The organism is Sphingomonas qomolangmaensis (genome assembly GCF_024496245.1).
Classification (GTDB): Bacteria; Pseudomonadota; Alphaproteobacteria; order Sphingomonadales; family Sphingomonadaceae; genus Sphingomonas; species Sphingomonas qomolangmaensis.
In genome coordinates this window covers 1911992-2367959 of sequence record NZ_CP101740.1, presented here as the reverse complement: position 1 = coordinate 2367959, position 455968 = coordinate 1911992, and the positions used below count along the sequence as shown (strand labels likewise).

Genomic DNA, 455968 nt, shown 5'->3' with positions numbered 1-455968 from the left:
TTCTCGGCGGCGGCCGGTGCGCGCAGCGCCGCCATCTGCCGGAGCGTCAGGTCGAGCGAGAAATCGGGCGCAAGATAGCCGCGCGCCGCCTCCTCGGCCTGCACCGCGCTTTCCTGGTCGAGCACGGCCGCGAACGCGTCGAGCCTTGCCAGATACGCCTCGGCATCCTCGGCGGTCGTGACGGTATGCGCCGAATTGAGGAAATCGGGGGTCGAGAAATAGGCGCCGCCCTGCTGGAAGATCGTGAACGGGCGGAGGACCGAGCCGAGCTTGAAGCGGTCCCAGGCGGTGGTCTGGCTGCGCAGCGAATACAGCACCACCTCGCGGTCGAGCCGCGCGGCGGGCGACAGCGTTTTGGGGGCGACATCCTCGATCGCGCCGATCGCCTTCTTCACTTCGCTCGCGTCGCGCGCGCGCGCCTGCGCGCCGCGATCGGACAGCCGGCGCTTGAGCGCGGCGTTGGGACCATTGTCGAACCCCAATTGCGTCGCGAGCTCGGGGGAGCGCGGCAGCGCTGCCTGAAACACCTGGTCGAACAATTGGGTAAGCGCGGCATCGCCCGACCCCACCGCCGCCTGCGCGCGTGCGAAGCCGGGCAACGCGGCGACCGCGCCGATCGCGGCAGTGGAACTCAGGAAATCGCGGCGATGCATGGGGGGCCTTGGGTTGAATGGTGTCCCACAAGCCTAGCGGTGAGCGCAGGAGATTCAACCATCCTTCCCTCCTATTCGAGAAGGGGGCCTGTCAGCCGCGCAGGAACCGACCCGCGATATCCTTGGCGACGCGGATCGGGCGTCGCGTATCCGAGTCGAGCGCGCACCAGCTGCTTTCGACTTCGGCCAACACATCCTCGCCGCGCTTGATCAGCGTCGTGAAGAACGCGCGCGCGCCCTCGACGCGCTCGGCGACGACGGTGGCGATCAGCGCATCGTCGAGGAACGCGGGGCGGCGATAGGTGATCTCATGCTTGAGCGCGACCCACAGGTGCCGCGCCACCGCCTCGGCGGGCGCGACCGTCTCCCAATAGGCAACCACGGCTTCCTGCACCCAGTTGAGGTACACCGCGTTGTTGACGTGCCCCATATGGTCGATGTCGCTCGGCGCGATCGAAAGCTGATGATGGTGCATTGTTGCAGAATGCTCCTTATTGACATTAATGTCAATTGCCGGGTGGGTAGGGTGATGCGTTGATGCGTTAACACCGTCACCCCGGACTTGATCCGGGGTCCAGGCGATTCGGTGTCGTCACTGGCCGGGCTCTGCCGGCGGTTGGCTCGCATGGACCCCGGATCAAGTCCGGGGTGACGAAGGGCCTACCCCCGCTCCGCCGCGCTCACCGCATCCGCCGCGCGCAGCGACGCCAGCAGCTTCATCAGGTGCGTCGCGTCGCGCACCTCGAGGTCGATCGTATTGGTGTGGAACGTCGTGTCGCGATTATCCATGCGGATGCCGAGGATGTTCGCCTTGTGTGCGCCGATGATCGTCGCGACCGCGCCCAACGCGCCGGGCTCGTTCTTGAGCGTCACGTTCACCCGCGCGGTCCCGCCCTCGGCCTTGTCGCCCCAGGCGAGATCGACCCAGTCGGCGTCTTCGCCGTCGGCCAGCAGCGCGCAGGTGATGCCATGGACTTCGATCGGCATCCCCGGCCGCCGTACCCCGACGATCCGGTCGCCGGGCACCGGGCGGCAGCATTCGGCGAGGTCGAACGCCATGCCCGGGGTAAGCCCCTTGATGCTGATCGCGTGGAGCTGCGGCAGCATCATCGTGTCGGCGCCTTCGGCCGAACCCGGCATCAGCGCTTCCATCACCGCGGCATCGGTCACCTGTTGGCGCGCGATGGCCTCCATCAACGCGCCTTCGTCGTGCAGCTTCAACCGCTTGAGCGCGTCAGGCACCGCATCGGCGCCCACCGGCACCGGCAGCCGCGCGACGATGTCGTCGTACAATTTATGCCCCAGCGCCACGGTCTCGTCGCGCTCGCGGTGGCGGATGTGGCGGCGGATCGCAGCGCGCGCCTTGCCGGTGATCGCGAAGTTCAGCCAATTGGGCTGCGGCGTCTGCGCCTTCGATCGCAAGATCTGCACCTGGTCCCCATTCTCGATCTCGGTGCGCAGCGGCAGCACGCGGCCATTCACCTTCGCCCCCACCGCCTGGTCGCCAAGATCGGTATGTACCGCATAGGCAAAGTCGATGGGCGTCGCGCCCTTGGGCAGCTGGATCAGCTCGCCGCGCGGGGTGAAGGCGAAGATGCGATCCTGGTACATCGCCATCTTGGTATGTTCGAGCAGCTCCTCGGGACTCTCGGCATTTTCGAGGATCTCGACCAGGTCCTGGATCCAGCGCACCTGGGTGTCGGGGCGCACCTCGTTCTGCTTGTACGACCAATGCGCCGCCAGCCCGTGTTCGGCCTGTGCGTGCATCGCCTGCGTTCGGATCTGGATCTCGATCCGGTTGTCGCCGGCATGGAACACGCTGGTGTGGAGCGATCGATAGCCGTTGCGCTTGGGGGTCGAGATGTAATCCTTGAACCGCCCCGGCACCATCGGCCATTTGCGGTGGATCGCGCCCAGCGCGCGATAGCATTCCTCCTCGGTCGCGACGATCGCACGGAACGCCATGATGTCCGACAGCTGGTCGAGGCTGACATGCCGCTCGGACATCTTGCGCCAGATCGAATAGGGGTGCTTCTCGCGGCCCGACACTGCTGCCTCGATCCCGACTCGCGACAGCAGTTGCTCGAGCCCCGCGCCGATCTTGCCGATCCGTTCGCCGCCCTCCTTGAGCGCGGTCAGCCGCCGGGTGATCGATTCATACGCCTCGGGCTCGAGCTCGCGAAAGGCGAGCGTCTGCATCTCCTTCATGAACTCGTACATGCCGATCCGCTCGGCGAGCGGGGCATAGATGTCCATCGTCTCCTTGGCGATGCGGCGGCGTTTCTCGGGCTTGGCGATGTGGTGCAGCGTTCGCATGTTGTGCAGCCGGTCGGCCAGCTTCACCAGCAGCACGCGAATGTCGTCGGACATCGCCAGCAGGAACTTGCGTAGGTTTTCGGCGGCGCGCTGGCTTTCGGTCTGCGCCTCGATCTTCGACAATTTGGTGACGCCGTCGACCATCCGTGCGACCGCCGGGCCGAACTTGGCAAGGATTTCCTCAGGGGTAGCTACGGTATCCTCGATCGTGTCGTGCAGGATCGCGGTTGCGATCGTCTCGTCGTCGAGATGCAGGTCGGTCAGGATCCCCGCCACCTCGATCGGATGGCTGAAATAGGGATCGCCCGAGGCGCGTTTCTGGCTGCCATGCGCGTGCATCGAAAAGACATAGGCGCGGTTGAGCAACGCCTCGTTGGCGTTGGGATCGTAGCTCAGCACCCGATCGACGAGTTCATATTGGCGTAACACCTGCCCAAGATGGGGGCGCAGCGTAGCGATTGGCAACGGATTGTTGCGCGATCGCCCCCGCCGCTCCGATCATTCGTCGCGGCGGTGGCATTTCGATCACGCGATTAGGGCCATGGGCGCGTCATTCGGCGCCGGCGTTGCACCTGGCGAGCGCATCGGCGTCGAAGGCGGTGCCGGCGACGCTGAACGACTGCAGCGAACCGACTTCGCGTACCAGCAGCTCGCACAGGATCGCCGGGCGCGTCGCCGATTTGGGCGCGCCGCAGCCGCTGTCGCCGCAGCGCCAGATCGTGTCGCGGGTGACCAGCTTCTTGCCGACCGCGGGGGTGGCAGGAACCGCGGCATAATAGCCTTGGCCCTGCGCCACAGCGGGAACGGCGAGGGCGAGCATGATGACGGCCGAAGCCGATAGGATGGTGCGCATGGGCGATTCCTCCAAGAACCAGTAGCGATTCGCAACCTACCATATCGCGGATTAGTTGCAAGATGGAACTTATGCTGCAAGGCAATATATCTGCCGCGTTTTCAACCCCGGTGCCTTGGGCTATGTCGTCGACGATGAACGAGAAAATCCGCGAGCCGCTCCGCGCTCTGGCGACTGCCTGCAGCCTGCCCGCCGCGCTCGAAGCCATGGGCGAACGCTGGTCGTTCATGATCCTGCGCGCCAGCTTTAACGGGCTGCATCATTTCGAGGAATATCAGGCCGAGCTCGGGATCGCACGCAACATCCTGGCCAACCGCTTGGGCCGGCTGGTCGATCACGGCATCCTGGCGCGGCGGCCGATGGACGATGATCGCCGGAAGGTGGAATATCGGCTGACCGAAAAGGGCTATGCGCTACTGCCGACGATGGTGGCGCTGCGCCAATGGGGCGAGCGCTGGGAAACGGGCACTCCCGCTTCGCCGGTGCTGGTCGACGCCCGCGACCGCAAGCCGATCGCGCCGGTGCAGGTGATGAGCCATGACGGGCGGGTGCTGAACAAGAAAGGCGACATGGAATGGTCGCTACCCGAAGATGTGCGCGACGCCGACGCCAAGCTGAAGGCGGCGGGGTAAAAGGCACCTCCGTTCGACCTGCCCCCGTCACCCCGGCCTTGTGCCGGGGTCCACCGCGCGGCCGGCGGTGAGGACGAGAGGCGGGCACCACCGCCGGCGACGGGTGGGCCCCGGCACGAGGCCGGGGTGACGAAGAGGCGTTACCCCACCTTGGTCGTCGGCGTATTTACCCCCATCGACTGGAGATATTTCTTCACGTTGCGCGCCGCCTGGCGCAGCCGTTGTTCGTTCTCGACCATCGCGATCCGCACATAGCCTTCGCCGTCCTCGCCATAGCCGACCCCCGGCGCCACCGCGACCTGGGCATGGGTTAGGAGCTGCTTGGAGAATTCGAGGCTGCCCATCTCGCGCAGCGCGGGCGGCAGCGGCGCCCAGGCGAACATCGACGCGCGCGGCGCGGGAATGTCCCAGCCCGCGCGGCCGAAGGATTCGACCAGCACGTCGCGGCGCTTGTGGTACAGCGCGCGGTTCGCCGCGACGATGTCCTGCGGGCCGTTGAGCGCGGCGCAGGCCGCCGCCTGGATCGGCGTGAACGCGCCGTAATCGAGATAGGATTTGACCCGCGTCAGCGCCGCGATCAGCTTCTGGTTGCCGACCGCGAAGCCCATCCGCCAGCCCGCCATCGAATAGGTCTTCGACAGCGAGGTGAATTCGACCGCGACATCCTTGGCGCCGGGCACCTCGAGGATCGATCGCGTCGGGTTGCCGTCATAATAGAGCTCGGAATAGGCAAGGTCGCTGAGCACCCACACCTTGTTCTCGCGCGCCCAGGCGACCAGCCGCTCGTAAAAGGCGAGATCGACCGTCTCGGCGGTGGGGTTCGAGGGGTAGCCCACGACCAGCACGCTGGGGCGCGGCACGGTGAACGCCATCGCGCGCTCGAGCGAGCGGAAATACTCCTCGTCGGGGGTCGTCGGTACGCTGCGGATCGCGGCGCCTGCGATGATGAAGCCAAAGGTGTGGATCGGATAGGAGGGGTTGGGCGCCAGCACGACATCGCCCGGCCCGGTGATCGCGGTGGCCAGGCTCGAAAGCCCTTCCTTCGATCCCATCGTGACGACGACTTCGGTCTCGGGATCAAGCTCGACCCCGAAACGGCGACCGTAGTAATTGGCCTGCGCCTTGCGGAGGCCGGGGATTCCCTTCGACTGCGAATAGCCATGCGCGTCGGGCTTGCGCGCGACTTCGCACAATTTGTCGATCACATGCTGCGGCGGCGGCAGGTCGGGATTGCCCATGCCCAGGTCGATAATGTCCTCGCCACCGCTGCGCGCCTGCGCCCGCATCGCGTTGACCTCGGCGATGACATAAGGCGGCAAGCGTTTGATGCGGTAGAATTCGTCGGACATGGATGCTCCCTTCGGACGTTATGCCCTTAGCTCCATCGCCCGCGCAGCGAAAGGACGTGCCGCGCGGGTTTCTTCGCGAGCCCTGCGCGGGTAGAGCATCGGCAACAGCAAGAGGATCTCCCGCATGGCCGAACCCACCGCTCCCCCCGCGGCCCCCAGCCTGCAAGAGCTGCAACATTGGACCGGGGTGCTCGGCCGCGCGCAGCAGATGATGATGGAGGCGGGCATCGACATGATGGCGCAGCTTCCCGCCGCCAAGGCCGCCCCCGCCTTCCCCGCGATGTTTGACCCCGCACAGGCGATGCGCGCGGGCGCCGCCTTCTGGACCGACACGCTGGAGCTGTGGCAGCGCTTCCTCGACCCCGCGCACGCGGTGCGGGCGGAGGAAAGCCCCGAACACGCCAGGGACCGGCGCTTCAGGGCGCCGCAATGGCGCGAAGACCCGGTCTTCGACTTTCTGCGGCAGAGCTATTTCCTGATTGCCGATCACATGGTGAAGGGCGTCGATTCGCTCGAGGGCGTCGAGCCGCGCCAGAAGGAGCAGATCCGCTTCGCCACCCAGGGCTTCATCGACGCGATGAGCCCGACCAACTTCCCCGCCACCAATCCCGAGGTGATCGAGAAGATCGTCGAAACGCGCGGCGAGAATCTGCTCAAGGGGCTGCAGAACATGCTCGCCGACATCGCCAAGGGGCAGATGACGCAGAGCGACACCTCGGCGTTCGAGCTCGGGCGCAACCTGGCGATGACGCCGGGCAAGGTGGTGCGCCGCACGCCGCTGTACGAGCTGATCCACTATGCACCCGCGACCAAGCAGGTCTTCGAAACCCCGCTGGTGATCTTCCCGCCCTGGATCAACCGTTTCTACATCCTCGACCTGACCGCCGAGAAGAGCTTCATCCGCTGGGCGGTCGAGCAGGGCCTGAGCGTGTTCGTCGTGTCGTGGCGCTCGGCCGATGCGTCGATGAAGGACGTCGTCTGGGACGATTATGTCGAGCGCGGGCAGATCGATGCGATCGACACGGTGCGCGAGCTGCTCGGCGTCGAGGGCGTGCATGCGATCGGTTATTGCGTCGCGGGCACCACGCTTGCGGCGACGCTGGCGCTGCTGACCGCGCGCGGCGAGGCCGACAAGCTGAAGACCGCGACCTTCTTCACCACCCAGGTCGATTTCGCCGAGGCGGGCGAGCTCAGCCTGTTCGTCGGCGACGAGCAGCTCAAGATGATCGATTCGCTCTCGAGCGACGGCTATCTCGACGGGCGCTACATGGCGACCACCTTCAACCTGCTGCGCGGCCGCGACCTGATCTGGAACTATGTCACCAACAATTATCTGCTCGGCGCCGATTATGCGCCGTTCGACCTGCTCCACTGGAATGCCGACGTCACCAACCTGCCGGCGAAGTGGCATCAAAGCTATCTGACCGACCTGTATCGCGACAACAAGCTGGTGATGCCCGGCGCGATGCAGATCGCGGGCACGCCGATCGACCTGTCGACGGTTAAGACCCCCAGCTACATCCAGGCGGGACGCGAAGATCATATCGCACCGGCGCATAGCGTCTGGAAGATCACCGACCATTTCACCGGGCCGCTGCGCTTCGTGCTCGCGGGATCGGGACATATCGCGGGGGTGGTGAACCCGCCGAGCGCCAACAAATACCAATATTGGACCAACGAAGCCAAGGTGTCGTCGCTCGCCGAGTTCGTCGCGGGTGCGACCGAAACCAAGGGGAGCTGGTGGCCCGATTGGCTGCAGTGGATCGAAGCCGCCGATGCGACGCGAGTCGCAGCACGCGGCGCGCGCATTCCCGGCAAGGGCAAGCTGCAGGCGCTGGCCGATGCTCCCGGCGAGTATGTGAAAACGCGCTGATTGCACCAGTTAGCCCGCGATATGACGCTTATGTTGCGCCGCAACATAAAATTTGCGTTCCCGGTGGGTTTGGGGTAGATACTGCTCTGCAGCATTTTACCCCAGGGAGGCCTTATGGCCAACAAAGGTCAGCCCACCGGTCCGAAAGTCTCGGGCAGCACGACCAAGGCGAAGCCGGTGCCGGTAACCGCGAAGGCCGCGCCGGTGGCGGCTAAGGCAGCGCCTGTAGCGCCGAAGCCCGCGCCCGCAGCGCCGGCGCCTGAAATCGCCAAGCCCCCGGTTCCTGCCGCTGCGATCGAAGCGATCCAGCGCTCGATCGCGGCCAAGCCCGATATTGCCTCGGCAATCGTCAACCCGGCACCCGCCAAGGTCGCCGCGGCGAACCCGAGCGCTAAATCAGACCCCGCAACGACGCCGGTGCCAAAACCCGATGTCGTCGCCAAGACCCAAGCGGCAGCCAAGATGCTGGCCGCACCGGTCGCCAAGACGACCGAAAAGGTCGCGAACACCGCAAAGGCCGTTGCCACCCAAACCGCCAAGGTCGTTCAGGCTGCGGCGCGCACCGTCGAGAAGGATACCCGAACCATGCAGACCGAGATCAAGAACGCCGCCGACCAGACCCAGGCCCAAGCACAGGCAATGTTCGGCGACATGAATGACCGCACCAAGGGCATGATGGAAAAGAATGCCAAGATGGTCGAAGAAATGAACGAAATGGCCAAGAGCAATCTCGAAGCGGTTACCGAATCGGGTCGCATCGCCGCCAAGGGCATGGAAGCGCTGACGCAGGAAGCTGCCGAGTTCGGCCGCAAGTCGTTCGAGCAGGCCACCGCCGCGATGAAGAGCATGGCCGCGGTCAAGTCGCCGACCGAGCTGTTCAAGCTGCAGAGCGATTACATGCGCGCCGCCTTCGACGCCTATGTCGCCGAAGCATCGAAGACCACCGAGCACATGATGAAGCTGGCCGGCGACGCCGCGCAGCCGCTGTCGAACCGGATGGCGATCGCCGCCGACAAGGCTAAGCCGACCGCATAATCGCGGTTGTGTTGCGGCAGAAGGGGCGGCGTTCCGAAAGGGACGCTGCCCTTTTTTTGTTCTGGCCCTCTCCCGCTTGCGGGAGATGGTTGGGTGAGCGCCTTCTTCTCCCCTCCCTGGAAGGGAGGGGTCGGGGGTGGGTAGGGTCCAGGCGATACGGAAACCCTTGCGACCGGACTTGCCGTAGCTCAGGCACCGACCCACCCCCAGCCCCTCCCTTTCAGGGAGGGGAGCAAGCGCCCGGGCGTCCTACCAATCTCCCGCCGCTGCCATCCATACCGCCAGCGCCGCCGCCGCGGCGGTTTCGGCGCGCAGGATCCTCGGCCCCAAAGCCACGCCTACCGCCTGCGGCAATGCGCGGATCGCCTCGCGTTCCTCGGGGGTGAACCCGCCCTCGGGGCCGATCAGGATCGCCGCCGGCCCGGCATGCGCGCGCATTGCCGCGAACGCAGGCACGCCGCCGCTTTCGTCGGCGAAGAACAGCGCGCGCTCGGGCGGCCATTCGGCCAGCAGCGCCGCCAGCTTCACCGGCTCGACCAGCTCGGGGAGCGCGGTGCGGCCGCATTGTTCGGCGGCTTCGATCATGTGCGCGCGGAGCCGATCGAGGTTCAGCCGGTCGACGATCGTCCGCCGCGTCAGCACCGGCACCATCCGCGCCGCGCCGAGCTCGCACGCCTTTTCGGCGACCCAGTCGATCCGCCCCTTCTTGATCGGCGCGACGCACAGCCACAGGTCGGGGACCGGCTCGCGCGGACGAAGATGCCGGGTGATCTCAATCGTCAGGTCGCGCTTGCGCACGTCGCGCGCCAGCCCGAGCCATTCGCCGCTGCTATCGTCGAACAGCAACACCGGGTCGTCGGGCTTGAGCCGCATGACCCCGGCGAGATAATGCGCCTGCGCGCCGTCGATGCGCAGACGCGCGCCGAGCGCGAGCGCTTGCTCGACATAGAGCCGCGGAGTGGAATCGGGCGGCCAGGCGGGGGTTGCGGGCATCGGCCCCTGCTAGAGGCGCTTCCCCGGCGCTGCAAATCGCCCGAGCATCCGGAAGATCACTTTACCCGCACCCAGCGCTGCTCGCGGCAGCCGAAATTGCCGAACAGGCATCCGGTGCCGACCAGCGTATTGCGGTCGGCGAGGTCGATGGTGCCTTCGAACGCGCGGCCGAGATCGGGGACGAAGACCTCGCCATACCAGACGCCGTCCTCATATTCGAAATTTCGGAATAATTGGGTGCCCACCAGCGCTGCGTCGCTGGCGCGCGCAACGTCGGCCTTTGCCTTTGCATTGGCCCAGATCACCGTGCCGCACATCGCGCGCCCGCATCGTTGCGCGCGGATATGGACGCTGTTGGCGGCGTTGCGCCACACCCCCGACCAATCGGGCGCACGCTGTGCCGCTGCGGGTGAGGCGGCCAGCAGGAGCGCGGCGATGGTGCTCAAGCGTTTGAGCATGAGGGTTCCTTTGGTGGGGTTTGGATCGGTGATCGGTTCGAACGGGTGGGCGCAGGCAAGGGTTCCGTGCCGCATGCTCCCCTCCCTGAAAGGGAGGGGGGAAACGGGTCTTGCTAGGACGGGTGGCTTGCACGCCCCAAACCGGGCAATGAACCCCGCGTGACTACGCACATCGTCCCCGACACCGAACATCGCGGCCTGATCGGCCTGTTGCCCGCCGCCGCGCGGCCCTTTGCGATGCTCGCGCGCTTCGATCGACCGATCGGGTGGTGGCTGTTGTTCTGGCCCGGCGCCTGGGCGATCGCGCTCGCCGGCGGCGTGATCGCGCGCTGGGATCTGCTCGCGTGGTTCCTGCTCGGCAGCATCGCGATGCGCGGTGCCGGATGTGTCTATAACGACATCGTCGATCGCGACCTCGATGCGCAGGTCGAGCGCACGCGCAACCGCCCGCTCGCGAGCGGCGCGGTTTCGGCCAAGGCGGCCTGGGCCTGGCTGATCGCCTTGTGCGCGATCGGGCTGGTGGTGCTGCTGCAACTGCGCTGGCAGGCGCAAGCGGTGGCGGTTGCCAGCCTCGCATTGGTCGCCGCCTATCCCTTCATGAAGCGGATCACCTGGTGGCCGCAGGCGTGGCTCGGCATGGTATTTTCCTGGGCGGCATTGGTCGGTTGGGTCGAAATGGCCACCGGCCAGCTGACGCCGATGCTGCTGCTCTATGCCGGCAGCATCGCCTGGGTGATCGGCTATGACACCATCTATGCGTTGCAGGATGTCGAGGACGATGCGCTGGTGGGGGTGCGATCGTCGGCGCGTGCGCTGGGGGCGCGGGTGAAGCCCGGCGTTGCGGGCTTCTACGCCGCCGCACTCGCATCATGGGGCGCGGCGTTCTGGCAGATCTTTGCCGATCCGCTGGCGCTCGCGCTGCTGGTCCCGGTCGCGCTGCATTTCGGCTGGCAGGTCGCGACGCTGCGGCCCGCCGACGGTGCCAATGCGCTGGCGCGCTTCCGGTCGAACCGCTTTGCCGGCTTCGCGATGTTCCTCGCCTGCGCGACGCTGGGATTCGCCGCCAATCTTTGACGTTCCCGATCTGCGTTCCTAAGTGCTTTCGATGCTGACCCCCGAACAAGCGCGCGATGCCGCGTGCCATGCCGTCGATCGCGCGCGCGCCGCCGGTGCCGATGCCGCCGATGCCACCGTTTCCGCCGATGCCTCGACCGCGGTGTCGATCCGCCTCGGCGCGGTCGAGGACGTCGATCGTTCGGAGGACGAGGGGCTGTCGCTGCGCGTCTTCGTCGGCAAGCGATCGGCGAGCGTGTCGTCGTCGCGCTTCAACCCCGACGAGATCGCGGCATTGGCCGAACGCGCGGTGGCGATGGCACGGCTCGCGCCCGAAGACCCCTGGGCGGGGCTGGCCCCCGAAGACCGGCTGCTGCGCGGCAACGCCCCCGATCTCGACCTGTGGGACGGCGGCGTGTCGGACCCGCAGGCGCTGAAGGCCCGCGCGCAGGCCGCCGAAGACGCCGCGCGCGCGGTCGCCGGGGTCACCAACAGCGAAGGCGGCAGCGCCTCGGCGCGCGAGGCGGTGACCGCGCTCGCCACCAGCCATGGTTTCGCCTCGGCGTATCGCACCACCAATTACGGCGTGTCGGCGAGCGTGATCGCGGGCGAGGGCGGCGCGATGCAGCGCGACTATGCCTATGATTCGCAGCGCTACCAATCGGCGCTCGAATCGCCCGAATCGGTGGGCATGCGCGCGGGCCAGCAGGCGGTGGCACGGCTCAACCCGATCAAGCTGCCCAGCGGTCCGCTGCCGATCGTGTTCGATCCGCGCGTCGGATCGAGCCTGCTCGGCCATTTCATCGCCGCTATCGCGGGCGGCGCGATCACCCGCGGCACCAGCTTCCTCAAAGACATGCTCGGCAAGCAGGTCTTCGCTCCGGGCGTCGATATCCATGACGATCCGCACCGGCCGCGCGGGCTGCGCTCGAAGCCGTTCGATGGCGAGGGGCTGCCGGTATCGCCGACGATCCTGGTCGAGGCGGGGATGTTAGAGACCTGGCTGCTCGACAGCGCTTCGGCGCGCCAGCTCGGGCTCGAACCCACCGGTCACGCCTCGCGCGGTGGCGGGGTGTCGACCAGCAACCTCTATATGGCGGCGGGCAAGCTGCCGCGTGCGACGCTGCTCGGCGAGGTGAAGCGCGGGCTCTACGTCACCGAGTTGATCGGCCAGGGGATCAACCACGTCACCGGCGACTATAGCCGCGGCGCGGCGGGGTTCCTGATCGAGGCTGGCGAGATCGTCCGCCCGGTCGCCGAGATCACGATTGCCGGCAACCTCAAGGACATGTTCGCCGCGATCACCCCGGCGAGCGACCTGGTGTTCCGCCACGGCATCAACGTGCCGACGCTGCGCGTCGACGGGATGACCGTCGCGGGTGATTGAGGGCCTGGCCCCCCGGATCGGCGAGATCGTCGCCGAGGCGGGCGCGCTGGCGATGGCGCGGTTCGGCACGCCGATGGACCAGTGGGAGAAGTCCCCCGGCCAATTGGTATGCGAGCTCGACTTGGCGGTGAATAATTTGCTGCGCGAGCGGCTGATGGCGTTGCTGCCCGATGCCGGCTGGCTGTCCGAGGAGACCGCCGACAACGCGGATCGGCTGGGCCGGCGGCGGCTTTGGGTGGTCGATCCGATCGACGGCACGCGCGATTATCTGCGCGGTCGGCCCGGCTGGTGCGTGTCGGTGGCGCTGGTCGAGGACGGGCAGCCGGTGGTGGGGGTGCTTGCGGCGCCCGCGCGCGGCGAACATTGGCGGGCAGTCGCGGGGCAGGGGGCGTATCAGGGCGATGCGCGCCTGGCCGCCAGCGATCATGCGACGCTGGCAGGCGCGCGGGTGCCTGCCGATGTGCTGCCACGCGCCGATCGCGACTTCGTGACGGTCGCCAAGCCCAATTCGATCGCGCTGCGGATGGCGATGGTCGCGGCGGGGCAGGCCGATCTGCTCGCGACGTTGCGCTGGGGCAATGAATGGGACATCGCCGCCGCGGTGCTGCTGGCGCGCGAGGCGGGGGCGGCGGTGACCGACGCGACCGGCGCGGCATTGTCGTTCAACACCCCGCGCGCGCGTGCCTTCGGCGTGCTGACGACCGCGCCCGCGATCCACGCGGCGGCGGTGGCACGCTTGCGCGAGCGGGCCGGCGCTTAGCCCTCTCCCGCAAGCAGGAGAGGGTTGGGTGAGGGCCTTCTACCTCGTCTTTCTACCGGTGCGCGCCAAAAACAGACCCTCACCGCTGCGACTAGGGGCCGCAAGCGCGACCCCAAGTCTCGCTCCCTCTCCCGCAAGCAGGAGAGGGTTTGGCGGATCAAACCTCGCCGTCGCCCTGGTAGCGGATCTGCAGATAGCGGCCGCGCGTCGCGAGCAGGTCGAGATCGCCCTGCGCCAATTGCGCGGTCATCTGCGCGATCTCGTCGTCGATGACGCGCAGGCCGTTCACTAGCTGCTGGTCGGGGGTGATGCCGTTGCGCTCGGTGCGGCGAAGCGGTTCGGGCACCCGGCCATAGCCGTTGAGCAATTCGGGCAGTTGTTCGGCGACCAGCTTGCGGACCTCGGCGGCGGCGGGTTCGCGTTCGTCGAGCGTCGCCAGCTGCGGGCTCAGCGTCTCGAGCTTCACCCCGATCGAATCTACCAGGGTCTGCGCGGGCGCAGGCAGCGCGCGGCGTTGCGTCTCGAGCCATTGCTCGGTCTGGAGCGGCAGCGCCTTGAGCGGGGTTTCGGCCAGCCGCTGCGGCGTCGGCGCGGCGGCGACGGGGAAGATCGCCAGCAACAAAGTCGCGGCGATCAGCAGCCCCATCACCAGCAGCGCACCCCCCACCCCGAGCGGCACGAAGGCGCTGAGGATCAGCGCGCCGACGATGATCGCGGCATCGGCGGCGGCGATCCGCCCGACTCGCTTGAGCACCTCGGCCTCGCGCTTGCGCTTGCCGCGCGCGCGCACCTGGCCGTAGCGCTCGCGCGACCGGTCGAGCGCTTCGGACGCGCGCGCTATCTGGCGATCGACGTCGGTCATGCTAGCCCCTGCCGTGGCATCGCCATCACATCGCCTCCAGCTTGAACGCGCTGTCGGCGGCGCCGGCATTCTGCGCCGCACCCTCGGCGCGCGCGATATAGCCGCGCGAGCGCTCGACCTCGGTCGAGAGCGTGTCGACGGTGGTCTTCATGCTGCCCAGCGCCTTCAGCTTGAAAGTATCGATCGCGTCCATCGTGTCATAGACATTCTGGAACGCGCGCTGCAGCGTCTCGACGGGAATCGTCGACGATGCCGCCTGTTCGTGGATCGTCGCGGTCTGCGACTTGAGCAGCGTTCCGGTCGAATCGATGATGTTGGCGGTGGTGGTGTTGAGCGCGGTGATCTGGTCGAGCACCAGTTTCTGGTTGGTCAGCGCCTGCGCGACGGTCACCGCGGTGCGCAGCGCCGAGACGGTGGTGGTGCTCGCGCGATCGACGCCCTTCACCAGCTCGACATTGTTCTTCTTGACCAGGTCGAGCGCGAGATAGCCCTGCACGCTCACCGCCATCTGCGTCAGCAAATCCTGCGTCCGCTGGCGCGCGTAGAACAAGGCACTTTCACGCAGCGCCTTGGCCTTGGCGGGATCGCTATGGTCGAGTTCGGCGGCCTTGGCCTCGAGCTTGGCGTCCATCACCTTCGACAGATGGATCATCTGTTCGAGCCGCCCCATCGCGCTCCACAGATTGGCACGCTCGGTATCGATCGCGGCATTGTCCATCAGCAGCTCGTCCTTGCCCGAGGCGAGCGACTTCAGGATCGACGAGATATGCGTCTGTGAGCTTTTGTAGCTGTCGAAATAATCGCGCATCTTGTTGCCGAAGGGCAGGATGCCGAACAGCTTCTTTGGCGCGGTGAGGTTGCCCTGCTTGCCGGGATCGAGATCCTCAATCAGCCGGCGAAGCTGCGCCAGATCGGCGCCGACGCCGCTTTCCTGGTCCATCGCGCGCACCGGGCGATCGAGGAAGCGGTTCGATTGCCCCGCCGCCTCGCGAATCTCGCGATTGCCCATCGCGCCGATCGCATCGACGCGCTTGCCGAATTCGGGCGAATTGACGTCCTGCGCAACCAGGTCGTCGATGAAGCCGTCGACCCGCGCCTCGAGCTCGGACTTCTTGGCATCGTCGACCGGCACCAGCCCCGCGGCCTTGGCGGCGGTCACCACCGGCACCGGCTCGGGCGGCGTCAGCGTCAGCGTCGGTTCGGCAGTCGCGGTTTCGGTCGCCATAATCCCTCCAGCGTGTTGCCCACGAAGATGGCCGGGATCGCCCGAGCGTTCAAGTGTATCGTTGTAATAATACACCACGCATTCGCGCATGCACCCCCCCTGGTTCGCGCGGATCGGCAGCGTGGGGGTTCCCGCAACGCACCAAATACGCTAAGCGCGCGCCAAGCGCACCTTGCGCCAACAGTTTTCGGGAAATCACATGAACCTGCGCAACGTGGCGATCATCGCCCACGTCGATCACGGCAAAACCACGCTAGTCGATCAACTCTTCCGCCAGTCGGGCACGTTTCGAGACAATCAGCGCGTCGAGGAGCGCGCGATGGATTCGAACGACCTCGAAAAGGAGCGCGGGATCACCATTCTCGCCAAGTGCACCTCGGTCGAGTGGGAAGGCACGCGGATCAACATCGTCGATACCCCGGGCCACGCCGATTTCGGCGGTGAGGTCGAGCGGATCCTGTCGATGGTCGACGGCGTCATCCTGCTGGTCGATTCGTCCGAGGGCGCGATGCCGCAGACCAAGTTCGTGACCGGCAAGGCGCTGGCGCTCGGCCTCAAGCCGATCGTCGTGGTCAACAAGGTCGATCGCGCCGACGAGCGCATCCAGGAAGTGCTCGACGAAGTGTTCGACCTGTTCGTCAGCCTCGAAGCGAGCGACGAGCAGCTCGATTTCCCGGTGCTCTATGCCTCGGGCCGCAACGGCTATGCCGGCGAGGATCCGCTGTCGCGCGAAGGCACGCTGACCCCGTTGTTCCAGAAGATCGTCGATCACGTGCCGCCGCCCTCGGCCGATCCCGATGGCCCGTTCAAGTTCCTGGTGACCTTGCTCGACCGCGACAATTTCCTCGGCCGCATCCTCACCGGCCTGGTCTTTTCGGGCTCGATCAAGACCAACATGGCGATCCACTCGCTCGACAACGACGGCACGATCGTCGAGACCGGGCGCGCGTCGAAGATCATGTCGTTCCGCGGGCTCGAGCGCGTGCCGGTCGACGAGGCCAATGCAGGCGACATCATCTCGATCGCCGGCCTGACCACCACGACGGTGTCGAACACGATCTGCGACCCTTCGGTCAGCGAGCCGCTGCACGCGCAGCCGATCGATCCGCCGACGCTGTCGATGCGCTTTGCGGTCAACGATTCGCCGATGGCGGGCCGCGAGGGCACCAAGGTGACGTCGCGCATGATCCGCGACCGTCTGCTTCGCGAAGGCGAATCGAACGTCGCGATCAAGGTGACCGAAGCCGAGGACAAGGACAGCTTCGAAGTCGCGGGCCGCGGCGAGCTTCAGCTCGGCGTGCTGATCGAGACGATGCGCCGCGAGGGCTTCGAGCTGAGCATCAGCCGCCCGCGCGTGCTGTTCCAGGACGGCGATGCCGGCCTCGAAGAGCCGTATGAGACCGTGATCATCGACGTCGACGACGAATATTCGGGCACCGTCGTCGAGAAGATGGCGATCCGCAAGGCCGAGATGACCGACATGCGCCCCTCGGGCGGCGGCAAGACCCGCATCACCTTCTCGGCCCCGAGCCGCGGGATGATCGGCTATCATGGCGAATTCCTGTCGGACACGCGCGGCACCGGGATCATGAACCGGCTGTTCGAGAAATACGGCCCGCACAAGGGCAAGATCGAAGGCCGCAAGAACGGCGTGCTGATCTCGAACGGCGCGGGCGAGGCGGTTGCCTATGCTTTGGGGCCGCTCGAAGAGCGCGGCATCCTGATGGTCTCGCCGGGCGAGCCGCTCTACGAGGGCATGATCATCGGCGAGAACGCCAAGCCCGACGACCTCGAGGTCAACCCGATGAAGTCGAAGGCGCTGACGAACTTCCGTTCGACCGGCAAGGACGACGCGATCCGGCTGACCCCGCCCAAGCGGCTGACGCTCGAGCAGGCGATCGCCTATATCGACGATGACGAGCTGGTCGAAGTCACGCCCAAGTCGATCCGGCTGCGCAAGCGCCACCTCGACCCCAACGAACGCAAGCGCGCGAGCCGTTCGAAGGCTGCGTGAAGCTTCCAGGCTAGCGAAATGCGAAAGGCCGGTCCCGCTAGGGGCCGGCCTTTTTCGTGGGTGGTGGGGCACGGCCTCGCCCCATTGCCGTTCGTGCTGAGCTTGTCGAAGCACTGTCCTTCTTTTGCGGGGCGAGCGAAGAAAGAACGGTGCTTCGATAAGCTCAGCACGAACGGGGAAGGGTAGGCCCTAACCCTTCGCCATCTCGAGCACGATCTTCCACTCCTCCGCGGTCACCTTGCCCACCGACAGCCGCGAATATTTTACCAGCTCCATCTCGGCGAGCCGGGGTTCGGCCTTCACTGCCTTGAGCGTCACCGGATTGGGCAGCGGCTCGACCGGCTTCACCTGCACCGACACCCAATTGCCCTCGTCGCCGTCCTTCTGGGCCTCGCGCGTCACTTCCATGATGCCGACGACCTGCAGCCCGATATTGCTGTGATAGAAGAACGCGCGGTCGCCGACCTTTATGTCGCGCAGGTTGCGCGCCGCAGTGTGGTTGCGCACCCCGTCCCATTCGCCGGTGCCGTCCTTCACCAGATCGTCCCATCCGAACACATCGGGTTCGGACTTCATCAGCCAATATGCCACGTCGTTTCTCCGTTCAGGTACCTAAACGCCGGGTGAATGCCCGGTTCGGCACGAGTTCAGGCGCGCTGGCATAAATTGCGACATATCGGCAAGTATCCGCGCGTTTCCCGTGCAACCACGCGCTACCGGCGCCGAGATTTGAGGAGGTCAGACGAGATGAATATCTTTACCAAGGCAACCATCGGGCTGGTCGCGGGCGCGACCATGCTCACCGCCGCGGCACCCGCCGAGGCGCAGCGTTACTATCGCGACCGCGGACGCGGCGGCGATGTAGCGACCGGCGCGATCATCGGCGGTGTCGCGGGCCTTGCGCTCGGCGCTGCGCTCGCCAGCGGCAATCGCGGCTATGACCGGGGCTATTATGCACCGCGCTATCGCGGCAATTTCTACGGCCCGGCTTATGGCCCGCGCTACGCCTATGGCCCGCGCTTCGCGCAGAACCAGCGGCGCGCCTATCGCCGCAACTGCATCGGCCGCGAGTTCGATCCGTATAGCGGCCGCAGCTTCCGCGTTCGCTATTGCTGAACCCGAATTGCGGTGAACGGGGGGAGGGCGGTGCCGATGGCATCGCCCTCTTTCGTTCGGCGCGGTGCGCGGCTATGCGGGCTCGATGACCGACACCCCGCCAGATCGCCTCTCGATCAACCCGAACAGCCCCTATTTCGACCAACCGACGCTCGAGCGCGGCATCGGTATCCGCTTCAAGGGCGCCGAGCGCACCGATGTCGAGGAATATTCGATGTCCGAAGGCTGGATCCGCGTGGCGCTCGGCAAGAAGGTCGACCGCAAGGGCAACCCGCTGACGATCAAGCTGACCGGCGAGGTCGAGGCCTATTTCCAGACCCCGGCACCGGGTGGCGAGGAGGAAGCCACCGAAGCCGCCGCGGCCGAGGCCGACGCGCCCGAGCCAGACGCCAAGCTCGCCGACCCGGCCTGACGCCTCACTCGGCGGCCTGGGCGATCCCGGCCAGCCGGGTGAGCTCGCGAACATGCGCGGCGAACGCCTGGCGACCCTGCGCGGTCAGCGACAGCCAGGTGCGCTGCCGCGCGGCGAGCGTCGCCTTGCGGATGCGCAGATAGCCGGCTTCTTCCAGCTGCCGCGCATGTTTCGACAACACCGATTCGCTGACATCGACCTCGGCGCGGATCAGCGCATATTCGGCCTCGTCGACCGCCGACAGCAGCGCGCACATCTGCAACCGGACGGGGGAGTGCAGCACCGGATCGAACGCGATCCGACCGCTCACGCCAGATCGTCCTTCTCGGCGCGCCACACCCGGTCGAACCCCGCGCTGGCATAGCCCGCGACGATCGCGGTCACCGCGCCGCACGCGACGGGGGCCCAGTCGATCCCGAACCGGAACCGCAGCACCACCGCGGCAGCCGCGAGCCCCAGCACGCAGACGAGCAGCGCGACCGTGACCGGCATCGTACGGCCTCGGCGATAGCCGCTGACATTCAGCCCGGTTCGGCGCTGCCATATCGAATAGAGCACCAGCACGCCGAGCGTGCAGCCGGTGGTTCCCAGCACGATGAGCCGTTCGGGCAGCGCAAAGCTCGCGACCATGCCGCCCATGCCCAACCCGTATAGCGGCGCATACCAGGGCGGGCTTGCCGCGCGCTGCGCCATCCGGCGGCGGGCATCGGTGGCTAGGGCTAGGGCGGTTTGGGCTTCGATCGACATCATGGTTCTCCACTTGACGAAATGGAAAGTGACATCGACTTTCCGGATCGTCAAGTGGCAAGTGCCGGTGCTGGACGATCAATTCGGCGGGCGTTGCGCCGCTACCGCGCGCTCGATCCAGCCGGTCGCGAACGCGACGATCGCCCGCGCATCGATCAGCAGCGTGTCGGCATCGCCGACCTTGCCGGCGCGCGCCTGTCCGGTCGTGACAAAATCGGCCAGGATGTCGTCGAAATAATCGTCGGAAAACCCGGGCACGATCGCGTCGCTCGATTCATATTCCTCGTTCATTCGCCACACCGTCCCTTCCGGCGTGGCGTAGGGGATTTCCTCGCGCAGGATGATCTTGCCGCGCACGTCGGCGAGATTCTCGGCATGGTGGAGCAGCGTCATGCTGATGCCGGGCGCGCCGATCATCGCGACGCTGCCGCCGGCTTCGAGCAATTTGGCCAGGGGCGATCCGGGGCCATAGCCGTAATCGAGCGGCTGGTCGGCGATCAGCCATTCGGCGCGAGCACCGATCGCGGCGACCGAGCAATTGGGATTGCGGCTGCGCACCGCGCCGCGCGTCGTCCGCATCCATTCGGCGAACACCCCGTTGTCGCGCATCGATCGCGACGTCGCGGGATCGAAGGGCGAGATATGTTCGCGCCATTCGGCGGGCACCCGCCCCGAATCGTCGAGCAGGTCGTCCTCGAGATAGGGCGCGTGCCAGTCGGTCGCGACGACCAGCGTGCCCTCGCTGCCGATCGCCTGGCGGATCGCCGCGATCAGCGTGTCGGCACCGTTGATGCACCGGCCCACCGATCGGAAGCCGACATGCGCCATGACGATGGCGCCGGGGTCGAGCCCGAGCGCGGTGAGATCACGCGCCAAATCAACTGCGGTCCAATAATCCCCCTCCCGCTTGCGGGAGGGGCTAGGGGAGGGGCTGTCGGCAAACCGCATAACCAGCGAAACATGCCCTCCCCCGACCCAGTGGTCCAGCCCAGTCGGGTCGGAACGTCCCCCGGAGGTTCCTAAATCATGCCGGGGGCATGATTTAGCCGTCTGCGCTGAACCACTCGCAAGCGGGCGGGGGAAGAAAGCTCAGTGGACGAAGCGGGCCACCACGTCGCGATAGCTGCGCGACACCTTCACCTGCGCCCCCGAATCGAGCACCAGGAAGCATTCGCCATTGGTGTGCGGCTTCACCTGCTTGACCAGGTCGAGGTTGACGATCGTCGAGCGATGCACCCGCTGGAACCGCCGCGGATCGAGCCGCTTTTCCAGATCCTTCATCGTCTCGCGCAGGATCAGCGTGTTGTCGCCGGTGTAGATGCACATATAATCGCCCGCCGCGTCGATCCGCTCGATCGTGTCGACATCGACACGGAAGATCTGCCCGCGATCCTTGATGTTGATGAGCTTCTCGAAGCGGTTGGCCGCATGCTGGTCGCCGCCGGGATCGACCGCCATCGTGTCCACCGCATCGGGCGCGACCTCGGCGAGCACTTCCATCAGCCGGTCGACCTCGACCGCGCCGCGCTTCTCGGCCAGCCGCTGGCGCACGCGATCGAGCGTGTCGGCCAGCCGCGATTCCTCGACCGGCTTCATCAGATAATCCATCGCCTGCGCCTCGAACGCGCGGATCGCATGGTCCGAATAGGCGGTGACGAACACGAACAGCGGCGGCTCGACCTCCATCAGCCCCTGCACCACCGAAAACCCGTCGAAGCCCGGCATCTGGATGTCGAGGAAGACGAGGTCGGGCTTGTGCGTCTTGATCGCGCGGATCGCCTCGCGCCCGTTCATGCACTTGTCGATGATCTCGACGTCCTCGTACGGCTGCAGCCGCAGCTCGAGGCCCTGGATCGCAAGGGGCTCGTCGTCGACGAGAATGGTACGGATGGTCATGCTGCCTCGCGGTTGGGTTCCTCGACCTGGAACGGTATTTCGATCTCGACGCGGAAGCCGCCCCCCGGGTTTGCACCCGTTTCGAAGCGATGGTCGGCCCCGAAGGACTGCGCCAGCCGCTCGCGAATATTGGTAAGCCCCACGCCGGTTGAAAGGCTTGGCCGAGATTTGCGCTGCATCAACCCCGGCCCGGTATCTGTCACGGCTATCTGGACCCGATCCCCGGCGAGCCGTGCGGAAACTGCGATCTGCGCCCCCTCCTCCATCGGCGTCACCGCATATTTGATCGCGTTTTCGACCAAAGGCTGCAGCAGCAGCGAGGGCAGCCGCGCCTTCTCGACCCGCGCGTCGATGTCGAACGCCATCTGCAGCCGCTGCTCGAATCGCATCTTCTCGATCTCGAGATACAGCTTCAAGGTCTCCACCTCCTGCGCCAGCGTGACATGCGCAGTGGGTTCGTTGGCCAGCGTATAGCGCAGGAACGACGACAGTCGGCTGAGCATGACGTTGGCGCGCTCGGTCTGTTTCAGCAGCACCAGCGTCGAGATCGAATTGAGCGTGTTGAACAGGAAATGCGGGTTGAGCTGGTAGCGCAGCATCGCCAGCTGCGCCGACGAGGCCTGTGTCGCCAGCGCCTGCATCTGGTCCATCTGCTCCTCGACGATCAGATACCAGTTGATGCCGAAATACAGCGCGGTCCACCCCGCCAGCACGGTGAAGGTGAAGACGGTGTAGCCGAGCACGCGGCTAAGGCTGACCGTCCGGTCGCTCTGGATGGTGGCCGAGAAGATGAAGGCGTCGAGCACCGCATAGATCGCGGTGGCGACGATCAGCGTGGCGATCACCGCCAGGATGCCCGCGATCCGCGGCAGTCGCCGGTAATAGCCGTACAGCGTCGAGAGCAGCAAGGTCAGGCAATAGCCGACGATCGCGTCGATGATGATCGGGATCACCGTTTCGAGCGTCGGGTCGTTCGACACCCCCGACACCAGCCGCAGGATCAGAAAGCCCGACCACCCCGCCGCCTGGAGCATCCAGAAGGCGCGGCTCTTGTCCTCGAAGAACGGACGGGAAAGGATCGCGGGTCTGGCCATGGTCGCTCATATGGGGCCGCGCGCGGCCGGTTGCGCACGTCTTACAGAGCGCAGGGGCGGGTGGCAAAGGCGGGGGGTGGCGGCAAAATCAAAACCGCCGCCTTCCGGGTGGAAGACGGCGGTTTTACTCGCATCAGTCTCAATCGGGACGAAGTGACGATTAGAAGCTGAAGCGTGCGCCCAGGCGGATCAGATAAAGCGAGCGGCGGGTTTCAAGCACGCTGTCATTTGCGGCCACATAGCTGGTGTAGCGATATTGCGCGCATGGCTGGCTGGGGATCGAGTTGATCTGGGCGGCGGTAGGCGTGGTACCCGATGCGACCGGGACGCTCAGGCACTGCACCCGAACCGCATCCTCGACATAGGGGAAAACTGCCTGACGGAAGCCGCCCCAATCGCGGTTCAGTAGGTTGGGCAGGTTTTCGATGTCGGCGAACACCGAGACCCGCGACTTGCCCACGAACGTCGGGATTTCCTGCTCAAGGTGCAGGTCGAGCCGGGTGTAGGCACGCGAACGTGCGATGTTGCGTGGCGCGATCTGGCCGCGGAAGTTGCCAAGCTTGGTGCTCGCGATCAGATCCTCAAGGCTCTGCTGGGTCTGCGCAGCGGTTTGTGCCGCTGCACCGGTGCCCGATGCGCCGTAGCTGACCAAGGGGTCGTCGGCGCCGGTAGGCACATACAGCAGGAAGCGATCGTCGCGACCGGTAACACCGAAGACTGCGCTGCGCTGCGACGCACCGGCATCTTCCATGGTGAAGCTGTACGGGCGGCCCGCCTGGGTTTCGCCGAACAGCTGGATGACGGTGCGGTAGTCACCAAAGAACGCATGGTCGAAGCCCGCGCCGTATTTGAACGACCACTTCACCTGGTCGTTGGCAGTGCCGTACGCCGCGCCGCTGCCGTCAAGGAATGCACCGTTGCCATAGTTCGACCCTGCGGTCGACGACGTCGCGGGTGCCTGATCGCGTACGTCCTGCAGCGAATAAGCGAAGTTCAGGTTCAGGCCGAAGTCGAACTGCTTGTCGACGCGAACCACGCCGATATGGCTGCGGCCCTTGGTCGAATTGGTCAGCAAGATGTCGGTGTTGGTGTTGGTGCCGACCACCGCGTCGAAGCGCGTGCGGCCATCGGGCAGCTTGCCAATCGGACGCGACCGGATGTCGGTAAAGAACACCGATGCGTTGGTCGTGCTGTGGTAGTAATCGGCACCGAAGCGCCAGCCGCCGCCCAGGAAGTTGCGCGGGGTCCAGTCGGCCGACAGCGTAGCCTTCCACACATTGGGAACGTCGAAGCCTGGATCGAGCGCGTTGATGTTCGCCAGCGAATTCGGCCCGGTGTTCGTGATCTGACCTTGCAGCGCCGCAGGGATGCTCGCACCGGTCACGCCGCTAAGAACGGCCTCACCCGTTGCCGCTGGCAGATTGCCGCCGTTCAGCTGATAGCCCGAGGTGCAGTTGGTGGCGTTGATTACACAACGCTGGACCGTGATCGAGTTGATCGACACGCCACCGATGCCTGCGCCTGCGTTCGAATAGCTGTTCGACAGATAGACGTCGGGGGTGCCGCCGCCGAAGATGCCGACGCCGCCGCGCAGCTTCACATCATCGATCGGCTCCCAATCGAAGCCGATGCGCGGCTGGAACAGGCCCAGGCCACGGATCGTCTTGGTGTTTGGAAAGCCGTAGCGCGTCGTGAAGCCGGGGTTGAACGGCACCGGCGTGTCGGCGTCGAACAGGTCGTAGCGCATGCCTGCCGACAGGTTGAGGCGATCGGTAATCGCGATGTCGTCCTGAATACCGAACGTATATTGACGATATTTGAAGTCGGCCGCGGCCAGGTCGGCGTTGCCAGTACCGGTATTTTGATACGTAACCGAGCTGGCATTGCGTGCCTGGAAATCGGCGAGCGAGTCGAAATAATAGTTACCCTGGGTATTCTGGAGGAACAGGTTGAACACCCGGACCTCGTTCATCTCGGCGAGGATGCGAAGGTCATGCCCGCCTTGAGTTAACCGCGCCTGTACCGAGCCACCATAGGTGTCGGTATAAAACTCGTTCGACTGCGACGAATTCTCGGCACCGATCGCCAGAATCGGGTTGCCGGTGCCGCAGGTTACCGGCGTGTCGTTGCTCTGGCCGCCGAAATTGTTGGTTGGATCGGTGCAAACGCGGAGCTGTGCCAGCGATTCGCCGCCGATCGGGCGGCCGCGCTCGTAGCTTTTGTACAGAAAGCGTGCCTCCGTCGAGAACGCCTCGGTCCACTGGGAGTTCAGCTGGAGGATGCCCGCGCGCAGCAATTCGGTGCCGCCGTAGCTGTTCGACGCAAGACCGAAGCCGGGCGAGGCGCCGTTGGTGCTGACATTTCCCTGCACCTGATTAGAGTCATAGGCGTTGATGTACGACAGCGTCAGGCGTTGACCGTCGGTGATGTTCCAGGTCAGCTTTCCGACGATCTTCTCGTCAACCTCGTTCGACACTTCGAGAATGTCGCCAGCGTCGTAGTTGTACGTGCTTTGAGCGATCTGTTGGACTGCGGTTACCTGGGTCGCGGCCGAACCGGGGATCTGCGAAAACAGCGTTAGCGGGTTGCCCTGCTCGGTGCGTTCGCCCGAGACCATGAAGAACAGCTTGTCTTTGATGATCGGGCCAGACAGCGTGGCGCCATAGGTTTCGCTCTTGAAGCGAAGGTTGATGTCGGTGTTGTCGCCGATGCGCTCGCCCGACAGACCGTCGGTGTTCTGCGAGTAGAAACCGGTGCCGTGGAATTCGTTGGTGCCTGCGAGCAGGATCGCATCGACCGCGCCGCCAAGGAAGTTACCCTGGCGAATGTCATAGGGAGCGACCGAGACCGAGAACTGGCCGATCGAATCGATCGGCACCGGGCCGCGGCGGGTGGGGTTAGCGTCGGGGTTCAGGCCGAAATTGTCGCTGACGACTACGCCATCGATTGAGAAGCGGTTAAAGCGCGGATTCACGCCCGCGAACGAAATCGCACGACCGCCGCCCGCTGTGTCTTCCATGCGAGCGAACGGATCGCGGCGCATCAGGTCGCGGATGTCGCGGTTCACTGACGCGACGCGGCTGATGTCTTCGCGCGTCAGCACGGTCTGCGGACCATCCGAGGTCACACCGGCACCCGCGATCGACGATGCGGTGACAACGATGTCGCCCGATTGATCGGCCGCGATCTCGATCGGCACTTCGTACGGTTGGCCGACGATTGTGAAAATGTCGGTAACGGTCGAATTGCCGATCGGGCTGGTGACTTCGACGGTGTAGGGGCCGCCGGGCTGCAGCGCACCGGCGTTGAACGCGCCATCGCTACCCGTTGTCGCGGTGGCGCGCGCGCCGTTGGTAGCGTTGGTGATCACAACCTCGGCGCCGGCTACGGGAGCGCCATCCTGCGTGACGGTGCCGCGGATGCTCGACGTCGTCTCTTGCGCGCTCGCGGCGGCAGGAATCACTAGAGCAGCAATTGCCGCCCCAATAAGCAGGTGGTTTCTCATGATTTTCCCCAGTGGTGCGGAACAATGGCCGACGTGCGGCGTCGTTCGCCGTTGCGGCGCCTGTGACGGCAGATTATTGCGCTTCTGTGACACTTCGCCGCCGCAGCAAAGACTCCTTCGCCGCGTTGCAAAAAAGCATCACATCGCGTTCGTCGAACGGCTCACCCCGCGGCGGCGACGATCGCCAGCCAGCCCGCTTCGTCGACCACGCGCACCCCGGCCTCCTCTGCCTTTTTGCGCTTCGATCCGGCCGCCGCGCCCGCCACCAGCAGGTCGGTCTTGGCCGATACCGATCCCGATACGCGCGCGCCCAAAGCCTCGGCCTGCGCCTTGGCCTCATCGCGCGACAGCGTTTCGAGCGTGCCGGTGAACACCACGGTCTTGCCGCTGACTTCGGAGGTGCGCTGGACCTGGACGAAGGGTTCGGGCGCCACTTCGCTGAGCAGGTCGTCCCACGCCTCACGATTATGCGCCTCGGCGAAGAAGGCGATCAGCGCCTGGGTCACGATCGGGCCGATCCCCTCGACCGCCTCGATCTCCGCGCGCGCCGCTTCGTCGTCATGCGCGCGGGTCGCGACCTGCGCGATCGCCTGGACCGTGCCGAATGCCTTGAGCAATTCGCGCGCGGTGATGCTGCCGACATGGCGGATTCCCAGGCCGAACAGGAAGCGCACCGGATCGGGCGCGCGCTTGGCTTCGATCGAGCGCAGCAGGTTCGCCGCCCAGACCTTGCCGTCCTTCTTGCGCGGCAGCAATTGCGCCTGCGTCAGGCGGAAGATGTCGGCGGGGGTATGCAGCAGCCCGTCGGTCACGAAATCCTCGATCTGCTGGGCACCCAGCCCCTCGATATCGAGCGCGCCGCGGCTGGCGAAATGCTTCAGCCGCTCGGTGCGCTGCGCGGGGCACACCAGCCCGCCCGAACAGCGGATATCGACCTCGCCCTCCTCGCGCACCGCGTCGGATCCGCATTCGGGGCAATGTGTCGGGAAGCGCCACGGCGCACGCGCATCGTCGCGCGACAAATTCTCGACGATCTGCGGGATCACGTCGCCCGCGCGCTGGATCACCACGCGGTCGCCGGGATTTACCCCCAGCCGCGCGATCTCGTCGGCATTGTGCAGCGTCGCGTTGGTGACGACGACGCCGCCGACGGTGACGGGCTCGAGCCGCGCGACGGGGGTGAGCTTGCCCGTCCGCCCGACCTGGATGTCGATCGCGTTGAGCGTGGTCTGCGCGCGCTCGGCGGGGAATTTGTGTGCGAGCGCCCAGCGCGGCGCGCGCCCGACAAAGCCCAATCGCGCCTGCCAGTCGAGCCGGTCGATCTTGTACACCACGCCATCGATGTCGAAGGGCAGGTCCGCGCGTTCGGCTTCGATCGCGCGATAGCGGTCGAGCGCGGCCTGCGCGTCGTCGAACCGCGCGAAGGCTTCGGCGATCGGGAAGCCCCAAGCGCGCAGCTTGGCGACGATCTCGGCCTGCGTCGCGCCCGGCAGATCGCTGGTCTCGCCCCAGCCATGCGCCAGGAAGCGCAGCGGGCGCTGCGCGGTAACCCCCGCGTCCTTCTGGCGCAGCGATCCTGCGGCGGCGTTGCGCGGGTTGGCGAAGCGCCGCGCCTTGGCGGCATCGCCCGCCGCCTCGGCCTGCGCGAGCAGCCGCGCGTTCAGCTCGGCGAAGGCCTGTTTTTCCATATACACCTCGCCGCGCACCTCGAAGATTTCGGGTGCATCGGCGGGCAGCGCCTGCGGAATGTCGGCGATCGTTGCGACGTTGGCGGTCACGTCCTCGCCGGTAGTGCCGTCGCCGCGGGTGAGCGCGCGCACCAGCCGCCGGTCCTCATAGCGCAGCGAGCAGGACAGCCCGTCGATCTTGGGCTCGGCGGTCAGCGCCACGGCTTCGTCTTCGGCCAGGCTCAGGAAGCGGCGGATGCGCTGGACGAACTCGGCGACCTCCTCGTCCGAAAAGGCGTTGTCGAGGCTGAGCATCGGCCGCGCATGCGCCACCTTGGCCAGATGCGTCGCGGGCGCCGCACCGACCTGCGCCGAGGGCGAATCGCTGTGCGCAAGCTGCGGAAACGCCGCCTCGATCGCCAGGTTGCGGCGGACCAACGCGTCATAGGCGGCGTCACTGATCTCGGGCGCGTCATCGGTGTGATAGGCGCGGTTGTGGTGCGCGATCTCGGCGGCGAGGCGCGCGAGTTCGGCGGCGGCTTCCTCGTCGGTTTGGGGGAGGGCGGGGTCGGTGGCCATGGCGTGCGTCATGCCGCGCGGCGGGGGAGGGTGGCAAGAGCTTCTCCCCTACTTCTCCCTCCCTTCCAGGGAGGGGGGATAAATCACCCGACCTTATCCGCCGTCCGCGTCTCGAAGTCCCCCGCATCGTGCCGCTCGTGCAACTGCCCCTCGAGCGGCCCCATCGTCCGGTTGACCATGGCGCCGCGCCGCACCGCAGGCCGCGCGGCAAGCTGGTCGGTCCAGCGGCGGACATTGCCATATTCCTCGACCCCCAGAAACGCCTGCGCACTATACGCCCCGCCCAGCAGCCCGCCGCCATACCAGGGCCAGATCGCCATGTCGGCGATCGTATAGTCGTCGCCCGCGACGAATTCGTGCCGGCCCAATTGGGTGTCGAGCACGTGCAGCTGGCGCTTCACCTCCATCGCATAGCGATCGATCGCGTACTGGATCTTGATCGGCGCATAGGCATAGAAATGCCCGAAGCCGCCGCCGACGAACGGCCCCGCGCCCATCTGCCACATCAGCCAGCTCATCGTCGCCGCGCGCTTGGCCGGATCGGTCGGCAGGAACGCGCCGAACTTTTCGGCGAGGTAGAACAGGATCGCGCCGCTTTCGAACACGCGGATTTCGGGGTCGGCGGATTTGTCGATCAGCGCGGGGATCTTCGAATTGGGGTTCACCTCGACAAAGCCGCTGCCGAACTGATCGCCATCGCCGATACGGATCAACCAGGCGTCATATTCGGCATCGCGGTGGCCGGCGGCGAGCAGCTCCTCGAGCAGGATCGTCACCTTCTGCCCGTTGGGCGTTCCCATCGAATGGAGCTGCAGCGGATGTTTGCCGACCGGCAGCACCTTGTCATGCGTCGCGCCCGAAACGGGGCGGTTGATGCTGGCGAACTGCCCGCCATTGCCCGGCTCACATTGCCAGACCGCGGGCGGCACATAGCCGGTGGGCAGATTGTTCGCGGGATCGGGTGCGTCGGCCATGTGCGGCTCCTGTGGGGGGAACGGGATGCGCGCGATATAGGGGGGCGGGGGTGGGGGATAAGGGGGAGATTGCCAGCGCAGGTCACGGGCATCTAATGCGAGCGAAGTGCCGGGCCTCAGATGGTATCGTGTGCGCCCCCGACGCTGGCGTGCAACAACAACCAACTCCGTATCGCGCTCGCCAAATTCGGCGGGGTGTCGCCGGCGATCCTGGCCACGTCGATCTGCGCCACTAGCGCGCTAAGCGGCAGGCCATGCGCTACCGCTGCCGCTTCCAGCGCTTCCCAGAACACCGGCTCCAGGCTGATCGATGTCGGGTGGCCGGCGATCGTGATCGATCGCTTGACCGGCCCGGCAAAGCCCCCCGGCGGCGCGGTCACCGCCCCTGCCGGGGTCATTCGTCGTCGAACAGGCTGGCGAGTTGCTCGATCATCGTGCCCGCCAGCTGGTCGACGTCCATGATCGTCACCGCGCGGGCATAATAGCGCGTCACGTCATGGCCGATGCCGATCGCCACCAGCCCGACCGGCGACTTGTTCTCGATCCAGCCGATCACCTGGCGCAGATGGCGTTCGAGATAGCTTCCCGAATTCACCGACAGCGTCGAATCGTCGACCGGCGCGCCGTCCGAAATCACCATCAGTATCTTGCGATCCTCGGGCCGCGCGATCAGCCGTTCGTGCGCCCACAGCAAGGCCTCGCCGTCGATATTCTCCTTGAGCAGCCCCTCGCGCATCATCAGCCCGAGCGACTTTTTCGCGCGCCGCCACGGCTCGTCGGCCTGTTTATAGACGATGTGGCGCACGTCGTTCAGCCGCCCGGGCTGCGGCGGGCGGCCCGCGGCGAGCCAGGCATCGCGCGCCTGTCCGCCCTTCCAGGCACGGGTCGTGAAACCGAGGATCTCGGTCTTCACGCCGCAGCGCTCGAGCGTGCGCGCCAGGATGTCGGCGCTGATCGCCGCGATCGAGATCGGTCGCCCGCGCATCGATCCCGAATTGTCGATCAGCAGCGTAACCACGGTGTCGCGGAAATCGGTATCGCGCTCGCTCTTGTACGACAGCGACTGCATCGGGTTGACGACGACGCGCGCCAGCCGCGCTGCATCGAGCATCCCCTCTTCCTGGTCGAAGTCCCAGCTGCGCGATTGCTGCGCCATCAGCCGGCGCTGCAACCGGTTGGCCAGCTTGGTCACGACGCTCTGCAGCGTCACCAATTGCTGGTCGAGATACGAGCGCAACCGCTCGAGTTCCTCGGCGTCGCACAGTTCGGTCGCGGCGATTACTTCGTCGTGCGCGCGGGTGAAGGCCTTGTATTCGAACTGCGGCGGCATGTCACCCCAAGGCCGATTGGGGCGAACGGGCATCATCCCGTCCTCGCCATCGTCGCCGGGATCGCCGTCGATGTCGTCCATTGCGTCGGAGGGGGCTTCCTCTTCGCTCTGGCCCTGTTCGCTGTCGCTGTCGCGCTGTTCGCCGCGCGCTTCGACCTGGCCTTCGCCGCTGCCCTGGTCGCCTTCCTCCTCGCCCTCTTCCTGCTCGCTGTCTTCGGAGCCCTCGTCCTCGGCGCCGCCTTCATCGGCATCGTCGGGCGCCATCTCGCCTTCGGTCAGCTCCAGGTCTTGCAGCAGATTGGCGATCAGCGCGGCGAAGGCGTCCTGGTCGTCGATCGCCAGCGCCAGCGCGTCGAGATCGGCGCCGCCCTTCTCCTCGATCCAGTCGGCGACCAGCCCGAGGCCCAGCGCCGCGCTGGCCGGCGCCGCACGCCCGGTCAGCCGCTCGCGCACCATCAATTGGATCGCGGTCGACAGCGGCACTTCCTGGGCATTGCGTGCGCGCGCGATCGGATCGGACTTCATCCGCAGCGTCAGGCTGTGTTCGAGGTTGTCGGCGATGCCGGCAAAGCCCTTCGACCCCAATGCCTCGATCCGCGCGGTTTCGACCGCATCGAACACCGCGCGCGCCACCGGCTCCTTGGGCGCGGCGCGCGCGTGCTTGATCACGTCGTGATGCTTGAGCCGCAGCGCAAAGCCATCGGCAAAGCCGCGCGCCTCGGCCACCTGGTCGGCGGGCAGCGCGCGCGCGGGCATCGGCACCTTGATGCTCCGCCCCGCCTGGCTCGGCGCATCGGCAGTGAAGGCCAGTTCGACCTCGGCATCATTGGCGATCGCGCGCGATGCCCCGCCGAGCACGTCGCGGAACCGGTCGAGGGGGGTGTCGGTGGCCATTACCAGAGTACCTTGCAGCCGAAATTGGCGATCTCGCGGTCGCGCGTGACTACCGTGAGGTCTTCTATGAGCGCCTGCGCGGCAATCAGCCGATCAAAGGGGTCGCGATGCTCGCCCGCCAGCGTTCCGGCAAGCAGGCCATGCGACGCTGTGACATCGAGCGACCGGAAGTCATTCGCCGCCATGAGGCGCGGATACTGGACCGACGGGTCTCCGATGTCGGGGAGCTTTCCGACTCGATGCTTCGTCGCTACTTCCCATGCACTGACTGCGCTCACGAAAAAGGCTGCATCGCTTTCTTCGAGGACGGTCCGAGCCGACGCCCCGAGCCTTTGTCCGCCGGCCCACCAAAACAGGACCGCGTGGGTATCCAGAATAAATGCCGTCACAAGCCATATTTCTCTAAACGGCTGCCTTCCCATAGCTCGAGTTCGTCTTCGGGCATGGGATCGAACCACGTTGAATCGGGGATGCTGGCCAGTTCGGGCCATCCCCCCGGCTGGCGTTTGGGTTTCTCGGCCTGGATAAACGGCACCAGCTTGGCATAGGGCTTGCCGGCCTTGGCAAGGACGATCTCTTCCCCAGCATGCGCGCGATCAAGCAGCTTCGACAGGTTCGTCTTCGCATCGTGGACGTTGACGAAATCGATCTTGGTCGGGGCGTTCATGACGGGTCTCCGAGTGGACTAAGCCAAGTTAGTCCACTTGCGCCCAAACTCAACCCTTCTTCACCACGCTTTCGGGCAAATCCTTGCCGAATACCCGCTGGTAATATTCCGCCACCAGCGCGCGTTCGGCCTCGTCGCATTTGTTGAGGAACGACAGGCGGAAGGCGAAGCCGACATCGCCGAAGATCAGCGAATTCTGCGCCCAGGTGATCACCGTGCGCGGGCTCATCACTGTCGAGATGTCGCCGTTGATGAAGCCGCGCCGCGTGAGTTCGGCGACGCGCACCATGTTCTCGACCGCTTCCTTGCCGCCGGGCTTGTCATATTCGCCCGATTTGGCGAGCACGATCTGCGCCTCGACCTTGGCGGGCAGATAGTTGAGCGTGACGACGATGTTCCAGCGGTCCATCTGGCCCTGGTTGATCTGCTGCGTGCCATGATACAGCCCGCTGGTATCGCCCAGGCCCACCGTGTTGGCGGTCGCGAACAGCCGGAACCACGGGTTCGGGCGGATCACGCGGTTCTGGTCGAGCAGCGTCAGCTTGCCCTCGGTCTCGAGCACGCGCTGGATCACGAACATCACGTCGGGGCGGCCCGCGTCATATTCGTCGAACACCAATGCGGTCGGGGTCTGCAGCGCCCAGGGGAGCAGCCCTTCGCGGAATTCGGTGACCTGCTGGCCGTCCTTCAGCACGATCGCGTCGCGACCGATCAGGTCGATCCGGCTGATATGCGCGTCGAGGTTGATCCGGATGCACGGCCAGTTCAGCCGCGCGGCGACCTGTTCGATATGCGTCGATTTGCCGGTGCCGTGAAACCCCTGCACCATCACCCGGCGGTTGTGCGCGAAGCCCGCCAAGATCGCCAGCGTCGTGTCGGCATCGAACACATAGGCGGGATCGAGATCGGGCACGCGCTCGTCGGCCTCGCTGAACGCGGGCACCTTCATGTCGATATCGAGCCCGAAAATCTCGCGCACGTCGACGGTCTTGTCGGGTGCGTCGAGGATCGTCGTCTCGCGGCTATCGGGCTGGGTATTGGGAATGCTGGACATCGAAAAACCATGGCGATTGTGCAATAGGCTGCACTTAAGGTGGCAGGGACGACTGGCAAGGGCAAACTAAGGGAAGCGCCGCTGCGAGGAGGAGGGAACCATGGCCGACAACGCTGCAAAACCCGTCTGGTACGAATTGCTCACCACCGACATCGAAGCCGCACAAATCTTCTACGCTGATGTGCTCGACTGGACGATCGCCCGCGCGCCCTATGAAGGCATCGACTATCGCATCGCGGCCGCACCCGACGCTGCCTCGATCGCCGGGTTGATGACGATACCGCAGCCCGGCGCGCTGCCTTCGTGGCTGATGTATGTCGGCGTCGAGGATGTCGATGCCAGCGTCGAGCGCGTTACCGCGGCGGGAGGCGCGGTCCAAATGCCCGCGATGACGATGGAAGGGGTCGGCCGGATGGCGATGCTCGCCGATCCGCACGGCGCGCCCTTCTATGTCATGCGCGGCGAAAGCGACGATCCAAGCAACGCCTTCGTGCCGGGCGAGGCCGCCACGCCCGGCCATGCGGTGTGGAACGAACTCACCACTCCCGACCCGGCGGCATCGATCGCCTTTTACGAAGCGCAATTCGGCTGGCGGCAGGATGGCGCGATGCCGATGGGCGAGCTTGGCGACTATCAGTTCCTCTATGCCGGCGCCGACGGCATCGGCGCGGTGATGGGGCGGGTTCCGGGCGGGCGCGAAGGCTGGCAGCCCTATTTCATGGTCGAGGACATCGACGCCGCGGTCGAGCGGCTGATCGTCGGCGGCGGCAGCGTGATCCAGGGGCCCGACCCGATCCCGGGGGGCATGTATTCGGTGGTGGCCGAGGACCCGCAGGGGGTACGGTTCGGGCTGGTGGGGTCGCGGGTGGCGTAAGCCGACAGGCCCTCACCCTTCCGGCGCTGCGCGCCTCCTTCCCTCTCCCGCTTGCGGGAGAGGGAAGGGCGCCGAAGGCGCGATAGGGTGAGGGCCTGTCGTTTCTGCGTGCGCCTCAGGCAAACGCCGGTGCGGCGCGCAGGTGCTGATACGCCGCGATCACTTCCTGCAGCCGCTGCTCGTAGCTGCGGTCACCGCCATTGCGGTCGGGGTGAAAGCGTCGCACCAGATCGGCGTAGCGCTGCCGCAGCGCGCGGCGATCGGCGTCGGCGCCAAGCCCCAGTACCGTCAGCGCATCGCGATCGCTGCCCGACAGCGGGCGCCCATCCTCGCGCGGCCGCTGCGCGCGCATCCGCTCGCGGAACCTTGCGCCGATCGCATCCATCGGATCGTGGAAATCGGCCCAGCGCGGCGGCCGGTCGGCGCCGTTGGTCGCAAAGGCGCGGGTTTCGCTTTCCCACCCGGCATAGGGTTTCTGCGCGTCGTAGATTTCGTCCGAGCTCATCCCCTGGAAGAAATTATACCGCGAATTGAACGCGCGTACATGTTCGAGGCACATCCAGCGATAGGGCGCGGGGCCGTCGCCCGATCGGCGCGCGCCCTCTTCGGCAGGCGCGCGAAACTCGCCGGGTTCGTCGCAGCCGGGGGTCGCGCATACCCGGCCATTGGCCTCCACGCGCCCGTGAAACCTGCCCGTCGATCCGTTCTTGCTGTCGGTCCGCGCCACGCGGCTCCCCATCTTGTCACAAAACGGACTATATAGGCCCGATGAACCAGCCCGCCACCGCATCCGTCGAGGCCGCGATTACCGCGCGCCTGCACGACGCCCTCGCCCCGACGCACCTGATCGTCGCGAATGAAAGCCACCTCCACGCCGGCCATCTCGGCGACGACGGGAGCGGCGAATCGCATTTTGCGGTCGAGGTCGAAAGCGCGGCCTTCGCCGGACTCAACCGCGTTGCGCGCCAGCGGCTGGTGAATCAGGCGCTGGCCGAATTGTTGGCCACCCGGATCCACGCGCTACGCATGAAGGTGCGCGCGCCGGGAGAAAGCTGAGTCGTGTATAAATTATGGTATTGGTCGGCGGTGCAGGGGCGCGGCGAGTTCGTCCGGCTCGCGCTCGAGGCCGGCGGCATCGACTATGTCGATTGCGCACGCGAACAGGGCGATGCGGCACTGCTCGCCGACCTGAACGATCGCACCGGCCGTACGCCGTTTGCGCCGCCCTATCTCGAAATCGACGGGCTGGTGATCGCGCAGGTCGCCAACATCCTGCAATATCTGGGGGAGCAGCATCATCTCGCCCCATCGGGGCTGGCCGACCGGCTGTGGCTCAACCAGTTGCAGCTGACGATCGCCGATTGCGTTGCCGAGGTGCATAACGTCCACCACCCTGTCGGCACCGGCGCCTATTATGACGAGCAGCGGCCCGAGGCGGCGCGCGCCGCCGAACAGTTCCGTGCCGAACGGCTGCCCAAATTCCTTGGCCATTTCGAGGATGCCGCCACCGCCAATGATGGCGAATGGCTGATCGATCATCGCTGGACCTATGCCGATACCTCGCTGTTCCAGCTGGTGGCTGGGCTGCGCTACATGTTCCCCAAGCGCATGGCGACGCTTGCTCCGGAGTATCCAGGCTTGATGCGGATCCACGCGATGGTCGCCGATCTGGCGGGGGTGCGCGCCTATCTTGCGAGCGAGCGGCGCATCCGCTTCAACCAGGACGGCATCTTCCGCCATTATCCCGAACTGGACGCTGCATGACCAATGACGACCTTGTCCTCCAGACGATCCTGCCGGTCAGCCACGATCTGGGCGGGTTCAAGGTCCACCGCACCTTGCCCAATCGCGAACGCACGATGGTGGGGCCGTTCATCTTCTTCGACCAGATGGGGCCGGCGCTGATGGAGCCGGGGCAGGGGATCGACGTCCGCCCGCATCCGCATATCAACCTGTCGACCGTCACCTATCTGTTCGCGGGCGCGATCGGCCATCGCGATTCGGTGGGCAGCGACATCGTGATCGAGCCCGGCGCGGTGAATTTGATGACCGCGGGCAGCGGCATCGTCCATTCCGAACGCTCGCCGGGCGAGGAGCGCGCCAAGGGGCCGGCGCTGTTCGGCATCCAGACCTGGCTCGCGCTGCCCGAGGCCGATGAGGAGAGTGATCCGGCGTTCGAGCATGTCGAGCGCGACGATCTGCCGGTGATCGAGGGCGCTGGCGCGCGGTCTCGGATCATCATGGGATCGCTCTGAGGTGCCACCGCACCGACCACGACGCACGCGCAGACGATCTACGCCGACATCGCTCTCGATCCCGGCGGCAGCGTGCCGATCGACGATTCGACCGACGAACGCGCGATCTATCTGGTCGAGGGCGATGCGACGCTCGACGGCATGAAGCTCGAGCCGACGACGCTCTATGTGCTGCGGCCGGGCATCCGCGCGACGCTGCGCTCGGGCCGCGGCGCGCGCGCGATGCTGTGCGGCGGCGCAGCCTTCGCCACCCCGCGGCATGTGTGGTGGAACTTCGTCTCGTCGAGCCGCGACCGCATCAACCAGGCCAAGCACGACTGGAAAGCGGGCCTTTTCCCCAAGGTGCCCGGCGACGAGGATGAATGGATCCCGATTCCCGAAGCACCCAAGACGGTAAGCTATCCTTAGGCGTCCCCCTCCCGCTTGCGGGAGGGGCTAGGGGAGGGCATGTGGGGGTGGATGAGGGTCGCGACAGGCCCTCCCCCGTCCCAGTTTCAGGTGAACGATGCCCCGCATCGTTCAGGTCAGGCCGGGGGCCTGACCGCCCTGAAACTCGCAAGCGGGAGGGGGGAAGAAAGCGCGGGAGGGGACGTCCATGCAGCACATCGCACTATCCACCGGGATCAGCCTCGACGTCGTCACCGCGGGCGATCCCGCGCACCCGGCGATGATCTTCCTCCACGGCTTCCCCGAATCGCACCGCACCTGGCGCCACCAGCTCCCCGAATTCGCGCGCGATCATTTCTGCATCGCCCCCGACCAGCGCGGCTTCGCACGGTCGGACAAGCCGAAAGGCGTCGACCAATACACCCCCGACAAGCCGGTCGCCGACCTGATCGCGCTCGCCGACCATTTCGGCATCGATCGCTTCACGCTGGTCGCGCACGACTGGGGCGGGGCGATCGCGTGGATGGCGGCGCTGCATCAGCCCGGGCGGATCGAACGGCTGGTGATCCTCAACGCACCGCATCCGCTGATCTTCCAGCGCAGCGTCATCGACGATCCTGCGCAGCGCGCCGCCAGCCAATATATCCGCGCCTTCCGCAACCCCGAGCTCGAAAGCCATATCGACCGGATCGGGCTCGAGGCGTTCTTCGACACCAGCTTCGCCAAGCATGTCGATCCGGCGCTGATCGCACCCGAAAAGGCCGCCTATCTCGACGAATGGTCGCAGCCCGGCGCGATCACCGCGATGCTCAACTGGTATCGCGCCAGCGCGATCCAGGTGCCCGAAATGGACGAAGCCGCCCCGCGCCCCGCGTTCCTCGACGCGCGCTTCCCGCCAGTGACGATGCCGACCCTGGTGATCTGGGGCATGCAGGACCGCGCGTTGCTGCCGTGCCAGCTCGACGGCCTCGACGCGCTGGTGCCCGATCTCACGATCGTCCGCATCGAGGACGCGGGCCATTTCGTGCCCTGGGAAAAGCCCGAGGCGGTGAACGCCGCGATCCGCGACTGGCTGGCGAAAGAATAGCGGGCCCAAAAACCCCGTTCGTTTCGAGCGAAGTCGAGAAACCGATACCGAGCGCCAGGCCCCGTTTCTCCCCTACGCTCGAAACAAACGGAAAGGTTCGGCATACCGCCTCCCGCCCTTGTTGCGCTCGCCCCACCCCCCACGTAAAGCGCCGCATCCCATGACCGATCGCATCATCATCGCCGTGCCCAAGGGCCGGATCCTCGCCGAGGCGCTGCCGTTGCTGGCGGCCGCCGGCGTCGTGCCCGAACCCGCCTTTTCCGACGAGAACAGCCGTGCGCTGCGCTTTTCGACCAATGTCGCGCATATCGACCTGATCCGCGTGCGCGCGTTCGACGTCGCCACCTTCGTCGCGCATGGCGCGGCGCAGCTTGGCATCGTCGGATCCGACGTGCTGATGGAATTCGCCTATTCGGAACTCTACGCGCCGGTCGACCTTGGCATCGGCCATTGCCGGCTGTCGGTCGCCGAACCCGCAGACTTGGCCGCGCAGGACGATCCGCGCGGCTGGAGCCATGTCCGCATCGCCACCAAATATCCCGGCGTCACCCGCCGCCACTTCGCCGCGCGCGGGGTGCAGGCCGAATGCGTCAAGCTGAACGGCGCGATGGAACTGGCGCCGATATTAGGGCTGGCACCGCGCATCGTCGATCTGGTGTCGTCGGGCCGGACGCTCAAGGAAAACGGATTGGTCGAGGTCGAGGTGATCGCCGAGGTATCGTCGCGGCTGGTGGTCAACCGCGCGGCGTTCAAGACCAAGCCCGCGGTGGTGCCGCTGGTCGATGCGTTCCGGCGGGCTACTGCTGCCCCCCTCCCGCTTGCGGGAGGGGCCGGGGGTGGGGCGTCGCCAGCCGCGAACGACCACGCGGTGGGAATGCGGATAGCCCCACCCCTAACCCCTCCCGCAAGCGGGAGGGGGATGTGATCCGCCTCGATTCCACCGCGCCGCGCTTCGCCGCCGACTTCACCGCGCTCGTCAACGCGCGGCGCGAGGCCGATAGCGATGTCTCGCGCGATGTCGCGATGATCGTCGGCAGCGTCCGCGAGCAGGGCGATGCCGCGCTGCACGCCTTCACCAGCAAGTTCGACCGCCACGACCTCAACGCCACCGGCTGGCGGATCGAGCGTTCGGCGACCAGGGCGGCGCTCGACTCGCTCGACCCGGAGCTTCGCGCCGCGCTCGAACTCGCGCGCGACCGGATCACCACCTATCACGAGAAGCAGCGCCCCGCCGACAGCGACACCACCGACGCGCACGGCGTCCGCACCGGCGCGCGCTGGAATGCGGTCGACGCCGCCGGGCTGTATGTTCCGGGCGGGCGCGCGGCCTATCCGTCGTCGCTGCTGATGAACGTCATCCCCGCGCAGGTCGCGGGGGTCGAGCGGATCGTGATGGTCACGCCGACCCCCGATGGCGAGGTCAATCCGCTCGTTCTGGCCGCCGCCGAACTCGCCGGCATCGGCGAGATCTGGCGAGTCGGCGGTGCGCAGGCGATCGCCGCGCTGGCCTATGGCACCGACCGGATCGCCCCGGTCGACGTCATTTGCGGCCCCGGCAATGCCTGGGTGGCCGAGGCCAAGCGCCAGCTCTACGGCGTCGTCGGCATCGACATGGTCGCCGGTCCTTCGGAAATCGTCGTCGTCGCCGATGGCCGCAACGACCCCGAATGGATCGCCGCCGATCTGCTCAGCCAGTCCGAGCACGACCCGACCAGCCAGTCGATCCTGCTCACCGACGACGCAGCGTTCGCCGATGCCGTAGCCGATGCCGTCGACCGCCAGATCGGCGAGCTTTCGACCGCCGAAGTCGCGCGCCGCGCCTGGGATGCCAATGGCGCGATCATCGTCGTGCCCAGCCTCGACGACACGATCCCGCTGGTGAACCGCCTCGCGCCCGAGCATCTCGAACTCGCGGTCGACGATCCACAGGGCTTGTTCGCGCAGGTCCGCCACGCCGGGTCGGTGTTCCTGGGGCGTCACACCCCCGAGGCGGTCGGCGATTATGTCGCCGGGCCGAACCATGTGCTGCCCACCGGCCGGCGGGCGCGCTTTGCCAGCGGGCTGTCTGTGCTCGATTTCATGAAGCGCACCAGCTTCCTCGCGCTCGATCCCGCCGGGCTCGCCGCGATCGGCCCCGCCGCGGTGGCGCTCGCCACCGCCGAGGGGCTGCCGGCGCACGCCAAGTCGGTGTCGATCCGGCTACCCACTTCCCCCTGATCCGTTCGTTTCGAGCGTAGTCGAAAAACCTGCCCGCGCTTGGCGCCGCGGCTTCTCGACTTCGCTCGAAGCAAGCGGTGGTGCTATGGACCCCATCATGACCAGCCCCAATACCCGTTCGCGCACCCAAGCGCGCGCCGCCGCCCGTCTCGCCGCCGTCCAGGCGCTGTACCAGCACGAGATGGAGGGCACCGCCGTCACCGCCTTGCTCCACGAATTCCACCAGCACCGGCTGGGCGCGACGATCGAGGACGCCGAATATATCGACGCCGACGTGCTGTTCTTCGACGACCTCGTGAAGGGCACCACCGCGCGGGGAGCCGAGATCGACGCGATCGTCGCGGCGAAACTCGCCACCGGCTGGACGCTCGACCGCCTCGACAAGCCGATGCGGCAAATCCTCCGCGCGGGCACCTACGAGCTGCTGGCGCGCGCCGACGTCCCCACCGGCGCGGTGATCAGCGAATATCTCGACGTGACTCATGCCTTCTACGACAAGCGCGAGGCGGGGTTCGTGAATGGCCTGCTCGACGCGGTGGCGAAGGACGTGCGTGGCTGATCCCGTCTGCCGCTTTACCTGTGCAGTATCAACCATAAGTGGCGCGCTCATATCGCCTGAACATTGCGGCATTCGATGGCCTATGGTGACGGGTTAATCGAAAAAATTATAGTGGATGCCGCTGTCGGTGCCCCGGACGACCAGCGTGAAGAAGCCGGGTGCATGCGCTAGCGTCGGCGCATCGTTGGTAAGGCCGCCAGGAACCCGTTGCCACCCGGTCCACGAGGTGCCGCCGCCGAAGCTGTTGTGATGCAACGCATTGTCGGTGCCGCGCACGCACAACAGGCCCTGGGCAATGGCAGGGGCCGAGGGGGTTCGACCGCCGCCTTCTACCTCGTTCCACACGCCCCAGGAGACGCGATCGGCACCAAGACCGTTAAAGTGGATGCCGTCGTCGCTGCCGCGGACGAAACAGAAAAATCCTTGCCCGAACTGGGTGATCGCGGGCGCCGACGGCGTTCTACCGCCGCCCGGGATTTCGGCCCAGGCGGTTCGCCATACCGGTCCGTCGTCGAAGCTGATGAAGCGGATCGCGCCATTGGCCGCGCGTGTGAGCAAGACGCCCGGCGCCACGCCCGGCGCGCTGTCGGTACGCTCACCGCCGGGGACTTCCTGCCAGCCGCTCCAAGCTGCCCCGCTTTGACGGTTCCAATATACCGCGTTGTCGGTGCCGCGCACAAACACGTACAAATTCCCGTTGAGCATCGTTGTCGCCGGCGCAGAGGGCGTGCGCCCGCCGCCGGGCAGCTCTTGCCATCCCTGCCAGCTGGTACCGCTGATGAAACGATTATGGAAAATGCCGTTGTTGGTGCCACGAACGAACACATGTACTGCGCCAGTCGCACCAGGGGCGTCGAGCGTCTGCCCACCGCCTGGAACTGCTTTCCATCCTTGCCACGAAGACATTCCGGCAACTCCTTGTTCGAGTCGCAAGTATAATAGCAAATAGCTGCGTATGGGCATATGGAAAACGCGCAATCAATGGCCCTAAAGAGGGCGTCTGTTGCAAGATAGTCGTAACTATAGAGTATGTCGACATAGTCGGAATGGATTTATCGTTCTATTACAACGAATATTACTGGAGGAAGATTCGACTGTCCGGGTTTCAAGAAGACATCGTATCGCGCGCGCGGTAACGCGGAGTGGCATGAACGAATCCACCTTCCTCACCGCGCTCCGCAGCCTCCCGCTGCACGCAGGTGCGCGCGGCCTTGCCGACGACACCGCGCTCCTCGGCGACCTCGTCCTCACCAAGGACCTGCTGGTCGAGGGAATCCACTTCCTCGCCACCGATCCCGCCGCCGATGTCGCGTGGAAGCTGGTCGCGGTGAACCTCTCCGATCTCGCCGCCAAGGGCGCGGTGCCGATCGGCATCCTGCTCGGCTATCCGCTCGCAGGCGACGACGCCTGGGACCGCGGCTTCCTCGCAGGCCTGCGCGAGGGGTGCGAAGCCTTCGCCTGCCCGATCCTCGGCGGCGACACCGTCACCGCCAATGGCGCGCGGACGCTATCGCTCACCGCGATCGGCCGTGCCACCGCGCCCCCTGCGCGCAGCGGCGCTCGCCCCGGCGACGCGCTCTGGGTCACCGGCACGATCGGCGACGCTGCCGCCGGGCTTGCGATCGCGATAGGGGGGCAGGGGCCGCCCGAGCTGCTCGCCGCCTATCGGCGGCCGCAACCCCGCCTGGCCGAGGGGCAGGCGCTCGCCCCCCATGCCAGCGCGATGATGGACGTCTCCGACGGGCTGCTGATCGATGCCGCGCGGATGGCGCAGGCAAGCGGCTGCGCGGTGACGATCGACCTCGCGCCGATCCCGCTGTCGCCCGCCTACGCCGCCCACGCCGGCACCCATCGCGAAGCGCGCATCGCGGCAGCCACCGGCGGCGATGACTATGAACTCCTGTTCGCACTCCCGCCCGACGCAACCTCGCCGGTCCAGGCCACCCGCGTCGGCAGCTTCGCGCAAGGCGCCGGCCTGAGCCTCACCGACGCTGGCGAGGCCGTCACGCTCCCGCCGCGCATCGGCTACCAGCACGGCTGATCCGCCGCCCGCGCAATCGGGCAAAGCCTTGCGCGTCCCCGGCTTTTGGGTCTCTACTCGTGCCAGCGTGACCGAATGCGGCACCAGACCGCGGCGGCGCCTTCAGGAAGAGGGACCATCTGCGATATGACGATCGTCTATTTCGCCATGCTCTGCGGGGTTATCGCGGTGCTTTATGGCTTCGTGACCGCACAGCAGGTCATCCGCGCCCCCGCCGGCAACGCCAAGATGCAGGACATCGCCGCCGCGATCCAGGAGGGTGCCAAGGCGTATCTCGGCCGGCAATATACCGCGATCGGCATCGTCGGCGCGATCGTCGCGGTGATCCTGCTCCCCACGCTCGGCATCTATTCGACGATCGGCTTCCTCATCGGTGCGGTGTTGTCGGGGGTTGCTGGCTATGTCGGCATGAACATTTCGGTGCGCGCCAATGTCCGCACTGCCGAGGCCGCGCGCACCTCGCTCCAGGGCGGCCTCACGCTCGCCTTCCGATCGGGCGCGATCACCGGCATGCTGGTGGCGGGGCTCGGGCTGCTGTCGATCGCGGGTATCTTCTGGTATCTCGTCGCGGTCGCGGGCGATGCGCCAAATGGTCGCCGGGTGATCGACACGCTCACCGCGCTCGCGTTCGGTGCATCGTTGATCTCGATCTTCGCGCGGCTGGGCGGCGGCATCTTCACCAAGGCCGCCGATGTCGGGGCCGATCTGGTCGGCAAGGTCGAGGCGGGCATTCCCGAGGACGACCCGCGCAACCCCGCGGTGATCGCCGACAATGTCGGCGACAATGTCGGCGATTGCGCGGGCATGGCCGCCGACCTGTTCGAAACCTATGTCGTCACGCTCGGCCTGACGATGGTGTCGATCGCCTTGCTGGTGCGCGCCCCGACCGAACAATTGCTGGCATTGATGGCGCTGCCGCTGCTCGTCGGCGGGGTGTGCATTCTCACCTCGATCATCGGCACCTACATGGTCCGCTTGGGCAGCAGCCAGTCGATCATGGGCGCGCTGTACAAGGGGTTCTGGACGACGATCCTGCTCTCGGTCCCCGCAATCTATGGCGCGACCGCCTATGTGCTGGGTGACCTGCGCGCGGTGATCGGCGGGGCGGGCTTCCTCGATCCGGGCACCGACGGCCTCACTACCGAAGCCACGCTCGGCTCCGAGGCGATCGGCGGCATGGCCTTCACCGGCATGGACCTGTTCTGGTGCATGATGATCGGGCTGGCGGTCACCGGACTGCTGGTGTGGATCACCGAATATTATACCGGCACCAATCATCGCCCGGTCCGCTCGATCGCCAAGGCATCCGAGACCGGCCACGGCACCAACGTCATCCAGGGCCTCGCGATCAGCCTCGAATCGACCGCGCTGCCGACGCTTGTCATCGTCGTCGCGGTGGTCGCGGCGTATCAGTTCGCGGGCATCATCGGCGTCGCCTTCGCCGCCACCTCTCTGCTCGCGGTCGCTGGCATGGTGGTCGCGCTCGATGCCTATGGGCCGGTCACCGACAATGCCGGCGGCATCGCCGAAATGGCGGGGCTGCCCGACGATGTCCGCCAGCGCACCGACGCGCTCGATGCGGTGGGCAACACGACCAAGGCGGTGACCAAGGGCTATGCGATCGGCTCGGCGGCGCTCGCCGCATTGGTGCTGTTCGGTGCCTACACCACCGATTTGCGCGAGTTCTTCCCCGAGCTCACCGTCGATTTCAGCCTGTCGAACCCCTATGTCATCGTTGGGCTGCTGCTGGGGGCGCTGCTCCCCTATCTTTTCGGCGCGTTCGGCATGACCGCGGTCGGCCGCGCGGCGGGTGCGGTGGTGAAGGACGTGCGCGAGCAATTCGCCTCGAACCCCGGCATAATGCTCGGCACCTCGCGCCCCGATTATGCGCGCACCGTCGATATCGTCACCAAGGCGGCGATCCGAGAGATGATCGTCCCCTCCCTGCTGCCCGTGCTCTCGCCGGTCGCGGTGTATTTCATCGTCACCGCGGTGGCTGGGCAGGAACAGGGCTTCGCCGCTTTGGGCGCGATGCTGCTCGGGGTGATCGTCTCGGGGCTGTTCGTCGCGATCTCGATGACGAGCGGCGGCGGCGCATGGGACAATGCCAAGAAGTACATCGAGGACGGCAATCACGGCGGCAAGGGCAGCGAAGCGCACAAGGCCGCGGTCACCGGCGACACCGTCGGCGATCCGTACAAGGATACCGCCGGCCCTGCGGTGAACCCGATGATCAAGATCACCAACATCGTCGCGCTGCTGCTGCTGGCGGCGCTGGCGGGGTAGGGAGCCGCATTCGTCACCCCGGCCTCGTGCCGGGGTCCACGGCGCCCCGGCCACCACGCCTGGGCGTGCGCGGAACGGTGGACCCCGGCACGAGGCCGGGGTGACGAAGACGGGCCGGACGCCCCCACTTCGTCCAATGCGGCGAACACTTCCCTTTTCGCGCCATACCGCGTATGGCGCACGCCACTTTGCGAACCCACGAGGACTATTTTTGGCTAAAGAAGAACTGCTTGAGATGCGCGGCCGCGTGGTGGAGTTGCTCCCCAACGCGATGTTCCGGGTCAAGCTTGAAAACGATCACGAGATTCTGGGCCACACCGCGGGCAAGATGCGCAAGAACCGCATCCGCGTGCTGGTCGGCGACGAAGTGCTCGTCGAACTCACCCCCTATGATCTCACCAAGGGCCGGATCACCTATCGCTTCAAATAGCGGTTGGTGGTCGGGACGAATGGTTTCGGCCAAATAGCCTAGCCATGAACCTCGTCCTCGCCTCATCTTCCCCGCGCCGCCGCGACCTGCTTGCCCGCATCGGTGCGGTGCCCGCGCGCGTCGTCCCGCCCGATATCGACGAAAGTCCGCGCAGGGACGAAGCGCCGCGCGCCTATGCGCTGCGGCTTGCCATCGCCAAGGCGCAAGCGGTCCCCCGCGCCGGCGACGAGATCGTGCTGGCGGGCGACACCACGATCGCGCTGGGCCGCCGCATCCTGCCCCCCGCCGACACGCTCGACATCCAGCGCGACCTGCTGGGCAGGCTTTCGGGCCGCCGCCACCACTGCCTGTCGGCGATCTGCGTTATCGGTACCGACGGCAAAGCCCGCACCCGGGTCGCCGACACCGTCGTCGCGTTCAAGCGGCTGACCCCGCAGGAGATCGAGCGCTATCTCGATTGCGGCGAAGGGCTGGGCAAGGCCGGCGGCTATGCGATCCAGGGCCGCGCCGAGGCGTTCGTCCGCTTCCTTTCGGGCAGCCATTCGGGGGTGGTCGGCTTGCCGCTGTTCGAGACGCGCGCCTTGCTCGAAAGCGCCGGGATCGTCCTTGGCTGAGTGGCTGTACGAAGCCGGGATCGGCGAAGCCCGAGCGATCCTGGTGTCGCGCGGCGACATCTGGAAGGCGCGGATCGAGGTGGCGGGCGAGGTCCCGCGAATCGGTGGCATCCACCGCGCACGGCTGACCGAGATCACCGGTCCGCGCACCGCCAAGGTGGCGCTGGATGGCGGCGGTGATGCGCTGCTCGAACCCTTTCCTGCGGGGACGACGCAAGGCGCGGCGCTGACCGTGCGGATCGTCCGCGAAGGCATAATCGAGCGCGGCAAGCTGCGCCTGCCCAAGGCGGTGCCCGGCGAGGGCGCGCCGCAGCCAGGTCCCGACCTGCTGGCGCGAATCACCGCCACCGGCCTGCCGGTCCGCCTGTGCCGCGCGCATGAGGCCGACGCGTTCGAGGAAGCCGGCTGGTCCGAAGTGCTCGACGAGGCGGTAAGCGGCGACATCGCATTCCCCGGCGGCTGGCTGCGGATGGCGGTCACCCCGGCGATGACCTTGTTTGACGTCGACGGCGCGCCGCCGCATGGGCCGCTTTCGATCGCTGCCGCGCACGCCGTGGCGCGCGCGATCGAGCGCCACGGCATCGGCGGGTCGATCGGCATCGACTTTCCCACGCTCGCCAACAAGGCGGAGCGCCAGGCGGTTGCCGACGCGATCGACGCCGCGCTGCCGCAGCCCTTCGAGCGCACCGCGATGAACGGCTTCGGCTTCCTCCAGGTCGTCCGCCGCCGCGAGCGCGCATCGCTGCCCGAAGCGATCGCCGCCGATCGCGCAGGCTATGAGGCGCGCGCGCTGCTGCGCCGGATCGAGCGTATTCCCCCGCCGCCGCCGGCTTCCCATATCGTGCCCGAGGCGATCGCCCGCCGGCTGGCGCGCCAGCCCGATTGGCTCGCCGAACTCGCCCGCCGCACCGGCGGCGAAGCGCGGTTCGAGACACGACAGGAGAATCGATGATGGCCCGGCGTTCCGGCTGCCCCGTATGCGGCCAACCCACGCTTGCCGAGCACAAGCCCTTCTGTTCGCGCGGCTGCAAGGACCGCGACCTGCTGCAGTGGCTGGGCGAGGGCTATCGCATCCCCGGCGAGCATGTCGATCCCGACGATGCCGAAGGCGCACAAAGCAGGCTGGACACGTCCGGCGAGCGCGACTAAGACCCGCGCTCCCCGACGTCCCATCGGGTGCGCCCGAGTAGCTCAGTTGGTAGAGCATGCGACTGAAAATCGCAGTGTCGGCGGTTCGAATCCGTCCTCGGGCACCATTTCCCCACCGCAGAAATCCCACAGGTTGTTTCGCCCCGCGGCCATGCTAGCGTCGCGGCGATGTCGATCCTCCTGTCGCTGCTTGCCGTCCAAGCCTTTGCTCCCGAGCCGCTAGCCGGCGCGCGCGTCACCTTCGACCGCGATGGCGTGGCAGCGGCGCAGACCGCTGGCTATGCCGACATCGCCGCCGCGCGCCGGCTGACCGCCGACGATCCGGTGCGCGTCGCGTCGATCTCGAAGCTTGCGGTGGCGATCGTGGTGCTGCGGCTGGTCGAGGCAGGGACGCTCGATCTCGACGCCGATGTGTCCGACCGGCTGGGGTGGCGTTTGCGCAATCCGGCGCATCCGCAGGTGCCGGTGACGCTCCGGCTGCTGCTGTCGCATCGATCGAGCTTGACCGATGCGGTCGATTACGTCCTGCCGCTCGATGCCGAAATGCAAAAGGTGCTTGCCGATCCGAAGGCGTGGGACGCGGCGCACGCGCCGGCGACCTATTTCCGCTATACCAACATGAATTATCCGGTGGTTGCAGCGGTCATCGAGCGCGCCACCGGGCAGCGTTTCGACCGGGTGATGCAGGCGCAGTTGTTCGGCCCACTGGCGATCGAGGCGTGCTTCAACTGGGAAAGCTGCAGCGCGGCAACCGCAGCGCGCGCGGTGGTGCTGTACGAGCCCGACGGCACCGCGCTTCGCGACGATAATCGCGGTGCCAAGCCCGCCTGTTCGGTCACCCCCGCGGTCGATGGCGACTGCGACCTGTCGCGCTGGGTGGCGGGGCGCAACGGCGCGATCTTCTCGCCGCAAGGGGGGATGCGGATTTCGGCCAATGGCCTTGCGCGGATCGGACGATTGCTCGCGGGTGAAGGCGTGGTCGATGGTGTGCGGTTACTCTCGCCTGCATCGTTCGCGGCGCTGGCCACCCCGCTTTGGACCTATGACGGCAGCAATGGCGAGACCGAAGGCGGTTTCTATTGCAGCTATGGGCTGGGCGTCACCTTCACCGCGACGCGGGTGGCGGGGTGCGCCGACGATCCGTTCGGCGACGGGCGGGTGCGGATCGGCCATGCCGGCGACGCCTATCGGCTGCGATCGGGGCTGTGGGTCGATCGTGCGAGCGGCACCGGCGTCGCCTATTATGCGACCGGGGTGGCGACCGACGCACCCAGGGGCAGTTCGGCGTTCAGCGCGATCGAGGAACGATTGGCACGCGGCCGATGAACCTTCGCCATGTCGAGATCTTCCACGCGGTGTATGTCCACGGATCGGTCAGCAACGCCGCGCGCGCGCTGAACGTGTCGCAGCCCTCGGTCACCAAGATGCTGCGCCATGCCGAGAGCCTGCTGGGGTTCGACCTGTTCACCCGCACCAAGGGGCGGCTGGTGCCGACCGAAGACGCGCATCAATTGTTCAGCGAGGCGAGCGCGATCCAGGAGCGGGTGCAGTCGCTGCGCGATACCAGCCGCAACCTGCGGCGCGGCGCGGGGACGCTGCGGATATCGGCGCTGCCGTCGCTGGCGCTGGGGGTGTTGCCGAGCGCGGTGGCGCGGGTGCTCAAGCGGACGCCGGGAGTGTCGTTCGACCTTCAGACCGTCCATCACGACGATCTGCTGCGCAAACTGTACGAGCGCGAATGCGACGTTGCAATCGCCTATGAAGTGCCGGTCGCCGCGCCAATCGCCGCGCATGCGCTGGGCGAGGGCGAGCTGGTGGTGCTGTACCGCGAGAGCGACCTGCCCGATGCCCCCGCGCGGCTCGACCTGGCGGCGCTCACCGACCGCCCGTTCATCAGCCTGGCGCGCAGCGGGCCGCTGGGGCAGATGTTCTCGGCCGAATGCGATCGGCTGGGGGTGGCGTTCGACGAAGTGGTATCGACCCGCACCTTCTACATCGCCGCCGCGCTGGTGCGCGCGGGGGTAGGGATCGCGGTGGTCGACAGCTTCACCGCGGCGGCGTCGCTGTCGGCGGGGCTGGCGTTTCGGCCGCTGCGGCCGGCGATCACTTTCGACGTCCATGCGATGTTCCTCGAGAACCGCCCGCCCTCGACGCTGGCGCTGTCGTTCCTCGATGAACTCCGTGCCTCGATCGACGTCCTATAACCCGGCGTTATGACCCAGCCCCCGCGTCGCTATTCGCAGCCGGGCCGCCGCCGCTCTAGGGTTTGCGCATGATCCCGACCCCCTACCTCCTCTATCTTGGCCACAGCGACGATCCGCTGGGCATCAAGACCTCGCGCGGGCTCGCGCATTTCGTGCCCGAGCTTTGCGTCGGCGAATTTCGCCACGACGATTGCCCGCTGACCTTGGGGATCGAGCGGCTGACGATCGAGGAAGCCCGCGCGCGCGGGGCCAATACGCTGGTGCTGGGGATCGCCAATCCGGGCGGCAGCATGGGGCAGGCGCTGGTCGAGGACGCGCTGGTCGCGATCGCGTTGGGGATGCACGTCGCTGCGGGGCTCCACCATCGGCTGCGCGAAGTGCCCGCTCTGGTCGAGGCGGCGCGCGCGGCGGGCGTGACCTTGTTCGACGTGCGCGATGCGCCCGCCGACCTGCCGGTGGGGAGCGGCATCAAGCGCGCGGGGCGGCGGCTGTTGACGGTGGGCACCGATTGTTCGGTGGGCAAGATGTACACCAGCATCGCGCTTCAACGGGCGATGCAGGCGGCGGGACTTGCTGCCGATTTCCGCGCGACCGGGCAGACCGGCATCCTGATCGCAGGGCGCGGGATCGCGGTCGATGCGGTGGTTGCCGATTTCATCTCGGGCGCGGTCGAGGTGCTTTCGCCCGCGCGGAGCGACGATGGCTGGGACGTGATCGAGGGGCAGGGGTCGTTGTTCCACCCCTCGTTCGCCGGGGTTTCGACCGGGCTGCTCCACGGCGCGCAGCCCGATGCGCTGGTGCTGTGCCACGAGGCGGGGCGCCCGCACATGCGCGGGCTGCCGCATTTCGCGGTGCCCGGGCTTGCCGAATGTCTCGAGGCGAACCTGCGCACGGCGCGGCTGACCAATCCGGCGGTGCAGGCGGTGGGGGTGTGCATCAACACCTCGCGGCTGGGCGAGGTCGAGGCGCTGGCGTTCTGCGCAGACGCCGGACAGCGGCTGGGGTTGCCGTGCACCGATCCTGTCCGCTTCGGCGTGACCCCCATCATCGAGGAGATCGCGCGTTGCTTCGCACCGTCGCCGCTCGCCACGACCGTTTCGGCCTGAAATCGCCCTTCCGCATCGCGCGCGGGGTGAAGACCGACGCCGATGTGGTCACCGTCGAGATCGCGGTCGGCGGTCTGACCGGGCGCGGCGAGGGGGTGCCCTATCCGCGCTATGGCGAGACGATCGAGGCGGCGCTGGCGGATATCGCCGCGGTCACCCCGGCGCTGGCGCAGGGCGCGGGACGCGAGGAGCTGCTCGCGCTGATGCCCGCGGGGGCGGCGCGCAACGCGGTCGACGGCGCGTTGTGGGACCTCGACGCGCAGCTCGCGCGAACGACGGTGGGAATGCTGCTGGGCCAACCGCCGCTGGTGCCGGTCGAGACCGCGGTGACGATCGGCATCGATACCCCCGAGGCGATGCACCGCGCCGCGATCGCGCTGGGGGTGGTGCCGCTGGTCAAGGTGAAGCTCGACGACCAGCTGGTGGCCGAGCGGATCGCCGCGGTACGTTCGGCATTGCCCGATGCGCGGATGATCGTCGATCCCAACGAAAGCTGGACGATGGAGTTGGTCGAGGCGATCCAGCCGGTGCTCGCCGATGCGCAGGTGGGATTGCTCGAACAGCCGCTGCCCGCCGCTGCCGATGCGGCGCTCGCCGGCTTCGCGCCGCTGGTGCCGATCTGCGCCGACGAAAGCGCGCACGGCATCGCCGATCTCGATCGGCTGCAGGGGCGCTATGCCTATGTGAACATCAAGCTCGACAAGACCGGCGGGCTGACCGCCGCGCTCGCCTTTGCCGATGCCGCGCAAGCCGCCGGGTTCGAGCTGATGCTGGGCTGCATGGTGTGTTCGTCGCTGGGAATCGCGCCGGCACTGGCGCTTGCCAGCCGGGCGGGGTTCGTCGATTGCGATGGACCATGGTGGTTGACGCAGGATCGGGGCGGAGGGGTGCGGATCGAAGGCGGGATACTGCATCCGCCGGCTCCCGGATTCTGGGGCGGGGTTTGAGGTCGGGGTGGCCTTCTTCCCTCCTCCCGCTTGCGGGAGGGGTCGGGGGAGGGGCTGTTTGGGAAGCGCCGCTGCGCGTGGCGACATGCCCTCCCCTGACCCCTCCCGCAGGCGGGAGGGGGATTAATCGATGATGCGCGCCTGGTTCGCGATACCGCTCTGGCAGCGGGTGCTGGGCGGGTTGGTGCTCGGCGTGCTGCTGGGGCTGTTCTGGCCTGACGCCGCGCCTTCGGTCGCGTTCCTGGGCGACATTTTCGTTCGGCTGATCCGGATGCTGGTCGCGCCGATCGTGCTGGTGACGATCGCCTCGGGTATCGCCTCGATGGCCGATCCCAAGCGGCTGGGCCCGCTTGGCGGCAAGACCGTCGGGCTGTTCGCCGCGACCACCTTGATCGCCGTCGCGCTCGGGATGGCCGTGGCGGTGGTGGTGCAGCCGGGGGTGGGGGCGGCGCTTGGCAGCGCGCAGGCGCAGGCTTTGGGCGAGCCCAGGACGCTGTACGATACGCTCGTCGGTATCGTCCCGCTGAATATCGTCGATGCGCTGGCGAAGGGCGACATGCTAGCGCTGATCTTCACCGCGATCCTGGTCGGCGCTGGCACCGTGGTCGCCGGCGAGGCGGGGGCGCCGTTCGCGCGATTCCTGGCGTCGGCGTCGAGCGTGCTGCTGACGATCGTCCGGCTGGTGATGGAGGTGACCCCGTTCGGCGTCTTCGCGCTGATCGCGGGCGCGGTGGCGGCCAATGGCGTCGCGGTGTTCGCCAATGTCGGCTGGCTGGCGCTGTGCGTCGTCATCGGATCGGTGCTGCAGATCGTGATCGTCCATGCTGCGATGCTCAAGCTGCTGGCGCGGGTGCCCGTCGGGCGTTTCTATCGCGGCATCGTCGATGCGCTGGCGATCGCGTTTTCGACCGCGTCGAGTTCGGCGGTGCTGCCGGTGGCGATCCGATGTGCGCAGGACAATCTGGGCGTGGCCAAGCCCGTCGCCTCGACCGTGCTGCCGCTGGGCGCGAGCATCGGCAAGGACGGCACCGCGATGTATGTCGGGTTGCTGAGCGTCTTCAGCCTGCAGGCCCTGGGCCATCCGATGGCGACCGCCGACTGGTTCGTCGTGCTGGTGACCGGCGCGCTGGCGGCGTTCGGGACCGCGCCGGTGCCGTCGGCGTCGTTGTTCATGCTGGCGGCGGTGCTCGCGGCGGTCGGGGTGCCGCCCGAACAGACCGCGTTGATCGTCGGGTTCGTGCTACCCTTCGACCGGCTGCTCGACATGACGCGCACGGTGCCCAGCGCTTCGGCGAACCTGATGGTGGCGACGACGGTCGCGCGGTGGGAGGGGGCGCTCGACGATCGGTTGGCGGGGGTGCGTGCCGAGGTGCGCGAAGCAGGATAGGAGCGGGCGATGGGGGCGGGAACGAGCAAGGCGATGATGCTGGCGCTGCTGGCGCTGGCGGGATGCGCGGCGCCTGGCCGCGTGCCGCTCGACCGCACTGCTTCGCTCGACGAGCGCGTGCGCGCGGTGCTGTACGATCCTTCGGTCGCAGGGACGCGCTGGGGATTGCTGGTGGTCGATGAGGCGGGGCGCGAGGTGGTGGCAATCGCCCCCGATGATCGCTTCCTGCCGGCGTCGAATACCAAGCTCGTGACGATCGCCGCGCTGCACGCCGAGCCGGGGCTGATGGCAACCCCGATCGAAGGCACCGCGGTCGCGATCGAGCCGGTGGTCGGCGCGAGCGATGTCGTGCTGGTCGGCAGCGGCGATCCTTTGCTGCGCGATACCGCCGATTGCATCGCCAATTGCCTGGCGACACTTGCCGACGCGGTGGCGGCGCGGACCAAGGCGGTGCGGGGGGTGATCGGCGACGATCGTGCCTATCCCGACGAACGCTGGGGGCAGGGCTGGAGTTGGGACGATCTCCAGGGGCGCTATGGCACCGCGGTGTCGGCGCTGACGCTGAACGACAACGTCACGAGCATCACCGTAACCGCGGGGGTAGTGCCGTCGGTCGCGAGCGAGGATGGCTGGTTCGCGATCGAGAATCGCGTGGTGGTGGGTGCCGTCACCGCGATCGAGGTCGAGCGGCTGCCGGGCAGCCGGACGGTGCGCGTCTTCGGCACGATCGCCACCGATGCACCCGTGCAGACGATCCGGCTGGGGGTCGATGATCCGGCCGAATGGGCGGCGTATCGCTTCGCGCGGCTGCTTCGCGCGCGCGGCGTGTCGGTGGCCGAGGCGGCGAAGGCGCGGCATCGCGCGCCGGGGGACCCCCGGCCAGCTGTGACCGGGGTCGTCGCGCGGCTCGATCCGCCGCCTTATGCCGAGGCGGTGCGCGAGACGATGAAGGTCAGCCAGAATCTGTACGCCGAGATGCTGCTGCGGCGGGTGGCGGCGCGGCGGGGGGATCGCGGGACCGCCGATGGCTTTGCCGCGATCGACGCGATGTTCGCGCAGGCCGGCGTCGCGCGTGCGGGGTGGGACCTGTTCGATGGATCGGGGATGTCGGTGTATAACCGGCTGTCGCCGCGCGCGGTGGTCGGGGTGTTGCGCTGGTCGCAGACGCAGCGCTGGGGCGCCGCGTATCGCGATACGATGCCGGTCGGCGGGGTCGACGGCACGCTGGCGAATCGGTTCAAGGACACGCCGCTTGCCGGGCGGGTGTCTGCCAAGACGGGATCGCTCAAGGGCACTGCCGCCTTGTCGGGGTTCCTGACCACCGCGACCGGGCGGACGCTGACCTTTTCGTCGTTCGCCAATGACCGCCCCTCGGGCGGCGGCGCGACGACCTTGGCCGCCGAACGCGCGCTCAACCTGATCGCTGCCGAGAATTGAACACGCATCGCTAGGCAACGGGTCACAAACCCGCTTTACCGGCGGCGCCAAATCCATATGATACCGGTGACAACGCGGAATACCGCGGTACAGGGGACGGATGAATCGATGGCATTTCCGAATGACTGCGCCCTGGCGCTCGGTGCGGCACGTACGGGTGGTTGACCTGAAGAGGGTGACCGCATGACCCGATTATCGCGCGCGACGCTCGACCATCTGCCGGTGCGTGTCGGGCGGCCGGGCGATGCCGGTGCCCACGTGCAGATCGGCATCGTCCATTTCGGCCCCGGTGCGTTCCACCGGGCGCACCAGGCCGCGTATTTCGATGCGCTGCTCGCCACCGATCTGCGCTGGGGGATCGCCGCGGTTTCGCTGCGCACCCCCGAGCTGGTCGAGGCGTTGGCAGCGCAGGACGGGCTCTATAGCCTGACGATCCTCGATTCGACGGTCGAGACGCGGGTGATCGGCGCGCATCGTGCCTGGGTCGGCCCCGGCGAGGGCGCGCGGGTACACGCGCTGCTCGCCGATCCGGCGGTACGGCTGGTGACCAGCACCGTCACCGAAAAGGGCTATTGCCTGCGCAGTGACGGAACGCTCGATACCGCGCATCGCGACATCGTCCATGACGCCGCCAACCCCGACGACCCCCATAGCCTGATCGGCTGGATCGTCGCAGGGCTCGCAGCACGGCGCGCCGCTGGCGGCGAGCCGTTCGCGGTGCTGTGCTGCGACAACATGACGGGCAACGGACGCAAGCTTCGCGCCGCGGTGATCGCGCTGGCCGAGATCCGCGATCCGGCGCTTGCCGCCTGGATCGGCGAGACGGTGGTGTTTCCCGATTCGATGGTCGATTCTATCACCCCCGCCACCGACGACGCGCACCTCGCGCGCGCCGCCGAGGCGTTGGGGGTGGCCGACCTTGCCGCGGTACAGCGCGAAGCGTTCACCCAATGGGTGCTCGAGGACGTCGCGCTGCCCGGCGATCCCGATTTGGCGAGCGTCGGCGTGATCCGCACCAGCGACGTCGCGGGCTATGAACGCGCCAAGCTGCGTATCCTCAACGGCGCGCATTCGACGCTTGCCTATGTCGGGCTGGCGCGCGGCCACGTGAGCGTCGGCGACGCGATGGCCGATGCACCGCTGGCGGCGTTCGTCGAGGCGATGATCCGCGAGGACATCGTGCCCTCGCTCGGGGCGATCGCCGGCTTCGATGTTCAGGCCTATGCCGGCGCGGTGCTCGATCGTTTCCGCAACCCCGAAATCCGCCATCTGTTGTCGCAGATCGCCGGCGACGGGTCGCAGAAGCTGCCCTATCGCATCCTTGATACATTGGCCGAGGCACGCGCTGCGGGTCGCCCGATCACGCGGTTGGCGGTGCCGGTCGCGGCGTGGATCGGCTTCCTGCGCGGCCGCGCCGAGCGCGGCGAGGCGATCGCCGATCCGCTGGCCGACCGGTTGGTGGCGGCGGTGATGGCGCAACCCGAGGGCGACGCGATCGTTGGCGAGATGCTGGCGATCGAAGCGGTATTCCCCGCTTCGCTCGCGAACGACGCCGATTTCCGCACATCGGTGGCAAAGGCCTATCGCGCGCTGCTGGCGGGGGACCTGGCTTGAGCCTTACCAACCCCGGCCGCGCGCCAGACACGAGCAGCATGACGATGGAGTTTTTGCGATGACCCGCCCGCTGAGGCTCGATCCAGATCGGCTGTTTCCCGCCGAACCGCGCACCCGCGACATCGCACGCGCGCTGTATGCTGAAATCGGTGCGCTGCCGATCGTCAGCCCGCACGGCCACACCGATCCGCGCTGGTTCGCGACCAACGCCCATTGGACCAACGCCACCGAATTGCTGCTGGCGCCCGATCATTATCTGTACCGGATGCTGTATTCGCAGGGGATCGCGCTCGCCGACCTGGGCGTGGCCGATCGCAACGGTGCTCCTGCGACCAATCCGCGCGCGGCTTGGGGCTTGTTCGCCGCGAACCAGCATCTGTTTCGCGGTACGCCGTCGCGACTGTGGCTCGACCATGTGTTCGCCGAGGTGTTCGGGTTCGAGCAGGCGCTCGATGCCGGCACTGCGGACTTCTATTTCGACGCGATCGGCGAAAAGCTGGCGAGCGATGCGTTCCGCCCGCGCGCGCTGTTCGAGCGCTTCGACATCGCGTTCCTGGCCACCACCGAAGGCGCCGACGATCCGCTGGGGCACCATGCCGCGATCCGCGCCTCGGGCTGGCAGGGGCGCGTCGCGACCACCTATCGCCCCGATGCGGTGATCGATGTCGAGCATGAGGGCTTCGCGACGTCGATGGCGCGCTTTGCCGAACTGACCGGCGAGGACGTCTATTCGTGGCGCGGCTATCTTGCCGCGCACGCCAAGCGCCGCGCCGATTTCCGTGCGGCGGGGGCGACCGCGACCGATCACGGCCACGCGACCGCGCGCACCGCGAACCTGTCGGCGACCGAGAGCGAGGCGCTGTTCGCGCGCGTGACCGGCAGCGACTGGACCGCCGCCGACGCCGAACTGTTCCGCGCGCAGATGCTGACCGAAATGGCCAAGCTTGCGTGCGACGACGGGATGGTGATGCAGATTCACCCCGGCAGCTTCCGCAACCATAATCGCGGGCTGTTCGCGAGCCATGGCCGCGACAAGGGCGCCGATATCCCGACGCGCACCGATTATGTCTCGGCATTGAAGCCGATGCTCGACGTCGTCGGGACGCGCACCGATTTGAGCATCATCCTCTTCACGCTCGACGAGACGACCTATTCGCGCGAACTCGCGCCGCTGGCGGGGCATTATCCGTGCCTGAAGCTGGGGCCGGCATGGTGGTTCCACGACAGCCCCGAGGGGATGCGCCGCTTCCGCGAGCAGACGACCGAGACCGCGGGCTTCTACAACACGGTCGGCTTCAACGACGACACCCGCGCCTTCCTGTCGATCCCGGCGCGGCACGATGTCGCGCGGCGGGTCGATTGCGCCTTCCTCGCGCGGTTGGTCGCCGAGGGGCAGTTGCACGAGAATGAAGCGCATGAAGTGGCGTATGATCTGACGATCGGGCTGGTCAGGCGCGCGTATAAGCTCGACGCCGACGCGGCCGCGCCGGTCGCCGCGGCGGCATGACCACCGCGTTCTTCGGCGAGCTGCTGCTCCGCCTGTCGCCGCCGGGCCGCGAGTTGCTGTTCCAGCGCCCCAGCCTCGACGTCCATGTCGGTGGGGCCGAGGCGAATGTCGCGATCGGGCTGGCCAGCCTTGGCCATTCGGTACGGATGCTGAGCGTGGTGCCCGACCACAAGATCGGCGAAACCGCGCGCGGCGAGTTGCGGCGCCACGGCGTCGATGTGGGCCACGTCGAGGCGGCACCGGGGCGGCTGGGGCTGTATTTCCTCACGCCGGGCGCGGGGCTTCGCGCGTCGGAGGTGATCTACGACCGCGCTTATTCGGCGTTCGCGTTGCGTGGTGCCGAAGATTGGGACTGGGAGCGGCTGCTCGACGGCTGCGACGCGCTGCACCTGTCGGGGATCACCCCGGCGCTGGGGCCCAACACCGCCGCCGCCGCGCTGGCCGCCGCGCGGGCGGCGAAGGCGCGCGGGATGCGGTTGTCGTTCGACGGCAATTATCGCGCGCGGCTGTGGGAAGCGTGGGACAGCGATCCGCGCGGGGTGCTGACCGAATTGGTGGGGCATGCCGATATCCTGTTCGGCAACCATCGCGACGTGGCGCTGCTGCTGGGCAAGCCCTTTTCAGGTGACGGCCCCGAACATCGGCGCGAGGCGGCGCTGGCGGCGTTCGACGCCTTCCCGAACCTAGGCGTGATCGCTTCGACCGCGCGCGACGTGATCGACGCTGATCATCACCGGCTGTCGGCGCGGGTCGAGACGCGCGAGGCGGTATGCCAGACCGACGAGGTGTCGATCGCTGGGATCGTCGATCGGATCGGTGCGGGCGATGCCTTTGCCGCCGGGGTGTTGCACGGACTTGCGCAGAGCGGCCCCGACCAAGCGGCGCGCGACGGGCTGGCGTTGACCTGCCTTAAGCACTCGCTGCCCGGGGATGCGAGCCTGTTCACCGCGCGCGATCTGGCGGCGTTTCACGACGAAGGGCTCGACGTTAGGCGATAACCCCGGCGGGGATCACCGGGCGCGGGGCGGGGCCACTGAATCGCGATGTATCAGCTGCGATTCGTACAGCCACGAATCGTCGTCGGGGTCGGACTCGTCGAAGGTATCGGCGATCAGCTTTCGCACCCCCAGCCGCGCCAGCATAAGGCCCGGCCACCGAACCGTGGTGAGCGGGGGCCACAGATGCGCGGCAAGCCCGGTGTCGTCGAAGCCGATCAGCGACAGATCCTCGGGAACGTTCATGCCGCGGCGCCGCGCGGCGTGGAGCGCACCCGCCGCCATCTCGTCATTGGCCGCGAAGATCGCAGTCGGCGGCTGGTCGAGGTCGAGCAGCAGATCGGCGGCGGCGATCCCCGATTCGAAGGTATAGCCCCCCTTGGCGACGAAGTCCGACGGCAGCGTGATTCGGGCCTTGGCCAGCGCGGCATCGAATCCCTTGCGGCGCTCGGCGGCCGACAGGAAGCCATCGGGCCCCGCGATCATCGCGATCCGGCGATGCCCTTGCTCGACCAGATGCGCCACCGCCAGGCCGACGACTTCGCCGTCGTTCGATGCCACCGTCCGGTCGGGCGCGTCGAGCGCAGCCGAACCCATCCGTACGTAGCGGCAGCCGACGTCGCGGCAGAGCTCGGCCAGCGCCTCGTTCTCGGCGATCGGCGGCATCAGCAGCACGCCGTGCGGTCGCTGGCGTTCGAGGAAGCGGCGGACGTCATCCAGCATCTGCGGGCTGTGGCGTTTGACCGGGCGGACGATCAGCTCGAATTCGGTGTCACGCAGCCCCTCGAGCATTCCTTGCTGAACGTTGAGCACGGTCTGGGCATTGGGATTGTCGTGGATCATCCCGATCAGGAAGTTGCGCCGCAGCGCCAGCGCGCGCGCCTGCGGATTGGGGACGAACCCCATTTCGGCGATCACGTTTTCGACGCGCGCGCGGGTATCGACATGAAGCAGCGGCGAGCGGTTGATGACCCGGCTGACGGTTTTCTTGGAAACGCCGGCGATACGCGCGACGTCGTTGATCGTTGGTTTGCCGCTGGCCATCATCACGACGCTATAGAAGTGCGGCGCCGGGTGGCAATACTGGTCTAAAGTTGTTCGTCGGGGGCGGGTTGAGACTGGTCCGCCAAGCCCAGTGCGGACAGGTCGGCGGGGGTGTTGATGTTGGCGATCGGTGGGGCGTTGCGCGCCGACGCGCCGGTGGCCCGTCCCCAACGACGAAGCGACCGGTCGTCGCCGCGCAGATGCACGTCGAGCCGATCGGCAAGCGCCGCCGGCCAGATGCCGATCACCGGCTGGTCGGCGATGAATGCGGGGCCGTCGCCGAGGATCGCGCGCAGGTCGTGCGGAAGATAAGGGGCGTCGCAGGGCACGCTCAGCACCGCATCGAAGCCGTGGGCGCGGGCGTGGTGGAGCGCGGCGTTCAGGCCGGCGAGCGGGCCGAGCCCGCCGACGGGGCGATCGGGCAGGCCAGGCGCGCGACCGCACAGGATTACCGCGTCGACCTGCGGCGTGAGCGCGGCGACCACCCGGTCGATCAGCCGCTCGCCGTCGAGCAGTGCCTCGGCCTTGTCCGACCCGAACCGCCGCGACAGTCCGCCGGCGAGCACCGCGCCGAGCAGCCTCATCGCGGTGCCAGCACCGCGTCGCGCCGCGCCAGGACGCGCAGCGCCAGCCCGGCTTGTGCGGCGCGGGCGATCGCGAGCGTGGTGGGGGCCGAGATCGTCGCGAGCAGCGGACAACCTGCAAGCACCGCCTTCTCAACCAGTTCGTAGGAGCAGCGCGAGGTCAGCAGCGCGAAGCCGCGGTCCCAATCGGCGCCGGCGCGCAGCATCGCGCCGATCAGCTTTTCGAAGGCGTTGTGCCGCCCGACATCCTCGCGCACCAGCCAGGGCTCGCCATCGGCGGTGCAGGCGGCGGCGGCGTGTACCGCGCCGGTGGCGTGGTGCAGCGGCTGATGCTGGTCGAGCAGCGCCAGTGCGGCGAAGATCGCGGTATCATCGATGTCGGCGGGTTCGACGCGCGGCAGGGGGCGCAGAGCCTGTTCGAGATTCTCGATCCCGCACAGCCCGCACGCCGATTCAGATACGCGATGTCGCACGCGATCGACGATCCGCATCGCCACCCGCTCGGCGAGCGTGATGCGCAGCACGATGCCGGCGTCGGTAGCGTGTTCGTCGACATCGAGCACGTCGTCGGCGCGGTCGATCAGCCGTTCGGCAAGTGCAAAGCCATAAGCGAGGTCCGGCAGATCGGCGGGGGTGGCCATCAGCACCGCATAGCCGATGCCGTTGCATTCGATCGCAATCGGCGTTTCTTCGGCGATCGCGCGGTCGATCGGCGTCGAAGCGCCGTCCGCCGCGATCCGCGAGAACGGCAGCTGGGATGCGCTCATCGGCACCCCGCCGCCGTCCGTTCGTTTCGAGCGAAGTCGAGAAACCTCAGCGTTGCGCTTGGCCCCGTTTCTGGACTTCGCTCGAAACGAACGGGGAGGGTGGTCATACGCGCGCCCCTCAAGCGACGATCCGCACCGGCACCGATTTCGCCGCTGGGACATGGCTTTCCTCGGCATGATGCTCGAGCGGCATCAGGACGTTCGCTTCGGGATAATAGGCGCCCAGACATCCGGCCGGAATGTCATAGGGGGTTACGATCAGCCCCTCGAGCCGGCGCGTCTCGCCGTCCTCGGCATCGCTTTCGAGCGCGACGATCTGGTCGCGCTTCACGCCTGCCGCGGCCATGTCGTGGATGTTCATGAACAGCACGTCGCGCGTGCCCTTCACCCCGCGAAACCGGTCGTGATAGCCATAGATGGTGGTGTTGAACTGGTCGTTCGACCGCAGCGTCATCAGCCGGTAGCGGCCAGGCGCGTCGGCAAAGCCGGTCGCCGAGAGGCTGGTGGGGGCGAGGAATTCGGCCTTGCCGCTCGGCGTCTGCCAGATCCGCTCGGCGGCCTTGTTGCCGCGCCAGAAGCCACCGGGGGTGAACAGCCGCGCGTTATAATCGGCGAACTTGTCGGGGTAGGTCGCCTCGATCGCGTCGCGGATCAGCGCATAGTCGCCTACCCACGCATCCCAATCGACCGCGGGGTTGGACGGCAGGATACGCTTGGCGATCGCGCCGACGATCGCGGGTTCGGACATCAGATGGTCGCTCGCGGGGTCGGCCTTGCCGCGCGAGCCGTGGATGCAGCTGGTCGAATCCTCGACCGACACCACCTGCGCGCCGGTCGCCTGGATGTCGCGCTCGATGCGGCCGAGGCAGGGCAGTAGATAGGTGACCTTGCCTGTGAACAGATGGTTGCGATTGAGCTTGGTCGCGATCTGCACCGACAGGCGCATATTGGGCCATGCCGCCTCCATCGGCCCGGTTTCGGGCACCGCGCGCAGGAAATTGCCGCCGAGGCCGATGAGCGCCTTGACCGATCCATCGATGATCCCGCGGCAGGCTTCGACGGTATCGAGCCCCTTTTCAGTGGGCGGCTCGAAATGATAGAGTTCGCGCAGCTTGTCGACCGGCGCGAGTTCGGTCTTTTCGGTCATGCCGACGGTGCGCTGGCCCTGGACGTTCGAATGGCCGCGCACCGGGGTGGGGCCGGCGCCGGGCTTGCCGATATTGCCGCGCAGCAGCAGCAGGTTGACGAGCATGCGGACATTCTCGACGCCCTTCACATGCTGGGTCAGCCCCATGCCGTAAATGCCAAGCACCGCCTTGGCATCGGCATAGACGCGCGCGGCACGCTCGAGATCGGTCTTCGAAATGCCCGCTTCGGTGACGATCGCGTCCCATTGCGCGGCGCGCACCGCGGCCAGGAAATCATCGACGCCGTGGGTGTGCTGGTCGATGAACGCCTGGTCGAGCACGCGCGGTTCGCCGCTGGCCTTCGCAGCATCGTCCCATTCGACCAGGAACTTGGCCATTCCCATCATCACCGCGAGGTCGCCGCCGGCCTTCACCTGATGATATTGGGTCGAGATCCGCGTCTCGCCGAGCGTCGCCATCTGCACCGGGTTTTGCGGGTCGGTGAAGCGTTCGAGCCCGCGTTCGCGCAACGGATTGAAGGTGACGATCGGCACCCCGCGGTCGCGCGCCGACTTCAGGTCATGCAGCATCCGCGGCGCATTCGATCCGACATTCTGGCCGAAGAAGAAGATTGCGTCGCAATGCTCGAAATCGTGCAAGCGGGTGGTGCCGGTCGCTTCGCCGATCGATGCCTTGAGCCCGACCGAGGTCGATTCATGGCACATGTTCGAACTGTCGGGCAGGTTCTGGTTGCCGTACATCCGCGCCATCAGCGCGTACATGTACGTCGCCTCGAGGCTGGCGCGGCCCGAGGCGTAGAACACCACCGATTTGGGATCGAGGCCGCGCAGTTCGGCGGCGATCGCGTCGAACGCTTCTTCCCACGCTACCGCGACATATTTGTCGGTCGCGGCGTCGTAGCGCAAAGGCTGGGTCAGCCGGCCATGTTGTTCGAGGTCGTAATCGGTCCAGCCGCGCAATTCGCTGAGCGTATGTTCGGCGAAGAAGGCGGGGGTGGTGCGATGCGCGGTGAGCTCCCATGCGGTCGCCTTGGCGCCCTCTTCGCAGAATTCGGCGGGCAGCGGGTTGGCCGACTTGGCCCAGGCACAGCTGACGCACGCAAAGCCTTCGGGCTTGTTCTGCCGCGCCAGCTCGGCGACCGCGGCGGGGCTCAGCCGTTCGCGCGGCAGGATGTCGGCGAGCGAGCGAACCGATCCCCAGCCGCCCGCGGGGCCCTTGAAGCGTTCGATCTGCGGCTTGTCCGAATGCTGCTTGCTCATCGATTCCTCGCTGCTGTGTCGCCGTTCCTACCCGAACGGGTGCCCGCGCAAATGGTTCAGCCATGTTCATTCGCGACGCCGGGTCTGCTAGGGAGCGCGGCTCACCACCATTAGGGATCGCCGTGCCGCCAGTCCAACCGCCGATACGCATCATCGCGCTGTATCGGTTCGCCACCTTTGCCGATTGCGCCGCGTTGCAGCCGCCGCTCGCCGCCTTGTGCGCCGCGCAGGGCGTCAAGGGCACGCTGCTGCTGGCGCGCGAGGGGATCAACGGGACGATCGCGGGCAGCGATGCGGGGATCGAGGCGGTGCTGGAGCACATCCGGTCGCTGCCGGGGTGCGCCGATATCGAGGTGAAGGAATCGCGGGCGGCGGAGATGCCGTTCCACCGGATGAAGGTGCGGCTCAAGCGCGAGATCGTGACGATGGGCGAGCCCGACATCGATCCGCTTGCCGGGGTCGGCCATTATGTGCCCCCAGCCGACTGGAACGCGCTGATCGAGCAGCCCGATACGGTCGTCATCGACACCCGCAACGATTACGAGGTGGCGCTGGGCAGCTTCGACCGGGCGATCGATCCGGCGACGCGGACCTTCCGCGACTTTCCCGCGTGGTTCCGCGCCAATCGCGAGCGGGTGACTAGCGGCGCGACCAAGGTGGCGATGTTCTGCACCGGCGGCATCCGCTGCGAGAAGGCGACCGCGTTCCTAAAGAGCGAGGGGATCGACGACGTCTACCATCTGCAGGGGGGCATCCTCGCCTATCTCGAAACCGTGCCGCCCGAGCAGAGCCGCTGGCAGGGCGAGTGTTTCGTGTTCGATGAGCGGGTGTCGGTGGGGCATGGGCTCCAGCCCGGCGACAACGCGCTGTGCCGCGCCTGCCGGATGCCGGTGACGCCCCAGCAGCGGACCTCGCCGCTGTTCGTCGAGGGGGTGAGCTGCCCCGCCTGCCATGCGCAGCGCACCGACGAACAGCGCGCGGGCTATGCCGAGCGGCACCGGCAGGAGCGGCTGGCCGAAGCACGGGGGCAGTTGCATGTCGGGGCGGTGCTGGGCGAGGCCGAGGCCGAGACCTAACGCTCCCACCTTCACCCCCACGCCCTCACCGTCACCCCGGCCCCTCACCGTCACCCCGGCCCCTCACCGTCACCCCGGCCTTGAGCCGGGGCCCAGGACCGCGAGCGATGCGGCAAGAGGCGCGAACGTCGCGCCCGCCGCCCTGGGCCCCGGCTCAAGGCCGGGGTGACGGGAAAGCGCCCGCCCCCTTACCGCGGGCGGTGCGCGGTACCTTCGCCGGGGGTAATGAAGATCGCGGTGCAGCTGGTGCCGGGCGCAATGTCGGCGGTGTGCCACACACCCGGCGGATTGATCGCATAGTCGCCGGGGCCGAGCGTGAGCGTGGCAGTGGTGCCGTCGGGGTGCTCCTGGTGCAGCGTCATGCTGCCCGCGGTGCAGATCACCAGCTCGGCACCGTGCGGGTGGACCTCCCATGCCGCCCAGCTCTCGGCGAAGGCATATTGCGAGACGAGCCGGCCTTCGATGCCGTCGGCGGCGTGGCGCTCGGCATAGGCGGCGTACCAGCATTCATCGGTGATCGCGGGTTCGACGCTGGCGGTGGCGCCAAGGCCGAGATGCGCGGGGTTGGTGGGGAGATGGGGCATGGCGCGCGAATGCTAGGATGTAGCGAAAGCTAAATCCAGCACCGCGCAACTGCGCGGGCGCGCCCGGCCGGCGGGTGGCGAAGCCAGCCCGACCGACGACGCGGCTTTGCCGCGGCGGGTTTTGGGAGCAAGGCAGAAGCACCACCAGCAACCCCACATTGACCGCACGCATCGTAGTTACATAATCGATGCCTGGAGATCAGCTTCGATCCGGGCAAGCGTGACGCGACGCTGCGCGAGCGGGGACTGGATTTTGCCGATGCCGGATCGGTGTTCGATGGCCGCGTGAAGACGCTGGTCGACGACCGGGTGGATTACGGCGAGACCCGGTACGTCAGCTATGGCTGGATCGAGAAGTTGCCGTCGCCGTCGTGTGGACCGAGCGCGAGGGTGCCCGCCGCGTGATTTCGATGCGGCGGATGCATCAATGGGAGATCAAGCATGTCGGACTGGACTGACCCGGACGATGCCCCCGAGCTGACGGCGGCGATGGCCGAGGTCGCCGAGATCGCGATCGGCGGCAAGGTGATCCGCCCGGCGACGGGCTATCTGGGGCCGCGCGGCGTCGCGAAGGGCCGCCCGCCGCTGCGCGGCGCGGCGAAGCGCCAGGTGACGCTGCGGGTCGATCCCGACGTGATCGAGAAGTTTCGCGAGGGCGGGCCGGGGTGGCAGGCGCGGATGAACGAGGCGCTGCGGAAGGCGGCGGGGTTGGGGTGAAACAACCGAGCTGATCGTTTAGGGTAACATTGCGTGGCTTTCGGACACTCAACATCGACGTGCGGTCGCGGCAAGTGCATCGGGCGCATTGCAACGTGCATGCGCGCCGGCCAGGATTGCACGGTCGAGGGCGCCGCATGTGCCGCCGCAGCGATAATGCGGATTTTACTTGCGTGCCGCGCCACGGGGAGTGATTTAGGTATATGATACGCGAATGGGACATCAAGCGAACGACATTTTCGCTAGCCGACTTCCTTAGTTGGCAGCGAGCTGGCTCACTGGAGCTAAGCCCTAGCTTCCAACGGCGAAGTGTTTGGACGAAAGCGCAAAAGTCCTATTTCGTCGATACCGTTTATCGCGGCTTGCCTGTGCCGATTATATTCGTTCGCGAAAGGACTGATGTAGAAACGTTATCTACGGTTCGAGAGGTAATAGACGGCCAGCAACGTCTGCGTACGATGCTTGCTTTCGTGGACCCAAAATGCCTAGCAGATGCGGCCGATGCGGATAACTTTACAGTCCAAAAAAAGCACAACAAGGATTTGCAAGGAAAACTGTTTTCAACGTTAGGTGCGGATGCGAAGAAGCGCATTCTTTCCTACCAGCTCAGTACGCATGTCCTTCCGAATGACACAAGCGACTCTGAGGTTCTTAGCATTTTTGCGAGAATGAACTCTACCGGCTCTAAGTTGAATGAGCAGGAGTTGCGTAATGCAGAATATTTCGGAGAGTTTAAGATAGCCTCCTATGATACCGCGTTTGCGAATCTAAACCGTTGGCGCAGTTGGAAGCTGTTTAGTGAACAAGATATGGCTAGAATGAAAGAAGTAGAATTCACTAGCCTGCTCTTTATCTTGATAATGAATGGGATCTTTGAGAGGACTCAGTCTCTTATAAACCGGTTTTACAAGTTGCACGATGACAATTTTGATGATTGGGATAGGGTGATCAAAGAGTTCAATCGCGTGATGGATGCCATAGAAGATGCATTCGGCGATGGGCTTCGTTCCACTGTGTATAGTAATACGGCTATGTTTTTACAGTTGTTTCATCTAATTCGTCGTTTAGAGAATGCTGGAATATCTTTAACCCATGCCAGAATACGGCGAATCCTTGATGTCGGAGATCAAATTAAAGACAGGTCTGGCCTGCCAGAAAATGTGCTAGTCGCATTAGCAAGTCGCTTTAATCGCCTAAGTAATCAGCAAATAGTGTCTGATTATATATTTAATCATGCATCCAAATGATCATATCGCTGCATTTTTAAAAAATGTGCGTACGACGCGACGTTTGCTATCGCGGCAGGTCGGCTTCTTTAATCAAAATGGTCTACCGCGAAGGGAGCTAGAATCTATATATGAGCTAGCATTTTTAAGGGTATTTATCTCTTTTGAAACTCAGCTTGTCGAACTTTTGAAGACTAATCTAATGATGCCGGTAGATTGCGCTGGCCGCATTAGAAGCAATTTCCCAGTCACAAATCGCGCGCAGGCGGGAAAGCTTTTACTAGGCCCAAATAGATACTTTCAAATTCTACCTGTTGAGCAAATGGAAAAAATAGCAAAAGTGTATTTGAAAAATGGAGGGCCCTTTGTTGGGTTGGACCCAACTCAAAAAATATCTATTGCCAAAGCATACGCAATTCGAAATCACATCGCCCACAAAAGCACCGATAGCAAATACTCTTTCCAGAAAAAAGTCCTGAATTCTGTTGTATTGCCTCGGTCAAGCACATCTCCAGGATATTATCTTCGAACATCAATGACGAATAACGTCACCTATTTTGATCACCATGTGTCTAGTGTTGGCAGCTGTCTTAATAAGATTTGTCGAGAAAGCTAAAATGCATCGGTTCGCGCAGGACACGTTAGGCGCCTGCCATGCCAAGCTAACCAAAGCTGGCGTTGCGGATGCAACATTAAAAATGCGGATGATCGGTTTCCCCGGGAACCGAAAGCAGCCGTCGTAGCTGACCCAGCCGCTCCGAGGGGATTTGGACGGGGGGATGCCTGGGGCGGTGTTCGGCTATACTTGCCAAGTGGCGGTGGGTGGCGATGCCGTGGGGCGGTGTGGGCTTAGCGGCATCTCGCTTGGCTTACTGCCCCTCTCCCGGCCTTTCCCGGCTTCGCCGGGGGCGGCCACCCTCTCCCCGGAGGAGAGAGGGAAGGGGAGCTTATTCCGCCGCCTGCTTCTCGACCTTCCGCTCGAGCAACGGCGCAAGATATTTCCCCGTGAAACTCCGCGGCTCCTTCGCCACCACCTCGGGCGTGCCCTGCGCGACGATCTCGCCGCCCTTCACGCCGCCCTCGGGCCCCAGATCGAGCACCCAGTCGGCGGTCTTGATGACGTCGAGATTGTGCTCGATCACCACCACGGTGTTGCCCTGGTCGACCAGCGCGTGGAGGACTTCGAGCAATTTCCGGACATCCTCGAAATGCAGGCCGGTGGTGGGCTCGTCGAGGATGTAGAGCGTCTGGCCGGTGGCGCGGCGGGCGAGTTCCTTGGCGAGCTTCACGCGCTGCGCCTCGCCGCCCGACAGCGTCGTCGCCTGCTGGCCGACCTTGACATAGCCCAAGCCCACTTCGGCGAGCATCGCCATGCGATCGCGGATCGGCGGGACCGCCTTGAAGAACTCGACCGCGTCCTCGACGGTCATGTCGAGCACGTCGGCGATGCTCATCCCCTTGAACTTCACCTCGAGCGTCTCGCGATTGTAGCGCGCGCCGTGGCAGACGTCGCAGGTGACATAGACGTCGGGGAGGAAGTGCATCTCGATCTTGAGCAGCCCGTCGCCGGTGCACGCCTCGCAGCGGCCGCCCTTGACGTTGAAGCTGAAGCGGCCGGGCTTGTAGCCGCGCGCGAGGCTTTCGGGGAGGCCGGCGAACCAGTCGCGGATGTTGGTGAAGGCGCCGGTATAGGTGGCGGGGTTGCTGCGCGGGGTGCGGCCGATCGGCGACTGATCGATGTCGATCACCTTGTCGAGATGTTCGAGCCCGGTGACCTTGTCGTGCTTGCCCGCCAGCACGCGCGCGCCGTTGAGCTGGCGCGCGGCGGCGGCGTAGAGCGTGTCGATCGTGAAGCTCGACTTGCCAGAGCCCGAGACGCCGGTGACGCAGGTGAAGGTGCCGAGCGGAATGCTGGCGGTGACGCCGGTCAAATTGTTGGCGGTGGCGTTGTGGACGGTGAGCTTCTTGCCATTGCCCTTGCGGCGCTTGGCCGGGAGCGGGACCGAGCGCGTGCCGTTGAGATAATCGGCGGTGATGCTGCCCTTGGTCTTGAGCACTTGGCTGAGCGTGCCCTTGGCGACGACCTCGCCGCCGCGCACGCCCGCGCCCGGCCCCATGTCGATCACATAATCGGCGGTGCGGATCGCGTCCTCGTCATGTTCGACGACGAGGACGGTGTTGCCGAGATCGCGCAGCCGGCGCAGCGTCTTGAGCAGCATGTCGTTGTCGCGCTGGTGCAGGCCGATGCTGGGCTCGTCGAGGACGTAGAGCACGCCCGAGAGGCCGCTGCCTATCTGGCTGGCGAGGCGGATGCGCTGCGATTCGCCGCCCGAGAGCGTGCCGCTGGTGCGGTTGAGGTTGAGATAGTCGAGCCCGACATTGTTGAGGAAGCCGAGGCGTTCGAGGATTTCCTTGAGGATGCGTTCGGCGATCGCGCGCTGCTGGCCGGTCATGCTGTCGGGGAGGCGCTCGAAGAAGCCGAGCGCGTCGACGACCGACAGGTGCGTGGCGTGGGCGATGTCCTGCCCGTCGATCTTTACCGCCAGCGCCTCGGGCTTGAGGCGCGCGCCGTGGCAGGTCTCGCAGGGGCGCGAGGCCTGGTATTTGGACAGCTCCTCGCGCATCCACGCGCTCTCGGTCTGGAGCAGGCGGCGGTTCATGTTGCCGATGACGCCCTCGAACGGCTTCTTGACGTCATACGACTTGCGGCCGTCGACGAAGGTGAGGGTGACGGGCTTGCCCTTGGTGCCGTGGAGGATCGTGTCCTGATGCTCGGGGGCGAGGTCTTTCCACGGGGTGTCGAGCTTGAAGTCGAATTCGCGCGCGAGGGAGCCGAGGACCTGCATGTAATAGGGGCTGGGCGGGTTCGACTTGGCCCAGGGCACGACCGCGCCCTTCTTGATGCTGAGGTCGTGATTGGGGACGACGAGGTCGGCGTCGAATTCGAGCCGCTCGCCCAGGCCGTCGCACGCCGGGCACGCGCCCTGCGGGGCGTTGAAGCTGAAGAGGCGCGGCTCGATCTCGGCGATGGTGAAGCCCGAGACGGGGCAGGCGAATTTTTCGGAGAAGACGATACGGTTGGCGGGGATGCCGGCACCCTTCATCTTGCGATCCGTCACCCCAGCGGAAGCTGGGGTCTCTTGCGGCTCCTGTCCCGCGCCATCCGCGGAGACCCCAGCTTTCGCTGGGGTGACGGGGGGGGTGACGGGGTTGGCGAGCGCTTCCACCGTCGTGTCGACCAGGTCGACATAGGCCAGCCCCTCGGCGAGCTTCAGCGCGGCTTCGAAGCTGTCGGCCAGGCGCGTCGCGATGTCGCCGCCTACGACCAGGCGGTCGACCACGACTTCGATGTCGTGCTTGAACTTCTTGTCGAGCGCGGGGGCGTCTTCGATCAGGTACGTCTCGCCGTCGATGCGGACGCGCTGGAAGCCCGCGCGCTGCCATTCGGCGAGCTCCTTGCGGTATTCGCCCTTGCGCCCGCGCACGACCGGAGCGAGCAGCAGCAGCCGGGTGCCCTCGGGCAGCGCGAGCACGCGATCGACCATCTGGCTGACGGTCTGCGCGCTGATCGGCAGGCCGGTGGCGGGCGAATAGGGGATGCCGACGCGCGCCCAGAGCAGGCGCATATAGTCGTAGATCTCGGTGACGGTCGCGACGGTCGAGCGCGGATTGCGGCTGGTGGTCTTCTGCTCGATCGAGATCGCGGGGGACAGGCCCTCGATATGATCGACATCGGGCTTCTGCATCAGTTCGAGGAACTGGCGCGCATAGGCGCTGAGCGATTCGACGTAGCGGCGCTGGCCCTCGGCATAGATGGTGTCGAAGGCGAGGCTCGACTTGCCCGACCCCGACAGCCCGGTGATCACCGTGAGGGTGTCGCGCGGGATGTCGATATCGACGCCCTTGAGGTTGTGCTCGCGCGCGCCGCGCACGGAAATGTGAGTCAATGCCATGCGGTGCGTTCTATCTTCGTTCTGGAGCGAGGGCCACGGTTATAGGGCTGGGGCACGAGATAGGGGCGCGATAACGGGGCTGGTAGGGGGCGGCGATGCGGCTTGCGCTGCGGCGTTGGCAAAGGCCTGGGTGGTTCCGACCTTCGGAAAGCTACAAAAGCTACACTACGTCCCCCCCAGATTCGCCTCTCCCGCGTCACAAAGCGCGATGCGGGTGGCGGATGCGGGGGGCGTGTTCATGCGGCATGCGTACCAAAACGGGGGCTTGTAGGACAGCGGGGTTTGGTTGGCGGCGTCGTGACCGTGCCGGTCTGATTGAAGGAATGGTGGGAAGTTGTGGAAAGCGGACCACTCTCCGATCGTCACCCCGGACTTGGTCCGGGGTCCACCGAGCCGCCGGGTGCTAAAGATATGGACGGAGGACCGAGCCCGACGGACCCCGGAACAAGTCCGGGGTGACGGGGAATGCTGTCCGCTAGCAGGGCGGAAGCCGACCGGCTGTATTAATGACTCAACGACCTAGCCCGCAGTGCCGAACACCCGCGCGAAGATCGTGTCGACATGCTTGAAATGATAGCCGAGGTCGAACTTGGCCTCGATCTCTTCGACCGGCAGCGCGGCGGTGACTTCGGGGTCGGCCTTGAGCAGTTCGAGCAGCGACAATTCGCCGTCGCTTTCCCACACCTTCATCGCGTTGCGCTGGACGAGGCGGTACGAATCCTCGCGGCTGACGCCTGCCTGGGTGAGCGCGAGCAGGACGCGCTGCGAATGGACGAGGCCGCCCATGCGATCGAGATTCTTCTGCATCCGCACCGGGTATACGACCAGCTTTTCGATCACGCCGGTGAGGCGGGCGAGCGCGAAATCGAGGGTGATCGTCGCGTCGGGGCCGATATAGCGCTCGACCGACGAATGGCTGATGTCGCGCTCGTGCCACAAGGCGACATTCTCGAGCGCGGGGGTGACGTAGCCGCGGACCATGCGCGCGAGGCCGGTGAGGTTTTCGGTGAGCACCGGGTTGCGCTTGTGCGGCATCGCCGACGAGCCCTTTTGCCCGGGCGAGAAATATTCCTCGGCCTCCAAGACTTCGGTGCGCTGAAGGTGGCGGACTTCGGTGGCGAGGCGCTCGATCGAGCTGGCGATCACGCCCAGCGTCGCGAAGAACATCGCGTGGCGATCGCGCGGGATGACCTGGGTCGAGACCGGCTCGACGCTGAGGCCCATCTTGGCCGCGACATGCGCTTCGACCGCGGGGTCGATATTGGCGAAGGTGCCGACCGCGCCCGAAATCGCGCAGGTGGCGATGTCGGCACGCGCCGCGACCAGCCGTTCGCGATTACGCGCGAATTCGGCATAGGCCTGGGCGAGCTTGAGCCCGAAGGTGACGGGTTCGGCATGGATGCCGTGGCTGCGGCCGATCGTCGGGGTGAGCTTATGCTCGAGCGCGCGGGTCTTGATCGCCTCTAGCAGCGCATCGAGATCGGCGATCAGCAGATCGGCGGCGCGCGCGAGCTGGACCGCGAGGCAGGTGTCGAGCACGTCGGACGAGGTCATGCCCTGGTGCAGGTAGCGCGCCTGCGGGCCGACCTGTTCGGAGACCCAGGTGAGGAAGGCGATGACGTCGTGCTTGGTCACCGCCTCGATCGCGTCGATCGCGGCGACGTCGATCGGTGCCTGGCCGTCGGCAGAGGCCGCGCGCGCGGCGTTCCACCAATCCCACAGCGCCTGCGCGGCTTCGCGCGGAACGACGCCGAGATCGGCGAGCGCGTCGGTCGCGTGCGCCTCGATCTCGAACCAGACGCGGAAGCGCGCCTCGGGCGTCCAGAGGTCGGTCATGGCAGCGCGGGCGTAGCGAGGAACCAAGATATGTCCTTTCGAATGGCGAGTCGCGGCCGGGCATCGGCGGGGCCCGCGCAATGGCGCGAGCGCTAGCAAAGGGGGGGCGGGGGCGCAAACCGTGCGGCGGCTGCGTTTCGGGGTTGATCGCGCCCCTGCTGGCCGCCACATGCCAAGGATGCTGATCGAAACCGAAACCACCCCCAATCCCGCCACGCTGAAGTTCATGCCGGGCCGCACGGTGATGCCGTCGGGCACGCGCGACTTCGCCGATCCCGAGGATGCCGAGGCATCGCCGCTGGCGCAGGCGTTGTTCGACTTAGGGGACGTGACCGGGGTGTTCTTCGGATCGGACTTCGTGTCGGTCACCGCGGCGCCGGGTGTCGAATGGGTCGGGCTCAAGCCCGACGTGCTGGCGATCCTGCTCGACCATTTCGCGGGCGACATGCCGCTGTTCCGTGCAGGGACCGCGGGGGGCATTTCGGTGCCCGCCGAGAGTGGCGATTTCGGCGACAATCCCGAGGATGCCGATATCGTCGCGCAGATCCGCGAGCTGATCGAGACTCGCGTCCGTCCCGCGGTCGCCAACGACGGCGGCGACATCGTCTATCGCGGGTTCAACGAGGGCAAGGTGTATCTGCAGATGCAGGGGGCGTGCGCGGGATGCCCGTCGTCTTCGGCAACGCTGAAGAACGGGATCGAGCAATTGCTCAAATATTATGTTCCCGAAGTGACCGAAGTTCGCGCGGTCTGACACCCTATCCGAACGATCCGAAGGAATAACGATGGCCCAACCCCTCGACGCAGCGGCGCTCGATACGATCTTCCGCGCCGCGCGCACCTATAATGGCTTTACCGACGCGCCGTTCACGCAAGCCGACGCGCGCGCGATTTACGACCTGCTCAAGATGGGGCCGACCTCGGCGAACCAGCAGCCGTCGCGCTTCGTGTGGTGCCTCGACCAAGCATCGCGCGAAACGCTGGCGGCGTGCGCAAGCGACAGCAATGCCGACAAGATCCGCAAGGCGCCCGCCGCAGTGGTGATCGGCATGGACCAGGAATTCCACGAGCAGCTCCCGTGGTTGTTCCCGCATACCGACGCCAAGGCCTGGTTCGACGGCGATCCCGAAGGGCGCAAGCTGAGTGCGCTGCGCAACGGGTCGCTCCAAGGCGCCTATCTGATCATCGCCGCCCGCGCGCTCGGCTGGGACGTCGGGCCGATGTCGGGCTTCGATGCCGACAAGGTGAATGCCGCGTTCTTCGCCGACCAGCCGGCGGTGAAGGTCAACTTCATCGCGACCCTGGGCAAGGGCGATCCTTCGTCGATCTTCGACCGCGGCCCGCGGCCCGAATTCGACCAGTTCAACCGCGTCGCCTGACGCGCAGCAGGGCCGGCGGTTGCGCATCCTCGTCATCGAAACCGCCACCGCCGCCTGTTCGGTCGCGCTGTTGGAGGATGGCGAGGTGGCCTCGTCGCTGCACGAAGTCGTCGGGCGCGGCCATGCCGAGCGGCTGGTGCCGATGATCGGCGAAGTGGTGGGCGACACCGCGATCGACGCGATCCTGGTCGATTGCGGGCCGGGCAGCTTCACCGGCATCCGCGTCGGCATCGCGGCGGCGCGCGGGCTCGGCCTTGGCTGGGGCGTGCCGGTCAGCGGGTATAGCGCGCCCGCGGTGGTCGCGGCTGCCGCCTTCGCCGCCGAACCTTCGCGCGAAACGGTGGCGGTGGTGATGGAGGGCGGGCATGGCGAGGTCTTCGTCCAGCGCTTCGCCGCGCATCCCTTCGCCGTACTCGAGCGCTTCGCATCGCTCGCCCCCGATGCCGCGCTGGCGGCGGTGGGTGACGCCTATGTGGTGGGCGACGGCGCGCGCCGGCTGCTCGCGCTGGCGCCCGAGCTTCCCCATACGGTAGCGCTGCCCGATGCCGCGGCGGCACGGCTGCTGCCCGCGGCATTCACCGCGCTGGCGGCAACCCCGATCTATGGTCGCGGCCCCGACGCGCTGTCGATCGCCGAGCGCGCGGCGCGCGCGCGATGAGCTCGGTGTTCGCCGCGATCGAGCTTCGCCCCGGTGGGCCTGCCGATATGGGGATCGTGACCGCGCTGATGGCCGAGGCGTTCGACCCTGCCTATGGCGAAGCATGGACCGCGGGCCAGTGCCTGGGAATCCTGTCGCTGTCGGGGGTATGGCTGACGCTGGCGAGTATCGATGGTGCCCCCGCAGGCTTCGCGCTGGCCCGCAGCACGCTCGACGAAGCCGAATTACTGTTGCTGGCCACCACGCCGCAATGGCGCAGACGCGGGGTAGGCGGACAATTACTGCGATCGGTGATGCGCGATGCCGCAGCGCGCGGCGCATGCAAGCTTCATCTTGAAGTACGCGCGGGCAATGCAGCGATAGGCCTTTATCAACGTGAAGGTTTTTCGAAGACCGGCGAGCGCCGCAACTATTATCGCGGTCACGATGGGCGCGCGATCGATGCACATAGCTTCATGCGCTTACTGGACAACTTTGAACGCTGATGTTGATAATGCTTGCGGTTTGATGATCGAAGTACGATAGGGTGTTATTAGGAAAACCGAGCCCAACAGGGCCATAATTCTTGGGTAAGAAGGACGATCATGGATACGCAGATGGAATTGCAGGAAACTCTCATCACTTTGACTGCGGATATTGTCGCAGCGCACGTCAGCAACAACAGCGTGGCGGTGTCGGATCTGCCGGTGCTGATCTCGAACGTGCATGGCGCGCTGACGGGATTGGGCGATCCGGTGATCGAGCCCGAAGTGAAGCAGGAACCAGCGGTTTCGGTGCGTTCGTCGATCAAGCCCGACTACATCGTCTGCCTTGAAGACGGCAAGAAGCTGAAGATGCTCAAGCGCCACCTGATGACGCATTATCAGATGACCCCCGAGCAATATCGCGCCAAGTGGAACCTGCCCGCCGACTATCCGATGGTCGCGCCGAACTATGCCGAGCAGCGCCGCACGCTCGCCAAGAAGATCGGCCTGGGCACGAAGCGCCGCAAGCGCGTCTGAGCCTTCGCGCTTACCGCATGTCGACAGGGGCCCGGGGCATCATGCTTCCGGGCCCTTTCGTTTGCCAAGTCCCTTCGTTTGCCAAGTCTCTTCGTTTGCGAGTCGTTCGCGGCGCTGCTGCCCTTCCCTCGCGCGCCGGTTGCGATTACATCGCGCTCATGCCCCGTAAGATCGATCTAGAAGCCCTGTGCCACGAAAAGGGCCTGCGCATCACCGAGCAGCGCCGCGTGATCGCCCGGGTGCTGTCCGAAGCCGAAGACCATCCCGATGTCGAGAAGGTGTATTTCCGCGCCTCGGCGATCGACCCCGGCATCTCGATCGCCACCGTGTATCGGACGGTGCGGCTGTTCGAAGAGGCGGGTATTCTCGACCGGCATGATTTCGGCGATGGCCGCGCGCGCTACGAGCCCGCACCCGAGGCGCATCACGACCATCTGATCGACGTCGAGAGCGGCCGGGTGATCGAGTTCGTCGATCCCGAGCTCGAACTGCTGCAAAAGCAGATCGCCGAGCGGCTGGGCTTCCGGCTGGTCGACCATCGGATGGAATTGTACGGGGTCTCGCTCGAGCGCAACGGCTAGGTGTGACGGAGCCAATCGACGCGCGGCGCGAGGCAGCGGCGGGGCGTCCGCCGCGCGTCGGCGCGATCGGGTGGGTTCGGCTGTGGTCGCGTGTGGCGATGATGGTGCTGGCGGCGCTGGTGACGGTGCCGCTGCATTATCTGTGGCGGCTCTTCCGGTTGCATTCGCCCTGGCCGCGCATTTTCCTTGGCAGTGTCGGACGGATCAGCGGCGCGCGGGTGTCGCGCGTCGGCACCCCGCTCAAGCGTAACGTGTTCTATGTCGCCAATCATCTGTCGTGGATCGACATCCTGGCGATCGGTGGCACCAGCGGATCGGCGTTCGTCGCCAAGCGCGAGATCGGCGCGTCGCCGATCGTCGGCTGGCTCTCGACGCTAAACCGCACGGTGTTCGTCAGCCGCGAGGACCGGCTGGGGGTTGCCGATCAGATCAACCAATTGCGCGACACGATTGCCGAGAATTGGGCGATCACGGTGTTCCCTGAGGGGACGACCACCGACGGGCGATCGTTGCTGCCGTTCAAGACGCCGATGCTCAAGGTGCTCGAGCCTCCGCCGGCGGGGGTGCGGGTGCAGCCGGTGCTGATGGATTTCGGCGCGGTGGGCGAGGAGATTGCGTGGATCGGCGCCGAAAGTGGGCGCGACAATGCGATCCGGGTGCTGAGTCGCGCGGGAAGCTTTCCGGTGCGGGTGCATTATCTCGAGCCCTTTTGCCCGAGCGCGATTTCGGGGCGCAAGGCGATCGCGGCGGAGAGCCGGCGGCGGCTGACCGAGGCGCTCGAGGGGGTGTTGGGCGAGCCGCTGCGGCCGTTCGTCGGGCATGAGGTGCTGGGGGCGGGGTGAGGCAACAGCCCCTCCCGTTTCCGCTTGCGAGGTGATAGAGGCCCGCCATGAACTCCCCGCGCACCTTCCACGTCAAATCCTTCGGCTGCCAGATGAACGTCTATGACGGCGAGCGGATGGGCGAGCTGATGACCGCGCAGGGGATGACCGCGACCGAGGATGCGAGCGCCGCCGACCTGGTGGTGCTCAACACCTGCCACATCCGCGAGAAGGCGACCGACCGGGTCTATTCGGACATTGGCCGGCTGCGCAAGGACGCGCGCGCGCTGGGGCGCGCGCCGATGATCGCGGTGGCGGGCTGCGTCGCGCAAGCCGAGGGCGCCGAGATCGTGCGCCGCGCCAAGGTGGACGTCGTGGTGGGGCCGCAGGCGTATCACAATCTGCCCGCGCTGGTGGCGCAGGCGGCGGCGGGGATGCCTGCGCTCGACACCGACATGCCGATCGCGAGCAAGTTCGGCGCTTTGCCCGCGCGGCGGCGGGTGGGGCCGAGCGCGTTCCTGACGGTGCAGGAAGGCTGCGACAAATTCTGCACCTATTGCGTGGTGCCCTATACCCGCGGGGCCGAAGTGAGCCGGCCGTTCGAGGCGATCGTCGAGGAGGCGCGCGCGCTGGTCGATGCCGGGGCGCGCGAGATCACCTTGCTGGGGCAGAACGTCAATGGCTGGCGCGATGGCGCCGATCTACAGTCGGGGGCGCGCGGGCTCGAGCTGCTGATCGCCGCGCTCGATGCGCTGCCGGGGCTGGCGCGGATCCGCTACATGACCAGCCACCCCAACGACATGACGCAGGGGCTGATCGACGCGCATCGCGACATCGAGAAGCTGATGCCGTTCCTGCATTTGCCGGTGCAGGCAGGCAGCGACCGGGTGCTCAAGGCGATGAATCGCGCGCACACCGCCGACGGCTATTTGCGGCTGCTCGACAAGGTGCGCGCAAGCCGGCCCGACATCGCATTGTCGGGCGATTTCATCGTCGGCTTTCCGGGCGAGACCGAGGCCGAGTTCGTCGAGACGCTGAAGCTGGTCGAGGCGGTGGGCTATGCGCAGGCGTTCAGCTTCAAATATTCGCCGCGTCCGGGGACGCCCGCCGCCGACATGGCAGGCGCGGTGCCGGCGGAGGTGATGGACGAGCGGCTGCAACGGCTACAGGCGGCGATCAACCGCGACCAGGCGGCGTTCAATGCCGCGACGCTGGGCGCGCGGTGCAGCGTGCTGATCGATCGCAAGGGGAAATTGCCGGGGCAAATGCTGGGCAAATCGCCCTGGCTGCAATCGGTGCATCTGATCACCGACGCCGCGGTAGGCGATCTGGTCGAGGTCGATATCGTTCGCGCCGATCCCAATTCGCTCGCCGGGCAGGAGCGGGTGCGGGTGGCGGCTTAGCTTATCCGGGGTTGGCGAGAAGGCTGATCCCTCTCCATTCGTTTCGAGCGAAGTCGAGAAACGGGGCTTGGCGCTACATCGCGGTTTCTCGACTTCGCTCGAAACGAACGGGGGGCATGCAGCAGATAGGGGTGGGGTAGGACACCGGCGCTTGCGGGAAACTTTCCCTGTCCTACATTCGCTTGGTCTGCCACAATCGAGGTGCGATGCAGCCCGTCCTACCCGCCGCCCCCGCGCCGCTTTGCCCGAACGTGCGGCAGGCCGGCGGCATCGGTACATCCTTCGCACCCCGCCACCTTGCCCCCTTTGGCACCCCCGAAAGGATTGCATGAGCCGTAAGCCAGTCCCCGCCCGCGCGGGCGACAAGTCGCGTATCGAGCTGACGTTCGACCGGCCCGAATTGCTGCCGCAATTGTTCGGCGAATACGACACCCATCTGGTGGCGCTCGAAAACCGGCTGGGGGTGTATATCACCGCGCGCGGCGATCGGGTGGTGGTCGAAGGCAGTGCCGAGGCGGTAGCGCTGGCGCGCGACGCGCTGCAGGCGCTGCACGCGCGGCTGTTGCAGGGGCAGGCGGTCGATCCCGGCTTGGTCGATGCGGTGATCGCGATGGCGAGCGAGCCGACGCTCGACGGCATCATCCGCCGCGATCCTTCGGCACCGCCGCCGATCATGATCCGCACGCGCAAGAAGACGATCGTCCCGCGATCGGCCGCGCAGACCTATTATATGAGCCAGCTCGTCTCGAACGACATCATCTTCGCGCTGGGGCCGGCGGGGACGGGCAAGACCTATATCGCGGTGGCGCAGGCCGTCGCGCAGCTCATCACCGGCAATGTCCAGCGGCTGATCCTGTCACGCCCCGCGGTCGAGGCGGGCGAGAAACTGGGGTTCCTGCCCGGCGACATGAAGGACAAGGTCGATCCGTATCTGCGGCCGCTCTACGATGCGCTCAACGATTGCCTGCCCGCCGAACAGGTCGAGCGGCGGATCGCGAGCGGCGAGATCGAGATCGCGCCGATCGCCTTCATGCGCGGGCGCACGCTGGCCGATGCCTTCGTGATCCTTGACGAAGCGCAGAATACGACGCCGGCGCAGATGAAGATGTTCCTGACTCGCTTCGGCCAGAACAGCCGGATGGTGGTGTGCGGCGATCCGCGCCAGACCGATCTTCCCGGCGGCATGAACGCATCGGGGCTGAACGACGCGGTTGAACGGCTCGAAGGCGTCGACGGGCTGTCGATCGTCCGCTTCACCAGCGCCGATGTGGTGCGCCACCCGATCGTCGGGCGGATCGTCGATGCCTATGAGGGGCAGGAAGCTTGATGGCGGGGATATCCTAAACTATATTCGGGATATCCCAGGAGCCTGTTGGCATGGCGGCATTGTATATCAAGGATAGTCGGGTGGCCGAACGCGCAGCGCAATTCGCGCATCGGCTGGGTACGACCAAGACCGAGGCGATCAGCCGCGCGCTCGACGCGCTCGAGGCCGATTTGGCGAAGGGGAAGGATGCGCAGCCGGGCTTTGCCGAGCGGATCGCACGCTGGCGGCTCGAGCATCCGCCACTGCCGCCGACGGGGCTAGCCGCCGACAAGGACTATGCCGATTGGCTTTCGGGCGAGGAAGACGTGGTTGATCCTTTTCGTTGACGCATCGGCGTTGGTGGCCATTTTGGCACCCGAGCCCGACCACGAGGCGTTCGAAGCCCAAATCGGACAGGCATCGCGGCTTCTGTACTCGCCGGTAGTGGCATGGGAGAGCTTGGTGACGCTGCGGCGGGGCCATGCGGTTTCCGAACCAGTTGCGCGCGCACGTCTCGACAGCTTTTTGCAGACCTTCGGTTTCGAGATGGTGAGCATCGCAGAACGCGAAAGCCGGATCGCGCTCGATGCGTATAGTCGCTATGGCAAGGGTCAGCATCCCGCCCGCCTCAACATGGGTGACTGTTTCGCCTATGCCTGTGCCAAGACCAACGATGCGCGCCTGCTCTACAAGGGGAATGACTTTGCCCAGACCGATCTCGCCTGATGCTTGACGTCGCCGTCCATGCCGAGCCCGATTGGGGCAGCGATACCGACTGGCAGGCGCTGGCCGAGCGCGCGGTTGCCGCCGCGCTCGAGCGGACGCCGCAGGCCGGATGGGCGACCGCGTCGGTGGTGATCGAGGTGGCGATCCGGCTGACCTCGGACGACGAAGTCCACACGCTCAACCGCCAATATCGCCAGAAGGACAAATCGACCAACGTCCTGTCCTTCCCGATGATCCAGCCCGACCTGCTCGACACCGTCACGCAGAACAGCGACGATGGCGAGGTGCTGCTGGGCGATATCGTGCTGGCGCACGGGGTGTGCGCCGCCGAGGCGCAGGAACGAAATATCGGCGTCGCGGATCATGCGACGCATCTGATTGTTCATGGGTGCCTGCATTTGCTAGGCTATGACCATCAGGGCGATGCCGAGGCGGACGGGATGGAGGCGATCGAACGCCTGGCACTCGACCAACTCGGTTTGCACGACCCCTATCCCGTCACGGAGGATTGAAGACCGACCATGCAAGAAGGTTCCAGTAGCAGCGCCGCGACCGGCGACGGTCGTGGCGACGCAAGCGGGATTTGGCGCGGGCTGCGCGCCTTTCTGTTCGGCGACGAGAATCACGAGACGCTGCGCGAGCGGATCGAGGAAGTCATTACCGCGCACGAGGACGAGGCCGAAAAGCCGATCTCGGGCGATCTGTCGCCGGTCGAGCGGCAGATGGTGCGCAACCTGCTGCATTTCGGCGAGCGCGACGCGGGAGATTGCGGGGTGCCGCGCGCCGATATCGTCGCGGTCGAGGAAAAGATCGCCTTTGCCGATCTGGTCCAGTGCTTCGCGACCGAGGGGCATAGCCGGCTGCTGGTGTATCGCGAGCATCTCGATCAGGTGATCGGGATGGTGCACATCAAGGACGTGTTCAACATCCTGGCGACCGGCGCTGCGCCGCCCGCGACGCTGACCGAATTGCTGCGCCAGCCCCTGTTCGTGCCGCAATCGATGGGGGCGATCGACCTGTTGCTGCAGATGCAGTCGAGCCGCACCCATCTGGCGGTGGTGCTCGACGAATATTCGGGCACCGAAGGGCTGATCACGATCGAGGACCTGATCGAGGAGATCGTCGGCGAGATCGAAGACGAGCATGACGACGCACCGCACGCGCTGCTCGAACCGATCGACGGCGGCGCATGGGAAGCCGATGCGCGCGCCGAGCTCGAAGAGGTCGCCAAGCTGATCGACCCGCGACTGGGCGAGGTCGAGGAGGATATCGAGACGCTGGGCGGGCTCGCTTTCGTGCTCGCGGGGCATGTGCCCGCGGCGGGCGAGATGCTGGCGCATGAAAGCGGCTGGACGCTCGAGATCGTCGAGGCCGATTCGCGCAGGGTGAGCAAGCTGCGGCTGCATCCGCCCGCGCGCGCGGTGATCGACGACGACGCATAGGCCCGAGGCTTTTCGCCTTGGCGCTTCCCTGCCGCCGGCCTATCTGGACGCCATGCGCAAAAAACTGCTGATCGCCCTTGGGGTGCTCGTCGTCCTCGCCTTGGCCGTGTGGTTCCTGTTCCTGCGGCCCGACGTGGCGCAATTGCCCAACGACGCGGTGATGGGCACCGCGCCGCAGATCAGCGAACCGCGCGAGCAGACCTTCCCGACGATCGGCATCGCCAAGCCGGTGGGCTGGGAGGGCGGCAAGCCCGTCGCGGCGGCGGGGATGCAGGTCAATGCCTTTGCCGGCGACCTCGATCATCCGCGCTGGATGTATCGGCTCGACAATGGCGACGTGCTGGTGGCCGAGACCAATTCGCCGCCGCGCGAGGGCGGCGGGATCACCGCGAAGATCATGGGCTTCCTGATGGCGCGTGCGGGCGCCGGCGTGCCTTCGGCCAACCGGATCACCCTGTTGCGCGACGCGAACCGCGATGGCGTCGCCGAGCAGCGTTCGGTGCTGCTGAGCGGGCTCAATTCGCCTTTCGGCATGGTGGTGCAGGGTGACTGGCTCTACGTCGCCAACACCGATGCGCTGGTGCGCTTCCCCTTCCGGATGGGGCAGACCAAGATCGATGCGCCGGCAGAGAAGATCGTCGCCCTTCCCGGCGGCGGCAATCATTGGGCGCGCAACGTCATTGCCAGCCCCGATGGCGAGAAGCTGTTCGTCTCGGTGGGGTCGGCGAGCAACATCGCCGAGAACGGGCTGGCGGTGGAGAAGAACCGCGCGACGATCCTCGAGGTCGATCCGCAGGCGAAGCGGCTCCGCATCTATGCGGCCGGCCTGCGCAACCCGGTGGGGATGGCGATCAACCCGGTGACGCAGGCGCTGTGGACCGTCGTCAACGAGCGCGACATGCTGGGATCGGACCTGCCGCCCGATTATCTGACGCAGGTCGAGTTCGGCGGCTTCTATGGTTGGCCCTACAGCTATTGGGGCGGCTATACCGACACCCGCGTGTCGCCCGGCCGGCCTGATCTGCGCGAATATACGCGCCGGCCCGATTATGCGCTGGGCGCGCATACCGCGTCGCTGGGATTGGCCTTTGCCGATGAAGTGCAGCTGGGGCAGCGCTTCTCGCGCGGCGCGTTCATCGGCCAGCACGGATCGTGGAACCGCGAGCCGCCGGCGGGGTACAAGGTCGTGTTCGTGCCGTTCGGTGCCAATGGCTATCCGGTGGCGGGCAGCAAGCCGATCGACGTGCTGACCGGCTTCCTCAACGCGGACGACCAGGCGCGCGGTCGACCGGTGGGGGTGATCGGCGACCGCACCGGCGCGCTTTTGGTGGCCGACGATGTCGGCAACGTGATCTGGCGCGTCAGCCCGGCGGGTCAGTCGGCGAAGCACTGAGCCGCCGTCGTATAGCGATCCTCGGGGATGAAGGCTTCGTCGGCGGGCTGGAGCGCGTCGGCGGCGCTCGCCGACTGCAGCTCGGCGCCGGCGTCGGGGGGCAGATAGCCCTCCATATAGCCGCTGGTGGGCTCGCCCGCTGCGAAGCTGCCCAGCGCGACGCCCGCGGGAATGCCGATCGCGAACGCCGGCAGCGTGAGCAACGCAAGCCAGCGTAACGATCGCAGCATCGGCAGTCCCCTTTTTCGCTGCCGCCTGTATCGCTTGGAACGTCGATCGGTTCCCTTGGGTTGGGTGTGGGCTATTTGAGCAACCCCGGGCCGTCCTTGGCGAGCTTCGAGCGCAATTTGTCGGCGAACAGCGCAAGCATCGGTGGCAGGTCGATCGTCGCGCGGACGCGGCCTTCGAGCAACTCGACGCGGCTGGCGACGCGCTGGCCTAGCGCCGAGACGGTGAAGGTCATCGTGCGGTCGTCCTCCCAGCGATGATCGACCACCGATCCGCCGGGGAACATCCCCGCCAGCTTGGTGATGCCGCCGTCCATCTTGGCGCGGACATCGGCCTGGGTGAGCGAATGGGGGATGTCGACGGTAACGGGATCGGTCATGGATATTGGCCTTTCAGCTGGCGAACAACATCGCGTCATCGGCGAACGCCTTGAACTCCAATGCGTTGCCGCTGGGATCGCGAAAGAACATCGTCGCCTGTTCGCCGGGCTGTCCCTGGAAGCGGATATGCGGCGCGATGCCGAAGGCGATGCCCGCCGCGGCGACGCGATCGGCGAGCGCCTGCCAATCGTCCATCGTCAGCACGACGCCGAAATGCGGGACCGGGACGGCATGGCCGTCGACGGGGTTGGTGACTTCGGCGGCGCGGGCGTCGGGCGACAGATGCGCGACGATCTGGTGGCCGGCAAAGTCGAAGTCGATCCAGTGGTCGCTCGATCGCCCCTCGGCACAGCCGAGCACATCGCGATAGAAAGCGCGCGCGGCGGCGAGGTCGTGGACGGGGAAGGCGAGATGGAACGGGCGAAGCGTGGTCATACGCGCGACGATGCCACAGCCCGAGGCCCGGCGGCAGCCCGAATCCGCCCGGCTGCACACGAAGCGGCGTCGCCCCGGGGGAAAGGCGACGCCGATAACAGTGACGAACCGAGCATTCCGTAGCGCCCCGGTTCGGGGATGGTCGATCCGTAGCAAGGGAAACTATGATCGTTGGAGAATGAACCAACCGATCCGCGCGGTGTTCCCCGCCCCCACGCAAAAAGTTAACCGATCGTTACTCGGCGGCAATCCCGGCGTTGGCGAACATGTCGCTGCCTTCGTCCTCGTTGGCGACGATGCTGCCCTTCTTGGCCGACTGGCGCTTGTCGAAGCTGCCCCACACGTCGTTCCAATTGCCCTTGGTCGCGCCCTTCGAATATTCGGTCGAGCGCGTCTCGAAGAAATTGGCATGCTCGACGCCGTTGAGCAGCGGGGCGAGCCAGGGCAGCGGATGCTCGTCGATCATGTAGATCGGCTTGAGCCCGAGCTGGTTCATCCGCCAATCGGCGATGAAGCGGATATACTTCTTGATCTCCTTGGCGGTCATGCCGTTGACCGGCCCCATTTCGAAGGCGAGGTCGATGAACGCATCCTCGAGCCGGATCGTGGTCTGGCAGACGTCGGCGATGTCATCCTTGACCGCACGCGTCAGGCAGCCGCGCTCCTGGGTGAAGGCGTGGAACAGCTTGATGATGCCTTCGCAATGCAGCGATTCGTCGCGGATCGACCAGGTGACGATCTGGCCCATGCCCTTCATCTTGTTGAAGCGCGGGAAGTTCATCAGCATCGCGAACGACGCGAACAGCTGGACGCCCTCGGTGAAGCCGCCGAACATCGCCAGCGTGCGCGCGATATCCTCGTCGTTCGCCACGCCGAACTGCTGCATGAAGTCGTGCTTGTCCTTCATCTCGGCATAATCGAGGAAGGCACCATATTCGCTCTCGGGCATGCCGATGGTGTCGAGCAGATGGCTGTAGGCGGCGATGTGGACCGTCTCCATGTTGCTGAACGCGGTCAGCATCATCTTGATCTCGGTCGGCTTGAAGACGCTGCCGTACTTCTCGTGGTAGCAATCCTGCACCTCGACGTCGGCCTGGGTGAAGAAGCGGAAGATCTGCGTCAGCAGGTTGCGCTCGTGATCCGACAGCTTCTGCGCCCAGTCGCGGCAATCCTCGCCCAAGGGCACTTCCTCGGGAAGCCAGTGGAGCTGCTGCTGGCGCTTCCAGAAATCGAACGCCCAGGGATATTCGAAGGGCTTGTACTGCTTGCGGGCTTCGGTGAGCGACATGGGGGCGGTCCTTCGGGCGGTGATCGGTGAAAAAGAGTTCAGGCGGGTTGTTCGGTTCGCCACAGCGCGGTTGCCGACATCGTCAGGACGACGCCGAGCGCAAGCGCCATGATGCCGCACATTCGGAAAACATAGACGCGCGCCGGGCCCGAGGGACGACGAAGCGCGAGCAGCAGCGACAGGCCGATGACCGCGGCAGCAGCGGCGACAGCGTACATGATCGCGATCGACACGGTCATGCGGCCAAATCCCTGCACGTGCGTTCTGCCGGCGTCACTACAGGAGAACGACCATGGCCGATCTGAGCAACATTCGCGAGCATATGGAAGTCATCGGCGCCGATGGCGTCCATGTCGGCACCGTCGACAAGGTCGAGGGCGACCGCATCAAGCTGACCAAGGCCGATTCGGGCGAAGGTGCGCATGAGGGGCATCACCATTATCTGTCGGGCGGCCTCGTTGCCGAGGTCGAGGGCGACACGGTCCGGCTGAGCGCGACCGCGGCGAACGCGCTGCAGTTCGAGGAAGAAGAAAGCGGCGACGCCGCCGACGAATGATTCGGAGCGCCGCGCCTGCCGCCACATGGCGGGCGCGGCATCCGGCCTGCGGGCGAATCGGGTAGCTGCTACTGGCATCGACACCCCCTTCGCCCTGCATAAAGAACCGTACCGGCGAGCGCCGCGGGCGGGGTGCCCAGCGGCCTTGCGGCGAGTCACCACAGGTAAACGAGATGGCCGCCGATCGCCACCGGAAACTTTGCCCGGCAGACGATTTTGATGCGCGGCGCCACTACAGGTGGTGGGTAGACGCCTTCACTGGCACAACTGGTGGCCTGTCGGCGTAGCGAGCCTATACTCCCAGCAGCGCGCGCTTCGGTTCGGAATCGCACCGAATGTCGCTACGTCAGGACAGCAGCGCCCACCCAGCTATAGCGCCCACTGCGACGATCGCCGGGGTCACCCATCCGCCCTTGAGCCGCCATGCGAGCGCCAGCGCGATCGCGAACAACAGGACGCCCAACGGGACTTGCGGCAAGCGCGCGAAGGTGGCCGCCGACAACTGCACGAAGGTGCCCGCGATGATCCCGACCACTGCAGCGGCGACCCCGGCGAGCACGCGGTGCAGCGCGGGCGCTTCGACGACCGCCTCGAGCCGTTCGAACCAGACCATCGAGAAGGCGAAGGCGGGCAGGAACATGCCCGCGGTGATCGCCAGCGCGCCGCCCAGGCCGCCGCTGATATAGCCGACGAAGGTCGCGAAGATCACCAGCGGCGCGGGCAACACCCCGGCGATCGCCACCCCGTCGAGGAACGCCGCGTCGCTGATCCATCCGCGTCCGACGGTGTCGGCGCGGACATAGGGGATCGCGGTATAGGCGCCACCGAAGGTCAGCAGCCCGCCCTTCAACCCCGCCACGAACAGCGCGCCGATCGTCAGCGCCTGCGCGCTCGCCACCGGCGGGGCGTTGGTATTGCCGCCGCCGCCAAGAAGGAGCGCAGCGGTTGCCGCGCCGACGAGCACCAGCGCGATCAGCGCGCGCCGCCCTGCTGCGGCATAGGCCAGCCCAGCGGCGACCAAAGGAATCCAGAATGCGACGCCGAGCAGCGTGGCAATCAGGCTGGCGGCGGCGATCGCGGCGAGCGAGCGGTCCTCGATCGCATGCTCGCCGATCCGCACCACCGCGCGCAGGATGATCGCCAGCACCGCGATCTGGACGCCGAGGAGCGCGCCGGTCCATGCCGCCACCCCCGCGATCAGCGAGACATAGAGCCAGCCCGCGACCAGCATCAGCGCAAACCCGGGCAGCATGAAGCCCAGCCCCGCCAGCAGCCCGCCGACCCGGCCGCGCGCGAGCATGCCCAGATGGACGCAAAGCTCATGCGCTTCGGGCCCCGGCAGAATCTGCAGCACCGCGAGCAGGCGATTGAAGCGTGCGCGATCGATCCAGCGTTCGTCTTCGACCAGCGCCTGGCGGATCATCGCGATCTGCGCGACGGGGCCGCCGAACGCCAGTAACCCAAAGCGCAGGAATTTGAGGAACAGCGCGACGAGCCCGATCTGCGGCGGGCGGGCAAGGTTGGCGGCGGTCGTGGCATCCATGGTCAAGCGCTCCCGAGCCGTGCAGGCGGCTGATGGAGCGGACTTGGACGATCGCCGTCTGGACGGGCGCCGCACTGCCCGTGAGGCCCAATATCTGCCAAAAGCCGCGACGCTGTCAACGCGGTCGGCGGGTTGCGCGGCGATCGGTCATGCGCCGGGGAATGCTCGCGATTGTCGCAGAAATATGCGAACACCTCGCAAGCGGAGCCTATCGGGCTCGCCTGCGTACTAGCTTGTCGAATGCGGAACGGGGAATGCAATGCAAAGTGATCGCGAAACGGGCGGCGTCACGCGCCGCGGCGTGCTGGCGGGGGGTGCCGCTGGCGCCGCAGTGATGGGAGCGGGACCGTTGGTGGCACAGGATACGCCCGCCAAGGCTGCACCGATCACCCCGGTGGCGACGATGCTGACGGTGAACGGGCGCAAGCAGCGGCTGACGCTCGATCCGCGCACCACGCTCCTCGATGCATTGCGCGAGCATATGCAGCTGACCGGCACCAAGAAGGGCTGCGACCATGGCCAATGCGGCGCCTGCACCGTGCTGGTCGACGGGCAGCGGATCAACAGCTGCCTGACGCTGGCGGTGATGCACGATGGCGACGAGGTCACGACGATCGAGGGCCTCGGCACGCCCGACAAGCTCCACCCGATGCAGGCGGCGTTCGTTGCCCATGACGGCTTCCAGTGCGGCTATTGCACGCCGGGGCAGATCTGCTCGGCGGTGGGCATGCTCGAGGAGATCAAGGACGGCATCCCGAGCCATGTGACCGCCGACCTCGACGACGTGGCGTTCAGCGATACCGAGGTGCGCGAGCGGATGAGCGGCAATATCTGCCGCTGCGCCGCCTATCCCAACATCGTCGCGGCGATCCGCGATGTGCAGGGGCAGCGCGCATGAGAGCGTTCAGCTACACCCGCGCGACCGCGCCCAAACAGGCAGCGGCGGGCGCGACCGGCGCCGGCGTCAAGTTCATCGCGGGCGGCACCAATCTGCTCGACCTGATGAAGCTCGACATCGAGCGGCCATCGACCCTCATCGACATCAACCGACTGAAGCTCGACCGGATCGAGCGGACTGACGAGGGCGGCGTGCGGATCGGCGCGCTGGTGCGCAACACCGCGCTCGCCGCCGATTCGCGGATCCGCAGCGACTATGCGGTGCTGTCGCGCGCCTTGCTTTCGGGCGCGTCGCCACAGCTGCGCAACAAGGCGACGACCGCGGGCAATCTGCTGCAGCGCTCGCGCTGCCCCTATTTCTACGACACCACCAAGCCGTGCAACAAGCGCGTGCCGGGATCGGGCTGCGCCGCGATCGGCGGGTTCAGCCGCAACCTGGCGGTGATGGGGGTGAGCGATGCGTGCATCGCGCAGCACCCCTCCGACATGGCGGTGGCGATGCGCGCGCTCGACGCGGTGGTCGAGACGCTGGGGCCCGACGGCACCGAGCGGTCGATCCCGATCGCCGATTTCCACACGCTGCCGGGGGATACGCCGCATATCGAGACGGTGCTGAAGCCCGGCGAGCTGATCACCGCGGTGACCTTGCCCAAGCCGCTGGGCGGACGGCATCTGTATCGCAAGGTGCGCGATCGCGCCTCCTATGCGTTCGCATTGGTATCGGTAGCCTTGGTCGAGACCGCCGATGGCCGCCGGATCGCGTTCGGCGGGATCGGCGCCAAGCCGTGGCGAGTCGAGGCTGCCGAGGCGCTCGACACTCCGCGCGCGATCGCCGCCGCCGCCTTTGCCGGCGCCAACACCACGTCCCAGAATGCCTTCAAGCTACCGCTGGCCGAGCGCACGCTCGCCGCCGCGCTCGCCGAGGCCAGCGCGCAGGAGCGTCAGGCATGAAGTTCGATACCCCCGCCGGGATCAACCCGATCGACCAGGAACGCGTCGTTGGCCAGCCGCACACGCGGATCGAGGGCCCGCTGAAGGTCACCGGCCGTGCGACCTATGCCTATGAATATCACGATGTCGGGCCGAACGTTGCGTACGGCGTGATGCGCGGCGCGGGGATCGCCAAGGGGCGGATCACCGCGATCGACGTGCGCGAAGCCGAGGCGGCACCCGGCGTGCTGCTGGTGATGACCTATCAGAACGTGCCGAAACAGGCGGCCAGCGGGCGCGGCGCGGTGCCGCAATTGCAGGGGCCCGAGATCAAGCATTTCGACCAGTCGGTCGCATTCGTCGTCGCCGAAACCTTCGAACAGGCTCGCGCCGCAGCCAATCTGGTGCGGATCGACTATGCCCAGGCCAAGGGCGCTTTCGAGCTGGCCCAGGTGAAGGATCAGGGCAAGCCGGTTGCCGATGCGCCCGACGTTCGCAAGGGCGACTTCGCCGGCGCCTTTGCCAAGGCCGAGTTCAAGGTCGACGAAACCTATACCACCCCCGATGAATCGCACGCGATGATGGAACCGCAGGCGTCGATCGCGCTGTGGGAGGGAGACCGGCTGACGGTGCGGACGTCGCATCAGATCGTCCATTGGGCAACGCGCGGCATTGCCGCCACGCTGCAAATCCCCGAGGCCAATGTGCGGGTCCTCACCCCCTATGTCGGCGGCGGTTTCGGGTCGAAGCTGTTTTTGTACAGCGATCCGATCCTGGCGGCTCTGGCGGCGCGGGAGCTGGGACGGCCAGTGAAGGTGGCGCTGACCCGGCCGCAGATTTTCAACCACACCAGCCATCGCCCCGCGACGATCCAGCGCGTGCGGCTGGCGGCGAACAGCGACGGCAAGCTCACCGCAGTGGGACACATGACCTGGTCGGGCAATCTGCCCGACGCGGGATCGGAGAACGCGTCCGAACAGACCAAGCTGATGTATGGCGGCGAGAACCGCCTGATCGAGACCCGGCTGTCGGTGCTCGACCTGCCCAGGGGTGCCGCGATGCGCGCCCCGGGCGAGGCGGTGGGGCTGCTCGCGCTAGAAAGCGCGGTCGACGAGCTGGCCGAGAAGATCGGGATGGACCCGGTGGCGTTCCGGATCGCCAACGACGTGCAATATGATCCCTCGGTCGGGCCGTCGCGGCCCTTCTCGACGCGGATGCTGGTCGAATGCCTGCGCACCGGGGCCGAGAAGTTCGGCTGGGACCAGCGCAATCCCAAGCCCGCACAGGTCCGCGACGGCGATTGGCTGGTCGGGATCGGCGTCGCGTCGGCACTGCGCAACAATCTGATGATGCCATCGGGCGCGCGGGTGCGGATGGGCAGCGACGGCATCCTGATCGTCGAGACGCAGATGACCGATATCGGCACCGGCAGCTATACCGTGCTCGCCGCGGTCGGCGCCGAGATGCTTGGGCTGCCGATCGAGCGCGTCCAGGTGCGGCTGGGCGACAGCGACTTTCCGCGGTCGGCGGGGTCGGGCGGATCATGGGGCGCCAATTCGGCGTCGGCGGGACTCTATTATGCCTGCGAGAATCTGCGCGCGGCGCTGGCGCAGAAGGCGGGCTTCAACACCGCCGAGGTGACCTTCGAAGGCGGCAACATCGTCGCCGGCGGGCGAAGCGTGCCGCTGGGGGAGGCCGCTGGCCCCGACGGCGTGGTGGCCGAGGGCGACGTGACCTTCGGCGATCTCGACAAAAAATATGCGCAGGCGGGCTTCGGCGCGCACTTCATCGAGGCGGGGGTGAACATCCACACCGGCGAGGTGCGCGTGCGGCGCGCGCTGTCGGTATGCGCAGCGGGGCGGATCATCAACCCGATCGCGGCGCGCAGCCAGTGCCTGGGCGGGGTGACGATGGGAATCGGCGCCGCGCTGATGGAGGAATGCGTCGTCGACAAGCGCTTCGGCTATTTCGTCAACCACGATCTGGCCGAATATCATGTGCCGGTGCACGCCGACATTCCCGATATCGACGTGATCTTCCTCGACGAACTCGACGACAAATCCTCGCCTATCAAGGCCAAGGGCGTCGGCGAGCTCGGCATTTGCGGCGTCGGCGGCGCGGTGGCGAACGCCGTCTACAATGCCTGCGGGGTGCGGGTGCGCGAGTTTCCGATCACGCTCGACAAGATATTGCCGGGACTGCCGCGCTACGACGCGTGACCGTGATGGCGGTGCGGGGGAACCTGCACCCGTGCCCAACCATTCGGCTATCGAGATCCATACAGGGAGACGCGCGATGACCAAGTTCATGATGATGACGGCGATGGGCGCGCTGGCGCTGGGCGGCTGTGCGATGACCGACACCGCTGGCGGCGCAGCCGGCGAAGGCGCGGTCGCTACCGCGCAGCTGATCACCGCCAACGGCCAGTCGGTCGGCACCGTGACCGCGACCGAAATGGTCGACGGGCTGCAATTGGTGGTCGAGGGCAACGCGATGCCGCCGGGGCCGCATGGCGCGCATATCCACACCGTCGGTCGCTGCGACGCGCCGACCTTCGAGAGCGCGGGCGGGCATTGGAACCCCACCACCAAGCAGCACGGCATGCAGAACCCAGCGGGGCCGCATGTCGGCGATGCGCCCAACCTCGACGTCGGCAGCGATGGCAGCGGATCGCTGACCTACACGCTGGGCGGCGCGACGATCTCGGGGCTGCTCGACGCCGATGGCGCGGCGATGATGATCCATGCCGGCCCCGACGACATGAAGACCGACCCGTCGGGCAATAGCGGCGGGCGCATCGCCTGCGGCGTGTTCCGCGCGGCATGACGCAAGCGGCGGCACCGACGGCGATGCCGTCGGTACTGTTCGTGTGCCTGGGCAATATCTGCCGGTCGCCGCTGGCCGAGGCTGCGCTTCGGCAGTTGGCGGCGGCCAGGGGCCTTTCGGTGCGGGTCGATTCGGCGGGCACCGGCGACTGGCATGTCGGCGGCGCGCCCGATCCGCGCGCACAGGCGGAAGCGCGCCGGCGGGGTACCGATATTTCGAAGTATCGCGCGCGGCAGGTTAGCGCGGCGGATTTTCACGATTTCGATCATGTCGTCGCGCTCGACGCGCGAAACCTGTCGGACCTTGCCGCAATCCGCCCGGCCGATGCCAGCGCGCGGCTGTCGCTGCTGCTGGACCATGTGCCCGGGTTCGAAGGGCAGGGGGTGATCGACCCCTATTTCGGCGACGAACACGGCTTTGCCGCGACCTGGGACGATGTCCACTCGGGTGCCGAGGGGATCGTCGCCTTGCTGACGGCAGCGCCCACCAAGGCTTAAAAATACCGGGCGGCGTGAACGCCGCCCGGTATTGTTTACCGCATTAGCGGCATTCGACCTGGTTGTTGCCGTTGCGATCGAGCGCCTGGCCGCCAGCGGCACCCGCCGCACCGCCGAGCAATGCTCCGAGCAACGACGAACCGCCGGGTGCAAGGATGCTACCGAGCGTGCCGCCTGCCAGACCGCCGACGATCAGTCCGGTGGTGCCGTCGTTGCGGCGGCAATAATAACGGTTGTCGCGACCACGATAGACGCGGTCGTTGGCGCTCAGGCGGCGCGGCTGCACGCGGGGGTTTTCGCGATAATAGCGATCGGCTTCGTAACCGCCGTATGACGGGTCCGGACGGTTATAGTCATAGCCGCTGCTGGCACCAAGGCCACCACCGAAGCCGCCAAGTCCGCCGCCCATGCCGCCGGCGCAACCCGCGACCATCGTCGCCGCAGCTACTGTCGCCAATGTCAGTCCACGCATCATCCGCTCCTTCATCATACCGTTGAACCGCAACAATGCGGGAAGCGGGTGGAAGGTTGCGGTGGCGTATTAATTCACCCGAGCACTTCGATCGCGGCGGCGTGCGCAACGGCGCATCGGCGGCGTAATGCGGTGGCGTGGATGATGGCCGGGGAAGGGATCGACCGGCAGTTGGAAGCAGCGGTAGAAAAGCGAAAAAATTCAGTCGGTATGCGGTTCAATTAACGATTCCTGGGGGTAGGGAGCGCCGGGGGCGTTCGAGCCGCTGGCGGCTTCGCGCGCGGCGCGCATGACCGCGACTTTTTCCTGTCGCTCGGCCATTTGATTGAATGCCTGGGCCGATCGCATGTGGCGATCGCGGACATTGTCGAGCATCGCGCCGTCGGCTTCGGCTTCTGCAAGCGCTGCCTGGGCACGGTAATAGCTGGGTTCGCTTGCCATTGGATGAGTTCCTTTAAGAAAGCGGTCTGGCAAGTATGCGGGTAGGTCTTGCGGTATGTGCAGCGGGCGGCTGCAGCCCGAAGGCCGCGCCACCCGCTGCGACAGTTCAGCTCGCTGCTTCGAGATTCACTGCGCTCGACTTGCCGCTCTTGCCGGCTTCGAGCTCATAGCTGACGCGCTGGTTTTCACGCAGGGTCGAAAAACCCGCACGCTCGACTGCGCTGATGTGGACGAATGCGTCCTGGCCACCACCATCGGGGGTGATGAAGCCATAGCCCTTGTCGGCGTTGAAAAACTTTACGGTTCCGGTGATGCTCATAAGTGCATCCTTTCTTTCTTGTAGGGCGACCCGACTGCCGGGACGTCCGGCGCTTAAGGGGCAGGGAAAGAAGGAAACAGGAGCCGCAAAGCACCATTCACCGTCAATTTGCGACTGTAGCTTGCTCTATGTAGCGCAGCGTACCCGATTTGGCAATGGCGGCGGTGGAGGGGGTGGGCGAGAAGAGGGAAAAGAAGGACTCTCACCCAACCCTCTCCCGCCTGCGGGAGAGGGCTTTAGGAAGAAGACGCGCGCAATCCCCCCTCCCTGGAAGGGAGGGGTCGGGGGTGGGTAGGGGGCTCGCGGTACGGCTCCGCCGCCACGCCCGGCGACCGTATCGCGAGCACTCGACCCACCCCCAGCCCCTCCCTTTCAGGGAGGGGGTTAAGAAGCTTACAGGCAAGCCTCGAGCATCGCGTGATCGAAGCCGAACATCTTGGCCTTCTCCAGCGTGTAGGGCCGCAGCCCCATCGAGCGATATTCGCCGATGATCTTCCCGTCGGCGCTCTCGTCGAGATACTCGAACTTGAACAGCTCCTGCGTCACGATCACCGGGCCTTCCATGCCGATCACCTCGGTGATGTTGGTGACGCGGCGCGAGCCGTCGCGCAGGCGCTTTACCTGGATGATCAGGTCGACCGAATCGGCGATCTGGCGGCTGATCGCCTCCTTGGGCACCTTGATGTCGGACATCATCACCATGTTCTCCATTCGCGCGAGGCATTCGCGCGGTGAGTTGGAGTGAAGCGTCGCCATCGATCCGTCATGGCCGGTGTTCATCGCGGCGAGCAGGTCGAAACATTCGGACCCGCGGATTTCGCCCAGGATGATGCGGTCGGGGCGCATACGCAGCGCGTTCTTGACGAGGTCGCGGATCGTGATCTCGCCTTGCCCCTCGAGGTTGGGCGGGCGGGTTTCGAGCGGCAGCCAGTGCGGCTGCTGCAAGCGAAGCTCGGCGGCATCCTCGATCGTCAGCACGCGCTCGCCGGGGTCGATCATCTTCGACAGCGCGTTGAGCATCGTCGTCTTGCCCGAGCCGGTGCCGCCCGAAATGACGACGTTGAAGCGGCAGGCGCCGGCGATCTTGAGCGCGGTCGCCATCTTCTGGCTCATCGACCCGCCATTGGCCATCATGTCGAGCGTGATCGGCTTGGCCGAGAATTTACGAATCGAGATCGCGGTACCGCGCAAGGACAGCGGGGGCACGATGACGTTTACGCGCGAGCCGTCCTTGAGACGGGCGTCGGCAAGCGGGGTTGTCTGGTCGACGCGGCGGCCGACCGAATTGCAGATCCGCTGCGCGATCTGGAACAGATGCTCCTCGTCGCGGAACTGGATGTTGGCGAGCTCGAGCTTGCCCTTGCGCTCGATGAAGGTCTGTTCGGGCCCGTTGACCATGATGTCGGTGATCGCCGGATCGGCGAGCAGCTCCTCGAGCGGCCCGAGCCCGAGCAGCTCGTCGACCAGTACCTTTTCGAGCGCGAACTGTTCGCGGCGGTTGAGCGTCAGCTTCAACTCGGCGAGCACTTCGCCGATGATCGGGCGGAATTCCTCGGCGAGCTCGTCCTTGCTCAGCGTCGCGGCGGCTTCGGGATCGACGCGTTCAAGCAGGCGCGGAAGCACCTGTTCCTTGATCCGGTGGATCGACGATTCGAAGCCCTCGACCCGGCTATTGCCCTGGTCGCCCGACGTCGCCTGGCGATCGGCGAGCCGCTGCATCGCATCGCCGTTGAGGAGGTTCGACGACAGATCTTCGTCCAGCAGGCTGCCGGGGAGCGGGATCGAATCGATCGGCGGAAATTGTTCGCCGCCGCCATCGGCTTCGCGCTGCGGGCCGCCGGGTCCCTGCATCGGGCGTGCAACGCCGAATGCCGGCCTGCCGCCGCCCGCGCCGCTGCTGGTGCCGTTACGCCGGCCGAATGCACTCATGCCACTTCCCTTGCCCGTTCGGGTTTATCCGACCGGCCTACTGCGCAAGGTTTGACAATTGCCTAACCATTCGAGGCGGGGGCAGATGACCCTCTCTGGAGGGGGGCCGGGTGGGCGGTGTCCAGCCGGTAGGGCCAGCGGGGCGGGTGGGCGCCGTGGCGCGAGCACTCGCTCCACCCGATCCAGCACGCATTAACGAGCAGAGAAGGGTCAGGCTGCCTTTTCGGCGAGGATCGTCAGGCCGCGGGTGGTTACTTCGGCCAGGCCGCCTTCGACGCGGATCGTCTCGGCAGCGCCATTGGCGGTCTTCTGGACCAGCAGGTCGCCGTCACGGATCGTCGACATGAAGGGCGCATGACCTTCGAGCACGCCGAAATCGCCCTCGGTGCCGGGGACGGTGACCATATGGACTTCCTCGTTGCGGACGAGGCGGTCGGGGGTGACGAGTTCGAAGTGCAGGGGCATTGGCCGGTTCCTTGTAACCCTCTCCCGCTTGCGGGAGAGGTAGCGAGACTTGGTGTCGCACTTGCGACGCCTAGTCGCAGCGGTGAGGGTCTTCTTCGGTCGCTCGAAAGGTAAGAAGAAGGCCCTCACCCGACCCTCTCCCGCAGGCGGGAGAGGGCTTTAGGGGGTGTGGCTTACGCTTCTTCGGCCATCTTGGCGGCCTTGGCGATCGCGTCGTCGATGCCGCCCACCATGTAGAAGGCGCTCTCGGGCAAATGGTCATATTCGCCGTTCACGACCGCCTTGAAGCTGCGGACGGTGTCTTCGATCTGCACGAACTTGCCGGGGATGCCGGTGAAGACCTCGGCGACGTGGAACGGCTGGCTGAGGAAGCGCTGGATCTTGCGCGCGCGGCTGACCGTCAGCTTATCTTCTTCCGACAGCTCGTCCATGCCCAGGATCGCGATGATGTCCTGCAGCGACTTGTACTTCTGCAGCGTCACCTGCACCGCGCGGGCGGTGTCGTAATGCTCTTGGCCGACGATGCGCGGCTCGAGCACGCGGCTGACCGAATCGAGCGGATCGACCGCCGGGTAGATGCCCAGCTCCGAAATCGCGCGGTTGAGGTTGGTCGTGGCATCGAGATGCGCGAACGAGGTGGCAGGCGCGGGATCGGTAAGATCGTCGGCGGGCACGTAGATCGCCTGGACCGAGGTGATCGACCCCTTGTTGGTCGAGGTGATCCGCTCCTGCAGCGCGCCCATGTCGGTCGACAGCGTCGGCTGATAGCCCACGGCCGAGGGAATGCGGCCGAGCAATGCCGACACTTCCGAGCCCGCCTGGGTGAAGCGGAAGATGTTGTCGACGAAGAACAGCACGTCCTGGCCTTCGACGTCGGGGAAATATTCGGCCATCGTCAGGCCCGACAGCGCGACGCGGGCGCGGGCGCCGGGAGGCTCGTTCATCTGGCCATAGACCAGCGCGACCTTCGAACCCTCCGACTGCGGATTGCCGTCGGCATCCTTGGCGATGACGCCGGCATCGAGGAATTCATGGTACAGATCGTTCCCCTCGCGGGTGCGCTCGCCGACGCCGGCGAACACCGACACGCCGCCATGGCCCTTGGCGATGTTGTTGATCAGTTCCTGGATCAGCACGGTCTTGCCGACGCCGGCACCGCCGAACAGGCCGATCTTGCCGCCGCGCGCATAGGGCGCGAGCAGGTCGATGACCTTGATGCCGGTGACCAGGATCGCGGCCTCGGTCGACTGGTCGACGAAGTCGGGAGCCTTGGCGTGAATCGGCGCGGTCATTTCGTGACCGACCGGGCCGCGCTCGTCGATCGGCTCGCCGATGACGTTCATGATGCGGCCGAGCGTCTTGGGGCCGACGGGCACGCGGATCTGCGCGCCGGTATCGACGACGCGCTGGCCGCGGGTCAGACCCTCGGTCGCGTCCATCGCGATCGTGCGGACGGTGTTCTCGCCCAGATGCTGCGCGACTTCGAGCACCAGCCGGTTGCCGTTATTGTCGGTTTCGAGCGCCGATAGGATCGAAGGCAGCTGATCCTCGAACGTCACGTCGACGACCGCGCCGATCACCTGGCTGATGCGGCCGACATTGTTGGTCATGCCCTCGGTCGTGGGGCGAATCATTTCAGGCGCGGTTGCCATCTGCTTGTCCTTGGGCTGGCTGAATGCCGGGCGTGATAGTCGCCGGGCGAGTAAAAGTCACGGTGATGGTACGGGTGTCGCCGTCGCCCTTGGCGACCGCGATCGAGCTCGGCTGGCCCGCGACGGTGGCGTCGGAAGCGGTTTCGCTGGCGATCGCGCCGAGTGCCTCGTCGTCCTGCAGATCATATTGCGACAGGAACGTCTTGATCATGTCGGTGAAGCGCTGCTTGGCGGTGTCGGCATTCGCCGGATCGGTGATGCGAAGCGTGAAGGCCACGCGCTCGATCGCCTGTGCGGTGGTACCCGCCGCTTCGAACGTGCCGGTGTTGGGCTTGTCAGCGTCCGATTGCGACAGCGTGATCGGCGTGCCTTCGGACAGGAAGGTCGGCCCGTCGGCGGCATAAGCCGGCGCGCGGAAGCCGAACTGGTTCGCATGGCCGATTGTCTCGCTCGGCACGCCGAACACCCGGTCCCAGCCGCGCAGCGTCGCGGCGGTCGCGGCGGTCTGCGCCTCGTTCTCGAGCACGGTCGCCTCGGGCGGCTGGCTGTTGCAGCCCGCCAGCACCGCCGCGCACAACAGGACGAGTGCCGATCGCATCAAAGCGCCTCGGCACCCGAGATGATCTCGACCAGCTCGGTCGTGATCGCCGCCTGGCGCGCGCGGTTATATTCGATCGACAGCCGCTTGATGAGATCGCCGGCATTGCGCGTGGCATTGTCCATCGCGGTCATCTTGCTGCCCTGCTCCGACGCGGCATTCTCGCGGATCGCGCGGTAGAGCTGGATCGCGATCGCGCGCGGCAGCAGATCGGCGAGGATCGATTCCTCGTCGGGCTCATATTCCATCACCGCGCCGCCGTCATTGTCGGCGGCGGCCTTGGCGGCGGGGATCGCGACGGGCAGCAGCTGGAGCTCGGTCGGCTCCTGCGTCAGCACGGTCTTGAAGGTGGCGTAGAACAAATGCGCGACGTCGAACTCGCCCGCCTGGAAGCGCGCGATCAGATCGTCGGCATAGCCGCGTGCATCGTCGAACTTGAGCTTGCCCAGGTCGCCGGGCTCAATGCCGTGGACCATCTGCTCGCGGAACATGCGGTTCAGCACCGCGCGGCCCTTGCGGCCGATGGTGTAGAACTTCACCGTCTTGCCCTGCGCGATCAGTTCCTGCGCGCGGCGACGCGCCATCCGCGCGATGTTGCTGTTGAACGCGCCGGCGAGCCCCTTGTCGCTGGTGGCGACGACGAACAGGTGGACGTCGTCCTTGCCGGTTCCCGACAGCAGCAGCGGCGCATTGTCGCTGCCCGCGACCTTGGTGGCGAGGCGCGCGACGACGGCTTCGAGCCGCTCGGCATAGGGGCGACCGGCTTCGGCCGCTTCCTGCGCACGGCGCAGCTTCGCGGCGGCGACCATCTTCATCGCCTTGGTGATCTTCTGGGTCGACTTGACCGACCCGATCCGCAGTTTCAGCGCCTTGAGAGAGGCCATGCTATTCCTACCCCGTCACCCCAGCGAAAGCTGGGGTCTTGTGCCACGAACCGCGCGCTTGCGGCCCTAGACCCCGGCTTTCGCCGGGGTGACGCACTGGATTCAAGCGAACGTCTTGGCGAACGCGGCGAGCGCGTCCTTGAGGCGGTCGCGGACGTCGTCCTTCAGGTCCTTGCTGTCGCGGATCGCGGCGAGCACATCGCTGTGGCTCGAACGCATCTCGGTCAGCATCGCCTGTTCGTAGCGAACGACGTCGGTAGCCGGGATCGCATCGAGATACCCCTGCGTGCCCGCGAAGATCGACACCACCTGCTCCTCGAACGGCATCGGCTGGAACTGCGGCTGCTTGAGTAGCTCGGTCAGACGCGCGCCGCGGTTGAGCAGCTTCTGCGTCGAGGCGTCGAGGTCCGAACCGAACTGCGCGAACGCCGCCATTTCGCGATACTGGGCGAGCTCGAGCTTGATCGACCCTGCGACCTTCTTCATCGCCTTGGTCTGTGCAGCCGAGCCAACGCGGCTGACCGACAGGCCGACGTTGATCGCCGGGCGGATGCCCGCGAAGAACAGGTCGGTCTCGAGGAAGATCTGGCCATCGGTGATCGAGATCACGTTGGTCGGGATGTACGCCGAAACGTCGCCCGCCTGCGTCTCGATGATCGGCAATGCGGTCAGCGAACCGCCGCCATTGGCGTCGTTCATCTTGGCCGCGCGCTCGAGCAGGCGGCTGTGGAGATAGAACACGTCGCCGGGATAGGCTTCGCGGCCCGGCGGACGGCGCAGCAGCAGCGACATCTGGCGATAGGCCACCGCCTGCTTCGACAGATCGTCGAACACGATCAGCGCGTGCATGCCGTTGTCACGGAAATACTCGCCCATCGCGGTGCCGGTATAGGGCGCGAGGAACTGCAGCGGCGCGGGGTCCGACGCGGTCGCGGCGACCACGATCGAATATTCCATCGCGCCGTTCTCTTCGAGCGTGCGCACGAGCTGCGCGACGGTCGAGCGCTTCTGGCCGACCGCGACATAGACGCAGTACAGCTTCTTCTTCTCGTCGTCGCCGGCGTTGGCGGCCTTCTGGTTGATGAAGGTGTCGATCGCCACTGCCGACTTGCCGGTCTGGCGATCGCCGATGATCAGCTCGCGCTGGCCGCGGCCGACGGGGACGAGCGCGTCGATCGCCTTGAGGCCCGATTGCATCGGCTCATGCACCGAGGTGCGCGGGATGATGCCGGGTGCCTTGACCTCGACGCGGCTGCGCTGGTCCGAAACGATCGGCCCCTTGCCGTCGATCGGATTGCCCAGGCCATCGACGACGCGGCCAAGCAAGCCCTTGCCGATCGGCACGTCGACGATCGTGCCGGTGCGCTTGACGACGTCACCTTCCTTGATCTCCGAGTCCGACCCGAAGATCACGACGCCGACATTGTCGGCCTCGAGGTTGAGCGCCATGCCCTGCACGCCGTTGCTGAACTCGACCATCTCGCCCGCCTGGACGTTGTCGAGCCCGTGGATGCGCGCGATGCCGTCGCCGACGCTGAGCACCTGGCCGGTTTCGCTGACCTCTGCTTCGGTGCCGAAGCTGGAGATCTGGTCCTTGATGACCTTCGAGATTTCTGCGGCGCGGATATCCATTGTCTTAGCCTTCAGCCTTTCATCGCGTGCGCGAGGGTGTTCAGACGGGTCTTGATCGAGCTGTCGATGCGCTGGCTGCCGATGCGGACCACCAGGCCCCCGAGCAGCGAGCGATCGACCGAGAGGTCAACCGCGACGTCGCGGCCGACACGGGCACGAAGCTGTTGCTTCAGCGCGTCGACCTGATCGTCGGTAAGCGGGTGGGCCGAGACGACCTGTGCGGTCGTTTCGCCGCGATGTTGTGCAGCCAGCTCGCGGAAGGTGGCGATGATCGCGGGCAGCGCGCCGAGGCGGCGGTTCTGCGCGAGCACGCCGAGAAACTTGGTGGTGGTGGGATCGAGCCCCAGCACCGGTGCCACGGCGGCAATGGCGTTGCCCGCCTCGACCCGGCCGAGCAGCGGGCTGGTGGTCAGCCGCTTGAAGTCGGCCGATTCGGCCAGCGCCTTGGCGATGGTGGCAAGGCTCGCCTCGACCTGCTGGATCGCGCTGGCATCGCGCGCCAGCGAAAACAGCGCGGTCGCGTAGCGTCCGCTCAGGCTGGCCTGGATGCTGGCTGAAGTACCGCTGGAAGTCTCCACGCGATCGGGTTCCTCTTGGGAGCTAGAATTGGCCCCATGCGCAAAAGGGGCCGCAAGCTGTGCGGCCCTGATGGGTTGGCGGGCTGCTAGCATCGGGTGGCGGGTTTCGCAAGCGGTGCGGACTCGAGCGCGTTGTCGCGGTGGCGTGGTTTGATGGCAAGCGGCAGGATGCGCGGGTCGCCGCGCTGGCTTATACCCCCGTCCATGAACACGCAGTTCCACATCACCGACGAGCTAGCCTGGGCGGCGTTCGATTCGCGCGACCGGGCGTTTGACGGGCGGGTCATCGTCGCGGTGACGACGACGCGGATCTATTGCAAGCCGAGCTGCCCCGCGCGGCGGCCGCTGCGCGCGCACGTGCAATTCTATTGCGATCCCGCCGATGCGCGCGACGCGGGATTCCGCGCGTGCCTTCGCTGCAAGCCCGACGAGGTGGGGCGCGACCGGGTGGCGGTGGCGCGCGCGGTCGCGCTGCTCGGCGGCGAGGACGCCCCTACCGGGCTCGACGAGCTCGCGGCGGCGGTCGGCTATGCGCCGCATCATTTCCACCGGCTGTTCAAGCGCGCCACTGGGGTGACGCCTGCGGCCTATGCGCGCGGGCTCAAGGCGACGCGCGCGGTGGCGGCATTGGAGCAGGAGGAACGCGTGACCGATGCGATCTACGAAGCGGGCTATTCGGCGCCGAGCCGATTCTACGAAACCGCGGGCGACCGGCTGGGGATGACGCCGAGCGCCTGGAAGCGCGGCGGCGCGGGGGTGACGATCCGCTGGACGCTCGCCGAGACGAGCCTGGGGCCGATGCTGGTCGCCGCGACCGACAAGGGGCTGTGCCGGGTGTCGTTCGACGAGGATGCCGAATCGCTACGCCTGCGATTTCCCCATGCGCAGATCGTCGAGGGCGATGGCGCGCTGGCGCGATTGGCCGCCGATGTCGTCGCCGAGGTCGAGACGCCGGGGCTCGATCGCGACCTGCCGATCGACGTCCAGGGGACCGCGTTCCAGGAGGCGGTGTGGCAGGCGCTTCGCGCGATCCCGCCGGGCGAGACGCGAAGCTATGCCCAGCTCGCCGCCGCCGCGGGCAATCCCGGCGCGGTGCGCGCGGCGGGAACCGCGTGCGGCGCCAACCAGGTGGCGATCGTGATCCCTTGCCACCGCGCGCAACGCAGCGACGGGACGTTGGGCGGCTATGCCTATGGCCTCGACCGCAAGCTGGCGCTGCGCCGGCGCGAGGGGGTGCGCGAGGCGAAGCGGGGCGATTGAAGCGGGGCTGTTGTCATTGCCGCGGCCTGTTCTCCAGGCACACCACGAACGGACATAGGCCGCCGCTTCCTAGGCCGTAGACTCATAACAAGCAGCCGGTCGGCCTCCGCCCAAGTCTCGCCGTTCACGGGTCCCAGCAGTGTCCCTGAAAGCTATTGGTCCACTTTCGCGGTGTGAATGCGACGCACCGCGACTTCCGTAGGTTCGATCTTAGTTATCTACCATTCGGTTTCGGCATTGCTGGGTACGGCAGAAGCAGGCAGTCAGAGAGGATGACGCTCGCGCGGCTCCTATTGGCTATGGCGTTAATTGGCAGCGGGATCGTCGGCTTGGCCTACTGGTCAGCCATTTCTGATCCCACCGTCCGCTTTGCTGAAGTCGAGATGCTGCCACCCGAAAGCTCTGAGAGGCAGCTTCGCATCCTCCTGCTGTCCGACATTCACGTGGCGGGGCCAGACATGCCTCCAGGACGACTAGGCGAGATCGTTCGGCAGGCGAACGCTCAGAAGCCCGACGCGGTACTGATCGCAGGAGATTTCGTAAGCGACAAACAGTTCGCAACCAAACGATTCTCTTTTGAGGAGGCGATTGCGCCGCTCCAGGGCTTGGAAAGCCGGTTTGGGACCTTTGCGGTGCTAGGCAACCACGATCACTGGCGCAACGCTGCGGCGGCCCACTCCGCCTTGCGGCAAGTTGGCATCACAGTGCTAGACAATAGCGCCGCACGCGCCGGTCCGCTGGTGATCGGCGGTCTGGATGACGCCTTCACCCAACACGATGATCTTACCACCACGTTGCGTGCGATGGCATCCCTCGGTGGAGAGCCTGTCCTGCTGAGCCATAGCCCGGATCCATTCCCCCGCGTTCCAGCAGGAGTGAAGCTGATGCTGGCCGGGCACACCCATTGCGGTCAGATTAGATTGCCCGTCGTCGGCGCCATTTCTTACATGTCTGAATATGGCAAGAAGTATGCCTGTGGCGTCGTCGTTGAAGACAGCAAGACGCTCGTAGTCAGTGCGGGCTTAGGAACCAGCATATTGCCGCTCCGGCTGGGGGCCGCGCCTGACATGTGGGTCATCGCCGTCAAAAGGCGTAGCCACTCGACAAAAAGCGCCCGCACAAACCGACGGTAGCTGCCCGACCGCTGTCGCCCACTTGCGGACATTGGGCGGACTTGTAACCTCGCGGCATGTTCGACGTTCAAACCATCACCGAAGCTGCCTCGCGGCGTGGCTTTAAACGTAAAAACGAAAGGAACTGGACACGTCGCACAGATGAGTTCGTACAGCTGGTAAACCTGCAAAAGTCGGCCTGGTCGGATAGCCAGGCCTACCTCAACTTTGCAATGTGGCCGCTCGCGCTCGGGGAACCAAGTAGCTTTGCGGAAAGCAAGATGATGTTCCGCACACGAGCTGAGAACCTTGGCGCGACTGACCCAGATACGCTCTTCGATGCCGCAGACAGGTTGCAGTCTCTTCAGGACCTGCGGTCGGCGATTGCCGCTGGTTCTGTGTCAGCCCTTATCAGCGTGGAGCTACGCCGCCTTCTCGACGCATGAACGATGTCCTCTTCCCACCCATTTCCAGCCATTCCCTTGATCAACCGGGCACGATCGACACCGCCAACCGACACCCGCTGTCCTACAAGCCCCCGCTTTGATACGCATGCCGCATGATCACGCTTCTCCCATCCTCACCCGCCGCGCGTGTCATGCCGCGGGAGAGGCGAATCCAGGGGGTACGTAGTGTAGCTTTTGTAGCTTTCCGAGGGTCGGAGCCACGCCGAATCGCCCTTGTGCGCAAAGCGGTCCTTTATGGGTTCACGACCTCGTCAGCGCCAACTTTGGGGGTGTCAGCCGCCCCTGCCGTCGCGTCGGCGGCTTCCGTGCCATGAGCGTCGATCAGTGCGAGCAGCGCGGTGGCGGCTTCCTGGCGACCCGCATGGGCATCATACACCAACGGCGCCACCAGCGCGCGGGCGCGCGATACTTCACCGGCGCGGAGATGCTCACTCGCAGCGGTCAGGCGCAGATCGTGATCTTCGGGTGCCATGCGATGCGCATATTGGATCGCCTTCACCACGTCGGGGCCCGGCGTGTCACCGAAGGCGCGGTGGTTTTCGTAGATCAGCAGCATCGGGCGCGGATCGTCGGGGTCGAGTCGGTTGGCGGCGAGCAACGGCGCGCGCGTGGCGCGCTTGGTCTGCGGGCTGCGGTCTTCGGAGGCGAGCGCGAGCTGCGTCATCGCCATCGATTGGTACAACAGCCCGTTGCGCGATTTGGGATCGGCAGCGACCGAGCGATCGGCCGCCGCCTTGGCTTCGTTGAAATTGCCTGCGTCGAATTCGGCCTTTGCCATTACCGCCTGGACGAAGGGGTGGTCTGGATAGGGCTGCGCGGCCTTGCGGACCTTGGGCAGCAATTTGCGCGCCTGCTTGCGATCAACGTCGCTGGTCGAGACGATGTGGACCTCCATCATCGCTTCCTCGGGCGCCGTGAGGCGGCGGACGCTGATCGACCCGGGCTTGAGCGCGGTCGCGGGGATTTGCACCTCCACCAGCTGCTTGCGGGTATAAGCGGCAAGCTCGCGATCAAGCGTCTTCAGGTCGCCAAACGCCAGCCGTGCCGCCTCGAGGCTGGGCTTCCCCTCGGCCATCGCGCGCAGATATTCGGCAAGCTGCTGGGCGCGCGTCTTTTCGAACGTGAGATAGTGCAGCAGCAGCCAACCGCGTCCGTATAGATTATCCAATTCCTGCCAAGTAATCTTGACGTCTTTTGGTTCGAGCAGCCGTTGGATCGGTAGCTGGACCCGATAGAAGAGCCCTCGGATGCGATAGGGCGGCGGCGCACCGATCTGGACGCTGCCATCATCGTGAAAGCGCGCGGTGGCGTGGAATTCGGCAAACCCTTCGGCCAGCCAGGGGGGGTGAGCCGCGGTGTAGTTCCGATACATGAAATGGTGGGTATATTCGTGGAGCAGCACCGCCTCTTCGCTGAGCGCCAGCTTGTCGCCGCCGGGCGCGCGTTGCGGCACGAACGCAACCGACCCGCCGGCGCGCGGCAGATAAAAGCCTGCCACGTTGGCGCCCTTGGTCAGTCGATCGACCTCGGCAAAGCTATCGACCACGTAGATGGTGAGCCGGCCGGCGGGGCCGCCTTCGCGCTCGGGGGTTTCGCGCAGGTAGCGCAGCGCCGAATCGAAGCGCTCGATCTGGTCGGCGATCCTGCGTGCTTCGGCTTCCTTGCCCTTGGCGAACACGCGGACGTGCGGCGTTGTCGCTTCATACCATTCGGCGTGCGCGGTGGCGGGCAGCAACAGCGCGAGGATTGCCAATAGCCGCTTCATCAATCGCCTCCGCCGGTCTTTCGGACAGGCTAACGCTTTATGCGCGGCGGGGAAACCGGCTAGCTTTTGGGGGTGCAGCGATAGACCAGCCGTTCGTTGGGAAGCGGCGGCAGCGTCGCGCGGATCGCGGCTTGCTGTGTCGCGAGGTTGGCGCGCGGCGCGCCTTCGGGAGCGCAGGTCTTGAGGCCGACCTCGGCGCGCAGCCGGCGCGCGCCTGCCATCTGGCTGGCCGACAGCAGATAGCGGCTGTTGGTGTAGGTGCGCGTCGCGGGGTTGAAGGCGAGCACCGACACCGTCTGTTCGCTCGCGGGCACCAGGATACGCTCCCAGCCATCGCCCGCCTCGGCATATTGGGTGCGCTGGTTCATGCAGCCATCGGCGCCCCAGTCGATCTGGACGTCGTCGGTGGCCGACACCGTCACGCGGCTGCGATCGGGCAGCATCGTGCAGGTCATCGGCCCGAGTGCGCCCTGTTCGACCGGCGCCGGCGGGGAAACGCCCGCCTCGGCGCGCTCGGGATCGAAGGCGGGGCGGAGCAGGAAGACCAGCACCGCGCCCAGCATCAGCGCGATCCCGGCGATGCCCAGCCCGATCGCCCAGCGACGCTGGCCGCGGGTTTCGAGCAGGCCCGCGGCGCCGACTAGCAGCGCGCCGAGCACCAGCAGCACCGCGGCGATCGCGATGAAATTCTCGCGCGCCAGTTCGGCCTCTTCGCGCGCGGCGACGATCCGCGCGGCGCGCGCGGCTTCGGCGCGTTCGGCGGCTTGCTCGGCGCGCGCCGCCTCGGCGGCGTCGGCCTGGCGATCGGTGGCGAGGCGTTCCTCCATGCCGATGCAGCCGCCGCCGACGGTCTGCACCTTCTGCCCCGCCTCGCGCAAGAAGGCGGCGAGCTCGGCATTGGCGATGGCGAAGGCGAAGCCCGAATCGCCGTCATCGGCGCGGGTGATCGCCGAGTTGACCCCGATCACCCGCCCGCAGCGATCGAGCAGCGGGCCGCCCGAATTGCCGCGGGCGATGCCGGCGGTGTGGAGCAGCACCTGCGTCCCCGCCAGGCTGCGCAGGCCGGCGAAATTGCCCTGCGAGCGCACCGGCGACAATGGGGTGATGAAATCGGCCGAGCTTTGCGCGGTCGCCAGATCGACATTGCCCGGATAGCCGAGCGACACCAGCAGCTCGCCATCGGCAACGGGGCCGGTGTAGAGCGCGAGCGGCGGGAGGTTGGCGCCGCTGAATTCGATGAGCGCGAGGTCGCGATTGGGGTCGACCGCTATCAGCCGCCCCTGGAACGAGCGATCGCCTTCGGAAGGCACCACGCCGATGACGACATTGCCCGGATAGCGCGCGGCGAGTTCGACGACATGCGCGTTGGTGACGATCCGGTTCGGCCCGACCGCGAAGCCCGATCCGTGGCCGAAGCCGACGACTTCGTCCTCGACCACCGCGATCGTGACGATCCGCACCACCCCGCGCCCGGCGGCGGAAATGTCGTCGGCGCGGGCGGGGGTGGCGGCGCACAGGAATAGCGCGATGGCACCGAGCAGCCTCAGCACGAAGCGGTATCCGCCGGATTTGGGGCAGGTTCGATGCCGGGACAGGATGCCATTACATATACCGTTCGTGCTGAGTAGCGACCGAGTAGGCGAAGCCGTATCGAGGGCGCGTATCGAAGCAGCGCTCCGCGCGCCACCCTGTCCTTCGATAGGCCGCCTCGATACGCGGCTGCGCCGCTACTCGGTGGCTACTCAGGACGAACTTGGGGAAAGGCTGCGGCCTTCTGCGTACTCGGTTTGGAAGCGCTTCACGGACAAGTTGCATACCGGCCCCCTATGTTGCCTGCGCTTTGCTACAGCGCTGATAGCCCTACAAGAAATTATACGGATCGACGTCGACCACCACGCGCACTTTGGCCGACCAATCGACCCCGCCCAGCCAGGCACGAATCGCGTCCTGAACATCGAAAGCGCGCTTGGCGTGCACCAGCAGCCGGAAGCGGTGGCGGCCGCGGAGCATCGCCAGCGGCGCGGGGGCGGGGCCGAAGACTTCCATGCCGTCGATCCGGGGGGCGGCGCGGCCGAGGGCGCGCGCGGTGTCGAGCGCAGCGTCCTTGTCTTCGCTCGACACCACGATCGCGGCGAAGCGACCGAAGGGTGGGGTGTCCGAATCGCGGCGCGCTTCGGTTTCGGCGGCGTAGAAGCTCTCGGCGTCGCCCGACACCAATGCCTCCATCACCGGCGCGGTCGGCTCGTGGGTCTGGATATAGACATGGCCCGGCTTCTCGCCGCGCCCCGCGCGTCCGGCGACCTGCATGATCTGCTGGAAGGTCCGCTCGGCGGCGCGCAGATCGCCGCCCGCCAGGCCGAGATCGGCGTCGATCACGCCGACCAAGGTCAGATTGGGGAAGTGATAGCCCTTGGTCACCAACTGGGTGCCGACGACGATGTCGATCTCGCGCGCCTCCATCCTATGCACGAATTCGGCGGCCTTGGCGGGCGACCAGATGGTGTCCGACGTCACCACCGCGACCTTGGCATTGGGCCACAATGCCATTGCTTCGTCGGCGATGCGTTCGACGCCGGGGCCGCAGGCGACCAGGCTTTCCTCTTCGCCGCATTCGGGGCAGGCGCGCGGGGTCGGGATGACATGGCCGCAATGATGGCAGGCAAGGCGGCGGATCAGCCGGTGCTCGACCATCCAGGCGGTGCAATTGGGGCATTGGAAGCGGTGGCCGCAGGTGCGGCACAAGGTCAGCGGGGCATAGCCGCGGCGGTTGAGGAACAGCAAAACCTGTTCGCCGCGCTCGAGCGTCTCGTCGATCGCCTTGATCAGGCGCGGCGCGATCCAGCGGCCGCGATCGGGGGGCTCGCGCAGCAGGTCGATCGCCTCGATCGCGGGCATCTGCGCGACGCCATAGCGACCGGGCAGCTTGAGTTCGGCATAGCGCCCGAGCGCGACCTGCTGGCGGGTCTCGATCGCGGGGGTGGCGGTGGCGAGGATCACCGGGCACGCCTCGAACTTGCCGCGCATCACCGCGACGTCGCGGGCGTGATAATGGACGCCCTCTTCCTGCTTGAAGCTGGTTTCATGCGCTTCGTCGACGACGATCAGCCCGAGATTGGGATAGGGCAGGAACAGCGCCGAGCGCGCGCCGACGGTCACCAGCGCCTGGCCGGTGGCGATCGCGCGCCAGGCGCGGCGGCGCTGCGACTGGCGAAGGTCCGAATGCCATGCCACCGGCTCGCAGCCGAAGCGCGCGTGGAAGCGCTTGAGGAAGGGTTCGGTCAGCGCGATTTCGGGGAGCAGCACCAGCGTCTGCCGTCCGGCGGCGATGGCGGCGGCGACGGCTTCGAAATACACCTCGGTCTTGCCCGATCCGGTGACGCCGTCGAGCAGGAACGGCTGGAAGGCGCGCGCATCGACCGCGTTGCAGGCGGTGGCGGCGACCGCCTGCTGATCGGCTGAGAGATCGGGCGCGCCGAAGTCTGGGTCGGGGAGCGGATAGGGATGGTCGATATCGACCTCGACCCCCTCGAGCGCGCCTGCCTTTACCAGCCCGCGCACCACCGCGTCGGAGACATCGGCGATCGTGGCCAGTTCCCGGATGATTCCCTGGCGGTCGCCGATCCGTTCGAGCGCCTGGGTGCGCTGTGGGGTGAGCCGATCGGGAACGTGGCCTGTGGCGCGGTATTCGATCGCGAGCTTGGCCCCTTCGAGCGCCGAGGTCGAGGCGAGCGCCATGCGCAGCACGCTCGCCATCGGCGCAAGATAATAATCGGCGGTCCATTCGATCAACCGGCGCAGATTGGCCGGGATCGGCGGCGCATCGGCGACGCCGAGAAGGTTGCGCAGGCGGTTGTCGCCGACTTCCTCGGTCGGCAGGCGTTCGGCCTCCCAGGCGACGCCGAGCAACTGGCGCGGGCCGAGCGGGGCGATAACGATCGATCCGGGTGCGACGTCCATCCCGTGCGGCACGCGATAGTCGAGCGGGCCGAGCGCGGAATTCATGACGATGACGCGGGCGCGGGAGGAGGACATTGCCGCGCTATATCGGGGATCGCGCGGCGCGGGGGAAGGGTGCGTCGTATTGCTCCCCTGCCTTGCAGGAAGGGGGGGAATTAGTCGGGTGTCCAGAGCAGCTGGACGAACGCGATGTGATCGATTGCCGCGCGGCGGCCATCGACCGGTGGGTCGTATTGGTTGAGATACGCCAGTTCGAGCCGAAGCGACTTCGCTACGGGTACCCGCACGCCTGCCTGATTCCGCATCCGCGCCCAACCACGCTGGCGGCTCCAGTCGGCGCGGGTGGCGAGGAAGCTTTCGTGGCTGAGCGCCAGCTGCGGTGCGTCGGTATCGCCCAGCGGCACGCGCAGGCTCAGCCGCGGGCGGGCGCGATACTGGATATCGCCGCCGTCGTTGCGGAAACGCTGTTCGGTTTGGAGCTGGAAGCGAAGCTCGTTGCGACCGATTTTGGCGATAGGCAGCGCGATCCGCTGCCGCAGTCGATCCTCGACGGTCTTGGGACCGTCGGTTTCGGATTCGTTGCGCTGATAGCCCCACGACAGCGCGACGTCGCCGGGCAGCGTGTGTGTGATGTAGAGCGCCTGCAGCGATTCGTAGAAGCCGCCGTCGGCATCGGAAAACCGCACGGTTGTGTCGATCTCAACCCGCAGAGCATCCTCGATCGGCAGCTGCGCCGAGGTCATGACCCACAGTTGCGCGTCATGTTCCTGCGCCGCAGCGGGCGCCGCAATCAGCAGCAGGGGAACGATCAGGCTTCGCATCGCGTTGGGTTTCCAGGGTGTACGCTCCTCGTCCCAGGCGATATGAGCGCGTTGCCGGTCGCCTAGTGCGGCCACCCCCATCGCTCAATCGAAATCGGGAATGCTGCAGCCATGAAATTCTTCGCCGACACCGCCGACGTGAACGATATCCGCGACCTGGCCGAAGCCGGACTGCTCGACGGGGTGACCACCAACCCGTCGCTGATCCACAAGGCGGGGCGCGACTTCATCGAAGTCGTCACCGAAATCTGCAGCATCGTCGAAGGCCCGGTATCGGCCGAAGTCGTCGCGCTCGATTATGCCGAGATGATGCGCGAGGCCGAAATCCTGCGCAAGATCGCGGGCAATGTCGCGGTCAAGGTGCCGCTGACGATCGACGGGCTGAAGACCTGCAAGGCGTTGACCGATGACGGCACGATGGTGAATGTAACGTTGTGCTTCTCGGCGAACCAGGCGCTGCTCGCGGCCAAGGCTGGCGCGACCTTCATTTCTCCGTTCGTTGGCCGGCACGACGACAACGGTTTCGATGGGATGCAGCTGATCGGCGACATCCGGCTGATCTACGACAACTATGCCTTCGACACCGAAATCCTGGTCGCCAGCGTCCGCCACCCGATCCATGTGCTCGAAAGCGCGCGGATCGGTGCCGACGTGATGACCGCGCCGCCTTCGGTGATCCGCCAGCTGGTCAAGCATCCGCTGACCGACAAGGGGATCGAAGGGTTCCTGGCCGATTGGGCGAAGACCGGGCAGAAGATCGGCTGAGCCTCGCGCCTCCCGTCACCCCGGCCTTGTGCCGGGGTCCACCGGGCGGCTCGCGGTGAAGCCAGTGGAGCAGGGTCGGCCTTTCGGGCAGTTTTGGTGTTGACTGACGGCGTACCCCCTTGGGCCCTGGACCCCGGCTCAAGGCCGGGTGATGGGTTTGGGGGCGCGACATGACGTTTCGGGTTTAGTACCACATCCGCCATGGCCACCCCGCTTCCGCTCGCTTTTGCCCAGCACCTTGCTCGCGACCGTCGGCGATCGGTGCATACGGTGCGTGCTTATGAAGCGACGGCGGTTCGGCTGGTCGTTTTCCTGCAATCGCATTGGGGCGAGGCGATCGACGCCGCCGCGCTTGGCCGGATCGGCACCGCAGATCTGCGCGCGTTCCTGGCGGTGCGGCGCGGCGAGGGGCTGACCAACGCCTCGACCGCGCGAGAATTGTCCGCCGTACGCGCCTTTCTGAATTTCGCCGGGGTCGCCGAACCCCGGATCAAGGGGCCGCGCGTCAAGAAGGGCGTGCCGCGCCCGATCGCCCCCGACGAAGCCGTCGCGCTTGCCGAAGAGGTCGAGGAGGACGCCAGCGAACCGTGGATCGGCGCGCGCGATTTCGCGGTGTTGATGCTGCTCTATGGCGCGGGCCTGCGGATCGGCGAGGCGATGGGGCTGACCGGCGCGGTGCTGCCGCTGGGCGACACCCTGGTCGTGACCGGCAAGCGCGCCAAGACGCGGATGGTGCCGCTGTTGCCGCAGGTGCGCGATGCGATCACCGCCTATGTCGCTGCCTGCCCCTATGCCACCGCGCGCGGGCTGCCGCTGTTTCGTGGGGCGAAGGGCGGGGCGCTGTCACCGGGGATGGTCCGGGTCGCGGTGCGCAAGGCGCGGGCGCGGCTGGGGCTGTCCGACCGGACGACGCCGCATGCGTTGCGGCACAGCTTCGCGACGCATCTGCTGGGTCGCGGGGCCGATCTTCGCTCGCTCCAGGAGCTGCTGGGCCATGCCAGCCTCAGCTCGACGCAAGTCTATACCGCAGTCGATGCGGCGCATCTGATGGATGTGTACCGCAACGCCCATCCTCGGGCTTAGCCCTCCCGTCCAGGGAGGGGCCTTAGTTCGGCTTCGGCTTCCAGGTCAGCACGCGGATGACGTACCATAGCAGCAGCACGACGATCACCCCGGTCGAGATCGGCCCTAGATAGCGATCGACGTCCTCGTAATTGCTGCCGAGGATATAGCCTGCGGTCGCGAGCCCCGCGGTCCACCCGAAGGTGCCCAGCGTCGACCAGAACAGGAACGGCTTCCAGGGCATCTCGAACAGCCCGGCGGGGATCGACACCAGCGATCGCACCGTCGGCAGCATTCGGCCGATGAAGACGAACCATTTGTCGAATCGATCGAAGAACGCATCGGCGCGCTTGAGCTCGCGCCAGTCGAGCGTCAGCCAGCGGCCATAGCGCTCGATCAGTGGCTGGAACCGATCATAGCCGAGCCAGCGCGCGAACGCATACCAGGCGATGTTCCCCGCCATCGCGCCGACCGTTCCCGCTGCGATCGCGCCCCATAGCGACATCGTCCCGCGCGCCGCCTGAAGCCCGGCGAGCGACATGATCACCTCCGACGGGATCGGCGGGAATACCGTTTCGAGGAACATCAGCAACATGACCCCGAGATACGAGGATTGTTCGATCAGTTCGCGTACCCAATCAGCCACGTTGCGCTACCTTTGCTTCGATGACGTCGAAAATCGCACCCGCGGTGTCGGTGCCGTTGAACCGGTCGATCGCGACAATCCCGGTGGGGCTGGTGACGTTGATTTCGGTCAGCCATTCGCCGCCGATCACGTCGATGCCGACGAAGATCAGCCCGCGGCGTTTGAGTTCGGGGCCGAGCTCGGCGCAGATCTCGCGCTCACGCTGGGTGAGTTCGGTGGCTTCAGCCGAGCCGCCGACCGCGAGGTTCGAACGGATCTCGCCTTCGCCGGGCAGGCGGTTGATCGCGCCGGCGATCTCGCCATCGACCAGCACGATCCGCTTGTCGCCCTTGGCGACGTCGGGAAGGAAGGCCTGGACCATATGCGCCTCGGGCCAGGTCATGTTGAACACCTCGATCAGCGCCGACAAATTCTGGCCATCGGCATCGACCTTGAAGATCGCCTTGCCGCCATTGCCGTGCAGCGGCTTGATGACCACCGAGCCGTGGACGCCGAGGAAGGCACGTGCTTCGTCGAGACTGCGGGTGACGAGCGTCGGCGGCATGAAATGCGCGTAATCGAGGACGAACACCTTTTCGGGCGCGTTGCGCACCTGCGCGGGGTCGTTGACCACCAACGTCCGGTCGGCGATCCGCTCGAGCAGATGCGTCGCGGTGATGTAGCCGAGGTCGAAGGGCGGATCCTGCCGCATCAGCACGACATCGGCTTCTTCGCCTAGGTCTAGCGACAGCGGATCGCCGGCGGTGAAGTGGTTGCCCGGCTCGGGGCGCACCGTCACCGGATGCGCCTTGGCCCAGACGCGGCCATCGGCGTAGTTGAGCGCATCGGCGGTGTAGTGGAACAGCCGGTGGCCACGCGCCTGTGCGGTGAGCATCAGCGCGAAGGTCGAATCGCCGGCGATGTTGATGCCGGCCAGGGGGTCCATCTGGACTGCGACGGTAAGCGACATTGCGGCCTCCTTGCCCCTTGACCGTCACCCCCGCGAAAGCTGGGGTCTCGAGCCGCGGGAGACCCCAGCCTTCGCCGGGGTAACGGTGTTGGATGCGCATCTAGAAGCGGATCGCTGCAAAGTCACCCGATCCAGGCATTCTCGATATGGCGGGGCGGATGGCCGGGGGCGAGCAGCAGGACATCGACGCGCATGTCGTCGCCGGGCTTGAGGTAGCGGGGGGCGAGCATCTCGGCGGCAGCGGCGACGCGCGCGAGGCGGCGCTCATCGATCGCGAAGTCGAGCCCGGCGGCGGTGGCGCGGGTTTTCACCTCGACGAAGGCGACGAGCTTCCTGCGGCGGACGATGAGGTCGACTTCGCCCGCAGGCGTGCGGATTCGGGTGTCGAGGATCGTCCAGCCCTGGGTAGCGAGGTAGGCGGCGGCTTCGGCCTCGCCATCGCGGCCGCGTTGGTCGGCGGCGCGGCGAAGCATACTTCCCTCCCGCGTGCGGGAGGGGGCGGGGGAGGGCTTGTCAGTTATGCGCCTCGGCATCGTCGGACAGGCCCTCCCCTGGCTCCTCCCGCCAGCGGGAGGGGGACTTTAACGCCATTGCTCTTGCGTACAGCGTCTTGCGATCGAGCCCCAGTCGCTTGGCGACCTCGCCCGCGGCCTTCGACGCGGGAAGGCGGGTGAGCGCTTCGGCCAGCGCGGCGTCCCCGTCTTCGTCGCTGGCGGGTTCGGGCGCGCCGGGCGGAGCGACGATGACGACGATCTCGCCCTTGGGGGGCGAATCGGCATAGCGCGCGGCGAGCTGGGTCAGCGTGCCGGTGACGCATTCCTCGAACTTCTTGGTGATCTCGCGCGCTACCCCTGCTTCGCGGTCGCCCAGGCCCTCGGCGAGCGCGGTCAGGCAGGCGGCGAGGCGCGGCCCCGATTCGTAGAGCACCAACGTCGCGCGGATGCCGGCAACCTCGGCGATCGCCTCGGCGCGCGCTTGTTGCTTCGAGGGAAGGAAGCCGACGAACAGGAACCGGTCGGTCGGCAGGCCCGCGAGCGTCAGGGCCGCCACCGCCGCGCAGGGACCGGGCACCGTCGCCACCAAATGGCCCGCCGCGCGCGCATCGCGCACCAGCTTGTAGCCAGGGTCCGAGATCAGCGGGGTGCCCGCGTCGGACACCAATGCCACGACTTCACTGCCCATGCGCGCGATCAATCCTGGGCGGACCGCGTCAGCATTGTGATCGTGATAGGGGGTCATCGGTCGCTTCACGCCGATATGGCGGAGCAGCCCGGCGGTCACGCGGCTGTCTTCGACGGCGATGATCGCGGCGTTGCTCAGCACCTGCGCGGCGCGCGGCGACAAGTCACCGAGATTGCCGATCGGGGTGGCGACGATATAGAGACCGGGCAATAGTTCGGCGTGCATCAGGGGACTCACATGGCAGACGGCGTTACCATCCGGCAACGGGGAATGGGGTTTTTCCGCGTCGCGACGATCGCGACCGCAATGCTGGTGAGTGCTTGCGCGAGCATCGTCCCGCGCGGCGCCCCCCCAGGGCAACAGGCGCCGCCGGTCGATCGTCCCGCGCCGACGCGCCCTGCGCCGGTCACCCCGGGGCTGCCGCAGGACGATAGCCGCCACCGGATCGCGCTGCTCGTGCCACTGACCGGCACCAATGCGCGCGTCGGCCAGAGCCTGGCCAATGCCACCCAGCTCGCCTTGCTCGACACCAAGAGCGAAGCGGTGCGGATCACCAACTACGATACCGCGCGCGGCGCGGGGGCGGCGGCGCAGGCGGCGATCCGCGACGGCAACCGGCTGATCCTGGGGCCGCTGCTCGCCGAAGATGTCCGAGCGGTCGCGCCGATCGCGCGCGCGGCGCGGGTGCCGGTGCTGAGCTTTTCGAACGATACCGACGTCGCGGGCGATGGCGCGTTCGTGATGGGCTATACCCCGGCGCAGTCGATCGAGCGCGTCGTCGAGCATGCACGCCGCGCGGGCGTGACGCAGTTCGCCGGGCTGATCCCGACCGGACTATATGGTCGCCGCGCATCGACCAGCTTCCTGCGCGCGGTCGAGGATGCCGGCGGGCAGGTGGTATCGCTCCAGACCTTCGACCGCAATCCGCGCTCGATCTCGGCGGCGATCACCAAGCTGTCGGCGACATCGCCCTATCAGGCGGTGCTGATCGCCGATGGCGTCCAGACCGCGGCGGGCGCGGTCCCGGTGCTTCGCCGCAGCGAAGGCGGGCGTACCGCGCGCGTGCTCGGCACCGAATTGTGGAACGCCGATTCGGGGGTCGGCGGCAACGCCGCGCTCAACGGTGCATGGTATGCGAGCGTCTCGAACGACCTGTACCGCCAATATGCGGGTAAATATCGCGCGCGCTTCGGCAGCGCGCCGTATCGGCTGTCGAGCATGGGCTATGACGCGGTGCTGCTGACGGTGCGGATCGCGCGCGACTGGCGCGTGGGCAGCGTGTTCCCGATGAGCCGGCTGACCGACAATGACGGGTTCGCCGGGTTGGACGGCCCGTTCCGCTTCGGCCGCGACGGCATCGCCGAGCGCGCGCTCGAGGTCAACGAGGTGCGCGGTGGGGCGACGGTGACGGTGTCGGAAGCACCGAAAGCGTTCGGGCGGTAGCTTGTGCTCCCCTCCCTGAAAGGGAGGGGCTGGGGGTGGGTCGAGTATTTGTGGTACGACTGGTCCGGACGTTGCGGCGACCGTATCGCCCGGACCAGACCCACCCCCGACCCCTCCCTTTCAGGGAGGGGGGGGTTAGGTTAGTTCGTGACGATTTCGCGCAGGATCGCTTCGAGCACGGGCATGCCGGTTTCGGTGATGCGCAGCCGTTCGTCTTCAAGCGTCGCCAACCCCTGCACCTGCAGCAACCACATCGCCTTGCGGTCGATCGGCGCTTCGCCGCCTGCCAGCGCCGCCACGCGTCCGAGATCGACCCCCTCGGCCATGCGAAGCCCCATCACCAGCGCTTCGGTGGCCGATTCATGCGGGGTGAGCGCGTCTTCCGCCGACAGGCCATGCGCGTTGCGATCGACCGCCGCGAGCCAGTTTTCGGGCTTCTTGTGGCGCACCGTCGCCAGCCCGCCACGCCGGCCGTGCGCGCCGGGGCCGATGCCGGCATAATCGCGATAGCGCCAATATGTGAGGTTGTGCCGGCTCTCGGCGCCCGGCCGTGCGTGGTTCGAAATCTCGTAGGCGGGAAGGCCGGCGGCGGCGGTGAGCGTGCGCGTCAGCTCGAACAGGTCGGCGGCGTCGTCTTCGCCGGGGATGACGAGGTCGCCCTTGGCGGCCAGCGTGGCGAAGCGCGTGCCGGGTTCGACCGTCAGCTGGTACAGCGACAGATGTTCGGTGCCGAAGCCGATCGCGCGCGCCAGTTCGGCTTCCCATGCCGCGAGCGACTGGCCGGGGCGCGCGTAGATCAGGTCGAACGACACCCGCGCGAACGCCGCCTGCGCGGTGGCGAGCGCCGCCAGCCCCTCGTCGACCGAATGCGCGCGGCCGAGGAACGCCAGAGCGCTGTCGTCGAGCGCCTGCAGCCCGAGCGACACCCGGTTGACCCCGGCGCGCGCGATATCGGCGAAGCGCGCCGCCTCGACCGAGGAGGGGTTGGCCTCGAGCGTGATCTCGCATGCGGGTTCGAGCCCCCAATGCCGGTCGGCGGCGTCGATCAGCGCGGCGACGGTGGCGGGGGGCATCAGCGACGGCGTGCCGCCGCCGAAGAAGATCGAGCCTACCTTGCGCCCGGGCAGCAGCGCCGCCTCATGCGCCATGTCGGCGAGCAATGCCGCGCGCCAGCGATCCTGGTCGACGCTGTCGCGGACATGGCTGTTGAAGTCGCAATAGGGGCATTTCGAGACGCAGAACGGCCAGTGGATGTAGAGCGCGAGGGCGTCTGGTGCCGTTGCGCCTACAAGCGCCGTCACCCCAGCGAAAGCTGGGGTCTCTCCGTTGGCGAGAGACCCCAGCTTTCGCTGGGGTGACGGGATGTCGGCGGGAGTGCTCCTGTCGGTCAGAACACCGCCTTCACCAACTGCCCGAAGGCATCGGCGCGGTGGCTCATCGCGTGTTTCTTCGCCGGGTCCATTTCGCCAAAGGTCTCGGTCTCGCCGTTGGCTAGGAACATCGCGTCATAGCCGAAGCCGTGGTCGCCGCGGGGTGGCCAAACCAGTACGCCATCGACGCGGCCTTCGAACCATTCGACATGGCCGTCGGGCCAGGCGAGCGCGAGCGCGCAGATGAAATGCGCGTCGCGGCCCGGCGCGGGCTCGATCGCGGCGAGCTTGTCTTCGACCAGCTGCATCGCAACCGCGAAATCCTTCGACGGTCCCGCCCAGCGCGCCGAGAAAATGCCCGGATCGCCGCCGAGCGCCTCGACGCACAGCCCCGAATCATCGGCGAGCGCGGGCAGGCCCGAAAGATCAGCGGCCTGCATCGCCTTCAATTCGGCATTGGCGACGAAGGTGGTGCCGGTCTCCTCGGGCTCGGGCAGGTCGAGTTCGGCGGCCGACACCGGCTCGATTCCCAGCGGCCCCAGCAGCGCGCGGATTTCGCGCACCTTGCCCGGATTGTGGCTGGCGATGACCAGCCGGCCCGGCGTCAGCTTGCGGATCGCCTGGGGGACGGGGCCTTCCCCGCTCACCGGCCGATGGCCTTGCGCTGCGCGGCGAAGATTTCGGTGCAACCGATCCGTGCGAGGCGAAGCAGGCGCAGCAGGCCTTCCTCGTCATAGGTCGCGCCCTCGGCGGTCGCTTGCGCTTCGGCGATCGAGCCATTGTCGAGCAGCACGAAATTGGCGTCGGCATCGGCGCCCGAATCTTCCGGGTAGTCGAGATCGAGCACCGGGGTGCCCTGATAGATGCCGCAGCTGACCGCGGCGACCTGATGGACGATCGGGTCGACCGTCAGCTTGCCCTCGGCGAGCAATTTGTCGACCGCGATCCGCAGCGCGACCCAAGCGCCCGAGATCGAGGCGGTGCGGGTGCCGCCATCGGCCTGGATCACGTCGCAATCGAGCGTGATCTGGCGCTCGCCCAGTGCCTTCATGTCGGTGACCGCGCGCAAGCTGCGGCCGATCAGCCGCTGGATTTCCTGGGTGCGGCCCGATTGCTTGCCCTTGGCGGCTTCGCGGTTGCTGCGGGTGTGGGTCGAACGCGGCAGCATGCCGTATTCGGCGGTAACCCAGCCCTCGCCCTTGCCGCGCAGGAACGGCGGTACGCGCTCTTCGATGCTGGCGGTGACCAGCACCTTGGTGTCGCCGAAGCCGATCAGCACCGAACCTTCGGCGTGGCGGGTGAAATTGGGCTCGATCGTGAGCGGGCGCATCTGATCGGGGGCGCGGCCGGATGGGCGCATGGGGAGTCTCCTTGGGGTTTGGGTGGGGGATAGTGTGAGCGCGGTGTGAGCGCCAGCCCTTCTCCCCTCCCTGGAAGGGAGGGGCCGGGGGTGGGTGGGGTGCTCGTGGTACGGATGGGTGGAGGCTGAGGGTGCCGTCGCTCCCGGACCGGACCCACCCCCAACCCCTCCCTTCCAGGGAGGGGGGTAAGAAGTGCCCCAGCTTTCGCTGGGGTGACGGATGGGGTGCGACGCGCCTACATACTAGCCATGACGCCGATCACCGAAATGACCGACCGCGCGCGCGACGTGTTCCGTATCGTGGTCGAATCCTATCTCGAAACCGGGTTGCCGGTGGGTTCGCGGACCTTGTCGAAGATTTCGGGGCTCAGCCTGTCGCCCGCATCGATCCGCAACGTCATGCAGGATCTCGAGGAACTCGGCCTGCTCGCGGCGCCGCATGCGAGCGCGGGGCGGATGCCGACGCATAGCGGCTTGCGGCTGTTCGTCGACGGCATGATGCAGAGCCACGAACCCTCGCCCGAGGAGCGCGCGGCGATCGAGGGGCGCGCGGGCGAGCGCGGGCCGGTCGAGGAGGCGCTGGCCAACACCACTGCGGTCCTGTCGGGGCTGTCGGCCTGCGCGGGACTGGTTCTGGTGCCCAAGCGCGAACCGGTACTCAAGCAGTTCGGCTTCGTGCTGCTGAGCCATGACAAGGCGCTGGCGGTGCTGGTGGGCGACGACGGATCGGTCGAGAACCGCGTCGTCGAATTGCCCCCGGGCATGGGGCCGGGCGCGCTCGAGGAGGCCGCCAACTATATGTCGGCGACGCTTGCGGGGCTGACGCTGGCCGAGGCGCGTGCGCGGATCGATCGCCAGATCGCGCAGGAGCGCGCCGAGCTCGACGCGACCGCGCGGACTTTGGTCGAGCGCGGGCTGGCGGTGTGGAGCGAGGATGGCGATCGCCGCCCGGTGCTGATCGTGCGCGGCCAGGCGCGGCTGATCGACAATTCGGCGGCCGAGGACCTCGATCGCGTGCGCCAGCTGCTCGACGAGCTCGAGGGCAAGCAGGAAATCGCGCGGCTGCTCGACAGCGCACGCGAGGGCGACGCCGCGCGGATCTTCATCGGATCGGAGAATAAATTGTTCGCGCTGTCGGGCTCGTCGGTGATCGCCAAACCGGTGCGCGCGATGGACGGAAGGGTGGTTGGCGTCGTCGGCGTGATCGGCCCTACTCGGTTGAACTACGCGCGCGTCGTGCCCATGGTGGACTTCACGGCCGCGACGATCGCGCGGCTACTTGGCTGAACCAGGCACGAAACAGGAAATCATGGAAGACAACAAGGATAGCGGCCTCGCCGCCGAAGCCGAGGCAATCCGCGAAGCGACCGCCGAGGCTGCCCCCGAACTCGCCGAGCATGATCGAGTCGCCGAGCTCGAGGTCGAGCTCGAGGAAGCACGCAAGGCGGTGCTGTATGCGCAGGCCGACACGCAGAATGTCCGCCGCCGCGCCGAGAAGGAAGCCGCCGACGCGCGCGCTTATGCCGCGACCGCGTTCGCGCGCGACATCCTGTCGGTCGCCGACAATCTTGCACGCGCGCTTGCGGCGATCCCCGCCGAGCTTCGCGACGACGAGAAGTTCAAGGGACTGGTCGTCGGCCTCGACGCCACCGGCCGCGAGATCGAGAGCGTGTTTTCGCGCCACGGCATCACCCGGATGACGCCGATGGGCGAAAGCCTCGACCCCAATCGCCACCAGGCGATGTTCGAAGTCCCCTCGGCCGAGGCGGCACCGGGGACGATCGTGCAGGAAGTCCAGGCAGGCTACATGATCCGCGACCGGTTGCTTCGACCGGCGCTGGTGGGCGTGGCGAAGGCGGCGGAGTAACCTCATCTAATCCTCCCCCTTCCGGGGGAGGTGGCAGCCCGCAGGGCTGACGGAGGGGGCGCCCCAAGCGGAACGCTCGTGCCCGCCCCCTCCACCGCTGCGCGGTCCCCCTCCCCTTGGCGGGGGAGGAATTGAAGAAGGTGGCGGCCTTAGGCGCGGAAAACGACTCGATCCTCCCCCTTGAGGGGGGGGTGGCAGCTTGCAAGGCTGACGGAGGGGGTTTGCCATAAGCGGGCGGCCCGTTTCCGCCCCCCCGCACCATGCTTTGCATGGTTCCCCTCCCCCTGGCGGGGGAGGATTAGGCAGAAGACAACCCCGCGTCGGCCCCCTATCTAGCCTTCCATGCCTCCCCGTTTTGCAACGCTTCCCAATCGCCGTGCGATCATCGACCGGCGGATCCTCGCCGACCGGTTGGCGATCGTCGAGGCGGGCGATCCGATCGCGCTTCGCCAGGCGGCTAGCGCGATCCTCAAGGACGCGCTCGACGCCGGGCGCGCCGAGGTCGAGCGGCGCTTTGCCGAGCATCCCACGCGCGGGCTCGAGGCCGCCGCCGCGCAGGGTTTCCTGGTCGACCAGCTGCTGCGGCTGTTGTGGGATTTCACGCTGCGGCGGCTTTATCGCAACCCCAATCCCACCGCCGCCGAGCGAATGACGCTGATCGCGGTCGGTGGTTATGGGCGCGGCGAGATGGCGCCGCATTCGGACGTCGATCTGGGCTTCCTGACCCCCACCCGCCGCACGCCATGGTGCGAGCAGGTGATCGAGACGATGCTGTACGCCTTGTGGGACATGGGGCTCAAGGTCGGTCATTCGTCGCGCTCGCTCGACGAGATGGTCAAGATGGCCAAGTCGGACGTCACGGTGCGCACCGCGTTGCTCGAGGCGCGCTATGTCTGGGGCGATACCGCGCTGTATGACGAGGCGGCGCGGCGCTTCAAGGCCGAGGTGCAGACCGATACGCGCGGCTTCGTCGCGCAGAAGCTGGCCGAGCGCGACGTTCGCCACAAGAAGATGGGCGACAGCCGCTATGTCGTCGAACCCAATGTGAAGGAGGGCAAGGGCGGCTTGCGCGACCTCCACACGCTCTTCTGGATCGGCAAGGATGCGTATGGCGTCCAGCGCGCCGCCGAGCTGGTCGAAAAGGGCGTGCTGACGCGGCAGGAATATCGTCGCTTCAACCGCGCCGAGAATTTCCTGTGGGCGGTGCGCTGCCATTTGCATCTGATCACCGGGCGCGCCGAGGAGCGGCTGACCTTCGATGTCCAGCGCGAGATCGCCGAGCGGATGCGCTATGCGGACCGGCCGGGGAAATCGGCGGTCGAGCGCTTCATGCAATTCTATTTCCTGCAGGCCAAGATCGTCGGCGACTTGACTGGCGTGTTCCTGGCGCATCTCGACGAGGCGCTGGCGGGGCGCGGACGGCGCTTCGGGCTGCCGGCGATCCGGCGGAGCCCGCGCAAGCTCCAGGGGTTCGTCCTCGATCGCGGGCGACTGGCGCTGCCCAACGATCTTTTCCTGCGCGACGATCCGGTGCGGCTGATCGAGCTGTTCGCGCTCGCCGATGCGCATGGGCTCGAGGTCCACCCGCAGGCGATGCGGCTGGCGGCGCGCGATGCCAAACTGGTCGACGACTATCGCGACGACCCGCGCGCCAATGCGCTGTTCCTCGACGTGCTGACGTCGCCGCGCGAACCCGAACAGGTGCTGCGCTGGATGAACGAGGCAGGCGTAATGGGCCGCTTCGTGCCCGATTTCGGCCGCGTCGTCGCGCAGATGCAGTTCGACATGTACCATCACTACACCGTCGACGAGCACACGATCCGCGCGGTCGGGCTGCTGGCGCAGATCGAGAATGGCCGGCTGGTCGAGGATCATCCGCTGGCGACGGTGCTGTTCGAACAGATCGTCTCGCGCCGCGCGCTCTATGTCGCGGTGCTGCTGCACGACATCGCCAAGGGGCGCGGCGGCGATCATTCGGTGCTGGGGGCCGAAGTCGCCGAGCGGCTGTGCCCGCGCTTCGGGCTGACGCCGGCCGAGACAGAAACCGTGGCGTGGCTGGTGCGCTGGCATTTGCTGGCGTCGGCGACCGCGTTCAAGCGCGACCTGTCGGACTTCAAGACGATCCTCGATTTCGCGGCGATCGTCGCCAGCCCGCAGCGGCTGATGATGCTGCTGGTGCTGACCGTGGTCGACATCCGCGCGGTGGGGCCGGGGACGTGGAACGGGTGGAAACGCCAGCTGCTGACCGATTTGTACCAATCGGCCGAGGAAGTGCTGCGGCTGGGCCACAAGCAACGCGGGCGCGGCGAGCGGGTGACAGCCAAGCAGGAACGGCTGCACGCGGCGCTGGGCTGGGCCGAGCGCGATTTCGCGCGACTGGTGCAGCGGCTGCCCGAAGCCTATTGGGTCGCCGAGCCGATCGACGTGCTCGAACGCAATGCGCGGATGATGGCTGCGGCTGGCGAAACCCAATTGTCGATCGACGCGCAGCCCGATCCCGAGCGCGGTGCAACGCTGGTATCGATCTACGCCGCCGATCATCCGGGCATCTTCTATCGCATCGCCGGCGCGATCCATGCCGCGGGCGGGAACATCATCGACGCGCGGATCCACACTACGCGCGACGGCATGGCGCTCGATAATTTCCTCGTCCAGGATCCGCTCGGGCGTCCCTTCGACGACGAAGGCCAGTTGGCGCGGCTCAAGACGACGATCGCCGACGCGCTCGCCAACCGCGCGCGGCTGACCGAGCGGCTGCAGGGCAAGCCGCTGCCGCGCCCGCGCGCCGACGCCTTCTCGATCGAGCCCGCGGTGCTGATCGACAACAAGGCGTCGAACCGCTTCACCGTGATCGAGGTCAACGCGCGCGACCGCCCGGCCCTGCTGTTCGACCTTGCCAACGCGTTGTTCCAGTCGAAGGTGACGATCCATTCGGCGCATGTCGCGACCTATGGCGAGCGCGCGGTCGATACTTTCTATGTGACCGATCTGCTCGGCGACAAGATCGATTCGACCTCGCGGCTCAAGGCGGTCGAGCGGCGACTGATCGAGGCTGCGGCGGGCAGCGATGCGGCGGCGCAGGCGGCATAGTCCGGGCGGCGCATCCGCGGTATAAGCCGGGTATCACCAGCGGAGACGCGACATGCCAGTGCTTGGAATCGGCGGTTTCTTCTTTCGGGCAAGCGACCCCGAAGCCATGGGCGAATGGTATCGCGAGTATCTGGGGGTGGGGCCGGGCTGCGCCGCCGAGGGCGAGGGCGAGCCCGCCGAATGGTGCTGGAAGCCGCAGGCCGGGCCGCTGATCTTCCAGCCGTTCAAGGCCGACACCAGCTATTTCGCCGCTGACATGACGTTCATGCTCAACCTGCGCGTCGCCGACCTCGAGGGGATGCTTGAACAGCTTAACGCCGCAGGGATCGCGATCGAGACGCGCGACGAATGGGATTCGCCCGAAACCGGCCGCTTCGCGCGGATCCACGATCCCGAAGGCAATCCGATCGAATTATGGGAACCGCCCGCGACATGATCCGCATCCCGATCGCGCTGCTCGCGCTCGCTACCACCGCAGCGGCGCCGCCCGACGAGGTGCCGGTCAGCACGCTGGTGCTGATCGCACTGGCGATCGCCGCCGCGGTGCTGCTGCGCGGGGTGGTTTTGCGGCGGCAGGTGCGCAAGCGCAGTAGCCGGCGGCGGGGCGATGATGGGGCGGCGGTCGCCGGCGGCGAGGCCGGCGAGCGAACTGAGCGCGAGCAGGGTGGCGACGATTGGGGCGATGCCGGTGGCGGCGATGGGGGTGGGGACTGAGGCATTTCGTCGTGCTGGACTAAGCAATGTGACAATGCTTAACTACCTAAATCATTGATTCAGGGGGTGACGGCATGGATCTGGGAACGCGGATACTTGAGCTGCAGAAGCGAACGGTGGAACATCGCGAGGTATTGCTCACCGAGGAGGCAGCGAAGACCGCGCTCGTCATGCCGTTTCTGCAATCGCTGGGATACGACGTATTCAACCCAAGCGAAGTGGTGCCCGAGTTCACCGCCGATGTCGGCACCAAGAAGGGGGAAAAGGTCGATTACGCGATCTGCGACGGCGGGAAGGTAACGATTCTGATCGAGTGCAAGCCTTCGACTGCAGAGCTGAACATCAACCACGCGGCGCAGCTGTTCCGGTATTTCAGCGTGACCGACGCGCGGCTTGCGGTGCTGACGAACGGGGTGAACTATCAATTTTATTCCGACGTCGAAAAGCCCAACAAGATGGACGAGAAGCCGTTCTTCACGTTCAGCATGGACGCGATCAAGCCGACCGACATCAAGACGCTCGAGAAATTCGCCAAAGCCGGGTGCGATATAGGCAAGATCGTCCAGGAGGCAGGCAACCTCAAAATTCAGTCGTTGTTGCGCAAGGAAATCGAGAAGGAATTCGCCGAGCCTTCGGAAGAATTCGTTCGGATGATGGCTGCTCGCGTCCATGACGGACGCCTGACCCCGGCGGTCAAGGAAAGCTTCGGTCGAATGCTGGGCGCGACCATCAGCCTGATCATCCGCGATCTGGTGACCGATCGTCTGTCGAACGCGTTGAACGCCTCGGCGCCGCCACCAAGCGATGACGCGGGCCTAGGCGGCATGACAGACGCTGCAGGGGAAAGCGTCGTAACGACTCAGGAAGAGATATCGGGCTTCCATATCGTGCAGGCTATCGCGTCCAAGTTGATCGATCCCAAGCGGGTCGGGATCCGCGATGCGAAGTCCTATTGTGCGATTCTACTCGACGACAATAATCGCAAGACGATCGCTAGGATGCACTTCAATGGGTTGACGACGAAGTATTTCGGCACGTTTGTCGGGAAGGACGAACAACGACACCTGATTGCGGAACTGACGCAAATCTATCAGTTTGCTCCGCTGCTGGAAGCCCGGCTTCGCGAACTCGACGAGAAAATTCCCGTCTAGCCATGTCGCGGCAAGTCGTCGCCGGCAGCATTGGCCAACTGCCGCCTACGGCCTCGGCGCGCGCACCGGTTCGCCGTGCTTTTCTAGCCAGGCGGTCATCTGCGAGAGCTCGCGTCCCTGTGCTGCCACTATTTCGTCGGCCAGCTTGCGGACTTCGGGGTCCTTGGCGTGGCGCTGCGCGACGCGAGCCATTTCGACCGCGCCTTCGTGGTGCGGGATCATCATCCGCATGAAGTCGACATCGATGTCGCCGGTGGCGCGCCCCATGTCGGCGTGCATCTTGTCCATCGCGCGGTCGAACTCGCCCGCCGGGCCGGTTGCCGTCGCTGGCGACATGCCGTTCATCGCCATCGCGCCGTCGTGCATCGCATGATCAACTTGGTTGCCAGCCGCCGCCACCCCCTTAGCGGCATTGTCGGCGGACGGCGCCGACGCGCCGCCGCACGCGGCAAGTGCGAGCGGGGCGGCGACCAGCAGCAACGTCCTCACTTGGGCGACAGCACCATCAGCATTTGCCGGCCTTCCATGCGCGGATAGCTTTCGACCTTGGCATCCTCGGCGCAATCGGCCTGGACGCGCTGGAGGAGCGCCATGCCGAGCTGGCCATGGCTGAGCTCGCGTCCACGGAAGCGCAGGGTGATCTTCACCTTGTCGCCCTCGCCGATGAACTTGTGGATCGAGCGCATCTTCACGTCGTAATCGTGATCGTCGATATTCGGACGCATCTTGATCTCTTTGATCTCCTGCGTCTTTTGCGACTTGCGTGCGATATTGGCCTTTTTCTGGGCCTCGTACTTGTACTTACCGACGTCGAGGAACTTGGCCACGGGCGGGTCGGCGTTGGGCGACACCTCGACCAGGTCGAGGCCGACGCTCTGCGCCTGCTCCATCGCCTCGCGGGTATACATCACGCCGAGATTCTCGCCGTCCTGGTCGATCACGCGAACCTTGGGCGACTGAATAAACTCGTTGAAGCGCGGACCGTTCATCGGTGGCGCCACCGGGCGCCGGATCATGGGAGGACGTATGTGGTTAGCTCCTGGACTGTTAAACCATCAATATAGGGAAGATTGGTCGCCGCGGGAAGCCGCTAGCGACACGAAATCGCGCAATCGATTTAGTCGAGCGGCTCCAGGCCGACACTGACGCCCGGCAGCAGCGGCAGGGCGACCTTGGACAAGCGCAGCGCGAACGGACGAGGTTAGCTCGCTTGTTCGCCTGCGGGCCCGCGCATGTCGGGGGCGAGTGCGTCCCTGGTCAGCATCGCGATGGCATCGTCGAGCGACAGCATCTGCTGGCCCTGGCTGCCCAGGGTGCGGATCGCGACGGTCGATTCGTCGGCCTCGCGCTTGCCCACCACCAACAGATACGGGACCTTCGCCAGCGAATGCTCGCGGACCTTGTAGTTGATCTTCTCGTTTCGAAGATCGCCTTCGACGCGGATGCCCGCCGCCTTCAACTTGGCGACCACTTCGTGGGCATAGTCGTCGGCGTCGGAAACGATCGTCGCCACCACCGCTTGGACCGGCGCGAGCCACATCGGGAAGCGTCCGGCGTGATGTTCGATCAGGATGCCGATGAAGCGCTCGAACGAGCCGAGGATCGCGCGGTGGAGCATGATCGGGCGATGGCGCGCGCCATCCTCGCCGACATAGCTGGCGTCGAGCCGTTCGGGCAGCACGGTGTCGGTCTGGATCGTGCCGACCTGCCAGGTCCGCCCGATCGCGTCGGTCAGGTGGAATTCGAGCTTGGGGGCATAGAACGCGCCCTCGCCGGGGAGTTCCTCCCAGCCATATTCCTCGGTCGCGCGGCCCGTCGCGGCGACCGCGTCGCGCATCGATTGCTCGGCCCAGTCCCACATCGCATCGGTGCCGAAGCGCTTGTCGGGGCGAAGCGCCAGCTTGATCGCGTATTTCTCGAAGCCGAGATCGCGATACACCACGTCGAGCAGGTCGCAGAACAGCCCGACTTCCTCGACGATCTGGTCTTCGCGGCAGAAGATATGCGCGTCGTCCTGGGTGAACTGGCGGACGCGCATCAGCCCGTGCAGCGCGCCGTGCGGCTCGTTGCGGTGGCAGCAGCCATATTCGGACATGCGGATCGGCAGGTCGCGATAGGATTTGATTCCCTGGCGGAAGATGAGGACGTGCGCGGGGCAGTTCATCGGCTTGAGCGCCATGAGGTCGGCCTTGCCCGACAGCACCGGACCCTCGTCCTCGCCGCTGGGGATTTCGTCGGGGACGACGAACATGTTTTCGCGATATTTGCCCCAATGGCCCGACTGCTCCCATTGGCGCGCGTCCATCAGCTGTGGGGTCTTGACCTCGCGATAGCCGCCCGCGTCGAGCCGGCGGCGAAGATACGCCTCGAGCTGCCGCCAGATCATATACCCCTTGGGGTGCCAGAAGACGCTGCCCTGCGCTTCGGACTGGAGGTGGAACAGGTCCATCTCTACCGCCAGCTTGCGATGATCGCGCTTGGCGGCTTCCTCGAGCCGCGTCAGATGCGCGTCGAGCTGCTTCTTGTTGAGCCAGCCGGTGCCGTAGATCCGGCTGAGCATCGCCTTGCTCTGGTCGCCGCGCCAATAGGCACCGCTCACGCGCGTGAGCTTGAACGCCTGCGGATCGAGCTTGCCGGTGGAGGCCATGTGCGGACCGCGGCACATGTCGAGCCATTCGCCCTGGCGATAGATCGTCAGTTCCTCGCCCTCGGGCAGTTCGGCGGCCCATTCGGCCTTGAAGCTCTCACCCTGCTGGGTCCAGCGATCGATCAGCCGCTGGCGGGTCCAGACTTCGCGCACAAAGGGTTGGTTGCGCGCGATGATCGCGCGCATTCCTTCTTCGATCGCCGGCAGGTCTTCCTCGGTAAAGGGGCGGTCCTTGGGGGCGAAATCGTAATAGAAGCCGTCTTCGGTCGCGGGGCCGAAGGTGATTTCGGTGCCGGGAAACAGCGTCTGCACCGCTTCGGCCATCACATGCGCCAAATCGTGGCGAACCAGCTCGAGCGCGTCCTTTTCGTCGCGCGCGGTGACCAGCGCCAATTGCGCGTCGCCGGTGAAGGGCCGCGAGAGATCGCGCATCTCGCCATCGACGCGCGCCGCCAGCGCCGCCTTGGCTAGCCCAGGGCCGATCGCCGCGGCGATGTCGGCCGGGGTAGTTCCGGGGGCGACCTCGCGGACGGAACCGTCGGGCAGCGAGATGCGGAACATGGCGGACACGATGAAGGCCTTTCGTCGGGATTGCAGCGCGCCGCATATGGCCCGCGCGGGCGGGAGAGGCAAATGAAAGGGCGCGCGAGGTGGCAAAGGGCGGCATTGGTGGCACCGCCGATGCGGCCTAGGCGATGCGCATGACGCTGCCACACCCCACCCGCGCCGCCGGCCTTGCCCGGCTGGCCGCCTTCACCCCCTCGATGGGCCGCGCCTATGCCGATCGCCGCAACGCCGATCCGGGGCCCGAGGCCGAGCGCGACGGGTGGCCCGAGCATGTGTCGAAGCTATCGCCATATCTGCGCTATCGGCTGATCGACGAGCAGGAAGTGCTCGCGGCGGCGCTTGACGCGCATGGGCCCGACAAGGCCGAGAAGTTCGTGAGCGAAGTGCTGTGGCGCGGCTATTTCCGCGGCTGGCTCGAACAGCGGCCGGGAACGTGGCCGGCCTATGTCGCGGGGCGCGATGCGGCGCTGGCGCTGGTCGACGCCAATGGCGGGGTCGCGCGCGATTATCGCGCGGCGTGCGAAGGGCGGACCGGGATCGACTGTTTCGACGCCTGGGCGACCGAGCTGACGACGCGCAACTGGCTGCACAATCATGCGCGGATGTGGTTCGCGAGCATCTGGATCTTCACGCTGCGGCTGCCGTGGGAATTGGGTGCGGACTTTTTCCTACGCCATTTGATCGACGGCGATTCTGCGTCGAACACCCTGTCGTGGCGCTGGGTGGCGGGGCTGCACACGCGTGGCAAGGCCTATGCCGCGCGCGCCGACAATATCGCGCGCTACACCGGCGGGCGGTTCGCACCGACCGGGCTGGTTGAAGATGTCGAGCCGCTGGTCGAGGACGGCGAAGTGCCGCGGGCGGCGTTCGCGCCGCCGCCGCTGCCGCAGCCGGCGGGGGATTGGGCGCTGGTGCTGCACGAGGGGGATATGGGGATTGCCACGCCGATCGGTCGCGCGCCGTCGCGGGTGATCGGGTTGGCTTCGCCCGATCCGCGCGCGGCCCCGGCGGTGCGCGCCTTTGCCAAGGGAGCGCTGGCCGACGCGGTTGCGCGGGCTGGCGAGATGTATGGGTGTCCGGGCGTCGTGGTGCAGGAGGCTGCCGCGGTCGGCGATGCGGCGGCTGGGGCGGTGCCGGTTGCGCCTTATGTGCCGGTGGGGGTGATTGGCGATCGTGGTGGTTTGCCGGTGGCGACGTTCGTGCGTGATTATGACGCGGCGATCTGGCCGCTCGCGACCGCGGGGTTCTTCAAGGTCAAGACCGGCGCGCCCGCACGACTTCGTGCGCTTGGGCTGCCTGCCTGAACCTCAGGCGATACCGAACGGAACCACCGTATTGGTCGCGTCATGGCCAACCGCCGCGCGCCCCAGATACGGCACGTTCATCGAACGGCACCAGCGCAGCATGATCCGTTCGAGCGTGTCGCCGAACTCGGCCTCGCCCGCGCCTTCGGGGATCGCGGTGACGCTACCCAGCCGGATGCCGGCGATGCCGCGCAATTGGGTCGCGTCGGCGATTTGCCACATCATGCGGTCGACCCGGTACACCGCCTCGCCGACTTCCTCGAGGATCAGTACATGATCGGTCAGGTCGGGCATCCAGGGCGTGCCTAGCATCGCGGTGAGGATCGCCATGTTGAACGCCGCCGCCGGGCGGCCGTGCAAGCCGGGCTCCAAGGCGGCGCGGTTCTGTTCGACCAGCCAGGCGAGCGCGCGGCCCGCGGGTGCGCCCTTGTTGCGCTCGGTCGCTTCGGTCGCCATCGGGCCGTGGACCGGCTTGCCGATGCCGCGCGCGTAGAGCGCGCCAAGCACGAACCCCATGTCCGAATAGCCCATATAGGTCTTGGCGCGCGCCGCGGCGCCCAGCCCGGGCATCACGACGTCGAGAATACGGTTCGATCCATAGCCGCCGCGCGCGAACCAGATCGCGGCAAAGGCAGGGTCGTTGGCGTATTTTAGGAAGGTTTCGGCGCGCAGCGCGTCGTTGCCCGCGAAGTGGCCGCCATCGGCAAAGCATTGCGGATCATAGGTCAGCTCGACCTGCGGATAGAGCAACGCCGCAAACCCCTGCGCGCGCGCGGCGGCTTCGGGGGTGATCGAGCGGGCGGGGGCGACGACGGCAATCTTCATGGGGACGGGTTGTAGGGGGCGGGGATCGGGAATGAGAAGGGGATTCGTCTTTAGCGTCACCCAGGCCCCTGTGCCTGTTGTTTTACGTTCGACCCTTGCCCCCTGCGATCGATCCGCCGATAGCGCGGCGCGATGAACCAGAGCTATTTCTTCGTCGGGATCGGCGGATCGGGCATGATGCCGCTGGCGATGATCCTCGCCGGGCGCGGCGCGACGATCGCTGGCTCGGACCGCGCGCTCGATCAGAGCGCGGTGCCCGCCAAGTTTGCGGCGCTCGAGCGATTGGGCGTCGCGCTGTTTCCGCAGGACGGCAGCGGCATCACCTCGGCCGAGCAGATCGTCGTCGCCTCGGCAGCGATCGAGCCGACCGTTGCCGACATCGTCGCTGCGGAACGCGTCGGCGCGCAGCGGTTGTCGCGCGCCGAATTGCTCAGCCGGCTGTTCAATGACAGCGCGATGCCGATCGGGGTGGCGGGCACGTCGGGGAAATCGACCGTCACCGGGATGATCGGCTGGATCCTCCACGCGTGCGACCGCGAACCGACGATCATGAACGGCGCGGTGATGAAGAATTTCGCGCGCCCCGAAGCACCCTTCGCCAGCGCGCTGGTGGGCGAGGGCGAGGTGTTCGTCAGCGAAGTCGACGAGAGCGACGGGTCGATCGCGCTGTACGACCCGCGAATCGCGGTGCTCAACAATGTCAGCCTCGATCACAAGCCGCTGCCCGAATTACGCGCGCTGTTCGGCGACTTCGCCGCAAAGGCGCAGAAGGTGGTGGTCAATGTCGGCGATCCCGAGGCCGCCGCGCTCGCCGCGACCTTGGGGGCCAGGCGCCGCAGCTTCGCGATCGAGGGCGACGCTGATCTGGTTGCGAGCAAGCTGGTGCCCGAACGCTATGGCATCGGCTTCGATCTCACCGCCGACGGCGTCACCGATCGGGTGACGCTGGCCGTGCCCGGGCGGCATAATGTCGAGAATGCGCTGGCGGCGCTGGGTGCGGCGATCGCGGCGGGGGTGCCGCGCGCCGATGCAGTCGCGGCGATCGCGGGTTTCGCCGGGCTCAAGCGGCGCTTCGAGCTGGTGGGCGAGGGCGACGGCGTCGCGGTGATCGACGATTTCGGCCATAATCCCGAGAAGATCGCGGCGACGCTCGACACCCTCCATACCTTTCCCGGCCGGCTGCTGCTGTTGTTCCAGCCGCATGGTTTTGGCCCGTTGAAGGTGATGCGGCGCGAGCTGGTCGCGATGTTTGCGCAACGGCTGCGCGGCGACGACCTGCTGGTGCTGCCCGATCCGGTCTATCACGGCGGGACCACATCGCGCGAAGTCACCAGCGCCGACATCGTTGCCGATCTTGCGATGCAGGGCGCCGACGCGCGTCACATTGCCGATCGCGCCGCCGCCGCCGCGCATCTGGTCGCGCAGGCTATGCCCGGCGACCGGATCGTGCTGATGGGCGCGCGCGATGACACCTTAAGCCTGCTCGCCGCCGACATGGTCGCGCAGCTACAACAACGGAGCCCTGCATGACCGACGCCCGCCTCGCCTTTCGCGTGACCGAGGGCACCGGCCCGACGATCCTGTTCCTACCGGGCTATGCAAGCGACATGAGCGGCACCAAGGCGATGGCGCTCGAGGCCTGGGCCAAGGAGAATGGCCGCGGCTTCGTTCGTTTCGACTATCGCGGCTGCGGCGAGAGCGATGGCGCGTTCGAGGATTTCACGCTGGCCGATTGGCGCGACGATGCGCTGCTGGTGCTCGATAGCGCTACCAAGGGGCCGGTGGTGCTGGTGGGATCGTCGATGGGCGGCTGGCTTGCGTTGCTGGTCGCGCGCGCACGGCCCGATCGGATCGTCGGGCTGGTCGGCGTCGCCGCGGCGCCCGACTTCACCGATTGGGGGTTCACCTCCGAGCAGAAGATGACGCTGCTGAGCGAGGGCCGGCTCGAAAAGCCATCGCCCTATGGCGACGCGCCAATGGTGACGACGCGTGCCTTCTGGCAATCGGGCGAGGCCAACCGGCTGATGTTCGGGCCGATCCCCGTATCGGTGCCGGTGCGGCTGATCCACGGCACCCACGACGCCGAAGTCCCCAACGCGCGGGCGATCCGGCTGATGGAATTGCTGGCCGGCGACGATGTGTCGCTGACGTTGCTGAAGAACGGTGACCACCGGTTGTCGCGCGAGCAGGACATCGCGGCGATCATTCGGGTGGTCGAGGGGTTTGTCTGAGCGAGACCGAGTGGTCTTCTAATTCCGTTCGCCCTGAGCTTGTCGAAGGGCTTCCAACGCTGCGGCCGGAGACGCACGTGGATGGTGCGGGCCGACCCTTCGACAAGCTCAGGGCGAACGGGGCAGGAAAGCACCAACCCCCTACTTCAAATAGAAATCCACCGTGGTCACCACGCGCACCTTCTTGAACGGGGTGTCGTTGCCGCCCTCGGCGCCGTCGCGTGCTTCGATCGAGAAATAGCCCTGGGTCGCGCTCTTGATGCCGCCCACGGCGGTGTCGCTGTCCTTGGCGAATTGCTCGGCGGCGGCGCGGGCGTCGCGGGTGGCGGCGGCGACCATCGGCGGCTTGATGTCGTTGAGCTTGGTGAAGCTGTACGAAATCCCCGATCCTTCCTGCAGCAGCACGCCCTGGCTCACCAGGTCGAACTGGCGCGCGACCGCGGCCTGCGCGCGCTTGATGTCGGTGGTGCGCAGCTGCATCCGCTGGTTGATCGTCACCGTCATCACGCCGTTGTTATTGTATTGGCTGACCCCGGTGCCCGCGGGCGCGAGCGCGTCGGCAGGGAAGCCAAGGCTCGCGAAGAACGCGCGGATGCGCGCGGTGTCGGCGGCGATCTCGGCGCGTACCGTATCGGTGTCGGTGCCGACCTTCTGGTAATTGAGCGTCCACACCGCGAGGTCGGCATTGACGTCGCGCTCGGCGAGCCCGCGCACCGTTACCGATCGATCGGCCAGCCGCGCGCGCACCAGGCCATTGCCCAGCAGATAGCCGCCGACGATCATCCCGATCGCGAGCACGACCGCCGCCGCCAGCAGCCATATCGAACGATTCGTCGTCACCCGCTCTTCCATCGCCCACCCCCCGGACCGATATCCGCCGTCAATCGAAGCTATAACGAACGGAGCATGCCCGCCATGACGAAATATCTCCACACGATGATCCGCGTCAGCGATCCCGACGCGACGATCGCGTTCTTGGAATTGCTGGGGCTGAAGGAAGTGCGCCGGATGGAGAATAACGCGGCGCGCTTCACGCTGATCTTCCTTGCCACCCCCGATGCGATGCGCGGGCCGGGTGAGCGCGCCGATGCCGAGGTCGAGCTGACCTATAACTGGCCCGCCGAGGACGGCACGCCGCCCGAGGTCTATACCGGCGGGCGCAATTTCGGCCATCTGGCCTATTATGTCAACGACATCTACGCGGCCTGCCAGCGCTTCGCCGATGCCGGGGTGGTGATCAACCGCCCGCCGCGCGACGGCAACATGGCGTTCGTGCGCTCCCCCGACGGCATTTCGATCGAGCTGTTGCAGGACGGCCCGGCGCTTGCCCCTGCCGAGCCTTGGCAGTCGGCGCCCAATATCGGCGAATGGTGATGGCGGCGCTCGAAATCGTCCGCATCCCCGCGCTGTCGGACAATTATGTCTGGCTGGTGCATGATGGCGGATCGGGGGAGACGATGGTCGTCGACCCCGCCGAGGCGGCACCGGTACTCGCGCAAGCCGATGCGCGTGGCTGGCGGATCGGCGCGATCTGGAACACGCATTGGCATCCCGACCACACCGGTGGCAATGCCGCGATCAAGGCGGCGCACGGCGCGGTCGTGATCGCGCCCGTGGCCGAGGCGGCGAGGATCCCCACCGCCGATCGGCTGGTGGGCGGAGGGGATAGCGTTGCACTGGGTGGCCATGTCGCGACGGTGATCGAAACGCCGGGGCACACCGCGGGACATATCGCCTTCCACTTCGCCGAGGATGCGAGCGTCTTCGTCGGCGACACCTTGTTCGCGATGGGCTGCGGGCGGTTGTTCGAGGGCGATGCCGGGCAGATGTTCGGCAACATGCAGCGGCTCGCCGCCTTGCCGCCTGAGACGATCGTCTATTGCGCGCACGAATATACGCTGTCGAACGGGCGCTATGCGCGTGTTGCCGAGCCCGGCAACGCGGCGATCGCCGAGCGGCTCGAGACGGTGGAGCGCCAGCGCGCGGCGGGCGAGCCGACGGTGCCGACGACGATCGCGCTCGAACTTGCGAGCAATCCGTTCCTGCGCGCTGGAACGGCGGCGCAACTCGCCGAGCTACGTGCAGCCAAAGACGCGTTCAGGGGTTAGTCATTTAGATGCGCGCACCTTCGGTGCGATTCGCGGGGCCAGGGAGACGAAAGATGCGAGCGATTGCCTTTCCGTTATTGTCCGCGATCGCGCTGGCGGGCTGCGCCGCGACCCCCGAGGAAATGGCGCGAAGCGATGCCGCCGATGCGCGGCAGATGGCGCGGATCGAAAAGAAGCTGGCGGGCTATGTGCCGGGTGAGCCGCAGTCGTGCGTCAACCAGAGCCTGCTGCGCAGCAGCGACCAATATGGCCAGACGATCCTGTATCAGCAGGGCACGAGCACCTATTATCGCAACGATACCAGCCCCGGGTGCCGGCTTGGGCAGGACGACATCCTGGTCACCCAGACCCCGACCGGCCAATTGTGCCGCGGCGACATCGTCCGCACCGTCGACCGAACCGCGGGATTCATGACCGGCTCGTGCTCGCTCGGCGAGTTCGTGCCCTATCGTCGCGCCTCGCGCTCGGGAGCAAACTGATGCGTACCCTCATTGCCTGCCTCGCGCTCACCCTGTGCGGTTGCGCCGCGACGCCCGAACAGATCGCCGCCGACGAGGCGAAGTCGGCCGCCGCGTTCGCCGAGGCGACCGAGGGACTGGTCGCCGGCGAGCCGCAGCGTTGCCTGTCGAGCGTCGGGCAGCAGAACCCGCAGATCATCGGCGATGACATGATTACCTATCGCCAGACCGGCACCCGGCTGCTGATCAGCAAGATCGAGGGATGCTCGTCGCTGGCGGGCGATCCGATCATCATCACCGAAGTCTATGGCGGGCAGATATGCAGCAACGACCGGTTCCGCACCGTATCGCGCGGCGGCGGGGCGATCCCCTCGGCCTATTGCCGGTTCGGGATGTTCACCCCGTACGACAAGCCCGCCGACTGATCACAGCACGTAGCGGCTGAGATCGGTGTTGCGCGCGATCTCCTTGAGCTGCGCGTCGACATAGGCGCCGTCGACCTCGACCACCGATCCCTGGCGGTCCTCGGCTTCGAAGCTGACTTCCTCGAGCAACTTTTCCATCACCGTCTGCAGCCGGCGCGCGCCGATATTCTCGATCTCGCCATTCACTTCGGCGGCTATCCGCGCGATCGCGGCGATGCCGCTGGGGGTGAAGTTCACCTCGACGCCCTCGGTCGCGATCAGCGCCTTGTACTGCAGCGGCAGCGACGCCTTGGTGTCCGACAGGATCGCGACGAAATCGGCTTCTGTCAGCCCCTTGAGCTCGACACGGATCGGCAGCCGGCCCTGGAGTTCGGGCAGCAGGTCCGAAGGCTTGGCGACGTGGAACGCGCCGCTGGCGATGAACAGGATATGGTCGGTCTTCATCGGCCCGTATTTGGTGGCGACCGTCGTGCCCTCGATCAGCGGGAGCAGGTCGCGCTGGACCCCCTCGCGGCTGACCGATCCGCCGCGCACGTCGCTGACCGCGATCTTGTCGATCTCGTCGAGGAAGACGATGCCATTGGCTTCGGCGTCGGCGAGCGCGGTGCGGCTGACCTCGTCCTGGTCGAGCCGCTTCTCGGCCTCTTCCTCGACCAGTTTTTCCCAGGCGGCGTGGACGTTCATCTTGCGGCGCTTTAGCTGCGGACCACTCAGGCCCTTCATCATCTCGCCCAGATTAATCATCTGCGGCATGCCGCCGGGCACCTCGAACGGCGTCGACGGGGCGGCTTCGAGCTCGATCTCGATCTCGGTCGAATCGAGATGACCCTCGTTGAGGCGCAGGCGGAACGCCTCGCGCGTCGCCTGCGACGAATCCTTGCCCGTCAGCGCATCTAGCAGCCGCGTCATCGCCGCGGCCTCGGCCTTGTCCTTCACCGCGACTCGGCGGCGTTCCTTCTCGAGCCGGATCGCTTCCTCGACCAGGTCGCGCGCGATCTGTTCGACGTCGCGGCCGACATAGCCGACCTCGGTGAACTTGGTCGCCTCGACCTTCACGAAGGGCGCGTCGGCCAGCTTGGCGAGCCGGCGGCTGATCTCGGTCTTGCCGCAGCCGGTGGGCCCGATCATCAGAATGTTCTTGGGGGTGACTTCGTCGCGCAGGTCGCTGCCGAGCTGCTGGCGGCGCCAGCGGTTACGCATCGCGACTGCGACGGCGCGCTTGGCGTCGTTCTGGCCGATGATGTGCTGGTCGAGCGCCGCGACGATCTGCTTGGGGGTGAGATTCTCTTGCATGGTGGCCGCTAGATGGCCCTGCCGCGCGCCGGTTCAAGCATCTTGTTCGGGCCAAGCGCTCAGGCGGGGCAGCGCCAGCCGGCGGCGGTGCGGGCGTGGCCGGCGATGATGTCGGCGATGTCGGCGGGCTGCGCGGTAGCGTCCCATACCCCGCGCTCGAAGGTTCCGCCCAGCACGATGCCGTCGGGGCGCGGGAACATATAGCCCTCGCGCCCGGCATAGGCATAGTCGATCTCGGGCTGCGGCAGCAGGATCGCGAGCTGGCCGCGCACCGGCGTCAGCCCGGCGTCGCCGAACAGTTCGTGGCTGCCAAGGCCGGTGCAATTGAAAATTAGCGCGTCGGGCAGTGCGGCGAGATCGGCAGGGGTATCGAAGTCGCGCACCACGACCTTGCCGCCCGCCGCGCGGAAATCGGCGAGCATGCGTTCTAGATAGCGGCCGGTTTCGACATACATCGTGTCGAAGCGGATCATCGCGCCGTCGCCGAAGGGATGCTGGCCCGATGCGAAGCGCGCTAGCGCGGGATTGTACGCCGCCATCCAGTCGCCATCGTCATGCTCGGCGCTCGCGGGCAGCCAGGTCGGAACCCAGCGGATCGAATAACCGTCGCCGACCATGATCTGGAAGCGCCGCCAGCTATAGTCCATCGCGGTGCGATACTGCGCGCGCCATTCGGGGGTGACCATGCCTTCGGTGAAGTGGCTGGCGGGGACGATCTGGCCGCCGGCGATGTTCGAGGTCGTCTCGGGCGGCAGCGCCTTGGCATAGAGGGTGACGGGATAGCCCGCCTCCTGCGCCAGCCGCGCGGTGGCGAGCCCGACCGCGCCCGCGCCGACCACCGCTACCGCGCCAGCGTGCCCCGGCAGCCCGAGGTTGGTCGCGAGGCGGCTTGTGCCCCAGCTCAAGGTGATCCCCGCGCCGCCATGGCCGTAATTGTGGACGAGGCGCTTGGTGCCAAGCTGCTCGGCGCGCACGACGAAGCCGGCGGGGCGATAGGGGCGAAGCCCGGCGACGGTGCGGATGACGCGGTTTGCTTCGGCGCGGACGGGGGGCGGGCAGGTGGCGCTCGCAGTGCTCAGGCGTGGGCTGATGACGGTGCAGGCGGGGAGCGCCAGCGTGGCCGAGGCGAGCAGGGTGCGGCGGGTCAGCATTGCGCTGCAGCGTAGCGCGGGGGTGGGGGCAGGGCGAGCCCCTTCTGCCCCCCTCCCTTTTGGGGAGGGGAGCAGAAGGATCAGGTGTCGCTGTCGAGGATTTCCACCGTCAACCGGTCGTTGGTGTACACGCACAACTCGCCCGCAATCCCCATCGCCTTGCGCGCGAGCACTTCGGCATCGGCCTCGTAATCCACCAGCGCGCGCGCCGCCGCGAGCGCGAAATTGCCGCCCGAACCGATCGCGGCGATCCCGCCTTCGGGTTCGAGCACGTCGCCATTGCCGGTCACCACCAGGGTCACGTCCTTGTCGGCGACGATCAACATCGCCTCGAGATTGCGCAGGAACTTGTCGGTGCGCCAGTCCTTGGCGAGCTCGACCGCGGCGCGCAGCAGCTGGCCCTGGTGGCGTTCGAGCTTGGCTTCGAGCCGCTCGAAAAGCGTGAAGGCGTCGGCGGTCGCGCCCGCGAACCCGGCGATCACCTTGCCATCACCCAAGGGACGAACCTTGCGGGCGTTGGGCTTCATCACCGTCTGCCCCTGGGTGACCTGGCCGTCGCCGGCGATGACGACCTTGCCGCCGCGGCGGACCGAGAGGATGGTGGTGCCGTGCCATGTGATATTCTTGCTCATGGCGCGCGATATGGGGGAGGGGGTGTTGGGGTGCAATCGGGGATGGCGTTGGGCACGGTCGCTGCGGTCTTGTGCGCTCGCCTTTGCCCCGTTCGCCCCTCTGCCCCCATTACGACGGTCGCCCCAGCGAAAGCTGCCCCCCCCGTTTTGCGGGCGTCGCGAGCCACATGGGGAGATCCCAGCTTTCGCTGGGATGACGTTTGAGGTGTGGGTGCCTCTCGCGGCGGGTGATCCCCCTTATCGATCGACCCCCTTCGCCTTCCCCCATTGCCGCGCGGCGGTGTAGCCGAGATAGCCGGTGCCGAAGAGCGCATAGAGTTCCTCGGGCAAGCCGCGCAGATACGCGGTCATGCCGTTCGAGATGCTCTGCGCGATCTGCGGCGACAGCGCTGACAGCAACCCCATCGGGATCGCGAACAGGAACAGCGCGTACATGACGTAGAGGAAGCTCGGGCGCGCGCGGCTGGTCCAGGGGTCGGTCGATTGCGCTTCGGCGACGATCGCCGAGAGACGTGCGCGCATCGCCTCGATCTCCTGGCTCCCTTCGAGCCGCAGCAGTTCGAGCTTGGCGGCGTCGCGCGCCTTGGGGTCGGGGATGATTTTGTCGATCAGGCCGGCAAGCGGGCCGATCAGGCCGTCGAGGATGCTCATGGCAAGACTCCATTTCGGAATGGCGAAGTAAACGCGTAGACGGCGCCTCTCAGCCGTTTGGTTCACCGATCCGGTTCGCTAGCCAGCCGTACAGAAACGCCTCGTTAGCAGGGCGGCGTTCGGCCAGATCGACATAGCGTTCGCCTTGCAGCGCTTCGATCGCCTTGAGCAGCACGGTTTCGCCGCGCGGTGCCCGCACGCGCAGGAACGTCGAAAGCGCCGCCGACGTCTGCGGCCCCAGCACGCCATCGACCGCGATGTCGGGATAATCGCGTGCGTTTCGGTTGAGCGCATTGAGCGCGCGCTGGAGGAAGGTCGTGGCGACCTTGGGGCCCATATTTACCCCGGTATCGAACAATTCGGCGGCGATGCGCGGGGCGACTTTCGCCACGGTATCGAAGCGTGGTCGTGACCAATAGAGGCGGGCGTAGAGCGCGGCGGCGCGCTCGCGCGGAAAGTCGCGCATGTCGCCGCTGTAGCCATCGGTGCGCGCTACCGCCTGGGTGATCCCCCAGCGGGTCGGGCCGCCGCGATCGGCGGGGTGGTCGCTATAGCCGCCTTCGCGCGAGATAACGTCGTCGATCAGTTCTTCGATATCCATGTCATCCTCCTGATGGAGGGTATAATAACCTATATGGATTGTTGTAGGACAGGATAAAAGGCGGTCTAGAGGCCCAGTTGCGCGCGATCGACCGTTGCGGCGACAAGTTCGGCGCGTGAAGCCGAACGGCGATATTCGGCGTCGAGCTGGCGCAGCCGCGCGTCGGCCGCCGATTCCTCGCGCAGGTTCACGACCAGAAAGTCGCTCGCGCCGAGCTGGAAGCGCCGCCGTTCGGCCTCGGCCATGCGGTTCGCCAGCGCGGTTTCGTCGCCCGCCAGCGCCACCAGCCGTTCGGCGGCGCCTACCTGGATCGCCAGGTCGTTCACTTCGACAAGAATCTGGTCCTCGATCAGCTGGCGACGCAGGCGAAGACCGTCGGCTTCGGCGACCGCCTCGGCGACGCGACCGCGCGCCTGTCGGCGTTCGAGCGGGAGCGAGAAGCGCACCCCGACGATCGCCTCGGCAGGGGTACGGCTCGATCCGCCGAGACCGACCGGGCCGACATCCTTGGCGGCTTCAGCGCGCAGGTCGAGTCGCGGTTGCAGGTCGTTCTCGGCAAGCTGCCGGCGTGCGGCTGCCTGGTCGAGCCGGACGAGGATGGTTTCGAGATCGGGCCGGTCGATCCGCCGCGCGAGATCGCCCCCAAGCGGAGGCAGCCGTAGCTCCGGAAAGGCGCCGGGCAGCCGTTCGGGGCCGGGGGTTACCGGCTCGCCATCGGCGTCGCGGAGATAGAAGGACAATGCGTTGGCGGCGCTTGCCAGTTCCTGCTCGGCGCGGATCAACAAGGTCTGGCGGCGAACGATGTTCTGGCGATTTTCGGTGCCGAGGATTTCGGGGCGCGCGCCGAGCGTGATCTGGCGCTCGATCGATTTCTGGCGCTCGCTCGCCAGCGCCAGCAGGTCGCGATAGACGCCGACGCGCATCCCCGCGACTACCCACAGCTGATAGGCGCCGACCGCGCGGCGCTGTACGCCGATCGCCACCATTTCGCGATCGAGCCGAGCGAGCTCGATGTCGCGGCCGGCGAGCCCGAGCTTGGTGCGGCGTTCGTCGACCAGCCGATCGCGCATCAGCGAGAAGACCGCGCCGACCTTCACCTCGCCCAGCCGGTTGGTGAACGCCTTGTCTTCATAGACCGGAAATTCGCCGCGCGAGGCGCGATAGCCGGCGTAGAGCCCGCCGCCATTATTGGCGAACGGGCGGCTCGCGCGCGCCTCGACGACGGTGCCGTCATAATAGCCCAGCAGCCGCGACTGCGCGTCGCCTTCGAACAAGGTGTCGAACGCGCCCTCGGCCGACAGCCGGCGACCATCGGCCCAGCGCTCGCGGGCAATCGCCTCGAGGATCGCGGGGGCGTTGGTCGCCGAGGAGCGGAGCACTTCGTCGAGCGTGAGCACTTGCGCGTGCGCCGCGGCTGGGAGCGCGGCGAGCAGCAAGAGCGCGAGCGCGAGGCGTATCATTTCGCCTTTTCCTGCGCCTTGGCCTCTGCCTCGATCGCCGGGCGGCGAAATTCGAGCGGGAAGTCGTTGAGCTGGCGCCACAGTTCATAGCCGACGCTGACGGTCTCCATCTGGATCCAACCGCGCACCTTGGCACCCAGCCGGACATAATCGTCGTCGGGCCAGCTCAAGCGGCCGGGCATCGGCTCGACCAGCACGCGAAACAGCCCCGTCGCCTGCGCCGAGGGGTCGACCGAGCGGACGCGACCGTCGAACATGCCCTCGGCGATCGAAGGCCAGCCGCTGAACTGGATCGCCGGCCAGCCCTCGAACGCCAGCCGCACCGGGCGGCCCGGATAGATCAGCGCGACGTCGCGGCCGTCGACCAGCAGTTCGACGACGCGCACCGGTGCTTCGGGGGCGAGCGTCGCGAGGATGTCGCCGGGGTTGACCAGCGTCGCGCCCGCGCCCGCGTCGATCGTCTGGATGCGCCCGTCGCGCGGCGCGCGGACGGTCTGCGCCGACTGGCGGTTGAGCCCGACATCGACGCGGCTGAGCTTGGCGCGGGCTTCGGCGAGCTTGGCGCGATGATCGGCGACGCGGATCTGCGATGCCTCGTAATCGCGGCGCGCGATCAGCCCTTCGGCGAGCAACTGGCCCGAGCGACCGACGTCGAGCTGCGCGACCGCCATCGCCTGCTCCGCGGCGGCGATCTCGGCGGCGACCTGCGCGCGCTCGGCACGGAGCCGCACGAGCAGATCGGGGTCGTTGTCGATCAGCCGCGCGATCGGGTCGCCCGCCTTCACCTGGTCGCCGTCGTTGACGTACCAGCGCTCGACCCGGCCCTGCACCAGCGCGGTGACCGACTGGACCCGATCGTCTGGGTTGAGCGCGACGACCTGGCCGGTGCCCGCCGAGGTCTGGAGCCAGGGCACGCCGAACAGGATCGCGGTGACCAGCCCGATACCGATCATCAGCATCCAGGCGATGACCTGAGTGACGCGCGGCGGGCGGATCGAGACCAAGGTGGGGAAATGCGCGAGATGGTCAGGCTGGAAGAGCATCGGTGTCTCCTTCGTCGCGCGCGAGCGCAATCAGCTCGGCCTCGCTGACGCAGCGCTGCTGCGCCTGGCTGCCCACCCACAGTCTACCGTCGCGCGTCAGCCCCTGCGGCCGGCGGGTGAATTGCAGCACGGTGGTGCCGCTTTCGCGCAGGCTGGCGAGTGCTGCATCGACGCGCGCGGTGGGCAGCAGGTCGTAGAGCGGCGACAGCACCAGCACGCGCGGGCGCGCGAGCAACGCGGCAGCGAGCTTGAGCGCCATCATCTCGCCCACCGAAAAGGGCCAGCCGGTGTTCGACACGATCGTATCGAGCCCGTCGTCGAGCGCGCCGACGCGCGTCGCGAGCCCGACCGCCTCGACCACGTCCATCACCCGCGTCGCATCGCCCGAGGCGGCGAGCGTCAGATAGTTGCGCACCGACATTTCGACGAAGCTCGGGCGGTCTAGCACCATGATGTCGGCGCGCAGCCGGTACATGTCGAACCCCGCAATATCGCTACCGCCGACCAGCACCAGCCCGCGCCCGGGCTGTTCGTGCCGCTTGAGCAACAGGGCAAGCGTGCGTTCGACCCCCGGGGCCGCGACGATCGCGAGCTGCTCGCCGCTGTCGACCGCGAAGTCGAAAACATGGCCGCCATGCTGCACCCCGCGCAGCCGGATCGCGCCATTGGCGGGGCCTTGCGCGTTGCCGGTGCGCGGTTCTTCCTGCGGAATGTCCCAGAACAGCGACAATTCCTCGAGTCCTGCGGCCAGGTCGTACAGCGTGTCGAGATAGGTGCCGAACTGCGCGATGCCGTAGAACACCCCCGACAGGATCAGCTCAGCGGCGACCAATTGGCCGATCGACAGCTCACCCTGGATGATCAGCCAGCCGCCGAGCGCGAGCAGCGCCGCGCTCGCCAGCGCATAGGTGAGCAACAGGCAAAGCGTCTGCGCGAAGGTGTAGCGAAAATGGCGGCGGTGCTGCGCGACATAGTCGGCGGTCATCGCCTCCGACCGGTCCATCGCGAAATTGAGGTGGCGGCCCGATTTATAGAAGCCGTTCGATCCCCCGACGCTTTCTAGCCAGTGCGCGGTGGCGTGCTTGGCGTGGCTCTTGGCGACCGCGCTGCGCACCGCGCCCGATGCCCAGACCTGCCAGATCACGAACAGCGTGAAGACCAGCACACCGTTGAACGCCAGGAAAAACGGGTGGTAGAAGCTGGTGACGATCAGCCCGACTGCCCCCTGGAGCACGATCGTGAAGCCGCCGATCAACAGGCTGGGCAGCGCCTTTTGCACCGTGATGAGGTCGAAATAGCGGTTGAACAGGTCGCCGCGGCGTGCATCGGCGAAGAACGGGTTCTGCGCATGGACCGATCGCAGCGTGATCTCGGCAACGAGCCGCGCGAACAGCCGGCGCTCGAACAGCGCCATCAGATGGATCCGCAGCGCGCTGAGCACCCCGGCGATCGCCAGCAGCAGGAACAGGATGCCCGCGAGCGTGAACAACGGCGCGGGCATCGCGGTGTTGGCGACCGAGTTGATCAGCAGCTGGACCGAAATCGGTGTCGCCAGCGACAATAGCGAAATCGCGATGCCATAGACGATCGCGAGCCGGACGAACGCCGCATCGGGCGCCAATACCAGCGCGATCCAGCCACCGAATGCCCGCAAACCTGCGCGCTGCGCCGCCATTACCGTCTCCCTGTGCGAGAAGATCAGAATGCGGCGTTCGGCTTATCGGGCCAACGGGACTGCCGCTATAATTGCCATAGAATTATCCTATTACAGCCACTTCGCGCAACAGCGCGGCGAGCTTTTCGAACGCAGGGGCGCGCCCGGCGCCGGCGCGCCACACCAGCCCGATCTCGCGATAATGGCGCCCGCCGGCAAAGGGCCGCGCGATCACTTCGTCGCCGGGCCGGATTTCCTGGCGGACATAGAGCTGCGGCAGGAAGGCGAGCCCCATCCCCATGCCTGCCATCTGCCGGATCGCATCGAGGCTCGTGCCCTCGTAATCGCGCAGCACATGCGCCCCCGCCGCTTCCGCCAGCGCGGTCACCTGGTCACTCATGCGATATTGCGCCTGCAGCGTCAGCAAGCCGCGGCCGGCCAGGTCGGCGGTGGTGATTTCGGCGCGGTCGCGCAGCGGGTCGTCGGCCGCCATCGCCAGGTAGAGCGGATCGCGAAACAGCCGCTCGACATGGCGGCCGGCCTGGTCGACGGGCAATTGCAGCAACACGACGTCGTGTGCGCCGTCGCTGAGCATCTCGAGCAGCAGACTGGGCATCCCTTCGCGCACATGGACACGAAGCGTCGGACTGGTGGCGTGGAGCCGTGCGACGAGCTGGGGGAGAATATAGGGACCGAGCGTCGGGGAAACGCCGAGGCGGATGGTGCCCGACAGCGCGTCGACGCGGCGGTCCGCGAGCGCCGCAAAGCCATCGACCTCGACCAGCACGCGCCGCGCCGCCGCCACCGCATCGCGCCCCAGGGGCGTCAGGATCGTTCGCCCGCCACGCTCGACCACGCGGCCCTGCAGCATCGTCTCGAGCAGCTGGATCTGCTGCGAGAAGCTTGGTTGCGTCACCTCGACCGCGGCGGCACCGCGGGTGAAGCTGCCCTGTTCGGCAAGCGCCACGAGGTAGCGAAGCTGGCGGATCGTCGGCGGCACGCCGGCAGGCATAGGCGCGTCGTGCGTGGTTAGGAAGCGCCGGCTAGCGCGACCGGGGCTTGGGGAGCAGCGGCAGCACGCGATCGAGCGGCAGTGCCTCGACCGTGCCGCGATGGCCGACGGTGGTCCGCGCCGATAGCATCGCGTTCAATACCGCTTCCTCGGTCGCTTCGGCGGCGGCCTGGAAGGCGGGGCTCATCGCCCCGTTGGGGAGGTCGGCGACCATCGGGATCGCCGTGCCCGTCTTGCGCCGCACCGACGCCGCGGTCGAGAAGGCGACCGCATAGTCGCCCGACCCGTTCGAGAAGGACGATCCGCTGCGCGCGATCCCGGCAAAGGCGCGCGCGGCGAGGCGGCGCAAATTGCGATCGGATAGCGGCGCGTCGGTGGCGACAACGACGATCACCGATCCATCGGCGCGGCGCTCCTCGATCTCGCGCTGGAAATCATAACGGCCAAGCGCCGGGCCAACCGCGGTGCCGTCGATCGTGAGTACCCCGCCATAATTCGCCTGGACGAGCACACCGACGGTCCAGCCACCGAGCGAGGCGGGCAGGCGGCGCGAGGCCGATCCGATCCCGCCCTTGCAGCCGAACGCGACGGTGCCGGTGCCCGCGCCGACATTGCCCTCGGCAACCGCGCCGGCGGCGGCCGTCTCGATCGCGCGGCGTGCATCGGCGACCTGTACATGGCGGCCGCGAATGTCGTTGAGCATTCCGTCATTGGTCTCGCCGACCACCGCGTTGACCGATCGGACGTCCTCGTTCCCCGGTTGTGCCAGCGTCCATTCGACCGAGGCGGCCATCGCCTCGGCAACCGACAGCGTGTTGGTGAGCAGGATCGGGGTTTCGACCTCGCCCAGTTCCTCGATCTGGGTCGATCCGGCGAACTTGCCGAAGCCGTTGGCGACGACGATCCCGGCGGGAACTTTCTCGCGAAACAGGTTGCCACCGTGCGGCAGGATTGCGGTGACGCCGGTATGGATGTCCTTGCCGCGCTCGATGGTGACATGGCCGACGCGGACGCCGGGAACGTCGGTGATCGCATTGAGCGGGCCGGGGGACAGGATGCCGATGACGATGCCCGATCGCCGCGCGACGTCGCTCGCGCCGGCATGCCCCGCCGCCAGCGCGAGCGGTAGTGCGGCAATTGCAATGAACTTCCTGGACATCGCTTGCTTTGCCTCCCGATCCTTCGATCGGCGCACCCAAGCATATGCGCTGTGCGGCGGCAATTCGCGCGTCCGTCATGCTGCTGTCGAAAGCACCGCATCGGCATTCCCCGCTGTACGAAGGACCGCCATGCACCGCCGATCGATCTTCTTCTTCAGCGCGCCATCGGCGCTGACGCTGCCGGCGACCGCGCAGGAGGCGCCCGAGCGCCGCTGGCTGGCTAGCTGGCGATCATCACCTCACAGCATCTACAGCGCGAAATATACCCCCGACCTTGCGTGCGTCGATCAGCCCCACCGCCGATCGTCCGCGGCGATTCGTCGCACACGATCGAGACGAACGCGCGCATGGCCCGGTGGCACGGGCTGACCTGGATGGTGTCGACCGATCATGGCGGGCCGAACCATGGCGAACTCAACCATGCGCGCGCCTGGCCCGATGTCGTCGCGGCGCGGCGTGCGGTGCCGGGGCTGATGCTGTTCTACGGCATGGAGTTCGACGTGCCCGGCGGCGAACATGCCAGCTTGATCCTGTCGATCGGTGCCGCCGAGCGCCGCGCGCTGCGCGGCATCGAGCGCGGCTATGGCAAGCGCGACGCCTTTCCCGAGGACGCGGCGCGCGGTACCAACCCGCGGATGATTGAGGCGCTGCGCTATTTGGCTGCCTTTGCCGAACCCCTCCGGTGGTGATCGCCAACCACCCCTCACGCACCGCTAAGGGCTTGGGTATCTGGGGCCGGCACGCACCTAAGGAATATCGGGCCCGGCACGCCGCCGCGCCGCGCGTCGCGATCGGCATGGAGGGCGCGCCCGGGCATCAGGCGGCGCGGCGCAAGTCGGGGCTCGACACAGCGCACGGATCGCGCGGGCTCTATAGAGGCTATCCGATGGGCGGGTTTGACCAGATGGTCGCAACGCTCGGCGGCGGCTCGGATGCGCTGCTGGGGCAGGGGCTGCACTGGACGATTACCGCGTCGTCGGACTCGCATGGTCATTGGCGTGAGGGCGGGGCCGATTTCTGGCCGGGCGAATATGCCAAGACTTGGGTTTTCGCCGCGCCGACCTCGCCTGACCTTCTTAAGGGGCTGCGCACGGGCCGTATGTCCGTCGCGACCGGCGGGCTGTTCGAGCAATTAGGCGTGACCGCTGCCGCTGCCGACCTCGCGGCTGCAATGGGCGATACGCTGGGGTCAAGAGGGCGACGAGATGCTCGTCACCATCCGTTTCCGCCCTGCGCGCAGCGCCAATGCCGCCGGGACGGTGCCCGAAGTTGATCATGTCGATCTGATCGTGGGCGAAGTCATCGGTGGGGCGGGCGACCGCAAGGCGACCACAAAGGTCGTCCGCAGCTTAACCGGGCGCGATTGGCGACGCGATGGCGACGATCTGGTGATCAAGCACCGGATGCCCGCGTCAGGGGCAAGGTATTCCGGGTGCCAGGCACCGGTACTTTGGAGGGCGAATCTTCGCCCGACGTCGCCGGCGCCGATCCCACGCGCGACCCGTGGTTCTATTCGAACCCGGCGTATCTGCAGAACTGATTGCCACCGCCGTCGGGCACTGGCAGGCAAACTTCAGAAGCTGCCGCGGGCTGCAAGCACGGCTGGGATCGTGCGCCCGACGATATAGGCGTTCATCCCCAGCGAGCGGCGTCGCGCGTACACCACGTCCATTGCGACGCGGCGACGATAATTGACGTCGCTGCGCCCGCTGACCTGCCACAGGCCGGTGATGCCGGGGCGGGTCGATCGATATTCGGCAAAATAGCGGCCGTAGAAGCGGACCTCGGCCTCGACTATCGGCCGCGGGCCGACCAAGCTCATGTCGCCGCGCAGCACGTTGAATAGCTGGGGCAACTCATCGAGGCTGCTCTTGCGCAGGAAGCGCCCGAGCGACGTGATCCGCGGGTCGTTCTTGAGCTTGTGGTTGACCGCCCATTCGAAGCGCGCATCGGCGTCCGAAGTTAGCAGGTCGGCCAGCTGCTGGTCCGAATCGACCACCATCGAGCGGAATTTAAGGCAATGGAACGACCGCCCACCTTTGCCAATACGGCGATGGCGGAACAGGATTGGGCCGGGATCGCGCGCATAGATCAGCATCGCGACGATCAGCATCAGCGGCGCGACCGCCACGATGCCGATCAGCGTCAGCGTGATATCGGCGGCCCGAATCGCGTGGTCACGCATGATGATCATGACCGAACGGCGCTCGCCCCCAGGGGCGTACTTGACATCGAAGGCCGATGCGTGCGGATGGAACACCCTTTCTCCGGGGATTGCTGCGGTTGCGAGATGCCCGGGGTCTGGCATGATTCGTTGGACAACGCAAATACCCCGCAAGTGTAACCAAGGGTAGCCTCGTACGGAACAGGCTGCCGGAGCATCTGTTCTCCAATTCAAGCTGGACCGGTTCAGACTTAAACGATAGTGGATAAAGCGATTCGCACCAGCGGCGGGCTCGGATTCAATACGGCTTTTTGGGGAGTGGTGATGGGTAGCGGGGATTTGTTCGAATGCGAAACGGAAAGTGATCACGCCATGCTTCCGCTTGGGTGTGGTCTTTAGGCACAGCCAGCGGCCAATAACCGGCGCTTCCCACAATGGAATGCTTCACGTGCTGTGGGCCGGCTGCCTCTGTCCAGCCGTACACGAGTGGTACGGCAAGGGAAACTTGGTCTATGTCCGGTTCCAGCACTGGGCAGAACAGTCATCTGGGATGCCCTCTTTCAAGCGCTGGTCGATCTGCGGCTAACCGGCACTGGCAGCACATGATTGACAGCCCTGGCGTTCGCGGCCAAGTCTCGGCGGCCGGGGGAAGGAGCAGGCTGATCCGAATGCTCCTGGTCGATCGCGCGGCGGCTTTACGAGCCACGCCCGCTGCACCAATGACAGGCTACTTCGGGTTTTATCCTGACCTGCGGCGAGTCCTCTGATTGCACAGCCGCCGAGCCGCTGATGGCGATACCCGTCGCCTCCCCCAATGCACTGCTGGTTGACACGGGTTATGATGGCGACCACTTCCGCGACACCTTGCTGATCCGGGACACTTTGCCAATCATTCCACCCCGGCCAAACTGCAAAGCGTCCGAGAATTCCGACTATCGTCACTACCGCGTCGAGCGAATGTTCGCAAGCTCAAGCAGCAGCGGCGTATGACCTACCGCTATCAAAGGACCGTTCTGTCCTTCAGGACCTTCCTCAGCCTCGCCGCAGCGCATTTTTGGGCTGAAGTCTTTTGTCGCCATGGCCTAGTTCTCTGGCATGCCGCGAGCGCAAAAGACTTTCAACCAAGCTCGCGAAGATCTACCCAAATGCAGTTGTTTGCTGGGACTGACCTGCTCTCCAGAATTTGCACCACTGGTAAGTTAGCTCCTCAGATTGAGAAGAGTTATGCGACGAGGCTGATTTACCGAGGATCAGATCATTGGGTTGCTGCGTGAGCATGAGGCTGGCGGGAAGGCCGCCGTGCTGTGCCGGAAGCACGGGATAAGCGACGCGACGGTGTACAACTGAAAGGCGAAATATGGTGGCATGACCGTGTCGAAGGCGGCGCGGTTGCGAACGCGGGAGAACGAGAACCGACGGCTGAAAAAGCTGCTGGTGAAGTCGATGATCGAGGTGTCGGCGCTGAAGGATCTGCTGGGAAAAACTGACCCGGTCTGCGGAGCGTCAGGCTGCGGTGGAGAAGCTGTTGGCCGACCACGGCTTTTCCGAGTGTCGCGCCTTGCCAACTTGATCAGGGTCAATAGGTCGGCATAGCAATATGAGCCGCTTCGCGGGCAGGATGATGCTGTCCGCGAGCGGATGAGCGAGATCGCTGACGATCGCCGTCGCTTCGGCTATCGACGGCTGGCGATCCTGCTGCGGCGTGAGGGCAATGGCATGAACCTGAAGGTGTACCGGCTGTGTCGCGAGGAGCCGGTGCGCAAGCGTGGCGGGCGTAAGCGGGCGCTGGGTACGCGGGCGCCGACAGCGATCCCGCCGGGCGCCAACCAGGGCTGGTCGTTCGACTTCGTGTCGGATGCATTGGCCTGCGGTGGGCGGTTCCGCATGCTCAACGTCATCAACGATTAAGCCGGGAATACCTGGCGTGTATCGTCGACACCTCGCTGTGAGGCCAGCGCGTCGTCCGCGAGATGAGCGCCATCCCCGAACAGCGCGGGCTACTGTGCATGGTGGTCAGCGACGATGGTACCTAGCTGACCAGTCACGCTGTCCTTGCCTGGGGCCATAACACCGGGATCAAGTGGCATTACATCGCGCCGGCTCAGCCGTAGCAGAACGGCTTCGTCGAAAGCTTTAATTATCGCTTGCGCGACGAGTGCCTGATCGAGCACCTGTTCCCCTCGATAACAACGGCGAGACGGATCATTGCGGCATGCCGGACGGACTTCAACACCGTGCGCCCACGCAGCAGCTTGGCGGGTTGGCACCCGCCGAGTTTACGAACCGCCTCCGCCAGGGGCAGACGGACACCGAAGCTAAGTTAGTGGCAGCCCGAAAACGGGGAGCCGGTCACGGTTCATTCGTTCAATATCCGCCAGTGAGATACGAACTCGCTCGCAAGAGGGCACGATCGCGCCTTCATGCTGGTGGATTCCGGCGTGCTGACGTCGAAGGTCAGCCACCGGCAAGTTAAGGACACCTGGCACGCTATCGGTTTTGAAACGCGCGATCTGCCAGCGCGCGTTGGCTAGCGGCGCCTCCTTCGCTGCTGGCTGCGCCCCTGCCTTCACGAGCTGGCCGACTTGCAGATCGGTAACCGTGCCGCAAGCGCTTCCTTTGACGATGTCGGTTTGAGAGCGATATTGCACGACGCGGGCTTTGGCCGCTCGAACTTCGCCGTCGAGCCGGTCAAGCTGGCGGCGAAGCGTCGCTTATAGCATTTCTGCAGTCGAGGGGAGCAATTCGACCCTCGCTCAAAGCGCGGTTTTGCAAGCCGCATTCTGCTCGATCCTGCCGCGGTTCGGGTCGCCAACATGTGGCCGCGCATCGCTTTAACACCGGGCGCTGTCAAGCTACGTAATCCATGACCCCAACACATCCAATCTGACGGCAACTCGCATTTGGGTTCTTTCGCTAAAGGTTTAGTAACCGAAAAAGCGGATTGAGGAGTCAACCTCGATTGGACACGTCATGCAATTCGCCGCCACGCTGTATCTTGAAGCCGACGAGGGCAGCCGCGTCGCCGCGCGCCGCCCGGTCGATCATGAATCGACGCTTCGCGATCATAGCGGGACCCCGCATTCGGTGAAGGTCACGAACCTCTCGGTCAGCGGCTGTTTCGTCGAGACATCGCTCACACTCGAGATCGGGCAGCCGATCCGGATCGGTATCGCCGGCGTCGGCGCGATCCCTTCGCATGTCGTTCGCCGCCAGGGTTCGGGCTTTGGCTGCGAATTCGACACTCCGCTCAGCGACGCGCAGGTCGAGCACGCCTTTACCGAATCGACCGTCGTTCACCATCCGGCGATTGGCGTCGGGCCGTTACCCGCCGGCAATGACGGCGAGGATATCGATATCGGGCGCTGGCCTGGCGCTGTCCGCGTCGGCCTGCTGGTCGGACTCGCTACCGCCGCCTGGGGGCTGGTGCTCGCGTTCACGATCTAGCCACGGCGCGCCGATATCGGGCACCCAACGCGCTGACGGAATCGCGGGTTCGGTTCGTCCCGGTCGATCCGATCTTTGCTTGACACCCCGCCCGGCATCTCTAGGGCCGGCGGCGGGCCACGCGGTCCCAACGCCGCGCGTGCTCTCTGTGAGGAGAGACTGACATGACCGATCTACACGTTGCCGACGCCACCATTGCGTCCACCAAACCCGCCACCAAGCCGGCGCGACCCCATTTTTCCAGCGGCCCTTGCGCCAAGCCTCCGGGCTGGTCGGCCGACAAGCTCGACACCTTGGTGCTCGGCCGCTCGCATCGCTCGAAGCTCGGCAAGGCGCGGCTCCAGCGCGCGATCGACCTGACGCGCGAAGTGCTCCAGGTTCCCGATACCCATCGCATCGCAATCGTCCCCGCATCGGATACCGGCGCGATCGAAATGGCGATGTGGTCGATGCTTGGGCAGCGGCCCGTGACGGTGATGGCGTGGGAGAGCTTCGGCGAAGGCTGGGTGACCGACGCGGTCAAGCAGCTCAAGATCGACCCGCAGGTGATGACCGCGCCCTATGGTGAGATCGTCGACCTGACGCGGGTGCCGCACGACCATGATGTCGTCTTCACCTGGAACGGCACCACCAGCGGCGTCCGCGTTCCCAATGGCGAATGGATTTCGGACGATCGCGAAGGGCTCACCTTCAACGACGCGACCAGCGCGGTGTTCGCGATGGACATGCCGTGGGACAAGCTCGATGTGACCACCTTCTCGTGGCAGAAGGTGATGGGCGGCGAGGGCGGCCACGGCGTGCTGATCCTGGGTCCGCGCGCGGTCGAGCGGCTCGAAAGCTACACCCCGGCTTGGCCGATGCCAAAGATCTTCCGCATGACCAAAGGCGGCAAGTTGATCGAGGGATTGTTCAAGGGCGAGACGATCAACACCCCCTCGATGCTCGCGGTCGAGGATTATATCTTCGCGCTCGAATGGGCGCAGTCGATCGGCGGGCTCAACGCGCTCATCGGGCGGTCAACCGCCAACGCGACCGCGCTCGACCGGATCGTCCAGGCGCGCGACTGGCTGGGCTATCTCGCGGTCGATCCGGCGACGCGGTCGAACACCAGCGTTTGCCTGACCGTCGAGGGCGCCGACGAGGCGCTGATCAAGAAGATGGCCGCTTGCCTCGAGGCCGAACACGCGGCGTACGACATTGCGGGTTATCGCGATGCGCCCGCGGGGCTTCGTATTTGGTGCGGCGCGACGGTCGACACCGCCGATGTCGAGGCGCTGGGGCCGTGGCTCGATTGGGCCTACGCGACCTCGCGCACTTCTTAATCGTCATCCCGGCCTCTTAATCGTCATCCCGGCGAAGGCCGGGATCTAGAGCCAAAAGCGACATCCTTTGTAACCCTGGATTCCGGCTTCCGCCGGAATGACGGGTGGAGAAATCAAATGCCCAAAGTCCTCATTTCCGACAAAATGGATCCCAAAGCCGCCGAGATCTTCCGCCAGCGCGGGGTCGAGGTCGACGAAATCACCGGCAAGACACCAGCCGAGCTGATCGCAATGGTCGGCGAGTATGACGGTCTGGCGATCCGCAGCTCGACCAAGGTGACCAAGGAAGTCCTGGCGGCCGCGACTAACCTTAAGGTCGTCGGTCGCGCAGGGATCGGCGTCGACAATGTCGACATCCCCTCGGCCAGCGCCAAGGGCGTGGTCGTGATGAACACCCCATTCGGCAATTCGATCACCACCGCCGAACACGCGATCGCGCTCATGTTCGCGCTCGCGCGCCAATTGCCCGAGGCCGATGCGTCGACGCAGGCCGGCAAGTGGGAAAAGAACCGCTTCATGGGCGTCGAGCTGACGTCGAAGACTTTGGGGCTGATCGGCGCGGGCAACATCGGCTCGATCGTCGCCGATCGCGCGCATGGGCTGAAGATGAAGGTCGTCGCCTTCGATCCGTTCCTGAGCCCCGAGCGCGCGATCGAGATCGGCGTCGAGAAGGTCGAGCTCGACGATCTGCTCGCGCGCGCCGATTTCATCACGCTCCACACCCCGCTGACCGATCAGACGCGCAACATCCTGAGCGCCGAGAATCTTGCCAAGACCAAGAAGGGCGTCCGCATTATCAACTGCGCGCGTGGCGGGCTGATCGACGAGGTGGCGTTGAAGGCCGGGCTCGATTCGGGGCATATCGGCGGCGCCGCGCTCGACGTGTTCGTCGAGGAGCCGGCCAAGGCGTCGCCCCTGTTCGGCACCCCCAACTTCGTCAGCACGCCGCATCTCGGCGCATCGACCAGCGAGGCGCAGGTCAACGTCGCGATCCAGGTCGCCGAACAGATGGCCGATTTCCTGGTGTCGGGCGGAGTCACCAACGCACTCAACATGCCGAGCCTGTCGGCCGAGGAAGCGCCGCGGTTGAAGCCCTATATGGCGCTGGCCGAAAAGCTGGGCTCGCTGGTGGGGCAGCTGACGCATGGCGCGATCGGGCGGATTTCGATCCACAGCGAGGGCGCGGCGGCCGAATTGAACCAGAAGCCGATCGTCTCGGCGGTGCTCGCAGGCTTCCTGCGGACGCAGACCGATACGGTGAACATGGTCAACGCGCCGGTGCTCGCCAAGGAGCGCGGGATGGAAGTGCGCGAGGTGCGCACCGAGCGCGAGGGCGATTACCACACGCTGCTGCGCGTATCGGTGAAGACCGATGCGGGTGAGCGTTCGGTCGCGGGCACGCTGTTCGGCGACCAGGCACCGCGGCTGGTCGAGCTGTTCGGGATCAAGGTCGAGGCCGATCTGGCGGGGCACATGCTGTATGTCGTCAACGACGATGCCCCGGGTTTCATCGGCCGGATCGGCACGACGCTGGGCGAGGCGGGCGTGAATATCGGCACCTTCCACCTTGGCCGCCGTGATGCCGGTGGCGAGGCGGTGCTGCTGTTGTCGGTTGACGAGCCGGTAACGGCAGAGCTGATCGCGAACGTCCGCGCGCTGCCGGGCGTGCGCACCGTAATGGCGTTGCGGTTTTAAGCGGTTGGCCCTCTCCCCTTCGGGGAGAGGGCAGGCGAGCGCAGCGAAGCCGGGAGAGGGGCAGGGCGATGCGCTTCGTTACAGCCCCTCTCCCCGGCCCTCTCCCCGGAGGGGAGAGGGAGTGATAGTTTCGGCGACCGGATTTCGATAAAACTCTCTCGTTCTGCGAGAGGGAGTCAAGGTTTGCCCAAAACTGACGATGTCTTGCTCCAACGCGCCCGCCAGTTGCGCACCCAACAGACCCCGCTCGAGCAAAAGCTCTGGCTCCATCTGCGCGGCAAGCGCTTCGCCGGGGTGAAGTTCAGCCGCCAGGTCGTCATCGGCCCCTACATCGCCGATTTCGTCGCGCGCTCGCAAAAACTCGTGATCGAGGTTGACGGCGACAGCCACGCGACCGACACGCGTCGCGACGAGAAGCGGACGGCGTTTCTGCAGGCACAGGGGTATCGGGTGGTCCGGTTCGACAATCGTGAGGTGGGTGGCAACGTCGAAGGCGTGTTGTACACCATTGCGCAGGCGCTTGATGAACAGCCCCTCTCCCAACCCTTTCCCCGGGGGGGAGAGGGCTTTTGACCGGTCTGCTTCCCGAGGGATTTCACGATCGCCTGCCGCCCGTCGCGGATGCGGCGTCGCGGCTCGAGCGGCGGGTGCTCGATACCGCGTATGGCTATGGCTATGAGCAGGTCGATCCACCGCTCGCCGAGTTCGAGGCGGCGCTGGGTGCGCGGCTCAAGGCGGCGCGCGCGAGCGATGCGGTGCGCTTCGTCGATCCGGTGAGCCAGGCGACGCTCGCGATCCGGCCCGACATCACCGCGCAGGTCGGGCGAATCGCTGCGACGCGGATGGCGCACCATCCGCGCCCCGTCCGCCTTTCCTATGCCGGCGCGATCCTGAAGCTTCGTGCGTCGCAGCTTCGGCCCGAGCGCGCGATGCGGCAGATCGGTTGCGAACTGATCGGGCTCGACAGCGTCGCGGCTGCGCGCGAGATCGTCAGCGTCGCGGTCGAGGCGCTGACCGCCGCCGGAATCACCGGGCTGTCGATCGATTTCACACTGCCCGATCTGGTCGAGACGCTGGGCGATCTGCCGCGCGATCAGCTCGAACCGCTGCGGATCGCGCTCGACGGCAAGGATGCCGCCGGCGTCGCCGCGATCGCGCCCGCCTATCTGCCGCTGATCGAGGCGGCGGGGCCGTTCGACCAGGCGCTCGCCAAGTTGCGCACCAGCGCGCACGGCGCTGCGCTCGCCTCGCGGCTCGACGGGCTCGAAGCGATCGCGCAGGCCTTGCCCGCAGGCGTCGCGCTGACGCTCGATCCGACCGAGCGGCACGGCTTCGAATATCAAAGCTGGCTCGGCTTCTCGATCTTCGCGACCGGCATCCCGGTCGAGATCGGGCGCGGCGGCACCTACACCGTGATGCACGATGGCGGCGCCGAGGAGGCGGCGGTCGGTTTCTCGCTCTATGCCGATCCGGTGCTAGAGGCGGGGCGCATCGCGGTCGAGCGGCGCCGGCTGTTCGTGCCCGAAGGCGTCGACGGCGCGGCATGGCGCGCGCAGGGCTGGGTGACCGTCGCGGCGCTGACGCCGGGCGACAGCGCAGAGGCGCAATTGTGCACCCATGTGCTCGGGGCAAACGGACCGGAGGCGATTTGAAGCTGAACGAACTGGGCTGGCGGACCGAACACGCCGACCGCGCCGCGCTAGTGGTCGATGCCGCCGATTATTACGCCTATGCGCGCAAGGCGATGATGGGCGCCACCGACCAGATCATTTTGGTCGGGTGGGACTTCGACAGCCGGATCATCCTCGACCGCAGCCGTCCCGATGACGGCGCGCCGACCGAATTGGGACCGTTCCTGAGCTGGCTGGCGGATAATCGGCCCGGGCTGCAAATCTATATCCTCGCCTGGAGCCTGGTCACGGTGAAGCTGCTGGGCCGCGGCACCACCGCGCTTCGGCTCGCGCGGTGGATGAAGCACGACCAGATCACCTTCAAGACCGATGGCGCGCATCCCTTCGGCGCGAGCCATCACCAAAAGATCATCGTGATCGACAATTACATGGCGTTTTGCGGCGGGATCGACATGACCGCGTCGCGATGGGATACGCGCCAGCATCTCGACCTCGACGAGCGGCGGCGGCGCCCGTTTACCGGGCGGCGCTATATGCCCTGGCACGATGCCTCGATGGCGCTCGAAGGGCCGGTGGCGGCGGCGCTGGGCGACCTGGCGCGCGCGCGCTGGGAGATTGCGGGCGGCGATCCGTTGCCGGTGCCCAAGGTCAAGGGCAACGCCTGGCCCGACGCGCTTCACCCGCAGTTTGAGCATGTTCCCGTGACCATCGGCCGCACCCGCGGGCTCAACGGCGAGGTCGAGGAAATCCGCGAGATCGAGGCGCTGTTCGTCGCGATGATCGAGCGGGTCGAGCGCTATGCCTATATCGAGACGCAATATTTCGCCTCGCGTGTTATCGCCGAGGCGATCACCAAGCGGCTCGACGAGGCAAACGGACCCGAGTTCGTGATCGTCAATCCCAAGGTCGCCGATGGCTGGCTCGAGGAAGAAGTGATGGGCGCGGCGCGCGCCGAGCTGATCGACGCGATGCGCGAGCATCCGCACCATCACCGCGCGCAAATCTACACCCCGGTCACGCATCGCGAGACCGACATCTATGTCCATGCCAAGGTGATGATCGCCGACGATCGCGTGCTGCGCGTCGGTTCGGCCAATATGAACAACCGGTCGATGGGGCTCGACAGCGAATGCGACGTCGTCATCGAAGCGACCGACGACGCGATGATCGCGACGATCGCGGGCCTGCGCGCGGGACTGATGGCCGAGCATCTGGGGGTCGAACCCGCGGCCGTCGAGGAGACGCTCGCCAAGACCGGCTCGCTGATCGAGACCGTAGAGCGGCTGCGCGGCAGCGGGCGTTCGCTAGTGCCGTTCGAACCACCCGAAAAGGCCGATTGGCAGCGGGTGGTGGCGAATGCTCAGGCGCTTGACCCCGAACATCCCGACGCAGCGTTCGAGCCCTCGCGCCGCGGCCTGACGACGCGCGTGCGCGATCGCGCGCGGCGCGTGCGGGGTAAAATGCGGCGGCGGATTTAGCTTACTTCCCTTTTGGAAGAGGGGATCAGAGGCCCAGCCGTTCCGCCAGCCACGTCGCCGCCTCGGCTGGAATGTCCTTGTCGGTATCGCGATCGACGCGGTAATTGGCCTCGCGCATCGCCTCGACGTTCACCCGGCCTACCAGCGGTGCCAGCGCAGCCACGAAGCGGTCGTCTTCGGCGCGGGCAGGCGCGACCAGCAACAGTGCGTCGTAGCCGGGGATGGCTTGGCGCGGATCGGTCAGCACGGTTAGCCGGTCGGCGGCGATTCGACCGTCGGAGGAGAAGGCGGGGATGACGTCGGCGGCGCCGCTGGCCAGCGCGCGGTACATGAAGGTGGGGTGATAGGCGTTCTGGCTGGCGAAGCGCAGGCCGTAGCGGTCGCGGACGTTGCGCCATTCGAGGCGTTCGAGGAATTCGACATCGGTGCCGAAGCGAAGCCGCGGCGCGACGCGCGCCAGATCGGTGAGCGAGGTGACGCCAAGCCGCTCGGCATCGGCGCCGCGCATCGCGAAGGCATAGGCGTTCTCGAACCCCAGTGGCCCGACCAGCCGCACGCCATGCGTTTCGCGCGCCCAGTCGCCGACGCCGCGCACGATCGCCTCGCGCGGCGGGATGTCGTCGCGGCGCATCTCGTTCGCCCAGATCGTACCCGAATAGTCGACATAGACGTCGATGTCGCCCGCCGCGAGCGCGCCGAAGGCGACCGCCGATCCCAGTCCCTCGCGATAACGCACCGCATAGCCCGCGTCGGTCAGCCGCTCGCCGATCAGACGGGCAAGGATATATTGCTCTGAAAAGCCCTTGGCGCCGACGGTGACGGTCTTGGTCCCGCTGGACAGCGCGGGGGCGAGCGCGGCGAGCAGCCCGAGCAGCAGCGCGCCGAGGCTGGCATAGACCTGCAACCGCCGGCGGGCGCGGATGCCGTGTTCGGCAAGCGCGAGCAGCAGATCGACGGTGAGCGCGAGGCCGGCGGCACCGATGCAGCCGGCGAGCACCAGGCTCCAATTCTGCGTCTGGAGGCCGGCGAAGATCAGGTCGCCCAGGCTTGGCTGGCCGACGGTGGTGGCGAGCGTCGCCGCGCCGATCGTCCATACCGCGGCGGTGCGGATTCCCGCCATTAGCACCGGCGCGACCAACGGTGCCTCGACGATCCGCAGCTTCTGCCACGCGGTCATGCCGACGCCATCGGCGGCTTCGAGGATCGCGGGGTCGAGCGTGGTGAGGCCGGTGACGCCGTTGCGCAGGATCGGCAGCAGCGCGTAGAGCGTCAGCGCGAGCAAGGCGGGCAGGAAGCCTAGCGCGGGGATGCCGCCGCCGACCAGTCCCGAGAACCACAGCAACGCGGGGTAGAACAGCGCGAGCAGCGCGAGCGCAGGAACGGTCTGGACGAGGCTGGCGAACCCCAGCGCCACGCGCGCGACGGCGGGGCGGCGCGCCGACCACACCGCCAGCGGCAGCGCGATCGCCAAGCCGAACAGCAGCGCGCTGAACGCCAGCAGCACATGCTGCGCCAGCAGATCGGGTACGCGGACGAAGGCGTCGCTCACGCTTCGCGCTCGAGCGCCGCCAGCGCATGCGCCTGTTCGCGCGGCACCGCAACCAGCGCGTCGGCGGCAGGGCCGGCGCGTCCCGCCATCAGATCGGCGGGGGAGGCATCGGCGGCGATCGCGCCATCGGCCATCACCAGCACGCGATCGGCAAGCAGCATCGCCTCGGCCATGTCGTGCGTGACGAGGATCGTCGTGAGGCCGAGCCGGTCGTGAAGCGCGCGGATGGCCTTGCCGAGATCGCTCCGGGTGACCGGATCGAGCGCCCCGAATGGTTCGTCCATCAGCAACAATTTAGGCTCGGTTGCGAGGGCGCGCGCGACGCCGACCCGCTGGCGCTGGCCGCCAGACAGCGCATCGGGTGCGCGGGCGGCGATGTCGGCGGGGAGATCGACGAGGCTGAGGAGTTCGGCCAAGCGAGCATCCACGGTCGAGGAGGCGGTACCACCGATCCGCAGGCCGATCGCGATATTCTCACCCACGCTTAGATGCGGGAACAGCCCGACATTCTGGAAGACATAACCGATCCGGCGGCGCAGCGAATGGGCCGCACCGGCGGCGACCGGCGCGCCGTCGATCGTCACGCGGCCGCTGCTCGGGTCGACCAGCCGGTTGACGGTCTTGAGCAAGGTCGACTTGCCCGATCCCGAGGTGCCGACCAGCGCGACGAAGCTGCCGCCGGCGATCGCCAGGTCGACCCCGCGTACTGCGACCACGCCGCCCGGATAGGTCTTGGTCACGCCTTCGAAGGCGACCGCAGGGCCCGAAACATCTGGCATTGCTTCAAGCCATGCGGAAGGATGGCGGCAAGGTCAAAAGAAAGGGCGAGGATGGGCGAGGACAGGCATCGCAAGCGGCTGTTCGTCACCGGCGGCGGATCGGGGATCGGGCGCGCGGTGGCGCGGTTGTTCGGCGAGCGCGGCTGGCAGGTGGGACTGGCCGATATCGACGATGCGGCGATGCAGGCGGTGCAGCGCGAACTGCCCGAGGGGCGCGCGAGCTGCCACAAGATGGACGTGCGCGATCGCTCGCAATGGGAGCAAGCGCTCGCCGATTTCGCGCCCAATGGGCGGGTCGACGTCGTCTTCAACAATGCCGGGATCGCGGTGGGCGGGGCGTTTGCCGACGCCGATCCGGGCGCACTCGAACGTTGCATCGCGATCAACTTCACCGGGGTGGTGCACGGCGCACATACCGCCCATCCGTATCTCAAGGCGACGCCGGGATCATGCCTGCTCAACACCGCGTCGGCGGCGGGGATCTATGGCACCTCGGGCGCGGCGATCTACAGCGCGACCAAGTTCGCGGTGCGCGGGCTGACCGAGGCATTGGACGGCGAATGGCGCGCCGACGGTATCAAGGTGCGCTCGCTGATGCCGAGCTTCATCGACACGCCGCTGCTCGATGCGATGGTGGCGGGCACCAACGTGAACGTCCGCGAACGCGTAGTGGCGGCGGGGCTCGAATTCACCCCGGTCGAGCGTGTTGCCGAGGCGGCATGGGCGGCGGTGCATGGCGATTCGGTGCATACCGTGGTGGGCAAGACCGCGCAGCGGATGCGGTTCGCCGCGCGCTGGATGCCGGGGCGGTTGCGATGGCAGATGGGGCGGGGGATGTGATCCTTTAGAAGCCTCTCCCGCTCGCGGGAGAGGGTTTTCTCGTCACTCCACCAGAGCGTCGATTGCCTGCGCCATCTCGATGTCGCGCTCCGATAGCCCGCCTGCGTCGTGGGTCGTCAACAGGATTTCCACACGGTTATACACATTCGACCATTCGGGGTGATGGTCGGCCTTTTCCGCCAGCAGTGCGACGCGCGTCATGAAGCCGAAGGCTTCGACGAAATCGGCAAAGCCGAAACTGCGGGTGATCGCGTCGCGGGCTTCGTCGTGATCCCATTCGGGCAGACCTTCGAGCGCTTCGACTCGCTCGGCTTCGCTCAGTTGCTCGATCATCTTGTGTCTCCTATGCCCGGCGTCATGGCCGAAACCACCGCCATTTGCCAAGCCGCTCCCGACGCCGCCGCGATCGAGGCGATGGCGCGCGCCGCGCTGGCGCGAATCCCTTCGCCCTTCGCCGAACATCTTGCCGACGTCGTGTTGTTGATCGAGGATTATGCCGATGACGAGACGCTGGCTGCGCTCGGCATCGACGAGCCGATCGACCTGACCGGCATCTATCATGGTCGCCCGATCGGCGAGAAATCGAGCTTCGAAAGCGGCGCGCTGCCCGATCGCATCCATCTGTACCGTCTACCGATCTTGTGGGAGTGGATCGAGACCGGCGTCGCGCTCGACGCGCTGGTGCATCATGTCGTGGTGCACGAGGTGGGGCATCATTTCGGGCTGTCCGACGACGACATGCACGCGCTGGAAGACGCCGCCGGGGAGGAAACTGCCGGGTGAGCCTGGCCTTTCACGACGTAAGCTGCACGCGCGGCGGGCGGGTGCTGTTCGCCGGGCTGTCGTTCGCGATTCCGCCGGGCGAGGCGCTGGCGGTGCGTGGGCCGAACGGGGTGGGCAAGTCGAGCCTGGTGCGGCTGGCGGCGGGGCTGGTGCCGCCGAGCGCGGGGAGGATCGAGCGGCCCGAACGCGTGGCGCTGATGCATGAGGGGATGGCGCTCGACCATGAGCTTCCGTTGGCAGAGGCGCTGGGTTTCTGGGCGGCGATCGACGGGCGTGCCGACCGGGTCGAGGCGGCGCTCGGTGCGGTGGCGATGGCCGAATTGGCCGAAGTGCCGGTGCGGTTCCTGTCGACGGGGCAGCGGCGACGCGCGGCGCTGGCGCGGGTGATCGCGAGCGATTCGGCATTGTGGCTGCTCGACGAGCCCGCCAACGGCCTCGACGTCGCGGCGGTGGCGCGGCTGGGCGAGGCGATCGCGGTGCATCGTGCGGGCGGCGGCGCGGTGCTGGTGGCGACGCATGTGCCGGTGGCGTTGCCCGACGCCCGCGAGATCGTGCTGTGAGCGCGTTCGCCGCGATCGCGTGGCGTGAGGTGCGGCGCGCCTGGACCAGCGGCGGGGTGCTGTTGCCCGTCGCGTTCTTCCTGTTGGTGACGATCCTGTTCCCCTTCGCAGTGGGGCCCGATGGCGCGCTGCTGGGACGGATCGCGGGCGGGGTGGTGTGGTCGGCGGCGCTGCTGGCGGCGCTGCTGCCGGTCGAGCGGCTGGTGGGGCCGGACCTGGAGGCCGGGGTGGTCGACCAATGGGTGGTGCGCGGCATCGCCGATCCGCTGATCGCGCTCGCCAAGATCGCGGGGCATTGGCTCGGCTTCGGGCCGCCGCTGATCGCCGCGACGGTGATTGCGGCGGGGCTGCTCGGCATGTCGGGCGAGCAATTGGGCCGGACCGCGCTGGCGCTGGCGATCGGCACGCCGGGGCTGGCGGCGCTGGCGGTGGCGACCAGCGCGCTGACCGCGGGCTTGCGCGGCGCGGGGGCGATTGCCGGGCTGGTGATGCTGCCGCTGGCGCTGCCGCTGCTGATCTTCGGCGCGGGCGAGGGACCAGGGGCGGTGAAACTGCTCGGCGCGGTGAGCCTGTTGCTGGTGGCAGGCGCGCCGTTCGTTGCGGGCGCGGCGATGAAGGTGGGGCGCGAATGACCGGTGGCTTGTGGCAGCGCGACCTGGTGAGTGCGGTGGTGGTGGCGGTGGGTGCCACCTTGTTCTGGCTGGCGGCGAACCGGTTGGGCGGAACGCGCGAGCCCTGGGACGGGCCTTATTATTGGTCGCTGACCTATCCGGCGGCGATCGCGGTTTGTGCGGTGCTGGGCGGGGTGTTCCCCCGCCGGGCCTGGCTTTGGGCGCTTATCCTGATCCTTGCGCAAGTGCCGGTGATGATCGCGGCGGCGGGGACCGGGCCGCTGCTGCCCATCGGCATTGTCTTCGCGCTGTTCCTGTCGCTGCCCGCGGTCGCGATTGCCGAGGGCGTCGCGTTCGCCCGTCGCCCGGCGCGGCGCGGCTAGTCGCGCGACCACCGCGCGAAGATCGCCGTCGGTAGTTCGAGGCCGCGCGCTTCTTCGCGAACCGTCAGCTCGCCCGCCTCTACGGTGCCGCCCAGATCGGCGAAATGCTGGCGGAGCAGCTCGCCGATCGCGAGTGCCGACATGCGGACCGCGTACACCGTGAGGAACAGGAAGCGCGAGTCCGCGTCGAGCAGCCGGCGGCAATCGGCGACCAGCGGGGCGAGATTCTCCTCGAGCTTCCACACTTCGCCCGCCGGGCCGCGGCCCCATTTGGGCGGATCGAGGATGATGCCGTCATAGCGGCGGCCGCGGCGGACTTCGCGCGCGGCGAACTTGCCCGCATCCTCGACCAGCCAGCGGATCGGCGCGTCGGTCATCCCCGACAGTGCCGCGTTGGCCTTGGCCGCCTCGACCGATTTCTTCGACGCATCGACATGCACCATCCGCGCCCCCGCTGCCGCGAGCGCGAGCGTGCCGACGCCGGTATAGCCGAACAGGTTCAGCGCCTCGGGATCGGGCGCGCCCTCGAGCCGGTCGCGCATCCAGTCCCATACCGGCGCCATGTCGGGGAAGAAGCCGAGATGGCGGAACGGGGTGTTCTGCGCGGTGAAGCGTACTTCGCGCCACGCCAGCGGCCAGCCGTCGCGCGGGACGGGGCCGTTATAATGCCAGCGCCCGCCGCCTTCGTCGTCCGAGGCGGGGATGAACTCGCCATCGGCTTCCCACACCGGATCGGCGGGTGCCCACATCGCCTGCGGCTCGGGGCGGATGAAGCGATAGTTGCCATAACGCTCGAACTTGCGGCCATTACCCGAATCGATCAGCCCGTAGTCGGCCCAGGCCTCGCCGGTGAGGGTGATCAGGCTCATGCCATTACCCCGGGACTATCAACCACGCGGCGTCGCCCGCTGTGCGATGTAGTCGGTCACCGCGTCGAAGGTCGCGTCGATCGTGTCGTAGCGCTCCTCGCGGCTGAACAAATCGCCCATCCGCGCCGGCAGGCCCGGCCGCACCCCGGTCGAGCGTTCGACCGCGTCGCGGAACTTGGCGGGGTGCGCGGTCGCCAGCGTTACCATCGGGGTGTTGCCCACATCGGCGCGCGCGGCGGCGAGGCCGATCGCGGTGTGCGGGTCGATCACCTGGCCGCTACGTTCGTGCGCCCAGCGCAGCGCCTGACCCATGCCGTCGGCGTCGATCGATGCCGAGGTGAACAACCCCGCCGCGCCCTCGCGCTGGCGGTTGGTGAGCATCATCGCGCGGCTCGATTCGAACCCCGCCATCTGCGCGGCTAGCGCCGCGCCGCTGCGATCGCCCAGTTCGAACAACAGCCGTTCGAAGTTCGAGCTGACCTGGATGTCCATCGACGGCGTCGCGGTGGGGGTGACCGTCCCGCTCGAATAATCGCCGGTGCTGAGAGCACGGTGGAGGATGTCGTTGACGTTGGTGGCGACGATCAGCCGCTCGATCGGCAGCCCCATCCGCGCCGCGACATAGCCTGCGAACACATCGCCGAAATTGCCGGTGGGGACCGAGAAGGCGACCGGGCGCTCGGGCCCGCCGAGACGAACCGCGGCGTAGAAATAATAGACCACCTGCGCCATCAACCGCGCCCAGTTGATCGAATTGACCGCCGACAGCGCATAGCGGGTCGAGAAGGCGGGATCGCGGAACATCGCCTTCACCAGCGCCTGCGCGGTATCGAAATCGCCGCGGATCGCGATGTTGTGGATGTTGGGCGCGATCACCGTGGTCATCTGGCGGCGCTGGACGTCGCTCACGCGGCCCTCGGGATGGAGCATGAAGATGTCGACGCCGACGCGTCCCGCCAGCGCATCGATCGCCGCCGAGCCGGTATCGCCCGAAGTCGCGCCGATCACCGTGAGTTGGCCCTCGCGCCCCGCCAGGAAGCGCTCGAACAGCAGGCCGACGAGCTGGAGCGCGACGTCCTTGAACGCGAGCGTCGGGCCGTGGAACAGCTCGAGCAGCCAGTGGCGCTGGTCGAGCTGGACCAGCGGGGTGACCGCGGCGTGCGCGAAGCGGCTATAGGCGGTGGTGCACAGGTCGCGCAGCTCGTCTTCGGTCAGACTCCCCGCGACGAAGGGCGCCATGACGCGCACCGCGGTCTCGACATAGGACAGCCCCTGCATCGCTGCGATCTCGTCGCGGCTGAAGCTCGGCCATGTCTCGGGCACGTACAGCCCGCCATCGGCTGCAAGTCCCGCCAGCGTCACGCCCTCGAAATCGAGGACGGGCGCGTTCCCCCTGGTGCTGATGTAGCGCATGGGGGCAGCGATTAGGCGGTTCGGCGGGCGGGGGCAATCCAAGCGCTGGTTGGGCGGGGTGATGGGAATGTTGGCGGGTGCTGTCGGTGGCGGGCGCCGCGATGGCCCCCGAGTCGCGGCGCGCGGTGCGCGGAAAGCTACAAAAGCTACACTACGTACCCCCCGAATCCGCTTCCCCCGGGGATCGAGACGCGATGCCGGGTGGGGTGAGAGCGGCTGTGCATGTGGCGAGCGTATCAAACGGGGTGGTTGTAGGACAGCTGGGTGGGGAGCGGGGAAGGGGCGGGGGCCAACGCCAGTGTTGCGTGTCCGCCCCCTCCGTCAGCCTGCGGCTGCCACCTCCCCCTGGCGGGGGAGGATTGGGGAGGGGCTTTCCTCCCCCGCCAGGGGGAGGTGGCGGGCGCGTAGCGGCCGACGGAGGGGGAGGTTAGGGGGACGCTGGTTTGGGGGGCGTCGCGATCCCTCGAAAAAATATCAGGCGGTCGGCGCCAATTCCGGCGTTGCGTGTCCGCCCCCTCCGTCAGCCTTCGGCTGCCACCTCCCCCTGGCGGGGGAGGATTGGGGAGTGGCTTTCCTCCCCCGCCAGGGGGAGGTGGCGGGCGCGTAGCGGCCGACGGAGGGGGCGGGCAGGCGGCGCTAGCGTTACGAGCGCTGCGCTCCCGGCCCTCGCATCCGGCGCCTTAGCGCGAGGCCATAGATCACCAGCGCGATTCCCGCGAAGGCGAACCATTGCACCGCATAGGCCAGATGGTTGTTCGGCACCCCCGAGGGATCGGGTGCACGGCTGGGCAGCAGCCCCGCGACCGGCGGGCTCGTCGCCACCAGCATCAGCCGGTCGGGCGCTGCGCCGCCGAACCAGCGCTGGAGCAACGGCGCGCTGTTGGGGGCGTAGGTCATCTGGCCGGTCACGCTGCCGCCGCGCCAGACGGGCATGAAGCCTGGATCGGCGGCGACGCCCATCTCGACCTTGTACGCGCTGCCCGTTTCCGAGGTGCAGTCGGCGAGATAGCGATAACCGCTGACGCCATCGACCGAGCGGCCCGCGGCGCGGGTGATGTCGGCGACGCTCGCGCACTGCGCCGTCGCGCGGCGGAAAAGATAGCGTTCGCCGACCGGCGGGTCGGGGAAGGCGATGACGGGCAGGTCGGCATTGCGCGCGAAGCTGGCGAGCAACGCTTCCTTGCCGTCGCGGCGCTGGAGCTGCCAGATGCCGAGCGCGATCATCGTCACCACGGCGAGCAGCACGACGATCGTCGAGACGATTGGCAGCCGCTTCATGGGCGGTCGATCCGCTGGCGCCCCTCGCGCGCCGAGTTGCGATATTCGAGCGCGAGCAGCGTCACCTTGGCGATCCGCAGCGAGCCGATCACCGCGATGATCGTCAGGGGCAGCCATAGTACGACATGCACCCACCATTCGGGCTCGTACGCCAGCTCGACGATGATCGCGAGGATCGTGATGATCGTGCCGACGCCGAAGGTGAGGAAGGCCGCGGGGCCGTCATCGACGTTGAACTGGGTAAAATCGAGCCCGCAGTTCGAGCATTTGGGGGCGAAGCTGAGCATGCCTGCGAACAGCGTCGGTGCGGCGCAGCGCGGGCAACCACCGGTGATCGACAGCCGATACAGCGAGGCCGGCGACGCCGGGAGCTCTGCCCCCGGCGCGCCGGCCTCTTGCTGTGGTTCGGTCGGGGTCAACCCGCGTGGATCGGTGCGTTCCACCCGCCCCAGACATAGATGACGACGAACAGGAACAGCCACACGACGTCGACGAAATGCCAGTACCAAGCAGCCGCCTCGAAGCCGAAATGCTGGCGCGGGGTGAAGTGGCCACGATAGGCGCGGAACAGGTTCACGATCAGGAAGATCGTGCCGACCAGGACGTGGAAGCCGTGGAAGCCGGTCGCCATGTAGAAGGCCGAGCTGTAGTTCGACTGCCCGAACGCGAAGGGCGCGTGCATGTACTCATATGCCTGGATGCAGCTGAAGATCAGGCCAAGCACGACGGTGAGCCACAGCCCCTTCAGAACGCCGTCGTCCTCGCCGACCCCCAGCATGCCCCAGAAGCCCTTCTTGGCCCCGCCGCGCTGGTTGTGGATCAGTGCATGGTGCGACCAGGTGATGGTGGTGCCCGACAGCAGCAGGATGAAGGTGTTGAGCAGCGGGAATTCGAACGCGCTGATCACTTCGAGCCCGCGCGGCGGCCATTGCGCGATGGCATCGGCGGCAACCGCGACGACGCCGTCGGTATATTCGACGGGGACGGGGAAGAACGAGAAATCGAACCACGCCCAGAACCAGCCGACGAAGAACATCACTTCCGACGCGATGAACAGGATCATGCCGTAGCGCAGGTGCAGCTGGACGACGGGGGTATGGTCGCCGGCATTCGCCTCACGCACGACGTCGACCCACCAGCTGCCCATCATGAACAGCGTCGCAGCGAGCCCTGCCAGCAGGACGAAACCGCCACCGGCAGCCTCGTGCATGTACATGATGCCGCCCGCAGCCAGCAGCAGCACCGCCATCGAGCAGGCCATCGGCCAGATGCTCGGCGGGAGAATATGATAATCGTGGTTCTTGGCGCCGGCCATATCTTCGTCCTGTCAGGCTATTCTTGCGATCGCTCTAGCTTGCGGCCTTCGCGGAATCCACCGGGTAAAATGTGTAGGAGAGCGTGATTTCCTGCACCGAGCGGGCATCGGGGTCGGTGGCGATCGCCGGATCGACGAAATACACCACCGGCATCCGAATTTCCTCGCCGGGCTGGAGCGTCTGCTCGGTGAAGCAGAAACACTGGATCTTGCTGAAATATTTGCCCGCCTGCGCGGGCGTGACGTTGAACGTCGCGGTGCCGGTGACGGGCTTGTCCGAATTGTTCTTCGCGGTGAAGAACGCCATCTCGCGCTCGCCCAGCGACACCTTCATGCTCCGCTGGTCGGGCGAGAAGCGCCACGGCAGCGCGTTGCTGGTGTTGCTGTCGAACGCGACCGTCATCTGCTGGCCGGTCGTCGCGCCGGGGGCGGCGTTCGCGCGCTGCGTCGTGCCGCCGAAGCCGGTCGCCTGGCAGAACATGCGATAGAGGGGGACGCTCGCGAAGCCGACGCCGGTCATGCTGACGACGCCCGCGGTGGCGATCAATGCGGTGCGGATGTTGCGGTCGATCACGAGGTCGCATTCCCCATCTTGATGATGCTGATGGCGTACATCAGCACGACGAACCCGCCGAGGATCAGCGCGAGCACCAGCGCGCGCGATCGCTGGCGCTTGCGGATCAGCTTCTCGTCGTCGGGGGTCATGCGAATACCTGTGCATCGACGACCAACGCGCCGAAAAGGATGAAGAGATAGAGGATCGAGAATTTGAACAGCTTCTTCTCAGGCGTCATGCCGTCGCCGGGCTGGCTGGTGCGCATCGTCACGATCAGCGCCAGCACGGCGAAGATCGCGGTCGTCGCCACCGCGACGGTGCCGTAGATCCAGTCGGTGAAGCCTAGCGGCCAGGGCGCGATCGCCACCGCCGCCATCGGAATGGTGTAGAGCCCGACATGCTGGCGCGTCACGCGCTCACCCGCGACGACGGGGAGCATCGGCACCCCGGCATTGGCGTAATCGGTCTCGACGAACAGCGCGAGCGCCCAGAAATGCGGCGGGGTCCACAGGAAGATGATCGCGAACAACAGGATCGGCATCAGCGTGACGTCGCCGGTGGCGGCGGCCCAGCCGATCATCGGCGGGAAGGCACCCGCGGCGCCGCCGATGACGATGTTCTGCGGGGTGCGGCGCTTGAGCCACACGGTGTAGACGAGGACGTAGAAGAGGATCGAGACGGCGAGGATCGCGGCGGCGACGAGGTTCACCGCCAGCCCCATCAGGACGACCGAGAAGATCGACAGGCCGACGCCGAACTGCAGCGCGGTGTCGCGGTCCATCCGGCCGGCGGGCAGCGGCCGCTTGGCGGTGCGCTTCATCCGCGAATCGAGATCGACCTCATACCATTGGTTGAGCGTGCCCGCGGCACCCGCGGCGAGCGCGATGCACAGGATCGCGGTGAAGCCGATGACCGGGTGGATCGTCGTGGGAGCCGCCAGCAGCCCGCAAAGTCCGGTATAGACGACCAGGCTGAGCACGCGCGGCTTGGTAAGCGCGAGGAAGTCGCGCCAGTCGGCGGCGATCGGGGTCGTGACGGTTGCGGCGGTCATGTTCTTCTTCCCCCCTCCCGCCTGCGGGAGGGGTAGGGGGAGGGTATGGGGGGAGGCGCCCCGTACAGGCCCTCCCCTAACCCCTCCCGCTTGCGGGAGGGGAAATTCTAAGCGCCCCTCCCGCAAGCGGGAGGGGGATTGATCGTCAATCGATCTTGGGCAGCGTCTCGAACTGATGGAACGGCGGCGGGCTCGAAAGGGTCCATTCGAGCGTCGTAGCGCCTTCGCCCCACGGATTGCCCTCTGCCTTCTTACCCGCGAACAGCGACCAGAAGATGTTCACGAAGAAGATCACCATGCCGACCGCCATGATCAGATAGCCGAAGCTGGCGATCTGGTTCCAATATGCATAGGCGTCGGGGTAATCCGGGTAGCGGCGCGGCATGCCCTGCAGGCCCAGGAAGTGCATCGGGAAGAACATGATGTTCACGCCCGCGAAGAACACCCAGAAGTGCAGCTGGCCGAGCAGCTCGTTGTACATCCGCCCCGACATCTTGGGGAACCAGTAATAGAAGCCTGCGAACAGGCCAAACACTGCACCCAGCGACAGCACATAGTGGAAATGTGCAACCACATAATAGGTGTCGTGCATGTAATCGTCGACGCCGCCATTGGCGAGGACGACGCCGGTCACACCGCCGACGGTGAACATGAAGATGAAGCCGATCGCCCACAGCATCGGGGTCTTGAACGTCATCGACCCGCCCCACATCGTCGCGATCCACGAGAAGATCTTGATGCCGGTGGGGACCGCGATGACCATCGTCGCGGCGGTGAAGTACATCTTGGTGTTCACCGACAGGCCGGTGGTGAACATGTGGTGCGCCCAAACGACGAAGCCGACGACGCCGATCGCGACCATGGCATAGGCCATGCCGAGATAGCCGAAGACGGGCTTGCGGCTGAAGGTCGCGACGATCTGGCTGACGATGCCGAAGCCCGGCAGGATCATGATGTAGACTTCGGGATGGCCGAAGAACCAGAACAGATGCTGGTACAGCACCGGATCGCCGCCGCCGGCGGGATCGTAGAAGGTGGTGCCGAAGTTACGGTCGGTCAGCAGCATCGTGATCGCCGCAGCGAGCACCGGCAGCGCGAGCAGCAGCAGGAAGGCGGTGACCAGCACCGACCACACGAACAGCGGCATCTTGTGCAGCGTCATGCCGGGTGCGCGCATGTTGAATATGGTGGTGATGAAATTGATCGCGCCGAGGATCGACGAGGCGCCGGCGATGTGCAGCGACAGGATCGCCATGTCGACCGCGGGGCCCTGATGGCCATAGGTCGACAGCGGTGCATAGACCGTCCAGCCGGTGCCTGCGCCCGACCCGAAGAAGGGCGAAGCCAACAGCAGCGAGAAGGCGGGGATCAGCAGCCAGAACGACACGTTGTTCATGCGCGGGAACGCCATGTCGGGCGCACCGATCATGATCGGGACAAACCAGTTGCCGAAGCCGCCGATCATCGCGGGCATGACCATGAAGAACACCATGATCAGCCCGTGCGCGGTGATCAGCACGTTCCACAGCTGGAGCGACTGGTCGAAGCTCTGGACGTCGCCGCCCGCGAGCATCGTCGCCCACATCGGCAGATACTGGATCTGCGGCTCGGCGAGCTCCATCCGCATCAGCCCCGAAATCGCGCCACCGATCAGGCCGGCGACGATCGCGAAGATCAAATAGAGGGTGCCGATGTCCTTGTGGTTGGTCGACATGAACCAACGCGCGAAGAAGCCGGGATGGTCATGCGCATCACCGTGAGGCGCATGATCGTGGTGCGCCTGGAAGGCGCTTGGGTTGAGGGCGGTGTCGGTCATGGCTTACTGGTCCACATTGCCGAGGCCGCCGGCGTTGCCGCTCGCAGCCTGGGTCGTCGTCGGGGCCTGGGTGGTCGCGTCCACCGTCGGGCCGGTTGCATTGTCGGGAGCCGTGGTATCGTCGCCGGCGTCGGCACCGGCCTCGGTCGGGATCGAGCCCGCCGAACCGGTTGGTACCTGCGCTGCGGGAGCGGCGCCCTGGCCGGGCATCGCGCCGCCCTTGGCACGGATCCACTGCGCAAACACCTCGGGCGAGACCGCTTCGACCGCGATCGGCATGAAGGCGTGGCGCGAACCGCACAGTTCGGAGCACTGGCCGAAATACAGGCCGGGCTCGCGGATGGTGAAGCTCGTCTCGTTCAGCCGGCCGGGGACCGCGTCCATCTTGATCCAGAAGGCGGGCATCGCCCAGCTGTGGATCACGTCGTTGGCGGTGGTGATCAGCCGGATCGGCACGCCAACGGGCAGGACGATACGGTTGTCGACCGCCAGCAGGCGCGGGCCGTCGGCGGGGGTGCGGAAACGCTGGCCGGCCTCGACCTCGCTTTGCTCCTTGAGCATGTTCGCGGTGATCGCGACGCCGCCATGGTCGGGGTATTCGTAGCTCCAATACCATTGGTTGCCGATCGCCTTCAGCGTGATGGCGTTGGCGGGGGCAGGCTCATACTGCGCAGCCAGCAGGCGGATCGAGGGGATCGCGATCAGCGCCAGGATGATCACCGGGGCCGCGGTCCACACGATTTCGATCATCGTGTTGTGCGACGTCTTCGACGGCACCGGATTGGCGGCGCGGCGATAGCGGATCACCACCCACACCAGCAGCCCGAGCACGAACAGCGAGATGATCGTGATCACCGGCACGAGGATGACGTTGTGGAACCACTTGGCGTCGTCGCCAAGGTCGGTCACCTGCGGTTGGATGCCGATCGAGCGGTTGGTCGGCTGGCCGATTCCGTCGGCGGGGATCAGCCGGGGCGAACCATCGGCGTTCAGCGTGGGGTCGGCTGGTGAGGCTGCCTCGGCGGCAGTAGCGGTGACGGCCGATTCGCTATCGGGGCCGGTAGTGGCGGGAGTGCCGGGTTGCGCCGCAGCAGGCGCGCTTACCGGAGCGGCGGGGACCGCTTCCTGTGCGATGGCAGTGCCGGCGCATGCCAGCCCCGCCGCAACCAAAATCGTCTTGAACCCGTTCATCCGCATTGTCTCAGGTCATCCTAGCCGAGCCGCGCCCAATCGCGCGCTTGTAACCACCCGTCGGTCGTTTGCGGCTGGCCTATACGCATGGATGCCGCTTGTCTCAAGCTTGTCACACCCGGTTTTTGGCCCATGGTTGCGATGCAGCGCACCCAAGCCTATTCTGTGCGCCTTCAAACAAACCGGGAAGCGCATGACCGAAGACGAGATTCTGGGTGAGTTCCGCGCTGCCGAGGCGCTGCTCGAGGGGCATTTTATTCTCTCCTCGGGACTGCGTTCGTCCCGCTATCTACAATGCGCGCGGGTGCTAATGGATCCGGCGCGCGGTGCGCGCTTGGCCGAGGCGCTGGTGCGCGCGCTCCCCGACGACGTTCGCCGACGAATCGAAGTGGTGGTGTCGCCCGCGATGGGCGGGGTGATCGCCGGCCACGAAATGGGCCGCGCGCTGGGGGTCGAGGCGATGTTCCTCGAACGGCCCGAGGGGGTGTTCGAACTCCGCCGCGGCTTTCGCCTGATCCCCGGGCAGTGCGTGCTGATGATGGAGGACGTCGTCACCACCGGCCTGTCGTCGCGCGAGGCGATCGCGGCGATCGGGCGCGCGGGCGGCGCGGTGATCGCCGCTGCCTCGCTCGTCGATCGGTCGAACGGCGCGGCTGATCTGGGGGTTCCCTTCTTCCCGCTGATCCGGCTCGACGTGCCCAGCTACGACCCCGCCGAGCTCCCCCCCGAGCTGGCGGCGATTCCCGCGATCAAGCCGGGTAGCCGGGCGGCGCCATGACCGCGCTGGCGGCGCTGGCCGCGATGCTGGCGCTTGCGGCCCCTGCGCAGACGCCTCCGCCCGACGAGCCTGCCATCGCCGCTGCGCTGAAGGCGGGCGGGTTTTCGGGGTTCGCAATGGTGGCGACCAAGGATCGTATATTGTGGCAGACGCCGCGCGCCAAATGCGCGCCCGCTGCCGGCACCGCGATCACCTTGTGCCACCCGCGCGCGACCGACCAACAGCGCTGGCCATGGGCATCGGTGAGCAAGCAGGTGCTCGCGATCCTGACGATGCAGCAGGTCGATGCCGGCAGGGTCGCGCTCGACGCCACCGTCGACGCCTATCTGCCCGCGCTGAAAGGCGGCGGCATCGCACCGACGATCCGCGAGTTGCTGCAGCACCGTTCGGGGCTCCGCAACCCGGACGATTCGCCGATCGATGCAGCCGGCGATCCTGGCTTCTATTCGACCGGCCCGACCGGGCTCGACTGGTGCCTCGCCGATCGCAAGGCCCCGGGTGGTGACTGGGCGTATAACAATTGTGACTCGATCGTGCTGGCCGCGGCGCTCGAACGCGTCAGCGGCAAGACATTGGCGGCATTGTTCGATGAAGGCCTGGCCAAGCCGTTGGCGCTGGCCGGGACGCGCTACGTCGACGCGGGCGCCGATGGGCTGCCCGATTTCGCCAGGCCGCTGCCACCGGGCTATGCGGTTTCGTTCGAGCGCTATGGCGCGGCGGGCGGATTGGCGGGAACCGGCGCCGATCTGCTGGCGATCGACCGCGCGCTGGCCGCGGGCACGCTGATGTCGCCCGCGGCGCGCCAGGCGATGTGGGCGGGGGACCCGGCGCTCGGCTATATGGCGCTGGCGCAATGGGTGTTCGACGCACCGCTCAAAGGGTGTAGCAAGCCGGTGCGCATCGTCGAGCGACGCGGCGGCATCGGTCGCTATCAGGTGCGCAACATCATCCTGCCCGATGTCGATCGGATCGTGATCCTGTTCACCGATGATGAAAAACTGGAGTTCGGCGAGATATGGCAGGGCAAGGGACTGAGCCACGATCTGTTGGCGGCAACGGCGTGTCGATGACCGACGTGCTTCGCCTTGGCGTAAATATCGACCACGTCGCGACGGTGCGCAACGCGCGCGGCAGCGGCTATCCCGACCCGGTGCGCGCCGCGCTGCTGGCGGCGCAGGCGGGGGCCGACGGGATCACCGCGCATCTGCGCGAGGACCGGCGCCACATCACCGACGACGATATCGCGCGGCTGGTCGCCGAGCTGACGGTGCCGCTCAACCTCGAGATGGCAGCGACCGACGAAATGCTCGGGATCGCGCTGCGCCATCGCCCGCACGCGGTGTGCATCGTCCCCGAAAAGCGCGAGGAGCGCACCACCGAGGGCGGGCTCGACGCGGCGGGGCGGTTCGACCTGCTCGCGCCGATGGTCGAGAGGCTCGCCGCCAACGGATCGCGCGTGTCGCTGTTCATCGAGCCCGAGGCGCGGCAGATCGACGCCGCGGTGCGGCTGGGTGCGCCGGTGGTCGAGCTGCATACCGGGCTGTATTGCGAGCTGGCGGGCGAGGCGCAGGTGGCCGAGCTGCGGCGGATCGCCGATGCCGCGGCGCTGGCGGCGAAGAACGGGATCGAGGTGCATGCCGGACACGGGCTGACTTTCGACAACGTCACCCCGATCGCCGCGATCCCGCAGGTGCGCGAGCTCAACATCGGGCATTTCCTGATCGGCGAGGCGATCTTCGACGGCCTGGGCGCGGTGGTGCAGCGGATGCGCGCGCTGATGGACGAGGCGCGGTGATGGGGACGGCAAATCCTCCCCGAGCTCGCTCGGGGAGGGGGACCATGCGCAGCATGGTGGAGGGGAACGCCGCGGGCGCACCGCTCGTGGCTTTGCCCCTCCACCACGTCCTGCGGGCGCGGTCCCCCTCCCCGAGCGAGCTCGGGGAGGATTGGTTGTGATCCTCGGCCTGGGTTCGGACCTCTGCAATATCGAGCGGATCGAGGCGTCGGTGGCCCGCTTCGGCCAGCGTTTCCTCGATCGCGTGTTCACGCAGGCCGAACAGGCCAAGGCGGCGCGGCGGCCGCTGACGCGCGCGGGCACGCTCGCCAAGCGCTTCGCCGCCAAGGAGGCATTTTCGAAGGCGGTGGGCACCGGGTTCAAGCGCGGGGTGTTCATGCGCGACATCGGCGTGGTCAATGCCCCCTCGGGCGCGCCGACGCTGGTGCTGACCGGCGGCGCCCGGGCGAGACTTGACGCCATCACCCCGGCGGGCCACGTCGCGGCGGTGCATTTGACGCTTACCGACGACCACCCATGGGCGCAGGCCTTCGTGATCATCGAAGCGGTGCCCATGGAGAAGACGAACTGATGGCGGCGGAAGACTTGGCGCTGGACCCGAAGAGCGAGCCGGTGGCCGCCCCCGAAAAGCGCAGCGCCAGCGGCACCGATTGGTGGGGCGAGGTGAAGGGCATTTTCTGGCTGATCCTGGCGGTGCTGGGCTTCCACAGCCTGATCGCCAAGCCATTCTACATCCCGTCGGAATCGATGATGCCCGGATTGCTGGTGGGCGACCGGCTGGTGGTGACCAAATATCCCTATGGCTATTCGTTCATCTCGCCGACCTTCCATCTGCTGCCCTTCATTTCGGGGCGGCTGTTCGGATCGATGCCCGAGCGCGGCGACGTCGTGATCGTCTCGCCGCCGGGATCGCGCACCGATTATATCAAGCGCGTGATCGGCCTGCCCGGCGACGTGCTCGAAGTGCGCGGCGGCACCATCTTCCTCAACGATGTCGCGGTCGAGCGCCAAGCCGCAGGCCACCGGCTGATCCCGGTCGATGCCAATACGCGCTGCGAGGCGATGCATTATCCCGACGCGCTGGTGAGCGGCGAGGACGGCGCGCATTATTGCCGCGTCGCGATCTTCCGCGAGACGCTGCCCAACGGCGCCAGCTACGACACGATCGACATGGGCTATACCCGCGGCGACAATTTCGCGCCGGTCGAGATTCCCGACGGCCATGTCTTCCTGATGGGCGACAATCGCGACAACAGCGCCGACAGCCGCTTCGGGGTCGAGGAAAACGGGCTGGGCGGGCCGGTGCCGTGGGAGAATATCGGCGGGCGTGCCGAATTCGTCACCTTCTCGCTCGACGGCAGCGCGACGCTCAACCCGCTGACCTGGTGGCAGTCGCTTCGCCCGAGCCGCACCGGCGCGTCGCTGCATCCCGACCGGGCCGACGCCGAGTGAACGGCGCGGCGGCTTCGGGTTATGTGCTCCACGATTATTTCCGATCGTCGGCGAGCTATCGCGTCCGCATCGCGCTGAACCTGAAAGGCGTCGCCTATCGCCGGCACGACGTTTCGTTGGTGAAGGGCGACCAGCGCAGCCCCCAGCATCTGGCGCGCAACGCGCAGGGCTTCGTCCCCGCGCTCGAACTGCCCGATGGGCGGATGCTGGGGCAGAGCCTGGCGATCATCGAATGGCTCGAAAGCGCGCATCCGGCACCCGCTTTGTACCCCGCCGATCCGTTCGCGCGGGCGCGGGCGATGGAGCGCGCGCTGCTGATCGCGTGCGACATCCACCCGCTCAACAATCTGCGCGTGCTGCGCTATCTGGGCAGCGCGCTCGGCGCCGAGCAGGCGGCGCGCGACGACTGGTATCGCCACTGGGTAGCCGAGGGGTTCGCCGCGCTCGAGCAGATGGCGGGCGATGCGCGCTTTCTGGGGGGCGAGGCGCCGGGCATCGCCGATGTCTGCCTGGTGCCGCAGATGTTCAACGCGCGGCGGCTCGAGCTGGATGTGACGCCGTATCCGCGACTGGTGGCGATCGATTCGGTGATGGCGGCGATCGATGCGGTCGCGGCGGCGCATCCCGATCGGGTGCAGCCGGCGGCTTAAGCGCGCCGCGCCGCGGTCAGCCGGCCGAACAGCGCGAGATAGTCGCCGACCGGATCGTCGTCGCCCGCCGCGCTCGGCGTCGGGCGAATCGCCAGGGGCGAAAGCCACGCATCGAGCGCCACCACCAGCGCCGCTTCGTCGTCACGCGCGACGATCGTCCCCAGCGTGGGCGAGGTAATCAGCTCGGGGATCGCCACGCTCGAATCGGTCGAGACTACCGGGGTGCCTTGCGCGATCGCCTCGCGCAGCACGCCCGGCACGCCTTCATGCTCCGAGGTCAGCGCGACCACCGCCGCGCGCGCCATTGCGGGCAGCGGGTCGGCGGCGTGGCCCGGCAGGTGGACGCGGTGGGCGACGCCGAGCCGCGCCGCCTGTTCGGAAAGCGCCACCCGCATCGGGCCTTCGCCCAGGATCACCAGCGCGACATCCTGATCGGCGAGGCGGGGGAGCGCGGCGATCAGCCGGTCCCAGCGCTTTTGCGGCGCGAGACGCCCGACTCCGAGCACGAAGCGCCCGGCCGGAAGCGGCACCGGCTTCGCGTCGCCCCGAGCGCGCGCGGGCGGGTTGGCGATCACCGAGATGCGATTCGCGGGCATCCGCATCGCGCGCTGCGCCTCGGCCGCCATCGCGGGGGTCATCGCCACCAGATGATCGATGAAGCGCGGCTGCAGCCACAGCCAGGCGGCGTTACCCCACGCGATCGGCGGGCGGTGAATCCCCGAAAGCGCGTTCGACAGCTTGCTGACGATCGGCGCGCGAGTCCCGCTGCGGGATGCAAGCGCGATCGCGGTATAATGATTGCCCGGGCAGAAGACGATGTCGGCGCGCAGCGCGTCGATGCCGCGCGCGGCGCGTATCAGGTCGCGATAGCCCGCCCCCCGCGCCGCCACGATCTCCACCTTTTCAGGTAGTTCGGGGCGCAGCGGCCCGGTCAGATCGCCTGCGATCAGCGTAACGCGGTGGCCGCGCGCGGTCCAGCCATCGGCCATTCGCAGCAAGGCGCGCTCGACACCGCCGCCGGCGAGAGTCTGGACGAACGAGGCGATATGCAAGGCGGTCGGAGTGGGCATGGGTTGCGTCCTGCCTTGAGACTGCCCAAATCGTCCATCAAGAAACCGCAATGTGCGGCGTAAAGGCCGCATTGACGGCCAGTTTGCTTGCGTATCCGCCGACCTGCTACGGGGCCAGCGGCATTGGACTTCCTTTTGAGCCGCGGATCAACCTCCACGTGAAGCATTCAGATTACCGCGCCTCGTCGTCCTACGCAGCAGCCGCGCCCGCGGTAGAGCCGCCGCTGATTTCGGTCCCCGAACTCGATTCGCTCCAGCCGATCGAGACGATCAAGCGGCGCTGGCCGCGAATCCTCGGCGCCGCGCTCAGCCTGGCGATGATCGTCGGGCTGGGCTTCGAATTGTTCGGCGAGGGGCTGGCGGCGCTGCAACAGGCGGTGCCGACGCATCCGGGCTTTTACATCGCATTCCTGATTCTCTACATGTCGCCGCCCACCTTCGATTATGTGATCTTCCGCCGTTTGTGGGGGATTCCGCTCGAAGGGATGATGGCGCTCCACAAGAAGCGGATCGCGAACGAAGTGGTGATCGGCTATTCGGGCGAGGCGTATTTCTATGCCTGGGCGCGCGCGCGGATGAAGATGGTCGCGGCGCCCTTCGGCGCGGTCAAGGACGTGACGATCCTGTCGGCGATCGCGGGCAACGGCATCACCTTGCTGATGATCGGGCTGGCGCTGCCGTTCGGCGCGACCTTGCTGACCGAGAACCAGTTCGAGACGTTGCTCGGGTCGGCGGCGGTCATCGTCGCGACATCGCTGCCGTTCTTGCTCTTCTCGCGCCGCGTGTTTTCGCTGCCGCGGCCGACCCTTTGGTGGGTGTTCGGCGTCCATTGCCTGCGGCTGCTGGTGGGCTCGACGATGATCGGGCTGGCCTGGCATTTCGCGATGCCCGACGTGTCGGTGGGGATGTGGCTGTTCCTGGCCGCGGGGCGGCTGCTGGTATCGCGCCTGCCATTGGTGCCCAACAAGGACCTTCTTTTCGCCAACTTCGCGATTATTTTAATAGGGCAAGGCGAAGCACTGTCCGAACTGATCGCCGTTACCGCAGCGATGGTATTGCTGCTCCACGGCGTGTTGATCGGGCTCTTCGGCATCCATGCTTTGATTAGGAACCCGCGATGATCGCGAAGACTCTATTGGCGACGGCAATCGCCGTCGCGGCGGTGAACCCCGCTTTTGCGCAAGCCGAAATCCTTGGTAGCGATCGGCAGGCCTGCACCGGCAACGGCGGCCCGGCGATCCGTGTCAACGTGACGGGCTTGAAGGACCGCACCGGACGCCTCAAGCTCGAGCTATATCCCGCAAACGAGGCCGATTTCCTGAAGGACGATCGCGACCTGCTCGCCGAGGGCAAGGTGTTTCGCCGCGTCTGGGCCGATACCCCCGCCAATGGCGCGGTCAGCCTGTGTATCCGCACCCCGCGCGCGGGGCGCTATGCGATCCTGTTCACCCATGATCGCGACGGCAAGAACAAGTTCAATTTCTGGAAGGACGGCGCGGGCTTTCCCAGCAACAAGCGGCTGGGGCGGAGCCGTCCCAAGGTCACCCAAGCGGTGATCGACGTCGGCAACGGCGTGACCGCGACCAACATCCGCGCGCAATATCTGCGCGGGCTCGGCGGCTTCGCCCCCAGCGACAGCTAAGCCAGCTCGATGCGCGTCGTCGACGTCAACGAATTCTACTCGCCCACCGGCGGCGGGGTTCGCACCTATCTCGATCGCAAGATGGGGATCATGGCCGATCTGGGGCATGAGCTGATCGTGATCGCGCCGACCGCGCAGGACGATTGGGTCGAGGAGCGCCCCGGCGGCGGGCGGATCTTCTGGGTCAAGGCGCTGCCGCTGCTGCTCGACCGCAATTATTGCATGTTCCGCGATGGCGAGGGGGTGATCCCCCTGCTCGACCAGCTCCAGCCCGACGTGGTCGAGACCAGCTCGCCGTGGCGCCCCGCCTTTTTTGTCGGAGAGTGGCAGGGCGATGCGGTGAAGGTGTTCTTCGCGCACAACGACAATATGGCGGCCTATCCGCTGCGCTGGTTCGAGGGGATGGCGAGCCCCGAGCGGATCGAGCGCGCCTTTACCTGGTACACCAACCGGTACGAACGCTTCCTGCGGCTGTACGACGCCTTCGTCACCAATGGCCCCGCGCTTGCCAAGCGTAACCGCGCGCGCGGGCTGCGCGTCGACGCATCGATGCCGCTGGGAATCCAGCGCGGCTCGTTCTCGCCCAGCCTGCGCGACGAGACGCTGCGCGCGGCGCTGCTCGCGCAATGCGGGTTGCCGCCCGAGGGGCATTTGCTGATCGGGCTGGGGCGGCATCATCCCGAGAAGCGCTGGCCGCTGGTGATCGACGCGGTCGAGCGCGCGGGCGCCGACCTGCCCGTCGGCCTGATCCTGCTGGGCAATGGCCCCGAGCGCAACGCGCTGGCCAAGCGGGTCGCCGACAGCCCGCATATCCGGCTGTTCCGCCCGATGTACGATCGCGATCGCTTCACCCGCGTGCTCGCGAGCTGCGACGCGCTGATCCATGGCTCGGATATGGAGCCGTTCGGGCTGGTCGCTGCCGAGGCGCTGGCGTCGGGGCTGCCGATGATCGTCCCCGACGAGGGCGGTTGCTTCGAGATCGCCGAGCCTGCGTTCGCCGAAACCTATCGCGCGCGCGATACGAAATCGGCGACCGAGGCGATCCACCGGATGTTCGCGCGCGACCAAAAAGTGCTTCGCGCCGCGGCGGTCGCGGCCGCCGATCATGTCCGCACCGATGTCGACCATGCGCGCGACCTGATGGCCTATTATCAGGAGCTGGTCGATCGGCGACGGGCAGGGTCGGCGCTGCCCGCCGGGGCGTAGACGACCAGGGTCTTGCGCCCCAGCGCGAACGCGCCGAGCGTCACGTAATCGCGCGCGAGCGCTGCATTCAATTGGCGACGGATCGCGGGGCGTTCGCCGCGATAGCCGGTATCGGCGACGATCCGTTCGGGCCGCATCGCGAGCGCGGCCGCCAAGGCCGCGGCTTGATCGATGCCGACCGCACCACGCTCGCGGGTGCGGCTGAAATGGCTCGGGAAGACCAGGTGACTCGTCCGGCAGCGCCCGGTGGCGGGATACAGCATCGTCGCCCCCGAATAGACCAGCAGGCAGCCCGGGCCGGGTCCTACCGCGTCGGCGATCGCCGCGAACTGCGCGGCGGACCCGCGCTCGTGCCGCTTGAACAGCAGAATTCCCTGGCCGCCGATGAACAACGCCACCAGGAAGATCGCGGTGGCGCGCGGCGTCCGCCGATCGCCGGCGAAAAATCCCGCAGCGCAGGCGCAGGCGGCGGCGATCACCGGCAGCGCATAATGATCGTACCAGCCGCCGAACGCGAACAATCCGGCGAGCGCTGCCAGCAGCCACAAGTGGAGCAGCCCCGCCACCGCGTTGCCGCCGCGTCGCCCGAGCCAGGCGAGCACCAGCAACGGCGCCAGGATGACCGCGACGAACGCGAAATTGCCCGCTTGTTCGGCGATCGGATCGCGGCTGCGCGCCAGGATCGACAGGAAATTGGCGTAGAGGAACGCCTCCGACTGCCCCGCCCGCGCGTACCACAGCCATGCGGCCGCGGTCGGCGCGACCGCGAGCGCGATCATCGCGGCCGCCAGGCCGGCGACCGCCAGCGCACCATCGCGGCGGCGCTGCCACAGCACCCAGCATCCCAGCGCGGCGCCTTCGAAGACGACGCTATATTTGATCTGGATCGCCAATCCGAGCAGCAGCATCGCGCCAAGCGCGCGCGGGCGCGTAGCGCTGCTAGCAAGCACTGCGACCGCGCCAACCACCAGCAAATTGTAGAAGACGGGCGACTGGCCGCCCTGGCCCTCGGCAAAGTTAAGCCACAGTATATACAGGATCGCCGCCGCGAGCGCGCCGCGTCGCCAACCGGCTCGATCGGCGAGAACCGCTATCACGAAGGCGGTCCCCACCGCCGCCGCCAGCGCTAGGATCTGGTAGGCGACGATGCCATTGGGCCAGCCCAGCGCGGCAGCGGGCAGATAGAGCAGGAACAGCCCGATCGGCTTGCGATCCCAGATATCGACATAGGGCAGCGCGCCGCCGTGCATCGCGTGCGCGGTGACGAAGTAGAATTGCTCGTCGACCTGCAGGATCGGGTTGCCGAGCGTCACCGCCCGCGCGGCGAATGCGACCAGCAACAGCACCGCCCAGCGCGGCAGGCGCGAGGGGCTCCAGGATCGGGGGATGCTCGCCATCCGCCGCGCATATCGACGGCGCGCAGCGGTGTCACGATCCCGCAATCAGCCGGAGGCACAGAGAGTCGCAACAGGGAGCCCGACCATGACCATTCGCATCGACCGCCGATCCTTCATGCTCACCGGCACGCTCGGCCTGGGCGCCTTTGCGCTGCCGGGGTTTGCGCAGGTCGCCAATGTGCTCGGCGGGCGTGGCTTCACCCATAAGGTGGCGTCGGGCGAACCCGCGGCCGACGCGATGCTGTTCTGGACGCGCTACGTCCCCGCCGATGGCGGCGCGGCGAAGCTCCGCGTCGAGGTCGCCGAGAGCGCCGATTTCACGCGCGTCGTCGGCGGCGGCGAGTTGGTGACGGGGCCGTGGCGCGATCATACCGCCAAGATCACCGTCACCGGCCTCAAGCCCTTCACCCGCTATCATTATCGCTTCGTCGCGCCCGACGGCAGCTTCTCGCCCGTCGGGCGTGCCAAGACGCTGCCGCTGGGTGATACGCGCGCGTTCAAGGCGGCGATCTTCTCGTGCTCGAACCTGGGCTTCGGCTATTTCAACGCCTATGCGCACGCTGCGCCGCGCGACGATATCGACCTGACGATTCATCTGGGCGACTATGTCTACGAATACGCCCCCGACAATTATCCCGCGGCGGCGCAGGTGGTGGGCAATCGTGTTCCGCAGCCGATGAAGGAAATGGTCGCGCTCGCTGATTATCGCCTGCGCTACGCCAGCTATCGTGCCGACCCCGATCTGCAGGCGCTGCACCAGAACCATGCGATGGTGGTGCAGTGGGACGATCACGAATCGGCCAATGATTCGTGGGAAGGCGGCGCACAAAACCACCAGGCCGACGAAGGCGACTGGGCGACGCGGCGCGCGGCGGCGGTGCAGGCGTTTCGCGAATGGCTGCCGGTCAGCGACGAACCCTGGGGTAGTTATGCTGTCGGCAATCTGGCGACGCTGTTCCGCACCGAGACGCGGCTGTTCGGGCGCAGCAAGCCCCCCGAACTGGCGCCGCTGTTCATGGCGGGTGGCGATCCGATCGCCGCGCTCACCGCATTCCGTGACGGCGCGTGGCAGGATCCGGCGGTGACGATGATGGGATCGACGCAGGAGGCCTGGCTCGATGCGGCGATGGCGTCGTCGGTGCGCGACCAGGTGCGCTGGCAGGTGGTCGGCTTCGGCACGATCATGGGCCAGACGCGCGCGCCTGAGGATGCGCTGGGCTGGATCAAGGCCGACTCCCCCGCGCGGGTAAAGGCCTATTTCCAAGGCGGGGTCGCGGCGAGCAAGCTGGGGCTGCCGAGCAATCTCGATAATTGGGGCGGCTATCCCGCCGCGCGCGCGCGCTTCCTGCAATCGGCGCAGCGCCATGGCGGCAGCACGATCGTGATCGCGGGCGACAGCCACAATGGCTGGGCGTACGACCTGGCGCAGGACGGCAAGCCCGCCGCGGTCGAGTTTGCCGGCCACGGCGTGACCTCGCCCGGCTATGAAAGCGCGATCGGCATCGATCCCAAGCGGGTCGCGGCGGCGCTGGTGGCGACCAATCCCGAGCTCAAATGGTGCGACACCTCGCGCCGCGGCTATATGGCGCTGAGCCTGACCCCCGACACCGCGACCAACGAATGGATCTTCGTCGACGGCGTGCGCCAGCGTTCGCCGGCGGCGAGCGTGGGGCATACAGCGACGGTGCGGCGTGGGCGCAATGTGATGGGGTGAAGCGCATAAAGCCCTCTCCCCTTTGGGGAGAGGGTTGGGAGAGGGGCAGTGCGATGCGCTCCCTCACTGCCCCTCTCCCGCGCTTCCCCGGCATGCGCCGGGTCGCTTGCCCTCTCCCCGAAGGGGAGAGGGGGAAGGGTTAGTCGAGGCTTTTCGCCACCTGCTCGAACATGTCCTTGCTTAGCCCCGGCGTCGCCAGGATGCGCTCCAACTCACCGCGCATCAGGGTAGCCCGCCCCTCGTCGAAGCGCTTCCAGCGGCCGAGCGGCGGGACCAGCTTCGCCGCGGTCTGCGGGTTCAATTTGTCGAGCGCGATCAGCTGGTCGGCGACGAAGCGATAGCCGCGGCCGTCGGCGGCGTGGAACGCGCGCTGGTTGACGCTGAACGCCCCCACCAGCGCGCGCGCGCGGTTGGGGTTGGCCAGCGTGAAGTCGCGGTGGCGCGCCAATTCCTCGACCACCGCCAGCGTGTCGTCGCGCGACGACAGCGCCTGGGTCGAGAACCATTTGTCGAGCACCAGCGGATTGTCCGAATAGCGATTGTAGAAGATGTCGAGCGCGGCGATCCGGCTGTCGGCGTGCGAGCTGACCAAGGTGGTCAGCGCGCCCTGTCGGTCGGTCATGTTGTCGGCATTTTCGAACTGGACGAACGCCAGCTCGGCCGCATCCGCGGCGCCGCTTGCGGCGATATAGCCGAGCGACACCGTGCGCAGTCGCCGCGCGCCCTTGGCGGCGGGGGAGTATTCGAAGCGGTTGGCGCGCGAGCGTTCATACGCCTCGCGCCAGTCGCGCTCGAGCGCACGGCCAAGGTCGCGGCGAAGCGCCTCGCGCGCCGCCGAAACCGCATCGGGATCGACCACCGCGAGCTGGTCACCGATGAAGCTGTCCGACGGCAGCAGCACCGCTTCGGCGATGAAGGCCGAATCGAGGTTGGCGTCGGTCAGCGTGTTGCGGACCGCGTCGATCACCGCCTGGTGGTCGGCATGGCCGTGCGTCACCGCGGTCACCAGCGTGTCGAGCATCAATTGCTGCATGGCTTCGTAGCGCGCGAACGGATCGTCGTCGTGCGCGCTTAGGAAGGCGAGGTCGGCGGCGGTGCGGTTGGTCTCGACGACCACCGGCGCCGAAAAACCGCGATTGATCGACAGCACCGGGGTTTCGGTCACCGTCTCGAACGCGATCTCGGCGGCAGCGTCGCGCAGCAGGAACAGCCGTTCCTCGCCCAGCGGCTTGCCGGTGTCGGCGCCGAACAGCTTGATCCGCAGCGGCAGCACCATCGGCTGCTTGGTCGGCTGGCCCGGCGTGGCGGGGACGTGCTGGCGCAGGCTGAGCATCGCGCGGCCATCGCCGGCATGGTGGGTGAGCGTGGCGGTGACGCGCGGGGTGCCGGCCTGCGAATACCACAGGCGGAACTGCGCGAGGTCGATCTCGCCCGCGTCTTCCATCGCGAGCGCGAAATCCTCGACGGTGGCGGCGGTGCCGTCGTGCCGATCGAAATACAGGTCCGAGCCTGCGCGGAAGCGGTCGCGGCCGAGCATTGTGGCCATCATGCGGATGACCTCGGCGCCCTTGTTGTAGATCGTCGCGGTGTAGAAGTTCGAGATTTCCTGATATTCATCGGGACGCACCGGATGCGCGAGCGGCCCCGAATCCTCGGGGAATTGCGCCGCGCGCAGCGTGCGGACATCCTCGATCCGCTTGACCGCCGCCGATCCCTGATCAGCGCTGAACTGCTGGTCGCGATAGACGGTGAAGCCTTCCTTCAGCGAAAGCTGGAACCAGTCGCGGCAGGTCACGCGATTGCCCGACCAGTTATGGAAATATTCGTGCGCGACCACCGCGGCGACCGCGTCGTAGTCGTAATCGGTCGCGGTGTCGGGATCGGCGAGGATGTAGCGGCTGTTGAAGATGTTCAGCCCCTTGTTTTCCATCGCGCCGAAGTTGAAATCGTCGACCGCGACGATGTTGAAGACGTCGAGGTCATATTCGCGGCCATAGACCTCCTCGTCCCAGCGCATCGAGGTACTGAGCGCGTGGAGCGCATGGTCGGTCTTGGCGAGATCGGGCGCGCGCACCCAGATCGCCAGCGATACCTCGCGCCCCGATCGCGTGACGAAGGTCGTACGATTGGCGACCAGATCGCCCGCGACCAATGCGAACAGATAGCAGGGCTTGGGAAAGGGATCGTCCCAATCGGCATAATGTTTCCCATCTTCCAGGTCGCCGGTGCCGACCGGGTCGCCATTGGCGAGCAGCACCGGGAAGCGCGCCTTGTTGGCGATCAGCCGCACCTTGTAGCGGCTGAGCACGTCGGGCCGGTCTGGGAAGAAGGTGATGCGGCGAAACCCCTCGGCCTCGCACTGGGTGCACAGCAACCCACCCGAGGCATAGAGCCCCATCAGCTGGGTGTTGCGCTCGGGCGCGAGCAGCACTTCGATCTCGACGATGTGATGCTGGCCGGTCAGCGGGATTTCGAGCATCCCGCCAGTGCGTGTCCAGGCATCGGCTTCGATCCCGTCGATCCAGACGATCGAGGGTTCGATCATGTCGCCGTCGAGCCGCAGCGGGCGATCATGCGCGCCGTTGCGTGTGACCGACATCGTCGTGCGGACATGCGTCTGCGCGGGGTCGAGGTCGATCACCATCGCGATGTCGGGCACCAGCCAATCGGGCGCGGCATAATCGGCGCGGCGGATGACGCGGGGCAGGGCGGGCGAGGCGTGTACATCGTGCATGGCAATGACCTAATCCAGCGAGCCGCGGCGCCCTAGCGAAAAGCGGCGCGCGCAAATGCATCGCCACCAATATTGGCGCTGGGCGGGCAGACTGCTACGCCTGCACTTTCGTACCGATTGATACCAATGAGGATGCCCATGCTCCGAACCGCCGCACTGTTGCTTGCCCTGCCCCTGAGTTCGATCGCCTTTGCCCAGACGGCGCCGGCGCCCGCATCTGCTCCGGCTGCGGCCGCACCGACCGAGAGCGTCGCGACGATCAACGCGCGGGTGAACGCGGCGCTGCCTGCCGACCAGGCGGCGATGAAGGCGCATGTGATGTTCCTGTCGTCCGACGCGATGCAGGGCCGCGAGGCGGGGACCGAGAGCTACAATGTCGCCGCGCAATATGTCGCGTCGCAATTCTATTCGGCGGGGCTGACGCCCGCGGGCACCGATGGCAGCTATCTGCAGACGGTGCCGCTGGTGAGCTACAAGCCCGCGAGCAAGGGCAGCTTCCGCTACACCCCGCGCGGCGGCAGCGCGGCCCCCTTGGTGTTCGGTGAGGAATATCTGCCCGCGCCCGATCCCTCGCGCGCCAAGACCGTCGTCGATGCGCCGGTGGTGTTCGTCGGCTACGGGATCGACGCACCGCGCTTCAAGCGCAACGACTATGCCGGGGTCGATGTGAAGGGCAAGATCGTCGCCTTCTTCGCGGGCGCACCGGCCAGCTTCCCCGGCGAGGAGCGCGCGCATTTCGGCAATGCCGCGAACAAGGCAGTGGCGGCGCAGGCCAAGGGCGCGGTAGGCTATCTGACGCTCGAATCGCCGACCAGCGCGAAGGTTCGCCCCTTCTCGCGGCTCGCCGAAAGCTATGACAGCGCGCGGATGACCTGGGCGCGCCCCGACGGCACCGGCTTCTTCGCCGCCCCCGATGCGCCCGCGCTCGGCTCGCTCAGCATGACCGGCGCCGAAAAGCTGTTCGCCGGCGCACGCACCAGCTGGGCAAGCGTCGTCAAGACCGCCGAGACCCCCGCCGCGCGCTTCAAGGCGGTCGAACTCCCCGGTCGGCTCGCGATCGAGCTCGCGACGACGATCGCGCCGGTCACCAGCTACAATGTGGCGGGGATGCTCGAAGGCAGCGATCCGCAGCGCAAGAACGAAGTCGTCGTGCTCACCGCGCATCTCGACCATGTCGGGGTCGGCACCCCCAAGAATGGCGACGCCATCTACAATGGTGCGATGGACAATGCCGTCGGCATCGCGGCGATGATCGAGGAGGCCAAGCGCTTCAAGGCATCGGGCACGCCGCCCAAGCGCAGCATCCTGTTCCTGGCGGTCACCGCCGAGGAAAAAGGGCTGGTCGGTGCCGATTATTTCGCGCACAATCCCTCGATCGCCAAGGAGCGGATGGTCGCCAACGTCAATCTCGACATGCCGATCATCACCTACAAGTTCGAGGACGTGATCGCCTTCGGGGCCGAGCGTTCGACGCTGGGCGGCTATGTGAAGGCCGCCGCCGCCAAGCTCGGCGTCACCTTCTCGCCCGATCCGATGCCGGACCAGGGGCTGTTCACGCGCAGCGACCATTATCGCTTCGTCCAGCAGGGCATCCCGTCGGTCTTCCTGTGGCCGGGCACCAAGGGGCCAGGCAAGGCGGCGGTCGATGAATTCTTCGCCAAGCATTACCATCAGCCGTCGGATTCGATGGGGCAGGTGCCCGCGATCGATTGGGAATCGGGCACGCGCTTCATCGAGGCGAACTACATGATCGCGCGCGAGATCGCCGACGCGCCCGAGCGCCCCGAATGGAACAAGGGCGATTTCTTCGGCACGCTGTACGAGGGGTATGGCGCCAAGTGATCCGCACCGGCTTCGCCGTCCTGGCGGGGGTCGCGCTCGGCGGTATTGCGCCGGCGCAAACGCTGCCCGCCGACCAGGCGGCGATGAAGGCGCATGTCGCGTTCCTCGCTGCCGATTCGTTCAAGGGGCGGCAGGCGGGCAGCCCCGAATATGACATCGCCGCCGATTATGTGATCGCGCAGATGGAGGCGGCGGGGCTGGCGCCCGCGGGCGAGCGCGGCGGCTGGCGCCAGCAGGTGCCGCTGGTGGCGTCGCGACCGCTAACCGCGAGCGCGACGCTGACACGCGGCGGGCGCGAGACGGTGCTGGCGCTCGGCACCGATTTCGTCGGCCGCGCGAGCCTTGCGCAGGCCGAGCGCACCGTCAGCGGCGAGATGGTGTTCGCTGGCTATGGCGTGGTCGATCCGACACGCGGCATCGACGATTATCGCGGGCTCGACGTCCGCGGCAAGATCGTCGCGGTGATGTATGGCGGCCCGCCGGGGATGAACAGCGAGGTCGCGGCGCATTACGGCAATCGCGACGTGAAGGCCGAGCTGGCGGGCAAGCGCGGTGCGGTAGGAATCGTCTTCATCGAATCGCGATCGACGCGCGCGAGCTACGACTTCGCGGCGATCGTCGAGAGCTGGTCGGGTCCGTCGATGTCGTGGACGCCGCCCGCAGGCAGCACGCAGCCGCAGAACGCGCCGCAGCTCGCGGCGATCAGCGAGCGCGGCGCCGCGACGCTGTTCGCCGGATCGAAGCTCGCCTGGGCGAAGATACGCGCCGCCGACGAAGCCAGCCGACCGCTGCCGACCGGGCCGCTCACCGGGAGCATCGCGCTTCGCCAAACCAGCGAGCTCCAGCAGACCGTCAGCGCCAATCTGGTCGGCCGGCTCGAGGGTAGCGACCCTGCGCTCAAGGCCGAACATATCGTGCTCACCGCGCATCTCGACCATATCGGCGTCACCGATCCGGTGAACGGCGATTCGATCAACAATGGCGCGATGGACAATGCGATGGGCATCGCCGCGATGCTCGAGGTCGCGAAATCCTTCCGCGCATCGGGCAAGCCGCCCAAGCGCAGCGTCCTGTTCGTTGCGGTGACGGCGGAGGAAGCCGGGCTGATCGGATCGGATTATTTCGCGCGCTATCCGACGGCGCAGCGCGCCAGCCTTGCCGCCAACGTCAATCTCGACATGCCGATCATGACCTACAAGTTCGAGGATATCGTCGCCTATGGCGCCGACCGGTCGAGCATCGGCCCGGCGCTCGGCCGCGTGGCCAAGGCGCAGGGGCTGACGCTGACCCCCGATCCGACCCCCGACGAAGCCTTCTTCGTGCGCACCGATCACTATAGCTTCGTCAAGCAGGGGGTGCCCTCGGTCTCGATCGATGCGGGGCCCAAGGGGCCGGGCGCGGCGGCGACCGCGGCGTTCATCGAGCAGCATTATCACCAGCCTTCGGACGACCTGAAACTGCCCTTCGACTGGGACGCCGCGCGGCGCTTCGTGCGGCTGAACTACGAACTGACGCGGGCGCTGGCCGATGGCCCGAAGCCGGTGTGGAACAAGGGCGATTTCTTCGGGACGCTGTATGGTGGTGCGAAATGAAGAGGGGTGACGTCCTTCTTCCCCCCTCTTTGAAAGGGCGGGGCCGGGGGTGGGTAGGGGGCTCGCACTACGGCACCCTGCGCGCGCGGCTTCTCCGTATCGCCCGGACCAGACCCACCCCCACCCCCTCCCTTTCAGGGAGGGGCTAGATGCGCCTGCTGATCTTCGGCCAGGGCTACACCGCCGCCCGCCTGCGCGCCCACCTCGAAGGCAAGGGTGCGCGCGTCGCGGGTACGACGCGCGACGGGCGCGACGGCACGCTCGCTTTCGCCGATACCGAACGCGTGGGGTTCGAGATCGCCAACGCGACGCATATTCTCTCGTCGGTGCCCCCCGCCGATGGCACAGATCCGGTCCTCACCACCTACGGCGCGGCGCTGGCGGACAGCCGCGCGACGATTGCCTATCTCTCCTCGACCGGGGTCTATGGCGATGCAGCCGGCGCCTGGGTCGACGAAACCACCCCCGCCGACACCGGCCGCCGCCCCGCGCGCAACCAGGCCGATGCCGACTGGCTGGCGCTTGGCGCGCGCGTGTTTCGGCTGCCGGGCATCTACGGCCCCGGCCGTTCGCCGCTGACGCGCGTCGCATCGGGCGAGGCGCATCGTGTCGATTTGCCCGGCCAGGTGTTCAGCCGCGTCCATGTCGACGACATCGTCCATGGCGTGACCCTGGGCTTCGACGCCCCCGCCGGCGCGTATAATTTGTCCGACGACTATCCCTGCGGCCAGAATGAAGTGATCGAACACGCCGCGCGGCTGCTCAGCCTGCCGTCGCCGCCCTTCGTCCCGCTCGAAAGCCTGTCGGCGATGGGGCGCAGCTTCTATGCCGAGAACCGCCGCGTCGCCAATGGCAAGGCCAAGCGCGTGCTCGGCTGGCGCCCGGCGTACCCCGACTACCGGTTCGGCCTGCGTGCCTTGAGCGCGATCACCAGCCCGGTCAGCGCCAGCGCCGCACCGATCGCCGCGAGCCAAGACCAGCGATAGCCCTCGAACGCGGTCGACAGCGCCATAGCGATCACCGGCACGATCACCCCCGAATAGGCCGCCTTGGCGGGGCCGATGATCCGCAGCACCCCGAAATACAGCGTGAACGCGACGGCTGAGGCGACGATACCGAGGTACAGCACGCCCGCGATGTAGCTCGCCGAACAGTCGAACACCGGCGGGCCGGTGGTGATCCAGGCGAAGCTCGCATCGATCGCCGCGCCGATCAGCATCGCGTGTGCCAGCATCGTCGCCATCGGATAGGCCTTGGCGGTGCGTGTTCCCTGCATCACGTTGGCGACCGAGGCCGAGAGTACGCCGCACAAGGTGATGACGATGCCGATCATCACTTCGCTGCCGTTGTTGGGGTCGACTCGCGCTTCGTGGGTGAACAGCATCGCGATGCCGCCGATCGCGACCGCCGATCCGATCAGTAATTGCCGCCCGAGCATCTGCCCCAGGAAAATGCGCCCCAGGATCGCATTGGGCACCAGCAGCAGCGCGAACACCACCGCGACCAGTCCCGAGGTGATGTGCTGTTCGGCGCGATAGACGAAGTTGAAGTTCAACACGAACTGCATCATCCCTAGCATCGCGGCAAATCGCCAGCCGCGCGCATCGAGCGACAATTTCTCGCGCCGGAACGCCGCCCAGCCGAGGATCACGACCCCGGCGATCAGGAAGCGATAGGCGACCGACCAGCTCGGCGGCACCTCGCCCAATTGGCCGCGAATGACGATCCAGGTCGATCCCCAGATCAAGGTGACCAGCGCGAAGGGGATCAGGACCGTCAGCCGGGTCGATTGCGGCTTGGCTTCGCTCAAAGCGCGGCGATCGCTTGCGCGAGCGGGGCGACGATTTCGGCACCCTGGTCCCAGGCGGTGACCAACCGCGCCTCGCCCACGCCCCAGTCATAGAAATCGAACCCCTGCGCGCGAAGCCCGGCGGCTTCGTCGGCGGTGAGGCGCAGGAACACTTCGTTCGCTTCGACCGGCTGGACCAGCCGCTCGCCCGCCGCCTGCGCCAGCAGTTGCGCGCCGGCATTGGCGGCGCGGGCATTGTCCAGCCACACATCGCCCTCGAGCATCGCCAGGATCTGTGCCGCCAGGAAGCGGCCCTTCGACAGGAAATGGCCTGCGCGCTTGCGGCGATAGCGGGTCGCAGCGGCAAGCTCTGGCTTGAAGAACACCAAAGCCTCGGCCCCCATGCCGCCATTCTTGACGAAGCCGAAGCTCAGCGCGTCGACGCCCGCGCGCCAGGTGACCTCGGCGGGCGAGCAGCCCAGATGCGCGACCGCATTGGCGAAGCGCGCGCCGTCCATGTGGAGGCCGAGCCGACGCGGACGGATCACCTCGGCGATCGCGGCGACTTCGACCGGGGTGTAGACGCGGCCATATTCGGTGGCGTTGGTGATCGACACCGCGTGCGGCTGGACCTGATGGACGTCGTCGCGGATGCCGCCCAGCGTTTCGGCAAGCGCCGCGGGGGTCAGCTTGGCGCCGTGGCCCTCGACCAGCAGCAATTTGGCGCCGTGGGTGAAGAATTCGGGCGCGCCGCATTCGTCGACCTGGATATGCGCCTCGGCATGGCAGATCGTCGCGCCGTGCGGCGGCACCATTGCCGCGAGCGCGAGCGCGTTGGCCGCGGTGCCGGTGGGCACCCACAGGCACGCGACCTGCGTTTCGAACAGGTCGGACATCGCGCCGTCGAGCGCCTTGCTCCAGCGGTCGCCATCATAGGCGGTGTCGAGCGTGTTGGCCGCCAGCATCGCGTCGAGCACGGGCTGGCAAACGGGGGCGGCGTTGTCCGAGAAAAAGCGCATGCCGGTGCCATAAGCGCGGGCGGGGCGAGGTCAATAATCCTTCTCCCGCCGGCGGGAGAAGCGCCATCCTCATCTTCCCCCGCCGGGGGGAGGTGCCAGGGGGAGGTGTCAGCCATCGGCTGACGGAGGAGGAGGGAGGCGGTGCGCGTCGGTGTTACCCACCACGGTTCCCCCATCCGCCCCCTCCGACGGACGCTGAAGCGCCCGCCACCTCCCCCTGGCGGGGGAGGATTTGGGATGGGCGGCATCCCGTGCGGTTTTGGGCGACGACCGATCCGGAGCTCGGTCAGCGCGGGTCCTCCCCCGCCAGGGGGAGGTGTCAGCCAAAGGCTGACGGAGGGGGCGGAAGCGATGCGCTTCGGTATTCCCCACCACGGTTCCCGTATCCGCCCCCTCCGACGGACGCCGAAGCGTCAGCCACCTCCCCCTGGCGGGGGAGGATTTGGGGTGAACAGCACCCGATGCGGTTTGGGTGGCGACCGACCCGAATCTCGGCCGGCGCGATCCTCCCCCGCCAGGGGGAGGTGTCAGCCAAAAGGCTGACGGAGGGGGCGGAAGCGATGCGCGTCGGTATTACCCACCACGGTTCCCCCATCCGTCCCCTCCGACGGACGCTGAAGCGCCCGCCACCTCCCCCTGGCGGGGGAGGAACGGTAGGTTCAGAACGCTTCCTCTTCTACCGGCGGCTCTTCCTCGCGGCGGCGTTCGCGCGGCCCCATTTCGATCTCGCCATCGGGGCCGACGCGCAGGTTCAGCCCGAGCCCTTCGAACTCGCCCTGCAGGTCGATCGGCGGCACCTCGACTCCCAATTCGTTGCCGAGCATCTCGGCGACGTTCGCGGCTTCCTCGACGACTTCGATCGCCTCGGGCGGGCGGCCGCCCGCGCTCGCGCCGGTCGCGCGCATCATATAGTCGCGCCAGATCCGCGCGGGCACGCCGCCGCCCGACAGCCCGGCATTGGGGGTGTTGTCGTCATTGCCGACCCACACCCCGGTGACGATGCCGTCGGCATAGCCGATGAACAGCGCGTCGCGATTGTCCTGCGTCGTTCCGGTCTTGCCGAACGCCTCGACCGACAGCCGCGCCTGCCGCCCGGTACCTTGCGCGATCGACCCCGCGAGCAGGCTGCGCATGTCTTCGAGCTGCCCCGAAGGAATCTGCCGCGTGTCGATCCCCAGCCGTTCGAGCCAGCTCCCCTCGGCGACCTGCGACAGCCCGCGCGCGCGCACCGGGGCTTCGCCCGCGGCGATTGCGGCATAGGCGGCGGTCAGCTCGATCAGCGAGACCGACGAGGTGCCGAGCGCGATCGTCGCCTCGTTGGGGATCGGCGTCGAGATGCCGAGGTCGCGCGCCGCCTTGATCACCGCCTTGGGTCCCAATTGCTGGGTCAGCCGCGCGGCGGCGACGTTGCTCGATCGCGCAAATGCCCGCGCCAGGCTGATATCGCCGAGATAGCGCCCGTCCGAATTTTTGGGGCTCCATTCGCCGATCGTCACCGGGCGGTCCTCGACCATGTCGGCGGGCTCCATCCCGGCGCGCAAGGCGGCGAGATAGACGAACAGCTTGAAGGTCGATCCCGGCTGGCGCCGCGCCTGCGTCGCGCGGTTGAACGGGCTCTTGGCGTAATCCTTGCCGCCGACCATCGCGACGATCCGCCCGTCGGGGCGCATCGAAACGATCGCCACCTGCGCCTCGCGCAAGCCGGCGTTGCGCACCGCGCGTTCGGCTGCGCGCTGGAGCCGTGTCTCGAGCGTGGTCTTCACCGTCTGGTCGGCGCCGATCGCGCCCGCCTGGTCTCGCGCCTGCGGCATTACCCAATCGGCGAAATAGGAACCGGTCGGCAGCCGCTTGGTCTTGGCCATCTTCAGCCGCGCGGGCGGCACGTCATCGGCCTCGGCCTCGCTAATGAAGCCCGCATCGGCCATCGCCGCCACCACCAAGGCCTGGCGTGCGCGCGCACCCGACAGGTTCTTCGATGGCGCGAGCCGCGACGGCGCCTTGACCAGTCCCGCGAGCATCGCCGCCTGGCCGATGCTGAGATCCTCGGGGTCGCGGCTGAAATAATGGTTGGCGGCGGCGTCGAGGCCATAGGCATTGTCGCCGAAATAGACGTTCGACAGATAGCGCGAGAGGATTTCGTCCTTGGTCAGCCAGGCTTCGAGCCAGAAGGCGATCATCAGCTCCTGCGCCTTGCGGCCCAAGGTTCGGTCGGACGAGAGAAAGGCGTTCTTCGCCAATTGCTGGGTGATCGTGCTGCCACCCTGCGACGAGCGGCTGGTAAAGACGTTGTTGACGAAGGCGCGCGCAATGCCGCGCGGATCGACTCCCCAATGGCTGCGGAAGCGCCTGTCCTCGATCGCCAGGAACGCCGCCTTGACGTGCGCGGGCAGTTTGGTCGCGTCGACGCGCGTGCCGATAATCGCGCCGTGGCGCGCGATCGGGTCGCCCTCGGCCGACAGCAAGGTGACCGACGGCGGCACCGGCGGTTCGAGCGATTTCGACATCGGCGCGGTGATCGCCAGCCACGCGATCGCGAGCACCAGCAGCACGATCAGCGCCGCGAGCCCGCGCGCGATCCAGCGCATCGGGCTCGGCCGCCATGATGGCGGCAACGGGGGTTCGCCCGGCGGCGGGGCGGGGGGCGCTGGGTTGGGCGACGACGAAGCGGGGGCGAACGGGTCACCGGGCGGGGGCGTCGGTCGCCATTGGTCGAGAGTGTCGATACGCATATGCCCGCTGCTGTATTATCGCGCTAATACGCCGCGCGCAAGGTGGCCAGCATATACCGCGCGTTTACCGTCGTCACGTTGGGAGTTGGGGGCAGGGAGGGGCGGGGGTGCAGGAAGCCACCCAAGCCGTCACCCCGGACTTGGTCCGGGGTCCACCTCTCGTCAACCACCGGCACCGCATTGTTGCACGGTGGACCCCGGATCAAGTCCGGGGTGACGGAAGGGGGGTGGGGTGAGGCCGGCACCTCACCCCATCCCCGCTCGCTTACTGCCCGCCCGCCGGCGCAGCCTTGGGCAGCGCCTCGGCCAGCCCCGGCACATGTTGCGCGCCTTCGAGCACCTGCAGCGTCGATCCGGTGAAATCGTCACCGATCGGCTCGGCCTTGCCGCCAAGGCACTGGCCCAGGAACCCCTCGGCCACCGCGTTGAAGCTCAGCCGGTTGGGTGGGCGCTGGAACCCATGGCCCTCGTCGGGATAGTTCACATACGTCGCCGGCAGGTTCTTGGCGCGCATCGCTTCGACGATCTGGTCGCTTTCGGCCTTCACCACGCGCGGGTCGTTCTGCCCTTGCCCGATCAGCAGTGGCACCTTGATCGCATCGACCCGGCTGATCGGCGATTGCGCCATCATCCGCTTGACGTCGTCGGGCTTGGTCGGGTCGCCGATATGCTTGTAGAAGGTCCCCTCGAGCATCGGCCGCCAGTAAGGCGGAAAGCTCTCCATCAGCGTCTTGAGGTTCGACGGGCCGACGATATCGACCCCGCAGGCGAAGGTCTCAGGCGTGAAGGTCACCCCCACCAGCGTCGCATAGCCGCCGTACGAGCCGCCCATGATCGCCACCTTGTCGGGAATCGCGACGCCCTGTTTGACCGCCCAATCGACCGAATCGAGCAGATCCTGGTGCATCTTGCCCGACCATTCGCCGATCGCGGCGTTGACGAAGCCCTTCCCGAAGCCGGTCGAGCCGCGATAATTGACGCTCAGCACCGCATAGCCGCGATTGGCGAGCCATTGGTGGGTGCCGTTATAGCCATAGCCGTCGCGTGCCCACGGGCCGCCATGGACGAACAGCACCATTGGCACCGGCTTGTCGGCCTTGCCGTCATCATTGGTATCGGCCCCTGCGGGCAGCGTGAGATAGCTCACGAGCGTCTTGCCGTCGCCGGTGGGGATTTCGACCGGCTGCATCGGCTGGAGCCTGTAGTTCGCCAGCTCGGGGCGGACGTCGAACAGCTTCGTCAGCGTCTTCGCCTGGCGATCGTACAAATACGACGTCCCAGGTGCTTCGGCGGCGAAGGCCGCGACCGTCGCCAGGCGGCCATCGTCGGTGATCGAGGTGATCGCGATCTCGCCGGGCAGCTTGCCCTTGAGGAAGGCGAGGTCGGCCTTCGCCTCGGCGGTCAGCCCGGTCCAGTCGTTCTTGAGATAGTTCACCGAATAGGCGATCGGCTCGAAGGTCTTGGGATCGGCGACGATGCCCTGGATGTCGGCGCGGTCGCTCTGTGCGATCATTGTCGACTTGAGAGTCGCGGGGTCCATCCGCATCAGCGCCGCCTTGTCGCGGCCGCGGCTGTCGACCCAGTAAAAGGCGCTGCCGTCCTTGTTGAAGCCCACCGGGTTGGTGGTGAAGGCGTCTTCGTTGGCGATCTGGAACACCGGCTTCCAGCTGCCATCGGCCTCGAGGCGTTCGACGCTCGATCCGCCGCCGGGCACCTGCTTCATCCCGAAGCGCGGCTTGAACTGGTTGTCGGTCAGGATCGAGCCATAGCCCGGATTCTGCAGCACCAGCTTGCGCGTGCCCGCCTTGTAGTCGACCTCGTACAGATCGAAGAATTGCGGGTTGCGATCGTTGAGGCCGACCAGCACGACATCGGGGCGAAGGCTGCTCACCCCCTGCACCGCGGCGCGGACCTTGCCGTCAACCGGGGTCAGGTCGCGCGGCGCGCCGCCTGCTGCGGCGACTGCGAAGACGTGGAAATTCTCGTTCCCGCCCGCGTCCTGGATGTACATCACATGGCTGCCATCGGGCGCCCAGAAATATTGGGTGATGCCGCGGCTCTTGTCGGCGGTGATCGCTTTCCCTTGGGTTGGCGTCGCGATCGGCGCGACCCACAGGTTCATCACGCCGTCGACCGGCGCGAGCCACGAGACATGCTTGCCGTCGGGGCTCACCTGCGCGCCCGAACGGCTGGGATTGCCAAAGATCAGCTCGCGCGGGATCAGCTGGCCGGCGGCGGGCGCCGGAGCGTTCTGCGCCGAAATCTGGAATGGTGCGAGCAACGCGGCACTAAGCGCTGCCAGCGATGCGGCACGCGCGAACGACGGATATTTCATGCTATTTCTCCCCAACCTTGCGGTGACTTAGGAGGCTATAGCACCGTCAGTATCGTTGCAATCGAAACCGTTACGCGTCGAGTTCGACATCCCAATAGAGCCAGTCATGCCAGGTCGCGTGCAGGTAATTGGGCGGAAAGCGCCGGCCATGTTCCTGCAACTGCCAGCTCGTCGGGCGGATCGGCGTGACGTGCAGCGGCATATGCGCCTGCTTCGGGGTGCGCCCGCCCTTCTTGAGGTTGCAAGGCGCGCAGGCGGTGCAGACATTCTCCCACGTCGTCCGCCCGCCTTGCGCGCGCGGGACGACGTGATCGAAGGTCAGGTCACCCAGCGACCCGCAATATTGGCAGGTGAACTTGTCGCGCAGGAACAGGTTGAACCGCGTGAACGCGGGAAACGCCGACGGGCGGACATATTGCTTGAGCGCGATCACCGAGGGCAATTTGATCCGTGCGCTTGGGCTGCGGATTTCGCGCTCGTAATTGGAAACGATGTTCACCCGATCGAGGAACACCGCCTTGATCGCGGTCTGCCATGGCCAGACGCTCAGCGGATAATAGCTGAGCGGGGTAAAGTCGGCGTTGAGCACCAGCGCGGGACAACCATCGGGGTGCCGGATCAGATCGGGATGGTACATGAGGCTCCCAACTCCCTCTACTCGCTTCCCTGTCGCGATTTACCGTGACGTGCGTATGACAGCACGCCGTGTGACTCATGGTCAAGGGGGCTGAATTGGGGCGAGCCGACCAAAGGATGGAGCCGATGATCGTTTCGCGTTTCGCACCGAGCCCCACCGGCCGGCTGCACGCCGGGCATGCGGTATCGGCGATCACCGCGCATGATTTCGCGCGCGCGCGCGGCGGCCGCTTCTTGCTGCGGATCGAGGATATCGACGGTACGCGCAGCCGGCCCGAGCATGTCGCCGGAATCCTCGATGACCTGGCATGGCTCGGGCTGACCCGGGACGGACCGGTGGTGTATCAATCGGCGCGGCTGGCGCGGTATCAGCAGTCACTCGACCGATTGCGCGCGCGCGGGCTGCTCTACCCGTGTTTCTGCACCCGCGCCGATATTGCCGCGAGTGGTTCGGCGCCGCACGGGCCGGGCGGCGCGGTGTATCCGGGAACGTGCCGGACGCTGTCGCCCGAGACACGCGCGGCGCGGGTGGGGCAGCCGCACGCCTGGCGGATCGACATGGCGGCGGCGGTGGCGATCACCGGCGCGCTCGAATGGCACGACGATAGCGAGGGCACCGTCCGCGCCGATCCGCTGGCGCAGGGCGATGTCGTCCTCGCGCGCAAGGATGCCCCCGCCAGCTATCATTTGGCGGTGACGATCGACGATGCCGCGCAAGGCGTGACCGACGTCGTCCGCGGGGCGGACCTGTTCGCTGCGACCGACATCCACCGGCTGCTCCAGGCGCTGCTCGATCTGCCCACCCCGCGCTACCATCACCACCCGCTGCTGCTGGGGGCCGATGGCGAGCGGCTCGCCAAACGCAGCGGCGCGCCGAGCCTGGCGGCGATGCGCGCCGAGGGGATCGACGGGGCCGCCTTCGCTACCGCCCTAAGGACAGGGCAGCCATGGGTTGGATTTTCGAGTCCGAAGGCCTAAATCTCTCTCATGAACACCTTCCTCGTCATCCTGCTCGTCGCTGCGATGCTCGCCACCGTCGTGGCGTTGGTTCGCGGCATCGTCATCTTCCTGAAGACGACCGAAGCCGAGCTCAAAGGCGAGGGGGTCAGCGCGCCGGCGCTGCGATCGAACAAGATGATGCAGGCGCGCATCTTCTTTCAGGCGATCGCGATCCTGATCGTCGTCGCGATCCTGTTCGTCGGCGGCCGGACCTGATCCGCTGGTAAAGCTCAACCGCATCTATACCCGCACCGGCGATGCCGGGACGTCGGGGCTGGTCGATGGCTCGCGCATCTCGAAGAGCGCGCCGCTGATGGCTGCGATCGGCGATGTCGACGAGGCCAATTCGGTGCTCGGCGTCGTGGTGGTCCAGATGGTAGCCGGGGCGCAGCGCGAGCGGTTGCTGCGCATCCAGAACGAAATGTTCGATTTGGGTGCTGACCTTGCCACGCCTTGGGGCGGCGAGCCCGGCGCGCATGACCTCCGCGTCACCGAAGGCCAGGTCGAGCGGCTCGAGGCAGCGATCGACCGCGCCACTGACGATCTCGATCCGCTGACCAGCTTCGTGCTCCCCGGCGGCGATCCGGTCGCAGCGGCGCTACATGTCGCGCGCGCGGTGGTGCGCCGCGCCGAGCGCAGCATGGTCGCGGCGAACGAGGCCGCGCCGCTTAACCCGGCGGCGTTGATGTACATCAACCGGCTGTCCGACCTGCTGTTTGTTTTGTCGCGGCATGTGAACAAAATGGCGACGGGCGACGTTTTGTGGGTTCCCGGAGCGTCACGCTAGGCGTCGCTCGCCGTCCGACCTCGCCCTGCGGCGTTGGTTGCTTGCCCCCGGAGTTTTCGCCATGCAGCCACGCCGCGATCGTGCCTTTGCCCCCGACGAACTGGCGCAGCGCTTCCGGGAGGTACGCGGCCTGAGCGCGGCGCTCGTCGCGCGGCTTAGCGATGCCGATGCGACGATCCAGTCGATGGACGATGCCTCGCCCGCCAAATGGCATTTGGCGCACACCACCTGGTTCTTCGAAACCTTCGTGTTGCGCGACCACGTGCCCGGCTACACGCTCCACGACGCGCGCTTTCCGTTCCTCTACAACAGCTATTACGAGGCCGAGGGCGCACGCCACGCGCGCAACCGGCGCGGGATGATCACCCGCCCGACGCTCGATGAGGTGCTCGGCTATCGCCACGCGGTCGATAGCGCGCTGGTCGCGGCGATCGGCGATTTGCCCAAGGATGTGCTCGAGCTGATCGAACTCGGCTGCAACCACGAGCAGCAGCACCAGGAACTGCTGCTCACCGACATCCTGCACCTGTTCGCGCAAAACCCGGTCGAGCCCGCGATCTGGCCCGCGCCGCGCAAGGTGCCGGTGCCGATGCCAGCGCCGATCGGCTGGATCGAGGGAGCGGCTGGGATCGCCGAGATCGGCCACGCCGGCAGCGACTTCGCCTTCGATTGCGAAGGGCCGCGCCACGCCGCTCTGCTCCACCCGCACGCCATCGCCGACCGCACGGTCACCAACGGCGAATGGGCAGCGTTCATCGCCGATGGCGGCTATCTTGAGCCGCGCCACTGGCTCGCCGATGGCTGGGCCTGGGTCCGCGCCGAGGGGGTCGAGGCACCGCTCTATTGGCAGCGCGAGGGCGAGGGTTGGACTCGCTTCGGGCTCGATGGCCGCCGCGCGGTCGATCCCGCCGCGCCGGTGACGCATGTCAGCTTCTTCGAGGCCGACGCCTATGCCGCCTGGGCCGGCGCCCGCTTGCCGACCGAGGCCGAATGGGAAGCCGCCGCTGCCGCGCATGATCCGCAAGGTGGCAATCTGCTCGATACCGCCGGCCCGGTCGAGCCGCGCCCGTCGACCGGCGGCCCCGCCTTTTTCGGTGATGTCTGGGAATGGACCGGCAGCGCCTATCGCCCCTACCCGGGGTTCCAGACTGCCGAGGGCGCGGTCGGCGAATATAATGGCAAGTTCATGAGCGGCCAGTTCGTGCTGCGCGGCGGCAGCTGCGCCACCCCGCGCGGGCATGTGCGCGCGAGCTACCGCAACTTCTTCTATCCGCACCAGCGCTGGCAGTTCACCGGCGTCAGGCTCGCCAAGGACCTCTGATATGCTGAAACCCGAGATCGAGGACGGTCAGGCGTCGCTGGCGGATCCTGCCTTTCGCGCCGATGTGCTGAATGGCCTGGCGGCGCGGCCGCGCGCGATTCCTGCGCGCTGGTTCTACGACCGGCGCGGCTCGGAGCTGTTCGAGCACATCACCGATCTTCCCGAATATTACCCTACCCGCACCGAAGCCGCGCTGCTCGACCAGGCAGCGGGGGCATTGGCGGAGGCGGTGGGGCCGGGCCGCGCGGTGATCGAGTTCGGATCGGGTTCGTCGATGAAGACCCCGCGGCTGCTGCGCGCGGTCGCGCCCGCCGCCTATGTGCCGATCGATATCTCGGGCGAGTTTCTCAGGTCCTCGGCCGCCGACCTCAGCCGCCAGTTCGCGGGCTTGGCGGTGCATCCGGTCGAGGCCGATTTCATGCACCCGGTGCCGCTGCCCAGGGCGGTGGCCGACCTGCCCAAGCTCGGCTTCTTCCCCGGCTCGACGATCGGCAACATGACCCCCGCCTCGGCAACCGACCTGCTGCGCACGATGCGCCAGTCGCTCGGGCAGGGATCGATGCTGTTGATCGGTATCGACCGGGTGAAGGACGAAGCCGTGCTGATCCCCGCTTATGCGGATTCGGCGGGCGTCACCGCGGCGTTCAACCTGAACCTGCTCGAACGGATCAACCGCGAGCTCGGTGGGACGATCCCGATCGACGCGTTCGAGCATCAGGCGGTGTGGAACGACGATGCCTCGCGGATCGAGATGCACCTGCGCGCGACGCGCGACGTCGCCTTCACCGTTGATGGCCGCGATTTCAGCATCGCGGCGAGCGAGACGATCCATACCGAGAACAGCCACAAATATGGCGAACGCGGCGCGCGCGTGCTGCTGCGCGCGGGCGGCTGGACCCCGGTCGCCGAATGGACCGACCCGCAGGGGTGGTTCGCGCTTATCCTGACCGAGGCGAAGCCCGTGGAGACCGCGCCCTGAGCTACGCCCGACCCACCCGTTCGTTTCGAGCGAAGTCGAGAAACACCAGATGGCGCGCTAACCCCGGTTTCTCGACCGCGCTCGAAACGAACGGGTGGGGTAGACTTTTAGCGCGTCACCTCGGCCCGCCACACCGTGATGTAATCCATGCTCCCGCGGCATTCGGACATCGCCGCCATCTCGGTCATCCGCAACCGCTGCCCGTCCCAGACGAACGATTGCGTCGTCCCGCAATCGCCCAGGCCGCGCCCCTTGGCATAGGTCGAGAGCACGCCATCGGCGAAGTCGGGGTTCACCACCGTCGGCACCGGCTGCGCCTCGGGGCTCATGCCCGTGTCGGCGTCGAGCTTGGCGGGCACCGGCTTGCCGTCGGCGCCGATCACGAACAGCGCGGCGATCGCATTATACGCACCCTGGTCGCACGGCAGCAGCACCAGCGTCGTGCCGCCGCCCAGCGCATGCGTTTCGGCGCGCGGCACGTCATCGACGAAATCGGCGATGCCGCATTCGGCGATCTTGCGAAGCTCGGCCTCGACCGCCGGCGTCAGCGTCGCGGCGGTGCCCGCGGGCGCGATCGCGCGGATCACCGGCGCGGCGGCGGCGACGCTGCGATCAGGCCCGGCGCCCTTCGCCACCAGCGCGCCCGCGGTGTCGGCGCGTCCCTGCTGCGCATCGATATAGCGAAGCGCCGCCGACGCGCCGCCAAGCGAATTGATCGCGGTCTCGCGGCCCGCCCGCACCACCGCGCTGCGCCCGCCGGCAATTGCGGTGGCGATCGCCGCCGCATCGGCACCGGCAAAGCCAGGGCCACCCTCGGCTACCTGCTTGCCGTCGATCGCGATCCGCACCGGCGGCGTCGCCTCGCTTTGCCCCGACAGCGTCACGCGGATCGCGCCCTCGGCACCGGCGTCGCGCTCGATCGACAGCAGGAAGGCGGGCCAGTCGCCGACCCCGTCCTCGGGCGCCAGCGCCACCGCCTGGCAGTTGCGCAGATTGTCGCAGCCGACTGCCCAGTCGCCGAATGTCTTGAGCTCGCCCGGCGTCGTCGCAGCGGGCGGTGCGGTGGGAGCCGCAACCTGCGGCGCGGCCACGGCGGGCGGCTCGGCGACATTGCTCACCGCCGCCTCGTTGGCGGGCGAGGGTGCGGAGCAGCCGACGAGCGCGGCGAGCGAAGTGGCGATCAGGAGCGTGCGATGCATGGCGCCCGAAACATCTACCCGGTATCGCGGTCGCACAAGTAGCGAAATAGCGGAGAAGATGGATGCAAAGCGTTGGCGTGATCGGAGCGGGACAGATGGGCGCGGGAATCGCGCAGGTATCGGCGCAGGCGGGCTATGCCGTGCTGCTCTCCGACGTCGACAAGGCCCGCGCCGAGGCGGGCAAGGCCGGGATCGCCAAGGCGCTGGCCCGGCTGGTCGAAAAGGAAAAGCTGACCGCGCAGGCGCGCGACGAAGCGCTGGCGAACATCGAATGCGTCGGTGACGTGTCGGCAATGGCCCCCTGCGAACTGGTGATCGAGGCGGCGACCGAGCGCGAGGCGGTCAAGCGCCAGATATTCGAAACGGTCGGCAAAATGCTGTCGCCCACTGCGATCCTCGCGAGCAACACCTCGTCGATCCCGATCACCCGGCTGGCGCAGGCATCGCATGATCCCGCGCGCTTCATGGGGGTGCATTTCTTCAACCCGGTGCCGGTGATGGGGCTGATCGAGCTGATCCGCGGCCTAGCCACCAGCGACGTCACCGTCGCTGCGGTCGAGAAATTCGGCCAGTCGCTGGGCAAGGAAATCGTCCACGCCAACGACGCGCCGGGATTCATCGTCAACCGCGTGCTGATGCCGATGCTCAACGAGGCGTGCTTCGCGGTGGGCGAGGGGGTGGCGACGATTCCCGACGTCGATACCGCGTGCAAATTGGGGCTCAACCACCCGATGGGGCCGTTCACGCTGGCCGACTTCATCGGCCTCGACACGTGCCTGGAGATCACCCGCGTGCTGTTCGAGGGCACTGGCGACCCCAAATTCCGCCCGGCGCCGCTGTTGATCAAATATGTCGAAGCCGGCTGGTATGGCCGCAAGACCAAGCGCGGCTTTTACGATTATTCGGGGGAAACCCCGGTGCCGACGCGCTGACCCGATGCTGGGGACCGCCGCGCAGCGGTGGTGGCGGGGGCGGGCTCGGGCGGGGCGTTTGGGGCGACGCCCCCTCCGTCAGCCCTTGCGGGCTGCCACCTCCCCCTGAAGGGGGAGGAATCAGCGTTGTCGCTGGGCCAGTGCTACCAAGCCGATCGCTAGCGCGTCTTCGGCGACCGCCACTGGCCAGTCTTTGCCCAACCGCTTTGCCAGCCGGGTGCGCAGCCGATGCCCCAATCGCGTTCCCACCACCGCACCTGCCGCGCCCGCGATCCCGCCGACAATCGACACCCGGCCGCCGCGCACGAACGCCCCCGCCAGCGCGCCGCTGACGATCCGCCCCGCCGCCGCCCCCGCATCGGTGCGATCGGGTGCGCGCGGATGCTTGTCGACCGCCAGTTCGCCCAGCGCTGCCAGCGCGAGCGCAGGCCCCACGAAGCGCCGGTGTCGGCGAAGCGCGACCGCCGCGGGCGGGGTCATCGAGCGGAGGCCGGCGGCGATGCCGATCAGGAAGGGGGCTAGCATCTTCCCCCAATGCGCGGCCACGCGATCGGTTGCTCAGCCAAGCGCGATGATCGCGATCTGGCGGCCATAATCGGGCTCGCCGGCATGCGTCGCGCGGCGATAGCTGAAGAAGCGCGACGGATCGGCATAGGTGTCGAGCCCCAGCGCCTCGATCCGCGCGATCCCCGCCGCGGCGAGCCGGTGCGCGACATAGCCTTCGAGGTCGAAGCGCGCATGGCCGGCGCGGGCATCGGCGAAGAAGCGCTCATTCTCGCGGTCGCTGGCCAGGAACCGGTCGCGGAAGCCATCATCGACCTCGTAGCTCGCGCGCGCGATGCACGGGCCGATTGCCGCGACGATCCGCTCGCGCCGGGCGCCGATCGCTTCCATCGCCGCGATCGTGGTGTCGGTGACGCCGCCGAGCGCGCCCTTCCACCCGGCATGCGCCGCGCCGACGACCCCCGCTTGGGTGTCGGCGAGCAGCACCGGCGCGCAATCGGCGGTGAGGATGCCGATCGCCAGGCCGGGCCGATCGGTCACCAGTGCATCGGCATGCGGGCGAACCTGCTCGTCGAAGGGCTGGAGCACCGTCACCGCATCGGCCGAATGGACCTGATACAACGTCAGCAGCCGCGCGCCCGGCGCGACGGCGGCACTCGCGAGTGCGCGGTTCTCGGCGACGGTGGCGGCATCGTCGGCCGATCCCAGCCCGACGTTGAGCCCGGCATGAATCCCCCCCGAAACCCCGCCGCGCCGCCCCAGAAAGCCGTGGCGCACCCCGTCGAGCGCGGCGGCGCGGATGACTTCGACTTCGTTCACAGCGGCAACCGCATCAATATATCCTCATCGGCATGATCGCCCACCATGAAGGCATAGCTCCCCGCCTCGAGAAAGCCGTAGCGCTGGTAGAAGCGCCGCGCGCGATGATTGTCGACGAACACCGACAGGAAGATTTCGCTCGCACCGCGCGCCCGTGCAGTGGCGATCACCCACGCCATCAGCGCGTCGGCATGGCCCTGTCCGTGCCAGGGCTTGAGCAGATAGAATTGGCGCAGCTCGATCGCCGGCCCCTTGGGCTCGATCGGCAGCTTGGGCGGGGCGAGCTTGGCATAGCCGACCGCCTGCCCCTCGGCCTCGCCGATCCGCACCGCATAGGCAGGGTCGGCAAGCTCGGCGGCCCAGGCTTCGTGCGTATGCCCGGCAAGGAACGCCGCCAGATCCTGCGACCGATACAGATGCCCGAAGGTCTCGCTGAAGCTGTCGCGCGCCAGCGTCACCAGCGCGTCGGCATCCGGCGGGCCGGCATCGCGCCAGTCGATCACGCAAACCCCTCGGGCACCGGCCAGCCGGGGGCGGTGATCGCCATGACCTTGAACAATTTGCCCATCGATTCGGCGCCGGTCAGCCGCTCGCGATCGACTGCGACCGCTTGTGCGCGTTCGGGCTGCGCGCGCGCCAGTGCCGCCGCGCGCGGGCCGATGCCCAGGGCTTCGAGGAACGCGCCCTGGCCGACGGGGCCGTGGACGATCGCCTCCTCGGCGGCGGCGGCTTCGGCGAGCGTGCCGAAATCGACATGCGCGGTCAGGTCCTGCTCGCCCGGATCCTCGAACGGATTGGCAAAGGCGTGGCCGCGCACCGCCTGGAGCGTGTCGCCGATCGCCGGTCCGACATAGCCATAATCGATCACGATCGCCGCGCCGCCCTGCGCCACGATCCTTTTGGCGAGCGCGCGCATCACCGCGACGCTGGCCGGCGAGGTTTCGAGGATCGCACCGGGTTCGGCGTCGCGGAACGGCGGCGGGATCACCGCGTCGAAGCCGTGATCGCCGACGATCGGCAGGAACAGCGTGTCCTGGCAGGCGACCAGCCGCTCGCGCCATCCCATCGGCGTCTTCACCAATTGCCGGATCGGCAGCGCGTCGAAGAATTCGTTGGCGACCACCAGCAGCGGGCCGTCGTCGGGCACCCCGACCAGATCGACATGCCATTCGGCATCGGGCACCGCTCTGGCCTGCGCCGCGCGCAGCATCGGGCTGGTCTCGATGAAATGCACCGGCGGCGCGAGCCCGACCGTCGCCATCGCGCGCAAGGCATCGGCGGCGAGCGTACCGCGTCCGGGGCCGAACTCGACATAGCGCGCGGCATCGGGCTGGCCGGCGCGGTGCCACAGGTCGGTGAGCGCCAGCCCGATCAGTTCGCCGAACATCTGGCTGACCTCGGGCGCGGTGGTGAAGTCGCCGCGCGCGCCGAGTGGATCGCGCGTCGCGTAATAATGCGCGTTGGCCGCGCCCATGAACTGCGACAGCGCAATCGGCCCGGCTAGCGTGATCGCGCGCGCGATGCGTTCGGGCAAACTCCCCTCCCGCTCGCGGGAGGGGTTGGGGGAGGGCATGTCGGAAGGCGAACCGGTCATGGCTGGACAGGCGCTCCCCCGACCCCTCCCGCAAGCGGGAGGGGAGCAGTTGGGCTCACGCCACGCTCTCGCGGCCGGCGATGCTTTCCACCCGCTGGCGCCGGCCCTTGGCGGTCGCGATCAGATACGCGCCGCCCAGGATCATCGGCATGCACAGATATTGCCCCATGTTGAGCCCGGTCGCCTGTTGCAGCCACATCAGCTGCTCGTCGGCCTCGCGGAAATATTCGACGAAGAAGCGCGACGCGCCATAGCCGAGCAGGAAGATGCCGACGAGCTTGCCCGGCTGGTAGCGCGCTTGGGTCCGCCAGAAGAAGAACGCGAGCACCAGGAACAATGCGATGCCTTCGAGCCCGGCCTCGTACAGCTGGCTGGGGTGGCGCGGCACGTCCATTCCGGTGCGTGGGAAGACGACCGCCCAGGGCACGTCGGTCGCGCGGCCCCACAATTCGCCATTCACGAAGTTCGCCAGCCGGCCGAAGAACAGCCCGAACGGCACCGCGCAGGCGACATAATCGTGAACCCGCAGCCAGTTGAGCCCGTATTTGCGCGCCAGCACGATGATCGCGATCATCACGCCGATCGCCCCGCCATGGAACGACATGCCGCCGTCCCACAATTTGAGCACCTGCAAGGGCTTGAGGAACAAATCGGGGCGGTAGAACAGGATATAGCCGAGCCGCCCGCCCAGGATGATGCCGAGCGTCGCGTAAAAGATCAGGTCGTCGGCATGCTGCCGCCCCATCGGCGCGCCGGGCCGCGCGAGCAGCTTGAGCAGATACCACCAGCCGAGCAGGATGCCGCCGATATAGGCGAGCGAATACCATTTCAGCGTGAAGAAGCCGAGGTCGAGCGCAACCGGATCGAGCCCCAGCTGCTCGAAATGGATATACTGGCCGGTGGCCTGGCTTAGCATGTCGAGCACGAGCGGGTCCTTGGGGCGTAGGAACGATCGGCAGCGTCGTAGCGTGCGATGCGGCCAAGGTCACGAGCTGTATTCTCCCCTCGCTGGAAGGGTGAGAAGGGCCGGTGTCCTGTGACAGCGTCGTGCTCGGAGGCCGCAGCCGGCTTGCACGGCCGATCGCCCTTTTTGCTCCCCTCCCTGCAAGGGAGGGGCTGGGGGTGGGTAGGCCGATTGGCTGGCGCGCCGTTCCCTTACGAACCGACCCACCCCCGACCCCTCCCTTCCAGGGAGGGGAGAAGAGGGGAAGGGCGCCAACACGCCCCACAACCACTGGCGCACCCGGCGTCGCCGCGATAAGCCGATCACGATGGCATCGGCGGCGCGACATGGGGGGATCAGCAGGCGCGGGCTGCTGATCGGCGGGGGCGCTGGGCTGGGGCTCGTCGTCGGCTGGGCGGTGTGGCCGCGCGATTACGTGCCGACGCTGGCGGCGGGCGATACCGAAACCGCGTTCGGCGCGTTCCTCAAGATCGGCGAGGATCGCCGGGTGATCGTCGCGGTGCCGGTTACCGAGCACGGCCAGGGTGTCTATACCGTGCTGCCGCAGATCGTCGCCGACGAGCTTGGCGCCGACTGGCGGACGATCGGCGTCGAGCCCGCGCCGCCCGGCCCCTTTTACGCCAATCCGCTCGCCGCGCGCGAATTGTTCGGCGACGCGATCGACCGCATTCCCGTTCCCGCCGCCGCGCAGGCGAGCCATGCGATGCGGCTGACGCTTACCGGCGGATCGAGCGCGGTTCGCCATTTCGAACCGATCCTGCGCCAGGCGGGCGCGGCGGCGCGGGTGTTGCTGTGCAAGGCGGCGGCGCGCAGCTGGGATGTCGATTGGCAGGCCTGCACCACCGGCGAAGGCTTCGTCGTCCATGGCGAGCAGCGGATGCGCTTCGCCGAGCTCGCTGCGCTGGCCGCCGACGAGGAACTGCCGGACGCGGTCGCGCTGCGCAACGATGACGTCGCGCGGCTGGCGGGCACCCCGGTCGCGCGGCTCGATTCGCCCGCCAAGGTCGACGGATCGGTCAATTTCGCGGGCGACATCCGCTTGCCCGGCATGGTCTTCGCCTCGATCCGCCAGGGGCCGCTGGGCGATACCCGGCTTGTTGGGTACGACGCCAAGGCCGCCGACAATCTGCCCGGCGTGCTGAAGGTCGTCGCGAACGAAGCCTGGGTTGCAGGGATCGGCAGCGACTGGTGGGCGGCCAATCGCGCGGTCGGGGCGATCCGCCCCCGCTTCGAAACCCGCGGCGGCGCGCCTTCGACCGACAGTATCGAGGCGGCGTTGCTCGCGGCGATCGACGGTCCGGGCGACCGGATCGCCAAGGCGGGCGATGTCGGCGCGGCGTTCCGCGGCGCGCGCGTCTTCACCGCCGAATATCACGCCGCGATCGGGCTCCACGCGGCGATCGAGCCGACCACCGCGACCGCGACCTTCGAGGATGGCCGGCTGCGGCTCTGGCTGCCGACGCTCGCGCCGATGCTCGCGCGCGCCGCCGCCGCGCGGGTGCTCGGTATCGGCGAGGACCAAGTGACGGTGATCGTGATGCAGGCGGGCGGATCGTTCGGCGCGGGGCTCGAGACGCTAGCCGCCGAACAGGCCGCGCTGCTCGCGCGCGAACTGGCGCGCCCGGTCCAACTCAGCTGGTCGCGCGTCGAGGATATCGCGCGCGACCGCCCGCGCCCCGCCGCGATCGCGCGGATGGCGGGGCGGCTCGACCGCGACGGCCGGCTGAGCGGCTGGCTGGCCAAGATCGGCGCCCCCGCGATCGGCACCGAAATGGCGAACCGGCTTTTGTCGCGCGATGCCGCCACCGCCTGGTCGCTCGCGCTGCCCGGCCGCGGCGATGCGGTGGCGGTGTCGGGCGCGGTGCCGCCCTATGCGATTCCCAATCACGCGATCGACCACCACCCCGCCGATCTCGGCTTTCCGACGGGCCATCTGCGCGGCGGGATCGATGCGCTGTCATGCTTCTTCACCGAAAGCTTCATCGACGAACTCGCGCAGGCGGCACAGGCCGATGCGAGCTATTTCCGAATCCAGATGCTCGGCCAGAATCTGCGGCTCGCCGCCTGCCTCAACACCGTCGCGTCGCTCGGCGGCTGGCAGGGCGGGGTCGCGGGCAGCGGGCAGGGGATCGCCTGCCACCAGTTTCGCGGCAGCAGCATCGCGGTGCTCGCCGAAGCGCGGCTCGAAGCCGGACGGGTCCGCGTCGATCGGCTCGTCGCCGCGGTCGATTGCGGGCGGATCGTGAACCCCGATATCGTGCTGCAACAGATCGAAGGCGGGCTGGTGTTCGGCATGGCGCAGGCGATCGGCGCCTCGACCGGGCTAAAGGCAGGGGTTGCAGATGCGCGCCGGCTCGCCGATCTGCGGTTGCCAATGCTCGCCGACATGCCCGAGATCACCGTCGAGCTGATCCGCAGCCAGGCCGATCCCGGTGGGGTCGGCGAAATCGCTATTCCCCCGGTCGCTCCGGCGATCGCCAACGCCATCGTTGCGGCATCGGGCATCCGCCTGCGCCGCCTGCCACTGGACCCGTCACGCCCATGAACTCGCCCCCCGGTACCTTGTCCCACGCGCATCTGCCCCCCGAGCATCCGCCGGTCATGGCGCGCAAGATCGGCGTGCTGCTGATGAACCTCGGCACCCCTGATGGCCCCGACACCAAGTCGGTGAAGCGCTATCTCGCCGAATTCCTCTCCGATCGCCGCGTGGTCGAGATTCCGCCGATCGCGTGGCAGCCGATCCTGCGCGGCATCATCCTCAACACCCGGCCCAAGAAATCCGCCGAGGCGTATGAACAGGTGTGGAGCGAGGACGGGTCGCCGCTCGCCGCGGTCACCAAGGCGCAGTCGGTCGCGCTGCAGGGGGCGTTCGGGCCCAACGTCATGGTCGATTGGGCGATGCGCTATGGCCGCCCGGCGATCGGCGATCGGCTGCAGGCGATGAAGGATGCCGGCTGCGAGCGGATCCTGCTCGCGCCGCTCTACCCGCAATATTGCGCCGCGACGACCGCGACCGCCAACGACAAGGCGTTCGCGCAGCTCGCAACGCAGCGCTGGCAGCCCGCGCTGCGCACGCTGCCGCCCTATCACGACGACCCAACCTATATCGCCGCGCTCAAGGCTTCGATCGAGGAGGGGCTGGCGGGGCTCGATTTCGAACCCCAGGCGCTGATCGCCAGCTTTCACGGCATGCCACAGCGGACGCTCGACCTCGGCGACCCCTATCACTGCCATTGCCGCAAGACCGCGCGGTTGCTCGGCGAAGCGATGGGCCGCGAGATGACGGTGGCGTTCCAGTCGCGCTTCGGCCCCGCCAAATGGCTTACGCCCGCGACCGACGAGACGCTCGAGGCGATGCCGCCCAAGGGGATCACCCGCGTCGCGATCTTCGCGCCGGGCTTCTCGGCCGATTGCCTCGAGACGCTCGAGGAGCTCGCGATCCGCGGCCGCGAGAGCTTCGAGGAAGCCGGCGGCACCCATTTCGCCTATCTTCCCTGCCTCAACGCGAGCGAGGTCGGGGTGAACATGCTCAAGACATTGCTGACGCGGGAGCTTGCCGGTTGGGTATAGCCCGCCTAGCCTAGCCCGCGAAAAACTAGGAGAGGACAAGCATGGCACGGGTAGCAATCGTCACCGGCGGTACGCGCGGAATCGGCGAGGCGATCAGCCTCGCGCTCCAGGAAATGGGCATGACCGTCGCGGCGAACTACGGTGGCAACGATGAAAAGGCGCGCGCCTTCACCGAGCGCACCGGCATCGCCGCCTACCGCTGGGACGTCGGCGATTACGACGCCTGCCAGGAAGGCTGCGCCAAGGTCGCCGCCGAGCTGGGGCCGGTCGACGTGGTGGTCAACAATGCCGGCGTCACCCGCGACGGCACGATCCTGAAAATGTCGAAGGACATGTGGGAAGACGTGATCCGCATCAATCTGGGCGGCTGCTTCAACATGGCCAAGGCGGTGTTCCCCGGCATGCGCGAGCGCAAATGGGGGCGGATCGTCAATATCGGCTCGATCAACGGCCAGGCAGGCCAGTACGGCCAGGTCAACTATGCCGCCGCCAAATCGGGAATCCACGGCTTCACCAAGGCGCTGGCGCTGGAAGGCGCGCGCGCCGGCGTGACGGTCAACGCGATCGCGCCGGGCTATATCGACACCGACATGGTGGCGGCAGTGCCGCCCGAAGTGCTTGAAAAGATCGTCGCCAAGATCCCCGTCGGCCGGCTGGGCCAGGCGAGCGAGATCGCGCGCGGGGTTGCGTTCCTGTGCTCGGAAGAGGGCGGGTTCGTGACCGGTTCGACGCTGAGCATCAACGGCGGGCAACATATGTACTGACGGGCGCAGGCGCGGCCACGCCCGCGCCGGTTCGCAAGGCGAAGCCGCGCGCGGCGCCCGGCACGGCCGGCGGGTCGGCAACGCCGAACCCGACCGACGCGCCGGCTTTGCCGGCGGCGCTTCTTCCGTCTGTCCCTCTCCCCTCCGGGGAGAGGGCAAGCGATATCGGCGTAAGCCCTGGACGCGCGGGGCAGAGGCAGGCCGATGCGCTCGATTGCAGCTCCTCTCCCAAACCTCTACCCGGAGGGGATAGGGCTTAGGAAAAAACAGTAAGAGCGCCGGCAAAGCCGCCACCGTCGGACGGGTTCGGCGCTGCCGGCCCGCCGTCCGTTTTGCGCGATGCGCTGCGCGCACCGACGCGGGCGTGGCCGCGCCTTCGCACAAAAATTGAGGGCCGGCTCCTTTCGGAACCGACCCTCACCCTCGATACGCTACGCGAGGGAACTCTCGATACGCAACACGAGAAACTGGAAAGCTTTAGCGGTTGCGTGCGCACCGGCGCGGCTGGCCCGAGCGGTCGATTTCGCGACCGGCTAGCGCGCCTGCGCCGCCGCCGATGACCGTGCCCAGCAACCGGTTGCCGTTGCCCGCGACAGTGTTGCCCAGCAGGCCACCTGCGACCGCACCGATCACGGTGCCTTCGGTGCTGCTGCAACGCTGCGGCGTCCGACGGTTGTTGTTGCGGTTGCCGTAATAGCGGCGATCGCGGTCGCGATAGCGCTGATATTCGGTCACGCCGGCATCAAAGCTCGTGGCGGTGATCGCGGTGGGTGCTGCCGATGCGACCGTCGGTGCGATCAGCGAGGTAGCGCCCATGGCGATGGCGGCGGTAGCGATGCTGAGTTTCTTGAACATGGATGATCTCCTCGATCCCTTGAACCAAAATTTTTTCGTCGGCGCCGGATCGCTCGTTTGCCGTCGATGCAATCCTTCTAGGTGATTCGCATTGCACCAACCCTGAATGCCGCTGTTATTCTCGGTTCAGGAAAAGTCGGGTGGAGCGGCGCCCGAACAACGGCTAGGGCGCGCCGATGCGAATAACCTGGTCGGTGCTGCTGCTGCTCGTGTTCGTGCACGATTATTCGGGGCCCGCGCGGGTGCAGCTGCCGGGCAATGTGCGCGTCACCGCCACCGCGGTCGATATCGTGCCCGGCGATCCCGCGCAAAAGCGCGTCGGCGGGCTCACCTATCTGGGCGGGGTCCATCTGCAGGAAACCGGGCAGGGACGCGGCGGCTATTCGGGGATCGCGGTCGCGGGCGATCGCTTCACGCTGATGGGCGATGGCGGCAACCTATTGTCGTTCCGGCTGCGCCTGCCCGCAACGCTGCAGGACGTTCGCGCCTGGGCGCTGCCCGATGGCCCCGGCACGGGCTGGCAGAAGCGCGACCGCGACAGCGAATCGCTCGCCTTCGATCGCGAAAGCGGCACCGCCTGGGTGGGGTTCGAGCATCACAACCAGATTTGGCGTTATTCCGCCGACCTTCGCACCGCGACGGGCCATGCCGCGCCGCGCGCGATGCGCGATTGGCCCGAGGCCGGCGGCGCCGAGGCGATGGCGCGGCTCGCCGATGGCAGCGTCGTCGTCCTGTCCGAAAGCAGCCGCCCCAGGGAAAAGCGCGGGCTTCGTCATGCGATTCGCTTTGCCGGCGATCCGGTGGCGGCCCCCGAGGACGGCTATCGCTTCCTGTACCGGCCGCCCGCGGGCTTCAGACCAGTCGATGCGGTGCAGTTGCCCGACAGCCGGCTGCTGGTCCTCAACCGCGCCTTCGGGCTGCCCTATGGCTTTACCGCGAAGCTCACGCTGGTCGATGTCGCGGCGATCGCCCCCGGCGCTACCGTGCGGGGCCGCGAGATCGCGACGCTCGCACCACCCACCCTGTTCGATAATTTCGAAGGCGTCACCGCGCTGCGTGAGGGCGATGCGACCGTCATCTGGGTCGTGTCCGACGACAACCAGCAATTCCCGCAGCGGACGTTGCTGCTGAAGTTCCGCCTCGACGCCTGACCGCAGCCACGCCAACCGCAAACGACGAAAGGACCCGGCCACCGCGCAAGCGGCGACCCGGTCCTTTTCGATCTCTCACCAGCCACCGCGCAAAGCGGCGGCAGCGATCAGGCGGCCTTGGCGCCGTCGAGCTTCTTGGCGACTTCGCGCTTGAGGCGACGTGCGCGAAGCGACAGGTCGGTCTCGCTGGTCTTGGCCAGCCAGTTGTCCAGCCCGCCGACATGCTCGACCGAGCGCAGCCCGTGCGTCGAAACGCGCAGGCGAACGCTGGTGCCCAGCGCGTCCGACATCAGCGTGACGTTCTGCAGATTCGGCAGGAACGTGCGCTTGGTCTTGTTATTGGCGTGGGATACGTTGTGGCCCACCTGCCGGCCCTTGCCGGTCAGCTCGCAAATGCGCGACATGCGTTTAATCCTGAGTTTCGGGGTTGCCCGGAAAGCAGGCGCCACTATCCGACATGTCGGCGTCAGTCAACCGATTCAGTCGCGCAGCCGTGCAACCGAGTCGCTGGAAGGCGCGTTATTACGGTGTCGTTTCGATTTGTGGAGGGCTGACTAATGCGTGCCATTCTTGTGTTGCTCGGCCTTGCCGCGCTGGTGGTGATTGGATTGATGGCGACGGGGATGCTCAGCCTCGACCAGACCCAGCAGGCGCAACTACCCTCGATCAAGATCGAAGGCGGGCAGGCGCCCGAATTCAAGGCCGATATGGGCACCGTCGATGTCGGCACGGTCAACAAGACCGTCGAAGTACCTGCGGTATCGGTCGAAAAGGCCGACGGCGCGCCGCGATAAGCGTGTTCGCGATGCCGCCGCCGATGCGCGCCGCGCTCGATGCGGCGGCCGCGGCGGGTGTAGCGGGCGAAGTACCGGTCGGCGCGGTCGTGGTCCATCGGGGCACGATCGTCGCCACCGGCGCCAATGCCCCGCGCGCGACGTGCGACCCTACCGCGCATGCCGAGATCGTCGCGATTCGCGCGGCGGCGGCGGCGCTGGGACGCGACCGGCTCGAGGATTGCGATCTTTGGGTGACGCTTGAGCCCTGCGCGATGTGTGCGGGGGCGATCGCGCACGCACGGATCGCCAGGCTCTATTATGCCGCGCCCGATCCCAAGGGGGGTGCGGTCGAGCACGGCCCGCGCTTCTTCGGCCAGTCGACCTGCCACCACCGCCCCGAAATCTATCCCGGGATCGGCGAGGGCGAGGCGGCGGCGTTGCTGCGGGCATTTTTCGCGGGGCGGCGCTGAGGCCGGGTTGAAGGCGCCTCGCTACCCCCGGCGGTCACCCCGGACTTGATCCGGGGTCCAGGCGGGCCGTCGACGCGAAGCTCGCGGCTTGTGGCCCGCCTGGATGCCGGGTCGAGCCCGGCATGACGATAGGGTAGAATACCGCCTTAGCGGACGTCGTTGTCGGTAATGGGCACCAGCTTCACTTCGACGCGGCGATTCTCGGCGCGACCTTCCTCGGTCTCGTTCGAGGCGATCGGCTGCGATTCGCCATAGCCGCGGGTCGCCATCCGCGCCGATGCTACGCCGCGCTGCGTCAGATAATCGGCAACCGATACCGCGCGCCGCTCCGACAGGCCCTGGTTGTAGCTGTCCGACCCGGTCGAATCGGTGTGGCCGTACACATCGACATAGGTCTGCTCGTAGCGCGACAGCACGTCGGCGACGCGGTCGAGCGTGCCGCGATATTGCGGCTGGATGCTCGCGCTGTCGTAGGCGAAGGTGATCCCCGACGGCATCTGCAGGATCAGGTCGTCGCCCTGGCGGATGACGTCGATGTCGGTGCCCGCAGTGCTGGCGCGAAGGTCGCGCTCCTGGCGGTCCATATACGCGCCGATGCCCGCGCCGGCGAGGCCGCCGATGCCCGCGCCCAGGATCTTCTCGGTACGGTCGCGGCGACCGCCGACCAGGTCGCCCAGCAGATAACCGCCGACGACGCCGCCGATGCCGCCGATCGCGGCCTTCGAAATGCTGCGCTCGCCGGTCACCGGATCGGTGACGCAGGCGCTGGTGATCCCCAGCGAGGCGATGGCGGCGGTAAGCATGAATTTGGACGCAATACGCATGATAGTTCCCCTGACGTATTTTCTGAACACTCGGGCGCAAAACCGCCCGACGCGAGACTTGTTCCGCATGCGCACTGACTGGAAGCTGTACGAGGTCTATCTGCCGGCTTGAACGTACCTGCCTATTGCGCGTAGGAATCGCGGGCCCCCGATGGACAACCTCCCTCCCTTTCCCTGGATCGACTGCGCGATCATCTTCGCGTTGATCGCGCTCAACGGCGTGTTCGCGATGTCCGAACTCGCCCTGGTGTCGTCGCGCCCCGCGCGGCTCGAGGCGATGGCGCGCGCCGGGGTCCGCGGTGCGCGCTCGGCGCTGGCGCTGTCCGACAGTCCGGGCAAATTCCTCTCCACGGTGCAGATCGGCATCACGCTGATCGGGATTCTGGCGGGCGCCTATTCGGGTGCGAGCCTGGGCGGGCCGGTCGGCGCGCGAATCGCCTTGCTCGGGGTCGAGGCCGAGCTCGCGCAGACGATCGGCTTCGCCTCGGTGATCGCCGTCACCACTTATTTGTCGCTGATCGTCGGCGAGCTGGTGCCAAAGCAATTCGCGCTTCGCGCGCCCGAGGCGATCGCGTCGTGGATCGCCGGCCCGATGGGCTGGATCTCGACCGCGACCGCGCCGCTGGTGTGGCTGCTCGATTCGACCACCGGGCTGGTCTTCAAGATCCTGGGGCTCAGCCGCGAATCGGAAAACCGCGTGACCGCCGAGGAACTCCATCTGATCGTATCCGAGGCGACGAAGTCGGGGGTGATCGAAGAGCATGAGCGTTCGATCATCTCGGGCGTGGTTCGGCTGGCGGATCGCCCGGTCCGCGAGATCATGACCCCGCGCACCGATGTCGACTGGATCGACCTCACGCTCTCACCCGAGGCGATCCTCGAACGGCTGCGCACGACCCCGCACACCCGGCTGCCGGTGGGCGAGGGGTCGGTCGATGCGGTGATCGGCGTGGTGCAGGCGCGCGATCTGGTGACCGCGTTGATCGAAGGGGTAACGCTCGACCTGCGCGCCTTGGTCCGCCCCGCGCCGGTGCTGCCCGATCAGGTTGACGCGATGGACGCGCTGGGGGCGCTGCGCCGCGCCGAAGTCGCGATGGGCTTCGTCCATGACGAATATGGCCATTTCGAAGGCATCGTGACGCCTGCAAACCTGCTCGCGGCGATCGCCGGCGATGGGCATTCGGACTTCGACAAGGAAGAGCGCGTCGTCGTTCGCGACGACGGGTCGCTGCTGGTGTCGGGGCAGATGGCCGCCGATTCGCTCGCCGACCGGATCGGCATCGACCTGCCCGAGGATCGCGATTACGCGACCGTCGCGGGGCTGGCGCTGTCGGTGCTCAAGCGCCTGCCGCACGAGGGCGAAAGCTTCGTCGAACAGGGCTGGCGCTTCGAGATCGTCGACATGGACGGGCGCAAGATCGACAAATTGCTGGTCGAGGAACAGGGCTAGCGGCGAGAGGCCCCGCGGACGCCGAGCGCACATTTCCGTTCGTTTCGGGCGAAGTCGAGAAGCGGGTCCAGCGATGTGCAGGTTTCTCGATTACGCTCGAAACGAACGGATAGGGCGTCGGGGTTTGGGCCCCATCTCCACGCCCTATCCCTCTTGGCCCGCTTCAGCCCCCCAATTTGCCGAACTTGGCTTCGTACCCCGCACGGTCGCCCGCGATCAGCAGCTGCGCCTGTTCGATCCAGCGGTCGCGCCCCATCCGACCGGTAAAGGCCCCCAGTTGGGCGTCGATTGCCTGCGCGCGGTCGGCCGACAATTCGGCCAGATCGGCGACGGTAACGATCCCCAGCGCGTTGAGCTGGCCCGCAACCTTGGGCCCCAGCCCCTTGAGCGTCGTCAGATCCTGAAGGTCGACGGCAGGCCCGGGCGTCGGCGCGGGCACCGGCATTACCGGCGGCATGCCTGGCACTTCGGTATCGACCAGCGGCGGCGGTGACGGCGCGATCGGTGCGGGCGTGGCAACCACGACCGGTTCGGGCATAGGCGCCGGCTCGGGCGGTGGCGGGGCGATGTCGACCGGCGGCGGGGCGATCGGCGCGGGCGCAACGGCTTCGCGCGCGATCGACGGCGCTGGCGGCACGCTCGGCCGCTCGGCCTCGGTCCGCGCGCGCTCCTCGATCTCGCGGCGTTCGGCGTCCCGCCGCTGCTTCAATTGGCTGCCCCACCAGATCATCACGATCGTCGCGACGATCGCCAGCGCGATCAGCACCAGATGGGTGATCGTCAGCGGCATGAAGGCCTCGGCAGCGCCGGCGGGCGTTGCGGCGACGGGGTTGGCGGCGGTTGTCGTACTGACCATGGGCTGTGTTCGCAGTTCTTTTTCGGGGCGTCCAAGGGTTTCCGGAACGCGGGAGAGACGTCTCAGTCGGCTTCGCGTTCCACTTCGCGCCAGCCGATGTCGCGGCGCGCGAAGCCGGTGGGGAAGGCGATCGCATCGACCGCGCGATAGGCTGCGGCCTGCGCCTGCGTCACCGTCGCGCCGCTGGCGGTGACCGCGAGCACGCGCCCACTCGTCGCCACCAGCGTGTCGCCTTCGGTGCGGGTGCCCGCCTGGAACACCCGCGCGCCGCTCGCCTCGGCGGCGGCGATACCCTCGATCGCGCCGCCGAGCTCGGGGGTGCCCGGATAGCCGTTCGCTGCCATCACCACCGTCAGCGCGGTTGCATCGGCGAAGCGCGGCGGCGGCAGGTCGCCCAGCCGCCCCTCTGCCGTCGCCAGCAGCAATTCGAGCAGGTCGTCCTCGAACCGCAGCATCAGCACCTGGCATTCGGGATCGCCGAAGCGGCAATTATATTCGATCAGCTTGGGGCCGGTATTGGTGAGCATCAGCCCGGCATACAGCACCCCCGAATAGGGCGTTCCCGCGCGTGCCAGCGCTTCGACGGTCGGGCGCACGATCTGGTCGATCGCGGCCTGCTCGAGCGCGGGGGTCAGTACCGGTGCGGGCGAATAAGCACCCATGCCGCCGGTGTTGGGCCCGGTATCGCCATCGCCGACGCGCTTGTGGTCCTGCGCCGATCCGAACGGCATCAGCGTGGTGCCGTCGGTCAGCACGAACAGGCTGGCTTCCTCGCCGGTCAGGAACTCCTCGATCACCGCCTCGGCGCCGGGATGGTCGAACAGCGCCGTCAGCGCTGCCTCGGCCTCTTGCGGGTTCATCGCGATCGTCACGCCCTTGCCCGCCGCGAGCCCATCGGCCTTCAGCACCACCGGCCAGCCGAAATCGGTCAGCGCCGCGCGCGCGCCGGCGAGCGAGGTGACGCGCGCATAGCCCGCGGTCGGGATATCCTCACGCGCGCACAGGTCCTTGGTGAAGCCCTTCGACCCCTCGAGCCGCGCGGCATCGCTACCGGGGCCGAACGCCGCGATCCCCATCGTCCGCAGATTGTCGGCAAGCCCCGCCACCAGCGGCGCCTCGGGGCCGATCACCACCAGGCCGATCGAGTTGCGCAGGCAGAAATCGATCACCCCGCGCTGGTCGGTCGGCACCAGATCGACGCATTCGGCATGCGCGGCGATCCCCGGATTGCCCGGTGCGGCGAACAGTTTCCCAAGCCGCGGCGATTGCGCCAGCCGCCATGCGAGCGCATGTTCACGCCCTCCCGATCCCAATAGCAGGACGTTCATGGCCGATCCCTTCTTCATGCCCAATAACGATGAACTTGGGCTGGTAGCCGAGAGCCGCGCAGGGGACAACGCAGCACCGCTCAGCGTCGGCGACCTGTCGATGAAGCTCAAGCGGATGGTCGAGGGCGAATTCAGCCATGTCCGGCTGAAGGGTGAGATTTCGGGCTATAAGCGCGCGAGCTCGGGACATGTGTATCTGTGCCTGAAGGACGACAAGGCGGTGATCGACGGCGTGATGTGGAAGGGGGCAGCCGCGGCGCTTCCCTTCGCCGCCGCCGACGGGATCGAAGTGATCGCCACCGGCAAGCTCACCACCTATCCCGGCCGATCGAAATACCAGATCGTCATCGAGCGGATGGAGCTGGCGGGCGAGGGCGCGCTGATGGCGCTGCTCGAACGCAACAAGGCGCGGTTCGAGGCCGAGGGGCTGTTCGCCAAGTCGAAGGCGCGGCGGCCCTTGCCCTTCATGCCGCGCACGATCGGCGTCGTCACCTCGCCCACCGGCGCGGTGATCCGCGACATCCTCCATCGGCTGGGCGAACGCTGCCCCAGCCATGTCATCGTGTGGCCGGTCAAGGTGCAGGGGCAGGGCGCGGCCGAGGAGATCGCCGCTGCGGTGCGCGGGTTCGACGCGATGCCCGCCGACGGCCCGGTGCGCCGGCCCGACCTGGTGATCGTCGCGCGCGGCGGTGGCTCGATCGAGGATTTGTGGGCGTTCAACGAGGAGGCCGTGGTTCGCGCGGTGGCGGGGTGCTCGATCCCGATCATTTCGGCGGTTGGGCACGAGACCGATACGTCGCTGTGCGACCACGCCGCCGATCTGCGGGCACCCACGCCGACCGCCGCCGCCGAGATCGCGGTCCCCGTCCGCGCCGAGCTGGCCGACACCATCGCGATGCTGGGGCTCCGCACCGAACGCTGCGTCCGGCGCTATCAGGAGCGCAGGCGCGAGCGGCTCGATGCGCTGGTGCGCGTGCTGCCCCGGCGCGACGCGCTGCTCGGGCCGCAGCGGCAGAAGACCGACGATCTGGCCGCGCGCCTCTCGCGCGGGCTCGAACGCCGGCTCGATGCCGGACGGCGCCAGCTCGATCGCGCGGGCGCGGTGCTGCGCCCGGCGATGCTCAACCAGCGGCTGGCGGGCGCGCGCGCCGCGCTCGCGGCGATGGAGCGGCTGCATCTGTCGGTGAACCCCGACGCGCCGCTCGAACGCGGCTATGCCAGGGTCGAGGCCAAGGGATCGGGCAAGGGGGGATCGGGCAAGGTCGTCGCCGACACCGCCGCCGCCCGCGCGGCAGGCGCGCTCATCCTCCACTTCCGCGACGGCACCATCGACGCGCGGGTTGAGCGCGGCGGTGCCAAGGCATATGCTGCGCCGAGCCCCGAACAGCCCAGCCTGCTGTAACCGGCGCACCGTGTAAGGAACGAATTTCGTGTTGATGACCCAATCCGGCCGGGTGGCGAAGCTGCATTACATGGCCAATGGCTTTCGCGTGCTCGCCAATGGCGACCATGTCGTGTGCGCGGTGACCGGCGAGCCGATCGCGCTCGAGGCGCTGCGCTATTGGAACGTCGCGCGGCAGGAAGCCTATGCCAGCGCCGACATCGCGACCCGGGCGATGACCGCCGCATGAACCGCCGGATGGCGGTTGCTGCATTGCTGTGTGTCCTCGCGCCGATCAGCGTTGCCGCGCAAACCGCGCCCTTCGCACTCGACGGCGATCTGATCCAAGGCGGCCGTGTCCTCGGCACCGCGCCCGCCGGCACCACCCAGTTGACGCTGAACGGGGAGCCTGTCGAAGTCGCGCGCGACGGCCGCTTCGTCGTCGCCTTCGATCGCGACCAGCCGGCCAACGCGATCCTCGCCGCCACGCGGATCGATGGCGAGACGCTGCGCCAGACGCTCGCGATCCGTCCGCGTGCCTGGCGGATCGAGCGGCTCAACACGCTCGCGCGCCAGTCGCGCCCCTCGGCCGAGTTCCTGAAGCTGCGCACCCCCGAACTCGCGCGCATCGCCGCTGCGCGCGCCAAGGTGACCGCCGCGCAGGGCTGGCGGCAGCCATTCGTTTGGCCGGTAACCGGCCGCATCTCGGGGCTGTTCGGGTCGCAGCGAATCTATCGCGGCGAACCCGGCGCCTATCACTCGGGGGTCGACGTCGCGCGCCCTGGCGGCACCACCATCGTCGCCCCCGCCGACGGCGTCGTGATCCTGGCCGCAGCGTCGCCCTTCACGCTCGAGGGCAATCTGCTGATGCTCGACCACGGCATGGGGCTCAACAGCGCGTTCCTGCATTTGTCGCGCATCGACGTCCGCGAAGGCGCGAGCGTCCGCCGCGGCCAGCCGATCGGCGCGATCGGCGCGACCGGCCGCGCGACCGGGCCGCATCTCCACTGGAGCATGAAATGGCACGACGCCCGCATCGACCCGCTGCTGGTGGCGGGGCCGATGCCGGGGTAGGCAGCGAGGGGTTCAGCGGATCCGCTTGACCTTGATCGCGCGCTTGCCGTCGATGCTCGCGCTATAGCTGCCCAGCAGGCCGGCTTCGATCTTCACCGGCTTGCCCGCCTTGGGGAAGAAGCCGGTACGCGCCTCGGTCGTCTGCCACTGCGATTCATCGGCGAGCGCGAGCAGGTAGATACCGTTCCCCGCCTGGCGCACCGACGCCAGAACGCTGTCGATCTCGCGCACTTCGGGTTCGGCGCGATCGCTGCGGCCATCGCCGAACAGCTTGATCTTGGGCAGCGAGAAACCGAACACCGCGCGCTTGGCGGTGCGCATTCCTTCGCGATCGACGAACACCAGATTGCCGGCTTCGCGCGCCGCCAACAGCGCCGCGCTGGTGCGATCGAAGCAGGCGAGCCGCTCGGCATCGGCGGCGATCGCAGGGCATTTCGCCAGCGCGTCGGCAAGCACCGATGCGCGCTCGCCCTCGTTCTGATCCTGCGCTGCGCAAGGGGTCGCCACGATCAGTGCAGCCACCGTCCATAATCCGACTTTCATACCCGTCCCCCAATCGATGTTTGGTGTCGCAGCTATTCCGCGCAGGCGTCTTAGCGAAGTCGGGCATGCGACAGAACTGTGACGATAATATCACCATCCGTGTCGAAAACCCGCTGCACTGCGAAAGAGGATTGCGCCGAACCGCATCAAAACCCTACCAAACGACCATTGTCGGTTTAGGGACCGGCAGCGAACCAGCGCGGTGCAAACGCCGCCGTTCAGAGGGAACGAACACCAATGAAGAAGCTAACCCGCCAGCGGTTGCTCGCCTCGACGCTGATGATCGGCGCGACCGTCGTCGCCGCACCTGCGTTCGCACAGGTTGCGCCGCAGTCGACCGAGACCGTCACCGAGCAGCCCAACACCGGCAGCCCGACCGAGAACGTTCAGGACGAAGCCGCAATTACCGGCCAGGACATCGTCGTCACCGGCTCGCTGATCCGCAATCCCAACCTCATCGCGTCGAACCCGGTCAGCGTCATCGGTGCCGACGAAATCGATCTGCAGCAGGCTAACGTCGCTGAAGAACTGCTTCGCGAACTGCCGGGCGTCGTCCCGTCGGTCGGTTCGGCGGTCAACAACGGCAATGGCGGCGCATCGTTCGTCAATCTTCGCGGCCTCGGCTCGAACCGCAACCTCGTCCTGCTCGACGGCGTTCGCCTGGTTCCCGGCACGCTGCAGGGCCAGTTCGATTTGAACAACGTGCCGCTGGCACTGGTCCAGCGCGTCGACGTGCTGACGGGCGGCGCATCGACCACCTACGGCGCGGACGCCATCTCGGGCGTGGTCAACTTCATCACGCGCACCGATTTCGCCGGTATCGACCTCAACCTGTCGAACCAGATCGCCGAACAGGGCGACGGCGCGATCTTCCGCGCCGATCTGACCGTCGGTGCCAACTTCGACGACGGCCGCGGCAACGCGGTGCTCAGCATCGGCTATCAGCAGGCCGACCCCGTGTTCCAGGGCGACCGTGCGATCTCGCGCTTCCAGGTCGATTCGTTCACCGGTGGCGTTGGCGGCTCGGGCACCTCGGTCCCGTCGCGCTTCACCGGGGTAAACCCCACCGGTGCCGATTCGATCACGTCGGGCTGCGGTGCTGCGGGCCAGATCGCGTGCAACGCGGTCCAGGGCAACCGTCAGGTAAACGCAGCGGGCAACGCCTTCCGGCCGACCGCAGCGTTCACGCCGTTCAACTTCAACCCCGACAACATCTTCCAGACGCCGTTCGAGCGCTACAACATCTATGCAGCGGCGAACTACCAGATTTCGGACAATGTCGAGGTCTACAACCGCGCGATCTTCTCGAAGAACACCGTCAGCACCATCATCGCTCCGTCGGGTGCGTTCGCGGTTCCTGTGACGGTTGGTTTGAACAACCCGTTCCTGAGCGGCGCGCAGCGGAGCGCCTTCTGCGGCTTCGATACCAATTCGGCAGTGGGCTATACGCCGCGCTTCACCGCGGCTGAATGCGCCGCGGCGGCAACCGCTACCGGCCGCACCGACCCCAATTATCGCGAAGTCACCGGCGTGCAGCTGTCGCGCCGTGCGACCGAAGTCGGACCCCGCGTGTCGGAATTCACGACGACCTTCTTCGATTATCGCGCTGGCGTTCGTGGGGATATCACCTCGAACATCGGTTACGATCTGTTCGGGTCGTATGGCGAGAGCGAGAACTTCCAGCTCATCCAGGGCTACACGCTCAACTCGCGCGTGCAGCAGTCGCTGCTGGTCAATCGCGATCCGGCAACGGGGACGGTCACCTGCCAGAACGATGCCAATGGCTGCGTTCCGGTCAATTTCTTCGGTCCGGAAGGATCGATCACCCCCGACACGATCGATTTCCTGACCGGCAACAGTTCGGTGCTCGTCCGCACCACGCAGGCGCAGGCACGCGGCACGATCAGCGGTGACTTCGGCTTCGCATCGCCGCTGGCGACCGAGAATATCGGCTTCGCGGTCGGTGGCGAATATCGCAAGTACACCGCCAGCCAGCAGTCGGACTCGCTCTCGCAGAGCGGCGATCTGGGCGGCGCAGGCGGCGCGGCTCCGAACATCGACGGTGGCTATGACGTCTACGAAGCCGTCGGCGAATTGATCGTTCCGCTGGTTGCCGATCGTCCCTTCTTCAACCTGCTGCAGGTCGAAGGCGGCGTGCGCTATTCGAGCTATACCGTCGATGCGGTTGGCGATCCCAGCTACAACACCACGACCTGGAAGGTCGGTGGCCAGTGGGAGCCGTTCGACGGGATCAAGTTCCGCGGTAACTACAGCCGTGCGGTCCGTGCGCCGAACATCGGCGAATTGTTCAGCCCGGTGAATACCACGCTGACCAACCTGGCCGACGATCCCTGCGCCAACCTGACCGATGCCGGCATCCCGATCGGCGGCCGTGCGATCCCGACCGGCGTCCTTCGCGACGTTTGCATCGCGCAGGGCGCGCCGGCGGCATCGATCGGCCAGATTGCAGTCCCGACCTCGGGTCAGGCGCAGTCGACCGGCGGCGGCAACGTCAACCTGCTTCCCGAGGAATCGGACAGCTGGTCGGCGGGTGCGGTGTTCACCCCCACCTTCCTGCCGGGCTTCTCGGCGTCGATCGACTATTACCACATCGTCGTAGACGGTGCGGTGTCGTCGCCGACCCCCGACGACGTCGTCAGCGCGTGCTTCGATGCACTCAGCGTCACCAACCCGGCATGCCTTGCGATCCGTCGCAATCCGATCGACGGTTCGCTCTCGGGTGATCCCTCGACCACCCTCGGCCTGCCGATCACGCTGTCGAACCTTGGGTTCATCAAGACCGACGGCGTCGATTTGACCGCCAACTACACCCGCGACTTCGGCATTTTCGGTTTGTCGCTGGGCTTCAATGGCAACTGGACCAACCGCAGCCAGTTCAACGCGAACGCGTCGTCGGACGACAGCATCCTGCGCGAATGCGTCGGTCTGTATTCGGCCAACTGCGCGTCGATCCAGCCCGAGTTCAGCTGGTCGCAGCGCACCACGCTGTCGTTCGACGACGTCGACGTGTCGCTGCTGTGGCGCCACATCGACCGGGTCGACTACGAGTTCGCCGACAGCGTCGATGATGCCGCTTTTGCCGGCACGATCGACGAGCCAGCGGGCACGTACGACTTCAACACGATCGAGCCGTACGACTATTTCGATCTGACGGTCCGCTACGCCGTGACCGAGAACTTCACCTTCTCGGTCGCCGCGATGAACATGTTCGACAAGCAGCCACCGCTGGTCGGCAACACCATCGGTTCGACCGCATACAACAGCGGCAACACCTATCCGTCGACCTACGACGCGGTCGGTCGTCGCTTCTCGGCAAGCGCGCGCATCCGCTTCTAATCTTCGGATCGACGCTGGTGCAAAGAAGGGCGGTCCCGATGGGGCCGCCCTTTTTGCGTTTCGATCGGCGTTGCCGGCAGGCTAGGCGCGGGGCGTCAGAGCAACGCTGCTGCTAGCTCCAGCGCGATGCCGTTGCGGTCGGCGACCGCCTTCGTCCATGCCACCACCTTCTCGATCTCGTCGCGATTCGCGTCGATTGCGCCGGCATGCACCGCCTCGCGCTCGCGCACGCCGAATGCCTCGCCCGATTTGGCGTTGCGCGAAAACGCGCTGCCGCTAGCAATCGCCGCGAGGCCGGCGTCGTCGAGCCCAAGCCCGAAGAAGTCGGCGACCGCGGCCACCGTTCGCTGCGGATCGGCGAGCAGCGCAGCGCTGTCGAGCGTCGCCACCCGCCCCGGGAAGCGCGCCACCATTCCTGCGAACAGCCGGTGCTGCGCCAGCCACCCCATCGCTGCGATCTGCAGGTCGGTTTGCTTTGGGGCCTCGCCGGGTTCGAAGCCGAGTGCACACATTCCATCGGCGTCGAGCTTGGCCCACAGGTCGCGCACCCAAAGCCGCCCCCACATCCCCTTCGACGCGATCGACGCCACGAAGGTCGCCAGTGGCGCGTGCAGCAGCAGCGCGCGCGACTCTGCGCGCAGCGCCAGCATCGCGGGTGCCAGCGCGTTCACGACGTTCGACGGTTTGATCAGCAGTGTCTCGCCCGGGGGCACGCTCGCCCCGAGCGCAAGCAGCGCATGATCGAGCCGCTCGGCCAGATCGCGCGGCGGCGCCCCGCGCCTACGCCAGCCGATCAGGTCGTTGAGCAGCATCGGTTCCTTCAGCGTCATCGCGGTGCCCGGCAGTTCAAAGGCGTTGGCGAGCAGCGTCGAACAGCAAAACGCCGAATGAAACAGATAGCCGATTCTGGGCTGCAATGCCGCCGCCGCAAAAACTGCGGCGCGGCGCACCGGTCGCGGCGATTGCGCGCCCGGCAGATACTCGTCGATCAAGAACACCGCCTTCGCACGATCGGCGCGCGACGCGCGAATGAAGTGGAACGCGTCGGCGACCGGGTCATAGCGGTGCGCCAGCCAATCGGGGTCGCCGACGATCGCATCGAGGGCTGGTTCTGGATGGGCGAAGGTCATCGCTGCTGGTTGCCACACCGCCGGGCGGGCGGGCAAGCGACCGCTCGCAGCGTTTCGATTGGGCAACTCGGCGCTTTGCAATCACGCAAAGCTGTGGTCTCTTGCGAAAAATCAACTCGATGGTCGAAGAGGAAGCCTTCATGTCGTTTTATCTAACCGTCGCGATACTCGCGCTGGCACCGGTGCAGACAACCGCGCCAGCGGCGCCGAACGCGCCCCCCGCAGCCGACCGCCGCATCTGCAAGCGAACGGCCGAGACCGGCTCACTGGTGAAACGCCGCAAGGAATGCCGCACCAAGGCCGAATGGGACCTGATCGCCAGCGCCGCGCGGGAGAATGGGCAGGACATGGTCGATCGCAACAGCGGCCGTCCGTCTGGAATGTGAGGCCTTTGAGATGAAGGCACCGAAGAATCCGGGGTCGATCGGGTCCCGTAACGCGGCACGTTTGCGCGCTTGACCGATTCGCGACGCATGATTGCCGATCTGTTGCAATCGGCGCAGGCGGCGCTTGGCCGACGGGACCAGCGCGCTGCCGCCGCAGCGTTCGAACGCGCCACCGACCACGACCCGCAGAACCCGATCGCGAACAACGCGCTGGGGATGTTCGCGCTCGAAACAGACCGGCTCGATACCGCCGAACGCCATTTCATCGCGGCGACGCAGGGCGATCCTTCGGCGCCCGAATTATGGATGAACGTCGCCACCGCGCGCCGGCGCAAGGGCGACCCCGCGGGTGAGCGCGACGCGCTGCACCGCGTGCTCGACCTCGACCAGCGGCATATCGGCGGGATCGTCCGGCTTGCCGAACTTCATGAACGCCGCGACGAATATGCGCTCGCCACCTTCCGCTGGTCGGCGTTGCTGCAACTGGCACAGGGCATCGCCGACCCCGCCCCGCAATTCGCCGCGGTGCTCGATCATGCGCGCTCCTATGTCGAAGCGAATGCGCGGCGCTTCGCCGATCTGGTCGAAGGCGGCCTGACCGACATCCGCGCGACCGCGGGACGCCGGGAATTGCGGCGCTTCGACGCGTGCGTCGACAAGATGCTCGGCCGCCGCCGCATCTACGCCAATGAATGCCACGGGCTGCATTTCCCGTTTCTGCCTGCCGACGAATTCTTCGACCGCGACCATTTCGAGTGGCTCCCCGCGATCGAGGCGGCGTTCGACGACATTCGCCGCGAGGCGCTCTCGCTGCTCGACCAGGGCGCCGACGGCATCGTCCCCTACGTCTCGATGGGCGCGGGCGCGCCGACCACCAAATGGACCCCGCTCGACCGTTCGCTCGACTGGAGCGTGTTCTACCTGTGGCGGTTCGGCCAGCGCGATCATGACGCCTGCCGCCGCTGCCCCGCTACCGCGCGCGCGCTCGAGAAGCTGCCAATGGCCGACATGCCGCGCCGCGCGCCGACCGCCTTCTTCTCGATCCTCAAGCCGCACACCCGGTTGCCGGCGCATAGCGGGGTCAGCAACGCACGCGCGATCGTCCATCTGCCGCTGATCGTCCCCGAAGGCTGCGGCTTTCGCGTCGGCGGCGAGACACGGCAATGGCACGAGGGCGAGGCGTTCGTGTTCGACGACACGATCGAGCACGAGGCATGGAACGACAGCGACCAGCCACGGGTGGTGCTGATCTTCGACGTGTGGAACCCGTACATCACGGTCCAGGAACGTGCGCTGCTGCGGCGCTATTTCGACGTCGCCGATGCCAGCGGCTTCGATCCGGGGACGCTCGGCGCCGTGCACGACTGATCGCGCACGACGCCCACGCCTTACCCCACCGTCAACACCAACCCGCCGTCGCCCTCGTCGACCGCCACCGTCGCGCCTTCGCGCACGTCGCCGCGAAGGATCAGGTCGGCGAGCGGGTCCTGCAGATAGCGCTGCACCGCGCGCTTCAGCGGCCGCGCGCCGTACACCGGGTCATAGCCCACCCGGCCGAGCCACGCGCGCGCGGCATCGGTGAGCGTGATCGTGATCTTACGGTCTGCAAGCAGCTTGCCCACGCGCGCGACCTGGATGTCTACGATCGGCTGCATATGCTCGGCGCCTAGGCGGTGGAACAGGATGATTTCATCGAGCCGGTTGAGGAATTCGGGCCGGAAATGGCCGCGGACGACCTCCATCACCTGCGGTTCGACGTCTTCGACCGACTGGCCGTCGGCCAGATTGGTGAGATATTGGCTGCCGAGGTTCGACGTCAGGATGATGATCGTGTTCGAGAAATCGACGGTGCGGCCCTGTCCGTCGGTCAGACGACCATCGTCCAATACCTGCAACAGGATGTTGAAGACGTCGCCATGCGCCTTCTCGACCTCGTCGAACAGGATCACCTGATAGGGCCTGCGCCGGACCGCTTCGGTCAGCACGCCGCCTTCGTCATAGCCGACATAGCCGGGCGGCGCGCCGATCAGCCGAGCAACCGAATGCTTTTCCATGAATTCGCTCATGTCGATCCGCACCATCGCGTTCGAATCGTCGAACAGGAATTCGGCGAGCGTCTTGGTGAGCTCGGTCTTGCCGACGCCGGTCGGCCCGAGGAACAGGAAGCTGCCCAGCGGCCGGTTGGGGTCCTGCAACCCCGCACGGCTGCGGCGGACCGCGGTCGCCACTGCGCGCACCGCCTGTGGCTGGCCGATCACGCGCTTGGCCAGCGCCTCTTCCATGTTGAGCAGTTTCGCGCGTTCGCCCTCGAGCATCCGGTCGACCGGGATGCCCGTCCAGCGGCTGACGATTCCGGCGATGTCGTCGGCGGTCACTTCCTCGCGCAGCATCGCGCCCTCGGTCGCGCCCTGCGCCGCCGCCACCTGTTTTTCGAGCGTCGGGATCGTGCCATAGGTGAGCTCGGACATGTGCGCGAGGTCGCCCTCGCGCTGCGCCTGTTCGAGCAAGGTCCGCGCGGCGTCGAGCTGTTCCTTCAGCTTGGCTTCGGACTGGATCTTCACCTTCTCGGCCTGCCAGCGTTCGGTCAGCGCCGCCGATTGCGCCTCGAGCCCGCCAAGCTCGGTGCTCAGCCGCTCGAGCCGGTCGCGCGATCCCGCATCGCTTTCCTTCTTGAGCGCCTCGGCCTCGATCTTGAGCTGGATGATGCGGCGGTCGAGCGCCTCGATCTCCTCGGGCTTGCTCTCGACCTCCATCCGCAGCCGGCTCGCCGCCTCGTCCATCAGGTCGATCGCCTTGTCCGGCAGGAAGCGGTCGGTGATGTAGCGGTTCGACAGCGTGGCGGCGGCGACGATCGCGGCGTCGGTGATCCGCACGCCGTGATGCAGCTCATAGCGGTCCTTGAGCCCGCGCAGGATCGACACCGAATCCTCGACCGTGGGTTCGCCGACGAACACCGGCTGGAAGCGGCGTTGCAGCGCGGGGTCCTTCTCGACATGCTTGCGATATTCGTCGAGCGTCGTCGCGCCGATGCAATGCAGTTCGCCGCGCGCCAGCGCTGGCTTTAACAGGTTCGACGCGTCCATCGCGCCTTCGGATTTGCCCGCGCCGATGAGCGTGTGCATCTCGTCGATGAACAGCACGACTTCGCCCTCGGCGTCCTTCACCTCGTCGAGCACGCCCTTCAGCCGCTCCTCGAACTCGCCGCGATATTTCGCGCCCGCGATCAGGCTGCCCATGTCGAGCGCCATCAGCCGGCGGTCCTTGAGCGTATCGGGCACGTCGCCATTGGCGATGCGCAGCGCGAGCCCCTCGGCGATCGCGGTCTTGCCAACCCCGGGTTCGCCGATCAGCACGGGGTTGTTCTTGGTCCGGCGCGCCAGGATCTGCACGGTGCGGCGGATTTCCTCGTCGCGGCCGATCACCGGATCGAGCTTGCCGTCGCGCGCCGCCTGGGTCAGGTCGCGCGCGAATTTCTTGAGCGCGTCGTAGCGGCCCTCGGCCCCCGCGGTATCGGCGGCGCGGTTTCCGCGCAGGCTGTTGATCGCGGCGTTGAGTGCCTCTGCCTTCACCCCCGCAGCAGCAAGCGCCTTGCCAGCGGCGGTGGTCGACGACAGCACCAATGCGAGCAGCAGCCGCTCGACGGTGACGAAGCTGTCGCCCGCCTTGGTCGCGACCTGTTCGGCCTGGTCGAGCACGCGCACCGCGTCATTGTCGAGCCCGGGGGTCGATTGCGCGCCCGATCCCGATACCGCGGGCAGCTTGGCGATCGCCGCGTCGGTCTCGGCCAGCGCGCGCTTGGCGTCGCCGCCCGCCGCGCCGATCAGTCCGGCGGCCATGCCCTGATTGTCGTCGAGCAGGCTCTTGAGCAGATGCTCGGGCGTGATCCGCTGGTGATTCAGCCGGATCGCAATCGTTTGCGCCGCCTGCAAAAAGCCCTTGGCGCGGTCGGTGAATTTTTCGAGGTTCATGTTCGCCACCCAATGTTGATGGACCGAACATAGTGTTGCCCGATTGCAACACAAGGACCCTCGATCAGGCGGCCATTCCCCGTCAGGCTGCCTGCGCCATCGTTCCTGCACGCCATGCACGCGCCGCCTTTTGCGCGGTAGCGATCTCGCGCGCGGTCATCTCTCCGGCGATTTCGGCGCGGCACATTTGTGCTTCCTGGCTTCCCGACTGCGCCGCCAGGTTGAACCATTTATGCGCCTCGATCAGGTCGACTGCGGCCCCTTGCGCGCCGCTGGCATAGATGACCCCCAGTTCGTAGCAGGCTTTGCTGTCGCCGCGTGCGGCTTCGACCAGCCGCCGTTCGACCACGAAGCGCGAATTCTTCAGGCTGTTGCCCATGTCCCCAAACCCCCATTTGCCGTGCCGCATCCGGCACTAGGCGAAGACTGGACCAGGGGTTTTCAACAAATGGTTAACGCAATTAACCTTGTTCGACCGGCGCTACCGCGATGTTGTCGATCAGCCGCGTGGTGCCGAGCGTCGCCGCGCCGAGCAGCCGCATTGGCCGGGCAGGCGAAGGCGCGCCAAGCGTCTCGGCATCGACCAGCTCGACATAGTCGATCGAGAACCCCGCATTGGTGAGCGTGGTGCGTGCCTGCGCGAGCGCTGCGGCAACCTCGCCCCCGCGTTCGATCGCCGCCGCCGCCACCCCCAGCGCGCGCGGGAGCGCCACCGCCGCCTGCCGCTCTTCGGGAGCGAGATAGATGTTGCGCGACGACAGCGCCAAGCCGTCGTCGTCGCGCTGGGTGCCGACGCCGACGATCTCGATGTCCATGTTGAGGTCGATCGCCATCCGCCGGATCACTGCGAGCTGCTGGAAATCCTTCTCGCCGAACAGCGCGACATCGGGGCCGACCTGGTGGAACAGCTTGGCGACCACCGTCGCCACCCCGTCGAAATGCCCCGGTCGCGCCGCGCCGTCGAGCCCTTCGCTTACCCCCGATACCGCGATCGTGGTGGCGAACCCCGCCGGGTACATCGTATCGACATCGGGTAGCCACAGCGCGTCGACCCCAGCGGCGGTGAGCATCCGCGTGTCGGCGGCCTCGCGCCTGGGATAGCGCGCCAGATCCTCGCTCGCGCCGAACTGCATCGGGTTGACGAAGATCGACGCCACCACCCGCGTCGCCTGCCGCCGCGCCGCCTCGACCAACGCCATATGCCCGTCATGCAACGCGCCCATCGTCGGCACCAACGCGATTCGCTCGCCCGCGGCGCGCCAGCCGCCGACCGTGTCGCGCAGCATGCTTAATTCTCTGATGGTTTGCACAGGGGGCGCCTTGCGATAGAGACCGGTGGATGAGAGCGCAGCGTCCTATGGAAGCGCGCAGGGGCAATCAACATGGGAATATTGCGTCTTGGGTAGTGGTGCCAACGGGCTGCACGTCATCGTCTTCGCCAACGAAAAGGGCGGGACGGGCAAATCGACGACCGCGGTGCATACCGCGATCGCGCTGGCGGCGCGCGGCGCGCGGGTGACCGCGCTAGACCTCGACCATCGCCAGCGCACGCTGGGCCGCTATCTCGACAATCGCGCCGCGACGATGAAGCGCACCGGGCGAACGCTGCCGATGCCGCGCCACGAGACGCATGACGGCACCTCGCTAGCCAATTTCGAACGCGCGCTCGAGCGGCTGAGCGAGGACAGCGACTATCTGGTGATCGACACGCCGGGCCGCGACGACGAATTCGCGCGGATCGCGGTGACCAATGCCGACACGCTGGTGACGCCGATGAACGACAGCTTCGTCGATTTCGACCTGATCGGCCAGGTCGATCCCGACACCTTCCAGGTGACGCGCCCGAGCTTCTATTCCGAGCTGATCTGGGAATCGCGCAAGCGCCGCGCCAAGGCCGATGGCTCGACGATCGACTGGGTGGTGCTGCGCAACCGGCTCCAGCATATCGAAGCGCGCAACATGCGGCGCGTGTCCGAAGCGATCAATCAATTGTCGCGCCGCGTCGGCTTTCGTGTCATTTCGGGACTCTCCGAGCGCGTGATCTATCGCGAGCTGTTCCCCTCGGGGCTGACGATGCTCGATTCGCGCGACTTCGGCGAAATGGGGCTGGCGCATGTCGCCGCGCGCCAGGAATTGCGCGAGATGATGGCCGGGCTCGCGCTTCCCGACCGCCCCGCCGCGCCGGTCCAGCGCCAGCCCGGTCCGACGACGGCCGCCGCCTGATGGGCAAGCTCGTCTTCGCCCTCGTCCTGATGGCGGTGATCTGGTGGCTGTTCTTCGCGCGCAAGGGCCGCCCAAAGCTGCGCGACGACGAGGCCCGTCAGGTGCTGGGAGTGAGCGCGAACGCCGACGCCGCCGCGATCCGCGCCGCGCACCGCCGGCTGATCACCGCGGTCCATCCCGACAAGGGCGGATCGGTCGACCTGACCAAGCGGATCAACGCGGCAAGGGACGTGCTGCTGAAGCGGTTGCGCTGATCTTCTCCCCTCCCTCATCTTCTCCCCTCCCTGGAAGGGAGGGGCCGGGGGTGGGTAGGGGCCTGGAGCCACGGCACCGCGCAGACCCCCGGGAACCGTATCGCTACCACTCGACCCACCCCCAGCCCCTCCCTTTCAGGGAGGGGAGCCATCAACCCCCGATTGATCCATTCGACAGATCGAACGTTACACCCACGTCGCGCCTTCCCCAGGCGCCGGCGTCGTTGCACTTTCACGCGATCGCGCCAAAGACTGCCACCAGATATTCAGGAGACCATCGCATGCCCCATCGTTTCGACCACACGTCGCTTCGTGAATACGACATCCGCGGAATCGTCGGCAAGACGCTCGGCGCCGCCGATGCCGACGCGATCGGGCGCGGGTTCGCGACGTTGGTGCGGCGCGCGGGTGGTACGCGCGTGGCGGTGGGACGCGATGGCCGGCATTCGTCGCCCGAGCTCGAGGCGGCGCTCGTCGCCGGCCTCACCGGCGCGGGCGTCGACGTGGTCCGCGTCGGCCTCGGCCCCACGCCGATGCTCTATTATGCCGAAGCCACGCTAGAGGTGGATGGCGGCATTCAGATAACCGGCAGCCATAATCCCGCCGAGTATAACGGCTTCAAGATGGTGATGCAGCATCGGCCGTTCTTTGGCGCCGACATCCAGACGCTCGGCACGATGGCCGCCGAGGGCGATTGGGAGACCGGCGAGGGCGTCGTCACCGACGTCGACATCATGGACGATTATGTCGGTCGGCTGATGGCCGGCTATGCCGGCGGCACCTATCGGATCGGCTGGGACGCGGGCAACGGCGTTTCGGGCCCGGTGATCGAGAAGCTGGTCAAGCTCCTGCCCGGCGAGCATCACTTGCTCTACACCGATGTCGACGGCGATTTTCCCAACCATCATCCCGATCCTACCGAAGAAAAGAACCTCGCCGATCTCAAGGCGCTCGTCGCCGAGAAGCAGCTCGATTTCGGACTGGCGTTCGATGGCGATGGCGACCGGATCGGCGCGATCGATGGCGAGGGCCGCGTGATCTGGGGCGATCAGCTTCTGTCCATTCTGGCCGAACCTGTGCTGCGCGAGCTGCCCGGCGCGACGATCATCGCCGATGTGAAGGCCAGCCAGGCGCTGTACGACCGGATCGAGGAGCTCGGCGGCAAGCCGTTGATGTGGAAGACCGGCCACAGCCTGATCAAGATGAAGATGAAGGAAACCGATTCGCCGCTCGCGGGCGAGATGAGCGGACACATCTTCTTCGCGCACGAATATTATGGCTTCGACGACGCGCAATATGCCGCGGTGCGGCTGATCCGCGCCGCGCACATGATCGGCAAGTCGATGACCCAGCTGCGCGGCGAGATGCCGGCGATGGTCAACACGCCGGAGATGCGCTTCCAGGTCGATGAAAGCCGCAAGTTCGCGGTGATCGACGAAGTGCTCGCGCGGCTGAAGGCCGAGGGTGCCGACATCAACAACACCGATGGCGCGCGGGTGAACACCCCCGATGGCTGGTGGCTGCTGCGCGCCTCGAACACCCAGGACGTGCTGGTCGCGCGCGCCGAGGCGAAGGACCAGGCAGGGCTCGATCGCCTGATGGCGATGATCGACGCCCAGCTCGCGGCGAGCGGGCTCGAGCGCGGGGCACAAGCCGCGCACTGAGGCCTAATCTCCCCTCCTGAAAGGGAGGGGGTGGGTGCGGGCATGATGCTACGGCGCCCTGCCCACCTTGAGCAGTCGTGCCGCGACCACCCGGCCCATCCCCGCCCCTCCCTTTCAGGGAGGGGAGTGGTCGCCGCTAGCCCGTGCGCAATACTTCGAGTCGGGCCTTCCCGACCCCGCGCACCCTGCGCCGCGCCGCTACCCGCTTTATACCTACGCCATAAGGCCTAGCTTGGATGACCCCAAGTTAAGGCGGATATCCCAATCAGCACCTTCATAGAAAAGTCGACCGCGATGGGCGGGGCGGCGAACAATGCCGTGCAAAAGGATTGAGATATGGAAACCGTATCCGCTGGGCAATATTTTCTCATATATAATGCGTTTTCTCTAACGTTCGCGACCATGTCTGCGGCTGCATTGTTCCTGTGGTTCGGCAGGTCGCAGGTAACCCCGCCTTATCGTACCGCGCTGGTGATTTCGGGACTGGTCTGCGCGATCGCAGCCTATCATTACTTCCGCATCTTCGAGAGCTGGACCGCCGCCTACGAAGTGCGCGGTGCCGAGATCACCGCGACCGGATATGCGTTCAACGATGCCTATCGCTACGTCGATTGGTTGCTGACCGTCCCGCTGCTGCTGATCGAACTGGTGCTGGTCATGCGCTTGTCCGAATCGGAGACGGTGTCGAAGTCGATGCGCCTCGGTGCCGCCGCGGTCCTGATGATCGCGCTGGGCTATCCGGGCGAAGTCGCTGCCGACAACGGCACGCGCGCCTTGTGGGGTACCTTGTCGACGATCCCCTTCCTCTACATCGTCTGGGAGCTGTTCCGCGGGCTTGGCGCCGCGATCGATCGCCAGCCCGAGGCCGTCCGGCCGCTGATCCGCAAGGCGCGGTTGCTGACCTTCGCGTCGTGGGGCTTCTACCCGATCGTCTATATGGCGCCCTTCGCCGATATCTCGGGCGCGAGCGCCGAAACGACGATCCAGATCGGCTACACGCTGGCCGACATCATCGCCAAGGCTGGCGTCGGCGTGATGATCTACATGATCGCAGTCCGGAAGTCGGCGATCGAGCGCGACACCGCCGCGCCGGCTACCGTCGTCGCATGACTTTGGTCGCGTGAATATCGCGGCGGCCGACCGGGAGCGTATCGCGCGCCCGGTCGGCCGGCGTCTGTTTCGTCCGGCAAATGCGCCGTTCTGGATCATGGGCAGCGCGCTGGGCGCCGCGCTGCTCGCGGGCATTCGGCTCGACACGCCGATCGCTTCGCTGGCCGCGGCGATCGTCTTCCTGCTCGGCGGGCTGCCGCATGGCGCTTTCGACCTGGCGGTCGCGCGGCGCTTCGCGCGCAGCGGATCGGCTTCCTACGCCCATTCTGCCGCGCTCTATGCGCTGGTGCTCGGCGTCGCCGCGATCGCCTGGACGCTGGCGCCGCATGTCGCGCTACCGATCTTCCTCGTGCTCGCCGCGCTGCATTTCGCCGCCGACTGGTCGACGGTCGGCGAGCGATTCGTCGAAACCGGGGTAGGGGTGGCGCTGGTCGCGCTGCCGATCGCCGCGCACCCGATCGCGGTCGGCGATATCTTCGCGGCGATGGGCGGGGTCGATACCGCCGCCAGTATCGGCCGCGGCGGCATGGTGATCGCGCCGGTCGCGACGCTGGTCGCGATGATCGGCGTGGTCATTCTCATCGAACGCGACCGGTGGAGCGATGCCGCGCAGCTTGGGGGATCGTTGGTCGCGATGCTGCTGCTGCCGCCGCTCTGGGGCTTCGCGCTGTATTTCACCTGCGTCCATTCGGTACGCCACCTCCGCGAAATCGGCGAGGCGCTGCCCGGCGCTGGCCGGGCGATGTGGCTGCGGACCGGCACCGGCCTGACGCTGGCCGCGCTTGCGATCGGCTATGCGCTGTTGCCAGCGATGCGCCATCTCGCAGCGCCAGGCTTCGTGCCCGCCGCCTTCGTGCTGCTCGCGATCCTGTTCATGCCGCATCTGATATTGTCGGCGCGGATCGACGCGCTGCGCCGCCGGGCCGCCTGAAAGCGGCTCGTAAAGGGCTAGGCGGCCGCGCGCAGGAAACCGAACGGCCGCCCGCGCGTCTTCCACCTAAGTCACCCTTCCCCCCGCGGCACCCCCTTGCTACAGCCGCCGGGAACCAAGCATTCACAAGCTCGCAGGCAAGCGTGCGCGCGGCTTCCGCCGCCTCCCCGCCGCTTCCCCGCAATCGGAAAGGCACGCCATGACAGCCATCGGCAACGATACCCTCGGCACCCGCGACACGCTCGATGTCGGCGGCACCACCTATCATTATTACAGCCTCGCCAAGGCCGCCGCGAAGCTCGGCGACGTCAGCCGCCTGCCCTTCTCGATGAAGGTGCTGCTCGAGAACATGCTGCGCTTCGAGGACGGCACCACCGTCACCACCGAAGACGCGCAGGCGTTGGTCGACTGGCAGAAGGATGCCCGCTCGAACCGCGAGATCCAGTATCGCCCCGCGCGCGTGCTGATGCAGGATTTCACCGGCGTGCCTTGCGTGGTCGATCTCGCGGCGATGCGCGATGCGATCACCACGCTGGGCGGCGACCCCGCCAAGATCAACCCGCAGGTGCCGGTGCATCTGGTGATCGATCACTCGGTGATGGTCGACGAATTCGGCACCCCCAAGGCGTTCGAGAACAATGTCGATCTCGAATATGAGCGCAACCTCGAGCGCTACGAGTTCCTGAAATGGGGATCGAAGGCGCTCGACAATTTCAAGGTCGTCCCCCCCGGCACCGGCATCTGCCACCAGGTGAACCTCGAATATGTCAGCCAGGCAGTGTGGTCGTCGAGCGTGACGGGCAGCGATGGCGGCGACATGATCGCCTATCCCGACACGCTGGTCGGCACCGACAGCCACACCACGATGGTCAACGGCCTGGGCGTGCTCGGCTGGGGCGTCGGCGGGATCGAGGCTGAGGCGGCGATGCTCGGCCAGCCCGTCTCGATGCTGATCCCCGAAGTCGTCGGCTTCAAGCTCATTGGCGCGCTGAAGGAGGGCATCACTGCCACCGATCTGGTGCTCACGGTCACGCAGATGCTGCGCGCCAAGGGCGTGGTCGGCCGCTTCGTCGAATTCTACGGCCCCGGCCTTGCCAGCATGAGCCTCGCCGATCGCGCGACGATCGCCAACATGGCGCCCGAATATGGCGCGACGTGCGGCTTCTTCCCGATCGACGACAAGACGCTCGATTATATGCGCCTCACCGGGCGTGACGATGCGACCGTCGCGCTGGTTGAAGCCTATGCCAAGGCGCAGGGCATGTGGCGGTTGGACGACGTCGCCGATCCGATCTTCACCGACACGCTCGCACTCGACATGAGCAGCGTCGAGCCGAGCCTTGCCGGTCCCAAGCGCCCGCAGGATCGCGTCTCGCTCGGCCATGTCGACGACACCTTCAACAGCGATCTCGCAACGGTGTATAAGAAGGCGGGCGCGGTCCGCGTGCCGGTCGAGGGCGCTGCGCATGACATCGGCGATGGCGACGTCGTGATCGCTGCGATCACCTCGTGCACCAACACCTCGAACCCTAGCGTGCTGATCGCTGCCGGCCTGGTCGCGCGCAAGGCACGCGCGGCTGGCCTCACCCCCAAGCCCTGGGTGAAAACCTCGCTCGCGCCGGGCAGCCAGGTCGTCACCGACTATCTCGACAAGGCAGGCCTCACCGAAGACCTCAACGCGATGGGCTTCAACCTGGTCGGCTATGGCTGCACCACCTGCATCGGCAATTCGGGGCCGCTCGCCGAGCCGATCTCGGCGGCGATCAACGGCAACGACATCGTCGCCGCCTCGGTGCTGTCGGGCAATCGCAACTTCGAAGGCCGTGTGTCGGCCGATGTGCGCGCCAACTTCCTCGCCTCGCCGCCTTTGGTGGTCGCCTACGCGATCAAGGGCACGGTGACCGAGGATATGTACGACACGCCGCTGGGCGAGGGCACGAATGGCCCGGTGTTCCTCAAGGACATCTGGCCGACCAACGAAGAGGTCGCCTCGACGATGGCCGCCAATATCGACGACGGCATGTTCCGCGCGCGCTACGGCAACGTCTATGCCGGTGACGCGCATTGGGCAGGCATCCAGGTCGAGGGGTCGGACACCTATCGCTGGCCCGCGGCATCGACCTACATCGCCAACCCGCCCTATTTCGAGGGGCTGACGATGACCCCCGCGCCAGTCGCCGACATCATCGAGGCCAAGCCGCTGGCGATCCTGGGCGATTCGATCACCACCGACCACATCTCGCCCGCCGGCAGCATCAAGGCCGATTCACCCGCCGGCAGCTTTCTGCAGGAGCATCAGGTCAACAAGAAGGACTTCAACAGCTACGGCGCTCGCCGCGGCAACCATGACGTGATGATGCGCGGCACCTTCGCCAATATCCGCATCAAGAACGAGATGGTCCCCGGCGTCGAAGGCGGCATGAGCCGGTATGAAGGCGAGACGATGCCGATCTATGACGCAGCGATGCGCCATAAGGCCGACGGCACCCCGTTGGTGGTGATCGCGGGCAAGGAATATGGCACCGGATCGTCGCGCGACTGGGCGGCCAAGGGCACCAATTTGCTCGGCGTCCGCGCGGTGATCACCGAAAGCTTCGAGCGTATCCACCGCTCGAACCTGGTCGGCATGGGCGTGTTGCCGCTGCAGTTCGCCGAAGGCGTCACGCGCCAGACGCTGGGGCTGACTGGTGACGAGACCTTCACGATCACCGGCGTTGCCAATATCCGCCCGCGCCAGGACGTCGAAGTGCAACTGGTCCGCGCCGATGGGTCGAGCGAAAGCTTCATGACCAAGTGCCGGATCGATACCGTCAACGAGCTCGAATATTTCCTTAACGGCGGCATCCTCCACTACGTCCTGCGCAAGCTGGCGGCGTAAGCCAATTTCGACTCCCCTCCTTCCAGGGAGGGGAGTTTGATCGTTAACCATCTGGCGCTACACGGCTCCTTTCGTCCGACGACGAGCGGGAGAGTGACGTTGAAGAAACCGATGACGGTCGCGCAGCTGACCGAATTGGGGCGGGTGCAATTGTCGCCCAGCTTCTACCTGCGCGATTTCCTCTATTCGGACATCGCCGCGATCCACGGGCTGTCGAACATTCCCGACAATCCCGACCTGGCGATCGAAGCGGGGAAGCGGCTGTGCGAGGAACTGCTCGAGCCGCTGCAGGACGCGTTCGGCCGGATCGCGATCCGTTCGGCCTATCGCTCGGCCGAGGTGAATGCGCTGGGCAACGCCAAGGGCTATAATTGCGCGTCGAACGAACGAAACGCTGCGCGGCACATCTGGGATATGCGCGACAGCGCCGGGCGGATGGGCGCGACCGCGTGCATCGTCGTGCCGAGCTTCGCCAACCGCTTCGACCAGCCCGGCGACTGGAAGCGGCTGGCGTGGTGGGTCCACGACCATCTGCCCTATGCGATGATCGAGGTGTTTCCGGTGCGCTGGGCGATGAACCTGTCGTGGCACGAGCTGCCGTCGCGGATGATCTTCAGCCACGTCCCCGATGCGCGGGGTTATCTGACGAAGCCGGGGATGGCGAACCACGAGGGTAGCCACGAGAGCGAGTGGGCGGGGATTTTGCCCTGACGTCGCTCTCCCGCTGGCGGGAGAGAGCTGCGAAGACTTGGTTCGCGTTCTTCACGCGGACCTAGTCGTAGCTGGGTGAGGGTGATGCGGTCGCACTCGCGACCGCGCGGCGCGAGAGCGCCGCACCACCCTCATCCAAACCTCCGCTAGGCCGCTTCGCGACCAAGCTTCGGTATCCTTCTCCCGCCAGCGGGAGAAGGTTTGGGGCTTCAAGCTGCCAGCTTTAGTTCCTGCATCGCCTCCGCCGTCAGCGCGATGCTGCGCAGCCGGGCTTCGGGATCATAGGTCGCCCCCGCGATCATCAGCTCATCCACGCCGGTGCGTTCGACGAATGCCGCGATCTCGCGCCGAACCGTCGCCGGCGAGCCGATCGCCGAGCACGACAGCACCTGCTCGAGCATCGCCGCCCCCTGGGGCCCCAGGCTCGCGCGATAATCGCGGACCGGCGGCTGCATCTTGCCCGGATTGCCGGTGCGCAGCGCGACGAAGGATTGCTCCATCGAGCTTGCCAGATAGCGCGCCTCTTCGTCGGTATCGGCGGCGAACACGTTGAACCCCGCCATCACATGCGGCCGCTCGAGCGCCGCCGAGGGCCGGAAGTCGCGGCGGTAGATCGCGATCGCCTGGTCGAGCGCATCGGGGGCGAAGTGCGAGGCAAAGGCATAGGGAAGCCCGAGCATCGCTGCGAGCTGCGCGCCGAACAGGCTCGACCCCAGGATCCAGATCGCCACATCGGCCCCCGCGCCGGGCACCGCACGGATGCCCGTCTGGCCGTCATCGGCGAAATAGCTTTGCAGCTCCATCACATCGTTGGGGAAGCCGTTGGGATCGCTTTCAAGCGACCGCCGCAGCGCGCGCGCGGTGCGTTGGTCGGACCCCGGCGCGCGGCCCAGCCCCAGATCGATCCGCCCCGGAAACAGCGCATCGAGCGTGCCGAACTGTTCGGCCACCACCAACGGCGCATGATTGGGTAGCATGATGCCGCCCGCGCCGACGCGGATGCGGCTGGTCGCGGCGGCGACATGGCCGATGACGACCGAGGTCGCGCCGCCGGCGATGCCCGGCATGCCGTGATGCTCGGCGATCCAGTAGCGCGAATAGCCATGCGCTTCGGCCTGGCGGGCATAGGCGGCGGTATCGGCGAGCGCGGTGGCGACGGTGCCGCCCTCGCGGACGGGGACGAGATCGTGGATCGAATACTGGGTCATGATTCAGGAGATGGGGGCGGGCGGCGCGGTGCGCTACCAAGCGGTTCTTTTGGCGGCGATACCTTTTCGCCTTTCGTCACCCCGGCCTTGGGCCGGGGCCCACCGTTCCGCACGCGCCACGCAGGTTGCGGAGACGGCGCGGTAGACCCCGGCCCAAGGCCGGGGTGACGGGAAGAAATGACGCACACGCGCCATCCCCAAACCGCATTTGAACTCCCTCCGAATCCATCCTACACGCCCGCCATGCTCGCTTCGCTGTCGCACGTCCGCACCTGGGTCTTCGATCTCGATAACACGCTGTACCCGGCAAGCGCGGGGCTGTTCGCGCAGATCGACGCGCGGATGACGCAATATATCTGCGACATCGACGGCTGCGATCGCGACACCGCGCTCGAGATCCAGAAGCGGCATTTCCACGCGCACGGCACGACGCTGTCGGGGCTGCTCGCCGACCGCGATATCGATCCGCATCATTTCCTCGATTACGTCCACGACGTCGATATGAGCGTGCTCGCCGCCGACCAAGCGCTCGTCGCGGCGATCGATCGGCTGCCGGGGCGCAAGCTGGTCTTCACCAACGGTGATGCGCCCTATGCGCGCCGCGTGCTCGACGCGATCGGCATGGCCGACAGCTTCGAGGGCATCCACGACATCCATGGCATGGGCTATTTGCCCAAGCCGCACGCCGCCGCCTATGCCGGGCTGTGCGACGCCTTCGGGATCGACCCCGAGACCGCGTTGTTCGCCGAAGACATGGCGCGCAACCTTGCGCCGGCCAAGGCGATCGGCATGCGCACGCTTTGGATCGACAACGGCTCCGAACAGCATGGCTGCGGAACCCGCGATTACATCGATTTCACCACGCCCGATCTGCGCGCGTGGCTGCACGACATTCTGGAGGAACACCCATGCGCGACCAGCTGAGCACGATCATCGACACGGCGTGGGATGACCGCACGAGCATCTCCACCGCCACCACCGGCGAAGTCCGCAACGCGGTCGATCAGGCGCTGGCGCTGCTCGATTCGGGCGAGGCACGCGTCGCCGAGCCCGATGGCGCGGGCGGCTGGCAGGTGAACCAGTGGCTTAAGAAGGCGGTGCTGCTGTCGTTCCGGCTCAACGACAATGCGGTGATGACGGGTGGGTTCGACAAGGTGCCGTCGAAATTCGCCACTTGGGACGACGCGCGCTTCCGCGCCGCGGGCTTTCGCGCGGTGCCCGGCAGCGTGGTGCGGCAGGGCGCGTTCATCGGCAAGGGCGCGGTGCTGATGCCGAGCTTCATCAACATCGGCGCCTATGTCGGCGAAGGCACGATGGTCGATACCTGGGCGACGGTGGGAAGCTGCGCGCAGATCGGCCGCAACGTGCATCTGTCGGGTGGCGCGGGGATCGGCGGCGTGCTCGAACCGCTGCAGGCGAACCCGGTGGTGATCGAGGACGGCGCGTTCATCGGTGCGCGTGCCGAAGTCGCCGAGGGCGTGATCGTCCGCGAGGGCGCGGTGCTGTCGATGGGGGTGTATCTGGGTGCATCGACCAAGATCATCGACCGCGCGACCGGCGAAGTCCGCACCGGCGAAGTCCCGCCCTATGCGGTGGTGGTGCCGGGCACGATCGGCGGCGGCGAGGGCAAGCCGGCGCTATATTGCGCGGTGATCATCAAGCAGGTCGACGAGCGGACGCGGAGCAAGACCAGCATCAACGAACTGCTGCGCGACTAGCTTATGATGTGACTACGGGGGCGGGGGCTTCCCCATCCCCGTTCGTGCTGAGCTTGTCGAAGCACCGTCCTTCTTGCGCTGACCGTGTTTAGAAAGGACGGCCCTTCGACAGGCTCAGGGCTAACGGTGGTAGGGGAGGGCGAACGGAGGTTTAACCGACCGGGCTAACCCCCAACCGCGCAATCTCGATCTTGGGGCAGCGGTCCATCACCACCTGCAGCCCCGCGGCCTCGGCGCGCGCCGCTGCGGCATCGTCGACCACCCCGAGCTGCATCCACACCGCCTTCGCGCCGATCGCGATCGCCTCGTCGACCACGCCGCCGGCATCGGCAGACTTGCGGAAGATATCGACGATATCGATCGGGTCGCCCAGTTGGCCCAGCTCGCGGAACACGAACTCGCCATGGATATGTTCCCCGGTGATCTGCGGATTGACCGGGATGACACGATAGCCGTGGCGCTGGAGCGCCGCCATCACCTGGTTCGACGCGCGATCGGGGCGGTCCGATGCGCCGACCAGCGCGATGGTGCGCGCGCTTTCCAGCAGCGCCTTGATATCCTCGTCGCGGTTCAGCGGCATCGCTTAGTCCTTTCGGTCGAGCCACGCATCGACGCGCGCGGCAAGCTCATGGAACGCGGCGCCCTCGGGGCCGTTCCCCGCCGCCGGCGGCTCGCCAGCGTCCGATGCGCTGCGGATCGCGATCGCCAGCGGGATTCGCCCGAGGAACGGCACGCCGAGCGCCGCTGCCGCCGCCTCGGCGCCGCCCGACCCGAACGGGTCCGAAACCTCGCCGCAGTGCGGGCAGGCATAGCCTGCCATATTCTCGACGATGCCGATCACCGGCACCCCGGTCTGGCCGAACAGGTCGATCGCGCGCCGCGCGTCGATCAGCGCCAGATCCTGCGGGGTCGATACGATCACCACCCCCTCGGGCTTGTGCTTCTGGATCATCGTCAATTGCACGTCGCCGGTGCCCGGCGGCATGTCGACCACCAGAAGATCGGTCTCCCACGCGCCATCGACGAGCTGGGTCAGCGCGTTGGTCGCCATCGGCCCGCGCCAGGCGAGCGCCTTTTCAGGAGCGACCAGCTGCCCGACCGACAGCACGGGCACGCCATAAGCGGTGGGCACCGGCACCAGCTTGTTGTCGCGCGCTTGGGGCTTGGTGCCCACGACGCCAAGCAAGGTCGGCTGCGACGGGCCATAGATATCGGCGTCGATCATCCCCACCGACCGGCCGCGCGCCGCCAGCGCGATCGCCAGATTGGTCGAGATGGTCGATTTGCCGACGCCGCCCTTGCCGCTGGCGACCGCGATCAGCCGGCGGCGGGTGCGCTGGCTGGTCTGCGCGATCCGCACCGCGTCGACCCCCGGCACCGAAGCCGTCGCGGCTTCGACCTCGGCGGCAAGCGCGTCGCGCGCGCTGGTCGACAGCCCGCTGACGTCTAGGATCACATTGGCGCGCGGCCCGTCGGTGCGGACGGTGGCGCGGCCCGCAGCGAGCGGGGCGAGAAGGGCTTCGATGGCGGCCTGAAGAGTCATGCCGCGCGATCTATACCTACAAACGGCACACGGCACTGTAATTCGCCGCGCGCCGCCTTATAAAGATTGCATGTGGAACCTAAACGGGTGGATCGCACGCGCTGGCGTGCTTCGTAACGACAATCCGAAAGGCCCCTGGGGCGGCGGCGGAGCGGGTGGTAACGGATCGGGAGGCGGCGGCGACAGCGGCGGCCCGCGCAACCCCTGGGCGTTCCCGCCCGAGGGGCGGCGCGCCAAGCCCGGCACCGCGACCTCGCTCGACGAGTTCCTCAAACGCGCCAAGCGTGGCGGCGGGGGAGGCGGCGGCGGCTTCGGCGGCGGCAATTTCCAGGTACCCGGCGGGCGCTCGATCTGGTTCCTCGGGCTCGGGCTGCTGGTGCTGCTCTGGATCGCCTTCACCTCGATCCATCCGATCGGCCCGCAGGAACGCGGCGTCGTCTCGCTGTTCGGTCGCTATTCGACTACCTTGTCCCCCGGCATCAACCTGACGCTGCCCGCCCCCTTCGCCACTGTGCAGAAGGTGGACGTGCAGGAAATCCGTACCGACGACTTCCCGCAGGCGAGCACCGAGAATCTGGTGCTGACCGGTGACCAGAACATCATCGACCTGGCCTATTCGGTGCGCTGGGACGTCAAGAATGCCGAGGATTTCGTCTTCGAACTAGCCAGCCCGCGCGATACCGTGCGCGCGGTCGCCGAAAGCGCGATGCGCGAAGCGGTGGCCGGCACCACGCTCGACCAGGCGATCGGCGCTGGGCGGACCTCGATCGAGGCCGAAGTCGCGATCCGGATGCAGACGATCCTCGACCAATATGGCTCGGGAATCCGTGTCCAGGGCGTGGCGATCAAGCAGGCGGTTGCGCCGCAGGCGGTCGACGAGGACTTCAAGGCGGTGAGCGCCGCGCAGCAAAAGGCGCAGGCCGACATCAACCAGGCACGCGCCTATGCGCAGCAGATCCTGGCGCGCGCGCAGGGTGAAGCTGCCAGCTTCGACAAGATCTACGAGCAATATCGCCAGGCGCCCGAAGTGACCCGCCGCCGTCTCTATTACGAGACGATGGAAGCGGTGCTCGCCAATTCGAACAAGACGATCGTCGAAGCGCCGGGCGTCACCCCATATCTGCCGCTGCCCGACGCCGCCGGACGGCGGACGCCGACCGCGCAAGTCGTGCCGCAGGCCCCCGACGCGCCAGCCGCCGCAACCCAGGGAACCCAGCCGTGAACGCCAGCCTCTTTCGCAATCCGATGGCGATCGGCATCCTGTTGCTCGCGCTGGTCGTGCTGCTGGCGAACACGCTGGTGGTGGTCCCCGAAACCAAGCAGGCGGTGATCCTGCGCTTCCAGCAGCCGATCGGCACGGTCAACGCCTGGCGTCCCAACCAGGCGTTCGGCAACACCGGCGCGGGGTTGATCGCGAAGATCCCGTTCATCGACCGCGTCGTTTGGGTCGACAAGCGCGTGCTCGACATCGAGCTCGACAACCAGCCGGTGCTTTCGACCGACCAGCTGCGGCTGCAGGTCGATGCCTTTGCCCGCTTCCGAGTCGTCAATCCGCTGCAGATGGTCGTCACCGCAGGCTCCGAAGCGCGCGTTGCCGACCAGCTCCGCCCGATCCTCGGCTCGGCGCTGCGCAACGAGCTCGGCAAGCGCGAGTTCGCGGCCCTGCTCAGCCCCGAGCGCGGCCAGGTGATGGACAATATCCAGGCGGGGCTCGACCGGGTCGCGCGGCAGTATGGCGTCGAGATCGTCGACGTCCGCATCCGCCATGCCGATCTGCCCACCGGCACCCCGCTCGAATCGGCGCTGCGCCGGATGGGCACCGCACGCCGCCAGGAAGCCCTGACGATCGAGGCGCAGGGAATGCGCCAGGCGCAGATCATCCGCGCCGACGCCGATGCACAGGCGGCCCGCGTCTATGCCGAAAGCTTCAACAAGGACGCGCAATTCTATGATTTCTATCGCGCGATGCAGTCCTATCGCTACAGCTTCGGTGCCGACGGCGACGAAAAGCGCGGTGGCACCTCGATCATCCTGTCGCCACGCACCAACGACTATCTGAACCAATTTCAGGGCCAGGGTAATTGATGCCGATATGATACGGGGACCGCAAAGGGGAACGGACGACCGTCACTGACGGTTTGTTCATATTCAATCGCAGTTCAGCAACGGTGTCGCATCCAGGCGCCACACCGTATCTTGAGAGGAAACGACGAGTGCGTTACGCCTACGCCATCACTTCCGCCCTGCTGCTGGGCGGCACCGCTGTCACCCTGGCAGTCCAGCCAAGCGCCATCTCGGCGCAGACCGCGCAGAACGAGCCCGGCGCGATCAACGCCAGCGCGCCGCGCATGGGCGCGCCGATGAGCTTTGCCGACATGGTCGCCAAGCTCCAGCCCGCCGTCGTCAACATCTCGACCAAGCAGCGGATCACCGCCGCCAACACCCCCAATCCGTTCGCCGGCACGCCGTTCGAGCAGTTCTTCAACAACCAGCAGGGCGGCGGCGGGCGTCCGCGCGAGGGATCGTCGCTCGGATCGGGGTTCCTGATCTCGGCCGACGGCTATGTCGTCACCAACAACCACGTGATCGCTCCAGGCGCGCCCAATGCGACGGTCGAATCGGTCACCGTGACGCTCGCCGACCAGAAGGAATATGAAGCCCGCGTCGTCGGCCGCGATGCCGCGTCGGACCTTGCGGTGCTCAAGATCGAGGGGCGCAACCTGCCCTTCGTCCGCTTCGGCAATTCGCAGCAGGCGCGCGTCGGCGACTGGGTGATCGCGATCGGCAACCCGTTCGGGCTCGGCGGTTCGGTGACCGCGGGGATCATCTCGGCAGTCAACCGCGTCACGGGCAACCCCGGCCAGCAGGCGGCGTTCGATCGCTTCATCCAGACCGATGCCTCGATCAACCGCGGCAATTCGGGCGGCCCGATGTTCGACATGCAGGGCAACGTCATCGGCATCAATTCGCAGATATTGTCGCCCACCGGCGGCAATGTCGGCATTGGCCTGGCGATTCCCGCCGAACAGGCCAAGCCGATCGTCGACACGTTGATGAAGGGCAAGACCCCGACGCGCGGCTATCTGGGCGTCGGCCTGCAGGCGATCGACGAGGATCTGGCGGCTGCGCTCGGCGTCGATCGCAACAAGGGCGAACTGATCCGCTCGGTCGAACCCGGCCAGCCCGCCGCCGCCGCTGGCATCCGCCAGGGCGACGTCGTGACGCGCGTCAACAACCAGGAAGTGACGCCGCAGAACAACCTCAGCTTCATCGTCTCGAACACCCCCCCGGGTACGCGCATTCCGGTCGAAGTGCTGCGCGACGGGCGTCGCCAGACGCTGACCGTCACCGTCGGCACGCGACCGAGCGACGAGGATCTCGCGGGCGGCTTCCAGATGGACGAAGAGGGCCAGACCGGCCCCGACGCGATGATCAAGCCGCAGGAAAATGCCCCGGCGGGCGTGACGGTCCAGCCGCTCACCCCGGCGATCGCGCGCACGCTCGGCTTCGAAGCCTCGACCCGCGGCGTCGTCGTGGCGGCGACCGACCCCAATAGCGATGCCGCGACCAAGGGGCTTCGCCGCGGCGTGGTGATCATGTCGGTCAACCGCACCCCGGTGACGACCGCCGCGGACTTTGCGGCGCAGATCGCCGCGGCACGCCGTGCCAACCGCCCATCGGTGCTGCTCTACGTCATGGTGCCCCGCGCACCCGTTGGCACCTATATCGCGATCGATATCGACTGATCGCGCTGCGCTGATCCCGGGCTGCTGACGCGGGCCGCACACTCGCCTATGCCTGCTCCTCGACAATCGGGAGCAGGCAGATGGCGGAACTCTTTATCGGCACCGGCGGCGGGCAGCGGCAATCGCTGGTGCTCAAGCGCGCCAACCGCCACGGGCTGATCGCGGGCGCCACCGGCACCGGCAAGACCGTGACGCTGCAGGGGCTGGCCGAGGGCTTCTCGGCCGCGGGCGTGCCTGTCTTCGTCTCCGACGTGAAGGGTGACCTTGCGGGTCTCGCGATGGCGGGATCGCCGCTAGCCAAGACCCACGCCCCCTTCGCCGCGCGCGCCGCGGAGATCGGCGACACCGACTGGGCCTATGCCGAAACCCCGGTGCAGTTCTGGGACCTGTTCGGCGAGCAGGGGCATCCCGTCCGCGCGACGATTTCCGAAATGGGGCCGCTGCTGCTCGCGCGGCTGATGGGGCTGAACGAGACGCAGGAGGGCGTGCTTGCGATCGCCTTCCACCTCGCCGACGAGGAGGGGCTGTTGCTGCTCGACCTCGACGATCTCCAGGCGATGCTCGCCGACATCGCCGATCGCGCCGCGGCTATCTCGACGACCTATGGCAATGTCAGCAAGGCGAGCGTCGGCGCGATCCAGCGCCAGCTGCTCCAGCTGCGCGGGCAGGGGGCCGAGCAATTCTTTGGCGAGCCCGCGCTCGACATCGCCGATTTCATGGACGTCGACGATCAGGGGCGCGGGATCGTCAATATCCTCGCCGCCGACAAGCTGATGGCCTCGCCGCGGCTCTACGCCACCTTCCTGCTGTGGCTGCTGTCCGAATTGTTCGAAACGCTGCCCGAGGTCGGCGATCCCGACCGGCCCAAGCTCGTTTTCTTCTTCGACGAGGCGCATCTGCTGTTCGACGAGGCCCCCGCGGCGCTGCTCGACAAGGTCGAACAGGTGGTGCGGCTGATCCGATCGAAGGGCGTCGGCGTCTATTTCGTGACGCAGAACCCGATCGACATTCCCGAGGGCGTCGCGGGGCAGCTCGGCAACCGGGTGCAGCACGCGCTGCGCGCCTTCACCCCGCGCGACCAGCGCGGCGTGCGCGCGGCGGCCGAGACCTTCCGGAGCAACCCCGCGATCGATGTCGAAACCGCGATCACCGAATTGAAGGTCGGCGAGGCGTTGGTGTCGATGCTCCAGGCCGATGGTGCCCCCGCGCCGGTCGAGCGCACGCTGGTGCGCCCGCCGCGCTCGCGCGTGGGGCCGGTCACCCCGGTCGAGCGCGGGGTGCTGATCGCGACCGACGCGATCGGCGACCGTTACGACATTCCGATCGATCGCGAATCGGCGCATGAATTGCTCGGCGCCAAGCGCGCCGAGGCCGAAGCCGCGGCTGCCGAAGCGCAGGCCGATGCTGCCGATGCGAAGGCCGACGCGCATGCCGCCAGGGAGCAGGCGCGCGCTGCCAAGCAAGCCGAACGCGAGCGGCTCGCGGCGCAGCGCGAGGCCGACCGCGCCGCGCGCGAACAGGCACGCGCCGAGGCGGCGTCGCCCTGGAACCGCGCGGTCACCTCGGCGACGCGATCGGCCTCCTCGACCGTAGGGCGTACCGTCGCCAGCGAAGTGACCAAGGCGGTGTTTGGATCGAAGCGCGGGGCGGGCGGGCTAGGCGCGAAAATCCTGCGCGGTGTCCTCGGCGGGATGTTTCGCGGCTAGAGCGTCCGCACCAGCTGCACCGCCACCGCCATCCAGGGCGGGTCGGTGACCACTTGCTGACGGCTGTTCGCCCCCAGCGGCAGCAAATGCAGCTTGCCGCCGTCACGGTCGATCAGCCGGCCGAAGATGAAACGTCCGGCGGGGCGCGGCACCAGCACGTCGCGGTTCACCCCGCGCGCGAACGCGTCGGGGGCGAGGCGGCGGCACCACACGACGTCGCCCGCGCGATAGTCGCCGATGCTCGCGGCGACGGTGACCGCGACCAGATCGGCTTCCGCGCGAGGGGGCACGACCGTCGCAGGCCTGCCCGGGGCATGCGCACCGCCGGCGTCGAGCACCGCGGCGACCGCGATGTCGGGGCGATCGGGCAGCGTCACCAGGTCCGACGCCTCGACCCCCAGCGCGGCGGCGATCCGGTTGAGCCACACCACCGACACCGTCCGCGTGCCCGTCTCGAGCCGACCGATCGTCTGCGCGGTGGTAGGCGGCTGGCAGCGCCGCGCGACGTCGTCGAGCGTCATCTGCTTGGCGCGGCGGACCTCGCGGATCGCGGTGATCATCGGCAGCTCCTTCAGCGAACCATTTGGGTTTCTACCCTGTCCTACAAGCGTGACGTTGTGGCAAGCCCTGCCGATGTTGGCTGGGAGAGAAACCGATGCGCGAATTGACCGAACAGGGGCTCGAGAACGGATCGCCCACCGGCAAGCGCCCCCGTGCCGGCGGGCGTTCGGTGCAGGTCAACCTCGCCGAATCGCCCTTGTCTTGGCTGCGTGCACGCGACTTGATCGATGCGCGGCAATATGCAGCGGGCGAGCGGCTGCGCGCCGATTATGAAACCGCTTCGCTCGGGCCCTGCGTCACGATGCGCTGGGAGGCGTCGCCGATCGGCCGCGGGCGGCGCGGGGCACCCGATTCGATCGACCCGACGCTGGCGCAGATCGCCGCCAAGCGCCGCTTCGATGCAGCGGTCGCAGCGGCGGGGCCGGGCCTGAGCGATATCCTGTGGCGCGTGGTATGTGCGGGCGAGCGGCTGCCCGATGCCGAAAAGGCGCTCGGCTGGCCCGCGCGTGCGGGGCGGCTGGTGCTTACGCTGGCGCTCGATCGGCTGGCGGCGCAGTATCGGCTGGTGTGAGCGGATCGGCGGGTGCGGCGCGCGCGAGGAAGCGCGTATAGACCCAGCCGATCGCGATCAGCGTCACCCCGATCCCCAGGAACGACACGACGCGCAGCAGCCCTTCGAGCGCGATGTCGATCGTGAACACCTTGAGCGAGACGATCAGCACCAAACCCAGCCCGGCGAAGCGCAGGTCGCGCGCGCCGCCGGTGATCCCGCGCCACAGCCACGCGATCGACACCAGCAGCATCGCCGCCGAATAGCCCCAATTCTCGGGCGTGCCCACCGGGCCGGTGAGCAGGCTGCCATGCGCGACCTGGCGTACCACCGCGAGCGCGGCGACCAACGTCATCGCCAGCGCCGCGATGCGGATCGCGGGGCGCTGCGCCGGCCAGGTCCATAGCAAGGCGGCGGCAAGCGCGGCGTGCAGCGCGGCGGCGGCGCGTACCGCCTGCGGAACGACCACCGGGTTGAGCACGATCAGATCGAACCACGCGATCCGGAACAGCGCGAGCAGCAACAACGCATCGCCCAGCCGCGGCGCGCGGCGGGTGCGTGCGATCAGCCAGCCCGCGACCAGCATCGCCTGGGTGATGACCGCGCGCTCGGTAAAGCCCCAGCCGACGAACGCGGGCTCGGTGGCAATCGCCAGCGGCTGCTTGGCGAGCGTGTAGAGGATCGCGACGATCCCCGCCGCCGCCAGCCCCGCCATCGGCCGGCGCGCGCGCGCGAGCGCGGCCGGGTCGAACAGGAGCGCAGCCGCCACCAGCACCGCCGGTGCGAGGTCGCGGAGCGGCACGCCGATCGCGGGCAGCTCGCGATAGGGCAGGGTATCGCCGCCAATGCTGCTCACCGCCGCGATCAGCAGCTGGCCGATCGGCATTACCGCCGCGGCGACCGCGGCGGCGAAGGGAAGCGCGGGGGTGATCGCCAGCGCATCGGCGCGGGTATGTCTCCCCCAGAAATACAGCCCCGCCATCGCCCCTGCGAACAGCAACCCGAGCGTCTCGCTCCCGGCCAGCGCGGCGATACCCGTAACCCCCGCCAGCGCCGCGCCGATCGCGCCGCCGACCAGCCCGACATCGCGCCCGCTCGTGCGATCGCGATGCCGCCAGCTCAGCCATCCCGCCACCCCTGCCGCGCCCAGTTCGATAACCGCCCACAGCGCGCTCGGCAGCAACGACGGCGTCGCTGCGTGCAGCACCAGCACCGGCCCGAGCAGCCCGAGCAGCGCGGTCATCGCCCACACCGCATGACGCCGCGAGCGCGCAAGCCCCGCGCCCGCGAACATCGCGGTCGCCACGATTGCGGCCAGCCCCGCGACCCGATCCGCCCCCATCCCCAGCAGCACCAAGGTCAGTACCGCCGCCACCGCGGGCGCGGGCAGCAGCCGTTCGTCGCGCCACGCCAGGATCAACGCCGCGCCGGCAAGCACCAGATGGCACCCCCATGCGAACCGCCCGAAATCGAGTGTCGGCGCGAACACCAGCAACTGCAGCAACCCCGCCGCCAGCGGCGCGACGCGCAGCCAGGCGCGCGCGCTCGGCGGCAGCGCCAGCGTCGTTGCGATCGCCAGCGCCACCACGAACAGCCCCACCGCCGCGACATCGCCATCGCCCAGCGCCAGCCCCAGGAAATTCGCCCAGCCGAACCCCGCAAGCGCCGCTGCGACGGTGAGCCAGGTCCAGCCGCGATTGATGCCGAGGCCGAACAGCGCCCCGACGAACAGCCCCAGATAGACCAGCAGCGCGCCGAGCCCCGCGGCGTCGTATCCCGCGACCAGCGGCGCGGCGAACCCGCCCGCCAGCGCCATCACCGCGGTCGGCGGCCCATGGCGGACCGCCAGCGCGAGCGCGATGCCGGTGATCGCGACCATCACCCCGAACGCGGGCAGCGGATCGATCAGCTGGTACGACGCTGCCGCCAGGTACAAGGTGCCATAAGCGCTCGCGACCCCCGCGCCGCTGAGCACCTGCGCGATCCGTGGATCTTCGCGCGTCGGGCCGAACCGGCGCGCCGCCTCGCTCGCCGCGACCAGTACCACCGCGAACACCGCCGCGAGCGCCGCGCGCACTCCAGGTCCCAGCAGCCCGGTGTCGATCGCCGCGCGCACCAGGAAGAACCCGGCAAGCACCAGCGCGATGCCGCCGATCCACACCGGCAATTTGCCGCCGATCAGCGTCTCGACATCGGGAATGACGATCCGCGGGCGCGGCACCTTCGGCATCGGGCGTGACGGCGCTGGGAGGGGGGGCAACACTCGATCGACGATCCGCGCGGAAGCCTCGCCACCCCCCAGCGCGCGCTCGAGCGCAGCGATCCGCCGGCGCGCGTCGAACAACAGCCCGCCCAGGATCAGCAGCACGATCAGAAAGATGCCGTCCATCACGCGCCCGCTGCCCCGGCCGGCGCGGGGGCGGCGGCATCGTCGCGCGACCCTAGCCGCGCGCCGACGTGCCGACAAATCTCGCCAACCCGTCCGCGCCGCCCTATGTGCGGCGCATGCAGATCGATTTCATCAAATGCCAGGGTTCGGGCAACGACTTCCCGCTGATCGACGGCCGCGCCTTGGCGCTCGACGACGCGACCTGGTCGGCGATCGCGATCGCGCTCGCCGATCGCGCGGGGCCGGTCGGCGGCGACGGGCTGCTGGTGCTGGTCGAAGGCAATGGCGGTGCCGCGTTCGGGCAGCGGATGTGGAACCCCGACGGCAGCGAATCCGAAACCTGCCTCAACGGGCTTCGCTGCGTCGCGCGGCTGGGCTTCGAGGCCACCGGACTCGTCGAAGCCCGGGTGTCGCTGCCCACCAGCACTGCCGACGCCGCGATCGCCGATCCGCTCGCGCCTGGCGTCGTCACGATCCGCACCGATGTCGGCCCGGTATCGACGCGCACCGCCGATGTCGGGCTGCGCATCGATGCCCCCGAGTTGATCGACTCGGCGATTCCCGGCCTGCCGAGCGATCGGCGCTTCACCGCGGTCGCGATGCCCAACCCGCATCTCGTCACCTTCGTCGACACGCTCGACGAGGCCGAACTGGTGGCCCTGGGCGACTGGTGCGAAGCCGCACCGCCGCTGATCCCGGGCCGCGCCAATGTCAGCTTCGTCACGGTCGACCATGGCGAACTCTTCGTGCGCACCTATGAACGCGGCGTCGGCCTGACCGACAGCTGCGGCAGCGCGATGGGGGCGTCGGTGTTCGCCGCCGGCCTCACCGGCCGCATCGGCTTCGGCGCACCGGTGACCGTGCGCAACCGCGGCGGGCGCGTGGTGGCGAGCGCTAGCCAGGACGCGCGAATCGCGATCGCGGGCAACGCCAGCTTCGACTATGACGCCAGCGTCGAGATCGACCTTGCCAACGCCACGGCGGGCCCGGTCACCCTGCGCCGCCGCCGCGACGACGAAATTTTCGCGTGGCAAGCGGCTTTGGGTACGCCGCCGGACTAACGCCGTGCAACTATCGATAAACCGGCCTTAACTTCGTTGCATTAGGCACAAGCCATGGCTTCGCAGCGTTCTCGATTCACAGCCCCAGATCAAACCGCTACGATATTGGTAGCGCTGGGTTTCTTCGTAGCCACCGTCGGCCCGATCGCCTTCACGCGATTCGGCGGCGGGGTCGCGTGCCTTTGGCTGGCGACCGCGGTGCTCGGTCCGTATCTTGCGAGCCTGCCGCTGCGTCGCTGGCCGGTCGTGATGCTGCTGGGCGCTTTGGGCGATGCCGTCGTTACCGCGATCGTGGGGGTGGGGCCGGTCGCGGCGGTACCGATGGGGGTAGTCTGCGCGTTCGAATCGGCGCTGTTCGGGTGGTGCCTGCGCGCCCGCGACACCGAAGGCGCGGCTACCCTGGCGTCGTTCGGCCAGGTCGGCACGCTGATCGTCGCATCGGCTGGCGTGTCGATCATCAGCGCGTTTCCCGGCGCTGCGGTCGCGGCCTTGGCAACCGCGACGCCCTATTGGGACAATTGGCTCAACTGGGCGGCAGGGCACACACTGGGCGCCATCACGCTCACGCCGATCATGTTGCTGCTGCTCCGCGGCGACGCCGCCGCCTGGCTGCGCGACACCGACCGCGCCGAGCGGATCGAGGCAGCATTCCTGGGCATCATGGTGAGCACGGTGGCAATCCTGGTCTTTGCCCAGCATGCGCTGCCACTGCTGTTCCTGCCGATCCTGCCGGTGATGATGGCGACCTTCCGCGTCGGTCGGATCGGTGCCGCGATCTCGATCGCCATCGTGGCGCTGGTCGCCACCGTGATGACGTTGCGCGGCGACGGGCCGATCTCGCTGATCGACGCGCCGGCGGCGTTCCGCATCCAGTTCCTGCAATTCTACCTCGCGGTCATGGTGCTGACGGTGTTGCCAGCGGCGGCCGATCTGCGCCGCCGCAAGGAAATCCTTGACCGGCTGGCGATCAGCGAGGCGCGCTACCGATTGGTGTCGGAGAACGCGACCGACGTGGTGCTGACGATGGATTCGACCGGCATCATCAGCTATATTTCGCCTTCGGTCGCGCTGTTCGGCGGCGGCTATACCGCCGAGACGATGACCGGGACCAACGTGGTCGAACTGATCGCGCCCGAAGACCAGGCCCGGATGCGCGAGGCCTATCGCACCGCGATCGAACAGCCGGGCGTCACCCATATGATCGAATATCGCGGCTTGCTTGCGATCGACCCGCAGGGCGTGTGGCTCGAATCGCGCTTCCGCGCCGTCGAGACACGCCAGGGGTTCGACATGGTCTGCGCGATCCGCGACATTTCGAAGCGCAAGCTCGCCGAAGCCGAATTGACGCGGGCGGCATCGACCGATCCGTTGACCGGACTAGGCAACCGCCGCATCTTCAACGAAGCGGTCGATGCATTTGCTGCCTCGGCGCTGCTCGACCCGCCTGCCGAGGGCTGCGTCGCGATCTTCGATATCGATAACTTCAAGGCGATCAACGACGGTTTCGGCCACGACGCCGGCGATCGGATGCTGCGGCGCTTCGCCGCGATCGCGATCGATGCGACCCGGTCGGACGATTTGGTCGCGCGGCTCGGCGGCGAAGAATTTGGCATATTGCTGCCCGATACCTCGCCGGCACAGGCGGGGCTGGTGTGCGATCGGCTGCGCGAGGCGTTTGCAAGCACGGTGATCCATGACGATGCGGGGGCGACGATCCGCGCTACGGTGAGCGCCGGGGTCGCCGGCATCTCCGCCGATCAGGGGCGCGAGGCCGCGATGCGCGCCGCCGATGGCGCCTTGTATCAGGCCAAGCGAACGGGTCGCAACCGGCTCGTGCTGGCCGACTGAACGCGTGCGGTCAGGTTGCGCTGCTTCCTTCCAGGAAGGGCGCCGCGACCTCGGCGGGCACGCGCAGCAGCCTGCCGCTCGCGCGGTCGAGCAGCGCCCAAGTGGTCTTCGCCTCGACCTTCACCCGCCCGTCGCTCGCGACGAAGCGCATATGGCGATCGAAGCGCGCGCCGCGCGGCGGCTCGGCGACCCAGGTTTCGGCGGTCACCGTCTCGCCCGCCGCGACATTGCCGCGATAATCGATCTCGTGGCGGATCACGACCCAGATATAGGCGGCGGCATGCTCGGACGACGCCACTGCCGCCCAGTGCGCCACGGCGACGTCTTGGATCCAGCGCACCCACACTGCATTGTTGACGTGGCCGAGCTCGTCGATGTCCTGGGGGCCGGCGGTGATCGCTCGGGTAAAGGGCTTCATTGGGCTGCGGTGCAGGTCAGCGGCGGCTGGTTGGGGAGAGTGATCGTCGCATCGTCGCCCTTGTCGCGCAATTCGAGCCCATCGCCGGCGTAGTGGATGCCCGATCCGGCGGGTTGCTGGCGCAGCGTCCCCAGCGTTTGTTCGCCGCTACGCAGCGTGACCGTGCTCGCGACATTATCGAACGTCGCGTCGATCTGTGCACCATCGGCGCAGGCGTAGCGCGCGGTGACGTTAGGGGTCGGCACCGCGACCTGGCGCGGGATGAGATCGGCGCTGCTGATCCGCCATTGGCGCTTCGCCGCGGTCGCACCGTCAATCACGCCGGTTCGGTGGAGCGTCACCGTTCCCGCCATCGCGTAGGGCGTATCGTCGCGCAGCGTGCCGCTGATCTCGACCGGAATGGTGACGTGGCGCTGGCCGGCGCCCGCTTCCATCGGGCCCGGTGTCCCCACCGTCGCGCGATAGGTCGCATAGCGTTTGAAGCTGTCGGCGAAGCCCCGCCGGCTCATGCCCGAGGCGCGGCCATCCTCATCCCATAACTCCCACGCGGCATCGGCCTTGCCCGCTGCGATCCGGTCGAAATACCGGCGAGTCACCGCTGCAGCGACCGCGGGGCCGGGCTCCTCGGCCATCGTCTGCGCCGGGGTCACCGGCTGGGCATGGGGTGCGGCCGATATGCCCGCGATATCGGCATCGGGCTGGGGTCCGGGCATCGGCGGGTCGGCGGGCATGTCGGGAAGCGCGGGCTGCACGACATTCGCGGCCATGTCGTTCTCGCGCGGTGCGGGTTCGCCGCCACAGCCAGCCAACCATGCCAGCGGCAGGTACAGGATCGTGCGCATCATCCACTCCGCAAGGGCCGGGGAGCGAGTGTCGCAAGCTCCCCGGGCACCGTCAACGGCAGGCGGCCGATCAGGGTTCGAGCGCATCCTTGTCGGCGTCGGCCAGATCATCGTCTTCGGACAGTTCGTCCTCGTCGAAATCCTCCTGGAGTTCATCCTCGTCCTGGTCGTCCTCGTCGGTCTCGGCGTCTTCGTCTTCCTCGCCCACCTCATCGGCAGTCATCGAAAGCTCGTCCTCGTCACCGGTGTCGCCAAGATCGGGGGCGATGTCGGTCAGCAGGTTGCCGTCGCTGGGGCCGTCGCGCGTGACCTCGAGGATCTCGGCGCGCTGGCTCTCGTCATAGCCTTCCTCGTCATACCCGTCGTCATTGGGACCTTGTTCTGGAATCTGGCGGCCACCCATGCTGCACCTCTTCGTCGGGGCGGGGCGCGATTGCCCCGGTCCATGCTAGCGCGAACGGATGGGTCGCGCAGGCGTTCCGTCGACCTCGCGTGGTTCAGCGCGCGTGGAACAGCCGCCCGCGCTCGGCCAGGAAGACGACGCCCAGCGCGGCGATCCCGCAGACGAAGAACCCGCCGTACAGCGGCACCGTGGTGCCATCGAACGCCTGGCCGATGAACGCGCCGATCACTGCGCCGACCAGCGTCGACACGAACCCCTGCAGGCTCGACGCCAGCCCGGCGATCCGCCCCATATTCTCCATCGCCATCGCCGAGAAGTTCGACGCCGCAAGCCCGAAACAGCCCATCAACAGCGCCTGCAGCACCGCAAAGACGATCAGGCTCTCGAGCCCCGTCCACGCCACGACCAGATGAATGCCCGCGATTGCGATCAGCCCCAGCAGCGCCGAATGCGACAGCACCCGCGTCCCGAAGCGCATCACCACGCGCGAATTCATGAAATTGGCGATCGCCATCGTGCTGGCGACGGCGGCGAAGACGATCGTCAGCAATTCGGGGCGGCCGAAGATGTCGGCCATGATCTGCTGCACCGAATTGATGAAGCCGAACAACCCGCCCTGCAGCAGCGCCGCCGCGATCGTGTAACCCACGGCATAGCGGTCGCCGCCGACGATCTTGTACCCCGACCAGAGCTGCCGCGGATTGAGCGGGCTGCGATCCTCGACCGCGAGCGTCTCGGGCATCCGCAGCCAATACCAGGCCAGGATCGCCGCGGCGACGGTGGCGATGCCGACGAAAATCCAGCGCCACGGCGCGAACAGCAGCACGATCTGGCCGAAGGCGGGGGCCAGCACCGGTGCCGCCATGAACACGACGAACACCAGGCTCATCACCCGCGCCATCGCCCGCCCGGCGAAACAGTCGCGCACCATCGCGACGGTCACCACCCGCGCGCCGGCCACCGCCATGCCCGAGGCGAAGCGCGCGGCCAGCAGCAGTTCGTAGCTGCCCGCGACCGCCGCGAGCAAGTTGGTTACCACCGCGACCAGCAGCGCGACGCCGAGCACCGGACGGCGCCCGAAGCGATCGGCGAGCGGCCCGTGCGCCAGCTGCGCTACCGCAAAGCCGATCAGGAACGAGGTGATGACGAACTGGCGATCATTCGGGCTGTTCACCCCCAGCGATTCACCGATCGAGGGGAGCGCGGGGAGCATCGAATCGATGCCGAGCGCGGTCAGCGCCATCAGCGCCGCCGCCATCGCCACGAATTCGCCGAACGGAATCGGTGCGCGGTCGAGCGACGCTGGTGGATTCGGCTGGTGCATGCTGGTCCCTTGGACGATGAAGATGCGCGCGTCACCCCGCCGCGCGGTTGCATAGAATGCACGAAGCGCGTTGAATGTTGCATCGCAACAAAAATAGCGTTGCATTCGGCTACTGGCCCGACCCCGCGACAACGCCTATGTCACGGTCACATTGTCCACTTACCAGCTCAACAAGGCGTGTTCCCAATGCTCGATACCCCGCTAGGCGCCGTCCAGGTCGTCTCGCTCGCCGACCAGGCGGCCGATCCCGAAGCCTTTGCGCAAAGCTTCGGCGGCTCGTTCGAACGCTATGGCTTCGCGATCGTCCGCGACCACGGCATCGACGAGGCGCTGATCGAGCGTTGCTGGGCGGCAACGCGCGAATTGTTCGCGCAGGACGAAGCCACCAAGCGCCGCGGCCATGTCCCCGGCGGCGGCGGCGCGCGCGGCTACACCCCGTTCGGCATCGAGATCGCCAAGGACGCGAGCGAGAACGACCTCAAGGAATTCTGGCACATCGGCCGCGAACTGCCCGCCGGGCACCGCTTCGCCGCGATGATGAGCGCCAATGTCTGGCCCGAAGCGCCCGCGGGTTTCCGCGAAACCTTCCTCGAACTGTTCGCCGCCTTCGACGCGGCGGGCGAGAAGCTGCTGTCGGCGATCGCGCGCTACCTAGATCTGACCCCCGAATGGTTCGTACCCGCCGTCGAGGACGGCAATTCGGTACTGCGCCTGCTGCATTATCCGCCGGTATCGGCCGATGCACCGGGCGTGCGCGCCGGCGCGCACGAGGACATCAACCTCATCACGCTGCTGCTGGGCGCCGAGGAAGCCGGGCTCGAGCTGCTCGACCGCGATGGCAATTGGCTGGCGGTGAAGCCGCCCGCCGGCGCGATGGTGGTCAATGTCGGCGACATGCTCCAGCGGCTGACCAACCATGTCCTGCCCTCGACCACCCACCGCGTCGTCAACCCGCCGCCCGAGCGCCGCGGCAATTCGCGCTATTCGATGCCCTTCTTCCTCCACCCCGCGCCCGATTTCCCGATCCAGACGCTGCCCGGCTGCATCAGCGAAGCGCGCCCCAACCGCTATCCCGAAGCGATCACCGCGCACGACTATCTCCACCAGCGGCTGGTCGAGATCGGGCTGATCAAGGCGTAACCAAGTCCCCCTCCCGCTTGCGGGAGGGGTTAGGGGAGGGCCTGTCCGCGAGCACTTCCAGATGACAGGCCCTCCCCCGACCCCTCCCGCAAGCGGGAGGGGGGACTTGCGGTCGCCCCCCCTGATCGCCTAGCGCCGCGCCTCGAAGGGGATTTCTCAAATGACCGAACCGCTCCGCGTTGCGATCGCAGGCCTTGGCACCGTGGGCGCTGGCGTCATTCGCCTCATCGACGCCAATGGCGACCTGATCGCGCGGCGCGCCGGTCGGCGGATCGAGATCGTCGCGGTGTCGGCGCGCGACCGCGCCAAGGATCGCGGCGTCGACATCGCCCGCTTCGAATGGGTCGATGATTCGACCGCGCTCGCCAACCACCCCACCGCCGATGTCGTGGTCGAGCTGGTCGGCGGCAGCGACGGGCCGGCGCTGGCGCTCGCGCGCTCGACGCTGAAGGCGGGCAAGAGCTTCGTCACCGCGAACAAGGCGATGATCGCCTATCACGGCCTCGAGCTGGCGCACGCGGCCGAGGCCGCGGGGGTGGCACTGAAGTTCGAAGCCGCGGTCGCGGGCGGCATTCCGGTCATCAAGGGACTGCGCGAAGGGGCTGCGGCGAACGAGATCGCGCGCGTCTATGGCATCCTCAACGGCACGTGCAATTTCATCCTGTCGCGGATGGAAGCCGAACAGCGCGACTTCGCCGAAGTCCTCGCCGAAGCGCAGGCCAAGGGGTTCGCCGAAAGCGATCCGAGCTTCGACATCGACGGCATCGACGCCGCGCATAAGCTGTCGATCCTCGCCAGCCTCGCCTTCGGGACCCAGCCGGCGTTCGAGGATGTCGCGGTCTCGGGCATCCGCCACGTCATCGCCGCCGATATCGCCGAGGCGGCGGCGCTGGGCTATCGCGTGCGGCTGGTCGGCATCGCCGAATCGGACAGCCACGGGTTGTTCCAGCGCGTCCACCCGCACCTCGTCCCGCTCGATCACCCGCTCGCGCACGTCACCGGCGCGACCAATGCGGTGGTCGCCGAGGGCAATTTCGTCGGCCGGCTGTTCTTCCAGGGCGCGGGCGCGGGCGACGGCCCCACCGCGAGCGCGGTGGTTGCCGATCTGATCGACATCGCGCGCAGCGAGTTCGGCCCGCCCTATGCGATGCCCGCGCAGTCGCTCGCCGACCAGGGCGCTGCCGACACCGGCGAGCGCCGCGGCCGCGCCTATCTTCGCTTCACCGTCGCCGACAAGGTGGGCGTGCTCGCCGAGATCGCCGCGGCGATGCGCGACGCCGGGGTTTCGATCGAAAGCCTGATGCAGCGCGGCGCGATGGCCGATGGCAGCGTGCTGGTGGCGATCGTGACGCATGAGGGGCCCGAGCGCTGCGTGGCGCAGGCGCTCGAGAAATTACGCGGGTCGTCTAGCCTGATCGGGCAGCCGATGTGGATGCATATCCTGCAGTAAGGTCTCGGTTGCTGGGGCTGACGCAAGGCCGTTCGTTTCGAGCGTAGTCGAGAAACCGCGGCGCGGCGTCCGGTCTCGTTTCTCGACTTCGCTCGAAACGAGCGGCTAAGGGCTGACCGCCGTGCTCAAGGCGCCAGCGGCCGCGGCTTCTCGATCATCGCCCCGCGCCCGTTGCCCGCGGTCATCGATACCCCCGCCATCCCGCACCCGGTCAGGTTGTTGCGCAGCTCCTGGCAATTATTGGTCTGCGCGATCAGCCGCGATCGCTCGCCGGGGACATCGACGATCTTGGGATCGCCCTCGGTAGGGGTGATATACGGCACGCGGTAGCGATCGGCGTCGCGCGCGGCGCATACCACGATCTCGCGATCGTCGGCGGTCGCGCGACAGGGGATCTCGGCCTGGGTCAGCTTGGCATGCGCCGCCAGCAATTGCTGCGGATCGGAGCCCGCCTGAAGTAGCGACAAGAGCAGCACCAGCATGATCGGCATCCCCCGATGATCGATGTGAGTATAGCATCATGCGGTCATGGCGAAAACATGGCTTTCGGTTGCCGTGCCAACTAGCGTCGCCTATCGCCGCGGCAATCGTTTCTCGCAGCAAGGGTCTCGCCATGGAAGCACGCAGCCAGGTTCTCGATCGCGTTCTCGTGCTCGAAATGGTCCGCGTGACCGAAGCCGCGGCGATCGCTGCATCGGCGCTGGTGGGCCGCGGCGACGAACAGGCCGCCGATGCCGCCGCGGTCGAAGCGATGCGTACCGCGCTCAACGAGCTCTACATGGACGGCACCGTCGTCATCGGCGAGGGCGAGCGCGACGAGGCACCGATGCTGTTCATCGGTGAAAAAGTGGGATCGGCGCCGGGCAAGGGCCCCCGCATCGACATCGCGCTCGATCCGCTCGAGGGGACGACGATCACCGCCAAGGCGGGCCCCAATGCGCTGGCGGTGCTGGCGATCGCCGAGGAGGGCTGCCTGCTCAACGCTCCCGACGTCTATATGGACAAGATCGCGGTCGGGCCGGGCTATCCGCCGGGGATGATCGACCTCGAAAAATCGGCGACCGAAAATATCGCTGCGCTTGCCGCCGCGAAGGGCGTGAAGCCTTCGGACATCATCGCCTGCGTGCTCGATCGCCCGCGCCACGGGAAATTGATCGCCGAGCTTCGCGCATCCGGCTGCGGCATCATGCTGATCGACGACGGCGATGTCGCCGCGGTGATCGCGACGACCGATCCCGACACGACGATCGACATCTATCTGGGGCAGGGCGGCGCGCCCGAGGGCGTGCTGGCGGCGGCGGCGCTGCGCTGCGTCGGCGGCCAGTTCCAGGGCCGGCTGTTGTTCCGTAACGACGACGAACGCAGCCGCGCGCGCAAATGGGGGATCGAGGACCTCGACAAGGTCTATGACCTCAGCGAACTCGCCAAGGGCGACTGCATCTTCGCCGCGACCGGGGTGACCGACGGATCGCTGCTCGCGGGCGTCAAGCGCAAGGGCAAGATCATGACCACCGAAAGCGTGGTGATGCGCGCAAGCTCGGGCACGGTGCGCTGGGTGAAGGGCGAACACCGGATCGGGTGAGGGCCCTGTCCCATGCGTCCTTCGTCCTGCGTAGGGGCTGAGCGAAGACGAAGACCCGTATCGAAGGAGACCCCGAGCGAGCGGGGTCCTTCGATACGCCATTTCGGCAGGCTCAATGGCTATTCGGGACGAACGGTCAGCGTCCTCCCCAAGCCCGTTATTGCGGCGTCGGCGTAGCCGCCGGCGGCGGGGATGCGGCGGGGTTCGGGCCTACCGGCACCGTCGCTGCGTCGGCGGCAGGTGCCGCAGCGCCGGTCACCGCGCGCGCGTCCTGGCCGTCGCCCTGCGGCGCCGCGACGATGTCGCGCGTCGTCGAACCCTTGTCGATCACGCTGGTAGCGGGGTCGCCGGCTTCCGAACGAACGCCTGGAGCCGAGGTAGCGGCACCCGCCTCGCGCAGCGTCATCGATTCGCTGGTGCTGCGCGCAGCCGGGCCGCCGAACAGCGCCTCGAGCCCCTGGTTGGCCGCACCGGTATCCTGCGGACGCGGGGCGCCGGGCTGCGGCGGGACCAGCGAGAAATCGGGCGGGATCACGAGCGGCGCCTGGCGCGCGACCGCGAATTCGTCGGGGCGTTCGCGATCGAGGCCGCTCTTGCCGCAACCGGCCAGCAACAAGGCGGTGCCCAGGGCACCGAAGACGAGCAGGTTACGCATTCATTTTCTCCACAGGAGCAGGCTTGTCGGCCCCGTTTGACGGCTCGATAGCAGGCTTGTCGCGTACGAACAGCGCACGCAGCAGCAGAATCACGACGCCGATGGTAATCGCGGCGTCGGCAACGTTGAAGACCAGGAACGGCCGCCACTCGCCGAAATGCAGATCGGCGAAGTCTACGACATAGCCGAAGCGGATCCGATCGAGGATGTTGCCGAGCGCGCCGCCGAGCACCAATGCCAGCGCCAGCCGATCGTTGCGGTTGGGCTCGCGCGCCAGCCACATACCGACCGCCACCGCGATTCCGCCGGTGAGCGCCACCAAGGCCCAGCGCATCGTCGGGCTTTCAGCGGGCAGCAGCCCCAGCGATACGCCGACATTGGGCACGAAGCGCAGGTCGAAGAACGACAGCAATTCGAGCCGCGCGCCCATATAGGAAATGCCCAGCACGTCGGTGACGAGCCATTTGGACAGCTGATCGATCAGGAAGATCGCCGCCGCCACCACAAAGCCGAAATTACGCCCGTCACGCATGCTGCACCACCTCGGCACAGCGGTCGCACAAGCCGCTCCCGCCTGCAACCTCGTCCACCACCTCGGGCAGGTGCCGCCAGCAACGCCCGCACTTGTGCTTCTCGGTGCGGGTGATCGCGAGCGACTCGCCGGGATGCACCTGGCCTGAGATGAAGACTTCGGCCAGCGCTTCGGGTGACAGCGGCAGATCGGGGAGGGTGACCTCGGCCTCGAGGCTCGACCGCACCGTCTTTTCGCGGCGCAGCGGCTCGATCGCCTCGGTCACCTGTTCGCGAAGCGCGCGCACGCCCTCCCAATCGGTGCCGAACTCCAGGTCTGCGGGGATCGCGGGCAGTTCGGGCCATTCGAGGAAATGCACCGATCCGTCGTCGCTCGGGAAACGCGCCTGCCACACTTCCTCGGCGGTGAAGCACAGGATCGGCGCGGCATAGCGCACCATCGCGTGGAACAGCACGTCGAGCATCGTGCGGTACGACCGGCGCTTGATGCTGTCGGCGGCGTCGCAATACAGGCTGTCCTTGCGGATATCGAAGAAGAACGCCGAAAGATCGTCGTTGGCGAAATCGGACAGCGCGCGGGTGTAGCGGTTGAATTCGAAGGCTTCGGCGGCGGCGCGCAGTTCGGTGTCGAGCTTGCCGAGCTTGCCCAGCACATAGCGTTCGAGCTCGGGCATGTCGGCGACCGCGACCCGCTCGCGCTCGTCGAATCCTTCGAGCGCGCCGAGCAGATAGCGGAAGGTGTTGCGTAGCTTGCGATAGGTATCGCCGGTGCCCGACAGCACTTCCTTGCCGATGCGGACATCCTCGAAATAATCGGTCTGCGCCACCCATAGCCGCAGGATGTCGGCACCTGATTCGCCGATCACCTTGAGCGGATCGACGACGTTGCCCAGCGACTTCGACATTTTCCGCCCATTGCCGTCGAGCGCGAAGCCGTGGGTCAGCACCGCGTCATAGGGCGCACGCCCGCGCGTGCCGCAGCTTTCGAGCAGCGACGATTGGAACCAGCCGCGATGCTGATCCGATCCTTCGAGGTACAGGTTCGCGCGGACGCCCTCGCCGTAGCGCGCCTCGACGGTGAACACATGCGTGCTGCCCGAATCGAACCACACGTCGAGGATGTCGGTGACGACGGCATAGTCGGCGAGCTCATGCTCTGCCCCGAGCAGCGCCTGGTGATCGGCGGCGAACCACGCATCGGCCCCGCCTTCACGGAAAGCGGCGAGGATGCGTTCGTTCACCGCTTCGTTGCGCAGATAATCGCCGGTCTTGCGGTGGAGGTAGATCGGGATCGGCACCCCCCAGGCGCGCTGGCGGCTGATGACCCAATCGGGCCGCCCCTCGACCATCGCGCGGATCCGGTTCTGGCTGCGCGCGGGCACCCAACGGGTGCGCTCGATCGCGTCGAGCGCGAGGGCGCGAAGGGTGGGGGCGTTGCTGCCTGCTTCCCCTCTGGCTGCAACATCGGTCACCCCAGCGAAGGCTGGGGTATCGTGCGGCTCCTGTCCCGCGCCCTCGTCAGAGACCCCAGCCTTCGCCGGGGTGACGCCGGTGGCGTTGGTCGCCCGATCCATCGGGATGAACCATTGGGGGGTGCAGCGGAAGATCACCTTCGCCTTCGACCGCCAGCTATGCGGGTAGCTGTGCGCGAAATCGTCCGACGCGGCGAGCAGCGCGCCCGCCGCGCGAAGATCGCTGCAGATCGGGCCGTCGCTGGCGACGAACTTCTTGTTGATCACCGATCCCTGGCCGCCGAGCCACGCCCAATCGGCGCGGTACATCCCGGCATCGTCGACCGCGAACACCGGCTCGAGGCCGTTGGCCTTGCACAGCGCGAAGTCGTCCTCGCCATGATCGGGCGACATATGGACGAGCCCGGTGCCCGCATCGGCGGTGACGAAATCGCCCGCAAGGAACGGGCGCGGATTGGCGAAGAAGCCGCCGAGATGGTGCATCGGGTGGCGAGCGGTGGCGCCGGCGAGTTGCGCACCGGTACCACGCCAAAGGATGGCACCGCGCCCTGCCGCATCCCCGCCGTCACCCCGGCGAAGGCCGGGGTCCACCGCGCCAGCTTCGCCCAGCGGCGTAACTGGATCCCGGCCTTCGCCGGGATGACGATTGGAGAAAGCGCGGCCGTGAAAGCTATCGACCAACGCCTCGGCAAGAAGGACGCTTCGATCGCCCTCCGCCAGAACGACGTACTCAATCTCCTCCCCATAGGCCAAAGCCTGGTTCACCGGGATCGTCCACGGCGTGGTCGTCCAGATTACCGCATGCGCGCCGACCAGTTCGGGCGCGTTGGGCGCGTGCGTGATCTCGAACGCGACGTCGATCTGCGTCGACACCACGTCCTCATATTCGACCTCGGCCTCGGCGAGCGCGGTCTTTTCGACCGGCGACCACATCACCGGCTTGGCCCCGCGATACAGCTGGCCCGACATCGCGAACTTCAGCAGCTCCCCGGCGATCACCGCTTCGGAGGCGAAGTTCATCGTCAGATACGGGTTGGCCCAATCGCCCATCACGCCCAGCCGCGCGAACTGCGCCGCCTGCACGTCGACCCATTTCGCGGCATAGTCGCGGCATTCCTGGCGGAATTCGGCCGCCGGCACCTCGTCCTTCGACTTTTTCTTGGCGCGATAGGCTTCCTCGATCTTCCATTCGATCGGCAGCCCGTGACAGTCCCAGCCGGGCACATAGGGCGCATCCTTGCCCATCAGGCTCTGGCTGCGAACGACGATGTCCTTGAGCACCTTGTTCATCGCATGGCCCATATGGATGTCGCCATTGGCGTAGGGCGGGCCGTCGTGGAGGATGAAACGCTCGCGCCCGGCGCGCTGCTCGCGCAGCCGGTCGTACACGCCGATGCTCGCCCAGCGATCGAGGATCGCGGGTTCCTTGGCGGCTAGGCCGGCCTTCATCGGAAAGTCGGTCTTCGGCAGGAAGACGGTATCGCGCCAGTCGCGCGGGGGAGGAGGGGTGTCGGTCATGGGTGGGCGGGCTTTACGGCCTTAGCCCCCCTCCCTGCAAGGGAGGGGCTGGGGGTGGGTGGAGGCTTGGCGCATACGGTGTCCGGAGCGCAGGCGGCGCGGTATCGCGAGCACTCGACCCACCCCCAACCCCTCCCTTCCAGGGAGGGGAGTTACGTCGCCAATATCGCCCGCGCGCGCTCGCAATCGGCGGCCATCTGTAGCTTCAGCGCTTCAAGCCCGTCGAACTTGCCCTCGGGCCGCAGGAATGCGATCAGCGCCACCTCGATCACCTGCCCGTAAAGATCGCCGTCGAAATCGAAGAAATACGGCTCGAGCAGTTCGACCGGCGCGCCCTCGATCGTCGGGCGTATCCCCAGATTCGCCGCACCCTGCAGCACCCGCCCATCGGCCAACCGCCCGCGCACCGCATAGATGCCGTAGCGCGGACGAAGATACTGACCCATCGACAGGTTCGCGGTGGGATAGCCCAATTGCCGCCCGAGCTTCGCGCCATGTTCGACGACGCCCTCGATCGCGAACGGCCGCGTCAGTAGCGCGGCGGCGGCCTGCGGATCGCCGCCGCGCAGATGCTCGCGGATGCTGCTCGACGAGACCACAGCGCCATCGCACAGCACCGGCGCGACGGTATCGACGCTGAACCCCAGCTCGGCGCCGAGCGCCGCCAGCGTCGCGACATCGCCGTCACGGCCCTTGCCGAAGGTGAAGTCGGCGCCGGTAACCACCCCGCCCGCGCCGATCCGATCGACCAGCCGCTGCTGCGCGAAGGCGCGCGCGGGCAGCCCGGCGAGCTCGGCATCGAAGCCGAACACCAGCATCGCATCGGCCCCCGCCTGGCCAAACAGCCTCTCGCGCTGGTCGAGCGTCGTCAGGCGGAAGGGCGGGGTGTCGGGGCGGAAATGGCGCGCCGGATGCGGATCGAAGGTGGCGACGATCGCGGGACGCCCCTCGGCGCGCGCGCGCGCGATCGCGCGGCCCACCACTGCCTGGTGCCCGAGGTGGAAACCGTCGAAATTACCCAGCGCCACGATCGCGCCGCGCAAGGAGGCGGGAACCGTTGCGCCGCCGTCGAGCCGCTGCATGGCGCGGCTATAGGGGCGGGCGGGCCGCTTGCAAATGCCCTGCTTAGGGCGCGGTGCGGCGGGTGAGCGTGACGAAATCGAACGCCGGGCGATCGCCCTCGGCGGGATTCGCCTCGCGCGCGGTTTCGGCCCAGTTGGCGGGGTCGAACGCCGGCACCGCCGCGTCGCCCTCGGGGGTCAGATGCACTTCGGTCACTTCGATCCGCGTCGCGTGCGGCAGCAGCAGCGCGTAGATTTGCGCGCCGCCAATCACCGCCAGTTCGGGCGCATCGCCCGCCAGCGCCAGCGCGTCCTCGAGCGAATGGGCAACCTCGGCCCCCTCTGCAGACCAGCCGGTATCGCGCGTCAGCACGATATGCCGGCGACCGGGAAGCAGGCTGGGGAAGCTCTCGAAGGTCTTGCGCCCCATCAGCATCGGCTTGCCCGTCGTCATCGCCTTGAAGCGCTTCAGATCGGCGGGCAGCCGCCACGGCAGCGCGCCGTCGCGGCCGATCACGCCATTGTCGGCGCGCGCGAGGTAGAATGCGACTGCGCGGGTCAAACCGCCACCGCCGCCTTGATATGCGGCTGCGCGACATAATCGTTCAGCACGAAATCTTCGTACTCATAGGCGTCGATCGAGGGCGGGCGGCGCAGGATCGTCAGCGTCGGCAGCGTGCCCGGCGTGCGCGACAGCTGCTCGCGCGCCTGATCGAGATGATTCTCGTACAAATGGCAATCGCCGCCGGTCCAGATGAACTCGCCGACCTCGAGGTCGCAGATCTGCGCGAGCATGTGCGTGAGCAGCGCATAGCTCGCGATATTGAAGGGCACGCCGAGGAAGATGTCGGCCGAGCGCTGATAGAGCTGGAGCGACAGCCGGCCATTGGCGACATGCGTCTGGAACAGGCAGTGGCAGGGCGACAGCGCCATCGCGTGCAGCTCGCCGGGGTTCCAGGCGGTGACGATCTGCCGGCGCGAGGTGGGGTTGCCGCGGATCGTCGCGATCAGCTCGGCGATCTGGTCGACATGCCCGCCCTCGGCGGTCGCCCAATCGCGCCATTGCTTGCCATAGACCGGGCCGAGATCGCCATTCTCGTCGGCCCATTCGTCCCAGATGCGCACCTGGCGATCGCGCAACCAGCCGATATTGGTGTCGCCGCGCAGGAACCACAGCAGTTCGACGATGATCGATCGAAGATGGAGCTTCTTGGTGGTCAGCACCGGGAAGCCCTGCGCCAGGTCGAAGCGCATCTGGTGGCCGAACACGCTGCGCGTGCCGACCCCGGTCCGGTCCATCGTGACGACGCCGTGATCGAGCGCGCGCTGCATCAGGTCTAGATATTGCCGCATCGCCCCTGCCTAGCCGAGGCGGCATCGAGCGCCAAGCATCGACCGCCAAGCATCGGTGAACCATCCGTTCCGGAGCCGGTTCGGTTTCGCTCACGGCGGCGGCGATGGGATGATCGCCCATGCCGCGCCTCGCCCCCCGTATCGACGATGTCGCCGCTGCGCACCGGATGTTCGCCGCGATCGCCGCGGCGTCGAACGAGGTCGCGGTGTTCGCCTATCTCGATCACGAGCGCCGGCTGCTCGCGATGCGCCATTCGCCGGCGCGCGACGCGATGTCGGTGCGGCTGCCGATCCGCCAGGTCGCCGCCGATGCGATCGCATTCGATGCTGCGGCGCTGGTGATGGCGCACAACCATCCCAGCGGCGATCTGTGGCCAAGCGATGCCGACGTCGCCGCGACGCGCACGCTCGATCGCGCGCTGGCGGCGCTCGATGTCGCGTTGCTCGATCACCTGGTCGTCACGCGCAGCGGCGTGGCAAGCTTCAGGTTGCTCGGATTGCTCTAGCGCGTCGCGGTCACGACGGCATGTCGTCGGTGGCGGTCGGGGCGGGGAGCGCCGGGTCGCGGTCGATCCGGCAGCCGCGAATCGCGTCGGGGGCGGGGCGCGGCCGATCGGCGCGGAACACCGCCATATAGCCGCCCGCCGATTCGGTTTCCTCGGCGCGCACCTGGCGATAGCCGACCGCTTCGAACTCGCATTTGAGCAAGGCGGGCGGGGTGCCGTGGTTCTGCGTCTGGCGATCGGCGTCGACGACGATCACCTCGCCCTCGCCGCGGAGCGAGGGGTGGAGCCGCCAGAGGAACTCATAGGGCTCGGCGATCTCGTGATACATATGCACCAGCAGCACGCGATCGAAGCTGTTCTCGGGCAATTTCGGGTCCGCCGGCAGCCCCAGCCGGACGCTGACATTGTCGAGCCCGTCGCGCGCCACCCGCTCGGCCAGCGCGTCGCGGACCTCGGGAACGATGTCTTGCGCCAATACCCGGCCATTCTCGCCGACGCGCTCGGCCAGCCGGACGGTATAATAGCCCTCGCCCGCGCCGATATCCGCGACGGTCATCCCCGCCTTGATGCCGGCGCGGTCCATCACCTTCTCGGCCTCGTTCACCCGGTCGCGCGCTTCCTCGGTCGACCAGCGGCTCGACACGATGGTGGCGACCGGACGATCGGCGGGGGGGAATTCGCCTACTTTCTCGACCTTTTCGGGCTGCGGCGGGCGCACTTGCGCCTCGCAACCCGACAGGCACAGCGCCGCCAGAACGATCGTCAGCATGGCGGCACCATCCCTTCTCAATCGACGTCCTCCACCTCGACCGTCTCACCGGTCACGCGCTGCGACAATGCCGCGGCCATGAACGGATCGAGCGCGCCGTCGAGCACGTCCGAAGGCGCGGTCGACGTCACACCGGTACGCAAATCCTTGACCAGCTGATAGGGCTGCAGAACATAGGAACGGATCTGGTGGCCCCAGCCGATTTCGGTCTTGGCGTTATATTCGCCCATCGCGGCGGCCTCGCGCTTCTGCAGCTCGGCCTCGTACATCCGCGCCTTGAGCATTCCCATCGCGGTCGCGCGGTTCTTGTGCTGCGATCGATCGTTCTGGCTGGCGACGATGATCCCCGACGGGATGTGGGTGATCCGCACCGCCGAATCGGTGGTGTTGACGTGCTGCCCGCCCGCGCCCGATGCGCGATAGGTGTCGATCTTGAGGTCGCCCTCGTTGATCTCGATCTCGATCGAATCGTCGATCACCGGATACACCCATACCGACGAGAAGCTGGTGTGGCGCCGCGCGGCGCTGTCATAGGGGCTGATCCGCACCAGCCGGTGGACGCCGCTCTCGGTCTTGGCATAGCCATAGGCGTTCTCGCCCTTGAGCAGCAACGTCGCCGATTTGATGCCCGCCTGGTCGCCGCCATGATAGTCGACCAGTTCGACCTTCATGCCCTTACGTTCGGCCCAGCGCATGTACATGCGCTGGAGCATCTCGGCCCAATCCTGGCTCTCGGTGCCGCCGGCGCCGGCATGGACTTCCAGATAGGCGTCGTTGCCATCGGCTTCGCCCGCCAGCAGCGCCTTGACCTTGTCGACCTCGGCGCGCTCCATCAGCGCTTTCAGCGCGAGCGTGCCTTCGTTCGCCATCTCCTCGTCGCCTTCGGCGTCGGCCATGTCGATCAGCTCGGCGGTGTCGGCGAGCTCGCTTTCGATCGCGCGCGTCGCGCCGATCGCGCTGTCGAGCCGCTGCCGCTCGCGCATTACTTCCTGCGCCGCGCGGGGGTTATCCCACAGGCTCTGGTCCTCGACGCGCGCGTTCAGCTCGTCGAGCCGGCGCAGCGCGCGGTCCCAGTCGAGAAAGCGGCGCAGCAGTTCGAGCGCGGCGTTGATCTTGTCGGCGTAAGCCTGCGCTTCGGCGCGCATGGTATTGCTCCAGTGAGTAGGACGTCATTCCGGCGAAAGCCGGAATCTCGTGCGGCAAAGGCGAGGCGTTGCAACGAGGAGATCCCAGCTTGCGCCGGGATGACGATAGGTGCTCGGGCTTGCGCTAATAGATTCCGCCCTCTCTTTGCAAGAAATCGCTGTCGCTGGGACGATTTGCCTTGGCCGCGGCCTTCTTCTTCACCTCGGCCTTGGCGGGATCGGCTTCGCCGCCGCGCCGGCTGCGGCGGCGCGGTTCGCTCTCGGGCTTGAAGGCTTCCCAGATCACCGACGCCTTGGGATCGGATGTCGGCCATGCGCCATAGACCGGGCGGCCGCTGGCGCGATCGATGCGGACCATGCGGATGCCGGCGGGGGCGCGGAAGGGAAGGACTTCCATCCCCTCATACGCCTTGGTCGCGAACGCCTTGTAGATCGGCGCGGCGATCGTTCCGCCCTGCGCATAGCCGCCCAGGTTCGCGGGCTGGTCATAGCCCAGATACAGCCCGGCGATCATCTGCGGGGTGCCGCCGACGAACCACACGTCGGTCGGCCCGGAGGAGGTGCCGGTCTTGCCCATGATCGGCCGCCCGAGATCGCGCAGCGTCGTCGCGGTGCCGCGTTCGATTACCCCCTCCATGACGTGCGTCATCTGGTAGGCGCTCATCGGCTCGACCACCTGGCGCGCGCGTACCGTCGGCCGCGGCATCGGCTTGCCGTCCCAGTCGGGGGCGTTGCAGCGTTCGCAGGCGCGCCAATCCTCGGGCCAGATCACCTCGCCGCGGCGGTTCTGGACGAAATCGATGACGCTGGGGGTCAGCGCGCGGCCGTTGTTCGCCAGGATCGAATAGGCGTTGACCATCTTGACCACCGTCGTCTCTCCCGCACCCAATGCGAACGACAGATACGGCGGGTATTTGGTGTCGCTGACGCCGATCCGCTGCATCAGCGAGACGACCTTGTCCATCCCGGTGCGGTTCGCCGCCTGCACCGTCATCAGGTTGCGCGATTGTTCGAGGCCCCAGCGCATCGTCTTGGGCCCGGCGCCGCGCGCATTGCCGAAATTGCGGAAGCATTTGTTGCCCAGCCGCGCGCCCTGATAAACGCAGAAAGGGCCATCGACGATGATCGACGCGGGGGTCATCCCGTTTTCGAGCGCGGCGGCATAGACGATCGGCTTGATCGTCGAACCCGGCTGGCGCATCGCCTGGGTCGCGCGGTTGAACGACTGGATGCTGCTGTCGAAGCCGCCCTGCATCGCCAGGATTCGACCGGTACGCGGGTCCTCCACCACCATGCCGCCCGATACCTTGGGCACGGTGCGCAAGCCATAGCCCGACCCCTCGGGCGCGACCGCGATCACGTCGCCCGATTTCAGCGCGGCGAAGGCGGTGCCGCCCTTCGATCGCACCGGCATCTGCGCCGCGCCGCGCGAAAGCCGCGCGGTTTCGCCGTCGGCAAAGCCGATCTGCGCGGCGTCGCTATCCTTCGACACCACCACCGCGGCGCGCCAATCGAGATAGTTCAGCCCGACATTGCTGCCCAGGAACACCTGCTGCCAATTATCGCCGTCGATCTCGAGCTTGGCGATCGGTCCGGACCAGCCGCGCCCGCGTTCGAAGCGGATCAGCCCCTGCCGCAGGGCTTCGGCGGCAAAACCCTGCAGCCGGTTGTCGAGCGAGGTGCGCACCCACAGCCCGCCGGCATAGACGCTGTTCGGGCCGGCATCGGCCTTTTCGCCGAATCGGTCGATCAGCTGGCGGCGGACTTCTTCGACGAAATAGCCTGCTTCGGACTGCAACACCGAATTGCGCTGGCGCACCAGCCCCAGCGGTTGGCGCATCGCCTCGCGATAGAGCCGCTCGGTAATGAAGCGATTGCGCAGCATCTCGCCCAGCACATAGCCGCGCCGTTCCATCGCGCGATCGGCATTGGCGGCGCGGCCATAGGATTCGGGCGCCTTGGGCAAGGTCGCCAGGAACGCCATCTCGTGCAGCTGGAGGTCGACGACGTCCTTGTCGAAATAGGCGCGCGCCGCGGCCTGCACCCCGAAGCTGCGGCGCCCCATCGGGATGCCGTTCAAATAGAGTTCGAGGATCTCGGCCTTCGAAAGCGCCTGTTCGATGCGATAGGCCAGGATCGCCTCGCGCACCTTGCGCGTCGGCGAATAGGCATTGCCGATCAGCAGGTTCTTGGCGACCTGCTGGGTGATGGTCGAGCCGCCGCGCGCGCGCTCGCCGGTGCCCATCTTCGAGACGTAATCGACGATCGCGCCGGCAAAGCCCGGAATGTCGATCCCCGAATGCTCGAAGAAGGTGCGGTCCTCGGCCGCCAGGAAGGCGCGGATCAGCATCGGCGGATATTCGGCGAAGTCGAGCTCGACGCGGCGTTCGCGCTCATAGGTGTGGATCGGCGTGCCATCGATGCCGCGCACGTTGCTCGGCAGATCGGGTTCATACGCGCGCAGCGCATCGACCGAGGGCAGGTCGCGCGCGAACAATGCCCAGAAGCCGATCACGCCAAGCCCGGCGAGCAGCGCCAGCACCGCGAGCACGCGAAACCACCAGCGGCTGCGGGTGCGCGACAGTCCTTCGCGGAACGCGGTCCAGCGGCCGTGCGGCACAGGCTGTTGGGTCAAGCTGGTATCGGTGGGTTCCGCCATGGTCGGCGCGGTTTAGACCAAGCGCCTAGCGATGGAAATGGGGCTGGTGCCCGCGGCGACGTCGGGATGCCGGGCTCGCGTCAGCGCGCCGCCATCCGCCGCGCGAAGAAGATTTCGGTCGCGCGCTTCACGCTCTCGGCGATCTTCTCGCGGCCTTCGCGCGAATTGATGAAGTCGGCATCGCCCTTGTTCGAGAGATAGCCGGTCTCGAACAGCACCGATGGCATGTCGGGCGCCTTGAGCACCATCAGCGACGCCATCCGGTGGAAGACGGGCTTCACCGGGATCAGCGGCTGCGCCTCGCGGCCGAGCAGTCGCGCGAAATTGGCCGATCGGTTCATCGTTTCGCGCTGCGCCAGGTCGATCAGCAGCGACGAGATGTCGCCGCTCGTGTCGCCAAGGTCGATTCCGGCCAGGATATCGGCGCGGTTCTCGCGCGCCGCCAATCGCGCGGCTTCCTTGTCCGATGCGACTTCGGACAGGGTATAGGCGGTGGCGCCGGTCGCCAGCGGGTTGCCCGCGCTGTCGCAATGGACCGAGATGAACAGGTGCGCGCCCAGCCGGCGGGCAATGCCATAGCGTTCCTGCAGGATTAGGAATTTGTCGTTCTCACGCGTCAATGCGACGCGCACCCGGCCCGATTCGAGCAGCCGGTCCTTGATCGCCAGCGCGGTCTTGAGCGTCAGGTCCTTTTCGCGAAGCCCGGTTTCGGGTGAAAGCGCGCCGGGATCATGCCCGCCATGCCCCGCGTCGATCACCACCAGCGGGCGGCTGTCGTCTTCGCCATAGACGCGCGGCAGCGGCGGGGCCTTGCGCGCGGCGGGGACGCGCATCGATACCTTGTGGACGTCGGGGCGCTCGGGGCGGCGCGAAAAGCCGAAGCTCTTGCGCCCGGCCACTGCTTCGCGCGCGAAGCGGTCATCGGAGACGGTTGTGAGTTCGAGGGTGAGCTTGCGGCCGCTATCGTCGAACCGGCCTTGCGTGACGATCGCCGGGCGGGCGAGGTCGAAGACGATCCGCGCGCCGTCGTCGCCGAGCCGGCCCTGGCGAATGCCGGACACCGGCCCGCTGGTCTTGGCGGGCGCGCCGGCCCGCGTATCCGCCAGGTCGAGCGCGATCCGCCGCGGGGTGTCTAGCACGAAGGTCGATGCGTTCGCGACCGCGCCGTCGAAGGTGATGACGATCCGATCGCGCTTCACTTCGATATCGCGGACGTCGCCGGCCCAGGCGGGCATTCCGCCGAGCCAGCACGCTAAAAGGGCGACGAAAAGCGACACCCGGTAGCTATGCCGCCCCCGATACGCAGCGGTCCAGCCCAAAACCTTCATTCGATGCGTCCCAAAACCCTGTCGCAGCGCGATAGCGGGCCGCGCTTTGCGGCACGGTGAAGCGATGTGGTTATCTCCAAATTAGGCAAAAACCTGCCGCCTCCCGGCAACCCGCTGCCAGTTGATGCGCGCGCGATGCAATGCTACGCCATGTAACAACCGCAAGGATGTTTCACGATCGTGATCGTTCCATGCGGTATCCTTGCCCGCCCCCGGCGTTTCCGGGGACGCGGCATATCCAGGTTGACGCTGCAAATGAGGCAATTTTCGCATCCGACGCATCCCCTCGCCGCGACGAGCGGCGGGTGCGTGACCGGAGCGAAGCAGTCGGGCCATGCGCCCGACCGTGCCTGCGCAGCAGAGGCACTTCATCCAAACCGCGCGGCCAGGCCAGGGATCGACCCGGCAGCCGCCCTTCATGAACGCGCGCCACTGCCGGCCGCCAGGCCCGCGCGGCGCGCGCGGAGACACATCAATGACCACGCGTATGCTGATCGACGCACGCCACCGGGAAGAGACCCGGGTTGCCGTCGTCAAGGGAAACCGGATCGAGGAATTTGATTTCGAGAGTGCCGAGCGCAAGCAGCTCAAGGGCAATATCTATCTCGCCAAGGTAACCCGCGTCGAACCGTCGCTGCAGGCTGCGTTCGTCGATTATGGCGGCAACCGCCACGGATTCCTGGCGTTCAGCGAAATCCATCCCGATTATTATCAGATCCCCAAGGAGGATCGCGACGCGCTGCTGCGCGAAGAGGCCGAGCATGCCGCCGAAGAGGCTGCGCTGCGCGACGATGACGACGACGATGATGACGGCGACCACGACGACGATCATGGCGATCTCGAGATGGTCGAGGGTCGTTCGGACGACGACGACGACGATCATCACGACGACGAGGACAGCGAAGCGTCGAGCGGCGATGGCGAGGGCCAACCGCGCCGCCGCAAGAAGGGCGCGAGCGAGGATCCCGCGGTCGAGGCGCTTCGCCAGCGCCGGCTGAACCTGCGCCGCCGCTACAAGATCCAGGACGTCATCCGCCGCCGCCAGGTGCTGCTGGTACAGGTCGTGAAGGAAGAACGCGGCAACAAGGGCGCGGCGCTCACCAGCTATCTTTCGCTCGCCGGGCGCTATTGCGTGCTGATGCCCAACACCGCGCATGGCGGCGGGATCAGCCGCAAGATCAGCAATGCGGGCGATCGCAAGCGGCTCAAGACGATCATGGCCGACCTGCAATTGCCGCCGACGATGGGCTGCATCGTGCGCACCGCCGGGCTGCAGCGCACCAAGGTCGAGATCAAGCGCGACTTCGACTATCTTGCGCGACTGTGGGACGGGATTCGCGAGGAGACGCTCAAGTCTTCGGCCCCCGCTTTGGTCTATGGCGACAGCGATCTCATGAAGCGCGCGATCCGCGACATCTACAACAAGGACATCGACGAGGTGATCGTCGAGGGCCCCGAAGGCTATCGCCAGGCCAAGGAGTTCATGAAGCTGCTGATGCCGTCGCATGCGCGGCGAGTGCAGCATTATTCGGACGCGGTGCCGCTGTTCCAGCGCCACCAGGTCGAGGATCAGCTGGCCGCGATGTACCATCCGGTGGTGCAGCTGAAATCGGGCGGCTATCTGGTCATCAACCCGACCGAGGCACTGGTGTCGATCGACATCAACTCCGGTCGCTCGACGCGCGAGCATAATATCGAGCAGACCGCGACCGCGACGAATTTGGAAGCAGCCGCCGAGATCGCGCGCCAGCTGCGGCTGCGCGACATGGCGGGGCTGGTCGTCATCGACTTCATCGACATGGATCACGGATCGAACGTCCGTAAGGTCGAGAAGGCGATGAAGGAGGCGCTCAAGAACGATCGCGCACGGATCCAGGTCGGCCGGATCAGCTCGTTCGGCCTCATGGAAATGAGCCGTCAGCGGCTGCGCACCGGGGTGCTTGAGGCATCGACCCGCCAGTGTCCGCATTGCGAGGGCACCGGCTTGGTACGCACCGCATCGTCGGCTGGGCTGTCGGCGCTGCGGATGATCGAGGACGAGGCGGCACGCGGCCGCGGCAGCCAGTTGCTGCTGCGCGCGAGCCAGGAAGCGGCCTTCTACGTGCTCAACAAGAAGCGCGGCGACATCGCCGAGATCGAGGAGCGCTATGGCGTGACCGTCGAGGTTACGTCGGATGGTGAGATCGAGGGTGCGCGCATGACGGTCGAGGCGGGTGGTCCGCCGCCGGCCTATGCCCCGCGCTTCGATCCGGTAGTCGAGGAACCCGAGGACGATCTCGAAATCTTCGAGGAAGAGGACGAGATCGAGGAGGAGGTCGAGGCCGAGGTCGTCGAGCCGCGCCGTCCGCGCGAACGCAAGGCGGCCGAAGGCGAGGCCGAGGCTGAAGGCGATGGCGATGGCGCACGTCGCCGCCGCCGCCGCCGGCGCGGTCGTCGTGGCCGTGCGCGCGACGACCAGAATGGCGTCGAGGGTGAGGCCGGTGAAGCCGAAGCAGGCGAGGCCGATGGCGTCGCGGGCGAATCGCTCGATATCGGTAGCGACGACGAGCTCGACGAGGATCGCGCGGTCTATGGTCCGGCGGGGGGCGACACCCCGCAGGCCGAGCGCGAAGACGGCGGCGAGCGTCGCGGCAAGCGGCGGCGGCGTGGCCGTCGCGGCGGTCGTCGCGACTCGGGTGAGACCGCAGCGGGCGAGCAGGCGGCAGAGGCCGAAGACGAGCCGCTGGTGATCGAGGCGGGCGACGCAGCGCCGTTCGCGATGCCGGTGGTCGAGCCCGACGCCGATCTGCCCGAGGCCGAAGCAGCACCCAAGCCGCGGCGCACGCGTCGTCGCAAGCCGAGCGCGCTCGACGCGCCGGTCGAAGCCGAGGTGACGGAGGAGCCAGCGCCGATCGAAGCACCGGTGATCGAGGCAGCTGCCGAAGAACCCGCGCCCAAGCCGCGGCGCACCCGGCGCAAGAAGGCCGACGAGGTTGCGGTCGAGGCGGCACCGGTGCCGGTCGAAGCCGAGCCCGTCGCCGAAAAACCCAAGCGCACGCGCCGCAAGAAGGTAGCCGAAGACGCACCCGCTGCGATCGAGGCCGATACCGGTTCGGTGGTGCAGGACGTCGCGCCGGTGGCGACCGAGCGCGCGGCCTCGGCCGATGCGACCGATCGCAGCGTTTCGTCCGACGCGAGCGACCGCGACGGCACCGACGGCGAAGAAGGCGGCGACGGTTCGCCGCGCCGCGGCTGGTGGCAGCGCACCTTCGGGGCCTGATCATCGACCCGGGGGCCGTGCGTCGCGCGACGCACGGCCCCTCGTTTCGCGCACGGGCGTTGATCCACGCGCTGAAACCACCGATATGTAGGCAATGAAGCGCCTGTTCCCCGTAATCGCGCTCGTCACGCTGCTGGCAGCCCAGCCCGCTGCCGCGCAATCGATCCTTCGCGATGCCGAGACCGAGGCGCTGCTCAACGACATGGCGCGGCCGATGATCGAGGCCGCCGACCTCAATCCGCGCAACGTGCGGATGGTGCTGATCAACGATGGCTCGATCAACGCCTTCGTCGCCGGCGGGCAGGCGGTGTACATCCATTCGGGGCTGATCAACGCCGCCGACAGCGCCAACGAAGTCCAGGGCGTGATCGCGCACGAGCTTGGCCATGTCACCGGCGGCCATGTGCCTTTGCAGGGCCAGATGATGAAAGAGGCGATGGGGATGACGATCCTCAGCCTGGTGCTCGGCGTCGCCGCGATCGCGGTGGGCGCGGGCGAGGCGGGGGCGGGAATCCTCGCCGCGGGGCAGCAGGCGGCAATGGGCAGCTTTCTCGCCTTTTCGCGCGGCCAGGAATCGGCGGCCGATGCCGCGGGCGTGCGCTATCTCAACACCGCCAAGGTCAGCGGGCGTGGGATGCTCGACTTCTTCAAGAAGCTGCAGAACCAGGAATTCCGCCTCGCGATCCCGCAGAACAACGGCTATCAACGCACCCATCCGCTGTCGGGCGAGCGGATCGCCAATCTGACCGGTGACTTGTCGGTTGCGCCGGCGTTCAACGCACCGGTCGACGCCGACATGCAATCGCGCTTCAAGCGTGTCCAGGCCAAGCTTCGCGGCTATGTCAACGATGCGCCGGCGACATTGCGCAGCTATCCCGCGACCGACAATTCGATCCCCGCGCATTATGCGCGCGCATATGCCTTCCACCGCACCGGCTATCCGGCCAAGGCGGCGGCCGAGGCGGCGGCGCTGGTGCAATATGCGCCGCACGATCCCTATTTCCTCGAGCTGCAGGGGCAGATCCTGCTCGAATCGGGCAAGCCCGTCGAAGCGCTGGCGCCGCTGCGCGAAGCGACCACCAAGACGCGTTTCCAGCCGCTGATCGCCACCACCTTCGGCCACGCACTGATCGCGACCGAGGATCCCAAGCATCTGGCCGAGGCCGAGCAGGTGCTTCGCCAGGCGGTTGCGCGCGACGATCGCAACCCGTTCGCCTGGTATCAATTGGGGGTGGTGTACGAGCGCAAGGGCGACGGCCCGCGCACCGCGCTCGCCGCCGCCGAACAGGCCAGCCTGTCGAACGAACCGATGCGCGCCTTGGTAAGCGCGCGCGCGGCGATGGCGGGGTTGCCGCCGGGTACCCCCGACTATATCCGCGCACAGGATATCCAGATGACCGCCGAATTCGCGGTGAAGGACCAGAAGGGCCGCCGCCGATGATCGACCGTTTGTTGCGAAGCCCCATCCTGCTGGCAATCGCCTTCCTGTTCGCCGGGCTGGTGGGGGCGGCGGTCTATGCCTCGGTCCGCCCCGCACCCGGCGGCGCCGATCGCGCGGGGGTCGAGGCGACGGTGCGCGACTATATCCTCGCCAACCCCGAGATCATCCCGCAGGCGATGGAGCGGCTGCGCGACCGCGAAACCGGCAAGGTGGTGCAGGCCAATCGCGCAGGCATCGTCACCCCGTTCGGCAGCGCGTGGAAGGGGGCCAAGAACCCCGACGTCACCGTTGTCGCTTATATGGACTATGCGTGCGGCTATTGCCGCGCCAGCCTGCCCATGCTCGACCGGCTGATCGCCGCCGACCCCAAGGTGCGCGTGGTGTTCCGCGAGCTGCCGATCCTGAGCGCGCAAAGCCGCACCGCCGCCGAATGGAGCCTTGCCGCCGCCCGGCAGGGCAAGTTCGCCGCCTATCACGACGCATTGTTCGCGGCTGGGCGTCTGACGCCGCAATCGATCGACGCCGCGATCGCGCGCGCGGGGCTCAACCGCGCGGCGGGGCAGGCCTTTGCGCGATCGAAGGCGGCGACCGACGAATTGTCGAAGAACCTGTCGATGGCGGGGCAATTGGGGATGACCGGCACCCCCGCCTGGGTGATCGGCAACCGCGTGCTTGCCGGCGCGATCCCGCTCGAACAGATGCAGGCGGCGGTGGCGGCGGCGCGGGCGGCGAAGTAGCGGGGGCAGTTTGGCCCACCTGCGGCCATTTCGTTGCCGATCACGCGGATGACCAAAAACGCCCACCTTTGGACATTGCTCATGGCGCTGTTGCCGCCTCATTGCGGACGTTGCATTCTCCTTTTAGCGTGCCGCTATGAAGAGGCGCATCACCACGGTTCCGTTATTCATCGTCACCTTACTCGGGGCGTGTTCGGCATCGGTCGAGCGTCGGTTGGAGGGGCGAGTCTTCGAAGTTCCGACGGTCAACGACATCTCGGACACCGACACGCCGTTCTTCCTGCCGGCATCCGACGCAAAGGACGGATTTTCGTTCTACCTTAATCCCGAAGCTGGCCTGCCCGAACGGAACTTGGTGGCCGTAGCGAGCAAAAAGCGGATGTGCGCCCGTGCTGCGGGAACGGAGGCGCGAGTCAACTTGACTGTCTGTGCAGCTGGCCCGCCTTCATGGCGGAGCCGGCCATTGCGCAAGGTAAGTGACGGCGTCTTCTGGACATACGACTTGCCGGCGGAGGCGGGTCAGAGGGCCCCGTCCCTGGCGGGTTGCTCCGCTATGGACGACGGGGCGCGGCCCGGACTCTGCACGGCCGTTATGCCATATGGCGACCTGGTGCTGACGATCCACTTCCGTGACAATCAAGTCGGGTCGCTTGGGGCGATGTACGATCAATCAACTGCCAGCTTACGCCGCTGGGAACGCTGAACGCGTGCGCCAGCTTTCCGCGTGACGCGCCAAATAGCAGCCGGTTCGCTTTCCACCACGTTCAGCCATTCCCTCGGCCAGCCGGGCACGATCAGGACGCCGCCAAGCCAACCCCGCTGTCCTACAAGCTCCCGCTTTGATACGCATGCCGCATGAACACGCTTCCCTCCTCCTCCTCCTCCTCCTCCTCCTCCGCGGCGCGTTTCGTTCCGCGGAAAGGGCGGATCCGGGGGGTGCGTAGTGTAGCTTTTGTAGCTTTCCGAGCGCCGGGAGCCACCAAGCGGGGACTCTCGAACCAAACTCCGCCGCATCCGCTGCCCCGCCTTGCCCTCGCCCCCCGCGCGCCCTAGCTAACGCGCACACGAACCGACCGCGGGGGCCCATGCAGACCGAACCGATCCTCGCCATTCGCGGCGTCAGCAAGACCTATGCCTCGGGCCACCAGGCGCTCAAATCGGTCGATCTCGATATCGCCAAGGGCGAGATTTTCGCGCTGCTCGGCCCCAATGGTGCGGGCAAGACGACGCTGATTTCGATCGTCTGCGGTATCGTCACGCCGACGACCGGCACGATCACCGTCGCGGGGCGCGATGCACAGGTCGATTATCGCTATGCGCGCTCGGTCATCGGGCTGGTGCCGCAGGAATTGTCGACCGACGCCTTCGAAAGCGTGATCGCCACCGTCCGCTTCAGCCGCGGGCTGTTCGGCAAGAAGCGCGACGATGCGTATCTCGAACAGGTGCTGCGCGACCTGTCCTTGTGGGACAAGCGCGACGCCAAGCTGCTCGAATTGTCGGGCGGCATGAAGCGCCGCGTGTTGATCGCCAAGGCGCTGAGCCACGAACCCGACATCCTGTTTCTCGACGAGCCCACCGCGGGGGTCGACGTGTCGCTACGCCGCGACATGTGGCGGCTGGTCCACCGGCTGCGCGAGCGTGGCGTGACGATCATCCTGACGACGCATTATATCGAGGAGGCCGAGGAAATGGCCGACCGCGTCGGGGTGATCAACAAGGGTGAATTGCTGCTGGTCGAGCGCAAGGCCGAGCTGATGAAGAAGCTTGGCAAGCGCCAGATGGAGATCGCGCTGAGCGAGCCGATGACCGCGGTGCCCCCCGAGCTCGCCGAATGGGATTTGGCGCTGATCGATGAGGGGCATAAATTGCGCTACGTGTTCGATGCGCAGGCCGAACGGACGGGCATCCCCTCGCTGCTCCGCCGCCTCGCCGACATGGGGGTTGCGTTCAAGGATCTCGACACGTCGAAGTCGAGCCTCGAGGACATCTTCGTCGATCTGGTCGAGGAGCGCGCGGCATGAGCGCGCCGGCCCCATCCCCTCGTCACCCCGGACTTGATCCGGGGTCCATGCGATTCGCGCTGTACGAGCGTGACGTCAGCGGTGATCGGCTCGCATGGATGCCGGGTCGAGCCCGGCATGACGGGATACACCAAACGGAGCGCGCGGCATGAACTTCCACGGCGTCGCGGCGATCTATCGCTTCGAAATGGCGCGATTCGGGCGCACCTTCTGGCAGTCGATCGTCACCCCGGTAATCACGACCGCTTTGTACTTCATCGTCTTCGGCGGCGCGATCGGCAGCCGGATGGAGGCGATCGACGGCGTGGGCTATGGCAGCTTCATCGTCCCCGGGCTCATCATGCTGACCCTTCTGACGCAGAGCCTGTCGAATGCCTCGTTCGGTATCTATTTCCCCAAGTTCACCGGCACGATCTACGAGTTGTTGTCGGCGCCGGTTTCGACCTTCGAATTGCTGCTCGGCTATGTCGGCGCGGCGGCGACGAAGTCGATGCTGATCGGGCTGATAATCCTCGCGACCTCGACCTTCTTCGTCGACCTGCGCATCGAGCATCCGGCGATGATGGTCGCGTTCCTGATCCTGACGTCGGTGACCTTCAGCCTGTTCGGCTTCATCATCGGCATCTGGGCCAAGGGGTTCGAGCAACTCTCGCTGGTCCCCGCTTTGCTGATCACCCCGCTGACCTTCCTCGGCGGCGCCTTCTATTCGATCGACATGCTTCCCGAGCCGTGGCGGACGGTGAGCCTGTTCAACCCCGTCGTGTATCTGGTGAGCGGCTTCCGCTGGAGCTTCTTCGGCCAAGGCGATGTCAGCGTGTGGTTGAGCCTGGGGGTGACGTTCGCGTTCCTGCTGGGGTGCGCCGCGCTGGTGGGGTGGATGTTCAAGACCGGATATCGGTTGAAGCGGTAGCAGTCCTCCTGCCGTAAGAGGGGGGCTAAAGCGGGCCGAGCGTGTCCGCCCCCTCCGCCGCTACGCGGCACCTCCCCCTGGCGGGGGAGGATTGCAGTGTGTCCCGAGACTGACCTCATCCTCCCCCGCAAGGGGGAGGGGGACCAGCGCAGCTGGTGGAGGGGGCGGACACGCACCGGCTGCTTATGCCCCGTCCCACCAGCCCTCGGCTCAGCGCATCACCGGCAACGCCACGTACGACCCCGCACAAACCCGTTGCGTCGCCTTCACGAAATCCCCCGCCTTCGCCTTGTAGATGTTCGGCACGAACTTCTGCGGGTTGCGGTCGATCATCGGGAACCAGCTCGACTGGACCTGCACCATGATCCGGTGGCCTGCCTTGAAGACATGGTCATGGTCCTTCATCGGCACGTCCCACGCCACCACCTTGTTGGGCACCAGCGGCTTGGCGGTCTCGAAGCTTTCGAGCCAGCGCCCGCGGCGGACCTCCATCGCGATCGGGAACTGATAGCCGTTGAGCGTGCGCGGATAATCGCCGAGCGCGCCGCCGGGGGCGGGCTCGTAATCGTCGGGCAGCACGTCGATCAGCTTGACCACCATGTCGCTGTCGGTGCCGCTGGTCGAGGCCATCAACCGCGCCGCGACCGCGCCGGTGACGGTCAGATCGGCCTCGAGCGGCGCGCTGGTATAGGTCAGCACGTCGGGGCGGCCATCGACGAAGCGCTGGTCGGCGGCTTCCCACCAGCGCCATTCTTGGGAGGGATAGGTGCGCGAGATCGGGCGCTCGCGGAACGGCACCGGATTGGCGGGGTCCGACAAATAGTCGCGGCACGGCTCGCCCGCGGCGGGCTCTGTGAACGACAGGGTGCCGTCGGCGCGCAGATACAGGTTGGTCGCGGCAGCGGCGCGCGGCGGCCATTGCGGATAATCCTTCCACGCCCAGGAGCCGCTCTGGAACATCCGCGCTTCGAACGCCGGCTTGGCGCCCTTGCCGTGCAGCCAGTGCGCGAAGAACGGCGCTTCGATGTCGCGGCGGAACGCGGTGCCGCTTTCGGTGCCGAACTTGATATAGCCGACATCGCTGCCCGGCCCGCGCCAGCTGCCATGCGCCCAGGGACCCGCGACGATCATGTTCAGGCCTTCGGGATCGGCGGCCTCCATCCGCTCGTAGATTTTCCAGGTGCCGAGCGGGTCTTCCTGGTCCCAGAAACCCGCGACATGCAGCGTCGGCACCGTCGTCTTGCCCAGCCGATCGGTCCAGCGATTGGCTTTCCAGAACGAATCATAATTCGGCCGGTCGATGATCGAGCGCAGCATCGGCACGCTGCCGTTGAAATATTGCGTGTCGAGATTTTCGACCGGGCCGAGCTTGAGGAACCAGGCATAGCTATCGACCACGCCGTTGCCGCCATAATCGAAATCGCGGCCCTGATCGTTGTTCTGCAGCGAGAACAGCCAGTCGGTGGCGTAGGACAGGCGGAAGGCGCCATAGCGGTGGAGATCGTCGTTGATCCACCAATCGTTCCACGCCGCCTGCGGGCTGACGGCTTTCAGCGCGGGATGCGGCTTGGCGAGCGCGACCGCGGCGGCATAGCCGGGGTAGGACACGCCCCACATCCCCACCTTGCCGTTATTGCCCTTCACATTCTTCACCAGCCAGTCGACGCTGTCATAGCCGTCGGTCGCTTCGTCGATCGCGTCCGATCCGGCGGGGGCGAGCGCCATCGACATGGTGAAGTCGCCATCGGACTTGAACTGGCCGCGCATGTTCTGGAACACCAGGATATAGCCGTCGTCGACCAGGAAGCGCATATCGGCGGGGATCGTCGCGGGAACACCGCCGGGGACACCATAGGGGGTGCGCTGGAACAGGATCGGCAGCGGGCCGGTCTTGTCGGTCGGGCGCAGGATCACCGTCTGCAACCGTGCGCCGTCGCGCATCGGCACCATCACTTCTTCGAAGGTGAAGGGGACGGCCGCCGTTGCCTGTCGGCCCGGGGCGGCATGGCCGATTCCGGTGGTGGCGAGCAGCAGGGCGAGCAGGGGGGTGTGAAGGCGCATTCGGCTAGGGCTCCGGTTGGATGCCGGGAGAACAGCGCAAGCGCGTGACTTTGTCGAGTGGGCTTTGTCGAGGCCCGGTCGCCATCCCCGCTCGCGCGGGAATGGCGAAAAGGCTGGCGGTCGTTCGGCTTAGAACGCGGCGGTCAGCGAGAAGACGACGGTGCCGTCGGCAATGCTGTCGAATCCGCCCTTCGAGAAGTTGGGCAGCAGATAGGCGCCATCGGCATCGCTGATGTCGGTGCCGACATAGGTAACCCCGAAGGTGAGGCCGCTATAGGTCAGGTCGGCGCCGACGGCGTAATCCCAATATTGCCCGGTTGGGGCGACGCTGGTGCCGTTGGGGCCGAGCCCCGGATTGCCGTCCGAATAGCCGATATGGCCGCGCAGGCTGATAGGGGTGTTGGGGATCGCTGCAACCGCGTCACCCGACAGGTAGAGATTGTCTTCCTTGTCGCCCGGATCGTTATAGACCCCGGCGGCCGCATCGGCGCCGGTGAAATACCAGCGGCCCAGCGCCTCCTGCGGCGGGGCGTAGAAGATGCCTGCGGTCAGCGAAACCGGCCCGGCGGTGCCCGACAGCTTCACATAGGGTTCGATGAAGTCGGTGGTGTTGGCGCCGTCGGGGTACATGTACCACGTCGCGCCGATATCGAGCGTGCCGCCGTCGCCGACCGGGGTCTTGAAGCCGGCGAACAGGTCGAGCTCGAGGTTGGGGCCGCCGAAGGTGCCCCAGCCGGCGAGGTTCGATCCCCAGAAGCCGCCATAGACGCCGCTTTCATGCGCGACGGTCGCGCCGCCCTGGATCACGAAACCCTTGTCGGACTGCGAGACGCCGCGGAAGCGATAGTCGGAGGCGAGGGTGACGCTGCCCGAAACGGTGACCGGTTCGGGCGGTGCGGTTTCCTCCTGCGCAAATGCAGGGGTGGCGCACGTCAGAAGCAGGGCTGAAAGCCCCAGAGTAGAGAAACGCATCGGGTCCCTTTCGGATAGAAGGCGATGGTTCTCTCCTGCTGCCCGACGGTCCCGCGTCTGCCGATGCCCTGGGGCATGCGCGCGATATACTAGTCGAACGTAGTAACGTTGCCGCAACGAGCGGCAACGCACAACTTTATTCTGCTGCCTTGCACAAAACGACCGTTTTTGTGGCCGCGAAGCCACAGCGCGGGGTTCAGCCTATCTGGACGATCGCGTCGATCTCGACCACCGCACCGAGCGGCAGCACGGGTACCCCGACCGCGCTGCGCGCATGCCGCCCGGCATCGCCGAACGCCGCGATCATCAGTTCGGACGCGCCATTGGCGACCTTGGCCTGATCGGTGAAGCTGCCCGCCGAATTGACGAATACGCCGAGCTTCACGATCCGCACGACGCGCGACAGATCGTCGCCCAGCGCCGCCTTCATCTGCGCGATCAGCATCAGCGCGCAGCGTTGCGCGGCGTGCGCGGCATAATCGAGGTCGCGATCCTCGCCGACGCGCCCGGTCATCAGCGCGCCGTCGTCGAACGGCAGCTGGCCCGATATGTGGAGCAAATTGCCCGCGATAACCGCGGGCGCATAGGTCGCGACCGGCGCGGCGGGGGTGGGGAGGGTGAGGCCGAGATCGGCCAGCTTCGCTTCGATGGTGTCGCTCATCCTCCCGATGTGCCGGGTCAGGCGGCGGCGGGCAAGCCCGAAGCGAACCGCTCGGCGATCCAGCCGCGCGCGTCGCGCCAGTCGTCGATTCGCGCATGCGCGTGCACCGCGGCCGGCGTGACGGTGGCAAGATCGGGTTCGGAGATCATGTGCAGCCGGTGGACGCCGGGGGCATGGCGCGCGACCGATTCGTGGTGGACCGCCAGATCGTCGACGAACACCGTCACCGGATGGCCATGCTCGGCGACCAACGCCGCGACCGGGTCGCCCTTGCCGCCCTGGTTGCAATCGACGCGGTGCGCGATGCCGTGCGCCGCCAGCTGGTCGATCCGGTGGCTGCGGCAATGGTCCTTCAAATTGGTGAGGATGACGATATCGGCCCGTTCGGCCAGTGCCGCCAGCGCCTCGCGGGCGTGCGGCACCAAGGTCTGCCGCGCCATTTCGGCGGGGAAGAAGCCGTCGAGCATCCCCCACATCTCGTCGCGCACGACGGTGCTGCCGTCGCTCCGCCGGGTCATCGCGGTCGAGAAATCGCCATGCGCGATCGTGAAATCGATATCGTGCGCCTCGTCGAGCCAGGTGCGGAAATGGCGCACCATGTGCAGCAGCACCTCGTCACAATCGCAAATCAACAACGGCTTCATAGATTCTCCAGCGATTCGCGTGCCTGCACCAGCAGCGCGGGCGAGACGCCGAGCGATTCGGCGCACGCGATCAGATCGGGCTCATAAGCTTCGAGAAAGCCGAGCGCGGCGGCGAGCACCGCGGGATCGCCCGCGCCCTCGCGCAGCGATGCCGGGCTCAAGCCGGTGGTGTCGAGCAGCCGCTCGGCGCGCCGCGGCTCGCCCAGCGCCCACACCAGCGCCTGCAGCGCGATCATGTGCGAATCGCGGTCGGGATTTGTCTCGCGGATCGGCATCGGCTAGCGCTCATGTCATGCAGGAACAGGCGGTCGACGTGGCAAAGAAGGTGCTGGTTGTCGAGGACAACGAGCTCAACCTGAAGCTGTTCTGCGATTTGCTGCGCGCACACGACTATATCGCCGAACCGGTGCGCGACGGGCGCGAGGCGGTGGCGCGCGCACGCGAAGTAATGCCCGACCTGGTGGTGATGGACATCCAGCTGCCGCATGTCACCGGCTATGAGCTGATCCAGCGGATGAAGGCCGATTCGCGGCTGCGCTCGATCCCGATCATGGCGGTGACCGCTTATGCCGGACGCGACGACGAAGACCGGATTCGCGCGGCTGGCGCGACCGCCTATGTCTCGAAGCCGATCTCGGTGATGCGCTTCATGGACGAGATACGCGCGCTGGCGTGACCGCCAAATCCCTCCCCCGCGCGGCGGGAGAGGGGGCCCAGATCACTTGATCTTGGCTTCCTTGAACTCGACATGCTTGCGCACGACCGGGTCGTACTTGCGGAACGACATCTTCTCGGTCTGGTTGCGCGGGTTCTTCTTCGTCACATAGAAGAAGCCGGTGTCGGCGGTGCTTACCAGCCGGATCTTGACGGTAGTCGGCTTGGCCATGGCCCAATCCTTGTCTTCGTGATGCCATAAGGCGAAAATGCGAAAGGCGGCGCGCATCGAAGCGGCCGCCGATTGATGCGAGCGCATGCGGCACGGGCGTGCGATTGTCAAGGCGATCGGGAACCGGTGCGGGAGCTGTGGCATGGCCAAGGACAAGAATCGAGCGCTGGTGGCGACCCCTGCATATCAGCGCGCCGAATTTTCGCTGACGATGCCGAGCGGTGCCGCGATGTCGGCGGGGGTGGAAGTCACCCGCGGCGGAATCTTGTCGATCGCGGTGCTGGTGTCGGCGATCCTGCTGTCGAGCGCGGTGCTGGTCCGCGCGGCGCGCGTCGAGGAACGATTCGCCGATCGGTGACACCAGCCTTGCGCTTCAGCCGAGCAACGCGGGAACCGCAGCCGCCGGTACCGCGCGCCCGAACAGATAGCCCTGGCCGTAGGTGCATCCCAGTTCGGACAGATACCTGGCCTCGCTCTCGCGCTCGATGCCCTCGGCCACCACTTCCATCTTCAGGCGATGCGCCAGGCCGACGACCGCTTCGACGATCGCCGCGTCGTCGCGCTGCTGGCACATGTTCGCGACGAAGCTCTTGTCGATCTTGATCACGTCGACCGGAAACAGTTTCAGATGCGACAGCGAGGCGAAGCCCGTTCCGAAATCATCGAGCGCGATCTTCACCCCGTGGTCGCGAAGCGCCGCGAGCGTGGTCGCGACCTTGTCGGTATCGCGGCCCAGCAGGACGGTTTCGGTGATTTCGAGTTCGACATATTCGAGCGGAACGCCAAGCCGGTTGAACGGGCCGATCACGCGATCGACCAGCTTATCGTCGCGGAATTCGGCGGGCGCCAGGTTGATCGCCACGTGCCCGGGGCACAGTCCGCGATCGATCCAGCCGCGCAAATCATGCGCTACCCGATCGATCATCCGGTCGCTCAGCGCCGCGGCGAGCCGCAGATCTTCGAATGCGGCGGAAACCGTGTCGGGGCCCTGCACGCCCAGGGTATCGTGATGCCACCGCATCAACGCCTCGAACCCGGTGATCCGCCGCGTATCGAGCGCGACCTTGGGCTGGTAAAAGGGCACCGCGCGCGCTTCCTTGACGACCATCCGCGCGACGTGAAGCATCGAGGTGCGGCGCTGGATTCCCGCCCGCATCGCGGGTTCGAACACCGAAACCTCGCCGCGCCGGTTACTCTTGCCGACATACAGCGCGATATCGGCCGATTTGAGCAGCTCGTCGGCGCAGGCGCCGTCCCTGGGATAGATCGAGACGCCCGCGGTCGCCTGGATATCCCAGGCATGCCCGTCATATTCGACGGGGTGTCGAAGCGCTTCGAGCGCCGCCTCGGTCAAGCCGGTCAGGTCGGGTTCGGCGACGCCCGTCAAGAGCACTGCGAACTCGTCGCCCCCCAGGCGACCGACGACGGTCCCGCTGCCGAACGCTGCGTCGAGCCGCGCCGCGAACGCGCGGAGCAGCGCATCGCCGGCGTCGTGCCCGATCGTGTCGTTGATTTCCTTCAAGCGGTCGATGTCGAGCAGCACCAGCGCCACCTCTCGTCCCGGCTTCGACCGCGCGATCGCTTGCTCGAGCCGTTCGGTGAAGCGGAAACGGTTTGCAATGCCGGTCAGCGCGTCGTGGTTGGCGGCCCAGCGGATACGCTCTTCGGCCGTGCGTTCGTCGGTAACGTCGCGGATCGTCACCACGATACGGGCCAGCTGACCCGATGCCGTCTGCATTCGCCAGCCTGCCGTGCGCATCCATCGCATCGCGTTGTCATCGGCCCGCCTGACGCGAACGATGATCTCGGAACGCGCGTCGTTGTCGCCTGCCCACGCAGCATCGACCAGCGCGTCGAGCAGGTGGCGATCTTCTGGCACCACCAGCGTCATCGCGGTGGCGACGCTGGGTTCGGTTTCGGGGGGCAAGCCAAGCATCGCCCGGAACTCGCTCGACCATTCGCGTCGGCCCGAGGCTACGTCATAGTCCCAAATGCCCAGATTCGCCGCCTGCGCCGCCAGCCTGAAGCGTTCTTCGCTGTGCCGCAGTTCGTCCTGCGCCAGCCGGCGGTCGTGCACGTCCTCGAGCGTGCCATACCATTTTACCACCGCACCCGCGGCGTCGACCCGCGCCGCAGCGCGTCCGCGAAACCAACGATAGGCGCCGCTGCTCGTTCGCAGGCGATATTCGATGTCGAGCGGCCGTGCATTGGCCACCGAAGCTGCCCATTGCGTTCGCGTTCGGGGAACGTCGTCGGGGTGGAGCGCCGCGATCCAGCGTTCGCCCATGGCATCGGTTTTCGCGATGCCGGTTATCCTGTGCCAGCGCGAACTGACGTCTAGCACCGCGCCGTCGGCGCCGGCGGTCCAGCTGATCTGGGGGTTCAGCTCGACGGTATGCCGGTAATGTTCCTCGTTCTCGCGCAGCTCTTCCTCGGCGTTGCGGCGTGCGGTGATGTCCGACGCGACCACGATGGTCGATTGCGGCTTGCCCGCGGCATCGGCCACGAACGAGACGTGGACGCTGCACCACACGGCGGTCCCATCGGGCCGGATATAGCGTTTTTCGATCTCGAACGGGGTCCCCCGATCGAAATTTTCGGCAAATATCCGGCAGGATTGCGCGACGTCGTCGGGATGGGTGAACGCCGCGAACTCCAACCCGTCGAGCTGCTGCGCCGAACGCCCCACCAACTTGCAATAGGCTTCATTCACGATCAGTACGCGCCGATCTAGATCGCGGTGCATGATGCCGACGCGGGCCCGGCTCAGTACCGCCTTCAAATCGTCGTGGGCGATCTGTTCGACGAGCGGGGTCAACGCGGCGGCAAGCGCTTCACGGTGACGATCGGACAGCGCCTCGTCGGGCTCGGCCGGGACATCTCGAGATGCCTTTCGGTTGGGAAGATACTGCACTTCGAAGTCCCAACAGCGGATTGTAAGCTTCGCACTTTCGATCCACCAGCTAGCCCCCCAAAGCTTAAGGTCCGGTGAAGTGGCAGCTGCGGTTAGGCCGGGCGGGCGATTCGGGCGCTGTTCGACTCGCGCCGATGCCCGCGTGGAGATCGCGCGCTGCGAATCGGCTGCCCCCCCCTCTGAGAAGGGAGGGAGCAGCCGATTCGCGCAAGCTAGCCGTTTGCGCGCCTGCTGCGCGACTGCCGGCCGCGAGCACGCAAGGGCCGCTTCGCTTTACCGTCGCGCCGTCCCCGGCCCCTCGCGCGTGTAAGCATTTGCCGCGCCGGGCGTGGGAAGCTCGGCGCGCACCGCGGCGCCGGCAGCGTGCGCGCGCTGCAGCGGGGTGCGCAAGGTAATGCCGCTGCCCGACACCCTGGTGCCGACGGCATAGGCGCGCGCGAGCGGGGCGGTGAGAGTGATGCGGCTGCCGTCGCGGCCATTCTGCCGCGCCTTCACCACCGCCTCTTCGGCGTCGGCACCCTGGCTGATCGTGATCGCCTGTCCCGCGCCGAACCCGGCGCCGTCGGCGATGTCGATCGCCGTGCCGCCCTGTTCGACCGCGGTGCGCACGACGGTCGCGCCCGAGGTGCCGACATTGGCGATGACGCCGGCTTCCTGCGCGCCTTCGGCTCCGATCGTGATGGCCTGGCCGGGCACGAACCCAGCGACGCTGGCGACGCCGATCGCTTTGGCACCCGCCGCGGCGCCCTGCGGCGCGGTCGTCGCGGGTTGCACGACGAAGTCGTTGCACAGGCTGTCGGTGTCGGCGCCGTCGGGGAAGCGGCCGACGCTGCGATCGGGCGCGCCGGGGGCCGACGCCGCGAGCGCGGTGGCGGGCGCGCTCGGGCCCGATCCCGCGCCGGGGATGACCGCGATGCAGCCGCCCTGGTGCTGGTCGCCCTCGAGCGTCGCGATTTCGGGCATCGTCACCGCGCCGCTCGCGCTCGAATTGCTCTGCTGCGATCCATAGACGATCGCGTCGACCAGAATCTTGCCGCTGGGATCGGTCAGGCTGATCGCGCCGCCGCGGATCGACAGGTCGCCGCCGAACCATTGCTGCGGTGCCGGACCGCGATAGCCCGCGGTCTGGACCTGCGGGTTGGCGATCGGAGCGCCGCGCGGGTGCGCACGGCCGAGCGGGCGATCGAGCGCGATCCCGCTGCCCAGCGCCTGCACCGCGTCACCGCTCTTGTGCGCATGCCGCGTCGCGGGGGAGAAGCCGATCCCGGTCCCTGGGCCGGCGACATCGACGCCCTCCATATTGTCGAACTTGAGCGGCGCGGTGAGCGTCACCCCGGTCCCGTCGGCGCCGGGCGACCCGATCGCCGCGACCTTGACCCATTCGAGCCGCTGGCCGGTGCTGAGCGAAAGCGTGTCGCCGACCGAGAGGTTCGATACGTCGGCTAGCTTGAGCGTGGTCGCGCCCTGCTTGACCGCGACCGCCAGCGTCGTCTGCGTCGCGGCGGTGCCGACGCGGGTGACCGTGACGACCTCGGGATTGCCGCCGGCGTCGATGCTCATCTTGTCGCCCACCGCGAATCCGGTCGCATCGGCGACGGGCAGGGTGGTCGAGCCTGCGGGAACGGTCAGCCAGGGGCCGGTCGATACCGGGATGAAGATCGTCGTCGGCACCGTCGCTGCGGTTCCGACGCTGGCGATCCGGCGGGTTTCGCCGGCGATCGCGATCTGCTGCCCGGTCGCGAAGCCCTCGGTGCTGCGCACGTTGATTGACCGCGCGCCTGCCGCGGCTGGCGCGACCAGACCCGAAGGCGCAAGCCCCAGCAGATAATGTTTGCCCGCTGCCAGCCTCGTGCCCGCCGGGATGGTCGCCAGCGGCTCGGAGGCGAAGAAGGTTCGCGTGTTGGTGAGCTGCCAGTTCGAGATGTCGACCGCGCGGTCGGAGGCATTGTAGAGCTCGACGAACTGGTTGGTCGCATTGCCGCCGGTGGCAAAGCGGACCTCGTTCAGCTTGACGGGCTGCGCGCTTCTAACGCGTTGCAGGCTGGTGTCGGCCTGGCGCCCGGCCGCACCGCGCCAATCGGCTTTGGCAGTGAGGAAGCCCGCGCTGGAGGTAGCGGGCGAGGTTATTTCGAAGGTGGTTTGCACGCTGGCGCCGGGGGCCACGCGCGCGAAGCTGGCGGGGGTTGTCGGCCTTGCGGTCCAACCGCTCGGCAGCGCTACGCCCAGCGCGACGTCGGCGGCGGGCTCTGCGGCGGTGTTGCGGAAGGTGGCGGTGAGCGTGGCACCGCCGCCGGGGCGGAAGCTGGTCAGCCGGGTCTGGGTGAGCCGCTGCAGATCGTACCGCGCGGCGACGACATTCGCCTGCACCGCGTCGGTGACCGCGTCGCTCGGATGGCCCGCGGTCATCACGCCTTCATAGAAGGTACCGGCCGAGCCGTTCCCGTTGTCGCCGCCATTCCCCATCTGGATCGCGCCCTTCTTGCGCATCGGGAAATAGTCCTTGTTCTCGCGCGAGCCCGGACGGACGCCTTCGTAGAAGGTGCTGAGCGCGCCGCGCTGGGCATCGCCGCCGCGCAGCTTCCAGAAGTTGCGGCCACCGCCGCCGAACACCCCGGTGACGAAGCGCCAGTCGATCGACGGGTTGGCGGCGTTGACGCCGGCGTCATAGCCCGAAAACAGCCCCGCCTCCATGTCGGACATGATCCATGGGCCCTTGCCCGATCCGCTGCCCCAGCCGCTCGAGGTGCCGAAATAGACGCTTTCCATCGTGCCGGTGCCGACCGCGAGGCCGTTGGTCGATGCGTTGCCATAGTTGAAGCAGCAGCCGTTGCTGTAATGGTCGCCCGCCACCACGACGTGGATTCCCCCGGCCTCGTCGTCGATCGGCAGGTCGCGCGCCTTGTTGTTGCGAAAGCCCATTCCCGGCATGACGTAGACGCCATACGCCTTGCGGCCGCCGCCAATGGTGATCGGCGCCATGTCGGCGATCGGCAGCGCGTTGAAGGCACCATTCGCTGGCCCTGGATATTTGGGTCCGGGCGGCGCCTGGTACAGGTCGTTGCCCTTGCCCGATTGGTCGTAGAGCTTGGTGATCACGCACAAGGTGCCGGCGCAGAACCGGTCCTGCGCGGCGGCATCGGCATAGCCATCGGGCAACACGCCGATATCGAGCAGCGTGTCGTCCGACCGCCGCATGACCTGGTAGAGCGGGCCGGCATAGCGCGACAGCAGCACGCGCGTGGTGCTGTGCGCCGAGACGCAGGGCGTGCCCGCGGCATTGTACAGGTCGCAGGGGCCCTGGGGGAGGTCGGCCACAGGGCGCGCCGGGGCGGTGGTCGCGGGGCCGCTGCTTGCGAGCGCCAAGGCGATCGCGAGGGCTGAGGTTTCGAGCATCTGTTCCCCTTCGGACGGTTAGATCATGGGGGCCTCGCCTATCGGTGCGGCCCGACCGCGACCGTATCGCCCGCCGCGCGGCTTGGCGACCGTCGAACGCAGGGCGCTGCCACGCCGGGAAGATCGCAGATCGGCGATCGCGTCGGGCATCGGTGCCGCTTGCATGCGGGATCCTATATTGTGCCCAAAATCAAGATGCAGTTCAGAATGGCGATATATGATACTTGCCAAGCCGAAGACTAATGGAAATGCGTCGTCTTTTCTTGAAGGTTAATCACGCATTATACCGACTATATGGCTGCAACTGTCTATTCACATCAAGGGTTGCGATTGATATCCCTAGATGTGCGATATTCAGATGCGCGCGTATCTAGTGGGCAAGTGCGCTTGCTTTAGTCTGGAGCGTTCTGGCAAGCGGCGGTGAATAGATAGGGGGCGGTGATGGCTGGAGGGGTTGCGGCGTTTTTGCTCAAGCAGGCGTGGAATCTCTTGTGGAAGCAAGGCACGCCCTATTATCTGCCTACCGTGCTGGTCGACGGTGCTTCGGGCGACGGGCATACGGTTCCGCCCTTGGGGAATCGCCCGGTCCCCGATCTCGGTCCCTTCGGCCTGTTCGGCGATTCGACCTTCGGCGAGGTCAATCTGGGCCTGAGCGGTGCCAGCATCGGCGGGCTCGGGACTGCCGCGAACGGCGGGTTCACCTATGACGAGACCAGCCAGGTCTTCACCGCGATCATCCGGTGGCAGGGGCTGTCGTACGCGGGCAAGTACGCGGTGACGGGCAACGGTCTGCTCGGCTGTGCGGCGGCGGGGGCGAGCGGGCTGATGAAGATCATCCCCGGGCTGCAGGTTGGGGCGTCGGCGTTGGGCGACGGCGACGGCGACGCGCGGCTCCAGCAAGCGCGCGACTATCGCGACCAGCTGGTCCAGACCCCCGCGGGGCTCGAGATGGTCGGTCAATATTACGACAACAACTGGGCGATGAACGAGGTCGTCCGCGGCCAGAACGTCTTCACCAGCTACATGAGCCAGAACCGTCCGACCTCGGCGGGCTTGGCCGACCAGACCTCGGTGGCGGCGGCGGCGCCCGACGATCCCACCAAGACCGTCGGCGACACCGCTTATTATGCGAGCTCGATGATCCGCCAGGTGATCTTCGAGCGCGCCTGCCAGAATGCGGGGGGCAATGGCGCCGACGATCCCTTCGCCGATGCCGCCAAGGCGACGCTGTCGTTCAAGGGCGTGGTGAACGCCAGCTACACCGGGCCGGTGACGGTGGGCAAGGTGATGACCGAGGTGTCGTCCACCCCCGCCGGCGCGCTGCGCAGCCATTTGCTGGCGGCGTCGCTGCAGGAATCGACCGACATCGCCCCCGTCGGCGCCTTCCGCGACGAGGCGGCGCGCCAAGTCTATATCCAGGCGCACGAAGAGGCGCAGGCTTTCATCCGCGACTACGAGCAAAGCGACGGACCCAACCGGCTCTTTTCCGAGCTGGCCGCGCTGGGCGGCGACATGCCGATCGGATCGGGAACCTTCACCGATACCTTTCCGGTGCCCGACGTGGTGATCACCGGCACCGTCGCGGTCACCGGCGACCCGAACAACCCGCAGCTCACGGTGACGCTCACCAAGCTGACCGCGACCCTGCCGAACATCGCCATCTCGCTCAGCAGCGGCGGTAACTGGCCCTATCCCAACCTCTACGACAAGGTCACCCAGGCGCTCGCCAATGCGGGCTTCGTCCACGATCTCATCCGCAGCAAGCTGGGCGACAAGCTCGGCGATCCCACTGTCCTGACCTATCTCAGCAATCGCATCAACGATGCGATCAACAAGGCCTTGGGAGACTTCTGACCGCATATTATTCGGGGGGTACCGTTATGAACGATGTTTGCCTGGGCATCAGCCAGGACCAGCTGAATCAGATACTTGCCAGCGTCTACACCAAGACCCACGCGCAGCTCTTCCAGGGCAATGCCTCGCTCGATTTCCAGGGCACGACGGTAAACCTCAACTACGACATCGGCGCGCCGCCGCTGGTAAATCTTTCGGCCGGGCTGCACCTCGAATCGGCCGCACAAGCGGTGCTCGCGGCGGCGGCAAGCCATCCCGAATTCGCCAACGCCAATGCCGAGTTCGTCCCCCAGGACCATGCAGAAACCGTCGCGGCGTTGCTCGCCGACGCCCCCGGCCTCACGATCACGCTCAACCCGATCGTGATCACCTTCAGTTCGGGCCCCGAAAGCGCGCCGATGACGGTGTCGTCGGTGACGCAGGCCACGCTCACCTCGTCGGGCGGCAAGATCGGCTTCAACGTGATTTCCACCGCGGTCACCTCGGGGGGAACGCCGTTCCAGCAATGGCTCACCACCAAGTTCATCCAGCCCAAGATGAACCAGATCATCCAGCAGGCGCTGGACGGCGTATCGTTCGCGATCCCGTCGATCCCGGGCGTGCCGGTCAGCCCGTTCAGCGTGGGTATCGTCAACGGTAGCTTGCTTGCGGTCGCCAACGTCAACGGCGGCCAACCGCCGGTGCCGACCCAGCCGGTGCCGGGGCTTGGCCAGCCCTTCTTCGTGTCGCTCGACAATGCCGCATTGCAGGCCGCCGCGCAGGCCGCGATCGGCAACGGCGTAGCGCTCAACGGCGGCGATTCGAGCGGCGGCAGCGGCTTCAGCGTCCACTACAACTACTCGTTTCGCGCGGTGAACCCGCAGGTCCAGGCGCAGGGCAACCAGATCGCGGCGGCCTTTTCGGTGGCGGGGTCGGCCGGCGCGGGCGCCGAGGTGTTCTGGGTCGATATCGGCATCGGCGTCGACATCGGCACCAGCCCCAATCCCACGCTGATCGCCAATGTCATCCCGCGCGGCAACAGCGTGTCGATCGTCAGCGATCATGCACAGGACTTCAACATCGACGTCAACCTCAGCGGGTCGGTGGGCAAGCTGGTCGGCTGGATGGTCAATTGGCTGCTCTCGTCGATCGCCAACGCGCTCAAGCCGCAGATCCTCGGCTATCTCGGCGGGATCAACTTCGCGACGCTCAACATTCCGGCGATCACCCAGCCGATCGGCGGCACCTCGATCACGATCACGCCGTGGCTCACCAGCACCGGCGGCGGCGGCGGGGTCATCATCCTCGGCGGCAACCTGGCGGCATCATAGCGCGCGCAGGCGCGGTTTGCAGGCGACGGTCTTGGGGGGGGCGTGCATGGCGACGATCCGATTTTTATCTTGGAACATCCAGGTCTATGGACCGAAGAAATACGGTCAGTCGGCCAACAACGCGAACCTCGCCTATCTGGTCGGCGCGATGATCGCGCACACCGGGGCGCAAGTGGTGCTGCTCCAGGAACTGATGACGTCGATCGCCGAAGCGGTGGCGTTCACCGCCGCCGAAACCTGCGCGATCGCGACGGGCAAGCAATGGCGCTACATCGTCCTGCAGACGCGGCCCGAGAAGGATCGCGAATCCTACGCGATCCTGTTCCAGAGCCAGGACGCGAAGTTCGCGCCGATCGCCAACGGCTTTGGCATCGCATCGGGCGATTTTCCGACTAAGGACCTTACCAAGGGCGGGCGGCGCCCCGCTTATGTCTATTTCCGCACCACCGACACCAACACCGTGTTCGTCGCGACCAGCTATCATGCGCCGCCCAGCGGCAACACCTCGCTGGGGGTCAAGCGGCTCGGCCAGATGCCCGAAATCTACAGCATCAATCCCGGTGGCACGGGGGTGCTCAACACCAATTCGCGGGTGATGGGCGGCGATTACAACATGCCGCTACCGCTCAACGCCGACCTCTATGCCTGGCTCACCGATCCGGTGCCGGTGCCGCCGCCCCCCACCACGGCAGGGCAGGGCGCCGGTTCGGTCGCCGCGGTGGGTGACCCGACCATCCTCGCCACGTGGGCCGAAGTGACCAAGGCATGGGGCGACGATCCGCGCAATTGGCACGCCGATCCCGCCTGGTACGTCCAGAAGGACAATTGCCTCGACAACCTCTTCTGCCGTCCCGCGGCGACGCGGGGCGGGGTGGTCGATGCGTTGGGCATCCTGATGGATACCGGCTCGGGCCCGAGCCGCTTCGCCCAGAAATTCATCACCCAGAAGGACGGTTCGGAGCAATTCCCGCACGCTTCGATGCTCGGCTATCCGATGAACAAATGGCTCCAGAGCGCGCCCTATGCCTACATCTTCTACCGCAACGCTGTCAGCGATCATCTGCCCGTCTGGGCGGACGTAACGATCTAGGAGGTCGACCGTGAGCCCGCAGGACATCGAAGCCATCCTTCAGCCGCACATCGACGGCGGCACGCTCAAGCTGCCGGTCGGTGCCTTCGGCGCGGGGGCCATCGCCAAAACGCTTGGGGCCTATCTGCCGAAGGGCGCGACGCTCGACATCGTCGATGCCAAGCTCACGCCCGGCACCCAGGACGTCACCGTTCGGGGCAAGGGCAGCGTCGCGCCGTTCGCCGACACCTCCGTCACCGCGGTGTTCGACGGATCGGGGAGCGAGGTCCAGCTGCTGTTGACCGCCACCGCGCCGTCGGCCTGGCGGTTCGACACCGCCTTCGATCAGCTCGGCGGCTCGGTGCTCACCGAACTCGACTATTCGGACGTCACGCTGGTGCTATCGACCACCGCGCCGGCGGCCAGCGCGCTCACGCTCGCGACCACCGCCAAATTCAACGGCGATATCGGCGTGATCGGCTGGCTGCTCGGCAATATTTTCAGCTTCGCGCTGAAGGGGCCGATCGCGATGAGCGGCAACGTGCCGGTGTTCACGCTGCAGGCCGACATCGCGCAGGTCAGTCTCGAACCGCTCGGCACGTTGACCCCGGCGTTCCAGATCGCTTCATCGGCGATGACCTGGTACGATCATCAGGGCGCCGCGCAAACCGCGGCCAAGGTGACGATCGGGCTGGCCGCCAATGTGACGATCAAGCGCAAGAAGGTTCCGATCTTCATCGATCTGTCGACACCCAAATCGGTGGTGGCGATCGAGGCAGATCTGAGCGGCGCCGCCAATCTCGCGCTTGCCGATCTGGGCAGCCTGGCGGGCGGTGCCGATCTCGCCTCCTATGTGCCGAGCGATAGCGGCTTTCCCGGGATCAATGCGGTCGCGGGCTTGAGCTTCCAGCTCAATCCCGTGCAGCAGAAGATCGTCTCGATCGCGGTGCAGGCGGCGGTATCGGGCGATTGGCCGATCATTCGCGGGGTGACGTTGACCGGCGGGCGGATGTCGTTCGCGGTGCTCGATCCGCTCGGCGCGCTCCAGGTCCTGGCATCGGTCGAGGCGACGGCCAGTTGGCCGGGCGGCACGCTGGGCGTGGGGGTGGCGATCGCCAAGACATCGTCGGGGCTCACCGGTACGCTGTATGCGGCGCTGCGCGAGGGCTCGGTCGTCCATATCAACGACGTGATCGACTATTTCCTGAGCGTCGACATCCCCGCGACGCTCGACCTCGATGGGCTCGATCTGGGGATCACCGTTCCCTCGCTCGACTGGTATTTCGATACGTCGCTGTCGGGCAACTGGACCTTGCCGCTCGGCTTCACCTCGGTCGCGCTCACCGGCGCGTCGGCGCAGCTCGAGCATAATGGCGGCGCGACGACGGGGACGATATCGGCGACCGCTACCGTTGCCGACATCGATTTCGACGCGACCTGGAACCTCCACGAGCAATTCACGCTCACCGGCAAGTTCCCCGACATCAACCTGACCGAGCTCGGCAGCAAGCTGACCGGCACCAGCACGCCGAGCGGGCTGCCGGTGGTGACGATCACCCACGCGCAGGCCAGTTTGACGATCGCCAACGAGCAGCGCGCGCCGGTGACGCGCGCGGCGCAGTGGCTCGTGGCGAGCGACGGCGGCAAGATGTATGATTTCATGCTGTCCGCTACCGCGACCGCGAACGGCCATGACCTGGGCTCGGGCTTTTTCGAGGTTCGCCGCACCGCCAAGTCGACCGGCTTCGTCGTCGGTTTCGCGGTTCCCGAGGCGTGGTCGCCGGGCGACCTGTTCCCGCCGTTGGCCGACTTGTTCAGCGGGCTGAGCTTCCGCAACACCGGGTTGATCGTTTCGACGATCGCGGCGGACAAGCTGACGCTGCCCAACCTCACGATGCCGGTGCCGACGCCGCTCCCCGCCGGCGTCACCGCGTTCACGACGCTGCAGCTCAAGGGCGATGGGCTCGACCTGCTCAAGAAGCTCTTCACCGCCGACGTGACGCTCAACCTCGTCGCGCAGATCGACTCGACCACGCCGGCCAAGTCGCTGATCAAGGCCTCGCTGCCCTCGTTCGAGGTGAACAAGGATTTCACCTTCAAGGAACTGGCGGTGGTGCTCAAGCCCGGCGCGGCCGAGTTCGACCTCATCGCCGCCGCCGCGCTCAAGATCGGCGGCGAAACGCTCGTCATCGCGGGGCAGGGCAGCATCAAGCTCGAGCCGCCCGCGGTCGCATTCGACCTCGCGGTGGAGAATTGGCCCAATCCGTTCGGCATCGCGGGGCTGACGGTCGCCAATGCCGGCGTTACGGTCGTCATCGGCGGGACCGGCGTGACGATCGGCATGCTCGGCAGCTTCGTGATCGGCACCGCGCCGCGCCAGTTCACCTTCACGATCGGCGCGTCGATCATCGATTTCGAAGTGCCCGGCGCGCTGCTGTTTGGGCTCGACGCCAGCGATCAGGCGCTCAAGCTCACCGACCTCATCACCGAATTCACGACGCTCGACCTTTCGAGCGTGCCGGTCCTCAACGGGATCGCGTTCAAGACGATCGATCTCTACATCGTCGACGATCCCAACGGCTTCAAGATCGGCAATCAAAGCTTCCAGCCGGGCATCCAGGTGAAGGCCGACGTGCTGTTCTACGACTGGGAAGTGATCGTCGACGTCGCGGTCAATCAGGATCGCGGCGTATATGCGATGGGCAATGTGAATTTGCCGATCAAGCTGGGCGATGACCTGCTCGTGATCTCGGACTTCCAGGGGACCAAGGGGCCGTCGTTCCTGGTCGACACCGCGGCATTTACCAGCGGCGTGGCGCTGGTGGCGCGCGATGCCCCGCGCTTCAGCACGCTCCACCGCGACTCATCCGTCTCGACGCTCGCGCTGGCGCACGACCTGGCGACGCTTCCCGCCGTCGATCGGCGACCGTTGCTGGCGGGCGAGGCTGCGACCTATCTCGAGCTGTCGGGCAATGTGAAGCTGCTCGGCGGCGCGATCCAGGACAAGGTCTATCTGAAGGCGAGCCGCGATACGCTCGACTTCGAATATGACTTTACCTTCCTGGGGATGACCGAGCAGCTGAGCTGCCACCTGAGCATGGCCAAGATGAGCCTAGCCGCATCGGCGAAGTTCGGCTTCTCGCTGAAGATCGACCTGCCGGCCTACAAGATCGCCGGCATTACGGTGATCCCCGCGATCCATATTCCGGGGGTTGCGGCGGGACTGACGCTGGGGGCGGGGCTCGCGCTGAGCCCGGTTGGCGGTTCCTTTTCGATCGGGCTGTCGTTCGGCTATGCCGGGCAGAACTTCACCCCCAACTTCACCCTCACCCTAGCCGACATAACCCACGCGATCGGCAATCTGTGGGATGCGATCGCGACCTGGCTGAAGAACAACGTCAAATTGCTATACGCTAACATCCTGTCGTCGCTGGAAAATTTCGCTGCCGCGATCGCTTCGGGTTTGATCGCGTTCGGCAACGATCTGGTCGCTGCGGCCAAGGCGATGAAGGCCGCGTTCGACGCTTCGATCGAGCAGATCGGGCAGGTGTTCAAGCAGCTCGGCAAGACGTTCGAGGATGCGTGCAATGCGATCGCCGAAGCGTTCGGCAAGACCGCGGCCGCGGTTGCGAAGGCGCTCGATGACATTTGGGCCGCTGCGAAGGGCTGCGCGATGCAAGGGGCTGCACCGCTGATGCAGGCGACGTCGCGGGGCGCAGAGGGAGACCGCCAGCGCGACGATGGCTTGCGGCTCGCCGTGGCGTATGAGCTACGCTGGCGCCAGGCGCTGTTCGACATGGCGGCGCTGCCCGGCGGACGCGAATTGTTGTTCCACTATTATCTCCACCAGCACGAGATCGTCCGGCTGATCACGATCGAAGGCCGCAACCGCGTTCTGCCGGCCACCAAGGACGCCGATCATCCGCTCCGCGAGCTCGGTGATCGACTTGCGGCGATTCGGCCCAACGCCTCGCCCGAATCGGTCACGTCGATCGATACGATGCTCGCCATTGCCGCGCCGTATGTCGATCGCGAATATGCCCTCGCGCTCGAACTGCTCGCGGCGTGAACGCGCGCGATCCGTTGAGCGACGCTTGGTCGCTGCTGGGGGGCGAGCGCGCGCGCTTCGACGCGGGGCTGCTCGACGCGCTGCACCCCCAGCGCCGCTACCTGACCGAGATCGAGCGCGCGACCTATCGCGGGGGCAAGAAGCTGCGCCCGTTGCTGTTGCTGCTGTCGGCGCGCATGTGCAGCGCGCAGGAAGATGCGCCGTTGCCCGCCAAGGCGGTCCAGGCCGCGGTCTCGCTTGAGATGCTGCACACCGCCACGCTGATCCACGACGACATCATCGACGAGGCGGCGCAGCGCCGCGGGGCGCCGTCGACGGCTGCCGCGCGCGGGACCAAGACCGCGATTCTCATCGGCGATCTGCAGTTCGTCCAGGCGATCCGCGTGTTTGCCGCGAGCGTCGAAACCCAGCGCGACATGCAATTGGTCAACCACGTGCTCGATGTCGGGTTCAAGCTGTGCTGCGGCGAACTCGACGAGCTCGACATCGATCCGACGCGTTCGATCGACGAACTGCGGATGCGGTATTTCCGCACGATCGATCGCAAGACCGCGACGCTTTTTGGCTTTGCGTGCGAGGCGGGAGCGACGCTCGCCGATGCAGGGGAGCGCACGATCTATGCGATCAGCCAGTTCGGCTGGAACGTCGGGCGGGCATTCCAGATCATGGATGACGTGCTCGATTTCGTGCATCCCGAGGCGCTGGCGGGGAAGGGCGCCCATGCCGATTTGCTGGCGCAGCGGATGACGCTGCCGATCATCTTAGCGCTGCCCGAGTTCGAGCCCGATCATGTCTTGCACTGCGTGGTGCGCGGCGAAAGCACCGATGCCGAATCGATCGCCGCGGCGGCGCGTGCGGTCACCGATTCCGCCGGGTTGATGCGCGCCTATGCCCTCGCGCGCTCCTATACCATACTCGCCATCGGTCAGCTCAACCTGGTGCCCGCCGGTCCGCATCGCGATGCCGCCGAGGCGATCGCCTATCATGTGGTCGATCGTCCTTTCCTGGCCTCTCCAAACCAGCCCGCCGCCGATCGCGCCGTGGCTTGATCGAGGAACCCCATCGATGACCGCATCGCCCGATCCGATTCTCCAGTTCTTCCTCTCGACCTTCTACAAGAAGACGACCGATCCCACTTCGGACTATTATCTGCCCAAGCTGGTGCAGCAGCAGAGCAACCCGGTCGTCGAGCCCTATGTGATCGACGGCGGCTGGCCCGATCTGAAGATCGGGCCGCAGGCGGTGACCGGGGCGCAGATGATTTGCGCCGGCACGTCGCCGCCCAGCAAGACCAGCTTCGGCATCCCGGCGGACGGCGCGATACCGATCCTCAACCTGGCGTCTATCAGCGGCGTGAGCTTTCCGCAGGCGATTCCGTTCCAGCTGGTGGGCATATCGAACATGCTTGCCGACCCACCGGTGGTCACCGATGGCGACAATATCTCGGCGGGGGCGACGCTCGGCACGATCGGGACCTGGCCGATCAAGTCGTTCCAAATTCAGGGTAATTTTTCGATCGACCAGCGTTGCTGCCAGAGCGAGGACGGCACGACCTGTCTGATCGGTACGCAATATGCACCGCATGGCGAGGGAACCTTCATCGCCACCTTCGCGAAAGCCAAGGCGACCGCGCAGGCGAGCGCAACGGTTTCGCCCGACGGGTCGACGCTGGTGGTGACGGTAAACCAGCTGAGCTTCGCCGCCGATCCGGCCGACCTGTCGGTCGCCGTCGTCATCTATTCGATCGGCGATCCGACGTGGCGCGATACCTATAGCAAGACCGCGCAGCAGATATTCGAGGACAAGGGCACCAAACAGTCGATGATCGGCCAGATCTCGGACACGCTTAATTCGCCCAATATCCGTTCGAGCTTCCAGGCGGTTATCAACAATGCATTGCGGGGGTTGTTCGGCTGAGGGCGCCGGCGGTTCAGCAGCCGCGCATGGGTGATCGTCCGGTCGACGATTCGTGACCGATTGTGGGTGCCCGGTTGGCGCTGTGGCAATGCCAGGTGGTGCCGATGGGGCGAAGCTTGGTGGGCCCGTCGGGGCTCGAACCCGAGACCTACAGATTAAAAGTCCGTTGCTCTACCAACTGAGCTACGGGCCCGACCAAGACGGCGCACCTAGGGTCGCGCGCGCTTGCGGTCAACCGGGCGTAGGCGGGCGAGCCTCGCGGCGAGCTGCGCCAGCGAAAGCCCGGTGACGGGATCACGCCAGCGGGGGGCGATCGCTGCCGCAGGCGCGAGGGCGAAGCTGCGGCTACGGAACGCGACGTGCGGGATCGCCAGCGATCGTGCGGTGAAGATTCCGCCCGACCACAGGATGATGTCGAGATCGAGCACGCGCGCGCCCCAACGCTGGCCCGGCCGCCTGCCGAACCCCGCCTCGATCGCCTTGAGCGCAGCCAGCATCGCGGGCGGTGGCAGGTCGCTCCTCAGCAGCACCGCGCCATTGGCGAAGCGGCGGCGCGAGGGGCCGATCGGCGCAGTCTCGACGATCGGTGCGGCGGCGATCACGCCGGGCAACGCCGCGACCGCCGCGGCGAGCGTCGCGCGCGGACCGCCGTGGCGGCTCCACCGGTTCGAGCCGAGCGCGATCAGATAAGTTGCTTCCTGCACCGCCATGCGCCTATCGCGCCCCGATGTTTGCGCCAAGCCCACTCCCCAATTCCGAACCGCCGCACGATTGCCCGCGCTGCCCCCGTCTCGTCGCCTTTCGCGAGGCGCTGCGGGTCGAATATCCCGGCTGGTGGAACGCGCCGGTCAACGCATTCGGTGATCCCGATGCGTGGCTGGGAATCATCGGCCTGGCGCCGGGCAAGCACGGTGCCAACCGCACCGGTCGCCCGTTCACCGGCGACCATGCCGGCATGTTGTTGTTCGATACGCTCGCCAAGTTCGGGATGGCATCGGGCATCTATGAAGCGCGGCCCGACGACACGCTGCAGCTCGAGGGGGTTTGCATCATCAACGCGGTCAAATGCCTGCCGCCAGAGAACAAGCCTACCCCCGAGGAAATCCGCACCTGCCGCCCGTTCCTGGAGGGGCAGATCGCCGATCTGGGCCCGCCGCGCGTATTCGTCGCGCTCGGCCAGATCGCGCACCAGTCGGCGGTGAAGGTGCTGGGGGGCAAGCTGCCCAAGGCCAAGTTCGGGCATCTGGCCGAACATCGCATGCCCGGCGGACACATCTTGATCGATAGCTACCACTGCTCGCGCTACAACCAGAATACCGGGCGGCTCACCCCGGCGATGTTCGAGGCGGTATTTGCGCGCGCGATCGAGGTGCGGCGAGAGCTGGCCGAGGGCGCTGCGGCCTAACGCATTCGCCACCTGAGCGGATTGCCCTCTGCCGTGAAGCGCCGGCAGTCGAGCGCGGTACCGGCGGAACGGTTACCGCCGGCGTCCGATCTGCGAGATGGTCGCCCCAGGGTGCGCCATGTCGATCGCAGTGGGGGCCTGCGATTGATTCATCAGCAGCGCGGTGGCGGCGTCGCGATCGACCGCGCGCGAGAAGAGATAACCTTGCCCCAGGTTGCAGCCGATTGCCGTGAGCTGCGCTGCCTGGGCTTCGGTCTCGATGCCCTCGGCAACGACGCGGATGTCGAGCTTGCCCGCGATCTGCACCAACCCTTCAACGATCGCGATGCTGCTGTCGTCGGGCGAGAGCCGATCGACGAAGCTCTTGTCGATCTTAAGGATGTCGACCGGCACGGTCAGCAAATGCGTCAGCGACGCGTAGCCGGTGCCGAAATCGTCGAGCGCAACCTTCATCCCCTTGGCGCGCAGCCGTTCGATCGCGCCCTGCACCAGCTGGTCGTCGTCGCCCATATAGACCGCTTCGGTCACTTCGAGGATCACGTGATCGAGCGGCACGCCCTGCCGTTCGAAGGTGTGCGCAAGCACCTTGTCGAGCGCGCCCTCTCGCATGTCGGCCGACGATATGTTGATGCCGACATGCTGGAAAGGGATGCCCATGTCGAGCCAGCGCCGGACGTCCCTGGCGACGATGTCCATCATCCGCGCGGTCAGCGCCGTCGCGACATGCGCGTCCTTGGTGGCTTCGTGGAAGGCGGCAGCGGCTACCGTCCGGTCGCCCATCCGCATCCGGCACAGCGCCTCCACCCCAACGATCTCATGCGTATCGAGGCGGAAGAGTGGCTGGTAGAAGGCGTCGATCCGATCGTCCCGCAGCGCGGCATCGACATCGCGGATATCGCCCAGCCGGCGAGTCATCGCCGAGCCGAGCCCGGGCCAATAGCGCACGAACCCGCCGCGCCCGGTTTCCTTTGCGTGGTACATTGCGAAATCGGCATGCTGGCGTACGCGCCCCGGCACCCGGTCGCCCGCCGACAGCACCGCGCCGCCGATGGTGGCGCGCGGCACGATGACCTGCGGACCGCAGCTTGCCGGCTCGGCGATCGAGGTCAGGATCCGCTCGGCGGTGCGGTCGAGGTCGCTTAGCGCGCTCTTGGTTTGCAGGATGATCGCGAATTCGTCGCCGCCGATGCGGAACACGCGCTCGGGCGCCACCGCAGCGGCGATGCGGTCGCCCGCCGCGCGCAACAGGCAGTCGCCAACATCGTGGCCGAAGGTGTCGTTGACGATCTTGAGGTTGTCGAGGTCGATCATCAGCATCGCCCAGTCGCCGGGCACCGCGCAGTCGAGCTTCGAGAGCGCGCCTTCAAACGCAGCGCGATTGGCGAGGCCGGTGAGTTCGTCAGTGAACGCACGGCGCCGATGCTCGGCCACGCGGCGTTCGCGATCGAGTGCGATAAGACACAGATGCGTGCAGTTGCGCACCAGCTCGCGCTCGATCTTGGTCGGGCCGCGATGTTCGCGAAAATAAAAGGCGAAGGTGCCTACCGGATTGCCGCCGCGTTCTAGGATGGGGCTCGACCAGCAGGCGAGCACCCCCAGCGGCTCGGCGAACTGCTTGTAGCGCGCCCAGCGGCTGTCGTTCGCGATGTCGGTGACGGTCACCTCGTGGCCAAGAAACGCCGCCGCGCCGCACGATCCGACGTCTGGCCCGATCGCTACCCCTTCGGCAAGCGCGGCGAAATCGCTCGGCAGGCTGGGCGCTGCGAGGGGATGCATCACGCCCGCGGAATCGACGGTGATGACCGAACAGAGCGTGCCCGGAGATGCCTTTTCTGCCTCGATGCACAGACGCGCGGCGGTTTCATCCAGCGGCTCGCCGGTCGCTATCATTTCAAGAATGATATTTTGTAATTGTAGCATGGGTTTATCGATGGTGCCGAGCGGGGAGGATAATGCGTTCAAATACATTTAGCGATAAGGTACGAGCGAGATTCCCGAACGGATGAACCCCAAAGTAATTGACTGACAAGCCTATTGCATGGGTAGCATGAGAGGATTGCAGCGTCGGCGATACATCGCCCTTGCGTCAATGTTCGATGCCATGTGCGATCGCACGATGCGCCTTTCGGGTTAATGAATAGGCAAACATCGTCGGGATGATTCGCGGGTGCGCAACCATCGACCGGTCGGCGACTATGCGCCGTTCGTATCCGAGTAGGCGCCGAAATTTTGAAGATCGGTGGCGGGCGGCGCCCGCAGGGAGGGTAAATTACCGCTCCCCCGAAGATTTTTGGTCGGGGCGACAGGATTCGAACCTGCGACCCCCACACCCCCAGTGTGATGCGCTACCAGGCTGCGCTACGCCCCGACCGAAGGCGGGCGTCTAGGCCGAACCCGCGCGGCGCGCAAGAGGGCAGCGTCGATGATCAGCGATCTACCCCGATGTCGCGAAGCGCCGGTGGTTCCAGCCTTTGGGCCATATTTCTTTGTCGGGTACGCACCCGTACGGCGTGGAACAGGTACTGGCGGCAATGGTTACTCCGCCGATAAGACTTACACCCGAGGAATTCAGATTGGCGCGACTGGATCGCCTGGCAAGGCTTTGCGACCACGCGCACCTGACATCGCTTGTCGACCCGCATGGAGTGCAGCCGCATCCCCAGCCCGAAGACAAGATGTCGTCGCCTGCCGCTGCCGCGCGCCCCTCGGGACTTTGCGCGGTGCCGGTGAAGCGTGGTGCGAAAGGCCGCAGTTCGAAGCGATAAGCCCGCCCCGGTGCAGCAGGTGCCCGCGACTCACGACGCGCGTATCTCGCGCAGAAAATGGTCGGTCTGACCGGTGAGCGCCTCGGCACCCGACATCAGACGCGCCGCAAGGCTCTCCATCGCCAGCGATGCCTGAAGCGCGGTGTCTGCGGTCGAGGCGATGTCGCGGGCGTCGATCTGGGTGGCGGCGGCGGCGCCCACCGCTTCGCGCACATGACGAGTGATCCGGTGGGTCGCCTCGTGTTGGTCGTCGATCGCCAGCATGATGTGCGCCGATCGGTCGGCCATCGCGGCGATCGCGGCGTCGATCTTGCCATAGGTATCGGCGACCTCGGCTACCGAACCGCCGATCTCGACGATATGTTGGGTGACGGTGTCGGCGGCGCGCGCGGTTTGGTCCGACAGCGACTTCACTTCGTTGGCGACCACCGCGAAGCCGCGACCGGCTTCGCCCGCGCGCGCTGCCTCGATCGTCGCGTTGAGCGCGAGCAGCTTCACCTGGCGCGAGATCGTCGCGATGATGTGCGCGACCTGGTCGATCGATTGCGCCGAACGTTGGAGCTCGATCGTCCGCGCACGGCCTTCGCCCACCAGCTCGACCGCGTCGGCGGCGAGCGACCGCGCCTCGCGGGTGCTGCCGACGATCTGCGTCAGCGCGTCGGCGAGATGGCGCCCCTCTTCGGCGATGCCGCCCAGATTGTCGGCGCTTTGGGTGGCGGCGGCGGCGACCGCGGCGGCGCTTTCGCCGGTGCTCGCCGAACGGATGCTCGTCGCCACCGCGTTGGTCCGAATCGCCGCCGCAAGGTCGCTAAGGTCGCGCGCGAGCCCGGCGACGTCGCTTTCGAAGCGCTGGCCGGCCGCCTCGATCTGCTGCGCCCGCGCCAACCGGCGGCGGGTGCGGCCGCGTTCGTCGATCGCCGCAAGATCGACCAGCCGCCGATTGGCTAGCGCCGCGTGCAGCCGCCCGTTGCGCGTGAGCACCATTCCCTCGCTGCCCTGCGCCGCACGATAGGCGGCGATGAGCTCGGGGATCGGCAGCGAGGATTCGGCGACCGGCACCGGCTTGAGATAGTCCGACAGGCTGCCGCCATAGGCCGGGTTGCGAAGCAGCGCATGGCCATAGGGATTGAGCAGCAGCCGCCGGATATCCTTTTCGAACAACGCGCCGATCGGGCGCTGCTCGTCATCGACGACCGGCAGCAGCCGCGCATCGGGGTTGCGCTGGAGCAGGTCGATCGCGCGATCGAGCCGGGCGCCGCGATGCACGCTGGGCGGCGCGCATTCGTCGGGCCGCAGCCAGCGGTCGGCGCTGTCGGCTGCTTCGGCAGCGGCTAAGGACGACGAGCTCATAGGGAAATGGCTAGGCGGATCTGCTTAATGCCGGGTTAGGATTTGATGACGGTTTGATGACCTGCGACGAACCGTTGCGGAATCGTCATGATGGGGGTGCTTGGGTTCTTTGCGGTAACCCTGCGGCATGATCGCAGGCTTTGTCGCCATCCTCCCCCTCCGACGACCGCTGCGCGGCCGCCACCTCCCCCTGGCGGGGGAGGATGGACCGCTAACCAAATCCTCCCCCGCCAGGAGGAGGTGGCAGCCCCAGGCTGACGGAGGGGGCGGGCGCGACAGGCCAAGCGGTTGCGCGCGCCTTGCGTGCATGATAGCGCGCGCCGCTTGTACGGGGGCGTTTTGTCCCTCCTTCCAGACAGGCTGATCCGCGCCCATGTTCGTCACTCCCGCTTTCGCCCAGACCGCAGGCGATCCCGGCATCGCCGGCCAGATCGTCGGCATCGCGCCGCTGCTGCTGATCTTCGTGGCGTTCTATTTCCTGATGATCCGTCCGCAGCAAAAGCGGATGAAGGCGCTCCAGGCGATGGTCGAGGGCACCAAGCGCGGCGACACCGTCGTTACCGCAGGCGGCTTGGTCGGCAAGGTGACCAAGGTCGAGGACCGGCATCTCGAGGTCGAGATCGCGCAGAATGTCCGCGTGCGGGTGGTGAAGGCGACGATCGCCGAAGTGACGCCGCTCGGCGGCAAGCCCGCGAACGACTGATGCTCGATTTTCCCCGCTGGAAGGTCTGGGCGGTCTGGCTGACGATCGCGGTCTGTGCGCTGCTCGCGGTGCCGACCTTCCTCCCCGCAAACGTCAAGGCGGGGCTGCCCGCATGGGTGACCGCGCCGCGGATCAATCTGGGGCTCGATCTGGCGGGCGGCAGCTACATCCTGCTCGAAGCCGATACCAATGACGTCGCCGCACAGCGGCTCGAGACGATGCGCGACACCGTGCAGACCGAGATGCGCCGCGGCAGCCCGCGCGTCGCGATCGGCGACATTTCGGTGCGCGACGGCCGGCTGAGCTTCATGGTGCGCGACGTTTCGCAGGTCGATGCCGCGCGCGAGCGGCTGTTGCCGCTGACCAGCGGCGTCGGCGTCACCGGGCAGCGCGACTGGAATATCGAAGTCCGCGATTCGACGCGCTTCGTGATGACGCCGACCCAGGCGGGGATCGAGCAGGCGATCGAGCAGGCGATGGGCGACGCGACCGAAGTCGTTCGCCGGCGTATCGACGAACTCGGCACGCGCGAGCCGACGATCATCCGATCGGGCACCAACCGCATCGTCGTCCAGGTTCCTGGCCTGTCCGACCCGCAGCAGCTGAAAGCGCTGCTAGGGCGTACCGCGCGGCTCGAATTCAAGCTGGTCGACGTCAACGCCACCGACCCGCAGGCGCTCGCCAAGGGGCAGGCGCCGATTGGCAGCCAGGTCCTGCCCTATCCCTCGGCGGGTGCGCCGATCGCGGTGAAGCGTTCGACGATCATCTCGGGTGACCAGATCGCCGATGCGCGCCAGGAATATGATCCGCAGACCGGCGCGCCGATGGTGGCGATCCGCTTCGACGCACAGGGTGGCCGCCGCTTCGCGCAGGTGACCCAGCAGAATGTCGGCAAGCCCTTCGCGATCGTGGTCGACGACCAGGTGATCTCGGCACCCAACATCAACGAGCAGATCCTGGGCGGGTCGGCGACGATCTCGGGCGGGTTCACCGTCGAGAGCGCCAACGAACTCGCGATCGCGCTGCGTTCGGGCAAACTGCCCGTCGCGCTGCGGGTGGTCGAGGAGCGAACCGTTTCGGCCGAGCTCGGCCAGGATTCGATCGAGAGCGGCGTCCTCGCCGGGATCGTCGCCGCGGTCGCGCTGATGGTCTTCATGGTCGTCACCTATATGCGCTTTGGCATCTACACCTCGCTGTCGCTGCTGGTGAACGCGGTGCTGATCATGGGCATCATGGCGTTGTTCAACGCGACGCTGACGCTGCCCGGCATCGCGGGCTTCGTGCTGACGATCGGCGCCGCGGTCGACGCCAACGTGCTGATCAACGAGCGCATCCGCGAGGAGCTGCGGCGCCCGCGCGCGGCGATCCAGGCGGTCGAGTTCGGCTATAAGGAAGCATCGACCGCGATCTTCGACGCGAACATCACCAACGTCATCTCGGCGGCGATCATGTTCGCCTTCGGATCGGGGCCGATCCGCGGCTTCGCCGTGGTGCTGGCGATCGGCATCGTGACGTCGGTGTTCACCGGCGTGACCTTCACCCGGCTGCTCGCTGCCGATTATCTGAAGCGCAACCGTCCCAAGACGTTGAACCTTTGATGATTGCCGCGATCTTCTCCCCGTTCGCCCTGAGCTTGTCGAAGGGCGGCCCGCGCCCCCGGCTCGCGGGGCGGGCTTCGACAAGCTCAGCCCGAACGGGGCGGGGCGCGTCGCTTCGTTACGAAGGCCTGCCATGCGCCCGCTGAAACTCGTTCCCGATCACACCAACATCGCGTTCCTGAAGTATCGCGTGGTCGCGATGGCGCTGTCGGGGCTGTTGCTGGTCGCCAGCATCGCGCTGTGCTTCGTCAACGGCTTCAACCTGGGAATCGATTTCGTCGGCGGCCAGATGGTCCGCGTGAGCTTCCAGCAGCCGGTCGAGCTCGATACGCTGCGCCAGCAGATGCAGGGCTTCGGGATCGAGGACGCGACGATCCAGACCTTCGGGTCGGACCGCGAAGTGTCGATCCGTACCCCGCTGCCCGACGACACCGAAGCCGCCGACGCCGCCGCGACGCGGCTGCGCAACGGCATCCAGCAGGCCTATCCGACGTCGCAGATCGGCGCGGTCGAAAGCGTTTCGGGCAAGGTTTCGGCCGAGCTGTTCGAAACCGGCGCGATCGCGCTGGCGCTCGCGATGCTGGCGATCTCGCTGTACATCTGGTTCCGCTTCGAATGGCAGTTCGGCGTCGGCGCGCTGTTCGCGCTGTTCCACGACGTGGTGCTGACGCTGGGGTTCTTCGCGCTGACCCAGCTCGAATTCGACCTGAACATCGTCGCGGCGATCCTGACGATCATCGGCTATTCGCTCAACGACACGATCGTCGTCTACGACCGTATCCGCGAGAATATGCGCAAGCATCGCCGGATGGAAACAGCCGACCTGCTCGACCTGTCGATCAACGAGACGCTGTCGCGCACCGTCGTCACCAGCCTGTCGCTGGGAATCACGCTGGGTATCCTGCTGCTGCTGGGCCCCGACGTGATCTTCGGCTTCACCGCGGCGATGCTGCTGGGAATCGTGATCGGCACCTTCTCGTCGGTCTATGTCTCGGCGGCGATCCTGTTGTGGCTCAAGCTCAAGCCCGACAGCTTCCTGCCCAAGGATGTCGGGCCGCAGGGCGCCGAGCGGGTGCGGTCGAAAGAGCTTCCTTGAGCCATGCGGATGGATCGCGATCGCACGGGCGAGGGGCCGATCATCACCGGCATCGTCGGCCGCGGCTTTCGCGTCGATGAAGGCGTCTATGAGGGGCTGATCGTCACCCCCGAACGCGCCGATGGCTGGACCCCGCCGGCGATCGATGCGCTGGGGATCGACGACTTGGCGGGGATGCTGGCGCTCGATCCGCTCCCCGAATTCTTGATCCTGGGGACCGGGAGCCGGATGGTGCGCCCGCCGCTTGCGCTGGTGAAGGCACTCGACGCGCGCGGGATCGGGATCGAGCCGATGGACAGCCGCGCGGCTGCGCGCGCCTGGGGGGTGTTGCGCGCCGAACTGCGCTGGGTCGCGGCGGCGCTGTACCCGCTCGATTAGCAGTGTCGGGGGCCGAAAGCCCGGGTGGCGGTCGTCGCGTGATGCTGGTAGCTTCTCCGCCTAGCTTGGAGATGGATATGAAATCGAAATTCTTTGCCGCGCTTGTCGCCGCGATCCTGGTGGCCGGCCCGGCTGCCGCCGCCGACTGCTGCGGGCCGAACGCCGAGTGCTGCCAGCAGAAGGCCGATTGCTGCGATGATGCAACCAAGCAGCATGCTGGGCATCACGCCGCCGATTGATCGGCTATACGGCGGGCGCGTTGTTGATCGCGCGGGCCAGCCGCTGCTCGCGCCAGACGATGTATAGCCCGCTGGCGATGACGATCGGTGCGCCGATCCACGTCCAGGGGGTGGGTAGCGCGCCGAACAACAGCCAGCCGAGGATCGTCGCCCAGATCAGGCTCGAATAGTCCATCGGCAGCACGACAGCGACAGGCGCGGCGCGTAGCGCGCCGGTGAGCGCGAGCTGGGCGATGCCGCCCGCCAGCCCGGTCGCCGCCATCAGCCCCCAGGTCAGCAGATCGTGCGGCCCGATGAAGAAGGGCAGCGCGATCCCCATCGGCACCAGCGACGAGGCGGCGAACCAGAATACCGTCGTCGTCGCGCGCTCGGTCGCGCCCAATTGGCGGATCATGATCGTCACGCTGGCGGTGAACACCGCGCCGGTGAGCGCGACGCCGGCGCCGGCGAGCGGCACATGGCTGCTGCCCGGCTGGAGCACGATCAGCACGCCGGTGAAGCCGATGATCACCGCGCCCCAGCGGTGCCGCCCGACGGGCTCGGCGAGCACCAGCGCCGACAGGATCGTCGCGAAGATCGGCACCGAAAAGCCGAAGGTGGTTGATTCGGCGAGCGGCAGCATCGTGACCGCGGCGAAGTTGAAGGTCATCCCCGACAGCCCGACGATCATCCGCCAGAAATGCGCGCGCGGCTTGTCGGTGCGCAGCGACGCGAGCCCGGGGCCCGCCATCACCACCGCGACCACCACCGGCAGCATCGCCGCCTGGCGCCAGAACACGATTTCGACCAGATGCGCGCCGCGCTGCTCGGCGATCTTGCCGAGCGCGAACATCACCGACAGCGACAGCGCCGCGAGCAGCCGAAGCGAAATGCCGGTGAGGATGCGGTTGGCGGGCATGGGCGTGCGGGTAGGGGGTGGGGCGCGGCGGGGCAAGCGAGGCGGCGAAAAGGGGGCGGGGCAACGATCCTCCCCCGCCAGGGGGAGGTGGCAGCCCGAAGGGCTGACGGAGGGGGAGGATCACCAACGGCCGCCCGTGCCCGCCCCCACCACCACGCCCTGCGGGCGCGGTCCCCAGCATCGGGTTGACCATGCCCCGCATGGTCGAGGATCGTCCGGGGGACGATCCGACCCGATGCTCCCTGGCGGGGGAGGATCGCTTGGCGACGGCGGGTGGGGCAACAATCCTCCCCCGCCAGGGGGAGGTGGCAGCCCGAAGGGCTGACGGAGGGGGCGGCGTACCGCCGGCCGCTCGTGCCCGCTCCCGTCGCGGGGGAGGAGCTTGTTCCGCCCCGCCGCCGCGGCTATCGCCCGACGCATGATCAAGCATGCCCTTCCCGTCACGCGCGCGCAGGATTTCGCGCGTTGGTATCAGACCGTCATCGCCGAGGCCGACATGGCCGAGGAATCGGGGGTGCGCGGCTGCATGGTCATCCGGCCATGGGGCTATGGCATCTGGGAGCGGATCCAGCGCTTGCTCGACGATCGTATCAAGGCGACGGGGCACGAGAATTGCTATTTCCCGCTGTTCATTCCGCTCTCATATTTCGAGAAGGAGGCCGAGCATGTCGAGGGCTTCGCCAAGGAAATGGCGGTCGTCACGCATCACCGGCTGAAATCGGTCGACGGCAAGTTGGTGGTCGATCCCGACGCCAAGCTCGAGGAGCCGCTGGTCGTGCGGCCGACGTCGGAGACGGTGATCGGTGCCGCGTTCAGCCGCTGGATCCAGTCGTGGCGCGACCTGCCGGTGCTGATCAACCAATGGGCCAATGTCGTGCGCTGGGAAATGCGGACGCGGATGTTCCTGCGGACCAGCGAATTCCTGTGGCAGGAAGGCCATACCGCGCACGCGACCGAGGCCGAGGCGCGCGAAGAGACGCTCAAGATGCTCGAAGTCTATCGCGCGTTCGCCGAGGATTGCCTCGCGCTGCCGGTGGTGGCGGGCGAGAAGCCCGAGAATGAGCGCTTCCCCGGCGCGGTCGCGACGTACAGCATCGAGGCGATGATGCAGGACGGCAAGGCGCTGCAGGCGGGGACGTCGCACTTCCTGGGCACGACGTTCTCGGCGGCGCAGAACATCCGCTTCCAGAATGCCGATGGCGGGCACGAGCTGGCGCAGACGACGAGCTGGGGCGTGTCGACGCGGATGGTCGGCGGGGTCATCATGGTCCATGGCGACGATGACGGGCTGCGCGTGCCGCCGATGATCGCGCCGTGGCAGATCGTGATCGTGCCGATGCTGCGCGACGCGCCCGAGGATGCCGAGGTGCTGGCCTATGCCAAGGCGCTGCAGGCCGATCTCGCCAAGCTGTCGGCGCTCGGCGAGCCGGTGCGCGCGCTGGTCGATGCCAAGTCTGCCAAGGCGCAGGTGAAGCGCTGGGGCTGGGTGAAGAAGGGCGCGCCGATCATCGTCGAAGTCGGCGCGCGCGACGTTGCGGGCGGCAACGCCGCAGTGATCCGCCGCGACCGGCTGTACCAGGAAAGCGGCAAGCTTGCCTCGGCGATCGTCCCGCGCGACGAGCTGGTGGCCGAAGCGGCGGCGATGCTCGAGGATATTCAGACATCGCTGCATGCCGACGCGCGTGCGCGGCTCGAGGCGGGCATTCGCCGCGGGGTGACCGAGTTTGCGCAGATCGAGGCGCATTTCGCCGAGGGCGAGCGCTATCCCGGCTGGGTCGAGGTCGAATGGGCCAAGCCGACCGGGGCCGAGCTCGACGCGGTGGTCGAGCGGCTGAAGAAGCTGAAGCTGACGGTGCGCAACGTGCCCGGAGATGCGGCGGCGGCCGACGGGGTGTGCATCTTCACCGGCGCGCCCGCGGTCGAGCGGATCTTGGTGGCGCGGGCGTATTGAGGGGTTGCTCCCCTCCCTGGAAGGGAGGGGCAGGGGGTGGGTTGGCCGGTTGGTGGGCATGGCGTTTCCTCGCGGGCGCACCCACCCCCAACCCCTCCCCTTCAGGGCGGGGAGTTTTTGGCGATCGGCCAGAACCGCCCGGCCAACGCCGAAGCGAGCCCGCAGGGAATCGCCAATATCGTGAGGAACAGTAGCCCCACCGCCCATAGCGCGCCGGTGCCGTTGTTGAGCCACATCACCGGCGCTTGCGCGAAGGTAACGACGACCCCTGCAAGCCACGCGCGCTTGCCCAGAAACCGACCCGCGATGGCGGACAGCGCTACCGAGGCCGGGTAGGCGAGGGTCCAATAGGCGTGAGCGTCCCACGGCTCGCGAACGTCGGTCAGCATGCTGACGAGCTGCCAATAGGCGCTGGCCAGGATCGCGATGCCAGCGAGTTTCAGCGCTAGGCTTGGGATAAGGGCATCCTTCGCGTTCAGAGGGAACTGCCGTCCCCTAAACCGTTCGCACTGAGCTTGTCGAAGTGCCGCTCTTCTTTTGCGACCCGCAAAAGGAAGAACAGTGCTTCGACAAGCTCAGCACGAACGGGGGGGGGGGCGCATGCCCCCCAACGGACAGGGTCGCGTTACGCCGCCTGCTTCAGCGTATCGATGTCGATGACGAAGCGGTATTTCACGTCGCTCTTGACCATCCGCTCGTACGCTTCGTTGACGTCGCCGATCGCGATCGTTTCGATGTCCGAGACGATGCCGTGCTGCTGGCAGAAATCGAGCATTTCCTGCGTCTCGGCGATGCCGCCGATCAGCGAGCCCGCAAGGGCACGGCGGCGGAAGACGAGGTTGCCGACTTCGAGCGCCGCATGCGGATGCTCGGGCACACCGACCAGCGTCATCGTGCCGTCGCGCTTGAGCAGCGCGAGGAAGGTGTTGAGGTCGTGGCTGGCGGCGACGGTGTTGAGGATGAAATCGAAGCTGCCGGCATGTTCCGCCATCGCGGCTTCGTCCTTCGACACGATCAGGTCGGTCGCGCCAAGACGCTTGGCGTCGTCGCGTTTGTTCGGGCTGGTCGAGAAGACATAGACCTCGGCGCCCATCGCCGCGGCGATCTTGACGCCCATATGGCCAAGGCCGCCAAGGCCGACGATTCCGACCTTCTGGCCCGGCCCGACGCCCCAATGCTTGAGCGGCGAATAGGTGGTGATCCCTGCGCAAAGCAACGGCGCGACCGCGGCGAGATCGGCTTCGTCATGCGTGATCTTGAGCACGAAGCCTTGCTTGACGACGATATGGTCCGAATAGCCGCCGAAAGTGTGGCCACCCATTACCGGATCGTGACCGTTATAGGTGCCGACGAAGCCCGTCGTCTCGCAATATTGCTCTTCGCCATCCTTGCACGACGCGCACTCGCCGCAGCTGTCGACCATGCAGCCGACGCCGACGATGTCGCCGACCGCGAACTTGCTGACGTCGCCGCCGACCGCGGTGACGCGCCCGACGATCTCATGACCGGGGACGCACGGATATTGCGTGCCGGCCCATTCGCCGCGCGCGGTGTGGAGGTCCGAATGGCAGACGCCGCAATGCAGGATGTCGATCGCGACGTCATCGGCCTGCGGATCGCGACGTTCGAAGCTGAAGGGAGCGAGCGGCGCGTCGGCGCTCTGCGCGGCATAGCCTTGCGTAGGGGTTGGCATGCATATTCCTTTTCGGGGGTAATTGCTGACCGCTATTTGGGGATGCTGCGCCGCGGCATCAACCGACGCGCGGGGCTTTGTGCGCGGCGATCGGCGCGGGCGCGGGTCGCCCGGGGTTTTTTGGTGCGCTCGGCGCGGCAACCCCCTATCTCTGGCGCATGCGTACACGCCCCGGGCTTCCCAGCCGCCAGCAGATCCTCGATTTCATCGCCAATTCGGACACCGCGGTCGGCAAACGCGAGATCGCCAAGGCGTTCGGCCTGTCGGCGCAGGACAAGATCGCGCTGAAGGCCTTGCTCAAGGACATGGCCGATGAGGGGATCATCGACAGCGCGCCGGGCCGGTCGTTCCACAAGATGGGCGGCGTGCCGAAGGTGACGGTGCTACGGATCGTCGATGCCGATGGCGATACCGTGTGGGCGGTGCCCGAACGCTGGGAGGCTGAGGGTATTCCGGCACCACGGCTTCGCGTGCGCGAACGCGGCGGCAAGCAGGCGGCGCTGGGGCCGGGCGACCGCATCCTGGCGCGCACCGAGGAAGCCGGCAATGGCTGGATCGCGCACCCGATGAAGACGCTGGCGCGCGGCGAGGAAATGGTGCTGGGCGTGCTGCGCGAAGAGGGCGGGCGGCTGTTCCTGCAAGGGGTGGAGAAGAAGGAGCGGCGCGATTTCCCCGTGGTCGATCGCGGCGAGGCCGAGCCTGGCGACCTGGTGCTGGCCGAGAAGACCGGGCGGCCGCCGCGGATCGTTGTGAAGGTGGTGGAGCGGCTGGGTGATCCGTTCGCGCCGCGCAGCTTCTCGATGATCGCGATCCACCGGCACGGGATTCCGAACGTGTTTTCGGAGGAACTGCTGGCCGAGGCCGAGCGGATGGCGAAGCTGCCCCTGGGCGATGACCGCGAGGATTTGCGTCACCTGCCCATCGTCGCGATCGATCCTGCCGATGCGCGCGACCATGACGATGCCGTCTGGGCCGCGCCCGACGACGATCCCTCGAACGAAGGCGGCTGGCGCGCGATCGTCGCGATCGCCGATGTGTCCTTCTATGTCCGCCCCGGATCGAAGCTCGACCGCGAGGCGCGCAAGCGTGGCAATTCGGTATATTTCCCCGATCGGGTGGTACCGATGCTGCCCGAGATCCTGTCGGCGGATGTGTGCTCGCTGAAGGAAGGCGTCGATCGGGCAGCGCTGGCGTGCCATTTGCGGGTGGGCAAGGATGGCGAGCTGAAGGACTGGCGGTTTAGTCGTGCTGTGGTGCGGATCGCGGCGAATATTGCGTATGAGGACGCGCAGGCAGCGGTGGATGCGCTGCTTCCCCCCTCCCGCTTGCGGGAGGGGTCGGGGGAGGGCTTGTCCCCGGACGGCGAACTGGCGGACATGCCCTCCCCTAGCCCCTCCCGCGAGCGGGAGGGGGACATGGTCCCCCCCGAACTCGTCCGTTCGACGCTCCTCCCGCTCTGGGATTGCTGGCGCGCGCTCTTCGCCGCGCGCGAGAAGCGGCAGCCGCTCGATCTCGACCTGCCCGAGCGGCGGATCGTGCTCGATGAAAAGGGGCGGATCCTGTCGGTCGCCCCGCGTGAGCGGCTCGATTCGATGCGGCTGATCGAGGATTACATGATCGCCGCCAATGTCGCGGCGGCCAAGGCGCTCGAGAAGAAGAAAGCCCCGGTGATGTACCGCATTCACGAGCCGCCAGCGCGCGAGAAGCTGGTCGCGCTCAAGGATTATCTCAAGACCTTCGAATTGGCCTTCGCGCTGGGCCAGGTGATCCAGCCGCGCACCTTCAACCAGGTGATCGCCAATCTGGGCGAGGCCGATTTCCGCGAAGAGGTGATGCAGCAGGTGCTGCGGACGCAGACCCAGGCCTATTACGGCCCGCAAAATGCAGGGCATTTCGGGCTGGCGCTGGGCAGCTACGCGCATTTCACCTCGCCGATCCGGCGCTATGCCGATCTGCTGGTCCACCGCTCGCTGGTCGATGCGTACAAGCTGGGCGAGGGCGGGCTGTCGGCTGAGGATGCCGGCGCGATGGAGCGGGTGGGCGAGATGATCTCGGGGCTCGAACGCCGCGCGATGGAGGCCGAGCGCGAGACCGTCGATCGCTATGTCGCGGCATATCTCTCCGAGCATGTCGGCGAGGTGATGGAGGCGCGGATCACTGGCGTGAAGAATTTCGGTTTCTTCGCGACGGTCGACGGCGTCGGCGGCGACGGGCTGGTGCCCGCGCGCGACCTGGGGCGCGAATATTTCCGCTATGACGAAGCGAGCCAGCGGCTGGTGGGCGAGGAAACCGGCGAATTCTATGCGCTGGGGATGCGGTTGCCGCTCAGACTCGCCGAGGCCAATCCGGTGTCGGGCGCGCTTCGCTTCGAACTGGTCGACGGCAAGGGATCGGCGAGCGGCGCGCAGGAGAGCGACGGCAAACGTGGGGCACCGCGGGTGATCCGCCATCGCGGGCGGCCGGCGAACATCCGCCATCAGGGGAAGAAGCGGCGATGAACAGCGTCAACGGCAGCGGCAGGGGAAACGGCAGCGGCACCGATGTCGGCGCGGCGATCGTGACCGCGACCGCGGTATCACGGCGGCGGGTGGAGTCGCATTTCCTGGCGCTGCACGCGATCGGCGCCGAGGATGCGATCGAATATGCCCCGCCCGGCCCCGCCGAACGCCGCGAGTTCGAAGCGTTGCAGGCGCGCGGGGTAATCCGCACCGCGGCGCCGGGGAATTACTGGTTCGACCTGTCGCGGCTCGACGCGCAGGACGCTGCGCGGCGGCGCAAATGGGTGCCGATCGTCTTGTCGGTGGCGGTGGGTGCGGCGATCTTGGCGCTGATTTTCTATCGCGGGTAGGGGGCGGGACTCCCCTCCCTGGAAGGGAGGGGTAGGGGCTGGGTTGGCTGCTTGGCAGGGGTGACGGCCGAAACGAACCGACCCACCCCCAGCCCCTCCCTTCCAGGGAGGGGAGGAAGTTGGCTTTCCCCTAGCTTGCCACGAACGTCAGGCCCGCTCTTGCCTCGAGCCGCGCGCGGAGCGGCGCTGCCATCAGCGCGGTCGGGGTGGTGATCCCGCCCCCCGCCGGCTGCTCGATCAGGCACAATGCCGTCTCGGCGATCATCTTGCTGGTCGATCCATAGCCCGGATCGCGGTCGCCGGTAACCACGGCTTCGATCCGCTCGCCGCTGGGTATCTCACCGATGAAGAGAATGTCGTAATACCCAGCCTCGCGCGCTTCCTTGGTCGGGCCTTCGCCGGGGGCGGGGCCCTTGTCGCCGCCGATCGGGTTCATCCTGGCGATCGCCTCGGCGGCTGCCTTGCCGATGTCGCCCAGGCCCGGCGCGATCATCATCTCGTCATAGACGAAGTCGGTGCCATAAGCGTGGCCGAGCAGCGCGTTGGTGCGGTGGACATTCTTGGTGTTGATCGCCGCCATCACGAACGGCGCGACCCAGGCGCCGACGGCAGCGTCATATTCGGGCAGCATCCCCTTGGGCTGCGGCGGCCCGTCGAACCCAGGCGTGAGCGCGAAGGGATCGATCATCAGCTTGAGGATGCCCATGTCGCGCGCAGCGGCGGCCATCGTCGCCTTGGCGCTGGCGAAGGTGCCGCCGCTGAAGGTGCCCTGCATCTTGCGGATCCGGCATTTGACACGCGGGGCGGGGCGGCCGAACCTGGCCTTTGCCGCTTGTTGCAGCGTCCAGACGCCAAGGTCGAACGGGATCGAATCGAAACCACAGGAAAACAGGATGCGCGCGCCCGAAGCCTTGGCGGCGGCGTCATATTTGTCGATCATCTGGCGCATCCAGGCGGGTTCGCCGCACAGATCGACATAGCCGGTGCCGGTTTGGGCGCAGGCGGCGAGCAATGCTTCGCCGTGGAGCTGGTAGGGGCCGACGGTGGTGACGACGACCTGCGCGCGCTCGCACATCGCCGCGAGCGCCGGGGGGTCGTCGGCATTGGCGGTGATCAGCGGCACGTCGGCGGTGGCACCGATTTCGGTGCGGACCTGTTCGAGCTTGGTTAGCGAACGGCCGGCCATCGCCCAGGCGCGGTCGGGATAATGGGTGGCAAGATATTCGGCGACGAGCCTGCCGGTATAGCCGGTGGCGCCGTAGACGATGATGTCGAAGTCGCGGGTCATGGGTGGTCTCCCTCCTAAACTTCCCTCTCCCGCTGGCGGGAGAGGGTGCGCAGACTTGGTGTCGCTTTTTTAGCGAGGCCTAGTCGTAGCGGGGTGAGGGTGCTGCGGTCGCACTTGCGACCGCGCGGCGCGAAAGCGCCGCACCACCCTCATCCAACCTACGCTAGGCCGCTTCGCGACCAAGCTTCGGTATCCTTCTCCCGCCAGCGGGAGAAGGCTTTTCGGATGCTACGCCGCCTCGCTGAACTGCAAACTCGCGAGCCTTGCATACAGCCCGCCGCGCGCGATCAACTCCGCGTGGCTGCCCATTTCGACGATGCGGCCTTCGTCCATCACCACGATCCGCTGCGCCGCGCGTACCGTTGCCAGGCGATGCGCGATCACCAGCGTGGTGCGGTCGCGCATCAGCCGTTCGAGCGCGTCCTGTACCAGCCGTTCGCTTTCGGCATCGAGCGCCGAGGTCGCCTCGTCGAGCAGCAGGATTGGCGCATCGCGCAGCAGCGCGCGGGCGATCGCGAGCCGCTGGCGCTGACCGCCCGACAGCCGCGCGCCGCCTTCGCCGAGGAAGGTGTCGAGCCCCTCCGGCAAGGCGCGCAGGAAGTCGGCGGCGTTGGCGTCGGCGGCGGCGCGCCACAATTCCTCGTCGCTCGCCTCCCATTTGCCGTAGCGCAGATTGTCGCGCGCAGAGGCGGCGAAGATCACCGTCTCCTGCGGCACCATCGCGATCCGCCCGCGCACATCGGCGGGGTCGGCGGCGATGACCGGCACGCCATCGACCAGGACTTTGCCCTGATCGGGGTCGTAGAAACGCTGGACCAGTTGGAACAACGTCGATTTGCCCGCCCCCGATGGCCCGACCACCGCAACGGTCTCGCCGCTTTCGACCGACAAAGTGAAATCGGCGAGCGCGGCCACCTCCGGGCGGGTGGGGTAGCGGAAGGTGACGTGGTCGAACGCCACCCGCCCGACCGATGGGTTCGGCAGCGCCACCGGGTTGGCGGGGGCGGCGATATCGGGTTGTTCGGAGAGCAGTTCGGCGAGCCGCGCCGCCGCGCCCGATGCGCGCAGCAGGTCGCCATAGACTTCGATCAGCGCGCCGAACGATCCGGTCACCAGCCCCGCGGTGATGACGAAGGCGGTGATCGATCCGCCGGTGGTGCGGCCCGAGGCGACATCGCTCACCGCTTCCCAAATGATCAGCGTCACCGCGCCGAACAATAGGCCAATGACCAATGCGGTCATCAGCGCGCGCGTGGCGAAGCGCGCCTTGGCGGTGACAAAGCTGCGATCGACCGCGGTCTTGAAGCGATCGGCTTCGCGCGATTCCTGGCCGAACGCCTGGACGATCTTCATCGCGCCCAAGGTTTCGGACGCGATCGTGCCGATGTCGGCGACGCGATCCTGGCTCGACCGCGACAGGCGCCGCACCCGCGCGCCCAAGGCCATGATCGGCAGGATGACGATCGGGATGCCGACGACGAGGTACAACGCGATCTTGGGGCTGAGCGCGAACAGATAGGCGAGACCGCCAAAGCCGACGAGCACGTTGCGCAGCGCCACCGACACCGTCGATCCCACGATCTGTTCGACGATCGCGGTATCGGCAGTGAGGCGCGAGGCGATTTCGGAGGGGCGGTTTTCCTCGAACCATTTGGGCGCGAGCCGCAGCAGATTGCGATGCACCGCGTTGCGCATGTCGGCGACGGTGCGCTCGGCGAGCCATGAGACGAAATAGAAGCGCCCGGCGGTCGCCAGCGCGAGGATGCCCACCACTATCAGCAGCCGGTGGAAATAGGGCGCGATCGACGCCGGATCGGTGCCGCCGGCAAAGCCGTTGTCGACCACCAGCTGGAAGGTGCGCGGCACATAGAGCGTCGCGGTCGCGGCGACGATCAGCGCGACCACCGCGCCCGCCAGCTGCAGCGGATAGGCCCTGGTGAAGCGCCAGACGATCAGCAGGCTGCTGAGTTTCTTTGCCGGGGGCTTGGGCGGAGAAGCGAGCGTCGCGGCGGAGGTGGCCATGGCACGGGCGTAGCGCGAAGTTGACGCGGGGGGAACTGCCCAGTGCTCCACATTTCGTCACCCCAGCGAATGCTGGGGTCTTCTGCGGCGAGGCGAGTGCCTGGCAACGGAGAGGCCCCAGCTTTCGCTGGGGCGACGGATATGGGGTAGGGCTCCTCCCGCGGGCGGAACACGACCGCCACTTTTGTCGTACATTGCGCCGCGGCAACCCCGCGCTATAGTGCGCGACCCATTGCCGCCCGATCCACGGCCAGGAGATACCGAATGCTCTACAACGCCTATGAAATGCAGCGATCGATGCTGGCAAGCGCAAGCGCGATGGCGAATTTCGGGGCGGGGCTGCTCAACAATCCGGCAAACCCGTTCGCCTATTTCGGCGGCGGGCCGATGCTGGCTTCGGCGCTCGAGGTGTTCGCGCATGCATCGGCACCGCGTGGCAAGCCGGTATTCGGGCTGACGCACACCGAGATCGGCGGCAAGCAGGTCGCGGTCCGCGAGGAAATCGTCGCGCGCCGGCCGTTCGGCCAGCTCAAGCATTTCGTCCGCGAGGGCATCACGGGCGGCCCCAAATTGCTGATCGTCGCGCCGATGTCGGGGCATTATGCGACGCTGCTGCGCGGCACGGTCGAGCGGATGCTGCCGAGCGCCGATATCTACATCACCGATTGGCGCGACGCCAAGCAGGTGCCGCTGTCCGACGGCCGCTTCGACCTCGACGACTATATCGATTATGTCATCGACTGGCTGGCCGAAATCGGCAGCGCGGGCGATCCGCGCGCGCATGTGCTCGCGGTGTGCCAGCCCTCGGTGCCGGTCTATGCCGCGGTCGCGGTGATGAGCGCCGACCAGCATCCCCACCGCCCGTTGACGCTGTCGCTGATGGGCGGCCCGATCGACACCCGCGAGGCGCCGACCGCGGTCAATACGCTCGCGACCGAGCGGCCGCATATGTGGTTCGAAAAGAACGTCATCGCGACGGTGCCGATGCAATATCCCGGCGCCGGCCGCCGCGTCTATCCGGGCTTCCTGCAGCTCGCCGGCTTCATGACGATGAACCTCGGCAACCACATGAATTCGCACTGGGAGTTGTTCAAGCACCTGGTGAAGGGCGACGACGACAGCGCCGATGCGACGATGGCGTTCTACGACGAATATCGGTCGGTCTGCGACATGACCGCCGAATTCTACCTCCAGACGATTTCGGTGGTGTTCCAGGATCATTCGCTGCCGCTGGGGACGATGACGCATCGCGGCAAGCTGGTCGATCCGGCGGCGATCACCGACGTCGGATTGCTGGCGATCGAGGGCGAGCGCGACGATATTTCGGGGCTGGGCCAGACCAAGGCGGCGCTGACGCTGGCGACCAAGCTGCCCGAGGAACACAAGAAGTATCACATGGCCGAGGAAGTCGGTCATTACGGCATCTTCAACGGGTCGAAATGGCGGACGCGGATCGCGCCGGTGCTCGAGGAATGGATCGCGACGCACCAGGGATAGGGCCGCTTTACCCTCTCCCACTTGCGGGAGAGGGGGCGAGACTTGGGGGCGCACTTGCCGCCCCTAGTCGCAGCGGTGAGGGTTTTGGCCTCGTAGAAGAAGAAGGACCTCACCCAACCCTCTCCCGCAGGCGGGAGAGGGCTTAGAAGGATAAGCTTAGAGCGCCACTTCGGCGTGGCTGCCGGCTTCGCTCGGCTTGATCGTCTGGCCAGTCAACATCTTGAGCTTGCCCGACAGCGACTGATCGCCCTCCCAGATTTCGGCGTCCTTCAGATCGAACCGCAGCATCATGATGTTGGGGTCCTGCTTGCCGCCTTCGAACCAGGCCTCGGTCTGCTTCGACCAATATTTGTCAAAGATCTCGGGGCGCGTCTCGGTGGTGAGCGTGCCGTGGATGCAGGCGAACACGTCATGCCCCTTCGACACGAACTGCGCCATCGCCTCGCCGCCGCCCGCGATGCGGTTGTCCTTGTTGCAATAGAACCAGAATTCGCCGTTGGCGTCGGGGTCGAGCTGGGCGGTCATCGGCTCGCTATGCTGGTGGCTGCCGACCAGGCCGATCATCACGAACGGGCTCTTGGCCATTTCCTTCCACATCCGGTCGCGGATCGCGGTGTCTTCTTCCTGCTTGGCCTGCATATCGGGTCTCCATCGATTGGTTTCCCTGGCATAACGAGCGGGGGGCCAAGGGTTTCCGTCACGTTGTGCGCAGCCGGACGACGCTGCACAGCCCCGCGAGCAGCGCGAAGGCGGCGGCGATCACGAACGGCGCGGGGCCGATGCCGATTCCCACCGCCAGCGCGATGCCGACGATCGATGCGCCGAGCGTCTGCCCGAGCAGTCGCGCGGTCGATAGCAGCCCGCCCGCCGCCGCCGCCCGGTCGCGCGGTGCCTCGCCGATGATCAGCCGCGAATTGGGGGCAAGGAACAGCCCGAAGCCGGCGGCGGCGATCGACAGCCGCCACGCGATCGCGGGCCACCCCGCGTGGGTCGGCAGGAAGCCGATCAGCAGCAGCCCGGCGATCGCCAGCGTCATCCCGGCAATCCCCAGCAAGGAGGGTTTCACTCGGTCGGAGAGCCACCCCGCCAGCGGAGCGACCACCAGCAGGGTGAGCGGGAAGGGGAGGATCAGCAACCCGACCTCGGCAGGGCTGAACCCCATGCCGCGTTCGAAGCGGAAGGGCAGCGCGACCACCATCGCGCTGGTGGCGACAAAGGCGGCGATCGCGCCGAGCACCGACAGGCCGATCACTCGGATCGCCAGCAGGTCGATCGGCACCGTAGGGCGAGTGCGCGCGCGTTCGCGGCGATAGAGCAGGATCGCGCTGACCAGCCCGAGGACCGCCGCGCCGATGCCGAGCGGCGAGAGCGTGCCGTGGACCGCCAGCTCGAGCCCGCCGATCAGCAGCCCGACGGTGGCCGCGCTCCACGCCCCGCCCGCCAGGTCGAACCGCTCCTTGCGCGGCACCGGTGCAGGGAGTGCGCGCCCGAGCAGCATCGACACCAAAGCGAAGGGCACCGCGGCGCAGAACACCCAGCGCCAGTCGAGCTGCGCGACGATGAACCCGCCCAGCGTGGGCGCGAGCGCGTTCGACGAGGCGACGATGACGCTGTTGATGCCGAGCCCGCTCCCCAGGCTGCGCGCCGGATAGATGTCGCGCAGCATCGCCGCCGACACGCTGAGCGCCATCCCCGCACCGATCGCCTGACCGCCGCGCACCAGCAGCAATTGCGCGAAGCTGTCGACCAGCAGCGACGCCGCCGAGGCGAGCAGGAAGACGAGCTGGCCGAGCTGGTACAGCCGCCGGTGCCCGACGCGGTCGCCAAGCCCGGCAAAGGGCAGCAGCCCCATCACCAGCACCAATTGGTACAGCGTCACGACCGTGACGACGCTCCCCTCGCCGACCCCGAGCTCGCGCGCGATCGTCGGCAGCGCGACATTGGCGATCGATCCGTCGATGACGAACAGCGCGGTGCCGAACGAAATCGCGGCGATCGCGGTGACGCGGCGCGGCATCGGCAGGCCGGCGCCCGAGGCAGGCGCGGCGATGACATCGGGCTGGAGGATGATCGATCCTTTCACATGCCGCGGTGCGACGGCCCGGCGTTATTCGGGCATTACCCGGCGCATATAGGCATCGAACAGCGGGACGGTGAAGGCGGTGTCGCCATGCGAGGGGCTGAACAGCATCCCCTTGGCGATCAGGCTATTGCGCGTCGGCGCCAGGCTGCTGACCGCCGCGTCCATCGCTTGCGCGACATCGCCCGACCGGTGCGGACCCGGTCCCAGCCCTGCCATCGCGCGCAAATAGCGCTTTTCCTTGGGGGTAAGCCGGTCGAAGCGGACGCGGAAGAAGCTCGCGTCGAGTTCGGCGAGCGCGAGGATGCGCGCGGCGGCGACATCGTCGGCGCCGATCGGCGAGGCTTCGGCGACATCCCAACTGTGCTTGCCCCATTCCTGGATGAAATAGGGATAGCCTTCGGTATCGGCGACGATCGCATCGATCGCTGCATCGTCGATCGCCTCCTCTTCGCGCTCGATCGGCAGGCGGATCGCGGCCGCCGCCGCCTCGGGATCGAGCGCGCCGATCGCGACGAATTCGAACAAGCGCTCGGCATAGGATTTGGCATCGCCCATCTGGCCCAGCAGTTGCGGCAGCCCCGCGGCGATGAGCGTGACCGGCAGCTGGCGCTGCGCGGCGCGGTGGATCGCGGCGATGAGCGCGGCAAGTTCGCGTTCGGGGACATATTGGAGCTCGTCGATCGCGAGCACCACCGCGGTCTCGCGTTCTCGCGCGGCTTCGCCGACTGCGATCATCAGATCGGCGAGATCGGCATCAAGGTCTCCCGAATCGGCAAGGCCAGGCTCGGGTTCGACGTCGATCGCGACTTCGATATCGTCGTAGCGCACTTTCAATTTGGCAAAGCCCGCCAGCGCCCGCAGCGCCCGGGTGACCCCGGCGGTGGCACGCTTGATCCGGTCGAGCCGCAACAGGCTGGCACGAAGCGCGGGGACGAGGATTCCCGGCAGCGATCGGCCTTCGGGGGCTTCGAGCGCCACGACGATCATGCCGTCGTCCTCGGCGCGGTTCCATATCGTCGTCAGCAACACCGTCTTGCCGACGCCGCGCAGCCCGTAGAGAATCACGCTGCGCGCCGCCCGCCCAGCGCGCACGCGATCGAGCGCGACCGACGCGCGTTCGATCAAATCGGCCCGACCGGCAAGCTCGGGAGGCGGCGACCCTGCGCCAGGGGCAAACGGGTTGCGACGGCGATCCATAGCGAGTTTATCTCATATTACAAAAAATATGTAAACCGTGATAAGCTCGCTATAGGTTCAGGTCACAGCACCTCGAACAACCCCGCCGCGCCCATGCCGCCGCCGACGCACATCGTCACCACGACGTATTTCGCGCCGCGACGCTTGCCCTCGATCAGCGCATGGCCGGTCATCCGCGCGCCCGACATGCCATAGGGATGGCCGATCGAGATCGCGCCGCCATTGACATTGAGCAGCTCGTACGGGATGCCCAGCGTGTCAGCGCTGTAGAGCACCTGCACCGCGAACGCCTCGTTAAGCTCCCACAGCCCGATATCCTCGACCTTCAGGTTGAAGCGCTCGAGCAATTTGGGGACGGCATAAACCGGGCCGATCCCCATTTCGTCGGGTTCGGTGCCCGCCACCGCCATGCCGATATAGCGGCCGAGCGGCTGCAGCCCGCGCTTCGAGGCGACGCTTTCCTCCATCAGCACGCAGGCGGACGATCCATCGGACAGCTGGCTGGCATTGCCCGCGGTGATCGATCCGCCGGGGATCACCGGCTGGAGCGCAGCCAGCCCCTCGGCATTGGTTTCGGGGCGGTTGCCCTCGTCCTTGGTGAGCGTCACTTCCTTCTGGGTGACTTCCTTGGTCGCCTTGTCGACGACGTTCATCGTCGCGGTGACGGAGACGATCTCGGCATCGAAGCGCCCGGCTTCCTGCGCGGCGGCGGTGCGGCGCTGCGATTCGAGGCCATAGGCGTCCTGGCGCTCGCGGCTGACGCCATAGCGGTTGGCGACGGTCTCGGCGGTCTGGAGCATCGGCATATAGACATTGCCGTGCATCGCCAGCAGTTCGGGATCGGCGGCGACCCGCATCTGCGGCGTCTGCACCAGGCTGATCGATTCGACCCCGCCGCCGACGGTGATGTCCATGTTATCGACGATGATCTGCTTGGCGGCAGTGGCGATCGCCATCAGCCCCGAGGCGCATTGGCGATCGATCGACATGCCCGAGACGGTGACCGGCAGCCCGGCGCGCAGCGCGACTTGGCGCGCGATATTGCCGCCCTGGTGTCCCTGCTGGAGCGCCGCGCCCCAGACGACGTCGTCGACATGGCCGCCCTCGATCCCGGCGCGCTCGATCGCGGCTTCGAGCGATTTGGCGCCTAGCGTGGGGGCGGGCAGGTTGTTGAACGCGCCGCGATAGGCACGGCCGATCGGGGTACGGGCGGTGGAAACGATGACGGCAGAGCGCATGGTGGTTCCTTTCTTTCTGAAACCCCTCTCCCGCTTGCGGGAGAGGAGCGAGACTTGAGCGAGCGGAGCGAGCCTAGTCGCAGCGGTGAGGGTCTTCTTCTTGGGTCGGGTCAGGGCAGAAGAAGAAGGCCCTCACCCAACCCTCTCCCGCAGGCGGGAGAGGGCTTTTTGGATTTAGACGAAAATCTGGCTGATCCATTCGGCGACCATCGCGGGTTTGTCCTCGCCCTCGATCTCGACGGCGAACAGGTTGGTTTGCTGCCACTGGCCGGGGCGCTTCTCAGCCAGCTCGAGCAATTTGAAGCGCCCGCGCACGCGCTTGCCCGAGCGCACCGGGGTGAGAAACCGCACTTTGTTGCCGCCGTAATTCACCGCCATCTTCACATCCTGGATCTCGGGCAGCTCGGTCCTGGCCGACAGCAGCGGCATCAGCGACAAGGTGAGGAAGCCGTGCGCGATCGTGCCGCCGAACGGCGTCATCGCCGCGCGCGCGGGGTCGACATGGATAAACTGGTGGTCGCCCGTCGCGTCCGCGAATTTGTCGATCATCGCCTGCGTCACCTCGACCCAGTCGGACACCGCTTCACTGCCGATCTGGCCGGCGCGTTCCTGCATGGTGATCGGCATTCGCTCTCCCACGCTATGCGGTCTCGCCTTCTTGCGGCATAGCGCGCCGCAACCCTTAACGGGCTTGGGGCAGGGGCCGCAAGCCTTGGCCGACCGGAACCACGAAAATGCAGAGCGCCGTACCGTCACTTCAGCGTAACTCTATGGCAAATCTGCACCGGATGGCCGAACCCGATGTTCTAAAGCCGCTTTTGGAGCGCGCCGGGCTCACCCCCGATTCGCGTGCGCGGGTGCTCGATCACTCGGCCGGGCTGATCGCCGACCTGCGGGCGGCGCAGAACAAGGGCTGGGTGAACCAGTTCCTGCAGGAATATCGGCTCAATTCGTCCGAGGGCGTCGCGCTGCTGAGCCTTGCCGAGGCGTTCCTACGCGTCCCCGATCCCGAAACCGCCGACCTGCTGATTGCCGACAAACTGGGCGATGCCGACTGGCGCAACCATGCGGGCAAGTCGAACTCGGCGTTGGTCAATTCGGCGACCTGGGGGCTGGTCGTCGGCCGCGTGCTGGTGCGCGAGGAGGGCAATGCGCTCCAGCGGCTGATCAGTCGTGCGGGCGAGCCCTTCGTCCGCCAGGCGGTGGGCGCGGCGATGAAGATGATGGGCGAGGTCTTTGTGATGGGCCGCACCATCGAGGAAGCGATGAAGCGGATGCGCCGCCCCGAGAACAAGGGCTTCACCGCCAGCTTCGACATGCTGGGCGAGGCGGCGCGGACCAAGGCCGATGCCGAGCGCTATTTCGCCGCCTATTTCGACGCGATCCGCGCGGTGGGGCGCGATCCCAAGGCGGGGCATTCGATCTCGGTCAAGCTTTCGGCGCTCCACGCCCGCTACGAGGTCGCGCAATGGGATAGCTGCGTTCCCGAACTCAGCGACATGCTGGCGCAACTGGCGTCGGAGGCGGCGGCACAGAATATCGCGCTGACGGTCGATGCCGAGGAGAGCGAGCGGCTCGAGATGAGCCTCGAAATCATCGGCGCGGTCGCGCGGCGGCCCGAGCTTCGCGGCTGGGACGGCTATGGCATGGCGGTGCAATCCTATGGCAAGCGTGCGCGCAGCGTGATCGGCTGGGCCGACGGGCTGGGGCGGCCGATGAACGTCCGGCTGGTCAAGGGCGCCTATTGGGACAGCGAGATCAAGCGCACCCAGGTCGAGGGGCTGGCCGATTATCCGTTGTTCACGCGCAAGGCGGCGACCGACGTGTCGTATCTCGCCTGCGCGCGCGACATGCTCGAAGCGACCAACATCCGCCCGGCCTTTGCCAGCCACAATGCGCTGACCGTCGCGACGATCCTCGAATGGGCAGGCAATAGCCGAGACTTCGAATTCCAGCGGCTGCACGGCATGGGCGAGGGGCTGTACGAGCGGCTGGTGCGCGAGCATGGCCATCATTGCCGGATCTATGCGCCGGTGGGCGGGCATCGCGATTTGCTGGCGTATCTGGTGCGGCGCTTGCTCGAAAATGGCGCGAATTCGTCGTTCGTGCATCAGCTCGCCGATGCGGGGTTGAGCGATGCCGAGTTGATGGCCGATCCGGTGGAGAAGATCGCCGGCGTCGGGGGGACGCGGCACCCGAGCATCCCGCTGCCCAAGGATTTGATGGGGGCGTGGGGGAATAGCGAAGGGATCGACCTCGCCGAGCGCGAGGTGTTGCGCGAGGTGGCGCGGGCGATCGCTGCTGCTCCCCTCCCGCTTGCGGGAGGGGTCGGGGGTGGGCCTGTTTCAACACCGCTCCTTGCGGCAACGCCCACCCCTAACCCCTCCCGCAAGCGGGAGGGGGATGAGGTAGCGCAAGCCATCGCCCGCGCGCACGCCGCGTTCCCCGCCTGGTCCGCCACCCCGGTCGAAACCCGCGCCGCGATCCTCGAACGCTATGCCGACCTGCTCGAAGCCAACCGCACCGAACTCATGGCCTATGCGGTGCGCGAGGCGTTCAAGACGATTCCCGATGCGCTCGGCGAAATCCGTGAGGCCGCCGATTTCTGCCGTTACTACGCGGTGCAGGCGCGCGGCATCCTCGCGCCGCGTATCCTTCCCGGCCCGACCGGCGAGCGCAACGAGCTGCGGATGATGGGGCGCGGGGTGTGGGCGACGATCGCGCCCTGGAACTTCCCGCTGGCGATCTTCACCGGCCAGAACGCCGCCGCCTTGGTCGCGGGCAACACCGGGGTCGCCAAGCCGGCGCCGCAGACGCCGGGCATCGCCGCGCGCGCGGTCGAGCTGGCGCATGAAGCCGGGGTGCCGCGCGATGCGCTGGTGCTGGTGACAGGCGGGGCCGAGGCGGGGGCGGCGCTGACCGGCGATCCGCGGATCGCGGGCGTCGCCTTCACCGGATCGACCGCCACCGCCAAGGCGATCGCGCGGAGCCTGCTCGAGGACGACAACCGCCCGATCGTGCCGCTGATCGCCGAAACCGGCGGGATCAACGCGATGATCGTCGATTCGACCGCCTTGCCCGAACAAGTGGTGGCCGACGTCATCGCCTCGGCTTTCCGCTCGGCGGGGCAGCGTTGCTCGGCGCTGCGGCTGCTGATCGTCCAGGAGGAAGTCGCCGAGACGATCCTGACGATGCTGCGCGGCGCGATGGAATTGCTGGTGGTCGGCGATCCGGGCGATCCGCGCACCGATGTCGGCCCGGTGATCGACGATGCCGCGTACGACAGGCTGATGGCCTATCGCGAGAGCGTGAAGGGGCGCTGGATCAAGACCGTCCTGGTGCCCGCAACCGGTCGCTTCGTGCCGCCGACCGCGATCCGCCTGGACGATCTCGACGATCTGCAGCAGGAATGGTTCGGGCCGCTGCTCCACGTCGCGACCTGGCGCGCGGGCGAACTGACCGCGACGATCGAGCGGGTCAACGCCAAGCGCTTCGGGCTGACGATGGGGCTGCACAGCCGGATCGCGCGATCGGCCGAAATCGCCGAGACGACCGCGAAGGTCGGCAACCTCTATATCAACCGCTCGATGATCGGCGCGGTGGTGGGATCGCAGCCCTTCGGCGGCGAGGGGCTTTCGGGCACCGGGCCTAAGGCAGGCGGGCCCAATTACCTGCCGCGCTTCTGCGTCGAGCGCGCGGTGTCGGTGGATACCACCAGCGCGGGGGGGAATGCGTCGCTGCTGAGTTTGGAGGAGGGGGCGGGGTAGGCACACGCACTTTAATCCGTCATTCCCGCGAAAGCGGGAATCCAGGAGCTGCCAGGGCTGCCCATCTGGATTCCCGCTTTCGCGGGAATGACGAGGGGGCGGTGGCTAGAACCGGCGCGCTACGCCCAGATATAGCTGGAAATCGGGCGAATGCCGGTTGAGCCCCACCGCGCCGCCCGCGTCGATCTGCACATCGTCCCCCGGCTGCCACGCCAGCGCGGCGGCGCCGAGCATCTCGGTCCGCGGCCCGTCCGGATCATCGTCGCGCAACGCCGACGCTTCGAGCGTCAGCGACACCGCGTCGCTCACCGCAAGCTCGACCCCGATCACGCTGCCAAAGGCCAGATGCCGTCCGCTGCGATCGGCGTCGACCGCAGCGTCGATCCGCGGGGTGAGTTCGAACGACACCCCGCCGCCAAGCTCGCCGGTAACCGGCACCAGCAACCCCGCACCCCAATCGCCCGCGCCGATCGCCCCGCCGCCGACGGGCAAGGTCGCGAAGGGCTGGACCGCGATCGACCAGCCGCTGCCATCGGGGCTGGCCAGGCTGCGCTTATAGGCGAGGCTGATGTCGCCGAGCCCGCTTTGGGTCGCCATGTCGCCGGTGATCCGGTCGCGCTCGCGAACGCGGCCGAAGGCGGTCCAACCGAGCTGGACTTCGCTGTCGCCGTCGAGCCCGAGCCGCACCAGCGCGTCGGCGGCGATCAGCGTGTCGGTCCGCACCTCGCCGTCATCCTCGCGCTCGAAGCTGGCGAGTCCGGTTTCGGCGAGCACCCGCCCGCTATCGACGATGCACGCCGGGGTGCCGAGGCCAGGGCGCGAAGGGCAGAGTTCGCGCGCCTCCTGCGCATCGGCGGCAATCGGCATGGCGATCGAAAGGGCGGCGATCAGGCGGCGGTGCATCGGTGCCGAATACGCCCATCGTCAAGGCGCCAACAGACGAAATCTTCAGGCGTGCTCGCCGCTTGCCCCGCGCCGCGGATCGACTTCGTGGACCGGCTGCACCTGCGCGTAGGGCATCACCAAGGTGCCGTCGGGGGCGGCGGTGAAGGTGGTCTGCGTCGGATAGGCGATCTCGATCTTCTCGGCGTTCAGACGCTTGAGGATCGCGATGCCGATCGCGGTGCGGCCATCGTAGAAGGCGGGGAAGTCGGCGCCGGGCGAATCGAACTCGACCTCGAAATCGAGGCTCGACGCACCGAAGCCCAGGAAGCCGGCGCGGACGAACACGCGGTCATGCGCCTCGACGATTTCCTTGAGGATGCCCGGGATGCGCTCGCACACCTCGGGCGCGGTCTGATAGATTACCCCGATCGCGAACTTGGCGCGGCGGTGGTCGCGCCGGGTGTTGTTCTGGATTTCCTTGTCGAGCAATTGCTTGTTCGAGATGATCCGCTCTTCGCCCTGGAACGAGCGGATCCGCGTCGATTTCAGCCCGATCGCTTCGATATTGCCGCTGGTCTGGTCGTAATTGATGCTGTCGCCGCGGCGGAAGGGCTTGTCGAAGATGATCGACAGCGCCGCGAACAGATCGGCGAAGATGCCCTGTGCCGCCAGACCGATCGCGATGCCGCCGACGCCCAGACCCGCGACCAGGCCGGTGACGTTGACCCCCAGATTGTCGAGGACGACGATCAGCGCGATCGCGAACAGCGCGAAGGTCACCAGCAGGCGGATGATCCCCATCGCGCTGCCCAGAGCTTCGGACGAATGCCGCTCGGACGTGGTGCGCGCCTCGACCAACCCCAATATGACTTCGCGCGCCCAGATCGCCGCCTGGAACACCGCGGCGATCGTGAAGAAGAAGTTGACGGTGCTGTTCACTGCCACCGGCGCGTCGGCATAGCCGACGACCAGCTTGGCGGCGATCATCACCATGAAGAAGGTGCTGGTCTTGGCGATCGCGCGCCCCAGCACACCGCTCCACCCGGTCACCACCGGCTGGCGGTCGCAATAGCGCTTGCCCCAGCCCTTGAGCGCGGCGAGCGCGAGGACGATCAGCGTCGCGACGCCGATCGCGATCAGGATCTGCAGCCAATGCCCCTGCAACCAGTCGAGCCCGTCGACCAGCAGGCGCTGGCCCTGTTGCTGAACCAGTTTGGGGGTGAGCGCGACGGTGTCTGCGGTGTTCGAAACGGCGGCGGTGGTGTTGGTCATTCGGCTTTCTTCAGGCGGCCTTGGCGGGCGAGGGCTCGGCTTGGTCGAGCGCGGCCAGGAATGCTATTAACCCGCGCTCGGCGCGCGACAAATGGCGCGTCGAGCGGGGCAGGCGGAGCGCGGCGCGCATTTCGATCTGCGCCGCCTTGTCCTTGGCGAGCGCGACCAAGGCGGGGTGGACATAGCTTTTGCGCGCGATCGCAGGGGTGTTGCCGAGTGCTTCGGTGACGGGTTCGAGCATCGCCTTCAGTCCGATCGGCGCCTCGGCGAGCGCCAGCGTCTCGAAGGCGATCGCACTGGCGCCCCAGGTGCGGAAATGCTTGGCGGTGAATTCGCCGGCCATCGCTTCGCGGATATAGGCGTTGACGTCGCTTGAGGTGACCGGGTGCGTCTCACCCGCCTGGTCGACCCAGCGGAACAGATGCTGGCCGGGCAGGTCCTGGCAGCGTTTCACGAAGCGGATCAGCGAACCGTCGGTGATCGTCATCAGCCGCATCTTGCCCGATTTGGCTCGATATTGCAGCCGCAGCGTCTTGCCGGTCAGCTTGGCGTGGTGCTGGCGCAGCGTCGTCGCGCCGAAACTCTTATTGGCCTTGGCATAACCTTCGTTGCCGATGCGGACATGGCCGTGGTCGAGCAGCCGCACTACCGCCGCCACCGCACGCGCGCGGCTCAATTTGGGCGAGCGCAGGTCGCGCTCAACGCGCTTGCGCAGCTTGGGCAGCGCGAGCCCGAAGGCGGGGCAGCGCGCATATTTGGCGGCTTCCTGCGTCTCGCGGAATTCCAGGTGATAGCGATATTGCTTGCGGCCCTTCTCGTCCCAGCCGACCGCCTGGATATGGCCGTGCGGGCTGGGGCAATACCATGCGTCGCGATAGGCGGGCGGCAGGCCGATCGCGTTGAGCCGATCAATCTCGCCGCGGTCCTTGATCCGTTCGCCCGCGGGGTTCCAATAGCCCCAGCCACCCCGCACCTTCTTGCGGGTGATGCCGGCTTCGCTGTCGTCGTGATAGATGATCGTCGAGTCCGGCATCGGTTCCTCGTTTGGGTGGCATCAGGAATGCGCGGCGCGCAGCTTCGTTCCGCAACCGTCGCGAACGCCGGAACAAGCGCCGTGGCCGAAGGTTGGCGGCAGGAACGATTTCCACTTTCGATGGAGCTATCCCATGGCCGACCTGAACAATATCCGCGTGCTGATGCTCGCCACCGACGGCTTCGAACATTCGGAGCTGTTTGACCCCCGTCAGGCGCTGCTCGATGCCGGCGTCCAGGTGACGCTGGCGTCGATCAAGACCGACCCGATCCAGGGCGTCAAGAACGACAGCGAGCCGACCGAGATGATAACCCCCGACATGACGCTCGACGATGTCGATACCGAGGATTTCGACGCGCTGGTGCTGCCGGGCGGGCTCGCCAACCCCGACACGATGCGGCTGCAGGAACGCGCGATCGAGATCGTCGAGGAGTTCATGGACGACGACAAGATCGTCGCGGCGATCTGCCACGCGCCGTGGCTGCTGGTCGAGGCTGATGTCGTCGATGGCCGCCGCGTGACGAGCTGGCCTTCGGTGCGCACCGACCTCGAAAATGCGGGCGCCGATGTGGTCGACGAGGAAGTGGTGGTCGACGGTAATCTGATCACCAGCCGCAATCCGGGGGACATTCCGGCGTTCAACAAGGCGCTGATCGAGGCGCTGGAGAAGGTCGGCACCGAAGCGGTGCATTGATCCGCCGATAACGCCGTCATGCCAGCGAAGGCTGGCATCTCCCGCGATGGTGCGATGCTATCGCGGGAGGCCCCAGCTTTCGCTGGGGCGACGGAATTTCGGTGCTGCGGCATTGAGCCACCGCTGCGCGGGGCGCTCTACCCAGCGGTAGAGCGCCGCCGATGCCGCCAGCACCACCGCCAGATACAGAGCGATCAGCGGCCAGCCGACCGGACCAGGCGCGGCGACGAAGCCCAGCTTGAACGCCTTCCACAGCAGGAAATGGCACAGATAGGTCGCGTAGCTGATCTCGCCGAGCCAGTGCAGCGGTGCGGCCTCGAGCGGGTTTCGCGCGCCCGAGGTCAGCGCCAGGGCCAGCAGGGCAGCGGCGAAACAGGCGGGGATCCACAGCGTCTCGGGTGCCCCGCCCGCTGCCACCGCGGCCAACGCCGCGAGCGCAAGCCCGGCGGCGACGAGCGCCACCCGCGCCGATCCGCGCCAACGCAGCCACAAGGCGCAGACGATCGTTCCCACGCTGAACTCGACCAGGCAGCGCAGCAGCCCGAAGCGCGGAATGTCGGCGTTGAGCGAGTCGCTGCCGGCCGCCGCGAACACCGCGTGCAGCGCCGCCAGCAATGCGGCGATCACTCCCAGCAGCGCCCGGCTGGGCAGGCGTCGCCAGTCGATCGCAAACGCCAGTAGCGGGAAGATCAGGTACGCCGCGGTCTCGACCGAGATCGACCAGGCGGGGTCGTTCCACGCCAACGCGCGCGTGAACCCCCAATTCTGTACCAGCAGATAATGCAGCGGTAGTTCGGCAAAGGGAAAGTCGACCGGATCGTGCCGCCCCGTCGCCGCGAGCAGCAGCGCGAGCGCGACCCCGCCGCTCAGCACCACCGCATGCAGCGGCCAGATCCTGGCGAATCGACGCCGGAGAAAAGCCGGTACCGTGCGCAGCCCGCCGCTGTGGAGCCGCTCGGCATAGCTCAGCCACAGCACGAAGCCCGACAGCAGGAAGAAGAAATCGACCGCGAGATAGCCATGCGCGACGATCGCGAGCGGCCAGCCGCCGAGCCCTGCCACCGATTCGCGGATATGGTAGAAGACGACGAACCACGCGGCGATCCCGCGCACGCTGGTGAGCGCGCGCAATTCCCCTCGCGGCGCGCCGGGTGAATCACCCATCGTCGCGCTTGCGACCCGGCCGCAGCCGCGCGGCGAACCCCTTGGGCGCCTCGCCGCCCTCGCGATCGAGGTCGGGGCGGCGCAGCAACAGCCAAGCGGTGAGCAGCATCAACCCATGCGTCAGCCCGAGCGAGAAATTGTCGATCATATGCTCGCTCCGTGTCGCGCCGATGGCCCTTGCTACCCCCATGCGGTTGACGCGGCGTTAAACACTCGCGTGGCACAGCATGGGCATGCGCATCCTGCACATCTTCGATCACAGCCTGCCGATCCACAGCGGCTACACCTATCGCAGCCGCGCGATCCTCAAGGCGCAGGTCGCGCGCGGCTGGGCGGTCGAGGGGGTTACCGGGCCGCGCCAGGGGGTTTCCGACTCGGGCGTCGAGACCTTCGACGGCCTTACTTTCCACCGCACCACCGCGCATCGCCCGGCGCGCGCGCCGCTGGGCGAATGGCGCGAGATGCGCGCGCTCGCCGAGCGGATCGATTCGGTGGTCGACAGCTTCCGCCCCGACGTTCTCCACGCGCATTCGCCGGTGCTCAACGCCCTCGCGATGCTCAAGGTGGCGCGCGCGCGCAAGCTGCCGTGCCTGTACGAGATCCGCGCCTTCTGGGAGGATGCCGCGGTCGGCAACGGCACCGGGCGCGAAGGTTCGGCGCGCTACCGGCTGACCCGCGCCGCCGAGAGCTTCGCGGTGCGCCGCGTCGATCGAGTCGCGGTGATCTGCGAGGGGCTGCGCGGCGACCTGATCGCGCGCGGGGTCGATGGCGACCGGATCATGGTGTCGCCCAACGGCGTCGACATGGGGATGTTCGGCACCCCGCTGCCGCGCGATTCGGCGCTGGCGGCGGCGCGCGGGCTGAACGGCGCCGATGTCGTCGGCTATGTCGGCAGCTTCTATGATTATGAAGGGCTGGGCGACCTGATCGCGGCGATGCCGGCGTTGGTCGCGGCGCGCCCCAATGCGCGGCTGCTGATGGTGGGTGGTGGACCGGTCGATGCAGCGCTCCGCGCCGCCGCGGCGGCATCGCCGGTCGCGTCGCACATCGATTTCGTCGGCCCGGTCCCGCATGCCGAGGTCGAGCGCTATTACAGCGTCATCGATGTCCTGGCCTATCCGCGCAAGCGAATGCGGTTGACCGATCTGGTCACCCCGCTCAAGCCGCTCGAGGCGATGGCGCAGGGCAAGCTGGTCGCCGCCTCGAATGTCGGCGGGCATCGCGAACTGATCACCGACGGCGTCACCGGCACCCTGTTCGCCCCCGACGACCCTTCGGCGATCGCGTCGGCGCTGGCCGGTCTGTTCGCCAATCGCTCGGGCTGGGACGAACGCCGCGCCACCGCGCGCGCCTTCGTCGAGCGCGAGCGTAACTGGTCGTCAAATGTTTCCCGGTATCAACCGGTCTACCAAGAGCTTATCGCAGCAGCACGAACGGACACATCATGGTCGCGCTTACCCAAAGTCAACGCATGAACCTGCCGCTTGCCCCCCTCGCTGCAGCGATCGTCGGTCTTGCCGCCGCGGCTGCGGTCGCGATCGTGCCGACCTGGCGGATCGAGGCGTTGATCCTCGATAGCGGGCTGCCCTCGCTGCTGCCCGCCGCCGAACCGCCGCTGGGCAGCACCGCGCGACTCGCGCTGATGGTGCTCGCCGCTGCGATCGCTGCGGCGGCGACCTGGGCCGCGGCGCTCCGCGTGCTGGTGCCGACTCGCGTGGTACGCACCGCGCCGGTGCTGCGCCGCGCCGATGCGCATCCCGATGCCCCCGCGCGCGAACCGGTGATGGCGGCGCGCGACCTCGGCACGCCCTTCCTCGACGTGACCGCCAAGAAGGATGATCTCGTCACCACGCCGGTGCCGCATGTCGAAGCCGACCTGCCGCGCGACCTCGACGTGCCGCTCGCGGCGTTCGATCCCGCCGCGATTCCCCCGGTTCCCGCGACCCCCAGCGCGACGGTGACGCCACTGCATCGCAAGCCGATGCTGGTGCCCGAGCCCGCGCGGATCGAAACCTTCGACCTCACCCCCGTTACGCGCCCCGAGCCGTTCCCGTTCCCGCTGCGATCGGCACCCGATCCCGAACCGATCGCCGCGCCCGAAACCGACGCGACGATCCATTCGCTGCTCGACCGGCTCGAGCGCGGCATCGTCCGCCGCCGTTCGGGACCGGCGATGAACGAGCGTCCCGATGCCGAGGGGCTCGAGGACGCGCTTTCGACGCTGCGCAAGTTCGCCGCGCGCGGCTAAGCCTAGTCGACCTCGACGGTCAGTATTTCGATCGTCGCGGTGAAGCGCGAATCGGCGGCATTGCGGTCGACCAGCCGGACATCGGCGACCAGATGCCCGCGCAACGCCCAGTCTGCTTCGGGCAACGCCGCCAGCCAGTCGCGCGCGGCCACGCCGTCGTCGCCCGCCAGCACCAGCCGATGCCGCGCGCCGACGAAGGTGGCGCTCGCCCAGCGGACGCAATCGCTCTCGACGATCGTTCCACCAAACGCTGCCAATGGCGCCGCCAGCGCGCGTTCGAGCAAGGTGGTAGCATCGGGGCCGCGCGCCATCAGCCGCGCTCGCGGGCGGCGAGGAACGCTTCGATCCGCGCACACATTTGCGGTCCCGGCTCCCGCCCGTTGCGCAGGTCGCCCACCAGCCGCGGGTCGTTCGCGACCCGCCGGCCGAACAGCGTGGGGGGCATCGCGCTGTGGCGCAGAAACCGTTCGATACGGGGTAGCATGCTCATCCATCGTTGCTCCTTCCGGCGAATCAATGTTCCTTATCTGTTCCGACATTTCCAACTTGTCTAGGAAATTTCCTATGGTTATGGATCGGCAATGGAATCGCACGAGCAGCGGGCGGCATTGGCGCGGATCGCGGGCGAACGCGGGGTAAGCCTCGCGCGGCTGTCGCGCGTGCTCGGGCGCAACGCGGCCTATGTGCAGCAATATGTCGCGCGCGGGTCGCCGCGGCTGCTGCCCGAGCGCGAGCGCGGATTGCTCGCCGACTTCCTGGGGGTCGCAGAGGCGGCGCTGGGCGGTCCTGCCGATCTCCAGGCGGTGCTGCGGTTCGACATCGCCGCCTCGGCGGGGCCGGGCGGGGTGGCCGAGATCGAGGTTCCCGAACGCCCTGCGCGGATCGATCCGCAATTGCTCGCGCGGCTCGGCGTCCAACCACAGGCAGCGTCGATGATTCGGGTGGCGGGCGATTCGATGGCGCCGACCCTGCTCGACGGCGACGAGATATTGGTCGACGCCGATGCGCGACTGGGTGCGCGCGCGGGGGTTTACGTGCTCCGGCGCGACGGGGTGGTGATGGTCAAGCGGCTGCGACGCGCGGGCGGCGGGATCGATATCCTCAGCGACAATCCCGCGGCGCCGAGCTGGTTCGGGATCGATCTGGCGACGATCGCGGTGATCGGCCGCGTCGCCTGGGTCAGCCGCTGCCTGGCCTGAGCCGGTAGCGCGCGGCGATCAGCGCGCGCGGTCGCGCCACCAGATCAGCAGCCCGATCGCGACGCCGACGCCCAGGCCGATCAGCAGCCCGATCGAGGGCTGGCCATAGGGCGCGCCGACCACCGCACCGACGATCAGCGACAGGGCAAGCGGGGCGCCGCCGGCGACGGGCTTGCGCGCGGGTGGCTTGCTGGCAGGGGGGCGGGGATCGGTCATCGCCGCGCCTTGCCATGTCGCGCGGAGGGACGCCAGCAGTCGCTCGCCTGTGCAGGGGCTGGGGCTTGCGGCACGCCGCCCAATTGGTCCGGCAGAATGATTGTCGCGCGGCGGCGTTACCGGCTAGGGCGGTGGCATGTCGCTCGTTCCCCGCCGGCGTTGCTGGCGCGCTGCCGTCGCCGGCCTGCTCGTTCTGTCGCCCGCGGTATCGCGCGCGCAGACCGCAACCACGCCCGACGCCGCCGCACCCGCAAGCGCGCAGGACGACGACCTGCTCGACCCCGATGCGCCGCTGATGCCGATGCCCGAGCTCGGCATCGCCTGGCCCGATCTCGCACTCGCCCCCGGCGAGACCGCCACCGCCGAAACCGCGATCGACGACGGTACCGGCGAGGCGCGCTATCGCTACCAGGTCGAGGGGATGGACGCGGTCTGGACCGAGCTGATGCGCCAGCGCTTCGACGAGGGATCTATCCTTCGCGCCAATCGCAACAAGCCCGCCAACGCCGCGCAGATCGACCGCCGCGCGCGCGCCGATTCGACGCTGCTGGGCGAAGTGCTGCGCGCCGAGGGCTATTATGACGCGCGGATCGACACCCGCGTCGAACCCGCCGCGGGCGAATTGCTGGTGACGCTCGAAGTGGTGCCGGGGCCGGTCTATCGGCTCGAGCGGGTCGATGTCGCCGGGCTGGCCGCTGCCGGCGCCAAGCAGGACGAACTGCGCCAGAGCTTCGACGTCGACGCGAATGATCCGGTCAACGCCGATGCGATCGCTGCTGCCGAGACGGCGCTGCGCACCCGCGTCGGGCGCGAGGGCTTTCCCTTTGCCGAGGTCGGCGAACCGCGCGTCGTGGTCGATCACGCGACGCAGACCGCGACGCTGTCGATGGATGTCCAGCCGGGCGAATTACTGCGCTTCGGACGCGTGACGATGCGCGACGCTCGCGTGTTCGATGCCGAGCATGTGCTCGACATCGCGCGCTTCGAACCCGGCGACGTCTATGATTCGAACTCGGTCGAGGATCTGCGCCGCGCGATCATCCAGACCGGGATCGTCTCGGCGGTGCGGATCGAGGAAGTGAAGGGGCAGGCGCCGGGCACCGTCGATCTCGACATGCGGATCGTCCCCGGCCCGCCGCGCACGATCGCGGGCGAATTGGGCTATGGCACCGGCGAAGGCGCGCGTGCCGAGGTCAGCTGGACCCACCGCAACCTGTTCCCCCCCGAAGGCGGCCTCACGTTGCGCGGGGTGCTCGGGACGCGCGAGCAATTGGGCAGCGTGGTGTTCCGCCGCAACAATTTCCACGGGCGCGATCGCGTGCTGACGCTGCAGATGGTCGCGGCGCATCTCGAACGCGACGCCTTCGTCGCCGATACCTTCCAGCTGTCGGGCAGCCTCGAGCGCCAGACCAACATCTTCTTCCAAAAGGCGTGGACCTGGTCGCTCGGCGCCGAATTGCTCGCGTCGAACGAGCGCGACGTGATCCTCGCCACCGGGGAGCCGCGTGAGCGGATCTATTTCATCGGCGCGCTGCCGACGAGCCTGGCCTATGACGGCAGCGACGATCTGCTCAATCCGACGCGCGGCTTCCGCCTGTCGGGGCGGCTGTCGCCCGAGGTCTCGTTCAGCGGCGCGACCTTCGGCTATGCGCGTACCCAGCTTGACGCCAGCGCCTATCACCCGTTCAACGACCGCGTCGTCGTCGCGGGGCGCGTCCGGCTCGGTACGATCGTCGGCGCGCCGCGCGACGCGGTTGCCCCCTCGCGGCGCTTCTATGCCGGCGGCGGCGCGTCGGTGCGCGGCTATGGCTTCCAGGACATCGGCCCGCGCGACCAGAACAATGATCCGATCGGCGGGCGCAGCCTGACCGAATTCTCGATCGAGGCGCGGGTGAAGGCGTTCGGCGCGTTCGGCATCGTCCCCTTCCTCGACGGCGGCAACATCTACACCTCGCCGCTGCCCAAGTTCACCGATTTCCGCTACGGCGCGGGGATCGGGGTTCGCTATTATTCGAACTTCGGGCCGATCCGCATCGATGTCGGCACCCCGCTCAACCCGCAGCCCGGCGACCCGCGCGTCGCGGTATACGTGTCGTTGGGGCAGGCGTTTTGACCGACGTCGTCTCGACCGACGTCGACACGGTGCCCGCGGTGCGCAAGCGGCGCTGGCCACGCGTGCTGCTCGCGATCGTCGCGGGCGTGCTGGCGCTGGTGGCGGGGGCGGTGCTGCTGCTCGATACCCAGGTCGGGCATCGATTCGTCGCCGATCAGGTCGCCGCGCTCAAGCCCGCCAACGGGCTGCGCTATCGGATCGGCCGGATCGAAGGCTCGATCTATGGCCGCGCGACGCTCATCGACGTGCGGATTTACGACGCACGCGGGCTGGTGTTCGCGGCGCCGCGCGCGCAGCTCGACTGGCGCCCGCTGGCGTGGAGCGCCAACCGGCTCGACATTCGCCGCCTGACCGTCCCGCGCGCGACGCTCGCCAAATTACCCAGCCTGTTGCCGACCGGGCGGCAGGGGCCGATCCTGCCGGGCTTCGACATCGCGATCGGCTGGCTGGCGATCGACCGGCTCGAGATCGCGCCCGCCATCACCGGCCAACGCCGGATCGGCCGGCTCGTCGGCCGCGCCGATGTGCGCGACCGCCGCGCATTGGTCGATCTGGCGGCATTGGTCGAGGGCAGCGACTTCCTGCGCATCAAGCTCGACGCGACCCCCGATCGCGACCGCTTCGACCTGGCCGCGCGCGGACGCGGGCGCGGCGACGGCGTGCTCGCGCGGCTCGCCGGGGTGAACCGCCCGCTGGCGTTCGCGGTCGAGGGGGATGGCCGCTGGGCGCGCTGGCAGGGATCGGCGGCGGCGCAGGTCGGCGGGGTGTCGATCGCCGATCTGCGGCTGGGGGTCGAAAGCGGCCGCTATACGCTGGGCGGCGAAGTCGCGCCGGCATCGCTGCTGCGCGGGCGGCTGCAGCGGCTCACCTCGCCGCGCGTCCGGCTGAACGGCGCCGCGACCTTCGCCAACCGGCGGATCGAAGGCACACTCAGCGCGCGGTCGGCGGCGCTCGCGATCGAAGCCAGCGGCGGCATCGACCTGGCCGAGAACCGCTATCGCAACCTTCGCACCTCGGTGCGCGTGCTCCAGCCGAGCGCGCTGGTGGGCAACATGACCGGGCGCGACATTGCGCTGCGGGTAATCCTCGACGGCGGCTTCTCGACCGCGCGCTTCGATTATCGGCTGACCACGCCGCAGGTCGCGTTCGATCGCACCGGGTTTGAACAGGTGCGGATCGCGGGGCAGGGGCGGCTGTCGGCATCGCCGGTCACCGTTCCGATCCGCCTGACCGCCGCGCGCGTGACCGGGGTCGGCAATGTCGCGGGCGGCATCCTGCGCAACCTGTCGGTGGCGGGCGCGCTCAAGGTGACCGCGGCGAACATCACCGGCGACCAGTTGCAGCTGCGGTCGGACAAATTGTCGGGCCGGGTGATGGTGTTCGTCGACCTGCGTACCGGGCAATATGAAGTCGGGCTGGCGGGCGGGCTGCAACGCTATCTGATCCCCGGCCTCGGCATCGTCGATGTCGATTCGCGGCTCAGCGTCGTGCCCGGCGCCAATGGCCGCGGCACGCGAATCCTCGGGCGCGGCACCGCGCAGGTGGTTCGGCTCGACAACGGCTTCTTCCGCTCGCTCACCGGCGGGCTGCCGCGGATCGTCACCGGGCTCGAGCGCGGCGCCGACCGCATCCTCTATTTCCGCAATGCCGTGCTGACCTCGCCCGACCTGAGCTTGCGCGGCAACGGCTTCCGCCGCGTCGACGGGACCTTCTATTTCGAGGGCAGCGGCACCCAGCGCCAATATGGCCCGGTGACGCTCAAGCTGAACGGGCGGATCGATCGCCCCACCGTCGAGCTGCGGCTGGCGTCGCCCAACGCGACGCTGGGCCTCAGCGACGTGCAGGCGCGGCTCGATCCGACACCGCAGGGCTATGTCTATACCGCCGCGGGCGGATCGCGGCTGGGACCCTTCACCAGCGAGGGCGCGATCCTGCTGCCGCGCGGGGGCAGCGGCCGGATCGAGGTCGCGCGGCTCGACGTCGCGGGAACGCGCGCGAGCGGCGCACTCGATATCGTCACCGGCGGGTTCGACGGGTGGCTCGACGTCGCGGGCGGCGGGCTGTCGGGCAATCTGGCGTTTGCGGTGCAAGCCGGCATCCAGCGGATCGACGGCGCGATCGATGCGCAGGGCGCGCAGCTCGCCGACACGCTGAGCGTCCGCCGCGGCCAATTGCGCTTCACGACCTTGCTCGACCCCGCCGGCACCACGCTCGAGGGCAATGTGCTTGCGCGCGGCCTGCGCGCCGGGGGGCTGACGCTCGCGCGGTTCGACGGCAGCGCGCGGCTGGTCGATGGCGTCGGCGACGCCAAGGTGGCGCTGGCGGGGTCGCGCGGCCGCGGCTTCGCGATCGATGCGACCGCGCGGATCGCGGCTGACAGCTACACGATCAGCGGCGGCGGCACCGTCGATCGCCGGCCGCTCACGCTGGTGTCGCCCGCGGTGATCCGCCGCGAGGGCGATGGCTGGCGGCTGGAACCCACCCGGCTGACCTTCGCCGATGGCGAGGCACAAATTGCCGGTACCCTCGAAGGCGGCACTACTGCGATCGACGCCAGCGTCACGCGAATGCCGCTGACGGTGCTCGATATCGGCTATCCGGCGCTTGGCCTGGGCGGGCGCGCTACCGGCAAGCTGCGCTATGTCGCGCGTGCCGACGCCGCACCGACGGGGTCGGTCGACATGACGATCCGCGGGCTCAGCCGCGCGGGGCTGGTGCTTTCATCGCGGCCGATCGATGTCGGGGTGAAGGGCGTGCTCCAGCCGGGGCAGGCGGGCTTCCGCGCGATCATGGCATCGGGCGGGCGTACGATCGGTCGCGCGCAGGCGCGGCTGGCGCCGCTGGGTGCGGGCAACCTCGCGCAGCGGCTGGCGAACGCGCCGCTGGTCGCGCAGCTTCGCTATGGTGGTCCCGCCGACACGCTCTGGCGTCTCACCGGGATCGAGCTGTTCGACCTGTCGGGGCCGGTGGCGATCGGCGCCGATGTCAGCGGGCGGCTCGCCGATCCGCGGATTCGCGGGTCGCTGCGCAGCGAGAATGCGCGGATCGAAAGCACCGTTACCGGCACCGTGCTCACCAACGTCCAGACGCGCGGGCGTTTCAACGGGTCGCGGCTGGTGATCGATCAGTTCCAGGCGCGCGATGGGCGCCAGGGCAGCGTGTCGGGATCGGGCAGCTTCGACCTTTCCTCGGTGCGCGGCTTCGGCATCGACCTGAACGTTACCGCCCAGAACGCACTGCTGATCAACCGCGACGACATTGGCGCGACGGTGACCGGGCCGATCAGCATCAAGTCCGACGGACGCGGCGGCACGATCGGCGGCGAAGTGGTGCTCAACAGCAGCCGCTACCGGCTGGGCCAAGCGGTGGTTGCGGCGCCGATCCCGCGGCTCAACATCACCGAGATCAACCAGCGCGGCGGCGACGATGCCGAGCTCGAGCGGATTGAGCCGTGGAAGCTCGACCTGCGCGCGCGTGCGCCGGGCAACATGGCGGTAACCGGGCTGGGGCTCGACAGCGAATGGTCGGCGAACCTGCGCATCGGTGGCGAGCCGACCGCGCCGCAGATCCGCGGGCGCGCCGATCTGGTGCGCGGCGACTACGACTTTGCCGGACGCAGCTTCGACATCGATCGCGGGCGAATCAGCTTCGACGGATCGGTGCCCTCGAACCCCGCGCTCGATATTTCGGCCAACGCCAACACCCAGGGGCTCAACGCGACGATCCGTGTGACGGGCAATGCCCTGAAACCCCAGATCGGCTTTTCGAGCATCCCAGCGCTGCCCGAGGACGAATTGCTTTCACGGCTGTTGTTCGGCACCTCGATCACCAGTCTTTCGGCGCCCGAGGCGCTGCAGCTGGCATCGGCGGTGTCGGCGCTGCAGGATGGCGGCAACGGGCTCGATCCGATCAACGCGGTGCGGCGCGCGGCGGGGCTCGACCGGCTGCGCATCGTCGCGGCCGATCCGCAGACGGGCCAGGGCACCTCGATCGCCGCGGGCAAGTTCGTGACGCGGCGCACCTATGTCGAGATCATCTCCGACGGGCAGGGCTATTCGGCGACCCGCGTCGAGTTTCAGCTGACGCGCTGGCTGTCGCTGTTGTCGTCGATCTCGACGATCGGGCGCCAGAGTGCGAATGTGCGCGTGTCGCGTGATTATTGATCATATTGCGCGCGGTATTGCCAAATCATGGACCTATCGGCAGTCCGCTTCGCTTGTTCGCCGACGTGGCGGTGACCGGTCCCGTTCCATGAGCCCATCTCCTAGGTAGCCCGCCGATGACCCTTCCTCAGATCCTGTCGGTTGCGGTCCTGCTCGGCATGATGGGCCTCTTCATCTGGGGGAAACTGCGCTACGATCTGGTCGCGATCATCGCGCTGATGGCGGCGCTCGCGGTCGGAATCGTCAGCCCCGATCAGGCCTTTACCGGCTTTTCGGACGACATCGTCATCATCGTCGGGTCGGCGCTGGTGATTTCGGGCGCGGTCCAGCGATCGGGGGTGGTCGAGACGACGATGGGCTTCCTGCAGAAACGCGTCACCAGCGTGCGGAGCCAGTTGCTGCTGCTCACCGGCACCGTCGGGCTCGCCTCGGGGCTGGTCAAGAATATCGGGGCGCTGGCAATGATGATGCCAGTGGCGTTCCAGATGGCCAAGAAGTCGCAGGTATCGCCCTCGGCCTTCCTGATGCCGATGGCGTTCGCGTCACTGCTCGGCGGGCTGATGACGCTGGTCGGCACATCGCCCAACGTCATCGTCAGCCGGGTGCGCGAGGAGATTACCGGCCAGCCGTTCGAGATGTTCGATTATCTACCCGTCGGCGCGGTGCTCGCGGTGATGGGGCTGATCTATCTGTTCTTCGCCTATCGGCTGCTGCCGAGCGACCGGCGCGGCGCCGCGACGATGGGTGAATCGCTCGACATCAACAGCTACGTCACCGAAGCGACGATCGCTCCCAAATCGCCCGCGATCGGCGAAACTGTGGGCGACTTCGTCGAGCGCCACGAGCATGAGATCACCGTCACCGCGTTGCTCCGAAACGGTCTGCGGACGATGCCCAACGATGCGATGGAGCTGCACGAGGACGACACGCTGATCCTGGGCGGCGCCCCCGACAGCCTCGAGCGCGTCATCGCCGGCGACCGGCTCGAGCTCGAGGGGCATCATCGCGATGGCCCCGAAGGCACCGAAAGCGACGAGGTCGGGGTGATCGAGGCGGTGATCAACGTCGATTCGCCGCTGATCGGGCGCACTGCGGGCCGGCTGCTGCTGCGCCAGCGCTATGGCGTCAACCTGATCGCAGTGTCGCGCCAGGGCGAGCGGCTGACCCGCCGCCTTGCCAACACCACGCTGCGCGCGGGCGACGTGCTGGTGCTGCAGGGGCCGCTGACCATCCTCCCCGATCGGATGCGCGAGCTCGGCTGCCTGCCGCTAGCCGAACGGACGATCCGGCTGGGCAATGGCCGCAAGTCGCTGCTGCCGATCGGCATCCTGGCGGTGGCGATGCTCGCGACCGCGCTCGGCTATGTCCCCGTTGCGGTCGCGTTCTTCTGCGCCGCGGGTGTGATTCTGGCGACCGGCGCGATGCCGATCCGCGAGGCGTACAACCATATCGAATGGCCGATCCTGATCATGCTCGGCGCGCTGATTCCGGTATCGGACACGCTGCGCACCACCGGTACCAGCGACCTGATCGGCCAGTGGCTGTCGGGGGTCGCGGTAACGTTGCCGCCCTGGGGCGCGGTGGCGCTGATCCTGGCGGCGGCGATGGCGGTGACGCCGTTCCTCAACAACGCAGCGACGGTGCTGGTCATGGCGCCGATCGCCGCGACCTTCGCCGCGAGCCTGGGCTACCGTCCCGAACCTTTCCTGATGGCCACCGCGGTGGGCGCCGGCTGCGATTTCCTCACCCCGATCGGCCACCAGTGCAACACGCTGGTGATGGGCCCGGGGGGCTATCGCTTCGGCGATTATGCGCGGCTGGGCGCGCCGCTGTCGGTGCTGGTGCTGCTGGTGGGCACACCGATGATCCTGTGGGTGTGGCCGGTCAGCTGATTTGCGCAGGTCCGCCCGATACCCCATATCGACCGTTCATTAACAGGAGAGTTCGATGCGTTCAGCCGAAGCCGTTGCCGGGATGCCATGCCCCGTTTGCAAGACGCCGCTCGCCATGGCCGAGCGCCATGGGATCGAGATCGATTATTGCCCCACCTGCCGCGGCGTCTGGCTCGATCGCGGCGAGCTGGACAAGATCATCGAGCGCAGCGCCGCCGAACAGGCCCCTGCCGCGCCGCAGCAGAGCTATGCACCGCCGCCGCCGCAGCAGCCTTCTTATCAGCAGCCGCAGGGCAATCCGTGGAGCGGAAGCGGCGGGTATCGCGACGATGATCGCTATCACGGCAAGAAGCGCAAAAAGTCGTTTCTCGAAGAATTGCTCGGCTGAAACGCCGGCATGTCGGTGGCGGCGGCGCCCGGTCTGGCGGGAGCCGCCGCCCGGCTCAGGCCAGCACCCCGACCACCGACTTCACTTCCATGAATTCGGCCAAGCCGAACTTGCCATATTCGCGGCCATTGCCCGATTGCTTGTAGCCGCCGAAGGGCACACTCGGATCGGGCTGGCCGCCATTGACGTACACCATCCCTGCGCGCAGCCGCGGTGCGACGCGCGCGATGCCGTCGCGATCGCCGAACAGTACCGCCGACAGGCCATAGGCGGTGTCGTTGGCGACGCGGATCGCGTCCTCCTCGCTGTCATAGGGGATGATCGTCACCACCGGGCCGAAGATTTCCTCGCGCGCGATCGTCATGGCGTTGGTGACGTTCGAGAACAGGGTGGGGCGCACATAATAGCCGGTGTCGATGCCCTCGGGGCGGCCGGGGCCACCTGCTTCGAGCGTCGCGCCTTCGGCGATCCCAGCCGCGATCAGCGCCTGCACCTTGTCGAACTGCGCCTGGTTGACCAGCGGGCCGATGTGCCGCCCCTCGGTCATCGGGTCGCCGGTCTTGGTGGCTGCCATCATTTGCTTGGCAATCGCTACCGCCTCGTCCTGCCGCGCCGCGGGCACCAGCAGCCGCGTGGGGGCGATGCAGCTTTGCCCCGAATTGAGCAGCACCGCCATCAGCGTGCCGGGCACCGCCTTGGTCATGTCGGCGCTGTCGAGCACGACCGAGGGCGCCTTGCCGCCGAGTTCCTGATGCACCCGCTTGACGGTGTCGGCGGCGCTCTTGGCGACCATGATGCCCGCGCGCGTCGATCCGGTGAAGCTGACCATGTCGATCCCCGGATGCGCCGACAGCGCCGCGCCGACGCCTGCGCCGTCGCCATTGACCAGGTTGAACACCCCGGCGGGCACCCCCGCCGCATCGAGCACTTCGGCGAAGATCGCCGCGCACGCCGGCGCTTCCTCCGACGGCTTGAGGATCATCGTATTGCCCGCCGCGAGCGCGGGCGCGACCTTGGCGACGATCTGGTTGAGTGGCCAGTTCCAGGGCGTGATCAGCGCGACGACGCCGATCGGCTCGTGCACCACGATGCTGGTGTTGATCGTCTCTTCGAAGGTGAAGTCGCGCAGCGCCTGGATCGCCGCGGCGAGGTGGCCGATCCCCGACCCGACCTGCGCGGTCCGCGCGACCGAGATCGGGCAGCCCATTTCGAGCGCGATCGCTTCGGCAAGCTCGCCGGCGCGGGCCTTGTATTCTACCATGATCGCCTCGAGCAGCGCGATCCGCTCGTCGACGCTGCTGCGACCGAAGCGCTCGAACGCTTGCCGCGCGGCGGCGACCGCGGCATCGAAATCGGCTGTGGTGCCGAGCGTGATCCGGCTGCAAGGCTGTTCGGTGGCGGGATTGATCACTTCGTGCAGCCTGCCGCCGTCGCTATCGACCCAGGCGCCGTCGATATAATGCTTCAGGTAATCGCGCATCCTCGCCATCCTTTTTGAATATCGGGTACGCGACCGACGATGGCGAGCGCGGCGAAGCGTTGCAACCCGAAACCGTCCCGCCGCGTTTGGGCGCAAACGACTATTGGAGAATGGCATGACGCGATTTCAGGGCAAGACGGTGATCGTCACCGGCGCCGCATCGGGAATCGGCAAGGCGACCGCCGAGCGGTTCCTCGCCGAAGGGGCGAACCTCGTCGCGGTCGATATCGAGCGCGACGCGCTGCACACGGCGTTCGCCGATGGCGATCGGGTGCTGTGCCACGTCGCCGATGTGGGCGACGATGCCGCTTGCAAGAACATTGCCGAAGCGGCGGGCGCGCGCTTCGGGGGGATCGACGTGCTGGTCAACAATGCCGGGGTCGCGCCCGAAGGATCGATCACCAAGACCAGCCCCGCCGATTTCGAACGCGTGCTGCGGGTCAACGTGCTCGGCGTCTATGCGCTGTCGCGACACGCGATGCCGTATCTGGCAACCGCCAGGGGATCGATCGTCAACACCGGATCGGTTTCGGGGCTGGGCGGCGATTGGGAGAAGGCTGCGTACAACGCCTCGAAAGGCGCGGTCACCAACCTCACCCGCGCGATGGCGCTCGATCACGGCAAACAGGGCGTGCGAGTCAACGCGGTCGCGCCTACCTTCACCCGGACAGGCATGACCGAGGACTATATGGACGAAAAGACCGTGGCGAGTTTCGTCGAGCGTATCCCGCTCGGCCGGATCGGCGAACCCGAGGATCTGGCGGCGGCGATCGCCTTCCTCGCCAGCGACGATGCGGGCTTCATCTCGGGGGTGACGCTGCCGGTCGATGGCGGGCTGTCGGCATCGAACGGGCAGCCGGCATGAGCGCCGCCTGGGTCCAGCGGCTTGCCGCCACCGGCGGTCCCGATGCGTTCGAATGGACGCAGGTCGGCCTGCCGCCCCCCGCCGTGGGCGAGGTGCGGCTGCGCGCCACCGCGATCGGGCTGAACTATATCGACACCTATCATCGCGGCGGGCTGTACCCGGTCGAATTTCCTGCGGTGCTGGGTGCCGAGGGTGCCGGGGTGATCGAGGCGCTGGGCGGGGGCGTCGAGGGCTTTGCGATCGGCGACCGCGTGGGCACCTTCAGTCCGGCGCGCGGGGCCTATGCGACCGCGCGCAATGTCGCGGTCGATCAGTTGGTCCGGCTGCCCGACGATATCGCCGATACCAACGCGGCGGCGCTGATGCTGAAAGGCGCCACCGCGTGGTTCCTGATCGAGCAATGCGCGAAGGTGCAGGCCGGGCAGGCGGTGCTGGTCCATGCCGCCGCGGGCGGAGTGGGGCTGCTGCTGGTCGGCTGGCTCAAGGCGATCGGCGCCACGGTGATCGGCGTGGTGGGTAGCGAGGCGAAGGCCGACCAGGCGCGCCAGGCGGGTGCCGATCATGTCGTCCTCCACCGCAGCGAGGACATCGCCGCGCGGGTGCGCGCGATCACCGATGGCGCCGGCGTGCCGGTGGTGTTCGACGGGGTCGGCAAGGCGACCTGGGCCGCCTCGCTCGACAGCGCGGCGCGGCGGGGGTTGATCGTCAGTTATGGCAATGCCAGCGGTGCGGTCGATGGCGTTAATCTGGGGGTGCTGGCGGCGAAGGGGTCGCTGTTCGTCACCCGCCCGACGCTGTTCGACTATGCGACGACGCAACATGCGCGGCAGCAGGCCGCCGACCGGGTGTTCGCGATGCTGCGCGACGGCGCGATCGCGGCGCATATCGGACAGAGCTTTGCGCTGGCCGATGTCGCGCAGGCGCATCGTGCGATCGAAGCTGGGGAGACGACGGGGAGCACGGTGTTGCTGCCGTGAGTCAGCAACACCCCCGTTCGTCGTGAGTAGCCGCCGAGTAGCTGCGCAGCAGCGTATCGAAGCGGCGTATCGAAGGACCGTTGTCGGGCAGGTGCTTCGATACGCGCCCTCGATACGCCCTGTGGGCTACTCGGTCGCTACTCAGCACGAACGGAGGGGGTGGGGGCCGTTCAGCGCTTCTCCCCCGCCAACCGCGTCAGGAACGCCGCATTGCGCAGCGCTTGTCTCGGCAGGCTGTCGAGGTCGAGCCATTCGCCCTCGGCATGCGCCGCGCCGCCCACCGCGCCGAGCCCCGCGAGCGTCGGTACGTCGGCGGCGACCCAGCCCGAATCAGCGGCGCCGCGCTTGGCGGGGTCGTATTCGGGCATTTCGGGAAGCTTCAGGTCGCGATTGACCGTGTTGAGCGTCGCCAGCAGCGCACGGTTGCCCGCGCTCGGCGCCATCGGTGGCATACCGTCGAAGAAGGTAAGCGTCGCGCCGGTCTGCGGCAGATGCGCGGCGACGATCGTCGCCATCTTGGCGCGTACCGATTTGTCCTGCTGCGGCGTCAGCGTGCGAAGGTCGCCGCGCGCGATCGCGGCTTCGGCGACGATGTTGGTCTTGCCGCTGCCCGTCGCGGTGACCCCGGCGGCGTCGATCGCGGCGGGGGTGCCGCCCGCCAGCACGCCGACATTGTAGGTCAGGTTGGGTTCGGGCAATTCGCGGCGGAAGCCGTCGAGGATCCGCGCCATCTCGTAGATCGCGCCATAGCCCAAAGCCTTGCCGAACACCCCGCTCGAATGCCCGGTCTTGCCGCTGGTGCGCAATTCCCAGCTGGTCGAGCTGCGCCGCGCGACGGTGCCATATTCGGTGCCGCCCTCGACCGCGAGGCCTTCATATTCGAGCGCGACGTCGCTCGCCTTGCCCGCCGCGATCAGCGCCTCGCGGGCCTGGATTGCAGGCCGTCCGGTGCGTTCTTCGTCGCCGGTCAGCACGACGGTGATGTCGGCGTCCTTGAGCGTGCCTGCCGCCTGCATCGCGCGCAACGCCGCGACGATCACGACCATCCCGCCCTTGTCGTCGCCGACCCCCGGCCCGACCGCGCGGCGACCCTCGACCTTGTAGGTTTGAAACGGCGAGGTCGGTTCGAACACCGTATCGAGATGGCCGATCATCAGGATGCGCTTGCCGCGGCCATTGCCCTTGTGCGTCGCGACCAGATGCCCCGCGCGCTCGACCGCCGATTGATCGACCCAGTCTACCTTGAAGCCCAGCGGCTCGAACTCGGCGCGCATCATGTCGCCGACCGCCTTAACCCCGGGAAGGTTGAGCGTGCCCGAATTCTGTTCGACCAGCTTCTGGAGCAGCGCTTCGTGGCGCGCGGTTTCGGCGGCGACGGTCTGGCGCATCGTCGCGACCTGCGGCGCGGTCTGCGCGGCGGCGGGGGTGGCGAAGAGCATGGCGAGCGCGGCGAGGGCGGGGCGTTTCATGGGGTGAGCCTAACGGCTGCGGTGGGCCGAGGATACCCCGAGCGGGGCAGGGGGCGGTACGAAACCAAAAAGGGCGGCAGGATCGCTCCCGCCGCCCTCTTCATCGTTCGGTCACGGCAACGCCGCGCTCAGCCGCTGTAGTACATGTCGTACTCGACGGGGCTCGGGGTCATTTCCCAGCGCGCCACGTCCTCGTACTTCAGCTCGATATAGCTCTCGATCTGCTCCTTGCTGAACACGTCGCCCTTGAGCAGGAAGTCATGATCGGCGGTCAGGCTCTCGAGTGCCTCGCGCAGCGACGCGCAGACGGTGGGAACCTCGGCGAGCTCTGCGGGCGGCAGGTCGTACAGGTTCTTGTCCATCGCTTCGCCCGGATGGATCTTGTTCTGGATGCCGTCGAGGCCCGCCATCATCAGCGCCGCGTAAGCGAGATAGGGATTGGCCAGCGCATCGGGGAAGCGAACCTCGACGCGCTTCGACTTGGGGCCAGTGCCATAGGGAATGCGGCACGAGGCCGAACGGTTGCGCGCCGAATAGGCGAGCAGCACCGGCGCTTCATAGCCCGGCACCAGCCGCTTGTAGCTGTTGGTCGACGGGTTGGTGAAGGCGTTGACCGCCTTGGCGTGCTTGATGATGCCACCGATGAAATACAGGCACATTTCGGACAGGCCGGCATAGCCATTGCCCGCGAACAACGGCTCCTTGCCGTTCCAGATCGAGAAATGCGTGTGCATCCCCGAGCCGTTATCTTCCTTGATCGGCTTGGGCATGAACGTCGCCGACTTACCATAGGCATGCGCGACTTGGTGCACGACATACTTGTAGATCTGCATCCGGTCGGCGGTCTGCGTCAGCGTGCCGAAGGTGAGGCCGAGCTCGTGCTGCGCGGCGGCGACCTCGTGGTGGTGCTTGTCGCAAGGCAGGCCCATCTCGATCATCGTCGAGACCATCTCGGCGCGGATGTCGACCGCGCTGTCGACCGGCGCGACGGGGAAATAGCCGCCCTTGGCGCGCGGGCGGTGGCCCATGTTGCCGGCTTCATAAACGCGGCCGGTGTTGGTCGGCAGCTCGATATCGTCGATCTGGAAATAGCTGGTGTTGTAGCCATTCTCGAAACGGACGTCGTCGAACATGAAGAATTCGGCTTCGGGGCCGACATAGACGGTGTCGCCGATCCCGGTGTTCTTCAGATACGCCTCGGCGCGCTTGGCGGTCGAGCGCGGATCGCGCGCATACAGCTCGCCGGTCGAAGGCTCGACGACGTCGCAGAAGATGATCAGCATCGGCGTCGCCGAGAACGGATCGGTATAGACCGCGTCGAGATCGGGCATGAGCGTCATGTCGCTCTCGTTGATCGCCTTCCAGCCGGCGATCGAGGAGCCGTCGAACATCAGGCCGTCGGTCAGCTCGTCTTCGCCCAGCAGGCCCGCGACCATCGTCAGATGCTGCCACTTGCCCTTGGGATCGGTGAAGCGCAGATCGACCCACTCGATCTCTTCTTCCTTCATCCGCTTCAGAATTGCGCCGGCGTCGGTGGCCATCGTGTCATTCCCTTTCGGTTCGTTCGGTTCGCAAAGTCGCGCGCACGAGTCGCGCAAGGATGTTTCGCGGCGCTCTCCTTTTCACAGGATGCTGCGTCGCGTCAAATCGCAGTGGGTCTAGATCGCGTCTTCGTTGCGCTCGCCGGTGCGGATGCGCAGCGCGGTCTCGACATGGCTGACGAAGATCTTGCCGTCGCCGATCCGCCCGGTCTGCGCCGCCGCGGCGATCGCCTCGACCACGCGGTCGGCCAGGCTATCCTCGACGATCACCTCGAGCTTCACCTTCGGCAGGAAATCGACGACATATTCGGCGCCGCGATACAGTTCGGTGTGGCCCTTCTGCCGGCCGAAGCCCTTGGCCTCCGTCACGGTGATGCCCGACACGCCGACGTCGTGCAGCGCCTCCTTCACCTCATCGAGCTTGAACGGCTTGATGATGGCTTCGATCTTTTTCACGCTTTCCCCCAAATCTCGCCGAGGCGGTTTCAAAAATCGTGCCAACGCCGACAAGCACGATTTTCGCTCGCTGAATGCCAAAGCGCAAGGCCAATCGGGTGCCGCAAAAGCGGGCATCGGGCGCCCGTTGCTCGCTAAGCAGGCAGTTGGACCGGTCGGTTCAGACGTAGGGCGGCTGGTGCATCCCCGCCGGGCTCAGCGTGAAGATCTCGCACCCCGTCTCGGTGATCGCGATCGTATGCTCGAACTGCGCCGAGAGGCTGCGGTCGCGGGTCACCGCGGTCCAGCCATCGTCGAGCAATTTCACATCGGCGCGGCCGATATTGATCATCGGTTCGATCGTGAAGATCATGCCGGGGCGCAGTTCGGGGCCGGTGCCGGGGCGGCCGACATGGACGACCTCGGGGGCGTCGTGGAACAGCCGCCCGACGCCATGGCCGCAGAAATCGCGCACCACGCCATAGCGATGCTGCTCGGCATGGCGCTGGATCGCGTGCGCGACGTCGCCCATGTGATTGCCCGGGCGCGCCTGTTCGATCCCCAGCATCAGGCATTCATAGGTCACATCGACCAGCCGCCGCGCCTTCAGCGGCACATCGCCGATCAGGTACATCCGGCTCGAATCGCCATGCCAGCCATTGAGCAACGGGGTGACGTCGACATTGACGATGTCGCCGTCCTTCAGCGTCCGCTCCGACGGGATGCCGTGGCACACGACATGGTTGATCGAGATGCAGCTGCTATGCGTGTAACCGCGATAGCCGAGCGTCGCGGGGACCGCGCTCGCCGCGAGCATCTGGACGCGGATAGCATCGTCGATGTCGCGGGTGAGCGCGCCGGGCACCATCAGCGGCACGATCGAATCGAGGATTTCGGCGGCGAGCCGCCCGGCGGGACGCATCCCCTCGAACGCATCGGGGCCGTACAGATGGATCGCGCCATCGCGCGACAACGGCGCGTCGGGCGCGACGGTTACATAATCGGTCATGCGCATCACATAACGCCCAAAGCCCGACTTTGCGAGGGGAGGCGGCTGGGCTATGCGCGATGCCATGGGCGAACGCATCTGGACCGCAGGGCTGGTGGTGATCGGCGACGAGATTCTCTCGGGCCGCACGCAGGACAAGAATGTCGCGCAGCTGGCGAGCTGGCTGAATGTGCAGGGTATCCGGCTGGCCGAGGTGCGCGTCGTCGGCGATACCGCCGCGGCGATCGGCGAGGCGGTCGATGCGCTGCGCAGCCGCTGCGATTATTGCTTCACCACCGGCGGCATCGGCCCGACGCATGACGACATCACCGTCGACGCGATCGCGCAGGCATTGGGGGTGCCGGTGGTGGTCCATCCCGAGGCGCGCGCGATGCTCGAGGCGCATTACGCCGATCGCGGCGGCATCACCGATGCGCGGCTGCGGATGGCGCGTGTGCCGCAAGGAGCCGAGCTGATCGCCAACGCGATGTCGGGCGCGCCGGGAATTCGCTTCGGCGATCTCTTCATCCTCGCCGGCGTGCCGCACATCGCCGCGCAGATGCTCGATTCGCTCACCGGCACGCTCGAGGGCGGCCTCCCGGTGGTGAGCCGGACGATCGGCTGCTGGGTCGCCGAAAGCGAGGTCGCCGAGCTGCTGCGCACGGTCGAGGCGGCGCATGACGGCGTGTCGATCGGCAGCTATCCCTTCTTCCGCGAGGGCAAGGTCGGTGCCAATTTCGTGGTGCGCGCCACCGATGCCGGGGTGGTCGACGGCTGCATCGTCGACCTGACCACGCGGATCGAAGCCCAGGGCCGGACGATCGCGCCCGATGGAATCTGATGAATTGCCCGCAGCGTGGGGGCGACATTGCTGCCGAATTGCCCTAGGGCGGCGCGGCTCGACGCCAGCGCGGCTCGAATCCTCGGCGCGCGGCCTCGAACCAACGGAGTGAATTGCCCCTCATGAGTGCGTACAAAGCCCCCGATTTCCAAGAGCGCCAGGCCCTGTCGAAGCAGGCCAAGGAAAAGGCGCTCGAAAAGCTGCGCGCCAAGCCGCCGATGGATCCGGCCGTGGTTGCCGAGCGCCTTGCTGCCGCCGAACGCCGCGAAGCCGCCGCCGCCGAGCGCCAGCGCGAAAAGATCGCCGCCAAGGAAGCCGCCGAAGCCGACAAGATCGCCAAGGCTGCCGAAGCCGAAGCCGCGATCGAACAGGCCGCCAAGGACGCCGAACAGGCCGAAATCGACAAGAAGGCGGCGCGCGACGCGCGCTACGCTGCGCGCAAGCAGCGCAAATAAGGGCAGGCGAGGGGGCGGGTGCATAGCCGCCCACCCGTTCGTCGCCGAACCGGCGAGATCGTCGTTCTGATCGCCAACGGCGCAAGACACGCGCCATTGCCATCCCGGTGCCGCTCATCGGCGCCGCGCCTCGGACCGTCGGACCCAGGGCTGGCCTGCTGCTGCGGTATTATTCGCCGATAGGCTGAGCGGGAGGTGTTTGCAGGCGCAATTGCCGTTGGGCTTGGCGCAGCGGGCGGCAAAGCTCCGTCGGCCTGAGCGCATCGCAGGATGGAGCGGGTGAAGGGAATCGCATAAACTTCACCAAATACTTGACAAGGAAGGGGAAGTTTAGGTTCAAAGATTATGAGAAGCCCCCAATATGGCCCCCAGCTTGCTCGCAGGTCGAGTTCGACGCCTGGCTTCTGCGTATCCGGTAACGCACGAAATCACTTCCGTGCCGGCTGATAGGTGGTCATACTCCCTACTGTTTCGATGCGCAGCGCCAGGCATAAACGGCGTGCCAAGCAGAGCAGCAGCTAGCGCACGATCGTAAAAGGCATGCCGAGCATGGCTAATGCATTCGATTTTCCGCATCCGTTGATGCCGGTCCGCGAACAGGAACCCGGTGCTAGGAGGGGAGCCCTGATCTGCGCCTAACCCACTGGCTTCGGAGCGGTATTTTGCTCGCTCGACCGCAAAGCTACATTTTAGCAGACACATTATGGCTTGCAGTGCCTTTGAGGTATTCCAAGCGGCGGAATGGGGTGGAGCGCGGACCGTTTGCTTTGGAGTGAGCGATCGCCTTTCTGGCCGTTCGTTCACCTGCGACGAGATGGCTGCTACTCGCCTAGTCATTGGCCGTTTTCCAGGTTGCGATCCGATCCCGGAAGCCGCCATTCGTCGGTGTTGGATGAAGGTTAGGAAATTGAAATTGCGTCAGCAACACATTGCCAATTTGCCACTATCGATCTGAATCGGCCGATACTTCCTTCCCAGAGGCGACAGCGTCCAGATTTGTAAGATTGCATCCCGCATCACCAGGGTTGCCACTACAGTGGATGTGATCTTCGTCACCAATAATGTGCTCAATTGAACAGTGACGCCTGGTCGTCCTTCCGGCGCCGATACAATCCCGACGCTTGAGTCTCGCTCGACTCAGAACACCCCGTGAATTCGGCCCAGGCCGCAAGCACTCCCGCCTGTGTACGGTTTGCCACACCAAGCTTCGTCAGCAATGCACGTACGCGCATCTTAACGGTATTTTCGGTGCAAGCTATGCCGCGCGCAATTTCCTTGTTGGACATGCCCTGGGAAATCAACCGCAGCAATTCCTTCTGACCATGATCAAGCTTTGCGGTTAAGATGGCTTTGCTGCGCGACCGGTATTGAATCATTCTGTTTTGCTCTCCGATGCAGATCCTGGGAACCTCAGCCGCCAAGGCCACGAGATGACCCAAAGCTTCGCAAGAAAGATCGGTAGGAACGCTGCAGACCGGCTTGCCGCGAGCGGCCATTGCCGAATAGAAATCGCTATCGTTTTCGTCATGCATGACGATCCAGTTTGCAACCGGAATATTCGCGGCCATGGCAGCTAGCTGCTCACCATCAGCGGACTGGTGGGTGTCCACGTAAATGCCGACGTCGGCCGAATTGATGACTGTCTTGGCCGCCACCTGAAAATTTCGTGTCGATGCCGATAAAGTGATCCCTTCCGCCTTTAGGGCTTTACCGATCATTTCGCAGAACAGTGAACCCTGACAAACTAGGACCACAGATAGCGGCTTGCACATGACACCCTCGTTTGATCTGAACCGTCAAAACCATAGTGATCAAAAACAAGCGGGTGACTTTGCGAAAACGCAAAAGTGACGCTTTGGCGGCTATTAATTCGGGTGAAGGGTGTTCCCTTTTGTCCCGCTTGCCAAGCGACGAAAACCATTTGTTACCGATCACAGATACGCAATGCGACTCGGACCCGAGCGGCTGAACAATAGGTAAAAGAAACGTAAATTCAATCCAAAATGAACCAACCCTAAAGTGTCGGTTCAAGCTCGAAAGCGCAATCGCAAAATCGCAATATCAAAAGCGCGATTCCATATTTCTACTTGCGTTGGCGATCGGCACTTTCTGGTCAACTGACTGATGCCCGAAGCACCCTAGTGCGTGCCACCGCTATCCCATGATTTCGGTAAATTGGCTGACGGGACACGATAGCATGAAGCAGAAATATGGTTGGTCGCCTGCGCGTGTTTGGGGGTCCTGTCACGGAAGAGCCAACAGGAGACAGATTATGAAGACCATCGCAAAACTCGCCAGTGTTGCAGTCGGCTCGCTTATGCTTGCGGCGACTCCAGCAATGGCACAGGATTCCGAAAGCTATGCGATTGCCCTTTCTGGGTCGGTCGCGAGCAATTGTGAACTGGTGCCCGAAGGCAGCGGCTCCTACAGCGTCGATATGCTGGAAACCGGCAATCAGGGCGTGCTCACCGTCCTTTATTCCTGCAACTCGCCCTATACCGTGTCACTGCAGTCGCAGAACGGCGGCATGCGGCATGTGGAGAGCGCTGGCGCTGTCAACATCGATTATGACGTGGAAGCCAGCTTCCTGGGTCTGGGCATTGGTGCCACCAGCACCAATTCTGCATCGATGCAGGCGGCCCCCGTGGTTATTGTCACCGACAACGACTGGACCAACATCCTGCTGAATGGCGGCACTCGCACCGGCAATCTCGATCTTTCGTTCGACAGCCTGGCTGAATATGCCGTCGCGGGAACGTACGAGGACGAGCTGACGATTACTCTTAAAGCCAACCTCTAAGCACCCCTCGCATAGAGGTTGTCCTGGGTCGGGAGGAACGCGTCTTCCCGACCCAGGGCAACTATAATCAGGTACCAGATTGGGGGGCTGCCATGTCGACACGTATGAAAATCACACGATCATTTGTTGTAGTAGCTGCGATCGCGACAACCGCCCATGTGGGTGCTTACGACCTTAAGCCAATCGTCTTCCAGCTGGCGCCTTCTGGCCCTGGTTCAAGCCAAGCCATGATGATCACCAATTCGCACGAAGTCCCGATCGCTATCGAAGTGCGCGCCTACGGGCGGAAACAACTAGCTGATGGAGAGGATGTGCTTACGCCAGAGGATGACGATATCGTCATTTATCCGCCCCAAATGGTGATTCCGCCGAAAACCAGCCAAAGCTTTAAGGTCCAGTGGGTCGGGGATCCAGCTCCAAAGCACGAGCTTTCCTATCGAATCGTGACAAACCAGCTCCCGATCAAGTTCAAACGCGCGGAGTCAAACGGCCGCGTCGCCGATGTGACGATGAAATACCGTTATGAGGCAGCGCTTTATGTGGTTCCCAAGGGGGCGACGCCATCAGCCTCTTTAACGTCAGTCACGAGAGTTGCTGAAGCCGGTGGTGCGGCTTCTCTAGAGGTGCGGATCCGTTCGGATGGCACGCTCCGAGCCATTCTCGACCAGCCTTCGCTCCAACTGACCACGGCCACTGGCCGAATCCTCAATTTGACAGGTGATCAAGTCAAACCCTTGGCTGGGCTTAACATCCTGCCCGGCGTGGAACGTGTTGTGCGTATTCCCGCGCCAGATGGTCTTGAGACGGGGGCGCTACAGGGACAGCTGCAAACCAAGTATACGACGCTCTAAAGGGATATGCCGTGCACATATCCCTTCAGATGCCGATGGCAGCGGCGGGTCTAATAATAAGCTGCGCTTCCCAGGCGTACGCAATGCGACGCGAGGTGACTGCACCGCTCGTGGCGACCGATACCTCAAAACCATCGGATCAGGAGGTGTCTCAGGTTACCGATAACCAAGATACCGACGCATTGTTTCGCCAGGTTTTCGGCACGGACCGTCCAGCGCCGGCCGCGGGTGAATACTCTGTGCTCGTTGATGATATCAACGTCGGCGATTATCGGATAACCCCAGGGACAAGCGACGACGGCAGCATCGACGCCGGCTTGGTCCGCAACGCACTCTTACCCATAGCGCTACCCGAATTGGCCGCGAAGCTCAGATCTGTTTCGCAAAAGCCAACCGTTGCGTTTCAAGATTTGCGATCGCTCGGATTGGATGTGACATTCGATCCAGGACAATTGGTGCTTCGTATTCGTGTACCGTCCAGCTTGCGAAATGTCCGCGAACTGATCCTGAGAACTGCGCGGCGTCGTCAGGATATCGATTACGCCGATCAGGCTGTCGTTTCAGCCTATGCCTCATTCCGAGCAGGTGTCGATGTTATCGCCCAAACGACGACGCGGGATCGGGGGGTTAGCGGCAAAGCGGCTGATATCGATCTAGGGGCGAATCTGTTTGGTGTGGCCGCCCAAGCTCGGTTTCGGTATGATGAGCGCCGCCGGAACCGCTGGTCTCGCGGGGATATCCGTTTGACCTATGACGATGTCAGCCGCTTGATCCGATACGAGTTGGGCGACCTCAGCGTGGGTACTCGACCCTTCCAGCTAGCCCCTAGAATGGCTGGAATCTCAGCCTATCGTGAGTACCCGATTGATCCCTACCGTAATATCAGGCCTATCTCTGAGCGGGGCTTTGAGCTCGATCGGCCTGCCAGAGTTGAAATTGTTCTCAACGGCGTTCCCGCCCGCAGCTTCGACCTTCCAGCGGGCAGGTTCAGTTTGCGAGATTTTCCGCTTGTTCCATCGGCTGCCAACGATATCGAGCTGCGGATTACCTACGCTACTGGTGAAGTAAAGATCATTTCCTTTCCTGCGTTTTATGACATCGAGCTGCTAAGCCCGGGGTTGATCGACTTTGCGTTGAACCTTGGCGTTCCCTATCGAGACGATGATCGGGGCAGGGTCTATGATAGCGGGAACTATAACCTACTTGGCTATGTTCGTTATGGATTGAGCGACACGCTGACGATCGGTGCGAATATCGAAGGCGATCGCCAATTCAATCTCGTTGGTGCTGAAGGCATCTGGGCATCTCCCATAGGATCGATTGCTCTCAATATCGGGACGAATGCCAACAATCCCGGACTTTCTAGCAGTCGCGTTGCCCTCCAATATGCCTGGCGAGATGCGGATGCCCAAAGAGGTCGGGCAATCGATGCCCTGCTTACCGTGACGGGTGAGGATTATCGTTCGCTAAATGGGATTTTCGGAAGCAACCTAATCACAACCTCTGCATCGCTTCGAGCTGGGCAAATGATCAACCAGCGAACACGAATGCAAGGTTATGGCGGATATGAAGAAGTTAGGGGTTTTGGAAGTCGTTACTATGTCGGCACCAATATTTCGTATCAATTCCCTTGGGGGTCGCTTGCTATTGGTGGCGAATATCAGAAAAGTCCTGAGGAAACAGGGCCGGTTGTCCGGGCATCCCTGTCGGTGCCGTTGGGTCGCGGAGCTCTCAATGCCAGCTACACCTCGCAGAATAATGCTTCACGCGTAGAATATAATCGATTGGCCGCCTTGGGTGTCGGGGCCATCGGTATGAGTGCGGGTGCCGAGCATCGAGACGACTTTGACAGGCAGTTCGCGCGGATGAGCTATATCGGAAATCGTTTCGAGGCCGCGGCAGACTTGACCCGCTCCACGGGTCAAAGCGGACAAAATGATCTTCGAACTGGCCTGTCATTCGGTTCGTCAATTGTCATGGCCGACGGAGCATTTGCGATCGGGCGCCCCATCAGTAACAGCTTTGCCTTGGTCGATCTTGCATCTGGTGCGGCCGATTATCAACTAGCGGTAGAGCCGCGTCAGGGGTTTGGCTCCACTACGACCCGGTACACCGCATACAGTGGTACCCTAGGGCCTGCGGTCATCCCCAATCTTCCAGCCTATTTTGATCGTACCATCCAGGTGGATGCGCCGTCTGCACCCGCCGGGACCTCTGTTGGCGGTCAGATCTTCGTCGTACGCCCGGGATATCGCAGTGGCTTCAAGCTCCTCGTGGGTAGCGATAACAACGCCTCCCTCATCGGAACACTGGTCGATAAGGTCGGCAAGCCTGTCAGTTTTGCGTCGGGACAGGCGCGTAAAGTGGGAGCGGGAGAGAAGGACGAGCCGTTGCTCATATTTACGAACGGCAGCGGACGTTTCTTTCTTGAAAACGTTGCTCAAGGTACTTCTTATGAAATCACGATTTCCGCGGGTGATATCGTCGCCCGCACCACCGTTAGCGTACCTTCGGAAACAGTAGGCATCCATCGGATTGAACAGCCCGTTCCACTCGACCTAGAAATGCCTGCGCGCAAAGGAGATCAGCCGTGATCCTCGATCGTTTTGCCGCCTTCTGGTGCGCGGCCGGCACCATAACATTCTCCCCGGGCATGGCAGTTGCTCAAGACCTGCCCGACGATGCAGAATGTCGATTAGAAATGAGGGTGGAAAATGACGTGGAATGGCGAGGGCTCTACGGCCGTGGCTACGAAGTTTTCGACCAAGGCGACGAGTTCGAGGTTGTACCCATCACCATTCGGCACGAAGGCGCAGGGTGCCGCTACTTCATAACTGCATCATGGTTAACGACAGGCGGGGAGAATTTTCTGGCGGGACCGCAGGACCGGCTACGATTTGATCTGTTACGTGACCCCAATGGGCCGTCCGTGTTGTCTCCCGATTTCGCAGGCAATCAGCTGAGCCGTATCGCTGGTGCTTTCAGGACTGGTGCATCCGCGGTCTCAATCCCGCTCTATGTTTCTGTGCCGGCGGGTCAATTCGTACGCGGGGGGAGCTATCAGGGACAGGCGGTCATTCGGCTCTTCAGGGACGACAATGGACCAGAGCTGGCCGACGAAGGGAGCGTGGGTATCGCGGTTCCGGTGGCGTCAGTGTTAAAAGTGGAAAGCCCCGATGCCGGCCCGGGGGTCAAAGACTTAACCGTCGACTTGGGTGATCTCACCCAAGGATCGCGCCACACTGTCACCTTTGCGATCCGCAGCAATGCGAACGTGACGGCACGGTTCGAATCGGCAAATAACGGCGCCCTCAAGCATTCTGCCGGTGCGCCCCCGATTAAATATGACGTCGCGCTGGCGGGAGTCCCGGTCGATCTGACCGGCACAGGATGGCAATCGCTGGCTGTGTTCGGTCAGAATGAAATGTCCGTGCCGTTAGACTTTGTCGTCGGCCCGCAGCAACATGCTGGGGCCGGGTACTATTCCGATATGGTGACTGTGACGTTTCGGGCAGATTGATAAAGGTAACTTAGTCCTTGGATTTCGGTGGAACGTGAAACGGTTTCAGCTGATGCGGGCGGGGCGATCGGCAAGATCGACCGAGACCGGTGTACCGCCACGCGCGTGCACGGCATCCTGCGCTGCGGCCGGCATGCCGCTGCGGGCCAGCACCCGCACGCCGCAAAATGCCCAATAGGCATACATTATTCTCCCGACCTTTCGCGCATCTTGTATGAGTATTGACGCAGTGGATAGCCGCTTTTACGCTTTGCTTGGTTAGCGTCCGAGATGAGGCGGCAATAGGAGAGCAAGACATGGCCGGACCGCTGATAGACCGGCGGCGTGCACTGATCGCATCGATGGCGGCAGGTGCCGGCCTAGCGCTACCCCCCGCGCGTGCGCAGAGCATCCAGCTCCCGCCGCGCGGCCCCGCGCACGGCAGCACGACGCCGCACAGCGCGATTGCGAAAACGCGATATGGTCCGGTGCGCGGCTATGTCGCCGGCGACGTGTTCACCTTCAAGAGCATCCCCTATGGCCAGGATACCGGCGGGGAAAACCGCTGGCTGCCCGCCAAGCCGCCTAAGCCCTGGACCGAGCCGTACAACGCGCTCGTCTATGGTGCGAACAGCCCGCAGACGACGCATAATTTCCGCGCGGTCGAGCATACGTTCCTGCAGCAATGGGACGACGGCTTCCAGGGCGAGGACATGCTCAAGCTGAACGTCTGGACCCCTTCGCTCAGCGGCAATCGCCCGGTGATGGTGTATTTCCACGGCGGCGGTTTTGCCTTCGGATCATCGTACGAGCTGGCGTCGCACGACGGGGCCCAGATGGCACGGCATCACGACGTGGTGCAGGTGTCGATCAACCATCGGCTGAACGTGCTGGGGTTCCTCGACCTCGTCGAGGTGGGTGGTTCGGCCTATGAGGAGTCGGTCAATGTCAGCATGACCGATTGCGTAGCGGCGCTCCGCTGGGTGCAGGAAAACATTGCCGCGTTCGGCGGGGATCCCGACAAGGTGATGATCTATGGCCAGTCGGGCGGCGGCTCGAAGGTCACCACGCTGCTCGGCATGCAATCTGGAAAAGGGTTGATCCATCGCGCGGCGGTGCAATCGGGTGGCGGCGGGGCGCTGCCGACGGCGCAGCAGTCGCGCGAATATTCGCGGCGGCTGGTCAAGCATCTCGGCATCGCCGCCAACGACATCGCGGCGCTCCAGAAGATCGCATGGGCCGATCTCTCGACCGCAAGCAACATTGTTGCGGGCGAGATCAACGGACCGATGGTGCGCAGGCTGGGCGGGCCGCCGCCAACGCCGCGGGTGGGCTGGGGGCCGACGCTCGACGGCAAGGTAATCGACGTCCGGTCGTTCGCCGATGTGGCGCCCGAGGTGTCGCGCGATGTGCCAATGCTGATCGGCAATACGAGCGAAGAGGGCATGCGATGGGGCTCGAACCCCATCGAAGCCGAGTGGCGCAAGGACCTGACCGATCAACTCGGCGCGGCGAAGGCCGACGCGCTGATCGACTCGATGAAGAAAGCGCATCCCGAAAAGGCGGTTCGCACGCTGTCGTACGGGGTGCAGAGCATCGCCTATCGCAACCGGGTGCAGGACATGGTGCGCCTCAAACATGCGCAGGGCGGGGCACCGGTGTACCAGTATCTGTTCCAATGGCAGTCGCCGCAGCTCGATGGGGTGGCGGGTGCGTGGCATACCGCCGACCTCGCCTTTTGCTTCGACAACACCGCGCGCTGCGAACAGTGCACGGGAGATACCCCTGCGGCGCAGCGGCTGGCGCGCACGATGGCCGGCGCCTGGGCCACCTTCGCGCGGACGGGCAATCCCAGCCAGCCGGGGCTGGACTGGAGCCCGAGCGACCCAGTGCGTTGCCAGACGATGGTGTTCGATGACCAACCCCGCATGGTCGACGATCCCGAAGGCGGATCGCGCCGAATATTGTTGCGCGCTTGATGACCAGGCCATGTTTTTCGGAGACCGCGATGCTCGCTCGACTGATGATCACCGCCGCGCTTGTGCTGCCAGGAACCGCGCAGGCGCAGCGCACCCCTGCCATTGTATCGATCGATACCGGGCGGCTTGCGGGGGTCGAGGCCGATGGCGTGCTCACCTGGAAGGGCGTTCCCTTCGCCGCGCCGCCGATCGGCCCGCTGCGGTGGCGCGCGCCGCAACCCGCGGCGAAATGGAGCGGCGTGCGCGAGGCCAAGGCGTATAGCAGCGATTGCATGCAGGTCCCGTTCGGCGGCGATGCCGCGCCGCTCGGGACGACGCCCGCCGAAGATTGCCTCTATGCCAATGTCTGGAAGCCCGCGACGGCCAAGGGGAAGTTGCCCGTAATCGTCTGGATCTATGGCGGCGGCTTCGTGAACGGCGGTGCCTCGCCCCCGACCTATTCGGGGGAAAATTTGGCGCGGCAAGGGGTGGTGTTCGTCAGCTTCAACTATCGCGTCGGACGCTTCGGCAGCTTCGCGCTGCCGCAGCTGACCAAGGAAGACCCCGATGCCGGGCTGATCGGCAATTACGGCTTCCTCGATCAGATCGCTGCGCTCAAATGGGTCCAGCGCAACATCGCCGCGCTGGGCGGCGACCCGGCGAACGTGACGATCATGGGCGAAAGCGCGGGCGGCATGTCGGTCCATGCCCTCGTCACCACGCCCTTGGCGAAGGGCCTGTTCCATAAGGCGGTCGTGATGTCGGGGGGCAATGCCGAGGCACCTGCGACCCCCGCGCTTGGCGATGTCGAACAAATCTACGCCGATTTCGCACAAAGCAAGGGGATCGCACCGCAGGACCCGCAGACGCTGACCAAGCTGCGTGCGCTCAGCGCGGACCAGGTTACCGACGGGCTGAGCATGGTGCAGTTGTTCCAACCCAAGCCAGGCCCCCGAACCTTCAGCGGCCCGTTCCGCGACGGTCGGATCGTCGTCGATCACGACGCCGCCTACCGATCGGGGAACTTCACCAAGGTGCCGATGTTGATCGGCGCGACCAGCGCCGACATGGGCGGCAAGTCCGGCTTCATGATCGCCGGCGCGCGCAGCGCCGCGGCCAAGATCGCGGCGCAAGGGGTGCCGGTGTGGCATTATCGCTTCTCGTACGTGGCGGACTCGGTCGGCCAGCCAGGCGCGCAGCACGCCAGCGAGATCCCGTTCTTCTTCGACACCACGGCGATCAAATATGGCGACGAGACCACGCCGAAGGACATCGCGACGGGCAAGACGATCAGCGCCTATGTCGTCAATTTCGCCAAATGGGGGGATCCTAACGGCGTGGGCCTGACCGCCTGGCCGGCATATGACGCGGCCGCGGATATGCTCATGGACTTTACAACTGCGGGAACCGCGGTTGCGGCGCGCGATCCGTGGGGTGCGGAGATCGACGCCAGTCAAAAGCGATCGGCTATGGCGGCGGGTGGCGCTACCGCAGCGCCTGAATGAACGACCGCTTCTGGGAAGCGCGAGGACTGCTTTGGACTTCCGAATATTGGGTCAAGCCTGCCGACGCGTTTGCAAGCGACAGGTGAATTACGTGGGCGAATTCCAGACCAAATGACGCGCGCTCACGTTATCCCACCGGCGCCAATGGCTCCGAGCTTATCCTTGAGGCCCTTCACCGGCTTGAACGCAAGGTTCTTCGATGCCGCGATGGTGATAGCTTCACCGTTCGAGGGATTGCGGCCCTGGCGTTCTGGACGGTCCTTTACGCTGAACGTGCCAAAGCCCGGGATCGGAACCTCGTCGCCCTTTGCAGCTGCGCTGGTAATTTGATCGAAAACGGGGGTGATTGCGCGCTTTGCGTCAGCGTCGCTCGAACCGGTCGACTCCGCAACGGCTTTGGTCAGCTCGGTCATATTCATGCTAGTCATCCTGCAGTTAAAACCGCGAAGACATTAGCGATCGGCGAGCGAGCTAGGCCGCCAGCGACAGCGAATGGGTCGCCAAATATGAAGCGACAGTGGGCCGGCCGTGAAACCCTTGGGCCGACAAATTGAAATGTCTGCAATGTTGATGTGTGTTAACCTGTAAGCCACATAAGCTTTCTTGGGCGACAAAGGCGAAGCTGCATTACGTTCAAGAGCAGGCGGATCTTTCAAGGGAAATATCCGCAATGATACGCGCTGTTCAACATTGGCGGGGATGAAAGAAGGACGCCTCTATGTCGCGTGTAGATTTTCTATCGTCGCTGAACTTAATGACGCTGATCGGGGTATTGCTGGCAGCTTGTATAGCGCTAGCCTGGTTTATGCGAAAACGCTCGAATGCCCACTCGATGGATGGCAAGCAGGAACGCAACGTGGGTCGCGATTTGGACGCAGGAAAAAGTGCTCCCGATCATTCACCGCCCGTCTGAAGCTACCTAAGATCTATGCCCAGGCGTGTCGGAGGTGGGGGGGGGGGGGGGGGGGGCCCCCCGATGATATCGGCCGCACCCCGCTACCTACGCCATCCCGTGCTTTAGCGTGCTCATTTTGTCGTGGCCTTCCCGAACCGATGCATATCCCGCAGTGATGGCAGCACGAGTGGTGGGTGACAGTTCGCTATCGGCCATCGCTTCTTCGAACTTGGCCTTGATGTGGTCTTCGCCCCGCTCGACCTCCTCGATGATCGCCCTGTCATCGTGGCCGGTGATAGCCTCTTTCAGGTTCATGAATGTGCGGTGCGCAGCGCCAAGCATGCTGGAATCCATTTCCGGCTCGCCACCAAGTGTGCGGACCTGCCCCTGCAGCTCGGTCGCAACCTGCGCGCGGTCGCGAGCGAATTCTGCGAACATCGTTGCATATTGGGTGCTCTCCGCATCCTTTGCAGCTTCCTCATACCCCTTCATGCTGTCGAGCGTCGTCTTGATGAGGCCGTTCAGAAGCGACACTTCGTTTACTTGGTTCATGGCTAGCTCCGAGTGGTTGAGCCTGCACAACGATTGCCTCGCGATAAGGTCCCTCGCTTCCGGTTCGAAGGCTCGTCGCGCAGCTGTCGGGATCCCACCAACTCGGCCAGCGGCCTTTCAGAATGCGGTTCATGCTCATGTGCTTGGACCGCTGCAGTAGGTCTGCACCCGCCACCGCCCATTGCGTAGCCCGCCACCAAGCCGCCAAGCCACGCCGCTCGCGGCCAGGAAGCGGCGATGGATGTGGGCGGCGTGTTGGACGAAATCGGGATAATCGACGCGGTGATGCGCCAGTATGAGGCGACCGCCGGGCCGCAGCGCGGCGGCGACGGCGCGCGCGACCGCGGCCATGTCGCGAGGGCTCAGATAATACAGCATTTCGGCGATCACGACCGCGTCATAGGTCGCGCGGGGAAAACGGCCCGGCAGGACGAGGCGTGAAACGCGGACGCGGCGGTTGCCGGCCACCGCGCGGGCAACCAGCTTGACGCCGCTCGGCGTGCCTTCGGTCGCGTCCAGGCGCAGCGCTAGGCGGGCAAGCGCTGCGCTGTTCGATCCGTTCCCCGCGGCGAGTTCGAGCACGCGCCCGACCTTTTGGCCGCCGATACCGCGCAGGATCGCGCGGCGTTTGCGGGCTTCGTCGCGGTCGGTGAAGGTCGACCAGGGGTCGTCGTTGCCGCTGAACTTCGCATCGAAACCGGCGAGATCGATCGGGCTCAAACCCTGCGGTCCCGGAAAAGCTCGACCGGCCTTGCGAAGCGGGCGCGTTCCTGGCGTGACATCGTGAAGCCGCCGGGATCGTCGGTGATAGTCCCAGTCTGGGTGCGATAGCGACCGATCGCGCCGCGCTTGGCGGCCGCCAGTCCGCCCAAGCGAAGCCAATGCGTCGCTGCCGCCGATGCCGACTGGCGGTTGGGCCAGACCAGATATTCCAGCCGCCGTGCGCCCGTTTGCGGCAGCCCTTGGGCGATCGCGCGGTGATCGGGATGGTCGTCGTCGCGCGCCGGGCCGATCAGCAAGTCGAGCTCGCGATGTCGCCGGACCAGCCGCGCCAAGGTCCGTCGCAAGGGAACGGCCAACGCCGGCAATGCGCCATCGGGCAGGCCGAGGAAGACGACGCGTCCCGCCGGCACCCCGATGCGGTGCATCGCTTCGAGCGTTTCACGACGCCGCGCCGCCACCAGCCGCGGTCGCCGCCAGCGGATGCTGTTGGGGTGCGACCCCGCGCCGTCGGTGACCACCGCGACCGTCACGCGCGCGCCTCGTCCCGTCAGCGCGCGGATCAGGCCATAGGCACCGATCGTCTCGTCATCGGCATGCGGGGCGACGACCAGTGCGCTGCGCACGCGCGCGATCGACAGGGGTTTCACAAGCCGGGGTCCAGCAAGCCGCCCGCAGCAGCCTTGCCGACGCGCATCCGCTGGGCATCGGGCATCGGCTGGCGGATATAGACCATCAGGTCGGTGAGCGCCGCCGACAGCGGATGCGTGATGAACATGCCGCCGACTCCCACCGCCGTTTGCGCGGTGAGGATCGCGCGTTCGGCACAGGCGGTGACGATCATTCGCGCGGCGGCAACGTGATCGACGAACCCCGGCTGCCCCCAGGCGGCGGCTGCGGTCCTGATTGCGGCAGCGGCCGATTCGGCGGCGGTATAGAGTTCGGCCAGCCGCCCCGCCTGGTGCGGATCTTCGGCACGCTCGGTGGTGAGCAGATGGTCACGTACATGGTCAAACAGCGCCGCGACGCCGCCGGCGTGACACGCGACGAAGCGAAGCGCCCCGCCGCTGAAGAAGGGCTCGCGGGCGTAATCGCCGGGATCGCCGACGAAGCCGAAACTGGCCGGCGGTGCGCCGTCCCACCGAACCACGTGCGATTCGGACCGTTGCATGCCCACCACCTGCCACCGCGATCGGTCGATCGCCGGCCGCGACGCTGCGAGATCGATCAGCACCAGCCGATTGCCGTCGACGGTGTCGGCGCCGGCCAGCGCGTGGGTCAGCACGCCGGCGCCCGAGGCGAAGCTCTTGCCGCCGTGCAGCTTTCCGTCGACGACGCGCAGCGGCTCGTCGGGGAGGGCCGCATTCCATACGCCGAAGATCCCGCTCCGTGCCGCTGCGGCTTCGGCGCCCTGCACAATCGCTGGGTCGTAGCGGGCGATGATCTGCAGCGCGTCGACATGGCCTTCGAACAATCGCGCCAGCGGCAGGTCGCGGCGGGCGATCGCATGCAGCATCCGCAGCAACGCCAGCAGATCCTCGGGCGTCGCGGGATCGCCGCGCACCGGCAGCAAGCGATGCAACGCCGCCAGCGCTGCGGGAAGCTGATCGACCGAATCCGCTTCATAGCGCGCCAAGACAGCGCCGAGCGATGTGGGGTCGGTCATGCAGCCAGCACCTGATCGGGCACGCATAGCCGCGCCAAGGCCACCTCGGCATCGGCGAGGGGAACCTGCCGCTCGCCGCCCGGCACGTCGGGAACGACGCGAGTCGCGAACGCCTGCGCGTTTTCTACGTCGGCGGCAACCCGGTCGATATGCGCGACTTCGCACGCGAGCAGCACCGCGAGCGCAAGCCGGGCGGCGGCCATATTGTCCCATGCGTGTCGCGCCGCGGCGTATCGGCGATAGCGCCAGGCGGCGTCCTCGGGATGCGCGACGAGGGGTTCGCCGCCATCGGCATCGAGTCGGCGGAGATGCTCGGCCAGCCCGCCCACCGCGCGCCCGTCGCGCCGTGCCGAGGTCCGCACGCGGATCGCGGCGTCGTGCCTGACGCGCAGCCCCACGCGATGCGCCGCATCGATGATCTTCCCGTCTTCACCATGCCCGATCGGCGCGAATCCGCCGAGCGCGCCATAGGCGTCGGCGCGAAAGGCCAGGCTGGCGGCGCTTGTGTAATGATGCGTCTTTGCCGCCTCCCACGGCACCGGATCGAAGGCGCGCCGCAACGCATAGAGCGCGTCGTAATAGGCCTCGATCCGGTCCTGCGTGGGGCAGGCCTCACCACCGATGCGCTCGACCGAGCCGGCCGCAATGTCTGCGATTTCGAGCGCGGCGCGATTGGCCGACAACCATTCCGGGTCGGGCACTGTATCGGCGTCGGTAGAGATGATCAGCGGATGTTCGCCGGTTACCACCGAGAGGCCGATTTCCATCGCCCTTCGCCGCGCGAGCCCGGCATTCGGCGTTTCGGAAAATGTCGTCGAGATAGTCGTGGCGAACGGCAGCGAGCCCGCGCGCAAACGGACGATCGCCTCGCTGGCATCAGTGCAGCTGTCGAGCAGCAGGCACAGGACAAACGCTGGTGCATCTCGTTGGGCCGAGAGCGCGTCGAGAAGCCGAGGAAGCAAGGCGGCTTCGTTCCTGGCGGGGACGCAAACTACGATCGATACCGGTACACGCAAGTTCAGCTTCGCTTTCTGTTAGGATCGACGGCACATTTTCTTAGGTCGCGGAGAACGTAAATTCAGGAGGCTATATTGATATAACTGCCATACCATTATTGGCATCGCGAGCTTAGGGCGTATTTAGCCATTCATGGATCGGTGTTTTTAATCTGGACGATCTCGTTGCTTGAAAGGCCAGAGCTTTCCTCCCGGAGGAACTGCAGAATTTCACCAATTTCCTGCGGTCCGAACTTAAGTTCAATATCATCCATCTCAATGGAAACCGACTGTCGCCTATCCGATGAGAGACCCAAAACGATATCCAAGCACTCTTCGAGCGTGCCTCGTCCAAGCACTTCCGACGTCGCGTCGTTCAACGCTTTGACACCGAAGACCGTAGCTGCTTCGCTTAAAGGGTAAGTCGTCATCGCCGTGCCTCCTTGATGATCGTCAATACGATAACGCACTAGGGCGGGTATCGGCCACATCGATGCCAGGCCCTGCCGGTGGTCGAGAAACCGATGCAGGCGACGGTCCTGGCGACAGGAACGAGGACGCAGAATTTCATGGCTCTCGCGTGCGCACGTTGCCCCGTCCGAGGGGGCTTGGAACGCTGATAGCCTGCCCTGAACGGGCGGCCGGTTCCGGGGAGCGCTAGCGCCGAAGTAAAACGACTTCCAACCCATTCCAAGGCCTTACACCGGCAATTGCCGAACAGCGTGACCTCGAGCGTGCGGTGATATGCTACCACAAGGAGCTACGCATCATCGGGTGCTATGTGGCGCGGAACGTCGCGCGGACGTCCGCCACGAACGCTTCGGCGTTCTCCATTGCCGCGAAATGCCCGCCGCTCGCGGCCTCTCCAAAATAGCGGAGATCGGCAAGCGCGCCTGCGCCCAACGGCGGGACAGCCGTACCTGCTCGCCGGGGAACATGCTGACACCCGCCGGCAGCGGCACGGGCGCGCTTGGCATCCCTTTGGCCATCTCCTGCGCGGCTTCCCAGTAGAAGCGTGCCGAGCTCGGCCCCGCGTTCGGCAGCCAGTACAGCATGATGTCATCGATCAAATGGTCGAGCGGAATGACCCGTTCGGGTTGCCCACCGCTGTCGGATAGATCCCGGAACAGCGCATAGATCCAGCTTGCGAGTCCAACGGGCCCGCCAGCGCGAAGGCAAGCGACTGCGGCCGGGTGCACTGCAACTTCCTGTACCCCGAATAGTTGCGGTCGTGGCGCGCGGCATGGTCCAGCATATGCTGCTCGGCCGGGGTCGCCTTTTTCCTTACCTAGGGTGTCGGCGGGACCATCACCATGTTGAGGTGGATACCGGCTAGACCCGGCACGCGCATATGCGCGAGCGTCGAGGTGACTGCGGCACCCCAGTCGCCACCTTGCGCCATCCAGCGATCGGCATAGCCGAGCCGGTGCATTAGCTCGGCCAACGCAGCCGCGGTACGGCCGACACCCCAACCCGGCTCGGCCGGCTTGTCGGAGAAGCCAAAGCCGGGCAGCGCGGGAATGACGAGGTGGAAGGCGTCCGCCGCGTCGTCGCCATGCGCCCGCGGATCGCTGAGCCGGCCTATCACGTCGCGGAACTCGAGCACCGACCCCGGCCAGCCGTGCGTCAGGAGCAGCGGTGTCGCGTCCGGTTCGGGAGCGCGAACATGCAGGAAGTGGATGCCGAGCCCGTCGATCACCGTGCGGCCGCTGCCCCAGCTATCGAGCAGCTTCTCCGTGATACGCCAGTCGTAACCGTCCTGCCATCGCTGCGCGAGCGCACGGATGCGGTCCAATTGCGGCCCTTGCGACCCGTCCTGCACCGTGCCGGCATCGGGCCAGGGGGTGCGGGCGAGGCGATCGGCCAGATCGTCGAGCTCGGCCTGAGGGATGTGGATCGGAAACGGCTGGATGGGGTCATTCATAGTAGGACGCCGGAAGATGCGATCAGAACGTCGGGGCGAGGACGGCTTCGGCGCGCGTCCAGTCGGTCTTGCCGTAGCGATCGTTGTCGAGCGGCGAGAGTTTGCCGCGCCCACTCGACATGTCGCGTACATATTGCATGCCCTGCCAGGCCGGGAACGGCGCATCGGTGGTCGGCGACAGCGCGCGCGCGATACGGATCAGCGTCGAGAGACGCCCGAGCCCACCCGCCCGGAACGGCTTCCACGCTCGGCCCTCGAGGCGCGTCATCAGGATCGCCAGGTCGCGCGGTGACGCGACGTCACCGGCGATCCGCAGGAAGCGCGGCGCATCGGCATCGAGCGCCGCGACGGCGGTGTAGTCCGCGACATCGTCCTTCGTCGTGAAGTCGAGTGGCTGGTCTGCGTCGCCCCAGTAGAGGATACGACGGAAGCGTGGCAACACGATCGGCGCTTCGCCGGTTAACAGGTCCGCGAAGGCACCGTTGAGGATCGAGGTCGCGCGGATCGGTGCTGCATCGACGCGCGCCATGAAGCGCCGCCGAAGGTCCATGTTGCGATTGTCGCCGGGGCGGGTCTTGGTGAAATCTAGCGAGAAGTCGGACGGGATGAAACGGGGTACGCCCGCCGCGACCGCCGCATCGAGGAGTTGGCCTTGGAGATCGAGAATGACCGGCTCCAGCCCGTTCAAGGCAGAGACGACGCATTCTGCACCATCCAGCGCATCCGAGAGCGCAGCGTGATCGGCGAAATCGACCGGGACCGGTGTACCGCCAAGCCTGCGCAAGGCATCCTGCGCTGCAACCGGCGTGCCGTTGCGGACCAGCGCCCGCACCCCCACGCCACGCCGGACCAGCGCCGACAGCACGCGGCCGCCAAGGTCACCCGTAGCACCGGCCAGCGAGATCGTCCGCTGCGCGACTCCGCCCTCATCGCGGCCGTTCACGTCCTCAAGCGTCATAGCAGCCATCACCAACCTCCGTTACGATAAACTGAACTGCACCGTTCAGTTTCATTCAACGGGCGCATGGCCTGTATGGCTGCGTGATGCAAAGGCTTACCAACACAAAGCCCGAGGCAGCGAAGCGACGACGCGGTGGTCGGCCCCCCGCCGACCAGGCTGGCGACGTCGATCGTCGGATCCTCGATGCCGCCACGGACCAGTTCGTGCGGCTGGGATATGACGCGACAAGCTGCGATCAGGTCGTGGCGCAGGCCGGGGCGGGGAAGGCGAGTCTCTATGCCCGCTATGCCAACAAGGAGGCGCTGTTCGCGGCTGTGGTGCGGCGGATGGTGGACGATACGCTCGTTCCGACAGCCGTGGTGCCGTGGCATCTATCGGTCCAGGACCGGCTGCGCGCGGTGGGCCATAGCCTGCTGGAGCATGCGTTGACGCCTCAGGCGATCGCCCTGATGCGCGTCGTCGTCACCACCGGGCACCGAATGCCCGATCTCGCGCGCCTGGTGGACCGGATCGGCCGCGACGGCGGCGTTGCGTGCGTCGCTCAAGCGATTGCCGGGGCCGATGCCGCGCCGGACCGGATCGAGCAAGCATCGACCGTCGCGGGGCGGTTCATCGACATGGTGTTCGTACCCCACCAGATGCGGGCACTGATTGGCGATGATCGCGAGCAGCTGGATTCGACGGCATCACGTCGCATCGACGATGCGATCGATCTGCTCACCCGCGCGGGCTGGTTACGCACAATCGAGGCGTCCTAGGCTGCTCGATCCACCTTTTCGATCTTCCATTCCGTTCGGGAAAGCGATCTCGGGCGGCGCACGCGCCTGTCACCAACCCCGCTAACGGCATGAACGAATGGCGCAAGCTGGGAGGGGCGAATTAGGCCGTCAATGGCGAGTTGTGGTTCATTCATGCTGCAGGTGTATCGTTCCGACGCCAGACCTCTTCAGCGAGCAAGGTCGCAAAGCCGACCCACGCTGCCAGAGGTAATCCCGCTACAGCAGCGCGAGTGTCTATCTGTCGAGCGGCAGTGACATGGCCAACAGCGCTGCCGCCCAAGGCGGCAGAGCCTAGCGCAGCCCACCCTGGTGCCCTGAGACGGAAAAACACCTCGGACCAGCCTGCGACACCGATCTGGTTTGCTCCCCAAAAAACCAGCGCTGTTGTGCGCTCTGGCGAAGACGGTGCTCGGAGCAATGTGTACCCGCTGTATGCCTGTGCAGCTTGGATTGTTGGCCATGCGAGGGCGAAGACAGGCGCGGGTGGTGTGAAGCCAGGCTTACGCAGGCGATCGTACCAACGCTTCGTGCGGGGATTGTTGGGGGAAGGGCTGGCGCGACCGCCTAATAGCAGAGCGGCAGTAACCGTGCCGATGGCCAATCCCGCCGCCAAACGTGGCGCCATTCCGGTTTTCTTATTTGCAGCCACCATGTCCGTCTCCCTGTTGCTTAGACAAGCGACAGGCGAACGGGTTCCCGCGAGACAAGTAAGGCGTCATGTTTGAAGCCAAAACAACGCCAAGCAGCGGGCTCGGCAAGGTATCTTCCTCGTTCCCGCCAGCGTTTCTCGCAACGGTATGTGCAGCCGATATCGTTCGAAGGGTTAAAGATGCGGTATCGACATCGCCGGTGGGATGTGGTGCGTTCCGAGAACGCATTCGACAGGGCAGCGAGGCGTAGGGAGAGGCTTGATGGGGCAGACGGCCAGAGCACTGGCGATACCGACGATCGATCGCCAAAGCCTCCACCGGCTCGAAACCCTGTTTATCGTGCCGGATATATACCGGCGCGACGATGTCGCTGAGCGTCAGGCCAAGCTGGCTCGCATCGTGTCAAACGAGATCGTCCCGCGGCTACTGAAGTTGCATGCCCAAGTCGTGCCGGCCGCGCCGCCGATCACGGTGGTTATCGAAGCCCTGGTGCCGACCAGCGCCGATATCACCGGCCTTGCCGACATCGTGCTTGGTAGCGATCTCGAGGCGGCCGCCGCATATGTGCTGATGATGCGCGAGCGCGGGCTTTCGATGGAGACGTTGTTCGTCGAGCTGCTCGAGCCGGCCGCGCGTTTGCTTGGTGAGATGTGGGATCGCGATGATTGCGACTTCATCGACGTGACGCTTGGGGTAGCTCGCCTGCAAAAGCTGCTCGCGGTCTTCAACGAGACCCATGTGCTGCCCGGGCTGGATACCCATCGTACCGTATTGATGGCGATGACGCCGGGGGACCAGCACTTCTTCGGCATCGCGATGGTCGAGCGGTTTTTGACAGCTGCCGGATGGCAGGTACGTACCGAGCTCGAAGGCACTTCCGAAAGCATAGCAGATGTCGCGAAGCAAAACTGGTTTGCCGTCGTCGGCTTGACTGCGGGATCGGAACGCCAGCTCGAAAGCATGCGCACAACGATTGCGCAGATACGACGGGAGTCCCGTAATCAAGCGATCGGCGTCATGGTGGGCGGGCCGATGTTTACCGCTAACCCTGAACTGGCTCGCGACGTAGGCGCAGACGGCACGGCACCCAATGCACCTGCAGCCGTGTTGGTAGCCCAGAAACTGTTCGATCTAGGCCATCGGCAACGGGTCTAGTTGGTGCATGCCCCCTTTGATGGGCGCACGGCGTTTGGAAGCCCTCTCAGGGGCTGCGGGCGCTCGTGACGGGGTGACCATTACCAGCGGGCCATGGCACGGCCATCTCGAGAGCCCGCAACCATCCCGGCAGCCATAGAAATTTAGTCGGTCACAGTCGGGCCTTGGTGCCGGCGACGCTGTTGGCCCAGCGCCAGATACGGTCACGCTGCGGCTTCGCCAGGACGATGCAGGCGTTCAATAACAAGGCAGGCAACCCGAAAATGGCGAACCACAACGCCTGGCCGCTGACGAATGCGACAAGGATCAGAACGGCGAAAGCCGGCACGAACAACAGGGTGAGAAAGGCAAATACCCGTGTCGCGATCAGAATCGTTTTCAATGAGACCTCGTAAACCTCAGAATTGGACATCGAGAAGAGCGCGCGATCCGCGCCCAGCTGCCGGGCCAACGTGCACCGCGCCGACGATATGGCAATATCGCCCTAGGGACCTGTCGCGTCTAAGAATCCCTGCCACCGGGCTGGATCGCGGCAGATGCACCCGGCGCGACAAGAAAATGGCCGCCCGACCGACTTTCGCGGGTCGAGCGGCCATAGGGCGCCGCGCTGCAAGGGGGGAGGCCGCGCGGCGGCGATCGGGTCAGCTTGCGGCGCTGCTCCGGATCGTGCCGTTGACGCCCGCGGGGAAGAACCCGCCCGCGGTTACCGCCATGCGGTTGAGGTAGACGATATTGAGCACCTGCCCTGCCGAGCGGCTATAGGCGAGGCCGCTGGCGTCGGTGGGCACGATGTTCGATCGCGTGACGCCGTTGCTGGTCGTCGCGCGGACGCCCTGATCGAGATCGGTCGCCCCGTCGAGGCTGTCGCGCGCGGTCGAGATCGATTCGGTCGCCTCGATCAACGCCGGGGTGGCGATGCCCTTGCCATAGAGCACGGTGCGAACGAGACCGGCATGATAGGCCTCGGCCGCGAGCAACCCTGCCGCTGCCCCGAGGGATCATGTAACAGCTTGTTATCGGCGACGATGCCGAATGGCTGTCACCTCTTCGGGTACCCACGGAGCAAGACCCCGGCGTGGCCGCTGAATGATACGAGGGCGCATCACCAAGCGAGTAGACTACGTCGAAGGCTGCGATCTCGTGACTCGGTCCCGTACTGGCGAACCCGAATCCATCATGCTGTAATAGCCTCAGCGACCTTGATGAACGTCGGAAGTCTAGGGTCCAAAAGGCCAGCGCGAGTTTCGCTCTTTGGGGTCTTCTTAGCAATGATTTACGCGTCTCTTGCATAAGCGATTGTCCCGACGGCACCACGGGTTTCGGCAATAGCTGACACCGTAGCGGGAGCGCCGATAGTTTCGCCGATCAACAGCAGCGACGGATCGTCGCCACTGATCGTTTCGACCAGGAACGCCAGCGCGGACAATGATCCACGCAGGATGCGTTCGTCGGGCAGCGATACGTTGACTGCCACCAGCACTGGCGTGTCGGGCGCGCGTCCCGCGGCGATCAGCCGGCGCGAGACTTCGCCCGCAGCGGCCGCGCCCATATAGACCGCAAGCGTCGCTTCGGGTGCGGCGAGCGCGGCCCAGTCGAGGTCGAGCGCCTCCCCGGCACGAGCATGCGCGGTGACTAAGGTCAGTTTGCGCGCCAGCCCGCGTAGTGTCAGCGATATGCCTGCCGAGGCGGCGGCGGCGCTGGCGGTGGTGATGCCGGGGCAGATCCGCACCGCGATGCCGCGTTCGGCGAGATGGCGGATCTCTTCGGTCGACCGCCCGAAGATCGACGGGTCGCCGCCCTTCAGCCGCACCACGCGCTTGCCCGCGAGCGCGGCGGCGGCGAGCAGGTCGTTGATCGATCGCTGGTCCTTCGAGTGGCGGCCCGATCGCTTGCCGACATGCACGCGCGGCGTTGTTGGCGGAATCAGCGCGAGCACGCCGGGGCCGACCAGCGCATCGTGGAAGACGATGTCGGCCGCCGCGATCAGCCGCTCGGCCTTGCGCGTCAGCAGCTCGGGATCGCCGGGGCCAGCACCGACCAGCCAGACCGATCCGGGGGCGAAATCATGCGGCATGGTGCGATCCTTCCGAAACGAGCAGGCGGGCGAGCGCCGGGCGGCACGACCCGCAATTGGTGCCCGCGCCCAAGGCCGCGCCGATCGCGGCGACATCGACCAGCCGCTGCTGCGCGATCGCATGGAGGATCGTCTGCAGTCCGACATCGAAGCAGGCGCAGACGATCGGGCCGCGATCGACCTGCGCGCCCGGCGCGCAGCCCGCGAGCAGATGCGGCGCGGCGACCGCCTCACGCAGTTGATCGACCAGCCAGTCGCGCGGGGGCAGGGTGCCGTCGCGGGTGACGAACAAGGCTGCCGCGAGCCGATCGTCGATCAGGATCGCGATCCGCCGCGATCCCTTGGCGGCGTCGGCGGCTTCGATCCGCTGGCCATGCGGCAACAGCCGGTCGAGCGCGGCGGCGTCGCCATCGCCCGCCAGATCCCAGGCGGTGCCGCAGGGGACCGCGATCCGCGTCGCCCATAGGCAGGCGGGGCGGGCGGCGAGTTCGTCGCGGACGATCAGGAAACCGCGCCAGCCACAGGCGACCGCCTCGATCCGCGCAGGGGTCGATTTGAACCCCGGCTGGCCCGAAAACGGATCGGCGAGCGCGCGTGCCAGCCGCCCGGTGCGCCCGCCGCTCGCCTGCTGGTCGGTCCAGTGGATCGGCACGAAGACTTCGCCCGCGCGCTGGGTGGCGACGATGCTGGCGCGGTACAGGCTGTCGCCTTGCGGTGTCGCTACCCGGACTAGGCCATTCTCGGTGATGCCAGCGCCGCGCGCATCATCCGGGTGGATCTCGACCATCGGCTGTTCGCGGTGGCGCGCCAGCTTGGGGCTGAGCCCGCTGCGAGTCATCGTATGCCATTGGTCGCGGTAGCGGCCGGTGTTGAGCGTCAGCGGCCAATCGGCCAGCGGCGCTGCGATCGGCTTTTGTACAACCGGCACCAGCCGCGCGCGCCGGTCGGGGGTCGAAAAGCGGCCATCGGCAAAGGGCGTGCCGCCCCAGCGGAACGGCACCATCGCATCATACTCGGCATTGCCGCCGCCCGATCGGCCGGGCAGCGCGAACAGCCGTTCGCCGTCATTCTCATAGGTCGACAGCCGGCAATGCTCGCGCCAGATGTCGGCGGGGCGATCATAGGCGAAGGCGGTACGCCATCCCATGCGCCGCGCGACCTGGGTGACGATCCACCAATCGGGTTTGGCGTCGCCCGGCGCGGGCAGGAAGGCGCGCTGGCGGCTGATCGTTCGATCCGAATTGGTGACGGTGCCGTCCTTTTCGCCCCAGGCGGTGGCGGGCAGGCGGACATGCGCGTGGAGCGAGGTATCGGTCTGCGCGATCACGTCGGAGACGACGACGAACGGGCACGCCGCCAGCGCCTCGCGCACCCGGCCGGCATCGGGCATCGACACCGCGGGGTTGGTCGCCATCACCCACAGCGCCTTGATCCGCCCTTCGCCCACCGCCCGGAACAGATCGACCGCCTTCAGCCCCGGCTTGGTCGCCATATTGGGCGCGGCCCAGAACCGCCCGACGCGCGCGACGTTTTCGGGGGCGAAATCCATATGCGCCGCCAGGCTCGAGGCGAGCCCGCCGACCTCGCGCCCACCCATCGCATTGGGCTGGCCGGTGATCGAAAAGGGTGCGGCACCCGGCTTGCCGATGCGTCCGGTGGCGAGGTGGAGGTTGGTGATCGCGTTGACCTGATCGGTGCCCGACAGCGACTGGTTCACCCCCTGGCTGAACATCGTCACGGTGCGCGGGTTCGCCGCAAACAGTTCGAAAAAGCGCCTGAGGTCTTGCGGCGGCACATCGCAGATGCGCGCCACCGACCACAGGTCGCTTCCCTCTCCAACCCGGTCCCAGAAATCCTCGGGCGTCGCGACATGCGCCGCCACATAGGCGTCGTCGACCACGCCCGCCGCGCGGCACCAGGCGAGCAGCCCGTTCATCAGCGCGACATCGGTGCCCGGACGGATCGCCAGATGCAGGTCGGCTTCGTCGGCGGTCTCGGTGCGCCGCGGATCGATCACCACGAGCTTGGCCCCCGCCTCGCAGCGCGCGCGGATGCGCTGGTAGACGATCGGGTGGCACCAGGCGGTGTTCGATCCGACCAGCACGATCAGATCGGTCGTGTCGAGATCGGCATAGCTTGCGGGTACGACATCCTCGCCGAACGCGCGCATATGGCCCGCGACCGCGCTGGCCATGCACAGCCGCGAATTGGTGTCGATATTGGCCGAGCCGATAAAGCCCTTCATCAGCTTGTTGGCGACGTAATAATCCTCGGTCAGCAACTGGCCCGAGACGTAGAAGGCGACGCTGCCCGGCCCGTGCTGCGCGATCGTGTCGCGGAAGCGTTTGGCGACCAGGTCGAGCGACTTGTCCCAGGTCGCGCGGCGCTTGCCGATCATAGGGTGGAGCAGCCGTCCTTCGAGCCCGATCGTCTCGCCCAGATGCGTGCCCTTCGAGCAGAGCTTACCGGCATTGGCGGGATGATCGGGATCGCCCGCGATCGTTGCGCTACGCTCGCCGGTCGGTGTCGCCAGGATGCCGCAGCCGACCCCGCAATAGGCGCAGGTGGTGCGGACCGAGGTGCTCACCGGGGTGCCCTCACGCCGCCGCCTGCATCGTGCTCGCCCGGCAGATCAGCACCCGCCCGCCGCTCAGCTTCACCGGGATCACCGGCGTACACCCCTTGTCCTGGCCCAGTGCTTCGCCGGTCGCCAGCGCGATCCGCCAATTGTGCAGCGGGCAGGCAACCGCGCCGCCATGGACGATCCCCTGGCTCAGCCGCCCGCCCTTGTGCGGGCAGCGATCGGCCAGCGCGAAGACGCGGCCGTCGCCGGTGCGGAAGACCGCGATGTCGTCGCCGCCTTCGACCTGCACCGTGCGGCTGCCGCGCACCGGGATTTCATCGGCCCAGCCGATGTCGAGCCATTCACCGGTCACGCCATTTCCTTCGTTGCATCATGCGGGGTGAAGCGCGCCATCGGCGCGTGCTGTTCGCGCTCGGCACCCGCCGCGCGCGCTGCCCAGGGATCGTCCTGCAAGAACTGCTGCGCGAAGTGGAACCGCGCTGCCAGCGCATCGCGTCCCTCGGCGTCGTCGGCGATCCGCGCGCGGATGTATTCAACGCCTACGCGCTCGATCCACGGCGCGGTGCGTTCGAGATAGCGCGCTTCCTCGCGGTATAATTGGATGAAGGCCGCGCAATAATGCATCGCCTCGACTTCGGTGGCGACCTTGCACAGGAAATCGGTGGCGCGAACCTTGATCCCGCCATTGCCGCCGACCGACAGCTCATAGCCGCTGTCGACGCAGACCACGCCGAAATCCTTGATCGTCGCCTCGGCGCAATTGCGCGGGCACCCCGACACCGCGATCTTGAACTTGTGCGGCATCCACGAGCCCCAGGTCATCCGCTCGATCTTGACGCCAAGCCCAGTCGAATCCTGCGTGCCGAAGCGGCACCATTCGGAGCCGACACAGGTCTTCACCGTCCGCAGCGACTTGCCATAGGCATGTCCACTGACCATCCCGGCGGCGTTGAGGTCGGCCCAGACCGCGGGCAAATCCTCCTTCTTGATCCCGAAGATATCGAGCCGCTGGCCGCCGGTGACCTTCACCATCGGCGCGTCGTATTTCTCGACCACATCGGCGATTGCGCGCAGCTCGCGCGGGTTGGTCAGCCCGCCCCACATGCGCGGGACGACCGAATAGGTGCCGTCCTTCTGGATGTTGGCGTGCATCCGTTCGTTGACGAAGCGGCTTTGCTGGTCGTCGACATAGTCGCCCGGCAGCGCGCACAGCAGATAGTAATTGAGCGCGGGGCGGCACGACGAACAGCCATCGGGGGTCGCCCAGTGCAGCTTCTGCATCACCTCGGGGATCGAGCACATCTGCTGGGCGACGATTTCGCGGCGGACATCGTCATGGCCGAAGCTGGTGCAGTTGCACATCGTCCTGGGGCCGGCTTCGACCGCGTCGCCCAGCGTGGTTGCCAGCAGCGTCTCGACGATCCCGGTACACGATCCGCACGATGCCGACGCCTTGCACCCCGCGCGCACCGCATCGAGGCTGTGCGCGCCGGCTTCGATACAGGCGACGACCTGTCCCTTGCTCACGCCGTTGCAGCCGCAAAGCTCCGCGGTATCGGAGAGCGCTGCAACGGCGGCCTTAGGGTCCGCGACGCCCCCTCCCGACGCGAAGGCCTGGCCGAAGATGAGCATGTCGCGGATCGCGCCGATATCCTCGCCGCGCTTGAGCAGGTCGAAATACCAGCCGCTGTCACCGGTATCGCCGTACAACACCGCGCCGACGATGCGGTCGTCCTTCACCACCACGCGCTTGTAGATGCCGCGTGAGGCGTCGCGCAGCACGATGTCCTCGGCACCGTCGGTGCCCGAAAAGTCACCTGCCGAGAATACGTCGAGCCCGGCGACCTTGAGCTTGGTCGAGGTCACCGACCCGCGATAGCCGCTGTGGCTGTCGGTCAGCCCGTCGGCGAGCGCGCGGCACATGTCCCATAGCGGCGCGACGAGGCCGTAGACGTTGCCGTCATGCTCGACGCACTCACCGACCGCGAGGATCGACGGGTCGCTGGTCACCATATGGTCGTCGACCTGGATGCCGCGCCCCACCGCCAGCCCGGCGTCGCGCGCCAGCGCGGTGCAGGGGCGGATGCCGACCGCCATCACCACCAGGCTGGCGGGGATCAGCGTGCCGTCCTTCAGCCGCACCCCTTCGACCGCGTCGGTGCCGACGATCTCGGCGGTATTGGCCTGGGTCAGGATCGTCTGCCCACGCGCTTCGAGCGCCGATTTGAGCAGCCAGCCCGCCGCCTCGTCGAGCTGGCGCTCCATCAGCGTCGGCATCAGATGGATCACCGTCACCTTCATGCCGCGCAATGTGAGCCCGTGCGCCGCCTCGAGCCCGAGCAGCCCGCCGCCGATAACCACCGCGTCGCCGCCTTTGCCCGCGGCCGCCAGCATATGGTCGACATCGGCCATGTCGCGGAAGGTGATGACCCCGGGCAGGTCCTTGCCTGGGACCGGGATGATGAACGGGTCCGATCCGGTGGCGATCAGCAGCCGGTCATAGCCGACCATGCGGCCCGATCGTGCGGTGACGGTCCTGGCCGCGCGATCGATCGCCAGCACCGGATCGCTGGTAACCAGTTCGATGCCATTGGCGGCGTACCATCGGCGATCGTTGATCACGATCTCGTCGAAGCTTTTCTCGCCCGCCAGCACCGGCGACAGCATGATCCGGTTATAGTTCACATGCGGCTCGGCGCCGAAGATCGTCACGCGGTAGCGGCTGGCGTCGCGCGCGATCAGTTCCTCGATCGCGCGACAGCCCGCCATGCCGTTGCCGATCACGACCAGATGTTCGCGTTCGAACGCGGCGGCGGGGTGCGACTGATGCTGCATCGGATCGTCCAGCGGGAGGGGAAGGGGCGGGCGCATCAGATCCGCACCCCGGCAACGGTGGTCCAGCGCGCACGCCAGCGCGGCTTGACCAGCGTCAGTCCGGCGAGGGCAATCAGCGACAGCGCGGCGAAGATCAGGAAGCCCGGCTGGAAGCTGCCGGTCCATTGCTTGGCAAGGCCGAGCGACGAGGCGAGGTAGAAGCCGCCGACTCCGCCCGCCATGCCGACCAGCCCGGTCATCACCCCGATCTCGGCGGCGAAGCGCTGCGGCACCAGTTGGAACACCGCGCCGTTGCCTGCGCCCAGTGCGAGCATCGCCAGCACGAACAAGGCTAGCGCGGCATCGACCCGGCTGGCCGCACCGACTCCCGCCAATGCTACCGCGGCGACCGCGAACACCACCGACAGCGTCTTGACCCCGCCGATCCGGTCGGCGATCGCGCCGCCCATCGGCCGCACCATCGATCCGGCGAACACGCAGCCCGCGGTGCAATAGCCCGCCAGCACGGTATCGAGCCCGAACTGGTCGGTGAAATAGATCGGCAGCGACGCGGCCAGCCCGACGAACCCGCCGAAGGTGACCGCGTAGAACCCCATCAGCCACCAGGCATCGGCTTGCTTGAGCGGTTCGAGATATTCGGACAGGCGCTTGGGGGCAGGGGCGCCCGGCGCGTCCTTCGCGAGCGCGAGATAGACGAACAGCACCAATGTCAGCGGGATGCACGCGAGCCCGAGCACCGCGTTCCAGCCGAACATCTTGGCCAGCGTCGGCGCGAACAAGGCGGCGAGCACCGTCCCCGAATTGCCCATCCCGGCAAGCCCCATCGCCTTGCCCTGATGCTCGGGCGGATACCAGCGGCTGGCGAGCGGCAGCGCGATCGCGAAGCTCGCGCCGGCAAAGCCCAGGATCACCCCGAGCGCCAGCGTGCCGGCAAAGCTGTTCACCCCCAGCGCCCAGGCGCTGAACAGCCCGCCGATGACGATGATCTGGCCGATCGCCCCCGACCGCTTCGGCCCGATCCGGTCGACCAGCAGCCCGTTGATGACGCGGAGCGCGGCGCCGGCGAGCGTCGGCACCGCGACCATCAGCCCCTTTTGCGCGGGCGTCAGCGCCAGCGCCAGGGCAATGTCGGGGGCGAGCGGGCCGAGCAGCACCCACACCATGAACGCAAAGTCGAAATACAGGAACGCCGCGATCAGCGTCGGCTTGTGGCCGCTGTCCCAGAAGCCGCGGGTCGGTTCGCTCGGTTCGTCATGCCAGAAGGTCGTTGCCATGGTCGTGCCCCCATCCGCGATGGACAAAGAAAAAGCCGCCCCGACGGCGACCTTGCGGGCGCATCGGAGCGGCTTCGTTGCCTGTGGACGACCATCCGGCCATCCGACGCGGTTCGGTCCCTTCGTTGGAACCTTGCGCGGTTATCTCGTGCCGGGCTTCCTTGCCCGACGCAGGGAAGATGACCGATTCGCAGGCGCGACGCAAGCGCCGTTTCGCAATCGCAGCATGATCAGGGCAATGCCTTCAGATAGCCCGGAATATCGTCGGGATCGAAGGCCCGGTGATCGAAGAACGGGTCGCGCCCCAGGATCAGCCGCCCCTGCGTCGACCCCGCCGCGACCCCAGTGCCGCCGATCGCACCTTCGATCTTCGAGCTTGCTCCCGGCAGCGGTGCGCCCGATCCGGCGAGCGCCGCGCGATAGACGTCGGGCCGGAACACGCCTTGCGCGGTCTCCGCCTCCGCCGCCGAGAAGGGCGTGCCGTCCCATCGGGTCATCTGCGAATAGAGCCACGCCGCCTGACTGCGCCACGGGAAGTTCGCCGCCTCACGATATTGGAACATGAAATCGGGCACATGGACCGGCTCGGCACCCGGCACCAGCCGGACGCGGTCGCCGATCGCGCGCGCGATCGGGTCGACCGGCGCTGCGAGATATTCGGGGCGCGCGAGGATCGCGGCGCTTTCGGCCTGGCTGTCGGCATCGACGAAACGTGCGGCGGCGGCGTGCAGCGCGCGGATCAGCCGTGCGACGGTGTCGCTGCGCTGCGCCAGCGTGTCGGCGGTCATCGCCAGCACCTTCTCGACCCCGCGCCGCCAGATCTGCGCGGTGACCAGCGCGATCCGCCCCACCCCGCGATCGACCGCGACGCTGTTCCACGGTTCACCGACGCAGATACCGTCGATCTCGCCCGCCGCCAGCGCATCGGCGGCGAAGCTGGGGCTGATCGTCACGATTTCGATATCGACATCGGGGCGGATGCCGACCGCCGCGAGCCAATAGCGCAGCATGTAATTATGGCTCGAATAGCGATGCACGACGCCGAAGCGCAGCCGCTTGCCCGCGGCGGCGCGCGCCAGCGCGAGCGTCTTGAGCCGCGCGCCGAGCACCACCGGATCGCCGAGCGAATCGCTATCGAGCAACTGATCGGCCAGCGGCAGCGCCAGCGTGATCGCATTGCCGTTGAGCCCCAGCACGAACGGCACCGCCATCGCGACCGCCGGCCGCCCGCGCCCCAGCGCGGTCGCCAGCGCAAGCGGCGCGACCATGTGCGCGGCATCGGTATGCCCGTACAGCAGCCGGTCGCGCACCGTCGCCCAGCTCATGTCGCGCACCAGCTCGATCTCGATCCCTTCGGCCTTTGCGAACCCCTGTTCGCGCGCCAGGATCGGCAGCGCGGCATCGACCAGCGGCAGGAAGCCGATGCGAACCCGATCGAGCGCCATCACATGTCTCCCATCAACGCGTCGCTGGTGATGATCGCGTCGGCGATCTCGGCGATTCGGCGGTTCGATCGCATCGCTTGCGCACGCAGCAGGCCATAGGCTGCGGGCTCGTCGATGCCGCGCCGTTGCATCAGGATTGCCTTGGCGCGATCGATCGTGCTGCGATCGGCGAGTGCGCTCCTGGCTTCGTGCAATTCTGCTTGCAGCCGCGCAAATGCCTGGAAGCGGCGGATCGCCAGGTCGAGCACCGGCTTGATCCGCTGCTTGGCCAGCCCGTCGACGATATAGGCCGAAACCCCGGCATCGACCGCGGCGGCGGTCGATTCGGCATCGCTCTGGTCGACGAACATCGCGATCGGCCGGTCGAGCGCGCGCGACACCGCGAAAAACTCCTCGAGCACGTCGCGGCTGGGGTTTTCGAGGTTGATCAGCACCACTTCGGGCGCCGCCGCCTCGAGCTGTGCCACCAGCCGCCCGCCGCTGTCGATGATCACCAGATCGTCGAGCCCCGCCTCGCGCAACCCATCGGAAATGATCGCGGCACGCGTGGTGCTGGTGTCGATGATCGCGATCCGCATCGACCCACTATGCCGGGTTAGGCGGGGATGCCAACGGCTTCGTTGGGAGGGGGCATCAGTCGTTCCTGAAGCCGCCCCTGAAGCTGTACTCAGGCGGACTGCCATGACCGCTATACTCGGCAAAGCTCGGGCTGTGCAGACCGTCCGCGACGAGCTTGGAAGTAATCCTTTGGCCGGATTGATCGGTTCGCCGGGCGACCCCTTCATACCTCCAAGTGGTTGCGCGCCCTTCGTGCGAGCGGCCAACTATCGTTGCCGAAATCGTTAAGCTTGCCTGTTTGCGGTTAGCTAGATTTCCAGAACCATAAACCTGAACGTGTGACCGGTTTGGGGAAGCAACGACGGCGTCGTGAATGTCTGAATGTGGGTCCTCCCTGTCGCGAAGCCGTCAGTCGGCGAACGCCTCAACCTGGCAGTTCGTGGCGGGAGCAGCGTCGCCCACTAGCGGACGAAATTTTCGTCGCCTACCGTACGCGCGGAGGCTCAGTCGGTGGTGGCATTGTACTTTTTAATTTCGGTCACGCTAGGCGTAGCGGCAGATTGGGCTCTGTACTCGCGAATAGTATCTGCGCTTGGGCGCCCCTATCTTTATGATGGTGGGGATGGATACATAAGACTATTGTATCCTCGTATATTTTTCACGTTAGCTGCGACGGTTGTGATGTTCTTCGCAGCAGGTAATGATAGTACAAATGGCGCCTTATTCTTTTGCGCAACGGGGGTATTCCTATTTTCTCCCTGCTACGCTGCTTATCGTTATTTGATGGGCAAGTAGGGTCGCTATATCTTGGGACGAAGCGAGCCGGAGTTTGATCGAACGACGGCTCAAGCCAACCTTTCACCGAAACCAGCCTGCCCGCTAACCACCAGGTCGCGACGTTCCGTTGCTCGCATCGCGGCTCAAATGCCCGAAAGCGGACTGACCGCTATGGGGCGGTAAAGCGGCGGGTCCGCAGTCGCCCAATTGCTGCCAGCATTTTCTCGTCACCCCGGACTTGTTCCGGGGTCTGCCGTGTCATAGCTAATGCCGCAGATGAACGAACGCCCCCCTGTGTCGACAGCCTGTAGACTCGCTATAACCGCAGGCCATATTCGGGCGTGACCGGCGTGGAATGACCTTGCCGTCGGGTTCGGTCCTCCATCCACATCCGTAGCACATGGCGGCTCGGTGGACCCCGGAGCAAGTCCGGGGTGACGATCGGGGAACGTCCGCTTCCCACCAGATCCGGCCATTCCCGAAATAGCATCCCTTTTGGGAAAGACGGCGTGCCGTTGGGCAAGGGGATCGCCTGTGACATCACGTCCGCCCCGGACATGAATGAATGACCGAAGTCGAGTAGCCGAAACCAAGCTCCGAATGGGCGGGTGTGGGTCAAGACGCGGACGCAACGCTTGGCCTCGGTCGCCGCAATGCGTCAATCGTGTGCACCGTAAGATAGGGATCTTCAGTCGGATGCACCGATCGGCTAGCTCGCATCAACCTAAGTATCCGATTGCAGGTTTTGAGCTATAGCGACAGTTGCCTTGGCACGCCGACGGTGGCCGATTGGTCATTGCCTTCGTCTCTCAAAGGGGCATGGTTGGCCAAGGTGTTTTGGTCAGTCAGCCCGCGTATTCTCTTTGGCGGCTGCCCGGCTGATTAATGCGGCGGTGAGGAAAGATATGCGACGGCTCGTGGACGGAGCGGCAATCGTATTGTTTGCGCTTTCCTGCAGAACTTCCGCGGCTCACGCGCAACAAGTTGACATTCAACCTTCGCCCGAGAAGTCCGTGGAGTCAGCCACGCCCGCTGACATCGTCGTGCTCGGCAAGCGCCTTCCTGGATCAGCGATTTCGGATGTCGCACCCATCATCACCCTGGACGCGAAGACAATCGCGGCAACAGGCGCGACAACAATCGGCGAGCTTCTGCAGACGATCCGCGGAGCGACGCAGTCTGCAAGCGGAGCAGAGCCGATCTTCCTGCTGAACGCGCAACGCGTGTCGGGCTATCCGGAGATCGGCTCGCTGCCACCCGAGGCGATCGAGCGCGTCGAAGTGCTCCCCGAGCCCGAGGCGATCAAGTTCGGCTATCCTCCCAATCAGCGGCTGGTGAATTTTATCACCAAGCGCAATTTCCGGCAGGTGGAGGTCAAGGGAAGCGCCGGCTCGACTACGCGCGCGGCGAGTGGGACGCAGAAGGTCAACCTTGGCGTGACGCGATTGCGTAAGGATCGGCGCTTGACCCTGACCCTGGAGGCACGGCGCACCGATCCGGTCAGCCTTGCCGAACGCACTATTCTTCCAGACCCCGACGTACCGTTCGACGCAATCGGCAACGTGGTCGGTGCCGCCCCTGGCGAGATCGATCCCGCTCTCTCCGCAGTGGCAGGGTTTCCGGCGACGGTCGCGCCCGTTCCGGCGAACGCAGCGAGGACGTTCACACTTCAGGACTTCGCATCGGCAGCCAACCGTCCGCGCCTGTTCGATCCCGGACCGCTGCGCCTGCTGACGCCACGCAACCAGGCGGCGAAGGCGGAGGCGGTGCTCGCCGACCGGCTGACCAAGGGGATTGCGGGATCGCTTAGTCTTTCGGCGGAGCAAAGCCTGGATCGAACTTTGCTTGGTCCCGCGCCCATTTATCTCACTGTTCCGGCAGGGAACCCATGGTCTCCCTTCGGTCGCACGGTGCGGGTCGCCCGTTATCTGACCGAAGTCGCACCGCTTGAAGCCGAACAGAAAACCACGACGCTGCAGGCCGGGATGACGCTCCGCGGGGCTGTGTCGGGCTGGCAATGGGACTTCACGGGCGCATTCAATCAGCGGCAGGTCGATGCCGCGCTGGACCGGACGATCGACACGACGATGGCGGACGCCGCGATCGCAGCGGGCGCCGATCCGTTCGCGCCGCTTCAACCCTCGTTGCTGAGCGTGCGGCCGCGCGATGTAACCCGGTACCGCACCCGGACGCTCGCAGCCAAGAGCGTGGTGACCGGGTCTCCCGTGCATATGCCCGCGGGTAAGGTGACGCTCGTCGCAACTCTGGAAGCGGACCGGACGGACGCCGCCTCGTCGACGCGCGGGCCGAACCCCGGGGCACTGAATCTTACGAGGACGCGCCTGGAAGGTGGCTTGGCGGTCGATGTGCCGCTGGCATCGCGCGATGCGGATGTGCTTCCCTGGCTGGGCAAGTTGTCGGTCAATGCCTCGGCGCGCGCTCGATCTGTCAGCGATGTCGGCACGCTGAGCGACGCTACCGCGGGGCTGACGTGGGAGGCAATCAAGGGTGTCCAGCTACTCGCAAGCCTTAAGCGCAGCGCTGCCGCGCCCGATCCCCAGCGGCTGCTGGGCCCCATCACGCGCGTGGAGAATGTGCCAATCCTCGATTACGGCACCGGGCGCACCGAGTTGACGACCGTGATCCAGGGCGGGAACCCTGCGTTGCTGGCGGAAGAGCGGCTCGTCCGGTCTATCTCCGTCAATATCAAACCGTTCAACAATCGCGAGTTGCGGCTAACCGCAACCTATGAAGCGACGACGATCCGAAATCAGGCGGGACTGATCTATGCGCTGTCGCCGCTTACGGAGGCGCTGGTACCGGAGCTGTTCGTCCGTGATGCGGCCGGGCGGCTTGTGTCGGCCGCCTTCGTTCCAATCAATTTCGATCGTCAGGAGCAGCGTGCGCTGAACGTCACGCTGTTCTCGTCCGGGCAGCTGGGCAAAGCGCCGCCTGCGCCCGATCCCACGCGTCCAGCGCCTCCACCAACGCGTCCCTTTTACTATGCGGGCATCGGCCCCTCCATCAAGTTCAGCGACCGATTGGATGTGCGGTCGGGAGCACCCGCGCTCGATCTGATCCGGGGCGATACAGTAACGGGCGGGGGCACCCAGCGTATCTATGGCTACGTCTATGGCGGCCTCAACTATCGCGGCAGCGGCCTGACCTTCGACGGCTGGCTGCAGGGAGCAAGCCGGGTGCGCAGCTCGGGGCCTGCGGCGGACCTGCATTTCCGGCCCCTGGCCAAGCTGAACGCCGCGGTGTTTGTCGGCTTGGAAGAGTTGCTGAAGGCGGACGCCTGGGCCAGGAAGATGCAAGTCAGGATCGATATTGCTAATCTCACCGACGCGCGGCAACGGGTTCGAGACGAGAATGGGAGGACGCCAAACCGGCTGCAACCGGACGTTTTGGACCCAGTAGGCCGCGTCGTGACGCTAACGTTGCGGAAACTGCTTTAGCGGGCGTCTCGAGGACATTCTCTGTATCGTATAAGCCCACTCGGCCCTGCACGGCGCTGATGTGACTTGACCTCTACCGTTCTGCACCACCCCGGCAGGAAGCTAGCGGCGGTTGGACGTGAACGAGTGTCTGTTTCTGGGTGGCGTCGAACTAGCCGTAGATGTGGCTCTGTCAGACCAAATGCACCTGTCGATAATCAGGAGCGGGTATGGGGTTAGGATGCCCCGTCCGCGCAAGCTGCTCACGCGCCGGCTCTCGCCGCCGGCGGGCTTCGGCGAGGCCTATCTGGAGGTAGGCGCCAAGGCTTAGCTTCTTCTCTCGCCCATCGATACGATACTTCTGCCGCCAGAGCTTGCCTCCGCCGGGATAGACCTGAGGAAAAAGGCCCCCACCGTCGGAGAGCTTGTAGGGCTTCTACCGGGGCCTAGCCCTGCGCAGAGCAGCGTCGGAAAGTGCTACCGGATCAGCACCTTACTAGCAAAAACCCCCGTGGGGGTTCCCACATTGGCCGACGCGTGAAAGGCCCCCAAAAGGCCCCAATTTTCCTGGCTGCAGCTGGATTACAGCAATCACTGGTGGTCAGCGGATGTGAAAATAACCCAGATTTCCGGGGCTTTCAAAGGCGCTGGTGGATGTCAGTGGACTGTATTTTGGAGCGGGTGAAGGGAATCGAACCCTCGTCACTTGCTTGGGAAGCAAAAGCTCTACCATTGAGCTACACCCGCAAATCAACGTCGTACCGTCGATCTGGTCGCGACAAGGCTCCCGGTTGGGCCGGGGGCACTCGTTGCTGGACGCTGGCCGATTGCCACATGGTGTGAGCTGCGGTCAACATAAACCGCACGGTTCCTCGCAACCTCGTCATCCCGAACTCGGCGGGGCAGGCCGGGGAGCATTCCAAACCGTGCTGCCGTGGTCAGTGGGTTCAAAAGCTCTTCGCCAGGCGGAAGTTGAAGCGCGGGTCGGCGTTGCCAGTGTCGTAGCGCGGCCCCGACAGCGGTACGGCCAGCTCGAAATCGGCGTTCAGTCCGCGTGTCACCAGCGTCCGCACCCCGCCGCCGCCCGATGCCAGCGAACCGCTGCCGCGACCGTCGGCGAGGTTGGTCACCTTCCCGCCATCGGCGAAGGCATAGAATTGCGAGCGCCGCACCAGCCCGCCCAGCGGCTCCTTCCAATCGTAACGAAGCTCGCCCATCGCCATGGCGCCCTGGTCGCCCGATCGCTCGTTGTAATTATAGCCGCGCAGGAACGCGCCGCCGCCGATGCCGATCTCCTCGGAAATGAGCAGCGGGTCGGTCGATAGCTGCGAGCGTACCGCCAGCCGCATGCTGACCGGTCCGCCCAGCGTCGCGATCCAGTCGGCCCAGCTGGTCAGCGTCGTGAAGGTCGCCGAGGCGTCGCGCCGCGACGCCAGCGGATCGCCGATCTGCGTCGCGTCGAGCAGCGACAGCCCCTGCGACACCGTGACGTTCGCGCGCAGCCGGCCCCCCGCCCATTGGGTATGGCCATAGAGCCCGGCGCGCAGCGCGACGACGCGATCGTGCCGCGCGAGGATATCGGCGCGATACTGGCGCAGCGTCCGCACCCCCAGATCGCCCTCGAACCACAGGCTGGTATCGCGGCTACGCACCAGCGGCTGGAGCACGTTCACCCCGGCGAACCAGCTTCGACCCTCGATCCCGCTATCTTCGAGATACGCGCCGGGATCGGTTGCCGACACCGTCGCCACCAGCCCGATTTCGGTGCCCGCGCTGCTCACGCGCGTGGCGTAGCGCACGCGGCCGTAATTAAGCTCACCCGGCTCGAACGGCGTGGTGACATAGGTGACCGACAATTCGTCAGCCGCCGACAGCAACGACGCGACATCGGCGTCGAGCCGCAATTGTTCGGGGCCGATCGGCCGCGACCCGTCATTCTCGAGCACCGCGCGCGCGCGCAGGCGGTTGGCGGCGACACGCACCACGAGCACGCCCGCGCCGTCTTCGCGCGCGAAGCGCGCGCCATATACGCGCATTCCGGGGACATCGCCCGCGATCAGCAGCCGCCGCTCGAGCGCGTCGAGCTTCACCGGGCCGGTGCCCACCAGTTCGTTCAGCGTCCGCGCGACGGCTTGGTTGTGGTGGCCGTCGATCCGCAACCGGTCGATCCGTCCCTCATCGATGCGGATCACCAGCACGCCGCTCGCCATCCGCTGCGGCTCGATCGTCGCGCTGGCGAAGACATAGCCTAGCGACCGTGCGCGTTTTGCGATCGTCGTCGCCAACAACGCCAGCGCCTCGCGGTCCTTCGTCTGGCCGACATTCTCGGCGACGATGTCGGCAAACGCCTCGGGCGCGAGCGCCTGCAACCCGGTGACCACGATCGCGCCGACCAGAACGCCACGTGTTGCAGTCGGGGCGCGCTCGACCGTGGCGAGCGGCGAATCGACCGCGATCGTTGGTTTGGGTTTGGGGGGTGGTGCCACCGGCTCGTTCGCTAGCGCCTCGCGGTCGGTCTGCACCGGATCGACCCGATCAAGCGCATTCTGCGCGTACGCGGTTGCGGGCAAACCCATGACCGCCAGCACCCATATCGCCGAACCAAAACGCCAACCAACCAACATGCGCAACCCCATGAACGCCACTTAGGATTGGCCCTAGGGCGTAAGGCGTTAGGAAAACGTAAGTTCTTCGTTCTTTAACCATGCCATCGAACAGCAATGAAACGATGTGTGCCTATGCTGAGCGTGGAAGAGTGAGGTATTTTTCATGCGTCTCGGCTTGCGTACTTTGGCTGGCAGCCTGTTGCTGCTGAGCAGCACCAGTGTCTTCGCGCAAACCGGCGCATGGCAGGTTAGCGAAGCGAGCGGGCGGGTGACCGTGCGCGACAAGGCCGGCGAGCGAACCGCGCGGCGCGGGATGCCGGTGCCCGCGGGTGCGATGGTGACGACCGACGAGAACGGGCGCGCGGTCATCGTGCGCGGGCAGGAATTCGTCACCGTCGCGCCGCGCTCGCGTGTTCGCGTGCCGATGGCGGGCGAGGCCAAGAGCATCGTCCAAATGATGCAGGATTGGGGCAATGCGGTGTTCCGCATCGGCAAGCGCCCGAACCCACATTTCGCCGTCCAGACGCCGTATCTGGCCGCCGTGGTGAAGGGCACCAGCTTTTCGATCACGGTTTCGGAGGAAGGCGCCTCGATGCAGGTGCTTGAAGGCGCGGTCGAGGTCGAGACCCCCGATGGCGGCGCGCGCGACATGGTACGCCCCGGCGCGGTGGCGATGGTATCGGCGACCGATCCGTTTCGCCTGACGGTACAGGGCACCGAGCGACGCGTGATCGATTCGCCCGCACGACCGGCAACGGCTGCTGCGCCGACCAGCGCGGTGGTACCGCCCCAGCCTGCGCCGCTGTCGCAATCGGTTGTGCAGGGTGCGGGCGCGCCGGTGGCGCTGGCATCGGCGATGCCGGTGACGACGATCGGCGCGTTCGAATCGGCCGGCGGCGACGTGATCGGCGAAACGATCGAGGCTGAATCGGCCGATCTGCGCGAGGCGACCGGCGGGTTGGTCGGCGGCAGTGCGGCGCTGGTCGCAAGCGCGATCATCGCCGATGTTGCGACCGGTCGCAGCGCCGAGCCGGTCGCGCCGATTCCACCGCCAGCCGCCGCCGCACCCGAACCGGTGCCGGTTCCCGCACCTAGCGGTCCCGAACCGCTGCCGCCGCCGCCGCCGCCGCCGGGTCCCGAGCCCGAGCCCGAGCCCGAGCCTGGGCCTGAGCCTGGGCCTGGGCCTGGGCCTGGGCCCGAGCCAGAGCCAGAGCCCGAACCGGAGCCCGAACCGGAGCCCGAACCCGAACCGGAGCCCGAGCCTGAACCGGAGCCCGAACCCGAACCCGAGCCCGAGCCTGAACCGGAGCCCGAACCCGAGCCTGAGCCCGAACCGGAGCCCGAGCCCGAACCCGAGCCCGACCCCGAACCCGAGCCCGACCCCGAACCCGAGCCCGACCCCGAACCCGAGCCCGAGCCCGAGCCTGAACCGGAGCCCGAACCCGAGCCTGAGCCCGAACCCGAGCCTGAGCCCGAGCCCGAGCCCGAGCCTGAGCCCGAACCCGAACCCGAACCCGAGCCCGAGCCCGAGCCCGAGCCCGAACCCGAGCCTGAACCGGAGCCCGAGCCCGAACCCGAACCCGATCCCGAAGAGCCTGAGGATCCCGACGACGACGACGACGATGACGACGACGACGACGACGACGACGACGATGACGATGACGATGACGATGACGATGACGACGACGACGACGACGATGACGATGACGATGACGATGACGATGACGATGACGACACCGAAGACGGTGATGACGACGACGACGACAAAGAAAAGGACAACAACCGCGACGGCGATAAGGAGAACGACAACAACCGCGATGGCGAAAAAGACAACGGCAACGACAAGGATGACGGTGCAGCGCTCTTGGCCGACGAGGGCTTCGTATCTGCCGCGCAGGCCGGCGCGCTCGATCGCGATGTCGATCCTCTCGCGGTCGATATGCCCCGGCAAATCGAAGACCGGTTCGGCGGTAGCGAAGGCGGTATCCGGAACGAACCCTGACCGGCTGGTCATCGGCTGTTGATGTTTGACCGGTAGAAGGCAGCGAATGTCGCGCTTGTTTGCTATACCTGCCGTTCCGATCGCGATTTCCCGGCGCCTGTCGCTGGCGTTGCTAGCGATCGCCGCGATCGCTGGACTGATCGCCGGCATGACCGGGACCGGCGAGGGGATCGAGCGGCTGTTGCGCGACGCGCGGTTCCATCTGCGCGACACCGACGCGAGCGGTGAAATCCATATCGTCGAGGTCGACGCCCGCAGCCTGCGCGCGATCAATCGCTGGCCATGGGACCGCGAAGAACATGCGCGTGTCCTCGATCGGCTGCACGCCGCGGGCGCCGGGTTGATCGCGTTCGATGTCGATTTTTCGTCGCCCTCGGCCAACCCGTCGGGTGACCTGGCGCTCGCCGCCGCGCTGCGCCGTGGCGGCGGCGGGGTGGTGCTGCCGACGCTGACCCAGCAGGCGAGCAACGGCGCGAGCGAGATGGTCGACATGCTCCCGGCGCCGATGCTGCGCGATCATGCGGTGCTCGCGGCGGTCAGCATGGCCCCCGATAGCGACGGGCAGGTCCGCGAAGCGCCGCTGGGGGTGGTGACCGCCGGGGTCGCGCGGCCTTCGCTGTCGGCGATGGTGGCCGAACGCGCGGGCAGCGCCGGGCTCCATTTCCCGATCGACTTCGCGATCGATCCAGCGACCATCCCGCGCCACAGTTTCGTCGACATTCGCGACGGCCGGTTCAACCCGGCGACGATCGCCGGCAAGCGCGTGCTGATCGGCGCGACGGCGGTGGAGATCGGCGATCGCTATGGCGTGCCGCGCTTCGGCGTAATCCCCGGGGTGGTCGTCCAGGCGCTCGCAACCGAAACCCTGTTACGCGGCATTCCGGTACGACTGGGGTGGGGTTGGGGCGCCGCGATCGCGCTTGCGCTGGCTGCGGCCATCCTTCGGATCCGCCGCCGCGCGCCGCTACTGATCACGATCTTCGCTGCGCCTGTCCTGCTTTTTGCCGCCGCACTCACCCTCGAAACGACACTGGGCGCCTATCCGGCGCTCGTCCCCGGCCTCGTCATCGTCACGACTGCGTCGATCATCGCGCTCGTCCGCCGCATGCTCGCCATGCTGCACCGCCGCCGCGCGCAGGACGCCGAAACCGGCATGCCCAACCGCTTTGCGATGCGCGAGACCCTGCACCGCGCAACGCCGATCCGGATCGCCACCGCGCGCATCGTCGAATTCGACAAGCTTGCCGCGGGTCTTTCGCCCGGCCAGGTCGCGCAACTGGTGTGCCGCGTGCGCGATCGCCTGGGACTGGTCGCCGCCGGCCATGCGATCCACCGGATCGAGGACCGACTGCTGGCATGGGAATGCGACGTCGAACTCCGCGACGTCGGCAACCGCTTCGAAGCGCTGCGCGCGGCGATGCTGAGCCCGGTCGAAGTCGAAGGACGCCGCGTCGATGTCGTGCTCGCCTTCGGGGCTGCCGAGGACATGACGGGCGACGTGGTCCGCGCCTGCGCCAATGCAGCGCTCGCCGCCGATTACGCAGCGAGCGCGGGCGACGCCTGGCAGTTGCATGGCGGCAGCGACGAGGGCGACCTCTCGAACGAATTGTCGCTGCTGGGCGAGCTCGACGACGCCGTTGCCAATGGCGAGATCGAGGTGGCCTACCAGCCCAAGCTCGACCTCGCCACCGATCGGATCACCAGCGTCGAGGCGTTGGTTCGCTGGCGCCACCCGACGCGCGGCTATCTGCGCCCCGACCTCTTCATCCCCATCGCCGAGAAGGGCGGGCGGATCACCGGGCTGACGCTTGCCGTGCTCGAGCGCACGATCGCCGACCTCGAGGCATGGGCGGCGGCGGGAACCCCGGTCACCGGTGCGGTGAACCTCTCGGCCAAGCTGGTCGCCTCGCGCGAGTTCATGGGGCTGGTGCGCGAACGCATCGAGCGCGCGGGGATCGCGCCGTCGATGCTGACCTTCGAGGTCACCGAATCGGCGGCGATGACCGATCCTGCCGGCGCCGCAGCCGCGCTGGGGGCCTTCCGTGCGCTGGGCGTGCGCATCTCGATGGACGATTACGGCACCGGCCAGTCGACGCTCAGCTATCTCAAGCAACTCCCGCTCGACGAACTGAAGATCGACCGCAGCTTCGTACAGTTCGCGCACACCAATCGCGGCGACGCCGTATTGGTGCGATCGACCGTCGACCTGGCGCATGAGCTCGGCCTCAAAGTGGTTGCCGAAGGTGTCGAGGACGCACCGTGCCTCGCCTATCTGCGCTCGATCGGCTGCGACATGGCGCAGGGTTATCTGATCAGTCGCCCGGTGCCGGCAAACGCGCTGGCGGAGTTGCTGGCCATTCAGGATGCTCAGGCGGCGGCTTGATCGACCGGGCAACGGCTGCACGCGATCGACACGCGAGCGTCTGGGGGCGCGAGCGTCGAGCCCGCACCCCCGTTTCCACGATCAGCGGCGGTTGGTACCGATCATCTGTGCGAGATCGGCATAGCGCCGTGTCAGATAGCCGCGTTCGTCGGCAGTGTAGCCGCCGGCTGTATAGGCGGCGTCGAGCCGCGCTAGGTCTGCGAGCTGCGCGCGAACCTGCACCGCCTCGGCGCGGTCGATCGTTCCGTTGCGCTCGGCGCTGGTGAGCTGCGTTCCCAGCTGGTTCCAGCGCGCGGTGTTGCGATCGTCACCATAGCCGTAACCGCCGCTCTGCGCGCCGCCGCCGCCCAGACGGTCGTCGATCGCATTATAGCGGTTCCACAATTCGGCCTGTTCGCGCGTATCGATTCCGCCGCGCTGGTACCCTGCTTCGACCTGACCGAGCGAGCGCCATTCGCTGCGAAGCTCGGTCGCCTCGGCCTGCGTCAGACTGCGGTTCCGCAGCCCTGCCGCGATGCGCTGTTCGAATTCGGCGTTGCGCCCCGCGACCGGCTGCCAGCGACCCTGGTTTTGGTTGTCGGTTTGGCCGTTACCCTGTCCTGAACCTTGGCCCGAACCCTGGCCGCCGACGCGCTGGTTGAGCGCGCGATACCGCATCCGCAGGTCGTTGCGCTCGGCATCGGAAACGCTGCCGTTGGCCGAATATTGCGCTTCGAGCCTGACGATCTCGTCATATTCGCGGCGCATCTGGTCGGCTTCATAGCGGTCGATCGATCGGTCGCGAACGGCCGCGTCGATCCGCTCGTCGAGCACCTGACCGCGCTCGGCGAACGGACGGCGGCGCTGGTCCCAATCGGCATCGAGCGTCCGTTCGCTTGCTTGCTGGTTGGTGCCGAATACCGAGCCTAGCAGCCTGCCGAGCAAGTCGCCTCCCTGGGGTTGGACCTGTGCGGCGGCATTGGAGGATAACAACAGCGCACCGGTGGCGGCTGCAATGCGAAGATAGCTATTCATGATGGATCGCCTTGATGCTGCCGTCGTCGGAACGCGCCGCTACGGCCGTCCTACTCAACCCCGTGCCCGCCGCGATGTTCCGCATGCCGGTTCGCAACCGCAACGATTTTCGGTCGCGCCCCGATGCGGTGCGGTAATCCCGTATATCGAGCACCCCCCGCGGTGCCGCAGGATCGCCGCTGAAGGAGATTGCCGATGCCTTGCCTGCGATCGCGCCGTCAGCGGCGGCGGCTGTGACCCGGCTGGCGTTGCATCGCGAGCGGCACCTCGTGTCGCGTGCCGGGTGGCTGCGCGCCGCGGTGCTGGGGGCGAATGACGGGATCGTCTCGACCGCCAGTCTGATCATCGGCGTGGCGGCGGCCGCCGCCACGCCCGCGGACATCCTGATCTCGGGCGCGGCAGGGCTGGTCGCTGGCGCGATGTCGATGGCGGCGGGGGAATATGTCTCGGTCAGTTCGCAAGCGGATACCGAGCAGGCCGATCTGGCGCGCGAACGCGCCGAGCTTACCGACGATGTCGATGCCGAGATTCGCGAACTCGCCGGAATCTATGAAAGGCGCGGCGTCGATCGCGCCACCGCCGACACCGTCGCGCGCCAGTTGATGGCCAAGGATGCGCTGGCGGCGCACGCGCAGGACGAGCTCGGTATCTCGGCGATGACCACCGCGCGGCCGATCCAGGCGGCGCTCACCTCGGCGGCGACCTTTACCGCCGGCGCCGCGCTGCCGCTGGCGATCGTGATCGTCGCGCCCGCGGCTCGGCTGGTCGCGATCGAGGCGGTCGCCTCGCTGCTGTTCCTCGCGTTGCTCGGCGCGGTCGGTGCGCGCGCGGGGGGTGCGCCGGCCTGGACCGCGACGGTCCGCGTCACCTTCTGGGGGGCGCTGGCGATGGCGCTGACCGCGGGGATCGGGATGCTGGTCGGGACGGCGATATGAGCCACCGACCAGCCGTTCGCCCTTGCGCCTGTCGAAGGGCGCGAGCCTTGCCCGCTTCGCGGTTCCCCGCCTAGCCGCCGACGCTCGCGGCTTGCGCGGGCGACAATTGGCGCGCGTCGGTTGGGTAATCGCGCGGCTGGTGCTGCACCGTCACCCACTGGTCGGTGGTGAAGGCATCGACCGCCCAGCGGCCGTTGAAGCGGCCGATGCCGCTGTTCTTGTCGCCGCCGAACGGGCTGAAGGGCAGGTCGTTGACCGGCTGGTCGTTGACATGCGCCATTCCCGCCTCGATCGACCGCGCGAAACGCACGCCCTTTTCGAGGTCGCGGGTGAACACCGCAGACGACAGGCCGTAATCGGTGTCGTTGGCGATCCGCAGCGCGTCGGCTTCGTCGGTGGCGCGGATGATCGGCGCCATCGGGCCGAAAATCTCCTGCCGATGGAGCGGACCATCGGCGGCGACATCGGCGAAGGCATGCGGCGGCAGTACGAGCCCGTCGGCGTCGCCGCCCGCTAGCTGGCGATAGCCGGCATCGCGCGCCTTGCCGATCAACTCCTGCACGTTTTCGAGCTGGCCGCGATTGATGATCGGGCCGATCATCGTCGTGGGATCATCGGGGCCGTTGATCGGCAGCGCCTGCACCGCCGCGGCGAAGCGATCGACGAATTCGTCGTAGATCGGCGCTTCGACCACCAACCGGTTGGCGATCATGCAGATCTGCCCCTGGTGGAGATATTTGCCGAACACCGCGGCCTTCACCGCCAAATCGAGGTCGGCGTCGGCGAGCACCACCAGCGGGCTGTCGCCGCCCAGTTCGAGCTCGAGCCGCTTGATGATGTCGGCCGCATACGCTGCCTTGCCGATTCCGCGCCCGACCGGGGTCGAGCCGGTGAACGAGATGACGCGCGGCACGCGGTGGCTGACGAACGCGTCGCCGATCTCGCCGCCCGAACCCGAAATGACGTTGAGCACGCCTCCGGGCAGCCCCGCCTCTTCGAACAATTTGGCGAACCACAGCCCGCCGGTGACGGGGGTGTCCGATGCCGGCTTGAGCACCACCGCATTGCCCACCGCCATCGCCGGCGCGATCGACCGCGCCGAGAGCTGGTGCGGGAAATTCCACGGAGAGATGACGCCGACGACGCCCACCGGCTTGCGATAGACGCGGCTTTCCTTGCCCGGCGTGTCGTTGGGCAGGATCCGTCCCTCGACCATATAGGGCAGGCTCGCCGCCTCGAGCATCACGCCGTAAACGGCCTTCCATTCGAGCGCGGCCTTGAGCAGCGTCGATCCCGCCTCGCGCACCAGCCAGCCGATGATCTCGTCGCGGCGCGCTTCCATGATCTTGGCCGCGGCGGCAAAGACCTGCGCGCGCTCGGAGGGGAGCTTCGCTGCCCAATCGGGCTGCGCGGTGCGCGCGGCCTCATACGCGTCGTTCAAATCGTCGACATTGCCCTGCGGCGCGTCGAACAGCACTTCCTCGGTCCAGGGGTTGAGGTTGGGCTTGGGCTTGCTGCCGCCGGCGCGCCATTTGCCGGCGATGTAGAGTTGCTCGAACGAGGCATAGGGCTGGGTCATGGGGGCTCCTTGGCGGTCGGCAGGGCAAATGCCTGCCACCCCAAGGGGCGCGGCTGCCGCTGCGGTTGCACCCCAAAGCGACCGGAGCGGGCAAACGTTCCTCGCCCAGCCCAAAGCCCTACCCGTCGGCGCGACCCGCCGGCGCGCGCCTAGACGTTGAAGCGGAAGAGCAGCACGTCGCCGTCCTGGACGACATATTCCTTGCCCTCCGAGCGCAGCTTGCCGTTGTCGCGCGCGCCGCTTTCGCCCTTGAAGGCGATATAATCGTCGAACGCGATCGTCTCGGCGCGGATGAAGCCGCGTTCGAAATCGGTGTGGATCTCGCCTGCCGCCTGCGGTGCCTTGGCGCCGACCTCGACGGTCCAGGCGCGTGCTTCCTTGGGGCCGACGGTGAAGAAGGTCAGCAAATGGAGCAGTTTGTAGCCGGCGCGGATGACGCGCGCGAGGCCGGTTTCGCTGAGCCCCAGCTCGGCGAGGAATTCGGCGCGGTCTTCGGCGGGCATCGTCGCGATCTCGGCCTCGATCGCCGCCGACACCACCACGGCTTCGGCGCCCTCGGCCTTGGCCTTTTCGAACACCCGGGCCGAGAAGGCGTTGCCCTCGGCGGCATGTTCCTCGTTGACGTTGCAGACGTAGAGGACAGGCTTGGCGGTCAGCAACTGCGCCTGCGCTAGCAGCCGAGCGTCCTCGGGATCCTTCACCTCGGTCAGCCGCGCGGGCTTGCCCTCGCGCAACAGGTCCAGCGCGCGGCCGAGCACTGCCGCCGCCGCCTTGGCTTCCTTGTCGCCCTGCGTGCCCTTCTTGACGAGGTTGGGCACACGCTTTTCGAGGCTTTCGAGGTCCGAGAGCATCAGCTCGGTCTCGACCGTCTCGGCATCGGCGATCGGATCGACCTTGTTGTCGACATGCTGGATGTCGTCATTCTCGAAGCAGCGAAGCACATGGACGATCGCGTCGACCTCGCGGATGTTGCCGAGGAACTGGTTGCCAAGGCCTTCGCCCTTGCTCGCGCCGCGCACCAGGCCGGCGATGTCGACGAAGCCCAGTTGCGTCTCGATCTTCTTGGCCGAGCCTGCGATTTCCTGCAGCCGGTCGAGCCGGTCGTCGGGTACCGCGACGTTGCCGACATTGGGCTCGATCGTGCAGAACGGATAATTCGCCGCCTGCGCCGCCGCGGTCTGCGTCAGCGCGTTGAAGAGCGTCGATTTGCCCACGTTCGGCAGGCCGACGATGCCACAGCGAAAACCCATGAAGATGCCCTTGTCGAAGAAAGTTCGGGATGCCGCGCGCGGGCGACAGGATGGCGCGGCCATAGCGCGCGCACGCGGGGCTGACAAATGGACCCGTGCGCGGGGTTCGCGGGTTATCGGGAGATGAAGACAGCCAAGAATATGGGAAATGCCGCGCTCGCCGCGGTCGAACGCGCCGATCTGGCGGTAACCCGCGCGATCGCGCCGCAGCGCCACGATCCGGCGGTGCGCAAGGCGGGCAAGTTGAGCGAGATCGGCGATCAGCCACCCCTGATCGCGCTGTCGGCGACGGTGCTGGTGGCGGGGCTCGCGCTGCACCATGGGCTCACTGCGCGTACCGGGCTGCGGATGCTCGCGACCCACGCGCTGGCGACCGCGATCAAGGACGTGATCAAACGCTCGGTCGATCGCACGCGGCCCGATCATGCGCTGGTCGAGGGCTATCGGATGGAGAGCGGCGACAGCCACGAGCACGAGCTGACCTCGTTCCCTTCGGGCCACACCGCGGGCGCGGTCGCGGTTGCAGAAGCGGTGGCGCGCGAGGTGCCCTTGCTGGGGGCACCCGCGCGACTGCTCGCGGCGAGCGTCGCGATTATCCAGGTGCCGCGGGCGAAACATTATGTCAGCGACGTGATCGTCGGCGCGGCGATCGGCTGGGCGGCGGAACGGCTGGTGAATGCGGTGGTGGAAAGCGTGTTCCTAACCCGTCATTCCCGCGAAGGCGGGTATCCAGAGCCACGAACCCCGCGGTCCGTACTGCGCTCTGGATCCCCGCTTTCGCGGGGATGACGAGGAACATCACATCCGGTAGTTGAAACTCACGCTGATCCGGTCCTGCGTGCCCGCGTTGGGCATCACCTCGTGGCGCAGCCAGCTTTCCCACAGGAACACGCTGCCCATCTCGGGCTCGGCATAGACGAAGCTGTCGGGGCGGGCAGGGGCCGCCATCATCATCGGCAACCGCGGATCCTCGAGCTTCAGCGCCCCCGACCCCGGCGGCACCGCGACATAGACGGTGCCCGAAACGACGCTGTGCGGGTGGATATGCCCCGAATGCGTGCCCCCCGGCTGCAGGACGTTCACCCACAGGCTGTCGAGCTTCAGCCGCTTGCCTGCCAGATCGAACGCGCACGCCTTGGCGAAGGCGGCGACGTGGCGGTTGAGGTGCCTGACGAGGTCGCCGAATGCCGGGTCGCGCTGCGGCAGATCGTTGAGCGAGGCGTAGGAGGTATAGCCGCGATAGCCATGCTCGCGCGACCAGCCGATCCCGGCGCGGTCTTCCTTCGCGAGCATCCTCACCGAGGTTTCGAGTTCGGCGATCAGCGCAGCATCATCGACGCGGCCTTCGTAGAATTGGGTGGGGAAAAGCGAGCGGATCGGCATGACGGCGCGGTAGCGCGATGCGAAGGCGGCGACAATGTCGGGCCGTGTACGTCGTACCCCCGGCCCAAGGCCGGGGTGGCGGAGGTGCGGGTTGCCGACCCCCTACCGCGCCATCCGCACCGCGACGTCGCTCATGAAGCGCGCATCCTGCCCCTCGGCGAGCCAGCCGGCCTCAGCCGCGACCGCGCCCAGCAGGTCGGTCAGGTCCTCGATCTCGGCCTTGGCGAAATTGCCCAGCACATAGCCCGTCACGCGGTCCTTGTGCCCGGGATGGCCGATCCCCAGCCGCACGCGGCGGAAATCCTCGCCGATATGCGCGATCGTCGATCGGATGCCGTTATGCCCCGCCGCGCCGCCGCCCTGCTTCACTTTCACGCGAAAGGGGGCGAGGTCGAGCTCGTCGTAGAACAAGGTCACGGCCTGCGGCTCGAGCTTGTAGAAATCCATCGCGGCGCGCACCGCGCGGCCGCTGTCGTTCATGAAGGTCGCGGGCTTGAGCAGCAGCAATTTCTGGCCGCCGATCCGCCCTTCCTGCACCCAGCCCTGGAATTTCTTGGCGCTCGGCGAAAAGCCATGGACCTCGGCGATCGCATCGACCGCCATGAAGCCGATATTGTGCCGGTGCATCGCATATTGCGGCCCCGGATTGCCCAGGCCTACCCAAAGCTGCATCGCTCGCGTCCTTCGGCAATGGCGAGAGGGGGGATAACGAAAGGGCGGAACAGCGTTTCCGCTGCCCCGCCCCGATCACACCGCAAGAAAGAAGGATCAGTCCTTCTTCTGCTCGGTGATCTTGTCGTCGTCATTATGGTCGTCATTGGGCTCGGGCGCTTCGGCTTCGCCGGCTTCCTCAGCCTGCTGCTCGGCAGCAGCCGCCTCGGCAAGCGCGGCGTCTTCGGCCATCGCTTCCTGCGTCTCGGCGCGCATTGCCGACGGCGCGATGACGGTGGCAATGGTGAAGTCGCGATCGTCGATCGTCGGCTCGGTGCCCTTGGGCAGCGTCACGTTCGAGATGTGGATCGAATCGCCGACTTCGAGGCCGGTCAGCGCGATCTCGATCTGCTCGGGGATGTTGCCCGCATCGACCACCAGCTCGAGCTCGTGGCGAACGATGTTGAGCACGCCGCCCTTCTTGAGGCCGGGCGATCCGGCTTCGTCGGTGAACACCACCGGCACGTTGACCGTGACCGAAGCGTTCTTCGAGATGCGCAGGAAATCGACATGCACCGGGCGATCGGTGACGACGTCGAAGGTCACGTCCTTGGGCAGGGTGCGGATCGCCGAACCGACGCCATCGATCATCACGACCGAATTCATGAAGTGGCCGGTGTTCAGCATCTTCATCAGCGCACGCTCTTCGACGTGGATGCTGACGGGATCCTGCTTGTTGCCGTAGATCACGGCGGGGACGCGGCCTTCACGACGAAGCGCGCGGGAGGCTCCCTTGCCAACCCGCTCGCGCGTCTCGGCCGACAGGGTAAGCGTATCGCTCATGTCGGGTCTCCGAAATACGTTGAGTTCAAAACCACCGGGCAAGCCTCCAGGGATGACCCTGCCACGGAACGGGCGCGCATAGCGGAAAGCGGGGGAGGGGGCAAGTATAAGCCCTCTCCCGCTTGCGAGGCGCACGTACTTAAGAGCCCTCTCCCGTTTACGGGAGAGGAGTGTTGGGTCGGTCATGCCCCCGGCATGACCTGAATAGCACGGGGTGCTATTCACCCAACACTGGTGAGGGCCTTCTTCTTCTACCACCACGCCCACCAAAAACCCTCACCGCTGCGCCTAGGGGCCGCAAGTGCGACCCCAAGTCTCGCTGCCTCTCCCGCAAGCGGGAGAGGGCTAAGCGCCCTTCAATACCGCACGCGCTCCACCGGTATCCCGAGCCGCGCCAGCTCGCGCTGCACCGTATCGCCGCCGGTCAGATGCCCCACGCCCACCGCCATGAACACCACCCCCGGCCGGCGCATCCGCTCGACGATCCACCCCGCCCAGCGGCGGTTGCGCTTGGTGATCACCGACTCGGTGAACGCCGCCGACGAGGCGTGCTGGTCGCGGCTGACGATCCGCCCCATCGCCGCGACATCGCCGCGGCCCCATGCCGCCAGCACCTCGTCGGTCGAGGTCGTCGCGCGGTCCATCCCGTCGAGCTGCACTTTGAGCATCGCGATCTGGGCTTCCTGCGACAGCGCGTCGAAATAGCCGAGTTGCTGCGCGCGTTCCTCGAGCCCCGTCACGGGCTTGCCCGCCGCTTGCGCGGCGTTCGTCAGCACCGTCTCGACGCCCAAAGTCGGATCGTAACCAGCGCGCCGAAGCGGCAGCGTGGACAGCGTCGTCGCCGCCAGCCACGGCTTGGTCCGGTCGAACGCGCCCGCGGGATAGCCCTGCTCGGCGATCGCGGCGGCCAGCTTGGGGCGGTATTCGGCGGGCAACCGGTCGGGCAGGCTCGGCCCGTCGGCCAGCGTCCCCACCTTGTCCTGCACCCGCCGCGCGGTCGCGGCATCGACGCTCACCGTCTCGAGCACCAGCATGTCGCTCGAATCGAACGCGTCGCGCACCGCATCGTCGAACCAGCCGAGCCCGGGCTTCAACCAATGGATGCTCCCGAACAGATACACCGTCGTATCGGCATCGCGCACCACCCAGAGCGGCGGATCGATGTCGACCGGCGGCTGCTGCGCGCCGGTGCCCGCGAACAGGAAGGCGGCGATGGCGAGGAAGATGCGGGCGGGCATTCCCCGGCCATAGCGGGTTCGCGCAGGTCCCCCAACCATTGACCCTCCGGGGTTGCTGCGCCAAAGCGAAACCCGCTTCTCCCGCACCCGCGAAGGCCCCGATTTGTCCGACGAAAAGCCGCTCAGCTTCCAGCGAATGATCCTCACGCTCCACGATTATTGGAGTGCGCGCGGGTGCCTGATCCTCCAGCCCTATGACATGGAAATGGGCGCGGGCACCTTCCACACCGCGACGACGCTGCGCGCGCTCGGCCCCAATCCGTGGAACGCCGCCTTCGTCCAGCCCTGCCGCCGCCCGACCGATGGCCGCTATGGCGAGAACCCCAACCGGCTGCAGCATTATTACCAATATCAGGTGATCCTGAAGCCCTCGCCCGCCGATCTGCAGGAACTGTACTTGGGCAGCCTCGCGGCGATCGGCATCGACATGCTGTCGCATGACATCCGCTTCGTCGAGGACGATTGGGAATCGCCGACGCTCGGTGCCTGGGGGCTGGGCTGGGAAGTCTGGTGCGACGGGATGGAAGTGACTCAGTTCACCTATTTCCAGCAAATGGGCGGCTTCGATTGCAAGCCCGTCGCGGGCGAGCTCACCTACGGGCTCGAGCGGCTGGCGATGTACATCCAGAACAAGGACAGCGTGTACGACCTCGCGTTTAACGACGAGGGTGTCAGCTATGGCGACGTGTTCCTCGAGAACGAGCGCCAGATGAGCGCCTGGAACTTCGAGGTCGCCGACACCGACAGCCTGTTCGACCAGTTCCGCAAGCACGCCGCCGAATGCGAGAATGCGCTCGGCCGCGACCTGCCGATCCCGGCGTACGAACAGGCGATCAAGGCGAGCCACGTCTTCAACCTGTTGCAGGCGCGCGGGGTGATCTCGGTCGCCGAACGCCAGGCATATATGGGCCGGGTGCGCGATCTCGCGAAGGGCGCGTGCGCTGCTTACATGGCCAAGAACGGGTGGGCGGCGTGACCGATTTCCTCCTCGAACTCCGCTCCGAAGAAATCCCCGCGCGGATGCAGGACAAGGCGCGTGCCGATCTCGAACGGCTGTTCGCCGCCGAACTCGCCAAGGCCGGCCTCGCCCCCGGTAAAATCGAAACCTACGCCACCCCGCGCCGCCTGGCGCTGATCGCGCGCGACCTGCCGATGCAGACGCAAGCGGTGTCGGAAGAACTGAAAGGCCCGCGCGCCGGCGCGCCGCCGCAGGCGCTCGAAGGCTTCCTGCGCAAGACCGGCCTCACCGCCGACCAGCTCGAAGATCGCGGCGGCGTGTTGTTCGCGGTGATCGAAAAGCCCGGCCGCGCGACCGCCGAGGTGCTGGCGGCGGCGATCCCCGCAATCGTCCGCGGCTTCCCCTGGCCCAAATCGATGCGCTGGGGCGATGCCTCTGCGAGCACCGAATCGCTGCGCTGGGTCCGCCCGCTGCAGGGCATCGTCGCGATCCTCGGCCAGGATCTGGTCGAATGCGAAGTCGCGGGTATCCGATCGGGGTACACCACCGTCGGCCATCGCTTCCACAGCCCGCACGAGATCACGCTGGGCGGCGCGGGCGATTATGTCGAGAAGCTGCGGATGGCGCACGTGCTGGTCGACCAGGACGAGCGCCGCGCGATCATCCGCGACAAGGCCACCACGCTCGCCGCCGAGGCCGGGCTGGCGCTGATCGAGGACGAAGGGCTGGTCGCCGAGAATGCCGGGCTGACCGAATGGCCGGTGCCGCTGCTTGGCCGATTCGACGCGGCGTTTCTCGACGTGCCGGCCGAAGTGATCCAGCTCACCGCGCGGGTGAACCAGAAATATTTCGTCTGCGCCGGCGCCGAGGGGAAGCTAGCCGACGCCTTCATCTGCGTCGCCAACATCGCCGCGCGCGATGGCGGCGCGCGGATCGTTGAGGGCAACCAGAAGGTGCTCGCCGCGCGGCTGTCCGACGCGCGCTTCTTCTACGAAACCGACCTGAGGGTCGCGCTCGAGGAACAGGCGAAGAAGCTCGAAAAGATCGTCTTCCATGAGAAGCTGGGGACGGTCGCCGACAAGGTCGATCGCGTCGCCAAGCTTGCGCGGTGGTTGGTGGAGGAGGGGATTGTCAAGACCCCCTCCCGCCTGCGGGAGGGGCTAGGGGAGGGCATGTCCGCAACCGCGGCGCTCGACCCGACAAGCCCTCCCCCGACCCCTCCCGCAAGCGGGAGGGGGGGAGAAGTCGAGCAACTCGCCACCCTCGCCGACCGCGCGGCGCGGCTGTGCAAGGCCGACCTCGTCACCGGCATGGTCGGCGAATTCCCTGAGTTGCAGGGCGTGATGGGCGGCTATTACGCCCGCGCACAAGGCGAAGACCCCCGCGTCGCCGACGCGATCCGCGACCATTACAAGCCGGTCGGGCAGGGCGACGACGTCCCCACCGCGCCGATAACGGTGGCGGTGTCGCTGGCGGACAAGCTGGATACGTTGGCTGGCTTCTTTTTCGAAAAGATGCCGCCTACCGGCTCTCGCGATCCTTATGCGCTGCGTCGAGCGGCACTAGCGGTCGTGGCAATCATTGAAACAACAGGCGTTAGGTTTTCGCTAAGAGAGGCGTTGACCCTAGCGATTGCGCGATTGGGGGCACTGATGGGCGCTAAGGCTGCCGATGCGGTCAATAAGTTAGCCAGTGCGAGGCAAACAGTTGGGCTGCCGGTCGGTGACGACGATATGGCCGAGGCCGTAGAAGTGGCTCTAGCCACACTACTTTCTGACGAAGCAAAAGAGCGCCTGGTAGTTGATCGCATCAGACCGACAGTATCGTCCATTCTCGATTTCCTTGCCGATCGCCTCAAAGTCCAGCAACGCGAAGCCGGTGTCCGCCACGACCTGATCGACGCGGTGTTCGCGCTCGGGAACGAGGACGATCTCGTCCGCCTGCTCGCGCGCGTCCATGCGTTGCAGGCGTTCGTCGCGACGCCCGAGGGGACCAATTTGCTCGCCGGCTACAAGCGCGCGGCGAATATCCTGAAGAAGGAAGGGGTGGCTTCCGCTCCCCCCGCCACTTCCGTCACCCCAGCGAAAGCTGGGGTCTCTGGCGAAGGCGCGGGGCAGGCGCCGCGGGAGGCCCCAGCCTTCGCTGGGGCGACGGGCTTGGCGGCGACCACCCCCGCTGACGCGCTCAACGCGCCCGAACCCTTCGGCACCGAATCGACCGATCGCCACCCCGACGAACTCGCCGCGCGCGCGATCGATCACCTCGCGGGCGACGATCCGATCCCGCAGACCGGCGAGGAAGACCCGCTGGTCGAGGTCGACCAGGGCAACTTCACCCCCAGCGTCGGCGACTTCGCGCGCTCGGAGCGCGAGCACGCCCCCGGCTACACCCCCGAACCTGCCGAAGCCGCGCTGGCGCAAGCGCTCGACGCCGCCGAACCGCGCGCCGCCGCGGCGATCGCCGCCGAGGATTTCGCCGAGGCGATGACCGCGCTCGCCTCGCTGCGCGCGCCGATCGATGCCTTTTTCGAGACGGTGACCGTCAACGATCCCGATCCGGCCAAGCGCGCGGCGCGGCTGGCGCTGCTCGCGCGGATGCGCGACGCGGTGCATGCGGTCGCCGATTTCTCGAAGATCGACGGATAACTAAAAAGCCCTCTCCCCCTCGGGGGAGAGGGTTGGGAGAGGGGCAGTTCGCACATCAACCGAGGGCCGGTAAGAGAGCACTGCCCCTCTCCCCGGCCCTCTCCCCGCAAGCGGGGAGAGGGAGATATGATGACGCAGTATATCTATCGTTTCGGCGGCGGGGTTTCGGACGGGGGCAAGGGCGACAAGAATTTGCTCGGCGGCAAGGGCGCGAACCTCGCCGAGATGGCGTCGATCGGCCTGCCGGTGCCGCCGGGCTTCACGATCAGCACCGCGATGTGCACCCGCTATTATGACGAGGGCCAGGCCTTCCCCGCCAGCGTCCGCGACGAGGTGGCCAACGGGCTGCGGCATGTCGAGGGGATCACCGGCAAGGTCTTCGGCGACCCCGCCAACCCGCTGCTCGTGTCGGTGCGATCGGGCGCGCGCGTGTCGATGCCCGGCATGATGGACACCGTCCTCAACCTCGGGCTCAACGACGCGACGGTCGAGGGGCTGGCGGCGATCTCGGCCGATCCGCGCTTCGCCTGGGACAGTTATCGCCGCTTCATCCAGATGTACGCCGATGTCGTGCTCGAACTCGACCATGGCCGGTTCGAGGAGGCGCTCGAGATCGCCAAGGAAGACCAGGGCTTCTATCTCGACACCGAACTCAGCGCCGACGACCTGCGCAAGCTGGTCGCCGAATACAAGGCGCTGGTGCAGGAGCTGTGGGGCAAGCCATTCCCGCAGGACGTCCATGACCAGCTCTGGGGCGCGGTCGGCGCGGTGTTCGGATCGTGGCAGTCCGAGCGCGCGAAGGTCTATCGCCGCCTCAACGACATTCCCGGCGACTGGGGCACCGCGGTCAACGTCCAGGCGATGGTGTTCGGCAATATGGGCGAGACCTCGGCCACCGGCGTCGCCTTCACCCGCGATCCCTCGACCGGCGAGAATGGCTATTATGGCGAGTTCCTGATCAACGCGCAGGGCGAGGATGTCGTCGCGGGAATCCGCACGCCGCAATATCTGACCAAGGCGGCGCGCGAGGCCGCCGGCGCCAAGCCCGCATCGATGGAAGAGGCGATGCCGCAGGTGTATGGCGAGCTCGCGCGCACCTTCGACCTGCTCGAGCGCCATTATCGCGACATGCAGGACATCGAATTCACCGTCGAACAGGCCAAGCTCTGGATGCTCCAGACGCGCAGCGGCAAGCGGACCGCGAAGGCGGCGCTCAAGATCGCGGTCGACATGGCCGAGGAAGGCTTGATCACCGAAGAGGAGGCGGTGCTTCGCGTCGAACCCTCGGCGCTCGACCAGCTGCTCCACCCGACGCTCGACCCCGATGCCCCGCGCGACGTGCTGACCAAGGGGCTTCCCGCCTCGCCCGGCGCCGCCTCGGGCAAGGTCGTGTTCGACGCCGACACCGCCGAGCGCGCGGCGGCGAACGGCGAGGCGGTCATCCTCGTCCGCGTCGAAACGTCGCCTGAGGATATTCACGGCATGCACGCCGCCAAGGGTATCCTCACCGCGCGCGGCGGCATGACCAGCCACGCCGCGGTGGTCGCGCGCGGCATGGGGCGTCCGTGCGTCTCGGGCGCGGGCACGCTGTCGATCGTCGCCAAGGACAAGATCATGCGCTGCGGCGACCGCGAAATCCGTGAGGGCGACATCCTCACGATCGACGGGGCTACCGGTCAGGTCATGGTCGGCGCGGTCGCGACGATCCAGCCCGAGCTGGCGGGCGATTTCGGCACGCTGATGGTCTGGGCCGACAAGGTCCGCCGGCTGCGCGTGCGCACCAACGCCGAAACCCCCGACGATTGCCGCACCGCGCGCGAATTCGGGGCCGAGGGCATCGGGCTGTGCCGCACCGAGCATATGTTCTTCGAGGCCAGCCGGATCACCTCGGTGCGCCAGATGATCCTTGCCGAAAACGAAGCCGGCCGCCGTGCCGCGCTCGACAAATTGCTGCCCGAACAGCGCAGCGACTTCGCCGAGATTTTCGAGGTGATGGTGGGGCTACCCTGCACGATCCGCCTGCTCGACCCGCCGCTGCACGAATTCCTGCCGCACGAGGAAGCCGAGTTCGAGGATGTCGCCACCGCCACCGGCATCGACATCGAAAAGCTCAAGCGCCGCGCCGCCGAGCTGCACGAATTCAACCCGATGCTCGGCCATCGCGGCTGCCGGCTGGGGGTGACCTATCCCGAAATCTACGAAATGCAGGCGCGCGCGATCTTCATGGCGGCGTGCGACGTTGCCGAGAAATCGGGCGAGGCGCCGGTGCCCGAGGTGATGATCCCGCTGGTCGCCACCCGCCGCGAGCTCGAGCTGATGAAATTGGTGGTCGACAAGGCCGCCGGCGAAGTCTTCGCCGAACGCGGCCGCACGATCGAATATCTGGTCGGCACGATGATCGAGCTGCCGCGCGCTGCGCTCAAGGCGGGTGAGATCGCCGAACAGGCCGAATTCTTCAGTTTCGGCACCAACGACCTGACGCAGACGACGCTCGGCGTCAGCCGCGACGATGCCGCGCGTTTCTTGTCGGTCTATGTCGAAAAGGGCATCTACGCGCGCGACCCGTTCGTGAGCATCGATGTCGAAGGCGTCGGCGAACTGATCGCGCTCGCCGCCGAGCGGGGAAGGGCAACCCGGCCCGACATCAAGCTCGGCATTTGCGGCGAGCATGGGGGCGATCCGGCGAGCATCGCCTTCTGCGAACAGGTCGGGCTCGATTATGTCAGCGCGTCGCCCTATCGCGTGCCGATCGCGCGGCTGGCGGCGGCGCAGGCGGCGCTGCGCAAATGAAGCAGCGTCTGACCCGCCAGCGGATGGACATGGTCGGGCCGTTCCACCCCTATCTGGTGTTCGCGGGGATCATCCTGTTCGATGTGCTGCTGATCGGCGCGTTGGCGATGGCGGTGGTGGTTACCGGCGACAAGGTCGAGGATGTGGTGGCGCCCGGTGGGCCCGAGTGGGTGACGCTGTAGGGGAGCTGGAGCCTTCGGCGTTCGAGCCTACCCCAGCGTAGCGCGTCCTCCCCCTCCGTCGGTGCTTCGCACCCGCCACCTCCCCCTGGCGGGGGAGGATCGTTGGCTTGGCTGTACCCATCACCGTTCGTGCTGAGCTTGTCGAAGCACGGTTCTTCTGGCCGGGCGCGCATTGCTCGGAGGTAGGAACCGGCGCGTCGCCCCTCAGACGAACCTGCGTCCATGGTCGTCGTCATGGCCTTCGCGCAGCAGCGCTGCCTGTTCGCGCCATTGTTGCTGCGCGATCCGCCCGCGGCCGAAGCCCAAGCGTTGCTCAAGATCGGCTTCGCCCTCGGGGGTCAGCGCCTCGATCGCGGCATAGGTCTTGATTCCGTCCTGGCGCAGCTGCTGTTCGGTATGCTCGTCGATCCCGCGGATGCGCGACAGATTGTCGCGGCCCCAGCCGAAGAAGCCGCCCCCGCGCGACGACGTCGCGGCAGCGGTGCCGACCCCGGCGGCGGCAACCGGTGCTACCGTCTGCGAGGTCGTCCAGCGTTCGCGATCGCGCTCCAACTCGGCAAGCCGGGTATCGCGCACCGCAATCTCGTCGCGGGTCGCGCGGTGCGCGGCTTCCTCGGCGCGCAGGCGCTCCTTCCACTTGCGGCCGCCCGGATGGCTCGCCAGCCCGAACAGCCAGCCGGCGATCAGACACAGCGCCAGCACCGCGAATTGGGTTGGGGTCGAGAATAGCATGGGGAGTCCCTCCTGTTACGGAGGTCAAACGACTTGGGGGGCAAGTGCGTTCCGCGACCCGCCCCCCGCGCTCATGTGATCAGTGCGTCGCTGATGTCGCACGCCGCCGGCCCCAGGATCACGATGAACAGCACCGGCAGGATGAACAGGATCAGCGGGATCGTCATGATCGCGGGCAGCCGCGCGGCCTTCTCCTCGGCGCGCATCATCCGTTCGTTGCGGAATTCGGCCGACAGCACGCGCAGCGCCGAGGCGAGCGGGGTGCCGTATTTCTCGGTCTGGATCATCGTGGTGACGACGCCCTTGATCGCGTCGAGGTTGATCCGCGCGGCAAGATTCTCGAACGCCTGGCGGCGATCGGACAGGAAGCCCAATTCGATCGCGGTCAGCTGGAATTCCTCGCCGAGTTCGGGATAGGCGCGCCCCAGTTCCTTGGCGACGCGGTGGAAGGCGGCATCGACCGTCAGGCCTGCCTCGGCACAGATCACCAGCAGGTCGAGCGCGTCGGGCAGCCCCTTGCGGATCGCGTCGGATCGCTTGGTGATCTTGTTTTGCAGATACAGGTCGGGCGCCTTGTACGCGCCGATGAAGCTCGCCGCGACCAGGCCATAGGCCTTGAGCGGGCTCCAATCGGCAAAGCCCTCGGTGCCGTACACCCAATATAGCATCGGCCCACCGATCAGGACCGGCAGCACCATCCGCCCGAAGATCACCGCGACCGCCCAATCCTTCGATCGGATTCCCGCCTGCAACAATTTGATCTGCGCCGCCTTGAGCTGCGAATCCTGCAGCACCTTCAGCGACGACAGCACGTTGCGCATGCGGTCGGTGGTGTCGTTTTGCTGGACCAGCTTGGCGCGCCGCTTGCCGGTCGAGGCGGTGATCCCTGCTTTCAGCTGTTCGCGGCGGTCCTGCAGCGCCTTGACGCGCTTGGTCATCGGATCGCGCACCGTGGTCGCGACATAGATTGCCAGCATCACCGCAAACGCGGCGATCGCCGCCAGGAAGGTGGCGACGGTGATGACGTCGACCCCCAGGATCGTGGGACCAGCACCCGGTTCCATCAGCGCGCGCCTCTCATTGGATTGGGCCCCATCAGATTTCGAAATCGACCATCTTGGCCATGATGAACCCACCGATGCTCATCCAGACCAAGCCGCCGCCGCCCGCGATCATCAGCCGCTCGTCGATGAAGAAATTCTGCATGTACGAGGCGTTGATGAACCAGATCATCCCGAAGACGATGAACGGCAGCGACCCGACGATATAGGCCGACGCCTTCGATTCGGAGGACATCGCGCGGATCTTCAGCTTCATCTGCATCCGCTTGCGCAGCACATCGGCCAGGTTCGCGAGCGTTTCGGCAAGGTTGCCGCCGGTCTCGCGCTGGATCGCGATGGTGATGACGAAGAACTGGAATTCGGGGGTGCCCAGCCGGTCGGCGGTTTCCTGGAGCGCGACGTCCATCGTGCGGCCGATCTTCATCTTGTCGGCGACCGATCGGAATTCCTCGCCCACCGGCCCGTCGAGCTCGGCGCCCACCACCGCGATCGTCTCGGTGATCGGCAAGCCCGACCGCAGGCCGCGCACCAACAATTCGATCGCATCGGGGAATTTGGTGTTGAACTTGGCGATTCGCGCCTTGATCGTCTTGCCGACCCAATAATGCGGCAGCCCCGCGCCGACGAATACGCCCAGCAGCAGCGCCAGCAGCAGCGGCAGCCCGCGCAGCCATAATCCCACCCCGATGACGACGAACAGCCCCAGCGTCACCATGCCATATTGACCAACGGTCCAGCTTTTGCCGGTCATTGCCAGCCGCTTCTGCAGCTCGGCTGGGTTGGGCAGCAGCCGGGTTGCGGCGCGGTCGAACGTGGTGGTTTGCCGGCGGTTCGAGATGCGCCGAAGCTGCGCGTCCATCAGCCCGCCATTGGCGACGGTTGCGTGACGATCGCGCACCGCGGTCAGGCGGCGCGCGCTGGCGCGTGCGGTCGATGGTCCGGCGAAGGCGAACAGCACCAGCGCCAGCACCGCGAATGCGCCCAGCGTCACCATCAATAGCGGCAGATACTCGGTGCCGATGGTCGCCTCCCTAGGTTCGGATCGCGAAGATTACCCGCACGACGCGTTCAATTCTTGGCCATGCGCGGCATCCGCAGGTTGAGCTTGCCCAGCAGCGATCCGCCCTTGGCGCCAGGCTCGGCCTGGGCCTTTGCCCTGGTCTTGCCACCGGCTTCGGCAGTCTCGGCCGACTCGGTCAACGCAAGCAGCCGGCCGACCAGATCGGTGATCGGCGCCACGGTCTTCGATCCGCGACCGACCTCGGCGATCGGCTTGCCGAGCTTGGCGGCTTGCGCGCACATCTTCTGATCGAAGGGCACCGCGACATCGATCTTGCGCTCGATCGAGGTCTCGAAATCCTTGCGCGAAATTTCGAGTGACGCCTGATGCACCCGGTTCGCCATGATGATGACCGTCGTCTGCGGCGCGTTCGTCTTGAACCACGACAGGATCCGGATCGCATCGCGCGCCGCCGCCAGCGTGTATTCGGTGACGATCACCGCGATCTGCACATCGGTGACGAGATGCGGGAACTGCACCAGCATCGCGCGCGGCAAATCGATCACCGTGGTTTCGAACGCCGTGCGGATTTCCTCCTGCAATTGGAAGAAAGCGGTACCGTCGTTCATCACCGGCGCATGGATCGGCGCCTCGGCCGACAGCACCGCCAGCTTGTCCGACGCGCGCACCATTGCGCGTTCGATGAACAGCCCGTCGATCCGGCTTGGGTTCTCGATCGCGTCGGTCAGCCCGCGCCCCGGCTCGAGGTCGAGCGCGAGCGCGCCGGTGCCGAAATGGATGTCGAGATCGAGCAGCGCGGTGGTGCGCCCGCCCTTGTCGCTCATCAGCCAGGCGATCGAGGTTGCCATGCTCGATGCGCCGACCCCGCCGCGCGTGCCGACCACCGCGATCGCGGCATGCGCCCGCTCGGTGCTAGCCTCGACCGTCTTGGGGGCGTTGAGCATCGCCTGGACCTGCGACAGGGTTTCGCGCAGCGCATCGGGGTTGAGCGGCTTGAGCAGATAATCGTGGATGCCGCTGGCGACCAGATCGCGATACAGCCGAACATCGTTCACCTGGCCGCAGGCGATCACCACGGTTCCCGGCTCGCACACCTCGGCCAGCGCATTGATGTCGTTGAGCGGATCGCCGCTTTCGGACAGGTCGACCAACAGGATGTGCGGGCTGGCGGATACCGACAGCGTCTGCACCGCATTGCGCAGCCCGCCCTTGTTGACCTTTTCGGGCGCCCAGCCCTGTTCGACCGTGACGCTTCGCATCGTCTCGGCGCTGTTTTCGTCGCAGACGAACGCCATAAAGGGTTCGCGGACCGCGCCGGTGCGTGCCGGATTCCAGGGGGCGTTCATGTCAGTTGCTCCCCGTGCCGCCGGTGGAAACTGCAGGCAGCGCCGCATCGGCGGGGGGCTGGCGATCGCGCAGCGCCTGGATCGGCTTGGTGGCGGTAGCAGTGTCGGTCACGTCGGCACCGCGGCGGCCGCGCACCAGGTCTTCGGGCCGCGCGACCATCGCCGCGAGATTGGAATTGATCCCGCAGCCGAAGTTCGACGAGGTGTGTGCGCCGTAATTGGGTTCGTACATCCGGCTATGGTCGGGGCATCCCGGCACCGCGGCAACCATGCGGCTGAGCACCACGCGGACGGTGCCCGGCGTCAGCGCGCCGACCGTCACCGGCGCGGTATCGGCCAGCAGCAGGCCGTAGCGCGAAGCCTCGGCAGCGACCGCGGCGCGCGCGGCGGGATCGAATGCCGGCTGGTCGTCGACCGAAAGACGGTCGCCATAGCCGGCCTCGAGCGAGGCGAGCCAGCCGGCCAGGCGGGCATTTTCGCCGGTTGCCAGACCCTGGCCGGTCGACTGGACGTCGAACACATAATCGGTGCGGCTGACCACCGGCTGGTGAACCGATTCGACGCCGCGGTTGAGCGTGCCGCCGCAGCCGCCCAGCAGCGTGGCGGGCAGCAGGATCGCGGCGAGGTAAAGGCGCGGATGCATCACAATGTCTCTCCCGTACCGGGTCAATTGACGCTGAAGCCGGGGGCGACGTCGCCCTTGGCCTTCTTGGGCTTGCGACGCGGCTTTTCCTGCGGCGCCGCCGCGAACGGGTCGGGCAGCGGCGCGGCGGTCGGCAGCTGCCGTCCGGGCAGCGCGGGACCGGCGGGCAACACCGGCGCGCTCGCGCCGAAGCTGGGTGCCGCCACCGTCGGCGGTGCCATGCTCGGCTTGGGCCGTTCGCCAGCCGGGCCGCCGCCGTTGAGCTGCCCCAGCAGGATGCGCTCGACATCGGTGGGCGATTGGTAGCCGTCGGTGGGCAGCGCGATCTGGTTGCCGTCGATCGGCTTCACCAGATAGGGCGTGACGACGATCACCAGTTCGGTTTCCTGCCGGCGAAAGCCGTTCGAGCGGAACAGTGCACCGAGGATCGGCAGGTCGCCGACGCCCGGGGTCTTTTCGATCTGGTTGTTGTGGTTGTTCTGCAGCAGCCCGGCGATCATGAAGCTCTGGCCCGAGCCGAGCTCGATCGTCGTTTCGGCGCGCCGCGTCGTCAGCGCCGGCACCTGCACGCCTTCGATCGTCACCGCGCCCGCCGAGGACAATTCGGAAACCTCGGGGCGGACGCGCAGCGAGATGCGGCCATCGGCCAGCACCGTCGGGGTATAGGCCAGGCTGACGCCATATTGCTTATACTGCACCGATACCGCACCCAGCCCCTGGCTGATCGGAATCGGGATTTCGCCGCCCGCCAGGAAGGTGGCGGTTTCGCCCGACAGCGCGGTCAGGTTGGGATTGGCGAGCGTCGTCACCTGGCCGATCGTCTCGCCCAGGTCGAGCGAGGCCAGAAGGTCGGTGCCGAGGAACCGGCCCGCGGCGCCAAGCAGCGTGCTGCCCGTCTGTTGCGCCGGGTACCTGTACAGGCTGCCCCCCGGCACCTGGCCATTGGCATCGACCGGGGCGTTGGGCTGGCCGGGTACGCCAGGCACTGTCGTGATCGAACCCTGCCGGCCTTGGGCGAGGCCGAACAGGAACGATCCGCCGTCGCGGTTGGTGAGGTTGACGCCGATATTCTTGACGAAGCTGCGGCTGACCTCGGCGATCCGCACCTGCAAATTCACCTGCAGCGGGGTCGCGGTGCGCAGCCGCGAGACGACCTTGGTCTCCTCGCCGACGAACGCCTGCACCAGCCGTTCGGCCTCGGCGCCGTCGGAGGGGTTGGCGATCGTGCCGGTCAGCAGGATCAAGCCGTTCATCGGCGTCGCGGTGATGTTCGCCTCGGGCATCGCCAGGTTGAGCATGCCGCCGACGCTGTCGAAATTATTGCCGACGCGTAGGTTCGACGAATAGGCGACCTTGCCCGCCCTGGTGACGGCGTAGACCGTGGTTTCCCCCGCTTTCTTGCCGAACACCCAGAATTGGGTCGGCGAGCGGACGGTGACGTCGGCGATGCCGTCGCTGGCGACGAACACATCGGTGATCGGCTCGCGCACCGTGACCAATTGGCCGCGCCCGGTGCTCAGCTGGAGCATTTCGCTCGGCGAACTGACATTCTGCGCGGCGGTCGGCATCGATGCACCGATCGCACCCGAAGCGGTGGCCAGCACCAGCGCGGTGCGCAGCGAAGAGCGGATCTTCGTCATGTTACTTCTTTCCCCCGACTTCGACCGCGGTCACCGAAGTGCCGCGTGATACGCGTACGACCGGCCCCATCGTGACTGCGACTGGACCTTGCGCGGTCACCATCCCCGGCATGACGGGCGGCGCCGGCGGCATGTTTACGCCCGCATTGACCGGCGGCCGGCCGGGCACGCTGCTGCGCTGGAAGCGCGAGATGTCGGCGCCGGTCGAGACGCTCGATCGCGCTTCGATCGGCCGCGCGGCCAGCCGTGCCAGCATCGCCTTTTCGGCGCGCGGATCGTCGGTTTCGGGCATGCTGACCTCGCCCGAGGCGATGGCCTCTTCGAGTTCGGTGGCGTTGTCGGCGATCGAGCGCAGCGACAGCGACAGGTCGCCGACGGTCTGCGCGACCGCGATCTTCTCGGCGATCTTGGGCGTCACCTCGACGGTGACGGTCGAATAGGTCGATACCACGGTCTTGCCGGCTTCGTCGGTCTGGTTGTCGACTCGCTGGTCCGTCGCCAGCACCCGCAAGTTGCGCAGCACGGTCTCCGACGCCTTGAGCGGCTCGCCATCGCCGCCGCCGGGCACCGACTGGGTCAGGATCAGGTCGACGCGATCGCCCGGAAATACGAAGCCCGCGACCGCGCTCTGCGCCGATACCGGCACGGTGACCGCGCGCATGCCCGGCCCCAATGCCGCCGCCAGAAAGCCACGGTCGCCGGGGCGCACCAGCGACCCTTGCGCGATCGGCTGGCCCGCCGGCACCGCGAAGCGAACGACGGTACCCTGCAGCGCCTTCAGATCGGTCTGCCCTTCGAGGTGATAGGCGTTTTGGATCAGTTCTTCTGGCCAGGGCTGGAACTTCATCGATTCGGGACCCAGGATCGTGCCCACCGGCAGCGCGCGCGTCGCGACCAGCACCTTGACGCTGCTGACCGGTGCGGCCTGTTGCGCGCCCGCGACCGGCGCCGCGCTGCCCTGCATCAGCGTGCGCGCCATGAACGCGGTGACCGCGGCGATGACGAGCGCGCCAACCAGGAGAATGATCTTCCGTCCATCCATGACAGTTCAGGCCTTTTTCAGATGCGCGCCGGTTGTCCCAGCGTCGGGTAGTCAACCAAAATGGTTAAAGAGTGGTTCGCCTAACGTGAGCAGCGCGGCGCAGGCGATCGCGACGCCATAGGGTATCTCGGGCTGGCCGGCGTTTTTGCGACGCCTGTGGTCGATCAGCATCACCAGCGTCAGCGCGCCGCCGACCAGCGACATGACTACCAGCAGCCAAAGCAGCGAATGGAGCGGGAACCAGAGCGCCAGCGCGGCGATCATCTTGACGTCGCCGCCGCCCATCATGCCGGCAGCGAATGCCGCGGCGAACAAGCCGAAGACCAGCAGCGCGATGCCCAGCTGGATGGCCATCCCCGGCCACACCGGCAGCCCGATCGCGACCCACCACAACGGCGCCATCAGCGCGATCGCGGCGTTCTTCCAGTTGGCGATCTCGCGCTTGCGCACGTCCTCGATCCCGGCTGAAACCAGCAATACGGCCAGCGCGATCGGCAGCCCCCAAGCGAAAAATTCCCCCATGTCGCCTATCCCCTAGACGACACGGCTTTCCAAAAAGTAACCACCGCAGATGGCAGGTTTGGAAGCAATTCGGCGCGCGATCCCGGTGGGCGCGCGCATCGCGACATGGGACGCACCCGATGGTTGGGGGCATCGCCGGTTCGATTTGCCGTCGCAGGTCATGCCCGCGCGGGGATCGCTGCTGTTCCTCGGCGGCCGCGGTGACGTGTTCGAGAAGTATCTCGAGAGCTTTGGACACTGGCATGCGCAGGGCTGGACGATCGCCAGCTTCGACTGGCGCGGACAGGGCGGGTCGGGGCGGTGTTCGCCCGCGCCGCATTGCGGGCACGTCGAGTCGTTCGCCGACTATGGTGCCGATCTCGCCGCGTTCTGGGACCAATGGGTCGCGACCACGCCAGGGCCGCATGTGGTGATCGGCCATTCGATGGGCGGCTATGTGGTGCTGCGCGTGCTCATCGATTCGGCGATCGCGCCGCAGGCCGCGGTGCTGGTCGCGCCGATGTTGGGGTTGAAGGGGCCGGTCACCGCGCGGCTCGGCGAATGGGCGGCGAGCGCGATGCGCAGGCTTGGCGATCCCGCGCGCGCGGCGTGGAAGGGCAATGAACGCCCCGCCACCACCGAAACCCGCCAGACGCTGCTGACCCACGACGCCGATCGGTACGCTGACGAGATATGGTGGCAGCAGGCCGATCCGCGGCTGATGACCGGGCCGCCGAGCTGGAACTGGGTGGCCGAGGCTTTCACCCAGACCCGCGCATTGCGGCAGGAGCCGATGCTGGCCACGATGCGTACCCCGTTGCTCGGACTGATCGCTGATGCCGACGGGCTGGTCGATCCGCGCGCGGCGGTGGCGACGCTGGGGCGGCTGCCCGATGCGCAACTGGTCCGGTTCGGGGCCGAATCGGCGCATGAAATCCTGCGCGAGGCCGATCCGGTGCGCGACCGCGCGTTGGCGGCGATCGATCGCTTCCTCGATGCAAGGGCGCCGGCATGACCTATGACATCGCGATCGTGGGCGGCGGCATCGCCGGTGCGAGCCTGGCAGCGGCGATCGGCGGCGCCGCGCGCGTGCTGCTGCTCGAGGTCGAGGACCAGCCGGGCTATCACGCGACCGGGCGGTCGGCGGCGTTCTGGTCCGAAACCTATGGCGGGCCTGGGGTGCAGCCGCTTACCACCGCCTCGGGCGCGATCTTGCGCGATCCGCCTGCCGAGCTTGGCGGGGTCAGCTTCCTCAAGCCGCGGGGTGAGTTGTTCATCGCCACCGATGAGGATGCGGCGGCGCTAGATGCCTTTCTTGTCGAGTTCGCCGAGTCGGGGGTGGTGCTCGACCGCGTCGATCCGCGCGCGATGCTGCCCGGGCTTCGCCCCGAATGGACGCAGGCGGTGTACGAGCCCACCTGCCAGGACATCGACGTCGCCGCGCTGCACGGCGCGTATCTCGCGCTCGCGCGGCGGACCGGCACGACGCTGGAAACCCGCGCCGGGCTGATTGGCGCAATCCGGATCGGTGACGCGTGGCGGCTCGAAACAAGTGCCGGGACGTTCGAGGCAGGGGTGTTGGTCAACGCCGCTGGCGCCTGGGCCGATCCGGTTGCGGCGATGGCAGGAGTAAAGCCGCTGGGAATCGCCCCGCTGCGGCGGACGATGGTCCAGCTTCGAGTCGATCCGCCGATGGCGTCCGATGCCCCGCTGGTGCGCGACGGCCGCGACCGTTTCTATTTCAAACCAGAAGCGGGGGGCCGCGTCTGGCTGTCGCCGCACGACGAGGTCCCCGACACCCCGCGCGACGTCGCGCCCGAAGACATCGACGTCGCCACCGCGATCGATCGCTTCGAGCGCGCGGTCGACTGGCGGATCGAGGCGGTCGAGCGCCGCTGGGCGGGGCTGCGCAGCTTCGCCCCCGATCGGTTGCCGGTCTATGGCTTCGATCCGAGCGCCGAGGGGTTCTTCTGGTTCGCCGGCCAAGGCGGCTTCGGCATCCAGACCGCGCCGGCGGCAGCGGCGCTGGCGGCGTGGTTGCTGGTCGGGGGAGAGCGGCCTGACTGGATCGCGGGGCTCGACGCGGCGGTGTATGCGCCGGGGAGGTTGCTGATCTCCCCTCCCTGAAAGGGAGGGGCAGGGGGTGGGTCGAGTGTTCGCGATACGGTCGCCTCGGCGGACTTGGCAGCCGTACCCCCCAGGCCTCGAACCACCCCGACCCCTTCCTTCCAGGGAGGGGAGCAGGTTATCGCCGCCCCGCTACCACCGCGGCATCGCTCGCCAGCCGATCGGCGCGTTCATTGTCGGGGTGGCCGGCATGCCCCTTCACCCATTTCCATTCGACCCGGTGCGGTGCCGCCGCCGCGAGCAGCGCCTGCCACAATTCGGCATTCTTCACCGGCTGGCGCGCGGCGGTCTTCCAGCCGTTCTTGCGCCAGCCATGGATCCATTTGGTCAGCCCGTCCATGACGTAGCGGCTGTCGGTCGACAGCGTCACGCGGCAGGGCTTGGTCAGCGCGTTCAGACCCTCGATCGCCGCCATCAGCTCCATGCGGTTGTTGGTGCTCAGCGCCTCGCCCCCAGACAGTTCCTTCTCGGTGGCGCCGAAGCGGATCAGCGCGCCCCAGCCGCCGGGGCCGGGGTTGCCCTTGCACGCGCCGTCGGTGGCGATCTCGACGTGCGGGAGTTCCTTGGCAGGCAGTTTTTCAGCGGGCAGGTCGGTCACACAAATGCTTTCGGGTTCGATTCATACCAGTCGAGCCGGCGCAGATACGCCAGCGGATCCTTGCGCGTTACCAGCGCACCCGCGGGCGTGTTGAGCCAGTCCCAGGCGCGGGTCAGCAGGAAGCGGATGCACGCGCCGCGCGCCAGCACCGGCAGCGCCGCGCGCTCCTGCGGGGTCAGCGCGAAGCTGTCGGCATAGCCCGCCACCAGCGCGCGGCCGATGGCTGGGTCGAGCGGGTTGCCTTGCGCGTCGAAGCCCCATGCCGAATGCATCACCGCCAGGTCATAGGCGCGGATGTCGGTGCAGGCGAAATAGAAGTCGATCAGCCCGGTGATCCGGTCACCCAGCATCAGCACATTGTCGGGAAACAGATCGGCGTGGATCGCCGCGACCGCCAAATCGCTCGGCCAGTCGGCGAGCACCGCATCGAGCGAGCGCGCGACGCGATCGTACAACCCGGGCGCGATCTGGTTCATCGATTCGCCGCACTGGTCGAGCAGCGGCCGCCAATGCGAAGCGCCGAGCCCGTTGGCGCGAACGCCCTCGAAGGTCGCAAGGCTGGCATGCATCCGCCCGAGCGCCTGCGCCGCCGCGCGCGCCTGTGCCGGCGTCGGGTGGCTGACCGATACGCCCGATAGGAAGCGGATCAGGCAGGCTGGCCGCCCCTCGAGCGTGTGGATCGTCTGGCCTTCGCGATCGGGGATCGCGGGCGGCACCGGATTGCCGTCGGCGGCGAGGTGATCGAGCAGCGAGAGGAAAAAGGGCAGGTCGCCCACCGACACGCGCTTTTCGTACAGCGTCAGGATGAAGCGATCGCGCGTCGTCTCGACGAGATAGTTCGAGTTCTCGACCCCCTCGGCGATCCCCTTGGCCGACACGAGCTCGCCGACGTCGAACTTCGCTAGGAAGGCCGAAAGCGATTCGGCGGAAACCTGGGTGTAGACGGCCATGAAGTTCCTGTCGGTCCAAATAAAACGCAGACACCGCCCACCCACCGTTCGTGCTGAGTAGCCGCTGAGCTTGTCGAAGCGGCGTATCGAAGCATCCGCCCGCTTGTGGCAGGGTCCTTCGATACGGGCCTTCGCCTTCGCTCAGTCCCTACTCAGGACGAACGGAAAAAAGCGGCTACGCCGCCTCCAGCCCGCGCGGCAGCTTGAACGCGATCGTCTCGCGGTTGGTCTCGACCTCGCGCTCGTGCACGTCGAATCGCTGGGCGATCGCATCGACGACTTCACGCACCAGGATTTCGGGGGCCGAGGCGCCCGCGGTGATCCCCAGCGTCCGGACATCCGCGAACCAGCCGAAATCGAGCTCGGCTGCGCGCTGGATCAGCTTGGCGCGGGTGCCCTCGCGCTCGGCCACCTCGACCAGCCGCACCGAGTTCGACGAATTGGGCGCGCCGATCACCAGCATCAGGTCGCACGCGCTGGCGATCGCCTTCACCGCGGTCTGGCGGTTGGTGGTGGCGTAGCAGATGTCGTCGGGGCGCGGCGCCTGCACCGCGGGGAAGCGCGCCTGCAAGGCCGATACGATCGCCGCGGTATCGTCGACGGAGAGCGTCGTCTGCGTCAGGAACGCGACATTCTGGTCGTCGGGCACACTGATCGTCCAGACATCCTCGACCGTCTCGACCAACGTCATGTCGCCTTCGGGTACCTGGCCGAAGGTGCCGATCACCTCGGGATGGCCGGCATGGCCGATGAAGACGATGTGGCGGCCGGCGGCGACCAGCCGCTCGGCCTGGCGATGGACCTTGGACACCAACGGGCAGGTCGCGTCGAGATAGGAGAGCCCGCGCTCGGCGGCCTTGGCGGGCACCGCCTTGGGCACGCCATGCGCCGAGAACACCACCGGCACCCCGTCGGGCACTTCGTCGAGATGGTCGACGAACACCGCGCCCTTGTCGCGCAGGCTGTCGACCACGAAGCGGTTGTGGACGATCTCGTGCCGCACATAGACCGGCGCGCCATATTTCTCGATCGCCAGCTCGACGATCTGGATCGCGCGATCGACCCCGGCGCAGAAGCCGCGTGGCGCGGCGATGAGAAGTTCTAGGCTTGGTTTTGGCTGGTCGGTCATCGTGCTCGTCTCTACGCGATTGCTTGCGTGCGCGGAAGGCGGTTCCTATGGTCGCGCCCGATCGGGACGGTGCATATCGCGCCGGCCCGCTTTTTGTGCAAAGCCGTTGCTCTACGTAAAGAAGGTGTGTGCCGACGTGACGATCCGCAAGCTTGCCGTGCCGCTCGTGCTGGCCTCCACCATCCTCACCGGCTGTTCGCGCACCGGCGATATCGAGCTCGAGGGCGGCGTCGGGATCAGCGCGGTGCGCACCGCTTGCCCGATCGTGGCGGTGCCTGCGGGTACCGGCGACATCACGCTCTTCGATCCCCCCGCCAGCCGCGAGGCGAGCGCGATCGACGTCACCGCGACGATCACCAATGTCCGATCGACCTGCAGCGAAACCGGCGCCGACGTCGTGACCACGGTCACCTTCGACGTGCTCGGGCGCCGCACCCGCGCCGATCAGCCGCGGACGGTGACGATGCCCTATTTCATCGCGGTCGTGCGCGGCGGCAGCAACGTGACCGCCAAGCGCGTCGACCAGGTGACGCTCAGCTTCCCGGCGGGCCAGCTGCGCGCATCGGGGCAGGCGACCGCGACCAGCGTCATCGCCAAGAGCGCGGCGACGCTACCGCAGGAGGTGCGCGAACAGCTCACCAAGCGCCGCCGTGCCGGCCGCGAGGAAGCCGCGGTCGATCCGCTGACCGCGCCGGGCGTCCGCGAGGCGGTTGCCCGCGCGACCTTCGAGGCATTGGTGGGCTTCCAGCTGACCGACGAACAACTGCGCTACAACGCAACGCGGTGAGACAATTCTTGGCATGCACGAACGGTATGAAGTGACGATTGACTCGCTTCGTTCGTGCAGCCAAGACCTTGATCGTCGATACCGGGCAACCGGCATGGGCACGCGCGGGAGAGCGTTTCGGGCAACCGGAACCACCGAAGGAGCAACCGCCCCGGAATCTCTCAGGTACACGGGACCGCGCGGGGCCGACGACACTCTGGAAAGCGGCGCGGCTTTTAGCTGGCGCCCACCGAAGGGGTAAGCCGAACAACGTCCCGTAGGGGCGGCGGCGAAAGCTCTCAGGTTCCGTGACAGAGGGGGCGACCGGTGCGGCGCGCAAGCGGCAGCATCGTCGTGCACCCCTTTGATCCGAGGAATCCCATGAGCGACCACGTCATCGACGAACCGACCGAGGCGCCCGAAACCCCCGCAATCGAAACGCTGCCGCTCGATGCCTGGCATCGCGGTCGCGGCGCGCGGATGGTCGAGTTCGCGGGCTATCACATGCCGATCCAGTATGACGGCATCATGGCCGAGCATCTGTGGGTGCGCGAAAGCGCCGGGCTGTTCGACGTCAGCCATATGGGCCAGCTGCGGATCGAGGGCGAGGGTGCCGATGCCGCGCTCGAGGCGCTGCTGCCCGGCGACATCAAGGGGCTCGGCACCAACCGCATCCGCTATTCGCTGCTGCTCGCCGAGGATGGCGGCATTCTCGACGATTTGATGGTCACGCGGCTACCCGGCGGCGACCTGTATGTCGTGGTCAACGGCGCGACCAAATACGAGGATCTCGGCTATCTGCGCGAGCATCTGCCCGACGACATCACGATCAACCATATGGACGAGCACGCGCTGATCGCGGTGCAGGGGCCCAAGGCGGTCGACGCGGTCGAGCGGCTGGTCCCCGGCGTCGCCGAATTGGTGTTCATGACCGCGGGGGCGTTCGCGTGGAACGGCGTTGCGCTGTGGGTCAGCCGGTCGGGCTATACCGGCGAGGACGGGTATGAGATTTCGGTACCCGCCGACGCCGTGCAGGGCTTTGCCGATGCGCTGGCCAACCAGCCCGAGGTGAAGCCGATCGGGCTTGGCGCGCGCGATTCGCTGCGGCTCGAAGCCGGTTTGCCGCTCTACGGCCACGACCTCGATCCCGAGACTACGCCGGTCGCCGCCGATCTCGGCTTCGCGCTGTCGAAGCGCCGGCGCGAGGAGGGCGGCTTCATGGGCGCCGAGCGTATCCTCGACGAGCGCGAGCACGGCTCGGCGCTCAAGCGAGTCGGCCTGATCGTCGAAGGACGTCAGCCGGTGCGCGAGGGGGCATCGGTGGTCGATGCCGCGGGCGAGACGATCGGACGCGTCACCTCGGGTGGCTTCGCGCCCAGCGTCGGCCAGCCTATTGCGATGGCCTATGTCCCCGCCGCGCTCGCCGTCGCGGGCACCCATCTCAGCCTGTCACAACGCGGCAAGCTGCATCGGGCGCAAATCGTGCCGATGCCGTTCGTCGCGCACCGCTATATCCGCAAGGGAGCCTCCAAATGAGCCGTCACTACACCCCCGATCACGAATGGATCGACGTCGATGGCGATGGCGCGACCGTCGGCATCACCGACTATGCGCAAGGCCAGCTCGGCGACATCGTGTTCGTAGAAGTCCCCGACGAAGGCCGCGAGGTCGCCAAGGGGGGCGAGGCCGCGGTGGTCGAATCGGTCAAGGCCGCGAGCGACGTCTATGCCCCGGTCTCGGGCACCGTCACGCAGGGCAACCCCGCGCTGGTCGACGATCCCAGCCTGGTGAATTCGGATCCCGAGGGCGAAGGCTGGTTCTTCAAGCTGCGCCTGACGCACCCGTCCGAGCTCGAAGGCTTGATGGACGAAGCCGCGTACAAGGAATTCGTGAGCGGTTTGTAATCGAAAGCCCCCCTCCCGCTTGCGGGAGGGGTTGGGGGGAGGGCCTGTCTGAAGGGCGCCCCTCACAAGCCCTCCCCTAACCCCTCCCGCAAGCGGGAGGGGGACAGCAGGAACCAAGAATGCGCTACCTCCCGCTCACCACCGACGATCGCAGCGCGATGCTCGCCACGATCGGTGCCGCCAGCATCGACGACCTGTTCGTCGACGTGCCGCAAGCCGCGCGGCTCGACGGCCCGATCCACGGGCTTCCCGGCCATGCCAGCGAACTCGCCGTCGAACGCCACCTCACCGCGCTTGCCCGCAAGAACACCGTCGCGGGCGAAGTGCCCTTCTTCCTGGGGTGCGGCGCGTATCGCCATCACGTGCCCGCCAGCGTCGATCACCTGATCCAGCGCGGCGAGTTCCTGACCGCCTACACGCCGTACCAGCCCGAAATCGCGCAGGGCACGTTGCAGATGCTGTTCGAGTTCCAGACACAGGTCGCGCGGCTGCTGGGCACCGACGTCGCCAACGCATCGATGTACGACGGATCGACCGCGTGCTGGGAGGCGATCACGATGGCGCGGCGGGTGACGCGCAAGGCCAAGGCGATCGTTTCTTCGGGCCTCCACCCGCATTATGTCTCGGTCGCCAACACCATGGCCAAGTTCACCGGCGACGTGCTCGAAACCGCGGCGCCGGCGCTCACCGCCGAACCCGACACCGCCGACCTGATCGCGCGGATCGACGACGATACCTCGTGCGTGGTGGTGCAATATCCCGACATCCTGGGCCGGATCGGCGACCTGTCCGAACTCGCTGCCGCCTGCCAGGCCAAGAAGGCGCTGCTGATCGCGGTGGTCACCGAACCGGTGGCACTCGGCGCGATCCGTAGCCCAGGCGAGATGGGCGCCGACATCGTCGTCGGCGAAGGCCAGTCGCTCGGCGTCGGGCTGCAATTCGGCGGGCCTTATGTCGGGCTGTTCGGTTGCAAGGAGAAATATGTCCGCCAGATGCCCGGGCGGCTATGCGGCCAGACGCAGGATGCCGAGGGCAAGCGCGGCTTCGTGCTGACGCTATCGACGCGCGAACAGCACATCCGCCGCGAAAAGGCGACGTCGAACATCTGCACCAATTCGGGGCTTTGTGCGCTCGCCTTCTCGATCCACATGACGCTGCTCGGCGAAAAGGGGCTGCGCGGGCTCGCGCAGGCGAACCACCTCGCCGCCAGCGCCGCCGCCGACCGGCTGACGCAGGTCGCGGGGGTCGAGCTGGTGACGCCGACCTTCTTCAACGAATTCACGCTGAAGCTGTCGAAGGAGGCGCGGCCGGTGGTGCGCACGCTCGCCGATCGCGGCATACTCGCCGGGGTGTCTTTGGGCCGGCTGTATCCGGGCGCCGATGCGCTGCAGAACGGACTGGTCGTCGCGGTGACCGAAACCGCGACCGCCGACGATGTCGAAGCGCTCGCGGGCGCGCTTGAGGCGGTGCTGGCATGAACGCGATCAATCAGAGCGGCTGGAAGCCCGAAATGGGCAGCGGCGACACCGCCACCGCCGCGACCTTCACCGGCAATCGCGCGCTGATGCTCGAGGAAGCGCTGATCTTCGAGATCGGCAGCGACACCACCTGCGGCGTCGATCTGCCCGAGACCCCCAGGGGCGCCAGCCGCCTGGGCAGCCTCGCGCGCGCCAGGCCGATCGGCTTGCCCGGGCTGTCCGAGCCTGAGACGGTGCGCCACTACACCCGGCTCAGCCGCCAGAATTACGGCATCGACCTGGGCTTCTTCCCGCTCGGCTCGTGCACGATGAAGCATAATCCGCGGCTCAACGAAAAAATGGCGCGGTTGCCCGGCTTCGCCGACATCCACCCGCTCCAGCCGGTCGATACCGTCCAGGGCGCACTCGGGTTGATCCACGAATTGCAGCATTGGCTCGTGACGCTCACCGGCATGGATTCGGTCGCGATGAGCCCCAAGGCGGGTGCGCATGGCGAACTCTGCGGCATCCTCGCGATCCGCGCCGCGCTCGAGGCACGCGGCGACGCGCGCCAAGTGATCCTCGTCCCCGAAAGCGCGCACGGCACCAACCCCGCCACCGCGGCCTTTGCCGGCTACAAGGTCGAGGACGTGCCCGCCACGCCCGAGGGCCGCGTCGACGTCGCGGCGCTCAAGGCGCGGCTGGGCCCCGATGTGGCGGGGGTGATGATCACCAACCCCAATACCTGCGGGCTGTTCGAGCGCGACCTGCGCGAGATTTCGGACATGGTCCACGCCGCCGGCGGTTTCGTCTATTGCGACGGGGCGAACTTCAACGCGATCGTCGGGCGGGTTCGCCCCGGCGATCTCGGCGTCGATGCGATGCACATCAACCTGCACAAGACTTTCTCGACCCCGCATGGCGGCGGCGGGCCGGGCTCGGGGCCGGTGGTGTTCTCGAAGGCGCTGACCCCCTTCGCGCCCTTGCCCTTCGTCGAAAAGACCGACGAGGGCTTCGCCCTGGTCGAGGAGGAAAATGCGCAGGATCATCACGCCAGCGCCTTCGGCCGGATGGTCGCGTTCCACGGCCAGATGGGAATGTTCACCCGCGCGCTCAGCTACATCATGAGCCACGGCGCCGACGGCCTGCGCCAGGTCGCCGAGGATGCGGTGCTCAACGCCAACTACGTCCTGCGCAGCCTCGAGGGCACGCTCGACGCGCCCTTCGCGGCTTCGGGGCCGTGCATGCACGAAGCCTTGTTCAGCGACGACAACCTTGCCGAGGGCTTCTCGACGCTCGACGTCGCCAAGGGGCTGATCGACGAGGGGTTCCACCCGATGACGGTGTATTTCCCGCTGGTCGTCCATGGCGCGATGCTGGTCGAACCGACCGAGACCGAAAGCAAGGCGGCGCTCGACCAGTTCATCGGCGCGCTGCGCTCGGTCGCCGAACGCGCCAAGGCGGGTGATCCGTCGCTGAAATCGGCGCCGCACTTTGCGCCGCGTCGGCGGCTCGACGAGACGCTGGCGGCGCGCAAGCCGGTGCTGGTGTGGAAGGACGCGCCGCTGGCCGAAGCGGCGGAATAGCGGGGGGGGGGCAGGGGACTACTGCCCCCCGTTCGCTCTGAGCTTGTCGAAGGGCGGCCCCCACTTACACCGCGCGCCGGCGTTGATGGCAGGGGCGGGCTTCGACAAGCTCAGCCCGAACGGGTCTGGGAATAGCGCTCGACCAATCGCGCCATATGCGCGCGCAAAGCCTCGGCATTCCGCTCCCACGTAAACCGCGCCGCCGCCGCACGCACCGCCGCGACATCGGGCGCCTCCGCCAACACCGCCGCGATTCCCTGGGCAAACCCCTCGACCGTCCGCGCGACGATCCGTCCCGCCGCAGGCCGGTCGACCACCTCGGCGGCGCCTCCTGCATCGGTGATCACGATCGGTGTCCCGCTCGCCAGCGCCTCGACCCAGGCATTCGCGAGCCCCTCCGAAGACGAGGCCAGCGCCATTACATCGGCCGCGCCGAGCAACGCGGGTAGATCGTCATGCGGCACGCTGCCCAGCAACCGCACCCGATCGCCAACCCCCGCGGCATCGATCCGCGCCTGCAAGCCGGAGCGATCGGGTCCGTCTCCCGCGATGAGCAACGACACCCCCGCCAGCCGCGCTACCGCGTCGATGACGATAGCGTGCCCCTTGCGCGCGATCAGCGCCCCTACCGACACCACCAGCGGCCCGGTGACCCCCAGCCGCGCCTTGGCGGCATCGCGGTCCCCAGGCGCGAACCGCGCTTGATCGACCCCGGTATGGTGCACCCGCACCTTTTCCGCCGGCGCCCCCAGCGCAATCAGGTCGCCGCGCATCGCCTCGCTCACCGCGAGCAACCCGTCGGCGGTAAGCGCCGCGGCGCGGACCTGGGGCGCGGTCGCAGGTGCGTTGCCCCAGTGATGGATATCGGCCCCGCGCGCCTTGATCGACACCGGCACCCCGAAACGCTTGCCCAGCGCCACCGCGGCGGGTCCGTCGGGAAAGAAGAACGAGGCATCGATGACGTCGAACGTGAATTCGGCACGGATTCGGGTGAGCACCGGTACCAGCGCCCGCGCCAGCAGCGCGGCATGGAAGCGTCCGCCGGTCGCCGGCACATTGACGAACCGCGGCCGCTCGAGAGTGAGGCCCTTCCAGCTTTCGGCCAGCGGTAGGCCGGCCAGCGGCGCGTATCGCGGTTGGCGGTATAGCGGGAAGGGGGGCAATCCGATCGGCGCGACCACGCGCACCGCCACATCGGGCAGGGCGGCCAGCCCGAGCGTCTGGCGCTCGACGAACACGCCGAAATTTGGCCGGGTCGCATCGGGGAACAGGCTGGAGAGGGTCAGGACGCGCAGCATCAGGGGGTGTTAGCTGGACAAGCGTAACAGCGCGTTACCGTCGAAGCCATGCGCCCCAGCCGTCACCCCGGACTTTGTCCGGGGCCCGCCGGGCGGCAAGAGGCTCCGGCGGCAACGTGAGCGGAACCGTGGACCCCGGACCAAGTCCGGGGTGACGAAGGCAGTGGGGCCGCCTACAAAAAAAGGGGCGGGAAGCTCGCGCCTCCCGCCCTCTCATATCAGCGTAACCGCTGGCTCAGCGGCACTTGCTCGCGCCGCGCTCGACCGCGCGACCCGCGAGCGCGCCGACGCCGGCACCCGCCAGCGTCCCCAGCGTACGGTCGCCGCGCGTGTCGATCGTGCGCCCGACCAGCGCGCCTGCAACGCCGCCGACGACCAGGCCAGTGGTGCCGTCGGGCTTGCGGCAATAGCGCTTGCCGTCGCGACCGCGCCATTCGCGATATTTGCCGCGCTTCTGCGCCGATGCCTCGGCCTTGTCGGTGGGGATGACCACCGCGACGGGGGCGAGCAGGCTCGCGGCGGCAACCGCCATCATGATGCTACGCATGGGGATACTCCATCTACTTCACTTGAAACCGAACCCGATAACGCCGCACCGCCCCGAACAGTTTCATGAACGAAACGAAAGCTGGCGTTTTACCGGGCTATGCGCCGCTCAGCGGGTAGCGCGCGATCGTCTCGTAGGTCGGGCCGTCGCTCCCAAGCGTGCTTTCGAACAGCAGGACATGATCGAGCGTGAACGGCGCGCTCGTCAGCGCCGCATGCTCGGCAAGAAACCCCTCGACCGGTCCCGCGCCGCCACCGATCCGCGCCAGCGTGATGTGCGGCAGATAGGCGCGGCCCTCGGGCGGCAGCCCGATCCGTACCAAAGCCTGGTCGATCTTGCGGTGCAGCCGCGTGATCGGCTCGGCCGGGCGCACCCCCGCCCACAGGCTGTTGGACCGACCGCGGCGCTCGAACCGCCCGACCCCGTCGATCGAAAGCGTCAACGGCGCGGCGTGTACCGATCCCAGTGCCACCGCGATATCCTCGGCCACCGGCCGCTCGACCTCGCCGATGAAGCGCAACGTGACGTGGAGTTGGTCGTCGTCCTGCCAGCGTGCGCCGACCACGCCGTCCATCGCGGCGAGGAGCCGCTCGCGCACCGCCAAGGGCGGGCGAAGGCCGACGAACAGGCGATGCATCACGCCCGATTACCCCCGAATCTATGCCGACGCGACCCGGTTTCGCTTGAATTGGCGGGGGTTTCACCCGATATTCCTGTTATTCCGGCAAGCGTGCCGGGCAAAGGAGTTCACAATGGCAAATTGGTCGGATCCCCGTACGACCGCCGCACCGTATGCGACGGGCGCAGGTACGCGCACCGATGCGTATGATGCGGGGCTGCGGTCCTATATGCTTTCGGTCTACAACTACATGACGTCGGGCGTGCTGCTGACGGGCATCGTCGCGCTGCTGTTTTCGTGGGGCGGCATGGAATCGCCCGCCGCGCAGATCATGATGGGTGGCGGCATCCTGAAATGGATCATCGTGCTGTCGCCGCTGGCGGTCGTGTTCGCAATGAGCTTCGGGCAGAACCGGATGTCCACCGCGACGCTGCAGATGCTGTATTGGGGCTTCGCGGTCCTGATGGGCCTGTCGCTGTCGACGATCTTCCTGGTGTATTCGGGCACGTCGATCGCGGGTGCGTTCTTCGCTACCGCCGCGGGCTTCGCGGGCCTCAGCCTGTTCGGCTACACCACCAAGAAGGACCTGTCGGCGTTCGGCACCTTCCTGATCATGGGCGTCGTCGGCCTGCTCGTCGCCAGCGTGATCAACATCTTCCTGCAGTCGGGCGTGATGAACCTGATCATCTCGATCGCAGGCGTGCTGATCTTCGCTGGTCTGACCGCGTACGACACGCAGAAGATCAAGAGCATGTATGCTCATGTCGCCGGTACCGACATGCAGGGCAAGGTCGTGATCCTGGGGGCGTTGAGCCTTTACCTCGACTTCATCAACATGTTCTTGTTCATCCTTCGCCTGTTCGGTGGCAACCGCGAATAAGCGGCGGCAACCCAGCGAAAAATCGGGGGCCCGGCGAGCGATCGCCGGGCCCCTTTTTCTTGGGAACGTGGCTGGCTCCCGCTTCGTTGAAGCGGCTTATCATCTGAAAGGTACCGTGATGGCTCAGGGCGAACTTCCAATCGACGACGCAGCGATCGACAGCCTGTCGGTGGCCCCCGGCGACCCCGCGAACGAGAAACAGCCCGCGGGCTCGGCCGATGCGGGTAGCGACGAGGCGATTGCCGAGCGGCTCGAGGACGATCCCGATGATTGCGAAGCCAAGCTCGACCGCGGGCTCGACGAATCGATGGATGCGTCGGATGTTCCCGCACTGACCCAGCCGGGCGCAGGCGACGAGCCCGCGCCTTCGTCGGGCTTCGACGAAGCCGCCGAGGCAAGCCTGCGCGGCGTCTGATTGGAGCTAGAGCCGTTGTTTCGCGCGTACGACTATGCGCGCGACAACGGCCTTCGGCGGGCCCAGTTGGCTATCGCTTAAGGATATCGAGCGCTGCCGCGGTCGTGGCTTCGGCGGCGGTGCCGATCACCGCCTCGGCATCGGGCGCCCAGGTTGCGCTGTGGAGCGATGGCAATGCCGCGCCGCCCGCCTGCGCCGCCGACCATTTGTCCTGGGGCACCCCGCCGACCCAGAACAGCACGCTCTCGATCTGCTTGTCGGCGAGGTAATAACGGCTGAAATCCTCGCCCACCATGACGGCTGGGACCTCGGGCACTCGCTCGGCGCCGAAGCGCTGGGTGAACAGCGTCTCCAGCTGCCCCGACAGCGCCTCGGTGTTGAACGTCGCCGGGGTATAGTCGGTCCGCACCGTCACCACCGGCATCCGGTCATCGGAAATGCCCGCCGCGATCGCCTCGCCGCGCGCGATCCGCGCGATGCCCGCGAGCAATTTCTGGCGCACCTCGTCCGAATAGCTGCGCACCGTGATCAGCAGCGTCGCTTCGTCGGAAATGATGTTGTGCGACGTACCACCGCGAAAGCTGCCGACGGTCACCACCGCGGGCTGCTGCGGGTCGTTCTCGCGGCTCACCAAAGTCTGCAGCGCGCCGACGATCCGCGCGCCGAGCACCACCGGGTCCTTGGTCGTCGCAGGATAGGCGCCATGCCCGCCGATCCCGCGCACGACGACGTCGACCGAATCGACATTGGCCATCATATGCCCCGCGCGCACCGCCAGCGTCCCCGCCGCCATCGTCGCGCTGTCATGGAAAGCGATCGCATGGCTGGGCTTGGGGAAGCGCGTGTAGAGCCCGTCGTCGAGCATCGCCTTGGCACCCGCGCCCTTCTCCTCGGCAGGCTGCGCGATCATCACCAGCGTGCCCGACCATACGCCCTTCATCTTGGCCAGGTTGCGCATCGCGCCGACCCAGGCGGTCATATGCGTGTCGTGGCCGCAGGCGTGCATGACGCCGGTCTCGGTGCCCTCCGCCGTCGTTGCGCGAACCTTCGAGGCAAAGGGCAGCCCGGTCGCTTCGATCACCGGCAGCCCATCGGTATCGGTGCGTATCAACAGTACCGGCCCCGGTCCGTTGCGCAGCACCGCGACGACGCCGTGGCCGCCGACGCGCTCGGTCACCTCGAACCCCGCGTCGCGCGCGAGCTTGGCCAGCTTCGCCGCGGTCTTGGCCTCCTGCAGGCTGAGCTCGGGGGTCGCGTGGAGATCGCGGTACAGCGTCATCAGCGCGGGAAGCTGCGCCTGCGTCGCCTCGCGCACCGGTTCGGCCGCGGCGGGCGATGCGAGCAGCATCGCGCCCAGCAGCAGCCGCGCGTTCATGCCGGCACCAGTTCGATGATGTCGAGCTTCGATTCGAAGCGCGGCCATGGCAGCACCAGCCGCCAGCGGCGATCGCCGACGCGTTCGACGAAGCCCGCCATGTCGCGGTTCCCGTCCTGGCCATATTCGAGCGGCGCGCGCTCGTCGCCCAGCACCAGCGTCCCCAGGAACACCGCGCGCGCGTCGGTGTCGGCGAACAACAGCCCGACGGGTCGCTGCGACCCGGTCTGCTTGTACAGGCTCAGCACGTCGCCCTCGGCATCGATGCGGCAGTCGAAGAACGGATAGGCGACATAATCGAGCATCGCCGGCCCCGCCGCGCCAAGCTTGAACACGCGGCAGCGATAGGCACCCGGCGGCGGCATCGCGCCGGGCAGCGCGCGATCGGGGTCAAATAACGCGCCCTGTTCGTCTATTTCGGCAGCGTTGCCCTTCCGCGCCGCGGGCAGCGCCTGCATCCAGGCGTCGCGCCAGCGCCGCAACCGATCGCGATCGGCGGTGGTGGCGACGTTGCGCCAGTCGGCGGGCGCCGCCGCCACCGGTGCCGATGCGCGGGGGCCAAGCTCGCCCCCCGATCCGCCACAGCCGGCCATCAGAAGCGCCAGGCCGCACGCCGCGAGCGATTTCGAAATCATGGTACGCGAATCCCGATTGGTTTCGCTTTACCCTAACGCCGGTTTCGAGCTTGCCAAGCCGAACGCGTCAGGCGGTCCACCCACCATCGACCGACAGGTTGGCGCCGGTGATCGATTTCGCCTCGCCGCGGCACAGGAACAGCGCGAGCGCGGCGACCTGTTCGGAGGTGACGAACTCCTTGGTCGGCTGCGCATCGAGCAGCACATCGTTGATCACCTGCTCGCGCGTAAGCCCGCGCGCCTTCATCGTGTCGGGGATCTGATGTTCGACCAGCGGGGTCCAGACATAGCCCGGCGAGATGCAATTGGCGGTGATCCCGAAGGTCGCGGTTTCGAGCGCGACGGTCTTGGTGAGGCCGGCCAGCCCGTGCTTGGCGGCGACATAGGCGGCCTTGTTGGGGCTCGCGACCAGGCTGTGCGCCGACGCGGTCGAGATGATCCGGCCCCAGCCGGCTTCCTTCATATATGGCACCGCGGCGTGCATCATGTGGAACGCCGAGCTGAGGTTGATCGCGATGATCGCGTCCCACTTCTCGGTCGGGAATTCCTCGATCTTGGCGACATATTGAATGCCGGCATTGTTGATGACGATGTCGGGCCCGCCCAGCTCGTCGTGGCAGCGCTGCACCAGCGCCGCGATCAGCTCGGGCTTGGTCATGTCGGCGCCGTCGTACAGCGCCTTGCCGCCGCTGGTTTCCTGAAGCGCCGCACGCTCGGCCTCGATCGCGGCTTCGTCGCCGAAGCCGTTGATCATCACGTTTGCGCCCTCGGCCGCCAGCGCCTTGGCATAAGCCAGGCCGATGCCCGACGTCGAGCCGGTGATGAGGGCGGTCTTGCCTTTCAGAAACATGCGATTCTCCGTCTGGAATTCGATTGGCTCAACGCCGGGTGAGATCGAAGGCTGCCGTGCGCCCGTCGACGATGTTCGCGGCAACCACCTGCGATTGCGCCAAGGTGCGCTCGATCCCGTCGCGCCCCGCCTGCCAATGCTCGCGCATCGTCCGCTGCGAAAATTCGAAATCGCGGCTGCCGCCCTCCCAGGCATTGGCGCGGTGAATCAGGTGGACCAAAGCCACCGGCAGCTCGGCGGCCTGCGCCTTGAGCGCGACCACGTCGGGATCCTCGCACAGCGCCTTGGGCAGCTTGGCCAGCACCCGGCGGATCGCCTCGCGTTCCTGGCGCAGCTTGAGCTGCTCGTTGGTCACCTGGCGCGTCCGGCTCGAATAGCGGATTTCCTTTTCGCGGTTCATCACGTCCATCATCGTTCGCGGGCTTTCGGCGGTGGCCGAAAACAGATCGACCTGGAATACCAGCATCGCCGCGTCCTGATGCTCCATGACATGCGTCAGCGGGGTGTTCGAAACGAGCCCGCCGTCCCAGTACATCACCCCGTCGATGTCGACCGGCGGCAGCCCCGGCGGCAGCGCGCCCGAGGCCATGATGTGGCGCGCGTCGATCCGATCGGTGCGTGAATCGAAATAGCGGAAATTGCCCGTCCGCACCTCGACCGCGCCCACCGACAGCCGGATCGGCCCCTCATTGGCGAGATCCCAGTCGATCAGGCTGTCGAGCGTGTCCTTGAGCGGGGTCGAATCATAGAAGCTCAGCGCCTCGCAACTGCCTGGGCTCGCGAAGGTCGGCGGCAGCACGCGCGGGCGGAAAAAGCCCGGCACGCCTTGCGCGATCACCGCGCCCGCCGACCATTCGTGGAGGAATTCGCGCAATCGCTCGTCGGGAAAGATCGGGAAGCTCGGCAGCCCGCTGGTGAGCAATTCCCAAAAGGCGCGCAGCCGCTCGACGCGGCGTTCGGGCGGGTTGCCCGCGATGATCGCGGCGTTGACCGCGCCGATCGAGATTCCCGCGACCCAGTCGATCTCGACCTCGGCCTGCGCCAGCGCTTCGAAGACGCCCGCCTGGAAACTCCCCAGCGCGCCGCCGCCTTGCAGGACCAGCGCCACGCAGTCGGGAAGCGGCAGCGTCTTGGCGATACGACGGCGGGGCGAGCTGGAATCGATATCTGACATTATCGGAACATGGCGTCGATGTTGCACTGCATCAACACCGTAATCGGCGATTAAAATGAGCGGCGTTGCAACGTACTGCCAACCCTGCGCATTCTGCGCACGACCTCTCGCTGCTTTTCCCAAGGATCCACCGGTAATGCGTCTCGACGATTTCGATCCCAGCAACAACGTCCGCGATCTTGGTTCGGGCGGTGGCGGCGGTGGTGGCGGGTTCAATTTGCTGGGGCTGTTGCCGCTGTTGCTCGGTCGTCGGATGGGCTGCGGCGGCATCGGCATGCTGGTGGTGGTGGGGCTGATCTATTTCGCGATGAGCGGCGGGCTTGGCGGACTCACCGGCGGCGGCAGCGCGCCGCAGGCGACCTCGGGGGCCGCGACGGGTGCGGCGGTTTGCGACACCGAGGCGCGGCGCTTCACCTGCCAGGTGCTCGCGTCGACCGAACAGACTTGGGGGAAGCTGTTCACCGCGCAGGGCAGCACCTATCGCGCGCCGACGCTCAATTTCTACCAGGCCGGGGTTCGCTCGGGCTGCGGCCAGGCAAGCTCGGCGGCGGGGCCGTTCTACTGCCCGCCCGACCAGGGAATCTACCTCGACACCAGCTTCTTCGACGAGCTGGCGCAGCGCTACGGCGCGGCGGGTGATTTCGCCCAGGCCTATGTGATCGCGCACGAGGTCGGCCACCATATCCAGAACCTCACCGGCCAGGCGGGCGAAGTCACGCGCCGCCAGCAAAGCGCGGGCGAGGCCGAAGGCAATCAATTGTCGGTCCGGCTAGAGCTGCAGGCCGATTGCTATGCCGGCGTCTGGGCGGCGCAGAACCGCCAATATCTCGAGGCGGGTGATATCGAGGAAGGGCTGACCGCCGCCAACGCGATCGGCGACGACACACTCCAGCGCAAGACGCAGGGCGAGGTCGTTCCCGACAGCTTCACCCATGGCAGCTCGGCACAGCGCAAGGCGTGGCTGCAACGCGGGCTGAACAGCGGCGATCCTGCGGTGTGCGACACCTTCAGCGGGGCGATCTGATCCGATGAGCGTCGCATTCCGCCGCGAGAGCGACGAAGAGCATAAGGAACCCGCGTTCGAATTGCCGCTGCCCCCCGGCCCCAATCTGGTGACGCGTGCGGGATTGAAGCTGATCGAGGCGCGGCGCGATGCCGCGCAGGCTGCGGTCGATGCCGCATCGGGCGAAGAGGAAGTGAAGCGGCTCCGGCGCGACCTTCGCTATTGGCACACCCGTGCGGGCACCGCCGAGCTGCAGCCGCCGCCGGGCAACGACATCGTGGCGTTCGGCTCGCGCGTCCGCTTCCGGCTGAACGGGCAGGAACGGGTGATCGCGCTGGTCGGCAGCGACGAGGCCGATCAGGCGGCGGGGCTGGTGCCCTTCACCGCGCCGCTCGCGCAGGCGATGATGGGCGCCGAAGTCGGCGAATGCGTCGATTTCGCGGGCAAGCCCGAAGCGATCGAGATCCTGGCTACCGAGGCGCTGGAGCCCGAGGCCTGAGCGCGATCCGCATCCTGGTCGATGCCGATGCCTGCCCGGTCAAGGACGAGGTCTATCGCGTCGCGCAGCGGCATGGCGTGTCGGTCGCGATCGTCAGCAACCAGCGGCTGCGCGTGCCGCCCTTGCCCTTCGTCGAGCGGATCGTGGTCAGCGACAGCTTCGACGCCGCCGACGATTGGATCGCCGAGGCGGCGGGCCCGCGCGCAGTAGTGGTCACCGCCGACATCCTGCTCGCCGATCGCGCGCTCAAGAACGGCGCAGTCGTGCTGTCGTCGAACGGCAAGCCCTTCACCACCGCGTCGATCGGCGGCGCGATCGCGGTGCGCGCGATCATGGCCGATTTGCGCGCCGGCGGCGAACAGCTCGGCGGCCCCGCGCCCTATTCGAAGCAGGACCGCTCGCGCTTCCTCTCGGCGCTCGACGATGCGCTGGTGCGGCTCAAGCGAGCAGGATAGGGGAGGCCATGGCCGAAAAATTCGAACGACACCGACAGCCCTGGACGCAGGACGAGATCCAGAAGCTCCACACGCTGGCGAAGAAGGGCATGGCGCTCAAGGCGATCGCCAAGGCGATGACGCGCAGCGAGGAGTCGGTGAAGGACCGCGCCAAGGCCGACGGGCTCAACATCGCCAAGCTGCGCTAGCAATTCAGTCCGTTCGTGCTGAGCTTGTCGAAGCACCGTCCTTCGCTTTCAGCCCGCAGCGGGGTTCGACCAAGCTGAGGCCCAGCTTCCGCAACGACAACGTTACCAGAAACGGCTACCGGGAATGCCCTTGAACGGGCCGGCAAGGTCGCTGGTGATCCAGCCGCCGTAAAAGCCGCCAGGCTGCGCCACCGCGCGCTCGCCATCGACCAGGCAGGTGTCGAACAGCGCAGGGTAGAAGGCGACATGGTCGCGCATCGCCGCGAAGGCCGGAGTCGGCGCGGGATAGGCCCAGGCGGCATCGGCAATGACCTCGCCCGCGACGATCGCGTCATAATAGATCGCCTGCCCCTTCCATTCGCACAGCGACCGCCGGCCATTGGGCCGCAGGAGCGCCATCGCGACGTCGGCCGGCGGGAAATAATAGGTCGGCGGGTGGCTCGTCTCGAGCGTGCGGAACCCCGCGCGTGTATCGGCGACGACGAACCCGCGATGCCGGACTTCCAGATGCCGCGCGGTGGGTTCGGCGATCGCGGGGCGCGGATAGGCCCATACGCTCTCCTGCCCGGGGGCGACCCTATCGGGTCTGGGCCAGTTCATCGCGCCAGCGCCCGCTGCAGGCGCGGCCGGACGCGCAGGAACCGCAGGTACAGCCGCTCGAGCACGCCGAGCACCACGCGGTTGCGCGCCGCCAGCCCCAGCGGCCGCAGCAACGGGATCGCGCGCCACATCGCAGCGAACGCCGCCGCGCCCGACAGCATCCGCCCGTCCTCCTCGGCATGGAAGCGCGCGAGCGCCGCCTTGCGGTCGATCGGACAGCTCGCCTGCGGGTCGGCGACATCGACGAACGCGATCGCGCCGCGCCGGTCGAGCCGCCGCATCGCCGCGATCTCGCGCCGGCACAGCGGACATTGGCCATCGTAAAAGACGCGGAGCACTGCCATGTGGCCGAGATGGGGCGCGCCGCCGCGCCCGCAACCAAGGGGTGCCGAATGGACGTAGCGATCATCGGGGCGGGGATTGCCGGGCTGGCGTGCGCCGATCAGCTCGCGGCGGCGGGGCATCGCGTCGCACTGTTCGACAAGGGGCGCGGCCCCGGCGGCCGGATGTCGACCCGCCGCGTCGAACACGAGGGCGCGGCCTATCGCTTCGATCACGGCGCGCAATATTTCACCGCGCGCGATCCCGATTTCGCCGCGCAAGTCGCACGCTGGGAAGCCGCCGG

The 455968-nt window shown here is 66.9% G+C and carries 427 protein-coding genes, 4 tRNA genes, 4 pseudogenes and 1 riboswitch (2 of these 436 cut by a window edge); of the genes and pseudogenes, 214 read left to right on the top strand and 221 right to left on the bottom strand.

The genetic code is table 11. The features are described 5' to 3' along the window. From NMP03_RS11215 to NMP03_RS11200, 4 genes are all read right to left on the bottom strand, one after another. On the bottom strand, positions 1-653 hold the 5' end (the start) of the coding sequence (locus NMP03_RS11215) for a DUF885 domain-containing protein (RefSeq protein WP_256505497.1). It extends 1159 nt beyond the left edge of the window; the window shows 653 of its 1812 coding nt (coding positions 1-653); it begins with the start codon at positions 651-653; the stop codon falls past the left edge of the window. 91 nt (positions 654-744) lie between these two features. Further along, complete coding sequence (locus tag NMP03_RS11210; protein ID WP_256505496.1) at positions 745-1128, bottom strand: acyl-CoA thioesterase; 384 nt, start codon at positions 1126-1128, stop codon at positions 745-747. Between the two features lie 185 nt (positions 1129-1313). Continuing rightward, entirely contained in the window at positions 1314-3398 is a 2085-nt protein-coding gene (locus NMP03_RS11205; RefSeq protein ID WP_256505495.1) for a RelA/SpoT family protein, read from the bottom strand. 121 nt (positions 3399-3519) lie between these two features. Continuing rightward, a complete protein-coding gene (locus NMP03_RS11200) occupies positions 3520-3822 on the bottom strand; it encodes a CC_3452 family protein (protein WP_256505494.1) in 303 nt (100 codons plus the stop codon). Between the two features lie 134 nt (positions 3823-3956). Between NMP03_RS11200 and NMP03_RS11195 the strand changes: the two genes are divergently transcribed. Next, the gene (locus NMP03_RS11195; RefSeq protein ID WP_256505493.1) at positions 3957-4454 is read left to right on the top strand and encodes a winged helix-turn-helix transcriptional regulator; all 498 of its coding nucleotides are present in this window, start codon (positions 3957-3959) and stop codon (positions 4452-4454) included. 140 nt (positions 4455-4594) lie between these two features. Here NMP03_RS11195 and NMP03_RS11190 read toward each other — a convergent pair whose 3' ends face one another. Then, positions 4595-5803, bottom strand: a complete 1209-nt coding sequence (locus NMP03_RS11190) for an LL-diaminopimelate aminotransferase (protein WP_256505492.1) — start codon at positions 5801-5803, stop codon at positions 4595-4597. Positions 5804-5927: 124 nt separating this feature from the next. Between NMP03_RS11190 and NMP03_RS11185 the strand changes: the two genes are divergently transcribed. Together NMP03_RS11185 and NMP03_RS11180 are read left to right on the top strand one after the other, a co-directional pair. After that, positions 5928-7676, top strand: a complete 1749-nt coding sequence (locus NMP03_RS11185) for a PHA/PHB synthase family protein (RefSeq protein ID WP_256505491.1) — start codon at positions 5928-5930, stop codon at positions 7674-7676. 114 nt (positions 7677-7790) lie between these two features. Further along, the gene (locus NMP03_RS11180; RefSeq protein ID WP_256505490.1) at positions 7791-8711 is read left to right on the top strand and encodes a phasin family protein; all 921 of its coding nucleotides are present in this window, start codon (positions 7791-7793) and stop codon (positions 8709-8711) included. Between the two features lie 249 nt (positions 8712-8960). On the opposite strand, the gene NMP03_RS11175 is transcribed toward NMP03_RS11180, so the two are convergent. Continuing rightward, positions 8961-9704, bottom strand: coding sequence for a 16S rRNA (uracil(1498)-N(3))-methyltransferase (locus tag NMP03_RS11175; protein WP_256505487.1), 744 nt, complete (start codon positions 9702-9704; stop codon positions 8961-8963). 56 nt (positions 9705-9760) lie between these two features. Beyond that, entirely contained in the window at positions 9761-10162 is a 402-nt protein-coding gene (locus NMP03_RS11170; protein ID WP_256505486.1) for a DUF2147 domain-containing protein, read from the bottom strand. Between the two features lie 159 nt (positions 10163-10321). On the opposite strand from NMP03_RS11170, the gene ubiA reads away from it, so the two are divergent. From ubiA to NMP03_RS11155, 3 genes are read left to right on the top strand one after another with little or no spacing between them, the layout of a single operon-like run. Next, positions 10322-11236, top strand: a complete 915-nt coding sequence (ubiA, locus tag NMP03_RS11165; protein ID WP_256505484.1) for a 4-hydroxybenzoate octaprenyltransferase — start codon at positions 10322-10324, stop codon at positions 11234-11236. A 31-nt stretch (positions 11237-11267) separates the two neighbouring features. Beyond that, positions 11268-12602, top strand: coding sequence for a TldD/PmbA family protein (locus NMP03_RS11160; RefSeq protein WP_256505481.1), 1335 nt, complete (start codon positions 11268-11270; stop codon positions 12600-12602). Further along, a complete protein-coding gene (locus NMP03_RS11155) occupies positions 12595-13362 on the top strand; it encodes a 3'(2'),5'-bisphosphate nucleotidase CysQ (protein ID WP_406697664.1) in 768 nt (255 codons plus the stop codon). Before NMP03_RS11160 ends, NMP03_RS11155 begins: the two co-directional genes overlap by 8 nt. A 157-nt stretch (positions 13363-13519) precedes the next feature. Here the strand turns inward: NMP03_RS11155 and NMP03_RS11150 are convergent, their stop codons facing one another. Together NMP03_RS11150 and NMP03_RS11145 are read right to left on the bottom strand one after the other, a co-directional pair. Beyond that, a complete protein-coding gene (locus NMP03_RS11150; protein WP_256505479.1) occupies positions 13520-14224 on the bottom strand; it encodes a hypothetical protein in 705 nt (234 codons plus the stop codon). Positions 14225-14249: 25 nt separating this feature from the next. Beyond that, positions 14250-15449 (bottom strand): toxic anion resistance protein, encoded by a 1200-nt coding sequence (locus NMP03_RS11145; protein WP_256505477.1) that lies wholly within the window; start codon positions 15447-15449, stop codon positions 14250-14252. A 199-nt stretch (positions 15450-15648) separates the two neighbouring features. On the opposite strand from NMP03_RS11145, the gene typA reads away from it, so the two are divergent. Further along, a complete protein-coding gene (gene typA / locus NMP03_RS11140) occupies positions 15649-17463 on the top strand; it encodes a translational GTPase TypA (protein WP_256505476.1) in 1815 nt (604 codons plus the stop codon). Between the two features lie 189 nt (positions 17464-17652). On the opposite strand, the gene NMP03_RS11135 is transcribed toward typA, so the two are convergent. Continuing rightward, on the bottom strand, positions 17653-18054 hold the full coding sequence (locus NMP03_RS11135; protein ID WP_256505475.1) for an EVE domain-containing protein: 402 nt from the start codon (positions 18052-18054) through the stop codon (positions 17653-17655). 156 nt (positions 18055-18210) lie between these two features. Between NMP03_RS11135 and NMP03_RS11130 the strand changes: the two genes are divergently transcribed. Together NMP03_RS11130 and NMP03_RS11125 are read left to right on the top strand one after the other, a co-directional pair. Beyond that, positions 18211-18579, top strand: a complete 369-nt coding sequence (locus NMP03_RS11130) for a hypothetical protein (RefSeq protein ID WP_256505474.1) — start codon at positions 18211-18213, stop codon at positions 18577-18579. Positions 18580-18664: 85 nt separating this feature from the next. Further along, positions 18665-18991, top strand: a complete 327-nt coding sequence (locus tag NMP03_RS11125) for a DUF3297 family protein (RefSeq protein WP_256505473.1) — start codon at positions 18665-18667, stop codon at positions 18989-18991. A 4-nt stretch (positions 18992-18995) separates the two neighbouring features. Here NMP03_RS11125 and NMP03_RS11120 read toward each other — a convergent pair whose 3' ends face one another. From NMP03_RS11120 to cobS, 13 genes are all read right to left on the bottom strand, one after another. After that, positions 18996-19301, bottom strand: coding sequence for a transcriptional regulator (locus NMP03_RS11120; protein WP_256505472.1), 306 nt, complete (start codon positions 19299-19301; stop codon positions 18996-18998). Further along, positions 19298-19741, bottom strand: a complete 444-nt coding sequence (locus tag NMP03_RS11115) for a hypothetical protein (RefSeq protein WP_256505471.1) — start codon at positions 19739-19741, stop codon at positions 19298-19300. The genes NMP03_RS11120 and NMP03_RS11115 overlap by 4 nt, the downstream gene beginning before the upstream one ends. A gap of 75 nt (positions 19742-19816) precedes the next feature. Next, the gene (gene aac(3) / locus NMP03_RS11110) at positions 19817-20614 is read right to left on the bottom strand and encodes an aminoglycoside 3-N-acetyltransferase (RefSeq protein ID WP_256505469.1); all 798 of its coding nucleotides are present in this window, start codon (positions 20612-20614) and stop codon (positions 19817-19819) included. Positions 20615-20827: 213 nt separating this feature from the next. Further along, positions 20828-21634 (bottom strand): LytR/AlgR family response regulator transcription factor, encoded by an 807-nt coding sequence (locus NMP03_RS11105; RefSeq protein WP_256505467.1) that lies wholly within the window; start codon positions 21632-21634, stop codon positions 20828-20830. Then, positions 21631-22728 carry a sensor histidine kinase gene (locus tag NMP03_RS11100; RefSeq protein WP_256505466.1) on the bottom strand — a complete coding sequence of 366 codons (1098 nt, stop codon included), beginning with the start codon at positions 22726-22728 and terminating at the stop codon, positions 21631-21633. Before NMP03_RS11100 ends, NMP03_RS11105 begins: the two co-directional genes overlap by 4 nt. A gap of 160 nt (positions 22729-22888) precedes the next feature. Then, complete coding sequence (locus NMP03_RS11095; RefSeq protein ID WP_319937589.1) at positions 22889-26191, bottom strand: TonB-dependent receptor; 3303 nt, start codon at positions 26189-26191, stop codon at positions 22889-22891. Positions 26192-26394: 203 nt separating this feature from the next. Next, positions 26395-28479 (bottom strand): NAD-dependent DNA ligase LigA, encoded by a 2085-nt coding sequence (gene ligA, locus NMP03_RS11090; protein ID WP_256505462.1) that lies wholly within the window; start codon positions 28477-28479, stop codon positions 26395-26397. Between the two features lie 83 nt (positions 28480-28562). Continuing rightward, positions 28563-29453 carry a glutathione-dependent disulfide-bond oxidoreductase gene (gene yghU, locus NMP03_RS11085; RefSeq protein ID WP_256505460.1) on the bottom strand — a complete coding sequence of 297 codons (891 nt, stop codon included), beginning with the start codon at positions 29451-29453 and terminating at the stop codon, positions 28563-28565. 116 nt (positions 29454-29569) lie between these two features. Continuing rightward, positions 29570-29851, bottom strand: a complete 282-nt coding sequence (locus tag NMP03_RS11080) for a ribbon-helix-helix domain-containing protein (RefSeq protein WP_256505458.1) — start codon at positions 29849-29851, stop codon at positions 29570-29572. Next, a complete protein-coding gene (cobT, locus tag NMP03_RS11075) occupies positions 29848-31677 on the bottom strand; it encodes a cobaltochelatase subunit CobT (RefSeq protein ID WP_256505457.1) in 1830 nt (609 codons plus the stop codon). The genes NMP03_RS11080 and cobT overlap by 4 nt, the downstream gene beginning before the upstream one ends. Beyond that, positions 31677-32066, bottom strand: coding sequence for a type II toxin-antitoxin system VapC family toxin (locus tag NMP03_RS11070; RefSeq protein WP_256505455.1), 390 nt, complete (start codon positions 32064-32066; stop codon positions 31677-31679). Before NMP03_RS11070 ends, cobT begins: the two co-directional genes overlap by 1 nt. After that, positions 32063-32344: a type II toxin-antitoxin system Phd/YefM family antitoxin gene (locus NMP03_RS11065; RefSeq protein ID WP_256505454.1), complete on the bottom strand. Its 282-nt coding sequence runs from the start codon at positions 32342-32344 to the stop codon at positions 32063-32065. Before NMP03_RS11065 ends, NMP03_RS11070 begins: the two co-directional genes overlap by 4 nt. A 49-nt stretch (positions 32345-32393) precedes the next feature. Further along, on the bottom strand, positions 32394-33398 hold the full coding sequence (gene cobS / locus NMP03_RS11060) for a cobaltochelatase subunit CobS (RefSeq protein ID WP_256505453.1): 1005 nt from the start codon (positions 33396-33398) through the stop codon (positions 32394-32396). A 100-nt stretch (positions 33399-33498) separates the two neighbouring features. Between cobS and NMP03_RS11055 the strand changes: the two genes are divergently transcribed. After that, positions 33499-34272: a VOC family protein gene (locus NMP03_RS11055; protein ID WP_256505452.1), complete on the top strand. Its 774-nt coding sequence runs from the start codon at positions 33499-33501 to the stop codon at positions 34270-34272. A 115-nt stretch (positions 34273-34387) separates the two neighbouring features. Here the strand turns inward: NMP03_RS11055 and NMP03_RS11050 are convergent, their stop codons facing one another. Continuing rightward, positions 34388-35011: a J domain-containing protein gene (locus tag NMP03_RS11050; RefSeq protein WP_256505451.1), complete on the bottom strand. Its 624-nt coding sequence runs from the start codon at positions 35009-35011 to the stop codon at positions 34388-34390. A gap of 29 nt (positions 35012-35040) precedes the next feature. Between NMP03_RS11050 and NMP03_RS11045 the strand changes: the two genes are divergently transcribed. The 7 genes and pseudogenes from NMP03_RS11045 to nusB all read left to right on the top strand — a co-directional run bounded on the left by NMP03_RS11045 (position 35041) and on the right by nusB (position 40777). Next, the gene (locus NMP03_RS11045) at positions 35041-35328 is read left to right on the top strand and encodes a BolA family protein (RefSeq protein ID WP_256505450.1); all 288 of its coding nucleotides are present in this window, start codon (positions 35041-35043) and stop codon (positions 35326-35328) included. 3 nt (positions 35329-35331) lie between these two features. Continuing rightward, the gene (locus NMP03_RS11040; protein WP_256505448.1) at positions 35332-36036 is read left to right on the top strand and encodes a glutathione S-transferase; all 705 of its coding nucleotides are present in this window, start codon (positions 35332-35334) and stop codon (positions 36034-36036) included. Next, positions 36033-36935 (top strand): annotated as a pseudogene (locus NMP03_RS11035) (pirin family protein). Before NMP03_RS11040 ends, NMP03_RS11035 begins: the two are co-directional and overlap by 4 nt. Positions 36936-37122: 187 nt before the next feature. Next, the gene (locus tag NMP03_RS11030; protein ID WP_256505446.1) at positions 37123-38001 is read left to right on the top strand and encodes an alpha/beta fold hydrolase; all 879 of its coding nucleotides are present in this window, start codon (positions 37123-37125) and stop codon (positions 37999-38001) included. A gap of 160 nt (positions 38002-38161) precedes the next feature. Then, positions 38162-38926: an ATP phosphoribosyltransferase gene (gene hisG / locus NMP03_RS11025; RefSeq protein WP_256505445.1), complete on the top strand. Its 765-nt coding sequence runs from the start codon at positions 38162-38164 to the stop codon at positions 38924-38926. After that, positions 38923-40218 carry a histidinol dehydrogenase gene (gene hisD / locus NMP03_RS11020; protein WP_256505444.1) on the top strand — a complete coding sequence of 432 codons (1296 nt, stop codon included), beginning with the start codon at positions 38923-38925 and terminating at the stop codon, positions 40216-40218. Before hisG ends, hisD begins: the two co-directional genes overlap by 4 nt. Before the next feature lie 97 nt (positions 40219-40315). Continuing rightward, positions 40316-40777, top strand: coding sequence for a transcription antitermination factor NusB (gene nusB / locus NMP03_RS11015; RefSeq protein ID WP_256505443.1), 462 nt, complete (start codon positions 40316-40318; stop codon positions 40775-40777). 93 nt (positions 40778-40870) lie between these two features. On the opposite strand, the gene NMP03_RS11010 is transcribed toward nusB, so the two are convergent. Continuing rightward, positions 40871-41602, bottom strand: a complete 732-nt coding sequence (locus NMP03_RS11010) for a hypothetical protein (protein WP_256505442.1) — start codon at positions 41600-41602, stop codon at positions 40871-40873. A gap of 322 nt (positions 41603-41924) precedes the next feature. Here NMP03_RS11010 and thiL point away from each other — a divergent pair, with 322 nt between their 5' ends. From thiL to NMP03_RS10930, 16 genes are all read left to right on the top strand, one after another. Next, positions 41925-42818: a thiamine-phosphate kinase gene (gene thiL / locus NMP03_RS11005; RefSeq protein ID WP_256505441.1), complete on the top strand. Its 894-nt coding sequence runs from the start codon at positions 41925-41927 to the stop codon at positions 42816-42818. Between the two features lie 126 nt (positions 42819-42944). Further along, a complete protein-coding gene (locus tag NMP03_RS11000) occupies positions 42945-45104 on the top strand; it encodes a sodium-translocating pyrophosphatase (protein ID WP_256505440.1) in 2160 nt (719 codons plus the stop codon). Between the two features lie 211 nt (positions 45105-45315). Then, positions 45316-45534 carry a translation initiation factor IF-1 gene (infA, locus tag NMP03_RS10995; RefSeq protein WP_033923152.1) on the top strand — a complete coding sequence of 73 codons (219 nt, stop codon included), beginning with the start codon at positions 45316-45318 and terminating at the stop codon, positions 45532-45534. Between the two features lie 44 nt (positions 45535-45578). Continuing rightward, positions 45579-46148 carry a Maf family protein gene (locus tag NMP03_RS10990; protein WP_256505438.1) on the top strand — a complete coding sequence of 190 codons (570 nt, stop codon included), beginning with the start codon at positions 45579-45581 and terminating at the stop codon, positions 46146-46148. Beyond that, positions 46141-47100: a ribonuclease gene (locus NMP03_RS10985; RefSeq protein ID WP_256505437.1), complete on the top strand. Its 960-nt coding sequence runs from the start codon at positions 46141-46143 to the stop codon at positions 47098-47100. The genes NMP03_RS10990 and NMP03_RS10985 overlap by 8 nt, the downstream gene beginning before the upstream one ends. Next, positions 47097-47297: a DNA gyrase inhibitor YacG gene (locus NMP03_RS10980; RefSeq protein WP_256505436.1), complete on the top strand. Its 201-nt coding sequence runs from the start codon at positions 47097-47099 to the stop codon at positions 47295-47297. Before NMP03_RS10985 ends, NMP03_RS10980 begins: the two co-directional genes overlap by 4 nt. A 31-nt stretch (positions 47298-47328) precedes the next feature. After that, positions 47329-47404 (top strand) — tRNA-Phe (locus tag NMP03_RS10975). Positions 47405-47465: 61 nt separating this feature from the next. Beyond that, entirely contained in the window at positions 47466-48623 is a 1158-nt protein-coding gene (locus NMP03_RS10970; RefSeq protein WP_256505435.1) for a serine hydrolase domain-containing protein, read from the top strand. Beyond that, positions 48620-49501, top strand: coding sequence for a LysR family transcriptional regulator (locus NMP03_RS10965; protein ID WP_256505434.1), 882 nt, complete (start codon positions 48620-48622; stop codon positions 49499-49501). Before NMP03_RS10970 ends, NMP03_RS10965 begins: the two co-directional genes overlap by 4 nt. A gap of 68 nt (positions 49502-49569) precedes the next feature. Next, positions 49570-50607, top strand: a complete 1038-nt coding sequence (gene dgcN / locus NMP03_RS10960; RefSeq protein WP_256505433.1) for an N-acetyltransferase DgcN — start codon at positions 49570-49572, stop codon at positions 50605-50607. Beyond that, a complete protein-coding gene (dgcA, locus tag NMP03_RS10955) occupies positions 50565-51554 on the top strand; it encodes an N-acetyl-D-Glu racemase DgcA (protein WP_256505432.1) in 990 nt (329 codons plus the stop codon). The genes dgcN and dgcA overlap by 43 nt, the downstream gene beginning before the upstream one ends. A 130-nt stretch (positions 51555-51684) precedes the next feature. Further along, entirely contained in the window at positions 51685-52941 is a 1257-nt protein-coding gene (locus tag NMP03_RS10950) for a dicarboxylate/amino acid:cation symporter (RefSeq protein WP_256505431.1), read from the top strand. Positions 52942-52950: 9 nt separating this feature from the next. Further along, the gene (gene dacB, locus NMP03_RS10945) at positions 52951-54378 is read left to right on the top strand and encodes a D-alanyl-D-alanine carboxypeptidase/D-alanyl-D-alanine endopeptidase (protein WP_256505430.1); all 1428 of its coding nucleotides are present in this window, start codon (positions 52951-52953) and stop codon (positions 54376-54378) included. Between the two features lie 183 nt (positions 54379-54561). Continuing rightward, positions 54562-55992, top strand: coding sequence for a mannitol dehydrogenase family protein (locus NMP03_RS10940; RefSeq protein WP_256505429.1), 1431 nt, complete (start codon positions 54562-54564; stop codon positions 55990-55992). Positions 55993-56050: 58 nt separating this feature from the next. Beyond that, on the top strand, positions 56051-57499 hold the full coding sequence (uxaC, locus tag NMP03_RS10935) for a glucuronate isomerase (protein WP_256505428.1): 1449 nt from the start codon (positions 56051-56053) through the stop codon (positions 57497-57499). Beyond that, complete coding sequence (locus tag NMP03_RS10930; RefSeq protein ID WP_256505427.1) at positions 57496-58497, top strand: sugar kinase; 1002 nt, start codon at positions 57496-57498, stop codon at positions 58495-58497. The genes uxaC and NMP03_RS10930 overlap by 4 nt, the downstream gene beginning before the upstream one ends. Before the next feature lie 12 nt (positions 58498-58509). On the opposite strand, the gene NMP03_RS10925 is transcribed toward NMP03_RS10930, so the two are convergent. From NMP03_RS10925 to NMP03_RS10910, 4 genes are all read right to left on the bottom strand, one after another. Next, positions 58510-59541 carry a LacI family DNA-binding transcriptional regulator gene (locus NMP03_RS10925; protein ID WP_256505426.1) on the bottom strand — a complete coding sequence of 344 codons (1032 nt, stop codon included), beginning with the start codon at positions 59539-59541 and terminating at the stop codon, positions 58510-58512. Between the two features lie 41 nt (positions 59542-59582). Continuing rightward, positions 59583-60122 carry a molybdenum cofactor guanylyltransferase gene (gene mobA, locus NMP03_RS10920; protein WP_256505425.1) on the bottom strand — a complete coding sequence of 180 codons (540 nt, stop codon included), beginning with the start codon at positions 60120-60122 and terminating at the stop codon, positions 59583-59585. Continuing rightward, a complete protein-coding gene (fdhD, locus tag NMP03_RS10915; RefSeq protein ID WP_256505424.1) occupies positions 60119-60889 on the bottom strand; it encodes a formate dehydrogenase accessory sulfurtransferase FdhD in 771 nt (256 codons plus the stop codon). The genes mobA and fdhD overlap by 4 nt, the downstream gene beginning before the upstream one ends. 118 nt (positions 60890-61007) lie before the next feature. After that, positions 61008-63296 carry an FdhF/YdeP family oxidoreductase gene (locus tag NMP03_RS10910; RefSeq protein WP_256505422.1) on the bottom strand — a complete coding sequence of 763 codons (2289 nt, stop codon included), beginning with the start codon at positions 63294-63296 and terminating at the stop codon, positions 61008-61010. Positions 63297-63418: 122 nt separating this feature from the next. On the opposite strand from NMP03_RS10910, the gene trhO reads away from it, so the two are divergent. After that, the gene (gene trhO / locus NMP03_RS10905; RefSeq protein WP_256505421.1) at positions 63419-64372 is read left to right on the top strand and encodes an oxygen-dependent tRNA uridine(34) hydroxylase TrhO; all 954 of its coding nucleotides are present in this window, start codon (positions 63419-63421) and stop codon (positions 64370-64372) included. 188 nt (positions 64373-64560) lie between these two features. Here trhO and NMP03_RS10900 read toward each other — a convergent pair whose 3' ends face one another. Then, positions 64561-64956 carry a cupin domain-containing protein gene (locus NMP03_RS10900; protein ID WP_256505420.1) on the bottom strand — a complete coding sequence of 132 codons (396 nt, stop codon included), beginning with the start codon at positions 64954-64956 and terminating at the stop codon, positions 64561-64563. Between the two features lie 192 nt (positions 64957-65148). Here NMP03_RS10900 and NMP03_RS16215 point away from each other — a divergent pair, with 192 nt between their 5' ends. The 4 genes from NMP03_RS16215 to NMP03_RS10880 all read left to right on the top strand — a co-directional run bounded on the left by NMP03_RS16215 (position 65149) and on the right by NMP03_RS10880 (position 67515). Next, the gene (locus tag NMP03_RS16215; protein ID WP_406698451.1) at positions 65149-65361 is read left to right on the top strand and encodes a BrnT family toxin; all 213 of its coding nucleotides are present in this window, start codon (positions 65149-65151) and stop codon (positions 65359-65361) included. Between the two features lie 36 nt (positions 65362-65397). After that, positions 65398-65673, top strand: a complete 276-nt coding sequence (locus NMP03_RS10890) for a BrnA antitoxin family protein (protein ID WP_256505418.1) — start codon at positions 65398-65400, stop codon at positions 65671-65673. Between the two features lie 203 nt (positions 65674-65876). Then, positions 65877-66920 (top strand): DUF262 domain-containing protein, encoded by a 1044-nt coding sequence (locus NMP03_RS10885; RefSeq protein WP_256505417.1) that lies wholly within the window; start codon positions 65877-65879, stop codon positions 66918-66920. Then, positions 66907-67515: a hypothetical protein gene (locus NMP03_RS10880; protein ID WP_256505415.1), complete on the top strand. Its 609-nt coding sequence runs from the start codon at positions 66907-66909 to the stop codon at positions 67513-67515. Before NMP03_RS10885 ends, NMP03_RS10880 begins: the two co-directional genes overlap by 14 nt. Before the next feature lie 331 nt (positions 67516-67846). Here the strand turns inward: NMP03_RS10880 and uvrA are convergent, their stop codons facing one another. Together uvrA and purB are read right to left on the bottom strand one after the other, a co-directional pair. Further along, the gene (gene uvrA / locus NMP03_RS10875) at positions 67847-70852 is read right to left on the bottom strand and encodes an excinuclease ABC subunit UvrA (RefSeq protein ID WP_256505413.1); all 3006 of its coding nucleotides are present in this window, start codon (positions 70850-70852) and stop codon (positions 67847-67849) included. Between the two features lie 519 nt (positions 70853-71371). Then, positions 71372-72715, bottom strand: coding sequence for an adenylosuccinate lyase (gene purB, locus NMP03_RS10870; protein WP_256505411.1), 1344 nt, complete (start codon positions 72713-72715; stop codon positions 71372-71374). Positions 72716-72866: 151 nt separating this feature from the next. Here purB and NMP03_RS10865 point away from each other — a divergent pair, with 151 nt between their 5' ends. The 14 genes from NMP03_RS10865 (at position 72867) to NMP03_RS10800 (ending at position 83398) form a co-directional block, all read left to right on the top strand. Beyond that, positions 72867-73442 carry a NifU family protein gene (locus tag NMP03_RS10865; protein ID WP_256505409.1) on the top strand — a complete coding sequence of 192 codons (576 nt, stop codon included), beginning with the start codon at positions 72867-72869 and terminating at the stop codon, positions 73440-73442. Positions 73443-73473: 31 nt separating this feature from the next. Then, entirely contained in the window at positions 73474-74067 is a 594-nt protein-coding gene (locus NMP03_RS10860) for a malonic semialdehyde reductase (protein ID WP_256505408.1), read from the top strand. Positions 74068-74086: 19 nt separating this feature from the next. After that, positions 74087-74725: a tRNA (adenosine(37)-N6)-threonylcarbamoyltransferase complex dimerization subunit type 1 TsaB gene (gene tsaB / locus NMP03_RS10855; protein WP_256505406.1), complete on the top strand. Its 639-nt coding sequence runs from the start codon at positions 74087-74089 to the stop codon at positions 74723-74725. A gap of 47 nt (positions 74726-74772) precedes the next feature. After that, entirely contained in the window at positions 74773-75210 is a 438-nt protein-coding gene (locus NMP03_RS10850) for a GNAT family N-acetyltransferase (protein ID WP_256505404.1), read from the top strand. Positions 75211-75309: 99 nt separating this feature from the next. Next, positions 75310-75726 (top strand): MucR family transcriptional regulator, encoded by a 417-nt coding sequence (locus NMP03_RS10845; RefSeq protein ID WP_256505403.1) that lies wholly within the window; start codon positions 75310-75312, stop codon positions 75724-75726. Between the two features lie 158 nt (positions 75727-75884). Beyond that, a complete protein-coding gene (locus tag NMP03_RS10840) occupies positions 75885-76307 on the top strand; it encodes a Fur family transcriptional regulator (RefSeq protein WP_256505402.1) in 423 nt (140 codons plus the stop codon). 2 nt (positions 76308-76309) lie between these two features. Further along, positions 76310-77149, top strand: a complete 840-nt coding sequence (locus tag NMP03_RS10835; RefSeq protein ID WP_256505401.1) for a lysophospholipid acyltransferase family protein — start codon at positions 76310-76312, stop codon at positions 77147-77149. Positions 77150-77196: 47 nt separating this feature from the next. Continuing rightward, positions 77197-78531, top strand: a complete 1335-nt coding sequence (gene miaB, locus NMP03_RS10830; protein WP_256505400.1) for a tRNA (N6-isopentenyl adenosine(37)-C2)-methylthiotransferase MiaB — start codon at positions 77197-77199, stop codon at positions 78529-78531. 328 nt (positions 78532-78859) lie between these two features. Next, positions 78860-79858: a PhoH family protein gene (locus NMP03_RS10825; RefSeq protein ID WP_256505399.1), complete on the top strand. Its 999-nt coding sequence runs from the start codon at positions 78860-78862 to the stop codon at positions 79856-79858. A gap of 50 nt (positions 79859-79908) precedes the next feature. Then, on the top strand, positions 79909-80184 hold the full coding sequence (locus tag NMP03_RS10820; RefSeq protein WP_256505397.1) for a type II toxin-antitoxin system VapB family antitoxin: 276 nt from the start codon (positions 79909-79911) through the stop codon (positions 80182-80184). Next, entirely contained in the window at positions 80168-80563 is a 396-nt protein-coding gene (locus NMP03_RS10815; protein ID WP_256505396.1) for a type II toxin-antitoxin system VapC family toxin, read from the top strand. Before NMP03_RS10820 ends, NMP03_RS10815 begins: the two co-directional genes overlap by 17 nt. Next, a complete protein-coding gene (gene ybeY, locus NMP03_RS10810; RefSeq protein ID WP_256505394.1) occupies positions 80563-81075 on the top strand; it encodes an rRNA maturation RNase YbeY in 513 nt (170 codons plus the stop codon). The genes NMP03_RS10815 and ybeY overlap by 1 nt, the downstream gene beginning before the upstream one ends. Positions 81076-81084: 9 nt before the next feature. Beyond that, positions 81085-82005, top strand: a complete 921-nt coding sequence (locus NMP03_RS10805) for a hemolysin family protein (protein WP_256505391.1) — start codon at positions 81085-81087, stop codon at positions 82003-82005. A gap of 52 nt (positions 82006-82057) precedes the next feature. Next, positions 82058-83398 carry a PQQ-dependent sugar dehydrogenase gene (locus NMP03_RS10800; RefSeq protein WP_256505389.1) on the top strand — a complete coding sequence of 447 codons (1341 nt, stop codon included), beginning with the start codon at positions 82058-82060 and terminating at the stop codon, positions 83396-83398. On the opposite strand, the gene NMP03_RS10795 is transcribed toward NMP03_RS10800, so the two are convergent. The 5 genes from NMP03_RS10795 to NMP03_RS10775 all read right to left on the bottom strand — a co-directional run bounded on the left by NMP03_RS10795 (position 83380) and on the right by NMP03_RS10775 (position 85968). Next, positions 83380-83628, bottom strand: coding sequence for a hypothetical protein (locus NMP03_RS10795; RefSeq protein ID WP_256505388.1), 249 nt, complete (start codon positions 83626-83628; stop codon positions 83380-83382). The genes NMP03_RS10800 and NMP03_RS10795 overlap by 19 nt on opposite strands. A gap of 71 nt (positions 83629-83699) precedes the next feature. Then, the gene (locus NMP03_RS10790; RefSeq protein ID WP_256505387.1) at positions 83700-84005 is read right to left on the bottom strand and encodes a polyhydroxyalkanoic acid system family protein; all 306 of its coding nucleotides are present in this window, start codon (positions 84003-84005) and stop codon (positions 83700-83702) included. 13 nt (positions 84006-84018) lie between these two features. Continuing rightward, positions 84019-84441, bottom strand: a complete 423-nt coding sequence (locus NMP03_RS10785; protein WP_256505386.1) for a VOC family protein — start codon at positions 84439-84441, stop codon at positions 84019-84021. Between the two features lie 235 nt (positions 84442-84676). Next, positions 84677-85729 (bottom strand): ribonucleotide-diphosphate reductase subunit beta, encoded by a 1053-nt coding sequence (locus NMP03_RS10780; RefSeq protein WP_256505385.1) that lies wholly within the window; start codon positions 85727-85729, stop codon positions 84677-84679. 38 nt (positions 85730-85767) lie between these two features. Next, positions 85768-85968, bottom strand: coding sequence for a hypothetical protein (locus NMP03_RS10775; protein WP_256505384.1), 201 nt, complete (start codon positions 85966-85968; stop codon positions 85768-85770). Positions 85969-86021: 53 nt separating this feature from the next. Here NMP03_RS10775 and NMP03_RS10770 point away from each other — a divergent pair, with 53 nt between their 5' ends. Next, positions 86022-86285, top strand: a complete 264-nt coding sequence (locus NMP03_RS10770; protein ID WP_256505383.1) for a DUF2171 domain-containing protein — start codon at positions 86022-86024, stop codon at positions 86283-86285. Between the two features lie 346 nt (positions 86286-86631). Here NMP03_RS10770 and chrA read toward each other — a convergent pair whose 3' ends face one another. Then, positions 86632-87828, bottom strand: coding sequence for a chromate efflux transporter (chrA, locus tag NMP03_RS10765; RefSeq protein WP_256505382.1), 1197 nt, complete (start codon positions 87826-87828; stop codon positions 86632-86634). Between the two features lie 259 nt (positions 87829-88087). Between chrA and paoA the strand changes: the two genes are divergently transcribed. The 5 genes from paoA to NMP03_RS10740 all read left to right on the top strand — a co-directional run bounded on the left by paoA (position 88088) and on the right by NMP03_RS10740 (position 92978). Next, positions 88088-88726: an aldehyde dehydrogenase iron-sulfur subunit PaoA gene (gene paoA, locus NMP03_RS10760; protein ID WP_256505381.1), complete on the top strand. Its 639-nt coding sequence runs from the start codon at positions 88088-88090 to the stop codon at positions 88724-88726. Next, entirely contained in the window at positions 88723-89676 is a 954-nt protein-coding gene (locus NMP03_RS10755) for an FAD binding domain-containing protein (protein ID WP_256505379.1), read from the top strand. Before paoA ends, NMP03_RS10755 begins: the two co-directional genes overlap by 4 nt. Continuing rightward, the gene (locus tag NMP03_RS10750) at positions 89673-91874 is read left to right on the top strand and encodes a xanthine dehydrogenase family protein molybdopterin-binding subunit (RefSeq protein ID WP_256505378.1); all 2202 of its coding nucleotides are present in this window, start codon (positions 89673-89675) and stop codon (positions 91872-91874) included. The genes NMP03_RS10755 and NMP03_RS10750 overlap by 4 nt, the downstream gene beginning before the upstream one ends. Positions 91875-91950: 76 nt before the next feature. Further along, positions 91951-92481, top strand: a complete 531-nt coding sequence (locus tag NMP03_RS10745; RefSeq protein WP_256505377.1) for a superoxide dismutase family protein — start codon at positions 91951-91953, stop codon at positions 92479-92481. Continuing rightward, complete coding sequence (locus NMP03_RS10740) at positions 92478-92978, top strand: low molecular weight protein-tyrosine-phosphatase (RefSeq protein ID WP_406697637.1); 501 nt, start codon at positions 92478-92480, stop codon at positions 92976-92978. The genes NMP03_RS10745 and NMP03_RS10740 overlap by 4 nt, the downstream gene beginning before the upstream one ends. Positions 92979-93021: 43 nt before the next feature. Here NMP03_RS10740 and NMP03_RS10735 read toward each other — a convergent pair whose 3' ends face one another. The 10 genes from NMP03_RS10735 to NMP03_RS10690 form a co-directional block, all read right to left on the bottom strand. Continuing rightward, positions 93022-93450 carry a DUF4121 family protein gene (locus NMP03_RS10735; RefSeq protein WP_256508100.1) on the bottom strand — a complete coding sequence of 143 codons (429 nt, stop codon included), beginning with the start codon at positions 93448-93450 and terminating at the stop codon, positions 93022-93024. A 201-nt stretch (positions 93451-93651) separates the two neighbouring features. Further along, the gene (locus NMP03_RS10730) at positions 93652-93891 is read right to left on the bottom strand and encodes a hypothetical protein (RefSeq protein ID WP_256505376.1); all 240 of its coding nucleotides are present in this window, start codon (positions 93889-93891) and stop codon (positions 93652-93654) included. A 106-nt stretch (positions 93892-93997) separates the two neighbouring features. Beyond that, positions 93998-94210 carry a cold-shock protein gene (locus tag NMP03_RS10725; RefSeq protein ID WP_033922120.1) on the bottom strand — a complete coding sequence of 71 codons (213 nt, stop codon included), beginning with the start codon at positions 94208-94210 and terminating at the stop codon, positions 93998-94000. Between the two features lie 393 nt (positions 94211-94603). Then, positions 94604-96139 (bottom strand): CpaF family protein, encoded by a 1536-nt coding sequence (locus NMP03_RS10720; RefSeq protein ID WP_256505374.1) that lies wholly within the window; start codon positions 96137-96139, stop codon positions 94604-94606. A gap of 210 nt (positions 96140-96349) precedes the next feature. Then, positions 96350-96604, bottom strand: a complete 255-nt coding sequence (locus NMP03_RS10715) for an ATP synthase F1 subunit epsilon (RefSeq protein ID WP_256505372.1) — start codon at positions 96602-96604, stop codon at positions 96350-96352. Positions 96605-96777: 173 nt separating this feature from the next. Further along, on the bottom strand, positions 96778-98214 hold the full coding sequence (gene atpD, locus NMP03_RS10710; protein ID WP_319937636.1) for a F0F1 ATP synthase subunit beta: 1437 nt from the start codon (positions 98212-98214) through the stop codon (positions 96778-96780). A 25-nt stretch (positions 98215-98239) separates the two neighbouring features. Beyond that, complete coding sequence (locus NMP03_RS10705) at positions 98240-98854, bottom strand: hypothetical protein (RefSeq protein WP_256505370.1); 615 nt, start codon at positions 98852-98854, stop codon at positions 98240-98242. Then, complete coding sequence (locus NMP03_RS10700) at positions 98854-99738, bottom strand: F0F1 ATP synthase subunit gamma (RefSeq protein ID WP_256505369.1); 885 nt, start codon at positions 99736-99738, stop codon at positions 98854-98856. The genes NMP03_RS10705 and NMP03_RS10700 overlap by 1 nt, the downstream gene beginning before the upstream one ends. 102 nt (positions 99739-99840) lie before the next feature. Next, on the bottom strand, positions 99841-101370 hold the full coding sequence (gene atpA / locus NMP03_RS10695; protein WP_256505368.1) for a F0F1 ATP synthase subunit alpha: 1530 nt from the start codon (positions 101368-101370) through the stop codon (positions 99841-99843). Between the two features lie 11 nt (positions 101371-101381). Further along, positions 101382-102041: a F0F1 ATP synthase subunit delta gene (locus NMP03_RS10690; protein ID WP_406697633.1), complete on the bottom strand. Its 660-nt coding sequence runs from the start codon at positions 102039-102041 to the stop codon at positions 101382-101384. A gap of 111 nt (positions 102042-102152) precedes the next feature. On the opposite strand from NMP03_RS10690, the gene ada reads away from it, so the two are divergent. From ada to NMP03_RS10675, 3 genes are all read left to right on the top strand, one after another. After that, positions 102153-103208 (top strand): bifunctional DNA-binding transcriptional regulator/O6-methylguanine-DNA methyltransferase Ada, encoded by a 1056-nt coding sequence (gene ada, locus NMP03_RS10685; RefSeq protein ID WP_256505367.1) that lies wholly within the window; start codon positions 102153-102155, stop codon positions 103206-103208. 272 nt (positions 103209-103480) lie between these two features. Beyond that, a complete protein-coding gene (locus tag NMP03_RS10680) occupies positions 103481-104341 on the top strand; it encodes a metallophosphoesterase (RefSeq protein ID WP_256505366.1) in 861 nt (286 codons plus the stop codon). 56 nt (positions 104342-104397) lie between these two features. After that, positions 104398-104766 carry a DUF4304 domain-containing protein gene (locus tag NMP03_RS10675; protein WP_256505365.1) on the top strand — a complete coding sequence of 123 codons (369 nt, stop codon included), beginning with the start codon at positions 104398-104400 and terminating at the stop codon, positions 104764-104766. Positions 104767-105019: 253 nt separating this feature from the next. Here NMP03_RS10675 and NMP03_RS10670 read toward each other — a convergent pair whose 3' ends face one another. The 4 genes from NMP03_RS10670 to NMP03_RS10655 form a co-directional block, all read right to left on the bottom strand. Then, positions 105020-106552 (bottom strand): tetratricopeptide repeat protein, encoded by a 1533-nt coding sequence (locus tag NMP03_RS10670; protein WP_256505363.1) that lies wholly within the window; start codon positions 106550-106552, stop codon positions 105020-105022. Between the two features lie 59 nt (positions 106553-106611). Next, positions 106612-108102, bottom strand: a complete 1491-nt coding sequence (locus tag NMP03_RS10665; RefSeq protein ID WP_256505362.1) for a S1C family serine protease — start codon at positions 108100-108102, stop codon at positions 106612-106614. 310 nt (positions 108103-108412) lie between these two features. Continuing rightward, positions 108413-110584, bottom strand: coding sequence for a primosomal protein N' (locus NMP03_RS10660; RefSeq protein ID WP_256505361.1), 2172 nt, complete (start codon positions 110582-110584; stop codon positions 108413-108415). An 80-nt stretch (positions 110585-110664) separates the two neighbouring features. Further along, the gene (locus tag NMP03_RS10655; protein ID WP_256505358.1) at positions 110665-111330 is read right to left on the bottom strand and encodes a DUF2490 domain-containing protein; all 666 of its coding nucleotides are present in this window, start codon (positions 111328-111330) and stop codon (positions 110665-110667) included. Positions 111331-111441: 111 nt separating this feature from the next. On the opposite strand from NMP03_RS10655, the gene fsa reads away from it, so the two are divergent. Further along, complete coding sequence (gene fsa, locus NMP03_RS10650; protein WP_256505357.1) at positions 111442-112095, top strand: fructose-6-phosphate aldolase; 654 nt, start codon at positions 111442-111444, stop codon at positions 112093-112095. Positions 112096-112296: 201 nt separating this feature from the next. After that, the gene (locus tag NMP03_RS10645; RefSeq protein ID WP_256505355.1) at positions 112297-113178 is read left to right on the top strand and encodes a tyrosine recombinase XerC; all 882 of its coding nucleotides are present in this window, start codon (positions 112297-112299) and stop codon (positions 113176-113178) included. 22 nt (positions 113179-113200) lie between these two features. Here NMP03_RS10645 and NMP03_RS10640 read toward each other — a convergent pair whose 3' ends face one another. The 4 genes from NMP03_RS10640 to rsmI form a co-directional block, all read right to left on the bottom strand. Continuing rightward, on the bottom strand, positions 113201-113803 hold the full coding sequence (locus NMP03_RS10640; protein ID WP_256505353.1) for a DedA family protein: 603 nt from the start codon (positions 113801-113803) through the stop codon (positions 113201-113203). Further along, positions 113796-114752, bottom strand: coding sequence for a glutathione synthase (gene gshB / locus NMP03_RS10635; RefSeq protein ID WP_256505352.1), 957 nt, complete (start codon positions 114750-114752; stop codon positions 113796-113798). The genes NMP03_RS10640 and gshB overlap by 8 nt, the downstream gene beginning before the upstream one ends. 122 nt (positions 114753-114874) lie before the next feature. After that, positions 114875-115225, bottom strand: a complete 351-nt coding sequence (locus tag NMP03_RS10630; protein ID WP_256505350.1) for a YraN family protein — start codon at positions 115223-115225, stop codon at positions 114875-114877. 40 nt (positions 115226-115265) lie between these two features. Next, positions 115266-116159: a 16S rRNA (cytidine(1402)-2'-O)-methyltransferase gene (rsmI, locus tag NMP03_RS10625; protein ID WP_256505349.1), complete on the bottom strand. Its 894-nt coding sequence runs from the start codon at positions 116157-116159 to the stop codon at positions 115266-115268. Between the two features lie 12 nt (positions 116160-116171). Here rsmI and NMP03_RS10620 point away from each other — a divergent pair, with 12 nt between their 5' ends. Further along, positions 116172-117377, top strand: a complete 1206-nt coding sequence (locus NMP03_RS10620) for a penicillin-binding protein activator (RefSeq protein WP_256505347.1) — start codon at positions 116172-116174, stop codon at positions 117375-117377. 140 nt (positions 117378-117517) lie between these two features. On the opposite strand, the gene hemW is transcribed toward NMP03_RS10620, so the two are convergent. The 3 genes from hemW to rph form a co-directional block, all read right to left on the bottom strand. Then, positions 117518-118678 (bottom strand): radical SAM family heme chaperone HemW, encoded by a 1161-nt coding sequence (gene hemW / locus NMP03_RS10615; protein WP_256505345.1) that lies wholly within the window; start codon positions 118676-118678, stop codon positions 117518-117520. Positions 118679-118764: 86 nt separating this feature from the next. Beyond that, on the bottom strand, positions 118765-119394 hold the full coding sequence (rdgB, locus tag NMP03_RS10610) for an RdgB/HAM1 family non-canonical purine NTP pyrophosphatase (protein WP_256505342.1): 630 nt from the start codon (positions 119392-119394) through the stop codon (positions 118765-118767). Continuing rightward, positions 119391-120107, bottom strand: a complete 717-nt coding sequence (gene rph / locus NMP03_RS10605) for a ribonuclease PH (protein WP_256505341.1) — start codon at positions 120105-120107, stop codon at positions 119391-119393. Before rph ends, rdgB begins: the two co-directional genes overlap by 4 nt. A 249-nt stretch (positions 120108-120356) precedes the next feature. Here rph and hrcA point away from each other — a divergent pair, with 249 nt between their 5' ends. The 6 genes from hrcA (at position 120357) to NMP03_RS10575 (ending at position 126929) form a co-directional block, all read left to right on the top strand. Continuing rightward, positions 120357-121394 (top strand): heat-inducible transcriptional repressor HrcA, encoded by a 1038-nt coding sequence (gene hrcA / locus NMP03_RS10600; protein WP_256505340.1) that lies wholly within the window; start codon positions 120357-120359, stop codon positions 121392-121394. A 22-nt stretch (positions 121395-121416) separates the two neighbouring features. Then, positions 121417-121974: a nucleotide exchange factor GrpE gene (locus NMP03_RS10595; RefSeq protein ID WP_256505339.1), complete on the top strand. Its 558-nt coding sequence runs from the start codon at positions 121417-121419 to the stop codon at positions 121972-121974. A 342-nt stretch (positions 121975-122316) separates the two neighbouring features. Beyond that, a complete protein-coding gene (locus tag NMP03_RS10590; RefSeq protein ID WP_256505338.1) occupies positions 122317-125064 on the top strand; it encodes a [protein-PII] uridylyltransferase in 2748 nt (915 codons plus the stop codon). Between the two features lie 52 nt (positions 125065-125116). After that, on the top strand, positions 125117-125500 hold the full coding sequence (locus tag NMP03_RS10585) for a VOC family protein (RefSeq protein ID WP_256505337.1): 384 nt from the start codon (positions 125117-125119) through the stop codon (positions 125498-125500). Continuing rightward, positions 125497-125778 carry a hypothetical protein gene (locus NMP03_RS10580; protein WP_256505336.1) on the top strand — a complete coding sequence of 94 codons (282 nt, stop codon included), beginning with the start codon at positions 125497-125499 and terminating at the stop codon, positions 125776-125778. The genes NMP03_RS10585 and NMP03_RS10580 overlap by 4 nt, the downstream gene beginning before the upstream one ends. A 74-nt stretch (positions 125779-125852) precedes the next feature. Continuing rightward, positions 125853-126929 carry a type I restriction endonuclease gene (locus NMP03_RS10575; RefSeq protein WP_256505335.1) on the top strand — a complete coding sequence of 359 codons (1077 nt, stop codon included), beginning with the start codon at positions 125853-125855 and terminating at the stop codon, positions 126927-126929. Between the two features lie 45 nt (positions 126930-126974). Here the strand turns inward: NMP03_RS10575 and copM are convergent, their stop codons facing one another. The 3 genes from copM to thrS form a co-directional block, all read right to left on the bottom strand. After that, positions 126975-127418: a CopM family metallochaperone gene (gene copM, locus NMP03_RS10570; protein ID WP_256505334.1), complete on the bottom strand. Its 444-nt coding sequence runs from the start codon at positions 127416-127418 to the stop codon at positions 126975-126977. Then, on the bottom strand, positions 127415-127945 hold the full coding sequence (gene infC / locus NMP03_RS10565) for a translation initiation factor IF-3 (RefSeq protein ID WP_033920447.1): 531 nt from the start codon (positions 127943-127945) through the stop codon (positions 127415-127417). The genes copM and infC overlap by 4 nt, the downstream gene beginning before the upstream one ends. A 185-nt stretch (positions 127946-128130) precedes the next feature. Continuing rightward, entirely contained in the window at positions 128131-130137 is a 2007-nt protein-coding gene (gene thrS / locus NMP03_RS10560) for a threonine--tRNA ligase (protein ID WP_406698448.1), read from the bottom strand. A 140-nt stretch (positions 130138-130277) separates the two neighbouring features. Between thrS and NMP03_RS10555 the strand changes: the two genes are divergently transcribed. Continuing rightward, on the top strand, positions 130278-131447 hold the full coding sequence (locus NMP03_RS10555; RefSeq protein WP_256505332.1) for an FAD-binding domain-containing protein: 1170 nt from the start codon (positions 130278-130280) through the stop codon (positions 131445-131447). A gap of 3 nt (positions 131448-131450) precedes the next feature. Here NMP03_RS10555 and NMP03_RS10550 read toward each other — a convergent pair whose 3' ends face one another. Next, positions 131451-132272 carry an LD-carboxypeptidase gene (locus NMP03_RS10550; RefSeq protein WP_256505330.1) on the bottom strand — a complete coding sequence of 274 codons (822 nt, stop codon included), beginning with the start codon at positions 132270-132272 and terminating at the stop codon, positions 131451-131453. Positions 132273-132404: 132 nt separating this feature from the next. Between NMP03_RS10550 and NMP03_RS10545 the strand changes: the two genes are divergently transcribed. Further along, the gene (locus NMP03_RS10545) at positions 132405-133802 is read left to right on the top strand and encodes a glutamate ligase domain-containing protein (protein WP_256505329.1); all 1398 of its coding nucleotides are present in this window, start codon (positions 132405-132407) and stop codon (positions 133800-133802) included. Beyond that, complete coding sequence (locus NMP03_RS10540; protein WP_256505328.1) at positions 133799-134503, top strand: alpha/beta fold hydrolase; 705 nt, start codon at positions 133799-133801, stop codon at positions 134501-134503. Before NMP03_RS10545 ends, NMP03_RS10540 begins: the two co-directional genes overlap by 4 nt. A gap of 141 nt (positions 134504-134644) precedes the next feature. Here the strand turns inward: NMP03_RS10540 and NMP03_RS10535 are convergent, their stop codons facing one another. Further along, the gene (locus tag NMP03_RS10535; RefSeq protein WP_256505327.1) at positions 134645-135355 is read right to left on the bottom strand and encodes an SIMPL domain-containing protein; all 711 of its coding nucleotides are present in this window, start codon (positions 135353-135355) and stop codon (positions 134645-134647) included. 63 nt (positions 135356-135418) lie between these two features. On the opposite strand from NMP03_RS10535, the gene NMP03_RS10530 reads away from it, so the two are divergent. From NMP03_RS10530 to NMP03_RS10515, 4 genes are read left to right on the top strand one after another with little or no spacing between them, the layout of a single operon-like run. Next, positions 135419-135877 carry a VOC family protein gene (locus NMP03_RS10530; RefSeq protein WP_256508098.1) on the top strand — a complete coding sequence of 153 codons (459 nt, stop codon included), beginning with the start codon at positions 135419-135421 and terminating at the stop codon, positions 135875-135877. Continuing rightward, positions 135877-136611 carry a hydroxyacylglutathione hydrolase gene (gene gloB, locus NMP03_RS10525; RefSeq protein WP_256505326.1) on the top strand — a complete coding sequence of 245 codons (735 nt, stop codon included), beginning with the start codon at positions 135877-135879 and terminating at the stop codon, positions 136609-136611. Before NMP03_RS10530 ends, gloB begins: the two co-directional genes overlap by 1 nt. A 53-nt stretch (positions 136612-136664) precedes the next feature. Further along, positions 136665-137090, top strand: a complete 426-nt coding sequence (locus NMP03_RS10520; protein ID WP_256505325.1) for a hypothetical protein — start codon at positions 136665-136667, stop codon at positions 137088-137090. Continuing rightward, positions 137090-137494, top strand: a complete 405-nt coding sequence (locus NMP03_RS10515; RefSeq protein ID WP_256505324.1) for a hypothetical protein — start codon at positions 137090-137092, stop codon at positions 137492-137494. The genes NMP03_RS10520 and NMP03_RS10515 overlap by 1 nt, the downstream gene beginning before the upstream one ends. On the opposite strand, the gene hslU is transcribed toward NMP03_RS10515, so the two are convergent. The 10 genes from hslU to NMP03_RS10465 form a co-directional block, all read right to left on the bottom strand. Next, positions 137495-138787, bottom strand: coding sequence for an ATP-dependent protease ATPase subunit HslU (gene hslU / locus NMP03_RS10510; RefSeq protein ID WP_256505323.1), 1293 nt, complete (start codon positions 138785-138787; stop codon positions 137495-137497). A gap of 59 nt (positions 138788-138846) precedes the next feature. Then, a complete protein-coding gene (locus NMP03_RS10505) occupies positions 138847-139938 on the bottom strand; it encodes an FAD-dependent oxidoreductase (protein ID WP_256505322.1) in 1092 nt (363 codons plus the stop codon). An 80-nt stretch (positions 139939-140018) separates the two neighbouring features. Continuing rightward, positions 140019-140570 (bottom strand): ATP-dependent protease subunit HslV, encoded by a 552-nt coding sequence (gene hslV / locus NMP03_RS10500; protein WP_256505321.1) that lies wholly within the window; start codon positions 140568-140570, stop codon positions 140019-140021. 237 nt (positions 140571-140807) lie between these two features. Beyond that, entirely contained in the window at positions 140808-141221 is a 414-nt protein-coding gene (locus tag NMP03_RS10495; RefSeq protein WP_256505320.1) for a holin family protein, read from the bottom strand. A gap of 49 nt (positions 141222-141270) precedes the next feature. After that, entirely contained in the window at positions 141271-141822 is a 552-nt protein-coding gene (locus tag NMP03_RS10490; protein ID WP_256505319.1) for a glycoside hydrolase family 108 protein, read from the bottom strand. 65 nt (positions 141823-141887) lie between these two features. Beyond that, positions 141888-143282 (bottom strand): TolC family protein, encoded by a 1395-nt coding sequence (locus NMP03_RS10485; RefSeq protein ID WP_256505318.1) that lies wholly within the window; start codon positions 143280-143282, stop codon positions 141888-141890. Beyond that, on the bottom strand, positions 143279-144325 hold the full coding sequence (locus tag NMP03_RS10480; protein WP_256505316.1) for an efflux RND transporter periplasmic adaptor subunit: 1047 nt from the start codon (positions 144323-144325) through the stop codon (positions 143279-143281). The genes NMP03_RS10485 and NMP03_RS10480 overlap by 4 nt, the downstream gene beginning before the upstream one ends. After that, positions 144309-146000: an ABC transporter transmembrane domain-containing protein gene (locus NMP03_RS10475; RefSeq protein WP_256505315.1), complete on the bottom strand. Its 1692-nt coding sequence runs from the start codon at positions 145998-146000 to the stop codon at positions 144309-144311. Before NMP03_RS10475 ends, NMP03_RS10480 begins: the two co-directional genes overlap by 17 nt. An 82-nt stretch (positions 146001-146082) precedes the next feature. Beyond that, positions 146083-146979, bottom strand: a complete 897-nt coding sequence (locus NMP03_RS10470) for a hydrogen peroxide-inducible genes activator (protein ID WP_256505314.1) — start codon at positions 146977-146979, stop codon at positions 146083-146085. A gap of 43 nt (positions 146980-147022) precedes the next feature. Then, positions 147023-148150 (bottom strand): DmpA family aminopeptidase, encoded by a 1128-nt coding sequence (locus NMP03_RS10465; protein WP_256505313.1) that lies wholly within the window; start codon positions 148148-148150, stop codon positions 147023-147025. Positions 148151-148498: 348 nt separating this feature from the next. Between NMP03_RS10465 and NMP03_RS10460 the strand changes: the two genes are divergently transcribed. Both NMP03_RS10460 and NMP03_RS10455 read left to right on the top strand, forming a co-directional pair. After that, positions 148499-148840: a hypothetical protein gene (locus tag NMP03_RS10460; RefSeq protein WP_256505312.1), complete on the top strand. Its 342-nt coding sequence runs from the start codon at positions 148499-148501 to the stop codon at positions 148838-148840. Next, entirely contained in the window at positions 148834-149424 is a 591-nt protein-coding gene (locus NMP03_RS10455; protein ID WP_256505311.1) for a hypothetical protein, read from the top strand. Before NMP03_RS10460 ends, NMP03_RS10455 begins: the two co-directional genes overlap by 7 nt. A gap of 300 nt (positions 149425-149724) precedes the next feature. Here the strand turns inward: NMP03_RS10455 and NMP03_RS10450 are convergent, their stop codons facing one another. Further along, positions 149725-150345, bottom strand: coding sequence for a sugar transferase (locus NMP03_RS10450; protein WP_256505310.1), 621 nt, complete (start codon positions 150343-150345; stop codon positions 149725-149727). 759 nt (positions 150346-151104) lie between these two features. On the opposite strand from NMP03_RS10450, the gene NMP03_RS10445 reads away from it, so the two are divergent. Continuing rightward, entirely contained in the window at positions 151105-151305 is a 201-nt protein-coding gene (locus tag NMP03_RS10445) for a hypothetical protein (protein WP_256505309.1), read from the top strand. Positions 151306-151569: 264 nt separating this feature from the next. Continuing rightward, positions 151570-152638: pseudogene (locus NMP03_RS10440) on the top strand (IS3 family transposase); the annotation flags it as partial. On the opposite strand, the gene NMP03_RS10435 reads toward NMP03_RS10440, so the two are convergent. Continuing rightward, entirely contained in the window at positions 152631-152963 is a 333-nt protein-coding gene (locus NMP03_RS10435; protein WP_256508173.1) for a hypothetical protein, read from the bottom strand. The pseudogene NMP03_RS10440 and the gene NMP03_RS10435 overlap by 8 nt on opposite strands. Between NMP03_RS10435 and NMP03_RS10430 the strand changes: the two genes are divergently transcribed. From NMP03_RS10430 to NMP03_RS10400, 7 genes are all read left to right on the top strand, one after another. Then, complete coding sequence (locus NMP03_RS10430) at positions 152898-153032, top strand: hypothetical protein (protein ID WP_256505308.1); 135 nt, start codon at positions 152898-152900, stop codon at positions 153030-153032. The two genes, NMP03_RS10435 and NMP03_RS10430, sit on opposite strands and share 66 nt — an antisense overlap. Before the next feature lie 253 nt (positions 153033-153285). Next, the gene (locus tag NMP03_RS10425; protein WP_256505306.1) at positions 153286-153759 is read left to right on the top strand and encodes a PilZ domain-containing protein; all 474 of its coding nucleotides are present in this window, start codon (positions 153286-153288) and stop codon (positions 153757-153759) included. Between the two features lie 164 nt (positions 153760-153923). Further along, a complete protein-coding gene (locus NMP03_RS10420) occupies positions 153924-155081 on the top strand; it encodes a phosphoserine transaminase (RefSeq protein ID WP_256505304.1) in 1158 nt (385 codons plus the stop codon). 117 nt (positions 155082-155198) lie between these two features. After that, on the top strand, positions 155199-156776 hold the full coding sequence (gene serA, locus NMP03_RS10415; RefSeq protein ID WP_256505303.1) for a phosphoglycerate dehydrogenase: 1578 nt from the start codon (positions 155199-155201) through the stop codon (positions 156774-156776). A 183-nt stretch (positions 156777-156959) separates the two neighbouring features. After that, complete coding sequence (locus NMP03_RS10410) at positions 156960-157349, top strand: endonuclease domain-containing protein (protein ID WP_256505301.1); 390 nt, start codon at positions 156960-156962, stop codon at positions 157347-157349. Beyond that, entirely contained in the window at positions 157346-158428 is a 1083-nt protein-coding gene (locus NMP03_RS10405) for an ATP phosphoribosyltransferase regulatory subunit (protein WP_256505300.1), read from the top strand. Before NMP03_RS10410 ends, NMP03_RS10405 begins: the two co-directional genes overlap by 4 nt. Next, complete coding sequence (locus NMP03_RS10400; protein WP_256505299.1) at positions 158425-159885, top strand: phospholipase D-like domain-containing protein; 1461 nt, start codon at positions 158425-158427, stop codon at positions 159883-159885. Before NMP03_RS10405 ends, NMP03_RS10400 begins: the two co-directional genes overlap by 4 nt. 25 nt (positions 159886-159910) lie before the next feature. On the opposite strand, the gene NMP03_RS10395 is transcribed toward NMP03_RS10400, so the two are convergent. Both NMP03_RS10395 and NMP03_RS10390 read right to left on the bottom strand, forming a co-directional pair. Continuing rightward, entirely contained in the window at positions 159911-161434 is a 1524-nt protein-coding gene (locus tag NMP03_RS10395) for an ABC transporter permease/substrate-binding protein (RefSeq protein WP_256505298.1), read from the bottom strand. Next, the gene (locus NMP03_RS10390) at positions 161431-162213 is read right to left on the bottom strand and encodes an ATP-binding cassette domain-containing protein (RefSeq protein ID WP_256505297.1); all 783 of its coding nucleotides are present in this window, start codon (positions 162211-162213) and stop codon (positions 161431-161433) included. Before NMP03_RS10390 ends, NMP03_RS10395 begins: the two co-directional genes overlap by 4 nt. Positions 162214-162264: 51 nt before the next feature. On the opposite strand from NMP03_RS10390, the gene NMP03_RS10385 reads away from it, so the two are divergent. Then, positions 162265-163053, top strand: a complete 789-nt coding sequence (locus NMP03_RS10385) for an SDR family oxidoreductase (protein WP_256505296.1) — start codon at positions 162265-162267, stop codon at positions 163051-163053. A gap of 42 nt (positions 163054-163095) precedes the next feature. On the opposite strand, the gene NMP03_RS10380 is transcribed toward NMP03_RS10385, so the two are convergent. After that, positions 163096-163386: a 4a-hydroxytetrahydrobiopterin dehydratase gene (locus tag NMP03_RS10380; protein ID WP_256505295.1), complete on the bottom strand. Its 291-nt coding sequence runs from the start codon at positions 163384-163386 to the stop codon at positions 163096-163098. A 24-nt stretch (positions 163387-163410) separates the two neighbouring features. Between NMP03_RS10380 and NMP03_RS10375 the strand changes: the two genes are divergently transcribed. Genes NMP03_RS10375 through NMP03_RS10360 form a run of 4 tightly spaced genes read left to right on the top strand, consistent with a single transcriptional unit; the run spans position 163411 to position 165390 of the window. Continuing rightward, entirely contained in the window at positions 163411-163836 is a 426-nt protein-coding gene (locus NMP03_RS10375) for a metallopeptidase family protein (protein WP_256505294.1), read from the top strand. After that, positions 163833-164396, top strand: coding sequence for a heme ABC exporter ATP-binding protein CcmA (gene ccmA, locus NMP03_RS10370; RefSeq protein ID WP_256505293.1), 564 nt, complete (start codon positions 163833-163835; stop codon positions 164394-164396). The genes NMP03_RS10375 and ccmA overlap by 4 nt, the downstream gene beginning before the upstream one ends. Further along, on the top strand, positions 164393-165028 hold the full coding sequence (locus NMP03_RS10365; protein WP_256505292.1) for a heme exporter protein CcmB: 636 nt from the start codon (positions 164393-164395) through the stop codon (positions 165026-165028). The genes ccmA and NMP03_RS10365 overlap by 4 nt, the downstream gene beginning before the upstream one ends. Further along, entirely contained in the window at positions 165025-165390 is a 366-nt protein-coding gene (locus NMP03_RS10360; protein ID WP_256505291.1) for a hypothetical protein, read from the top strand. The genes NMP03_RS10365 and NMP03_RS10360 overlap by 4 nt, the downstream gene beginning before the upstream one ends. On the opposite strand, the gene NMP03_RS10355 is transcribed toward NMP03_RS10360, so the two are convergent. The 10 genes from NMP03_RS10355 to coxB all read right to left on the bottom strand — a co-directional run bounded on the left by NMP03_RS10355 (position 165387) and on the right by coxB (position 174879). After that, entirely contained in the window at positions 165387-166259 is an 873-nt protein-coding gene (locus tag NMP03_RS10355) for a class I SAM-dependent methyltransferase (protein WP_256505290.1), read from the bottom strand. The two genes, NMP03_RS10360 and NMP03_RS10355, sit on opposite strands and share 4 nt — an antisense overlap. An 18-nt stretch (positions 166260-166277) precedes the next feature. Then, positions 166278-167672, bottom strand: coding sequence for a threonine synthase (gene thrC, locus NMP03_RS10350; protein WP_256505289.1), 1395 nt, complete (start codon positions 167670-167672; stop codon positions 166278-166280). Between the two features lie 642 nt (positions 167673-168314). After that, positions 168315-168950: an SURF1 family protein gene (locus NMP03_RS10345; RefSeq protein ID WP_256505288.1), complete on the bottom strand. Its 636-nt coding sequence runs from the start codon at positions 168948-168950 to the stop codon at positions 168315-168317. Then, positions 168947-169369, bottom strand: coding sequence for a DUF983 domain-containing protein (locus tag NMP03_RS10340; RefSeq protein ID WP_406697612.1), 423 nt, complete (start codon positions 169367-169369; stop codon positions 168947-168949). Before NMP03_RS10340 ends, NMP03_RS10345 begins: the two co-directional genes overlap by 4 nt. Beyond that, positions 169366-170265, bottom strand: coding sequence for a cytochrome c oxidase subunit 3 (locus NMP03_RS10335; RefSeq protein WP_256505287.1), 900 nt, complete (start codon positions 170263-170265; stop codon positions 169366-169368). The genes NMP03_RS10340 and NMP03_RS10335 overlap by 4 nt, the downstream gene beginning before the upstream one ends. Before the next feature lie 34 nt (positions 170266-170299). Further along, positions 170300-170785, bottom strand: coding sequence for a cytochrome c oxidase assembly protein (locus NMP03_RS10330; protein WP_256508096.1), 486 nt, complete (start codon positions 170783-170785; stop codon positions 170300-170302). Positions 170786-170835: 50 nt separating this feature from the next. Then, on the bottom strand, positions 170836-170970 hold the full coding sequence (locus tag NMP03_RS10325; protein WP_256505286.1) for a hypothetical protein: 135 nt from the start codon (positions 170968-170970) through the stop codon (positions 170836-170838). Beyond that, the gene (locus tag NMP03_RS10320) at positions 170967-171872 is read right to left on the bottom strand and encodes a heme o synthase (RefSeq protein ID WP_256505285.1); all 906 of its coding nucleotides are present in this window, start codon (positions 171870-171872) and stop codon (positions 170967-170969) included. The genes NMP03_RS10325 and NMP03_RS10320 overlap by 4 nt, the downstream gene beginning before the upstream one ends. A 145-nt stretch (positions 171873-172017) precedes the next feature. Next, a complete protein-coding gene (gene ctaD / locus NMP03_RS10315; RefSeq protein ID WP_256505284.1) occupies positions 172018-173688 on the bottom strand; it encodes a cytochrome c oxidase subunit I in 1671 nt (556 codons plus the stop codon). Between the two features lie 3 nt (positions 173689-173691). Then, a complete protein-coding gene (gene coxB / locus NMP03_RS10310) occupies positions 173692-174879 on the bottom strand; it encodes a cytochrome c oxidase subunit II (protein ID WP_256505283.1) in 1188 nt (395 codons plus the stop codon). 193 nt (positions 174880-175072) lie between these two features. Between coxB and pyrE the strand changes: the two genes are divergently transcribed. The 6 genes from pyrE to maiA all read left to right on the top strand — a co-directional run bounded on the left by pyrE (position 175073) and on the right by maiA (position 179554). Further along, positions 175073-175657: an orotate phosphoribosyltransferase gene (pyrE, locus tag NMP03_RS10305; protein WP_256505282.1), complete on the top strand. Its 585-nt coding sequence runs from the start codon at positions 175073-175075 to the stop codon at positions 175655-175657. Beyond that, entirely contained in the window at positions 175654-176727 is a 1074-nt protein-coding gene (locus NMP03_RS10300) for a serine hydrolase domain-containing protein (RefSeq protein WP_256505281.1), read from the top strand. The genes pyrE and NMP03_RS10300 overlap by 4 nt, the downstream gene beginning before the upstream one ends. Further along, positions 176724-177452, top strand: a complete 729-nt coding sequence (locus NMP03_RS10295; protein WP_256505280.1) for a pyridoxine 5'-phosphate synthase — start codon at positions 176724-176726, stop codon at positions 177450-177452. The genes NMP03_RS10300 and NMP03_RS10295 overlap by 4 nt, the downstream gene beginning before the upstream one ends. Before the next feature lie 157 nt (positions 177453-177609). Beyond that, positions 177610-178023, top strand: a complete 414-nt coding sequence (gene acpS / locus NMP03_RS10290) for a holo-ACP synthase (protein ID WP_256505279.1) — start codon at positions 177610-177612, stop codon at positions 178021-178023. Next, positions 178023-178904: a signal peptidase I gene (gene lepB, locus NMP03_RS10285; protein WP_256505278.1), complete on the top strand. Its 882-nt coding sequence runs from the start codon at positions 178023-178025 to the stop codon at positions 178902-178904. The genes acpS and lepB overlap by 1 nt, the downstream gene beginning before the upstream one ends. Continuing rightward, on the top strand, positions 178901-179554 hold the full coding sequence (gene maiA / locus NMP03_RS10280; RefSeq protein ID WP_256505277.1) for a maleylacetoacetate isomerase: 654 nt from the start codon (positions 178901-178903) through the stop codon (positions 179552-179554). Before lepB ends, maiA begins: the two co-directional genes overlap by 4 nt. Here the strand turns inward: maiA and NMP03_RS10275 are convergent. Beyond that, the gene (locus tag NMP03_RS10275) at positions 179551-180624 is read right to left on the bottom strand and encodes a glycosyltransferase (RefSeq protein ID WP_256505276.1); all 1074 of its coding nucleotides are present in this window, start codon (positions 180622-180624) and stop codon (positions 179551-179553) included. The genes maiA and NMP03_RS10275 overlap by 4 nt on opposite strands. Before the next feature lie 158 nt (positions 180625-180782). Here NMP03_RS10275 and NMP03_RS10270 point away from each other — a divergent pair, with 158 nt between their 5' ends. The 3 genes from NMP03_RS10270 to NMP03_RS10260 are packed head-to-tail and all read left to right on the top strand — an operon-like array spanning position 180783 to position 183472. Next, complete coding sequence (locus NMP03_RS10270) at positions 180783-181745, top strand: hypothetical protein (RefSeq protein WP_319937585.1); 963 nt, start codon at positions 180783-180785, stop codon at positions 181743-181745. Beyond that, positions 181742-182266, top strand: a complete 525-nt coding sequence (locus NMP03_RS10265) for a DUF2141 domain-containing protein (RefSeq protein ID WP_256505275.1) — start codon at positions 181742-181744, stop codon at positions 182264-182266. Before NMP03_RS10270 ends, NMP03_RS10265 begins: the two co-directional genes overlap by 4 nt. Before the next feature lie 9 nt (positions 182267-182275). Continuing rightward, a complete protein-coding gene (locus tag NMP03_RS10260) occupies positions 182276-183472 on the top strand; it encodes a glycosyltransferase (protein ID WP_256505274.1) in 1197 nt (398 codons plus the stop codon). Here NMP03_RS10260 and NMP03_RS10255 read toward each other — a convergent pair. Beyond that, positions 183418-184869 (bottom strand): hypothetical protein, encoded by a 1452-nt coding sequence (locus tag NMP03_RS10255; protein ID WP_256505273.1) that lies wholly within the window; start codon positions 184867-184869, stop codon positions 183418-183420. The two genes, NMP03_RS10260 and NMP03_RS10255, sit on opposite strands and share 55 nt — an antisense overlap. Before the next feature lie 85 nt (positions 184870-184954). Here NMP03_RS10255 and NMP03_RS10250 point away from each other — a divergent pair, with 85 nt between their 5' ends. Then, complete coding sequence (locus NMP03_RS10250; RefSeq protein ID WP_256505272.1) at positions 184955-186583, top strand: alkaline phosphatase D family protein; 1629 nt, start codon at positions 184955-184957, stop codon at positions 186581-186583. 139 nt (positions 186584-186722) lie between these two features. Here the strand turns inward: NMP03_RS10250 and pepN are convergent, their stop codons facing one another. Next, positions 186723-189317: an aminopeptidase N gene (gene pepN / locus NMP03_RS10245; protein WP_256505271.1), complete on the bottom strand. Its 2595-nt coding sequence runs from the start codon at positions 189315-189317 to the stop codon at positions 186723-186725. A gap of 138 nt (positions 189318-189455) precedes the next feature. Here pepN and NMP03_RS10240 point away from each other — a divergent pair, with 138 nt between their 5' ends. The 3 genes from NMP03_RS10240 (at position 189456) to NMP03_RS10230 (ending at position 193737) form a co-directional block, all read left to right on the top strand. Beyond that, entirely contained in the window at positions 189456-191159 is a 1704-nt protein-coding gene (locus NMP03_RS10240) for a M28 family metallopeptidase (protein ID WP_256505270.1), read from the top strand. Continuing rightward, on the top strand, positions 191156-192751 hold the full coding sequence (locus tag NMP03_RS10235) for a M28 family metallopeptidase (RefSeq protein WP_256505269.1): 1596 nt from the start codon (positions 191156-191158) through the stop codon (positions 192749-192751). Before NMP03_RS10240 ends, NMP03_RS10235 begins: the two co-directional genes overlap by 4 nt. A 149-nt stretch (positions 192752-192900) precedes the next feature. Continuing rightward, positions 192901-193737, top strand: a complete 837-nt coding sequence (locus NMP03_RS10230; RefSeq protein ID WP_256505268.1) for a Rossmann-fold NAD(P)-binding domain-containing protein — start codon at positions 192901-192903, stop codon at positions 193735-193737. Here NMP03_RS10230 and NMP03_RS10225 read toward each other — a convergent pair. The 5 genes from NMP03_RS10225 to NMP03_RS10205 all read right to left on the bottom strand — a co-directional run bounded on the left by NMP03_RS10225 (position 193647) and on the right by NMP03_RS10205 (position 201260). After that, positions 193647-194561 carry a DMT family transporter gene (locus NMP03_RS10225; protein WP_256505267.1) on the bottom strand — a complete coding sequence of 305 codons (915 nt, stop codon included), beginning with the start codon at positions 194559-194561 and terminating at the stop codon, positions 193647-193649. The genes NMP03_RS10230 and NMP03_RS10225 overlap by 91 nt on opposite strands. Continuing rightward, on the bottom strand, positions 194558-195559 hold the full coding sequence (locus NMP03_RS10220) for a threonine aldolase family protein (protein ID WP_256505266.1): 1002 nt from the start codon (positions 195557-195559) through the stop codon (positions 194558-194560). Before NMP03_RS10220 ends, NMP03_RS10225 begins: the two co-directional genes overlap by 4 nt. A 659-nt stretch (positions 195560-196218) precedes the next feature. Then, on the bottom strand, positions 196219-198288 hold the full coding sequence (locus NMP03_RS10215) for a transglycosylase domain-containing protein (RefSeq protein ID WP_256505265.1): 2070 nt from the start codon (positions 198286-198288) through the stop codon (positions 196219-196221). A gap of 265 nt (positions 198289-198553) precedes the next feature. After that, complete coding sequence (locus tag NMP03_RS10210; RefSeq protein ID WP_256505264.1) at positions 198554-200623, bottom strand: S9 family peptidase; 2070 nt, start codon at positions 200621-200623, stop codon at positions 198554-198556. Between the two features lie 70 nt (positions 200624-200693). Further along, positions 200694-201260, bottom strand: coding sequence for an HNH endonuclease (locus NMP03_RS10205; RefSeq protein WP_256505263.1), 567 nt, complete (start codon positions 201258-201260; stop codon positions 200694-200696). Positions 201261-201376: 116 nt separating this feature from the next. Here NMP03_RS10205 and gluQRS point away from each other — a divergent pair, with 116 nt between their 5' ends. The 5 genes from gluQRS (at position 201377) to egtD (ending at position 205345) form a co-directional block, all read left to right on the top strand. Then, positions 201377-202237 (top strand): tRNA glutamyl-Q(34) synthetase GluQRS, encoded by an 861-nt coding sequence (gene gluQRS, locus NMP03_RS10200; RefSeq protein ID WP_256505262.1) that lies wholly within the window; start codon positions 201377-201379, stop codon positions 202235-202237. A 9-nt stretch (positions 202238-202246) separates the two neighbouring features. Beyond that, positions 202247-202474: a twin transmembrane helix small protein gene (locus NMP03_RS10195; RefSeq protein ID WP_256505261.1), complete on the top strand. Its 228-nt coding sequence runs from the start codon at positions 202247-202249 to the stop codon at positions 202472-202474. Positions 202475-202478: 4 nt separating this feature from the next. Continuing rightward, positions 202479-203045, top strand: a complete 567-nt coding sequence (locus tag NMP03_RS10190) for a cob(I)yrinic acid a,c-diamide adenosyltransferase (protein ID WP_256508094.1) — start codon at positions 202479-202481, stop codon at positions 203043-203045. 61 nt (positions 203046-203106) lie between these two features. After that, a complete protein-coding gene (gene egtB / locus NMP03_RS10185; protein ID WP_256505259.1) occupies positions 203107-204366 on the top strand; it encodes an ergothioneine biosynthesis protein EgtB in 1260 nt (419 codons plus the stop codon). 1 nt (position 204367) lies between these two features. After that, positions 204368-205345 (top strand): L-histidine N(alpha)-methyltransferase, encoded by a 978-nt coding sequence (gene egtD, locus NMP03_RS10180; protein ID WP_256505258.1) that lies wholly within the window; start codon positions 204368-204370, stop codon positions 205343-205345. 107 nt (positions 205346-205452) lie between these two features. Here egtD and NMP03_RS10175 read toward each other — a convergent pair whose 3' ends face one another. Continuing rightward, positions 205453-206544 (bottom strand): DUF1176 domain-containing protein, encoded by a 1092-nt coding sequence (locus NMP03_RS10175; protein WP_256505257.1) that lies wholly within the window; start codon positions 206542-206544, stop codon positions 205453-205455. A gap of 62 nt (positions 206545-206606) precedes the next feature. Between NMP03_RS10175 and NMP03_RS10170 the strand changes: the two genes are divergently transcribed. Further along, entirely contained in the window at positions 206607-207476 is an 870-nt protein-coding gene (locus NMP03_RS10170; protein ID WP_256505256.1) for a 3-hydroxybutyryl-CoA dehydrogenase, read from the top strand. A 120-nt stretch (positions 207477-207596) separates the two neighbouring features. On the opposite strand, the gene NMP03_RS10165 is transcribed toward NMP03_RS10170, so the two are convergent. From NMP03_RS10165 to lgt, 5 genes are read right to left on the bottom strand one after another with little or no spacing between them, the layout of a single operon-like run. Next, entirely contained in the window at positions 207597-208001 is a 405-nt protein-coding gene (locus NMP03_RS10165; protein WP_256505255.1) for a DUF4126 domain-containing protein, read from the bottom strand. A 33-nt stretch (positions 208002-208034) separates the two neighbouring features. Then, entirely contained in the window at positions 208035-208799 is a 765-nt protein-coding gene (pgeF, locus tag NMP03_RS10160) for a peptidoglycan editing factor PgeF (RefSeq protein WP_256505254.1), read from the bottom strand. Further along, a complete protein-coding gene (locus NMP03_RS10155) occupies positions 208796-209302 on the bottom strand; it encodes a GNAT family N-acetyltransferase (protein ID WP_319937584.1) in 507 nt (168 codons plus the stop codon). The genes pgeF and NMP03_RS10155 overlap by 4 nt, the downstream gene beginning before the upstream one ends. Then, positions 209299-210393: a class I SAM-dependent methyltransferase gene (locus NMP03_RS10150; protein ID WP_406697599.1), complete on the bottom strand. Its 1095-nt coding sequence runs from the start codon at positions 210391-210393 to the stop codon at positions 209299-209301. Before NMP03_RS10150 ends, NMP03_RS10155 begins: the two co-directional genes overlap by 4 nt. Positions 210394-210448: 55 nt before the next feature. After that, complete coding sequence (gene lgt, locus NMP03_RS10145; protein WP_256508091.1) at positions 210449-211309, bottom strand: prolipoprotein diacylglyceryl transferase; 861 nt, start codon at positions 211307-211309, stop codon at positions 210449-210451. 355 nt (positions 211310-211664) lie between these two features. Between lgt and NMP03_RS10140 the strand changes: the two genes are divergently transcribed. Genes NMP03_RS10140 through phbB form a run of 3 tightly spaced genes read left to right on the top strand, consistent with a single transcriptional unit; the run spans position 211665 to position 215691 of the window. Continuing rightward, positions 211665-213902, top strand: a complete 2238-nt coding sequence (locus tag NMP03_RS10140) for a xanthine dehydrogenase family protein molybdopterin-binding subunit (RefSeq protein ID WP_256505253.1) — start codon at positions 211665-211667, stop codon at positions 213900-213902. Next, a complete protein-coding gene (hemH, locus tag NMP03_RS10135; protein WP_406697596.1) occupies positions 213899-214927 on the top strand; it encodes a ferrochelatase in 1029 nt (342 codons plus the stop codon). Before NMP03_RS10140 ends, hemH begins: the two co-directional genes overlap by 4 nt. A 41-nt stretch (positions 214928-214968) precedes the next feature. Beyond that, a complete protein-coding gene (gene phbB / locus NMP03_RS10130; RefSeq protein WP_256505252.1) occupies positions 214969-215691 on the top strand; it encodes an acetoacetyl-CoA reductase in 723 nt (240 codons plus the stop codon). 477 nt (positions 215692-216168) lie between these two features. Here the strand turns inward: phbB and NMP03_RS10125 are convergent, their stop codons facing one another. Continuing rightward, positions 216169-216546, bottom strand: a complete 378-nt coding sequence (locus NMP03_RS10125; RefSeq protein ID WP_256505251.1) for a glycine zipper 2TM domain-containing protein — start codon at positions 216544-216546, stop codon at positions 216169-216171. Positions 216547-216722: 176 nt separating this feature from the next. Here NMP03_RS10125 and NMP03_RS10120 point away from each other — a divergent pair, with 176 nt between their 5' ends. Beyond that, positions 216723-217697 carry an esterase-like activity of phytase family protein gene (locus NMP03_RS10120; RefSeq protein WP_256505250.1) on the top strand — a complete coding sequence of 325 codons (975 nt, stop codon included), beginning with the start codon at positions 216723-216725 and terminating at the stop codon, positions 217695-217697. Positions 217698-217804: 107 nt separating this feature from the next. On the opposite strand, the gene rpmB is transcribed toward NMP03_RS10120, so the two are convergent. Beyond that, a complete protein-coding gene (rpmB, locus tag NMP03_RS10115) occupies positions 217805-218101 on the bottom strand; it encodes a 50S ribosomal protein L28 (RefSeq protein ID WP_033920295.1) in 297 nt (98 codons plus the stop codon). Between the two features lie 153 nt (positions 218102-218254). Between rpmB and NMP03_RS10110 the strand changes: the two genes are divergently transcribed. Together NMP03_RS10110 and NMP03_RS10105 are read left to right on the top strand one after the other, a co-directional pair. Further along, the gene (locus NMP03_RS10110; RefSeq protein ID WP_256505249.1) at positions 218255-218491 is read left to right on the top strand and encodes a hypothetical protein; all 237 of its coding nucleotides are present in this window, start codon (positions 218255-218257) and stop codon (positions 218489-218491) included. 23 nt (positions 218492-218514) lie between these two features. Further along, on the top strand, positions 218515-218943 hold the full coding sequence (locus NMP03_RS10105; protein WP_256508089.1) for a nucleoside deaminase: 429 nt from the start codon (positions 218515-218517) through the stop codon (positions 218941-218943). A gap of 146 nt (positions 218944-219089) precedes the next feature. Here NMP03_RS10105 and NMP03_RS10100 read toward each other — a convergent pair whose 3' ends face one another. Continuing rightward, the gene (locus tag NMP03_RS10100) at positions 219090-219767 is read right to left on the bottom strand and encodes an OmpA family protein (protein ID WP_256505248.1); all 678 of its coding nucleotides are present in this window, start codon (positions 219765-219767) and stop codon (positions 219090-219092) included. Positions 219768-219918: 151 nt separating this feature from the next. Here NMP03_RS10100 and NMP03_RS10095 point away from each other — a divergent pair, with 151 nt between their 5' ends. Continuing rightward, positions 219919-221217, top strand: a complete 1299-nt coding sequence (locus NMP03_RS10095) for a hemolysin family protein (RefSeq protein ID WP_256505247.1) — start codon at positions 219919-219921, stop codon at positions 221215-221217. Between the two features lie 163 nt (positions 221218-221380). Here NMP03_RS10095 and NMP03_RS10090 read toward each other — a convergent pair whose 3' ends face one another. Both NMP03_RS10090 and purD read right to left on the bottom strand, forming a co-directional pair. Beyond that, positions 221381-222073, bottom strand: a complete 693-nt coding sequence (locus NMP03_RS10090; RefSeq protein ID WP_256505246.1) for a hypothetical protein — start codon at positions 222071-222073, stop codon at positions 221381-221383. A gap of 62 nt (positions 222074-222135) precedes the next feature. Next, positions 222136-223401 carry a phosphoribosylamine--glycine ligase gene (gene purD / locus NMP03_RS10085; RefSeq protein ID WP_256505245.1) on the bottom strand — a complete coding sequence of 422 codons (1266 nt, stop codon included), beginning with the start codon at positions 223399-223401 and terminating at the stop codon, positions 222136-222138. On the opposite strand from purD, the gene xseA reads away from it, so the two are divergent. Genes xseA through NMP03_RS10070 form a run of 3 tightly spaced genes read left to right on the top strand, consistent with a single transcriptional unit; the run spans position 223400 to position 225856 of the window. After that, positions 223400-224803 (top strand): exodeoxyribonuclease VII large subunit, encoded by a 1404-nt coding sequence (xseA, locus tag NMP03_RS10080; protein ID WP_256505244.1) that lies wholly within the window; start codon positions 223400-223402, stop codon positions 224801-224803. The genes purD and xseA overlap by 2 nt on opposite strands. Positions 224804-224837: 34 nt before the next feature. Continuing rightward, positions 224838-225032 (top strand): DUF2093 domain-containing protein, encoded by a 195-nt coding sequence (locus NMP03_RS10075; protein ID WP_406697591.1) that lies wholly within the window; start codon positions 224838-224840, stop codon positions 225030-225032. Beyond that, positions 225029-225856: a M23 family metallopeptidase gene (locus tag NMP03_RS10070; RefSeq protein WP_256505242.1), complete on the top strand. Its 828-nt coding sequence runs from the start codon at positions 225029-225031 to the stop codon at positions 225854-225856. Before NMP03_RS10075 ends, NMP03_RS10070 begins: the two co-directional genes overlap by 4 nt. 12 nt (positions 225857-225868) lie before the next feature. Here NMP03_RS10070 and NMP03_RS10065 read toward each other — a convergent pair whose 3' ends face one another. Further along, a complete protein-coding gene (locus tag NMP03_RS10065) occupies positions 225869-226378 on the bottom strand; it encodes a hypothetical protein (protein ID WP_256505241.1) in 510 nt (169 codons plus the stop codon). Positions 226379-226636: 258 nt separating this feature from the next. On the opposite strand from NMP03_RS10065, the gene NMP03_RS10060 reads away from it, so the two are divergent. Next, positions 226637-229756: a TonB-dependent receptor domain-containing protein gene (locus NMP03_RS10060; RefSeq protein ID WP_256505240.1), complete on the top strand. Its 3120-nt coding sequence runs from the start codon at positions 226637-226639 to the stop codon at positions 229754-229756. 95 nt (positions 229757-229851) lie between these two features. Here the strand turns inward: NMP03_RS10060 and NMP03_RS10055 are convergent, their stop codons facing one another. Then, a complete protein-coding gene (locus NMP03_RS10055) occupies positions 229852-230886 on the bottom strand; it encodes a hypothetical protein (protein ID WP_256505239.1) in 1035 nt (344 codons plus the stop codon). Between the two features lie 140 nt (positions 230887-231026). Between NMP03_RS10055 and NMP03_RS10050 the strand changes: the two genes are divergently transcribed. Continuing rightward, positions 231027-231272: a hypothetical protein gene (locus NMP03_RS10050; RefSeq protein WP_256505238.1), complete on the top strand. Its 246-nt coding sequence runs from the start codon at positions 231027-231029 to the stop codon at positions 231270-231272. Between the two features lie 87 nt (positions 231273-231359). Beyond that, the gene (locus tag NMP03_RS10045) at positions 231360-232640 is read left to right on the top strand and encodes an aspartyl/asparaginyl beta-hydroxylase domain-containing protein (protein ID WP_256505237.1); all 1281 of its coding nucleotides are present in this window, start codon (positions 231360-231362) and stop codon (positions 232638-232640) included. A gap of 20 nt (positions 232641-232660) precedes the next feature. On the opposite strand, the gene clpB is transcribed toward NMP03_RS10045, so the two are convergent. From clpB to panC, 3 genes are all read right to left on the bottom strand, one after another. Further along, positions 232661-235240: an ATP-dependent chaperone ClpB gene (gene clpB, locus NMP03_RS10040; RefSeq protein ID WP_256505236.1), complete on the bottom strand. Its 2580-nt coding sequence runs from the start codon at positions 235238-235240 to the stop codon at positions 232661-232663. Between the two features lie 82 nt (positions 235241-235322). After that, complete coding sequence (locus NMP03_RS10035) at positions 235323-235619, bottom strand: hypothetical protein (RefSeq protein ID WP_256505235.1); 297 nt, start codon at positions 235617-235619, stop codon at positions 235323-235325. An 82-nt stretch (positions 235620-235701) separates the two neighbouring features. Continuing rightward, positions 235702-236550, bottom strand: a complete 849-nt coding sequence (gene panC / locus NMP03_RS10030) for a pantoate--beta-alanine ligase (RefSeq protein WP_256505234.1) — start codon at positions 236548-236550, stop codon at positions 235702-235704. Positions 236551-236638: 88 nt separating this feature from the next. Here panC and NMP03_RS10025 point away from each other — a divergent pair, with 88 nt between their 5' ends. The 7 genes from NMP03_RS10025 (at position 236639) to NMP03_RS09995 (ending at position 245011) form a co-directional block, all read left to right on the top strand. Beyond that, entirely contained in the window at positions 236639-237463 is an 825-nt protein-coding gene (locus NMP03_RS10025; RefSeq protein WP_256508088.1) for a division plane positioning ATPase MipZ, read from the top strand. Next, positions 237463-237717, top strand: a complete 255-nt coding sequence (locus NMP03_RS10020) for a DnaJ domain-containing protein (protein ID WP_256505233.1) — start codon at positions 237463-237465, stop codon at positions 237715-237717. Before NMP03_RS10025 ends, NMP03_RS10020 begins: the two co-directional genes overlap by 1 nt. A 281-nt stretch (positions 237718-237998) precedes the next feature. Beyond that, the gene (gene pgmG / locus NMP03_RS10015) at positions 237999-239381 is read left to right on the top strand and encodes a phosphoglucomutase/phosphomannomutase PgmG (protein WP_256505232.1); all 1383 of its coding nucleotides are present in this window, start codon (positions 237999-238001) and stop codon (positions 239379-239381) included. 402 nt (positions 239382-239783) lie between these two features. Then, complete coding sequence (locus NMP03_RS10010; RefSeq protein ID WP_256505231.1) at positions 239784-240491, top strand: bacteriorhodopsin-like; 708 nt, start codon at positions 239784-239786, stop codon at positions 240489-240491. Between the two features lie 10 nt (positions 240492-240501). Further along, on the top strand, positions 240502-241422 hold the full coding sequence (locus tag NMP03_RS10005; protein ID WP_256505230.1) for a Brp/Blh family beta-carotene 15,15'-dioxygenase: 921 nt from the start codon (positions 240502-240504) through the stop codon (positions 241420-241422). Between the two features lie 199 nt (positions 241423-241621). After that, positions 241622-244300, top strand: a complete 2679-nt coding sequence (acnA, locus tag NMP03_RS10000) for an aconitate hydratase AcnA (RefSeq protein ID WP_256505229.1) — start codon at positions 241622-241624, stop codon at positions 244298-244300. Between the two features lie 99 nt (positions 244301-244399). After that, on the top strand, positions 244400-245011 hold the full coding sequence (locus NMP03_RS09995; RefSeq protein ID WP_256505228.1) for a hypothetical protein: 612 nt from the start codon (positions 244400-244402) through the stop codon (positions 245009-245011). 209 nt (positions 245012-245220) lie between these two features. Here the strand turns inward: NMP03_RS09995 and NMP03_RS09990 are convergent, their stop codons facing one another. Then, positions 245221-246219 (bottom strand): LLM class flavin-dependent oxidoreductase, encoded by a 999-nt coding sequence (locus tag NMP03_RS09990; RefSeq protein ID WP_256505227.1) that lies wholly within the window; start codon positions 246217-246219, stop codon positions 245221-245223. A gap of 243 nt (positions 246220-246462) precedes the next feature. Here NMP03_RS09990 and NMP03_RS09985 point away from each other — a divergent pair, with 243 nt between their 5' ends. Then, the gene (locus NMP03_RS09985) at positions 246463-247143 is read left to right on the top strand and encodes a pyrimidine 5'-nucleotidase (RefSeq protein ID WP_256505226.1); all 681 of its coding nucleotides are present in this window, start codon (positions 246463-246465) and stop codon (positions 247141-247143) included. Further along, a complete protein-coding gene (dapD, locus tag NMP03_RS09980) occupies positions 247128-247937 on the top strand; it encodes a 2,3,4,5-tetrahydropyridine-2,6-dicarboxylate N-succinyltransferase (protein ID WP_256505225.1) in 810 nt (269 codons plus the stop codon). Before NMP03_RS09985 ends, dapD begins: the two co-directional genes overlap by 16 nt. Positions 247938-248088: 151 nt before the next feature. Here dapD and NMP03_RS09975 read toward each other — a convergent pair whose 3' ends face one another. Then, positions 248089-248517 carry a CoA-binding protein gene (locus NMP03_RS09975; RefSeq protein WP_256505224.1) on the bottom strand — a complete coding sequence of 143 codons (429 nt, stop codon included), beginning with the start codon at positions 248515-248517 and terminating at the stop codon, positions 248089-248091. A 3-nt stretch (positions 248518-248520) separates the two neighbouring features. Further along, the gene (locus tag NMP03_RS09970) at positions 248521-249480 is read right to left on the bottom strand and encodes an Mrp/NBP35 family ATP-binding protein (protein ID WP_256505223.1); all 960 of its coding nucleotides are present in this window, start codon (positions 249478-249480) and stop codon (positions 248521-248523) included. A gap of 70 nt (positions 249481-249550) precedes the next feature. On the opposite strand from NMP03_RS09970, the gene hflK reads away from it, so the two are divergent. The 4 genes from hflK to NMP03_RS09950 all read left to right on the top strand — a co-directional run bounded on the left by hflK (position 249551) and on the right by NMP03_RS09950 (position 254932). Next, entirely contained in the window at positions 249551-250702 is a 1152-nt protein-coding gene (gene hflK / locus NMP03_RS09965; RefSeq protein ID WP_256505221.1) for a protease modulator HflK, read from the top strand. Between the two features lie 23 nt (positions 250703-250725). Then, entirely contained in the window at positions 250726-251565 is an 840-nt protein-coding gene (gene hflC / locus NMP03_RS09960; protein WP_256508087.1) for a protease modulator HflC, read from the top strand. A 128-nt stretch (positions 251566-251693) separates the two neighbouring features. Further along, positions 251694-253226, top strand: a complete 1533-nt coding sequence (locus NMP03_RS09955; protein ID WP_256505220.1) for a Do family serine endopeptidase — start codon at positions 251694-251696, stop codon at positions 253224-253226. An 80-nt stretch (positions 253227-253306) separates the two neighbouring features. Beyond that, a complete protein-coding gene (locus tag NMP03_RS09950) occupies positions 253307-254932 on the top strand; it encodes a helicase HerA-like domain-containing protein (RefSeq protein WP_256505219.1) in 1626 nt (541 codons plus the stop codon). Here the strand turns inward: NMP03_RS09950 and NMP03_RS09945 are convergent. Then, positions 254929-255492: a helix-turn-helix domain-containing protein gene (locus NMP03_RS09945; RefSeq protein WP_256505217.1), complete on the bottom strand. Its 564-nt coding sequence runs from the start codon at positions 255490-255492 to the stop codon at positions 254929-254931. The two genes, NMP03_RS09950 and NMP03_RS09945, sit on opposite strands and share 4 nt — an antisense overlap. A gap of 95 nt (positions 255493-255587) precedes the next feature. Between NMP03_RS09945 and NMP03_RS09940 the strand changes: the two genes are divergently transcribed. Further along, on the top strand, positions 255588-256064 hold the full coding sequence (locus tag NMP03_RS09940) for a DUF6456 domain-containing protein (protein WP_256505216.1): 477 nt from the start codon (positions 255588-255590) through the stop codon (positions 256062-256064). On the opposite strand, the gene NMP03_RS09935 is transcribed toward NMP03_RS09940, so the two are convergent. Then, positions 256018-258432, bottom strand: coding sequence for a DUF2339 domain-containing protein (locus tag NMP03_RS09935; protein ID WP_256505214.1), 2415 nt, complete (start codon positions 258430-258432; stop codon positions 256018-256020). The genes NMP03_RS09940 and NMP03_RS09935 overlap by 47 nt on opposite strands. Positions 258433-258548: 116 nt before the next feature. Between NMP03_RS09935 and dapF the strand changes: the two genes are divergently transcribed. Beyond that, positions 258549-259493 carry a diaminopimelate epimerase gene (gene dapF, locus NMP03_RS09930; RefSeq protein WP_256505213.1) on the top strand — a complete coding sequence of 315 codons (945 nt, stop codon included), beginning with the start codon at positions 258549-258551 and terminating at the stop codon, positions 259491-259493. A gap of 105 nt (positions 259494-259598) precedes the next feature. Further along, on the top strand, positions 259599-261341 hold the full coding sequence (locus NMP03_RS09925; protein WP_256505211.1) for a sensor domain-containing diguanylate cyclase: 1743 nt from the start codon (positions 259599-259601) through the stop codon (positions 261339-261341). Positions 261342-261351: 10 nt separating this feature from the next. Here NMP03_RS09925 and NMP03_RS09920 read toward each other — a convergent pair whose 3' ends face one another. The 4 genes from NMP03_RS09920 to NMP03_RS09905 form a co-directional block, all read right to left on the bottom strand. Next, on the bottom strand, positions 261352-261759 hold the full coding sequence (locus NMP03_RS09920; protein WP_256505209.1) for an acyl-CoA thioesterase: 408 nt from the start codon (positions 261757-261759) through the stop codon (positions 261352-261354). Continuing rightward, positions 261756-262604 (bottom strand): MliC family protein, encoded by an 849-nt coding sequence (locus NMP03_RS09915; RefSeq protein ID WP_256505208.1) that lies wholly within the window; start codon positions 262602-262604, stop codon positions 261756-261758. Before NMP03_RS09915 ends, NMP03_RS09920 begins: the two co-directional genes overlap by 4 nt. Before the next feature lie 67 nt (positions 262605-262671). Then, positions 262672-263004, bottom strand: coding sequence for a DNA primase (locus NMP03_RS09910; protein ID WP_256505206.1), 333 nt, complete (start codon positions 263002-263004; stop codon positions 262672-262674). A 94-nt stretch (positions 263005-263098) separates the two neighbouring features. Next, entirely contained in the window at positions 263099-264328 is a 1230-nt protein-coding gene (locus NMP03_RS09905; protein WP_256505204.1) for a multidrug effflux MFS transporter, read from the bottom strand. 186 nt (positions 264329-264514) lie between these two features. Between NMP03_RS09905 and NMP03_RS09900 the strand changes: the two genes are divergently transcribed. After that, positions 264515-265468 carry an isopenicillin N synthase family dioxygenase gene (locus tag NMP03_RS09900; protein ID WP_256505203.1) on the top strand — a complete coding sequence of 318 codons (954 nt, stop codon included), beginning with the start codon at positions 264515-264517 and terminating at the stop codon, positions 265466-265468. A gap of 160 nt (positions 265469-265628) precedes the next feature. After that, positions 265629-266918: a homoserine dehydrogenase gene (locus NMP03_RS09895; protein WP_256505202.1), complete on the top strand. Its 1290-nt coding sequence runs from the start codon at positions 265629-265631 to the stop codon at positions 266916-266918. A gap of 125 nt (positions 266919-267043) precedes the next feature. Here NMP03_RS09895 and NMP03_RS09890 read toward each other — a convergent pair whose 3' ends face one another. Further along, positions 267044-267409, bottom strand: coding sequence for a hypothetical protein (locus tag NMP03_RS09890; RefSeq protein WP_256505201.1), 366 nt, complete (start codon positions 267407-267409; stop codon positions 267044-267046). Between the two features lie 122 nt (positions 267410-267531). On the opposite strand from NMP03_RS09890, the gene glpX reads away from it, so the two are divergent. Continuing rightward, positions 267532-268500 (top strand): class II fructose-bisphosphatase, encoded by a 969-nt coding sequence (gene glpX, locus NMP03_RS09885; protein WP_256505200.1) that lies wholly within the window; start codon positions 267532-267534, stop codon positions 268498-268500. A 157-nt stretch (positions 268501-268657) separates the two neighbouring features. On the opposite strand, the gene NMP03_RS09880 is transcribed toward glpX, so the two are convergent. From NMP03_RS09880 to NMP03_RS09855, 6 genes are all read right to left on the bottom strand, one after another. Further along, a complete protein-coding gene (locus NMP03_RS09880; protein ID WP_455153295.1) occupies positions 268658-269155 on the bottom strand; it encodes a DUF3035 domain-containing protein in 498 nt (165 codons plus the stop codon). Then, on the bottom strand, positions 269148-269687 hold the full coding sequence (gene lspA / locus NMP03_RS09875) for a signal peptidase II (protein WP_256505199.1): 540 nt from the start codon (positions 269685-269687) through the stop codon (positions 269148-269150). The genes NMP03_RS09880 and lspA overlap by 8 nt, the downstream gene beginning before the upstream one ends. Then, the gene (locus NMP03_RS09870; RefSeq protein WP_256505198.1) at positions 269680-272676 is read right to left on the bottom strand and encodes an isoleucine--tRNA ligase; all 2997 of its coding nucleotides are present in this window, start codon (positions 272674-272676) and stop codon (positions 269680-269682) included. The genes lspA and NMP03_RS09870 overlap by 8 nt, the downstream gene beginning before the upstream one ends. Before the next feature lie 152 nt (positions 272677-272828). Continuing rightward, positions 272829-273758: a bifunctional riboflavin kinase/FAD synthetase gene (locus NMP03_RS09865; RefSeq protein WP_256505197.1), complete on the bottom strand. Its 930-nt coding sequence runs from the start codon at positions 273756-273758 to the stop codon at positions 272829-272831. 43 nt (positions 273759-273801) lie between these two features. Further along, complete coding sequence (locus tag NMP03_RS09860; protein ID WP_256505196.1) at positions 273802-274299, bottom strand: dihydrofolate reductase; 498 nt, start codon at positions 274297-274299, stop codon at positions 273802-273804. Next, a complete protein-coding gene (locus tag NMP03_RS09855) occupies positions 274296-275090 on the bottom strand; it encodes a thymidylate synthase (RefSeq protein ID WP_256505195.1) in 795 nt (264 codons plus the stop codon). Before NMP03_RS09855 ends, NMP03_RS09860 begins: the two co-directional genes overlap by 4 nt. 119 nt (positions 275091-275209) lie before the next feature. Here NMP03_RS09855 and NMP03_RS09850 point away from each other — a divergent pair, with 119 nt between their 5' ends. After that, positions 275210-275596 (top strand): JAB domain-containing protein, encoded by a 387-nt coding sequence (locus NMP03_RS09850; RefSeq protein WP_256505194.1) that lies wholly within the window; start codon positions 275210-275212, stop codon positions 275594-275596. Positions 275597-275606: 10 nt separating this feature from the next. On the opposite strand, the gene NMP03_RS09845 is transcribed toward NMP03_RS09850, so the two are convergent. From NMP03_RS09845 to NMP03_RS09830, 4 genes are all read right to left on the bottom strand, one after another. Further along, complete coding sequence (locus NMP03_RS09845) at positions 275607-276365, bottom strand: class I SAM-dependent methyltransferase (RefSeq protein WP_256505193.1); 759 nt, start codon at positions 276363-276365, stop codon at positions 275607-275609. Positions 276366-276382: 17 nt separating this feature from the next. Then, positions 276383-277510, bottom strand: coding sequence for a peptide chain release factor 2 (gene prfB / locus NMP03_RS09840; RefSeq protein ID WP_256505192.1), 1128 nt, complete (start codon positions 277508-277510; stop codon positions 276383-276385). Positions 277511-277634: 124 nt separating this feature from the next. Further along, positions 277635-280169, bottom strand: coding sequence for a penicillin-binding protein 1A (locus NMP03_RS09835; protein ID WP_256505191.1), 2535 nt, complete (start codon positions 280167-280169; stop codon positions 277635-277637). An 80-nt stretch (positions 280170-280249) separates the two neighbouring features. Further along, complete coding sequence (locus NMP03_RS09830; protein ID WP_256505190.1) at positions 280250-281497, bottom strand: N-acetylmuramoyl-L-alanine amidase; 1248 nt, start codon at positions 281495-281497, stop codon at positions 280250-280252. 475 nt (positions 281498-281972) lie between these two features. Here NMP03_RS09830 and NMP03_RS09825 point away from each other — a divergent pair, with 475 nt between their 5' ends. The 6 genes from NMP03_RS09825 to NMP03_RS09800 all read left to right on the top strand — a co-directional run bounded on the left by NMP03_RS09825 (position 281973) and on the right by NMP03_RS09800 (position 289865). After that, a complete protein-coding gene (locus NMP03_RS09825; RefSeq protein WP_406697576.1) occupies positions 281973-284756 on the top strand; it encodes an Rne/Rng family ribonuclease in 2784 nt (927 codons plus the stop codon). Between the two features lie 94 nt (positions 284757-284850). Continuing rightward, complete coding sequence (locus tag NMP03_RS09820; RefSeq protein WP_256505189.1) at positions 284851-286197, top strand: M48 family metalloprotease; 1347 nt, start codon at positions 284851-284853, stop codon at positions 286195-286197. Positions 286198-286208: 11 nt separating this feature from the next. Beyond that, the gene (locus tag NMP03_RS09815) at positions 286209-286934 is read left to right on the top strand and encodes a DsbA family protein (protein WP_256505188.1); all 726 of its coding nucleotides are present in this window, start codon (positions 286209-286211) and stop codon (positions 286932-286934) included. Between the two features lie 136 nt (positions 286935-287070). After that, the gene (locus tag NMP03_RS09810; protein ID WP_256505187.1) at positions 287071-287637 is read left to right on the top strand and encodes a hypothetical protein; all 567 of its coding nucleotides are present in this window, start codon (positions 287071-287073) and stop codon (positions 287635-287637) included. 382 nt (positions 287638-288019) lie between these two features. Beyond that, on the top strand, positions 288020-288955 hold the full coding sequence (locus NMP03_RS09805; protein ID WP_256505186.1) for an ABC transporter ATP-binding protein: 936 nt from the start codon (positions 288020-288022) through the stop codon (positions 288953-288955). A gap of 148 nt (positions 288956-289103) precedes the next feature. Beyond that, the gene (locus NMP03_RS09800; RefSeq protein WP_256505185.1) at positions 289104-289865 is read left to right on the top strand and encodes an ABC transporter permease; all 762 of its coding nucleotides are present in this window, start codon (positions 289104-289106) and stop codon (positions 289863-289865) included. A gap of 210 nt (positions 289866-290075) precedes the next feature. On the opposite strand, the gene NMP03_RS09795 is transcribed toward NMP03_RS09800, so the two are convergent. From NMP03_RS09795 to NMP03_RS09775, 5 genes are all read right to left on the bottom strand, one after another. Beyond that, positions 290076-291926, bottom strand: a complete 1851-nt coding sequence (locus NMP03_RS09795) for a CocE/NonD family hydrolase (protein ID WP_256505184.1) — start codon at positions 291924-291926, stop codon at positions 290076-290078. Between the two features lie 129 nt (positions 291927-292055). Continuing rightward, positions 292056-292898, bottom strand: a complete 843-nt coding sequence (locus NMP03_RS09790) for a TorF family putative porin (protein WP_256505183.1) — start codon at positions 292896-292898, stop codon at positions 292056-292058. Between the two features lie 196 nt (positions 292899-293094). After that, positions 293095-293559: a RidA family protein gene (locus tag NMP03_RS09785; protein ID WP_256505182.1), complete on the bottom strand. Its 465-nt coding sequence runs from the start codon at positions 293557-293559 to the stop codon at positions 293095-293097. Between the two features lie 17 nt (positions 293560-293576). Then, positions 293577-294203, bottom strand: a complete 627-nt coding sequence (locus NMP03_RS09780; protein WP_256505181.1) for an HAD family hydrolase — start codon at positions 294201-294203, stop codon at positions 293577-293579. Next, positions 294200-294478: a DUF3572 domain-containing protein gene (locus NMP03_RS09775; protein WP_256505180.1), complete on the bottom strand. Its 279-nt coding sequence runs from the start codon at positions 294476-294478 to the stop codon at positions 294200-294202. The genes NMP03_RS09780 and NMP03_RS09775 overlap by 4 nt, the downstream gene beginning before the upstream one ends. A gap of 38 nt (positions 294479-294516) precedes the next feature. Between NMP03_RS09775 and NMP03_RS09770 the strand changes: the two genes are divergently transcribed. Beyond that, positions 294517-294879 carry a response regulator gene (locus NMP03_RS09770; RefSeq protein WP_256508085.1) on the top strand — a complete coding sequence of 121 codons (363 nt, stop codon included), beginning with the start codon at positions 294517-294519 and terminating at the stop codon, positions 294877-294879. 42 nt (positions 294880-294921) lie between these two features. On the opposite strand, the gene rpmG is transcribed toward NMP03_RS09770, so the two are convergent. Beyond that, on the bottom strand, positions 294922-295089 hold the full coding sequence (gene rpmG, locus NMP03_RS09765; RefSeq protein ID WP_033922433.1) for a 50S ribosomal protein L33: 168 nt from the start codon (positions 295087-295089) through the stop codon (positions 294922-294924). 142 nt (positions 295090-295231) lie between these two features. Between rpmG and NMP03_RS09760 the strand changes: the two genes are divergently transcribed. Continuing rightward, the gene (locus NMP03_RS09760) at positions 295232-295447 is read left to right on the top strand and encodes a hypothetical protein (protein ID WP_256505179.1); all 216 of its coding nucleotides are present in this window, start codon (positions 295232-295234) and stop codon (positions 295445-295447) included. A gap of 15 nt (positions 295448-295462) precedes the next feature. On the opposite strand, the gene NMP03_RS09755 is transcribed toward NMP03_RS09760, so the two are convergent. Then, complete coding sequence (locus tag NMP03_RS09755) at positions 295463-298003, bottom strand: sensor domain-containing protein (RefSeq protein WP_256505178.1); 2541 nt, start codon at positions 298001-298003, stop codon at positions 295463-295465. Between the two features lie 273 nt (positions 298004-298276). Then, positions 298277-301396 carry an arabinofuranosidase catalytic domain-containing protein gene (locus tag NMP03_RS09750; protein WP_256505177.1) on the bottom strand — a complete coding sequence of 1040 codons (3120 nt, stop codon included), beginning with the start codon at positions 301394-301396 and terminating at the stop codon, positions 298277-298279. 441 nt (positions 301397-301837) lie between these two features. Here NMP03_RS09750 and NMP03_RS09745 point away from each other — a divergent pair, with 441 nt between their 5' ends. The 6 genes from NMP03_RS09745 to NMP03_RS09720 are packed head-to-tail and all read left to right on the top strand — an operon-like array spanning position 301838 to position 311615. Continuing rightward, a complete protein-coding gene (locus tag NMP03_RS09745) occupies positions 301838-303250 on the top strand; it encodes a hypothetical protein (RefSeq protein WP_256505176.1) in 1413 nt (470 codons plus the stop codon). 26 nt (positions 303251-303276) lie between these two features. Continuing rightward, positions 303277-304560 carry a hypothetical protein gene (locus NMP03_RS09740; protein WP_256505175.1) on the top strand — a complete coding sequence of 428 codons (1284 nt, stop codon included), beginning with the start codon at positions 303277-303279 and terminating at the stop codon, positions 304558-304560. A 46-nt stretch (positions 304561-304606) separates the two neighbouring features. Beyond that, positions 304607-305650 carry an exonuclease/endonuclease/phosphatase family protein gene (locus tag NMP03_RS09735; RefSeq protein WP_256505174.1) on the top strand — a complete coding sequence of 348 codons (1044 nt, stop codon included), beginning with the start codon at positions 304607-304609 and terminating at the stop codon, positions 305648-305650. 10 nt (positions 305651-305660) lie between these two features. Then, positions 305661-309698: a hypothetical protein gene (locus tag NMP03_RS09730; protein WP_256505173.1), complete on the top strand. Its 4038-nt coding sequence runs from the start codon at positions 305661-305663 to the stop codon at positions 309696-309698. Continuing rightward, positions 309695-310747 (top strand): polyprenyl synthetase family protein, encoded by a 1053-nt coding sequence (locus NMP03_RS09725; RefSeq protein ID WP_256505172.1) that lies wholly within the window; start codon positions 309695-309697, stop codon positions 310745-310747. Before NMP03_RS09730 ends, NMP03_RS09725 begins: the two co-directional genes overlap by 4 nt. A 16-nt stretch (positions 310748-310763) precedes the next feature. Next, positions 310764-311615 carry a hypothetical protein gene (locus NMP03_RS09720; RefSeq protein WP_256505171.1) on the top strand — a complete coding sequence of 284 codons (852 nt, stop codon included), beginning with the start codon at positions 310764-310766 and terminating at the stop codon, positions 311613-311615. 117 nt (positions 311616-311732) lie between these two features. On the opposite strand, the gene NMP03_RS09715 is transcribed toward NMP03_RS09720, so the two are convergent. Both NMP03_RS09715 and folK read right to left on the bottom strand, forming a co-directional pair. Next, positions 311733-311808, bottom strand: a tRNA-Lys gene (locus NMP03_RS09715). A 16-nt stretch (positions 311809-311824) separates the two neighbouring features. After that, positions 311825-312325, bottom strand: a complete 501-nt coding sequence (folK, locus tag NMP03_RS09710) for a 2-amino-4-hydroxy-6-hydroxymethyldihydropteridine diphosphokinase (RefSeq protein WP_406698443.1) — start codon at positions 312323-312325, stop codon at positions 311825-311827. A 17-nt stretch (positions 312326-312342) separates the two neighbouring features. On the opposite strand from folK, the gene NMP03_RS09705 reads away from it, so the two are divergent. Beyond that, on the top strand, positions 312343-313020 hold the full coding sequence (locus tag NMP03_RS09705) for a uracil-DNA glycosylase (RefSeq protein ID WP_256505169.1): 678 nt from the start codon (positions 312343-312345) through the stop codon (positions 313018-313020). A 72-nt stretch (positions 313021-313092) separates the two neighbouring features. On the opposite strand, the gene NMP03_RS09700 is transcribed toward NMP03_RS09705, so the two are convergent. From NMP03_RS09700 to NMP03_RS09690, 3 genes are all read right to left on the bottom strand, one after another. Continuing rightward, on the bottom strand, positions 313093-314910 hold the full coding sequence (locus NMP03_RS09700) for a putative bifunctional diguanylate cyclase/phosphodiesterase (RefSeq protein ID WP_256505168.1): 1818 nt from the start codon (positions 314908-314910) through the stop codon (positions 313093-313095). A gap of 401 nt (positions 314911-315311) precedes the next feature. After that, positions 315312-315388 (bottom strand) — tRNA-Pro (locus NMP03_RS09695). A 427-nt stretch (positions 315389-315815) separates the two neighbouring features. Further along, positions 315816-317135: a methyl-accepting chemotaxis protein gene (locus NMP03_RS09690; RefSeq protein WP_256505167.1), complete on the bottom strand. Its 1320-nt coding sequence runs from the start codon at positions 317133-317135 to the stop codon at positions 315816-315818. Positions 317136-317508: 373 nt separating this feature from the next. Between NMP03_RS09690 and yajC the strand changes: the two genes are divergently transcribed. From yajC to NMP03_RS09665, 5 genes are all read left to right on the top strand, one after another. Beyond that, entirely contained in the window at positions 317509-317838 is a 330-nt protein-coding gene (yajC, locus tag NMP03_RS09685; RefSeq protein ID WP_256505166.1) for a preprotein translocase subunit YajC, read from the top strand. Continuing rightward, the gene (gene secD, locus NMP03_RS09680; protein WP_256505165.1) at positions 317838-319436 is read left to right on the top strand and encodes a protein translocase subunit SecD; all 1599 of its coding nucleotides are present in this window, start codon (positions 317838-317840) and stop codon (positions 319434-319436) included. Before yajC ends, secD begins: the two co-directional genes overlap by 1 nt. A gap of 133 nt (positions 319437-319569) precedes the next feature. Then, the gene (gene secF / locus NMP03_RS09675) at positions 319570-320532 is read left to right on the top strand and encodes a protein translocase subunit SecF (RefSeq protein ID WP_256505164.1); all 963 of its coding nucleotides are present in this window, start codon (positions 319570-319572) and stop codon (positions 320530-320532) included. Positions 320533-320535: 3 nt separating this feature from the next. Then, on the top strand, positions 320536-320910 hold the full coding sequence (locus tag NMP03_RS09670) for an Mth938-like domain-containing protein (RefSeq protein WP_256505163.1): 375 nt from the start codon (positions 320536-320538) through the stop codon (positions 320908-320910). A gap of 77 nt (positions 320911-320987) precedes the next feature. Next, positions 320988-321149 carry a hypothetical protein gene (locus NMP03_RS09665; RefSeq protein WP_256505162.1) on the top strand — a complete coding sequence of 54 codons (162 nt, stop codon included), beginning with the start codon at positions 320988-320990 and terminating at the stop codon, positions 321147-321149. Positions 321150-321153: 4 nt separating this feature from the next. On the opposite strand, the gene NMP03_RS09660 is transcribed toward NMP03_RS09665, so the two are convergent. Beyond that, positions 321154-322047: a DMT family transporter gene (locus tag NMP03_RS09660; protein ID WP_256505161.1), complete on the bottom strand. Its 894-nt coding sequence runs from the start codon at positions 322045-322047 to the stop codon at positions 321154-321156. Between the two features lie 418 nt (positions 322048-322465). Here NMP03_RS09660 and proS point away from each other — a divergent pair, with 418 nt between their 5' ends. Then, a complete protein-coding gene (gene proS, locus NMP03_RS09655; RefSeq protein ID WP_256505160.1) occupies positions 322466-323998 on the top strand; it encodes a proline--tRNA ligase in 1533 nt (510 codons plus the stop codon). Positions 323999-324099: 101 nt separating this feature from the next. Here proS and NMP03_RS09650 read toward each other — a convergent pair whose 3' ends face one another. Further along, positions 324100-324387, bottom strand: a complete 288-nt coding sequence (locus tag NMP03_RS09650; RefSeq protein ID WP_256505158.1) for a hypothetical protein — start codon at positions 324385-324387, stop codon at positions 324100-324102. Positions 324388-324623: 236 nt separating this feature from the next. Next, entirely contained in the window at positions 324624-325691 is a 1068-nt protein-coding gene (locus NMP03_RS09645) for an NAD(P)-dependent alcohol dehydrogenase (protein ID WP_256505157.1), read from the bottom strand. A 158-nt stretch (positions 325692-325849) separates the two neighbouring features. On the opposite strand from NMP03_RS09645, the gene NMP03_RS09640 reads away from it, so the two are divergent. Beyond that, complete coding sequence (locus NMP03_RS09640; protein WP_256505156.1) at positions 325850-328189, top strand: ribonuclease R family protein; 2340 nt, start codon at positions 325850-325852, stop codon at positions 328187-328189. Beyond that, positions 328186-328539, top strand: coding sequence for a hypothetical protein (locus tag NMP03_RS09635; RefSeq protein ID WP_256505155.1), 354 nt, complete (start codon positions 328186-328188; stop codon positions 328537-328539). Before NMP03_RS09640 ends, NMP03_RS09635 begins: the two co-directional genes overlap by 4 nt. Before the next feature lie 130 nt (positions 328540-328669). Here NMP03_RS09635 and NMP03_RS09630 read toward each other — a convergent pair whose 3' ends face one another. Together NMP03_RS09630 and NMP03_RS09625 are read right to left on the bottom strand one after the other, a co-directional pair. Continuing rightward, the gene (locus NMP03_RS09630; RefSeq protein ID WP_256505154.1) at positions 328670-329827 is read right to left on the bottom strand and encodes a saccharopine dehydrogenase family protein; all 1158 of its coding nucleotides are present in this window, start codon (positions 329825-329827) and stop codon (positions 328670-328672) included. Positions 329828-330055: 228 nt separating this feature from the next. Next, positions 330056-331849 (bottom strand): ABC transporter transmembrane domain-containing protein, encoded by a 1794-nt coding sequence (locus NMP03_RS09625; protein WP_256505153.1) that lies wholly within the window; start codon positions 331847-331849, stop codon positions 330056-330058. 264 nt (positions 331850-332113) lie between these two features. On the opposite strand from NMP03_RS09625, the gene NMP03_RS09620 reads away from it, so the two are divergent. Further along, positions 332114-333346 (top strand): polyhydroxyalkanoate depolymerase, encoded by a 1233-nt coding sequence (locus NMP03_RS09620; RefSeq protein ID WP_256505152.1) that lies wholly within the window; start codon positions 332114-332116, stop codon positions 333344-333346. A gap of 156 nt (positions 333347-333502) precedes the next feature. Here the strand turns inward: NMP03_RS09620 and NMP03_RS09615 are convergent, their stop codons facing one another. From NMP03_RS09615 to NMP03_RS09595, 5 genes are all read right to left on the bottom strand, one after another. Further along, the gene (locus NMP03_RS09615) at positions 333503-333985 is read right to left on the bottom strand and encodes a pyridoxamine 5'-phosphate oxidase family protein (protein WP_256505151.1); all 483 of its coding nucleotides are present in this window, start codon (positions 333983-333985) and stop codon (positions 333503-333505) included. A 58-nt stretch (positions 333986-334043) separates the two neighbouring features. Next, a complete protein-coding gene (locus tag NMP03_RS09610; RefSeq protein WP_319937582.1) occupies positions 334044-335429 on the bottom strand; it encodes an MFS transporter in 1386 nt (461 codons plus the stop codon). Between the two features lie 24 nt (positions 335430-335453). Then, positions 335454-336626, bottom strand: a complete 1173-nt coding sequence (locus NMP03_RS09605; RefSeq protein ID WP_256505150.1) for an ATP-binding protein — start codon at positions 336624-336626, stop codon at positions 335454-335456. Between the two features lie 62 nt (positions 336627-336688). Next, positions 336689-337864 carry an acetyl-CoA C-acyltransferase gene (locus tag NMP03_RS09600; protein ID WP_256505149.1) on the bottom strand — a complete coding sequence of 392 codons (1176 nt, stop codon included), beginning with the start codon at positions 337862-337864 and terminating at the stop codon, positions 336689-336691. Positions 337865-338038: 174 nt separating this feature from the next. Continuing rightward, a complete protein-coding gene (locus NMP03_RS09595; protein WP_256505148.1) occupies positions 338039-338491 on the bottom strand; it encodes a MaoC family dehydratase in 453 nt (150 codons plus the stop codon). Between the two features lie 143 nt (positions 338492-338634). On the opposite strand from NMP03_RS09595, the gene putA reads away from it, so the two are divergent. Further along, positions 338635-341631 (top strand): bifunctional proline dehydrogenase/L-glutamate gamma-semialdehyde dehydrogenase PutA, encoded by a 2997-nt coding sequence (gene putA / locus NMP03_RS09590; RefSeq protein WP_256505147.1) that lies wholly within the window; start codon positions 338635-338637, stop codon positions 341629-341631. Between the two features lie 105 nt (positions 341632-341736). Here putA and NMP03_RS09585 read toward each other — a convergent pair whose 3' ends face one another. The 3 genes from NMP03_RS09585 to NMP03_RS09575 are packed head-to-tail and all read right to left on the bottom strand — an operon-like array spanning position 341737 to position 344821. Further along, on the bottom strand, positions 341737-342534 hold the full coding sequence (locus tag NMP03_RS09585) for a transporter (protein WP_256505146.1): 798 nt from the start codon (positions 342532-342534) through the stop codon (positions 341737-341739). A gap of 45 nt (positions 342535-342579) precedes the next feature. Beyond that, positions 342580-343788 (bottom strand): mechanosensitive ion channel family protein, encoded by a 1209-nt coding sequence (locus NMP03_RS09580; protein WP_256505145.1) that lies wholly within the window; start codon positions 343786-343788, stop codon positions 342580-342582. Positions 343789-343798: 10 nt separating this feature from the next. Next, the gene (locus tag NMP03_RS09575) at positions 343799-344821 is read right to left on the bottom strand and encodes a DNA topoisomerase IB (RefSeq protein ID WP_256505144.1); all 1023 of its coding nucleotides are present in this window, start codon (positions 344819-344821) and stop codon (positions 343799-343801) included. A 133-nt stretch (positions 344822-344954) separates the two neighbouring features. On the opposite strand from NMP03_RS09575, the gene NMP03_RS09570 reads away from it, so the two are divergent. Continuing rightward, on the top strand, positions 344955-345515 hold the full coding sequence (locus tag NMP03_RS09570; RefSeq protein WP_256505143.1) for a type 1 glutamine amidotransferase domain-containing protein: 561 nt from the start codon (positions 344955-344957) through the stop codon (positions 345513-345515). A 57-nt stretch (positions 345516-345572) separates the two neighbouring features. Here the strand turns inward: NMP03_RS09570 and NMP03_RS09565 are convergent, their stop codons facing one another. Then, a complete protein-coding gene (locus NMP03_RS09565; RefSeq protein WP_256505142.1) occupies positions 345573-346679 on the bottom strand; it encodes an acyltransferase family protein in 1107 nt (368 codons plus the stop codon). Next, on the bottom strand, positions 346672-346827 hold the full coding sequence (locus NMP03_RS09560; protein ID WP_256505140.1) for a hypothetical protein: 156 nt from the start codon (positions 346825-346827) through the stop codon (positions 346672-346674). The genes NMP03_RS09565 and NMP03_RS09560 overlap by 8 nt, the downstream gene beginning before the upstream one ends. Before the next feature lie 85 nt (positions 346828-346912). Here NMP03_RS09560 and NMP03_RS09555 point away from each other — a divergent pair, with 85 nt between their 5' ends. Both NMP03_RS09555 and NMP03_RS09550 read left to right on the top strand, forming a co-directional pair. Next, complete coding sequence (locus NMP03_RS09555) at positions 346913-348154, top strand: TIGR04063 family PEP-CTERM/XrtA system glycosyltransferase (protein ID WP_256505139.1); 1242 nt, start codon at positions 346913-346915, stop codon at positions 348152-348154. Further along, entirely contained in the window at positions 348151-348927 is a 777-nt protein-coding gene (locus NMP03_RS09550; protein ID WP_256505138.1) for a hypothetical protein, read from the top strand. The genes NMP03_RS09555 and NMP03_RS09550 overlap by 4 nt, the downstream gene beginning before the upstream one ends. Positions 348928-348929: 2 nt before the next feature. Here NMP03_RS09550 and NMP03_RS09545 read toward each other — a convergent pair whose 3' ends face one another. Together NMP03_RS09545 and NMP03_RS09540 are read right to left on the bottom strand one after the other, a co-directional pair. Beyond that, on the bottom strand, positions 348930-349238 hold the full coding sequence (locus tag NMP03_RS09545) for a hypothetical protein (protein WP_256505137.1): 309 nt from the start codon (positions 349236-349238) through the stop codon (positions 348930-348932). Continuing rightward, positions 349238-349417, bottom strand: coding sequence for a hypothetical protein (locus NMP03_RS09540; RefSeq protein ID WP_256505136.1), 180 nt, complete (start codon positions 349415-349417; stop codon positions 349238-349240). Before NMP03_RS09540 ends, NMP03_RS09545 begins: the two co-directional genes overlap by 1 nt. Positions 349418-349508: 91 nt before the next feature. On the opposite strand from NMP03_RS09540, the gene NMP03_RS09535 reads away from it, so the two are divergent. Further along, positions 349509-350126, top strand: coding sequence for a S24 family peptidase (locus tag NMP03_RS09535; RefSeq protein WP_256505135.1), 618 nt, complete (start codon positions 349509-349511; stop codon positions 350124-350126). A gap of 18 nt (positions 350127-350144) precedes the next feature. Here NMP03_RS09535 and NMP03_RS09530 read toward each other — a convergent pair whose 3' ends face one another. Then, the gene (locus tag NMP03_RS09530) at positions 350145-350342 is read right to left on the bottom strand and encodes a hypothetical protein (protein WP_256505134.1); all 198 of its coding nucleotides are present in this window, start codon (positions 350340-350342) and stop codon (positions 350145-350147) included. A 136-nt stretch (positions 350343-350478) separates the two neighbouring features. Between NMP03_RS09530 and NMP03_RS09525 the strand changes: the two genes are divergently transcribed. From NMP03_RS09525 to NMP03_RS09510, 4 genes are all read left to right on the top strand, one after another. Beyond that, entirely contained in the window at positions 350479-352455 is a 1977-nt protein-coding gene (locus NMP03_RS09525; protein WP_256505133.1) for an autotransporter assembly complex protein TamA, read from the top strand. Further along, positions 352452-356618, top strand: a complete 4167-nt coding sequence (locus NMP03_RS09520) for a translocation/assembly module TamB domain-containing protein (RefSeq protein WP_256505132.1) — start codon at positions 352452-352454, stop codon at positions 356616-356618. The genes NMP03_RS09525 and NMP03_RS09520 overlap by 4 nt, the downstream gene beginning before the upstream one ends. Positions 356619-356734: 116 nt before the next feature. After that, entirely contained in the window at positions 356735-358510 is a 1776-nt protein-coding gene (locus NMP03_RS09515) for an SLC13 family permease (protein ID WP_256505131.1), read from the top strand. Between the two features lie 55 nt (positions 358511-358565). Next, complete coding sequence (locus NMP03_RS09510) at positions 358566-358898, top strand: TFIIB-type zinc ribbon-containing protein (RefSeq protein WP_256505130.1); 333 nt, start codon at positions 358566-358568, stop codon at positions 358896-358898. A gap of 55 nt (positions 358899-358953) precedes the next feature. On the opposite strand, the gene NMP03_RS09505 is transcribed toward NMP03_RS09510, so the two are convergent. Next, positions 358954-360378 carry an aldehyde dehydrogenase family protein gene (locus tag NMP03_RS09505; RefSeq protein ID WP_256505129.1) on the bottom strand — a complete coding sequence of 475 codons (1425 nt, stop codon included), beginning with the start codon at positions 360376-360378 and terminating at the stop codon, positions 358954-358956. Between the two features lie 115 nt (positions 360379-360493). Between NMP03_RS09505 and NMP03_RS09500 the strand changes: the two genes are divergently transcribed. Both NMP03_RS09500 and NMP03_RS09495 read left to right on the top strand, forming a co-directional pair. Continuing rightward, the gene (locus NMP03_RS09500; RefSeq protein WP_256505128.1) at positions 360494-361243 is read left to right on the top strand and encodes an SDR family NAD(P)-dependent oxidoreductase; all 750 of its coding nucleotides are present in this window, start codon (positions 360494-360496) and stop codon (positions 361241-361243) included. Then, the gene (locus NMP03_RS09495) at positions 361240-362220 is read left to right on the top strand and encodes a quinone oxidoreductase family protein (RefSeq protein WP_256505127.1); all 981 of its coding nucleotides are present in this window, start codon (positions 361240-361242) and stop codon (positions 362218-362220) included. Before NMP03_RS09500 ends, NMP03_RS09495 begins: the two co-directional genes overlap by 4 nt. Positions 362221-362390: 170 nt before the next feature. On the opposite strand, the gene NMP03_RS09490 is transcribed toward NMP03_RS09495, so the two are convergent. The 4 genes from NMP03_RS09490 to map all read right to left on the bottom strand — a co-directional run bounded on the left by NMP03_RS09490 (position 362391) and on the right by map (position 366674). Then, the gene (locus NMP03_RS09490) at positions 362391-363689 is read right to left on the bottom strand and encodes a M20/M25/M40 family metallo-hydrolase (protein WP_256505126.1); all 1299 of its coding nucleotides are present in this window, start codon (positions 363687-363689) and stop codon (positions 362391-362393) included. 128 nt (positions 363690-363817) lie between these two features. Beyond that, on the bottom strand, positions 363818-365230 hold the full coding sequence (gene glnA, locus NMP03_RS09485) for a type I glutamate--ammonia ligase (RefSeq protein WP_256505125.1): 1413 nt from the start codon (positions 365228-365230) through the stop codon (positions 363818-363820). A 117-nt stretch (positions 365231-365347) separates the two neighbouring features. Beyond that, on the bottom strand, positions 365348-365686 hold the full coding sequence (locus NMP03_RS09480; protein ID WP_256505124.1) for a P-II family nitrogen regulator: 339 nt from the start codon (positions 365684-365686) through the stop codon (positions 365348-365350). Between the two features lie 160 nt (positions 365687-365846). Next, entirely contained in the window at positions 365847-366674 is an 828-nt protein-coding gene (gene map, locus NMP03_RS09475) for a type I methionyl aminopeptidase (protein WP_256505123.1), read from the bottom strand. Positions 366675-366738: 64 nt separating this feature from the next. On the opposite strand from map, the gene NMP03_RS09470 reads away from it, so the two are divergent. Both NMP03_RS09470 and NMP03_RS09465 read left to right on the top strand, forming a co-directional pair. Then, complete coding sequence (locus NMP03_RS09470; protein ID WP_256508083.1) at positions 366739-367494, top strand: competence/damage-inducible protein A; 756 nt, start codon at positions 366739-366741, stop codon at positions 367492-367494. 122 nt (positions 367495-367616) lie between these two features. Continuing rightward, positions 367617-367949, top strand: coding sequence for a DUF6481 family protein (locus NMP03_RS09465; protein WP_256505121.1), 333 nt, complete (start codon positions 367617-367619; stop codon positions 367947-367949). A 1067-nt stretch (positions 367950-369016) separates the two neighbouring features. Here the strand turns inward: NMP03_RS09465 and NMP03_RS09460 are convergent. Then, positions 369017-369721 (bottom strand): response regulator transcription factor, encoded by a 705-nt coding sequence (locus NMP03_RS09460; protein WP_256505120.1) that lies wholly within the window; start codon positions 369719-369721, stop codon positions 369017-369019. A 500-nt stretch (positions 369722-370221) separates the two neighbouring features. Between NMP03_RS09460 and NMP03_RS09455 the strand changes: the two genes are divergently transcribed. The 4 genes from NMP03_RS09455 to NMP03_RS09440 all read left to right on the top strand — a co-directional run bounded on the left by NMP03_RS09455 (position 370222) and on the right by NMP03_RS09440 (position 375120). Then, positions 370222-370749, top strand: coding sequence for a hypothetical protein (locus NMP03_RS09455; protein ID WP_256505119.1), 528 nt, complete (start codon positions 370222-370224; stop codon positions 370747-370749). Positions 370750-370841: 92 nt separating this feature from the next. Then, positions 370842-371600: a fimbria/pilus periplasmic chaperone gene (locus NMP03_RS09450; RefSeq protein ID WP_256505118.1), complete on the top strand. Its 759-nt coding sequence runs from the start codon at positions 370842-370844 to the stop codon at positions 371598-371600. A gap of 95 nt (positions 371601-371695) precedes the next feature. Beyond that, a complete protein-coding gene (locus NMP03_RS09445) occupies positions 371696-374194 on the top strand; it encodes a fimbria/pilus outer membrane usher protein (protein WP_256505117.1) in 2499 nt (832 codons plus the stop codon). Continuing rightward, complete coding sequence (locus NMP03_RS09440) at positions 374191-375120, top strand: hypothetical protein (protein WP_256505116.1); 930 nt, start codon at positions 374191-374193, stop codon at positions 375118-375120. The genes NMP03_RS09445 and NMP03_RS09440 overlap by 4 nt, the downstream gene beginning before the upstream one ends. 45 nt (positions 375121-375165) lie before the next feature. Here NMP03_RS09440 and NMP03_RS09435 read toward each other — a convergent pair whose 3' ends face one another. After that, on the bottom strand, positions 375166-375306 hold the full coding sequence (locus tag NMP03_RS09435) for a hypothetical protein (protein WP_256505115.1): 141 nt from the start codon (positions 375304-375306) through the stop codon (positions 375166-375168). A 110-nt stretch (positions 375307-375416) separates the two neighbouring features. Here NMP03_RS09435 and NMP03_RS09430 point away from each other — a divergent pair, with 110 nt between their 5' ends. Both NMP03_RS09430 and NMP03_RS09425 read left to right on the top strand, forming a co-directional pair. After that, the gene (locus tag NMP03_RS09430) at positions 375417-377078 is read left to right on the top strand and encodes a carboxylesterase/lipase family protein (protein ID WP_256505114.1); all 1662 of its coding nucleotides are present in this window, start codon (positions 375417-375419) and stop codon (positions 377076-377078) included. Further along, on the top strand, positions 377078-378562 hold the full coding sequence (locus tag NMP03_RS09425) for a carboxylesterase/lipase family protein (RefSeq protein WP_256505113.1): 1485 nt from the start codon (positions 377078-377080) through the stop codon (positions 378560-378562). Before NMP03_RS09430 ends, NMP03_RS09425 begins: the two co-directional genes overlap by 1 nt. Before the next feature lie 122 nt (positions 378563-378684). Here NMP03_RS09425 and NMP03_RS09420 read toward each other — a convergent pair whose 3' ends face one another. Next, positions 378685-378981, bottom strand: coding sequence for an HU family DNA-binding protein (locus NMP03_RS09420; protein ID WP_256505111.1), 297 nt, complete (start codon positions 378979-378981; stop codon positions 378685-378687). A 299-nt stretch (positions 378982-379280) separates the two neighbouring features. On the opposite strand from NMP03_RS09420, the gene NMP03_RS09415 reads away from it, so the two are divergent. After that, entirely contained in the window at positions 379281-379475 is a 195-nt protein-coding gene (locus NMP03_RS09415; RefSeq protein ID WP_256505110.1) for a hypothetical protein, read from the top strand. An 87-nt stretch (positions 379476-379562) separates the two neighbouring features. Here the strand turns inward: NMP03_RS09415 and NMP03_RS09410 are convergent, their stop codons facing one another. The 9 genes from NMP03_RS09410 to NMP03_RS09375 form a co-directional block, all read right to left on the bottom strand. Continuing rightward, a complete protein-coding gene (locus NMP03_RS09410) occupies positions 379563-380009 on the bottom strand; it encodes a PA2169 family four-helix-bundle protein (RefSeq protein ID WP_256505109.1) in 447 nt (148 codons plus the stop codon). A 135-nt stretch (positions 380010-380144) separates the two neighbouring features. Beyond that, positions 380145-380729, bottom strand: coding sequence for a class I SAM-dependent methyltransferase (locus NMP03_RS09405; RefSeq protein WP_256505108.1), 585 nt, complete (start codon positions 380727-380729; stop codon positions 380145-380147). Next, positions 380726-381379, bottom strand: a complete 654-nt coding sequence (locus NMP03_RS09400; protein WP_256505107.1) for a PIG-L deacetylase family protein — start codon at positions 381377-381379, stop codon at positions 380726-380728. Before NMP03_RS09400 ends, NMP03_RS09405 begins: the two co-directional genes overlap by 4 nt. After that, on the bottom strand, positions 381376-382395 hold the full coding sequence (locus tag NMP03_RS09395) for an acyl-CoA dehydrogenase (protein WP_256505105.1): 1020 nt from the start codon (positions 382393-382395) through the stop codon (positions 381376-381378). The genes NMP03_RS09400 and NMP03_RS09395 overlap by 4 nt, the downstream gene beginning before the upstream one ends. After that, a complete protein-coding gene (locus NMP03_RS09390) occupies positions 382392-383357 on the bottom strand; it encodes a glycosyltransferase (RefSeq protein WP_256505103.1) in 966 nt (321 codons plus the stop codon). The genes NMP03_RS09395 and NMP03_RS09390 overlap by 4 nt, the downstream gene beginning before the upstream one ends. Before the next feature lie 185 nt (positions 383358-383542). After that, a complete protein-coding gene (locus tag NMP03_RS09385) occupies positions 383543-383860 on the bottom strand; it encodes a hypothetical protein (RefSeq protein WP_256505102.1) in 318 nt (105 codons plus the stop codon). Between the two features lie 297 nt (positions 383861-384157). Then, on the bottom strand, positions 384158-384589 hold the full coding sequence (locus tag NMP03_RS16185; protein WP_319937581.1) for a hypothetical protein: 432 nt from the start codon (positions 384587-384589) through the stop codon (positions 384158-384160). 89 nt (positions 384590-384678) lie between these two features. Further along, positions 384679-385314: an epoxide hydrolase family protein gene (locus tag NMP03_RS16180; protein WP_319937580.1), complete on the bottom strand. Its 636-nt coding sequence runs from the start codon at positions 385312-385314 to the stop codon at positions 384679-384681. A gap of 22 nt (positions 385315-385336) precedes the next feature. Continuing rightward, entirely contained in the window at positions 385337-386281 is a 945-nt protein-coding gene (locus NMP03_RS09375) for an aromatic alcohol reductase (RefSeq protein WP_256505100.1), read from the bottom strand. 77 nt (positions 386282-386358) lie between these two features. On the opposite strand from NMP03_RS09375, the gene NMP03_RS09370 reads away from it, so the two are divergent. After that, the gene (locus tag NMP03_RS09370) at positions 386359-387033 is read left to right on the top strand and encodes a TetR/AcrR family transcriptional regulator (RefSeq protein WP_256505099.1); all 675 of its coding nucleotides are present in this window, start codon (positions 386359-386361) and stop codon (positions 387031-387033) included. A gap of 151 nt (positions 387034-387184) precedes the next feature. Here NMP03_RS09370 and NMP03_RS16210 read toward each other — a convergent pair whose 3' ends face one another. Continuing rightward, positions 387185-387679: a TspO/MBR family protein gene (locus NMP03_RS16210; RefSeq protein ID WP_406698440.1), complete on the bottom strand. Its 495-nt coding sequence runs from the start codon at positions 387677-387679 to the stop codon at positions 387185-387187. Between the two features lie 286 nt (positions 387680-387965). Between NMP03_RS16210 and NMP03_RS09365 the strand changes: the two genes are divergently transcribed. Further along, positions 387966-388859 (top strand): cobalamin B12-binding domain-containing protein, encoded by an 894-nt coding sequence (locus NMP03_RS09365; RefSeq protein ID WP_256505098.1) that lies wholly within the window; start codon positions 387966-387968, stop codon positions 388857-388859. A gap of 151 nt (positions 388860-389010) precedes the next feature. On the opposite strand, the gene NMP03_RS09360 is transcribed toward NMP03_RS09365, so the two are convergent. From NMP03_RS09360 to NMP03_RS09320, 9 genes and pseudogenes are all read right to left on the bottom strand, one after another. Next, positions 389011-389310 (bottom strand): hypothetical protein, encoded by a 300-nt coding sequence (locus NMP03_RS09360; protein WP_256505096.1) that lies wholly within the window; start codon positions 389308-389310, stop codon positions 389011-389013. A 190-nt stretch (positions 389311-389500) separates the two neighbouring features. Further along, positions 389501-389854 (bottom strand): annotated as a pseudogene (locus tag NMP03_RS09355) (ferritin-like domain-containing protein); the annotation flags it as partial. 278 nt (positions 389855-390132) lie between these two features. Continuing rightward, positions 390133-390933 carry a uroporphyrinogen-III C-methyltransferase gene (cobA, locus tag NMP03_RS09350; RefSeq protein ID WP_256505095.1) on the bottom strand — a complete coding sequence of 267 codons (801 nt, stop codon included), beginning with the start codon at positions 390931-390933 and terminating at the stop codon, positions 390133-390135. After that, positions 390923-393520 carry a nitrate reductase gene (locus tag NMP03_RS09345; RefSeq protein WP_256505093.1) on the bottom strand — a complete coding sequence of 866 codons (2598 nt, stop codon included), beginning with the start codon at positions 393518-393520 and terminating at the stop codon, positions 390923-390925. Before NMP03_RS09345 ends, cobA begins: the two co-directional genes overlap by 11 nt. Before the next feature lie 10 nt (positions 393521-393530). Next, positions 393531-393869, bottom strand: coding sequence for a nitrite reductase small subunit NirD (gene nirD / locus NMP03_RS09340; protein ID WP_256505091.1), 339 nt, complete (start codon positions 393867-393869; stop codon positions 393531-393533). Next, positions 393866-396352 carry a nitrite reductase large subunit NirB gene (gene nirB, locus NMP03_RS09335; RefSeq protein WP_256505089.1) on the bottom strand — a complete coding sequence of 829 codons (2487 nt, stop codon included), beginning with the start codon at positions 396350-396352 and terminating at the stop codon, positions 393866-393868. The genes nirD and nirB overlap by 4 nt, the downstream gene beginning before the upstream one ends. Positions 396353-396387: 35 nt before the next feature. Beyond that, positions 396388-397626 carry a nitrate/nitrite transporter gene (locus tag NMP03_RS09330; protein WP_256505087.1) on the bottom strand — a complete coding sequence of 413 codons (1239 nt, stop codon included), beginning with the start codon at positions 397624-397626 and terminating at the stop codon, positions 396388-396390. Between the two features lie 230 nt (positions 397627-397856). Beyond that, positions 397857-399071 (bottom strand): CmpA/NrtA family ABC transporter substrate-binding protein, encoded by a 1215-nt coding sequence (locus NMP03_RS09325; RefSeq protein WP_256505086.1) that lies wholly within the window; start codon positions 399069-399071, stop codon positions 397857-397859. Beyond that, positions 399071-399649, bottom strand: a complete 579-nt coding sequence (locus NMP03_RS09320; protein WP_256505085.1) for an ANTAR domain-containing response regulator — start codon at positions 399647-399649, stop codon at positions 399071-399073. Before NMP03_RS09320 ends, NMP03_RS09325 begins: the two co-directional genes overlap by 1 nt. 1662 nt (positions 399650-401311) lie before the next feature. Between NMP03_RS09320 and NMP03_RS09315 the strand changes: the two genes are divergently transcribed. After that, positions 401312-403864 (top strand): TonB-dependent receptor, encoded by a 2553-nt coding sequence (locus tag NMP03_RS09315; protein ID WP_256505084.1) that lies wholly within the window; start codon positions 401312-401314, stop codon positions 403862-403864. A 172-nt stretch (positions 403865-404036) separates the two neighbouring features. Here the strand turns inward: NMP03_RS09315 and NMP03_RS09310 are convergent. The 3 genes and pseudogenes from NMP03_RS09310 to NMP03_RS09300 form a co-directional block, all read right to left on the bottom strand. Then, a pseudogene (locus tag NMP03_RS09310) lies at positions 404037-404210 on the bottom strand (integrase arm-type DNA-binding domain-containing protein); the annotation flags it as partial. Positions 404211-404516: 306 nt separating this feature from the next. After that, positions 404517-404590: transfer RNA gene (locus NMP03_RS09305), tRNA-Gly, on the bottom strand. Positions 404591-404790: 200 nt separating this feature from the next. Further along, positions 404791-406419: a ShlB/FhaC/HecB family hemolysin secretion/activation protein gene (locus tag NMP03_RS09300; protein WP_256505083.1), complete on the bottom strand. Its 1629-nt coding sequence runs from the start codon at positions 406417-406419 to the stop codon at positions 404791-404793. A 193-nt stretch (positions 406420-406612) separates the two neighbouring features. On the opposite strand from NMP03_RS09300, the gene NMP03_RS09295 reads away from it, so the two are divergent. Continuing rightward, positions 406613-408451: a FecR family protein gene (locus tag NMP03_RS09295; protein WP_256505082.1), complete on the top strand. Its 1839-nt coding sequence runs from the start codon at positions 406613-406615 to the stop codon at positions 408449-408451. 46 nt (positions 408452-408497) lie between these two features. Continuing rightward, positions 408498-410834, top strand: coding sequence for a GGDEF domain-containing phosphodiesterase (locus NMP03_RS09290; protein ID WP_256505081.1), 2337 nt, complete (start codon positions 408498-408500; stop codon positions 410832-410834). Between the two features lie 81 nt (positions 410835-410915). On the opposite strand, the gene NMP03_RS09285 is transcribed toward NMP03_RS09290, so the two are convergent. Continuing rightward, positions 410916-411848, bottom strand: a complete 933-nt coding sequence (locus NMP03_RS09285; protein ID WP_256505080.1) for a hypothetical protein — start codon at positions 411846-411848, stop codon at positions 410916-410918. Between the two features lie 233 nt (positions 411849-412081). Between NMP03_RS09285 and NMP03_RS09280 the strand changes: the two genes are divergently transcribed. Beyond that, entirely contained in the window at positions 412082-412783 is a 702-nt protein-coding gene (locus NMP03_RS09280) for a VIT1/CCC1 transporter family protein (protein WP_256508082.1), read from the top strand. 70 nt (positions 412784-412853) lie between these two features. Here the strand turns inward: NMP03_RS09280 and NMP03_RS09275 are convergent, their stop codons facing one another. Then, entirely contained in the window at positions 412854-414362 is a 1509-nt protein-coding gene (locus NMP03_RS09275; RefSeq protein ID WP_256505079.1) for an aldehyde dehydrogenase family protein, read from the bottom strand. Between the two features lie 149 nt (positions 414363-414511). After that, positions 414512-415612, bottom strand: coding sequence for a redox-regulated ATPase YchF (ychF, locus tag NMP03_RS09270; protein ID WP_256505078.1), 1101 nt, complete (start codon positions 415610-415612; stop codon positions 414512-414514). 123 nt (positions 415613-415735) lie between these two features. Here ychF and NMP03_RS09265 point away from each other — a divergent pair, with 123 nt between their 5' ends. Beyond that, positions 415736-416401 (top strand): phosphatase PAP2 family protein, encoded by a 666-nt coding sequence (locus NMP03_RS09265; protein ID WP_256505077.1) that lies wholly within the window; start codon positions 415736-415738, stop codon positions 416399-416401. A gap of 9 nt (positions 416402-416410) precedes the next feature. Here NMP03_RS09265 and NMP03_RS09260 read toward each other — a convergent pair whose 3' ends face one another. The 4 genes from NMP03_RS09260 to NMP03_RS09245 all read right to left on the bottom strand — a co-directional run bounded on the left by NMP03_RS09260 (position 416411) and on the right by NMP03_RS09245 (position 419727). Continuing rightward, complete coding sequence (locus NMP03_RS09260) at positions 416411-416995, bottom strand: TIGR02466 family protein (protein WP_256505074.1); 585 nt, start codon at positions 416993-416995, stop codon at positions 416411-416413. 102 nt (positions 416996-417097) lie between these two features. Further along, positions 417098-417667, bottom strand: coding sequence for an aminoacyl-tRNA hydrolase (gene pth / locus NMP03_RS09255; protein ID WP_256505073.1), 570 nt, complete (start codon positions 417665-417667; stop codon positions 417098-417100). Between the two features lie 96 nt (positions 417668-417763). Next, positions 417764-418489 carry a 50S ribosomal protein L25/general stress protein Ctc gene (locus tag NMP03_RS09250; protein WP_256505072.1) on the bottom strand — a complete coding sequence of 242 codons (726 nt, stop codon included), beginning with the start codon at positions 418487-418489 and terminating at the stop codon, positions 417764-417766. A gap of 356 nt (positions 418490-418845) precedes the next feature. Beyond that, positions 418846-419727 carry a TraB/GumN family protein gene (locus NMP03_RS09245; RefSeq protein WP_256505071.1) on the bottom strand — a complete coding sequence of 294 codons (882 nt, stop codon included), beginning with the start codon at positions 419725-419727 and terminating at the stop codon, positions 418846-418848. A 136-nt stretch (positions 419728-419863) separates the two neighbouring features. Between NMP03_RS09245 and NMP03_RS09240 the strand changes: the two genes are divergently transcribed. The 4 genes from NMP03_RS09240 (at position 419864) to NMP03_RS09225 (ending at position 426302) form a co-directional block, all read left to right on the top strand. Next, on the top strand, positions 419864-420703 hold the full coding sequence (locus NMP03_RS09240) for a glycine--tRNA ligase subunit alpha (protein ID WP_256508081.1): 840 nt from the start codon (positions 419864-419866) through the stop codon (positions 420701-420703). Continuing rightward, positions 420700-423330 carry a glycine--tRNA ligase subunit beta gene (glyS, locus tag NMP03_RS09235; protein ID WP_256505070.1) on the top strand — a complete coding sequence of 877 codons (2631 nt, stop codon included), beginning with the start codon at positions 420700-420702 and terminating at the stop codon, positions 423328-423330. The genes NMP03_RS09240 and glyS overlap by 4 nt, the downstream gene beginning before the upstream one ends. Positions 423331-423459: 129 nt before the next feature. Further along, positions 423460-426120 (top strand): pyruvate, phosphate dikinase, encoded by a 2661-nt coding sequence (gene ppdK / locus NMP03_RS09230; protein WP_256508080.1) that lies wholly within the window; start codon positions 423460-423462, stop codon positions 426118-426120. Further along, a complete protein-coding gene (locus NMP03_RS09225; protein ID WP_256505069.1) occupies positions 426117-426302 on the top strand; it encodes a hypothetical protein in 186 nt (61 codons plus the stop codon). The genes ppdK and NMP03_RS09225 overlap by 4 nt, the downstream gene beginning before the upstream one ends. Positions 426303-426506: 204 nt before the next feature. On the opposite strand, the gene NMP03_RS09220 is transcribed toward NMP03_RS09225, so the two are convergent. From NMP03_RS09220 to NMP03_RS09185, 8 genes are all read right to left on the bottom strand, one after another. After that, the gene (locus NMP03_RS09220) at positions 426507-427034 is read right to left on the bottom strand and encodes a hypothetical protein (protein WP_256505068.1); all 528 of its coding nucleotides are present in this window, start codon (positions 427032-427034) and stop codon (positions 426507-426509) included. A 71-nt stretch (positions 427035-427105) separates the two neighbouring features. Then, entirely contained in the window at positions 427106-428098 is a 993-nt protein-coding gene (locus NMP03_RS09215) for a type II secretion system F family protein (RefSeq protein ID WP_256505067.1), read from the bottom strand. A gap of 31 nt (positions 428099-428129) precedes the next feature. Next, entirely contained in the window at positions 428130-429089 is a 960-nt protein-coding gene (locus NMP03_RS09210) for a type II secretion system F family protein (protein WP_256505066.1), read from the bottom strand. 74 nt (positions 429090-429163) lie between these two features. Then, positions 429164-430462, bottom strand: coding sequence for an AAA family ATPase (locus NMP03_RS09205; protein ID WP_256505065.1), 1299 nt, complete (start codon positions 430460-430462; stop codon positions 429164-429166). Position 430463: 1 nt separating this feature from the next. Beyond that, a complete protein-coding gene (locus tag NMP03_RS09200) occupies positions 430464-431105 on the bottom strand; it encodes a CpaD family pilus assembly lipoprotein (protein WP_256505064.1) in 642 nt (213 codons plus the stop codon). 23 nt (positions 431106-431128) lie between these two features. Continuing rightward, entirely contained in the window at positions 431129-432745 is a 1617-nt protein-coding gene (locus NMP03_RS09195; RefSeq protein ID WP_256505063.1) for a type II and III secretion system protein family protein, read from the bottom strand. A gap of 1 nt (position 432746) precedes the next feature. After that, positions 432747-433787 carry a Flp pilus assembly protein CpaB gene (gene cpaB, locus NMP03_RS09190; protein WP_256505062.1) on the bottom strand — a complete coding sequence of 347 codons (1041 nt, stop codon included), beginning with the start codon at positions 433785-433787 and terminating at the stop codon, positions 432747-432749. Positions 433788-433838: 51 nt separating this feature from the next. After that, on the bottom strand, positions 433839-434309 hold the full coding sequence (locus tag NMP03_RS09185) for an A24 family peptidase (protein WP_256505061.1): 471 nt from the start codon (positions 434307-434309) through the stop codon (positions 433839-433841). A gap of 49 nt (positions 434310-434358) precedes the next feature. Between NMP03_RS09185 and NMP03_RS09180 the strand changes: the two genes are divergently transcribed. Together NMP03_RS09180 and NMP03_RS09175 are read left to right on the top strand one after the other, a co-directional pair. Then, a complete protein-coding gene (locus NMP03_RS09180; RefSeq protein WP_256505059.1) occupies positions 434359-435303 on the top strand; it encodes an alpha/beta fold hydrolase in 945 nt (314 codons plus the stop codon). Next, positions 435300-436415, top strand: a complete 1116-nt coding sequence (locus tag NMP03_RS09175) for an NAD(P)/FAD-dependent oxidoreductase (RefSeq protein ID WP_256505058.1) — start codon at positions 435300-435302, stop codon at positions 436413-436415. Before NMP03_RS09180 ends, NMP03_RS09175 begins: the two co-directional genes overlap by 4 nt. A 118-nt stretch (positions 436416-436533) precedes the next feature. Here the strand turns inward: NMP03_RS09175 and rnhA are convergent, their stop codons facing one another. From rnhA to ispH, 3 genes are all read right to left on the bottom strand, one after another. After that, positions 436534-437004, bottom strand: a complete 471-nt coding sequence (gene rnhA / locus NMP03_RS09170; protein ID WP_256508079.1) for a ribonuclease HI — start codon at positions 437002-437004, stop codon at positions 436534-436536. A 5-nt stretch (positions 437005-437009) separates the two neighbouring features. Next, a complete protein-coding gene (gene thrB, locus NMP03_RS09165) occupies positions 437010-437963 on the bottom strand; it encodes a homoserine kinase (RefSeq protein ID WP_256505057.1) in 954 nt (317 codons plus the stop codon). 175 nt (positions 437964-438138) lie between these two features. After that, positions 438139-439092 carry a 4-hydroxy-3-methylbut-2-enyl diphosphate reductase gene (gene ispH, locus NMP03_RS09160; protein ID WP_256505056.1) on the bottom strand — a complete coding sequence of 318 codons (954 nt, stop codon included), beginning with the start codon at positions 439090-439092 and terminating at the stop codon, positions 438139-438141. A 106-nt stretch (positions 439093-439198) separates the two neighbouring features. On the opposite strand from ispH, the gene NMP03_RS09155 reads away from it, so the two are divergent. The 5 genes from NMP03_RS09155 (at position 439199) to gcvPB (ending at position 444805) form a co-directional block, all read left to right on the top strand. Continuing rightward, entirely contained in the window at positions 439199-439879 is a 681-nt protein-coding gene (locus NMP03_RS09155; protein ID WP_256505055.1) for a hypothetical protein, read from the top strand. A 95-nt stretch (positions 439880-439974) separates the two neighbouring features. Then, positions 439975-440067: riboswitch (glycine riboswitch) on the top strand. Positions 440068-440239: 172 nt separating this feature from the next. Then, positions 440240-441394, top strand: a complete 1155-nt coding sequence (gene gcvT, locus NMP03_RS09150) for a glycine cleavage system aminomethyltransferase GcvT (protein WP_256505054.1) — start codon at positions 440240-440242, stop codon at positions 441392-441394. Further along, complete coding sequence (gene gcvH / locus NMP03_RS09145) at positions 441391-441762, top strand: glycine cleavage system protein GcvH (protein WP_256505053.1); 372 nt, start codon at positions 441391-441393, stop codon at positions 441760-441762. Before gcvT ends, gcvH begins: the two co-directional genes overlap by 4 nt. A gap of 119 nt (positions 441763-441881) precedes the next feature. Further along, a complete protein-coding gene (gene gcvPA, locus NMP03_RS09140) occupies positions 441882-443240 on the top strand; it encodes an aminomethyl-transferring glycine dehydrogenase subunit GcvPA (RefSeq protein WP_256505051.1) in 1359 nt (452 codons plus the stop codon). After that, positions 443237-444805, top strand: coding sequence for an aminomethyl-transferring glycine dehydrogenase subunit GcvPB (gcvPB, locus tag NMP03_RS09135; RefSeq protein WP_406697536.1), 1569 nt, complete (start codon positions 443237-443239; stop codon positions 444803-444805). The genes gcvPA and gcvPB overlap by 4 nt, the downstream gene beginning before the upstream one ends. A gap of 110 nt (positions 444806-444915) precedes the next feature. On the opposite strand, the gene NMP03_RS09130 is transcribed toward gcvPB, so the two are convergent. From NMP03_RS09130 to thpR, 3 genes are all read right to left on the bottom strand, one after another. After that, positions 444916-446103 carry a glycosyltransferase gene (locus NMP03_RS09130; protein ID WP_256505050.1) on the bottom strand — a complete coding sequence of 396 codons (1188 nt, stop codon included), beginning with the start codon at positions 446101-446103 and terminating at the stop codon, positions 444916-444918. Positions 446104-446338: 235 nt separating this feature from the next. Next, positions 446339-446650, bottom strand: coding sequence for a glycine zipper 2TM domain-containing protein (locus NMP03_RS09125; RefSeq protein ID WP_256505049.1), 312 nt, complete (start codon positions 446648-446650; stop codon positions 446339-446341). A gap of 97 nt (positions 446651-446747) precedes the next feature. Next, positions 446748-447287, bottom strand: coding sequence for an RNA 2',3'-cyclic phosphodiesterase (thpR, locus tag NMP03_RS09120; protein ID WP_256505048.1), 540 nt, complete (start codon positions 447285-447287; stop codon positions 446748-446750). A 115-nt stretch (positions 447288-447402) separates the two neighbouring features. Here thpR and NMP03_RS09115 point away from each other — a divergent pair, with 115 nt between their 5' ends. Continuing rightward, on the top strand, positions 447403-448149 hold the full coding sequence (locus NMP03_RS09115) for a Bax inhibitor-1/YccA family protein (RefSeq protein WP_256505047.1): 747 nt from the start codon (positions 447403-447405) through the stop codon (positions 448147-448149). Positions 448150-448267: 118 nt separating this feature from the next. Continuing rightward, positions 448268-448564: a hypothetical protein gene (locus tag NMP03_RS09110; protein WP_256505046.1), complete on the top strand. Its 297-nt coding sequence runs from the start codon at positions 448268-448270 to the stop codon at positions 448562-448564. 70 nt (positions 448565-448634) lie between these two features. On the opposite strand, the gene NMP03_RS09105 is transcribed toward NMP03_RS09110, so the two are convergent. The 4 genes from NMP03_RS09105 to NMP03_RS09090 all read right to left on the bottom strand — a co-directional run bounded on the left by NMP03_RS09105 (position 448635) and on the right by NMP03_RS09090 (position 452598). Then, a complete protein-coding gene (locus NMP03_RS09105; RefSeq protein WP_256505045.1) occupies positions 448635-449939 on the bottom strand; it encodes an amidohydrolase in 1305 nt (434 codons plus the stop codon). Further along, complete coding sequence (locus NMP03_RS09100) at positions 449936-450574, bottom strand: DUF4893 domain-containing protein (protein ID WP_256505044.1); 639 nt, start codon at positions 450572-450574, stop codon at positions 449936-449938. The genes NMP03_RS09105 and NMP03_RS09100 overlap by 4 nt, the downstream gene beginning before the upstream one ends. 67 nt (positions 450575-450641) lie before the next feature. Further along, positions 450642-451424, bottom strand: a complete 783-nt coding sequence (locus NMP03_RS09095) for a 3-hydroxybutyrate dehydrogenase (protein ID WP_256505043.1) — start codon at positions 451422-451424, stop codon at positions 450642-450644. 28 nt (positions 451425-451452) lie between these two features. Beyond that, positions 451453-452598 (bottom strand): patatin-like phospholipase family protein, encoded by a 1146-nt coding sequence (locus NMP03_RS09090; protein WP_256505042.1) that lies wholly within the window; start codon positions 452596-452598, stop codon positions 451453-451455. A gap of 136 nt (positions 452599-452734) precedes the next feature. Between NMP03_RS09090 and ypfJ the strand changes: the two genes are divergently transcribed. From ypfJ to NMP03_RS09070, 4 genes are read left to right on the top strand one after another with little or no spacing between them, the layout of a single operon-like run. Then, positions 452735-453622, top strand: coding sequence for a KPN_02809 family neutral zinc metallopeptidase (ypfJ, locus tag NMP03_RS09085; RefSeq protein ID WP_256505041.1), 888 nt, complete (start codon positions 452735-452737; stop codon positions 453620-453622). Positions 453623-453626: 4 nt separating this feature from the next. Beyond that, entirely contained in the window at positions 453627-454100 is a 474-nt protein-coding gene (locus tag NMP03_RS09080) for a GreA/GreB family elongation factor (protein WP_256505040.1), read from the top strand. Between the two features lie 5 nt (positions 454101-454105). After that, positions 454106-454555 carry a YaiI/YqxD family protein gene (locus NMP03_RS09075; RefSeq protein WP_256508077.1) on the top strand — a complete coding sequence of 150 codons (450 nt, stop codon included), beginning with the start codon at positions 454106-454108 and terminating at the stop codon, positions 454553-454555. Between the two features lie 8 nt (positions 454556-454563). Next, positions 454564-454743, top strand: coding sequence for a hypothetical protein (locus NMP03_RS09070; protein ID WP_033922694.1), 180 nt, complete (start codon positions 454564-454566; stop codon positions 454741-454743). Positions 454744-454845: 102 nt separating this feature from the next. Here NMP03_RS09070 and NMP03_RS09065 read toward each other — a convergent pair whose 3' ends face one another. Further along, positions 454846-455343 (bottom strand): DUF427 domain-containing protein, encoded by a 498-nt coding sequence (locus tag NMP03_RS09065; RefSeq protein ID WP_256505039.1) that lies wholly within the window; start codon positions 455341-455343, stop codon positions 454846-454848. Next, entirely contained in the window at positions 455340-455687 is a 348-nt protein-coding gene (locus NMP03_RS09060; RefSeq protein WP_256505038.1) for a thiol-disulfide oxidoreductase DCC family protein, read from the bottom strand. The genes NMP03_RS09065 and NMP03_RS09060 overlap by 4 nt, the downstream gene beginning before the upstream one ends. Positions 455688-455735: 48 nt before the next feature. Here NMP03_RS09060 and NMP03_RS09055 point away from each other — a divergent pair, with 48 nt between their 5' ends. After that, a protein-coding gene (locus NMP03_RS09055; protein ID WP_256505037.1) for an NAD(P)/FAD-dependent oxidoreductase crosses the window boundary here: on the top strand, positions 455736-455968 show its 5' portion. Its footprint extends 694 nt past the window's final position; only the first 233 of its 927 coding nucleotides appear in the window; it begins with the start codon at positions 455736-455738; the stop codon falls past the right edge of the window.

What these genes read in the sequence shown, in the direction of transcription:
- NMP03_RS10380 (WP_256505295.1), bottom strand. Translation starts at nt 163,386, where the DNA reads ATGATCGAGCAACTGAGCGAAGCCGAGCGAGTCGAAGCGCTCGAAGGT.
- NMP03_RS09845 (WP_256505193.1), bottom strand. Translation starts at nt 276,365, where the DNA reads ATGCTGACGATCGTTCTGGCGGCGCTGTGCCTGTCGGGTTGCGAGGCG.
- NMP03_RS09510 (WP_256505130.1), top strand. Translation starts at nt 358,566, where the DNA reads ATGCGTTCAGCCGAAGCCGTTGCCGGGATGCCATGCCCCGTTTGCAAG.
- hslV (WP_256505321.1), bottom strand. Translation starts at nt 140,570, where the DNA reads ATGAGCAAGAATATCACATGGCACGGCACCACCATCCTCTCGGTCCGC.
- NMP03_RS11145 (WP_256505477.1), bottom strand. Translation starts at nt 15,449, where the DNA reads ATGGCGACCGAAACCGCGACTGCCGAACCGACGCTGACGCTGACGCCG.
- NMP03_RS10265 (WP_256505275.1), top strand. Translation starts at nt 181,742, where the DNA reads ATGATCGCGAAGACTCTATTGGCGACGGCAATCGCCGTCGCGGCGGTG.
- NMP03_RS09470 (WP_256508083.1), top strand. Translation starts at nt 366,739, where the DNA reads ATGGGCGAACGCATCTGGACCGCAGGGCTGGTGGTGATCGGCGACGAG.
- NMP03_RS09785 (WP_256505182.1), bottom strand. Translation starts at nt 293,559, where the DNA reads ATGAGCGACACCATCGAAGCGAAGCTGGCCGATCTCGGCCTCACCCTC.
- NMP03_RS10325 (WP_256505286.1), bottom strand. Translation starts at nt 170,970, where the DNA reads ATGACCCCCGACGACGAGAAGCTGATCCGCAAGCGCCAGCGATCGCGC.
- NMP03_RS10335 (WP_256505287.1), bottom strand. Translation starts at nt 170,265, where the DNA reads ATGGCCGGCGCCAAGAACCACGATTATCATATTCTCCCGCCGAGCATC.
- NMP03_RS10580 (WP_256505336.1), top strand. Translation starts at nt 125,497, where the DNA reads ATGATCCGCATCCCGATCGCGCTGCTCGCGCTCGCTACCACCGCAGCG.
- NMP03_RS09900 (WP_256505203.1), top strand. Translation starts at nt 264,515, where the DNA reads ATGCTCGATACCCCGCTAGGCGCCGTCCAGGTCGTCTCGCTCGCCGAC.
- proS (WP_256505160.1), top strand. Translation starts at nt 322,466, where the DNA reads ATGATCAAGCATGCCCTTCCCGTCACGCGCGCGCAGGATTTCGCGCGT.
- NMP03_RS10620 (WP_256505347.1), top strand. Translation starts at nt 116,172, where the DNA reads ATGGCAGACGGCGTTACCATCCGGCAACGGGGAATGGGGTTTTTCCGC.
- ppdK (WP_256508080.1), top strand. Translation starts at nt 423,460, where the DNA reads ATGACGCAGTATATCTATCGTTTCGGCGGCGGGGTTTCGGACGGGGGC.
- NMP03_RS10120 (WP_256505250.1), top strand. Translation starts at nt 216,723, where the DNA reads ATGCGAATAACCTGGTCGGTGCTGCTGCTGCTCGTGTTCGTGCACGAT.
- NMP03_RS10075 (WP_406697591.1), top strand. Translation starts at nt 224,838, where the DNA reads ATGACCCAATCCGGCCGGGTGGCGAAGCTGCATTACATGGCCAATGGC.
- NMP03_RS10735 (WP_256508100.1), bottom strand. Translation starts at nt 93,450, where the DNA reads ATGCGTGGACTGACATTGGCGACAGTAGCTGCGGCGACGATGGTCGCG.
- uvrA (WP_256505413.1), bottom strand. Translation starts at nt 70,852, where the DNA reads ATGGCATTGACTCACATTTCCGTGCGCGGCGCGCGCGAGCACAACCTC.
- NMP03_RS10230 (WP_256505268.1), top strand. Translation starts at nt 192,901, where the DNA reads ATGCGCCTGCTGATCTTCGGCCAGGGCTACACCGCCGCCCGCCTGCGC.
- dapF (WP_256505213.1), top strand. Translation starts at nt 258,549, where the DNA reads ATGCAGATCGATTTCATCAAATGCCAGGGTTCGGGCAACGACTTCCCG.
- NMP03_RS10680 (WP_256505366.1), top strand. Translation starts at nt 103,481, where the DNA reads ATGACGCTCGCGCGGCTCCTATTGGCTATGGCGTTAATTGGCAGCGGG.
- NMP03_RS10840 (WP_256505402.1), top strand. Translation starts at nt 75,885, where the DNA reads ATGCCCCGTAAGATCGATCTAGAAGCCCTGTGCCACGAAAAGGGCCTG.
- NMP03_RS09605 (WP_256505150.1), bottom strand. Translation starts at nt 336,626, where the DNA reads ATGGATCGCCGTCGCAACCCGTTTGCCCCTGGCGCAGGGTCGCCGCCT.
- NMP03_RS09545 (WP_256505137.1), bottom strand. Translation starts at nt 349,238, where the DNA reads ATGGCGCGCGGCCCCGATGCTACCACCTTGCTCGAACGCGCGCTGGCG.
- hisG (WP_256505445.1), top strand. Translation starts at nt 38,162, where the DNA reads ATGACCGATCGCATCATCATCGCCGTGCCCAAGGGCCGGATCCTCGCC.
- NMP03_RS09465 (WP_256505121.1), top strand. Translation starts at nt 367,617, where the DNA reads ATGAGTGCGTACAAAGCCCCCGATTTCCAAGAGCGCCAGGCCCTGTCG.
- rsmI (WP_256505349.1), bottom strand. Translation starts at nt 116,159, where the DNA reads ATGCACGCCGAACTATTGCCCGGTCTCTATATCGTCGCCACCCCGATC.
- NMP03_RS10475 (WP_256505315.1), bottom strand. Translation starts at nt 146,000, where the DNA reads ATGGCGGCGCAGCGCGCAGGTTTGCGGGCATTCGGTGGCTGGATCGCG.
- NMP03_RS10495 (WP_256505320.1), bottom strand. Translation starts at nt 141,221, where the DNA reads ATGAGCATCCTCGACGGCCTGATCGGCCCGCTTGCCGGCCTGATCGAC.
- prfB (WP_256505192.1), bottom strand. Translation starts at nt 277,510, where the DNA reads ATGCGCGCCGAAGCGCAGGCTTACGCCGACAAGATCAACGCCGCGCTC.
- NMP03_RS11210 (WP_256505496.1), bottom strand. Translation starts at nt 1,128, where the DNA reads ATGCACCATCATCAGCTTTCGATCGCGCCGAGCGACATCGACCATATG.
- NMP03_RS09690 (WP_256505167.1), bottom strand. Translation starts at nt 317,135, where the DNA reads ATGAGCTCGTCGTCCTTAGCCGCTGCCGAAGCAGCCGACAGCGCCGAC.
- NMP03_RS11190 (WP_256505492.1), bottom strand. Translation starts at nt 5,803, where the DNA reads ATGTCCGACGAATTCTACCGCATCAAACGCTTGCCGCCTTATGTCATC.
- cobA (WP_256505095.1), bottom strand. Translation starts at nt 390,933, where the DNA reads ATGCCGCATGATTTCGCCCCCGGATCGGTCTGGCTGGTCGGTGCTGGC.
- NMP03_RS10095 (WP_256505247.1), top strand. Translation starts at nt 219,919, where the DNA reads ATGGACAACCTCCCTCCCTTTCCCTGGATCGACTGCGCGATCATCTTC.
- NMP03_RS09505 (WP_256505129.1), bottom strand. Translation starts at nt 360,378, where the DNA reads ATGCGCGATTACCTGAAGCATTATATCGACGGCGCCTGGGTCGATAGC.
- NMP03_RS10390 (WP_256505297.1), bottom strand. Translation starts at nt 162,213, where the DNA reads ATGCCAGATGTTTCGGGCCCTGCGGTCGCCTTCGAAGGCGTGACCAAG.
- NMP03_RS09745 (WP_256505176.1), top strand. Translation starts at nt 301,838, where the DNA reads ATGGCTGGAGGGGTTGCGGCGTTTTTGCTCAAGCAGGCGTGGAATCTC.
- NMP03_RS10445 (WP_256505309.1), top strand. Translation starts at nt 151,105, where the DNA reads ATGGCGATACCCGTCGCCTCCCCCAATGCACTGCTGGTTGACACGGGT.
- NMP03_RS10165 (WP_256505255.1), bottom strand. Translation starts at nt 208,001, where the DNA reads ATGCTAGCCCCCTTCCTGATCGGCATCGCCGCCGGCCTCCGCTCGATG.
- NMP03_RS11180 (WP_256505490.1), top strand. Translation starts at nt 7,791, where the DNA reads ATGGCCAACAAAGGTCAGCCCACCGGTCCGAAAGTCTCGGGCAGCACG.
- NMP03_RS10540 (WP_256505328.1), top strand. Translation starts at nt 133,799, where the DNA reads ATGACCGACGCCCGCCTCGCCTTTCGCGTGACCGAGGGCACCGGCCCG.
- NMP03_RS09295 (WP_256505082.1), top strand. Translation starts at nt 406,613, where the DNA reads ATGCGTCTCGGCTTGCGTACTTTGGCTGGCAGCCTGTTGCTGCTGAGC.
- lgt (WP_256508091.1), bottom strand. Translation starts at nt 211,309, where the DNA reads ATGCTAAGCCAGGCCACCGGCCAGTATATCCATTTCGAGCAGCTGGGG.
- NMP03_RS11115 (WP_256505471.1), bottom strand. Translation starts at nt 19,741, where the DNA reads ATGATGTCGATCGAAGCCCAAACCGCCCTAGCCCTAGCCACCGATGCC.
- NMP03_RS11055 (WP_256505452.1), top strand. Translation starts at nt 33,499, where the DNA reads ATGGCCGACAACGCTGCAAAACCCGTCTGGTACGAATTGCTCACCACC.
- NMP03_RS10175 (WP_256505257.1), bottom strand. Translation starts at nt 206,544, where the DNA reads ATGCATCGCACGCTCCTGATCGCCACTTCGCTCGCCGCGCTCGTCGGC.
- NMP03_RS10750 (WP_256505378.1), top strand. Translation starts at nt 89,673, where the DNA reads ATGAAGTTCGATACCCCCGCCGGGATCAACCCGATCGACCAGGAACGC.
- acnA (WP_256505229.1), top strand. Translation starts at nt 241,622, where the DNA reads ATGACAGCCATCGGCAACGATACCCTCGGCACCCGCGACACGCTCGAT.
- NMP03_RS09645 (WP_256505157.1), bottom strand. Translation starts at nt 325,691, where the DNA reads ATGCCAACCCCTACGCAAGGCTATGCCGCGCAGAGCGCCGACGCGCCG.
- NMP03_RS11100 (WP_256505466.1), bottom strand. Translation starts at nt 22,728, where the DNA reads ATGGCCAGACCCGCGATCCTTTCCCGTCCGTTCTTCGAGGACAAGAGC.
- NMP03_RS09920 (WP_256505209.1), bottom strand. Translation starts at nt 261,759, where the DNA reads ATGAAGCCCTTTACCCGAGCGATCACCGCCGGCCCCCAGGACATCGAC.
- NMP03_RS09525 (WP_256505133.1), top strand. Translation starts at nt 350,479, where the DNA reads ATGTCGCTCGTTCCCCGCCGGCGTTGCTGGCGCGCTGCCGTCGCCGGC.
- putA (WP_256505147.1), top strand. Translation starts at nt 338,635, where the DNA reads ATGGCAAATCTGCACCGGATGGCCGAACCCGATGTTCTAAAGCCGCTT.
- rpmB (WP_033920295.1), bottom strand. Translation starts at nt 218,101, where the DNA reads ATGTCGCGCATTTGCGAGCTGACCGGCAAGGGCCGGCAGGTGGGCCAC.
- NMP03_RS09425 (WP_256505113.1), top strand. Translation starts at nt 377,078, where the DNA reads ATGACCAGGCCATGTTTTTCGGAGACCGCGATGCTCGCTCGACTGATG.
- hslU (WP_256505323.1), bottom strand. Translation starts at nt 138,787, where the DNA reads ATGCAAGAGAATCTCACCCCCAAGCAGATCGTCGCGGCGCTCGACCAG.
- NMP03_RS10705 (WP_256505370.1), bottom strand. Translation starts at nt 98,854, where the DNA reads ATGCGATCGGCACTCGTCCTGTTGTGCGCGGCGGTGCTGGCGGGCTGC.
- NMP03_RS10925 (WP_256505426.1), bottom strand. Translation starts at nt 59,541, where the DNA reads ATGATGGCCAGCGGCAAACCAACGATCAACGACGTCGCGCGTATCGCC.
- NMP03_RS09665 (WP_256505162.1), top strand. Translation starts at nt 320,988, where the DNA reads ATGAAATCGAAATTCTTTGCCGCGCTTGTCGCCGCGATCCTGGTGGCC.
- NMP03_RS09200 (WP_256505064.1), bottom strand. Translation starts at nt 431,105, where the DNA reads ATGCATCCGCGCCTTTACCTCGCCGCGATCCTGCTGCCCGCCACGCTG.
- NMP03_RS11150 (WP_256505479.1), bottom strand. Translation starts at nt 14,224, where the DNA reads ATGACCGACGTCGATCGCCAGATAGCGCGCGCGTCCGAAGCGCTCGAC.
- NMP03_RS09210 (WP_256505066.1), bottom strand. Translation starts at nt 429,089, where the DNA reads ATGGTGACGCTGGGCGCATTCGCGGTGCTGGCGCTGGTGCTGTTCGCC.
- NMP03_RS09065 (WP_256505039.1), bottom strand. Translation starts at nt 455,343, where the DNA reads ATGAACTGGCCCAGACCCGATAGGGTCGCCCCCGGGCAGGAGAGCGTA.
- NMP03_RS09570 (WP_256505143.1), top strand. Translation starts at nt 344,955, where the DNA reads ATGGCCGACCTGAACAATATCCGCGTGCTGATGCTCGCCACCGACGGC.
- NMP03_RS09625 (WP_256505153.1), bottom strand. Translation starts at nt 331,849, where the DNA reads ATGGCCACCTCCGCCGCGACGCTCGCTTCTCCGCCCAAGCCCCCGGCA.
- NMP03_RS10850 (WP_256505404.1), top strand. Translation starts at nt 74,773, where the DNA reads ATGGGGATCGTGACCGCGCTGATGGCCGAGGCGTTCGACCCTGCCTAT.
- egtD (WP_256505258.1), top strand. Translation starts at nt 204,368, where the DNA reads ATGCTGAAACCCGAGATCGAGGACGGTCAGGCGTCGCTGGCGGATCCT.
- NMP03_RS09240 (WP_256508081.1), top strand. Translation starts at nt 419,864, where the DNA reads ATGATCCTCACGCTCCACGATTATTGGAGTGCGCGCGGGTGCCTGATC.
- NMP03_RS11160 (WP_256505481.1), top strand. Translation starts at nt 11,268, where the DNA reads ATGCTGACCCCCGAACAAGCGCGCGATGCCGCGTGCCATGCCGTCGAT.
- atpD (WP_319937636.1), bottom strand. Translation starts at nt 98,214, where the DNA reads ATGACCAACAATGTCGGCCGCATCAGCCAGGTGATCGGCGCGGTCGTC.
- NMP03_RS10800 (WP_256505389.1), top strand. Translation starts at nt 82,058, where the DNA reads ATGCGCAAAAAACTGCTGATCGCCCTTGGGGTGCTCGTCGTCCTCGCC.
- NMP03_RS09565 (WP_256505142.1), bottom strand. Translation starts at nt 346,679, where the DNA reads ATGGGTGATTCACCCGGCGCGCCGCGAGGGGAATTGCGCGCGCTCACC.
- NMP03_RS10205 (WP_256505263.1), bottom strand. Translation starts at nt 201,260, where the DNA reads ATGTACCATCCCGATCTGATCCGGCACCCCGATGGTTGTCCCGCGCTG.
- NMP03_RS10645 (WP_256505355.1), top strand. Translation starts at nt 112,297, where the DNA reads ATGGCCACCCCGCTTCCGCTCGCTTTTGCCCAGCACCTTGCTCGCGAC.
- NMP03_RS09775 (WP_256505180.1), bottom strand. Translation starts at nt 294,478, where the DNA reads ATGCCGATCCGCGAGACAAATCCCGACCGCGATTCGCACATGATCGCG.
- NMP03_RS09185 (WP_256505061.1), bottom strand. Translation starts at nt 434,309, where the DNA reads ATGGGGGAATTTTTCGCTTGGGGGCTGCCGATCGCGCTGGCCGTATTG.
- ctaD (WP_256505284.1), bottom strand. Translation starts at nt 173,688, where the DNA reads ATGACCGACACCGCCCTCAACCCAAGCGCCTTCCAGGCGCACCACGAT.
- NMP03_RS09750 (WP_256505177.1), bottom strand. Translation starts at nt 301,396, where the DNA reads ATGCTCGAAACCTCAGCCCTCGCGATCGCCTTGGCGCTCGCAAGCAGC.
- glnA (WP_256505125.1), bottom strand. Translation starts at nt 365,230, where the DNA reads ATGGCCACCGACGCCGGCGCAATTCTGAAGCGGATGAAGGAAGAAGAG.
- NMP03_RS09865 (WP_256505197.1), bottom strand. Translation starts at nt 273,758, where the DNA reads ATGCAGCGGCTCGACGGCGGCGCAACGGTTCCCGCCTCCTTGCGCGGC.
- thrB (WP_256505057.1), bottom strand. Translation starts at nt 437,963, where the DNA reads ATGGCCGTCTACACCCAGGTTTCCGCCGAATCGCTTTCGGCCTTCCTA.
- NMP03_RS10535 (WP_256505327.1), bottom strand. Translation starts at nt 135,355, where the DNA reads ATGGAAGAGCGGGTGACGACGAATCGTTCGATATGGCTGCTGGCGGCG.
- NMP03_RS09195 (WP_256505063.1), bottom strand. Translation starts at nt 432,745, where the DNA reads ATGACGAAGATCCGCTCTTCGCTGCGCACCGCGCTGGTGCTGGCCACC.
- NMP03_RS10345 (WP_256505288.1), bottom strand. Translation starts at nt 168,950, where the DNA reads ATGAAGCGGCTGCCAATCGTCTCGACGATCGTCGTGCTGCTCGCCGTG.
- pth (WP_256505073.1), bottom strand. Translation starts at nt 417,667, where the DNA reads ATGCAGCTTTGGGTAGGCCTGGGCAATCCGGGGCCGCAATATGCGATG.
- miaB (WP_256505400.1), top strand. Translation starts at nt 77,197, where the DNA reads ATGAACTCCCCGCGCACCTTCCACGTCAAATCCTTCGGCTGCCAGATG.
- NMP03_RS09375 (WP_256505100.1), bottom strand. Translation starts at nt 386,281, where the DNA reads ATGGCTGCTATGACGCTTGAGGACGTGAACGGCCGCGATGAGGGCGGA.
- NMP03_RS10170 (WP_256505256.1), top strand. Translation starts at nt 206,607, where the DNA reads ATGCAAAGCGTTGGCGTGATCGGAGCGGGACAGATGGGCGCGGGAATC.
- NMP03_RS10780 (WP_256505385.1), bottom strand. Translation starts at nt 85,729, where the DNA reads ATGTCGCTCACCGAAGCCCGCAAGCAGTACAAGCCCTTCGAATATCCC.
- NMP03_RS09060 (WP_256505038.1), bottom strand. Translation starts at nt 455,687, where the DNA reads ATGGCAGTGCTCCGCGTCTTTTACGATGGCCAATGTCCGCTGTGCCGG.
- NMP03_RS11195 (WP_256505493.1), top strand. Translation starts at nt 3,957, where the DNA reads ATGAACGAGAAAATCCGCGAGCCGCTCCGCGCTCTGGCGACTGCCTGC.
- NMP03_RS09945 (WP_256505217.1), bottom strand. Translation starts at nt 255,492, where the DNA reads ATGATCACCGCGATCCGCGAGGTCCGCCGCGCCAAGCAGATGACGCTC.
- cpaB (WP_256505062.1), bottom strand. Translation starts at nt 433,787, where the DNA reads ATGGATGGACGGAAGATCATTCTCCTGGTTGGCGCGCTCGTCATCGCC.
- NMP03_RS10700 (WP_256505369.1), bottom strand. Translation starts at nt 99,738, where the DNA reads ATGGCCTCTCTCAAGGCGCTGAAACTGCGGATCGGGTCGGTCAAGTCG.
- NMP03_RS09705 (WP_256505169.1), top strand. Translation starts at nt 312,343, where the DNA reads ATGTTTGCGCCAAGCCCACTCCCCAATTCCGAACCGCCGCACGATTGC.
- NMP03_RS09245 (WP_256505071.1), bottom strand. Translation starts at nt 419,727, where the DNA reads ATGCCCGCCCGCATCTTCCTCGCCATCGCCGCCTTCCTGTTCGCGGGC.
- gcvH (WP_256505053.1), top strand. Translation starts at nt 441,391, where the DNA reads ATGAGCCGTCACTACACCCCCGATCACGAATGGATCGACGTCGATGGC.
- NMP03_RS10295 (WP_256505280.1), top strand. Translation starts at nt 176,724, where the DNA reads ATGACCGACGTGCTTCGCCTTGGCGTAAATATCGACCACGTCGCGACG.
- glpX (WP_256505200.1), top strand. Translation starts at nt 267,532, where the DNA reads ATGGAAGCACGCAGCCAGGTTCTCGATCGCGTTCTCGTGCTCGAAATG.
- map (WP_256505123.1), bottom strand. Translation starts at nt 366,674, where the DNA reads ATGACCGATTATGTAACCGTCGCGCCCGACGCGCCGTTGTCGCGCGAT.
- NMP03_RS09535 (WP_256505135.1), top strand. Translation starts at nt 349,509, where the DNA reads ATGGAATCGCACGAGCAGCGGGCGGCATTGGCGCGGATCGCGGGCGAA.
- NMP03_RS10910 (WP_256505422.1), bottom strand. Translation starts at nt 63,296, where the DNA reads ATGAGCAAGCAGCATTCGGACAAGCCGCAGATCGAACGCTTCAAGGGC.
- NMP03_RS11200 (WP_256505494.1), bottom strand. Translation starts at nt 3,822, where the DNA reads ATGCGCACCATCCTATCGGCTTCGGCCGTCATCATGCTCGCCCTCGCC.
- NMP03_RS09325 (WP_256505086.1), bottom strand. Translation starts at nt 399,071, where the DNA reads ATGGCGCTCGATCGGGTTCGCATCGGCTTCCTGCCGCTGGTCGATGCC.
- thrS (WP_406698448.1), bottom strand. Translation starts at nt 130,137, where the DNA reads ATGTTCCGCATCTCGCTGCCCGACGGTTCCGTCCGCGAGGTCGCCCCC.
- NMP03_RS10020 (WP_256505233.1), top strand. Translation starts at nt 237,463, where the DNA reads ATGGGCAAGCTCGTCTTCGCCCTCGTCCTGATGGCGGTGATCTGGTGG.
- NMP03_RS09540 (WP_256505136.1), bottom strand. Translation starts at nt 349,417, where the DNA reads ATGAGCATGCTACCCCGTATCGAACGGTTTCTGCGCCACAGCGCGATG.
- NMP03_RS10035 (WP_256505235.1), bottom strand. Translation starts at nt 235,619, where the DNA reads ATGGGCAACAGCCTGAAGAATTCGCGCTTCGTGGTCGAACGGCGGCTG.
- chrA (WP_256505382.1), bottom strand. Translation starts at nt 87,828, where the DNA reads ATGGATGCCACGACCGCCGCCAACCTTGCCCGCCCGCCGCAGATCGGG.
- NMP03_RS09180 (WP_256505059.1), top strand. Translation starts at nt 434,359, where the DNA reads ATGGCAGGTTTGGAAGCAATTCGGCGCGCGATCCCGGTGGGCGCGCGC.
- NMP03_RS09795 (WP_256505184.1), bottom strand. Translation starts at nt 291,926, where the DNA reads ATGCGCCTTCACACCCCCCTGCTCGCCCTGCTGCTCGCCACCACCGGA.
- infC (WP_033920447.1), bottom strand. Translation starts at nt 127,945, where the DNA reads ATGATCCGGCGCCCGGTGGCGCCACCGATGAACGGTCCGCGCTTCAAC.
- NMP03_RS10425 (WP_256505306.1), top strand. Translation starts at nt 153,286, where the DNA reads ATGCAATTCGCCGCCACGCTGTATCTTGAAGCCGACGAGGGCAGCCGC.
- NMP03_RS09600 (WP_256505149.1), bottom strand. Translation starts at nt 337,864, where the DNA reads ATGCGCTCTGCCGTCATCGTTTCCACCGCCCGTACCCCGATCGGCCGT.
- NMP03_RS10385 (WP_256505296.1), top strand. Translation starts at nt 162,265, where the DNA reads ATGGGCGAGGACAGGCATCGCAAGCGGCTGTTCGTCACCGGCGGCGGA.
- gshB (WP_256505352.1), bottom strand. Translation starts at nt 114,752, where the DNA reads ATGTCGCTTACCGTCGCAGTCCAGATGGACCCCCTGGCCGGCATCAAC.
- NMP03_RS09940 (WP_256505216.1), top strand. Translation starts at nt 255,588, where the DNA reads ATGCGCGAATTGACCGAACAGGGGCTCGAGAACGGATCGCCCACCGGC.
- NMP03_RS10575 (WP_256505335.1), top strand. Translation starts at nt 125,853, where the DNA reads ATGGATCTGGGAACGCGGATACTTGAGCTGCAGAAGCGAACGGTGGAA.
- NMP03_RS10745 (WP_256505377.1), top strand. Translation starts at nt 91,951, where the DNA reads ATGACCAAGTTCATGATGATGACGGCGATGGGCGCGCTGGCGCTGGGC.
- gluQRS (WP_256505262.1), top strand. Translation starts at nt 201,377, where the DNA reads ATGGAGCCGATGATCGTTTCGCGTTTCGCACCGAGCCCCACCGGCCGG.
- NMP03_RS10330 (WP_256508096.1), bottom strand. Translation starts at nt 170,785, where the DNA reads ATGACCGGCGTCGGCTTCGCGAGCGTCCCCCTCTATCGCATGTTCTGC.
- NMP03_RS10550 (WP_256505330.1), bottom strand. Translation starts at nt 132,272, where the DNA reads ATGAAGATTGCCGTCGTCGCCCCCGCCCGCTCGATCACCCCCGAAGCC.
- hemH (WP_406697596.1), top strand. Translation starts at nt 213,899, where the DNA reads ATGAACTCGCCCCCCGGTACCTTGTCCCACGCGCATCTGCCCCCCGAG.
- phbB (WP_256505252.1), top strand. Translation starts at nt 214,969, where the DNA reads ATGGCACGGGTAGCAATCGTCACCGGCGGTACGCGCGGAATCGGCGAG.
- NMP03_RS16180 (WP_319937580.1), bottom strand. Translation starts at nt 385,314, where the DNA reads ATGAATGACCCCATCCAGCCGTTTCCGATCCACATCCCTCAGGCCGAG.
- NMP03_RS09890 (WP_256505201.1), bottom strand. Translation starts at nt 267,409, where the DNA reads ATGCCGATCATGCTGGTGCTGCTCTTGTCGCTACTTCAGGCGGGCTCC.
- NMP03_RS10725 (WP_033922120.1), bottom strand. Translation starts at nt 94,210, where the DNA reads ATGAGCATCACCGGAACCGTAAAGTTTTTCAACGCCGACAAGGGCTAT.
- folK (WP_406698443.1), bottom strand. Translation starts at nt 312,325, where the DNA reads ATGGCGGTGCAGGAAGCAACTTATCTGATCGCGCTCGGCTCGAACCGG.
- NMP03_RS09260 (WP_256505074.1), bottom strand. Translation starts at nt 416,995, where the DNA reads ATGCCGATCCGCTCGCTTTTCCCCACCCAATTCTACGAAGGCCGCGTC.
- NMP03_RS09640 (WP_256505156.1), top strand. Translation starts at nt 325,850, where the DNA reads ATGCGTACACGCCCCGGGCTTCCCAGCCGCCAGCAGATCCTCGATTTC.
- lepB (WP_256505278.1), top strand. Translation starts at nt 178,023, where the DNA reads ATGGCGGCGGAAGACTTGGCGCTGGACCCGAAGAGCGAGCCGGTGGCC.
- dgcN (WP_256505433.1), top strand. Translation starts at nt 49,570, where the DNA reads ATGATCCCGACCCCCTACCTCCTCTATCTTGGCCACAGCGACGATCCG.
- serA (WP_256505303.1), top strand. Translation starts at nt 155,199, where the DNA reads ATGCCCAAAGTCCTCATTTCCGACAAAATGGATCCCAAAGCCGCCGAG.
- NMP03_RS09530 (WP_256505134.1), bottom strand. Translation starts at nt 350,342, where the DNA reads ATGACCGATCCCCGCCCCCCTGCCAGCAAGCCACCCGCGCGCAAGCCC.
- mobA (WP_256505425.1), bottom strand. Translation starts at nt 60,122, where the DNA reads ATGAGGCTGCTCGGCGCGGTGCTCGCCGGCGGACTGTCGCGGCGGTTC.
- NMP03_RS09830 (WP_256505190.1), bottom strand. Translation starts at nt 281,497, where the DNA reads ATGAAGGTTTTGGGCTGGACCGCTGCGTATCGGGGGCGGCATAGCTAC.
- NMP03_RS09515 (WP_256505131.1), top strand. Translation starts at nt 356,735, where the DNA reads ATGACCCTTCCTCAGATCCTGTCGGTTGCGGTCCTGCTCGGCATGATG.
- NMP03_RS09490 (WP_256505126.1), bottom strand. Translation starts at nt 363,689, where the DNA reads ATGAAACGCCCCGCCCTCGCCGCGCTCGCCATGCTCTTCGCCACCCCC.
- NMP03_RS10670 (WP_256505363.1), bottom strand. Translation starts at nt 106,552, where the DNA reads ATGAAGCGGCTATTGGCAATCCTCGCGCTGTTGCTGCCCGCCACCGCG.
- NMP03_RS09615 (WP_256505151.1), bottom strand. Translation starts at nt 333,985, where the DNA reads ATGCAGGCCAAGCAGGAAGAAGACACCGCGATCCGCGACCGGATGTGG.
- NMP03_RS09225 (WP_256505069.1), top strand. Translation starts at nt 426,117, where the DNA reads ATGAAGCAGCGTCTGACCCGCCAGCGGATGGACATGGTCGGGCCGTTC.
- NMP03_RS09285 (WP_256505080.1), bottom strand. Translation starts at nt 411,848, where the DNA reads ATGAATAGCTATCTTCGCATTGCAGCCGCCACCGGTGCGCTGTTGTTA.
- NMP03_RS09550 (WP_256505138.1), top strand. Translation starts at nt 348,151, where the DNA reads ATGAACCTGCCGCTTGCCCCCCTCGCTGCAGCGATCGTCGGTCTTGCC.
- NMP03_RS10070 (WP_256505242.1), top strand. Translation starts at nt 225,029, where the DNA reads ATGAACCGCCGGATGGCGGTTGCTGCATTGCTGTGTGTCCTCGCGCCG.
- NMP03_RS11130 (WP_256505474.1), top strand. Translation starts at nt 18,211, where the DNA reads ATGAATATCTTTACCAAGGCAACCATCGGGCTGGTCGCGGGCGCGACC.
- thrC (WP_256505289.1), bottom strand. Translation starts at nt 167,672, where the DNA reads ATGCGCTACATCAGCACCAGGGGGAACGCGCCCGTCCTCGATTTCGAG.
- NMP03_RS09735 (WP_256505174.1), top strand. Translation starts at nt 304,607, where the DNA reads ATGGCGACGATCCGATTTTTATCTTGGAACATCCAGGTCTATGGACCG.
- NMP03_RS09585 (WP_256505146.1), bottom strand. Translation starts at nt 342,534, where the DNA reads ATGCACCGCCGCCTGATCGCCGCCCTTTCGATCGCCATGCCGATTGCC.
- pyrE (WP_256505282.1), top strand. Translation starts at nt 175,073, where the DNA reads ATGACCGAAGACGAGATTCTGGGTGAGTTCCGCGCTGCCGAGGCGCTG.
- NMP03_RS09575 (WP_256505144.1), bottom strand. Translation starts at nt 344,821, where the DNA reads ATGCCGGACTCGACGATCATCTATCACGACGACAGCGAAGCCGGCATC.
- NMP03_RS09805 (WP_256505186.1), top strand. Translation starts at nt 288,020, where the DNA reads ATGCAGACCGAACCGATCCTCGCCATTCGCGGCGTCAGCAAGACCTAT.
- NMP03_RS10460 (WP_256505312.1), top strand. Translation starts at nt 148,499, where the DNA reads ATGGCCCGGTGGCACGGGCTGACCTGGATGGTGTCGACCGATCATGGC.
- NMP03_RS10355 (WP_256505290.1), bottom strand. Translation starts at nt 166,259, where the DNA reads ATGAGCCTGATCACCCTCACCGGCGAGGCCTGGGCCGACTACGGGCTG.
- gcvT (WP_256505054.1), top strand. Translation starts at nt 440,240, where the DNA reads ATGAGCGACCACGTCATCGACGAACCGACCGAGGCGCCCGAAACCCCC.
- NMP03_RS09895 (WP_256505202.1), top strand. Translation starts at nt 265,629, where the DNA reads ATGACCGAACCGCTCCGCGTTGCGATCGCAGGCCTTGGCACCGTGGGC.
- NMP03_RS10320 (WP_256505285.1), bottom strand. Translation starts at nt 171,872, where the DNA reads ATGACCGCCGCAACCGTCACGACCCCGATCGCCGCCGACTGGCGCGAC.
- NMP03_RS09450 (WP_256505118.1), top strand. Translation starts at nt 370,842, where the DNA reads ATGTCGACACGTATGAAAATCACACGATCATTTGTTGTAGTAGCTGCG.
- ada (WP_256505367.1), top strand. Translation starts at nt 102,153, where the DNA reads ATGAACACGCAGTTCCACATCACCGACGAGCTAGCCTGGGCGGCGTTC.
- NMP03_RS09935 (WP_256505214.1), bottom strand. Translation starts at nt 258,432, where the DNA reads ATGGACGGCATCTTTCTGATCGTGCTGCTGATCCTGGGCGGGCTGTTG.
- NMP03_RS11105 (WP_256505467.1), bottom strand. Translation starts at nt 21,634, where the DNA reads ATGACCATCCGTACCATTCTCGTCGACGACGAGCCCCTTGCGATCCAG.
- NMP03_RS10215 (WP_256505265.1), bottom strand. Translation starts at nt 198,288, where the DNA reads ATGCGTATCGACACTCTCGACCAATGGCGACCGACGCCCCCGCCCGGT.
- NMP03_RS10655 (WP_256505358.1), bottom strand. Translation starts at nt 111,330, where the DNA reads ATGCGAAGCCTGATCGTTCCCCTGCTGCTGATTGCGGCGCCCGCTGCG.
- NMP03_RS09910 (WP_256505206.1), bottom strand. Translation starts at nt 263,004, where the DNA reads ATGGGTGGCCGCCAGATTCCAGAACAAGGTCCCAATGACGACGGGTAT.
- NMP03_RS10275 (WP_256505276.1), bottom strand. Translation starts at nt 180,624, where the DNA reads ATGCCCACTCCGACCGCCTTGCATATCGCCTCGTTCGTCCAGACTCTC.
- NMP03_RS10545 (WP_256505329.1), top strand. Translation starts at nt 132,405, where the DNA reads ATGAACCAGAGCTATTTCTTCGTCGGGATCGGCGGATCGGGCATGATG.
- NMP03_RS11080 (WP_256505458.1), bottom strand. Translation starts at nt 29,851, where the DNA reads ATGACCCCGGCAGGGGCGGTGACCGCGCCGCCGGGGGGCTTTGCCGGG.
- NMP03_RS09975 (WP_256505224.1), bottom strand. Translation starts at nt 248,517, where the DNA reads ATGCCGCTGAACCGCGACGAGGATATCAAGGCGCTGCTGGAAAGCGCG.
- dacB (WP_256505430.1), top strand. Translation starts at nt 52,951, where the DNA reads ATGGGGGCGGGAACGAGCAAGGCGATGATGCTGGCGCTGCTGGCGCTG.
- NMP03_RS10950 (WP_256505431.1), top strand. Translation starts at nt 51,685, where the DNA reads ATGATGCGCGCCTGGTTCGCGATACCGCTCTGGCAGCGGGTGCTGGGC.
- NMP03_RS09820 (WP_256505189.1), top strand. Translation starts at nt 284,851, where the DNA reads ATGAAGCGCCTGTTCCCCGTAATCGCGCTCGTCACGCTGCTGGCAGCC.
- NMP03_RS09315 (WP_256505084.1), top strand. Translation starts at nt 401,312, where the DNA reads ATGCGACGGCTCGTGGACGGAGCGGCAATCGTATTGTTTGCGCTTTCC.
- NMP03_RS10970 (WP_256505435.1), top strand. Translation starts at nt 47,466, where the DNA reads ATGTCGATCCTCCTGTCGCTGCTTGCCGTCCAAGCCTTTGCTCCCGAG.
- NMP03_RS11000 (WP_256505440.1), top strand. Translation starts at nt 42,945, where the DNA reads ATGACGATCGTCTATTTCGCCATGCTCTGCGGGGTTATCGCGGTGCTT.
- NMP03_RS10965 (WP_256505434.1), top strand. Translation starts at nt 48,620, where the DNA reads ATGAACCTTCGCCATGTCGAGATCTTCCACGCGGTGTATGTCCACGGA.
- NMP03_RS09855 (WP_256505195.1), bottom strand. Translation starts at nt 275,090, where the DNA reads ATGCGGCAATATCTAGACCTGATGCAGCGCGCGCTCGATCACGGCGTC.
- NMP03_RS09275 (WP_256505079.1), bottom strand. Translation starts at nt 414,362, where the DNA reads ATGACCCAGCCCTATGCCTCGTTCGAGCAACTCTACATCGCCGGCAAA.
- NMP03_RS09100 (WP_256505044.1), bottom strand. Translation starts at nt 450,574, where the DNA reads ATGATTTCGAAATCGCTCGCGGCGTGCGGCCTGGCGCTTCTGATGGCC.
- NMP03_RS10740 (WP_406697637.1), top strand. Translation starts at nt 92,478, where the DNA reads ATGACGCAAGCGGCGGCACCGACGGCGATGCCGTCGGTACTGTTCGTG.
- NMP03_RS11050 (WP_256505451.1), bottom strand. Translation starts at nt 35,011, where the DNA reads ATGGGGAGCCGCGTGGCGCGGACCGACAGCAAGAACGGATCGACGGGC.
- NMP03_RS10595 (WP_256505339.1), top strand. Translation starts at nt 121,417, where the DNA reads ATGGAAGACAACAAGGATAGCGGCCTCGCCGCCGAAGCCGAGGCAATC.
- NMP03_RS09670 (WP_256505163.1), top strand. Translation starts at nt 320,536, where the DNA reads ATGCGGATGGATCGCGATCGCACGGGCGAGGGGCCGATCATCACCGGC.
- NMP03_RS10775 (WP_256505384.1), bottom strand. Translation starts at nt 85,968, where the DNA reads ATGACCGTGTCGATCGCGATCATGTACGCTGTCGCCGCTGCTGCCGCG.
- NMP03_RS10520 (WP_256505325.1), top strand. Translation starts at nt 136,665, where the DNA reads ATGCGAGCGATTGCCTTTCCGTTATTGTCCGCGATCGCGCTGGCGGGC.
- NMP03_RS10720 (WP_256505374.1), bottom strand. Translation starts at nt 96,139, where the DNA reads ATGAGTGCATTCGGCCGGCGTAACGGCACCAGCAGCGGCGCGGGCGGC.
- NMP03_RS09290 (WP_256505081.1), top strand. Translation starts at nt 408,498, where the DNA reads ATGTCGCGCTTGTTTGCTATACCTGCCGTTCCGATCGCGATTTCCCGG.
- NMP03_RS11030 (WP_256505446.1), top strand. Translation starts at nt 37,123, where the DNA reads ATGCAGCACATCGCACTATCCACCGGGATCAGCCTCGACGTCGTCACC.
- NMP03_RS09740 (WP_256505175.1), top strand. Translation starts at nt 303,277, where the DNA reads ATGAACGATGTTTGCCTGGGCATCAGCCAGGACCAGCTGAATCAGATA.
- purD (WP_256505245.1), bottom strand. Translation starts at nt 223,401, where the DNA reads ATGAACGTCCTGCTATTGGGATCGGGAGGGCGTGAACATGCGCTCGCA.
- NMP03_RS10880 (WP_256505415.1), top strand. Translation starts at nt 66,907, where the DNA reads ATGCATCCAAATGATCATATCGCTGCATTTTTAAAAAATGTGCGTACG.
- NMP03_RS09635 (WP_256505155.1), top strand. Translation starts at nt 328,186, where the DNA reads ATGAACAGCGTCAACGGCAGCGGCAGGGGAAACGGCAGCGGCACCGAT.
- NMP03_RS10485 (WP_256505318.1), bottom strand. Translation starts at nt 143,282, where the DNA reads ATGATACGCCTCGCGCTCGCGCTCTTGCTGCTCGCCGCGCTCCCAGCC.
- NMP03_RS10450 (WP_256505310.1), bottom strand. Translation starts at nt 150,345, where the DNA reads ATGATCATCATGCGTGACCACGCGATTCGGGCCGCCGATATCACGCTG.
- NMP03_RS10360 (WP_256505291.1), top strand. Translation starts at nt 165,025, where the DNA reads ATGACCGGTGGCTTGTGGCAGCGCGACCTGGTGAGTGCGGTGGTGGTG.
- NMP03_RS10255 (WP_256505273.1), bottom strand. Translation starts at nt 184,869, where the DNA reads ATGGCGAGCATCCCCCGATCCTGGAGCCCCTCGCGCCTGCCGCGCTGG.
- NMP03_RS09110 (WP_256505046.1), top strand. Translation starts at nt 448,268, where the DNA reads ATGGCTCAGGGCGAACTTCCAATCGACGACGCAGCGATCGACAGCCTG.
- NMP03_RS09435 (WP_256505115.1), bottom strand. Translation starts at nt 375,306, where the DNA reads ATGTATGCCTATTGGGCATTTTGCGGCGTGCGGGTGCTGGCCCGCAGC.
- NMP03_RS09970 (WP_256505223.1), bottom strand. Translation starts at nt 249,480, where the DNA reads ATGACTCTTCAGGCCGCCATCGAAGCCCTTCTCGCCCCGCTCGCTGCG.
- NMP03_RS10490 (WP_256505319.1), bottom strand. Translation starts at nt 141,822, where the DNA reads ATGGATATCGAAGAACTGATCGACGACGTTATCTCGCGCGAAGGCGGC.
- NMP03_RS10770 (WP_256505383.1), top strand. Translation starts at nt 86,022, where the DNA reads ATGGCCGATCTGAGCAACATTCGCGAGCATATGGAAGTCATCGGCGCC.
- dapD (WP_256505225.1), top strand. Translation starts at nt 247,128, where the DNA reads ATGCGCGACCAGCTGAGCACGATCATCGACACGGCGTGGGATGACCGC.
- NMP03_RS09915 (WP_256505208.1), bottom strand. Translation starts at nt 262,604, where the DNA reads ATGATGCGCACGATCCTGTACCTGCCGCTGGCATGGTTGGCTGGCTGT.
- NMP03_RS09130 (WP_256505050.1), bottom strand. Translation starts at nt 446,103, where the DNA reads ATGCTGCGCGTCCTGACCCTCTCCAGCCTGTTCCCCGATGCGACCCGG.
- NMP03_RS10465 (WP_256505313.1), bottom strand. Translation starts at nt 148,150, where the DNA reads ATGTCCAGGAAGTTCATTGCAATTGCCGCACTACCGCTCGCGCTGGCG.
- NMP03_RS10990 (WP_256505438.1), top strand. Translation starts at nt 45,579, where the DNA reads ATGAACCTCGTCCTCGCCTCATCTTCCCCGCGCCGCCGCGACCTGCTT.
- NMP03_RS10805 (WP_256505391.1), top strand. Translation starts at nt 81,085, where the DNA reads ATGCAAGAAGGTTCCAGTAGCAGCGCCGCGACCGGCGACGGTCGTGGC.
- lspA (WP_256505199.1), bottom strand. Translation starts at nt 269,687, where the DNA reads ATGCGTGACGGGCGTAATTTCGGCTTTGTGGTGGCGGCGGCGATCTTC.
- NMP03_RS10755 (WP_256505379.1), top strand. Translation starts at nt 88,723, where the DNA reads ATGAGAGCGTTCAGCTACACCCGCGCGACCGCGCCCAAACAGGCAGCG.
- NMP03_RS09115 (WP_256505047.1), top strand. Translation starts at nt 447,403, where the DNA reads ATGGCAAATTGGTCGGATCCCCGTACGACCGCCGCACCGTATGCGACG.
- NMP03_RS09760 (WP_256505179.1), top strand. Translation starts at nt 295,232, where the DNA reads ATGGCCAAGGACAAGAATCGAGCGCTGGTGGCGACCCCTGCATATCAG.
- gloB (WP_256505326.1), top strand. Translation starts at nt 135,877, where the DNA reads ATGGCGGCGCTCGAAATCGTCCGCATCCCCGCGCTGTCGGACAATTAT.
- NMP03_RS10630 (WP_256505350.1), bottom strand. Translation starts at nt 115,225, where the DNA reads ATGCTTCGCCGCGCCGCCGACCAACGCGGCCGCGATGGCGAGGCCGAA.
- secF (WP_256505164.1), top strand. Translation starts at nt 319,570, where the DNA reads ATGCGCCCGCTGAAACTCGTTCCCGATCACACCAACATCGCGTTCCTG.
- NMP03_RS10890 (WP_256505418.1), top strand. Translation starts at nt 65,398, where the DNA reads ATGTCGGACTGGACTGACCCGGACGATGCCCCCGAGCTGACGGCGGCG.
- NMP03_RS09455 (WP_256505119.1), top strand. Translation starts at nt 370,222, where the DNA reads ATGAAGACCATCGCAAAACTCGCCAGTGTTGCAGTCGGCTCGCTTATG.
- NMP03_RS10590 (WP_256505338.1), top strand. Translation starts at nt 122,317, where the DNA reads ATGCCTCCCCGTTTTGCAACGCTTCCCAATCGCCGTGCGATCATCGAC.
- NMP03_RS10515 (WP_256505324.1), top strand. Translation starts at nt 137,090, where the DNA reads ATGCGTACCCTCATTGCCTGCCTCGCGCTCACCCTGTGCGGTTGCGCC.
- NMP03_RS09415 (WP_256505110.1), top strand. Translation starts at nt 379,281, where the DNA reads ATGTCGCGTGTAGATTTTCTATCGTCGCTGAACTTAATGACGCTGATC.
- NMP03_RS11185 (WP_256505491.1), top strand. Translation starts at nt 5,928, where the DNA reads ATGGCCGAACCCACCGCTCCCCCCGCGGCCCCCAGCCTGCAAGAGCTG.
- NMP03_RS10240 (WP_256505270.1), top strand. Translation starts at nt 189,456, where the DNA reads ATGCTCCGAACCGCCGCACTGTTGCTTGCCCTGCCCCTGAGTTCGATC.
- NMP03_RS10420 (WP_256505304.1), top strand. Translation starts at nt 153,924, where the DNA reads ATGACCGATCTACACGTTGCCGACGCCACCATTGCGTCCACCAAACCC.
- NMP03_RS10260 (WP_256505274.1), top strand. Translation starts at nt 182,276, where the DNA reads ATGCGCGTCGTCGACGTCAACGAATTCTACTCGCCCACCGGCGGCGGG.
- NMP03_RS10660 (WP_256505361.1), bottom strand. Translation starts at nt 110,584, where the DNA reads ATGTCCTCCTCCCGCGCCCGCGTCATCGTCATGAATTCCGCGCTCGGC.
- NMP03_RS09300 (WP_256505083.1), bottom strand. Translation starts at nt 406,419, where the DNA reads ATGGGTTTGCCCGCAACCGCGTACGCGCAGAATGCGCTTGATCGGGTC.
- nirB (WP_256505089.1), bottom strand. Translation starts at nt 396,352, where the DNA reads ATGCAGCATCAGTCGCACCCCGCCGCCGCGTTCGAACGCGAACATCTG.
- cobS (WP_256505453.1), bottom strand. Translation starts at nt 33,398, where the DNA reads ATGTCCAGCATTCCCAATACCCAGCCCGATAGCCGCGAGACGACGATC.
- fdhD (WP_256505424.1), bottom strand. Translation starts at nt 60,889, where the DNA reads ATGAGCGCATCCCAGCTGCCGTTCTCGCGGATCGCGGCGGACGGCGCT.
- NMP03_RS11125 (WP_256505473.1), top strand. Translation starts at nt 18,665, where the DNA reads ATGACCGACACCCCGCCAGATCGCCTCTCGATCAACCCGAACAGCCCC.
- NMP03_RS10045 (WP_256505237.1), top strand. Translation starts at nt 231,360, where the DNA reads ATGATTGCCGATCTGTTGCAATCGGCGCAGGCGGCGCTTGGCCGACGG.
- NMP03_RS09825 (WP_406697576.1), top strand. Translation starts at nt 281,973, where the DNA reads ATGACCACGCGTATGCTGATCGACGCACGCCACCGGGAAGAGACCCGG.
- ypfJ (WP_256505041.1), top strand. Translation starts at nt 452,735, where the DNA reads ATGCGTCTCGACGATTTCGATCCCAGCAACAACGTCCGCGATCTTGGT.
- NMP03_RS10940 (WP_256505429.1), top strand. Translation starts at nt 54,562, where the DNA reads ATGACCCGATTATCGCGCGCGACGCTCGACCATCTGCCGGTGCGTGTC.
- NMP03_RS10820 (WP_256505397.1), top strand. Translation starts at nt 79,909, where the DNA reads ATGGCGGCATTGTATATCAAGGATAGTCGGGTGGCCGAACGCGCAGCG.
- NMP03_RS10100 (WP_256505248.1), bottom strand. Translation starts at nt 219,767, where the DNA reads ATGCGTATTGCGTCCAAATTCATGCTTACCGCCGCCATCGCCTCGCTG.
- gcvPB (WP_406697536.1), top strand. Translation starts at nt 443,237, where the DNA reads ATGAACGCGATCAATCAGAGCGGCTGGAAGCCCGAAATGGGCAGCGGC.
- secD (WP_256505165.1), top strand. Translation starts at nt 317,838, where the DNA reads ATGCTCGATTTTCCCCGCTGGAAGGTCTGGGCGGTCTGGCTGACGATC.
- NMP03_RS10530 (WP_256508098.1), top strand. Translation starts at nt 135,419, where the DNA reads ATGACGAAATATCTCCACACGATGATCCGCGTCAGCGATCCCGACGCG.
- NMP03_RS09250 (WP_256505072.1), bottom strand. Translation starts at nt 418,489, where the DNA reads ATGAGCGATACGCTTACCCTGTCGGCCGAGACGCGCGAGCGGGTTGGC.
- typA (WP_256505476.1), top strand. Translation starts at nt 15,649, where the DNA reads ATGAACCTGCGCAACGTGGCGATCATCGCCCACGTCGATCACGGCAAA.
- NMP03_RS09430 (WP_256505114.1), top strand. Translation starts at nt 375,417, where the DNA reads ATGGCCGGACCGCTGATAGACCGGCGGCGTGCACTGATCGCATCGATG.
- NMP03_RS09495 (WP_256505127.1), top strand. Translation starts at nt 361,240, where the DNA reads ATGAGCGCCGCCTGGGTCCAGCGGCTTGCCGCCACCGGCGGTCCCGAT.
- NMP03_RS09620 (WP_256505152.1), top strand. Translation starts at nt 332,114, where the DNA reads ATGCTCTACAACGCCTATGAAATGCAGCGATCGATGCTGGCAAGCGCA.
- NMP03_RS09950 (WP_256505219.1), top strand. Translation starts at nt 253,307, where the DNA reads ATGGCGGAACTCTTTATCGGCACCGGCGGCGGGCAGCGGCAATCGCTG.
- NMP03_RS10715 (WP_256505372.1), bottom strand. Translation starts at nt 96,604, where the DNA reads ATGCCCCTGCACTTCGAACTCGTCACCCCCGACCGCCTCGTCCGCAAC.
- atpA (WP_256505368.1), bottom strand. Translation starts at nt 101,370, where the DNA reads ATGGATATCCGCGCCGCAGAAATCTCGAAGGTCATCAAGGACCAGATC.
- NMP03_RS09095 (WP_256505043.1), bottom strand. Translation starts at nt 451,424, where the DNA reads ATGTTTCTGAAAGGCAAGACCGCCCTCATCACCGGCTCGACGTCGGGC.
- hrcA (WP_256505340.1), top strand. Translation starts at nt 120,357, where the DNA reads ATGACGCCGATCACCGAAATGACCGACCGCGCGCGCGACGTGTTCCGT.
- NMP03_RS10220 (WP_256505266.1), bottom strand. Translation starts at nt 195,559, where the DNA reads ATGCGCTTTTTCTCGGACAACGCCGCCCCCGTTTGCCAGCCCGTGCTC.
- NMP03_RS11065 (WP_256505454.1), bottom strand. Translation starts at nt 32,344, where the DNA reads ATGAACGCCCCGACCAAGATCGATTTCGTCAACGTCCACGATGCGAAG.
- NMP03_RS10505 (WP_256505322.1), bottom strand. Translation starts at nt 139,938, where the DNA reads ATGCTGACCCGCCGCACCCTGCTCGCCTCGGCCACGCTGGCGCTCCCC.
- NMP03_RS09500 (WP_256505128.1), top strand. Translation starts at nt 360,494, where the DNA reads ATGACGCGATTTCAGGGCAAGACGGTGATCGTCACCGGCGCCGCATCG.
- NMP03_RS09205 (WP_256505065.1), bottom strand. Translation starts at nt 430,462, where the DNA reads ATGAACGCCCCCTGGAATCCGGCACGCACCGGCGCGGTCCGCGAACCC.
- NMP03_RS09650 (WP_256505158.1), bottom strand. Translation starts at nt 324,387, where the DNA reads ATGCTGACCGACGTTCGCGAGCCGTGGGACGCTCACGCCTATTGGACC.
- yghU (WP_256505460.1), bottom strand. Translation starts at nt 29,453, where the DNA reads ATGGCCGACGCACCCGATCCCGCGAACAATCTGCCCACCGGCTATGTG.
- NMP03_RS10060 (WP_256505240.1), top strand. Translation starts at nt 226,637, where the DNA reads ATGAAGAAGCTAACCCGCCAGCGGTTGCTCGCCTCGACGCTGATGATC.
- NMP03_RS09090 (WP_256505042.1), bottom strand. Translation starts at nt 452,598, where the DNA reads ATGTCAGATATCGATTCCAGCTCGCCCCGCCGTCGTATCGCCAAGACG.
- NMP03_RS10860 (WP_256505408.1), top strand. Translation starts at nt 73,474, where the DNA reads ATGGCCCAACCCCTCGACGCAGCGGCGCTCGATACGATCTTCCGCGCC.
- xseA (WP_256505244.1), top strand. Translation starts at nt 223,400, where the DNA reads ATGGCCGATCCCTTCTTCATGCCCAATAACGATGAACTTGGGCTGGTA.
- NMP03_RS09365 (WP_256505098.1), top strand. Translation starts at nt 387,966, where the DNA reads ATGGGGCAGACGGCCAGAGCACTGGCGATACCGACGATCGATCGCCAA.
- gcvPA (WP_256505051.1), top strand. Translation starts at nt 441,882, where the DNA reads ATGCGCTACCTCCCGCTCACCACCGACGATCGCAGCGCGATGCTCGCC.
- NMP03_RS10195 (WP_256505261.1), top strand. Translation starts at nt 202,247, where the DNA reads ATGAACACCTTCCTCGTCATCCTGCTCGTCGCTGCGATGCTCGCCACC.
- NMP03_RS11175 (WP_256505487.1), bottom strand. Translation starts at nt 9,704, where the DNA reads ATGCCCGCAACCCCCGCCTGGCCGCCCGATTCCACTCCGCGGCTCTAT.
- NMP03_RS09320 (WP_256505085.1), bottom strand. Translation starts at nt 399,649, where the DNA reads ATGCGGATCGCGATCATCGACACCAGCACCACGCGTGCCGCGATCATT.
- ispH (WP_256505056.1), bottom strand. Translation starts at nt 439,092, where the DNA reads ATGACCGACCAGCCAAAACCAAGCCTAGAACTTCTCATCGCCGCGCCA.
- NMP03_RS09990 (WP_256505227.1), bottom strand. Translation starts at nt 246,219, where the DNA reads ATGACCCAGTATTCGATCCACGATCTCGTCCCCGTCCGCGAGGGCGGC.
- NMP03_RS10010 (WP_256505231.1), top strand. Translation starts at nt 239,784, where the DNA reads ATGTCTGCGGCTGCATTGTTCCTGTGGTTCGGCAGGTCGCAGGTAACC.
- NMP03_RS10150 (WP_406697599.1), bottom strand. Translation starts at nt 210,393, where the DNA reads ATGACCGGTTCGCCTTCCGACATGCCCTCCCCCAACCCCTCCCGCGAG.
- NMP03_RS10980 (WP_256505436.1), top strand. Translation starts at nt 47,097, where the DNA reads ATGATGGCCCGGCGTTCCGGCTGCCCCGTATGCGGCCAACCCACGCTT.
- yajC (WP_256505166.1), top strand. Translation starts at nt 317,509, where the DNA reads ATGTTCGTCACTCCCGCTTTCGCCCAGACCGCAGGCGATCCCGGCATC.
- NMP03_RS09410 (WP_256505109.1), bottom strand. Translation starts at nt 380,009, where the DNA reads ATGAACCAAGTAAACGAAGTGTCGCTTCTGAACGGCCTCATCAAGACG.
- NMP03_RS09880 (WP_455153295.1), bottom strand. Translation starts at nt 269,155, where the DNA reads ATGCGTAACCTGCTCGTCTTCGGTGCCCTGGGCACCGCCTTGTTGCTG.
- NMP03_RS10675 (WP_256505365.1), top strand. Translation starts at nt 104,398, where the DNA reads ATGTTCGACGTTCAAACCATCACCGAAGCTGCCTCGCGGCGTGGCTTT.
- hflK (WP_256505221.1), top strand. Translation starts at nt 249,551, where the DNA reads ATGTGGAACCTAAACGGGTGGATCGCACGCGCTGGCGTGCTTCGTAAC.
- NMP03_RS09905 (WP_256505204.1), bottom strand. Translation starts at nt 264,328, where the DNA reads ATGCACCAGCCGAATCCACCAGCGTCGCTCGACCGCGCACCGATTCCG.
- NMP03_RS09835 (WP_256505191.1), bottom strand. Translation starts at nt 280,169, where the DNA reads ATGGCGGAACCCACCGATACCAGCTTGACCCAACAGCCTGTGCCGCAC.
- NMP03_RS09070 (WP_033922694.1), top strand. Translation starts at nt 454,564, where the DNA reads ATGGCCGAAAAATTCGAACGACACCGACAGCCCTGGACGCAGGACGAG.
- NMP03_RS09810 (WP_256505187.1), top strand. Translation starts at nt 287,071, where the DNA reads ATGAAGAGGCGCATCACCACGGTTCCGTTATTCATCGTCACCTTACTC.
- thiL (WP_256505441.1), top strand. Translation starts at nt 41,925, where the DNA reads ATGAACGAATCCACCTTCCTCACCGCGCTCCGCAGCCTCCCGCTGCAC.
- NMP03_RS10055 (WP_256505239.1), bottom strand. Translation starts at nt 230,886, where the DNA reads ATGACCTTCGCCCATCCAGAACCAGCCCTCGATGCGATCGTCGGCGAC.
- NMP03_RS11045 (WP_256505450.1), top strand. Translation starts at nt 35,041, where the DNA reads ATGAACCAGCCCGCCACCGCATCCGTCGAGGCCGCGATTACCGCGCGC.
- NMP03_RS09370 (WP_256505099.1), top strand. Translation starts at nt 386,359, where the DNA reads ATGCAAAGGCTTACCAACACAAAGCCCGAGGCAGCGAAGCGACGACGC.
- NMP03_RS09220 (WP_256505068.1), bottom strand. Translation starts at nt 427,034, where the DNA reads ATGCTATTCTCGACCCCAACCCAATTCGCGGTGCTGGCGCTGTGTCTG.
- NMP03_RS10900 (WP_256505420.1), bottom strand. Translation starts at nt 64,956, where the DNA reads ATGCCCCATCTCCCCACCAACCCCGCGCATCTCGGCCTTGGCGCCACC.
- NMP03_RS10250 (WP_256505272.1), top strand. Translation starts at nt 184,955, where the DNA reads ATGACCATTCGCATCGACCGCCGATCCTTCATGCTCACCGGCACGCTC.
- NMP03_RS10930 (WP_256505427.1), top strand. Translation starts at nt 57,496, where the DNA reads ATGACCACCGCGTTCTTCGGCGAGCTGCTGCTCCGCCTGTCGCCGCCG.
- NMP03_RS16210 (WP_406698440.1), bottom strand. Translation starts at nt 387,679, where the DNA reads ATGGCGCCACGTTTGGCGGCGGGATTGGCCATCGGCACGGTTACTGCC.
- NMP03_RS10090 (WP_256505246.1), bottom strand. Translation starts at nt 222,073, where the DNA reads ATGGTCAGTACGACAACCGCCGCCAACCCCGTCGCCGCAACGCCCGCC.
- NMP03_RS10845 (WP_256505403.1), top strand. Translation starts at nt 75,310, where the DNA reads ATGGATACGCAGATGGAATTGCAGGAAACTCTCATCACTTTGACTGCG.
- egtB (WP_256505259.1), top strand. Translation starts at nt 203,107, where the DNA reads ATGCAGCCACGCCGCGATCGTGCCTTTGCCCCCGACGAACTGGCGCAG.
- NMP03_RS09460 (WP_256505120.1), bottom strand. Translation starts at nt 369,721, where the DNA reads ATGTGCAAGCCGCTATCTGTGGTCCTAGTTTGTCAGGGTTCACTGTTC.
- NMP03_RS09555 (WP_256505139.1), top strand. Translation starts at nt 346,913, where the DNA reads ATGCGCATCCTGCACATCTTCGATCACAGCCTGCCGATCCACAGCGGC.
- NMP03_RS09265 (WP_256505077.1), top strand. Translation starts at nt 415,736, where the DNA reads ATGAAGACAGCCAAGAATATGGGAAATGCCGCGCTCGCCGCGGTCGAA.
- NMP03_RS09420 (WP_256505111.1), bottom strand. Translation starts at nt 378,981, where the DNA reads ATGAATATGACCGAGCTGACCAAAGCCGTTGCGGAGTCGACCGGTTCG.
- rph (WP_256505341.1), bottom strand. Translation starts at nt 120,107, where the DNA reads ATGCGCCCATCCGGCCGCGCCCCCGATCAGATGCGCCCGCTCACGATC.
- clpB (WP_256505236.1), bottom strand. Translation starts at nt 235,240, where the DNA reads ATGAACCTCGAAAAATTCACCGACCGCGCCAAGGGCTTTTTGCAGGCG.
- NMP03_RS10785 (WP_256505386.1), bottom strand. Translation starts at nt 84,441, where the DNA reads ATGACCACGCTTCGCCCGTTCCATCTCGCCTTCCCCGTCCACGACCTC.
- NMP03_RS10210 (WP_256505264.1), bottom strand. Translation starts at nt 200,623, where the DNA reads ATGAAATATCCGTCGTTCGCGCGTGCCGCATCGCTGGCAGCGCTTAGT.
- NMP03_RS10050 (WP_256505238.1), top strand. Translation starts at nt 231,027, where the DNA reads ATGTCGTTTTATCTAACCGTCGCGATACTCGCGCTGGCACCGGTGCAG.
- fsa (WP_256505357.1), top strand. Translation starts at nt 111,442, where the DNA reads ATGAAATTCTTCGCCGACACCGCCGACGTGAACGATATCCGCGACCTG.
- NMP03_RS09215 (WP_256505067.1), bottom strand. Translation starts at nt 428,098, where the DNA reads ATGGAACCGGGTGCTGGTCCCACGATCCTGGGGGTCGACGTCATCACC.
- NMP03_RS10825 (WP_256505399.1), top strand. Translation starts at nt 78,860, where the DNA reads ATGAGCCGTAAGCCAGTCCCCGCCCGCGCGGGCGACAAGTCGCGTATC.
- NMP03_RS09800 (WP_256505185.1), top strand. Translation starts at nt 289,104, where the DNA reads ATGAACTTCCACGGCGTCGCGGCGATCTATCGCTTCGAAATGGCGCGA.
- uxaC (WP_256505428.1), top strand. Translation starts at nt 56,051, where the DNA reads ATGACCCGCCCGCTGAGGCTCGATCCAGATCGGCTGTTTCCCGCCGAA.
- NMP03_RS10795 (WP_256505388.1), bottom strand. Translation starts at nt 83,628, where the DNA reads ATGCTGCGATCGTTACGCTGGCTTGCGTTGCTCACGCTGCCGGCGTTC.
- NMP03_RS10480 (WP_256505316.1), bottom strand. Translation starts at nt 144,325, where the DNA reads ATGCTCTTCCAGCCTGACCATCTCGCGCATTTCCCCACCTTGGTCTCG.
- ligA (WP_256505462.1), bottom strand. Translation starts at nt 28,479, where the DNA reads ATGGCCACCGACCCCGCCCTCCCCCAAACCGACGAGGAAGCCGCCGCC.
- NMP03_RS09105 (WP_256505045.1), bottom strand. Translation starts at nt 449,939, where the DNA reads ATGAACGCGCGGCTGCTGCTGGGCGCGATGCTGCTCGCATCGCCCGCC.
- pepN (WP_256505271.1), bottom strand. Translation starts at nt 189,317, where the DNA reads ATGCACGATGTACACGCCTCGCCCGCCCTGCCCCGCGTCATCCGCCGC.
- thpR (WP_256505048.1), bottom strand. Translation starts at nt 447,287, where the DNA reads ATGCATCGCCTGTTCGTCGGCCTTCGCCCGCCCTTGGCGGTGCGCGAG.
- NMP03_RS09870 (WP_256505198.1), bottom strand. Translation starts at nt 272,676, where the DNA reads ATGACCGACACCCCTCCTCCCCCGCGCGACTGGCGCGATACCGTCTTC.
- NMP03_RS09790 (WP_256505183.1), bottom strand. Translation starts at nt 292,898, where the DNA reads ATGCGTTTCTCTACTCTGGGGCTTTCAGCCCTGCTTCTGACGTGCGCC.
- NMP03_RS10585 (WP_256505337.1), top strand. Translation starts at nt 125,117, where the DNA reads ATGCCAGTGCTTGGAATCGGCGGTTTCTTCTTTCGGGCAAGCGACCCC.
- coxB (WP_256505283.1), bottom strand. Translation starts at nt 174,879, where the DNA reads ATGAACGGGTTCAAGACGATTTTGGTTGCGGCGGGGCTGGCATGCGCC.
- ychF (WP_256505078.1), bottom strand. Translation starts at nt 415,612, where the DNA reads ATGGGTTTTCGCTGTGGCATCGTCGGCCTGCCGAACGTGGGCAAATCG.
- NMP03_RS11170 (WP_256505486.1), bottom strand. Translation starts at nt 10,162, where the DNA reads ATGCTCAAACGCTTGAGCACCATCGCCGCGCTCCTGCTGGCCGCCTCA.
- NMP03_RS09580 (WP_256505145.1), bottom strand. Translation starts at nt 343,788, where the DNA reads ATGACCAACACCACCGCCGCCGTTTCGAACACCGCAGACACCGTCGCG.
- NMP03_RS10105 (WP_256508089.1), top strand. Translation starts at nt 218,515, where the DNA reads ATGCGCGCCGCGCTCGATGCGGCGGCCGCGGCGGGTGTAGCGGGCGAA.
- NMP03_RS09080 (WP_256505040.1), top strand. Translation starts at nt 453,627, where the DNA reads ATGAGCGTCGCATTCCGCCGCGAGAGCGACGAAGAGCATAAGGAACCC.
- NMP03_RS10790 (WP_256505387.1), bottom strand. Translation starts at nt 84,005, where the DNA reads ATGACCGATCCCGTTACCGTCGACATCCCCCATTCGCTCACCCAGGCC.
- NMP03_RS10690 (WP_406697633.1), bottom strand. Translation starts at nt 102,041, where the DNA reads ATGCTAGCAGCCCGCCAACCCATCAGGGCCGCACAGCTTGCGGCCCCT.
- NMP03_RS09780 (WP_256505181.1), bottom strand. Translation starts at nt 294,203, where the DNA reads ATGAAGCCGTTGTTGATTTGCGATTGTGACGAGGTGCTGCTGCACATG.
- nusB (WP_256505443.1), top strand. Translation starts at nt 40,316, where the DNA reads ATGACCAGCCCCAATACCCGTTCGCGCACCCAAGCGCGCGCCGCCGCC.
- pgmG (WP_256505232.1), top strand. Translation starts at nt 237,999, where the DNA reads ATGCCCCATCGTTTCGACCACACGTCGCTTCGTGAATACGACATCCGC.
- NMP03_RS10125 (WP_256505251.1), bottom strand. Translation starts at nt 216,546, where the DNA reads ATGTTCAAGAAACTCAGCATCGCTACCGCCGCCATCGCCATGGGCGCT.
- NMP03_RS10865 (WP_256505409.1), top strand. Translation starts at nt 72,867, where the DNA reads ATGCTGATCGAAACCGAAACCACCCCCAATCCCGCCACGCTGAAGTTC.
- NMP03_RS10140 (WP_256505253.1), top strand. Translation starts at nt 211,665, where the DNA reads ATGGCATCGGCGGCGCGACATGGGGGGATCAGCAGGCGCGGGCTGCTG.
- hflC (WP_256508087.1), top strand. Translation starts at nt 250,726, where the DNA reads ATGGCGATCGGCATCCTGTTGCTCGCGCTGGTCGTGCTGCTGGCGAAC.
- NMP03_RS09175 (WP_256505058.1), top strand. Translation starts at nt 435,300, where the DNA reads ATGACCTATGACATCGCGATCGTGGGCGGCGGCATCGCCGGTGCGAGC.
- NMP03_RS10730 (WP_256505376.1), bottom strand. Translation starts at nt 93,891, where the DNA reads ATGGCAAGCGAACCCAGCTATTACCGTGCCCAGGCAGCGCTTGCAGAA.
- NMP03_RS10375 (WP_256505294.1), top strand. Translation starts at nt 163,411, where the DNA reads ATGGCCGAAACCACCGCCATTTGCCAAGCCGCTCCCGACGCCGCCGCG.
- NMP03_RS09560 (WP_256505140.1), bottom strand. Translation starts at nt 346,827, where the DNA reads ATGATCGACAATTTCTCGCTCGGGCTGACGCATGGGTTGATGCTGCTC.
- cobT (WP_256505457.1), bottom strand. Translation starts at nt 31,677, where the DNA reads ATGGCCACCGACACCCCCCTCGACCGGTTCCGCGACGTGCTCGGCGGG.
- NMP03_RS09985 (WP_256505226.1), top strand. Translation starts at nt 246,463, where the DNA reads ATGCTCGCTTCGCTGTCGCACGTCCGCACCTGGGTCTTCGATCTCGAT.
- NMP03_RS10555 (WP_256505332.1), top strand. Translation starts at nt 130,278, where the DNA reads ATGACGCTGCCACACCCCACCCGCGCCGCCGGCCTTGCCCGGCTGGCC.
- rpmG (WP_033922433.1), bottom strand. Translation starts at nt 295,089, where the DNA reads ATGGCCAAGCCGACTACCGTCAAGATCCGGCTGGTAAGCACCGCCGAC.
- NMP03_RS09330 (WP_256505087.1), bottom strand. Translation starts at nt 397,626, where the DNA reads ATGGCAACGACCTTCTGGCATGACGAACCGAGCGAACCGACCCGCGGC.
- NMP03_RS09595 (WP_256505148.1), bottom strand. Translation starts at nt 338,491, where the DNA reads ATGCCGATCACCATGCAGGAACGCGCCGGCCAGATCGGCAGTGAAGCG.
- NMP03_RS09395 (WP_256505105.1), bottom strand. Translation starts at nt 382,395, where the DNA reads ATGACCGACCCCACATCGCTCGGCGCTGTCTTGGCGCGCTATGAAGCG.
- ybeY (WP_256505394.1), top strand. Translation starts at nt 80,563, where the DNA reads ATGCTTGACGTCGCCGTCCATGCCGAGCCCGATTGGGGCAGCGATACC.
- NMP03_RS09125 (WP_256505049.1), bottom strand. Translation starts at nt 446,650, where the DNA reads ATGCGTAGCATCATGATGGCGGTTGCCGCCGCGAGCCTGCTCGCCCCC.
- NMP03_RS10300 (WP_256505281.1), top strand. Translation starts at nt 175,654, where the DNA reads ATGACCGCGCTGGCGGCGCTGGCCGCGATGCTGGCGCTTGCGGCCCCT.
- NMP03_RS09660 (WP_256505161.1), bottom strand. Translation starts at nt 322,047, where the DNA reads ATGCCCGCCAACCGCATCCTCACCGGCATTTCGCTTCGGCTGCTCGCG.
- NMP03_RS10885 (WP_256505417.1), top strand. Translation starts at nt 65,877, where the DNA reads ATGATACGCGAATGGGACATCAAGCGAACGACATTTTCGCTAGCCGAC.
- NMP03_RS09700 (WP_256505168.1), bottom strand. Translation starts at nt 314,910, where the DNA reads ATGATAGCGACCGGCGAGCCGCTGGATGAAACCGCCGCGCGTCTGTGC.
- NMP03_RS09630 (WP_256505154.1), bottom strand. Translation starts at nt 329,827, where the DNA reads ATGACCCGCGACTTCGACATCATCGTCTACGGCGCCACCGGCTATACC.
- paoA (WP_256505381.1), top strand. Translation starts at nt 88,088, where the DNA reads ATGCAAAGTGATCGCGAAACGGGCGGCGTCACGCGCCGCGGCGTGCTG.
- NMP03_RS09720 (WP_256505171.1), top strand. Translation starts at nt 310,764, where the DNA reads ATGACCGCATCGCCCGATCCGATTCTCCAGTTCTTCCTCTCGACCTTC.
- NMP03_RS10110 (WP_256505249.1), top strand. Translation starts at nt 218,255, where the DNA reads ATGCGTGCCATTCTTGTGTTGCTCGGCCTTGCCGCGCTGGTGGTGATT.
- NMP03_RS09850 (WP_256505194.1), top strand. Translation starts at nt 275,210, where the DNA reads ATGCCGCGCCTCGCCCCCCGTATCGACGATGTCGCCGCTGCGCACCGG.